We start from the raw sequence: 461373 nt of genomic DNA, 5'->3' as shown, positions 1-461373 counted from the left end.
GGGCGGTGAACTCGGCCTGGACGTCGTCTATATACACGCCGGAGCCGATAATCCAGCCCCAGGGTTCGAACAACTGGATATAGGAAGTCTTCGCCACGGGCGCCTGTGCGCCGGGCTTGGGCCAGCGATAGTTGACGATGCCGGCACCCTTGGCTTTTGCCAGGTTCACGAACTCGTTGAACACTGCAAACCCATCGGGATCGCGGATGGCCGAGAGGTTCTGGCCATCGAGCTTGGGGTTGGCCGGGTGCATGATCATCACGGGCGTGAGGTCGTTGATCCAGAAATAGTCGTCGTGGTTGTAACGCAACCCGCGCACCGCGCTCAGGGCTTGTTTCTGGGCCGCGTCGCGGGTCATGACGCCGGTGGTTTCCAGGCCGTGATAAAACGTCAGGATGCCACTGGCGGTCTGGACTACATGTTGGGTCTGTTGGCGCTTGGCTTGGTAAAGGTCGTCGTGGATCTGCTTGAGCATCAGTAAACCCAAGGTCAGCAGCATCAGCACGGCGACTATCAGGATCAGCCAGAGGCGTCGGCTAATCGACATATTGCGCAAACTGTTCATCGTCCTGGCACTCCGGGCTTTTTATAATTGTGGGCGTCGCATCGACTTTTACGCCTTGTCTGATAGGCTTTCGGCCTGTAATCGGAAAACCTGAGTACTGCCTGATTTTCACAGCATTTTTGCGGGCCGGTGTTGACCATCATCAACATTGGGCCTTCAGCGCGCGCGTCGTCAGTGAACCATTAAAAAAGACTAGTAAGGCATGCCATGGCGCATGACCTTTGGGGGAAGCATGGATTTTTGGACCGCCATTCAGGCATTGATTCTTGGTGTAGTGGAGGGGCTTACAGAGTTTCTGCCGATCTCCAGTACCGGCCACCAGATCATCGTCGCCGACTTGATTGGCTTCGGTGGTGAGCGCTTCGAAGCATTCAATATCATTATCCAGTTGGGTGCCATTCTGGCCGTCGTCTGGGAGTTTCGCCGCAAGATCCTGGATGTGGTCGTCGGTTTGCCGACTCAGCGCAATGCCCAGCGTTTCACCGTGAACCTGATCATCGCCGTGCTACCGGCCGTGGTGCTGGGGGTGATTTTCGCGAACGCGATCAAGCATTACCTGTTCAACCCGATCACGGTGGCTTCCGCCTTGGTGGTGGGGGGCGTGATCATGTTGTGGGCTGAGCGGCGCGAACATACCGTGCATGCTGAAACGGTCGATGACATCACCTGGAAAGATGCCCTCAAGGTCGGCTTTGCCCAGTGCCTGGCCATGATCCCCGGTACCTCGCGCTCCGGCGCTACCATCATCGGCGGCCTGTTGTTCGGCCTGTCACGCAAGACGGCCACCGAGTTCTCGTTTTTCCTGGCCATGCCGACCATGGTCGGCGCGGCGCTGTACTCGGGCTACAAGTACCGCGAGCTGTTCCAGCCGGCGGACCTGCCGGTGTTTGCCATCGGGTTTATCACCTCGTTTATTTTCGCGATGATCGCGGTCAAGGGCCTGCTCAAGTTCATCGCCAGCCATAGCTACGCGGCGTTTGCCTGGTACCGCATCGGTTTTGGCCTGCTGATCCTGGCGACCTGGCAGTTCGGTTGGATCGACTGGGCGGCGGCCAAGGCATGAGCATCCAGCACCCACGCTTGAAGGCGGCGCTCTTTGTGCTCTTGTGCGCGGCGCCGCTGTTGGGGTCGGCGCTGGTGTGGCAACGCGGCGAAACCGTGGTCCCGCTGGCGGCCTATGGCGTGGTCAGCGTGATCGCGTTTTTCCTGTACTGGAGTGACAAACGCAAAGCGCAGACCGACAGCTGGCGCACCCCGGAAAACATCCTCCACGCCGTGGAGCTGGCGGGCGGTTGGCCGGGGGCGTTGATTGCCCAGCAGGTGTTCCGGCACAAGACACGCAAGGTGTCTTTCCAAGTGCTGTTCTGGGCGATTGTTCTGCTGCACCAGGTGTTCTGGCTGGACCAGCTGTTCCTCGGCGGCACGTTACTGTCCGTCCTCTAGCAACAAGCCGATCTGCGTGCGCTTGGGCAATTTGCTCACCACCAATTGGTGGGAACGCTGCAACAAGCCACGCAGTTCCTCGGCGCCCAGCGGGTAGGGTGTGTTCATGATGATCCACTGCGCACGCGCCAGATACGGCGCCGGGTGGATGCCGGGACGGTCGACGTGGCCCAGGAACAGCTCCTTGTCGACCTTGAGCGCCAGCGAATCACCGCGCAGGTTTTGCAGGGCGAACATCTTGTTGCCGGCGATCGAGAACACCCGCACACCGCCCCATTTATAGTCTTCCCGCGCACCCGGCAGGCTCAGGCAGAAGGTGGCGACTTGTGCTTCGGTCATTTTCATAGCAGACGGTCTCCGCAGCTTTTAAAGCCTTCTTCCAGGTAATCGATCCAGGCACGAATGGCCGGCAGCACGCCGCGCCGGTGCGGGTACACGGCCTGTAACCAGCCGCCCGGCAGTGACCATTCCGGCAGCAGCTGCACCAACTGGCCGTTGGCCAATTCTTCCTCGCAATACATCATCGGCAGCACGGTGAAGCCCAGGCCCATGATGGCGCTGGCCTTGCGCACGTTGAAGTCATCAACGCCCAGGCGCGCCTCCATGATCAGGTCATGGGGCGTGCCCTGGGGGTCGAGAATACGTTGGTGCACCATGCGGTCCGCCTCCAGCGCGCCGAGTATCGGCAACTGCTTGAGGTCATCGAGGCTGCTGATCTGGCGGCCGTGCAAGAAGTTCGGGCTGGCAACCAGAGCGGTCTGGGCCGGGCGCAGGCGTTTGGTGACGAGCAACGGGTCTTCATCGCCCAGCTCGCGCACGCGCAGCGCGACGTCGATGCCTTCGGCCACCAGATCGACGCGGCGGTTGACCAGGGTCATTTCCAGCTGAACCTGAGGGTGCGCTGCGAGAAATCCAGCGACCACATCCGGCATGATGTTGTTTGCCAACCCCACCGGGCACGTCACCCGCAACCGGCCACGGGGTTCGCTGGACATGCTGGCCACGGCCTCATCGGCCATCTCGGCTTCCAGCAGCATTGCCTGGCAGTGGCGCAGGTAGCGCTCGCCGACGGCGGTGAGGGTCAGCTGGCGCGTGGTGCGTTGCAGCAGGCGCGCGCCCAGGCGTTCCTCCAGCTCGGCAATCCGCCTCGACAAGCGTGATTTGGGAATGCCCAGCAGCCGACCAGCGGCAGCGAAACCGCCGGCTTCGACGACTTTGGCAAAATAGTAGAGATCGTTGAGGTCTTGCATGGCGCGCCTATTGTCCTGTCAGTGGGACAAACTATCGCATTGCAGGCGGCTTATCGAGTATTGGTTTCATGCGTAGCATCACCACCATCTGATCGCCCTAGTCGATCCCACCTCGGAGATCCATCATGAAACTGTTGCATATCGATTCCAGCATCCTCGGCGACAACTCCGCTTCCCGTCAGCTCAGCGCCGGCGTAGTGAAGGCCTGGCAAGCGGCTGAGCCGAGTGTGGAAGTGACTTACCGTGACCTGGCCAGCGACGCGATCAACCACTTCTCCGGCGCCACCCTGGGCGCGTTGGGCACCGCCGCTGATCTGCGTGACGCTGCGCAAAAGCACGAAGCTGAACTGAGCGCTTCGTCCCTGGCTGAATTCCTCGCTGCTGACGCCATTGTGGTCGGTGCGCCGATGTACAACTTCACCATCCCGACCCAACTGAAAGCCTGGATCGACCGTATCGCGGTCGCTGGCCAGACATTTCGTTACACCGAAGCGGGTCCGGAAGGCCTGTGCGGTAACAAAAAAGTGATCATCGTATCCACCGCCGGCGGCTTGCATGCCGGTCAAGCCTCGGGCGCGGCCCATGAAGGCTATCTGAAACTGCTGTTCGGCTTCCTCGGCATCACCAACATCGAAATCGTGCGGGCCGAAGGCCTGGCTTACGGTGATGAAGTTCGCAGCAAGTCCCTGAGCGACGCTAACGTACTGATCCAAGAGCAATTGTTCGCTGCCGCGTAAGGCTTGTGTAAATAACGCCTTCTCTCGGTTTCAATCTGAAACCGAGCGCCTAAACTCTGTATTCTGTTCGCCTGAACGCGACCGGACTACGGAGTTTTTTCGTTTACCCGCTGTCTCCTTTGATGTGGCCCAGGTTGTGCAAGCATGGGTTCAATACCCTGGACTTTTCATTCGACATGTCGGTTCTCACGCAGCAAAGGTGGACATCCCCATGATGCGTCTTTGTGCTGTTCTGGTTCTTTCCCTGCTCGGCGGCCTGATTTCAGTGCACGCCGCGCCCGCGCCGCACCCCCATTGGAGTGTCGGCTTTCATCGCATGACGTTTCTTGATCCGCTCGACCTGCAGCCCATGAAAGCCGTGGCGTTTTACCCATCTACCGGCCTTGAGCACACCACGCAGTTGGGTGCCTATCACGTCGCCGCCACCGAAGATTCCAGGATTGCCATTGGCCGTTTCCCGATGCTGATGCTGTCCCATGGCAACACCGGCACGCCGCTGGCCCTGCATGACCTGGCCACGTCCCTGGCGCGTAAAGGCTTTGTGGTGGTGGCGGTGCTGCATCCCGGCGACAACTACAAGGACCACAGCCGTCTGGGCACGCTGAGCAATCTGTATGGGCGGCCGATCCAGATTTCCGAAGCGATCACCGCTACCCTGGCGGACCCGATGCTGTCGCCGTTTGTGGATATTGACCAGGTGGGCGTGATCGGCTACTCCGCCGGGGGTGAAACCGCGTTGATCCTCGCCGGCGCCAAGCCTGATTTCGACCGCCTGCGCCGCTATTGCCAGGAACGCCCGGAAGACCGCGACGCCTGCACTACCAAAGGCGAGTTGGTGGTGGACCGTGACGACTTGCAGCCGCAATCCGACCCGCGTATCCATGCGTTGATGCTGATGGCGCCATTGAGCCTGATGTTTGGCCGTCACACCTTGGCCGATGTGCATGTGCCGGTGCTGCTCTACAGCGGCGACGGTGACAAGCTGGTGGCCGTAGACAAGAACGCCGAAGCCCTCGCACGCAAATTGCCTGAGCCGCCGAATTTCAAGCTGCTGGCCGGCGCAGGGCACTTCGTGTTCATGGCGCCGTGCGACAGCGATCAACTGGCCGCCATGCCGGCCATCTGCACCGACGCGGACGGTGTCGACCGCGAAGGCATCCACCGCGACTTGATCTCAGAGGCCGGGCGCTTTTTCGCTCACGCCCTCAGTGAGCCTTCTCGCGCGGGCTTACAGACCGCCGATCAGTAAGCCTTGCGCTTCAGCAGCAGGGTCACGGCCAGTGCCGTGACCGAAAGCAGCGCTGCGCAGAAGAAAATCCAGCCATATCCCAAGTTCAGCGCCACAAAGCCCATCAACGGCCCGGCAATCGCCAGCGCCAGGTCAAAGAACACCGCATACGCACTCAAGCCAGCGCCACGGCTGCTATTGGGCACTTGTTTGATGGCTTCTACACCCAGCGCCGGATACACCAGCGACAGGCCAAAACCCGTCAGTCCAGCGCCGATCAGCGCCACGCCGGTGGACGGCGCCAGCCACAATAAGGTGAGGCCGAGGGTTTCGATAACCATGCACGCGATGGCGGCGTTGAACCCGCCAAAGCGGCTGATCGCCGAGATAAACACCAGGCGCGACAGGATAAAGCACACGCCAAACACCGAGAGGCAGTATGCCGCGCCTTCCCAGCCACGATTGAGGTAGTAGAGGGTAATAAAGGTGGTCAGCGTGCCGTAGCCAATCGATGACAGGCACAAACTGGCCCCAAATGGCGCGATACGCCCAAACACTGCCCAGAATGGCAGGCGTTCGCCGCGCACCACCGGCACCGAGGGCTTGTTGCGGATCAGCATCAGGCCAAGTGCCGCGAGCACGGTCAGGGCAATCCCGAGGCTGTTGTAGCCATACTCGGCCACCATCACCACGCCCAGCGGTGCACCGATGGCGATGGCGCCGTAGGACGCAATGCCGTTCCATGAAATCGACCGCGCCGTGTGCTCTGCGCCAACCTGGCCCATGCACCAACTGATGGTACCCACGCCGATCAGGCCTTGGGCCACGCCCAGCAACAGCCTTGCGACGATCAGAATGCCCAGGCTCAAGCTGGGTGTACTTTCCAGCAGCGTCGCGAAAAATGTCAGTACACCGCTGACCAAAATACCCGCCAGCCCCAGCACAATCGCACGTTTGGTGCCGACGTTGTCTGACATCCGCCCAGCCATGGGGCGGCTGAGCAGGGTCGCCAGATACTGCGAACCGATGGTGATCCCAGCCACCACGGCGCTGAAACCCAATTGTTCGTGCACGTAGCCGGGGATGACCGCAATCGGCAGGCCGATGCAGATAAAGGCGATAAAGGTGTAGAAGACGATGGAGACGATCTGCAAGGTGATCGACAGAGAGGAGGGGGCGGCGGTTGACATGGGCACTCGTTCGCGGGCGGGCGGTGAGGGCATCATGGCAAGGGCGTGGGGGAAAAGGAAGCAGCCTATCTATTAATTCCCATATTCCACCAGATGCAAAAAGCCCCATCACAGTGGATGGGGCTTTTACTCGCCGCTTGCGGCTAAACGCTAGTCACCGCTCTTAAAACACCACGCCTTGGCTGCGCAGGTAGTCATCATAGGTGCCGCTGAAGTCGATCACGCCGTCGGCGCTCAACTCGATGATGCGGGTAGCCAGGGACGATACGAACTCGCGGTCGTGGCTGACGAAGATCAGCGTGCCCGGGTAGTTTTCCAGCGCCAGGTTCAGCGCCTCGATGGATTCCATGTCCAAGTGGTTGGTCGGTTCGTCCATGATCAGCACGTTCGGCTTTTGCAGGATCAGCTTGCCGAATAGCATGCGACCTTGCTCACCACCGGAGATGACCTTGACCGACTTGAGGATCTCGTCGTTGGAGAACAGCATGCGGCCCAGCGTTCCGCGAATCATCTGCTCGCCCTGAGTCCACTGGCCCATCCAGTCGAACAGCGTCACGTCGTCTTCGAAGTCGTGCGCGTGATCCTGGGCGTAGTAGCCCAGTTCTGCCGCGTCGGTCCACTTGATGCTGCCTGCGTCCGGGGTCAACTCGTTGACCAGGGTGCGCAACAGGGTGGTCTTGCCGATACCGTTCGGGCCGATGATCGCCACGCGCTCGCCGGCTTCAACCTGGAAGCTGAAGTCCTTGAACAGCGGCTTGCCGTCGAAACCCTTGGCCATTTTTTCGACCATGACAGCCTGGCGGTGCAGTTTCTTGTTCTGATCGAAACGGATGAACGGGCTCACACGGCTCGAAGGCTTGACCTCGGCCAGCTGGATCTTGTCGATCGCCTTGGCTCGGGAAGTCGCCTGCTTGGCTTTCGAGGCGTTGGCCGAGAAGCGGCTGACGAAGGATTGCAGCTCGGAGATCTGCGCCTTCTTCTTGGCGTTGTCCGACAGCAGCTGCTCGCGGGACTGGGTCGCCACGGTCATGTACTCGTCGTAGTTGCCCGGGAACAGGCGCAGCTCGCCGTAGTCCAGGTCAGCCATGTGGGTGCACACGCTGTTCAGGAAGTGACGGTCGTGAGAGATGATGATCATCAGGCTGTTACGCTGGGTCAGGATGTTTTCCAGCCAGCGGATGGTGTTGATGTCCAAGTGGTTGGTCGGTTCGTCGAGCAACAGCACTTCAGGATCGGAGAACAGCGCCTGGGCCAGCAATACGCGCAGCTTCCAGCCTGGGGACACTTCGCTCATCGGGCCGAAGTGCTGTTCCAGGGGAATGCCCAGGCCCAGCAGCAGCTCGCCGGCACGGGATTCGGCGGTGTAGCCGTCCATCTCGGCGAACTCGGTTTCCAGCTCGGCCACGGCCATGCCGTCGTCTTCGCTCATTTCCGGCAGCGAGTAGATACGGTCGCGCTCGGCCTTGACCTTCCACAGCTCCTCGTGGCCCATGATCACGGTGTCGAGCACGGTGAATTCTTCGTAGGCGAACTGGTCCTGGCGCAGTTTACCCAGGCGTACATTCGGCTCCAGCATGACCTGGCCGCCCGACGGGTCGAGATCGCCGCCGAGGATTTTCATGAAGGTCGACTTGCCGCAACCGTTGGCACCGATCAAACCATACCGGTTGCCGGCGCCGAACTTGACCGAGACGTTCTCAAAGAGCGGCTTGGCGCCGAACTGCATGGTGATGTTAGCTGTGGAGATCAATTACTTTACCTATCAATGGGTTGCGAGCGTGGCAGCAGGCGCCGTCAGGCATGCATCAACAGCGACATCAAGGCGCGAAACCCGGTCGCTGAGCAAAAAATGGGGATGTGTGTTGGAATTTGGCGCGCATTGTCGCATATGTGAGGCGACAGTTGTATGGCAGAGAACGACGGCTGTTCAGAGCCTTGTAAAGTCGGGCTCCACTCCTCGTGCAGGTCGGATGCCTGACGGTATTTTTCGCCATTCGTCTAATGCCCGGCACTTGCACCGGCCTGCCGCCTCACATCTTTAAGCGCGGATACCCCGAGCCTAAGAACGGAGAGCCAGCATGGACATCAATGAGAACGCCCCAGGCAATCTTTCACAGCAGGCCGTAACGCGCGGCACAGATAATGAGACAGGGCACGACCCGAGAAATGATGAGGACCATATCCCGCTACCGCCGGACGATGATGCACCGCTGGATGAGGACATGTCCGATGTCGATGCTGCCGATTCGGTCGCCAGCGAGCATCCCGACAACTGAATATGTGTGGAGCAAGGAACCCGGCCAGGCGCCGGGTTTTCTGTATCCATCATGCAGCCGGTGCATGAGTCGCAAAGTGCGGTTTCTCCAACGTCTCCGGCATCGCCACCCACAACAGCGCCAACGCGACACCCGCAACGCCGGCCAGGGTCAGGAAGGCCGCGTTGTAACCCGCCTGTTGCACCACGAACCCCGCGAGGCTGTTGCTCAATGCCGCGCCCAAGCCAAACACCGTGGACAGCGCGCCCAGGCTCACGTTGAAACGGCCGGTGCCTTGGGTCAGGTCTTTGACGATCACCGGGAACAGCGCGCCGAAGATCCCCGCGCCGATGCCGTCGAGCATTTGCACGGCCACCAGCCAATAGGGGTCGCTGGACAGGGTGTAGAGCACGCCACGCAGCGGCAGAATCATGAAGCCGAACATCAGCAGCGGCTTGCGCCCCCACACGTCAGCCTTGACGCCTACCAGCCAGGCCATCGGCACCATCACCAGTTGTGCGGCGACGATGCAGGCTGAAGTCAGCGGGGTGGCCATCTGCAGGTTGATTTGGGACAGCTTCTGGCTGACCAGCGGCAACATGGCGGCGTTGGCCAGGTGGAAGAGGGCGCAGCAAATGGCGAACAGCAGCAGCGGGCGGTTGGCCAGCAATACTTTCACGCCCGAGGGATGTTCGTGGTCGGTGGCATGGGCCGGATCGAAACCGCGGGCGACCTCATGGTCGATGGCCTTGGCGGACACGCAACTGACCGCGACGATACTGGCCACCGCCATAAACGCCATCAGGTAGAACACCACGACCGGTCCATACAGGTAAGCCAAGCCACCGGCCAGCAGTGCGGCCACAGCGTTGCCGGCGTGGTTGAAGGTTTCATTGCGCCCGGTGCGGCGGGTAAAGGCGCGCGGGCCGGTGATCCCCAGCGAAATCGCGGAGATTGCCGGGGCAAACACGGACGCAGCGACGGCGCTGGCGGCCTGGGTCAAGGCCACCAGGCTGAACGCGCTGACGAAGGGCAGCACCAGGCAACTGGCAGTCACCAGGATGGCGGCGAGGGCAACCACGGCGCGCTTGCTGCGTGTGCGGTCAATCAGTGCACCGGCCGGGCCCTGGGTCAGCAGCGCGGCGATACCTGCCAGGGTCATGACCACGCCGATGCTGGCCGGGTCCCACTTGTGCACGGCCAGCAGGTAGATAGCCAGGTACGGGCCGAGGCCGTCCCGCACATCCGCCAGGAAGAAGTTCAGGCTGTCCAAAGACAGGGCATTACGCAGGTCAGAGTGGTTGGCCACGATAAGGGCTTCGCAGAGGCGGTGTTCAAGGGCTGAACACGCACTGCGTTAGTGACCTGCAAGGCGTGCGTTAAGTTTCGCCGGTTGCCCGGGGTTTTAATCTGCGGGCATCTGCCGTATTTTTTGTGCCCCGCCGTATGACTTATCTGGAGACGCAATGGACATGCCCTCAGCTCAACAGGCAATTGCCTGTAACAAGGACGCTTGGGATCAATCTGCCAGCCTGCATAAAACCACCGACACCTGGCACGCGATGCTCAAGCGTGTCGGCAATACGGATTTTTCCTGCCTGGACCCCACCATTACCGGGGTGCTGCAAGACATCGGTGTCGCCGGCAAGGACGTGGTGCAACTGTGCTGCAACAACGGTCGTGAAAGCTTGTCGCTGTTCGCCCTGAACGCACGCTCGGTGGTGGGGGTGGACCAATCCGCGGCGTTTCTCCAGCAGGCGCGTGAGCTTGCCGAGGTGTCGCCCCATGCGCCTGAATTTATCGAAAGCGATATCCACCACTTGCCGCAGCGTTTGCATGAGCGCTTCGACATCGCGCTGGTCACCATCGGCGTGCTCGGCTGGATGCCGGATGTGGCGCTGTTCATGCGCCATGCCGCCAGCACGCTGAAGCCCGGCGGGACGCTGGTGATGTATGAAACCCATCCGTTTCTCGAAGTGTTCGACCCCAGGGCGCAAAACCCGTTGTTGCCGGCCAGCTCGTACTTTCAGCGCGAGCCGTTTGTGCTGCAAGAGTCGATTGTCTATGAAGGCCGGGGCGCGGTAGCCGGGCCGACGTCGTACTGGTACGTGCACACCTTGGGCGACCTGGTGAACGCCGCGATTGGCGCCGACTTGCAGATTAGTCACTTGCAGGAATATGCACACTCCAATCGCGAAGAACTCTACGACCAGTACGAGCACCAGCCGGCGCAATTGCCGCTGTGCTTTACCCTGACCGCCACCAAACGGCCAGCCTGACCCGGTGGTGTCCAGGCAAAAAAAGCCCGCGAAGACAGGCGGGCCAAGGGATTCACTGGAGTAGGTAGGCCTCACCTTATTGCGTTGAAAGTGAAGGCGTGGTGAAAACGCTGTCGCAATTTCGGATGGCCTACGGTTCAGGCGCGCCGTATGAAGCTGCGCATGGTCTGGCCTGCACCCGTCTTGAATGAGACTGGCCTGGGCATGCCTTCATCCGCCGCGATGAACACAAATGTATCGCCTTCGAGGCGGTAGCTGGCCGGCAGGTGTTTGCCGGCGTCTTCTCCGATGGAGTCCACCCAGGTGATGCTTTTGGGGACGGTAGTGCCGTCGAGGAAAAACTGGCCCTCCAGCAACACCTCACCAGAGAGGGTCTTTACTTCGAAACGGTCGCCGGTGATTAGGGTAATTGCCCCCGGAGCACTGTGCGCATCGGGGGGGTTGAGTACGCCATTGTCCTCCAGCGAGGTTTGTTCCCAGGCTCCTTGGAGCGCTTGAACATCTGGGTCTGAAATGGCTGACATACAAATTCCTTTTTGCTGAAGGGTTAATTGCCGGCTGGCATGGAGGATGCTGATTTTTTTGCCCGCTTGACGCGAAAGGTATGTAGGAATCGTCCTGTTTTTTGCTTTTTTTGTAACTTTTCCTTTGTCGAAGGGTCATTAACGTTACTTTACCCGCCCGCCGCATAACTTAACTTCTATGCTCGTGGACAACCGCGTAACTGAAATGAAACTTCTCGCTGCTTATCATTGGGTGTGAGGATTCAGTCACTCGGGTGGTGGACGTTGCCCCCTGTTTATACGGTTGTTATTCAGGGCTGTGTTTTTAGGCGCTGGATTTCAACTCATCAGGGTGTACTACATTTGAACAACACTCCTCAGCTTCGCCTACCTTCGACATCGGATGAAATTGATCTCGTTGAACTCCTCCACGCAGTATGGAAGCAAAAAAAACTGGTCATCGGTTGCACGATACTGGTTGGCCTTCTGGGAGTAGGTTACGCGTTTCTTGCGCCCAGGGTTTACCAGGTCAGCAGTGTGCTGCGGCCAGCGGCGATCAATGAGCTGGATGCCCTCAATCGTTCCGAGGTCTACGAGTTGCCGCCGGCCGAGGCGTTGGCCAAGGTCGGCGCACAACTGGACTCCTATGAGGCCCGGCTGGGCTTTTTCAGGGCCAACCCGGCACTTTTCGAAGCCTTCCAGCGCCCTGGGCAAAGCCTGGAGCAGAGCTTTGAAGCGTTCAACCGCGATGGTATTAACCTGGTGATGCCAGATTTGAAGAAGGCTGACGCAGTCAGCGCTTACGTTCGCCTGGAAATGCAGTACCCCAAGGGGGTTGATGGCGCGGCCATTCTTAACGGATTTGTCGACTACGCCATTGCACAGGAGCGCAACCAGGTAGGTGCCGACCTCAAGGTTATTGTCAATAACCGCCTCAACGAACTCAAGGGTAAGATCGACGCCGCACGTGCCAACTACGAAGCGGCTAAAGAATCGAAGATCGCCATGCTGCTGGAGTCGGATCAAGTCAAACGCGCACGTTTGCAGGATGAACTCACGGCGTTGCGTTTGCAGATGAAGATCGAGCGCACCAATCACCTTGCGGAACTGGCCGAGGCCATCTCCATTGCCAAGTCCGTTGGCTTCAAGACCCCCACCGCCCCCTCATCCATGGGAGGGAGCTCCCTGAACGGCTCGAACCCGACCATGCGCACCGTGGTAACTAATCAGAAGACCCCGTTGTACTTCATGGGCACCGAAGTGCTGGAAGCGGAGCGGGCAGCGCTGCAACAGCGTACCGATGACGATTTCACCAACAGCAGGGTGGCCGAGATCTCCAAGGAACTGCGCATGCTCGACACAAACCGTGAAGTCGAGGTTCTCAACAATCGTAAAAATGGAGATATATTCCTGCGGGACGTTGAACGGCTGTGGGCGGAAGAGGCGCGGTTGCGCGGCCTGAATATCGATATGACTGGGCTGAAACTGGTCACTGTGGATCGTCGGGCACAGCCGCCGCTGTACCCGATAAAACCAACGGTGGGCATCATCATCGCACTGAGCGTATTGGCGGGGCTGCTACTGGGAGTGTTTGTGGCATTGATCCGGCATTTCGTGCAGGCTCGGCGTGCGGTCGGGCAGTTTTCGGTGTTCGATGATCGCCAGTCGCCGCTCCAATAGGGCGAGCCGTTACACGGGCAGCCTGTCGAGGCAGCTGCCCAGGACACTCTGTAGACAGCTTTTCACAATTCTTGGTTAACTTTTAGTTACAGAATATGGCTAAATAACTGTCAGTGGCCATGGAACTGCTTGTCATCAAGCCGCTCCTGGTGCCTGTCTGTGAATTGTGATTTCAGTTGCTGCTATCCATCCTCGGCCGTCGTGGGCACGCAGGAGCAGCCTGTTCTCTACTGACGTGTGACGAAATCCCTTGAAACTGATCATTGTTGTCCTCTATGTCGCCTCCATTGCGTATGTACACCTGCGTGGTCGGGTTCGGCACAAACTGGGTCGCCAACTGAGTGATCATTCGACCTTCTTGGCACCCATCAACTGCTTTCTGTATCTGTGCTCCAAGCTGCCCGGCCGACCGTATCTTTCGACCAGCGATTTCCCCGACCTGAGCCCCTTGCAGGAGCACTGGGAGGAGATTCGTGAAGAGGGCCAGAACCTGATGCGAGCAGGGGCGATCAAGCGTTCCGACCAGTACGATGACGTTGGTTTCAACTCGTTTTTCAAGTCGGGCTGGAAGCGGTTCTACCTCAAGTGGTATGGCGACAGTCACCCGTCGGCAATGAACCTATGCCCGCGTACCACCGAGTTGGTGCAGAGCATCGGTTCGATCAAGGCCGCGATGTTCGCCGAGCTGCCGCCGGGCTCCAAACTGGTGCGCCATCGCGATCCCTACGCCGGGTCCTACCGTTATCACCTGGGCCTGGATACGCCGAACGATCCGGGCTGCTACATCAACGTGGACGGGGAAAACTATTACTGGCGCGACGGTGAGCCGGTGATGTTCGACGAGACCTTTATCCACTACGCCGAAAACGTTACGCAGCAGAACCGCCTCATCCTGTTCTGCGATGTCGAGCGCCCGATGAAGTACCGCTGGGCGGCGGCATTCAATCGCTGGTTCAGCCGCACGGTGATGGCGGCGGCGGGTTCGCCCAACGACTCGGGCGACAAGACCGGCGGGCTTAACCGCGCGTTTACGCAGCTGTACAAGATCCGCCTGCGCGGCAAAGCGCTAAAAAAACGCAACCGCACGCGTTATTACCTGGAAAAATGGGCAATTTTCGCGGCCTTGGCGCTGATCTTCGTGCTTATCTAAAGCTCGCTCCGGGCGCCTTCACTGCGGTGGCTGGGCGCCCAATTTGTGCCACATTTTCTTGCTGATCTTCTGCCGATGGGCATAACCCGCCCACGGGTCTTCCTTCAGCCCCTGCAAGCGTTGGTGCAGATTAGCCACCGTCCACTGCTGCGCGCCGCGCAATTGCGGCAATTCCTTGCGACTGACCGGCACCGACACCGGCAGCCCTGGGCGTGCCCGTACCGAATACGCCACAACGGTGCTCGCGCCCCGTGCGTTGCGCAGGTAGTCGATAAAGATCTTGCCGACACGGTTTTTCGGCCCGGACGTGGCGGTAAAGCGCTCGGGCAATTGCTGGGTCATGAATTGGGCGATGGCCTTGGCGAACGCTTTTACCGTTTCCCAACCGTCCCGACGCGCCAGCGGCACTATCAGGTGCAGACCTTTGCCGCCGCTGGTTTTGACGAATGCTTCAAGGCCCAGATCGTCCAGTACCGACAAGGTCAGTTGCGCCGCTTCCAGCATGCTTTTCCAGGGCAGCGCCGGGTCCGGGTCGAGGTCGAGTACAAACAGGTCAGGGGTCTCGATCTTGTCCGAGGTGGCGCCCCAGGTATGGAATTCGACGCTACCCATTTGCACGGCGCCGACCAGGGCCTGGGTGCTGTCGATCTCCATCAGCCGCGCATGGCCGGGGTCCAGCGCGGCGTCCAGTTGCTTGATATGGGGAATCGCCAGGCGCTCTGAGTGTTTCTGGAAGAACTGCTCGCCCTCGATGCCTTCCGGAGCCCTCAGCAAGGACACCGGGCGAAGGCGCAGGAAGGGCAGGATCCATTCGCTGATACCTTCATAGAACTGCGCCAACTCCTGCTTTTGCGTGCCGCTGTGTGGGTCGATCACCCGCTCAGGATGGGTGATCTTCAATACGCTGCTGGCTTTGGGGGCTTTCAAGGATTTGGACTCCTGCGGCTGCTCGTGCACGATCTGCGCGACCGGCTTATCGCTGCGCATGCCCATAAAGGCGGCATGGCGCACCACACCTTCACGGGTCCACTCGGCAAACTGTACTTCGCCTACCAGCGTCGGCTCCACCCACTGCACGCCTCGCGCCTGGGCACTGGTCAAGGCTTTGTGCAAAGGGGAGGTCGTGCGGGCCCGCGCCTTGAGCTGCGCGTAGATAGTGTCGAGCGAGGCCTGATCAAAACCGGTGCCCACGCGCCCGGCGTACCTCAGCCCGCTGTCGTCATTCACCGCCAGCAACAAGGCGCCAAAACCGCTGCGCGAACCCTGGGGGCGGGTATGCCCGACAATCACGAATTCCTGTCGCAACCGGCATTTGAGCTTGATCCAGTCGGCACTGCGCGTGGACGTGTAGGGGCTCCCCATGCGTTTGCCGATCACGCCTTCCAGGGCCAGGTTGCAGGCACTCTGCAAGATGTCCTGATGATGGGCAGTGAACGCTTCGGAAAACCGCAGCAGTTTACTTTTGCTACCGGCCAGCGCGGCCTTGAGTTCGGCCCGGCGATCTTCCACGGGCGCCTGGCGCTGATCGCGGCCCTCCAGAAACGGCGCATCGAACAGGTAATAGACAAGGTCCAGGCTGCGGCCGCTGTCAAAGGCATTTTGCAGGGCCTGGAAGTCCGGTAACCCTTCAGGGGTGAGGCTGACCACTTCGCCATCCAGCCAACTGTCCGTGAGCTTTAGGGCTTGAAGGGCCTTGACCTGGCGGGGCAGGCGCTCGGTCCAGTCATGGCCGTTGCGGGTAAACAGCCGGACCTCGCCGTCGCGGATACGCGCCAGCATGCGGTAGCCATCAAACTTGATTTCGTACTGCCAGTCGCCGTCGGGTGCGCGGTCTACCAGGGTTGCCAATTGCGGAGTGAATTGCTCAGGCACAGCAGTGGCTTTTTTTTGCTTGGTTTTCGCATTGGCCTTGGCCTTGGGGGGCGCTATGGAGGCATCGCTGAGCACGCTTCCCGGCTCGGCCTGCACGATGTCGTAGTCGGTAGCGGGGCGGGCCTGTTGGTCGTTCTCTTTGATCAGCAGCCATTGTTCCTTGTCCCCGCTGCCTTTCAAGCGGGTGCGCACCAGTGCCCAATCTCCCGAGAGTTTTTCGCCCACCAGCGTGAACTTGAGTTTGCCGGCGGCGTAGGCCTTGTGTGGGTCGTCATGGGGTTGCCAGACTCCACGGTCCCAGACAATCACATCGCCAGCACCATATTGACCGGCGGGGATGCTGCCTTCGAAACTGCCGTAGCCCAGTGGGTGGTCTTCGACGTGCACCGCCAGGCGTTTCTGGCGAGGGTCGAGGCTGGGGCCCTTGGGCACGGCCCAGCTTTTGAGCACGCCGTCGAGTTCCAGGCGAAAGTCATAGTGCAGGTTGCGCGCGTCGTGCTTCTGGATCACGAATGACAGCGCCGACACCTTGCGCTTGCCGGTGGGCGCTTTGCCCGAAGGTTCTGCGGTGATCTTGAAATCACGCTTGCGGTTGTATTCATTCAGGGGCTTTGTCATGGGGTTCTCCGCGTGCTGGCGGGCTCAAGAGGCCTTTTTCTTGGTGGTTTTCTTCGCCGCCGGCTTACCGGCCAGGCTGCGCTTGAGCAGTTCGGTCAGGTCGATCACGTCGGCCGACTTGCGCTCTTCGCTGCCCTCCTGGGATTCCACGTCTTCGATCTTGCCGGCCTTGGCCTTCTTCGCCACCAGCGCCATGATTTTTTCCTGAAAGCTGTCGCGGTAGTCCTCCGGCTGCCAGTCGGCGCTCATGTCTTCCACCAGCCGCTTGGCCATGTCCAGCTCACCCTTGGCCAGGGACGGCTTGGTCACGTCGCTGCCCAGTTCCAGTTCATCCAGGCTGCGCACCTCGGCGGGCCAGCGCAGCATCACCAGCACCAGAGCCGAGTCCAGCGGCATCAGCGCCGCGAGATGCTGCTTGGTGTGCAGCACCACATTGGCCAGGGCGACCTTGCGGGTTTTCTTGAGGGTTTCCCGTAGCAATGCGTAGACCTTGCCACCGCGTTTGTCCGGCGCGAGGAAGTAAGGCGTGTCGATGTTCTGCAAGGGGATCTGGTCGCTGGCGACAAAGGCGATGATGTCGATGGTCTGGGTGGATTTGGGGTGGGCCGCACGAATCTCTTCTTCGCTGAGCACCACATAGCGACCCTTCTCGAACGCTACGCCCTTGACGATGTGCTCTTTGGTGACTTCCTTGCCAGTGGTCTTGTTGATGCGCTTGTAGCCCACCGGGTCCATGCTGCGCTTGTCCAACCAGTCGAAATCCACGCCCTGGGCGGACGTGGCCGAGACCAGTGACACCGGGATATGAACCAAACCGAAGCTGATGGCGCCTTTCCAGATAGCCCGTGGCATATGAGCGATTCCTTGATCAGAGACTGTGTTCGGGTGACTCGCAGGCGCTGGAAAAAGTTTCCCCGGACAGATGCGCGGACAGATCGTGTTACACCTGATGAGGAAGTATTTAGTTACCAAAGCCGAACCCCAGGCGTAGCGTGGTATCGAACGCAGGTACTCCTCGCCCCAGAGAGGCTTTGTCATGATCACCCGAGTGCATCAACTTGCAGCGCTGGCGTTGGGCCTGGCACTTGCAGCCACCGCCCAGGCGCAGAACTTGCCTGGCAGCAACAGCACTAACAACGGCCCCATCCACCGGGCCAATCCCAACAGCATGCAGGGCACCCAGCCCAATGCGCCGGCGATTCGCGGCACCCAGACCGTGCCTACCCCGCGCACGCCGACCCTGGAAAACGGCGGCATCGGCAACCGCTATCCCCAACGCGAGGCCGCGCCCAGTCGCCCGGCCACCGAGACCAAAGCCCCCACATTTGATGCCAACGGCAATCGCCGGTAAGGACTTGTCTTATGTTTATACGCAAAACCCTGTTAGCCGTTATGTGCGCGACGACCCTGACCTCGGTTTACGCCGCCGGTTCGCAGCAATTTCCCAGTGAGCAAGGCAGCCTGAGCGTCACGGCGGTCGCCAAAGGCCTGGACCACCCCTGGGCCGTGGCGTTTCTGCCGGACCAGCAAGGTTTCCTGGTGACCGAACGCCCAGGCCATCTGCGGGTTGTCAGCCCGGACGGCAAGCTCTCGGCCCCTCTGAGCGGGGTGCCTGAGGTGTGGGCCAAGGGGCAGGGCGGTTTACTCGATGTGGTGCTCTCGCCTGATTTCAAACAGGACCGCACGGTCTACCTGTCGTACGCCGAAGGCGGCGGCGAAGGCGGTACGGCCGGCACGGTGGTGGGCCGTGGACGGTTGGCAGCGGACCTCAGCGGCCTGAGCGATTTCAAAGTCATCCTGCGCCAGGAGCCGAAGCTGTCCACCGGCAATCACTTCGGCTCGCGCCTGGCCTTTGACCAGAATGGCTACTTGTTCGTGACCCTGGGCGAAAACAATGACCGGCCCACCGCCCAGGATCTGGACAAGCTGCAGGGCAAGGTTGTGCGGATCTACTCCGATGGCCGCGTGCCGGATGACAACCCCTTCGTCGGGCAGCCTGGCGTACGGCCCGAGATCTGGTCCTACGGCCAACGCAACCCGCAGGGCCTGGCGCTGAATCCCTGGAGCGGCACGATCTGGGAAAACGAGCACGGGCCACGAGGCGGTGACGAGATCAACATCATCGAGCGGGGCAAAAACTACGGCTGGCCCCTGGCGACCCACGGCATCAACTACTCCCTGACGACGATCCCGGAGGCCAAGGGCAAGACGGCGCAAGGCACCGTGGCGCCTCACCATGTGTGGGAGAAGTCACCGGGCATCAGTGGCATGGCGTTTTATGACAGTGACCGCTTCAAGGCGTGGCAGCACAACGTGTTCATCGGCGCGCTGGCCAGCCAGGAACTGATCCGGTTGCAGTTCGACGGCGACAAGGTCATCCATGAGGAGCGTTTGCTGGGCGGTTTGAAGGCGCGCATTCGCGACGTGCGGCAGGGGCCGGATGGCTACCTGTATGTGCTAACGGATGAAGACCGCGGCGTTCTGTACCGTGTCGGGCTGAATCAGGACTGAAGGGTGGCGCCCAGCCCCCACAGCCCTGCGTCGTTGTCGGTATCAGGCGATTGTATGACGCAATGAGGCTATTTTTGCGGTCGGCATGCCGCGTACTGTGACCCGTCATTAAGAAATGATGATCGCCTGACCCTCCAGTCAGTACGTTTAATGTCGATCACAGAGAATAAAAACAACGATGAATAGCCCGATTTCCAAGGATTCAAACGGCCAACTGGCGCAGGGCTTCAAGCCGCGCCATGTGACCATGCTCTCGATTGCCGGGATTATCGGGGCGGGGCTGTTTGTCGGCTCCGGCCACGCGATTGCGGCAGCGGGGCCGGCGGTGATGCTGGCCTATCTGTTTTCCGGGCTGCTGGTGGTGCTGGTCATGCGCATGCTGGGGGAAATGGCCGTGGCCAATCCGGACACCGGCTCCTTCTCGACCTACGCCGACCAAGCCATCGGCCGCTGGGCCGGGTTTACCATTGGCTGGCTGTATTGGTGGTTCTGGGTGCTGGTGATTCCCATCGAAGCCCTGGCCGCCGGGCATATCCTCAATCAGTGGTTCCCGCAGATCGACGCTTGGCTGTTTGCCTTGTTGTCGATCTTTTTGCTGGTGATCACCAATTTGTTCAGCGTCTCCAAATACGGCGAGTTCGAGTTCTGGTTTGCCATGGCCAAGGTCATCGCGATCATCGGGTTTATCGGCCTGGGCGGTGCGGTGTTGATGGGCTGGATTCCCGAGCGCGAAGCCAGCGGTTTGAGCCGTCTGATGGAAGATCATGGCGGTTTCGCGCCCAACGGGCTGTCTGCGGTCGTCGGCGCCTTTATCACCATCATGTTCAGTTTTATCGGCACTGAAGCCGTCACCATTGCCGCCGCCGAGTCCAGTAACCCGGCGCAGAACATTGCCCGTGCGACCCGTTCGGTGATGTGGCGCATCGGTGTGTTCTACGTGCTGTCGATCTTTGTGGTGATTTCCGTGGTGCCCTGGAATGACCCGCTGTTGGCATCGGTCGGCTCTTATCAGCGCGCGCTGGAGCTGATGAACATACCCCATGCCAAATTGCTGGTGGACGTGGTGGTCCTGATCGCCGTGGCCAGTTGCATGAACTCGTCGATCTACATTGCTTCGCGCATGCTGTATTCACTGGGCAAGCGTGGAGATGCACCAACGCTGATGAAAAAGACCTCGGCCGCCAGTGTGCCACGGGCCGCCGTGATCGCCAGTACGGTGCTTGGGGCAGGTGTGACCTTGCTCAGTTACTTCATGCCGGCCGGGCTGTTCCAGTTTCTGCTGGCCAGCTCGGGGGCCATTGCGTTGCTGGTGTACCTGGTGATTGCCGTATCGCAACTGCGCATGCGCAAGATCCTGCAAAGCCGAAACATCGCGCTGACGTTCAAGATGTGGTTGTTTCCATGGCTGACCTGGGTGGTGATCGTGTTCATTTGCGCGGCCTTGGCGGTGATGCTGTTGAGCCCCGAACATCGCCTTGAAGTGTCGTCGACCATCTGCCTCGCGTTGCTGATTTCCCTGGCCGGCGTGATCACGGCGCGGCAACCCGAGCGGGTGCAGAAACCGATAGCGGTCGCCTCGCGCCCATGAAAGTCCGGCCCGTCACCGCTGTTGTGTTTGTGCTGCTGGATCAGTTCACCTTGATCTCGTTGGCGTCTGCAGTAGAGCCGTTGCGCATGGCCAATCAACTCTCGGGTCAGGAACTCTATCGTTGGCACACCGCCAGTTGCGACGGTAATCCCGTGTGGGCCAGCGATGGCATGCCGATCACACCCGACGGTTCCATAGCCAGCGTACCCTCGGCCGATATCGTGTTTGTGTGCGGCGGAACGGGTATCCAAAGCACCGTCACCCGCGAACTGGTGAAGTGGCTGCGTACCCAGGCGCGCTATTGCAGGCAACTGGGTGGTATCTGCACCGGCAGCTGGGTGCTGGCGCAGGCGGCGCTGCTCGACGGTTTTGAGTGCAGCGTGCATTGGGAATGGCTGGCAGCGATGCAGGAAGCCTTTCCACGGGTAACCGTCAGCGCCAGCCTGTTCACCCTCGACCGGGATCGCCTCACCAGTTCCGGGGGCACCGCGCCCATGGACATGATGCTGCACCTGATCGGCCGTGAGCATGGGCACGAGCTGTCGGCGGCCATCTCCGACATGTTCGTGTACGAGCGTATGCGCAATCAGCAAGACCATCAGCGCGTGCCCCTCAAGCACATGCTGGGCACCCAGCAACCGAAGCTGCAGGAAATCGTCGCGTTGATGGAGGCCAACCTTGAAGAGCCGATCAACCTGGATCAGTTGGCGGCATATGTGGACCTTTCACGCCGCCAGCTGGAGCGAATGTTCCAGAAATACCTGCACTGCTCACCGTCGCGCTACTACCTCAGGTTACGGCTGATCCGCGCGCGTCAGTTGCTCAAGCAAACCCCCATCTCCATCGTCGAACTGGCGGTGCTCTGTGGCTTTGTGTCCACCCCTCACTTCTCCAAATGCTACCGCGAGTATTTTGGCGTGCCGCCCAGCGACGAGCGGCTGGTGACGGCCAGCGAGCAGGGTGTCGGTACGAAACCGACCCTGCCCGCCATGCCGATGCCCATGCCGATGAGTGCGTTGGATCAGGCACGGGGCGAGGCGACATTTGCCAGTGTTAAAAACCTCAAGTCCTGAGCGTTGTCGAGCGCCAGCCTTGCGTTAAAGGCTGACACATGACTCTGTGCTGTGCTTTACCCTCAAGTTTCCCGCTGCCCGGCCGATGAAAGACTTAGCGTTGCGAGCTTTCTCCCTCGATGTACGCCCATGCTTCAGACAGCCTCACCCATAACAATTAAAGAGGGTAGCCATGACCATTTTACAAAGGGTGATCGGGGGCTTTGCCGTGCTTGTGCTGTTGCTTCTGACAATGGCCGGGATCAGCTATCAAAGCACGCATTCCATCAGCGAGCGCCTGGGCATTATTACGGGCCAATCGGCGCCGTTGAGTCGGGCCGCCAGTGAGTTGTACGTGCACATCCTGCGCGCGAGTCAACGCTGTCAGTGAACGGTTGCTTGCCAGCGTCGATCTGTTTGAGATCGTTGCTGATCAGTATGGCCAGCAACGCCTGGTTCGCTCAATCGTTTACTCGAAAGCACCGCGGTGTATGTCGTCGACCGGGACGAGCTGAAGGCCAGTCTCGCTCAACAGCGTCAGTTAGTGAATGCCTACACCGAACAGGCGCAAGCCCTGATGGCCTCGCATCGTGAGCATGTGCAGCAGCTCGCGCTGACGCGTGTGCTGCAAGGTTACAGCAGTGGCCAGGGTTCGCAGTTGACGGGTTTCTTGCGTGACGAGATTGCTCGTGCACGCGGTGCCGGCGACAACCAACAGGTCGCGGCAGCTGAAAAGCTGCTGTTGGAAGTCAATAAATCCTATGACGGGCTGGCTGCCCATGCCGCGACGCCCGCCATCGAGAACCTGCAACGGGTGCTGAACCTGCAGGACGAGGTCATCAGCACACGCCTGCAGGCGTTATTGGCCGTCGACCCCAGAGGTGGACGGATTGCCGCCGTGATGGTCAATCGTCTGCTCACGGACCTGACCGGAGCCGACGGTGTATTCCATGCCTACCAGGCAGAGGCAAAACTGGGCGCCCAGGTCATGCAGCAACGCAATACGGTGGAAGCCGCACTGCAATCGACCCTTGGCAAGATTGGCGAGTTTGGCAGCCAATCCCTTGAGGTCGCCAATCAGGCCCGGGACGCTGCCAACGCCACCATCGGCACCAGCCGCAGCCTGTTGTTGATCGCTTGTGTACTGGCGGTGCTCGCCGCTGTGCTGATCGGGCTCTGGGTGGCTTTCAGCCTGCGCCGGCCGCTGGCCGCGTTTCGCGAGGTGCTCAAGCAACTGACGGCGGGTGATATGCGCGTCAGTTTCGACGTCTCGCGCAAGGATGAGTTTGGAGAGCTGGGCGGTTACCTGAACGAGCTGACCATTGCCCTGCGCAAAACCTTCCGCGAGCTGATCAGCTCCGCCGATGCCCTGGCGACCACGGCAGACAACAATGCCCTGAACAGTGAGCAGACCACCCGCGTGGTCGATGAACAAAAAGACCGGCTGCAATCGGCGGCCTCGGCCATGACTGAAATGGAAAGCACCGTGGAAGAGGTTGCACGGCGCGCCCAGGACACCCGCAAGGCGGTGGATGACACCAGTGACCTCACAGATGAGGTGCAGGAGCGTGTGGCCGAGACCATCGACAATATCCGGCGTCAGGCGGAGCAAGTAAACAAAGCCACGGAGGTCACTGACGAGTTGCAGAAGTACGGCCACACTATCGAGGGCATCGTGGTTGCCATCCGTACCATCGCCGAACAGACCAACCTGCTGGCGCTCAATGCCGCCATCGAAGCCGCGCGTGCGGGCGAGCAGGGCCGAGGTTTTGCCGTGGTTGCCGACGAGGTGCGCTCCCTGGCGAGTCGCACCCAGTCCTCAACCAGCGAAATCCAGGACATGATCGGCCGGATGCAGGAAACGATTCACTCCGTCGTCCAGGTGATGAACGAAAGTCAGGCGCAATCGAGCCAATGCGTGACCCTTGCCTCCGGTGCGGGGCAACTGCTGCACTCGATGAGCGCGGCGGTGGGCACGATTCGCGACATGAATATTCAGATCGCCGCCGCCACCGAGCAGCAGAGCGCCACCGTCGCGGAGACCAGTCGCATGGTCATCCAGATCAATGACTCAGCACAGCAGACCGCGCAAGGTGCCGAAGAATCGGCCAGCAGCAGCCAGCGCCTGTCGAGCATGGCCAAAGTGCAGCGTGAATTGCTTCATCAATTCAGCGTTTGATCCTCAGGAGCTAGAAAATGAACGCATGGTTGAAATGTTTCCTGGGGTCGGCGCTGTTAACGACGGGCCTGGCCCAGGCGGCCACACCGCTGGTGGGCGTGGCCATGGCCAAGTACGACGATAATTTCCAGGCGTTGCTGCGCAATGGCGTGCAGCAAAAGTCGGCGGCGATGGATATCGATATCTTTATGGAGAATGGGCAGGACAATGCTGAACTGCAGATGCGCCAGTTCCGCAACCTGATCCACTCCAAAGTCGACGCGATCATCGTGGCGGTGGTCGATGGCAAGAGCACGCCACAGATGATGCGCCTGGCGAGCGAAGCGAATATTCCACTGGTGTTCGTCAACCGTAATCCATCGCCCGAAAAACTCACCGCCCGTGCGGCGTTTGTCGGTTCCAACGAACTGGAGTCAGGCACGTTGCAGATGGAAGAGTTGGCGCGCCGTGCCGGCTACAAGGGCAACGTGGTGATTTTGGTCGGCGACCCCGCCAACGCGTCCTCGCTGATGCGCACGGAGGACGTCGAAAAAGTCGTCGCCAAGTACCCGGACATGAAAATCGTGCAGAAAAAAGTCGCCAACTGGGAGCGCAGCCAGGCCGCCACGGTGGTCATGGACTGGGTGAAGCAAGGCGTCGACTTTTCGATTGTCGCCGCCAACAACGATGAGATGGCGATCGGCGCGATCATGGGCCTGGAGAAGGCGGGCAAACAGGCCAAGGATTACTGGGTCGGCGGCATCGACGGCACGTCGGATGGGCTCAAGCTCATGGCGGAGGGAAAAATGGCAGTCAGTGTGTTCCAGGATGCCGTGGGGCAGGCCAATGGCGCGGTTGAGGCCGCTGTTCATCTGGCGCGTGGCGAAGGGTTGGAGGCGCCGATTATCTGGGTGCCGTTCCAACTGATTACCCCGGAGAATCGCCAGCAGTTCGAGTGACAGGGTGGCGGAGCAGGCGGTCAATGCGCTGGGCTGGGCTTGTGGCGACACGGATATGTTTGTTGGGACATCACCGGAAATAAGCGTTGGCCTGGCAGCGATACGTTGAATGATGCATTGAAGAGAAGTCAGCATAAGGGCGGATCCGAATCCCGACCGACCCAAGTCAATACGGTAGCAAGGTATCCCCAGCCTGACCGACTTGTGACCTGACTGGAAATCGGTCACGAGTTGTCAACTGTGACTTGGATCCGTAAGCTACAGGCATGAACCAGCCATCCATTTTCTCGCCCGGCGTTCGGGGCCCAGCCGATCATGACATTCGAGATCAGATTGTCGCGGCGGCCAACGAACATTTCAGCCAGTACGGTTACAGCAAAACCACGGTTTCCGACCTGGCCAAGGCCATTGGATTTTCCAAGGCTTACATCTACAAGTTCTTCGATTCCAAACAAGCGATCGGCGAAGCCATCTGCTCAAATTGCCTGGCGGAAATCGTTGCGGCGGTTGAACAGGCCATCAGTGTCGATGATATTTCGTCGACGGAGCGCTTTCGACGCTTGGTCAGGACCTTGATCTCCACGGGTGCGAGCCTGTTCTTTAACGATCGAAAGCTCTATGACATTGCCGCTCTTGCGGCGTCAGAAAGCTGGCCGAGTACACAACATTACGACGCACAGATTAAACGTTTCGTTTTGCATATCGTGCGTGAAGGGCGGGAAAGCGGCGAATTTGAACGCAAGACTCCATTGGATGAGACGGTAGATTCCATCCATTTTGCGCTGCGACCTTTCGTCAACCCGTTGCTGCTGCAATACAATCTTGACTTCGTAGAGACAGCACCCACGCTCACCTCGAACCTGATATTGCGTAGCCTCATGCCGTGATTCCAGGCTGCGCAGCCTTCATGTGAACGTCGAAAAAATACCTTTTCAGTTTCAGCCATTGCATCGAGCAGCGGCGTACACGCTTTTGCCTGGATTGTGACCATTGACATAAATGGTCACATGACTAAACATGACTCCCCAGCTTTGGCGGCATCGCTATGATTCAGCGCCTCTCTGTTACTTGCGCGGCGACCGCCGGGTTCTTTCGGTGACCATGAAGAGTTCCAATAATGAAAAAAAACTTGCTCAAACGTCCACTTGGACTGGCTGTCGTGCTTGCTTCTTCTAACGTGCTGGCGAGCGGTTTTGCGCTCAACGAACAAAGCATCAGCGGGATGGGCTCCGGGTTTGCCGGTCGCTCTTCTTCGGCTGAAGATGCGAGCACGGTCTTCGGTAATCCGGCGGGTATGGCTCGCTTGAAAAGCGAGCAGGTCAGCGTGGGTGGCGCGACGCTTTTCGCGAAGTCGGATATAAGCCAGACGCGCAGTACATTCGGCGGTCAGGAAGACGGCGACATGGTGCCAGTGACCACGGTACCGATGGGGTACTACGTGAAGCCTATTGATGAGCATTGGGCATTCGGTGTGGGGTTCTATGTGCCGTTTGGTCTGATGACCGATTACGGCAGCGATTTTGCCGGCCGTTACTATGCCAACAAAAGTGAAGTCACGACCCTTACGTTTCAGCCCACCGTCAGCTATGCCTTTAACGATAAAGTATCGATTGGGTTTGGTCCTACCATCAACCGCATCAGCGGCGAGCTGTCCGGGATGGTGCCCAATCCGCTGAGCCCCGGCCGCAATGACGGCAAACTCAAAAGTACAGGGGATGACACGGCTCTGGGTTTCAACGTCGGTATCTTGGTGCAGGCTACAGACCGCACCCGTCTGGGGATGACTTACCATTCCAAGGTCAGCTACCGCCTGGATGCCAAGACCAAGGTCACTGACGGTCTCTTTAGCGTGCTGGGGGTGAGTGGTCGCAGCTATGACGCTTCGCTGGAAGTGGATACTCCAGAGTCCGTGGACATGTCGTTGACTCATCAACTGGATGATGACTGGACCCTATACGCTGGGAGTACCTGGACGCGGTGGAGTCGCTTCAAGGAATTGACCAGCGAGACCAAAGGGTTGCCTCCTTTGTTGAGTGCTCAACTGGGTTCCGTCACCGAAGAACAGAACTGGCATGATACGTGGGCTCACGCGATCGGCGCGGCGTACAAGTTAAATGATCAGTGGGTGCTTCGTTCCGGCTTCTCGGTCGATCAGTCGCCCACCAATAACACCGATCGAGGGCCGCGCATTCCTACGGGCGACCGGAAAGTGTTCAGCGTCGGCGCAGGCTGGACCCCCGCAAACAACTTCACAATTGATGTTGCCTACTCTTATCTGTGGGAAGAGAGTGTTCAGATCAATCACGTCTCTGCGACCAGGGGCGCATACAGTTCCAAGTATAAAAACAGCGCGAGCGGTCTTGGAGCCTCTGTCAGTTATCGGTTCTGATTGGCTGCTGTTCCACACGCGGCCCTGCCGTACGGCAGGGCCCGTAGTTTATCGAGTCGCCACACGCTGGGACTCAGGCGCTTGCCAGCCACCGCCGAGCGCTCTGAAGGCGGCGACCGCTGCCCGTGCCGATTCGGTTCGAGCTTGTGCGCGAGCATCGGACGAGCGCAGCAGGATCTCGTCGGCGTGCAGCACATCGATCAGGCTGACTGTGCCGTTTTGATAGGCTGTGAACGACGATTGGCGGGCCTGTGTCAGGGCGTCCTCGCCTGCGGTGAGAGTTGTGGCTTGAACTTCCCGATTCACCAGGGCGGAGAAGGCGTTTTCGACATCCTCAGTGGCGCGCAAGACAGACTGGCGGTAAGCGGCCAGTGCTTCGGCTTCCTGCCCCTTTGCCTGGTCAATCTGTGCGTTTATGCGACCGAAGTCGAAGAGCCTCCAGCGCAGGCCCAAGACGCCTGCCGACTGGCTGGCACCGCCGGTAAACAGATTGCCGCCGGATACGGCCGTGGCACTGCCGAGCAATGCGCTCAGTGAAAACTTCGGGTAGTACTCAGCGGCGGCCGCACCGATGCGTGCATTGGAGGCCGCGAGGCGGCGCTCAGCCACAATCAGATCTGGCCGGCGGCGCAGCAAATCGGCGGGTGTTCCAGTGTCGTTCAGTTGTGGTGCCAGAGGAATCGTGCCCTGACTTGCCAATTGCGTTCGATGCGTGCCTGGAGGTGTGCCGAGGATCACATCGAGTGCGTTAATGGCGGCATCCAAGCCAGTTTGCAGAGCCGGTACTGTCGCCTGGACTTGCGACAGCGCGCCTTCCGTTTGGCGAACCTCATAGCTGGCGGCGAGGCCTTTGCCATAGAGCAGTTGGACTTTTTCCAGCAATTGCTCCTGCGTTTTGACTTGTCGGTTTGCGATGTCCAGCCGGGCCTGCAATCCACGTACCGTGATGTAGATATCAGCCGTCTGCGCAGCGATGGCCAGGCGTGTGGCGGCAGCGCCAGCCTCGAAGGCCTGGTACTCGGCCAGTGCGGCCTCGCGCCCGCGTCGCAGGCCGCCGAACACATCCACCTCCCAGCTCGCATCAAGGTTGAGCTCGTAGGAACTTCCGTATCGATCAAAGCCAGGGGTTGAATTCAACACCTGGCCCAGTGGCGTCTCGATTGACTGATAGGAACGCGCAGCCTGACCACTGATGTTTCCCGAGGGCAGTAAAGCGGCATTGGCGGCGCCCAGTCCTGCGCGCGCTTGTGTGACTCGCGCCGCCGCTTGTGCCAGGTCCAGGTTCTGCGCAAGGGCTTTAGAGACGAAGTCGGCCAACTGTGGATCACCAAAGCCTTCCCACCACGCGGCAAGACTCGCCTGCGGCGCACCAGGCCGTTGTTCAACAGCGGCCTGGCCCATATATGCACCGGAAAGCGGCGCGTCAGGACGCTGATAGTCCGGACCGACCGCGCAACCTGCTATCAGGCTGGCGCTCACCAAAAGAGCGAGGGGGTGAAGGGAGGGCATTGAGATTCCTTGAATCGAATGTTGGATGTGACCATGTTACGTTATGGTCACTATCTGTCAATTGACACTATTGCTCAACGACCAGTTTGACCTATAAACGCGACTGCCAGGCTTTTAGATCGATGCATGGCAATTGTGACCGTTGACAAATATAGTCACATGTCTAAAAATATGATTTCCATCCTATTATTTAATCAAGGGAATCTATGCGCCGGCTTCGACCTGCCCCTATTGCCGCTTGCTTGTTGCCTCTCGTCCTGACGGCGTGTGGCGAGCCATCCACCGCTCAAGATCCGCGCACGCAAGCCCCGCTGGTGAGGTCGGCAGCGGTTCAGGCTTCCTCTGATATCTCGCGTTCTTTCACTGGGGTGGTCGCTGCCCGTACTCAGGGCGATTTGGGCTTTCGGGTGTCAGGCAAGATCCTAGAGCGCTTGGTTGACACCGGCCAGACCGTCAAGCGTGGCCAGCCGCTCATGCGACTCGACCCGATTGACTTGGGTTTGCAGGCGCGGGCACAGCAAGAGTCGGTCACAGCCGCTAGGGCCCGAGCCAAGCAGACTGCGGATGACGAAGCGCGTTACCGTGATCTGGTCGCTGCAGGTGCGGTCTCTGCATCGGCCTATGACCAGATCAAAGCGGCGGCGGATACCGCCAAGGCACAACTGAGCGCCGCGCAAGCGCAGGCTGATGTGGCAAGGAATGCTTCGGGTTATGCGGTGCTGGTGGCGGATACCGACGGCGTCGTGGTGGAGACGCTCGCTGAGCCTGGGCAAGTCGTCAGCCCGGGGCAGCCGGTGGTTCGGCTCGCGAGAGCAGGGCAGCGCGAGGCTATCGTGCACCTGCCCGAGACCGTGCGCCCGGCAGTCGGGTCTTCCGCGCAAGCGACACTTTATGGCAACACCACCGGTGCGGTTACCGCAAGGCTCAGGCTGCTGTCGGACTCGGCGGACCGTATGACTCGCACCTTCGAGGCGCGATATGTGCTGGAGGGCGCACTGGCGAATGCGCCACTTGGTTCGACCGTCACACTCAGGATTGGCGAAGGCGCGGCGCAGGGGCCGGTGTTGCAAGTACCCATCGCGGCGGTTTATGACCCCGGCAAGGGGACGGGGGTGTGGGTCATCGCCGGTACACCGGCGAAAGTGAGTTGGCGGCCTGTGCAGGTCCTGGGTTTAAGCGACGATGCAGCACGCGTCGCAGGCGATCTCAAGGAAGGCGAGCCGGTTGTAGCCTTGGGTGCACACCTGCTGCGCGATGGCGAAGAGGTGCGGCTGGCTCAACAGGGTGACGTCAAGGTTGCGGGGACTCATCCATGAGCGAGGGTCGTTTCAACCTTTCGGCGCTCGCCGTACGCGAGCGCTCGATCACGGTATTTTTGATCTTCCTGATTGCTGTTGCGGGCATCCTGTCGTTCTTCCAGTTGGGGCGCGCGGAGGATCCTCCCTTTACGGTCAAGCAGTTGACGGTGGTCACCGCGTGGCCGGGGGCGACTGCCCAGGAGATGCAGGATCAGGTCGCAGAGCCGCTTGAAAAACGCCTGCAGGAACTGAAGTGGTACGACCGCTCGGAAACCTATACCCGCCCGGGCCTGGCGTTCACGATGCTGTCATTGCTCGATAGCACGCCGCCGTCGCAGGTGCAGGAGGAGTTCTATCAGGCGCGTAAAAAGCTCGATGATGAGGCGATAAAGCTGCCGGCCGGTGTCATTGGGCCGATGGTCAACGATGAATTCTCGGACGTGACATTCGCCCTGTTTGCCCTGAAAGCCAAAGGCGAGCCACAGCGCCTGTTGGTGCGCGATGCCGAGTCGTTGCGCCAGCGCCTGCTGCATGTGCCGGGTGTGAAGAAGGTCAATATTATCGGGGAGCAGCCCGAACGTATCTTTGTCTCGTTTTCCCATGATCGCCTGGCCACCTTGGGCGTATCGCCTCAGGACATTTTTGCCGCGCTGAATAATCAAAATGTGCTCACGCCTGCAGGTTCCATTGAAACCCAAGGACCTGAAGTCTTCCTGCGCCTGGATGGCGCCTTCGATAAGCTGCAGAAAATTCGCGACACACCTATTACGCTCCAGGGACGCACGCTCAAGCTCTCTGATGTGGCGACGATTGAACGTGGTTACGAAGATCCCAAAACCTTTCTCGTGCGTAACAACGGTGAAGATGCGTTGCTGCTGGGGATCGTGATGCGCGATGGCTGGAACGGGCTGGACCTCGGCAAGGCGCTGGATGCGGAGACCGTCAAGATCAACCAGGGCATGCCGCTGGGCATGGCGCTCACCAAAGTCACCGATCAAGCGGTGAATATCGATTCGGCCGTCGGCGAGTTCATGGTCAAGTTCTTTGTCGCACTGCTCGTGGTGATGCTGGTGTGCTTTCTCAGCATGGGCTGGCGTGTCGGCGTTGTGGTGGCGGCCGCTGTGCCGTTGACGCTGGCCGTAGTGTTTGTGGTGATGGAGGCCACGGGGAAGAACTTTGACCGGATTACCCTCGGCTCATTGATTCTGGCACTCGGCCTGCTGGTGGACGACGCCATCATTGCTATCGAAATGATGGTGGTGAAAATGGAAGAGGGCTACGACCGCATCAAGGCGTCCGCATACGCCTGGAGCCATACGGCGGCGCCGATGCTGTCCGGTACCCTGGTGACGGCGATCGGCTTTATGCCCAATGGCTTCGCGCAATCGACCGCCGGTGAGTACACCAGCAACATGTTCTGGATTGTCGGTATAGCCCTCATTGCCTCCTGGGTGGTGGCCGTTGTTTTCACCCCGTATCTGGGCGTGAAGATGCTACCGAACATTAAGACAGTCGATGGTGGCCACGCCGCCATCTACAACACCCGTCACTACAACCGCTTCCGCCGGCTGTTGACGCAGGTCATTGCGCGCAAATGGCTGGTGGCCGGCACCGTTATCGTTTTGTTTGTGGTGTCGATCCTCGGCATGGGCCTGGTCAAGAAGCAGTTCTTCCCGACCTCGGACCGTCCTGAGGTTCTGATTGAAGTGCAAATGCCCTATGGAACCTCCATTGAGCAGACCAGCGCCACCAGCGCCAAGATAGAAGCCTGGCTGCAACAGCAGGAGGAGGCAAAAATCGTCACGGCCTATATCGGGCAAGGCGCACCGCGTTTTTATCTGGCGATGGCACCGGAACTGCCGGATCCGTCATTCGCCAAAATCGTGGTGCTGACAGACAGCCAGGAGGCCCGTGAGACCCTCAAGTTGCGTCTGCGCGAGGCGGCTGCCGATGGCCTTGCGCCGCAAGCGCGGGTCCGGGTCACGCAACTGGTGTTTGGCCCGTACTCGCCGTTCCCGGTCGCCTACCGGGTGATGGGGCCTGACCCGGTGAAACTTCGCGAAATTGCCGGTCAGGTGCAGGACGTGTTGCAGGCCAGTCCGATGATGAGAACCGTCAACACCGACTGGGGCCCGCTGACGCCGACCTTGCATTTCACGCTGGATCAGGATCGTTTGCAGGCCGTGGGGTTGACGTCAAGCGCGGTGGCACAGCAACTGCAGTTCCTGCTGGCGGGCGTACCGATCACGGCGGTGCGCGAGAACATTCGTTCGGTGCAGGTGGTCGGGCGTGCGGCAGGTGATATCCGCCTTGATCCCGCCAAAATCGAAGGCTTTACCCTGGTCGGCACGGCGGGTCAGCGGATTCCGTTGTCTCAGGTAGGGGGGGTCGATGTACGTATGGAGGATCCGATCCTTCGCCGTCGTGACCGTACACCGACCATCACCGTACGCGGCGATATTGCCGAGGATCTGCAGCCGCCGGATGTGTCGAGTGCGATTGTGAAGGAACTCCAGCCGATCATCGACAAACTGCCGGACGGCTATCGGATCGAGCAAGCGGGTGCAATCGAGGAGTCGGGCAAGGCCGGTACGGCGATGTTGCCGCTGTTCCCGATCATGATTGCCATGACGCTGCTGGTCATCATTCTGCAGGTTCGCTCCATCTCCGCGATGATCATGGTGTTCCTCACCTCACCGCTGGGGTTGATGGGTGTAGTGCCGACCTTGTTACTGTTTCAACAACCCTTCGGCATCAACGCGCTGGTCGGTCTGATCGCGCTCTCGGGCATCCTGATGCGCAATACGCTGATTCTGATCGGGCAAATCCACCACAACGAACAAGAAGGGCTAGACCCTTTTCATGCGGTGGTCGAAGCCACGGTACAGCGGGCTCGCCCGGTCTTGCTGACAGCGATGGCGGCAATCCTGGCGTTCATCCCGCTGACCCATTCCGTCTTCTGGGGGACGCTGGCCTACACCCTGATCGGAGGCACGTTTGTCGGAACCATTGTGACGCTGGTATTCCTGCCTGCGATGTATTCCATATGGTTCAAGATCCGTCCCGAGCCTGAGAGCGGTACGCATACAGCGAAACCCACCCAAGCACTTCCGACTGATAAATGAAGAGGGTTCAATGAATAATCTCAACGGACAAAAGCGAATCGTGGTCACGGGCGTCGGCATTGTCGGGCCGCTGGGATGCGGGGTTGAGGAGGTCTGGAAGCGCTTGTTGGCTGGACGTTCGGGCATCCGCCAGCTACCGGGCGAGGTTACCGAGGGGACCGGTGTTGCAGTCGGTGGTCAGGTGCCGTCACTGGCGGAAGATGCCATCGCGGGGTATGACCCTGAGCGCATCATTTCGGCCAAGGACCGCAAGAAGATGGATCGCTTCATTGAGTTTGCTCTTGTGGCGGCGCATGAGGCGCTTGAGCTGGCAGGCTGGCACCCGACTGAAAGCGCAGACCAGCAAAGGACCGCGACGATTATTGCATCTGGCGTGGGCGGGTTTGGTGTGATTGCCGATGCTGTGCGGACCACCGACACACGTGGCCCGCGCAGATTATCGCCATTCACCGCGCCGTCTTTTCTCGCCAACATGGCGGCGGGGCACGTTTCCATCCAGCACGGTTTCAAAGGGCCGCTCGGCGCCCCGGTCACGGCCTGCGCCGCCGGCGTACAGGCTATCGGCGATGCCGCCAGGATCATCAGAAGTGGTGAGGCGGATATCGCCCTGTGCGGCGGTACCGAAGCGGCGATCGACCGTGTGACCCTGGGGTGTTTTGCAGCGGCGCGTGCGCTATCCACCGGTTTTGCCGAGCACCCGCAGCAGGCTTCACGGCCTTTTGATCGGGATCGCGATGGCTTCGTGATGTCCGAAGGCGCGGGGTTGCTGGTGATCGAGTCACTGGAGCATGCCCTCGCGCGTGGCGCCAAGCCACTGGCCGAGCTGGTGGGTTATGGCACCAGTGCAGATGCCTATCACCTGACCGCAGGTCCCGAGGACGGTAGCGGCGCACGCCGCGCCATGGAGCAGGCACTGCGTCAGGCGGCTGTCAGCCCTCTGGATGTGCAGCACATCAACGCACACGCGACCTCCACCCAGGTCGGTGACAAGGGCGAGTTGGCCGCCATTCGCGCGGTATTCGGGAGCGATTCTGGCGTGGCAATCAGCTCGACCAAGTCTGCCACCGGGCATCTTCTGGGTGCGGCCGGAGGCATTGAGGCGATCTTTACCGTACTGGCGCTTCGTGATCAGGTCGTGCCTCCCACGCTCAACCTGAATCATGCCGATGAGGCGGCCGCAGGGCTTGACTTGGTGCGCCTCAAGTCCCGGGAGATGGCGATCACGAACGCACTCTCAAATGGGTTCGGTTTTGGCGGCGTTAACGCGAGTGTGCTGTTCCGCCGCTGGGTGCCTGAGTCTGAAGTGTGATGACAGGTTGTGCCCGGGAGACGGCAGATGAGTCGCTGTAGAGGCTGCAAGGCAGTAAGCGTGCGAACTGCACTGACCCGACTGATCGGGCGTACGGCGATGCGCTCCAGCACGCGTGTCAAATAGGCTTGCGGGTTCAGGTCGTTGAGCTTGGCCGACCCCAGCAGGCTGTAAATCGCAGCCGCTCTAAATCCTTTTCGTCGAAAATCGTTGGAATGTTCGGCTTCTGTAGTGGTCGATCAAACAATACCCCGATGAGTTCAGCACATGCCCATCGCAGATGAGATCGTCCAATACTTGCGTGAGCACGCCTTGGTAGTGACCACGGCTGAGTCCTGCACCGCAGGCAAAATTGTCACGCTTTTGTCTGAAGTGGAAGGCAGCGGCGAATTTATCGAATGTGGTTATGTGGTGTATTCGCCACAGGCCAAGCAACGATTGCTCCATGTCAGCCCCCAGACTATCGAGACGTTCAACCTGACGAGCGTCGAAGTCGCTGAGGAAATGGCCAGAGGGGCGTTACGAGACAGCACTGCAAATGCCGCCATCGCGACTACAGGGATACTCGGCCCCGACGCTGTGGACGGCATTCCTGCGGGCACAATTTGTTTTGCCTGGGCGTTTCAGTCCGATGACAAGTGCTATCTCTTCAGTCACGAACACCGGTTCTTCGGCGGACGTTGTCAGGTTCAAGAGCAAGCCACCGAATACGCCTTGCGCCAGCTTCCTCATTTTCATCGCCGCGCGCAGCTCGGCGATACAGGTGAAGCCTGATGAGCGAAGACACCGATCATCCAGACTTGAAAAGCCGAAACCATCCCGTTCGTGAGGACATGGCCTATCAATTGACGGTCTGGCGTTTCGAGCGGGTCGGCTGGTACGTGTTGGTTCTGATTTTGGTGATGGCGCTCGGGGGCGTGTTTTCCAGAGGACTGCTCAGTTCGAGAGAGGTGCGTAGCGACGATGGGAAGGTCAGGGTCGAATACGAGATGTTTCATCGAAACGGCTCCACCAACTCGATGAAAATCACGCTGACAGAAAGGCCAAACTCACCCGTTGAACTGGAGCTGGCTGGGCAGTTGCTAGAGGGCTTCAGCATTGAAACATTACAACCTGAACCATTGCGCTCACGCAGCTCTTCTCAGGGCATGAAACTCTGGATGCAAACTGACGCTGACGGGCAGGCAACCCTGTACATCACCTTACGCGGCGACGCGGTCGGTCTCTTGCGCAGCAAAATCATCTCCGCCGGCACTTCAAGCGTAAGGCTTGTTCAATTCATTTTTCCTTAGGTGACCTATGGACTCTGTCTTGCGTGCAGGAGCAATGTATCTAGCCCTTATGGTGCTCTTCAAGATTGCTGGGCGGCGCTCATTGGCAGAGCTGACGACCTTCGATTTCGTCTTGCTGATGATGATCGGCGAAGCCACCCAGCAAGCGCTGCTGGGCGATGATTTTTCCATCACCAACGGCGTGCTCGTCATCGTGACGCTGATCGCCATTGACGTTGGCCTATCGCTGCTTAAACAGCGTTCTGGCTGGGTATCAAGGCTGATCGATGGTGAGCCAACGATCATCGTCGAGAATGGCAAGCTCCTGCACAGACGCCTGCGTCACGCTCGATTAATCGAAGCCGATGTAATGGAGGCTGCGCGCTCCAGCCAAGGTATCGAGAGGCTGGAAGAGATCAAGTTCGCGATAATTGAGCGCAACGGAAAAATCTCCATCATTGCCAAAGAAAATTAAAACGCAGACCCGTGCTAGCTGCAGCCCCGTGATTTTCTTGGAACGTCCGTATTTGCCCGGAGCCTAAGGGTTAACACCCTAAGGAGGGCTAAACCATGTCTGAAGCCACCAGCTATTTTGCGATTGCTGTCGCCGTGTTCATTCTGCTTGTCGATCTATTGGCCATTGTCAGCGTGTTTCGGAGTGACAAAACCGTAGGGATAAAATCAGCGTGGGCGCTTGCTCTGATCATATTCCCGGTAGTGGGTTTGGTCGTCTGGGGAGTCGCCGGACCACGGGGCGTCAAGGAGGGGCCTTCTTCGCCCGAGCACAGTAAAGGCTGACGCTTAAAGCTACGGAGGAAGAATGACGGAACCCTCTTCATCTTTTGGAGTGCACTTGCGCGGTTGGTTGGCACACGTTTCCCGCTCAGGGTGGGGAGGACTGTCCTTTTGGGCGTTGCTGTTGTGTGTCACTGTTTTCCTCTTGGTCAGCGGTTATGGATCGTTTGTCGGTGCCAACAAGGCGAATCTCCGCTTTGCTTTTCTGGGTGGGCTATCCGGGTTCGCCGCGACAGGACTTGGAGCCATTGCAGCAGTCGCATTGCGTGACATAACCGCCCGTACGCAAGACATCATGCTTGGCTTTGCCGCCGGCATGATGCTGGCCGCCAGTTCCTTCTCGCTCATTCTCCCTGGTATCGAAGCAGCTCAGGCCCTTTGCGCAAACCAGTTGCTCGCAGCATGCGTTGTTGTTGCGGGATTAGGGTTGGGCGTAGCGCTGATGGTTGGCCTTGATCGTTTCGTCCCTCACGAACACGAGAAAAGCGGACGCAGGGGGCCGGACGCGCAGCGTATCAATCGGGTCTGGTTGTTCGTCTTGGCAATCACGCTGCATAACCTGCCAGAAGGGATGGCTATTGGAGTGAGCTTCGCCAACGGCGATATGAAGGTGGGGCTGCCGCTGACAACCGCGATTGCCATACAGGACATTCCGGAAGGGTTGGCAGTCGCCCTGGCATTACGGGTGACAGGCATCTCTGCGCTTCGAGCCGCGCTGATTGCGGTTGGTTCGGGGCTGATGGAACCCTTGGGGGCAATTGTCGGTTTAGGGATTTCCAGTAGTTTCGCCTTGGGGTATCCCATCGCTCTAGGTTTAGCAGCTGGCGCCATGATTTTTGTAGTGTCCCATGAGGTCATTCCCGAAACACATCGCAATGGTCATGAGACACCAGCGACCTTAGGCCTGATGCTGGGTTTCGCAGTCATGATGTTTCTTGATACAGCCCTGGGTTAGTTCTGAACCTTTTATCCGTCGCCCTGAAAAATTTCCGGAACACCTCTTGAATTTGTAATCCAAGTAAAAGCCGTGATTTGAAATCAGGCGGCGCTGCAATGGTGCCGCTTGCCATTTACAAATGCCTGCGCGAGAGACCGAAAATGTCTGATGCACAACGTGAAGCGAATTCCAGAGCCTCAAACCCGCAAAACACACTTTCCGAATTGTTGACTCAACTCCTGATGGCTCGCGGGCCAGGTGGGCAGGAAGATGAGGTTCGCGAAATATGCTTGCAAACCATTACTCCTCTCTGCGACGAAACATGGGTTGATGCCGCAGGTAACGTCATAGGACTTATCAAGGGTAAGCGGGAGGTTACCGAATCGCGCAGAGCCGTAAGGGTCATGGCGCACATGGATGAAATCGCGATGGTGGTTAAGAGCGTCAATGAAGACGGCACATTGAGAGTTACTGCGCTGGGAGGCGCGAACCCGGTGAATTTCGGTATGTGTCCGGTTGATATTCTGGGTGATAACGAAATTATCCCAGGCGTTTTATCTTTCGGCTCAATGCATGCAACGCAGAATGCACCCCAAGGCGCTGATGTGTTATCGGGAAACGTGCACTGGAATGACGTTCATGTGATTACGCGATCTTCACCGCCGATCTTGCGCACTCAGGGCGTACGTCCGGGTACGCGGGTCGTGTTGAGTCGTCATTGGCGTGAACCGTTTCGGGTGGGTGACGCCATCGCTGCGCATTTTCTGGATGACCGTGCCCCCATGGCGGCCGTGATCGATTCCGCCCATCAATTGAGCCATCGTCGAGATGAGCTGGCATGCGACGTATATCTTGTATTTACGACGTCGGAAGAAGAATCCAATGCAGGGGCGATGTTCGCATCCGCATCTCTCCCAGGTGAAACCACTATCGCTGTAGAGGTCGGGCCAGTGATGGATGAGTATGGAACGAGGCTGAGTGTCGATCCAATCATCAATACCGGCGACGAAAAGGGTTATTACACACGCGACATCGTGACGTCCTTAGCTGCTGCAGCAGAGCGCTGTGGTTACAGCCCTCAATATGCGTTACTCGTCGATTTTGCTTCAGATGCGAGCGCCGTATTAAGCAATGGCTCGTCGGCCAGAGCGGGGTGCATAGCAATACCTACCGAAAACACTCATGGTTATGAGCTGATTGTGGACGGCGCAGTTCGGGCTTGTTCGGCGACGCTTTGCGAGTACCTGGCCACTTGCTAAAGGCTGAAAGCCTTCCAGCGAGTAGCTTGTTCAAACGGATGAGGCTACAGGCGCGGGAACGTGCATGCTCGCTTCAACATAAGTTTCGGCTCACCACATGACTTTGCGCTTCGCTTGCCAGTCGCGCCGTTCATCGCCTGAGCCGAACGAGGACGCCGGGAAGTGAGCCACAAGTGCTCTGCGTCGCGGTTTCGCTTGATGCGTAACCCCCGACCGCTGGTCGCACTGCAACGGTTTATTTTGAAATTTATGAACAGGGAAGCGCCTCACAAAAAGGTAGGCAGCGCTCCAGGCGGGCGCTGCCCCTTTCTAAGCCTGAGGAGATTTGTTCATGTTTCTACATAACAAGCGACTTCAATACACAGTCCGTGTCGCCGAGCCTAATCCAGGTCTGGCCAACCTGCTGCTGGAACAGTTTGGCGGCGCTCAAGGGGAGCTCGCGGCAGCGTCCCGCTACTTCACCCAGGCCTTGGCTGAAGACGATCCGGGCCGCAAGGATCTGCTGATGGACATCGCCACCGAAGAGCTCAGCCATCTGGAGATCGTCGGGTCCATCATCGTGATGCTCAACAAGGGCGCCAAGGGGCGCCTGGCCGAAGGCGTGGAAGAGGAGGGCGAGTTGTATCGTTCCCTCAACGGTGCCGGCAATGACTCTCACATCACCAGCCTGCTGTACGGTGCCGGTGCGCCATTGACCAACTCTGCCGGCGTGCCCTGGACAGCGGCCTATATCGACACCATCGGTGAGCCCACCGCGGACATGCGCTCCAATATCGCCGCCGAAGCCCGCGCCAAAATCGTCTACGAGCGGTTGATGAACGTCACGGATGATCCGGGCGTAAAAGAGGCGCTGGGCTTTTTGATGACGCGGGAAATCGCGCATCAACTGTCTTTTGAAAAGGCGCTGCATTCGATCCAGCCGAACTTCCCTCAAGGCAAGCTGCCGGGCATGCCGGAATTCACGCAGGTTTATTACAACATGTCCCAAGGCGCGCAAAGTCTGCGTGGCCCGTGGAACCAGGGCGAAGGGTGGGAGTTCGTGGAGAACCCGCAACCGGCGGTCGATGGTGGTGATGGCTTGGCCACTGTGCAACTGGATGCCGATGACGAAGCGACGTTGAGCGCGATGAAGATCCGCACGGCCTCGGACGCGACGAGCGACCCCGTTACCGGTGCTGACCTGGGCTCGGGAATGCAATCTAAACGCGAGATTTGACGTTGGGCGGCGCCCGACCGGCGGCGGCGGGCGCCAATTCAGTGCAGGGTGGCACTGTGCGACGTTTTCACGGTCCATGGAACACGCGCCACGTAACTGGAGGTGAACCTTGGCAAGCAAGAAAAAGCCCGTGGTCGACCGTGTCGACCCGGCTCGGCTCTCTTCCAGCCGCAAAGACCTGTTTTTCGCGGCCATGGAAACCAGCCAAAGCGCGATGATCGTTTGCGACCCGGCCCAACCCGACAACCCGATCATCTTCGCCAATCAGGCGTTCCTGAGGCTGACGGGGTATGAACAGGATGAAGTCATCGGGCGCAATTGCAGGCTCCTGCAAGGACCTGAAACCGATAAACGTGCGCTGCGGCAAGTGCAGCAAGCGATGACATGCCGCCATGAGGTGTGTGTGGAAGTACTCAACTACCGCAAGGACGGTTCGACGTTCTGGAATGAACTGTTCATTTCGCCGTTGTTCAACGAAAGCGGCCAATTGGTGTACTTTTTTGCCTCCCAATTGGACGTGAGCCGGCGCCACGACGCTGAACTGCGCGTGCGCCGCGTCCAGGACCTGGAGGCCCTGGGGCAACTGACCGGCGGCATCGCCCATGACTTCAATAACCTGCTGCAGGTGATGGTCGGTTATCTCGAACTGATCCAGCAGAGCGCCAAGCGCCCCGGCACCGACCCGCAGCGCATCTTCAACAGCGCCAGCCGCGCCAGGGCCGCCGCCGAAAAAGCTCAAACCCTGACCCAACAACTACTCGCGTTCTCGCGCAAGCAACGGCTCGACAGTCGCGTGATCAACCTGAACACCTTGCTGAGCCGCACCGATTTCCTGGCGCAGGCACTGCAGGATGTCCAACTGCAGGTGGATCTGGCTGAGGACCTGTGGAACTGCCGTATTGACCCTGCGCAGGCGGAGCTGGCCGTGCAGCATTTGTTATCCAACGCCCAGGATGCGCTCGAAGGACATGCCGCGCCGACCGTGACGGTCAAGACGCGCAACGTTCAGGTTCCGGGCGATGCCAATGCGCAACGCGACGGGCTGGCTGAAGGCCGCTACGTGGGCCTCTCGATCAGCGATAACGGCAATGGCATTGATGAGAGAGTCCAGGAGAAAATCATGCAGCCGTTCTTCACCACCAAGGAAGAGGGCAAGGGCTCGGGGCTGGGGTTGTCGATGGTGTATGGCTTCGTCAAGCAATCGGGCGGTACTGCGCGCATCCATTCCTACCCAGGCGTTGGCACGACGGTATGCCTGTATTTTCCGGCGAACGACAGCCAACTCTGGGTCGAGCAAACGCCTGCGGCCACCTCGCTTCAAGGCGACGAGCGCATCTTGATCGTGGAGGACCGGCCCGAAGTGGCCGAGCTCGCGCAGGAGGTTCTGTCTGACTACGGTTATCGCACCGACATTGCGCACACTGCCGCCGAGGCGCTGGACCGGCTCGCCGGCACGACCTATGACCTGGTGTTCAGTGACTTGATCATGCCCGGCCAGATGAATGGCGCGGAGCTCGCGCGCGAGATAGCGCGCCTGTATCCGCACACCAGGGTGCTGCTTACGACGGGCTATGCGAAAGACTCGTTGGAGCGCGCGGATATACAGGTGCATGAATTCGAGCTGATTGCCAAACCCTACCAGCCCGCTGATTTGCCCAGGAAGATTCGCAGCTTGCTCGACACAGCGTGGACAGCGCCAGCATCAGGTTGAGGGCCATCACCAACAGAATCGAGAAGCCGAAGATCGAGCGCGCCCAGCGCGTTGGATCGACACGGCGCATTCCGCTGTTGGCGAGCGCCAGCCAGTAACCGCCCAAGGCGCTGATCACGGCGAAATACGGTATGCCCATCTGGGCCACCACTCCCAGCAGCAGGGTGCCGACGCAGAAGGCCAGGGTGTACACCTTAATGCGCCAGCATGTTGTGGTGAATACTGCCCATGATCCATAGCGAGAGCCCTACCAGCAAAAGAATGATGACCGCCGAAAAAATCAGTGCAATCAGGTTCCAGCGTTGTTCCTCGGCCGTATCCAGATGCAGGAAGAATTTGAGGTGGACCACGATCTGGATAACCCCCAGCGCCACCACCAGCCAGGCGGTGATGGTGCGCGGAAGCGAAGGGAACATCACCAAGGCGAAAGGGATCAGGGTCAGCAGCACCGACAGCAGGAACCCGACCAAGTAGGAACGGCTACTGCCATGGCTGGTACCGGCGCTGCTGTGAATCGGACTTTGTTTGTACATGTCACACCACCCCCAACAAATAGACCACGGTAAAAACGCAGATCCACACCACATCCAGGAAGTGCCAGAACAGGCTCAGGCAACTGAGCCGGGTGGCGGTGGTGTTGGTCAGGCCTTTCTGGCGAATCTGCACCATCAGCACAGCCATCCAGATCAACCCCGTCACCACGTGCGCGCCGTGGGTGCCGACGAGGGTGAAAAACGCGGTCAGAAACGCGCTGCGGTCCGGTCCGTAGCCTTCTGCGATCAGATGGTGGAACTCGTTGATTTCCATGGCGATGAAGCCGGCGCCGAGCACGAACGTGAGTCCCAGCCAACGCAGCACCTGGCTTTGCTGGCCACGGTTCATCGCGAGCATCGCGTAGCCGTAGGTGATGCTGCTCAACAGCAGCAGCATGGTTTCAGCGAGCACATAGGGCAGTTCGAAAATATCCACGCTCGAAGGACCGCCGGCCACGCTGTCGCGCAACACCGCATAGCCGGCGAACAAGCTCGCGAACAGGATGCAGTCGGTCATCAGGTAGATCCAGAACCCGAAGACGCTCAGCGAACCCGCGTCTTCATGTCCGTGTTCCTGAATATGAGCGACGTCTTTTTCAATCACGATATTGGACATGGATCAAGCCTCTGCCAGGTCTTTGAGACGTGCCGTTTCGATGCGTGCCACCTCTTGCGCGGGCACGAAGTAATCGGTGTCTTCGTCGTAGCTGCGCACCACGAACGCGACCACCGAAGCCACCAGCCCGAACGCCGCCAGCCACCAGATGTGCCAGACCAGGGCGAAGCTGCAGATCAGCGCAAACAGGCTGATCACCAGGCCCGAGGCGGTGTTGCGCGGCATGTGGATGCTTCGGTAATCGGTATGGCTGAGGGTGCTCACGCCGCGCTCCTTCATGCCCCAATAAGCGTCCAGGTCATTGACCTTGGGTTGCTCGGCGAAGTTGTACAGCGGTGGCGGAGAGGCGGTGGCCCACTCCAGGGTGCGCCCGTCCCACGGGTCGCCAGTGAGGTCGCGGTATTGGTGGCGGTTGCGGATGCTGACGAACAGTTGCAGTGCCTGGGCGGCCACGCCGCAGAGGATGATTGCCACGCCCAGCAGTTCCAGCAGCAGCCAAGGCCGCCATTCCGGATTATCGAAGTGGTTGAGTCGGCGGGTCATGCCCATGAAGCCCAGTACGTACGACGGCATGAACGCGAAATAAAAGCCGATCAGCCAGCACCAGAAGGCGATGCGGCCCAGCTTGTCGTTCAAGCGGAAGCCAAAGGCCTTGGGGAACCAGTAGGTCAGGCCGGCCATGTAGCCGAACACCGCGCCGCCGATGATCACGTTGTGAAAATGCGCGATCAGGAACAGGCTGTTGTGCAGCATAAAGTCGGCGCCCGGTACTGCCAGCAATACCCCGGTCATCCCGCCGATGCTGAAGGTCACGATAAAGCCCAGTGTCCACAGCATGGGGGTCTCGAAGCGCACCCGGCCACGGTACATGGTGAACAGCCAGGTGAAGATTTTCACCCCGGTCGGCACCGCGATAATCATGGTCATGATGCCGAAGAACGCGTTGACGTTACCCCCTGCGCCCATGGTGAAAAAGTGGTGCAGCCACACGATGAACGACAACACGGTAATCGCAATCGTCGCCCATACCAGCGACACGTAACCGAACAGCCGCTTACTGCTGAAGGTCGCGGCAATCTCGGAAAACACCCCGAACGCCGGCAGGATCAGGATGTACACCTCCGGATGCCCCCAGGCCCAGATCAAGTTGACGTACATCATCGGGTTGCCGCCGGCTTCGTTGGTGAAGAAATGCATGCCCAGGTAACGGTCCAGCGACAGCATCAGCAGGGTGGCAGTAAGAATCGGAAACGACGCCAGGATCAGCACCGAGGTGCACAGCGCATTCCAGGTGAACACCGGCATTTTGAACAACGTCATGCCTTCGGTACGCATCTTCAAGATCGTGACGAAGAAATTCAGCCCCGTCAGTAACGTGCCGATGCCGGATATCTGCAATGACCAGATGTAGTAGTCCACCCCGACCCCGGGGCTGTAGGCCAACCCGGATAACGGCGGATAGGCGACCCAACCGGTTCGTGCGAACTCACCGATCCCCAGTGAGACGTTGACCAGCGCGGCACCGGCTACGAACAGCCAGAAGCTCAGCGCGTTGAGAAACGGGTAGGCCACGTCGCGTGCGCCGATCTGCAACGGCACCACAACGTTCATCAAGCCGACCACGAAGGGCATGGCCACGAAGAAAATCATGATCACGCCATGGGCGGTGAAGATTTGGTCGTAGTGTTCCGGCGGCAGATAACCCGGCCCGCCACTGGCGGCCATGGCTTGCTGGGTGCGCATCATGATCGCGTCGGAAAAACCGCGTAGCAGCATCACCAGCGCGACGATGATGTACATACAGCCGATCTTTTTGTGGTCCACCGATGTGAACCACTCGCGCCACAAATAGCCCCATTTGTGCTTCCAGGTAATGGTGCCCACTATCGCCGCGCCGATCAGCCCGATGAAGGCCAGCGTATACATCACAATCGGTTCAGTGGTTGGAATCGCATCCCATGAGAGTTTTCCGAACATTGCTATTGCTCCTCGGCCAGTAAACGGGTGCGTTGATCGACGCGCTCTCCAGTGCCGCTCAATGGCGCTCGCCTGGTTTTATTGGCCTTGTTCATGCCTTCGTATTTATCGACGATGTCCAGGAACAGCCGCTCCTGCACTGCCGAGTAATAGGTCACCGGGTGCTTGATGGTGGGCTTGGCCAAGTGCGCATAGCTCGTTTGGTCAAGGGTTGTGGAGGCGCCCTTGACCTTGTTCACCCAGGCCTGGAAGTCGGTGGTGCTTAATGACAGCGTGGTGAAATGCATGTCGGAAAAACCGGGGCCGTTGTAGTTGGCGGCGATCCCTTTGAACTCGCCGGTCTCGTTGGCGATCAGGTGCAACTTGGTCTGCATGCCTGCCATGGCGTAAATCTGACCACCCAGCGCCGGTATGAAGAACGACGTCATGGCCGCATCGGAAGTGATGGTGAAACTCACCGGCGTGTGCACTGGCAAGGCCAGTTCGTTGACGCTGGCGATGCCCAGGTCTGGGTAGATGAACAGCCACTTCCAGTCGGTGGCCACCACCTGGACGTTGATCGGTGGCGTGTCCGAGTCGAGCGGGCGATAGGGGTCGAGGGCGTGGGTGGTTTTCCAGGTCACCCAGCCCAAGGCGATGATGATCAGCAGCGGCACGCCCCACACCACCGCTTCGATTTTGTGGGAACTGGCCCAGCGCGGTGAGTAACGGGCCTTTTTATTGGTGGCGCGGTAGCGGTAGGCGAATACGAACATCAGCACGATCACCGGCACCACAACCAACAGCATCAAGCCGGTGGCGAGGATAATCAGGTCGCGCTCATCGGTTGCAACCTGCCCCTTGGGGTTGAACACCACTAAGTTGCAGCCGCTTAACAAGAAGACGCTGGCGAGATATGCCAGGCAATAGCCAATCGCTCGTTTCATGCCTTGCTCCTGTATTGAAAACGTCCGTTGTGACGGCGCCGAAACTCCGGCGACAGTGTTCGTAAATCACTTAAGCGAAACGCTGGCGCTGCGTTTGTTAGTGCCTGGCGCAGTCAAGTGCCTGACGCCAGGCAATACAGCGCCATCAATGGATAAAACCCACCCACTGCCCGAATCTGTTGGCTTTCGCTACTGCTCTACGGTGCGTGTTTCACCGCGCTGCCGAATATTTTGAATAGACGTCACGGGGTTGGTTTAACAATTTGTTACTTCGCCTGACGAACGGCTTAACAAGCGAAACGGCAGTAGAGTTTTATAGGTGCATGATGCAATTTCCCTTGTAAAAAATACGGAATCCCTGTTGGGGCATTCAGGTCTTACTTGAGGGTCAACCCACTAACGGCCCGGGAGAATAGTTATGTTTATTCGTGGTAATACCTATAAAGCATGGGCAGAAAAGGCATTGGAAGAGGAATGCTTTACTCAGGAAGTGGAAAACGGTTGCCATATCGAAGTCAGAGCCCGGGAGCGCGAAGACGCCGATATCGAAGTGTTGGTCAGCGTCTATACCGCGACGGGGCAATGCGTGATCGAACGCACCAGGCAGTTGCCGGGCGCCGAATGGACCATGCACGACGCGCTCAAGCGCGGCATTGATCAGGCGGAACGGATCGCTGGCGGGGAATCGGGACGGCTGCCTTGCGCCGACGCGCACCTGCACGAGGACGATTAACGGGGCGCCGTGAAGTTCAAGTTACGCACCGCAGCGCATTCAGACGCAGCGAAATAAGCCGCCGTTGCGTATATAAGTTCGGCGCACTTGTCACCGGCTCGCCGAATAGCGTTACGGCCCTATGTACTGCTCGAAAAAAAGCCCGTACGGAGTACGGGCAAGACAGGAGTTTTTACCAGAGCCTGGAGGGAACAGGCTCAATAGTAAGAAGCGTTAAAGCGAAAACGGTTTTGTTTTTTTTCTGAGGTGCCGACGAATGGTCATATCCCGATAGGGCCGCAAGTGGGCGCAACTAAAAATACACATCAAGAGGAAAAATCTGAACCTTCGCGCTGCTTCAATAACAAAAATCAGAAGGAGGGCATATGAAAAATTCTTTATATATTATCGAGTACGAATACCATCATAAGCCGAGATCTTTCATTATAAGAGCAGAGGTTATGAATAATGCAGAAGCGTGGCATTGGGCATCTTGCGATGCTGGGATCGGTATAATTCCTCGGTCACGCCATGAAAAGATCAAGCGGGTCAGCAGACCCCTTGCAGAACGCTACGGCCTGGAGAATGTCAGGTGGCGTCCTTCTGGCAGTATTCCATTTATTGCACAGCCCTATGTACCGCCGCCCCCTGAATGAGTGCAACTTTTAACAAATGAACTCATTTGAGTGTGGTGTTGGTTTGAGTCAAACCTTACTGTTTTTTCGACGTTCCTGCAGCATGCATAACTTGAGGGCGCTGCGTTGAAGGGCGTCCATCATCAAGTCCGCCAGATACTGTTGCCTGCATTGCGGGCAGAGCATCTCGGCGGCTGTGGACACCAGATAGGAGGGTTCGTCCGTCGTCGGCTCCAAGGGCTGTTTACATTGGGCGCACTGGCCGTTCGCGTGTAGACCAGACATGTTCGACTCCTCCCTGAATTAAAAGCTCACTCACAATCCATGATGAGTTGAACGATTTCAATAAAAAAAGGAAGAGTTTCAAACAAGCGATTAATTGATGTTAAAACGCCAATATTGGGGTTTCAGTTTAAAAGCGCTAGGAGTGAATGAAGCTGCTTACAAACTCTGCCTGGATGACCGGTAGTTCGATCCCATGGATCAAGCCGGCTGTCATGGCTTGTTGCGGGTCGAGAATGCGCGGCGCCGCGATCAGGTACTTTTCTGTTTCGAGTTTTTCCTTTGCATCCTGGGTACGCTCTTCGACGATGCGTGCATACAACTGCAAGTCGTAGTCAAGGCTCATGGCGTATTCGGACATACGCGAATGGTCGACGGCGCCTTGCACATGCCAGTGAAACGGATGAAATAGAAACTTGCTGTGCTTGCACGCCGTCCTGCGCTCACCGGCCAGAAAGATGATATTGCCCATCGACTCCACGGTGCCGAGGTTGTGGGTGTGCACCGCGATCGGCAGCGCCAGCAGGAAGTTGTACATGGTAAAACCGTAGCTGCATTCGCCGCCCATCGTGGCGATGTTCACTACCAGGCCCGAAGCCTCTTGCTGAACGGCCAACGAGGCTTTTTCGATGAGTTGGCTGCAGGTAGAAGCGGTGACCGGCCCGGTAAAGTTAATAACGTGTAAAGGCATGGTGTCTCCCGTCGATCAGGGCAGGGGAGCACGGCTCCCCTGCATCAAGCACATCAACTGTTGCGTCCGCCACCATGGCTGTTCTGGCCGCCTTTACGGCCAGCTTCCGAGGCTTTCTCACGGTCGTTGGCAAAGTTGCCGCCACTGTTCTGACCGCCTTTGCTACCGGCGTCGGCGGCGCGCTCGGGATCATTCTTGAAATTGCCGCCGCTGTTCTGGCCACCCTTGCTTCCGATCTCCTGATAGAACTCTTTGTCATGTGAAGCCGAAGTTGCCTCGCCACCTTTCTTGCCGGCTTCGTTGACGCTCATTTGATTTTGCTTGTCGTTGGTAGTCATCTCAGTCATCTCGTCGTTATGTTGGTGATATATCTTTCAACTCGATCTACAGGTAGTTAAATACTGATGGTCGCTCAGGTTATAAATGCCTTTCGTACAGCGGTAGTGTTTGCGACGCATCGACAGTTGCTTCAGCCAGTTCGACAACGCGCCGATGTTCGTAACACGGCATTGTGTTCGCGCGTAGGCTTGCCCTCGGTTCAGTTCGCACTTGTGTGCTCGGCTTGTGAGGTAAAACACTTCGCTGATAGTCTGCTGATGCCCCCATGCTTAGTTCTCCTCTGCTATTAAGAGAAGGGGCAGCATGGCTGCCCCCTTGTGACCGCTGTTACTACTTGCGGCCGCCGCCATGGCTATTCTGGCCACCTTTACGGCCAGCTTCCGAAGCCTTTTCACGGTCATTGGCAAAGTTGCCGCCAGATGCCTGGCCGCCTTTCTTTCCCGCCTCGGACGCTTTTTCGTGATCGTTGGCGAAGTTACCTGGGTTTTTATTACTGGTCGTCATAATGCTACTCCAACTGTAATTGAGGTTTCGCTTACGCCCGTTTATTGCAACGGACATAGTTTCCGATAAGGGCGGCCTTCGAAATGTTTCGGGATTTTTTAAAAAGGACGATGAACGGTCTTTGGCTGAAGAAAACTTGTACAGATGCGCGGTGTTCGCGCCGCTTCGTATAAGTTTTTACTCCAAGTGGGGTGGGAGTGATATTAAATTAATAGCAATGGCTGCCGCTTCGCTTAGTGTGCAAAAGTAGTTTTAATTGAAAGCTCTTGCACGGGTCGACTACCGAACCTACATCACGGAATGTTAGAGGCTGTATGCCAAATATACAGGTATGAAAGAGACTGATCGTGGGGCGGTGCTGGACAGGAAACAGCGGCTGGCTGCAGAGGAAGCCCCGCTCCTTGAGCGGAACGGGAAAATCCTCTTATCCCAACTGGGAAGGTCCCAACTAGCGACGTAAGCAACACAATTTTTCGATCAGAACAATCAACGATTCGTGGGCGACCGGTTTGCTCAAATGGGTGGTGAAGCCCGACTCAGCCGCTTTTTTCTGGTCACTGCCGGCCCCGTAACCGGTGAGGGCGATCGCGGGAACCTGGCGCAGATGACCTATCGCGCGCAGCTTGCGCATCAGCTCATGGCCATTCATTTTCGGCATGCCAATGTCCGAAATGATCAAGTCGTACTGTGCATCGCGGGCTGTTTCCAGCGCGGTCTGTGGGTCATTGAACGCGTTAACCTGAGCGCCCTCCATCTCCAGCAGCAGATTCAGCACTTCAAGCACCTCGCAAGAGTCATCCACCAGCAACACCTTGACGCCATGGAGGCGTTCATTCTCGTCCTGTTCAGCGTCAGAAAGTGGCAGATGATCCTGTTGTTCGCACAGCGGCAGCCATACCGAGAAGGTGCAGCCAAAACCCAGCCCCCTGGAATGAACACTGACCGAGCCTTCATGAGCCTCCACCAGTTGGCGTACCAAGGACAAGCCTATGCCAAGGCCCTCGCGTTGATGCGTCTGATGCTGGTTTTCTGCCTGCCCGAACAGATCAAAGATCTTCTCCAGGCTGTCATCTGCCAGGCCGATGCCACTGTCGATCACGTCCAACTGGGCGCGCCCCTCCGAGCGGCTCAGCACCAACTGCACCTGACCGCCCTCCGGAGTGAATTTCAGCGCGTTGTTGACCAGGTTCCAGATCACTTGCTCAATGCGCGTCGGGTCGACGTCGACGATCAGGGATCCATGATCCGAAGGCGTTTGCAGCGTCACCTGACGACGATGCCCGTCGGCGAGCACTACGCCATGGATCTCCCTCAGCGTGCGAATCAGATCAACCCGTTGTCTTTTCAGCTTGAGCTTGCCCGTACGCACCCGTGCGACATCCAGCAGGTCGTCAATGATCCGTGCCTGGCTGGACACGGCCTCGCAGATCGTATTCACGGCTTTGATCGCCGGGCCCGCCGCCTTGGTAGCGGGCAAGCGACGCAGTAACTCGGCGTTCAGTTGGATGAGGTTCAGTGGATGTTTGAGTTCGTGCGACATCACCGCGAAAAACTCGTCCTTGAGATGGCTCTTCGTCTGGGTTTCCATCAGGCGCTGGCTCTGCTCATCCTGAGTGCGTTTGTGGCCGGTCAGGTCGCGGGCGATCTTGACGTAGCCCTTCAAGCTGTCGCTCTTTAACTGCGTGACCTCACCGCTGCAGTAGAACCGACTGCCATCCTTGCGCACATGCCAGCGCTCATCTTCACCGCGACCATGTTCGCGGGCCGCGCGCAGCTCGCTCTCGGGTGCGCCGGCGGTGCGATCCTCCGGTGAAAAAATCAAGTCGTAATAGGCGCCCAGCACTTCGTCCTTGGTGTAGCCGAAGATCAGTTCTGCACCCGTGTTCCAGTCGGTGATGGCGCCGTGGTCATCAAGGATGATGATTGCAAAGTCATGGGTGCTCTCGGCCACCAGACGCATGCGCTCTTCGCCCAGGCGCAGTTCCTCTTCGGCCTGGCGCCGCTTGGTGATATCGATGAAGGTCAGCACCGTACCGTCGATGTGATCCTCGCTGGAGCGGTAGGGTAACAACCGCGCAATGTACCAGCGGTTGTCCTTACCGCTGATTTCCCGCTCGATCATGTTCAGCGACTCAAACACCGTCGTAGCGTCTTCGGTGATTTGCGGGTAATCCAGGCGGTGGGTGATGTCCATCAACGAGCGTCCAGTGTCCACCGGGAGCATGCTGAAAATATCGGTGGCGCGGGGTGTGAACCACCGGATGCGCATATTGCGGTCAACGAATACGGTGGCGATGTCGGTGGAGGCGATCAGGTTGGTCAGGTAGTCATTGACCTTGTCCGTCTCTTCTACCTTGGTTTTAAGTTCATAGTTGACGGTCAACAGCTCTTCATTGATCGACTGCAGCTCTTCCTTGCTGGTTTCCAGTTCTTCGGTGGCCGAGCGCAATTCTTCGTTGACCGCCTGCATTTCTTCGTTGGAGGCCTTGAGTTCTTCGCTTGAGACTTCCGACTGTTCGATGGTGTCCTGCAAGTGCAGCTTGGTGCGTTGCAGCTCCTGCTCCAGGTTGCCCATGATGGCGTTTTCAGCATGGCTGACGGCGGTGGAGTCGGCCTGTTGGAGGTCGATCGGGCTTTCCTGGAAGATCACCAGCACATAGTCGCTTTCGGTCGCGTCATCGCGATAGGGGCGGGCGGTAATGTCCACCATGAAGAGCGCCTGCTCGCGCTGAACGCGGATCTTGCGGGAGGTCACAGGCATGTTCGATTGCTGGACCTGAAAGAGTGTGGTGCGGATGTCGAGGCGCAGGTCGGGATGAACCAGTGCCAATAGGTTATGCGTTATCTCACCCGCCACATAACGCAGGAACCGCCCGGCACCTTCGCTCATGTGCAGGATCTGCGCGTGGATGTCGACAATAACGCTTGGCGGTGCGGCTTTTTCCAGGGCCCGCAGATGAATATCCGCGAATGAAACTTTGTTGGGGGCCTTATTTTCAATCGCGATCGACGCGGTGCTCGGGCGCAAGTAGCCGCCTCGCGGCATGGTCGGGGCGCGGCGCATAGCGGAGGAGCCGGCACGCACCCGAAAAATGCGGTTTCGTTTGTCGACCGGCACAAACAGGTCCAGGCAGCCGTCGGCCGACTCCGAGGAACCAAGGAACAAATAGCCACCGGGGCGCAGCGCAAAGTGGAACATCTGCAGGATGTCGCGCTGCACTTCACGGTCCAGGTAGATCAACAGATTGCGGCACACGATCAGGTCGATCTGGGAGAACGGCGGGTCGGCCAGCAGGCTGTGTTTAGCGAACAAAACCTTCTCGCGAATTTCTTTACGCACCCGATAGTGCTGGTTTTTCTCTTTAGCAAAATACTGGCGCAACCGCGGCGGCGGTACGTCGGTGATGATCGCCTCGGGATACACGCCGTTGCGGCCGTGGGTGATTGCGCGCTCGTCAATATCGGTGGCAAATACCTGCATCTTGGCGCCGCTGGCATCCAGCGCCAGTTGCTCGGCCACCAGCATCGCGAGGCTGTAGGCTTCTTCGCCGGTGGAACAGCCGGCCGACCAGATGCGCACCTCTTCACGGTGCGGCACGCTGTCTTCGAGTGACTTCACCAGGTTAGGTACCACGTCACGCTCAAGCGCTTCGAAGGCCTCGCGGTCGCGAAAGAAGTTGGTCACGCCGATCAGCATATCGCCGAGTAGCGCCTTGGTTTCGTCTGGGTGCCCCTGGAGGAAATTGTAATAGGCCGCCAGGTCCGGCTGGGCGGTTACTTGCAAGCGACGCTCAATACGGCGCAACACTGTGGCGCGCTTGTAATGCTTGAAGTCGTGCCCGGTACTGGCGCGTAGCTGAATCAGGATGTCCAGCAACAGCTGCTCGGCCACGGCTGCATCGCGTTCGGATGCGGGCGGGGTGGTTTTGATTTCGGGATCGTTGGCGGTGGGCAGGATGATCGATTGAGCATTGCGCCACAGCTCCAGCAACTTCTGGGGCATTTCCACCACGGGAAGCACGAGATCGACCATTTGCGTTTCGATGGCAGCCCGCGGCATACCATCGAACTCAGCATCTTCCGGGGCCTGTACCAGGGTGATCCCGCCTTGCTCCTTGATTCGAGAAAGGCCCACCGCGCCGTCCGCTCCGGTCCCTGAAAGGACCACGCAAAACGCCCGCTCTTTATGCGCATCTGCCAAGTCGCGAAAAAACAGGTCGATGGCTATGTGTGAGCCGCCCTCGCGGGTTGATGGGGTTACCGCTAAATAGCCATCATTCATCTTCAAATGGTGAGCCGGCGAGATGACATACACCTGATTCTTTTCGATGGGCGTCGTGTCGTTGACCTGTGATACCGGTAAGCGGGTCGACTCCTGGATAATCTTGTCCGCCACGCTTTGATGATCAGGAGACAGGTGCAGAATCACCACGAACGCCATGCCGCAATCTTTGGGCATATGCTCGAAAAACGTTTTTACTGCTTGCAGCCCGCCCGCAGACGCGCCAATCCCAACCACCGGAAAATCCAAGTCACTGGGGATCAGATCCTTGCGTTGCGGAACGTTAGGGGACCGCAGGGGGGCAGACTTCATAAATACCAACCTTGGTTAACTGCGCACGCGAAGAGCGTGGTGGGGAAAAATTAAGCGAGGGCGAGGGCTGAACCGAAAGTGAAATATAGCGGAAAACCTGCGTGCAAAAGAATGCCTCGAATCGCTAACCCTATAAACCTTACCTTGCGGTTGAGGCACGCCACCTTCAGAAGGTTTATTCAGACTGACCAATGGTTCTGCCGCGCCTGAAGGGTTATCCGGTTTTTTCAAAATCCATCTGAACTTACCCTTCCGGCCCACCCTCGCAAAAGTAACCACAGCCAGGGGCTGTGATACTTGGCCGGGCGTCGGCCCTGTTTTCGACAGGGCTGCCAGCTACTTTCGCTTGGCGCGGTGAATGCGCATCCACTCTTGGTAAGCGGCGGTGCGTTGCGCATCTGCGACTTTCTTCGCTTCGATGAAGCGCGCCCACGTCTGCGCATCGCCGCTGTAGCACTCAATGATTTTATACGCTTGCGCGTCCAGTCGATCGGCTTCGAAAAACATCTCGTTATTTCGCGCGACCTCATCTTCCCGTGCTTGTTTTTCCGTATAACCAAGTGCCTGGCTGTTCATCATGTAAGGCCCTCCGACCACTGAACCTGTGTCGCGCCGCTCCAACGTACATCGGTAATGCCGTATTTTTCCGCCATCGGTTTAGAGACTCGCTTGAGGGTGTGCTGGCCAAATCTGGGTATGACGGCGACACCTGCATCGCAACTGGCCCAATGCCAAGCCTCGGCATTGTTCATTTGCGCTGCGCGCACGATGAAGGACTTCGGTTCACCGTGAAGCTGATACTCGATGGTAAATAGATTGTTCTGTTTCATGAGACCTCCCTATGCTCATGAATTACAGATATTTGACGTCAAATAAGATTCAAAAAATTGTCCGACAACTCGATGGATGAGCCTGGGCGCTCATCACGACCTCAGTCGTCTACTGTAAACGTGACCCACCCGGGCGCATTCGTGGGCCGCTCGATATCGACGATGACACCACTCACGGTGGAGCCATCGGGCAAATTGACCGCGACGAAGTTCGAATTACCCGGCCAATCCAGTGGCTTGTCGAAGTCCAAACGCGCAATCGTCGGCTTTCCGCTGCTACTCATTTGGATGTTTACGCCGTTGTTAAAGCGTTCATCCGAGGGTGTCCCCAAATGGCGCGAAGCAGTAATCACAGTGGCAATACCTTGGAACTCGTAAGACATGCTGATTTACCTCAATTAGACGGGGCGGCTGCCCCCGATTCAGTTATGCGGCTTCAACTCGGCGCTCACCGTTGGCGGGCCTAAACAGGTTGCCCGACGAAGTCGCTGAATGGGAGGCCGTTGCAGGGCGGTGCGGGTGAGCCAGCCGGATGCCAGGACTCATTCCGGTTGCTGAATCAATCATCATGACATCCTCCTATCGCTGGTCTTGCGATAGAGAAGGGCCGGCAGATGATCGTTCAATCCAAATGGCTGAGTGGCGCGTTCAGTGCTGATGGGCCGTTACAGTCGGATCGGTGATCTGGATAACGGTACCCTGTTGCCATGCGTCCGCACCGGGTGCGATGGGCGGGGCAACTATATCGACGCGAGTCTTCTTCTTTTCGGTGCTGTCGATACCCATTCGCTGATCTCGCTCGGCGACCATCCGAGGGTCGGCCTGGCCATCGGTGGTAAACCCCATCATCAATTGCGGCGCACCCAGCGGCAGGCGATTGTGGAGATCGGTATGCCAGGTATGCCAGGTCTTACCGTAGGTATGTACCAGTTTTTCCATCAAGGCGTGCTCGGCCACTTCGGGGATTCCCGGCGCGACCAATTGTCCTGATTTCACTTCGTGCACGTGGCTGTGCCAAAGCGCCTTTTCAGGGGCAGGCAGTGTGCTGAATAACTGCTCGCTGATGATGTATTCCACGCCCATCAACTTTGCATCCTTGCGATTGCCGTCGTAGATCACGCATTGAATCACTTCTTCGTTGAGAACCGCGCAGTAGTGATGCGCTTCCATCTGCACATCGGGATGGCCGTTATAGAAGTGAAAACCGTCCAGATAGGCGTTCAATGCATCAACAGGCGGACGAGATTGGAGCAGGGCTGCACCGGCTTCCAGGGTTCGGGTTGATGGCGTAGTCGGTTTACCGGGCGCCCCCACATTCGAGGGGGAATCATTGCCAGCGCAGGCGCTTAGCAGGCTAAAGATTGCCGCCAAGGAAAACAATTTGGCCATTCTGGCTGTCGTGGTAGTCATTGTCGTGGGTTCCATCCTCTTGCCTTCTCTCAAGCTGATTGGGGAAAGAGCTTCAGTAGGGTCCGGCATATGAATTCCTGTTTATTACCCTACAGATGAACGCCTGGAAGACTGTCTCGACATGACCATTTCTTCCAGTATTTCCCGTATGAGCCTATTGATTCCCGATTCCCCGTGATAGTGGGCGCGATTGATATTTGCGATGGTGAACTGATCAGCGTCGTGCGCCGTTACGGTCACCGAAAGGCTGCCGTCGGGATTGAACGCACAGTTGACTGCGCAGTTAGGAAGGCGAGCGCAAAGGGCTGTTTCAATCTCAACTTTGGTAAGCGTGTCCATGGGTTCACCGGATTAAATGCGTAAACACGACAAGCCTAGATCAGAATGCCACGGCGTAAATGCTAGCAAGATAATGGCTTTGCGCGACGTCCCTTTCTGGAAGGTACCGCTCGTCAGACATGGCTCGAATTTCTTGAACATACGATTTGCTCTCTCGGCCAGATTAATCAAATAGGTTTAGCGCGGTGCGACGATCGGTTTTGAGATTTCGCGCCGTATTGACTCACTCGCCAATAGGTAAACGATCATGAAAAAGTTGAGTATGTGCTTGGGCTTTTGCAGTGTATTCATGCTTCATGGATGCTTTGACAGCGCCGATAATGCAACCAAAGACAACTCCAGCGGTACCAAGTCCTCTGTACAGATGCAGGAAGGAAAAGCCGACGAGCGTAGCCAATAATTGATGGCCCGGCCGTTGTGAACCGTTGGGCCAAAACCCTTTTAGGACAATAAAAATATTGGGTTTGGATGCTCCAAAAATGTACGCAGTGTGCTGAGCAGATCGAGGCGCTGAATGAAGTGAGCTAAGGGCTTAACTGAAGTGACTACATGGCATGGGGGGAGGGGGGGGCGACCAACGATTGACGTTGGCCCGCCTCGGTGAACCTGCCTGGGACTTCCGGTACCTACTGGTGCATCTCCGTCACAGACATAGTGAATACCAGCTTGGATCTGCCAGCGTTGGAATAGGAATGGGGGACGTCGGTTTTGGCGACGGCCGAACTCCCCGCAGGAATGACCAATTCTGTTTCCCCTACCACACATTTCAGCGTGCCTTTTTCCACATGAAACAGTTCAAGCGTGCCCTGAGGATGCCCCTGTGAAGCGAAAGACTCGCCTGGGTGCATTTCCCAACGCCACAGCTCGATCATATTCGGGCCGGAGGTTCCCGCCAGAAGGCGCGCCGTTCCTCCCTGATCCCCGGTCCAGAGCGTGGGGATGTCTTGACTGTCGATGATATGGGCGGATGGGGCTTCGGTCACATTGACGATGTCTGCAACGGACAGGCCCAACGCGGCGGCGATTTTGCAAAGGATGCCGATACTGGGGTTCGCCGTACATTTCTCTATTTCGACAACCATTCCTTTGCTCACGCCAGCGCGGCGGGAAAGCTCATCCAGCGTGATCTTCTGCGCTTTGCGCGCCTGTTTGAGAGTGCGCGCAACGGCCAGGCTGACGGCTTGAGCATCAGCGCCAGGGGTAGTCGACAGGCTGGTATTAGTGGTCATTGATGAGGGTCATGAGGAAAAAATGTGCTGGGATTCTCGGCCTTTATCAGCAGCTCCGTCAACCGGATCATCCGTTATAGTAGATGATATTGGTCATTATATTGACTTTGCTGGTCGTCAATGACTAGCATGAAATGACATTCAGGTTCCTGGAGGTTTTTGATGCTGTCCGTACTGCCGTTAATCGATCCCGCCGTTGCCCAGTTGGTGCCGGAGTTCAGGGCTCTGAGCATCGTGGTGGAAGCTGCGCCACTGGCTCATCCTGAGGTGGCTCAGGTCGCGCTGGACCGTGCTTGCAAGGCCGTGCAGGAGGGTGGGCCAAGCTGGGGAGAAGCCCATTTGGCCGCATGGGCTGAGACATTCCGAAAGTTTGGGGCCAAGCCGCAACGCACGCCTTGTTCAGCTGAAGCGCTGCGTAAACGAGTTTTACGTGACGGCAGCTTGCCTAGCCTGGATCCCATCGTCGATCTCTACAACGCAATCAGCATCGAGTACGCCATCCCGGTTGGAGGGGAAAACATTGAGGCCTACGTGGGCTCCCCACGGCTCGTAGTCGCAGATGGCACTGAGCCTTTTGACACGATGAAAGAGGGTGCTCCTGCTTTCGAGTATCCGGATGCCGGCGAGGTTGTCTGGCGCGATGACAAAGGCGTGACCTGCCGTCGCTGGAATTGGCGGCAAGGCGTCAGGACCCGTCTCGGTGCTGACGCGAAGAGCATGTGGTTCATTCTGGAGAGTCTGCCGGCGATGCCGCTTGAAGCCTTGACGGAAGCGGGTGACAAACTCATCGAAGGGTTGCAGCAAATGATGCCGGGCGTCCAGATCGAAAGCTCACTGATTGGTCCTGGGGCCGGATAGTCGATAGATCATTTTCTGACCATCCCTAGAGCGCTTTTGAGTCTTGGATTTTCAGTAATCGCCCTTTTTCACACCACGAATTTGTTAACCAAATGATTCAGGTTAACCGCCAGTTTGGACATTTCGCCACACGCACTGGCTGTCTGGCTGGCACCCGCAGCACTCTGAGTTGCCAGCTCGCGAATACTGACCAGATTGCGGTCAACCTCACGAGCAACATGCGACTGCTCTTCAGAGGCCGTGGCAATCAGGAGATTACGCTCATTGATCTGAACGATGGCCGTGGCTATTTGATCCAGCGAGGTGCTGGCCTCTTGAGCAACGCCAAGTGATTCGGTCGCCAGGTCCTTGCTCGTGTTCATCGCCTTTACAGCCAGGTCAGAGTCGTTCTGGATGGCAGCGATCATCTGCTCGATTTCTTGAGTCGATATCTGGGTGCGATGGGCCAAAGCCCTTACTTCGTCAGCAACTACCGCAAACCCACGGCCTTGCTCGCCTGCGCGTGCTGCCTCGATAGCAGCGTTCAAAGCCAAAAGGTTGGTTTGTTCTGCAATCGCCCGAATCACCTCGACAACTTTAGTGATGCTCTGTGCACGATCTGACAAACCTTGAATTTGTTCGCTTGTGTTTTCAACGTTAACGTTCAGCTTTTGAATGGAGCTCAATGTCTGCGCCACTCGGGCCAAACCTACCTCGGTATAGCCTTGGGTGCGCTTTGACTCTTCTGAAGCTGACTCCGCGTTACGAGCGACTTCATCAACAGCAGCGCTCATTTCCGTGACAGCTGTGGCAGCCTGATTGACCTCGTCATTTTGGGCGACAAGACCCCGACTCGACTCCTCAGTTACCGCTGTCATCTCTTCTGACGCAGAGGCCAGTTGGGTGGATGAATCGGAAATCTGCATAATTGTAGTGCGCAGGTTTGTCTGCATCTGCGCGAGCGCCTTCAACAGTCGCCCGACCTCATCCGTCCCGCTGACCAAAACCTCCTTGGAGAGGTCACTGGCCGCGATACGCTCTGCCACAGACAGGGCATCGTTAATCGGAGAGGTGATACTTTTCGTCAGTAATAATGCCAATCCAACCGTCAAGACGACCACGCCCGTTATAAGGCCGACAACAAGCCAAAAGCCATTGTTATAGAAGTCGGTCGCGTTTTGCCCAGCCCTCGCCGCACCTTCATCGTTAAAGGTGGTCAACTCCTTGATCTGCTGCTCCATGGTATTCGTCAGGGGACGGATGTTGTTACTCACCTGACTGACTGCGGCCGCTATGTCCCCCTTTCTCATCAACGGTTCGAGAATATCCAGTTGTTTGGAATAGGCATCGGCGCTGTTTTTTACCGGTGTATAAAACGAACGCTCCTTATCACTCGCGATCAGAGGCTCATAATTCGCCACTGCATCGATGAACGCTTTGCGGTAGCCAGGGAAGCTTTCAATATTCTTTTGAAGAGACTGAGGGTCAGCAAGGCCTCGCTGTGTTTCGAGCCTCAGACGAAGTGTCGCTTTATCCATCAACGCCGTTTGTCGGATGCTAGCCATCCAGTTGAGTTCGACATCTTTTTCGGAGTCCCTCAGCTTGCCCATTTGCACAACTGCAAATGCGCCGAGCACAAATACCAACGCAATAATCAGCGCGAAAAACAGAGCGGCGCGTGGTGCTACGTTGAGGTTTCTAAGGCGCATTCGGGATTCCTGTTTTCCAACTGTGGTTGATACGTTCGACAGGCTATCGACCCAAAGTTGGGAACCTTAAGGATGTTGCCGCAAAGGCCATGTGGTTGCCGACACAGCGCCGGTTGAAAAAATTCAGTCTGGGTTAAGGCGTTGGCGATAACGCAAGGCCAACCGCTGCGCTTGATGGGGTGGCGAATCCCGTTCCGCTTTAGCACTTGCACCTGGCCGGTTTTCGTTTTTGCGCCTGTGAGTGTGCAAACCTCCTCGTGCGACAGAAAATGAATATCCATACCTACCTTCCGCCGCGCGCAGTGGGTCGCGCTGTCTTGATGATGTGGATGACTTTGAAGGGGAAGGTTATTGCGTGGTGACGCGAGTAATCGAAGTGCGGAGCGCGACGAGAAGGGCCCGTGATCCGTTTCCAGACTGTCCAGCAGTAGTGGTAACGTCTGCGCTGTCATCCTTGGAGACGGCCAAATGAATCATCAAAGTCCAGCTAACGCCACAGCAACAAATGCTGGCAAGGTAAGTACTGCCCACCCGCCTATTTGGTATTACGGCCCCGAAATACCAATTATCGGAAGCAATGGTATGGGTGTTTTTGGATTCTCTCTTGCGCTGCTTCTGCTTTTGCCGGGCTACGGTCTTGCGACGTTCCTTTTCACAGGGCCGGACGTCATTCATGGTGTGCAGCCTAACCATGGTGAAGGCCTCACAGCGTCATCCTTCATTCTGTTAATGCTGGCCAGTGCAGTGCTCATTGGTGCGTTCTTTGCTTGGGTTGTCTCTGAGCCTCAAGTGCAGGCCTTCACGTTCGACGGAAATCAGCAACTGCTGACCCTCACCATAACCCGCCGTTGTCGAAGCCCCATCGAAGTACGCGTCCCGTTTAGCGAAATCATCTACATTTGCCCTTATGTGATGAATTCGTTTGCTCATGATGGACATTTTCACGTCGCGTATCGCGGAGCGAAGGGCAAGGTTTTTGGGTATCGTCTAGGGGACGGTACTTCTCTCGAAAATATTGAGTTTCATGGGGCGTGGTTGCGTGGAATGGTAGGAGAGCGAATGTGCGAGCTGACGGATCTCGACGACTGAAAGCAGCCTAAAGCCTGTCTGAGCTACCGCACTATTGGTCGGCCCATCAGGTGTTCATTGGTCATACGGCATTCCTTGCCGGGCCATGCCCGGGCGGCGGAGTGGGAAAACTCAAACGCTATATGCACATAGAGCAGTCGAGACGTGAAAGGTTTGGGAGTGGTGTTCGTCGGCAGGACGCCGGGGGAAGGGAATTGCGGAACAGAAAAGATAAGGGCCTGCCCAGGTTTCCCCGGCAAGCCCTTGATATCCTTGGTGCCCGAACCCGGAATCGAACCGGGACGCCCTTACGAGCGGGGGATTTTAAGTCCCATGCGTCTACCAGTTTCGCCATTCGGGCGGTAGCGCGATGCAGCAGGGTTGGGAATATATAGATCCAGGCGCGTATGCGCAAGGCCGCACAGCAGCTTTGTTGTGCGCGGGCCAGGGTGAAAAAGCTCGAAAGATCAGTGATCTACGGAGGCTTTAAGAGAAAATTCAGAGGATTCCCACGGCTTGGGAACAAGACTCATACCAAACAGCCTTAGCGATATGCCACCTTGGCAGCCCGTCAATGCATCGGTTGACGCGCCGTATCCGCAAACGTTCGTTTATGGCGCCAACCTGTTCAAGGCCAAACCTGGACGCTACCCTGCCACTCCCCTAATCATAAAAAGGAATGAGTGATGAGTGTCCAGACCCCGCCCCAAGAAGGCAGTTGCCGTTGTAATCGTGTGCGTTTCAGTGTGAGTGAGGCGCCTGTGATCACCATGGCCTGCCATTGCACGGGGTGTCAGAAAATGACCTCCAGCGCGTTCTCCCTCAGTGCGTTGATCCCGGCCAGCGCCTTCACCGTGACCCAGGGCTGCCCGGTGACCGGTGGCCTGCAAGGGGTGGACCGTCATTATATGTGCCCACATTGCATGAGCTGGCTGTTTACTCGCCCCCATGGCATTGATGAGTTCGTCAATGTGCGTGCGACCTTGCTGGATAACGCCAGCGAGTATGTGCCGTTCATGGAAACCTGGACCAGCGAAAAACTGCCCTGGGCCACGACCCCGGCGGTCGAAAGCTTTGCGCAACTGCCTGAACCCCAGGACTTCCCGCGTTTGATGCAGGCCTACGCCGTGTTCAGTGCCCGTTGACGTCAATCGATCAATGCCAGCAGGTCCGTGTCGCCGACATCCACCCCGGCTTGAGTCAGCAGGGTCGTCGCCTGGCCCCGATGGTGGGTCTGATGGTTGAAGAAGTGCAGCAGGAGGCTGGCAAACGGCTTGTCGGCGGCAACGCCACGCATGTTGTGGTAGTGCAGGCGTAGGTCGAGGTCGGGCTCGCGCAACAGGTTGGCCCAGTCGATGATCAGTTGGTCCAGCCAGGTGCGGCGCGCCGCCAGTGCGCTCAGGTCGGCGAAGGCCAGGTGCATGAGATCGACAGGCATGGCAAGGGCCGCCAAGGGGGCCAGCGCGGTAGAGCCTGCAGGGTGTTGGGCGAAGCGCTTGAGCCAGACCGTATCACCCAGCACCAGGTGGTTGAGTGTGCCCAGGATCGAGCCGAAAAAAGCCTGGCGATCCGCGCGTAACTGCGCATCTGAAAGCTTGGCGGCGGCCTCATAGACCTTGCGGTTCATCCACTGGTTATAGGTCGCCATCAGTGCGATCTGCTCGATTCGGTTCACGGGTGTTCCCTGGTTGGCTGCGCGCCCGCTCGGCGGCGGTCATGGTGTTCCGGCAGCGGCGGGCTATGGTTGTTGAACGCCAATACTACGCCAACGCGTCCTTCCAGACAGTCGACCAGTTTGATGGCCCCGAAGCCGAGGCCCACAGCCATGCAGTGTTGCGCGCCTTGATTGCCAGCTGCGTCTGGAGCAACAGGCCAAGGCCTAGAACCGCAACGTAGCGCCGGTCGTCAACCATTGTTCACGCTCGCCGATCAGGCTGCGCCCAACCACAACGTCCACATCGACGTATGTCCCGAGATGCAAGCGTGGCCCAGCCTGCCATGCCTGGTCGCCGCCGGCCTGACCATAACGCTCGGCGATCAGCGTCAGCATCGGTACCGGCTGATACTCAAAACCGGTGCCCCAGGTCAGGCGGTGTTTTTCATCGCCGTCGTTATAGGCATGGGTCCAGCCGGCATTCAGATTCAGGCGCAGCGGCGCCAGCGGCTGCCACGTCAGGGGGACGTTGAAATCCGCGCCGTCATACGCATGCCTGCGGTCCTGGGCAAAGTGCGCGCCGCCGGCAATCGCCAGCTGCAGCCCAAGATCATCCCGTGACAGCACCTGGGCCTTGAGTTGCGGGCTGAGCTGGCTTTCGCCGCTGGCACGTGACAGTGCTGCGCCCCATTGCACCGCAGGCATCGCACTGAACGTACAGGCCGGCGACAGTGTTTCGCTGTGGCTGCTGCCGTCGTGGCGATAAGCGCTGTACCAGGCGTCTACGTTGCATTCGCCTGGCGCGTTGATAGCACCGTCATCGACCACATAGGCGCCGCCAGCCGCATTGGCCTTGGATATCACGGCGATGAGCAAAATAAAGCCCAGCGTCAGGCCGATAAACATTAAGTTATGCCGCAATGCACGGCGTTTAGCCGGCGGCAACAGCAGCAAGCTGTGGCGCACATTACGGCCGTGACGCGCACGGTATTTGGCAAACCCGTCAGGGCGTTTGGGAGTGTGTGGGGTGTGCATGATGCACCTCGCTTGAGTTCAGCTTTCTACAGTCAGCACCGAAATGCCGCTGGCTTTGGCTTGGCAGACCAGCTCCGATGTGTCCTCACCACCCGGCAGGGCGATGACCACATCGGGGCGGCTGTCGGTCAGCATGAAGTGATTGCGCTGGCGTTCGGCCTGCTTGCCATGGCGTTGCCAGTTGGGCGGGTAACGCACTACGTCGATCCCGATTTCCCGGGCCCATTCCTCGATGTCACTGCCGAGGAACTGGTTGCCGCCGTGGATCAATACCTGCACCGGGTGCAGGCGGTGGTAAGCGTCCAGCACGTGGCGGGACTTCTTGGTGTCGGCGTAATGACGACCTGCACAGATCAAGATGCGCATAGTCCGGTTCCTTGTGAGGCACGGCGGCGGCCCGGCGACCGCCGCCGTTTAAACGGCAGGGGTGATCAGTACCACTGCTTGAAGCGGCGGATGTAGATCGTTTTCATCAGTTGGGCCACGCAGCAGTAGCTGACCAAGGTGCCCACCAGCCATGGGAAGTACGCCAGCGGCAGCGGTTGCAAGCCCACCAGGGTACCCAGAGGCGAGAACGGCACGTAGATCCCCAGCACGATCACCACGCAGGTCATCATCAACACCGGCCAGGCGGCTGTGCTCTGGAAGAACGGGATCTTGCGGGTGCGCAACATATGCACCACGAGGGTTTGCGAAAGCAGGCCTTCGATAAACCAGCCGGACTGGAACAGAGTCTGCATCTCGACGCTGTTGGCGGCGAACACGTACCACATCAGCGCAAAGGTGGTGATGTCGAAGATCGACGAGGTCGGCCCGATCCACAGCATGAAACGGCCGATGTTTTTCGCATCCCACTTGCGTGGCTGGGCCAGGTATTCCTTGTCCATCTTGTCCCACGGCAACGCCAACTGGGAGATGTCGTACATCAGGTTTTGCAGCAGCAAGTGGATTGCCAGCATCGGCATGAAGGGGATGAAGGCACTGGCCACCAGCACCGAGAACACATTGCCGAAGTTGGAGCTGGCGGTCATGTTCAGGTACTTCATGATATTGCCGAAGGTTTCGCGGCCCTTGAGCACGCCTTCTTCCAGCACCATCAGGCTCTTTTCTAGGAGGATGATGTCGGCGGATTCCTTGGCGATGTCGGTGCCGCTGTCCACCGAGATGCCGACGTCGGCATCGCGCAGGGCCGGGGCATCGTTGATGCCGTCACCGAGAAAACCCACGGTGTGGCCGTTGGCTTGCAGGGCCTTGAGCACACGGGACTTCTGCAGCGGCGTGAGCTTGGCGAACACCGTACGTTCTTCAACGTGACGTGCCAGGCTGGCGTCGTCCATCAATTCGATCTCCACCCCCAGCAGCGGCCGGCCGGGCTCAAGGCCGACCTGACGGCAGATCTTGCTGGTGACCACCGCGTTGTCGCCGGTCAGCACTTTGACCGCTACGCCGATCTGTTGCAGTGCAGCAATCGCAGGGCCGGCGGTTTCCTTGGGTGGATCGAGGAAGGTCAGGAACCCCTGGATCACCAGGTTGCGTTCATCGCCGGTGGTGTACTGCTGGCGTGCCAGCGCCTTGGGGATCGTGCGAGTCGCCACCACCAGCACCCGAAAGCCGTCTTCGTTGTAATCGTTGGCAATCGCCAGCAGTTCCTCGCGGCGGCGTTCATCCAATGGCACGGCGGCGCCGGCGTCCAGCACATGGGTGGCAATGCCGAGCATCTCTTCCACCGCGCCTTTGCACACCAGCAGATGGTCGTCGGCCGCGTCCTTGACCACGATGGACAGGCGACGGCGGACGAAGTCGAAGGGCAATTCATCGACCTTGCTGTAGGCGAACGGCACCTGGAATTTCGGATTCTGCTCTGAAAACTGCACCACTGCCTGATCCATCAGGTTCTTCATGCCGCTCTGGTGATAGCTGTTGAGCCAGGCCAGGGACAGCACGGCATCATCGCGTTGGCCAAAGGCGTTGACGTGATGTTCGAGGATGATTTTGTCCTGGGTCAGGGTGCCGGTCTTGTCGGTGCACAACACATCCATGGAGCCGAAGTTCTGGATCGCATTCAAGCGCTTGACCACCACTTTGCGCTTGGCCATGGCCGTGGCGCCCTTGGCCAGGTTGGCGCTGACGATCATCGGCAGCATTTCCGGGGTGAGGCCCACGGCCACCGCCAGGGCAAACAGGAAGGCGTCGCCCCAGTCACCTTTGGAGAAACCGTTGAGGAAGAACACGATCGGCACCATCACCAGCATGAACCGGATCAACAACCAGCTGACGCTGTTCACTCCACGGTCGAACGCGGTCTGCACCCGTGAGCCAACAATCGCCTTGGCCAGGGAGCCGAAATACGTACGCGCTCCGGTGGCCACCACCACGGCCCTGGCCCGGCCGCTGACCACGTTGGTACCCATGAAACAAATGTTTGGCAGGTCCAGCAGGTTGCCTTGATCGGCGCTCACCGGGCCGGCGGATTTTTGCGTGACGTCGCCCAGGGTGTCGTACTTCTCCACCGGCAAGGCTTCGCCGGTGAGCACGGCCTGGCTGATAAACAGATCGCGGGATTCGATCAGGCGGATGTCGGCGGGGATCATGTCACCGGCCGAAAGCTGCACAATATCGCCGGCCACCAGGTCGCGCATCGGCACTTCGCGCAGGGTCGGTTGGCTGCCCACCTGCTCACGGCGCAGCACGGTAGCGGTGGTGCGGACCATGGCTTTCAAGGCCTCGGCGGATTTGGCCGAGCGGTGCTCCTGCCAGAAGCGCAGCAGGCTGCTGAGCAGGACCATGGTCATGATAATGATGACTTTGGTCGGGTCAGCGTCTTCACCTGCCTGCATCGGCAGCCAGCAATCGGTAAAGAAGCTGATGGCGCCCAGGGTCAGTAGTACGTAGATGAACGGGTTGTTCAGTGCGTGCAGGAACTGGATGAGTGCATGGGGCGGCTTGTCGTGGGCAACTTCGTTATAGCCTTCCCGTTGCAGGCGGGCAGAGGCGTCCAGTTCGGTCAGGCCATCCTGGGTGGCACGGACGTTGGCGAGGGTGGCTTGCAGGCCGTTGTGGGCTTCGCGGGCGGCACGCATCGACAGTCTGGTGCCTTCGTCGATGCCTTTTTTCTTGTTCAGTGGCGTGTTTTTTACGGCGCTCATTGTTTGTACTCCTGTCGCCGGCGCTCGACAAAACATACCGGTACTTACCTGATTACAGGCGAGCAACAGCATGCCGGGCCGCCAACTTGGCGATCGGTTTAAATAAAGTATTCACATCATTTCTACAGCGCCCGCCAACAGCGTGTTAGTTAACTAACACGCAGCGGGCTACGACTGGATAAGTCCATAAAGAACTCCAGAGTATTAATAAGAAAGTTGCTGTTTCCAGCCAGCTCAGGCGGCGCGGGCGCTCACATACAGACCGAGCATCAAGCTGGCTTGCTCCAGGCTGGAAACCTTCGGTCTCTGAGGGTCTTGAGGGTCGGCGTGGTCCCACTGCTGCACCAATTGGCCGCTTTGCGGGCAGATACGCCAGTGCGCCAGCGGGCGCGCTGGATACACTTGAGGGGAGGGTGCAACAAAGGTCGGGCGGGCCGGGGCAAAGCCTGCGGGCGCCCGGCACAGCTTGGCGCGCAGGGCTGCGGCTAGCGTGCGTACATCAGGCAAAACAAGGAGTTGGAAGGTCATAACACACCTCGGGACCGGACGGGCATCCGGCGAGGCAGTTACGGTGGAGCATCAAGCTCTAGCGCAGCTTACCGGACCGGGGAGGCGAGTCCTGTCATATTCTGGGTTTGGCGCCCGACGCCCGCAAACGCGGTGCTCGGACAGCGACTAGATACTGTGTCCATTGGCTTCTTTTGTGAGGTTTAAAAAAGGCCCCAGTTGCGGGCAGGGGCAATCTACTCAGGCGCTTACAAAATGTCAACGCATGATTAATTAAATTACCCAGTGTTCAGAGTTTATTCAGGCGAGAGGCGCTGGAAGTTACGCGATATATAACTTCATATACCTCGTGCCGCGAGAATCGCCAGATAGATCAATACCAACCCGCAGGTGCCATAACTGATACGTTGCCACAGGGGCGAAGCATTCTTGCGCAACAGGTTCACCAGCGCTGCGATCAGAAAGCAGGACAACACCGATGCCAGCATGAAGCCGGCAAAAAACATCAGGGTTTGCCCATGGCTGGGCGTGGCGCCGACGATGCCGGACAACGCACTGCCCAGCGCGCCCCAGTAAACAATGTTTTTCGGATTAGCCAGGGAAATCGCCGCGCCCACCGCCAAGGCATTCTGTCCGGAACTGGCCGGTGCGTTGCCGGCTTCTGGTAACTGCCACGCATCGATCAGGCTGCGTACGCCGAGCCACGCCAGGTACAGAGCGCAGACAACGGTCAGCGGCACACGCACGGCGTCATGCTGGATAAGCAGGGCAATGCCCGTCAGGCCGATAACGGCCCAGACAGCATCACCGACCAGCGAGCCGATCTGCACCATCAGCGCAGGGGTAAAGCCGTGCAGCAAGCCTCGTCGCAAGGTCTCCGCCAACACGGCGCCAGGGGACAGGCAAAACACAAAACCGAATACCAGCGCGTAGAAAAAGATTGTCAGCATGCCCGCGATCCTTCAAATGAGGAGGGCAGTGTGAAGCGCGGGGCGAAGGTTGTCTTGAACCAGATTGCTCTGCTCAGCGTTTCACTGCGCTCTGGTAACGACCCGGAGTCATGCCGTACGCCGCGCGAAAATGCCGATTGAGGTGGCTCTGGTCGGCGAACCCCAGGTCCTGGGCGACGTCCGACGCGGCGGCGCCGTTACGCAACAACCCCTTCGCACGGCGGGTGCGCAGTTGCATGGCCCACTGGCGAGGGCTGAGTCCGGTCTCTTTTTGGAAGGCCCGTAGCAGGTGGAATTTGGACAGCCCCAACTCGTCGCCGAGGTGGTCCAAGGGCAGCGAGTGATGCAGGTGCTCGGCCAGCAACTCCTGGGCACGCAGGACCATGGCTTTGCCTGTCGCCGTACTGCCGGGCAGGCGTACGCCGCTCATGGCAACCACCTCACCGAGCATCACGACCATGGCGTCTTCATTCAGGTCACGGACCAGCGAATCAGCGCACAACGCGCCTTTCACCGCCGCTGCCAGGCGTTGCGCGAGCAGTGGTTGAACACATAACGAGCGATCAAACTCCAGATGCGCCAGGCCCAGGTCCGCTGCTAATTGATCCGCAGTGACATAAAGGCTGACGAACTGCCACGGTGCGCCATCCGCCGCACCACCGCCTTGAATCTGCCCAGGGTTGTACAGGGTAATGCTGCCCGGCCCAGCGTCGAACTCCCGGCGGTCCAGCCAGACTTTTTCCTCGCCGACCAGGTTTACGCCGATCACACATTCGTCATGGCTGTGGCGGGCGAAGGTCAGGCCGGTGCAGACGGTGCTGCTGACTTCGTAGTGGCCCAGCCAGGCGTGTTGCATCGTGCTCATTGCGCAAGCTCAGTCAGGAAGTGCGCATGAGCATACGCTGGCAGCGCGGGCCAGATCGACTATTGATTGACCCGTTTGAGTCATTGCGTTCTCCCGCTACAACGCGGCGATACGGGATAGCTCGACCTTCAGTCGGGCAGGATCGAGACAGGCAAACGGCAGGGCGAAAAACGCCTGGCAGCGACGTTCGATGATCGTGAGCGTGGCCTTGAACGCTGCGTCCACGCATGCTTCATCGCCGTGGACATCCGACGGGTCCTCTAACCCCCAGTGCGCCTTGAGCGCCGGCCCGAAATACACCGGGCAGGCTTCGCCGGCGGCCTTGTCGCAGACGGTGATAACCAAATCCGGTGGGCTGCCTTCAAAGGCGTCGTTGCCCTTGCTGTACAACCCTTCGGTACTGATGCCCGCCGCCTGCAGCGTGCTCAGGCTGCGCGGCAGCACCTCGCCCTTGGGAAAACTGCCTGAGCTGATGGCCTCGAAACCTTGCGGTGCGAGGTGGTTGAACACTGCTTCGGACAAGATGCTGCGGCAGCTGTTGGCGGTGCACATGAACAGGACTTTCATTGCAGTCTCTCCGTCAGACACTCAGGCGCAACGCGAGGGCGGCGAGGGTGATCAGCAGCACCGGCAAGGTCAGCACAATCCCGACCTTGAAGTAGTAGCCCCAGGTGATGGTGATGCCTTTGCGTGCCAGGATATGCAGCCATAGCAGGGTGGCCAGGCTGCCGATGGGGGTGATTTTCGGGCCCAGGTCGCTGCCGATCACGTTGGCGTAGATCATCGCGTCCTTGACCACGCCCACGGCATGGCTCGACTCGATGGACAGCGCGCCGATCAAGACCGTCGGGAGGTTGTTCATCGCCGAGGACAGCAAGGCCGTCAGTACCCCGGTGCCCATGGCCGCGCCCCAGACACCGTAAGTGGCAAAGGTATCAAGCCAGGTCGCCAGGTAGGTGGTGAGGCCAGCGTTACGCAAGCCGTAGACCACCAGGTACATGCCCAGGGAGAAAATCACGATCTGCCACGGAGCTTCCTTCAGCACTTTGCGCGTGGAGATCTTGTGGCCCTTGGCGGCGATCACCAGCAGGAGCACAGCGCACACTGCGGAAATCGCGCTGATCGGAATGCCCAGCGGTTCCAGTGCAAAGCAGCCGATCAACAGGATCCCCAGCACCCACCAGCCGGCACGGAAAGTGGCGCGGTCATGGATGGCGCTGGCGGGGTCTGCAAGGTCGGCGGGGTCGTAGGTGTGCGGGATGTCGCGGCGGAAGAACCACAGCAATATGGCGAGGGTGGCCGCGACGCTGACGAGGTTGACCGGCACCATCACTGCCGCGTATTCGTTGAAGCCGATCTTGAAGTAGTCCGCCGATACGATATTCACCAGGTTCGACACCACCAGCGGCAGGCTTGCCGTATCGGCGATAAACCCTGCGCCCATGACAAACGCCAGGGTGGCCGCCGGTGAAAAACGCAGGGCCAGCAGCATCGACATGACAATGGGGGTAAGGATCAGCGCCGCGCCGTCGTTGGCAAACAGCGCCGATACCAGCGCACCGAGCAGCACCATATAGGCAAACAACCGCCGACCACGCCCACGGCCCCAGCGCGCCACATGCAGGGCGGTCCAGGCAAAGAACCCGGCTTCATCCAGCAACAGGCTGATGATGATTAGCGCGACAAACGTACCGGTGGCGTTCCAGATGATGTGCCACACCACCGGGATATCGCCCAGGCTGACCGCGCCGCAGGCCAGGGCCAGGATCGCGCCGAGGGTTGCGCTCCAGCCAACGCCGAGGCCCTTGGGCTGCCAGATGACCAGGATGATGGTGACGATGAAAATGGCAACGGCGACAAGCATGAATTAACGCTCCGGCAGCTCAGCAGCGATGCTGGCCCGTAGTGGTCTGCAACCATGGGGAGTTGTATGGCGGTTAGGGAATATACGTATTTCCCCATATTTCAGCCAAACTTTGTTTCAAATTGACCTGGATCAAACACCGGCAACTCAGCCACAAGTGATTGAAATTAAAATGAAACACGAATGTCCTAAAGTGCCCGCCCATTGCTGAAGAAGGAAGCCCCCGCGTGCCCCGTGCCACTCGTAACCTGCGCAAGACCTTGGATTCCGTCGCGGAAAATAACGAAACCGCGGCGTTCGACCTGATGCGCGCCGTCGAGAAACTCGGCGATGAAGTGCTACGCCAGCGCCTGCTCAATACCATTCACCGGCTTAATCAGGATGCTTACGAGCTGCGTGAGGCGCGCGATTCGGTCGAATGGGTGTCGGTCAAACTGGCGTGATGGGGCAGTGCAGTCGTCCATATTCGGTTAACTATTCATAGGAACCAGTGCCGGTGACAGCGCCAATCGGATGAGGACATTCCAGAACCCGATAGGTATTGACATGCTACCTCCCATCGCGTTTTCCCATCTGCCATCCACACCGACCGCGCAACAGGCTGGTCTATCGCCTGCTGTGATGCAGCCTTCAATGCCGACCCTATAGCCCCCCCCAACGGGCAGTTCCGCGTACAGCGGATGCGCGCAATATCGTTCAAGACAATCTTGATACCGGCAGGCATGCTTGGCGACCCCCAGCCGACGAGCCCGTTTCAGATGCCCAATGCCTTGCCTCTCCACGCGTTTTCCCGCGGCGCAATTGCAGTGATTCCCTTGTCGTTGGCCTGTGCACCCTGGGGGTTGTTGGCCGGTTCCATGGCCATCGATGCACAATTCACCCCGCTGCAGGCCCAAGGCCTCTCCGCCATTGTGTTTGCCGGTGCCGCACAACTGGTGGCCATTGGCATGGTCAAGAGCGGTGCCAGCCTGATTTCCATCGTGCTGACCACGTTGCTGCTGACGTCCCAGCATTTGCTGTACGGCATGCATATGCGTCCAACGTTGTCGGCACTTGATAGCCGTTGGCGCATGAGCCTGGGGTTCCTGCTCACCGACGAGTTCTTTGCCTTGGTCAGCCACTACGACCGCCAGACCTTCAATCGCTGGTATGCCTTGGGCGTCGGCCTGACGTTTTATATCATCTGGAACCTGTTCACCCTGGCTGGCATTGTGCTGGGCAAAAGCATTCCCGGTCTCGATCAACTGGGCCTGGAGTTTTCCATTGCCGCGACTTTCATTGCCTTGATCACCCCCGTGGTGCGGGATGTGCCTACGGTGGTCTGCGTAGCGGTGTCATTGCTCTGTTCAGTGTGGCTGAGCTTCCTGCACTGGGAGTCGGCCGTGGTGGTGTCTGGTGTGCTGGGCATGAGCGCAGGCTTTGTCTGCAAGCGACTGGGAGTAGGGCAGCCATGATTTACCTGATGATTGTGGCCATGGGCCTGGTGGTGTTTCTCAACCGCTACCTGTTTATCGAACCTCGCCTGCCGGTGCGCCTCAACCGTGGCGCGCGGGAGTTTCTCGGGTTTGCGGTGCCGGGGATGCTGACAGCGATTTGCGGGCCGATTATTTTTCTTGCCGACCACCAGCTCAACCTGAGCCCGGCCAACCCGTATTTGCTGGCGGGTATCAGTGCGGTCGCGTTGATGTTCTGGACACGCAATGTGCTGCTCACGGTCGTGCTGAGCATGGCACTGTTTTATCTGTTCCGTTGGTGGCTCTGACGCGCAGACGAAAAAAAGCCCGCGGGAGGGCGGGCAGAAGGGAGTCTTCAAAAATGAGCCAGGCCACTATAGGTGGCGTTCGCCTGCGTCACCGTGAAACAAAATTCATCCAGGCGCCAGTCAGTTGCGCGGCAATGCTACAGTCGCGTTTTTTTCAAGGAGGCGATGGCATGCACAAGGTGGTTATAGGCGCATTGGTCGTGGCAGCACTGGCCGGCTGCGCAGGTTCGAAGATGAACGAAGCGCGCTCGGGAGCGCCCTACAAGACGCTGGCATCGGACAAGTCCACGGTGGTGGTTGCCGAGTGCATTCAATTTGGCTGGCAGGATGAAAGCGTCTACGGCGTCGATGCCAGTGGCTTCAAGGAGCCGAATGGCGCCGGTGGTTTCACCGTCTATACCAGGGGCGGGGATTACTTCGCCGATGTGCAAAGTGCCGGTGCAGGATCGTCCATCAAGTACTACGCCGGCGAAGACACGATGCCCGCCAAACGTCGATTGGCAGCGCTGGCGACTTGTCTGTAATCCGTTGCCTTAGTGTTTTTAGGAAACGCCCGGCGGGACAGCCGCCGGACATTGGCTTATTATTCCCACCGCTTGCCCGGCGTGATGGCTCTTTACCGGTACACGGACGTCGAGGCCATACCGTCGGGCGAGCATCTTTAGCCCTTATCGCGGCATAAACCCCAAGTGCCAGCGACGCGGAATCTTCAGCGACACCAGCCCCAACACCCCAGCCAACCCACTGCTGACCAGCAACGCCTTCAGGCCCATATGCTGCTCCAGCAACGCGCCAATGACTGCACCCACAAACATGCCGCCCCACGGGATCAACTGCACCCGCCAGCCGTTACGCCTTTCCCCCAGCATCCAGCGACCCAGGCCACGACCAAAGCGTGACAGCGCCCCGGTGACATAGGTAAGGCCCACGGGCAAACCGTTGACCTCTTCGACGGCCGCATTGAGCATGCCCATTGCGATGATCGCCGCCAGCAGCGCGGGTAAGGTATCGTCTGATGGCCACAGCGCACCGGCGCACAAAAAAGCCGCGATACATAACAGCAAAGGCAGCGTATGCCGCCGGCCAAAGCGACTGACCACCACGCCCAATGCGTTGCCGACCACGAAGGTGGCGACCAGCACTAACAAGCGCCCCGTCAGCCCCAGATCGCCGGCGCTGATCGCTACGGCCAGGCGCGTGGTGTTGCCGCTCATGAACGAAACAAAATCTCCGCTGGCCATAAAGCCGATGGCATCGGTCATACCGGCCAACACCGAAAGACTGGCCACCAGCATCAAGCCGACTCGGCCGCGCCAACGCTGTCGATGGGCGAGTGCAGCATTGGCGTAAGGCTTGCGGGACGAAGGCAGCATAGGGCCGGGTTCCTCGGTGAGATTATCCGGCCACTACGGTAGGACGCTTTGCGCCCACACGCAATGACCTCAGGCAGCGTCCAGTCGCCAGCCATCCGGCGTCCAGCGCAACCGGTGGGTCGGCCGGATCGCCTGCACAAACGCCGCATCATGGGACACCACCACCATCGCTCCGCCAAACCCTTGCAGCGCCTGCTCGAAAGCCGTCACTGATTCCAGGTCCAGGTGATTGCTGGGTTCGTCGAGCAGCAACAGTTGCGCCGGCACATGGCGCCACAGGGCGATTGCCATGGCGGCTTTCAGGCGTTCGCCGCCGCTGAGTTGCGCGACCGGTTGGATCACGCGCAGCGCGTCCAGTTGCAGCAAGGCCAAGCGCGTGCGCAGCTCGGCTTCGGTCAGCGGCGTACCCAGCAGGTTGAGCTGCTCGATGATCGAGCGATGATTGTCCAGCAAGCCCAGACGCTGATCGATATAGGCACTGGGCACATGCACGCTGCATTCCCCTGCGACCGCTTGCCATTGGCCAGCCAAGACTTTGAGCAGCGTGGACTTGCCGCAACCGTTCGGCCCATGCACGGCGACACGTACCGGGCCCGTGAGGTGGAGGTTGACGCAACTCGCGGGCAGCCATGATGATCGCAACCCGGGCCAGTTGTCCGCCGCTGAGTTGCTCGGCAGGCGTGTCGACACTCAGCTGCGACAATCCCGCTGTATCCAAAGCGCTGCGCAAACGGTCCGCGAGGTCCCAGCGTTCATCGATCGTCGCCAGGTCATCCACACTGGCGGTGCCTCTGGCCATACGATCCAGTGCCGCCAAGGTGTTAGCGGTTCCTGTGAGGCTGGCGACGGTATCGCCCGGCTCGACCACCACGGCCTGAGGCACAAACGCCACGCTCGCCCGGCGATCCAGCGTGCCGCAGGAGGGTGACAACTCGCCGGCGATCAACCTCGCGAGGATACTTTTGCCACAGCCATTGCGCCCCACGATGCCGGTGGGCGTAGGGTCGATGGACAGGGTGAGGTCTTCCAGCAGGGTTTCGCCATTGGCGAACTGGAAGTACAGGTGTTGCAGGGAAACCAAAGCGGGCAGCCGGTTGACGTGAGTCATCAGCACCTCCAAAGCAATGTCGAACAGGCCAACAAGCACGCCAGGCGGCTCGTTGCAGGTACATTCTGGAAGGCTTAGTGGTTCACGTCGGCGGTCATCCCGTGGGGCAGAAAGGAGGTAAAGCCTAACTCGCCTCGGCGAGCTGTTCAAGGAACATGGCCAGCGCGACTTCCTCCGCCTTGAGCCCTTTGCGCACCCGCGGCTTGGGCAATCTGGACAGCTCGCCCAGGCTGAAATGCTCCAATACCGCCGGGTGTATGTAGCATTTTCGGCACACCGCCGGTGTATTCCCCAACTGCCGGGCAACGTCCTTGACCATCGCCACCACATGCCGTTTGGCGTCGGATTCCGGCTGCCATTCCAACTCGCGCAACACCGCCAGCGCCAGGGCGGTGCCGGCCCAGGTGCGATAGTCCTTGGCGGTGAAATCGGCGCCGGTGAGGCTGTGCAAGTAGGCGTTTACATCATGGGAACTGACGGTGTGTCGTTCGCCGTCTGCGTCCAGGTACTGGAACAGGTCCTGACCGGGCAATTCCATGCAGCGCTTGACCACGTTGGCCAGGCGCCTGTCCTTGACGCTGACCTGATGCTCCACGCCACTTTTGCCGCGAAACTGGAACTGTATCTCGCTGCCATTGATGTCCACATGGCGGTTGCGCAGGGTGGTTAAACCGTAGGATTTGTTGTCGCGGGCGTATTGGGTATTGCCGACGCGGATCAAGGTAGCGTCCAGCAGCATCACCACGGTGGCCAGGACTTTTTCACGGGTAAAGCCAGGCTCGGCCAGTTGGGCCTCCAACTGCTTGCGCAACTTGGGCAGTGCGCTACCGAACGCTTGCAGGCGTGAGTACTTGTCGGTGTCACGTACTTCGCGCCAGCGCGGGTGGTAGCGATACTGCTTGCGTCCACGGGCGTCGCGCCCGGTGGCTTGCAGATGGCCACGCGGGTCGGCGCAGATCCACACGTCGGTGTAGGCGGGCGGGACGGCGAGGGCGTTGATACGCTTGATTTCCTCGTCGTCGTCAATGCGCTCACCCTTGGCATTGAAGTACTGGAACTTGCCGCGCACCCGCTTGCGGCGAATGCCGGGTTGGGTGTCGTCAACATAATGCAGGTCGCGGGGCAGGTCGGCGGGGATCGCGGAGTCGGGCATGGCGGGTTCCTTGGCAACAAATCAGGCCGGTATGTCTGATTGACCGCAGCGCTGTGCGGTCGTGCCAAATGCTTACGCCAGCACCGCGACTGCCTTGATCTGTGCCCACAGCGTCTGGCCCGGATGCAGTTGCAACTGGTCGCGGGAGAAGCGCGTGATGCGCGCCAGCAATGGCGTGCCCTCGGCTTCCAGGCGCACCAATACATGGGCGCTGTTGTCTGCGGGCGTTTCCTGGATCACCGTTACCGGCAGGCGATTGAGGATGCTGCTCGGTTCCGACCCTTGCAGGCTGAGGCTCACGTCCCGTGCCTGCACCTTGACCCGCAGCGCGTGGCCCACGGCCATCGGTGCATGGGCCACGCGCATGGACAAGGCGCTGCCCGGCAGATGCAGGGTCAGCAACTGGTAATGCGCGTCGTAGGCAGTGACCGTGCCGTTGATCACCACACCGGCATCGTCGCCCCGTGCCAGCGGCAGGTCGAGCCGCGCCAGCGTTTCGCCAATCGGTCCGCTGGCCAGGGCCTTGCCGTCACTGAGCAGGACGATATGGTCGGCCAGGCGTGCGACCTCATCCTGGGCGTGGCTGACGTACAGCACCGGAATATCCAGCTCATCGTGCAGGCGTTCCAGGTACGGCAGGATTTCGTTTTTGCGCTGGCTGTCGAGGGCGGCCAGCGGTTCATCCATCAACAGCAGTTTCGGGCTGGTGAGCAAGGCACGGGCGATGCCGATGCGCTGGCGTTCACCGCCGGACAAGTGCAGCGGGTTGCGCTCCAACAGGTGACCGATCCCCAATAGCGCCGTGGCCTGGGCCATATCCACCCGGCGCTGTAGGCGGGGAATGCGCTTGAGGCCGAACTCCAGGTTGGCCCGCACAGACAAATGCGCGAACAGGCTGGCCTCCTGGAAGACGTAACCCAGCGCACGTTTATGGGGCGGTACGAACAACCCGCTGCGGCTGTCTTGCCACACGTCATCGTTGACTTGGATGAAACCATTTTCGGCCCGTTCAAGCCCGGCGATGCAGCGCAGGCAGGTAGTCTTGCCGGAGCCGGAATGCCCGTACAGCGCGGTCACGCCACGGCCTGGCAGATGCAGGTCCACGTCCAGCGCAAACCCGGAATAACGGAGTTGCAGGCGTACATTAATCATCGACATCAGCTCCAGCCCATCCTGGTTTTACGGCTGGAGTACAGCGCCAGCAACACGAGGAACGCAAATACCACCATGGCGCCGGCCAGCCAATGGGCCTGGGCGTATTCCATGGCTTCCACATGGTCGTAGATCTGCACCGAGACCACGCGGGTCTTGTCCGGAATATTGCCGCCGATCATCAGCACCACGCCGAACTCACCGACGGTGTGGGCAAATCCGAGGATCGAGGCCGTGATAAAGCCTGGTCGCGCCAGGGGCAGGATTACCGTAAAAAAAGTGTCCCAGGGATTGGCGCGCAGGGTCGCGGCCACTTCCAGTGGGCGAGTGCCGATGGCGGAAAACGCGTTTTGCAACGGCTGCACCACAAACGGCATGGAATAGATCACCGAACCAATCACCAGCCCGGCAAAGCTGAAGGTGAGGGTGCCCAGGCCCAGCCATTGGGTGAACTGGCCGAAGTAGCCATTTGGCCCCATGGTCAACAGCAGGTAGAAACCGATCACCGTCGGTGGCAACACCAACGGCAGGGCCACAATGGCGCCAATCGGGCCGCGCCACCACGATTGGGTGCGCGACAGCCACAACGCAATCGGCGTGCCAATGACCAGCAGGATCACGGTGGTCAGCGACGCGAGCTTGATGGTCAACCAGATAGCGGAAAAATCGGCACTCGATAGGGGCATTTACTTGGCCAGCTCGTAACCGTAGGACTTGATAACGGCAGCGGCTTTTGGCCCTTTGAGGTACTCGACCAGCGCTTTGGCAGCAGCGCTGTCTTTGCCTTTGTTCAGGATTACCGCGTCCTGTTTGATCGGGTCGTGCATGGACGCCGGAACGATCCACGCCGAACCGCTGGTGACTTTGCCGTCTTTATAGATCTGCGACAAGGCGACAAAACCCAACTCGGCGTTGCCGGTGGATACAAACTGGAAGGCCTGGGTGATGTTCTGGCCCTCGACGAGCTTGTCCTTGACCTTCTCGCTCAGGCCTTCTTTCGCCAGTACCTGGGTGGCGGCCAGGCCGTAGGGCGCGGCTTTCGGGTTGGCGATGGACAGGTGCTTGAAGTCGTTGTTCTTCAAGACGTCGCCTTTGGCATCTACATAGCCTTCTTTGGCCGACCACAGCGCGAGGGTGCCCACGGCGTAGGTGAAGCGCGAGCCTTTGACGGTATCACCTTCGCTTTCGAGTTTTTGCGGAGTGGTGTCGTCGGCGCTCAGGAACACTTCGAACGGCGCGCCGTTCTTGATCTGGGTGTAGAACTGGCCCGTGGCGCCGTAGGCCGCGACCAGTTTGTGACCGGTGTCTTTTTCAAAATCGGCGGCAATCGCCTGGATCGGTGCGGTGAAGTTGGCAGCGACGGCCACCTGCACTTCATCGGCGTGGGCCGAACCGAAAGCGAACGCAGCGACCAACACGGCCAGGCGTGAGGCGTGAATCATCATGGAGCAGCTCCTTGGAGATGTACGGCATGTTATAGGTAGAAGGGCTAACCGCTATGTATGGGAATATATAGCGGTTAGCCATCGCCGGTACAGCGCAAAGTTGCTCCAGACGGCCGGACTATTTGAGTTTGGCCAGCGCGTGTTCCGCCAGCTCGCGGGTCAGGTCATAGGTGGTTGCGTCTTTGCCAAGGCGCAATGCCTGGCCCGACCAGAGATTGCTGAACCCGGCTTCGTCCCTGGCCTTGAGCGGCATCAATGCACCGCCAGCACGCGGAAACGCGGGAGCTGTCGGGTTGATTGCACCCAGTTCACGCATCACACGGTTGACGATGCCCCGCGCCGGGCGGCCGGTGAACAGGTTGGTCAGCGCGGTTTCGCTGGCCTGGGCATGGCGCAGTGCATGGTGATGGGACGCGCTGACCGTCGCTTCAGGGGTGAATAGATACGCGGTGCCAATCTGTACCGCGCTAGCGCCCAGGGCAAATGCCGCGACAATACCCCGTGCATCGCCAATGCCTCCGGCGGCAATCACTGGCACGTTCACGGCGTCGACAATCTGGGGTAGCAGGGCGAACAGGCCGATCTGCGTGTTGAGGTCGTCGCTGAGGAACAAGCCCCGATGACCGCCAGCTTCACTGCCCATGGCGATGATCGCGTCGCAGCCGTGCTGTTCCAGCCAGACGGCTTCTTCCACGGTGGTGGCCGACGACAGCACCTTGGCGCCAGTGGCTTTTACCCGATCCAGCAAGGTTTTTTCCGGCAGGCCGAAGTGAAAGCTGACGACTTCGGGCCGGAATTCTTCCACCACCTGGCAGGCGGCGTTATTGAACGGTGCGCGGTCACTGACCGGGGTGGGCGCATCAAAGTCTGCGCCCAGCTCGCGGTAGTAAGGCTCCAGCAAAGCCTTCCAGCGACGATCCCGTGCCACGTCCACTGCAGGCGGTTGGTGGCAGAAGAAGTTGACGTTGATGGGGCGCTTGCTGGCCTGGCGGATGGTCGCAAGGGCCTCGCGCAGTTGTTCGATGTTCAGTGTCGCAGCAGGCATCGAACCGAGTGCTCCAGCTTCGCAGGCCGCGATGACCATGGCGGCAGAAGTGGCGCCGGCCATAGGCGCTTGGATGATGGGCAGGTCGATGCCCAATAGGTCGAGAATGCGCGTGTCTGGCCAGGTGCTCATGGGATGCGTCTCCAGCGGTCGTCGGACTTTTCGCTGTTTTAGCAGGGCGTCCGCCATCCGGCCAGTCTGTTTTATTCACTGGACGACGCAGGGGTTTCGTGCGCGTTTAGTGGTCGCGTTCGCGGTCAAGCAATTGCCGCTTGCGCTCAACGCCCCAGCGATAGCCCGACAAATCACCATTGCTGCGCACCACACGGTGACAGGGAATCGCCACCGCCAGCCTGTTGGCGCCGCAGGCCTGGGCGACGGCCCGGAACGACTTGGGCGCGCCAATGCGCTCGGCAATCTGCCCATAGCTGGCGGTGTCGCCCACCGGAATGTCGCGCAAAGCCTGCCAGACCCTTTGCTGGAACGCAGTGCCGCGCAAGTCCAGCGGCAAATCCAGCCCCAGAGCGGGTGCCTCGATGAACCCCACGACATGGGCGACCAATTGCTCGAAGTCGTGATCGGCGCCCACCAGGTCAGCCTTGGGAAACTGATCCTGCAGGTCACGCACCAGTTGCTCCGGCTCATCCCCCAGCAGGATCGCGCACACGCCGCGCGTGCTCTGGGCCACCAGGATCGCCCCCAAAGAGCATTCGCCGACGGCAAACAGGATTGCGCTGTTGGTGCCACCGGCCTTGTAGTCAGTGGGTTTCATCCCCAGCAACTGGTTGGCCGACTCATAGAAACGGCTGTTGGAGTTGAAGCCGGCGTCGTACAGGGCATCCGTCACCGTCTGCGTACCCTTGAGCCCGGCGCGCATTTTTTGCGAGCGATGGGCGCTTGCGTAGCCTTTGGGCGTCAGGCCGGTGACGGCTTTGAAGATCCGGTGGAAATGGAAAGGGCTCAGCCCGGCGAGTGTGGCGAGGGTGTTGAGGCTGGGCGGGGTAGCCGCCTGCTCGATGTGCCGGCAGGCGTCAGCCACCCGTTGGGCGTCCTGCGCGGCGCGTTGTGTCTGGTCGCCGGCGGCACGTTTGCTGGGACGATAACCGGCGGCTTCGGCCTGCGCCGGCGTGTCGAAGAACTCGATATTTTCCGGGCGCGGCAAGCGCGAAGCGCTGCTGGGACGGCAATACACGCCGGTGGTTTTCACACCGTACACGAACAGTGTGTCAGCTTTGGAATCGCGGGCGAGAATCGCCGCCCAGCGCGGATCTTGTTCAGTAGTCATGTTCGGCACTCTTGACGGATCCAGGTCAGATTAGCCGCGCCTCACCGGCCAGGCACTCCGAAGCTTGCGCTCGAATTAGCCGGCGGTACGAAATGTCAGGTTGATACGTTGTGGCCCCATGACCGGGTGCACACCCTCCTTGATCGGCAAGACACCGTGGAAACGCAGGCGATCAACGCCGCCCCAGACAGCCACGTCGCCATGGAACAGCGAAACCTTTTGGGTTTTGTCACTGCGCTGGTGACCGCCGAACAGGAAAACCGCCGGCAACCCGAGCGAAACCGAGACCACGGGCGCGCTGTACTGGCGTTCATTCTTGTCTTGATGCAGAGACATTTTGGCGCCCGGTACATAGCGGTTGATCAGGCAGGCATCGGGGGCGAAGTCGATAAAGCCGGCATCGGCAGCGGCCAGCACGGCAAGTTGGCGCAATGCATCGGGCAGGGCTGGCCAGGGTTGCTGACTGCGCGGGTCCAGCGGGCTGTAGCGGTACCCACGGGTGTCGGTGGTCCAGCCCAGTGCGCCGCAACTGCTCAACGCCGCCGACATCGTGAAGCCGCCTGGGGTGACCATTTGCCGAAACGGGGATTGAGCCAGCACGCGCCGCAGTTCTGGCAGAAGCCGCTCAATCCAGGGCAGGGCGAAGCCCCTTAACACGTAGGACTGTTCACCAATTTGCTCACGCCGAGCAGGTTGTTGCAGGGCGTCATCGGCGAACAGGTCGACAGTGGGGCCGGGCATGAGCTTACAGCGCCTTGCTCACGTTGATGTCGGTGATCACATCATCGGCATCATGGATTTTGTCCAAGGCTTGGCGGGCCTCTTCCACACTGTTGGTGGTCAACTGGGCGAACTCGAAGCGGCGTTCACCGTTTAGCTTGTATTTGATTACGTATTTGGTGGTGGTCACGGCGATTTCCTGTGGCGTGTTCGGATCAGCTCAGCTTGGTGCTGGTACGACGTACGATGCGAATCTTGTGGGACAACGCGGGTTTGCGCGTAACGCTGATGGCGCGGCGGGTCACTACATCCAGGGTGATGTTCCAGAACCCGGTGCTGGGGGCAGTGATCTTGGCCGGAAACGTGTCAAACGCGCCACCATGGTAAGTGTGGCGGCCGCCATTTTTAAAGCTGCGAAAATTCGCATCGCTCATCAGGCGGATATTGCAAGTCTGCGAGCATTCGATGACGACGATATCTCCCTCATTGAGGTGCTCGCGCTGGTGAATGAATTTCATGAGGTGTCTCCAGAAGGGCTTTTTCTGAAAAATCAGAACGATACGTAGGTTAAGATGGAGTTTATCAGCCCCAGCGCGTTTATTATCGGCCCGTCTTCAACGGCGTCGACAATTTAAAACAGTTATTTACCGAGTTATCAGGGATAAATCCTACGTGGGCGGGAGAAAATTACCATCCCGACTGTCGTAGGATCTTTAAGTGGAGATTTTGTATGAAGTGGAGTGTGTTGGTTCTGGCCTTGGCGATAGGTGGGTGTGCTTCGGTTGCAGATATCAAGCAGACCCCACCGACGCTGGCGGTCATTTCTGGTAAAAAACCCCAGGAATACGCGGCGTGTGTGGTGCATAAACTGTCGGCTACCCGCCGTCCGCCGCAAATCGAACCGCATAAGGACGGTGGTGTACAAGTGATTGTGCCGCAGAAGTTCTCGGCCGATCCTTCGGCGATTTTCGAAATTGATGAGCGCTCCAGCGGAAGCAGCATCAAGCTCTACGAGAGCATGTCCAACGTGCCGATCCGTCCGGGGGATGTCAAAAAGGCCGGGGAAGATTGCATTTCCGGCTGATGCCCTTGTGGAAAACCAGATATGAAGCGTGAACACGTCAAAGCCCGGCAGGCCGAGGGGCAAATCTCGGCGACCCATATCATCCAGAATCCTGCCGACCTGGGCGAGTGGATCGTCTTTTTCAAGAAAAGCGGCGGACGCAGCTTTTTCCTGGTCGACGATCAGGACGAGGTTGAATCCTTCGCACGGCTGGATGAACTGACCGAGATCCTTCGGGAGCTAGGCATCAAGTTTGCCGAGATCCACTTGTAGTCTGTAGTTACTTGCAGACCACCACCACACTACGGTTTTTGAAATTGCCGACGTCCTGGCCCAAGGTCTTGTCGCTTTCTTTCAGCGATGGAGTGCCCTCTGTGCCAACGATGCGATAGCCGGTGCCGGCGCAGGAGGCATCGGCTTTTTCGTAGCAACTGGCCCAGGAGTTGGCTTCGCCTGAGCAGTCGATGGTCAAGCCCTGCTCGCCGTTTTTGAGGTAGACATCAGAAGTAGTGGTGCAGCCGGCAAGTGCCAGTACCGCAGTCAGTGCCAGAAGTTTGTTCATAGTGTTCGTCATCGAGGGTGTGGGAGGGGCGCTGACACTGTCGTGGGGCGTTTTCGGCAGATTATAGCGAACTGCCATCTAGGTACAGACAAACACAAAAAAGCCCCGTCAATCGGGGCTTTTTGCGCAGTGCCTGCAGGCTTACTTGGTCTTCGGCCGTTTGCTCGACGCGTGGCCCGCTTCATCCACAAACACTTCGGCTACGGCAATCGCCATGCTTTCGGTCTCGAAAACACCCGCGACGCTGTCCCCGTGGAAGTTGATCAAGTGCCAGCCGTCTGCTCGCTTGGTGATCAGGTAGCCGTTCACGCCTTTGGGTTCTGACATCTATTAACAATCTCGTGGTCTGGTTCAAGGGCACCATGATAGCGCCAAATGTCGCGGCGCCGCGCAAGTAATTCCAAGTGAGTGTGCCTGGCCGAAAAGCGTGCTAAAAGGGTTTCAGCCCTTTTAAACATAGGGGCAAGGTTGTTTTTTGTCGTGTCGGTGCACAGGTTCTTCGTAAGATAAGTGGAACTTACGCCGACATTTTTTCTCTATGTTGACATCGCAACGCCAGCAGGACCCATTGTAAGGTGACTGCGGCGTGATTAGACTGCGCCGAATTCCGTACGCACAGCCCTTTGTAAGGACTTATATGATCAAGAAATGCTTGTTCCCAGCAGCCGGTTACGGCACTCGCTTCTTGCCAGCGACCAAGGCCATGCCTAAAGAGATGCTGCCGGTGGTAAACAAGCCACTGATTCAGTACGGCGTCGAAGAGGCATTGGATGCCGGTCTGAACGAAATCTCCATCGTCACCGGTCGTGGTAAGCGCGCACTGGAAGACCACTTCGACATCAGCTACGAGCTGGAAAACCAAATCAAGGGCACCGACAAGGAAAAATACCTGGTCGGTATCCGCAAGCTGCTGGACGAGTGCTCCTTCTCCTACACCCGTCAGACCCAGATGAAAGGCCTCGGCCACGCCATCCTGACCGGCCGCCCACTGATCGGTGACGAACCGTTCGCCGTGGTCCTCGCGGACGACCTGTGTGTGAACCTGGAAGGCGACGGCGTATTGACCCAGATGGTCAAGCTGTACCAGAAATACCGTTGCACCATCGTTGCGGTTCAAGAAGTAGACCCTCAAGAAACCAACAAGTACGGCGTGATCGCCGGCGACGACATTGGTGATGGCCTGATCCGCGTACGCGACATGGTTGAAAAACCAGCGCCTGAAGATGCACCGTCGAACCTGGCGATCATCGGTCGTTACATCCTGACTCCGGATATCTTCAAGCTGATCGAAGAAACCGAGCCAGGCAAGGGTGGCGAAATCCAGATCACCGACGCCCTGCTGAAGCAGGCCAAAGACGGCTGCGTGATCGCGTACAAGTTCAAGGGTCGTCGTTTTGACTGCGGTGGCGCCGAAGGCTACATCGAAGCAACCAACTTCTGCTACGAGCACTTCTACAAGACTGGCAAGGCTTACTGATTCACGCTTGCCGCTGCTGAAAAGCCACCTTCGGGTGGCTTTTTCGTTTTTCGGTCCCATGTAAGTCGGTATGCTGATGTCCTGCCGAGGAGAGTGAAATGGCCTACGATTTTGATCTGTATGTAATTGGCGCCGGTTCTGGCGGTGTTCGTGCGGCGCGCTTTGCTGCGGGCTTTGGCGCCAAGGTGGCGGTAGCGGAAAGCCGCTACCTGGGCGGCACCTGCGTTAACGTGGGGTGCGTGCCCAAAAAGCTGTTGGTGTACGGCGCGCACTTTGCCGAAGATTTCGAGCAGGCCAGTGGCTTTGGCTGGTCCCTTGGGGAGGCGAATTTTGATTGGGCGACGCTGATCGCCAATAAAGATCGCGAGATCAATCGCCTCAATGGCATCTACCGTAACCTGCTGGTCAACAGCGGCGTGACCCTGCATGAGGGGCATGCGCGCCTGGTTGATCCGCATCAGGTGGAAATCAATGGCGAGCGTTTCACTGCCAAGCACATTCTGATCGCTACGGGCGGCTGGCCGCAGATTCCGGAGATTCCGGGGCGCGAACACGCTATTGGCTCCAATGAGGCCTTCTTCCTTAAAGAACTGCCCAAGCGTGTACTGGTGGTCGGTGGTGGTTATATCGCCGTCGAGTTCGCAGGTATTTTCCAGGGCCTGGGCGCCCAGACCTCGCTGCTGTATCGCGGTGATCTGTTCCTGCGCGGTTTTGACGGTGCGGTGCGCAAGCACTTGCAGGAAGAACTGACCAAGCGCGGCCTGGACCTGCAATTCAACGCCGATATCGAACGTATTGAAAAACAAGCCGACGGCAGCCTCAAGGCCACCCTGAAAGACGGTCGTGTGCTGGAAACCGATTGTGTGTTCTATGCCACGGGCCGCCGTCCGATGCTGGATAACCTGGGGTTGGAAAACACCGGCGTCACGCTCGATGAGCGCGGTTTTGTGCAGGTCAATGACCTTTACGAAACCAGCGAAGCGTCGATCCTGGCCATTGGTGATGTGATCGGTCGCGTGCAGTTGACGCCCGTGGCGCTGGCCGAAGGCATGGCTGTGGCGCGTCGCCTGTTCAAGCCTGAGCAGTATCGCCCGGTGGATTACGCAATGATCCCGACAGCGGTATTCAGCTTGCCGAATATCGGCACTGTCGGCTTGACGGAAGAAGAGGCGAAGAAGGGCGGCCATAACGTGCAGATCTTCGAAAGCCGTTTCCGGCCGATGAAGTTGACCCTGACAGATTGCCAGGAGAAAACCCTGATGAAGTTGGTGGTTGATGCCGACACCGACAAGGTGCTGGGTTGCCATATGGTCGGCCCGGACGCGGGTGAAATCGTCCAGGGCCTCGCGATCGCGCTCAAGGCGGGCGCCACCAAGCGTCACTTCGATGAAACCATCGGTGTGCACCCTACGGCGGCGGAAGAGTTCGTCACCATGCGCACGCCTGTGGCGGACTGATCAGTCCTCTGGCGTTGCCTCTGGCGCCGCTGCAACGGCGGCGGCCAGGCGCAATGCCTCGATATTGGCCTGGGCCTTGATCAGGTCCAGTTCCAGGGTTTTGTTGGTGTTCTGGTGTTCGGTCAACGCTTCCTGGCGTGATTGGCTCTCCAGCACCGCCACCCGCAGACGCTCCTGAAGCAGGGTGCGCTCGTTGTCGATTTGAATCAGCTGTTCGCTCAGCTTCAGTTGCTGGGCCTGGTCCTTGCGGTTTTGTTCCTGCAACGCCGTCAATTCCTTCGCCGTCACCCGATGCTCGATCAGTAAACGCTCGTTGTCGCGATGCAGTTGAGTGATCTCATCCTGGCGCACCATGGCGCTTTGCTGAGCCTGGCGCAGTTCTGCCTGGACCTGCTGCAGTTGGCCTTCATGGCGACGCTGTTCCTGCTCGCGCTGCTCCTTGATCGCATTACGGTAATGCTCCAGCGCGTCGCGGGCGTGCAGGTGCTTTTCTTCCAGGGAGCGAATCTGTTCGTCCTTGTCGTTGATCCTCAGTTCGTAATCACTGCACGCCTGGCTTAGTCCGGCATTACGGGTCTGCTCAGTCTGCAAACTGGTGCTGGCCGTTTGCAGCGCGGCGCTTTCTTCTGCCAGCGCGGCCGCCTGGATAGCGAATTGCTGCGTGAGTTGGCCGTGGGCCTCTTCAAGGGCTTCGACCTGGGCGAGCAGGGCGGACTTCTGTTGTTCGAACCGCGCCTGGGCCAGATCAATCGGCTCTTGGGCTTTCTCTTTCAAGCGCTGCGCCAGTCGCGAAACCAGTTCACCCAGCTCGTCGTCAATGGGCGCTTCGGTGATGGTGACGCGGGTTTCGCTGTCGTCCAGCTCCTTCAGATAGCGGTGGATCGTGGTTTTTGAGCCGGTATTGCCCATTTCGATTCGTACGGCGTCGATGCTGGGGTTTTCGCCGCGGGCAAGGATCGCCAGGCGTGCCGTTTGAACTACTGCTTTGTTAATGCCGCCGCGAGCCATGGGGTCTCCGTCGATTTAGTACTGTGGTACGTGGTATGTATTTACGTACTGTAACACGAATATAATCTTGTTAAAAATCATGATTTAACAGATGGGATATTGGCGTATTATCCCGTGTCATGCGCATTTGACGCGCTGAAACACCCCTCAGCAGTACGAATAGGCACCCTATGAGCGATCTGGATCGTTATCTCAACGCCGCCACCCGCGATAACACGCGCCGCAGCTACCGCGCCGCGATCGAGCACTTCGAAGTCAGCTGGGGCGGGTTTCTGCCGGCCACCAGCGACAGCGTGGCGCGCTACCTGGTGGCCCATGCGGGCGTGCTTGCGATCAACACCCTGAAACTGCGGCTCTCAGCGCTGGCGCAATGGCACACCAGCCAGGGCTTTCCCGACCCGACCAAGGCGCCGGTGGTGCGCAAAGTGCTCAAGGGGATTCGCGCCGTGCATCCGGCACAGGAGAAGCAGGCCGAGCCGTTGCAGCTCAAGCATCTGGAGCAGGTGGTCGCTTCGCTTGAAGCTGAAGCTCAGGAGGCAACCCTCGCGTGCGATCAACCGCACCTGCTGCGGGCCAAGCGCGACATCGCATTAATCCTGCTCGGCTTCTGGCGTGGCTTTCGCAGCGATGAGTTGTGTCGACTGAGTATCGAACACGTTCAGGCCACGCCCGGAACCGGCATCAGTCTGTATCTTGCGCGCAGCAAAAGTGACCGCGACAACCTTGGCAAGACTTATCACACGCCGGCGCTGTTGCGCCTGTGTCCGGTGCAGGCCTACAGCGAGTGGCTCAGCGCATCGGCCCTGGTGCGCGGCCCGGTGTTCCGCAGCATTGACCGTTGGGGCAACCTGGGCGAGGAGGGCTTGCACCCCAACAGTGTGATCCCGTTATTGCGCCAGGCGCTGGAGCGGGCGGGCATCCCCGCCGAGCAGTACACCAGCCACTCCTTGCGTCGAGGCTTTGCCACCTGGGCCCATCGCAGCGGCTGGGATTTGAAGTCGTTGATGAGTTACGTCGGCTGGAGCGACATGAAATCCGCCATGCGCTATGTTGAAGCGACGCCCTTTCTTGGCATGACCTTGGCCACTCAACCGCTGCTTTAAGATTTCTTCTATTAATACAGCCACCTGATAGGGAAAACCAATCGTCAGCATCAGGTTTGCCAATGAGCCATCGCCAGAAAGAATGGGTAGGATTCATCTCATCAACTTCTTAACCCCTGACGGAGAGTCAACGATGCCTATCATCAACAGCCAAGTAAAACCGTTCAAAGCTACCGCATACAAAAACGGCAACTTCGTAGATGTGTCTGACGCTGACCTGAAAGGCAAGTGGTCCGTTGTGTTCTTCTACCCAGCCGACTTCACCTTCGTTTGCCCAACCGAACTGGAAGACCTGGCTGACAACTACGCCGAATTCCAGAAACTGGGCGTCGAAATCTACAGCGTGTCGACCGACACCCACTTTGCCCACGCTGCCTGGCACAACACCTCGCCAGCTATCGGCAAGATCCAATACACCATGATCGGCGACCCAACCCTGACCATCTCCCGCAACTTCGACGTGCTGATCGAAGAAGCTGGCCTGGCGGATCGCGGTACTTTCGTGATCAACCCGGAAGGTCAGATCAAGATCGTTGAACTGAACGACGGCGGTGTTGGCCGTGACGCTTCCGAGCTGCTGCGCAAAATCAAGGCAGCCCAGTACGTCGCTGCCCACCCAGGCGAAGTGTGCCCAGCCAAGTGGAAAGAAGGCGAGGCTACCCTGGCTCCGTCCCTGGACCTGGTCGGCAAGATCTAAGTCTGTGAAGCATCAAGGGCGGGATTCCGCACCTACCCAGTAAGCTGCAACCGCCCTCAAAAACGCCCGGGCGAGATTCGCTCGGGCGTTTTTTTATACCCAGAATTAAAGGAAATCGCCCGTATGTTGGACGCCAATCTTAAAGCTCAGTTGAAGTCATACCTGGAACGGGTCACCCAGCCGATCGAGATCGTCGCCTCCCTCGATGACGGCGCGAAATCCCAGGAAATGCTTGCCCTTTTGCAGGACGTTACCAGCCTCACCACGCTGATTACCCTGAAAAGCGATGGTGATGACGCGCGCAAGCCGTCGTTCTCCATCAACCGCCCGGGTGCCGATATCAGCCTGCGTTTCGCCGGTATCCCCATGGGCCATGAATTCACTTCGCTGGTGCTGGCCCTGCTGCAAGTCGGTGGCCACCCGTCGAAGGCCAGTGTCGAAGTGATTGAACAGATCCGCGCCCTTAAAGGCGAGTTCAGCTTCGAGACTTACTTCTCACTGTCATGCCAGAACTGCCCGGATGTGGTCCAGGCCCTGAACTTGATGGCTGTGCTCAACCCGAACATTCGTCACGTCGCCATCGACGGCGCGCTGTTCCAGGCCGAAGTCGATGAACGCCAGGTCATGGCGGTGCCGAGCGTCTACTTGAATGGCGTGAACTTCGGCCAGGGCCGCATGGGCCTGGAAGAAATCCTCGCCAAGCTCGATACCAGCGGCATTGAAAAGGCCGCCGAAAAAATCAGCGCCAAAGATGCCTTTGATGTACTCGTGGTCGGTGGTGGCCCTGCCGGATCCGCAGCCGCCATTTACGCAGCGCGTAAAGGCATTCGCACCGGTGTTGCCGCTGAGCGTTTTGGTGGTCAGGTGCTGGACACTATGTCCATCGAGAACTTCATCTCGGTACAGGAAACCGAAGGGCCGAAACTGGCCAGTGCGCTGGAAGCCCATGTGCGTCAGTACGACGTGGATATCATGAATTTGCAGCGCGCCAGCAGCCTGGTCCCGGCAAAGAACCCCGGTGATCTGCACGAAATTCGTTTTGAAAGCGGTGCGACGCTCAAGTCCAAGACCGTGATCCTGGCCACCGGCGCCCGCTGGCGTGAAATGGGTGTGCCGGGCGAGCAGGAATACAAGGCCAAGGGCGTGTGCTTCTGCCCGCACTGCGACGGTCCGCTGTTCAAGGGCAAGCGCGTGGCAGTGATCGGTGGCGGTAACTCCGGCGTGGAAGCGGCCATCGATCTGGCCGGTATCGTCAGTCACGTCACCTTGCTGGAATTCGACAGCAAACTGCGTGCTGATGCGGTGCTGCAACGCAAGCTGTACAGCCTGCCAAACGTTGACGTCATCACCAGTGCGTTGACCAGTGAAGTCAAAGGCGATGGCCAGAAAGTCACCGGCTTGGCATACAAGGATCGCGACAGCGGCGAGTTCAAGACCATCGACCTGGAAGGGATCTTTGTACAGATCGGTTTGCTGCCCAACACCGACTGGCTCAAAGGCACCGTCGAGTTGACCCCGCGTGGCGAAATCATCGTTGATGCCCGTGGTGAAACTTCACTGCCAGGCGTGTTTGCCGCCGGTGACGTGACCACCGTGCCGTACAAGCAGATCGTGATTGCGGTAGGCGAGGGCGCCAAGGCTTCCCTGAGTGCTTTTGATCACCTGATCCGCACCTCCGCACCCGCGTAAATAAGCAGGCGCACATGAAAAACCCCATGAGTGATCATAGGGTTTTTTTCGTTATAGCGGCGTGGGCTGGATAATCTCGACCCAGTACGCATCCGGGTCTTTGATGAAAGCCAGGCTTTTCATGCGGCCATCGGTCAGGCGCTTCTGGAAGTCGCAACCCAGCGCTTCGAAACGTTCGCACGCGGCGACGATATCCGGCACCGCGATGCAGATATGACCAAAGCCACGCGGGTCAGTGTTGCCGTTGTGGTAGGCAAAATCGGCATCGTTTTCGGTGCCGTGGTTGTGGGTCAGTTCCAGGATGCCTGGGATCGACTTCATCCACTGGGTGCGCGCAGCGGCGTCGGCCGGGATCTGGGATTTGTCCACCAGGGCCAGGAAATACAGGCTGAATTCGGCTTCGGGGAAGTCACGTTTTTCAACCAGCGAGAAACCCAGCACGCGGGTGTAGAAGTCCAGGGACTTGGTGATGTCCTTGACCCGCAGCATGGTGTGGTTGAACACAAAGTTTTTGGTGGCGGTGTCTGGCTGGGCGGTGACGCCCGGGAAAGTGTTCAGTTCGTGCAGGCTCATGGGCCCTCCAGAAAAAAATGGGGCAAACGCGGCTCCCGTTGAGAGGAGCGTTCCCTTGGCTTGCGGCTGGCATCCGTGCAGCCGAGCCATGATACGCAAGGCCCGCCTGCGGCGCCAAATGAAAAAGGTCACGGGGGCCTTGCGACCGGCGGGCAGCGGGGCTCACACTTTGGCCCTTGAACCTTGGGTGTTTTTCGCATGATCGAATGTCGTAGACCGCTGTTGAGCGCTGTGTGGTTGATGTTGGCCAGTCCTTTCGTCTTGGCGGCAGATCCGGAAATTCACTGGCCCAGCGGCTGGCAAGTCGAGGAGGTGGTGCCTGACGGTGGAACGCCACCAACGCCGCAGCCGGTTTCGCGTCAGCGTGCAATCAAGAACGACGAAAACGGCAACACACTGATGGTCATGGAGTTGACGGCCACGCCGACCGAGGCTGGCCATAACGTTAATCTTCAGGGCGTGTTGCTGGAAATGCGCAAGTCCATTCAGAAGGATTTTGCCCAGAGCGGCTACCAAAGTGTCTGCAGCAAAATGCACCCGACAACATTGAGCCGTCTTGACGCGGTGGAAACTACCTGTGTGATTACCGAGAATGGACGGCACCTGCTTTCACAAACATTGGTGGGGGCTGTTGATACCGATAAAGCCTATGTTTTTTCATACGCCGGTCAAGCCGATGCTTACGAAGCGAGCAAGGATGAAGTCCGTTCCGTACGTGATAGCCTCAAACTTTAAGTGCGTTTAGCACGTCGAATTTGAACAAAATGAAATGTTATTTAAGTTCGGTTTCGAACCCTGGAATAAAAAAGCCCCGCTGATGCGGGGCTCTTTGTTAGTGCGCTGTAATCAGCCGCGAAGCCAGGAATCTACAGTGGCGGCGCCATACTGTTCTTTCCAGGCCTTGAGGCCGCGATGGTTGCCGCCCTTGGTTTCGATCAGTTCGCCGGTGTGCGGGTTGTGGTAAACCTTGACCACACGTGCACGGCGTTGTTTTGGTGCATTGGCGGCAGCAGCACTGGCCTTCCCTGGGTTTGGATCAAGGATCAGGATGATGTCGCGCAGGCCCTTGCCGTAGGTTTTCATCAGCCCTTGAAGTTTTTCTTCGAATTCAATTTCTTTCTTCAGGCCAGCATCGTTCTTCAGGGATTCCAGCTGGGCAAGCTGCTCTTGAAGGGCTTTTTCTGCTGCGCGAAATTCGGCGAGTCTGGACAAAATCTGTACTCCAATAGTGTAGTTGGCTGATATCAACTGAAGACAAAGCTACTAGCCAATAGCGTTAAGGCGACTCAAAGAGGACGTCGTCCTGCGAGTTCTGCACAGGCAAGAAAAATTGTAGTAGTTAATCTGCCGCGAGTAAATCATGTCTTTTGTCTTATTAACATATTTCAACGCCGCTAGTGCATGGCTATTCAATGGCTGGTCAGGTTTTTAATGAATTCATCGCTGGGTAATGGCTTGCCAAACAGATAGCCCTGTAGGAAATCTACGCCATGAGCGGCCAAGTACTCGCATTGTTCAGCCGTTTCCACGCCTTCTGCGACGATGCCCAGATCCAGTTTGCCGGACAATTCTATGATGCTGTCCAAGATATGCCTCGACAGTGCATCTGCGCCAATCATGGCGACAAAACTCTGGTCGATTTTCAAGTAGTCCACATTGAAGTTGCGCAAGTAACCCAGGCTGGAGTGGCCGGTGCCGAAGTCATCGATGGCAATCATCACGCCCAGTTGGTGCAAGGCGTCGAACAGGCGGCGGGTGATATCGGTGGGCTCAATCAATTCGCGCTCGGTCAGCTCCAGCACCAGGGTTACCTGGCCCGGTGCGAAGGCGGCGAGAAACTCACGGCAGTCGTCCACCAGTGTGAGGTCGAGGCAATGGCGCGCCGTGATGTTCACGCCGATATGGAAACCCGGGCTTAACCGCGCCGCATGGGGCGCCAACTGGGCCGCCGTCTGGCGCAGCAGGGCGCGGGTCATCGGCACGATCAGGCCGGAATGTTCGGCCAGTGGGATAAACAGATCGGGGCGCACCAAACCTTCCTTGGGGTGCTGCCAGCGCATGAGCACTTCACAGCCGGCCCATTCGCGGCTGTCGCCGCGTACCACTGGCTGAAAGTATGGGATGAACTCATTGGCACCCAAGGCTCTTCGCAGTTCATGGGTCGGCGCCGAAGCGCGTTTTTGCAGCCAATGGGCGAGCACGCCTGCCAACACGCCAAAGAACACCACTAAGCTGAAAATCGCACGATACCGCACCTGCATGTACCGCCAGACCTCGCCGTCCGGCATGCCGGCGTCGACACTGTAGCCATAGCGCTGGGAGGCCAGGTGATGATGGGCCACGGCAAATGGCGGGACTGCAGAGGAATGAACCTTGCCCTCGGCATCCAGCCAGTTGGGCCCCACTTGCAGGACCAACTGCGCATAGCGGCTGATCAGGCGCAAAGCGTTAGTCAGGTGGTAGCCGTCAACCGACGCAAACGCACCTTGGTCGCCGTCGACCAGTCGGTACACCAGTAAAGCCGTATCCGGCGTCACCGGGTTGCCATTCATCAGCCAGAGTCGACCCTCCACATAGTCGTCGGGGTTCACGGGGGATTCGTAGTCGCTGCCGAACAGTGAGCTGCAATAGATGTTCTTCTGCCAGGACAGCGTCGTGGCCCGTACAAACGGCCGCCGTGTGACCTGCTCACGCAGGGCCAATTGCGCGCCGTTGTCACAGGGCTGGCCGGCCAACGGCAGCAAGGCCTGGGCGGCGAGGGCGGTGTTGTCGAGCATCAGGTCAAATTGGCGCACGGCTTCTTCAGCCGTTTGCGCCGTGCTCTGCTCAAGGGTGCGTTCGGCTTGCCAATACAGGATGACCACGCCGAGCAGGATCGGCGCGAGCCCACACAAGGCGCTGATCGAGTAGCGGACGAATGGCTTTCGCGGGCCTTTGACGGTGAGAGGCATGAGTTCTGCAGCCTGTTGCGGAGTAGGAAATGCGCCGGCAGGCCGGTCAGTATTATTTCGATAATAGATGGCTCGGTGGACAATTGCTTGTCTTGCCAGCGCGTTGAGCAATCTCGATAAACGCCAGGGCGGCGGGTGACGACTGGCGACGGTCAAGCACCGCCAGGCCAATCTGGCGCGGTACTCGGGGAGATAACGGCCGTTTTACATAGCGCGGGTCGTCCCGTTGCGGCAACGATGCCTCGGCCACGATGCTCAGCCCGTCGCCGCGACTGACGGCTTCCAGGGTGCTCAGCAGTTGGGCGCAGCGATAGCGCACCCTGGGCCGTAATTGGGCCGCACCGAAGAGTCTGGAGACCAGCTCCGAGGAGCCTGCTTCGGTGAGAATGAACGGATCGTCGCACAGGTCCGGCAGGGTCAGGGCGTTGCGTGCGGCCAATGGATGCTCGGCGGGCAGCAACGCAACCATCTGGTCCTCGAACAACGCGAAGGTGTCAAAGCGTTCCTGCTCCAGCACCACAAAGCCCACATCGATCCGCCGCTCATCCAGCCACTGCAGCACCTGGCGGTCGGGGCCTTCGTCCACATGAACCTCAATCCCCGGATAGGCGGCACGAAACTGGCTGAGGATGCCGGGCAGCAGGCGAACAGACGCCGTGGGCCCGAACGAGCCGATGCGCAGGGTGCCGCGCTTCATGCCGCGGGCGTCGGCAGCTTCCTGTTGCAGTGTGTTGGCCAGACCCAGCATGGCGCGGGCGCGGCCGAGCAATTGCTGGCCGATCTCGCTCGGTTCCACCAGGCTTTGATGGCGCCGGAACAGCTCGACGCCCAGCTCTTGCTCCAAGCCCTTGATGGCGTGGGACACCGCCGACTGGCTGATGCCCAGCCGGTGTGCGGCGCTGGTGAAGCCTTGCAGCTCGGCTACCAGCGAAAAGATTTCAAGTTGGGTCAGGGTCATGAGCGAACACTCATTTTACGATGATTGATCATTAGCAGAAGAATACCCCAGATCGCCTGCCACTTGAGCCCACCCAATGAGCCCCACTTCGGATCGCCTGACCTATTGCAAACTCGCCGCCGTCACCATGATCTGGGGTGGCACCTTTGTCGCCGGGCGTTACCTGGCCGATCAGGTCAATCCGCTGCTGGCCGCCAGCCTGCGGTTTATCCTGGCGAGCCTGGCATTGCTGCTGTTCATGGCCTTCGCGCGCGTCCGCCTGGCTCGCCCGAGCCCACGGCAACTTGCGCAATTGACGGTGCTGGGCTTCTTCGGGATTTTTTTCTACAACCTGTGTTTCTTTTATGGGCTGCAGTACATCAATGCGTCACGGGCGTCGTTGATCGTGGCCTTGAACCCGGCGGTGATTGGCCTCGCGTCGTGGTTGTTGCTCAAAGAGCACCTGAGTCGCACCAAGGTCGCCGGGATCGCGTTGTGCCTGGCGGGCGCGGCCGCTGTGATTGTCAGTCGCAACCCTGGGCTGATGCAGGCAGGCGTCGACAGTTGGCGGGGTGACTTGCTGATCCTTGGATGTGTGGCGGCGTGGGGCATTTATTCATTGGCTTCCCGTGGGCTGAACGCAAGCCTGGGGCCGCTGCAGACCGTTACCTGGTCGGTGTTGCTGGGGACGGTGATGTTGACCGCGACTACCGCGGTATCAGGAAGCTTCACGGTTGAAGCACTCACCAGCCTGGGGCTGTCACAGTTGTTGAGCCTGCTGTACCTGGGCGTGCTCGGCTCGGCGCTGGCCTATATCGGTTATTACGACGGCATCCGCCGGATCGGCCCGACGCGTTCCGGCGTATTTATCGCCCTCAACCCGTTGACAGCCGTGCTGTGCGGCGCCTTGTTGCTGGGTGAGCAGTTGACCTTGCCCATGCTGATCGGTGGCGCCGTGATTCTGTCCGGCATTTACCTGTGCAACAAACCCCTTGCACGGGTCGGGGCAATAGGGATTTGATGAAGACTACGGACAAACACTGTTACGCTGTGTAGAATCGATTTACGCATACAAGAATAAGGACTTGCGCTCACGCAAGCCTCAGCCGTCAGAGACTGATGTAACCATGAAGCGACTCGGCTCCCCCCTCATCTTTGGTGACTTCCTCGCCCGCAGCGTGCGAGGCCTTTCCTGTGCGCCACCTTGCTGCCTCATCCTTGCTGCTAATTGACCTTCGTTAATCACAAGAATGAGGCGCCGAACATGGCCGACCAATACGAAAACCCAATGGGCCTGATGGGCTTTGAATTTATCGAATTCGCATCGCCAACCCCAGGCACTCTGGAGCCGATCTTCGAGATCATGGGCTTCAGCAAAGTCGCGACCCACCGTTCCAAGAATGTGCACCTGTACCGCCAGGGCGAGATCAACCTGATCCTCAACAACGAACCCAACAGCATCGCCTCGTATTTCGCGGCGGAGCATGGCCCGTCGGTGTGCGGCATGGCGTTCCGGGTCAAGGATTCGCAACAAGCCTATACCCGCGCACTGGCGCTGGGCGCCCAGCCAATCCACATTGAAACCGGGCCGATGGAGCTGAACCTGCCGGCAATCAAAGGCATTGGCGGCGCGCCGTTGTACCTGATCGACCGCTTTGGTGAAGGCAGCTCGATCTACGACATCGATTTCGTCTACCTGGAAGGTGTGGAACGCAATCCACAAGGCGCAGGCCTCAAGGTCATCGACCACCTGACCCATAACGTCTATCGCGGGCGCATGGCCTACTGGGCCAACTTCTACGAGAAGTTGTTCAACTTCCGCGAGGCGCGCTACTTCGATATCAAGGGCGAATACACCGGGCTGACTTCCAAGGCCATGAGCGCACCGGACGGTATGATCCGCATCCCGCTCAACGAGGAATCGTCCAAGGGTGCCGGTCAGATTGAAGAGTTCCTGATGCAGTTCAACGGCGAAGGCATCCAGCACGTGGCATTCCTCACCGACGACCTGGTCAAGACCTGGGACGCGTTGAAGAAGATCGGCATGCGCTTCATGACCGCGCCGCCGGACACCTACTACGAAATGCTCGAAGGTCGCCTGCCGAACCACGGCGAGCCGGTGGACCAGTTGCAAGCACGCGGGATCCTGCTCGACGGCTCATCCATCGAAGGCGACAAGCGCCTGCTGCTGCAGATCTTCTCGGAAACCCTGATGGGCCCGGTGTTCTTCGAGTTCATCCAACGCAAAGGTGATGATGGATTTGGCGAAGGTAATTTCAAGGCGCTGTTTGAGTCCATCGAGCGTGACCAGGTGCGTCGTGGTGTATTGACCACCGATTAAGCGTAAAAAAGCCCGGCCGAGGTTTCCCCGGCCGGGCTTTTTATCACCTGTGAATCAGGCGCGGCGCTGACGCACCAGATGTTTGAAGCCTTCGAACACCAGCACCATCACTGCAATCCAGATCGGAATGTAGGTCAGCCATTCACCCGGCTTGATCCCTTCACCCAACAGCAGTGCCACCACCAGCAACAGCACCGGCTCGACATAACTGAGCAGCCCGAACAGGCTGAACGCCAGCAAGCGGCTGGCGATGATGTAGCTCACCAATGCCGACGCGCTGATCAGTCCCAATATTGGGATCAATGCGTACAGTTTCGGGTGCACATCCATCACCGCAAACCCCTGCTCGCCGCTTTGCACGAACCACCAGGCCACCGGCAGCATCAGCGCCATATCCAGCCAGAGCCCGCCCAGGTTATCGGTCTTGAGGTACTTGCGTACGATGAAGTACAGCGGGTAACCAATGATCACCACCAGCGTCGCCCAGGAAAAACCACCGGCCTGGTATAGCTCGTTGAGCACCCCGAGGCCGGCAAAAAACACCGCGATTTTTTGCAGGTAGGAGAGCTGCTCACCCCAGACCAGGCGCCCGGTCAGCACCATGGTCAGCGGCAGCAGGAAGTAACCCACCGACACATCCAGGCTGCGCCCGTTCAGCGGTGCCCACATGAACAACCACAGCTGAACGCCCAGCAGTGCCGAAGACAGCACGACGCCCGCGATCAATCGTGGCTTGGCCGCCAGTAGCCGCAGCAATTCCAATACGCGCCGCCATTCGCCGCTGACGAGCATGAACACCGTCATGCACGGCACGGTCAGCAGCATGCGCCAGCCGAAAATCTCCAGGCCGCTCAACGGTGTGAGCAATGATGTGAAGTAATACATCACGGCAAACAACACCGAGGCCGAGACCGATAACACAACACCTTTAGACACGCTGTCCTCGCGAAAGCCGATTTGTACAAGAGAGGCGTGCATTATGGTGCTTACGGCGTGAAACGGCTGCTCTGTTTTGGGGCAAATGTTGGGAAATTTTCTCACACCACGGAGTCGTCCTTGACTCCTGAGGCCATCCACCACCTACGATCGGGCAATGCGCCCCGAGACAAAGTGGCTCACATCGTTGAAGCCTGGCGTAGACGAGTGCCCCGGTGTCACCAACGAATCGATAAAAGCCTCGTCCTCTGCGGTGATTTTCACGTCCAGTGCGCCGGTGTAGGCGTCCCACTGCGCCTCGGTACGTGGCCCGACAATCGCCGAACTCACCGCTGAGTTGTTCAGTACCCAGGCGATGGCAAACTCCACAATCCCAACGCCACGCCCTTGGGTGTATTGCTGAATCTGCTGGGCAATGCGCAGCGACTCCACGCGCCATTCGGTTTCCAGGATGCGCTTGTCCTGGCGTGCCGCCCGGCTGCCCGGTTCTGGCGTGACGTCCGGCGCGTATTTACCGCTGAGCACGCCGCGTGCCAGCGGGCTGTACGGCACTACGCCCAGGCCATAGGCAGCAGCGGCGGTGATCTGCTCGACCTCGGCCTGCCGGTTGACGATGTTGTACAGCGGCTGGCTGATCACCGGTTTGTCGACGCCCAGACGTTCGGCCACGCGGATCACCTCGGCAATGCGCCAGCCGCGATAGTTGGATAAGCCCCAGTAGCGGACCTTGCCCTGGCGGATCAAGTCGCCGATCGCAGAGATCGTCACGTCCAACGGGGTGTCGTGGTCTTCGCGGTGCAAGTAGTAGATGTCGAGGTAATCGGTGTCGAGTCGGGTCAGGCTGGCGTCGAGCGCATTGAAGATGCGTTTGCGGCTCAAGCCACTGCGGTTAGGCAAGCCGTCCGGCGGGCCGAAACCGACTTTGGTCGCCACCACCCAATCCTGGCGATGCCGGGCAATGGCTTCGCCGACCAGTTCTTCGGAGCGTCCGCCGGTGTACACGTCCGCCGTGTCGATAAAGTTGATGCCTTGGTCCCAGGCCTTGTCGATGATGCGCAGCGAGTCCTCGGTAGGGGTCTGCTCGCCAAACATCATGGTGCCCAGGGTCAACGCGCTGACCTTCAAACCGGACTGGCCCAATGTGCGGTAAATCATGCATAGCTCCTTGCGGCTGTGAGACGGTCTCCATGCAATACCAGACTCAGAGGCTCTGGAACAAGCCCTGGGCATGTTTCTTCATTCGCTCAGCAACGCCTGACAACGCACTTGGAGAAACCGATGCAGCACTTTCACCCGCTCCGACACTTGCAGACGGTGGGGGCACATCAAGTTGAACGGGGTGGGTTCGCCTTGCCAATCCGGCAACAGGTGCACCAGGCGACCTGCCTTGAGATCCCGGGCGATATCCAGGTTGGCTTTATAGGCGATGCCGTGGCCAGCCAAGGCCCAGCGCCGCACAATTTCACCGTCGTCGCTCAGGTAATCGCCGGTCACATCGACTTCCTGCAGTTCGCTGCCCTGGCGAAAGAACCACGTACTGTTGGCGCGCCCCTGTCGCATGTACCGCAGCGTGCTGTGTTGCGCCAATTGCGTGGGTGTCGTGGGGGTGCCATGGCGCGCGAGATACTCGGGGCTGGCGCAGGCAATACGCTGGTGATCGGGCACCACCGGCAGCGCCACCAGGCTGGAATCGCGAGGTACGCCGAAGCGCAGGGCGATGTCGACGGTGTCGCGGAACAGGTCGGCATTGCTGTCGTTGAGCAGCAGTTGCAGGCGGATGTTCGGGTGCTCCACCTTGAATGCGTCCAGCCAGCCCAGCACCACATTGCGCCCGAAATCCGAGGGTGCGGCTAATTGCAGTAATCCCGTCAGCCCTTGGCTGTGCTGCCTCAGCGCCTGTTCACCGTCGGCCAGTGCGGCCAACGCTTCGCGCACGCTGTCGAGGTAGCGCTTGCCTTCCTCGGTCAGGCGCATGCTGCGGGTGGAGCGTGCCAGCAGGCGAATGCCCAGCCGGGTTTCCAGGCGTTTGAGGGCGATGCTGGCCGCCGCTGGCGTCAAACCCAGGCCGCGTGCGGCAGCGGACAGGCTGCCCGTATCGGCGGTGCGCACAAAGACTTCAAGGTCGAGGATTGAGCTCATTTGTAAAAATCCTTTAAAGATCTTGTCGTTTTACCGGGATTTTTCGTCGATTGCCAAGCTGGGAAGATGAACGCTCACTTTCTCACCCAGGATATCTCCCCATGACTTCTTCCCTCAGCGGTAAAACCGTCATCGTGATCGGCGGCAGCAGCGGCATTGGCGCGGCGGTGGCCAAGGCGGCGGTTGCGCGGGGTGCCCACGTGGTGCTGGCGGGCCGGCGCTTGTCCGCCGGCAGCGACAACGGCGTGCGCAGCGAACCGGTCGACGTGACGGACGCGACATCCCTGCAACGTCTGTTCGAAGGCGTCGGGCGCTTTGACCATCTGGTCTACACCTCAGGCCCGTCGGTGCGCGCCAAGCTCTTGATCGACACCGATCTGGACGAGGCCCAGGATAATTTCAACGTGAAACTCTGGGGCGCGTTGCGCGCGATCCAACTGGCGCTGCCGTTTCTCGACGAGCGCGGCAGCATCAGCCTGACCTCGGGGCAACTGGGGCGTAAGTGGGTGCCGGGGCAATTTATCAAGGTCGGCATCAATGCCGCGACCGAGGCACTGGGCAAGCAATTGGCCAAAGAGTTGGCACCGCGTCGGGTCAACGTGGTCAGCCCTGGGGTGATTGATACACCGGCGTATGCCGGGTTGGCTGAAGAGCAGCGGTTGGCGATGTTCGCCAAGGCGGGCGGTGCGTTGCCGGTTGGGCGGGTAGGGCAGGCCGAGGAGGTGGCGGCGGGGTATGTACTGGCCATGGAAAATGGCTATATGACCGGCAGCGTGATCGACATCGACGGCGGCGGATTGCTGTAGACAAAAACCGCGAGAACTCAGAGGACTCAATGTGGGAGGGGCTTGCCCCCTCCCACAAGCGCCGCGTTATGCCTTCAAGGTGCGTGTCATCCGCAGAGCCAGAAAGCTACCCGCCACAATCACCGCCGCCAGCAAGTACAGCGCAATATCGGTCGAGCCTGTAGCGTCCTTCACAAAGCCAACGATATACGGGCTGAGAAACCCCGCCATCTGCCCCATGGAATTGATCAACGCCAGGCCACCCGCCGCCGCGCCCGCGCTGAGCATCGCCGTCGGCACTGGCCAGAACATCGGCAGGCCGGTGAGGGCGCCCATGGTGGCGATGGTCAAGCCAAGGATGGCAATCGCCGGGGTGGTGGCGAAATTCACAGCAATCAGCAGGCCAATCGCGCCCATCAGCATCGGCACCACCAAGTGCCAGCGACGCTCCTTGCGCAAGTCCGCAGAGCGGCCCACCAGCAGCATAAACACCGCCGCCAGCAAATACGGAATCGCACTGAGCCAGCCGATCACCAGGTTATCGCTGAACCCCAGGTTCTTGATGATCGACGGCAGCCAGAAGTTGATCGCGTACACACCGCTCTGGATACAGAAGTAGATCAGGCCGAACGCCCAGATCGCCGGGTTCTTGAACACTTCGGCGAGGGAGTCGGTGGTGGTCTTCGGCTTGTTGGCCAGGTCCGTCGCCTGATCGGCTTCCAGCACTGCGCGCTCGTGGGGTTTGAGCCACTTGGCGTGGGCAAACGTGTCACTGAGCAGGAAGAAGGCGAGGGCGCCGAGAATCACGGTGGGGATGCCTTGCAGCAGGAACATCCACTGCCAGCCCGCCAAGCCGCCTTGGCCGGCGGCGAAGTGGTTGAGGATCCAGCCAGAGAACGGGCTGCCGAGCAAGCCGGACACCGGGATCGCCGACATGAACAGCGCCATGATCCGGCCACGGCGGAAGGTCGGGAACCACTGCGACAGGTAAAGCACCACGCCAGGGAAGAAGCCGGCTTCGGCAGCGCCCGTGAACAGGCGCAGGGTGTAGAAATGCGTCGGCGTGGTGACAAACAACAGGCACGTGGACAAGGTGCCCCACACGATCATCATCAACGCAATCCAGCGCCGTGGACCGAACCTGGTCAGCGCCAGATTGCTCGGTACACCGCACAGCACGTAGCCGATGAAGAAAATCCCGGCACCCAGGCCGTACACGGTTTCACTGAATTTCAGCGCATCAAGCATCTGCAACTTGGCAAAGCCAACGTTGACCCGGTCGAGGTAGTTGAACAGATAGCAGATGAAAATGAAGGGGATCAGGCGCAGGGTAATGCGCTTGTAGATGGCGTTTTTATCGTCATCGGTGGCCAGTGTGGCAGCGGCGCTCTGTGACATGGCGTTCTCTCTTTATTATGATTTTTCGCGATGCGAGGGTAACGTTGATCGCCCAACGAGTCTCGGCCACGGAGCGGGGTGCTGTCTTTGTGCTCGCGCACAGTGACGGATACTTTGCGCTGTGCCGATGAACAATCATGTTTTTTCAGGAATTTAGACTCATGTTCGAGTTGGATCATGACTTGGCGCAGGACATCGTCGATCGGACCATGGCGATTTTGCCCTACAACGTCAATGTCATGGACAGCCAGGGCCTGATTCTGGGCAGTGGCGAGTCCGAGCGGATCAACACTCGCCACGAAGGCGCGCAACTGGTGCTGGCCAATGGTCGCGTGGTGGAAATCGACGGCCAGACCGCCAAGCACCTCAAGGGCGTGCAACCCGGTATCAACCTGCCGCTGCTGCACGATCAGCGCTTGATCGGTGTGCTGGGCATCACCGGCGAACCTGAGCTGCTGCGCACCTACGCCGAACTGGTACGCATGACCGCTGAAATGCTGGTCAGCCACCGTCATCAGCAAGCCGAGCAGCAATGGCGACGCCAGCGTTGCGACGATCTGTTGGCCTTACTTCTGGCCGAGACCGGAGACTCGCCGCGCCTGGTCGATGAAGCTCAACAGTTGGGACTCAAGCCCCAACTGGCGCGCACGCCGTACCTGTTCGAACTGGGTGACGGCCAGTCGGCGGAGGCGTTGAGTGCCTGGCTGACGTCGCGCTATCCGGACAGTTGGTGCGTCAGCTCGGCGCAGTTCTCGCTGTTATGGTGCCGGCCTGCGGCGGTGCAGGTGGATAATCCACGGTTGCTCGAAAAACTCGCAGGCCAAGGCTGGAATGTCCTGCGGGTGGCCGTCGGTGGGCAGGCAGAGGGGCTGGCCGGGTTGCGCCGTTGCTACCGGCGCGTCGGTGACTTGCTGGCCTACGGCCGTGATGTTCTGCCGCATTCGCGGTTGCTGACCCTCAACCGTTATCGCTTGCCGGTGATGCTCTGGCGCCATCGCAACGACGACGCGCTCGACGAACTGCTCAACCCCCTGCGCAAGGTGCTGGCCAAGGACAACAACGGCCAACTGCTGGCCACCCTGCGCAGTTGGTGCGACCACGATGGGCAAAGCCAGGCCTGCGCCGATGCGTTGGGCATCCACCGCAACAGTCTGCGCTACCGCATGGAGCGTATCGCCGAACTCAGCGGCGTCGACCCACTGACCCTGGACGGCATGCTTGCCCTGTACCTGGGCGTACAGCTGTTGCCCCAGCCTTTGTCGGAATGAACAACAAACCCCACCCGCACTTGTGCATCGGACCGGCGTCATTCCCGGTGCCAACTGGCAGCATGGGCGTCATAAAAACCGGAGAAAGCCCATGAAAATCATCATCGCCCCCGACTCGTTCAAGGACAGCCTTAGTGCCGAAGGCGTCGCCCAGGCCATTGCCCAAGGCTTGGCCCAGGTCTGGCCGGATGCGCAGTTGATCCAGTGCCCGATGGCGGACGGCGGTGAAGGAACGGTGGATTCGGTACTCGCCGCCTGCAATGGCGAGTTGCGCCGCCAAGCCGTACGCGGGCCGTTGGGCGCCACGGTTGATGCGCGCTGGGGCTGGTTGGCCGACAGCCACACGGCGATCATTGAAATGGCCGAAGCCAGCGGCCTGCAATTGGTCCCGCCAGGGCAGCGCGATGCCTGCATCAGCAGCACCTACGGCACTGGCGAACTGATCCGCGCCGCGTTGGATGCTGGCGCACAGCGCATCATCCTGGCGATTGGCGGCAGTGCCACCAATGATGGCGGGGCCGGGGCGATGCAGGCGCTGGGCGTGCAACTGTCTGACGCCCAATCCCAGGTGCTGGCGCCGGGCGGCCTGGCCTTATCCCAGCTGGCCCATATCAGCCTGGAGCGGCTTGATCCACGCCTGTCCGAGGTGCGCTTTGAAATCGCCGCCGACGTCAACAATCCCCTGTGCGGTGCCCACGGCGCCTCAGCGATTTTTGGCCCGCAGAAAGGCGCCAGTCCCGAGCAAGTCCAGAAGCTGGACGCCGCCCTCAGCCACTTCGCCGATCACTGCGCCAAGGTGCTGCCCAAGGACGTGCGCGATGAACCCGGCAGCGGCGCCGCCGGCGGCCTGGGCTTCGCCGCCAAAGCCTTTCTCGGCGCACAGTTTCGAGCCGGTGTAGACGTCGTCGCCGAACTGGTTGGCCTGGACGCGGCCGTACGCGGCGCCGACCTGGTCATCACCGGCGAAGGCCGCTTCGACGCCCAGACCCTGCGCGGCAAAACCCCCTTCGGCGTCGCCCGCATCGCCCAACAGCACGGCATACCCGTGATCGTCATCGCCGGCACCCTGGGCGACGGTTATGAACAGATGTACGCCCACGGCGTCGACGCTGCCTTCGCCCTGCCTTGCGGCCCGATGAGCCTGGAGCAGGCGTGCGGTGAGGCACCGCGTTTGCTGCGTGAGCGGGCGGCGGATATTGCGCGGTTGTGGCGGGCGGCGGCGAAGCACTGACGTCACCTCCCGAACATGGGACAATCCGCGCCTTTTTTGACACGGAGAGTCCCCATGCTGCGCCCCGCATTCCTGGCCCTGCTGTTGACCGGCACTGCCACTTTCGCTCAAGCCGACGCCGAAACCGTCCCCTTGCTCCGGGAAATCAAGAACTGGGTCACGGGTTGCGACAACCTGCGCAATTGCCATGCCCTCAGCGCACCCAGTGGCGTTGACGAAGAGGACTACAGCTCGCTGACCTTGCACATCTGGCATCAGGCGGGGCCTGAAGGGTTCCTGCGTTTGCGGTTCGACCATCGCGGCGAGGCGCTGGACCTGTCGACTCTGCTGTTGGACGGCCAGCCGCTGGGGCTGGAGCTGACCCGGGACCTTCATATAGAACTCGACGATCAGGGCGGTGATCCCGAGGTGCAATCCTACGGCGTAATCGAGGACGCTGCAGCGCGGCGGTGGCTACAGCGTTTGCGCGATGGCCAGCGTGTGCAATTGCCGGGGGATGAGCAAGCCCATGTGTCGCTGAGTGGGTTGAGTGCTTCGCTGTTGTTGATGGATTCCGTGCAGGGCCGGGTGGATAACGTCAGCGCCCTGGCCCGGCCGGGTAAAGGCGCGGCCAGCGGCGTGCCCGCGCGCTTGCAGACACCAGTGTTGCGCAGATTCCCAGGAGCGCCGGGGTTGACTGCGCAGGAGCAGGCTGGCCTTGTCGCGGCTGTGTTGCATACCATCACGCCCGAGGATAACGGCACCGGCAGCGCGCCCGAGGCCAACGCTGGCGCCCTGACCGCACAGCAGGCGATGACGGTGGTGCGTTATGACTGCGCAGCCTACAACTGTGAATACGATGTGGTCAGCCGCCAGCGCCAGGCGCCGTACGCACAAACCCCGATGCACCTTGAGCCCTTGCCATTGGGGATCGAGCCGCTGCAAGGCTCGGTGGGGTACGACCCGGCCAGCGGCACCTTGAGTTATTTCTACAAGCTGCGCGGGCTCGGCGATTGTGGCGAGGGCGCCGTCTGGGTGTTTGATGGCCAGGGGTTCCAGCTCAGCGAGCTGCACGCCATGCCGCGCTGCACCGGGGTCGGTTACGGCGATTGGCCGGCGTTGTGGTCGACAGCGCCGGCACCCTAGCCATCGGACGGGCAGGGCCTCTACACTGGCTGGCCACGTGTCTTTCAAAGGATGAAACACCATGCACACGCCTGAACCCCATATCGTGATCCAGCGCTTTACCGAGGCCCATCTTGAGGGCGTCGCAGCGCTCTACAACGAACCGGCCGTGTGTCGACAGGTGCTGCAAATGCCTTTTCAATCCGTGGAGGCCTGGCGCAACAGACTGGTGCTGGACAACGAACGCCGGCTACAACTGGTGGCGGTGCACGGGGGCGAGGTGATCGGCCAGCTCGGCCTGGAACAGTACCTGCGCGTGCGCCGGGCCCATGTGGGTTCGTTCGGCATGGGCGTCGCACCGGCCTGGCAGGGCAAGGGCGTGGGTTCGCGCCTGCTGACGGCCGCGCTGGACGTGGCCGACAACTGGATGAACCTGCACCGCGTGGAACTCACGGTGTACGCCGACAACGAAGCCGCGCAACACCTGTACCGTAAATTCGGTTTCGAGGTGGAAGGGGTGTTGCGCGATTACGCCCTGCGTGACGGTGTGTTTGTCGACACCGTGAGCATGGCGCGCCTGCGCCGGTCGGCTTAATCCTGCAAGGCAAACGCCACCGCAGCCTGCGCATGCAGCTCGGTGGTGTCCAGCAGTGGCAGGTCGCTGTGTTCCGGCTTGATCAGCATCCCGATTTCCGTACAACCGAGGATGATTGCCTGGGCGCCACGGGCGGCCAGGGATTCGATCACCCGTTGGTAGATCTGGCGTGACGTGTCGCTGATCACGCCCACGCACAACTCTTCATAGATGATGCGGTGCACGTCCCGGCGCTCATTCGCGTCCGGCACCAATACCGTCAGGCCATGCTCGGCCAGGCGCGACGTGAGAAAGTCCTGCTCCATGGTAAAGGCAGTCCCCAACAGACCGACCGTCAGCGTGCCGGCTTCCACAGCGGCCAAACCGGCGGCATCGGCGATGTGCAGGAAAGGAATCGACACCGCCTCCTCAATACGTGATGCCACCTTGTGCATGGTGTTGGTACACAGCACCACACACTCGGCGCCGCCCGCTTGCAGGCGACGCGCAGCCTCTTCCAGGATCAACGCGGCGTCATCCCAGCGCCCTGCATGCTGGGCCTGCTGCACAGGGCCGAAATCCACGCTGTACATCAACAGTTGCGCCGAGCGCAGCGGCCCGAGTTGGTCGCGTACGCGCTGGTTGATGATCCGGTAATACTCGGCGCTGGACTCCCAGCTCATGCCGCCGATAAGGCCGATGGTGCGCATGTGATATTCCTGACAAGGGATGTGGCTTCACCTTACCCACTGGCCAGCCAATAGTCATACGCAGTTGCCAGCCAAATGACCGGTGCAGTTTTAAGCCGTACGCCGTACCGCCGCATCTGCCATGATCAGCCCTCGCAACCTGGCTCACCCAAGGAATCTGGCATTGGACGATGTACAGCAACTGGGCGAGATGCTTCGTCATTACGCCGACAGCGAAGCGCACAAGAAGCAGCAATTCGACGTGCAATCAGCCCGCTGGGCACAAAAACTCGGTGAGTTGTTCGAGCAGATCGAACAGTGGCTGGAGCCGGTGAAAACCGTCGGGCTGCTGGAGGTCCATCGTCAAGCCTATGTGGCCAGTGGGCCCAACGTGCCGGTGGAGACGTCCACCTTCAAAACCGAGAAGCTCATTGTGCAGATCACCGGCAAAACCGTGGAGTTCGTGCCGGATGTGATGGGCGCGGGCGGTTCGATTTCCGTAGCAGTGATGGGCTTGACCGCTGCCCGCCACGGCAGCGTTTCGCTGGTGCTGGCGGCCGATAAAAACGACTGGCTGTGGAAGAAAACCAATGGCCTGAAAGACCCGGATACCTTCGGTTTCGACGCCAACTTCCTGGCCTCGCAGTTGCAAAGCCTGATCCCTCGCGAGCGCAGCTGAGTCGTCTTGTCGCCACACCCGCTGGTCTGCCAAATGCCTGGGGCTAAATAAGGTGTATTCCCCAGGATTGGCTATACCTACAGCTCATTGTTTCGATGAAAACCGCCAGGGAGTTCGATGATGAAGCTAAGGCTAATGATCAGCACGCTATGCATTGCCACGATGGGGATGACGGGCTGCGCCAGTAAGGTGACGCAACCGGATGAGTATTCGGGCTTTCTGTCCGACTACAGCCACCTCAAGCAGGCCCAGTCACCGTCGGGCGCCGAGGTGATGCGCTGGGTCGATCCCAAGCTGGACCTGAGCCGCTACAACGCGGCTTACATCGAACCCACGCAGTTTTACCCCAAGCCCCACGGCACCGCGAAAATCCCCGACAGCACCCTCAACGGCATCAACGCCTACTACAACCAGGCGCTCAAGCGTGAGTTGGCCAAGTCACTGCCCCTGGCCAACGCGCCCGGCCCAGGTGTGATCGTAGTGCGCGCAGCAATCACCGCTGTCAGCAGCAAGACCGAAGGCCTGAAACCCTATGAGTTCATCCCGGTGGCCCTGGTGGCGGCGGCGGTGAGTACCGGCACCGGCATCCGTGACCAGGAAACCACCTTGGGCACCGAAGCGCAGTTTCTGGACGGCGCCAGTGGCAAGGTCATCGCCCAAGTGGTGCGCAAAGGTACCGGCAAGCCACTGGCAAACGATTCACAGGTGATGAAGGCCGATGACGTGAAAGGCGTGATCGACGGATGGGCGTCCGACCTGCATCAGTCCTACATGAAACTTAGAAAACCCTAAAACGCATTCCTGGCCAGCCGGTTGTAGTAGCTGAGCAGGGCGTCGTAGCGGCGGGTGACGAGGTAATAGTCGTCACTCAACTGCTGCGGCGCGGCGTGGTCCTGCCAGTGCTGGTGCAGGGTAACCAAGGCCTTGAGGTATTCATCGGCAGGCGCCTTGATGTTGTACCAGAGGTGAATCGCCTCATCGTCGAGCCTTCTGCTGGGCATGGCGTTCAGAAAGATTCGGCTGTCTTCGGCAGTCTGGCGCAGCGCTTCGGTCAAGTCGGCCACCTGCTGCGGGGTCAGGTTGGCGTCGCGCACGCCTTGCTCGATCTGGTTGACCGCCTGGCGCGCCGTGATCATGTAGTTGAGCAGATGCCACTGCATGTCCCGGCCAAAGCGCGCCTCCAGCAGCGCCAGTTGCGCGGGACGCACGCGTAGATCTTCATCCTCCAGCTGCTGGCGCAGAGAAGTGGACGCCGTCAGATAGGTTTCGACGACCTGGTCGTAGGCCAGCATCAATTGCTTGTGTTTGGCCTCTGCGACGATTTCCTGGGCCGTAGGCGCCAGACTGCGCGCCTGCACGCGAGCGCTCCCATCCGCCAGGGCCGTGAGGTCGTACAGCGATTGCGCGTAGGCGCCGGCGGCCGCGAGCAAATCGCTGGCGGGTGCCTGGCGTTCCAGTTTCACCGTGTACTGCTGCGAACACACCGACCGCTGGATAAGGTACGGCGCAGGCTCGTTGCGGTCGCCATAGTTGTCGAGGGTCGGCTTGTCGGGCTCGGGGTAATAAGTTAGGCGCGTATCCCGGTCGACGCGGTTCACGCAATCAATGATCGGCGCCAGGGCACTCGCCCTGGCGGTGTGGGGACTGTCGCGCTGGTCCAGCCACAGTTGCACCTTTTGCAAAGGCCTGCTGGCACCGGCCACGCCGAGCAGGCCCAGGCCCAATGCCAGACTGATGGGTAACAACCATTTTGGATTCATGGCTTGGCCTCCTGACCGTACCACTGCGCCTGTGTGGCGGGCGCCTGGCACTCAACCACGCTGCGCGGCATGCGGCTGCACAGGCGTTCGGTCCACTGTTGCAGGCCTTGGTTGCGGGTGACCCGATGCTGGTTGTCGAGCACCTTCAAGCCAGCGTAGAGCGCGACCGCAGTGACGAGGCAAAGCGCCGTGCCGAGGACGGCCCAGCGCGGATGGCGGGCGGTCCACGGTGTGTGGTGATTCATGAAAGGCCGCTTGATCAGCCCCACCAGCGCCAGCGCGACCACCAGGGTCAAGCTGGCGAACGGGCTGAACACATAACCCAACGCCGCCGCCAGAACGAGGCCGGGGACCAGGTCGCGTATCGGCAACAGCGGCAAGTGGGTCGGGCTGAGCCAGCGGGGCAAGCGTTGGCTCAGTTGTTCATCCAGCACGCGGTATTGATGAGCCAACGGACGCCAGGCCTGCCAGGCGATGCCCGCACCGGCCACGGCACCGATCGACCATAGGATCCCCTGGCCCACGGTCGGTACCACGTTGCCGGCCAGGGCGTCGGCCTTTACCAGCACGCCCACCAGGCAACTGAGCACCAGCGCCACGAGCCACGGCCAGGTGTCCATCGCCGACTCCCAGCCCTGCCAGAAATACACCGTGCCACCGGGCATGCCTTCGGCAACGCTGACGTGATCGGCATAAATATCGGCGCTCAGGGTCTTGCAGGCCTTCCAGTCGTCTTCGTCGAAGCGTTGGGCGAAGGCACGGCGCTGGCCCAGGCTCATCGGTGCCAGCAGTAAACGTGCGGCGCGCTGTTGCGGGCTGTGGGGCGGTTCTGCGGCCAACGCACGTTGGCGCGCCATAAAGGCTGGCCCTTGCTGGCGCTTCAACAACAGCGCCCAGTCGCCGGCCGGGCAGCCATGGTCTGCGCCGCCGTGCCAGTTTTGTCCGGCGCACACTGCGTCGAACACCGTGCTCGACCAGTAAGGATGGTTGGCAAGCAGCCTGGCCAACCATTCGTTGAACCACTCGGCGTGGGGATGATTGTTGACCCAGGCATGCGCGCCGGGTGTAGCGGCGTAGGCGGCCAGGAACGCAGCGTCGTCTTGCTGGCCGAGGGCTTGGTGCAAGGGTTGCTGCAACCGGGTCCGGTGCTGGAACTCCAGGGTGCTGATCAATTCGCTGGGCAATTCCAACCGCTGCCAGGCGCTCAGCCAGTTGAAGGTCTCGAAGGCCCATCGCGTGTCTTCGGCATTGAGGTCGCCGTCGATACAGCGCTGCAACAGGTGGACTTCGAGCAACAGCGCGGTGCCATCGGCCATGGCCGCTTGGTAATGCTGGGCGAGGCTGAGGTCGGAGGTCTCGATAAGCACGTCATCCGCGACCTGCTCGCCTGGGTTCCACGCCAGTGCCGCCTCGTAGGCTTCACGCAGACGCTGATAGCCCTCAGGGTCATCGTCCGGGCGGGTCTTTTTCAACAAGGTGGCGTATTGACGCTTGATCGTGCGGCTATCGGCACCTGGCGTCAGGCCGAGGACATTCCAGCAAGTCATGTGCGGTGCAACTCCCTAAACAATCGCGCCCGGTCTGACCCTGTTGCGACCGGGCGCGTGGTGTTACTTGAGCGGTGTCAGTGGCGGCAGCTTCCATTGACCGCTACCCACCTCAGGCTTGGGCAGGTAAATCCGCAGGACAGCGAAAAACGGGCCGGGCGGCGCCGGCAACCAGTTGCTCTGTTCGGCTTTCGGTGGCTCATGGTGCTGCAACGCCAGGGTCACGCCGCCGTCGGCGTCGCGCTTGAGGTCACCCAGCATGCGCGAGTTGATCAGGTAGCGTTTCTTGTGATTGGGCACCAGCAGCTTGGTCTTGGCGTCGTACAGGGTCAGGGACCAGAACGCATCGGCCGGAGGCAACTGGTCCTTGGCAAAATGCACGGTGTAACTGTGACGCGCACCGTTGGCCGGCTTGCCCTCGCTGTCGACGAAATAACTGAGGTACGCGGCCTCGTCGCTGGAGTTGCCGAAGATGCCCATGTCCGCACCGGCGTAGCGGTACAGGTAGTTGTTTTGCAGGTGGTCGCGGCTGCCGAACAGCTCACCGCTGGGCACTTGGTGGGTGTCGAGCTTGTCCTTCTTGAACGTTGCAAACTCGGCGCGGGCATCGCTGATGCCATCTTCCAGGGCCTTGCGCTGCTCGGTCGTCAACTGGTTGAACTTGAAGGGCGCACCGGGGGCGATGCCGATTGTGGCAAAGCGCGCCAGCAGGTCTTTTTCACTGTCCTGGGGTGCGGCGAAGGCCAACATGAAGTTCAGGTAGCGAAACAGTTGCGGGCCTTCGGCCATGGTCGCGGTGGGCTTGGGCCACTCGACCTTCGGCGCCTTGGCCGGCGCGGCTTGTTTCACGTAGCTGCTCAGCGTCTGCACTTTGTAGCCGTTCTGGATCTGCTTGACCTTGTTCAGGTCTTTTTCATCGAACAACTGCGTGCGATACAGGGCATAGGCGATGTTGCTTTCGCTGTACACCACGCGGTCCACGTCGACCGGTTGCTGACCTTTCCAGTCCGGGCCGGCAATCATGTAGTGGCCGCCATTGTTGCCGGTGCTGCGGGTGCCCAGGTAGGCGATGTTCTGCGTATAGAGGTCGATCAACTGCACCGAGTAGTAACGGTTATCTTCGATCTTCGGCAACGTGAGCACCAACGGCTCGCTGCGCAGGTCCATCCATACAAAGGAATAGGGCGTGTCGGCGTTCGGGGTCAAGATCGCCGTGTCCTTGGGCGTAAACACCTGGGCGGTGTTGCCGATCCGGTTGAACGGTGCCTTGAAGTTGGCGCCGCCTTTATCAACGGCCTGGGTGTAGAGCGTCTTGTACATCTGCACCACCGGGTAGCCATACAGGTAGGCTTCCTTGGCGATGGCCCGCGCTTCGCTCGGGGTCGCGGTGAAATCGGCCCAGGCGCCGGTACTCATGAGTATCGAGAGGCTCGCCAACAGCAGGCGCGTCGGTTTTCCAATCATGTTGTTGCGTCCTTACAGGGGGCTTTGAGTGACGGGGAGTGAAGGCTGCGAGTTTCCGGTTTTATTTCCTGAACGTCACGTTAATCCCTGCAAAAATGACGCAGGTCACGTTATACCGCTGGCGACGGAATCAGGCGTCGGGCAGCATTGATTTGACTTTGTCGCGCAGTTGGTCGATCGAGAACGGTTTGGCAATCACTTGCATACCTGCGGGCACGTCAATGTTTTCTGCGTAGCCGCTGGCAAACAGGATCGGCAGCGAGGGTCGCAGCTCACGGACTTTCGTTGCCAGTTGCTTGCCGTCCATGTCCGGCAGGCCAACGTCGGTCATCATCAGGTCAATCACCTTGTCGCCGTCTTGAACCGTGTTGAGCGCCTCTTCGGCATCGGCCGCTTCAAGCACCGTGAACTCCAGCTCCTCAAGTACATCGACGATCAGCATGCGCACGATGGCATCGTCTTCGACGACAAGGATTGTGGAGGCTGTAGCGGACATAATCAAAATTCCCGAGAAATGGACAGGCAGGTCTTTGGCGGTTGAAAGACCATTCTCTAATGAGTCGCGTCAATCTCGGCAAGTTCCGTTGGCCGAGGCATTGTGACGGGAATGGAGAAAAATGTCCCGTTACGCATAACTTGGAAAATAGGCCAAGGGCGGTGCCTCCAAACGCCCTTGGCCTGCCGTCAGGCGGGCAACGGCTCGGATACCAATACTGAAACAGCAAAACTGTCAACTCTGTCCGTGACGATGTCATTGGGGTGGAACGGACTCACGTGAAACTCACGCAGGCCTTGCTGGGTAATTCTCGGGTTTAACGTTTGGGCGACTGACCCGCTGTTCAGCACCTTCTCCAGGCCCGCCTGCATGGACTGCAGGTTGTCAAACTTGACCAGCCCGCCATTGGGCTCGAAGAAAAACCACTCTTTTTTACCCGCGTTGATTCTGACCCCTGCCAGCAGGGCGTGATCGCGCGTGCTGATTCTCAAATATTTTGAGCTATTGGCTCGGCTCAATTCGTCGATAATACGGGGGGGGCTCATTAGCGAGGGGGCGGTGCCGATATGGAACGTGTCCTTCTGGTTTACCGACGCCTGCAGGGTCTTTAAATGCTGATTGAATGTATTGTGCTGCGCGGTGGGCAATGGCGTAGTGGAGGCCCTGCGCATGTTTTCGAGGAATACTGTCTCGTCTCCCCTGTGAAGGGCGAGCGCCATCGCATTCACCATCCCCGCACAGTCGCCCTTTGACGTCAAATCAACACGGGCGAGGTAAGAAGATTGGGAAAAACGGTCTATGGAGACGCCAGGCCCAGCGACGTCGTTCGCCAGAAGGGATGTGAAGTAGGTGCCGTGCTCGATTCTTTTCTCTTTGATCACTCTGCTCAGCACCCCCATTTCTTTCGGGGTCCGCTCAGGTTTCGCCGCCAGTGCGACCAATTTCTCAAATTCGTTTTCGCCAGCGTAATCCGACAACTCATCAAGTGATCCCGTTTGGTAACCCTGATTGAATTCCACAAGCTTGTTGGGGGTTCGTGCCTTAACGATATTCGTGTGTACGCTCTCAAGGTTGGCGTCCACGACATTGTCGAACAGGCCGCCACGCAGGGGCGTGAAATCTTCAAGGGGCGAGCCGTAGGGGGTGTTTCGGATGGGATCGAAGCTGTACCAGTTATCGTTTTTCAAGACGGCAACGCCTTCGGTACTGTTCCCTGCGACTTTAAACGAACCTACCAACGTTGGACCGTATTCCTTGCTGGCGGCTTTTAACAGGTCATAGCTTCCCGATGCGCCGCGTACCTTGTTGATCAGCCATTGACCCGAGTTGCCGACCAGTCTGGCGCCTTGTGTGGCCAGTTTGACCGAGCCTGTCGCTAGGCCCTTGGCGCCGCTCAAAGGGTTGAGCGCGCTGATGACTCCGCCACCGATGATTTTTGCTGTCTTGAGTGCTTTGACGGCGGCAGAAGCGCTGGTTGAAGCAACCTTGGCGACCTTTGCGCCGGTGGCGGCTCCAGCCGTCAGAAGGCCGAGGGCATCGAGCCCGAGGTCCATAAGCCCTGCCTCATAGTCACCGTCGCGAAAATTGACTATGGCCGATCTCAAGGGGATCAGATTGAGAAAAAACTGCCTGACCTGCTCTTTGCGCTCTTTTTGTTCATCTAAGGTAGTGGTTCCGCTGGCCTGCCTCCATTTAGCTTGACTGTCGATATCCAGATGCTCGGAGAAAGCATCGGCGAGGAACTGTGTGCGGGACGAGGTAAAGCTTGAGGGGACAAGCGAGCTGCCTGCAGGTTTCTTTTCCATGCCTTCGGCATCATGGTTTTTAGGCGTGAACGGTTCAATCTTTGTCTCGATATTGGCGTTAACCCACCCCCCTCGCGTGATAAGTGACTCACTGGGTTGCTTGACGATGCGCTTATTTCTGATGTCGATCTTATACACGCAAACCTCAGGCTTTCCGTCCACCTCCCGTTCAGTTCTGACCAGGAGTTCGTTCAAGTTGGACTGGAACGTAGGAGGGTTTATAAACCCCATGCCAATTTTGTATTGCTTGAACTGATAGAAATCGATTTTGCCGAATTCGAGATTTTTTCGATCCTCCAGCGGGAGTTCGCAAACCAGATGTTTAACGTGGGTATCGATCCCTTTTTTCAGCGATTCGACTGCCTGTTCGTACTGTTTTAAAAACACGCCGTTTACATTGAGCCTTGGCTGTTGGTTAATCGCATCGATGGGAATTCGATCATCGTCGCTCTTCCAATTGACGCTCATCCCCATCATGGCCATATCCAGCATCGAGTGCTTCCCATCCAATTGAAGCGCCTCATTCTGGGTGACGGTTGAAAGGCATTTCACTTCAAACGGCACATCACTGCCAAAATGTTCCTTGAGCTTTTCCAGGGCAATGGCTTTTTTACTTGGAATCTGGGCATCAAGACTCTGAGACGCGGCGATTTTCGCGTTCATTTGCTGGTTGAACGCGATGCGGATGCGATCCACTTCCTCCGGGCCATAGAGCGCATCATCTTTCTTCACCACAATGCCGTTGGCCACGCCCCAGTCCAACATTATTGCCTTTGTGGCGTTTTCCGGGGCGCCATTCAACGCCTGTGCAGCACTCATGACCTGACCGTAACTCATCTGAGCAACCGTGCCGGGCGCATGGGCCTCGACTTTAGCCGCTGCAATGCAAAAAACGGCCCAGGCTTGACTGCCTACTACCACGCTGGCGGGGATCTCCTTGACCAGAAATTGAGGCGCCGTCCGCGTCAGCAGTATGTGCGTTGCCAGTTTGGCCGTGACGTCTGTGGCACGGCCACGACTGACCAGATGACGACTCAGGCTGCTGACCACATCCGACGGCGGCATGCCCCAATGCTTTTCCTGTGCCAAATCAAATTTGGCGAGTGTATTCCTGACAGGTTGCTGGACGGTTTCGCGATCCAGGCTGATTTGAAGAGCCGCCAACAGGTAGTCGCTGCGGCTGGTATGCGTGTCGATACCACCGAGTAAGCTTTGCAGATACAGCCCCAATGCCTGGGCTTTGGGCGAACTGAGCAGGATGTCGAGCGCCTTGGCTGGTTCTTGCAGTTGTGTATCCGACAGGCTGCTGGCTTTGATCAGCACCCCCAGCGTCCCTTTGGACAGCTCCAGCCGTACCGAGTCTGGGTCTGCTAGCCGATGACTGCGCAAAATGCTGGCTTCGACGATACTCCTGATTTTGATTTGTTGTTCTCGGGACAGGGGCAGAGGCCAGTCTAACGCGCCTCCCAATGCGCCCATCGGCGACTCCAGTGCTCGCGCTTGTGCCGCGTCCATCAGGTGAATCACATCGGATCGGGTTTGAGGGATTGGCAAACCATGATGGTTGATAAAGTCTTCCAGGCTGACGGACACGCTATCCGGCATGCCGGCGGCGCGTGGATCAATGGCGGTATGGGCGTTTTTCAAGTGTGCCAGCACCGCTTGGGGTGTCGCGTTTTCGCTCAGGTTTTGAGCGGCATTCATGAGCTGCTGTGCCAGATTTTTCCAGTTTTTAGCATTCCCCTGCATCCGGGCTTCTGGTGCGTAGGGTGTGCCGTTATCCGTACCACCCAGCGGCGCCGCGGCGCTGCGCTGACTGTCTGCCGGCTTGGCAGTGCCGACACTTTCTACCTGGACGGGCTTTGCAGGATTGGCATGACGGATGGTTTGCGTGGGATCTGGGTTCAGTGCGCCAAGCATAGAGATTACCTTTGATAATTAAGGGCGACTGCTGTCCTTGAGGTACCTCCTTGAACCCAAGGCATTCGTGAATTGAGTGCCGGGGCCAAACCGAAACGTTCCGGGTGAACCTGATCCGAATATGTCGAGAATCTTATTCAGGGCATAGTTCTGTGGGCTGAGACAGGGAAGACTGATCAGAAACGTAGCCGTCTGACGCGATTTTGGGGCAAACTCCCGGTTTTTCCGTACTTGGCCAAGGCATGCCCATGACTCCCGCGTCGTCAGTCGATGAAAAGAGCTTTCGTACCCTCCTGAGCCGAAACGTGGCATTACCGCTGGGTGTGGGTGTGCTCAGCGCCGTGTTTTTTGTGTGCCTGATCACTTATTTGCTGACGGTGATCAAGTGGGTGGAGCACACCGATCGGGTGATCAATAACCTTAACGAGTCTTCCAAGCTCACCGTTGACCTGGAAACCGGCATGCGCGGGTTCCTGATCACCGGTGACGAGCATTTCCTCGACCCGTACGAAGTGGCCAAGCCGCGCATCATTGCCGACCTGCGTAACTTGCAGGAGTTGGTGGCGGATAACCCGCAGCAGGTCGACCGCCTCAAGCGCTTGGAGGCCATGCAGGGTGAGTGGAACAAGTACGCCCAGTCGATGATTGATATGCAGCGCCAGAGCGGCGATTACCGCAGCGCTGTGAAGGCTGGCCGAGGCAAGCGCCTGACCGATGAGATCCGCAAGGAATACGAAGACGCGGTGGCGATGGAGCAACAGTTCCGTCTTTCCCGCAATGAGGACGTCACACGTACCACGATAATCAGTGTCACCCTGTACCTGACGTTCGTACTCGGCTTGAGTGGTTTTCTGGCGTATATCGGCAGGAAAAATCTGCTTTCTCTGTCAGAGAGCTACGCCACAACCCTCGCGTCACAACAGAAGATTGCACGCCGCCTCGAACAGCAGGCCTGGCTGCGCAACGGGCAGACTGAACTGGCCGAACAAGTGCTGGGCCAACTGACCCTGAACATGCTCGGGCGCAATATCCTGCAGTTTTTTGCCCAATACATGGGCTCGGCCGTTGCGGCGCTGTATGTGCGCGAGGAACACGGCGGCCTGAAACGGGTGGCCACTTATGGCTTCTCCCGCGAGCAGGAGCAACTGGAGCAATCAATCTACAGCGACGAAGGTATCGTTGGGCAGGCCGCGCAACTGGAGCGTCTGATCCGCCTGGATGATGTGCCGGTGGATTACTTCAAAGTCAGCTCCGGCCTCGGCGAAGGCCCTACACGCAGCGTGCTGGTGATGCCGACCAGCGATGACGACCGCGTCAACGGCGTGATCGAACTCGGCTTCCTGCGCCCGCTGGATGACCGCGACATTGAATTGCTGGAGCTGATCGCCGGCAACATCGGCACCTCCATCGAGGCCGCGCGTTATCGCCAGCGCCTGCAAGAAGTACTGGCCGAGACCCAGCAGCTCAACGAAGAGCTGCAAGTGCAGCAGGAAGAACTCAAGACCGCCAACGAAGAGCTGGAGGAGCAGTCACGCATCCTCAAGGAATCCCAGGCCCACCTGGAGACCCAGCAGGCAGAGCTGGAACAGACCAACGAACAATTGGCCGAGCAGACCCAGACCCTGGCCGACCAGCGCGACGCGATGGACCGCAAGAACATCGAACTCAATCAGGCCCAGGTGGAACTGGAAGATCGCGCCGAAGAGTTGCAGCGTTCCAGCAAGTACAAATCCGAATTCCTCGCCAACATGTCCCACGAGCTGCGCACGCCGCTCAACAGCTCGTTGATCCTGGCCAAGTTGCTGGCGGAAAACCCCCAGGACAACCTCAGTGCCGAACAGGTCAAGTTTGCCGAGTCGATCTATTCGGCCGGCAATGACCTGCTCAACCTGATCAACGACATCCTGGATATTTCCAAGGTCGAAGCCGGCAAGCTGGAAGTGCGCCCGGAAAACTCCAGCGTGGCGCGTCTGGTCGACGGTCTGCGCGGGATGTTCGAACCCCTGGCTGCGGACCGCAAACTGGGCTTCCAGGTGGAGGTCCAGGCCGACGCGCCGGCGATGCTGTTTACCGACCGCCAGCGCCTGGAGCAGATCCTCAAGAACCTGCTGTCCAACGCGGTCAAGTTCACCGAGCAGGGTCAGGTCAGCCTGTCGGTGTCCCGCGCATCGGAGGAGGGCATTGCCTTTACCGTGCGCGATTCCGGGATCGGTATTGCGCCGGACCAGCAGGAAAGCATCTTCGAAGCCTTCCGCCAGGCCGACGGCACCACCAACCGCCGTTACGGCGGCACCGGCCTGGGCCTGTCGATTTCCCGCGACCTGGCAACCTTGCTAGGTGGCTACATCAGCGTGACCAGCGAACCGGGCAAGGGCAGCGTGTTCACCCTGATATTGCCCGAGCAGTACCTGGAGCGTGCCGACGACGCGCCGCCGATCGAGCAACCGCGCCACGCCGTGGTAGTGCCTGCCCCGACACCGATCAAGGTGTCGCCGCTACCGGTCGCCGAGGCTGACTTGATCCCGCGCTTTGCCGATGACCGCGACAAGGCACCGTTCACCACCCGCTGCATCCTGGTGGTGGAAGACGAGCCCAACTTCGCCCGGATCCTGTTCGACCTGGCCCACGAACTGGGCTACCACTGCCTGGTTGCCCACGGGGCAGATGAAGGCTACAGCCTGGCCGAGGAGTACATTCCCGACGCGATACTGCTGGACATGCGCCTGCCGGACCATTCCGGGCTGACCGTGCTGCAACGCCTCAAGGAGCACGCCAGTACCCGTCATATCCCGGTGCATGTGATCTCCGTGGAAGACCGCGTCGAAGCCGCCATGCATATGGGCGCCATCGGCTATGCGGTAAAACCCACCACCCGCGAAGAGCTCAAGGACGTGTTTGCACGTCTGGAAGCCAAGCTGACCCAGAAGGTCAAGCGCGTCCTCCTGGTAGAGGACGACGACCTGCAACGCGACAGCATTGCCCGCCTGATCGGCGACGATGACATCGAGATCACCGATGTCGGCTTTGCCCAGGCCGCGTTGGACCTGCTGCGCACCAACGTCTACGACTGCATGATCATCGACCTCAAGCTGCCGGACATGCTCGGCAATGAGCTGCTCAAGCGCATGGCCACCGAGGACATCTGCTCGTTCCCGCCGGTAATCGTCTACACCGGGCGTAACCTCACCCGCGATGAAGAGGCCGAGCTGCGCAAGTACTCGCGCTCGATCATCATCAAGGGCGCACGCTCGCCGGAGCGCCTGCTGGACGAAGTCACACTCTTTCTGCACAAAGTCGAATCCCAGCTGTCCCATGACCGTCAGAAGATGCTCAAGACCGCCCGCAGCCGCGACAAGGTGTTCGAGGGGCGCAAAATCCTGTTGGTGGACGACGATGTGCGCAACATTTTCGCCCTCACCAGTGCGCTTGAGCACAAAGGCGCTGTGGTGGTGATCGGGCGTAACGGCCGCGAAGCCATCGACAAACTCAATGAAGTCGACGATATCGACCTGGTGCTGATGGACGTGATGATGCCGGAGATGGACGGATACGAGGCCACCGCCTTGATCCGCCAGGACCCGCGCTGGAAGAAGCTGCCGATCATCGCGGTGACGGCCAAGGCCATGAAGGACGATCAGGAGCGTTGCCTCGCGGCGGGCTCCAACGATTACCTGGCCAAGCCGATCGATCTGGACCGTCTGTTCTCACTGATTCGCGTATGGCTACCGAAGATGGAACGCATTTAAGTGGAGCACGTTTTTTTGGACAAGAGCAGCGACATCGAGCTGCGCCTGCTGATTGAGGCGATCTACCTCAAGTACAGCTATGACTTTCGCGACTACTCCGGTGCGTCGGTCAAACGCCGCGTGGCGCACGCGCTGCGCCAGTTCGACTGCGCAACCATCTCGGCCTTGCAGGAGCGTGTGCTGCACGATCCGGCGGCGTTCATGCAACTGCTGCAGTTCCTGACGATTCCGGTGAGCGAGATGTTTCGCGACCCGTCGCACTTTCTGGCCATCCGCCAGGAAGTGGTGCCGCTGCTCAAGACGTATCCGTCGATCAAGATCTGGATCGCCGGTTGCAGCACGGGGGAGGAGGTCTACTCCATGGCGATCCTGCTGCGCGAAGAGGGCCTGCTGGAACGCACGATCATCTACGCCACAGACATCAACCCGGCCTCGCTCGATAAAGCCAAGCAAGGCATCTTCTCCCTGGAGAACGTGCGCGCCTACACCGCCAATTATCAGCAGGCCGGTGGGCAACGTTCATTTGCCGACTACTACACGGCGGCTTACGATTACGCCATCTTCGACAAGACGCTACGCGAGAACGTGACCTTTGCCGATCACAGCTTGGCGACCGATAGTGTATTCTCAGAAACTCAATTAATTTCGTGCCGTAACGTACTGATTTATTTCAATAAAAAGCTGCAGGACAGGGCGTTTGGATTGTTTCACGAGTCGCTGTGCCATCGCGGCTTTCTGGTGCTGGGCAGCAAGGAAACCCTGGATTTTTCGGCCTACAGCAAGCAATTCGAACCCTTGGTCAAGCAGGAACGGATCTACCGCAAATCATGAACGAAGCGCCAGCCAGCCCGATTCGCGGGATTGAAGCCATTGTCGTCGGCGCGTCTGCCGGCGGTGTGGAGGCATTGCTGAGTATTTTTGGCGAGCTGCCTGAGGGCTTTGGCTTGCCCATCATTGCGGTGCTGCACCTGCCGGATGAGCGTCGCAGCCAGTTGGCCGAAGTGTTTGCCCGACGCCTGCGTATCCCGGTGCATGAGGCGCGTGACAAAGAGCAGATCAAGGCAGGCGCTCTCTATTTCGCTGGCCCTGGTTATCACCTCTCGGTGGAGCTTGATTACAGCCTGTCCCTGAGCCAGGAGGACCGCGTGCATCATTCCCGACCCGCCATCGATTACCTGTTCGCGTCGGCCGCCGATGCCTACGGCAAAAATCTGCTGGCGATTCTGCTGACCGGCGCCAACCAGGACGGCGCGCGTGGTCTGGCCCACGTCAAGCGCTCCGGTGGCATCACCGTCGTGCAAGACCCGGCCGAGGCGCGCATCTCCGTAATGCCCCGTGCGGCGCTGGCCCTGCATACCCCCGACCATATTCTTACGCTGAGCCAAATCGGCTCGTTACTGGCTTCGCTGGAATCTTCCCCATGTTAAGTACTGTCCAGGCCAAACTGCTGATCGTTGACGATCTGCCGGAGAACCTGCTGGCCCTCGAAGCGCTGATCAAGCGTGAGGATCGCCAGGTCTTCAAGGCATTGAGCGCCGATGAAGCCTTGTCCCTGTTGCTGGAGCACGAATTCGCCATGGCGATTCTCGACGTGCAGATGCCCGGCATGAACGGTTTCGAACTGGCCGAGCTTATGCGCGGCACCGAAAAAACCAAGAACATCCCGATTGTGTTCGTCAGCGCTGCTGGCCGCGAACTCAACTACGCCTTCAAGGGCTACGAAAGCGGCGCCGTGGATTTCCTGCACAAACCGTTGGATATCCACGCGGTGAAGAGCAAGGTCAATGTGTTTGTCGACCTCTATCGCCAGAGCAAGGCCATGAAGCAACAGGTCGAAGCCCTGGAGCGCAGCCGCCGCGAGCAGGAGTTGCTGCTGAACCGCCTGCAGGCCACCCAAGCCGAGCTGGAGCAGGCCGTGCGCATGCGTGACGACTTCATGTCAATCGTCGCTCACGAAGTGCGTACGCCCCTCAACGGGCTGATCCTGGAAACCCAACTGCGCAAGATGCACCTGGCCCGGGACAACGCCGCCGCCTTCACCCTGGACAAGATGCACGCGATGGTCGACCGCGATGAGCGACAGATCAAAAGCCTGATTCGCTTGATCGAAGACATGCTCGACGTGTCGCGTATCCGTACCGGCAAGTTATCGATACGCCCGGCGCGGTTTGACCTCGCACAACTGGTCAGCAACCTGGTGGAAAACTTTGCGCCGCAAGTGGCGGCCGCCGATTCGTCGATGCAATTGGTTGCAGACGAGCCCGTCGAAGGCAGCTGGGACGAGTTCCGCATCGAACAGGTGGTCACCAACCTGCTGACCAACGCCCTGCGCTACGGGGCCAAGAGCCCGGTTGAAGTGCGGGTCTACAGTGAGCACGGCGAAGCACGGGTCGAGGTGCGTGATCACGGTATCGGCATCAGCGAAGAGAACCAGAAGCGTATCTTCCAGCAGTTCGAGCGCGTGTCCGCCAGCCAGGTAGCAGCGGGTCTTGGCCTTGGACTGTTTATTTCCGAGCAGATCGTTGCCGCCCATGGTGGCACCATCGAGGTCGAAAGCCAGATAGGCGAGGGCGCGCTGTTTCGGGTGTGCCTGCCCCTCGATACGTCGGCGTGAAATCAATCGTCACTTCGACGCAACCTTCTGCGTGACCCTATGGTCGTACATGCAGCAACTGACCGGACAAAGGCTTCCCATGAGTGAAGATGCACAAGATGTCGTACTGATTGTCGAAGACGACGAATCCATTATGTTTGTGCTGGGCGAATACCTGGCAGGCCTCGGTTATCGGGTGTTGAAGGCGATCAACGGCAAGGAAGCGTTTGAGATTCTGGCGACCAAACCGCACCTGGACCTGATGGTCACCGACTATCGGCTGCCGGGTGGAATATCCGGTGTGCAGATTGCGGAACCTGCGATCCAGTTGCGGCCGGAATTGAAGGTCATCTTTATCAGCGGTTACCCTCAGGAAATCCTCGATTGCAACAGTCCGATCACGCGCAATGCACCGATCCTGGCCAAGCCGTTTGATCTGGATACGCTGCAGGAACATATCCAACGCCTGCTGGCTTGAAACGAAAGGGCCGGCGCAGAGATATCTCTGGCCGGCAAGACCACCTTCAGTCGATCAAATTAAATACCTCACGCTTCTCGCCTGCAGTAAATTGCTTCACCGGATGGTTGCCCTCAATCAGCTTGAATGTCCCGTCAGGGTGCACATCAATGCCACTGGCAGTAGTGATGGAGATCGAGTCCGGATGCCGGGTCGCAAGGTCCCGCAGCAACGTTTGGCCCTTGTGCTCCTGACGGAGTACCGATGAGAGTCCATAGGCGCTCCTGGTGTTGTCGCCGCCAACGAGGATGAGTTTGGCGCCGCCGTCTCCAAACGCAGTTTGTGCGTCTTTCAATGCGTTGGCTTGCAGATCGTTCAGCGCGCTGCCGCGCAGGTGCATCAGGGTCCGTTTCTGGTAGATGCCTTCCTTGAGATCCGAAAGGATCACGATCGCCGAACAGTCACTGATACCGCGGGTGTTGAGCACCGTGCTGGTGTCTCGAACCGTTGCCGAATCGAACTCGGGGACGAACATGGATTCGGGTTTGCTGGCTGTCGGTGCCGCGACGGGGGCCGCAGGCTGAACGTTAGGGCGCGGCTTGGGTGTGGGAAATAGAGAGTCTGCGTACAAGTCGGTCACCGACTGCTTGTTGACGCTTGCTTTGGTAGCCCATGAAGGGTCTTGCACCGACACCTTGAATTCGAGTTTGTTCGGGTTGGTGCTATGGGTGGCGTATTGAACCGGCAGTTTTTTATCGGTGAATATTTTGGTCAAACCACGCTTCATCGTATCGGCATCTGGGAAGGGCACCAGACCGTAGTTGGCATCAAACAGAAAAAATTCTTTCTTGGCGCCAGTGACCCGTACGCCGGCCGTAATTGCGTGATCGGGTGTGCTTAGCATCAGGAATTTGGTTTTGGTCGCGTCGGTCAACTCTGGAACAATATCCAAATAAGAGATTATTCGAGGATTTGCCGTTCCGTGAAACAAGGTCTGACTCGTGACTTGCTTTTGGGTATCGTTCAATGCATCCACAAATTTGCGTGATGCCGGCGTCGCCGGATTGGCAGCTGCCTCGAACAGGTTTCCGATCAGCTTCATTTCCTTGCCATCCTTGATGGCTTCAGCCATGGCATGTGAAAGCGCTGCGCACTGGCCTTGGCTAAGGGGACTGACCTGGCTGAGGTACACCACCTGCGGACAGGGAATCAGCGTCGCGCCGACGGAACTGACGTTTTCGGAAAACCGGCTGGCGCTGTTCAAGCCATGTTGGACAGCCAGCCGTTCGCTCTGTCGAGCAAGTGTGCCCAGCTCTTGTGGCGTCAGCGTGGTTTTGTTGATAGCCAGCGATATGACCTGATCGGACATCATTTTCGACGAATAGCCCGCAATATCGGAAGGGCTGCCGGTGTTGTACCCGTTTTCAAAAGCCGCCTTGTCCGGCCCACTTTTTGTATCCTCAAGCAACTGCTGCCATTTTCTCTTGTTGGCTATGGATTCCGCTGACTGCGGAGCAGACAGGGTCTTCCATTTCCCCAACCCACGGGGATTGGCGCTGACGGCAGGGAGAAAATCATTCAGAGGCGCTCCATAGGGTTGCCGTGCAATGGAGTCATAGCGATACCATTTTCCGTTTTGCGTAACGGCGGCCGATTCCAAGATTTTCCCATTTGACTTGAAGGTGCCTGACGAGGCCTCACCAAAACGCGCGCTGGCTGATGTAAGGTCATAACTGGCTGCGGCCCCCCTGAGCCGTCTTACGCCTTTGGTCACTTTGTTGATGCCTGTACCCGCCAGCTTCGCCCCGCCTTTGACCAGGTCGCCAATGCCATCCAAAGGGTTGAGCATGCTCACGGCTGCCCGCCCTACAATTTTAACCAGGGACAGGGCCCTGGCAGCGATTGCTCCATTCTTTGCAACTTTTGCTGCAACGGAGGCGCCCGCGGTTACGAACCCTAGAATATCCAGGGTTAGGTCACCTATACCGGATGCAAAGTCGCCTTTTGAAAAACTCACAATTGCTGAGCGCAAAGGGATTAAATTCAGCAGGAACTCGCGGTATAGGACATATTCTGGAACTTCGCTCTCGAATGTCGTAGCACCTTTTGAGTAAGCCCTGAGTTTCTCTGAAACACCGGAATACACGTTATCCGTTACAACCTTGGCGATGGCGCGAGTGCGTGCGCAATTATAGGTGTCATGAGCGTTTTGACCGCGAGAAGGGGGGAAGTTAGCTACTTTTGTCGTATATCTAAGATTGCTTGACAGCCTGCAATAGTGGGCCACCTCAATAGGGTCTGCGTCGTCGCCTAAAACAACATCTTTTCTTTGGGAATGCCCCACTAAAAAATTATTTTCCAGATCGTTTCGCCTCTCTATATAGCCTTTCTGCGGATTTATTTCATAGAACCTCACCTCTGATCCGATTTTGCAGCGTGCGACCAACGGTTTGTTGTTGACTGGCTGGCGTCGAGACAAATACCTGCCGCCCGGGTTCGGGTCGTAGATGAGTTCCTCACGGTAAAAGTCAATTTCTCCTCGATCAATAAACTTTAAGTCATCTGCCGGAAGGCGGGAAATAAGGTATTTTACGGTTGTTCTAGTGCCGGCCTTTAAGTTCTCGATGTGCGACTCTATTTTATTTGAATATTCTGTCGAGACGTCAGCAAAACCAGCAGACTTGGAGAAGATTTCCGTGAACTTCAGGGCGCGCACACTTGAGAACCATTCGTTCTTATAGGTCTGTTGCACCACCCTCCCGCGCCTCACAGAGGGTGCGTTGAATATTCGCTTTGAAATATGTAAATCCAATAGCGAGTACGGCCCCGGAAAATCTTTATGGGGGATGGCGAGTTCTATGAATTTGGTATTGATGAAATCATAAAAATCAGCCTTATCTCCATGCTCCCTGCGATATTGCTCCGTGCTTGCCCCGGGAATTCCAAGCTTGCCCATAAGTGCCTCAAAATAGGGCCGATTCTCGCTAAAACCAAGCGCCTCAAAGAGCTGCTCTGCTCCGACGTCCTTGCGCATAGGCAGGGGGGATTGTTTGGCCTCCAGCGCCTGAAGGAGCTCCTTCATTTGTTTCTGAAACGCCTCCAGCACCAACGTCCTTTGACCCGCGCTGTAATCATCTGAAGGGCTTAACGTGATGAGGCTATTGGCAACCCCCCAGTCCATGAGTGCCTTAAACTTAGTCGTCTGCTCTATCTGTCGTTGCTCAGTGGTAAGGGGGACAACATCGCCCCGACGCAAGATATCCGCGTAGCTCATCATAGAAGTGGCGCCAGGCGTTTCAGCCTCTATGCGCCCCACGGCAGTGCTTAACGTCAGCCACGCCTGTGAGCCGTACGTTACGCTATCGGGAATGTCCTTGATCAAAAACTCCGGCGCCCGCTTTGACAGAAGCAGGTACGCAGCGACCGGGGCCATTTCGCGCGTGACTCTCGAATGGCCGGTGCCACTGGTTGCCCCAAGCAAATGGTCCGCAAGTCGTTTAACGATAGCGGAGGCCGTAAGGCCCGAGTTGCCTGGTTGGGCTAGCTCAAACCCCGACACTGACGTTCTTGAGGGTACAAGTTTTACTTCAAAGGCTGCATGGATAGCAGCCAACAGGTAATCGTTGGCACTGGTAGGCGTCGATGCTCCCCAACAGGTTATCTGTAACCCTTCGCCCAGTTCTTTCGCTTTAGAGGAACCGAGTATCTGCCCAATGATGAATCGTGGATTACGCAATTGACTGGGCTCCCAGCGTTGATTGCCGCTCAAATAACCCAACAGCCCACCGGGCCCTGGCTTTACGCGGCCTAGCACAACGATGTAGGGATTGCGCGCTGCATCACTGTCTAGAGGCGTCGGCCAGCTCAAGGCACCGCCAAAATCGCCGTGCGAGGGTGAACTTGGCTTAGGAGTCGACAGCGCGATCAACAGGTGTTCCAGCTCTTCAGCAGTGCTGGGTAATTGCCAGTTCTGATCGCTGATGTAGTGTTTAAGGCTCACAGTCCTCGCTGAGCTCGTTGATTCGACCTGACCATGCTCCGATGCTGAATGTCTGCTGAAAGTTGTCGTTTCCAGAAAGTCGCCCAGTGCTTGCGAGCCGTCTTTCGGGAATGTGTTCAAGAGCCGAGTCACTTCCTGTTTATTATTCAGGTCGGCGAGTTGATTCAGGTTTAACTTAAGTTCGGCGTCAGAACGTGAGCCACGTTGACTGAAGCCGCTGAAGGCAGTGCCGTCCTCCAAGTTGGCCGCCTGCGTCCGAACTCTGTCTTTAAGGGTGTTGGTCGCGTCCTGTTGAGGCACCGTGATGCCATAAAATTTCGCGATATCGCTCAAAGACGCGGATTTTGGATTGTAGGTGGTGTCGGACGTGGGACTTAAGGCTTCAGCGACCTTCAGGAGAAGCGGGAAGGCTTGAAAGTTGGCAAAAGGGAAGTGAACCGCCTTCCCTGAGACCATGGCGACAATGCATTTATCTTCTGGAGAAATGGTTATCTTGTTCGAGAGGTCGACTTTGTTTTTTGCGGCCCACTGGATGACATCAGGAGTATTTAATATTTTTCCTATTAAAGAACGCCACTTGCCGAATGCTGAATGTTCCGGGATATCGCGAATCACCTCGTTAAAGGGTTCAATGCCGGACTCACTATTCGCATAGCGCAATAAAACTGCACGATAAAGCTGGGCCAGCCGTTTGTCAGCCTCTTCAGTGCTGTTAGTGCTCGCCCAATTAAAGGCATGTGTCGAGCCGTCACCGTCCGTGCTCGCCATTACATTGCGTCTGGAAATGGTTTCACCCGTATGCTTCGGGCGCAGTGTGGGCAAGGACGTGCTTTGAATAATCGGCAGGGTTGTCATGAAAACTCTCGACGAATGTAAGTGAGTCGTCTGATTAGATAGACGGCAACTTGTTCTGTGGCGAGAGATGTAGTTAAGGTCCCTGTGCGTATTTTTGAAGTGTTACAAAGCATTAGAAGAGCCACTAACAAGTTACCCTGCATAACTTGCGCCCCCCCCATTATGTTGGGAGGGGTTATGCTCGAATCATCTCCCTGACCTTCGCCGTCAATAGATCGAACGTGAACGGCTTGGTGATCAACTGCATGCCAGGGTCCAGGAACCCGCCGCGTACCGCCGCATGTTCAGCATACCCCGTGATGAACAACACCTTGAGATCCGGTCGAAGCTGCCGGCCGATTTCGGCCATCTGCCGGCCATTCATACCCGGCAGGCCGACGTCACTGATCAGAAGATCGATGCGTTGGTCCGACTCAATGATCGGTAATGCCGTATTGGCATCCCCGGCCTCAACAAAGCCATAACCCAACTCCTTGAGTACTGCGCAGACCAGCACGCGTACGGCGGGGTCGTCTTCGACGATCAGCACGGTCTCCCCCGAATTGGCCAATGGCAGCAGCGCAGGGTTGAGCGGGGCCGCCAGCACGGTTTCACCCAGAAAACGCGGCAGGAACAAGCTGACGGTCGTCCCCAGGCCCACTTCGCTGTGCAGGGTCACGTGGCCGCGGGACTGACGGGCGAACCCGTAGATCATCGACAAACCAAGGCCCGTGCCCTGGCCGATCGGCTTGGTGGTAAAGAACGGGTCGAATACACGGCCAATCACGCTTTCGGGAATGCCGCAGCCGTTGTCGCTGATGCTCAACTCAACGTAGTCGCCTGGGGGCAGGGTGCCAAAGGCGGCGGTAAACACGCTGTCCAGGTGTCGGTTGGTGGTTTCCACCACCAATTTGCCGCCGTTGGGCATGGCATCGCGGGCGTTGAGTACCAGGTTGAGCAGGGCGCTTTCCAGTTGATTGGGGTCGGCTTCGGCCGTCCACAGCTGGTCCGTGAGGTGCATCTCAAGGGTGATGCTTTCATTGATGCTGCGTTGCAGCAGTTCGCCCATTGAGCTGACCAGCTCGTTGATATTGACCGGCTTGGAATCCAGCGACTGGCGGCGGGAAAACGCCAGCAACCGGTGGGTCAACCCGGCTGCGCGGTTGGCCGAGGTGACGCCCAGGTCGATCAGGCTGTCGAGGTCGTCCAATTTGCCACGGGACACGCGCCTTCGCAGCAGCTCCAGGCTGCCGATGATCCCGGTGAGCATATTGTTGAAGTCATGGGCGATGCCGCCGGTCAATTGGCCGACGGCTTCCATTTTCTGTGATTGGCGCAGGGCCTCTTCGTTGTGACGCAGTTGGGCTGTGCGCTCCTCGACTTGCTGTTCGAGGGTTTCCAGGGTGCGTTGCAGGCGCAGCTCGCTTTTGCTCAAGTCGATCAGGCGGTCACGCGCCTCATACTGCCGGCGACGGCCGCGCAGGGCAGTGCTGACCAGGCTGATTAGCGTCACGGGGTGGAAGGGCCGCTCCAGAAAGGTGACATTGCCGAGCAAGCCGCTGAACTGGGAGGAGCCATTCTGCTCGCTGCTGCCATGGTGGGTCATCAGCACGATGGGCATGTCCGACCAGGCCGGCTGCTGGTGCAAGTACTCCAGCAGGGGCTCAAGGTCGACACCGCGCAATGCTTCAGCGGCGATGATCAGCAGGCCTGCACCCTGTTCCAGCGCGTCGCACAGCATTGGCAGGTGGGTCGCGACGATGCCGGTGTAACCGGCCTCGTTGAGCATCATCAGCGCCAGCGAGCTATCGCGTCCTACGGGCGCCAGGATAATCGCGCGCTCGGAGACGCCAGGTAGAGTGGGCACTATCCCTCATCCTTGAGCAGAGGGGAGCCGGCACCCATGTAGGTCGGGATGCCGCGCAGTACGCCCTGGAAGTTGTCCAGAGGCTCGCCAACGGTAAGGCCACGGCTGCCGATGCGGTATTCACGAATGGTCGATTCGTGGGCGCCGGTACGTTTCTTGATGATCGAAATTGCGCGGCGGACTTTGCCCAGGGCTTCGAAGTAACGCAGCAGAATGACCGTGTCGGCCAAGTAGGTGATGTCGACCGGCGCTTGCATATCGCCGACCAGCCCGTGTTGGGCGACGGTCATGAAGGTGGCCGCGCCTCTACGGTTGAGGTACAGCAGCAGTTCGTGCATGTGCAGGATCAGCGCGTTTTCCTCCGGCATTGCTGCCTGGTACCCGTTGATGCTGTCGATCACCACGGTTTTGATGCCCGCTTCATCGACGGCGCGGCGCACCCGGTGGGAGAACTCGCCGGGGGACAGCTCGGCAGCGTCCACTTGTTCGATCATCAGGTTTCCGGTGGCCTGCAGCGCTTCGAGGTCGATGCCCATGTTTTTCATGCGCTCGAACAGCAGCCCCAGCTCTTCGTCGAAAATAAACAGCGCAGCCTTCTCGCCCCGTGACACGGCGGCGGCGGCGAAGATCATCGAGATCAGCGATTTACCAGTACCGGCTGGGCCGAGGATCAGGCTGCTGGAGCCGGTTTCGATGCCACCACCCAACAATGAGTCCATCTCGCTGATGCCACTGGTGAGCGTCTGGCGGTTGTAGCCACCGCGGTGTTCGGCCGCCACCAGGCGAGGGAACACGTGCACGCCGTCCTGCATGATGGTGAAGTCGTGGAAACCGCCGCGATACTTCTGACCACGGTATTTCACTACCCGCACTCGGCGGCGTTCGGCGCCGTAGTTTGGCGTCAATTCTTCCAGGCGGATCACGCCGTGGGCCACGCTGTGCACGGTTTTATCCAGGGATTCGGTGGTCAGGTCGTCCAGTAGCAATACGGTGGCGTCGTAACGTACGAAGTAGTGCTTGATCGCGAGGATCTGCCGGCGGTAACGCAAAGAGCTCTGCGCCAGCAGGCGGATCTCGGAGAGGCTGTCGACGACCACACGGGTGGGCTTGACCCGTTCCACCACCTCGAAAATCTGCCGAGTGGCTTCGCCCAGTTCAAGGTCAGAGGAATACAGCAGGCTCTGCTGGTGCTCTGCATTGAGCAGGCTTTCCGGTGGGGTCAGCTCGAAGATATGGATGTTGTCGTCCAAGTCCCAGCCGTGGGACTTGGCGCCCTGGCGCAGTTCGTGCTCCGTCTCCGACAAGGTGATGTACAAGGATCGCTCGCCGTTTTTCGCCCCGGCCTGGAGGAAATGCAGCGCCACGGTAGTTTTACCAGTGCCGGGTTCGCCTTCCAGCAGGAACAAGTGGCTGCGCGATAGACCTCCGGAAAGAATGTCATCAAGACCTTCGATGCCGATGGCCGCCTTTTCACTGAACAGCTCTTTGGATGTAGACAAGAAGTGCCCTCGGGTCACGTACAAGTAGAAGGGCATGTCCGTTGCGACACGCCATGTTTACTTGACCGTGGCACTTTGCAACCGTTCCACATTTGCTTCAATTTGTAAGCGCAGGACGGCTCTACAGACCTTGTTGCAACGCTGGATCGTCCGGGTTTTGTTGCTCAAGCTGAGCCAACAGCACCTGGACATTCTGCAACTGCCCGCTCTCTTTCCAGTAGTTGACCAGCAACACTCGCGCCTTGCGATTGGAAGGGTGACGCTGGACGATTTCCTCCAATTGGCGTTGCGCTGCTTCCAGTTCCTGCTGGTCGTGCAGGGTGGTGGCCAGATCGTAGCGGTAATCCTGATTGTCCGGCTCCAGTTCCACTGCCTTGGACAGGCCGAGCAGCGCATAAGGCCGCTCGCCGTGGTGCAGCAGCCACATGCCGAGGGCGTGTTGCAGGTAGGCGGATTCGGGGTGCGCCGCCAACTGTCGGGCCAGTAATTGGCGGGATTCGTCAGTCTTGCCTTGTTTATCCAGCAGCTCGATCTGCGCAACCACTGCTTGCAGGTTGTCCGGCTGCAAACGCATCGCCTGCTCCAGGGCATGTTGCGCCTCAGGCAGCAGGGCGCTGTGGATGTACAGGCGTGCCAGCTGAATCCAGCCCTCGGCGGTTTCGGGCTGGGTCTTGAGGTGCTTTACAAATTCATCCAGTACCTGTTGCAACGGCCCGAAGTACAGGCCAAGGGTGTCCGGCGACAGGCCGAGCAAGGCATTGGCGGCGGCAAAGCGCACGCTTTGTTCGGGGTCATCCAGCGCCGGGCCGAGCAACAGGGTGCGCTGGCCTGTGGGAACCAGGCCGACAATGCTGTGGATCGCCGCTTCGCGGACCCCGGGCGAGTGATTGCCCAGGTCCTTATCCGCCAGCTTCAGGGCCTGGGGGCTCGGGTAGTTGTGCAGTTCGGCATGCAGCGCAGCGCGGCGCTCATCAGTCAGGTCCGGGCGGCCCAATTGCTGATACAGCACGCGGGCGGCGCCCGGTTCGCCGTTACGCGCCTGCTTCAGGGCCTTGGAATAACCATGGGCAATGGCAGGCGCCACCGCCACTGGGGCGGAGCGCGAGAAATACCAAGTGATCAGCACAATGAACAACAGGGCGCACAGGCCGACGATGGCGTAACGGCGTGACTTTGACATGCAGGCGTCCGAAAGCTTGAGCAGCTATTACAAAGGCCGTCAGCTTCGGTCAGACCAGGGCAGGTGTCAAACCGGCTTCAGGTCAGTTGGGTGGCGCAGGCCATCAAGTTAGAAGCTGGCGGGGAGGGCGTCCAATCGCTTGGGCCAACGGGCTGAATGGTGCGGTCTATGATCAATGCACTCTTGGCCAAACCAGTCAGCCATGTTGAAGGCTTTGACCATTGCCGCTGTGCAGCGCGCAAGGGACTATTTGGTCAATACGCTCGTTACTTGGTCCATCGTTCAAGGAAACAATGATGCAGATTGAAAACAAGGTTTTTCTGGTCAGCGGCGGCGCCTCAGGCCTTGGCGCGGCCACCGCTGAGATGCTCGTCGCCGCTGGCGCCAAAGTGATGCTGGTGGACCTGAACGCCGAGGCCGTGGCGGCCAAGGCCCTGCAGTTGGGTGATAACGCCCGCAGCAGCGTGGCCGATATCAGCCAGGAAGCGGCTGCCGAAGCTGCCGTGCAGGCCACCGTCGCGGCGTTTGGCGGTTTGCACGGGCTGGTTAACTGCGCTGGTGTGGTGCGCGGCGAAAAAATCCTCGGCAAGAACGGCCCTCACGGTCTGGCGAGCTTCGCCCAGGTGATCAACGTCAACCTGATCGGCAGCTTCAACCTGTTGCGCCTGGCCGCCGCCGCCATTGCCGAGACCGAAGCGAATGCCGACGGTGAACGCGGCGTCATCATCAACACCGCTTCCGTCGCTGCGTTTGACGGGCAAATCGGTCAAGCCGCGTATGCGGCGTCCAAGGGCGCAATCGCCAGCCTCACACTGCCCGCCGCACGTGAGTTGGCGCGTTTCGGCATTCGCGTAATGACTATCGCCCCCGGCATCTTCGAAACCCCGATGATGGCCGGCATGACCCCCGAAGTACGCGACTCCCTTGCCGCCGGCGTGCCATTTCCGCCACGCCTGGGCAAGCCTGCCGAATACGCCGCACTGGTGCGGCACATCATTGAAAACAGCATGCTCAATGGCGAGGTGATCCGCCTCGACGGTGCCTTGCGCATGGCTGCCAAGTAAGGAGTGCTTCATGACTGATCCCATCGTGATTGTCAGCGCCGTACGCACGCCCATGGGCGGGTTCCAGGGCGACCTCAAGGGCTTGACCGCACCTCAGCTCGGCGCGGCCGCGATTCGTGCGGCGGTCGAGCGTGCCGGTATCGCCACTGACGCCGTGGATGAAGTGCTGTTTGGCTGCGTACTCCCCGCTGGCCTGGGCCAGGCGCCGGCACGGCAAGCGGCGTTGGGCGCCGGGTTGGATAAGTCCACCCGCTGCACCACCCTTAACAAGATGTGCGGCTCGGGCATGGAAGCGACGATCCTGGCCCATGATTCACTGCTGGCCGGCAGCGTCGATGTGGTGATTGCCGGCGGTATGGAGAGCATGTCGAACGCGCCGTATCTGCTCGACCGCGCCCGCAGCGGCTACCGCATGGGCCACGGCCGCGTCCTGGACCATATGTTTCTCGATGGCCTGGAAGACGCCTACGACAAGGGCCGTCTGATGGGCACCTTCGCCGAAGATTGCGCGCTGCATAACGGCTTTACCCGCGAAGCGCAGGACGCTTTCGCCATTGCGTCGCTGGCCCGCGCCCAGGAAGCGATCACCCACGGCAACTTCGCGGCCGAGATCGTGCCGGTGCAGGTCACTGTCGGCAAAGAACAAAAAACCATCCTGCACGACGAACAACCGCCCAAGGCCAGGCTGGACAAGATCGCCAGCCTCAAACCCGCCTTTCGTGAAGGCGGCACGGTGACAGCGGCGAACTCCAGCTCGATTTCCGACGGCGCCGCGGCGCTGTTACTGATGCGCGAGTCCCAAGCGCACCAGCGTGGGCTCAAGCCGTTGGCGATCATCCACGGGCATGCCGCCTTCGCCGATGAGCCGGGGCTGTTTCCGGTAGCGCCGGTGGGCGCGATTCGCAAGCTGATGAGCAAGACCGGCTGGAGCCTGGATGAGGTGGATCTGTTCGAGATCAACGAAGCCTTCGCGGTGGTGAGCCTGGTGACCATGAGCAAGCTGCAAATCCCCCACGCCAAGGTCAATATCCACGGTGGCGCGTGCGCGCTGGGCCATCCGATCGGCGCCTCCGGCGCGCGCATCCTGGTGACCTTGCTCTCGGCCCTGCGCCAAAAGGGCCTCAAGCGAGGCGTTGCCGCAATCTGCATCGGCGGTGGTGAAGCCACGGCCATGGCCGTTGAATGCCTGTATTAAGGACTGCCCCCCATGCTGCCCAATGACGAACAACTGCAAATCAGCGACGCGGCCCGGCAATTTGCCCAGGAACGCCTCAAACCCTTCGCCGCCGAGTGGGACCGCGAGCACCGTTTTCCCAAGGAGGCCATCGGCGAAATGGCCGAACTGGGCTTTTTCGGCATGCTGGTGCCGGAACAGTGGGGCGGTTGCGACACTGGCTACCTGGCCTACGCCATGGCGCTGGAAGAAATCGCCGCCGGTGACGGTGCCTGTTCCACCATCATGAGCGTGCATAACTCGGTGGGTTGCGTGCCGATCCTCAAGTTCGGCAACGACCAGCAAAAAGCCCAGTTCCTCACGCCGCTGGCCAGCGGCGCCATGCTGGGAGCCTTTGCCCTGACCGAACCCCAGGCCGGCTCTGACGCCAGCAGCCTGAAAACCCGCGCCCGCCTGGATGGCGACCACTACGTGTTGAATGGCTGTAAACAGTTCATCACCTCCGGGCAAAACGCCGGGGTGGTGATTGTGTTTGCCGTCACTGACCCCGCAGCGGGCAAACGCGGGATCAGCGCGTTCATCGTGCCCACCGATTCGCCGGGCTACAGCGTGGCGCGGGTCGAGGACAAGCTGGGGCAGCATGCGTCGGACACCTGCCAGATCCTGTTTGAAGACCTGAAGGTTCCGGTGGCCAACCGTTTGGGCGAGGAGGGCGAAGGCTACAAGATCGCCCTGGCCAACCTTGAAGGCGGCCGCGTGGGCATCGCCTCGCAATCGGTGGGCATGGCCCGCGCCGCATTTGAAGCGGCCCGGGACTACGCCCGCGAGCGCGAAAGTTTCGGCAAGCCACTGATCGAACACCAGGCCGTTGCCTTCCGCCTGGCCGACATGGCCACGCAAATTGCCGTGGCCCGGCAAATGGTGCATTACGCCGCCGCCCTGCGCGACAGCGGCAAGCCAGCGCTGGTGGAAGCGTCCATGGCCAAGCTGTTCGCCTCGGAAATGGCCGAGAAAGTCTGTTCGGCTGCCTTGCAAACCCTGGGCGGTTACGGTTACCTGAGCGACTTTCCTCTGGAGCGGATCTACCGCGATGTGCGGGTCTGCCAGATTTACGAAGGCACCAGCGATATCCAACGCATGGTCATCTCACGCAATCTCTAAGGAGCCGATACATGAGTTACGAAACCATTTTGCTCGACGTCCAGGGCCGCGTCGGACTGATTACCCTGAACCGTCCGCAAGCCCTGAACGCGCTGAATGCGCAACTGGTCAGTGAGTTGAACCAGGCGCTGGATGGCCTGGAAGCCGATCCGAAAATCGGCTGCATCGTGCTGACCGGTTCCAAGAAAGCCTTTGCGGCCGGCGCCGACATCAAGGAAATGGCCGAGCTGACCTACCCGCAGATCTACCTCGATGACCTGTTCAGCGACAGCGACCGCGTGGCCAACCGCCGCAAACCGATCATTGCCGCCGTGAACGGCTTTGCCTTGGGCGGCGGTTGCGAACTGGCGCTGATGTGTGACTTCATCCTGGCGGGCGACGGCGCCAAGTTCGGTCAGCCGGAAATCAACCTCGGCGTCCTGCCGGGCATGGGCGGCACCCAACGCCTGACCCGGGCCGTGGGCAAGGCCAAGGCTATGGAAATGTGCCTGACCGGGCGCTTTATCGATGCCGTGGAAGCAGAACGTTGCGGCATTGTTGCACGCATCGTGCCGGCCGATGAGCTGTTGGATGAAGCCCTGAAAGTCGCCACCCTGATCGCCGGCAAGTCAGTGCCGATCAGCATGATGGTCAAGGAAAGCGTCAACCGCGCGTTTGAAGTGAGCCTGTCCGAAGGCGTGCGCTTTGAGCGCCGGGTGTTCCATGCGGCCTTCGCGACGCTGGATCAAAAGGAAGGCATGGCGGCGTTTGTGGCCAAGCGTGCGCCGGAGTTCAAAGACAGATAAGCGTGTGGGGGCGGACGTATTGACACCCTGCGATCTGCGGGGGCGCCAACGCAGCCTCGCTTGCGCTCGACAGCTGCTTGCCCGGTGAGAGCAGAGGACTCTCAAAGGCTTATACATAACTCTGTGGTGAGCGGGCTTGTCCCGCGCTGGGCTGCGAAGCAGCCCCATCAAAGCCACCGCGTTTTTTCAGAAAACCCAAGTTGCCTGGTTTTGGGGCTGCTTCGCAGCCCAGCGCGGGACAAGCCCGCTCACCACAACAGCCCAGTTGCCATAGGCTCAGCATCCACGGGAAGTTATGTAGATACCTATGCCGGTGAGGGTGCGTGAGTCGGTCAGAGCTGGTAGTGCTTGAGCTCCCTGGCAATCACCATCCGCTGAATCTCGCTGGTCCCTTCGTAAATCTGCGTAATCCGCGCATCCCGGTAGTAACGCTCCACCGGGTAATCCTCCAGGTAACCGTACCCGCCATGTATCTGCATGGCTGACGAGCAGACCTTCTCCGCCATTTCCGAGGCAAACAGCTTGGCTTGTGACGCTTCCGACAGGCACGGCTTGCCGGCACTGCGCAGGCGGGCGGCGTGCAGGATCAGCAGGCGGGCGGCGTTGAGGCGGGTTTGCATGTCCGCCAGCAGGTTGGCCACGCTCTGATGTTCAATGATCGGCTTGTCGAACTGCACACGGTCACGGGCGTAGGCCAGCGCCGCTTCAAACGCCGCGCGGGCGATACCCAAGGCCTGGGCGGCGATGCCGATGCGTCCACCTTCCAGATTCGACAGCGCTATCGCCAGGCCTTTACCGCGTTCGCCCAGCAGGTTGGCTTCCGGGACCGTGCATTGGTTGAGGGTCACCGCGCAGGTGTCAGACGCACGAATACCCATCTTGTGTTCGGTACGGTCCACCACAAAACCCTGGGTGTCGGTGGGCACCAGGAAGGCGGAGATGCCTTTCTTGCCCAGGCTCGGGTCAGTCACGGCAAAGACGATGGCCAGCTTGGCGCGTTTGCCGTTGCTGACGAATTGCTTGGCGCCGTTGATCACCCACTGGCCTTCACGCAGCTCAGCGCGGGTGCGCAGGTTATGGGCTTCGGAACCGGCCTGGGGTTCGGTCAGGCAGAAACAACCAATCGCCTGGCCACTGGCAAGCTGGGCCAGCCAGGTTTCCTTCTGCGCGGTTGTGCCGTAGTTGAGGATCGGCCCGCAACCCACTGAATTGTGGATACTCATCAGCGCGCCGGTGGCGCCATCGCCGGCGGAAATCTCTTCGACTGCCAAGGCATAGGCCACGTAGTCGACGTAGGTGCCGCCCCATTCTTCCGGGACCACCATGCCCAACAGGCCCAGTTCGCCCATCTTGGCGACCAGGTTGTCGTCGATCCAACCGGCTTTTTCCCAGGCTTGGGCATACGGCGCGATTTCACCCCGCGCAAAGTCGCGCGCCATGTCGCGAATCATCACTTGTTCTTCTGTGTATTCAATGTCTTGCATGATTTATCTCGCAACCTGCTCGAACTGTTGGAAGAAGCTTTCGACATGGGCCGCCGCCAACCCATGCAGGGTGGGCGGGTTCCAGCGTGGGGTCTTGTCCTTGTCGATGATCAGGGCACGCACGCCTTCGATCAGGTCGCCGCGCTCGAACCATTGACGGTCCAGGTGCAACTCAAGGGCAAAACATTGTTCCAGCGTCAGCCGGCGGCCCTTGCGCAGCATTTGCAAGGTGACGGCCATGGCCAGGGGGGACCGGGTCTGCATCAGGTGGGCGGTGTTGAGCGCCCACTCATGGCTGTCGGCAACAGTGACGGCTTGTAATTGCTCGACCATGCTGGGTACATCCGGCAAGCCGAAGAAATGGTCTATCGCCGGGCGCAAGGCCGCCAGCGGCGCATCGGGCAGTTGCTGCACCGCAAGCTTTGCCAGCAGGCCTTGCAAGTCTTTGAGGGGGGAGTCGTGCCAGCGCAGGTGGTCGAGTTTCTGGTCCAGTTCGTCCAACTTCGCGCTGTCGAGGTACCAGTCGGCCAACCCGCAATACAGCGCATCGGCAGCACGGATCTGCACGCCGGTAACGCCGAGGTAGATCCCCAGTTCGCCCGGAATGCGCGGCAGAAAATAGCTGCCGCCCACGTCGGGAAAATAACCGATGGCCACTTCCGGCATGCCCAGCCGGCTGCGCTCGGTGACCACACGCAAATCCGCACCTTGCACCAGGCCCATGCCGCCGCCCAGGACAAAGCCGTCCATCAGGGCGAGTACGGGCTTGCGGTAGTGGTGGATCGCGAGGTCGAGGGCGTATTCCTCGACGAAGAACTCTTCGTGCAGGGTGTCGCCGTTCTTGAAGCTGTCGTACAGCGAGCGAATATCGCCACCCGCACAGAAGGCCTTGTCGCCAGCGCCGCGCAGGACCACGGCGTAGACCGACGGGTCGTCTGACCAGGCCTGCAGTTGCCGGGTCAGGCTGCGAACCATGTCCAGGGTTATGGCGTTTAAACCGGCGGGGCGGTTGAGGGTGAGGTGGCCGATATGGTTGCGGACGTCGGCGAGTACCTCTTCCTGAGGTGTATCGGCACGGCTTGCTTCGGATGAAACCTGAGCAGTCATCTCTAACTCCCTGCTTTTATTGTTCTTTATCAAGATGTTCGCGGACGAACCTTCTCGCGATCCTACCAGCGCAAATTTGCGCAGTACAACCCGGAATCATGCAGGTGGTTGTTGCATTTATGCAGGGTGGCTGTGGCCTCGGTCAGGGCGTGCGATTGGCCAGCACTTCGCCGATGCTGCGACGGCGCGCGTGGGTTTCGGCCGCGTGAATCAGTTGCTCAAGCTCTGCAGGTGCCACATCGTAGAACTGTTCCATTTCGGCGAGGGCCAGCTTCAAGTCGACGGCGGTCACGGCAGGGTCCGGAGCCGCATTGGCGTTATTCAAAACGATTGACGGTGACTCGACAGCGCCCTTGGGATAGCGCGTGCGCGTGGCATTGTTATAGGCCAGGGCACAGGCCAACAGCGCGCCGGCGCCGAGCAGCACGGCGCCCAACTCATGCCAGCCCAGCGCCGCAGAGGCCGGGTCGGCCAGCACCAGCGTCATGGCCAGGCCACCGGCGGGTGGGTGCAGGCAACGCAGCCAGCACATCAATACCACCGACATGCCCGCCGCCAGGCAAGCGCCGCCCAATGTGCGCCCGAGCACGCGCGCAACCAGCAATGCCACAACGGCGGCGCACAGGTAGCTGCCGATGATCGACCAGGGCTGCGCCAGCGCACCGGACGAGACCGCAAACAACAGGACTGCCGAGGCCCCCAGCGGGCCAAGCAGGTGCAACGCGACCTCCATGCCAAACACCTGGGCACAGAGCCAGACACTGAACAGTGTGCCCAGGGCCATGCCAATGGCAGCACGGCTCCATTCGGAGGGACGGGTATTGATTGCAGCGGGGAACCAGCGAGCGAGCATTGAACAGGAATCCATAAACGGCGGGCAAAAAAAAGGCTTGTCTGGTTGCCCGGAAAAGCCCTCTGAAAGTTCCTGCATTTGGGGGAGGAACCTGCGCAGTGTGCCGTGCCCTATAGCGCAGCGCCAATGCATATTAGTGAGGTTTTAATACAAAAATAATGAACTAGACGCGAATGCACTGGGTATTGGGCTTTCCCAGAACGCGGTTATCGGTGTCTTCATTGAACAGCTGCTTCTGCAGGTTTTCCTGCATGCCAGGTTCACCGGCCAGGGGGCCTTTTAGCGCGACGAGGGCATTGCGCAGCGCCATCAGTCGATCCAGCGGCGGAATCGGCAGGTAGCCGATATGCACTTCATCGCGGACCAATGAGGCAGGGGTATTCAGTAAATGATGATTTGGCACGGCATTGTCCTCTCACGAAGCGAGCCGCAGCAGGCGCTGCGCCTTCTAGCGTCCTTGTAGTTATTCATGGCCAGTGGCGGTAGATACTTAACGCACCTGGCGATCGAGTTTAACGTTGGGGTTCGGACGTAGGAAAGTGATATGACACCAGCCTTTACGTATAGGTGCGTAGGAGGTTTCCGCGTGGCAACTCAAGGCTGCGTGGGTTTGACCAGGTGCAGCAGCACATAGGGGTTGCGGTCGAACTCACCGGTCAAGGTCGGCGTGAGAGTGGCAAAGCGCGGATCTTTGAGACCTTCAAAGTCCACCTGACTCATCACCAGCCAGGCCGGGCCTTGCAGGGGCGTCAGGTCGGCCGCCTGTTGGGTGAACAACGGCACCTGGTCGCAGTCAAGGTTGACCATGTATTTAATGGCCTTGGCGTCTTTGCCCAAGCCGTGCAATACCACGGGGGCGCGCTGTTGCATCACCTGCTGGTGAACCCGCAAGGTAAATGTGCGAGTGTCATAGACACTGCGCTCCAGCGGTTCGACCACCAGAATGTACGTGGACCACACTGCCAACACCGCCGCAATGGCCGGACCCACCGGCCGCAGGCGAGGCGCGCACCACGCCGACAGTGCCACTGCCTGCAGGACGCCCAGCACACCTAACATCAGCCCCAGCTGGCTCAGCTGTTCCGGGTAGCGTGGGCGGGCGAACAGCAGGCCGGCGATCAACAGCGCGGGCAATAGCGTCCATATAACCAGCATCAGCCCGCGCAACCAGGCAAACAGCCGCCCGTGCGCGGTAGAGAAGGGATACGCCGCAATAATCGCCGCCATGGGCAGCATCGGCAGTACATAGCGCGCCTTCTTCGCCTGAGGAATCGACAGGCCAAGCAACACCAGCAAGGCCGCTGCGGCGCAGTACAGCACCAATTGCACGGCCGGGTCAGGTGTGCGCCGCCCGCTGATTGCTACAGCCAGCAGCACCAACAATGCCAACGGGTAGGCCAAGGCGTAATTGCCCAAAGAGCTGGTGAAGTAATACAGCACGCCGCTGGAACCTTCGCTGCCATCCATGCGCCCGAGGAACTGCATGCGGATCACGTCCTGCATGAAGCCCTCACCGCCACTGAGCTTGGCCATCAGCAACAGCAGGCCGACACACGCCACCAACAGCGCCAGGGCCACCAGGCCGAAGCTCACCAGTTGGCGCCATTGCCGGTTGATCAGGTAATAGCTGCACAGCACGCCGGTAGGCACCACCAGGCCAATCGGGCCGCGTATCGCAAACCCCACGATCAAGAGCAGGAACAGCCAGTGCAGGCGCTTGTCGGCAGCGAAGTGGTCGTGGGCGTAACCGAGGTAGAACACCGTCAAGGTGATGGCGGCGAGCATCTGGTCCAGGGAAACGGCGCGGGTTTCGCTGATAAACGTGGTGCTCAACAGCAACACCGCAATGCTCAGCAGGCCCCAGCGCTGGGAGTAGGGCGCCGTCAGGCGATACACCAGAATGACGATCACTGCCGAGGCCAGCGAAGTCGGCAGCCAGGCGGTGAGGCTGGTGACCTGGCCCAAGGGCAGCGACAACAGCCAGGTCATCAGCGTCGAGGTGGCCAGATAATCGGCATACGGCTGGCCGTAAGTGGTGGGGAAAAAGCCCGGCCCATGGCGCAGCATTTCCTGGGCGAACAGCACGAAGCGTGAGTCGAACCCGATAATCGCCTGGTGCCAACTGCCGGCGATAAACAGCAATAACGCCAGCAATCCCAAACCGAGGGATTGGCGGCGGATCGTGGTACTCAGCAACGGCAGTTGGGCTGTGTTCACGTATCAGGCTTCCACGACCTGCGGCATCCACTGCTGCTGCGGAATCGGCAACTGGCACGAGTCGCCCCGGCCAATCGGGAAATACTGGAAGCCCTTGCGCGACAGGCGTTCGCCGTCGTACAGGTTGCGGCCGTCGAAGATCACCGGGGTTTTCAGGCGCTGGTGGATCAGGTCGAAATCAGGGGCCTTGAACTGCTGCCATTCGGTGCACACGATCAACGCATCGGCGCCCACCAGGGTGGACTCCGGCGTACCCATCAGCATCAGCCGCTCTTCGTCGCCGTAGAGGCGCTGGGTTTCCTGCATGGCTTCCGGGTCGAAGGCGCGTACGTTGGCGCCCGCCGCCCACAGCGCTTCCATCAGCACGCGGCTGGGTGCATCGCGCATGTCGTCGGTGTTGGGTTTGAAGGCCAGGCCCCACAGGGCGAAGGTCTTGCCGCGCAGGTTGCCCTGGAAGAACGCATTGATGCGCTCGAACAGCTTGCTCTTCTGGCGTTGGTTGATGGCTTCCACGGCTTCCAGCAGGTCGCTGGAGCAGTTGGCCTGTTTGGCGCTGTGGATCAAGGCGCGCATGTCCTTGGGAAAGCACGAGCCGCCGTAGCCGCAACCGGGGTAGATAAAGTGATAGCCGATGCGCGAGTCGGCACCGATGCCCAGGCGCACGGCTTCGATGTCCGCCCCCAGGTGCTCGGCCAGCTCGGCGATCTGGTTGATAAAGCTGATCTTGGTGGCCAGCATGCAGTTGGCGGCGTACTTGGTGAGTTCGGCGCTGCGCAGGTCCATGAAGATGATGCGGTCATGGTTGCGGTTGAACGGCGCGTACAGATCGCGCATGACCTCGCGGACTTCTTCGCGCTCGCAGCCGATGATGATGCGGTCCGGGCGGCGGCAGTCAGCAACCGCCGAGCCTTCCTTGAGGAATTCCGGGTTGGAGACGATATCGAACTCCAAGTGGCGACCCGCGACGTGCAGGGCTTTTTCGATGTGGGCGCGCAAGGTGTCGCCGGTGCCCACGGGGACGGTGGATTTTTCCACCAGAATGACCGGGGCCACCCGATGACGAGCCACGGCATCACCCACCGACAGCACGTATTTCAAGTCGGCCGAGCCGTCTTCATCCGACGGCGTGCCGACGGCGATAAACAGCACTTCACCGTGTTCGACGGCGAGCTTTTCATCAAAGGTGAAATGCAGGCGCCCGCTTTCCAGGTTCTCCTTGACCATCGCGGCCAGCCCCGGCTCGAAGATGCTCACATGGCCTTGCTGCAGCAGCTTGACCTTGTTTTGATCGACGTCCATGCAGATCACATCATGACCGACTTCGGCTAATACGGTGGCCTGTACCAGGCCGACGTAACCACTACCAAATACACTGATTTTCATGGGGCATTCCTGGGGCTTGTAGCACTGGCACGACGAGAGTTGATGATCAGCACACCGAGGATGACAAGCGCCACCCCCAGGGTTTTTGAAACGGAAAAATGTTCGTTGAACACCGGCAGGCTGGCCGCCAGCAGGTACACCAGCGCGTAGCTGATGCTCAGCAGCGAATAGGCGCGACCCAGTGGCAGGTGCTTGAGTGCGCCGAGCCAGCAGAGCATCGACAACGCATAGGCGCAGATCGCCAGGCTCACCACGCCAAGGGCGCCCGGATCAATGCGGGCCGTGAGCCATTCGTTGGGCAGCGGCAAGCGCGTCATGCTCCAGCGCATGCCCAACTGGGCGGCGCTGACCAGGCCGACGCTGCCCAGGGCCAGGGCGAAGCCTTGAGCCCGGCTCATACCTGGCGCCCCAGCAGCACGACGCCGGCAATCACCAGCAGCACACCCAGCCAGTGACGACGGTCGATGGTTTCATGGAACACAAACCGCGCCACCAGGGTGACCAGCACGAAATTCAGGCTGAGCATGGGGTAGGCGATGCCGACTTCCAGGCGCTGCAACACCAGCAACCACACCAGCAGCCCCAGGCCGAGGCTCACCAGCGCCGCCCACAGCCACGGTGAGCGCAGTTTCAGTGCCCAGCCGTCGGGCTGGTCGCGCCAGCCTTCTACAGCAAATTTCTGTGAAACCTGGCCCATACAGGTGAGCAGGCAGGCCACCAGTAACAACAGCAGGGTGATCACGGCGCCACCTGCGGGAAGATCAGAATCATCAGATTGCCTTGCTCATAGCGCTGACCGTCAGTGGGCAGCAATGCAACTTCGGCAATTTCATCGTCACCTTTAACGCGCATCACCACACCCACCGCACCTTTTTTGCGGGCGTCGCTCATCCACTGCTGGACTTGCCGGGTATCCACCTTGTGATGGGCTGCATCCGGATAAGCGAGGCCGTACTTCACTTCGCCGATTGTGTTGTAGAGCGTCACGTCCGGCCGCTGCAAGCGCCACGACAGCGCCGAGGCCGCACCCAGGTCATTGCTCAGCAACGCGGTGGCCGGCTGTAGCTCCTGCAGGTGATCGATGATGAATTGATCCGGCGTCTTGTTGTAGACCACGGAGTGCGGCAGTGCGGCCGGCAGCAGGGCAACCATCAGCCAACTGCCCAGCGCCGGTGCCGCCCACAGGTGCAGCGGCCGTGCGGCCTGCAACAGGTTGACGATGATCCAGCTGAACAGAAAGGCAAACACCAGCACCAGGCTGAGGGTTTCCTCGCCGTGTGCGTACACCGGCTTTTTCAGTTGAACCCACGTCAGCGCCAGTAATACCGCGACGCCAATCAGCAGGTTCAGCCAACCGTTGATCCGCAGCACACGGCCACGGCCGGCAGCGAGTTTGTCCGCCAGGGTCGAGCCCATCAGCAGGGCCAGGGGCAGCAGGCACGGCATGATGTAGGACGGCAGCTTGCCTTTGGCCAGGCTGAAGAACGCCAAAGGCATCAGCAGCCACAGCAGCACGAAGCCGATTTTTGCACTGCGCTTGTCCTGCCACGCCTGTTTGAGCGTTGACGGCAGCAGGGCCACCCAAGGCAGGCAAAACGCGACCAGCAGCGGCAGGTAATACCAGAACGGCTCGGCGTGCTGGGCATCGTCGCCGGCAAAGCGCTGGATATGCTCGTGCCAGAAGAAGAAATTCCAGTAGTCCGGCTCTTGCAGGTGCACAGCCAGCGCCCAAGGCAGGCTGACCACAATCGCCACCACCACGGCAACCACGCCGAACTTGAGTAACTCGCCAAAGCGTTTCTGCCAGATCGCGTAGGGCAGGGCGATCAACACCGGCAGCAGCCACGCCAGGAAACCCTTGGTCATAAAGCCCATGCCACAGGCAAAGCCCAGCAACGCCCAGGCGCCCAGGCGGCCATTACGGGTGGTGCTGTCGAAGCAGAACCACAAGGCCACGCCGGTCAGGTTGACCCAGAAGGTGAACTGCGGGTCGAGGTTGGCATAGCCGCCCAACGCCGCGATGCTGACAAAACTCATGTACAGCACGCTGCTGACCAGGCTCTTGTGCGGGTCATTCCACAGCCGACGCGACACCAGGTACACCAGCAGGATGCTCAGGCCGGTACTCAGGGCCGAGGCGAAGCGAACGCCAAACAGGTTCTGCCCGAAGATCGCCTGGCCCAGCGCGATCATCCAATACCCCGCGGCGGGTTTTTCGAAGTAACGAATGCCCATGAAGTGCGGCGACGCCCACTTGCCGGTCAGCAGCATTTCCTGACTGATCTGCGCGTAGCGGGTTTCATCCGGAATCCACAAGCCATGGGTGACCAGCGGCAGCAGGTAAAACACGCCGAATGCCAACAGGAGCAGGGGCAAGGCCCAGCGGCGGATCATGCCTGCTGTACTCCCAGCCAACCCTCGCGGCCGCTCAAGGCGCCGCGTACCAACTGTTGCTGGGGCAGGGTGGTCACGTCCGCAGGCAACAAATCGCCCAGGGGGGTGAAGTGGATGCCGCGCTGCCCAGCCTGGGCAAGCAACTGGCGAAAGTCATTGGCCATCAGAATCCCTTCTACTTCTGCGTGGATTGTGTAGACGTTGAGCTTCGACTCGGCAAACCGGTCGAGGATGAAGCCATTGAAGTCTTTGGCAGCCACCACCGGCCCGACGACTTCGTCGAAGGTCGGCAGGTCCACCGGAATTTGTGGGGTGCCCGCGCTGCCATCGGCCAAGGTCGGTCGAAACAGGCTGGTACCTCGGCAATCACTGTTATAGCGAAAGTTGAAACCTTGCTTGGCTTGCACCACGCGCTCATCGGCACGCCAACCGGCGGCCGCCGAGCAATCGACGCGTTCACCCAGGATGTCGCTCAGGGTGTCGACGCCACGCCGGACCTGCTCGACCAACTGTGCCTCGCTCCAACGCCCGGTATTGGCCTGCCAGCCGTGGTGATCCCAGGCGTGCAGGCCGACTTCATGCCCGGCGGCCTTGGCCTGGCGCATCAGGTGCCCCAGGTCACGGCCAATCGGCTTGCCTGGCCAGGCGGTGCCGGCCAGCAGAATATCCAGGCCATACAGGCCAACGGCGTTGGAACGCAGCATCTTCCACAGAAATTGCGGGCGGATCAGGCGCCACAAATGGCGCCCCATGTTGTCCGGCCCGACACTGAAGAAGAACGTCGCCTTGACCCCGGCTTCATCCAGGGTTTCGAGCAGCTGCGGCACACCTTCACGGGTGCCACGGTAGGTGTCGACGTCAATGCGCAAGCCAGCCTTCATTACTTTTTGTCCGCGATTTCGAGCATGGCTTCACGCAGGAAGAAATCCAGGGTGTTGCCGATGGTTTCGCTCATTTCCACGGTCGGCTCCCAGTTCAGCAGGCGCTTGGCGTTTTCGATGCTTGGCTTGCGGTGTGCCACGTCCTGGTAACCGGTGCCGTAGAACGCCTTGCTCTCGACGTCGCGGAAACCGGCGAACGGCGGGAAGTTGCCGCGCAGCGGGTGAGCTTCGAACTGACGCAGCAGCTCTTCGCCCAACTGGCGGATGCTGGCTTCGTTTTCCGGGTTGCCGATGTTGATGATCTGGCCGTTGCACGCATCGTTGTCGTTATCAATGATGCGGGCCAGGGCTTCGATGCCGTCGGCGATGTCAGTGAAGCAGCGCTTCTGCTCGCCGCCGTCGAACAGACGGATCGGCGTGCCTTCCACCAGGTTCAGGATCAGTTGGGTGATTGCACGGGAGCTGCCGATACGCGCCGAATCCAGGCGGTCGAGGCGCGGGCCCATCCAGTTGAACGGACGGAACAGCGTGAAGTTCAGGCCCTTGGCGCCGTAGGCCCAGATCACGCGGTCCAGCAGTTGCTTGGAGACCGAGTAGATCCAGCGCTGTTTGTTGACCGGGCCGACCACCAGGTTGGAGGTGTCTTCATCGAAGTACTGGTCCTGGCACATGCCATAGACTTCGGAGGTCGACGGGAAGATCACGCGCTTGTTGTACTTGACGCAGTAGCGCACCAGCTTGAGGTTTTCTTCGAAATCCAGCTCGAACACGCGCAGCGGGTTGCGGGTGTATTCGATCGGCGTGGCGATGGCCACCAGCGGCAGGACCACGTCGCACTTCTTGATGTGGTACTCGATCCACTCGGTGTGGATGCTGATGTCGCCTTCCACGTAGTGGAAGTTGGGGTGGCTGCGCAGGCGCTCGATGGCGTCGGAGCCGATGTCCAGGCCGTAGACTTCGTAACGGTCGTCACGCAGCAGGCGCTCGGACAGGTGATTACCGATAAAGCCGTTGACGCCCAGGATCAGTACGCGGGTGCGGCGCGGCGTGCGGCCGGACTCGGCGCCGCGCAGCACGGAACCGTCCACCAGGCCCAGTTCATTGGCCAGGGAAGGACCGGCCAGGTACAGGCCGTTGTCGTTGCGCTGGCCGAACTTGACCACCAGGGAGTCTTCACCGCAAGCGATGCGCAGCGGGTTGACACTGATCACACGGCCCGGCGCCAGGCCTTCGTTGCCCTTGACCACATCGGCTTGCCACACGATCAGCTTGTGCTCGCCCACAGCGCAGAAGGCGCCCGGATACGGTTGGGTCACGGCGCGAACCAGGTTGAACAGGGTTTCGGCCGGTTGTTTCCAATCCAGCTTGCCGTCTGCCGCGGTGCGGCGACCGAAGTAAGTGGCTTGGCTTTCATCCTGTGCGGTTTCGGTCAGCTTGCCTTGGGCCAGTTGCGGCAAAGCATCGCGCAGCAGGTTGCTGGCTGCTTCACGCAGCTTGGCGTGCAGAGTGAGGCCGGTGTCGCTGCGGTCAATGGTGACTTTCTGTTGGGCGAGGATCGCGCCGGCATCGGCACGCTTGACCATGCGGTGCAGGGTCACGCCGGTTTCGGTCTCGCCGTTGACCAGTACCCAGTTGGCCGGCGCGCGACCACGGTATTTGGGCAGCAGCGAGCCGTGCAGGTTGAACGCGCCTTTGCTGGCGGTGGCAAGCAAAGGCTCGCTCAGCAGGTTGCGGTAGTAGAAGGAGAAGATGTAGTCCGGGTTCAGCTTGGCGATGCGCTCAATCCACAAGGGATGGTTGGCGTCTTCCGGGGCATGTACCGGGATGCCATTGCGGGCGCAGAGTTGGGCGACGGAGCCGTAGAAGTTGTTTTCCTTGGGGTCGTCGGCATGGGTAAACACGGCAGCAATTTCGTAGCCGGTATTGAGCAGCGCTTCAATGCCTGCACACCCAATATCGTGGTACGCGAATACAACAGCTTTTGAACTCATGACTGGACCTGATCGGCAGAAGTGGAAGTATGGGAAGACGCCAGGCCGTCAACGACGACCATGGGAGCCGGTGCTGCCGGTTGGTTGCGCAGCACTTTTTCGATAAAGAAACGGGGGCGGGCGCGCACATCGCTGTACATGCGGCCCAGGTATTCACCCAAGAGGCCCATGCCAATGAACTGGCCGCCGGTGAACACGAACAGCACTGCGAACAGCACGAACAGGCCGTCGCCCGCCCAGTCGGCACCGAAGGCCAGGCGCAGGACGATCAGCGCGAAGGCGAACAGCATGCCCAGGGCCGCCAGGCTGAAGCCGACAATGGACAGCAGGCGCAAAGGGGTGGTGGTCATGCAGGTCAGCAGGTCGAACATCAGGCTGATCAGGCGCATGGCGCTGTATTTGGACTCGCCGTGCTCACGCTCGGCGTGGTGCACCAGGATTTCGGTGGTGTGGCGCGCGAAACCGTTGGCCAGGATCGGGATAAACGTACTGCGCTCGCGGCAGGCGAGCATGGCATCGACGATAGTGCGGCGGTAGGCGCGCAGCATGCAGCCGTAGTCCGTCATGGCCACGCCGGTGGAGCGCTGCACGGCAAGGTTGATCAGGCGTGACGGCCAGCGGCGAAACGCCGAGTCCTGGCGATTGTTGCGTACGGTGGCCACCACGTCGTAGCCGAGGGCGGCTTGTTCCACCAGGCGCGGGATTTCTTCGGGCGGGTTCTGCAGGTCGGCGTCGAGGGTAATCACCACTTCGCCCCGGCACTGTTCGAAACCAGCCATGATCGCCGCATGCTGGCCGTAGTTGCGGTTGAGGATCACGGCCACTACGTGGCTGCCGTCTTCAGCTGCAGCGTCTTCGAGCAGTTGGGCAGAATTGTCACGGCTACCGTCATCCACCAGGATGATTTCGTATTCGTAGGCCAGTTGCTTGCAGGCTGCGGTGGTGCGACGCAGCAATTCGGGCAGGCTTTCTTCTTCGTTGTAGACCGGGATAACGACCGACACGCAATGAATAGGGTAGGGTTTCAAAGAATCATGACCTCGGGGTAAGTACAACTTGGCGCGTGAAAACAGCAGCAATCATTGGGCGAAAAGGCAGCCCGCTGATAAAAAGGCGGCGCTAAAGATGAAGCATAATCAACAGGTTAGTCGCTAAAGCGCGGATTGCCATGAAGTGCTGTGTTTAAGATTAAGCGTAAAAATGTGGAACAGATATGAAAGGCAGATGAAAAACTCGTTTATTTGACAGGCAGACAGCTAGGGTTCAGCTAGTCAACTAAGGTGGGCTGGGGCGATATCGGAACTGTCTGTAAGGCGTTTGGTTCCGGTGTGACACGCCCATCCCGGCTTGGCGTTTTATTCAACAATCTTCTCTGCAATACCCGCCAAGTGCCGGTAAAGTAAGCGCTCTCTTGCCAGGGTGATCGGATGAATAGCGTGCAGCTTTTACGCGGCCAGTTGCGGCCGGTATTGATGGGGTTGTTGATGAGCGTGGCGTGTGTCGCGACCGTACGCGCCGATGAAGGCGTAGCGCTGACCAGCATCGATCAGGTGCCGGATGGCGTGGAAGTGCGTGGCAAGCAGATCGCCGCCTATACTTGGGACGACCGCCAGGGCAAGAACCTGCTGGTGCTGGCTGAACAGGTCAGCGAGCGGGATGACGACGGCACCCAGTCGGCCTTTGTGTATGCCGCCCAGTACCTGATTGACGGCAACCGCCCCAAGCGCGTGTGGATGCTCTACGACGATGTACAGCATTGTGAGTTCGACGCCTCCCTGCGCTTCGATCAGGGCGCAACCAAGGTCACCGACCTGGCCGGCGATGGCATCACCCAGGCCACTGTGGGCTATTCGCGCACCTGCACCAGCGACGTCAGCCCCAATGAGTTCAAGCTGATCATGCACGTGGGCAAGTCGCAGAAGTATCGTTTGCGCGGTGTCGACCGCTACGGCGCCGCGTGGTGGGATGAAGAGGCCGGGGCACTGCGCGGTATGCCGCTGCCCAAGGATTGCAGCATCGCCGGGCAACAGGCGCTGGTCAGCCAGTACAAGGAGCAGGGCACCGAATTGCCATTGCCGGGTTGCTATGGCGATGAGAAGGATTTCGCCAAGGCGCCCGAGGCGTATCTCACGTTCATGCGCCAGCATTGGTTCGCACTGATGCAGAAGCAGGACGCCGAGTGGAGCCAGGCCCAGACCCAGCCCCAGGAACCCACCGAGGATGAAGAAACCGCCCCGTGATTTGGTAAGAGGGGCCGCCCTGCGCTAGACTCGGCCCTCGCCAATTCACTAAATACCTCGATTAAACAATGGCTTGTTCGAGGTATTTAATCCAAAGGCTGATCTATTTTGTCTGAGTCTATCCGCAACCCGCTGACCCTCTACCTCACCCGTTTGGCACCTTCCAGCCAACTGACCATGCGCTATGTGCTGCAGGACGCTGCCGACCGCCTGGGCTTCGAGGACATCAACCTTGAAGACATCGACTGGCACCTGCTGCAACCTGAACATGTCATCGCCCTGGTGGCGGCCTTGCGCGAAGACGGCTACGCGCCGAATACCTCATCGTTGTACGTCAACGCGGTGCGCGGGGTGATGAATGAAGCCTGGCGCATGAGCCTGATCAGCCAGGAACATTTGTTGAAAATGCGCACGGTCAAACCCGCGCCCGGTACACGGCTGGGCCAAGGCCGCAACCTGCGGCGCACGCTGATCCGCGAAATGATGGAAGTCTGCGCCGCTGACCCTCGACCACAGGGGCTGCGTGATGCGGCGGTGATCGGCATTCTCTACGGCTCTGGGATGCGCAAGTCGGAATCGGTCAACCTTGACCTGTCACAGATCAATTTCGACGAACGCAGTTTGCGGGTAATCGGCAAAGGCAACAAAGAACTGATCAAGTACGCGCCGGACTGGGCTTTTGCCAAGCTGCAGGCGTGGTTGGCGTTTCGGCGCGAGCAACTGAAAGAGGGTGAGCAGGACGACAGTTTCCTGTTCAATCGCATCCGTCGGGGCAGCCATATCACTCGGGAACGCATCACCAAACATGCGATTTACTACATTGCCCGCCAACGCGGGGAGCAGGTGGGGGTCAAGATCATGCCCCACGATTTTCGCCGTTCGTTCATCACGCGGGTGATCGAGGAACATGACCTGTCGATTGCGCAGAAACTGGCGCATCACACCAATATCCAGACCACCGCCAGCTACGACGTGCGTGACGACAACGAACGCCGTCGAGCCGTAGACCGGTTCGACCTGTAGTGAGCGGGCTTGCACCGCGCCGGGCCGCGAAGCGGCCCCAAAACCTACCGACGCGGTTCCACTGAACAATCTCGGCAGCTTTAGTGGGGCTGCTTCGCAGCCCGGCGCGCAAGCCCGCTCACCACAGCAAGCTCTCCCTCACCACAAGGATCATGTTCGGCCTTAGAGGATCGGTTTGCCCCCAGTCACCGCATAGCGTGAACCGGAGATGTAGCTGGCTTCATCCGAAGCAAGCAGCACATATATCGGCGCCACTTCCACCGGTTGGCCCGGACGGCCCAGCGGGGTTTCCTCGCCGAAGTGCTTCACATCGTCATCGGTCATGGTCGCCACGATCAACGGCGTCCAGATTGGCCCTGGCGCGACGCTGTTGACACGAATGCCTTTGCTGCCCAGAAGCTGAGCCAGGCCACCCGTGAAGTTGGCAATCGCGCCCTTGGTGGCGGCGTAGGCCAGCAGCGTCGGTTTGGGCATGTCGGAGTTGACCGAGCTGGTATTGATGATCGAACTGCCAGCCTTCATATGGGGCAGGGCGGCCTTGCAGATGCGAAACATCGCCGTGATGTTGATATCGAAGGTCTTCACCCATTCCTCGTCCTCGATCTCTTCGAGGGTTTCGTGGGTCATCTGGAACGCGGCGTTATTGACCAGCACATCGATGCGGCCGAACTGTTTGACGGTGTTGTCGACCACTGCCTGGCACTGGGTTTTCTGCGCAAGGTCGCCGGGCAGCAACAGGCACTGTCGACCGGCTTCTTCCACCCAGCGGGCCGTTTCCTTGGCGTCTTCGTGTTCATCCAGATAGGCGATGGCGACATCGGCACCTTCGCGGGCAAACGCAATGGCAACTGCGCGACCGATGCCGCTGTCGGCCCCCGTAATCAGCGCGATCTTGTTGGCCAGTCGGCCGGAGCCTTTATAGCTTTGCTCGCCACAGTCGGGGTACGGGTCCATTTTCTTCTGAGCGCCGGGGACCGATTGGGCTTGGGGGGCGAAGGGCGGACGTGGATAGTCAGTCATTTCAATCTCCATAGGTTCCTAAGGGTGCTATGGAGTTAGTAATTCCGTGGCCGGCGATAGTTGTGCCGGATCCCGCCCAAGCCCGACGAATGGTTTGCGCCGAGCCCTGCCGCAGGCCATCAGGGGGAGGGTGGGGCGCTCGCCAGGTGGGCGGGCAAACGGCGCAATGTCCAGATAACCGTGAGCATCGCCGCGACCGCGCAGAGCGCAATGCCGATGATCATTGGCGCCGGCGTGTGGTCGGCAAAGACGCCGACCAGTGTCATGGACACAGCGCCCGTGATCATCTGAATCGCGCCCAGCAAGGCAGAGGCCGAACCCGCCACCGCGCCGTGATCTTCCAGCGCCAGAACGCCGGCCGCCGGCAACAGCAAGCCAAGGAAGCCGAAGCCGATAAACAACAGGGTCATCATCAGGGCCAGGCTATCCACCCACAACGTGGTGAGCGCCAGCAGGAGCATGACCGCCGCCACCGCGGTGACCGACCCGCGAATCAACGGCACCAGGCCGAAGCGGGCACTCAGGCGCGCGGTCAGTTGGCTCATGGCGAAAAATGACGCTGCATTCAGGGCAAAACACAGGCTGAATTGCGTGGGCGTCAGGCCGAAATACTCGATGTACACAAAGGGTGCGCTGCCGATAAACACAAAGAAGGTAGCCAACCCGAAGCCGCTGACCACCGACAAACCGATAAACACCGGATCGCGCAGCAGTGTCCCGTAACTGCTGAAGGCGTTGCCCAGGGTCTTGCCCAGGCGACGCTCGGGCGGGTGGGTTTCGGGCAATTGCACCGCCGTCATGACCATGCATAACAAGGACACCACCGCCAGCACGGCAAACACTTCGCGCCAACTCCAGAGCGCAATCACCACGCTGCCGGCCAGCGGCGCGAGGATTGGCGAGACACTCATCACCAGCATCAGCAACGACATGAGGCGCGCTGCTTCATGACCGGTGTACAGGTCGCGCACGATGGCCCGTGGGATCACCATGCCGGCGCAGGCACCAAACGCTTGCAGCGCCCGAAAACCAATCAGCACTTCGATGGTCGGCGCCAGGGCGCAACCGATACTGCCAATGGCAAAAATCAGCAGGCCGGCATATATCGGTGGTTTACGGCCGAAGACATCGCTGATCGGCCCGTAAAACAGTTGGCACACACCTACAATCACGAAGAACACAGTGAGGCTCATCTGCACGGCGGCGGGCGAAGCGTGCAGGCTGGCACCCAGGGTTGGCAACGCGGGCAGGTAGATGTCGATGGCGAACGGGCCGACGGCGGTGATCAGGCCCAGCAGCAGGGCCAAATGGGCAATACTTCGAGACATGGGCAGTTCCGGGCGGAGCAAGGGACGGCCAGCTTAAGGGATCCGTGCAGATCCGCAAACTTAGGCTTCACTAACCAGCAACTGTTGCCGATAACGTTCATAGCGGTTGGGCTCCCAACCGGCGGTCCAGGTATGGGGATACCCGCATGACGATCAAATTACGCTTGATGCTGTTGATAGCGACCGGAATGCTCACTGCCCTGGTCATGAGCCTGGCCAGTTACCTGGGCAACGCGCGCATGGGCGAGGCGGTGCAGGCCAACGAAGTGAGCATGACGGTGCTGCGCAACCATATGGAAGCCGACATGATGCACGACGCCCTGCGCGCCGACGTGCTGTCGGCCATGCTGGTGGGCTTGGGGAAAAGCACCAGCACCAAGGCCGAGGTCACCAGTTCGCTCAAGGAGCATGCCGAGCACTTTCGCCAGGTGCTGGGCGACAACCTCAAGCTGCCGTTGGATGAAGCCCTCAAAGCCAGCCTGGGAAAAATCAAACCCAGCCTGGATACCTACGTCAGTGCCGGTGAGCGCATCGTCGCGCTGGCCTTGGAAAATCCCGAAGCCGCTCGCGCAGAACTGGACAGTTTCAACACCGCGTTCAGCCACTTGGAAGACCAAATGGCGGCCCTGAGTGAACTGATCGAAACCGAGACCCAGCAGACCGGCGAGGGCACGCGTCAAACCATCAGCACTGCCAACTTCACCCTGGGCACGGTGTTGATTGCCAGCCTGTTGCTGTTGTTGGCTCAAGGCCGCTGGGTCATCCTGAGCATCATGGGGCCGCTGCAAACGGCTAGTCGCATCGCGGCGAGTATCGCCAGGGGCAACTTGAGCGAACCGATTGTCGAACCCAAGCGCAAGGATGAAGCCGGCACGCTGATTCTGAGCCTCGCCACTATGCAGCGAGACTTGCGCGGCATGATCGAAGTGGTGCGCAGCAACGCCCACGGCGTCAATGGCATGAGCGAACAATTGAGCCACGGCTGCCATGAAGTCGCCGGCAGCAGCCAGCAACAAAGCGCGGCCGCCAGCACCATGGCGGCAGCAGCCAGTGAAATGACGGCGAGCATCGAAGAAATCACCCGCCACGCCGGCCGCGCCCTGGACATGGCCAACCAGGCTGAAGCCTTGGCCAAGGATGGTGGCCGAGTCATCCACCAGGTGGTCAAGGACATGGATGGCATTGCCCGTTCGGCGCAGCAATCGGCCCAAGTGATCCGTACGCTGGACAAGGAGTCCGAGGCGATTTTCAGCATTATCCAAGTCATCAAAGGCATCGCCGACCAGACCAACCTGTTGGCCCTCAACGCCGCGATTGAAGCGGCGCGTGCAGGTGAACAAGGCCGGGGGTTTGCCGTGGTCGCCGATGAAGTGCGCAGCCTGGCGGGCCGCACCAGTGCCTCGACCCAGGAAATTGCCAGCATGGTCGCACGTATCCAGCAAAACACCCGGGAGGCGGTGACCAGCATGGAGGAGGGCGTCACACAAGTGGACAAAGGCATGGCAGTGACGGCGGAAGTCGAACGGGCAATCCGCGAGATTCTGCAGGCCACGTTGAACACTACAGAGTTGGTGAATGACATTTCGCGCACTATTGGCGAGCAGAGCCTGGCCAGTAATGAAATCTCGCATCAGGTGGAAATGATCGCCGGCATGTCGGAAAACAACAGCCGCGTGATTGGGCAAACGGCGTCGACCACGGATGAACTGTCCAGTCTGGCGGGTAAATTGTCGCAATCGGTAGACCGTTTTCAGCTTTGACGTGGGCAGGGCCGAAACGCCGTTTATATAACTCAACTAAATAGATATTTAGTTGAGTTATATCATTATTGAATAATTGAGGCGGCGTCCGGCTAGGGGGCTTTCTTGGCGGCCTCACCGAAAACAACGCGCATATTGACGAAATAACCGACGATTCCCCAGTGCTTGTCGTCGTCACGCACGATCACTTTCTCTTGGACAGTAGCCGTGGCAAACGTCGAGGCGAACTCGATCACTGCGTAATTTCCGGCGGGTGCGTCCGGCATCTGATCGATAAAGCCGATGGCGTTGCTGTTGCGGCGTGCCGGGATCGTTTGCAGTGACCTTGGGCGTATTGTTGTTGAAGCTGATATCGCAGCCACTGAGCAAGCGATGCGAGCGAGAACACCAAGACTGCAAGCAGCTTCATGCAAAATCTCCAAGGCACTGATCGACATCCGTTACGACAAGTAAAGATGACACTTGAAGGAGTGCCATCAGACCGGTGAAAAAGGCTGGCGTGGTGCGTGAATTCTTCAGCCCTACGCCTGGCAGTCAGACACATATAGTTACGCATAATGTATATTATGTTAAATTATGTTTCTATATTGCGTGCTCCACTGATTGACTCACACCACGCTCTGAATCTCAGCCACCACCTGCATCGTTGCCTCTTCGATCGTTCCTTCATTACGGCACAACACCCAGCCATGTTCGGCAGCCGCCTGCTCATACGCCTGGGTGCTGGCAACATGTTCTTCCAGCGCATGCATGACCGTACTGCTTAACCCGCGTCGTCGTGCTGCCGCTCGCGCCCATGAGATCTCAGGCGCGGTGACGACACCGACGTGCAGGTCTGGCACTCGCACGTTGCGATCAAGGTTCAACTGAAGAATCTCTGCGAACGGCACGGTCCGGCGGAACGCTGCGTCCGATGGGTACCAACGATCAATCAATATGATGCTGTCCCGTGGCTGTTTGGGCAGCACGTGCTGAGTGATCCACGCCCGACTCTCAGCAAAACGCTCGCAAACCCTCAATTCCAATTCCCGACTTGGATGTCTGACGAGTTCGTTGACGAGGGCCATCGTTTGCGCTCGATGTGGGTCACTTTTGCTTTCGCAGAGCCGGATCACCTTCAGGTTGTCTGCCCTCAGTACGGTCGTGACGGCCTCCAAAAGCGTAGTTTTGCCAACGCCCTTGGGCCCATCCAGGGTAATAAACAGCTGAGAACTCATTCTTCATACATCAGTTGAAAACCGATGCGCACTCTAGCATCACTCGCGCACGAACCTCGGAATCGCAAGGCCCAGGCTTTCGCGCAACGTCGTGCCTTCATACGCCGTGCGATACACACCTCGCGCCTGTAACAAAGGGATCACTTCCTGGGTAAACCGCGTGAACTGCTGCGGATGCCCTATATAGATGTTGAACCCATCCACAGCCCGTGCTTCGAACCATTCGGCCATTTTCCGTGCGACGGTTTCAGCCGATCCCACAAAAGCGCCCGGACGCAACTGCCGGCCAAACTCCACGGTCTGACGCAACGTGAAGCCTTTTTCCCGTGCATGGTCTGCAATGCGTTTGGCGGCAGTAAAGAAGCTGCTGCGTGCCGCTTCCAGACTTTGCTGTGGAAACGGCGCATCGAGTTCGTACTGGCTGAAATCATGCCAGCCGAAATTGCGCCCAAACTCCTTCAGTGCGAGCTCAAAGCTATGGTCGGTCTGATGATAGTGCTGCTCGATTTCCCGCGCGTGTGTATCGGTGTCGCCGACATAAATCTCGGCGCCCGGCATCACCAGCAATTGCTCCGGGTCGCGCCCCTGTTGCACCGCCCTGCCCTTTATATCCTGATAGAAAGCCTGGCCCTGCTCGATACTCGCAGCATGGGTGAAGATCACATCCGCCGTCGCAGCACCCAGCTCGCGGCCCTGCTGCGAATCACCGGCCTGGAAGATCACCGGTTGGCCTTGCGCTGAACGTTGGATATTCAACGGGCCGACCACCGAAAAGTGTTCGCCCTGGTGGTTCAGGCTATGCAGTTTGCTGGGATCCAAAAACTGCCCGGTCGCCCGGTCGCGCACGAATGCATCCTCCTCGTAGGAGTTCCACAACCCCTGCACCACCTGGACGTGTTCGGCTGCGCGGCCGTAGCGTGTGTCATAGTCGTAATGTTCATCCCGGCTGTAATTGCCCGCAGTGCCGGCATCGCCGCTGGTCACCACGTTCCAACCTGCACGACCTTTGCTGATCAGGTCCAGTGAAGCCAGGCGCCGCGCCACGTTGTACGGCGAGTTGTAAGACGTGGTCAGCGTGCCGACGAGGCCGATATGGCGGGTGCTCACGGCGAGCGCCGATAACAGGGTCAGCGGTTCCAGGCGATTCAGGTAATGGGACGGCGAGCCCGGCGTGATGAACTGGCTGTCGACGATGAATATCAGGTCGAACAGCGCCGCTTCGGCCTGACGCGCGATGTCGATGTACCAGTCGATGTTGACACTGGCATCCGCTGGCAGCTGCGGGTCAAGCCACAAGTTGTGGCGACCCGGCCCGCCGCTGCCCATGGTCAGGGCGCCCAGTTTGAGTTGTCGTTTGGTCATTGCAGAGGCTTCCTGTTCACGGCTGTTTATTGGCAACGGCAGGCTGCAAGGACGCCGCGAACGAGTCATCGAACAGGCTGGCGGCCGAGTAAGACTTGACCAAGCCCTGGCCGGTAAAAAAGTCCACGGTCTTTTGCGCCTCAACGGAAGATTGGGCGGTCACGGGCTCTACGGTGGTGCGCGCACGGGCAAACCAGGTTCGGGCGATATCCGCGTCCGCTCGGGTACGTTTGGCCCACGCATCGGCGTAAGCATCGGTGTTGGCCGGCGCTTGGCGAGCCCAGTCACGGGCCTTTTTCAGGCGCTGCAGAAAATCGTTGATGGGCGCCCGTTTGGCGTCCACGGCACTAGCGCTGGCGGCAATGAAACTTTGTGCTGGAATCAAGCCTTCAGCCGTGGCGAGCACCCGCGCACCTTGGCGTTCCTGTTGCGTCACGTAAGGTTCCCAGGTCGCGATGACGTCAACCGAGCCGCCTTCCAGCGCATGGGAGGCGTCCAGCGCGCTGAGGTAGCGCAGCTCCAGCGAGTCGCGGGCCACGCCGGCTTTATCCAGCGCTGTCAGCAGCAGTTGCTGGCTCCGAGAGCCTTTCCAGATCGCCGCACGCTTGCCCTTGAGATCGGCAAGGCTCTTGATGGGCGAATCCTTGCTGACCAGGATGGCCACGCCGTCGAGGCTTTGCCGGCTGACCGCAATCACTTTGATCGGCGCGCCCAATGCGCCCAGAAACAGCACCGGCGCATCCCCCAGCAGGCCTATATCCAGGCTGCCGACGTTGAGCGCCTCAGCAACCGGCGACCCGGCGGTAAATTGCTTCCATTCCAGGGTATAGGGCAAATCATCAAGCACCCCCGCCGCTTCCATCACGGCCTGGGCGTTGTAGCTTTGGTCACCGACCACCAGCGTTTGCGCCGTCGCGGTCAGGCTCAGCAAGGCGGCGGCCAACCCGGCCGCCAGTGTTGTCAGGTAACGCACGTTCGTCTCCAGATGCCTGTTTTTAGAGCTGGCAACGATGAGGGCGCATACAAGCGGTGTAAAATATCGTTAATGCATAACCTAATTCGATAATAATGCAATCTATGTATGTATTCGGCGATTTATGGCACAGCGTACTCGCCAGTTAGCGGTGTTTGACTACCAGCAAAAGCTGCCTTGGCCTCGGCATTTCTTGCGTTGCGCATGGGAAATCTGATACCAATGTGCCATCTCCATCCTCTACCCTAGCGGTCTGCTGCCCTGTTATCTGAATCGATAATTTGGCGGCAAAACAAACATCGCACTCGGATTTTCGGACCCCCATAATGTATTACGATACGCGCGAATTAAGATCAGCTAGCCTGCTGAAAAAAGTTAGAAAAACACTTAACCATCAAGCACTGCCCGAAAAGGATTTCCTATATTCCTGCGTATCGGTTGTTTCATATTTAATTCGTTCTGGAAACCAAATCTCTCAAGAGCCAACCGACAACATCCGTCAAATACGACTATTGCGGGAGAGCGGGAAAGATTTTGGGTTATCAGTGCCCGGCGAACTATTAACATTAACCCATCATGCCCTGCGCAAACCACTGCAGGACTGTAGCACGTTAGAAATGATCGACTTGGTCAACTATATTATTGATGCTCTTATCGGTCTGATTACGGGTATCGATTATCGTCACTGCAAAATTGTTTCCGGCTTTGCTGGAATAATATTTGACCGAGCTCGATACGACGTCATTGATGTATCACCAAACATCGCTGACCTGACAATGGGGGTACGCAGTCAGGGCATCAAGTACTCTTTCTTGATGTCAGGTCAAATTCAGCCAGAGCAAAAGAACCTGATCCGCCTGAAATTGGATTGCAACTCTATTAATACTCGCTTTGCTGAGCGCTTCGATGAGTTTCCGGCGCCAAGCCATCCTCAAGCTTTCCTGATTGATGCGGTTTCCCAGGCACCGGGACTATCCAATCCAGATAAACTAATCAACCGAATGACATCGGAAGAAATATATACACAAATCCCTGGGCGCTCCAAGCGTCCGGATTTCTATATCATGACACGTACTTCCAAAGGGGCGAACGCCAAGTCATTCAGGCATTCATGGAATCCAAATAATGAAAATATTGAGGCAGTTGTCGCATTTGATAGCTACCATCAGGGCGGCATCAGAAAACATCTTTTTATTATTGTCAACAATACTGACCGCTTAAATGATCGGACACTTTATATCAATCTGAGCGACAACCCTGCAATAGGGTCTCTTGATGCGATTGAACGGTCGATATTAGCCGGCTCGATCTATCTCTCTTGGCGTTTTAATGAACCGGTCCTCACTGGAACACCTAGAAAAGTGGCGAGCATACTTAATAGCCAATTCAGAAATGGCTATCGAGACGTCAATGGATTATGCAACGCTATCAGCCGCGCAGCTACCGGCAGCCGGTATCTATTCAACGTTAACCGTCACGTAAATTTCGCAGGATTAACATCCCTCAGCGAAGACCACAACAGCGCTGAATTGCATTCAATATTGGATAAAAATACTTCGACATGCCTGTATATCATCGGTAACAACGGCGCAGGAAAAAGCCAACTCCTAGGGCGTTTGGCCACGGAGTTTATTCAACGGAGAAAACCTGCAGCCGGGATAACGTTGTCCCAATCCAATCGTTTCCCAAAGGCCCAGAGCGAGGAATATTTCACGTCTTTCTGTCTGGCTCAAAAAACACGCCAACAGCACATCGATACCGTGCCCGGCCTATTTTCTCGCATCTGTTGTAACCCCATAAAACTGGAGACATTGCTGGCATGCCTCAAGCGCCTGGATTTTACCCAAGACGTGTACCTGGGTGCGAAACCCCATTCGAAAAAACGCGCGATGGTGGATGTTGAGTCGCTGGTGGCGATGGGGCCGGATGCAACCGAAAACGAGGAAGCCCTGCGCGAGATTCATCAGGATTCCTCTACCCTTGTGCTCGTCAAGAAAAATGACCTGAACAGCTACGTGTTTTACTCTGACCTGAGCTCCGGAGAGCAGAACATCATCACGCTGCTAACACTGTGCATTGACAATGCAAACGCGGGCACCACCCTATTGTTGGACGAACCTGAAATCAGTTTGCATGTGAGTTGGCAATTGGAGTTGCCACACATCCTTAGCCTTATTTCCGAAAAACTGCACGTTTCAATTGTGACCGCGACGCACTCACCTCTGCTGATTTCCAATGCTCCGTTGCTGAACACACATTGTTTCCGGTTTGAGATCGGGAAGTTAAATTATATCGCGCCCGAAAAACGCCGCTCTGTGGAAACCTCACTGGTTTCGATTTTTAACACTTATAGTCCATTAAACAAGGAAGTCTACGAGCGTTGCGCGCGCCTGGTTGGGCATACTATCAATAAACGAAATAGCGAAGCCGGGGTCAGCACAAGTGAACTGGATGACAGCCTGGAGCAATTGAAATCCCTTGCCGAGCTTGTCACAAATTCATCAGTCGACCACCAGGGCGCGCGGTACGAAAGCGACGTTGAATTGATCAATAAAGCTCGACTTGCGATCATCGCGATGCGCCAGGAGGTGGCTGATGTCCCGATTTAAGACAATGTCCAACGCAGACATCATCTCCATGTGTGAGAAGTACAACGATGAGTGTTTCGATAAGAAAGAAAGCTTGGCAGACGTTCAGGCTTACATAGCTTCTATGGTGCAAGAGGCTGCTAAAGAGCATGCGCATCGGCAATCGGGAGCGGGCATTAAAACTACCAAATTATGGCAGGATTTTTATGCTTATGTTTCTCCCACCAATTCAAAAGTGACGGGTAAAGCAATACGCAAACACATTCGTAAACGGATAGAAGAAGAGCAAAGATATCAGTGCTGCTACTGCCGACGCCCCCTAATGAACAATGCGCACGCCAAGCCCATCGAACATATATTACCCCACAGCGTTTTCGTACAGCACACGTTCGATATTCGAAACTTAAGTATTGCTTGCGTTGATTGTAATTCCAAAAAAACCGACAACGTTTGGATGTCTAATCAGGCACGTTACCGGCAGACCCGCCACTACCCGCCCGCCACCGCGTTTTCCGACATGTATCACCCGCGTTTTCATCGTTACGATGAGCATGTAACGTTTTTCAGGGTCCAGTCCAACACCCATTGCATTTCCATCTATACCGGTTTGACGGAGCAGGGTAAGAACCTTTGCAAAAACCTGCTCACTCATATTTCAAAACTTGAAATATTCGTCAGCGCCAATTCCGATTTAAAGGAACACATTGAAATGATCCAAGGACAGGATATGCATCCAGGTGGCGCGGCCGAGGCTGCTATCAACGCATTCAAAAAGGCCTTTCAAGAAGCGACCGAGGTCATTCTCGACGAGATTTAAGATCCCATCACAGGCCCCCCAGCACATGACCTATGTGAATCACGCATACCCCATTCTCAAACGTCATAATCCCCGGCCCGCCTGCATGGTAATCTCGCGCGACCACGAATAGACATAAGTCGTCATATGACGATCAGAGCCAGGAAAGAACATGCCCAAAAAATCTCACTCAGCGCTGCGCCGTAACTTCCGCGAATTGCTTGCCAAACCGAGCTGCGTTGAAACCGCTTCCGTATTCGACCCCATGTCCGCGCGCATCGCGGCAGACCTGGGGTTTGAAGTGGGTATCCTGGGAGGGTCAGTCGCGTCGTTGCAGGTATTGGCGGCGCCCGATTTTGCGTTGATTACCTTGAGTGAGTTCGTTGAGCAGGCCACGCGCATCGGGCGTGTGGCCCAACTGCCGTTTATTGCAGATGCCGACCACGGCTACGGCAACGCCCTCAACGTGATGCGCACCGTCGAAGAACTAGAGCGCGCCGGCGTGGCCGCATTGACGATTGAAGACACCTTGCTGCCGGCGCAATTCGGGCGTAAATCCACTGACCTGATTTCCATCGAGGAAGGCATCGGCAAAGTCCGCGCCGCCCTGGAAGCCCGTGTCGACCCTGAGCTGTCGATCATTGCCCGGACCAATGCGGGTGTATTGCCCACCGAAGCGGTGATCGAACGCACCCTGGCCTATCAAAAAGCCGGTGCGGATGGGATCTGCATGGTGGGTGTGAGCGACTTCGAACACCTGGAAAAGATCGCAGAAAAGCTCACCGTCCCCTTGATGCTGGTGACTTACGGCAATCCCAAGCTCAACGACGCCCAGCGTCTGGCTAGCCTGGGCGTGCGCGTGGTGGTTGCCGGGCATGGCGCCTATTTCGCGGCGATCAAAGCCACTTACGACAGCTTGCGTGCCCAACGCCAGTTAACCCACAGCACCTCCAACCTCAGCGCGACCGAACTGACGCACACCTACACGCTGCCCGAAAGCTACGTGGCGTGGGCTGAAGAGTTCATGGACGTCAAAGAGTAGGTAGCAGTCCCAACGCGGGCTGTGCGACGATTCGACAAGCCCGCTCACCACAAAAGCTGATCTGCTCCCCGCTATCAGCCAACCCAACCTACGGCAGCCTTGGGAATCACCTCCGACTCATCCAGCTTCGACGCAAACATACTCACCGCCTGCACCGCATCGCTGGTGCTGGTGCGAATCTGCAAGATCACCGAACCTGCCTGGTCCGCCAGTTGAACGCCACGTTGCGCGCCTTCTTGGGTGGCATTCATGCTGGTCACCGCGTCGCGGGTTTCGGAGAGGATCATGCCGATCATCTCGGCGATTTCCGCCGTGGAGCGGCTGGTTCGGCCAGCCAGTTGCCGGACTTCGTCGGCCACTACCGCGAAGCCCCGGCCTTGGTCGCCGGCCCGTGCGGCTTCGATGGCGGCGTTGAGTGCCAGCAGGTTGGTCTGGTCGGCAATGCCACGAATAGTGTTGACGATCGCGGTGATTTGCTCGGAACGATCGCCCAGTTGCCCGACCAAACGCGCCGATGAGCCGATGTTTTCAGCAATCCGGCGCATCTCCATGGCAGTTTCCTGAATGACCTGGGTGCCGTGCTCGGCAAACCGTTCGGTCTCGGACGAGATGTGGTAAGCCCGCGAGGCGCCACGGGAGTCTTCTTCGAACTTCTCCACGCGTTCGGTGATGTCACTCGCGAACTTGACGATCTTGAGCAGCTTGCCGTCGCCGTCGTAGACCGGGTTGTAACTCGCTTCCAGCCACACGACGCGGCCATGTTTGCCGAGGCGTTTGAATTGCCCGGTGAAGAATTCGCCGTTGTTCAAGCGGCGCCAGAAGTCGGCGTACTCGTGGCTGTTGATCAAGGTGGGTTCGCAAAACAGGCGGTGATGTTTGCCTTTGAGCTCAGCCAGCGAATACCCCATGACGTTCTGGAAATTGGCGTTGGCGTCCAGTACCTGGCCGTTCAAGTCGAATTCGATGACAGCCATTGCCCGGTCCAGCGCCGCCAGTTTGCTGCGGGTAGCCGCTTCCTGTTCGACGCTGGCGGTGATGTCCAGCGCGTACTTGACCACTTTCAATACCCGGCCACCCTCATCCAGGACCGGGTTGTAGCTGGCCTCAAGCCAAATGGTCTTGCCTTGGGCGTCCACCCGCCTGAACTTGCCCGACACAAACTTGCCGGCCTTGAGGTCCGCCCAGAACTGGCCGTAGGCCGGGCTGCTGGTGAGCGTCGGCAAGCAAAAATCACGATGGGATTTACCGGCCAGCTGCTCGCGGCTGTAACCCAGCGTCCGCAAAAAGTTGTCGTTAGCGCTTAACACCTTGCCATTGAGGTCAAATTCGACCACGGCCATGGAGCGTTCGAGTGCTGCAATCAGTCCCTTGTATTCGGTGACTTCGGCCGTCCTGGCTGCCAGTTCTGTTTTAAGCGTTGTATTGAACATGACGTGAACCTCAACCGTGTGCAGAAGCTATCTCTAACTCGCTATCGGCGGCTGAATACGCGACTTTACGCGGCGTTGATATTTATTTTCTGGCGTCAAAAAGCTGCTCCCGCGGGTTTGCCCAAGCGGCTGATTTCGGGGACCATGGGCGCCTTTACGAACCGTCCAACGAGAGGCACCCATGGCCAACCACGACCTGTCCTACACCCCCGATCCTGATGCCGATTCCATCTCCTCCGACGTGATCGGTTTCAACGGTATCCTGGTCTCCACCCAGATCCCGACCCGCGCTGACGGCAGCCTGGAGCTGGGCGATATCACCTTGCAATGCGAATGCACCCTGCAAGCCCTGAAAGTCGCGCTGGAAAAGGCCGGCAGCTCCATGGACCGGGTGATGCACCTGACCATCTATCTGACGGATATGGCCGATCGCGCCGCGTTCAACGAGGTCTACAAACGCTTCTTCGCCAAGCCGTGGCCCGTGCGTGCGGCGGTTGGCGTGGCTGCGTTGGCGGTAGAAGGCATGCGCGTGGAAGTGACCGCGATGGCCGCCAAGGCCTGAGTGCGTGCCGGTCAGGCATTTCACAGCTACAATGCGCGCCTCAACCGTGACAAGCCTGACTAAAAAAACTATGTCCATGCCCAAGCATCACCTGGAATTGCTCAGCCCTGCCCGCGATGTCGCCATCGCGCGCGAGGCGATCCTGCATGGCGCTGACGCCATTTACATCGGCGGCCCCAGTTTCGGCGCTCGCCATAACGCCTGTAACGACGTGAGCGATATCGCTCAGTTGGTAGAATTCGCCCACCGTTACCATGCGCGCGTCTTCACCACCATCAACACCATCTTGCATGACAACGAACTGGAACCCGCACGCAAGCTGATCCATCAGCTCTACGATGCCGGTGTCGACGCGTTGATCGTGCAGGACCTGGGCGTAATGGAGCTGGATATCCCGCCCATCGAGCTGCACGCCAGCACCCAGACCGATATCCGCACCCTGGCCCGCGCAAAGTTTCTCGACCAGGCCGGTTTCTCGCAGTTGGTGTTGGCCCGTGAGCTGAACCTGCAAGAAATCCGCGCCATTGCCGACGAGACCGATGCCGCCATCGAGTTCTTTATCCACGGCGCCCTGTGCGTGGCGTTCTCCGGGCAGTGCAACATCTCCCACGCGCAAAATGGCCGCAGCGCCAACCGTGGCGATTGCTCCCAGGCCTGCCGCCTGCCGTACACCTTGAAAGACGATCAGGGCCGCGTCGTGGCCTTTGAAAAACACTTGCTGTCGATGAAAGACAACAATCAGAGCGCCAACATCCGCGCCCTCGTCGAAGCCGGTGTGCGTTCGTTCAAGATCGAAGGCCGCTACAAGGACATGGGCTATGTGAAGAACATCACCGCCTATTACCGCCAGCGCCTCGACGATGTGCTCGAAGACCGCACGGACCTCGCCCGCGCATCCAGCGGCCGTACCGTGCACTTCTTCCTGCCTGACCCGGAAAAAACCTTTCACCGTGGCAGCACCGACTATTTCGTCAGCGACCGCAAGATCGACATCGGCGCCTTCGATACCCCGACCTTCACCGGCCTGCCGGTAGGGACCGTGGAAAAAGCCGGCAAGCGCGACCTGCAAGTGGTCACCCATGAGCCGTTGTCCAACGGTGATGGCCTGAACGTGCTGGTCAAACGTGAAGTGGTGGGGTTCCGCGCCAACATCGCCGAGCCCAAGGGCGAGTTCGAGGAAGACGGCCAGAAGCGCTACCGCTACCGCGTCGAGCCGAACGAAATGCCAGCCGGCCTGCACCAGTTGCGCCCGCACCATCCGCTGAACCGCAACCTGGACCATAACTGGCAACAGGCACTGCTCAAGACTTCAGCCGAGCGCCGTATCGGCCTGTCGTGGGTGGCGCGCCTGCGTGAAGAGCAACTGGAAATCACCGCGACCAGCGAAGAAGGCATCAGTGCTGGCGTTACCCTGCCCGGCCCGTTCGGCGTGGCCAATAAGCCTGAGCAAGCGCTGGATACCCTGCGCGACCTGCTTGGCCAACTGGGCACCACCGAGTACCACGCAACGGATATCAAGCTGGACGCGCCCCAGGCGTTCTTCATTCCCAACTCTCAGCTCAAGGCATTGCGCCGTGAAGTGATCGAAGCACTGACGGCTGCCCGTGTCGCCGCCCACCCCCGTGGTGGACGCAAGGCCGAAACCACCCCGCCGCCGGTGTACCCGGAAGCGCATTTGTCGTTCCTGGCCAACGTTTACAACCAGAAGGCCCGCGACTTCTACCACCGTCACGGCGTCCAGATGATCGACGCGGCGTTTGAAGCCCATGAAGAAACCGGCGAAGTGCCGGTGATGATCACCAAGCACTGCCTGCGTTTCTCGTTCAACCTGTGCCCTAAACAGGCCAAGGGTGTGACGGGCGTGAAAACCAAGGTCGCGCCGATGCAATTGATCCATGGCGACGAAGTGCTGACACTGAAGTTCGACTGCAAACCGTGCGAGATGCACGTGGTGGGCAAGATCAAGGGGCATATCCTTGGCCTGCCGCAGCCGGGCAGCGTGGTTGAGCATTTCAACCCGGACAAAATCATCTTCCAGGGCACGCACTGACACTGCGGGAGCGGGGCCACCACCAGCCCCGCTGCAACCCGGCAGCCGCCAGCAGAATCGTTGCCACTCCCAGCCATTGCAGCCAACCCAGTTGGTGTCCGAATGCAATCCAGTCGACACCTATCGCCGCTATCGGGTAGATAAACGATAGCGCGCCGGTCATGGCCGTCGGCAGTTTCTGGATCGCGCCGTACAGCAACACATACATCAATCCGGTGTGGACCACACCGAGGGTGACCAACGCCGGCCAGGCATAGCTCGTCTGCGGCAAGCTGTTCCAAGGCACCAGCGGGGCCAACAGCAATGCGCCGGTGATCACCTGGATCAATGCCAGCAAATGCGGCGGCACGCCCTTCAAACGCTTGATGATCAACGCCGCGAGCGCATACAAAAACGCCGCACCCAACGCCAGCGCGACGCCCGCCATATAGTCCCCGCCACTGCCTTGTTGATCGCCATGGGCCGTGACGATTGCCAGCATCCCCAGGAACGCCACGCTCAGCCAGGCCAGCTTCTGCAGGGTGATCCGTTCGCCGAGAAACAGCGCCGCCAGCATGACCAATATGAACGGCTGCACGTTGTACACCGCCGTACTGATGGCGATGGACGCACGGGAATAGGATTCAAACAGCAGCAGCCAATTACCGACGATGGCCACGCCGCTGAGCATCGCCAACCCCAGCTTGGCCCAACTGAGCAGGTCCAGGCGCAGGTAACCCAGCAGCGCACAGACCAGCAGTAACGTCAGCCCGCCGATCACGCAGCGCCAGAACACCACTTCGATCACCGACACGCCCGACACCAGCACAAACCAGCCAATGGTGCCGGAGATCAGCATGGCGGCGACCATTTCCCACAAACCGCGACGGATGGATGTGTCCATGATTGAAGCTCCTCAAGTGAGGCTCAATTATGGCAATCTGCTGGGTGGCGGCTCCAGCGACTAAATCAGGCCAGATGCCCGGATCACCTTTACTTATTAGGCGAATACCATGATTGACACTATCGACCAGCAACTGATCACGGCCCTGATGGACGACTCGCGATTGTCGCTCAAAGTGCTGGCAGGCATTACCGGGCTGTCCTCGCCCAGCGTCAGTGAACGCCTGCGCCGCCTGGAAGAGCGCGGCGTGTTGACCCACTACACCGTAGACGTGGACCCCAAGCACTTCGGCTATCTACTGCAAGCCATCGTGCGCATCCGCCCCCTGCCCGGCCAATTGCAGGAAGTGGAACGCCAGATCCAGGCGATCCCCGAGTTCACCGAGTGCGACAAGGTGACGGGCGAAGACTGCTTTATCGCCCGCCTGCATGTGCGCACCATGGACCACCTCGACAGCTTGCTCGACCGCCTCAACGTCTACGCCGAAACCAACACCGCCATCGTCAAGAAAACCCCGGTGAAGCGGCGTTTGCCGCCGTTGGCGGACTAGATGCCAAGTACTCCCGTCGCATCCGTAGCAGCTGTCGAGCGCCAGCGAGGCTGCGTCGGCGCAGTGTCAGGCACACCGCACACTCAGCCCCGCCAAAGCTCGGGGGATATTGATTGCTTCAACTACGCAGCGCCTGCGCAGCCCTCAGTAAGCCTCGAAATTGCACATACCGCGCCTCCAGCACTGGCTGTTGTGACTCGTCGGGCAGGTAGCGCGCCTTGACCGGCATGCCCTTGGCCAGCAACTCCTCGCCCTGCCCCACCGCCAGCAACCCCAGCTTCGCCGCCCCGATACACGCGCTCAACTCGCTGCCGTGCAGGGTATGAATTTCCCGCTGAAGGATATTGGCCAATAACTGCGCCCAATACTCGCTACGTGCACCACCGCCCACCAGCGCACAGGCGCCCACGTTGGCACCGGCCGATTGCACGGCGCGCAACGCATCCAGCAAGCCAAAGCCAACGCCTTCCATCACCGCATACCCGAGCATGGCCGGTGTGCAGTCGTGCCCCAGGTTCATGAAACCGCCACGCAACAAGGGATCGTTATGGGGCGTGCGCTCGCCGGCCAGGTACGGCAAAAACAACGGCGTGTTCAGCGGCACCGCCTGGGTGATCGGCAATTGCGCCTGGACCTGATCGAGCAACGTTTGCTCATCCGCCGTTCCGGTCAGTTGCGTGACCCAACGCAGGCAACTGGCGCCCGCGAGCATGGCGCCCATGGTGTACCAGCGCTCGGGCAACGCATGGCAGAAGCTGTGGACCGCGCTGGCCGGGTTGCCAGCGGCATGATCGGTAATGGCCACAATTGCCGCGCTGGTGCCCAGAGTGATGAAACCGTCACCGGCGTTGATTGCACCGATCCCCACAGCGGCCACCGGGTTATCACCGCCACCACCGCCAATCACAACGTCGGCTGAAAAACCGAGGCCACTCGCGGTCACCCGCGCACTCGGCGCACCGCCTTCCACCAGCCTGGGCATCTGCGCAGGCGTGAGGCCTGTTGCGTGCAGCATCGGGGCGAACCACTCGCGGCGCGCCACATCCAGCCACAGCGTACCGGCGGCATCCGACATCTCGCTGATGCGCTCACCACTCAGGCGCAGACGCAGGTAGTCCTTGGGCGACAGCACGCAGTCAATCGCCTTGAACACGTCAGGCGCATGCCGCTGCAACCACAACAGTTTGGGTGCGGTCAGCCCGGCCATGGGCAAACTGCCGGTGACGTCGGCAAACGCCGACCCCAGTTGCTCGGCTTCGGCCACAGCGCGGGAGTCGTCCCACAGGATCGCCGGGTACAGCACGCGGTTGTCATCACCGAGTAAAACCGCACCGTGCATCTGCCCGGACAACCCGATACAGGCCACACGGGCAAACGCCTCATGCCGACGCAATTGGCCCAAGGCCTGTAGACAGGCCTGCCACCAATCTTCAGGGGTCTGCTCGGACCAGCCGCTGTGGCGCCGCGACACACTCAAGCGCACGCCGGCATGGGCCAGCACGGCACCTTCGGTGTCCATGAGGATGGCCTTGAGTTCAGAAGTGCCGAGATCAATACCGAGGGAAACAGGACCGTTCATACGTGGGTTATTCCAATCAATCACAGCCGCAGGAGTTACGTAATTGCAGGGTCGGCGCCAGTCGTACGCTCTGCGGCGGCGAGCTGGGCGAAGCCATGCGTTGCAGCAATAAGTCCACCGCACGTGCGCCGAGGGCCTGGACCGGCTGTGCGATCAGGCTCAAGCGCGGCACGAAGAAATCCGCCCAATCGAAATCATCGAAGCCCACCAGGGCCATCTGCCCCGGCACTTCGATCTGCGCCTCCCGCAATGCCTGCATGGCACCGAGGGTCATCAGGTTATTGCCGGCCATGATTGCCGTAGGCGGCGCAGCCAGGCGCAGCAACTGCACGGTGGCCTGGCGTGCCGGCTCAGTGTTGGAGCCGCCGTTGACCAACAATTGCGCATCAAACACCAGCCCCGCCGCCTGCAACGCCGCCTTATACCCGGCCACACGCTCATCCGTGGTACTGAACCCGGCACGCCCGGCAATGAAAGCGATACGGCGATGCCCATGGGCAATCAAGTGTTCAATAAGGGCCTGGGTCGGCTGCGCATTCTCCACCCCGACCTGATCGAACTGCTCACTCATCATGCGATCCACGAGCACCGCCGGAATCTCGTTGGCCTGCAAGTACTCCAGGGCCATCGAGCCGTTGGACGGCGCCAGCACAATCCCGTCGACGCGCCGGTGATGCAGCGCCGTGACCACCCGCAACTCCTGCTCCGGGTCATCATGGGTATCGACAAACAGCATCATGTAGCCGTGTTTGGCGCACTCGGTTTCAATCGCGTGCACGGTTTCGCTGAAGTAATGGTTGGACAACGCCGAGATCGCCACGCCAATGGTGTTGGTACTGGAACGGGCCAGCGAGCGCGCCAGGGTATTGGGGATATACCCCAACGCCTGGATCGCCCGCTGCACCGCCTGCACCGTGGCCGGGCTGACTTTGCGGGTGCCGTTCAACACATGGGACACGGTCGAGGTCGACACCCCCGCCCGGCTTGCCACGTCATCCATGGTGACCACGGCGCGGTTCCTTTCAATAGATCAATGTTTACTCGACCAGCCGCTGTACGTACCGACGTTGTCGCGCGTGATGAGTTTGGGGGTGAGCAGGGTAACCGCTTCGGCCGGGGCTTTGTCATTGAGAATGTCATTGCCCACATTCACCGCGGTCTGGGCCATGGCCCAAGGGTCCTGGCTGGCAGAGGCCTGGATCTGGGTGTCGGTCTTAAGGGCGTTCTCGATATCCGGCGCGCCGTCCACCGAGGTAATGATGATGCCGCTGCGCTTGAGCTGCTTGGCCGCCAGGTCGCTGCCGATAGCCTGCGGGTCGTTGATCGCGAACAGCCCGTCGATTTTGGCGAAGCGCGTGAGGTAACCCTGCATCACATTCAAGCCGCCTTCGCGCGAGCCCTTGCCGTCCTGGTCGTCGGACAGCACCTTGATCTCCGGCGCCCCGGCCAGCGCCGCCTTGCAGCCTTTGACGCGGTCGGTCACGGCGGTGACTTGCGGGCCGTTCTGGATGATCACATTGCCTTTGCCCGATAGCTTGTCCACCAGGTACTGGCAGGCGAGCTTGCCGGCTTCGACGTTGTCGGTCTGCACGGTAGCGTTCACGCCTTTTGCGTCGACGTCCACCGCGACCACGACGATCCCGGCATCGCGGGCCTTCTTGATCGCCGATGCCATGGCGGAGGGGTCGACGGCGTTGATCAGAATCAGATCGACCTTGGACGAAATGAAGTTATCGATCTGCGAGAACTGCTTGCTCAGGTCATAGTCGGCCGACACCGAGGTGACCTTGACGCTGGGGTTCAGCTCTTTGGCGCGGGCGGTTGCGCCGTCGGCCAGGGTCACGAAGTACGGGTTGCCCAACGAGCCCATGCTGATGCCCAGGGCTTTGAGTTCACGGGCCTCCACGGCTTGGGACATCAGGGCAGTCAACGCAACGACGGGGAACAGGTGTTTAAGCTTCATGGTGATCTCTCTTGTGATTGTTGTATGAGTGAAATCAGGTCCGCGCACCGGACTGGCGATAACGATCCAGCGCCACCGCGCCAATGATCACGATGCCCTTGATGATGTACTGCCAGATATCCGAGACGCCCAGCAGCACCAGGCCATTGGTCAGCACCGCGATAATCAGCGCACCGATCAAGGTGCCGCCAATGGTGCCCACGCCGCCGGTAAAGCTGGTGCCGCCGAGGATCACCGCCGCAATCGCATCCAGCTCATAGGATTGCCCGAGTTGCAGGCCATTGGCCGCGAATAGCCGCGAGGCGCTCATCACCGCACCGAGCCCGGCCAACGCACCGGACATGGCATAGACAAACAGCAGCACCTTCCACACCTTGATCCCGGACAGCCGCGCCGCCTCGGGATTGCCGCCCACCGAATAAATCTGCACGCCCATCACCGTGCGGCGCAGGATGAACCACGACAGCGCCACCACCGCCACGGCGATCACCACCAGCCACGGCACACCCAGGATCGAGTCGTTGCCGATAAATGCAAACGGCAAGTCGGGGTTGAACACCGTCTTGTCGTCCGCCAGCAACCGCGCCAACCCACGCATCGCGGTGAGTGCACCGAGGGTGACGATAAACGGCGGCAGGCGCATAAAGGCGATCAACCCGCCGTTGACCAGCCCCAGCAGCAGGCCAAAGCCAATCCCGGCGGCAATCCCGAACATACCGAACTGCGGCGACATCGACGCCTGCAACGCCACCACAGCGGATGCCGCCAGAATCGCGCCCACCGACAGGTCGATGCCCGCCGTGAGGATCACAAAGGTCATGCCCGCCGCCAGCACCACGTTGACCGAGGCCTGCTGGGTGATGATCGACAGATTCTGCACCGTCAGGAAGTTCTCGCTGGCCAAGGCAAAGCCCACCAGCAGCAGGATCAGCACCGGCAACATGCCGACCGTGCGCATCAGTTCGCGGGCGCGCTCTGCCTTGCCTGTTGTTGCAATCATTGAATCAGCCATGGGCAACCACCTGATCGCCACCGGTGGCGAGGTCAATAATACGTTCCTGGGATATAGCGTGGCCCGAGGCCCCGCCGACTTCGGCCACCAACTGGCCTTCGCGCATGATCAGTACCCGGTCGCAGGTGCCGATGATTTCCGGCAGCTCGCTGGAAATCACCACGATGCCCACGCCGGCCTGGGCCAGTTGGTTGATGATGCGGTAAATCTCGGACTTGGAACCGATGTCCACGCCCCGGGTAGGTTCGTCGAGGATCAGCACGTGGGGCTTGACCTCCAGCAGCCGGGCCAGCAACACCTTCTGCTGGTTGCCGCCGGACAGCGCGCCCACGTTGACCTTGCCCGACGCCACGCGAATCGACAGTGACTTGATGGCAGCATTCGCGCGCTGCGCGGCATGGCCGCGATCGAGTACGCCACCTGCATGGGCATCCGGCACGCAAGCGCAGACGTTGATGTTGTCGGCCACGCTCATATCCAGGAACAGGCCCTGGGCCTTGCGGTCTTCGGTGAGGTACACCACGCCGGCGCGAATCGCGTCCGCCGGGGTGCGCAGTTGGGTGACGGTCTTGCCCACCACTTCCAGGGTGCCGCTGGTGCGTGGGTCGGCGGCAAAGATCAAACGCGCCAGCTCCGTGCGCCCTGCCCCGACCAGCCCGGCGATGCCCAGCACTTCACCGGCGTGCACGTCGAAACTGCAGTTGCGCACGCGCTTGCCATCGGCCATGTCGCGCACGCGCATCACCACGTTGCCGGGGTTGTAGGCGGCGTGTTCTTTTTTATAGAAGCCGGAGAGGTCGCGGCCCACCATCATCTTTACCAGCACCTCGGCCGACAGCGCGTCGCGGGTCAGTTCGCCGATGTACTGGCCGTCGCGCAGCACCGAGACGCGGTCGGACAACTCGTAGATTTCGGCCATGCGGTGGCTGATGTAGATGATCGCCAACCCCTGGCTGCGCAGTTGCTTGATCAGCGCGAACAGGCGGTCGGTCTCGCGGGACGACAGCGGCGTGGTGGGTTCGTCCATCACCAGAATCCTGGCGTGGGCGTGCAAGGCGCGGGCGATTTCCACCAGTTGGCGCTCGGCTATCGACAGGCTGCTGACCTGGGTGCTCGGCGTGAACTCCGCGCCCAGGCGTTGCAGCACTTCGACGCAGCCAGCCTGCATGGCCTTGCGGTCGATGGTCCAGCCTCGGCGCAGTTCGCGGCCCAGGTAGATGTTCTCGGCCACGCTCAGGTTCGGGCACAAGCTCAATTCCTGATAGATCACGGCGATGCCGAGGGCTTTGGCGGTGGCGGGGTTGTAGGTGGAGATGGCTTGGCCGGCAATGCGGATTTCGCCGCCGGGATCGGCCTGGTAGGCGCCGGAGAGGATTTTCATCAGCGTCGATTTGCCGGCGCCGTTCTCCCCCATCAAGGCGTGGATTTCGCCGGGGTAGACCTTCAGGCCGACACTTTTGAGCACGCGCAAACCGTTGAAGGTTTTGCTGATGCCCCGCATCTCAAGCAAGGGTTCAAGGCTCATCAATGAGCTCCTGGATTTATTATTTTTGTGGTTAGCGAGACCGACTCTAATTCAGATACATTTGCTTACGCAAGCGCTTGCCTGCGCCTTTTATCGATTAGTGAAACGTTTCATCAGCGCACAAAATTAAAAACACCCAAATGCAGACGTGTCACACCAAACGGATACGGTTAGCCATCAAAGCGCCATAATCTCTGCTATTGTCCAAGCACCTCATCTCCTCCTCGTCGCGTCATTGCGATCTTCTGTGAGCATGCTCTGCGCCCTCGCCTGCTGACGAAGGCGGGCCTGAAGTTCACGGAACGCGCTAACGATGGAAACACCTGGAATCACGCCGCCGCAGTCACGCGCGGAAAAAATCGTCGAATTCAAACGTCAGAAAACCCTGCTCAAGACCGGTGCCCTGCAAGACGCCATCTTCAACAGTGCTTACTTCTCCAGCATTGCCACCGACGAAAAAGGCGTGATCCAGATATTCAACGTCGGCGCCGAACGCATGCTCGGTTACGCCGCAGCCGATGTAGTCAACCGCATCACCCCCGCCGATATTTCCGACCCTGCTGAGCTGATCACCCGCGCCGCCGCCCTCAGCCAGGAGCTCGACACGCCCATCACGCCTGGCTTCGAGGCGCTGGTGTTCAAAGCCTCGCGGGGCATTGAGGACATCTACGAGCTGACCTATATCCGCCAGGACGGCAGTCGCCTGTCCGCCATGGTGTCGGTGACGGCGTTGCGCAATCGCAATGACACCATCATCGGCTACCTGCTGATCGGCACCGACAACACTGCACGCAAACAGGAAGAAGCCGAGCGCAAAGGCTTTGAGCGCGCCCTGGAAGAAAAGAACCTGGAGCTGGAACACGCCAACCTCATGAAGTCCGAGTTCCTCGCGACCATGTCCCACGAACTGCGTACGCCGCTGAATGCGGTGATCGGTTTTTCCGAGGCGTTGAAGGACGGCCTGGTGGGCGACATGAGCGAGATCCAGCGTGAATACATCGGCGATATTTTCACCAGCGGCCAGCACTTGCTGTCGCTGATCAACGACATCCTCGATTTGTCCAAGGTCGAGGCCGGGATGATGGACCTGGAGCTGGAGCCGGTGGAACTGGCCGGCCTGTTGGCCAACAGCCTGCTGATCGTGCGCGAAAAGGCCGCCCTGCAGCGTATCCAGCTCAAACTCGACAGCCAGGACGACCTGGGCACGTTGGTGCTGGACCTGCGCAAGACCAAGCAGATCGTCTACAACCTGCTGGCCAATGCGGTGAAGTTCAGCGCACACGGCAGCGACGTGACCCTGGCGGTGCGGGAGGTCGGCCGCGCGCAGGTCGGCGAGGTCCCCGGCGATTGGCCGGTACACGGCTTTGCCCTGCAACCCAGCGTGCACCAGCGATTCCTTGAGCTGAGCGTAAGCGATAGCGGTATCGGCATCGCCCCGGATGACATGGGCAAGCTGTTCAAGGCCTTCAGCCAGATCGACAGCAGCCTGGCGCGCAAATTCGAAGGTACCGGGCTGGGCCTGGCGATGGTCAAGCAACTCACTGACCTTCAGGGTGGCAGCGTTGCCGTGGCCAGCCGCGAAGGCCTGGGTGCGCGTTTTGTGGTGTGGCTGCCGCTGCATCGTGCGATCGACACAGCGGAGGCCACATGCCCGAAATCCTGATTGTCGAAGACAACGAAGCCAACATGCGCCTGGCGCGCTTGTTGCTGGTCAACGCCGGCCACAGCGTGTTGTGGGCCGCCGATGCCGAGAGCGGCCTGACCATCGCCCGCGAACACCAGCCGGCGCTGATCCTGATGGATATTCAATTGCCAGGCATGGACGGCCTGGCAGCCACCCGATTGCTCAAGCAAGACCCTCATACCGCGCACATCCCGGTGATCGCCCTCACCGCCATGGCCATGAAGGAAGACCGGGAAAAAGCCCGGTTGGCCGGGTGCGACGCGTATGTCAGCAAACCCCTGCGCTACAAGGAGCTGTACCAGGAGATCGACACCCTGCTGAACCCGACCCTCACTCCTCCTGTATGAGTCCTCTCCATGGCCAGCTCACCCGCAACGCTATTGATCGTTGACGACGAACCCCAGGTTCGCAAGTTGTTGGAAACCCTGCTGCATCACGAGGGCTACGTGACCCAGAGTGCCTGCTGCGGTGAAGAGGCCTTGCGCCTGGTGGCGCAGCAGCCGCCGGACCTGATCCTGCTGGACATCATGATGCCGGGCATGGACGGCTACGAGGTCGCCAGCCAGCTCAAGGGCAACCCGGCCACGGCGAACATCCCGATCATCATGCTTTCGGCGTTGAGCGACGCCAGTGCGCGGGTCAGCGGGTTAGAGACGGGCGCTGAAGAGTTCATCAGCAAACCGATTGAACGGGTCGAGTTGTGGCTGCGCGTGCGTAATTTGCTGCGGCTCAAAGCCCATGGCGACGAGCTGAAAAAACACAGCATCATGCTTGAGCAGCAACTGCACGCCGATGACACCACCCTGTTTACGGTGCACGACCTCGCACGCCAAGACATGGAAAAAGCCCTGCGCGGAGCGGTTGAACGCAATGAGTTCACGCTGCATTACCAGCCCAAGGTCGAGGTAGCCAGCGGAACAGTCTGCGCCTTGGAAGCCCTGCTGCGATGGGACCGGCCCGGCTATGGTGCGGTCTCGCCCGCGGTGTTTGTGCCGATTCTGGAGAGCCTGGGCCTGATCGTACCCGTTGGGCGCTGGGTCATTGAACGGGCTTGCGAACAGATCGCCCGGTGGCAGCGCAGCGATATCGGTGCACGGGAGGTCTCGGTGAATGTATCCGGCCTGCAGTTGATCAACGGCGACCTGATTGCCGACATTGCGCGAATCCTCGCCAAAACCGGGGTTGAAGCGCACTGGCTGGAGGTTGAATTGACCGAAGGCTCACTGATGGAAAACACCCAGCGCACCATCGCCAGCCTCCAACGTTTGCGCGCCATGGGCGTGAAGATCTCCATTGACGATTTTGGTACCGGCTATTCAAGCCTGGCCTACCTGCGCCGCTTTCCCCTGGATACGTTGAAGATCGACATCGCCTTTATCCGTGAAGTCACCACTAACCCGCAGGACGCGGCGATCACCCGCACGATTATCGAACTGGCCCACGGACTGGGCTTGCTGGTCGTCGCCGAAGGCGTAGAAACCGCTGCACAACTGGCGTTCCTGAAGGAGGCCGGGTGTGATCAGATTCAAGGTTATCTCTACAGTCGGCCGCTGCCAGTGGAAGCGCTGGAGCAACTGTTGCTCGCGTAGGGCACGCATGACACATCGAAAAAAACTGAATTTCGCACCGTACCGCAGCTTCTAACTGTCAGGACCAGCAGCGCGAGAAATGCGATGAAAAAGATCGGCCAGCGGTTGTATGAAGAGCGCCAACGCCTGGGGTATTCCCAGCAATACCTGGCTCAGGCCGGCGGCGTAACGGCGCGGGAACAGCGGCAGTATGAGCAGGGGGAAGATATGCCGCGCGCTGATTACCTCGCGGCGTTGGCCGCTGAGGGCGTGGATGTGGTGTACGTGATTACTGGCAAGCCCAGCACTGTTATCTCCATCAGCCGTGCGCAGGCGCAAACACTGATCGACAACCGCGTGCTGGGTCAGGAATTGCCGCCGGACGGGCAGGATGAAGGCGATATCTACTTCATCCTGGACCCGTCGTCACGGGACACATCGGATCAATCCTGATCCTCGGTATTGCCCACGTCCGCCGCTTCATCCAGATCATTCAGCGGCACTTCGGCATCATCCATCAATGAACCTGGGTCTTCATTGCCTGGGTCGTTGAGTTCTTCGTCGAGTTCTTTTGACATGACCCTCTCCTCTATCCGCCTTGTGTGTCGATGTCCGCATCGGTTTCAGGCTTGTGCTCAGGCTCAGGCTCGAAATCGGGGCTATAAGCGTTCTCCTCGGCTTTGGGATCACGCCCGGCATTCGGGTCTTTTGGCGCATCCGCAGCCGTCGACGGTGCTGGCTCGCCGCCATCAATCGCCGGGTCGTTACGGTTGCTGGTTTGCGGGTCGTCAGTTGTGCTCATGGTACTCACCTCTACTTGGCCTACCTGATGTTAAGGCGCTGCGAGGCCGCTTGAAGTTCCGTTCGATTGCTTAGCGGATGGGATTGTCGATCTGGATGTAGAACGCATACATCCCCAGCAACAGCCAGAACGCCATGAACAACCACGGTGCGCGCATCGAAAACAACAGCGACTTGCGATAGCCCTTGTGGGACGACTCCACTTCCGAGAACAGCGGCGACTCGTCATAGGCCAGGCCCATCACTGGCTCGCTGCGCAGCAGCTCGCTTTGCTTGTAATGCCAGTGATCAATGATGTCGTAGGCCGCACGAATGCCCGGCCAGGCGTTGAGCGAGCTGAGGATGCCCAGCACCGCCAGAAAGACCGGCACTACCAGGGTAAACAGCTTGCCCCACTCCGGATTGAGATTGCCCATGCCCGATACAAAGGCGATGACCAGAAACGACTGCGCCGTGAGGTAGGCATCGGTGCGGTTGGCGAGGATGCTGGTTTCGTACTGGATCTCGCGGCGGTAGAAGTCCAGGCGGTCCTTGGGTGAACCAAAGATCTTGGCGCTGTGTTCGCTGTGATCGGTCAGCGCCGCTTCCGGAGTGTGCGGAGAGATGATTCTGGGCACGATCGTGCTCCATTAGGCTTCGAGTCCTGTTAGAAAAACCTGGCGCGGATGAAGTTCAAGTTTGTTGCGCACCAAACAAGGGCGCCCATTGCCTCTTTGTGGGGATTGGGCTTGCTCGTCGCTGGAGTGCGCAGCGATGCGATTCTTTTTGGGGCTGCTGCGCAGCCCGGCGCGGGGCAAGCCCGCTCACTACAAGGCCATTGAGCACGCGGGCATAGGTTTCGGCACACGCATTGCTTAACCCATTCATCTGCCCGTAAACAGGAGCAATCGTTACCCCCCGACCCAGAGCCGACCTCATAAGAAAGTAAGGACCAGGCCTGCTGGCACTCTGCGCCACAGGCTCATAAAAACATGCGTTTTTTAAAGCGGCAGTGCCACCCCCCACGCAACCCTGGGCACTGACAAGGTACTGGAATGGCTCGATCTTTCTTTGATGAAATGAATGACGCAAATGGCGTATGCCGTGCGCACTATCAGGATTTCTCCCGCTGGCTGGCCAACACGCCGCCGGAACTGCTGGCCCAGCGCCGCCGCGAGGCCGACCTGCTGTTCCACCGCGCCGGGATCACCTTCACCCTCTATGGTGACGAGCAAGACACCGAGCGCCTGATCCCCTTCGACATCATCCCCCGCAGCATCCCCGCCAGTGAGTGGAGCGTGATCGAACGCGGCTGTATTCAGCGGGTCAACGCGCTGAACATGTTCCTCGCCGATATCTACCACGACCAGCGCATCATCAAGGCCGGGATCATTCCGGCGGATCAGGTGCTGGGCAATGAGGGTTATCAGAAGGCGATGGTCGGGCTGGACCTGCACCGCGATATCTACTCGCATATATCCGGCGTCGACCTGGTGCGCGACGGCGACGGCACGTACTACGTGCTAGAAGACAACCTGCGCACTCCCAGCGGCGTGAGCTACATGCTCGAAGACCGCAAAATGATGATGCGCCTGTTCCCGGAAGTGTTCGCCAAGCAGCGCATCGCACCCGTGGACCACTACCCCAACCTGCTGCTCAAGACCCTGAAAAGCGCCAGCCGCCTGGATAACCCCAACGTGGTGGTGCTGACCCCTGGCCGCTTCAACAGCGCATTCTTCGAACATGCGTTCCTGGCGCGGGAAATGGGCGTGGAGCTGGTGGAAGGCGCCGACCTGTTCGTGCACGACCTCAAGGTCTTCATGCGCACCACCGACGGTCCCAAGGCGGTGGATGTGATCTACCGGCGCATCGACGATGCCTTCCTTGACCCCCAGGCATTCAACCCGGACTCGATGCTCGGCGTGCCTGGCCTGGTCGCGGCCTATTGCGCCGGCAACGTGGTGCTGGCCAACGCCATCGGCACTGGCGTGGCGGACGATAAGTCGATCTACCCCTATGTGCCGGCGATGATCAAGTTTTACCTGGATGAAGAGCCGATCCTGCAAAACGTACCGACCTTCCAGTGCCGCAAGCCGGATGAACTGTCCCATGTGCTGGCCAACCTGGGTGAATTGGTGGTCAAGGAAACCCAAGGCTCCGGCGGCTACGGCATGCTGGTCGGCCCCGCCTCCACCGCCGCCGAGATCGAGGACTTCCGCCAACGCATCAAGGCCCGTCCTCACGCCTATATCGCCCAACCGACCCTGAGCCTGTCCACCTGCCCGACCTTTGTCGAAAACGGCATTGCCCCGCGGCATATCGACCTGCGGCCCTTCGTGCTCTCGGGCAAGGAAACCCGCCTGGTGCCCGGTGGCCTGACGCGGGTGGCGCTGCGTGAGGGCTCGTTGATCGTCAACTCGTCGCAAGGCGGCGGAACCAAGGACACCTGGGTGGTGGAGGGCTGAATCATGTTGAGTAGAACCGCCGCAGATCTGTACTGGATGTCCCGCTACCTGGAGCGCGCCGAGAACCTGGCGCGCATGCTCGAAGTCAGTTACTCGCTGTCATTGATGCCGCAAGCCGGGCACACCGATGGCCTCGACGAACTGGCCATGTCGTTGCTCAGCAGCGGCACCCTGGACAGCTACCTCGAACGCCATGAAACCCTGGACGCCGAGCGCATGCTGCACTTCTTCGCCCTCGACGAAGAAAACCCCGCCAGCATCTACAACTGCCTGCGCGCCGCCCGTGGCAATGCTCACGCCGTGCGCGGGCGCATCACCGCCGATATGTGGGAAAACCTCAACGCCACCTGGCTGGAAATGCGCAGCATCGCCGCCGGCGGCCTGGCGCGACACGGCATCAGCCACTTCTGTGACTGGGTCAAGCAGCGCTCGCACCTGTTTCGTGGGGCGACGTCCGGCACCATCATGCGTAACGACGCTTACCGGTTTATCCGCCTGGGCACCTTCGTTGAGCGTGCGGACAACACCTTGCGGTTGCTGGATGCACGCTACGAGATGTTTGGCGAAGAGTCGGAAGAAGTCAGCGACCTCTCGGCGCGCGGGTATTACCAGTGGAGCGCCCTGCTCCGTGCGCTTTCGTCCTTCGAGGCGTATACCGAGCTGTACCCCAATGCGCTGAATGCGCGCTCGGTGTCCGAATTGCTGTTGTTACGCAGTGATGTACCGCGTTCGTTGCATGCGTGCATCGAGGAGTTGAGCCATATCCTGGCGGACCTGCCCGGCAGCTATGGCCGTGCGGCGCAGCGCCTGGCGGCGGAGTTCGAGGCACGGCTGCGCTATACCGGAATTGATGAAATTCTTGAAGACGGCCTGCACAGCCGTCTCACGGACTTTATCGACACCGTGCGGGAATTGGCGCGGGCGATCCATAGTTCTTATCTGGAAGTGGTCTAGCGCTGGCGTAAAAAATCCAGCAGCAGCCGGTTGACCTGCGCAGCCTGCTCGTTCTGGATCCAGTGCCCGCAGTTGGCAAGAACATGCTGTTCCAACTGCGGGGCGGGCCCTGCTCGGGGCCGGCGACGCGTTGCTCGGTGGATTGGCTCATGAGGCATAGGAATCTACACAACTCTTAAAGGTTGACACCGAACCCTGTGGTGAGCGGGCTTTTTGTGGTGAGCGGGCTTGCCCCGCGCTGGGTGGCGAAGCCGCCCCAATCCAGGCACCGCGTTTTTTCAGTCATAACCCATTGGCCGGTTTTGGGGCCGCTTCGCAGCCCAGCGCGGGGCAAGCCCGCTCACCACAACAGCGCGTTTGACATAGATTCCGCATTCACTGGAAGTTTGGCCCTTGTTCTAGTCAGGTGAGGCTGGGCGATGGACGCTCTCCAGGCCCTCATCATTGATGGCGGGAATATCAGTCGACCGTCCACCAGCGCGGCAACAACTGACGGACCCGTGCCTCGCCGAAGCGGTCATCGATCAGCATCACCACACCCTCATCCTGCTGACTGCGGATCACCCTGCCCGCGGCCTGCACCACTTTCTGCACGCCGGGATACAGATAGGTGTAGTCGTAACCGGCACCGAAGATCGCTCCCATACGCAGCTTCATCTGTTCGTTGACCGGGTTCAGTTGCGGCAGGCCGAGCGTCGCGATAAACGCGCCAATCAACCGTGCGCCGGGCAAGTCGATACCTTCGCCGAAGGCACCACCAAGCACCGCAAAGCCGATGCCCTGGCTGTGTTCGGTGAACTGATCGAGAAAGGCTTGGCGTTCGGCCTCCGCCATGCCCCGGGACTGCTGCCACAGCGCGATCCGTGGGTATCGCTCGGCGAGCAACTGCGCCACTTGTTGCAGGTAGTCAAAGCTTGAGAAAAACGCCAGGTAGTTGCCCGGCTGGTGCGCGAACTGGCGGGCAATAAGCTCGACGATGGGCGCCAAGGAGGCTTGGCGATGCACAAAACGGGTGGAGATTTCATCGACAATGCGCACACGCAGTTGCTCAGCCTTGAACGGCGACTCCACATCGATCCACGCGGTATCCGTCGGCAGCCCAAGCAGGTCGGCGTAATAGTGGCGTGGGCTCAAGGTTGCAGAAAACAGCACGCTGCTGCGGGCAGCCGTCAGCCGGGGGCGGATGAATTCGGCGGGCACCACATTGCGCAGGCACAGGGTTGAACTGCTGCGCTTGCCGTTGAGTTGGCGTTTGCTGATGTCGAAGATGAAGTGCTCGTTGAACAGCTCGGCGACCTTGGCAAATTGCAGGGCTTCGAAGTAGAAGGCTTGCAACTCACCGTTGAGGGCTTCGGGGTGGTCGTTGAAGTAATCACCCAGGGCGCTGGCGCACAGGCTCAAGGCCTGGAGCAGTTTTTCCGGGCGGACGGCGTAGGCCTGGTACGGCGCGAGCTGGTCCTTGTGCAGGGCATTCCATTCGCGGTTCAGGCGCTGCAAGGGTTTCTTCAGCGGCTCGGGGGTGCAGTCGCGCAGGGTCTTGAGGCTGTATTGATCGAGGCTGGCGCTGTACATCGAGCGACCACGCTCTACCAGGTTGTGGGCTTCATCCACCAGCACGGCGGCGCGCCATTGGTTGAGTTGGGCGAGCCCGAACAGCATGGCGCCAAAGTCGAAATAGTAGTTGTAGTCGGCGACCACCAGGTCGGCCCAGCGCGCCATTTCCTGGCTGAGGTAATAGGGGCAGACGTCATGGGCCAGGGCAACCTCGCGCAGATTGTGCTGGTTGAGCAGGCTTACCTTGGACGCAGCACTGCGCGCAGCGGGCAGACGGTCGTAGAAACCCTTGGCCAAGGGGCATGAATCGCCGTGGCAGGCTTTGTCCAGGTGTTCGCAGGCTTTGTCCCGCGCCACCAGTTCCAGCACGCGCAGCTCCAGGCCGGGGCTGCTGGTGAACAGCACCTGTGACGCATCGAGGGCGAGCTTGCGACCGGGGGTCTTGGCGGTGAGGAAAAACACCTTGTCCAGTTGCTGCGGCGCCAGGGCCTTGAGCAGCGGGAAGATTGTGCCAATGGTCTTGCCGATGCCGGTGGGCGCCTGGGCCATCAGGCAACGGCCGGTGCTGACGGCCTTGTACACCGACTCGGCCAATGTGCGTTGGCCGGAGCGAAAGTCGGCATGGGGGAAACTCAAGGCCTGCGCGGCTGCGTTGCGCGCTTCGCGGTGCTGCATTTCCTGTTGGGCCCAGCCGAGGAAGAGCGCGCATTGCTGGTTGAAGAACGCCTGCAGATCGGCCGCCTGGAAGCGTTGATTGAGCAGGGTCTCGCCCTCGCCGACGATATCGAAGTAGACCAGCGCCAGGTCGATTTCGCCCAATCCCAACTTCTGGCACATCAGCCAGCCGTACACCTTGACCTGGGCCCAATGCAGTAACCGATGGTTGGCCGGCTGGGCATCAAGGTCGCCACGATAGGTTTTGACTTCTTCCAGGCGGTTGGCATCGGGGTCGTAGCCGTCTGCCCTGCCCCTTACTGTGAGTTGTTGGTACTCGCCCTCCAGTGCCACTTCGTTCTGGTAATGCGCACTGCGGCGCGAGGCAACCGTGCGGTGGCCGACAATCCCTTCCTGGGCGCTGGGCGACGGGGTAAAGCGCAGGTCAAGATCGCCGACCTTGGCCGTGAACTCACACAGTGCACGCACGGCCACGCTGTAACTCAAGCCGGTTGCTCCGCCCAGCGCACATAGCAGACGGTGACTGGCATCTGGTGCTCGCCACAAAACTCCAGCCAGCGCAGTTGATTGTCTTGCAGGCGGTCGCCAGGGCCTTTGACTTCGATCATGCGGTAGGTTTTTTGCGCTGGCCAGAACTGGATCAGGTCCGGCATGCCGGCGCGGTTGGCGCGGATATCCAGCAGCAGGCGCTCGAACCAGTAGCGCAGGTGGGCAGCGGGCAAGCATTCGAGGGCCTGCTCCAACAGGTCTTCACTGAGCAGGTTCCAGAACACGAAGGGCGACTGAATGCCCCACTTATCGGCGTAGCGCTGGCGAATAAGGTGTTTGTACTGCTCATCCTGCAATTGCTCGAAACAGGCGGCGAACAGCGGCGCACGGCGTTGGTGGAAATCTTCGCTGTGCAGGTCCGCCGGCCCGCGCTGGAACGGGTGGAAAAACGCGCCCGGCAGCGGTGCGAAGATCGCGTCCCAGCACAGCAAGCCGAACAGCGAATTGATCAAGCCGTTTTCCACGTAATGCACCGGTGCATCGGGCTCGCTCAAATGTGCCTGGACGCAGTACTCCACCGACATCACTGGTTCCGGCAGTACCAGTTCCAGGTCCAGGCGCGAAACGTCCTGTGGTTTCAGCTTGGGCAGCCTGGGCTCACCGAGTTTGCGGCGCAGGCGAGGCATGACGCGCAGCAGGTGTTGCTGCTCGGCCGCACTTTCCGGTGCCTGTTGCGCGGCACTCGCCAGGGCCATGGCCTGGGCATAGTCCTCCTGACGCTCCAGCACGCGGATCAGTCGCGCACGTGCGCCGGGATAGGCGCAGGTGCGGTAGATCTGCTCGGCCAACGCCAACTCCGCGCTGCGCTCGCAATACTGCCCCACCTGGAACAACAGCTTGGCCCGGCGCTTTTCCAGCCAGGGGTTGTCGGTGGTCAGCGTGGCCACCTGCGCCAGTACGTCGTGCAGCGCTGCGCCGGTTTCAAAGGCGTGCTGGCATTGGTGCAGGAACAGCACGCCGTGCACATCATCCCGGCTGCGCAAGCCACGGGATTCAGCGCAGAACGCCACTTTTTCGTAGGTGTAGATGCCCAAGTCCGCCAGCACAAACTCCGACCAATCCTGGTGCAGATTGCCGAAGAACATCAGGCGCAGGCGGTCACACAGGTCCATCACGGTGAGGCTGTACAGCGGTTCGGCCAGCGCCGGGCACCATTGGGCAAAGCTGCGGGTTTCGCTGAACTGCGCCGTCAGGCCCTCAAGCCAGTCGGCCTTGTTGCCCTTGGGGTGGTCGATCCAGGGCCTGAACGTGCTGAGGATTTCGCCTTTTTGCAGCAAGGCGAACACTTCTTCAAAGGCCAGCAGGCATTGATCGTCCACCCAGCCCAATGCCCGCAATGGCATCGCAGCGGCGTGGGTACAGCCGACCTCCTGGTAGCTGAGTTTGCCAGCACGAAAATGCACACCCTTGCGCATCACCATGCGCACCAACAACGCCTGGGACGGTTGCGCCAAGCTGTCGAATTGCTGAATGAAATGCTCTTCGTCAGGCTCCAGCAAGTCGGCATAGCGCTGCCCCAGCCAATGCAGGACCTGGCGGAAGTTATGCAGGTAATAGAGCGGATCGTCGAGGGGATTGGCCATGGCGCGAGCGAGTCAAATACTGGTTATGCATACAGAGTGCCGCCCCTGCTGCTCTGTTGCAATCGGTAATAGATAAATGGCTCACGCAACTTTTTGTATAAAAGTGATCAGATGGGGGAGTCGATCGCGTAACATTTATGGCCCGCAGCCTCTGGCGCGGGACTTTTCAGGGTTAACGGTAAGGGTTATGAACATGAAGAATTTGGGTCTGCCACTGGTTGCACTCACTTTTCTGGTATTGGCCGGTTGCGCGACGCAAACCGTAGTGACGCTGCAAAATGGCACACAGTACTTGACCCAGGACACGCCAAACGCCAAGACCGCCGACGGTTTTTACGAGTTCACCGACATCGCCGGCAAGCGCGTCCGTGTCAAAGCCGATGATGTGGCGACGGTGCGCAAGGAAAAATGATTGCCAGCCGCCGACACTGAGCAACTGTGGGAGGGGTGGGTCTTCAGCCGATATCTTTATTGACTGACCCACCGCTATCGGGGGCAAGCCCCCTCCCACAGGTTTTACCCCATTCCCACTCAAGCGATAGTGATCCCCTCCCCCGATAAGCCGACCACGCCCACCAGCGTCACCGAATCCCCGCCAAAACTGATGACCGTATCCCCGCCCACCACCTTGGCGTGATCCCGATAATCACCAGCGCTCTGCACGTCCGTGAACACCAACTTGTCCGTCGGCTGATAGCCAATCACTCGGTCCTGGCCAAACTGCCCGCTGAATAAAAACGTGTTGTGCCCGCGGCTGTCGCGGATCGTGTCATTGCCCTTGCCGCCTTCGATAAAGTCCGCGCCCTTGCCGCCCTGGATCAGGTCGTTGCCATTGCTGCCGATGATGAAGGTGTTGCCATTATGCGTTTCGGCGTTGCGGTTGAGGTCCTGCACCCAGGTGGTGGCCCGTGCGGGGTCGGACAGGTTGGCGACGATAACCGTCGAGTCGCGGGTCATCTGTTCATAGAACCCGGAATCGAGGATACGCGTCATGCCGTCGCCATACCCGGTGGGCAAATGGGCGATCCAGGTCGGCAGGTTGGTGATGGAGAACGGCAGTACATTCCACAGCGTCGAGGCGTAATGGTCGTTGAAGCTGACGATATTGTCGGTGGTCGATTCATGGGGCTTGTCATGTACGCCCAACGACGACCAGTTGAAGGATGAACCGTCCAACGCACGGAAAACCGGGTCGTTTTCATAGCCGATATTAAGCACCTTGTCCCCGCTGCTCTGGGTTGGCGAGGCGTAGGCGACGTAGTTGGCGTCCTGGTAGAAGCCCGCCCATTTGCCGGTGCTCAAATCGGCCATGCTGTTGACCGCCAAACCGCCGAGGCTGTGCCCGCTGACCACCACATTGTGGCCGCTGAGCCCGTGGGCACTGGCATAGTCGGCGACGTTCTTGAGTAAGCCGCCGAACGCTTCGCCCGCGTAGTTTTTGGCATAGTCCTTGGGGCCCAGGGCGGCGAGCACGTCACTGACCAGGTCGCCGATGGAGTCGCTGATCAGGCTTTCCCGTGGGCCGGATGTACCGCGAAAACCGATGCCGATTTCCAGCAGCTTGCCGGCGTCGTCGTACTTGCCCAGCACTTCGACCTGGGCCGTGGTGTAGCCGGCTTTTTCGCCGAAGAACGTGCCCCTGGCGTCGACTTTGCCGGTGTAGCCCAAGGTGCTCGCACTGATCGGCGTCCAGCCGGCCTGTTGCACCGCGTCCAGGGCGGCTTTTTCTGAATCCGGGTTCCAGGGAATGCCGGGAATCACGCCCTGGGAATCGCTGCTGCCGAGCAATGCGCCGACCAGGGTGGCCGGCAAACCGAACCCCAGCCCGTTGTGCTGATAGCCCACGGCAAAGCCGTTATCCAGGTTGTGGTAGGAATACAGCGTGATCGCCATGGCATCGGCGAACAGTGCTTTGGAGCCCTCGGTGCCGAGGTTTTTGTAGTCAAAGACACCCATGGTATTGCCTCTCTTGTTGTTGGAATTAGCGAGAAAACCCATTAATGCGCTGCCGGGCCGAACGCCTCGTCCACCTTTGCCAGGTCGGTGTCGCGCAGGTTACCGGCGTAGTAATGCAACTTGGTCCAGGCCATCAGGTAGTCGTAACGCGCCTGGGCCAGGTCGCGGCGGGTGCTGTAGAGCTGCTGCTCGGCATTCAACGCATCCAGGTTGACCCGCTCACCACCGAGGATGCTCTGCTGGGTCGACACCACCAGCGCTTCGGCAGAGGACAGCGCTTTCTGATAAGCACGCAACTTGCTCACGCCGGACAGGCACGCACTGAACTGGCGACGCAATTCGATCAAGGTTTCGCGCGTCTTGCCTTCCAGCTCGTACTCGGCCTGCTCCATGGCGCGGCTGGCCTGGCGCGTGGATGCCGAGACAGCGCCACCGGCATACAACGGCACGCTGACTTCCACGCCGATGGTGTTGGTGTCATAGCGCTGGTTGTAGGTGTTGCCGCTGTCGGATTCCTGCTGGCGTGAGCTGGCGTACGCCGTGACCTTGGGCAGATGCCCGGCGCGGTTGCGCTCCACTTCATAACGCGCCACTTCCAGAGCCTGGCGCTGGGAGGCGAGCGTGGGGTTATTGCTGATCGCCAATGAGTGCCACGTGTCGTAGTTGGCCGGGCTCAAGGTGAATGCGGCGAACCCCTGGTTCAGCGGCGCCAGGTCGTGGATGTTGACGCTCTGCACGCCGATCAAGGCGCCCAGCTCCCGCAATGATGCATCCTGTTCGTCCAGCGCTTCGATCTCTTCGGCGGTGGCCAGCTCGTAGCGCGACTCGGCTTCAAGAATATCGGTACGGGTGCCCTCGCCTTGCTGGAACAGGTGCCGGTTCTGCTGGAACTGCTGCTCGAAGGCCTTCTTCTTGGCGCGGGCGATGTCGATCTGGTCCTGGGCGAACAGCGCCTGGGTGTAATAGGTCAACACGCGCACCAGCAACGCCTGGCTCTTGTCGCGAAAACTTTCGTCGGCAAACAACGCCTGGGCCACGCCTTTGCGGTAATTGGCATAGGCCTCGTAGTCGAACAGCGGCTGTTGCAGGCTGAAGGTGGAGCCGTAGCTGTTGTAGTTGCGGTCGTCGTGATAATTGCCGCCGCGCCCGTCAGGCAACGTGGCCTGGGAATTGTTGCGCCCCTTGTTGTAGTTGTAGGACAGCTTGGGCAGCAGCCCGGCGCGGCCGATGGTGCGGTTTTCCAGGCCGGCGTCACGCTCCTTGATCGCGCCGAGGAACACCGGATCGTTGCGCAAGGCTTGCTCGTACACATCGAACGGGCCCATGGCGGCGTGGGCGCTGGTGCAACTCAACAGCACAGCGAAGAACACAGGTTTCATGTTCATTCCTCAGTCAATGCGGAGCCGGCGCGATCCAGCAACGGCTTGAACAGGTAGTTGAGCAACGAACGTTCACCGGTGCGCACGAACATCTCGGCAGGCATGCCGGGCTTGATCACCAGGCCGTGGAGTTTTCCCAGCGCGGCCTCGCTCACCGTCGTGCGCAACACGTAATAGGGTGCGCCGGTTTTCTCATCGAGCATCTGGTCGGCCGAGATCAGGCTGACCTCACCCGGTACGCGGGGTGTGCGGCTCTGGTTGAAGGCGGTGAACAGAATATCCACCGGCAAGTGCGTGCCGACCTTGTCGACCAGATGCACCGGCAGGTGCCCTTCCACTTCCAGGCGCGTGCCTTGGGGCACGATCTCCAGCAGGGTTTCACCGGCACGCACCACGGCGCCTTCGGTGTGCACGCCAAGGTTGACCGCGATGCCGTCGGCCGGTGCGTTGATTTCGCTGTGTTGCAGGTCGAACCCGGCGGAGGTCAGTTGTTGTTCCAGGGTCAGGCTGCGCAGTTGCGCGTCGGCCAACTGGCTGCGCACTTCCTTCTGATATTCCTCGCTGTGCTGCTGCAATTTGAGGCGTGACTCGACGATGCCCTGCTCCACCCGACCGCTTTCGCCGGTGTTCTGCGCCAGGTCCTGTTGCACTTGGGACAATTGGCGCTGGTACTCCATCAGCCGGTTGCGCGGGATGTAGCCGTTGTCGGCCAAGGGTTGCAGGTTGCTCAGTTGATCACGCAGGGATTGCGCCTGGGCGGTCAGGTCGCTGCGGGCACGGCGCATGCCGCCGAGTTGCGCGGTGGCGCCGTCGATATTCGCGCGAATGCCGGCCTGTTCACGGGCGAAGGCCTCGCGACGGCTGCTGAACAACTGACGCTGGCCTTCCAGCACCAACGCCAAGGCGGGATCGGGATGGCTGCTCAGCTCGGCAGGAAAGGTGACGCTGGCGTGGTTATCGCGCTCGCTCTGCCAGCGCGCCACGCTGGCCCAGGCCATGCGGTATTGGGCTTGCAGCGAATGCACGTCGGCCTGGTTCTGGGTCTGGTCAAGCCGGAACAGCGGCTGGCCTTGTTTCACCCGCTCGCCTTCACGCACCAGGATACGGCTGACCACACCGGGGCTGAGGGTTTGCACGGCCTTGCGCTTGCCGGACACCACCACCGTGCCCTGCACCGGAATGCCCTGATCCAGGGGCGCGAGGCTGGCCCACAGGAAGAAACCACCGGCGCCTACCACCGTCAGCAGCCAGCCCAGACGGGCAAAAAAACCGGCGTCGCGCTCTTTGACAGGTTGTTCGAAAGTGATACTGCTCATGCGCCTGGATTCCTTCCCGCTTGGTACTGACGACTGAAACTGACGCCAGGTTTGTCTTTCGGCGCTTCCTGCTGGCCGGACAAGGCACGCAGCACCTCTTGGCTCGGTCCGTATGCCTGCAAACGGCCGTCGTTGAGCACCAGCAACTTGTCGGCCTGGGCCAGTGCCGACGACCGATGGGTCACCAGCACCACACTGCTGCCTTGGGCCTTCATCTGCACGATGGCGCTGGCCAAGGCGGCTTCGCCCACGGTGTCGAGGTTGGAGTTGGGTTCATCCAGCACAATCAAGCGTGGCTCGCCATACAGCGCACGGGCCAGGGCCACGCGCTGTTTCTGCCCGCCGGACAGGCCGCCGCCGTTGTCGCCGAGTACCGTGTCGTAGCCCTGAGGCAGGCGCAGGATCAGCTCGTGCACACCGGCTTGTTGCGCCGCCTTGACCACACGCTCGGGGTCAGCCTCGCGAAAGCGGGCGATGTTGTCGGCGATGCTGCCGCTGAACAGCTCAATGTCCTGGGGCAAGTAACCGATATGCGGGCCCAGGTCGTCGCGGTCCCAGCGATGGATGTCTGCGCCATCCAGCCGCACCGTGCCGGCCAGGGTTGGCCAGACACCCACCAGCACACGGGCCAGGGTCGACTTGCCCGAGCCCGAAGCCCCCAACACACCGAGCACCTCGCCCGCGCCCAGGTTGAAACTGACGTGATGCAGCATCGCCACGCGCTTGCCCGGCGGGCCCGCGCTGACCTGCTCGAAACTGACCTGGCCCTTGGGCGCCGGCAAGGCCATCTGCTCGACCTCCGGTGGATACTCGCGCAGCAACTCATCCAGGCGCTGATAGGCCAGCTTGGCCGAACTCCATTGCTTCCACACGGCAATCAACTGGTCGATGGGGCTGAGCACACGGCCCATCAGGATCGAACCGGCAATCATCATCCCTGCCGTCATATCGCCGCGGATCACCAGGAGTGCGCCCAGGCCCAGCACCAGGGACTGCAAACACAGGCGCAGGGATTTACTCAGGGCGGTGATGACTGAACCGGTGTCACTGGCCTTGTTCTGCAAGTTGAGGAACTGCGCGTGCACGGCAAACCAGCGCTTGCGCAGCGCGCCGAGCATGCCCATGGCCTGGATGGTTTCGGCGTTATGCAAATGGCTGGTGGCCAGTTGGGTCGATTGCTGGGAGAAACCGCTGGCCTCGCCCAAGGGTTTCTTGGTCAGGTATTCATTCAGGCACGCCAGGCCAATCAGCAACACCGCGCCGGCGCTGGCCAGCACCCCAAGCCAGACGTTGAACAGGAAAATCACAAACAGGTAGATCGGAAACCACGGCGCGTCAAAAAACGCGAACAGCGCTGGCCCAGTGATGAACTGGCGGATATGGGTCAGGTCGCCCAGGGATTGCCCGGCATGCCCCTGGCCGCGTTGCAGGTTGCGCTCGAACGCGGCTTTGTACACACGCAAGTTGAAACGCCGTTCCAACTGGCTGCCGATACGGATCACGATAAAACTGCGGATCACTTCCAGCGTGCCAATAAAGGCGAAGAAGCCCACGACCATCAGCGTCAACATCACCAGGGTGGTTTCGTTCTGGGAGGACAGCACGCGGTCGTACACTTGCAGCATGTAAATCGACGGCACCAGCATCAACAGGTTAATCAATGCCGTGAAGCAGCCAATACTGATCAAGATGCTCTTGTATTCACCCAGCGCCTTGAATAAGGGCGCAACCGCAGAGGGCTTGGCCATATGTTCTGATCTTCCTTGAGCCAAATTGCGCGCATAAGTTGCCCGAGCCCCGAATAAAGGCCGGCCAACTAATAAAATCGAGTTATAAACTTATAGCGATAACTAAGGCATACGTTTTAATTCAACCACGGCGCCGGATTTAGTGCGCGCTTGATAGTCGCCGTCTTTCTGGCGATTCAAATGGGTGATGCCGCTGCCTTCGGCGTTGAACAGCCAGATGCCGTCCGGTGTGGGCGACCAAGTCAACGGCGTGTCCCCCAGCCATTGCGCGGCACAGGCTACATCACCGCTCAAGCCATTGGCCTGTTCGAGCAGGTCGAGGGCGCAGACCTGATCCTGCTGGTGCAATTGCCAATGCCCGGCCAATTGGGCGCTGGAGGGTAAAACAAGACTGCTCGCCATTGCGTGGGCTCCTGCCGACACGAACATCACCTGCAACACGCAGGCGATCAAGTTGAAAAAACGCTGCATCTTCACGCTCCATCCTGGAGGCGCGACGCCGAAACGCCGCGCCTTTGTATCACGCCACGATGTCGCTGATGGCTGCCTGGCCTACGGTGGTGACGAGGAAATCCGCCACGCCGTGCCCGGAGAAGTCGACGGCCAGCGTACCCAGGTTGGTGCCGGATGCGTAGGTCAATACCGCGTCGCCGGCATGCCCGGTGAACGCATTGACGAAGGTCAGGCCCGCGCCTTTGGTAATGCCGCTGAGGTCGATCTTGTCCGAACCCGAAGTGAAGTCAAAGATCTTGTCTGCCGCCCCTGGCTTGGAGTCGGAACTGGCGCCGAACACAAAGGTGTCGTTGCCGGCGCCGCCCCACAGTTGGTCCGCACCGCCAGCGCCGTAGATCAGGTCGTTGCCGGCCCCACCCTTGATGACGTTGGCGGCGTTGTTGCCGATGATCAGGTCGTTGCCTGCACCGCCGAAGGCGTTTTCGATGGTCACGCCCTTGGCGATGGACACGTTGCCCACCAGGCCACCCACGTCGGAGAACGAGGCTTCATTGAGGTTGATCTTCTGGTTCTGGGTGAAACCGGAGAAGTCCAGGGTGTCGTTGCCACCGCCGTCCCACACCGAGAACACCAGCTTGTCGGCGTTGGAGGTGGCGCTGAGGAAATCACGCCCGGTGTTGGAGTTGAAGCCGTAGGTGGTGTCGCCGGCGCGGGTGTTGTAGTTGGCGCCGTAGAGCTTCTGGATCGCGGCAATGTCGTCGATCAGCGGGCCGGAAGCGTAGGCCTCGACGCCGCCTTTGCTGAAGTTCTGGTTGGTGTTGCTCTCGCTCCAGTAACTCATGAGGCTGTAGCCGCGCGTGTCCTGTCCATAGGTCGCGTCGTTGTAGGTCGGCGCGCCTTCGCCGGCGTTGTAGTCGCCAGGGTGAGCCAGGCCGAGGGTATGCCCGATTTCGTGGGTCAGGGTCTGCCGGCCGTAGTTGTTCAGGTCCGGGGTCTTGTTTGGCGTGTAGCTGTTGTTGGTCAGGTACCACGAGGTGCCGTCGTAGCCTGCACCGGTGCCGGGCAGGTAGGCGAACGCAGCCGCGCCATCCTGGCCACCGCTGTAGTTGCCAAAGGTCATGTGGCCGTCACCGCCGGTGGCTTTCTCGGTGAACGTGACGTTGGCCACATCCGCCCAGGATTGCATGGCCAGTGCGGCCTGTGCTTTCTGCTGGGTGTTGAACTGGCTGAAGCCCGAGATGCCATGTTTGTTCATGGTGCTCGACGACGCCGAGGTCAGGAAGGTGTAGGTCAGGTCGATCTTGCCATTGCCGTCAAAGTCCCGGTAAGCGGCGCCGTCGCGCAGCAGCTGGGTGGCGGCCTGGTCGACGGTGTAGGACGGTTTGCCATTGATCGTGAGGTTGCCGCCACGGTCATACAGATGGCTGAAACTATCGATTTGCGAGTAAGCGGTGCTGGCTTGCGCCGCCGACACGATAGCCTTGTCTTTTACTTTGGACATAAACGTACTTCCTTGTTTGCAAGTGCATCAGTCTTTGATCGATAGGAACCCCGCGGGCGAGATCGTCCTATCACTCGCCTCTTTTGAAGGCGTAAGAAAACTGACACAACTTGAAATCTTTCGTCTACATCTATTTCCAGCGTGAAAAAGTCGCAGCCTGGTAACTAATTGAAGTTTTGTGCCGCGTTTATTGGGCCAACTTGATTTTGTCCGACAAAAAACAACCAACCCCTATTTAAATATTAAATAGCGCTAACGCCGCTCAAGTTGAGCGGCGCGCTTATTAAATGGATCCAATATATTGCCATGGTGTCATTGGCAACATTAAACGGCCAGTATTTAAACTAATAACAGGAGTTGTCCCCCATTACCGGGACATACTCCAGCCGGTGTCATGCAATGCCTGTAACAGCCACTCGCCGGTCAAACCCGGCACTTGCACGCCGTCATCGGTGCTCATGGTCTCACCCGCGAGGATGGCATTGATGATTGCCTCTTCTACGGCCTCGGCCGCCGCACTGAACAGCGGCGAGATGTGGTCGTTATTGACCATTTGCAACGCACTGCTGAACGGCAGGCCCTTGCGCCCGTAATCCGCCGCCGGCAGGTCCTGGTTGCCGGTGGCGAAGGCCAGGAACAGGTCGCCACTGGAGTCTTCGGTGCCGCCGCCGGTGCGGGCGATGCCGATGGACGCACGTTGCGCCAGGCGCTGACATTGGTGGGGCAGCAACGGCGCATCCGTGGCGAGGATCACTACGATGGAACCCATGCCTGGCGTGCCGCGCTCGGCGAAGGGCGATGGAATGTCGATCAACCGGCGCCCCACCGGGTAGCCGTCGACGCGCAGCTCCTGGCGCTTGCCATGATTGGCCTGCACCAACACGCCGACGGTCCAGCCGCCCTGCTCCGCCGGCAAGCGCCGCGACGCCGTGCCGATGCCGCCCTTGAACTCGTGGCAGATCATCCCGGTGCCACCGCCCACCGCGCCCTCCTGCACCGGACCGGTTTCGGCATTGCTGAGGGCCTCGCGCACATGCTCGGGCTTCACATGTTGGCCCCAGATATCGTTGAGCAGCCCGTCGTAGGTCTCCATCACCACCGGCATGCACCAATACACGGCCGGGTCTGCCAGGCGCTCGCGCTCCAGGGCAATCAGGGTGTCGCGCACAATGCCGATGCTGTGGGTGTTGGTGATGGCCAGCGGCGTGGTCAACAGCCCCGCTTCGCTGATCCATTCCAGCCCTGTGGCGTCGCCGTTGCCATTGAGCACGTGGTAGCCGGCAAAGCATGGTTGCTGGCGTGCTTCCCCGGCGCGTGGCTGGATCAGCGTCACGCCGGTGCGCACTTGCTTGCCATCGATACGGGTGTTGAGGGTGCTGTGGCCCACCCGCACGCCCGGTACATCGGTGATGGCATTCAACTCACCCGGTGTACCCAGCCCCAACGTGATGCCCAATTGACGTGCGCGCATAACCACTCCTTACAATTTCTGAAAGACCGGACTCGACCGGCCGCTGATGCAATAGAAAATCACCGACAGGGCCAGCAAGCCGAGGATGATCATGATGTCGCGCACCGATGCCGCATAGATCAAAGTCGCCAGCAGGTAACCTGCACCGATCACCGCCAACACTGCCGGCAACGGCCACAGCGGCATGCGATACGGGTGCTCGCGATCGCGCAGCAACACCCGGCTCATCAACGCGCTCAACGCCACTACCAGGTACACCAGGATAATCAGCAACACGCTGAACGAGGTGAGGTCGGCCAGGTTGGAACTGAAGCTGAGCAACGCCGACGGGATCGCCAGGAACAGCGTAGCCAGCCACGGCGAATCCCAGCGGGGGTGAATGCGGGTGAACAGTTTGTTGATGGTCGGCGTCCACAGCGCATCGCGCCCGCTGCTGAATACCACGCGGCCGATCTGGATCACGATGGCCACAATCGCGTTGAACACTGAGAGGAAGATCCCGGCGCTGACCAGGCGCGACAGGGTTTCATTGCCATGGCTGGTGAGCAGATAGCCGATGGGGTCGGGGCTGCTGATCATTTCGCTCAGGGACGGCGCGCCGATCAACAGCGCGGTGATCGGCACCAGCTCAATCACCACCACCAGGCCCAGGGACCACAGCACCGCCTTGTGCACGCCCTTGCCGCCGCACTTCATGTCTTCGGCCAGCAACACCGCCGGGCCGTAGCCGTTGTAGGAAAACAGACCGATGCCCACCGCGCCGATCACCAAGGCCCAGGGCGCGAGGTGCAGCACGCCGTTTTCGACAATCTGCGGCTGGAACAACACACTCGCGGGCTGCACCGGGTTGCCAAACCCGATCACTACGATCACCAGCAAGGCCGCCACTTCCAGCAGCAAACAGGTGCCGGTGATCCACGCATTGAGCTTGATATTGAGGATACCCAGGGCGTAACTGCACACGACGATCACCAGGGCGACGGTTTGCGAATCAAACTTCGTGCCCAAGGCGTTGTTGAGATACGTCGCAGCCCCGGTGGCCAACACCGGCGGGATAAACAGCAACATCACCAGCACGGTAAGGAAGGTCGCATAGCCGGCCATGCCGCCAAACACGCGCTTGGCGTACACATATTCGCCACCGGCGCTGTTGTGGGCGCGGCCCAGTTCGGCGTAGCAAAACGCGAACATCAGCGCGAGCAGGCCCGCCATCACGAATGCCAGGAACACGCCACTGCCCGCCTGCTGGATGGCAAACGGCGCAATCACAAATACGGAACTGGCCGGCGTCACTGCGGAAACGGTGATGGCCACTACATCGAAGACGCTCAGGGTAGGTTTCAACACGCCGTCGGGCGTGGGGGAAGTGCTCATATCGTTATCCTCTGTCGTTGTTCTTGGTGTGAGGCAGAAACGAAAAATGATGTATGTGTCGGGATATGTTTCCCGTTGAATGATGAAGACGTTATCCGCAGGTGGCTTGTCAGCCAATTCCCCTATTGGCGTACTCCCCTTGACGGCATCCGGCAAAAGCCGAACCCTTGGGCGATCTCTTGCTGGCGGGAGCCTGTGATATGAGCCTGTTTCGTGAGGTCGGCATGCACGCTGGCCTGGGCCGCACCGTCGCGCACATTGGTACCGAGCGTTTCTGGAAACAGTTGGTGCTGTTGCTGCACCAGTGCCTGCCCTTCGATAACGCCCTGGCGATTTTCTACCCGCAGGAGGGTGCGCCCCAGGCCTTGGAAGAATACGACGCCCAGCCCAGCAGCAAACCGGCGTCGATGCTGACGTACCTCAATGGCCTGTACTTGCTCGATCCGTTTTTCCAGGCGTGCCGCGAAGGTTATGCCAGCGGTGTTTATCGCCTGGAGGAAGTGGCACCGGACCATTTCCGTCAGAGTGAGTACTTCCTCAACTACTTCCACGACAACGTGCTGGAAGATGAGGTGCAATTCATCCTGCAACTGCCCGGTGCGGGGACGTTGTCGCTGTCGCTGGGCACGCAGCGGCGGTTCAGTGCCGATGAGACCGGGCTGATGACGATGATGGCGGCCTGGGTACTGCCGTTGATGCAGCAGCATTGGCAGCAAAGCACCCAGCGCGCACCGGCCATGGACAGCCAGATCAGGGATGCCTTGAGCCAGTTCGGTTGCGGAGTGCTTTCGGACCGCGAGCTGGAAATCGCCCGCCTGGTATTGCGCGGTTTTTCCTCCAAGGCCATGGCTGAACGCCTGAACATCTCGCCAGACACAGTGAAAGTGCACCGTCGGCATTTGTACGCCAAGCTCGATATCTCGTCACAGCCGGAGCTGTTTTCGTTATTTATCCAGTCGCTGGGACATGATCTGGAGAACCCGTAGATGCTCAGTGAGATCGGCGGCGGCGTAGATACCGTCTTATCCAGCACCACGAAAACCCTCGTAGCAGCTGCCGAGCGCAAGCGAGGCTGCGTGGCGGACGTATTGACACCCCGCGATCTGCGGGCCCCTCAACGCAGCCTCGCTTGCGCTCGGCAGCTGCTACGACCCAAACCTTGGGGGTTGCCCGGTGAGCGTCAAGACGGTATCTACGGCCTTGGCGAGGCTGCGTGACGGATCTACAACCACCAAACATCCCAAAGCGGATAATCGTGAATACGCTTTACCAACCCCGCGCGCAGGGGGTTCAAGACCACGTAACGCGCGAAGTCTTTCAAATCCTCCTCTCGCCGCACGCCACGATCATGATAGCCCTTCTGCCATAGCCGTCCTTTTCGACCCAGAGCCCGGTTGACCGCCAGGCTGCTGCGCGATTTAAGCCGGCACATCACTTCTGCCAAGGTCTTGTCCCGCAGTTGAACCAACCAATGCAGGTGGTCTGGCATCACGACGAATGCCAGGGAGTCAACCCACTCATCTTCATGCGCGTCGCGAAACTGCCTGACAACCAGCCGTCCAAGCCGCCAATCATCAAAGATCGGTTCTCGTCGATTGACCACAGCGGTGAGCAAATACACCCCGCCCACCTGTGAAACCCGCCCTGTACGCAACCGTCCTGACTTGTTTGATATGAGCATTCCTTGCCCCGCTTTATTGAAAGGAGGCAAGGAAGCTACAGACAACAACGTCTAAACAGAGCGCCCATTGGGCGACGAAATGTTACCGATTAGCGGCCCATACGAATGGTGTTCCAGACCCGCGTGCGAATCCGGTCGATATTCAGCGGCATCGCTTCCAGTGCGAACAACTTGCCCATCATGGCCTCGCTTGGATAGATCTTGGTGTCGCCCTTGATCTCTGGATCCACCAGGCTGTCCGCCGCGCTGTTGCCGTTGGCGTAATGCACCGAGTTGGTAATGTCCGCCATCACCTGGGGTTCCAGCAGGTAGTTCATGAACGCGTAGCCGGCCTTTTCATCCGGGGCATCGGCAGGCATGGCCACCATGTCGAACCATATCGCGGCGCCTTCCTTGGGGATCTGATACCCGATCTTCACGCCGTTCTTGGCTTCCTTGGCGCGGCTTTCGGCCTGCAGCACATCGCCGGAGAAGCCGACGGCCACGCAGATATCGCCATTGGCCAGGTCGCCGGTGTATTTCGAGGAGTGGAAGTACGCCACGTAAGGCCGCACTTTCATCAGCAAGGCTTCCGCCTTTTTGTAGTCCTCCGGGTTCTTGCTGTGAGGCGCCAGCCCCAGGTAATTGAGGGCGATGGGCAACAGTTCCGGGCCATTATCGAGGATGGCCACCCCGCACTTGCTGAGTTTTTCCATGTACTCGGGCTTGAAGATCAAGTCCCAGGAGTCCACCGGAGCGTTATCCCCCAGCACGGCCTTGACCTTGTCGATGTTGTAGCCGATGCCGGTGCTGCCCCACAGATACGGGAAGCCATGGGCATTGCCCGGATCGTTGTTCTCCAATGCCTTGAGCAGCACCGGGTTGAGGTTTTTCCAGTTGGGCAACTGGCTCTTGTCGAGCTTCTTCAAGGCGCCGCCCTGGATCTGCCGGGCCATGAAGTGGTTAGACGGAAACACCACGTCATAACCAGAGTTGCCAGTCATCAGCTTGCCGTCGAGGGTTTCGTTGCTGTCGTACACGTCGTAGCTGAAACCGATCCCGGTCTGCTTCTGGAAGTTCTTCGTGGTGTCTGGCGCAATGTAGCTCGACCAGTTGTAGATCTTCACCGTTTCGGCGGCCTGGCTGATAGAGGCCACCAACATCAAGGGCAACAGGGCAATGGCTTTCATGGTTCGATTTCCTGGCGGTTTTAGGGCTGTTTTTATGGCAGGCGATCAAGGATCAAAGCGTTACAGAATCAGTACGTAGGTCTTGCGCACGGTTTCCTGGATATCCCAGATTCCGGTGCTGTTGGCCGGCAACATCAGTGCGTCGCCGGCTTGTATGTGGACGGTTTCACCGTTGTCGGGGGTGAAGGTGCAGCGGCCCTGGATAAAGTGGCAAAACTCCTGGGATTTGATCTGCCGACGCCAGCGGCCTGGGGTGCAGGCCCAGATGCCGGTTTCGACGCCATCGCTGCGCTCTACGCTCAAGGTAGAGGCCACCGCAATCGGCTCGCCCAAGGGCACGGCCACGGGTGATGAGTCCGGCAGGTGGGCATTCAGCGTGTCTTTGAACTGCGTGATGCTCATGGGGTTTTCCCGTGTAAGTGAAACGACTCAGTGCATGAACCCTTCCATGAACCCGGCCACGCCGGTCGCCAGCTTGCGGCGCCAAGGGGCGGTGTTGGGGTTGGCCAACACCTGGTCTTCATGGACAAAACTACGAATGATCGCGTTGTAACCCAGCCAGCGGCACGGTTCGGGTTCCCAGGCCTTGAGCGCGTCAAGACCGCGCTCGCGGATCACCCAGGGTTGATGGGTCAGGGGCGTGTCGCGCCCGAGGATCAAATCCGCCAGCGTGCGCCCCCCCAAATTGGTGGCACCCACGCCCTCCCCGCCGTACCCGCCAGACAGCGCGATGCCGGTGTTGTGGTCACAGAGCATGTGCGGTCGGAAATTACGCGACATACCAAGGTTGCCGCCCCAGGAATGGGTAATCCGCACGTTCTTGAGCTGTGGGAAGAGTTCGCCGAACAGGTAGCGACGCAGCTCCACTTCGCTGTCAGTCAGATCGAAGTTGTGGCGCAACCTGCCAGCGAACTGGTAACCGCCGCGGGCACCGAACACCAGTCGGTTATCCGCCGTGCGCTGGCCATAGGTGACCTGGCGGCTGCTTTCGCCAAAGGCCTGGCCGTGGCGCAGGCCAATTTCGTCCCAGGTGCTGGCAAGCAGTGACTCAGTGGCGACGATCAAACTCTGCACCGGCAACTGGTAGCGGCCCAAGGGCGGCAAGGTGTTCGCGTAACCCTCGACGGCGGGCACTACCCAGCCGGCGCGCACACTGGCCGTCGCGGTGCGCAGGCTGCCGGACTGCCACTGGGTGACCGGACTTTTTTCGTAAATCGTCACGCCCAGGCGCTCCACGGCTCGCGCCAGGCCGCGCACCAGCTTGGCCGGGTGGATCGTCGCGACGTGGGGTGCATAGATACCGCCATAGGGTTTGGCGATGCGGATCTGCTCCGCTAACTGCTGCGGGCTCAGCCAGCGGTAATCGGCTTCGCTGAGGCCTTGGGCGTAGAGCTTTTCCAGGTAGGCCCGCAGGCTGGCCTCCTGCTCGGGGTAGCGTGCCGCGCAGTAAAGGGCGCCGCCCTTGCGGTAGTCGCAGTCGATGCCTTCGCGGGCCAGGACCTGGGCCACTTCATCGGGAATGCCGTGCAGCAGGTCGAAGGAGGCGCGGCGTTGTTCAGGTGCCAGGCCGGCCAGCAGGCGGTCTTCGCCCAACAGGTTGCCCATCAGCCAGCCACCGTTGCGGCCCGATGCACCGAAGCCGGCGGTTTGCGCCTCGATGATCGCGATTTTCAGCTCAGGGGCATGGCGTTTCAGGTAGTAGGCGGTCCACAGCCCGGTGTAGCCGGCGCCGATAATGGCCACATCGACGTCCAGGTCGTGTTCCAGGGACGGCCGCGCCACCAGCGGGTCGTCCAGTTGGTCCATCCATAAACTGATGTTGCGCCATGCCGGCATGCCAAGCTCTCCACCCACGTTTCGATGGCGTGATCCTAGAGCCGGCGGTTATTCGCTGTCTTGCGCGCGTGCACGCAGGGAAATTTGTTTGACGTAGGCCTTGGGCGATTGGCCGGTGTGCTGGCGGAAGGCGCTGTAGAACGCCGACAGCGAATTGAAACCGGCGGCAAAGGCCAGGTCGTCGACCTTGATCGGCGGCTGCGCCTTGTCCAGCGCGGCGAGCAAATGCTGCAGCCGCGCCTGGTTGACGTAGCGGTAGAAGCTTTGCCCGAGTACTTGATTGAGCAGGTAAGAAATCTGATTACGGCTGTATCCGCACTCCTTGGCGACCCGCTGCAGGTCCAGGTCCGGGTCCAGATACGCTTGCTTGCGTTCGAAATACTGCTGCAAGTCATTGGCCATATGCCCCAGTTGCTGGGGGGACAGGCCTAGGCGGCTGACGCTGGGACGCTGGGCCTGGGACGGTTGTTCGTGCACCAATGAGGCGTATTCATTGACGCGCCAGATCAGCCCGTCGCGCACGGTGATGGCCTCGCTGGTACGGAATGACACCAGCCCCTGGCCGCCACGCAGGGTGATGCGGTACTGGATAAAGGCGGTATCACCGTCGGCGCGAATGCGGTCGGTGTGTTCAATCGCTTCGTCAGCCTGGCGGGGCATGCTGGCTTGCAGGTAGTCGCGCAGCTCGGCGTAACCGACTACGCGGTTCTGAAAAAAGTCGTGGTATTGGATATCCGGGTGGTAGTAGGACATCACCCCGTCCAAGTCACGATGGCGCCAGCACAGGTGATGACGTAACACCAGGTCACCCGTGGCTTGGGTGTGCAGGCAATCATCGTCAGGGGCGATGTCAGGCATGTTCGGCTCTGCGGCGGGGTAGACCGTGGAGATTGCCGAAATTCGCTGGTGCGTTCAATGGCCAGGCGCACTTTTGACTAATGGCTATTTGCCCAGGTTTCAGTAGGACCTGACCCACGTCAACCTTTAGGAAAACAACCGCCGAACGGGGCGAAAAAAGTCACCTCCGGTTGAGAACGAATGCTATTTTTGAAACCAACCCTGCCAAGACCAGTGACGGTCATGGCCCCCTGCCGCGAGCTAAAGGAAGCGCTCAATGATCAAGGTGGGCAACATGAATAAAGTGACGTTCCCCAACGCCTGCCAGCTGATGCGCTGGCATTTTCATCCGATGGGCTTCGAGGGCAGCATGGACGCGCCCGGCAGCATGATCGTGCGCCTCTTCGACCGTGCCAGCGGCGAAACGCTGATTGCCATCGCCGGCATTCCCTGTGCCACGGTAATGAATGCCGCCGACGTGGAGCGGATTATCGAGGCGGTGGAAGATGAGTTGGAGTCGTTTGTGCCGCCTTTGTCCCTTCGGGCGTGATCGATCAGCCTTTAGCTGCGCTGATCGTCAAAAAACGCCTTCTTCCCGTCTACACGCTCCGAGGCCTTAGGCATATTCACTGCCTGGCCTTCGGGCTTTTCCACATACCAGTAGCAATGGCTGACGGCCCGGGTGATGCCCACGTACGCCAGGCGCAGCACTTCGTCCTTTTGCGCCGAGTCATAGGGTTCGCTGTCGCCAGATTTACCCAGGCCAGCCATGCGATAGACCTGGTTCTTATAGGGCGAACTGGTCAGGTGCTGGCAATCTCCCAGCAGAAACACGGCGTCCGCCTGCAAGCCTTTAGCACTGTGATAGGTCAGCTGTTTCAACCTGCGTGACTGAGCCGGCAAGCTAGAATCCACATTAACTACTGACTGAATATGCTCTTTAATCAGTAGCTTATCGCTACTTTTTCGATACAGCATTAATATCGAATCGCCCTTTTGATAGTGCTCCAGCAACTGGCGACCCAGCGCCGCATCGTCACGCACCAGTACCTTGACTGGCTCCAACGCCTTGAGCGTGCCACTGGCCTTGGCTTTCTTGCCGGGGATGGCCGGCGCGGCGCGTACGATGTGCTCGGCAGCGTCGATGATGTGTTGGTGGCTGCGGTAATTCTCGCCCAGCATCACGCGGGTGGTGCTGGGTGACGGGAATTCCTGATCGAACTCCATGAAATACTTGGGCGAACTGCCCCGCCAGCCGTAAATCGATTGCCAATCATCGCCCACGCACAACAACGAAGAATACTGGGCACCGCGCCCCACGTGCATGGCCGGGCCACGGCTGCGGATTTCCCGCAGGCTGGCGCGGATCCACGAGACGATCTGCGGCGACACATCCTGGAACTCGTCGATCATCAGGTGCGACAACGGCCGTAGCAGTGGGTCGCTGAGCAACTTGAGGTTTTCCGGGGTGTTCTCGCCGAACAGCGAGAACATGCGGTTGTAGGTCATAATCGGCGGTGACTGATCGAGTAGATGATCTTCCAGGGCTTTCCAGAAAATGCTCAAGGCCTCGAAGAAGAAACGGTCAGGATCGTCCTTGGCGAAGGTCATCTTGCCCACGGCCGTCGGCACGTCCAACCCAAGGTTTTCGATAAAGCCGGCGGCCATGACAAAACTGTCCAGCAACGGCGCGGACGCCAGTTCGCCTTTGACCTTGTAATCAAACCCAGGGCCCGAGCAGGCATCCCCCGCCAAACTGCTTAAAAGGCGCTTGGACGATTCGTAGCTATCAATCCAAATCAATGGCTTACGGCAGAAAGCTTGAAACAGGGTGCGCTTAACTGCCCATTCCGCACGCACTGACAGCTTGGCATTGGGCCGGCTGAGCTGGGCGTTTTCCCGGGAATCGAATCCCAGCACCACCCACGCGTCCAGCTCGGGGATGTAACCATGGCAATGGAACTGAGCACCGTTGATCTCGATAGTCTGGCGATTGGATTCAATGCCCTTGATCGGCCACGCGCCAGCGCGAAACCACAGGTCTTCGATCACGTCGCAGAGCTCTTCATCGCGTTTGGCTGCCAGTTCGGTCACTGCCATGCGCTTTTGCACATCCGGGTGATCACGTTCCAGCTCCTTGAGCTGCAGGCCATGCCGGGCCAATGGCGCGATCAGCTCTCGAAAGCGCGGGTGCTGGCCGTGCAACCGGTGGTAGCAGGCATTCATCTGCTGACGCTGGGCGTCGTTGATGCGCAGGTCGAACGGGTTACTGTCAGCATCCTCGACACCCGCGTTCAGGTTCTCGAACGCTTGCAGACGCTCAAACCCCGGCAGGCTGCGGACCATCGGGAGGATGCGCGAGTGAAAAGTGCGCACCACCGCCTGAGCCTCTTTCAGGTCAAGGGGTTGCCCCCACAGTCCAAGAATCTCCATGAGCTTGTTGATGAAGTCTTTGCGCGATTCGCGGGTGAAGGTCACCACGGTCATCGAGCTCAATTCAAAGCCCAGGTAATGGGTGAGCAGCAGGATGCGCAGGACCAGCGAGGTGGACTTGCCTGCACCGGCGCCGGCGATCACGGAGGTGGACGGCGTGTCGCTGAAAATCATCTTCCATTGCGCCACACTGGGCTGGGCATGGGCCGGCAGCAAGCGGGCGACGTCGGCCTTGATGCGTTTCTTCACGTGCGCCGTCAGGGGCAGGCGCCAATCATCGAACAGACTGTCATCAATACCGGGCGCACGGTGCTCATCGGGGCGAAAGTCGCGGATCAGCAGGACTTGGCGGCCCTCCTCGATGCCATCGGCCTTGCCTTCGCGATAACCATATTCCACACCCGCTTCGTGACCACTGCGAAAACCGTCAGCCTGCCCGTGCAACCAGGAAAACCGGTGCTGTGCGCGCAATCGGGTCAGCCCATGGCCGAACAGGCGCGCGGCCAAGCGCTTGAGTAAGGGCATTTGCGCCAACGGGCGCAGTTCGGGGGGCAGATCAGGCTTGTGTTGCGGCACGCGGACTCCTGCGGTGAGCTAGGTGGTGACAAGGGCGCCATGGTCGCCGGAATCGGCGCTCAGTTCCAGCCAATTGCTTTGTTGTCATGCAGTTAGGCGATGAAATGAAAGTTAAAACGCCACTAACCAATCGGTTCCCCTGATAGGAATCAGGCATTTTTTACGCTTTTTATCGATCATGCCCTGCTGGATCATAGGCGCCATCAACAGGAGACGATCATGCTGGAACTTCGACCTTTCAACTCCCTGGGCGGCGCCCACCATGGCTGGCTTGACGCCCATCACCATTTTTCGTTCGCCGAGTACCACGACCCCAAGCGTATGCACTGGGGCAATCTTCGCGTGTGGAACGACGACATCATCGCGCCAGGCACGGGCTTTCCACAGCATCCGCACCGTGACATGGAAATCATCACCTATGTGCGCGAAGGCGCCATCAGCCATGCCGACAACCTGGGCAACAAGGGCCGGACTGAAGCCGGTGACGTGCAGGTCATGAGTGCAGGCACCGGGATCGCCCACAGCGAATACAACCTGGAAGCGACGCCGACCCGGATTTTCCAGATCTGGATTATCCCGAATGAAGCCGGTTTGCCGCCGTCCTGGGGCGCCAAGCCGTTCCCGAAAGGTGAGCGTGAGGGGTTTGTGACCCTGGCCAGCGGCAAAAGCGGAGACAGCGAAAGCCTGCGCATCCGCGCTGATGCCCGCCTGGTGGCAGCCAACCTGAAAGCCGGGGAAACGGCAGAGTACCGCCTGGACACTGGACGCCGTGCCTATCTGGTGCCGGCCAAGGGTGTGATTGAAGTCAATGGCTTGCGAGCGCAAGCGCGAGACGGTGTTGCGGTTGAGGACGAGCAGGTGCTGCGGGTAACGGCGGTTGAAGACAGCGAGATCGTGTTGGTTGACCTCGCCTGATGTCGGAGTAGCCCACGTAGATGGGCAATCGCAAGTTTCGGGTCACAGCTGTCGAGCCTTGGCGAGGCTGCGTGGCGGACGTATTGACACCCCGCGATCTGCGGGGTGCCCAACGCAGCCTCGCTTGCGCTCGGCAGCTGCTACGGGGGTTGCGGGGTTACTGCGAAATGGCGCCGTCCACCAGGACCTGGGCCTCTTCAACCAGTTGCTTGAGGTGATCTTCGCCAATAAAGCTCTCGGCGTAGATCTTGTAGATGTCTTCGGTGCCCGATGGCCGTGCGGCGAACCAGCCGTTTTCGGTCATCACCTTCAGGCCGCCAATGGCCTGATTGTTACCCGGCGCATGGCTGAGGATCTGCTGGATGCTTTCCCCAGCCAGTTGGGTAGAGGTCACCTGCTCCGGCGACAGTTTGCCCAACAACGCCTTCTGCGCCGGGGTGGCTTTGGCATCCACACGAATAGCGAACGGCTCACCCAGCGCATCAGTCAGGCCACGGTAGATCTGGCTCGGGTCCTGGCCTTTGCGCGAGGTCATTTCTGCGGCGAGCAGCGCCGGGATCAGACCGTCTTTGTCGGTGCTCCATACGGTACCGTCTTTGCGCAGGAATGACGCACCCGCGCTTTCTTCACCGCCGAAACCCAGCGAACCCTCGAACAAACCATCGGCAAACCACTTGAAGCCTACTGGCACTTCGTACAGGCGGCGGCCAATGCGCGCCGCCACGCGATCAATCAACCCGCTGCTGACCACGGTCTTGCCCACGGCCGCATCGGTGCGCCAGTCGGGACGGTTCTGGAACAGGTAGTCGATGGACACCGCAAGGTAGTTGTTCGGCGCCAACAGGCCACCAGACGGGGTAACGATACCGTGACGGTCGTGGTCCGGATCGCAGGCGAAGGCCACGTCGAAACGCTCCTTGAGCCCGATCAAGCCCTGCATGGCGTAGCTGGAAGACGGGTCCATGCGGATCTGTCCATCCCAGTCGACGCTCATGAAGCGGAAGGTGGCATCGACTTCAGTGTTCACCACGTCCAGATTCAACCGGTAGTGCTCGGCAATCGCCGACCAGTAGCGCACCCCTGCTCCACCCAATGGGTCAACGCCCAGGCGCAGATCAGCGCTGCGGATGGCGTCCATGTCGATCACGTTGATCAGGTCGGCCACGTAGCTGTTAAGGTAGTCGTGGCGATGGGTGGTGTCGGCCTTGAGTGCCTGGGCGTGGGTGATGCGTTTGACCCCGGCCAGTTTATTGGCGAGCAACTCATTGGCTTTGGCTTCGATCCACTTGGTCACGTGGGTATCGGCCGGGCCGCCGTTGGGTGGGTTGTACTTGTAGCCGCCACTTTGCGGCGGGTTGTGGGACGGCGTGATGACAATACCGTCAGCCAGGCCGCTGGTACGGCCGCGGTTGTAGCAGATGATGGCGTGGGAGATCGCCGGGGTCGGCGTGTATTCGTCGCCTTCAGCCAGCATCACGTGAACGCCGTTGGCCGCCAACACTTCCAGGGCGCTGGCGCCGGCTGGGGTCGACAGGGCGTGGGTGTCCAGGCCGACAAACAGTGGGCCGTTGATGCCCTGGGCTTCACGGTACAGGCAGATGGCCTGGCTGATGGCGAGGACGTGCCATTCGTTGAAGCTCAGCTCGAAGGAGCTGCCACGGTGGCCGGAAGTACCAAAGGCCACGCGCTGGGTGGAGATCGCTGCATCAGGCTGGCCGGTGTAATAGGCCGTCACCAGTCGCGGGATATCCACCAGCAACTGGGCTGGCGCCGGTTTGCCCGCAAAAGGACTGATTGTCATGCATGAACCTCGGAAAGAAGGATATGGGAAAATCGCAGTTTACTAAGTGTTGGACTACGGTGCGACGATATAGATCCTACAACCGTCAGAGAAACTTCACGCAGTCTGCGCCTGCCGCAGCGCTTCACTCAACGCTGCCAGGGCAACATCCAGGCTGGCTTGCCCACGAAAAGCATGGCTCAAGCGCAAGTTCTGATGATGCAACCCGCTGACACTGAACAGCTCGCCGGGTGCAATGACCACTTGCTGCGCCAGCAAACGCTGGAACACCTGGCGCATGTCCACTGCTCGGGTGGACTGCAGCCAGCAGGCGGCGCCTGCGTTCGGCATGCGGCAGGTCACCTGGTCGCCCAAGTAATGCAGCAGGCGCTGACTCATCTGCGCGGCTTGCTCGCTCAGCTGTTGGCGCAATGTGCACAGATGCTGATCAATCCGTCCGTTTTGGTACAGGCGTGCAATCGCACGCTGGCGGATCGACGACAAGCGGAATGAGCGCAGCAGGAACTGGCGCTGCAATTCATTGCTCATGCGTCGGGACAGTAGATAACCGTAAGGCGCTTCCGAGCCAAGTGTGTTCTCGAATGAAGAAAACACGATCAGTCGCTCAGGGTTCACTTCTTCACGCAATGCCGGCTGCGGCGCGCCGAAACCCAGCTCACCAAACGTATCGTTTTCCAGCAACCAGCACCCGTACTGGCCCAGCAACCGGGCCGCGTCCAGGCGATCGTCCACCGACATCGCCACGCCAGAGGGCAGGCTGACCGTGGAGGAGAACAACACCAGATGCACCGCCTCTTCACGCAGCAGCCTTTCCAATGCGGCGCGATCCAGGCCGCCCTCCGGCGTCCAGGGAAGTTCGATGATGTGCACCCCGGCGTCCTGCAACAGGCGCAGGATCAGCCAGTCGCAGGGCGATTCCACAATCACGGTGGTGCCGCGCAGGCCCAGCACTTCGATCAGAATGTCGAGCACGCCGCGCAGGTCGGCACCGATATACACGTCGTCAGCATGCCAGCAGTGCGTTGGCGACGAGGTATACCGTGCCGCCAGCGCCGCCCGCAATTCCCACACACCGCAAGGCTGGGACCACGGCTGCAGATGCGATGGATGCTGGCGCACGAGCTCACGCTCCAGCCTCAGCAATGTTTCATCCAGGGAGCCAAGCAACGCCGGCTCGTCGCTACTGAGCACCACCATGCCGGGGCGCCGGGCTGCCGCGTAGAGGCGGTCGAGCAGGTCCCCGCCGCTCCACGCCAAAGGGTTTATCGACTTTGGCCAAGCGTAGTACCCCGACTTGGCCACTGAATAGACCCTGCCCTCCTTCTCCAGCAGCGCGTAGGCGTACTGGATCGTCGAAATCGACACGTTCAGGCGCACGGCCAACTGCCGCAATGACGGCAATTTTACCCGGGTGTCGGTACTGGCTTCGTTGATCAGGCTGATCATGTAGCGATAGACCGCCTGATACGCGAAGTCCGCCTGACGCTCCGTGCGCGGCGTCATCGCTCGGACAATTGCACAGTCTGGGCGGCCCCATGGGTCCTTGCGACTGGACGCCTGCGTTTAACACTGAGCCGCGGCCGCTTGCCGTACAGGTGCTGCAACAAGCACAGGGGCAAGCCGCTGGTGTCCGTTACCCACTGTTGCAGCATCTCGGCGCAGGGTTTGCCCTGAAGGACTTTGTGCAACTCGGGCAGCGCCACCAGCATGCCCGGATGGCATTGGCGCAAATAGCCTTCCAGTCGCTCGCCGTGATGAAGAAACGGCGAGAACAACAGGCAGGTCAGTTGGGTTTCATCCAGGCCAAAGAACTGTTGTGCGTAAGTAGCCGACAGAATGCGGCCTTCACGGGTCCCGACCTCCGCGAGCACATCGTCGGGCATGCGCAGACGGCGCAGGTAAGAAGCGGCTTGCTGCACAAAGTCTTGCACCCCTTCTTCATACTCCAGCTCACGTAGGCTCTCGGCCTGCAGTCCGCGCAGATGAGCCATCAGCAACGGATTGGAATAAGCCGGATGGCTAAAGTGAAAGCCCAGCGGGTCCGGCGTATAGGCCATGAACTCGGTCAACAAGGTTGTCGACATGAGGTCGACATCTTCCAGTAGATCGGCGATGCCGATGTAGGCCAAGTGACGATGCCCCGCCTTGCTCGGGTTATCGCTCGCCACATAATGCTCACCGAACAGATCCCGGTAATAGCCATTGCTCCACTCGTCCATGCACGCGAACAACGCGTTGAGCGAGGATGGATAGCCATTTGGCACGGCGAGGCCCGCGTTCTGGGCGGTTTTCTTGAGCCAGGCAAAAAACTGACGTTGTTTGCGCGGGGAGTCGCCACTGACCAGTGCATGGACGCCGCCATTGCAGGTGGTGACCCGCTGGTAGAAATCACCCATAGCCAGGTAAGTGTCGTTACACAGTGTGGCGCGGCAGTCGCCCGCGCTCAGGTGGCCCACCATCAACATATTGCGTTGGCTGGCCTCACGCCCGGCCGCCGAGGCGGGGCGGTGGTGATTGAAGGGCTGTACTTCCCGGTTTTCCACCACCAGCAACTCGACGCGCGGATCGTCATGCAGAAACAAGCGACCATAGCCGCGATTGATCGTGTCCAGGTGCCCCTCAGTCATGCCCGCGTGCCGCAACGTCGCGACTCTCAGTTCAAAGGTGCGCGGCGCCCGGCCGGCAATGATCAATTGGGCCGCGCGCAGTAACGCCAGGGTATAGCTGCTGACTTCGCCCCCGCTGTGGGCGACCAGCACCTTGAAATCCCCCACCTGCTCCATACCCCCTGCCGCCACAACGATCCGTTGGACCAGTAATTGAAGAGCCGTGCGGCTCGCGCGATTAAGATGCCCAATCAAACGCTGCAGAACTTGCTGATAAACATGATTCATAGCTTGTTCGTGAATAGTGCTCATAGTTCTACTACCCGAGTTGAAATATCAGTTTCGAGCAACTACTGACCGTATCTGCCCGACCTATTGTGCGTGTAGGAAAATCGCGCACCGCGTTGTGCGTCGATGGATAAACACTAGCACCGCGCAACAAAACGACATGGATCTCCTTGGGTGCTCACCTCAACACTGAGACCATGCAACCCAATGAATTTAAAGGGGTTATCTTGATAAAAGCGCACCCTTAGGACTCTTCCGACAAGCTCCTACGCATTTTTAACCAACCTTTTAAAGAAGTGTCCGACAAACCAGACTCAAGCAACTTTCTTTTTGTGCAAGCCGGCAGCTTGTATGAAAGTACCTGCCTTGCGGAGTTCGCGTGTTCGCCGCACTCATCGTTCAAATAACTACTTGATTCAATCATTGCTCAATCCTTGAGATGAAAGTGAAGGCGCAATTATCAGCGTTGTAATAATGATTAATAGATACAGAAGCTGGCCGAAAACCAGTGCAGATGAGCGACCGTTGGCACGTAAATGTCGCGCACACAAAGACGCCGCGCTGGGATTCAGGGCGGCGTCAGGGAGGAACAGCAGGATTTAGGGGCTAACGTGCCAGGTCGGCACCTTTCGGGGCGGGCGGGTTAAGCCCTGTCAAATGGCGCATTTGCCCCCTTCACTCAGACACGGGAGCATTCATTTACGAATACTCCTACAGCTCAAACAGCCGCAACCTGCAACGCAACACGCTCGCGGCACGGGCATTCGTCCATATAACGGTGGGCTTCCACGAACTGATTGAACGGGAACACCGTGGTTTTCAACGGCACCAGCACGCGGTCGGCGGTCAATTGGTTGATATCACGCAACGCACGCTGTAACGCCACCTGATCCTGGATGATGCCCAGCTCCGGTTTGCCGGTGAAGTTACCGATGCAGTGTACGAAGAACTGAATATTCTTCTGGAACGCCGCGCACGCTGGGAACGGCGTCTGGTTTCCGCCCTGTAAGCCATACAGCACCAGGCTACCTCGGGGTGCCAGCACGTCGCCGAGCAAGGACATCTGCGGGCCGCCCAAACCATCGAAGACCACGTCAACGCCGCGGTTGTCGGTGAACTTGTTGATTTGCATCAGCAGGTCCTGCTCTTCGGTGGCGATAACCTTCTCTGCCCCAAGGGACAACAGGTAGTCACGCTCGGTGCTGTCCTTGGTCGCGGCAATCACCCGCACACCCAATGCCTTGCCCAGCTGTACAAAGGACGGACCGGCGCAGTGACTGGCGTCGGTGACCAGCGCAAATTGTCCCGGTTTGACCCGGGCCAGATCCATATAGGCAAAGTAAGCAATCAACAGCGGCGTGTAGTGCACGCTGGCTTCGATAGGGCTCAAGACGTCCGGGTAGCGGGTCAGGGCCGAACGGGGCAAGACGATCTGCTCGCCATACACCGGATAATCATTGGGGCTCTCGGCCGGAAAACTGGCCACTTTATCGCCCACTGCCAAGTCATCTACGCCTTCGCCAAGGGCGACAACCACACCGGCCATCTCATGGCCCAGGCCTGATGGAAGACGGGCATGGGACGATGCCAGGTTCTGGCGCCACAAAATGTCATACCAACTGATGCCAATCGCCTCGACACGCACCTGCACTTCGCCCGGTGCGGGCTGCGCGGCTGCATGCTCTTCGCATTTGAGCACCTCGGCCGGACCAAACTTGTGAAAACGGATCGTGCGGGACATCGCAAACCTCGTCAAAGTAACCTCTAATGCCATGAACTTTATCTGGGCTTTGCGGGTAAGACCACAGGTCGCCATTAATAGTCGACATGCCTGTCATTGATTCCACGTATAAGGAATAGACCTCAACCATCGTAGGAAAAGTCAATTATCCTGTGCAGAATACCAGCCTTTCCCCGTAAGATTAATGCTGGTCATCGTTTGTATGTGGCCGCTCTCGTCAAGTCAGCTGACTCTTCCAGGACACAAGATGAACCGTAACGACCTGCGTCGTGTCGACCTTAACCTCTTGATCGTATTCGAAACCTTGATGCACGAGCGCAGTGTGACCCGCGCCGCCGAGAAGCTATTCCTCGGCCAGCCGGCCATCAGTGCGGCATTGTCACGCCTGCGCGGGCTGTTTGACGACCCGCTGTTTGTGCGCACCGGCCGCAGCATGGAGCCCTCGGCCCGTGCGGTGGAAATCTTCGCCCTGCTCTCCCCGGCCCTGGACTCGATTTCCACCGCCGTCAGCCGCGCCGCCGAGTTCGACCCGGCAACCAGCACCGCCGTGTTCCGTATCGGCCTGTCCGACGATGTTGAATTTGCCCTGCTGCCCCAACTGCTCAAACGCCTGCGCGCCGAAGCCCCAGGCATCGTACTGGTGGTGCGTCGCGTGAATTACATCCTGATGCCAGGCCTGCTGGCTTCCGGCGAAATCTCCATCGGCGTCAGCTACACCGCCGACCTGCCGGCCAACGCCAAGCGCAAAGTATTGCGCCGCAGCCTGCCCAAGCTGCTGCGTGCCGACAGCGTCCCCGGCGCCCTGAGCCTGGACGACTTCTGCGCCCGCCCCCATGCCCTGGTGTCATTTGCCGGGGACTTGAGCGGGTTTATCGATGAAGAGTTGGAGAAGCTCGATCGCAAACGCCACGTGGTCCTGGCCGTGCCACAGTTCAACGGCCTGGGTACCTTGCTGGCGGGCACCGATATCCTCGCCACCGTGCCGGATTATGCCGCCGAAGCGCTGACATCGGCCGGCGGCTTGCGCTCCGAAGATCCACCGTTGCCGGTGCGTTCATTTGAACTGCACATGGCGTGGCGCGGCTCGCAGGATAATGATCCGGGGGAGCGGTGGCTTAGGTCGCGGATTCAGATGTTTTTTGGCTTGCCTGAGAGTCTCTAACCCTCTCTGGACGGTCGAATTGGTTGTTTGATCACTTCGAAGCAATAAACGGGCGCAGCGATTCGACGTGCATCGCGGTTTCATTGCGCAGCCCCTGCATTTCGAACTCCAGTAATGGTGCAGCGTCAGGCCTTTTTCAACGTTGGTATAACGCCAAATCAGTGCTTCTGCGTCCGGGTAAATATATTCTTTTTTTGCCGCGTCATAGATGAAGGCATCGTTATTGAAACACCCATCCGCTTTGGCTCCAGAGGTCATCTGGATTGGGCACATAGGCATTGATGCCTGCATCGTGACAAGCAAGAATCTCCTCGCTTTTCAAGTAACCTCGATCAGCCACTACCGACAGAAATTTTTCTGAAGCTACAACCTCGCGGGCCTGCATGGCCATCGAGCTGAGTAGATCGCAGTCGGGACCGACGTTAGTGACCTCATGTGCAACGATCAAATGGTGTTGGGTATCGACGGCTGTCTGGATCGGTCAGTGAAACCTGTGTGACCGGAGAGTCGTTGAGCTGGACTTCGTGCGCCCGAAGCTCCTTAATTTGAGTTTCGAGCTTGCCGATTTTCTCTTCCAGCCGCACGGCACTTGGCTCAGGGGCTGTCGATTCTTGCAGATCAGCATACCTCCATCTGTTGCGCCTCAAGTGCTCGCGTAGCTAGCAGGTGGGCTGCTGCCGGATGGGATGTTTTCTAAAAGCAAAGACTTAGAGTCTTAGCTCCCTTGGAAGCTGGGAGCGCGGTAGCAAATCAATAAGCAGTCGCACCGCGAATCAACCAGACGCCTCAGCTACATTCATGTAGGCCTGTACTTCAGAAAACATACATGAGCATGAGAGTTGATACAGCCGCTCTTCCAACGTGCCGCTCGCAACCTCTTTCATAAAACAAACAATAAACCGTTTATTCGATTGCGTTGATAGTGAAAATCACCACAGAACCGTTGAAAACCTACCAACTGGATGGTAGCTTTGTTTAGTGTTTTAAATCACTACAAACAACGCCATCCCTGTGAGAATCCCATGCAAGATTGGAAGCAAACCCGCAAAGACATCAATACTCGTTTGGTAGAGCTCAACGGCCTGTCGCCGGAAACGATGAAAGGCATGGCCGCACTCGGCGCCGCCGGTGGGAAAACCAACCATCTAGACGCCAAGACTCGCGAGCTCATCTCCCTTGCAGTGGCCGTGACGACCCGCTGCGATGGTTGTATTGCCTTCCATGCTGCTGAAGCCAAGAAGCTCGGTATAACCAGTGAAGAGGTAGCTGAAGCTTTGGGTGTGGCCATCAACATGAACGCCGGGGCTGCAATGGTCTATAGCACCCACGTACTCGACGCGTTCGACAAGTCCTAATCAAACGCCGAATCCCCCCTTCAACGACGTCGAGATAAATCATGAATAAGCTGTTCACTCCTTACGATCTAGCCGGTACTCCTTTGAAAAACCGCGTTGTCATGGCCCCTATGACTCGCACCCGAACCTTGAACAACATTCCGAATGAATCCAACGCGCTTTACTACGCACAACGAGCTTCTGCCGGCTTGCTGATCACCGAAGGCCTGCCTATTTCCGATGAGGCTCGCGGCTATCTGTACACCCCTGGCATTTACGAAGATGTGCACTTACCAGGCTGGCGCAAAGTGACTGACGCGGTGCACGCCAAGGGCGGGAAGATTTTTGCGCAGCTCTGGCACGTAGGCCGTATGTCCCACACCTCGGTACACGGCATGGCGCCAGTCTCCTCGGGCACGGTGCCTGCGGTAGATACCACGGTGTATGCCTGGATCGAGCCCGGCAAATCTGGCCCTGTACAGCCAAGCTCTCCACGTGCACTGGAAACTGAAGAAGTGAAACGCGTCATCGCTGACTTCGTGAAGTCTGCACGAATGGCCATGGACGCCGGCTTTGACGGTATCGAAATCATGGCAGCCAACGGCTTTCTGTTCGACCAATTCCTGAGCAGCGCCCTGAACACTCGTACTGATCAGTACGGTGGCTCCATTGCCAACCGTCAGCGCTTCCTTCTGGAAACCATTGATGCGATTGCTGCTGAAATCGGCGGATCGAAGATCGGTGTGCGCTTCTCTCCTTTTGGTCGCCTCTACGACTTCGGTGTGTACGAAGGCGAAGAAGAAACCTGGATGAGCATGGCAGCTGCCCTCAACGAAAGAGAGCTGGCATTTGTTCACCTGAACTACCAACCGACCATCCTCGCCGCGCAAACGCCACCAGGTTTCGGCGCTGCATTCCGTGAAGCGTACAAGGGCACCTTGATGGCTGCGGGCGGCTTCACCAAAGAGATCGCAGAGTCTGAGCTGGTTAAAGGCGAGCTAGATCTGATTGCTTTTGGCACAGCCTACATTGCCAACCCTGATCTGGTAGAGCGTATGCAGAACGATTGGCCATTGGCCGAAGGTGATCGCGCGACCTACTACGGCGTAAGCGGTTCGATTGATAAGGGCTACACCGACTATCCGGAATACGCAGCCGCCAAAGCCTGATATTCCTTCACAAACATTTAGGAGAACACCATGCCACTCGTAACTATCAAAGGGATTGAAGGCGTTTTTTCCGACGAACAAAAGGCTGAAGTGATTCGCAAAGTGACTGACGCTATGGTGTCGGTTGAAGGCGAAAACATGCGCGCCCTCACGTGGGTCATCTTCGAAGAGGTGAAAAGTGGAGACTGGGGTATTGGTGGCAAACCTGTGACCGCGCAGGAAGTATTGAAGCTGCAAGCCGGTCAGTAAGGCTTCTCCTTCAGGTCATTAGCTCCCTGTTCGTTGAGTGCGGTTATGCTCAACGAACAGGGAGCTTTTTCCGTTCTTAAAGAACGCCAGGTTTGTGGGAACTACTCCGTGATTCTGATCATCTACGCCCATCCTTACCCTGATAAATCTAACGTCAACATGTTGATGCTCAAGCTGGCAGCCAACAATCCCGATGTCGCAATCCGTTCGCTGTACGACATGTACCCCGATTTCAATATCGACGTTGAAGCTGAGCAGAGGGCGGTGGAACAGGCAGATCTCCTCGTTCTGCAACACCCTCTGTACTGGTATAGCTACCCACCTCTCTTGAAGCTGTGGATCGATAAGGTTTTCACACAGGGCTGGGCCTACGGCGCGGGCGCTACTGCCTTGAAAAACAAAAAAATGCTGTGGGCCGTGACTACTGGCGGTGAGCATGATCATTTTGAAGGCGGCGACCACCCAGGTTTTGCGGTGCTGTCCCAGCCCATTCAGGCGACGGCGAATTACTGCGGGATGCGTTGGTTGAGTCCAGTCGCAGTCCATGGTGCTTACAGAGCAGATCAAACCGCATTGCTTAAACAGATCCAGAATTATGGCGAGCGCCTGACGTCATGGAGGGAAGATTGAATGGACACTCACAGTTTGATTGAAATGCTTATCTACCTGGGCTCCGCTGCCTTGATAGTCCCAATTGCCGTCCGGTTAGGGCTTGGCCCGGTTTTAGGCTACCTGACAGCCGGCTGCCTGATCGGCCCATGGGGTTTGAAGATTGTGACCGACGTGGAGTCCATCCTGCACTTTCCTGAAATTGGCGTGGTGTTGATGCTGTTCATCATTGGTCTCGAACTCGATCCCAAGCGCCTTTGGGCAATGCGCCGCATGGTCTTCGGCGGCGGCGCGTTGCAGATGCTGGCATGCGGCGCGGCCATCGCAATTTTCTGCGCTGTACTTGGCTTGAATTGGACGGCTGCGTTGTTGGTAGGGCTGACGTTGAGCCTGTCCTCGACGGCTATCGCCATGCAGGCCATGAGCGAGCGAAACATGAACTCCACCGCCGTGGGTCGCAGTAGCTTCGCCGTGTTGCTTTTCCAAGACATCGCGGCGATTCCCCTAGTTGCCATGATCCCACTGCTGGCCGCAAACGGTGGTACGCCCTCAGGTGCAGAGCTGGCCCTGTCCATTGCCAAAATCGTGGGTGCAATTGTCGCAGTGATTCTCTTGGGTCAGTACGTCTCTCGGCCAGTCCTTCGCTTTGTAGCGCGCTCAGGCCTGAGAGAAATCTTTAGTGCCGTCGCACTGTTCCTGGTGTTTGGGTTCGGCCTCTTGTTGGAAGAGGCCGGCTTATCCATGGCCATGGGCGCGTTCTTAGCCGGCGTTCTCTTGGCCAGCTCGGAGTATCGCCATGCTCTGGAAAGCGATATAGAACCCTTCAAAGGCCTGTTGTTGGGTCTGTTCTTTATCGGTGTAGGGATGTCGATTGACTTCGGCAAGCTGATCGATTCGCCGCTGAAAGTCATCACACTGACCTTGGGCTTCATCCTGATCAAGCTGCTCGTGATCAAGCTCTTGGGGCGCTTCCTGAATGTCCCAAGTGACCAGCGTTCATGGCAGGCGGTATTCCTTGGACAAGGCAGTGAGTTTGCCTTCGTAGTATTTGGCGCAGCGACCGTCGCCGGCATCCTGGTCGACCCTTGGGGTAAGAGCCTGACGCTAGCGGTGGCGTTGTCCATGTGCGTGACGCCTTTGTTGATCCTTTTACTCAATCACCTGGAGTCGTCGAGCAAACAGGGCAGTAATGAAGCTGACACCATAGATCAGAGCAATCCTCGGGTCATCATTGCTGGCTTCGGTCGATTCGGTCAGATCGCTGGGCGTCTGTTGATGTCCTGTGGTTTTGAGGTAGTGGTCTTGGATCATGATCCAGACCATATCGAGACGCTGCGTAAGTTCGGGGTCAAGGTGTTCTATGGGGATGCCACCCGCCTCGATTTACTGCACGCTGCGGGTGCTGCCCAAGCCGTGGTGCTGATCAACGCCATCGATAATCAAGACGATAACCTGGCACTGACCAAGTTGGCCCAGGAGCATTTTCCATCCCTAAAACTGGTGGTGCGCGCTCGAGATATGGGGCACATCATTACCCTACGTCAGATGGGTGTGGAAGAAGTCGAGCGAGAGACATTTGAAAGCGCATTGTCCCTGGGGCGCAGGGCTTTGGAGCAACTCGGGATAGGACGCTACGAAGCTCGTGAGCGTGCGGATCGATTCCGTCGCCTTAACTTGGAAATGCTAGAAGAGATGGCCGCTCAGCCCGAGGACGATACCGAATTCAAGTACGACGCTTACAAACGAGCCAACGCTTTACTAACGGAAATATTCAATGAAGATCGCGCTCATCCAATTGACGCAGGCTCAGGAAAGGTGAGCCTTCCACGCAGCGAGTCAGATAGCTGACTGACTTACCGGTCGAGGAGGATGCTTGTTTAGCTAGCGTCCTCCAGCTCAGTGACGATTGCTTTTTTCAAGGCTGAAACTGATTTAGACCCGGCGAAGACTTTCAACAATCGGCCTTCGTGGAACACTGCCAAGGACGGCACAGTACGAATGCCATACATCTGCGCAATCGTCGGTGATACCGCAATATCAATTTTTCCAAACACTGCCAGAGCATGGAGCTTTGCTTCCAAGTCCACGAAGACTGGCTTCATCTCTTTACAAGGTTTGCACCAAGATGCTGAGAACAGTACGACACTGCTGCCTTTGGCAACAAAGCGGGCAAATTGGGGAGCGCTCAACTCAACGATACGGCTCATTTGGGTCTCACGTGTTGTGTTAAGGAAAAGGGGGCACCTTGTGAGTGCCACGTTCCGTTGCCGATCAAACTTTGCAGCCATCGACGCCGCAGACTTGGCCTATCAATGAGCTATCGTCGACTTTCGCGCTTTCTACCATTTGATTGAGCGCGTCAAGAAAAGCAGCTTCAGGTTGTGCACCGGAAACAGAGAATTCTTCGTTGAAGACAAAGAGAGGCACGCCAGAACCCAACTGGGCGGCGAAATGCTCATCCGCTTCCATCTCTACGCGCAGTTCTACAGATGACCACGCCAATTGAATTGCCGCATCCGACACACCTGCATCTTTCGCAATCACCGCCAAGCTGGCGCGATCAAAAAGTGACTTACCGTGGCTGGTGCTTTTTTCGTACAGCGCTTCCACAAGGCGCTTTTTCACTGCCCCGTCTTCAACCGCTTTCACCAAGACATGAGCATCAGCAGTATCGCCGAACATCATAGTGTCGAAGCGGTAATCCAGCCCGTCGGCCTGGCCATATTTACTCACAGTGTTCATCATCGCTGCTGCGGAATCTGGGTTGCCGAGCTTACGTTTCAGTGCTGCGACCATCGGTTCAGGGGCGTGATTTGCAGCCAGTCGATAGGCCCGAACGTTGACCTGTACATCGTCTTTCTGCGGGAAGTTTTCGAGCGCTTTTTCAAAACGACGCTTGGCAATCCAGCACCAAGGACACACATAATCAGACCAGATATCGACTACATATTTTTTCGAAGGGGTTTGCATAATTTATCCTGCACGGAGAAGTGAAGATTGCATTGCGGCTATTTCAAGCAGATGGTTAAAGCCAGCCAACGGGTCGGCTGAGCGACCCAGTGTCCAATCAATGAGGCTTGCTCCCTCCAGCATGCTCAGCAGCATGAAAGCGAAGTGCTCAACAGATGTTCCCAGCAACCAGCTGTGCTGCCGGACTGCGTCATTGAGGGTGCTTTGGAGCCAGGTGAGCTGCGAATTGATGAAGTCCCTTGTGAGGCCTTGGAGCGACAAAGGCAACGCAGCCATTTCTGCCGCCAAGGCGCCGCATAACGGCAGCAGCCCCTCATTCGCGCTTATCACGAAAAGTCGGGAAAAAGCCTGTAAGCGCTGCTGTGGCTCGGGATGCATGATCTCGATTGCCACCAACGTCTCGTTGAACCGAGCGATGTAGTCGTTGATAAGCTCCGCGCCTAAGCACTCCTTGGTAGGAAAGTGATGGTGAATACTGGCTTTTCTAATACCGACTTTCGCTGCGAGATCCGCGTAACTGAACGCTGAGTAACCCTTTGAGCGCATCTGGGTTTCCGCGTAGCTCAGCAGCGCGGCTTTTGTCGTGATAGACATTTGAAACTCCTACAGCCAGCACCCTTGTCACCGAAGCAACTGCTGGAACGCGCCCCAATGAGAGGCGCTTCACGCAGCGCTTGCCTCGGTGTTTAGGCACGTACCGCCATCACCCCTGCATCAACATCCCAGATAGCACCGGTCACCCAGGAGGTTTTATCGGATAGTAAGAAGAGGATGGTATTGGCGACGTCTTCAGGAACACCGACTCGACCCAGTGGGTGGAAATCGTTTAGCGACTTCATCGCATCCGGGATCGCTTCCTTGTCCATGAAGCCTTCATAGATCGAGGTGTGAACGATGCCAGGCGAAACGGCATTGACTCGGATACCTGAGTGAGCCAATTCAATTGCCAGGTTTCGAGTGACTGCGTGCAGGCCCGCCTTGGCCATCGAATAAGCAGTTGCTGGAGAGCCGGCCAGCGCAGCTTGCGCGCCAATCGAACCGACGTTGACAATGGAGCCTTCGCGCTTGGCAGCAAGCATATTTTTGACCACTGCCTGCGTGATAAAGAATGTGGCGCGGTTCAGATCCAGGTACATGTCGTAGTCAGCCTCATCGTGCTCGATGAAAGGCTTCGGAATGAATATGCCTGCAGAGTTCACCATAAAGCCGATGTCACTGTGGTTGGCATTGATTTCGCTGCGTACATGATTCATCCCTTCCTCGGTCATGAGGTTGGCAACGATCACTGATACGTTCCCCAGCGGACTCAGCTCGGCGCGCACAGCATCGGCTTTATCCTGTTTACTGCCGGTGAGAACCACGCTGCCACCCGCCTTTAAAAACTGGCGCGCTGTTTCCAGACCCATGCCGCTCGTGCCGCCGACGACCAACAGTTTTTTGCCTTTAAAAAAATCGTCCATTACAGACTCCAGTATCAGATAAGTGAGAGGTGGTCAGCGGCCAGGTGCCGTGCTGACCTGTGACCAGGACAGTTAGCCTTCGATGACTTCGAGCTTAGGGAGCATGCGGATGGCTTTAGAGAAGTTGGCGTAGTTGACCGAAGTCTTGAGCACCACGTTGTGCAGCTCCTCAACACGCTCACGCGAAGCATCTGTGTGCAGGCGAATCACGACACTCACCTCGTCGTAGCCTGGGTTAACGCTTTCGTCGATCCCCAGGAAGCCACGCAGGTCGAGAGTGCCGTCGGTCTCAATTTCCAGGCTGTGAATCTTGATGCCCATCATTGCGGCATTGGCGGCATAGCCGACCGACATGCAGGCGTTTAGAGCAGCCATCAGCAGCTCCTGAGGGTTGGGCGCGGTGTTCTCGCCCAGCAATTCATTCGGCTCATCGGCTGCAATTTCAAAATCGCGGGAATAGGTCTCACCGGCCAAGCTGTAACGGCTGACTTTGGCTACAGAACGGGTCTGACCCTTCCAAGCGGTTTTAACGTTGAAGCTTGCGTGGCGCTTGGTCGCATCACCAGCAACGCCTTCGGCGAAATTCTGGAGTGCGGCGACATCGATACCATTCAGGTTGCTGCTCATGTGGACGTTCCTCTTCAGATAAGCCGGACGATTAGACCGGAAGAGAAACAAGCCTACCAAGTAGTAGGTTGGGTTACAAGAGAGGTGACGACACCAATAGTTTTGAAAAGCTAGGCTGCATAGAGGAATTGGGAATATTGATGACAACACAGTGAGTGTCGTGACCAACAGAGTTACTTCGAAAGCGACGCCATGAAACGATCTTTCACACCTCTATGCATCGGGTGAAATTTGTGTGATCGTACGAATTGATGGCATAAGGCCGTCACCACATGGATAAAAATCAGGGAGGTTTTATGGCTGCTTATGCACCAGGGCACGTGTTGGGGCGAGATGGAGGTTCGTTTCAAGAAGTCACTTTGAACGCAGCCAAGAGCGCGGTCGTCGCTAAGCATGGACGGTACTGTACAATTCGCGATCACGAAAAAGCGCCGCCTACAAGCAAGCCTTCGCGTCATTGGCTGCAAATCTACCGCACACCAGATAATACCGAGTGATCTATTCGGTGGATTTTAGTCTGCACTAATTGATACAAGCGTAGATCGGCACGCGGCCCTGAATCAAATAACTCAAGGCCGCCTGCTCTTGGCAGGCGACCAAATCGAGAAGCTTTTGAAAGATGTACTAAAGATACAGCGATGAAAGATGCCCCCTGGAAAGGGAATGCAGCGATAGAGTCGATAAGTGTGCTTGCTAGAGCTTTCAGTGACGAAGGGTAGATAAAATCAAATCAAATCCCGAAGATTTCTCGTAATCATCGCTCATCGCCCAAGAAACAAAGCTCGCACCTTCCAAAGTATTCAATATGAACCTTGAAACTCTGATTACATCCAGGTCGGCTTTAAGCTCTCCTCGATCTTGACCCTGCTTAATGTTTGCTTGGAGCCAAGTGAGATGGATCTCAAAGAAATCCTTTGTCATTTCTTTGAGGCTTTCAGGCAGGGCCAGAAGCTCTGCGGCGAGGGCTCCACAGAGTGGGAGCATCCCGTTTAGACTGCTGTGTGCGAACATAAAGGCGAACGCATTCAGCCGGTCGACAACACTGACGTGTTCATCATTGATAGCGTCCAGCTGCTTTTTAAACCGGAACAGGTAGCTCTCGACGATGGCAATTGCCAAGCCTTCCTTGGTCGGGAAGTGATGGTGAATACTCGCTTTTTTAATGCCGATGTCGTCCGCAAGGTCGGCATAGCTGAAGGCCGCATAGCCTTTCGTGCGCAGCAGAACCTCGGCGCTGGTCAAAAGGTCTGAACGTGTACTCATGATCGTGTATCCAAATTTATCATCTAGACATCATAAATTAGTCACACCTCATAAGACAGCGTTCGCCTTGCAAAGTACTGAGCTGCCTATACTTTGTGCCTCCTGCGGAATGCTTCTTCCATCTTGAGGCCTGTACGGAAACGCGGCATAGGACAAACGTCCGCGGCGCGTTCAAACGATCGGTGAGAACGCCGGACACATCAGTCCAGGCTGAGGCCTCAAGGCCCACACGAATCAAACGGCCCTCAACGCCCCGCCTGCTACATCCTTTGAACTCTGTGCGCATGCAGTCCGGAGCCAGCACGCGCTGTTCGGCGCGAAGGATGACCCCGCACGACACAGTTCGTCAGATACAAGTCCCAAACTATGTGCTGGCAGGTAAAATGGCATAATATGCCAATAGTCGAAAGGACCTGTATGTCCAGAGCTGGAGCTAATCATGGCGACGCGAAACGTTGTACTCACCCCTCACCAGGAACAGGTTATCCATGACCTGGTGCAGTCCGGCCGTTATCAGAATGCCAGCGAAGTGATGCGAGAAGGTTTGCGGCTATTGGAACAGCGCGTCGCCGAAGACACCGCCAAAATTGAGGCCCTGCGTCAGGCGACCTCTATCGGCATCATGGACCTTGAGCAAGGGCGCTTTACTAAGTTGAACGAAGGGGATCTGGAGCACTACCTCGAGGGCTTGAGCCTGGAGGCAACCCTACCCGCGCGCGAGAAACACTGAGCATGTCGCAGTATCGGATTTCCAACGCGGCGCGCGCCGACATTGTCGACATCCTCAGGCTCTCCCAGACGCAGTTCGGCGATCAAGCACGCCAGCGGTATCAGGCGCTAATCCTCGCCGCGCTGCAAGCGATTGCCGACACGCCTTATCGCATTGGCAGCTACGAACGCGGTGAGCTGGCACCGGGCCTTCGCAGCTATCACCTCATCTATTCACGCCAGCAGGCCAAACAGCCCCATGGGGCGGTCAAAAGCCCACGCCATATCGTGTTTTATCGTGTAGCAAGCGACGACGTGATCGAGGTCGTCCGACTCCTTCATGACGCCATGGAAGTGCAATTGCACTTGCCTAATGACTGATCCTGGCCCAAAGGCTTAGCTGTCCATGAACAGCGAAGGTAAGGCGCCCGCCTCAACATGCAACCTGAGCGCCTTCGCTGCCCGCCGACTCAGTGGCCAATTGAAGCGGGAAGTTATGGGCCCGACCGGATTATCGAGACCCACCACCAGAAGCACGATGCGCAACGTTGCCTGCCACTTTCAATACCGAACAACCGCTTCTTAAGCGCTTTCCGTGGCTAGGCGCCTGGCATTACGCTCCGGTTGTCGATGGACACGCGGATCGATCTCTCTGGCGACCGGCGCCATTGCAACATCTCGCAGAGCATGAGCATTTCACGCTGCCAATTTCAGGACAGGTGCTGAAAGGCGGCCCGGACAACTCCGATTAAGGATATCGACTCATCTAACGACCAAGAATTTTCCAGATTCGGGTTGGTCATCCAGTACACAAAGGCGCACTGAATGCCAGTCACGGCCACCCCGCTCCGGGTCAGAAATAGCCATTCGCGATCGCTCGCACACCCTGTGCAATTGGGGGCAAAACTGGGGGCAAAATTTGTTTTTTTCAGGCTGTAAATACCGATCTAGAGCCTAGTCAAAATGTTTTTTGGGGATGGCTCATAAAAACACGAAGAAATGCCATTGTATTTTCGGCCATGAAACCGCGCGAGCCCATGCACGCCGAACCGTGTATGCGCAGGCTTCTATGCCCGATAGTCTGTCGCTTTAAAGAAACCTTGAACGTAATGCGTGGCTACCGCTCACAAGTTTATGGGCGCTATTGCTCATTAGACATGAAGAGGAAATCGATATGCCAAACGCACTAAGAACTTGCGCACTTACCTTGCTCGTCAGCCTGGCGGCCCAAGGGGCTTTCGCAGCACAAGACGACGATTTTGTTGAGGACGCTTCCGCCAAGGGAGTAGCCGAAGTCGAAGCTGGCAAGCTCGCCCAAGAAAAAGGCAGTGCCGCCGATGTTAAGGCCTTTGCAGACATGATGATCAAGGATCACACCGCGGCGAACGCAAAGCTTAAAACAATTGCGGACGCCAAAAATCTAAAGGTTTCCGACAGTGCGGAGCTCATGGACAAGGCCAAAGCGATGATTCTGGAACTTCGCGGCGCAAAATCCTTCGATCAAGCTTATGCCAACAATCAGGTTAAGGCGCATGAGGCCACGATTGAAATCTTTGAAAAGGAGATTTCTGAAGGCAAGGACGCTGAGGTTAAAGCGTTTGCCACCGAAACATTGCCCAAATTGAAATCGCATCTGGAGCATGCCAAAACGCTGTCAGAGGCTCACGCCGGGGACGCGAAGTGATAACCACAGGAGCCTTTAGCGAGGCTCCTGCCGTCCCTCACTGCGGCGCGGGTGGCTCAAGTAGAATCTTTCCCCCAAAAAATCAGCGTGCAAAGCGAAAAGGAGCTTCGATGCAACGGGTGATGATTGTTGGTCAACCTGGCTCAAGCAAAAGCACGTTGGCGCGTAAGCTTGGTCTGCGCACGGGCTGGCCGGTCGTTCATATAACTGCGCCTTCAACGTGCCGCGTGGTTTGTCTGAGGTCTAATCGGGATACCGAGATTTTTCTCCGCGCGCAAAAGCCACTCGACTGAGTGGCTTTTGGTTTCTTGGGACGGGACACGCACAGGCGTGATAACGGGCAGGCTTTACCGGCGCAACACCCTCAATCCAGCACGATATCCCGCATCGGCGGGATATAACCGTAGTCATATGCCTCCCGTACAAACGAGCGATCGCCCTGCAGCAGGATCCTGACCGTGGGTGCTTCAGTGCCGCCGATGCGGAAATCGCCGTCGCGGGTGGGTACGCTGTCGATGAACGAAGTCACCAAACCATTTGGCATCACACAATGTGAATAGGTCTGGAAGGGCTGCTCGGGTGGGTTTCCCAATACCAGGCCAGAGGCATTCATTGGCCGGTAAGGGCCGAACAGGTGTTCGCTGACAAACCCGTAAACGCCATCGGGGCCGGTCACACCGTCGGCATAGGTGAACTTATGGCTGATGGTGAACAGGTAGTACTTGTTGTCCTGGAAGACGTAATGCGGGCGCTCGGTCTGATCATTAACGCCAACGGCCGTCACCAACGGCGGTAATATTTCCCATTCATCGCCTCTCAGGTCTTTGGCCACGGCAAGGCCAATACACCCCACCTGATAGCGAGCGCCACCCACCTCTTCGTGGCCTGGCGGGACCAGGCCGATCTCGTCGGGGCCGACTATATGGGTGCCGCGTTCACCCGCGACATTGCCTTCAAACACCATATATAACTTGCCATCTTTCGGATCAATAAAAGGACTTGGATCGCGAAAGTTCCACGTCGCATTTTGCGACTCGGTCTGATAATAAACCCCGTCCGCCTCAAATAATGCGTGCACCTTATTGAAGTTGACGAGTTCAACGCCCTCCTCGGTTGTCACTATCTGGCCTTTGACTTTGGAAATAGTCGCGCCGGGTGTAACGCAGGTGTAATACAAGTCGATGTCACCGTTATTGTTGACCAGGATCGGCGTTCCTGCCCATTCCCGCGTGGTGGGCGACACGCCTGGGGCCATGACACGACCGCCGAAAATCCAGTCCTTGCCGGTGCGTGAGTACCAAAAGCAGATACGCGCATGGCCGTGTCGATCCTCCCAGTCGCGCTTGATGTCATAACGCCCGTTGGCATCAATAAACTGCGGATCATGGGGGCGCCGGTCGGCGGTCAACGTGAAAATTACCGACCAGCCATTAACGGAAACCACCGCCCCGTCGAGGTCGCGCAGGGGCATGGTGTCCCAGATGAATACCGTGTCACTCATCACGGGGAAATCAGCCGGCACTAACGGTTGCGTGGTAGTGGGGTCACTTTCATTGACTTTCAGCGCATCAGCCCGAGTCCAGCGAGTAGGTGTGTGATTCGCGTGTTTCATGTTGATGTCCTTTTACTAACGCTTGTATGACAAGCCGATTTTAAAGTGCACAGCACACTTCGATTTCGACCAGCTCCATAGTGCGAAACAAGGTTTAACATGGAACTCTAAATGCACAGGATGAAAAATTATTTAAGTAGTTATATGCCACTACTCAACATATAACCTTCGCCACCCAAGTTCATGGCACGTTGCAATCATTGATTAAATGAGAGCATTTGAGCTTTTAATACGCGCGCTCGACACAGCCAATCCGGCACAAAGGCAACCACAGCACATCCCGCCGGATTTAGTTACAATCCCATAGGTTTTTTCCACGGTACTGCAGCATGGACATCTCATTATTTCGCGGGCGCTTCACGCGCTTGAACAAGCGCCTGCGCCAAGAGGCGCAGAATCATCCCGAGACCTGGTCGCAGATGCTGGTGCTGAGCGCCATCGACCAAATGGACGGCATGGCAACGCCTTCAAAAATCGCCGAAGCGGAAAACATCCGCTCATCCAACCTTGCCTCGCTGTTGAAGGACTTGGAAGCACGAGACCTGATTACCCGCACGCCAGATACGCAAGACCGCAGACGCACCTGGATCGGGCTGTCGGAACAAGGCCAGAGCGTCCTGCAAGCAAGCCGTCAGCGCCGTGATGAGTGGCTGGCTGAGGCGGCAGACGCCTGCCTCACCGCCAGTGAACGCAAGCAACTGGAAGCGGCCGGGCTGCTGATGGACAAGCTCAGCCACTATGGCCGCGACGAGGAACGCTGAACCCATTATCAGAGACAACGCCCGCCATCGCGTGCGTGCGTTCGAACTGCAAAGGCGTCGCGGTGATGTGCCCCGCAAGATTTTCCGCCGTTTCGGTCCCTGGCTCATCTGCGCCCTGATGCCGCTCCAACTGAAGCCAATGGTATTCCAGGCCGCGCGGGTCATTTTCCGAGCGTACGGAGACCCTCTCCAAGCGCCCACTGCCCTGGCGCGTTATCTTCAGAGGCAGCACGGCACCGGGGGCACAACTCGGAAAATTGACGTTCAGGCACACATCATGCGGCCAATCCATCGCCATGAGTTGCTCAATACCCCGTGCCCCGTGGTCAAGTGCGTTTCCCCAAGGCACTGCGGTACGGTCGGTAAACGCCTGGCTCAACGCAATGGATGGGATACCGAACAGCAACCCTGTCATCGCGGCACCGACGGTACCCGAAAACACCGTTTCCGTTCCCAGATTCGCCCCGCGATTCACGCCGGATAAAATCAGGTCCGGCTTGTCGTGACTCAGCAGATGCCCGAGCGCCACTGCGATGCAATCGCCTGGCGTACCCGTGACCGCAAACCGGCGTGTGCCGTGGTAGCTCATGCGCAGGGGGGCATGCAGGCTCAAGGAATGGGAGGTGCCGCTCTGGTCGAGCAGCGGTGCGACGACCCAGATCTCACTCGCCAATTGGCAAGCGATGCGCTCCAGAACCTTGAGCCCTGGGGCATCGATGCCATCGTCATTGGTAAGCAGAATTCGTTTGAACCGATGTTGTCCGTTCGCCATGGCCGTGCCCCGTCAATACTGCGCCAGGCGCTCGAATTAACGCCGTCGGGGCGATTATTACCTATATATTAATAGCTATCTAGCCATAGATATTAACGCAACCACTACAACGGAAATTCCGCCCTGATCAGAGTGCCGCCCTGGCTACGATTGCTGGCGGTAATGGCGCCGCCATGGGCCTGGCAAATCGCCCGGGCGATGGACAGGCCTAACCCGCTGCCGCCCGAGTAACGCGCCCTGGAACGCTCTGCACGCCAGAAGCGGTCAAAGACACTGTCCAGGTGTTGCGCCTCGATACCAGGGCCAAGGTCTCCGATCTCAATCACCACCCGCCCTTCGACCTGCCGCGCCATGATGCTCAATTCACCGCCCCCTGCCGCATAGCGCAGCAGGTTATCGATCAGGATATTCAGCACCTGGCCCAGGCGATCACGATCGGCATTGATACGAAACCCGTCGGTGATAGTGATGTACGTCTGCACACCGACGTCATCCAATTGCGGCTGGAACCAGGCCAGCCGTTCGCTCACCAGGGCCGCCAGGGAAAAGTCGCTGCGCTCCAGCACCAGTCGACCCGCCCTGGCCATCGACAAGAGGTGCAAGTCATCCACCAGTTTCCTGAGCTGATCGAGCTGACGCTTGACCATGCCCAACTGTGCGGCATCGCTGGGGAACACCTCATCGAGCATGCCCTGCACGCGCCCCATGGCGGCATTCAGTGGCGTGCGCAATTCGTGGGCGATGACCGCGCTGGACTCGCGCACATCCCGCTCGTAACGCTCCAGTTGCGTGGTCATGCTGTTGAAGTCGCCGATCAGGCGTTGCAGCTCGTCGGGGGTGTGCCGGTGAATGGGCAGGCGCGTGAAGAAATCTCCGCCGGCAACTCGCCGTGCCCCTTGGGCTATTGCCGAGAACTGGCTGGACAAGGGGCGTGAAAACCACAAGCCACAGATGATGATGATCGGGATGGCAGCCAGCACCAGGCAGGCCAGGATCAGCCAGTCGCGATTGGCGATATCCGGTTGGAAGAATTCCACCGGGTAGTATTCGGCAACCAGTTGGCGCAAGCGTGTTTCGTTGAGTTGCGGCTCGGCGCGCAGGTGCAGCAACTCCTCACGCGCTTGCGGCGGCAGGCGCTGCAAGAAATACCAGTCCGACAGTTTGAAGTTGACCCACATGCACAGGGCAATCACCACAACGGCGCCGATCGCCAACAGGCTCATGCGCATACCGACCCAGCGCCACAGCGGTTTGTCGTTGACCCGAGATTTCTTGAACATGCGGCTTACCTGAACCGATAGCCGATGGAGCGTACGGTCACCAATACCCCGGCGATGCCATGGGTTTCCAGTTTGCGTCGCAGGTTGTGTACGTGGGCATCAACGACCCGTGCCAGGGCTTCGCTTTCCGGCAGGCAGATTTCCAGCAGCTCATCACGGGTGAACGCCTTGGATGGTGTCTTGAGCAACGTCACCAGCAGCTTGAACTCCGTCGGCGTCAGGTCGAGCACCTGCGGCGGCGCATCGCGGTGCTCAAGGCTGGCCGTGAAGGCGGTGAGATCAACACGCAGGTTTTCATGGCGCAGCAGCTGTTCAACCGGTTGGCTGCCCAGGGTACGTCGCAACACCGCATGCACCCGCGCCACCACCTCACGCGGGCTGTAGGGCTTGACCACATAGTCATCCGCGCCATAGCGCAAGGCGCCGAGTTTTTCCGGCTCATCGCCCATGGCCGTGACCATGATCACCGGCGTGTCGCTGCTGCGGCGCACGGCGGACAACACTTCCGTGCCGCTCAAGCGGGGCAGCATCACGTCCAGCAGGATCAGGTCGGGCTGCCAGCTTTTGTGCAGGTCCAGGCCACGCTGGCCGTCTTCGGCCAAGGCCACCTCAAAGCCGTCCCGGCGCAGATAGGCTTCGAGAATATTGGCGCTGTCGGCGTCGTCTTCGACAATGAGGATACGTTTTCCTGACACAAAGAAGCCTCTTGATGAAACCTTGATAATTCACGAACGGTTTATTGAAAGTCCGCTGCCAGTATTGGCCTACGCCCGACTTTCGCGAACCGATCCTATGCCGACCACTGCACCGCTGTCCAAGCCTATCAAGCTGCCTGAACGCCTCGGCGCGGTTTTGCTGCTGGTGGGCATGCTGAACGGCTGCTCACTGGCGCCGATGTACCAGACGCCCGCGTTGCCAGTGCCGGACACTCTGCAAGGCTCACGGCTAACGGACGTGCCCTCCTCCACGATCAACAGCGTGGAAGCGCTGTCCGACGAGGAAAAACAACTGCTGGCCAGCCTGGACTCATCGGCACAGTTGCCAGCTCTGGTTGAACAAGCCCTGGACTACAACCGTGACCTGCGCCTGGCGTTGCTGCGAGTCGAGCAAGCCCGCGCCGAGTACGGCATTTCTCGCGCCGATCGCTTACCCACCGTGGCCCTGGGGCTGCAACGCAACCGCCAGCACTTGCACGACAAGGCCGCCGACGAACGTTACGGGCAGGACATCGCGGTCGCGTCCGTGGGTGTATCGGACTTCGAGCTGGATTTTTTCGGCCGGGTGCGCAGCCTGTCCGAAGCGGCGCAACATAACTACCTCGCCACGCGCTACGGAGCTTTGGCGGCGCGCAAGGCGCTGATCGTCGAAGTGGCGCGCCTGTATTTGCAGGAGCGCTTGCAGGCGGGCGTGCAGGCCGACACGCGGTCCATTCTCGACGACCAGAAACGACTGCTGAGCGTACTGGACGGTCAGCAAAAGGAAGGCCTGGTAGCCCCGGACACGGTCGACACCCAGCGCATGGAGGTGCGTCGCGCCACTCTGCAATTGCAGGATGCAAGCGCCGACTACTCGCGAGCACAACAGGCGCTGGCGTGGGTCACCGGCTATCAGGCTGCCCCTTCTACAGCGGCGGCAGACAGCGCCGTCATCGACCTCAGTCCCCCGCCATGGCTGGTCGAGATGCCGTCACAGCGCCTGCTGCAGCGCTTCGATGTGCGCCAATGCGAGGAAGCCCTGCGCGCGGCGAATGCCAACATCGGTGCCGCCCGTGCAGCGTTTTTCCCCTCGATCACCTTGAGCACCGGTGTCGGCATCGCCAGCCCGCGCTTGAGCAACTTGTTTTCGTCCGGCAGCGGCGCCTGGCTGTTCACCCCGCAACTGAACCTGCCGTTGTTCGACGGCGGCCGCAACCAGGCCAACCTGGACCTGGCCACCGCTCGCCAACAGTCGGCAGTCGCCCAATACGAAAAAACCGTGCAGGACGCCTTCCGCGAAATCGCCGACCTGTTGACTCAGCGCCAGCAAGCATTGGCCAACGCCACCACACAAATTGATCTGGCGGCGTTGACCGCCTTGAAGGCCAAGCGTCTTGATCAGCAAATCGCCGTGGGTGCGGCTGCCCGTTCAGAGCACACCGGCGCTTCAATTCGCCTGGCTGAAGCCGCCATCGAATTACGCAAGGCCACCTACCAGTTGTTGTTCAACCGCCTGGCGCTGTATCGCGCGCTGTCTGGCGCACCGTTATTTTCCTCCGCAGAAAGGGTTCCATCATGAGTTTGATCACGCCTCCTACCCGTGCCGCGCTTTGGGGCGCCGCCGCGCTGATGTCTTGCACGCTGGCGCCACAGGCACAGGCGGCCGACACCACCACTGCCACCCTGGGCCTCGGCATGGGCGTCACACCGCGCTTCATGGGCGCAGACCGCTACCGGGCGCTCGTACTGCCGATGTTCAGCATCCAGCGCGGTGTGTTGTTTGCCGACAGCACCCGTGGCCTGGGTGTGCAGTTTCAATCCGACAGCGGCTTTGCTGCGAGCGCGGCGATCAACTACGACCTGGGCCGCAAGGAAAAGGACAGCACCAGCCGCCCCGGCGGCCGCGAGCTGAACGGCATGGGCGATGTCAACGGCGCCACCGTCGCCGACTTCACCCTCAGCCAGCAACTGCTTGACTGGCTGTCGGTCAGCGGCGAAGCCGAACTGCGCATGGCCGGCGAGCACCGGGGCAACCGCTACCGCTTTGGCCTCGAAGGCATTCTGTTTCATACCGACAGCGACACCCTGGCCCTGGACCTCGATGCGCACGCCGGCGATGGCCGCTACAACCAGACCTACTTCGGCGTCACCCAGGCGCAGAGCCAGCGTTCGCTCTATGGAAAATACAGCGCCGATGCAGGCATCTATGCCTACTCCGCCGCCTTGAACTGGCAGCACAGCCTGGATGCACACTGGTCGACGCTGGTCAGCCTGACGCTGACCCAGTACGCCGACCAGGCCCGCAACAGCCCGCTGGTCCTGCGTGAAAGCGCCGGCCTTGGCCTGTTCGCCATCAACTACACCTTCTGATAACGAGGCCCCAGGCATGCATGGTTTTCCTCAGCTGTTTCGTCCCTGGGCCCGTCTCCTCCTCGGCCTCGCCTGCCTGACAACGGCGGCCTGTTCGCGCGAGTCACCCGTGCCGGAGCCCGCCGTAAGGTCCGTAAAAGTCACCGCAGTGCGCGCCGCGCAAGTGGACGCTGCGCCGTTGACCGGCGTTGTGCGCCAACGCCAACGTGCAACGCTGGCCTTCGAGGGCGCAGGTCGTCTGGTCGCCTTGAACGTTGATGTAGGCGATTCGGTTAAACAAGGTCAGGTACTGGCGAGTCTGGACGCGGCCGCAGTCCGGCTGCGCCTGAAACAGGCCCAGGCCACCTTGTTTGCCAGCGTGGCACAGACAAGCGAGCGCAAGCGCAACAAAGTCCGCCAGCAACAGTTGTTTACCCAGGGTAGCGTCGCGACCAGCGCTGTGGAGCAAGCCGAAGCGGCGTGGCAAGCGGCCGTCGCGCAGCAGACAGCCGATGAAGCGGCGCTGGACCTGGTGCGCCGCGATCAGCGCCAAGGGCAACTGATTGCACCTTTCAACGGCCGCGTCGTGGCTCGGCCTGCGCAGCTGTACAGCGAGCTATCGCCCGGCCAGGTCGTGATGGAGCTGGAGGCCTCGGGCGCTTTGCAGGTGCTGGTGCAAATCCCGGTGGAACAGGCCGCCAGCCTCAAGCCTGGGGACCACGCCATAGCCGCCGACCCGACCGCGCCGGGTTCTAGCCTGCCGCTGGTGTTGGAAGGGCTGTCGATGCGCGCACAGAACGGTTTGTTGCAAAGCGCGCGCTTTCGCCTGAGCGCCAACGACCTCGCGCTGCCCAGCGGCGTGAATCTCAATGTGAGGCTCGCGCCCCCTGCTCCGCTCCCGCTGTCCATTCCAACCCAGGCCCTGCGCATCGGGGGTGACGCCAGCCAGGTGCAAGTGTTTGTCTATGACCCAACCGAGGGCAAGGTCGCCCAGCGTGACATCAAGATCGGCCTGATCGACCAGGGCCGCGTCACTGTCGACAACGGCCTCAAGGATGGCGAGCAAGTGGTCGTCACGGGCGTCGCGTTTCTCAGTGACGGCCAGCCCGTCAACCTGCTTGCGCCCTCCAGCCGCTTGAGCACAACCGAATGATCAACCTGACCCGACACGCCTTGGGCGCAAGCCGCCTGACGCTCTTCACCGCGCTGTTGATCCTGATCGCAGGTGTGGCGACGTTTCTTAGCTTCCCCACCCAGGAAGAGCCCTCGGTGACCATCCGCGATGCGCTGGTGAGCATCCAGTTCCCCGGACTGCCCAGCGAACGCGCCGAAGAATTGCTGGCGCGGCCCACCGAAGAAAAACTGCGCGAACTGTCGCAAATCAAAAATATCGTGACCACGATTCATCCTGGCAGCGTGGTTATCCAAGTGACGGCCCGTGATGAAACCAAGGACCTCGGCGTGCTGTGGCAGCAGGTGCGCAATAAGGTCGCCGAAGCCGGCGCGGGCTTTCCACCCGGCACCCAAGGGCCGTTTGTCGACGATAATTTCGGGCGCGTCGCCGTGGCCTCCATCGCCGTCACAGCACCCGGCTACAGCATGAGCGAGATGCGCGGGCCGTTGAAGCGCCTGCGCGACCAGTTGGGCGGGTTGCCCGGCATCGGCCAGGTCACCTTGCATGGTTTGCAGGATCAACAGCTTTCAATTGATTTCAACCCGCAACGCCTGGCCGGGCTGGGTTTGTCCCCGCAGCAATTGTTCCAGCAACTGCAGCAACAGAATGTGCTGGCGCCTGGCGGTATCGCCGACATTGGCGGGCAGATCACCACCCTCACCGTGACCGGCGAATTGCTCGGTGTGGAACAGCTGCGCCAGGTGCCGATTCAACTGCCCGGCGCCGACGGCAGTGTGCAATCGGTGCCGTTGAGCGCCCTTGCGCAGATTGCCGTGATGGCTGCCGACCCGCCCCAGACCGCCGCGGTGTACCAGGGCCAGGACGCCGTGGTGCTGGCCGTGTCCATGGCGCCAGGGCAAAACATTAATCAATTCGGCGCAGCCCTGCGCGAACGACTGGCGCAGTTGGAGCAGCAACTCCCGCTGGGCTTTACCGCCCATGTGGTGACGTTCCAGGCCGATGTGGTCGATCAGCAGATGTCCAAGATGAAGCATGTGATGATCGAAACCGTGGTCATCGTCATGGCGGTGGTGATGCTGTTCCTCGGCTGGCGCACCGGCCTGGTGGTCGGCGCCATTGTGCCGCTGACCATCCTCGGCACGTTGATCGCCATGCGCATGCTGGGGGTCGAGCTGCAGACCGTATCGATTGCCGCGATTATCCTCGCGCTCGGCTTGCTGGTGGACAACGGCATTGTCATCGCCGAGGACATCGAGCGCCGGCTGCATGCCGGTGAGGAACGCCGCCAGGCCTGCGAGGATGCGGGGCGTACGCTGGCGATTCCGCTATTGACCTCCTCCCTGGTGATTGTGCTGGCCTTCTCGCCGTTCTTCCTCGGCCAGACCAGCACCAATGAATACCTGCGGTCATTGGCCATTGTTCTTGCCCTGACCCTGCTCGGCTCGTGGCTGTTGAGCATCACCGTCACGCCGCTGCTGTGCCTGTATTTTGCCAAGCCCCCACGTCATAAGGCGTCAGAGGACAGCTACAACAGCCGCTTTTACCAAGGCTATCGGGCCGTCATCTGCCGCGTGCTGCAGCACAAAGTGCTGTTTCTGATGGCCATGTTGGTGTTGCTGGCCGCCGCCATTTTTGAACTGATGCGCGTGCCCTATGACTTTTTGCCCCAGTCGGACCGGTTGCAGTTTCAGGTGCCCATCACCCTGGAGCCCGGCAGCGGTTCGCGCAAGACCTTGCAAAGCGTGCGCGAGATCAGCCTGTGGTTAGGCAGGGAACCCCAGGTAGTCGACAGCATCGGCTACGTGGGCGATGGCGGACCGCGCATCGTGCTGGGCCTCAACCCGCCGCAGCCAGCACCGGAAACCGCTTACTTCACCGTCAGCGTCATGGCGGGCACGGATATCGATGCGGTCATTGCCAATATGCGTCGCTATCTGCTCAAACAACACCCCGAGCTGCGCGCCGAGCCCAAACGGTTTTCCCTGGGCACCACAGAAGCCGGGGTCGCGATCTATCGCGTGATTGGCCCGGACGAGAACGTATTACGCCTATTGGCCGGCCAGATCGAGAACGCTTTGCGCAACATGCCGGGCACACTCGATGTGCGCAATGACTGGAGCACGCGCCTGGCGCGCTATACCGTCAAGGTCGACCAGCACAGTGCACGCCGCGCCGGGGTCGACACCCAGGCCATAGCCCAGGCCTTGCAATTACACTTCGGCGGCCTCCAGGTTTCGTCCCTGCAGGACAATCAGACCCGGGTACCGCTGGTGGTACGCGAACCTGCGACGACAAACACCGTATCGCCCGACCTGCGCGGTATCCAGGTCTACCCGGCCGACGGCTCGACGCCCGTGCCGCTGTCGGCCATTGCCCGCATTGTCGCCTCCAGCGAACCGTCCACGCTGATGCGCCGCAATCAGGAACGGGCCATCACCGTAGTGGGCCACAACCCGTCGCTGACGGCGACGTCCATCGTCGAGCAACTGGCGCCGCAGGTCGCGGCACTACGCTTGCCGCCGGGCTACCGGATTGAACTGGGCGGTGAAATCGAAGACTCGGCAGATGCCAACCAGGCGCTGCTGCAATACCTGCCCCACGCGCTGATCGCCATGCTGTTGTTGTTTGTGTGGCAGTTCAATTCGTTTCGCAAGGTGCTGATTGTGGTTTGCGCAATTCCCTTTGTACTGATCGGCGTTTCAGTCGCGTTGCTGGTCACCGGTTACCCGTTTGGCTTCATGGCCACGTTCGGTCTGCTGTCACTGGCAGGGATCATCGTCAATAACGCGGTGCTGTTGCTGGAGCGTATTGAAGCGGAGCTCCACGACGGCCTGCCCGTGTACGAGGCCGTCGTGAATGCCGCCGTCAAACGCCTGCGCCCGATCGTCATGACCAAACTGACCTGCATCCTCGGGCTGATCCCGTTGATGCTGTTTGCCGGGCCACTGTGGAAAGGCATGGCAATCAGCATGATGGGCGGTCTTGCACTGGGAACGTTGGTAACGCTGGGGTTGATCCCGGTCCTGTATGTATTGCTGTTTACGCAGCGTAAAACTCCACACATCACGGTGAACACACCATGACTTTTTTGCTCAAGGCGACGCGCACCGTCAAACGCCTATCCAAAGGGGCCATGCTGCTCAGCGCACTGTCGATCAGTATTGCCAGTCACGCCGCAACCCCACATCCCGACGCATTCGTCCATCCAGGCCTGTTGCAGACCGAACAGGACTTCCTGCGCATCCGCGAAAAACTGGCCAACCATAACCAGCCGTGGCTGGCCGGGTGGCAGAAGCTGATCGCCAACCGGCACGCTTCACTGGCCTGGAACCCGAGCCCGGTCGCAGTGGTGTATCGGGGCGCGGATGGCCAACATCCGGAAAACTACGCCCGCTTATTCAACGACGCTGCAGCAGCGTACGCACTGGCCCTGCGCTGGCAGCTTTCGGGTGATCCTGCGTATGCCGACAAAGCCGTAGCGATGTTGAACCAATGGTCCAGCACCCTTACGTCGATTGAGGGCACCTCGGACCGCTTCCTGGCATCTGGCTTGTACGGTTATCAACTGGCCAACGCCGCAGAGCTACTGCGCGGTTATTCAAAGTGGAAGGCGGCGGACTTTCATCAGTTCCAAAGCATGATGCTCACGGTCTTCTACCCGATGAATCATGATTTTCTGGTGCATCACAATAACGCGCTGGTCGACCACTATTGGGCGAACTGGGACTTGGCCAACATGAACGCGATGCTGGCCATCGGCGTGCTGACCGACCGCCGCGACATCTACGATGAAGCGGTCAACTATTTCAAACACGGCGCCGGCAACGGTGCAATTGAACACGTGGTGTGGAAGCTCTACGGCAATGCTCTCGGCCAGGTCCAGGAAAGCGGGCGCGACCAGGCGCACACCCTGCTCGACATCGCCTTGCTCGGCAGCTTCTGCCAAATGGCCTGGAGCCAGGGCGACGACATGTTCGGTTACCAGAACAACCGGGTGCTGCAAGGCGCCGAGTATGTGGCCAAGTACAATCTGGGCAATGACGTGCCGTTCACGACCTTCATCAACAGCGCGTTCAAGCAGACCGTCATCTCGCCCGATCACCGTGGCGATATTCGCCCGATCTGGGAACTGCTCTACAACCATTACGTCGTGCTCAAAGGCCTCAGCGCGCCGAACGTGAAAGCCTTCGCGCACAAAGTCGAGGTGGAAGGCGGTGGCGGGGATTATGGCCCCAACAGCGGCGGCTACGACCAACTGGGGTATGGAACCTTGCTCTATTCGTTGGGGGAATACGGCCTGTCCAAAAATGAACTGGTGCCGTGAAGGTCCATTCCTCAATCTTCACGGCAGCCGTGCTTCAGAACGGTAGTCGGCCGGTCAGCATGTCCCACCACATTTTCCAGTCGCCCCGAAAGCGGCCCAGGGGATGCCGGAAAGTGGGTGGCCGGTTGAGTTCAAAAAAGAAATGTGCGCTGTGCGAAACCGCTGCGACGCCTTGGAGAAATGGCTATCGCAACTACATTGACTTGACCGAGACCACTTCGACAAAACGAAACTTCTTCCTGGCTGCCTTGGTAGCTTCTTGCTCGGCTACAAGGGTGCTGAGCGTGTCAGCCTCATGAATGATCTCGTGCATCTGCCCTTCGAACTCATTGCCCACGCGCAGTGTGACCCTGAGCCTCGGGGTAAAGCCTTTTGAGGTTTTCTGTTGCTTTTTGGGCGTTGCCTTTGGCGGTATCACGACTGCCGGAACGGGTTCTGGCTGAGGGTCAGCTTCCGTCGACACTGCGGGCACAGATACGCCGAATAGCGCCTGTCGCATCTCTTCTTCCGTCAATTCGGTGTTCATACTGTTTCTCAGGGGGGGATTCAGGGAAGGCTTGGCCGCGATTGAAGCCAGTATTCGTGGCGATGGGTCATATATTAACTGAGCGCAAACATCTGCGTTCTGTTGTCTTTTTTCGCGGGTGGCTACATGGCGCAAGCGGATTGCTCTCGTTGAGCGTGGCGGCCGGCACCAGCGCAAAACATCATAAAAATAGATGATCTTAATAAATCACATAATAACAATATCTAATAATTAGCTTATTCCAAAAAAGACTTTCCCTCGGGTTTTTTATAGGAATATCTTCACTTCACAGACCGACCCCATACCTGGCGGAGGACGTACCCCCGACCACCAGGAGCCTGTAAAAGGCTAAATGGACCGATCTCGACATGCCAGACCTCGCCGCCCCGCTGCCCCTCAAGCACTTCCACCTGTCACTGCTGACCAGTTCGCTGCTGCTGGCTGCGGCGCCCTCCTTCGCCGAAACCGCTACGCAAGACGCCAGGCTCGGTACCGTCACCGTGATCTCCACCGGCCTGCGTGGTCAGGCGCGCACCGTGGCCGACAGCCCGGCGCCGATTGATGTGATCAACAGCGAGCAACTGCTCAAGACCGGCCGCGCGGAGTTGTCCGAAGCGATTGCCAAATTGCTGCCGTCGTTCAACTTCGGCACCAACATCGCCGGCTACAACTCGGTGACCCGCCCGCTGAGCAACCGCAGCCTCGGCCCCGCCTACACGCTGGTGCTGGTCAACGGCAAACGCCGCCACAACGGCGCCACAGGCCAGCGCGGGTCCATCGACAACAGCGGTGCGAATGCGGTGGACATCGACTTGATCCCGGTCAGCTCGGTGGACCATATCGAAGTGCTCAAAGACAGCGCAGCGGCCCAGTACGGGTCCGATGCGGTGGCGGGTGTGATCAACATCATCCTCAAGACCGGCAGCAGCGGCGGTCACCTGGAAACCAGTTACGGCCAGTTGTTCTCCGGCCAGGGCGAGACCATCAAGGTGGCCGGCGACCAGGGCTTCACACTGGGCGATGGCGGCTTTTTCCACCTGTCGGCGGATGCACGCAAACGTGGCGAAGCGTCGTGGAACGACAAGGCCGACGGCAGCGTCAGGGCCTTCAACGATCCGGCCAAGGAAGCCGCCTGGGACCGCGTAGCGATCAAGAACGGCGACCCCGACCTCAAGGCCTTCAACCTGGCCTATAACGCCGAACTGCCGCTGGAAGACCTGACCCTGTACTCATTCTCCACCTACGGCGAGCGAGACGCCGAGGCCGCCAACTACTTCCGCCTGCCGACCGGCCGGGCCGCCGTGCCCGAGGTATTCCCCGACGGTTACTACCCGTTGAACAACATCAAGGACCGCGATTATCAACTGCTGTTCGGCGGCAAGGGCCAGGCAGCCGAATGGAACTGGGACCTGAGCACCACCTACGGGCGCAACAATGTGCACCACTCCAGCGACCTCAACATCAACCCGTCCCTGGGCACCGCATCACCGACCAAATTCGACAACCTGGCGACCTTCCGCTTCGAGCAGTGGGTCAACAACCTGGATTTCACCCGCCGCTACGACAGCCTGTTCAACCTGACTTCGCCGGTGCAGGTGTCGGCCGGACTGGAACATCGCTGGGAGCACTTCAGCACCTTCGCCGGCGACCCCGAGGCCTATATCACCGGTTCGTACCCGGCGGCATCGGGTGCCCAGGCGGCGGTGACGATTCGTCCGGAAGACGAAGTCAGCCTGATCCGCAACAACTACGCCGGCTACCTGGACCTGGGCTTCGACCTGACCGAACGCTGGTTTCTCGACGTCGCCGGGCGGGTCGAACATTACGATGACGACTCAGGCAACACCCTCGGCCTGAAAGTGAACTCGCGCTACGAACTCACCGACAGCGTGGCCGTGCGCGGCACTGTCGGCACCGGTTTCCGTGCGCCGTCCCTGACCCAGATCGGCTACACCGTGGCCGACAACCGCGTGTCCACCGACGTGAACGGCAACGTAGTGCCCGCCGTCACCCGCCTGACCCCGTCGGGCAGCAACCTGGCCAAGGCGTTGGGCGGTGATGACCTCAAGCCGGAAAAATCGCGCAACCTCGGGCTGGGCCTCACCTGGCAACCGGCACCGCACACCAGCATCACTGCCGATGCCTACCTGATCGACATCGACGACCGCATCGCCCTGACCAGCAATATCTACGACCAGGGCAACGGCGTGATCAACGGCATCCTCACCAGCCAAGGCGTGCCCTCGGGCACCTGGGTCAACTATTACACCAACGCCTTCGATACCCGCACCCGTGGCCTGGACGTGGTCGCCGACCACACCACACCGCTGGATACCTGGGGCGAAGTGCGCTGGAGCCTGGGTTTCAACTGGAACAAGACCACCATCGAAGGCACCCGCGACACACCGAATGCGCTGGCCAATTCCGGCGTGGCCCTGGTGGGCCGCGACCGCGAAGGCGACCTGACCGAAGCGTCGCCCAAGACCAAATGGATCCTGGGCGCCAACTGGAAGGTCGAGGACCTCGCAGTCAACCTGCAAACCAGCCGCTACGGCGCGGTCAAGACGCTGGCGGTCAACCCCACGGGCGACCGCAGCTTCGGCGCCAAATGGATCACCGACCTGGACGTCAGCTACACCTTCGTCGACCAGATCACCGTGAGCATCGGCGGCACCAACATCTTCGACGTGCGCCCCGACCGGCACGCCGTCTACAGCAACCTGGGCCTGGCGCCCTACGGCAACCCGCCGTTCTACCCCGGCGGCGGCTACTGGTACACCAAGCTGGCCTACGACTTCTAAGCCAATCGCCATACGAGGGCATCCCATTGAACACCTCCAACTTGATGAGCCGTCTATTGGCCCCTTGCGCCCTGGCATTGAGCCTGGCCGCCTGCTCACCTTCGGGCAGTGACAGCCAGGTCGGCAAGACCCTGAATATCGCCTTCTTTGGCGACAACACCACGCTGGTCAGCGTCGACCCATTCCAGGTCTATTGGCTGGAACACCGGGTGTTGCTGCGCAATGTCGCCGAGTCGCTGACCGACCAGGACCCGCAAACCGGCAAGATCATTCCCTGGCTGGCCAACAGCTGGGAAGTCAGTGACGACGCGCTCACCTATACCTTTCACCTGCGCGATAACGTCACCTTCAGCAATGGCGAGCGCTTCAATGCCGTGGCGGTCAAAACCGCCTTCGACAGCAACAAGGCGCTGGCCGCCGAGTTGCCAGCCACCTTCGGCGCCACCTATCTGGCGGGGTTCGACCATGCCGAAGTGGTGGATGACCTGACCGTCAAACTGGTGCTGGCCAAACCCAACGCCGGGTTCCTGCAAGCCACGTCCACCACCAACCTGTCGATCCTGGCGCCCGCCTCTTATGCGCTCAGCGCCAAGGAACGCTCGCTGGGCAAGATCATCGGCACCGGGCCGTTCGTGCTGGCCAGCTACACCCCGGAAGTCGGCGCGCACCTGACCAAGCGCAAGGGTTACGCCTGGGCCTCGGCGAATATGAAAAACCAGGGCGAAGCGCATCTGGATGCGGTGGACGTCACCTACATCCCCGAGGAAAGCGTGCGCAACGGTCTGTTCCTGCAAGGCAAGGCCGACATCCTGTGGCCGCGCAACCCGTTCTCCGAGGTCGACCTGAAGCTGTTCCAGTCCAAGGGCGCGACCATCCAGAGCCGTTCGCTGCCGGGGCCGGCGTTGAACCTGTATTCCAACACCCGTGACGGCCGCGCCCTGGGCGACAAACAGGTACGCCTGGCCCTGCAAAAAGCCATCGACCGCAAGAGCTACGCGAGCACCGTGTACAACGCTGAATTCCCGGTGGTGGACGGCATCTATGACGTGACCACGCCTTACTTCAAAACCCAGGGCGCCAAGCTGGTGTATGACCCGGCGGGTGCGGAGCGCCTGTTGGATCAGGCAGGCTGGGCCAAGGGCGCCGACGGTTACCGCAGCAAAAACGGCAAGCGCCTGAGCCTGAGCTACAACATCAGCCCGGCTGAAACCGCAGGCGACGTGCTGATCCAGGATCAACTGCGCAAGGTCGGCATCGAGTTGAAGCTCAGCGTGGTCACCCGCGCCGAGTGGGTCGCCAACAACTCCGCCGGTAACTATGACCTGACCATCAACTACATGACGCGCGCCGACCCGATCATCCTGCAAACCATCCTCGATCCGCGCACCGCCAACAGCTCGACCCTGGCCACCAACCTCTACGAACCGGCGGTACTGGACACCGCCAAGGGCCTGTTCGATGCCGGCATCACCGCCACCCAAAGCCAGCAACGTGCAGCAGCCTACGGCGCCCTGCAAGACCTGCTGGTGGATGAGGGCTCGGCGTTCCCGGTCTACGAGCGCGTGTGGCAGGCGGCGACCTCATCCAAAGTGAAAAACTTCCGCTGGACCGCCGAAGGCTTTGCGCTGCTGGGTGATATCGAGGTCGAAGCACCATGAGCCGCTACTTGATCGGCCGGGTCGGCCAGGCGCTGCTGGTGCTTTGGGGTGCGTACAGCATCACTTACTTCATCCTCTACCTGCTGCCGGGCGACACTTTGTCGATCATGCTCAGTGCGTCCGGCATGGAAGCCGACGCGCTGTCGGTGGAAGACCTGGCCAAGGCGCGGGCCTATTACGGGCTGGATAAAGGCCTCTTCGAGCAATATATCGACCTGCTGCTGGGCGCGTTGCACGGTGACTTCGGCCTGTCACTGTCGCTCAACCGCCCGGTGGCCGAGTTGCTCGCCGAACGCCTGCCCCAGACGCTGTCCCTGGCGGGGCTGGCGATTGTGCTGTCGCTGCTGGGCGGCATCGGCCTGGCGTACCTCACCGCGTATATCCGCTGGCAACCGTTGAAAAAAGCCCTGGCGCGCTTGCCGTCCCTGGGCTTTTCGGTGCCGGTATTCTGGATGGGTTTGCTGCTGATCCAGGTGTTTGCGTTTGGCCTGGGTTGGTTTCCCGCCACCGGCAGCCGGGGCTTCGAAAGCCTGGTACTGCCGGCGATCACCCTGGCGATCCCCAGTGCGGCGGTGTACGCCCAGGTGCTGCAACGCAGTTTTCAGGGCGTGTGGAAAGAAGCCTATATCGTCACCGCCTACGCCAAAGGCCTGAGCCGAGGCCAGGTGCAGGCGCGCCATGGGTTCAGGAATGCCGCGCTGCCCATCCTTACGCTGATCGGTTTGCAGGTGGGCAATACCGTGTCCGGCGCCGTGCTGGTGGAAACCATCTTCGCCCGCTCCGGCATCGGCCGCCTGGCCCAGGAAGCCGTGCTGCGCCAGGACATTCCAGTGGTGCTGGCCATCGTTGCCGTGTCGGCGGCGGCCTTTGTCCTGGTGAACCTGCTGGTGGACCTGCTTTACCCGTGGCTCGACCCGCGCATCTCCCACACGCCCAAGGTGTCCTAGACCATGACGACGCTTACCCACAAACGCGTGCGCAGTGAAACCCTCTGGCGCCGCCGCAGCCCCTGGCAACGCGCCACGGCGACCCTGCTGCCCTTGTTGCGCCGGCCGGGGTTCAGCCTGGCGGTGCTGGTGGTGCTGTTCTCGCTGGTCGCCGCCGTGGCACCGCACCTGCTGAGCAGCTTCGACCCATACGCCACCGCCCCCGCCGCCAAGCTCACCGCGCCTAACCTGAACCACTGGTTCGGCACCGATGAACTGGGCCGCGACCTGTTTACCCGCGTGGTCTACGGCGCGAGCCTGTCGGTGCTGGCAGCCTCGATGGCGGTGGGGATCGCACTGGTGGGCGGACTCGGGCTGGGCATCTTGTCCGGGTTTGCCGGTGGCCGTCTCGATGCGGTGATCATGCGCGTGGTCGATGTGCTGCTCGCCCTGCCCGGCCTGCTGCTGGCCCTGGCGATCGTCACGGCCATCGGTTTTGGCACCGTGCCGGTGGCCATCGCGGTGGGCATCGGCATTATTCCGGGCTTTGCCCGCACCACCCGCGCCGAAGTACTGCGGGTGAAAACCCTGCCCTATGTAGAAGCCGCACGCCTGGGCGGTGCCAGTTGGGGCCGCACCTTGCTGCGACACATCCTGCCGAATGCCTGGGGCCCGGTGGCGGTACTGGCTACCCTGGATTTCGGCGCGGCAATCCTCGCCACCGCAGGCTTGAGTTTCCTCGGTTTCGGCACCGCGCCACCGGCGGCGGAATGGGGCACCCTGATCGCCAACGGCCGGCACTTCCTGATCACCGCACCGTGGGTGTCCTTGCTGCCCGGGCTGTTCCTGGTGGCGGTGGTGTTCAGCCTCAACCATATCGCCCGCACCTTTGAGGAGATCCAGCGATGAGCGCGCTTTTGATCGATGTACGCCAACTCAGTGTCGATTACCGCGCCAGCGGCCAGGTCAATCCGGCGGTGCGGTCGCTGTCGTTTTCCCTGGCGCAGGGCGAAACCGTGGCGATTGTCGGCGAGTCCGGCTCGGGCAAATCAACTCTGGCCAACGCCATTCTGGGCCTGCTGCCGGACAACGCGCAGATCAGCGCCGGGCAACTGTGGGTCGACGGCCAGAACCTGACCCACGCCAGCGAACGCGAGAAACGCAGCCTGCGCGGCCGCACCATCGGCCTGGTGCCCCAGGACCCGATGGTCAGCCTCAACCCCACCCTGCGCGTCGGCCAGCAGATTGCCGAGGCGTTGATCCTGGCCAAGGGCAAGCGCTACCCCGGCGTCGATGCGGATATTGTCGAGTTGCTGCAACAGGTGGGGATCGACAAACCGGTACTGCGTGCGCGTCAGTATCCCCATGAACTCTCCGGCGGCATGCGCCAGCGCGTGCTGATCGCCATCGCCCTGGCCGGTAACCCGCGCCTGATCATCGCCGACGAACCCACCAGCGCCCTCGACGTGACCGTGCAGCGCAAGATCCTCGATCACCTGCAACGACTGGTCAGCGAGCGCGGCATTTCGCTGCTGATCATCACCCACGACCTCGGCGTAGCCACTGACCGCGCCGACCGCATCCTGGTGATGCAGCACGGCGAGGTGGTGGAACAAGGCCCGCCAAAGCAGATCCTGGCCCAACCCAGCCACGACTACACCCGCGCCCTGATCGCCGCCGCGCCCGCCTTCGCCAGGCGTCGCGAACCCTTGCTCAACCTCGACCTGGGGCGCCAGCCGATCCTGAGCCTGCACAACGTCGGCAAGACGTTCGCCCTGCCCAAGGTCAAGGGCGAGGCGTCGACCTTCCTGGCCCTGGAGGGTCTCAACCTGGAGGTCTACCCCGGCCAGACCCTGGCTATCGTCGGCGAGTCCGGCTCGGGCAAGAGCACCGCGCTGCGCATCGCCCTCGGCCTGGAGAAGCCAAGCCAGGGCCGGGTGAGGTTCGAACAGCAAGACGTCACTGACCTCAGTTGGCGCGACTTCCGCCCATTGCGCCAGCGCCTGCAATTGGTGCAGCAAAACCCTTTCGCCGCCCTCGACCCGCGTTTTACGGTGTTCGACAGCATTGTCGAACCGCTGGTGTCGTTCGGTTTGCTCAAGGGCGCGGCGCTGGAGCAGGCGGCGCGGGCGTTGATCAGCCGCGTGCACTTGCCGGTGAGTTTCCTCGACCGCTTGCCCCGCGAGCTGTCCGGCGGGCAGTGCCAACGTGTGGCCATCGCCCGCGCCCTGGCGTTGAAACCCGACCTGCTGCTGCTGGACGAACCGGTCAGCGCACTGGATGTGTCGGTGCAGGCACACATTCTCGACCTGCTGCAAGAACTGCAACGGGACATGGGCATTGCCTATGTGCTGGTGTCCCATGACCTGTCGGTGGTCGCCAACTTCGCCCATGAGGTGCTGGTGCTGCGTAATGGCCGCGTGGTGGAACAGGGTTCGGTGGAGCAGATCTTCAACCGCCCGGCCACCGCGTACACCCGCGAACTGATTGCGGCCATCCCTGGCCAGCTGCTCAGCGCAACGGCGGCGTAATCAGCGGCTCACTGCTTGGCGTGCTTGACCTGCACCTCGGGCATCGCCGAAGAGTGATGATTCAGAATCTTCCACTGCCCGCCCACCTGCTCATAAACGAAGGTGTAGCGCGCCTGCACCTGGCTGACCTTGCCCTTCGCGTCAGTCAGGGTGAAGGTGTAGACCCCGCTGTCCATGGCCACGTTAGTGCCCAGTTGGCGGATTTCACGGTAGTTGATCTGGCCGACCGGCTTGAGCGCCAGGAAGTGATCGAAGTAGTCCTTGATCTGGTCCGGCGTGGTGCGCACCTGGTTGGACACGGTCGGCTGCAACACCGCGCCCGGCGCATAGAGGTCGACCACCGACGTGACGTTGCCGGTCTGCAGGGCGCTGTTCCAGCGGTCGAACAAACCGGCAATCTCCCGGTCCTTCACATTGGCGGGCGCCTGGGCCACCTCGCGGTAGACATACGGTGACGTTTCAGCGGCCTGAACAAACGGAACGCTCAAGGCAAACATCAGGGCGATTGCTGCGGGCTTGAATTGCATGGGGAGACTCCAGTGGTGTTCGTTGAGCCCACTTTGCCAAACCGAGCATGGCGCGCCATCGGCCAATCGGAGTCATTTACCTATGCCATTTGGCAGATAGCCGCCAAGGCGTTTAACCATGTTTAATAGACGCCCCGCCCTCCCTGCATCGCTGGAGCATCACCCATGCATAACCTGCCCCATGACCCCGGCAGCGCCTTGGCCATGCGCGCGCATTTGCGCCAATCGCAAAGCCGCACGGCGCGGCTGCGGCTGTTGGTGGATACCGGACAGGAGCTGAGCCAACTGGCCCCCGACGCCATGCGCGAACGCGTGCTCGTGCGCGCCTGCGCGTTTCTTGCGATGGACCACGGCCTGCTGCAGGAATGGGACGCCGAAGGGGCCGTCCATACCACGGCAAGCCATGGCAGCCCGGCGCGCCTGAACGGCCTGGCGGCCCTCGCCGACCGCGACCTGCGCGCACCACGCTGGCAGGAACAGCCGCACAGCGTGCTGCAAGTGCCATTGTGTGGCAGTGACGGCCAGGCTTTTGGCCTGCTGGTGCTGGGCAACAGCGTCAGCCTGCGGGCGCCGGAGCACGAAGACAGCGAATCCCTGCAACTGCTCGCCACCCTGCTGGCTGCGCACCTGGAAAACGATCGGCTGTTGACCACCCTCAAAACCCGCGACAAGACCCTGTCCGACCTGGTCAACCGCCTGTTCCGCGCCCAGGAGGACGAGCGCAAACGCGTGGCCTACGACCTGCACGATGGACTGGCACAGACGCTCGCGGGTTTGCACCAGCGACTGCAAGGCTTTGCCGGCCGCTGCCCCGCACTGCCTGACGCACTCGCCGCCGATTTGCAGGCGATCCTCACCCTGGCGCAGCACTGCGTCGGTGAAGGCCGGCAATTGATCGCCGGCCTGCGCCCAACGGTGCTGGATGATTTCGGCCTGTTCAAAGCCCTCGACAAGGAAGCCGACCGCCTGCGCGACGCGGGCATCAGCGTGGTGTGGCAGGCGCAGTGTGAAACGCGCCTGGCCAGCCAGGTGGAGATCGCGCTGTTCCGGATCGGCCAGGAAGCCATCAACAATGTCCTCAAGCATGCCCACGCCAGCCGGGTGCACTTGACCCTGGCGTTGCACGACAGCCAGGCATCCCTGCGCGTGGACGACAATGGCAAAGGCTTCACTTGCGCGCCATTGCGCGATGACGCCCAGCACCTGGGCCTCGCGACCATGCAGGAGCGCGCCAGCCTGCTGGGCGGTAGTTTCACCTGCGTCAGCGCAGCCCACAGCGGTACCCAACTGCACGCCCGCGTGCCGGCCCATTTGCCTGGAACCCCTCAATGACCCACGTCCTGCGTCTCGTGCTGGCAGACGATCATGAAGTCACGCGCACCGGTTTTGTCTCGCTGCTGGCCGGCCTTGCGCAGTTCGAGGTGGTCGGTCAAGCCAGCGATGGGCTGCAAGCGGTCGAGCTGTGCGAACAGCTGCTGCCGGACATCGTCATCCTCGACATCCGCATGCCCGGGCTCAACGGCTTGGGCGCCGCGCGTTTGCTGCAAGAGCGCCTGCCGGCAGTGAAGGTGGTGATGTTCACCATGGACGACAGCCCCGAATACCTGGAAGCGGCGATGAATGCCGGCGCCGTCGGCTACTTGCTCAAGGACGCCAGCCGGGCCGAGGTGATCGACGCCCTGCAACACGTGGGCGCCGGCGGCGAAGCGCTCAACACGGCGGTCAGCGCGCGGCTGTTGCGCCGCATGACCGAACGCCAGGCCAGCGGCGCAGCCCCCAGCGAAAACCTCACCCCCCGCGAGCGCCAGGTACTGGGCTTGGTGGCCAACGGCATGAGCAACCGCGCCATCGGCGAACAGTTGGGGATCACCACCGGCACCGCCAAGGCCCATGTGGAGCGCGTGATCGGCAAGCTCGGCGCGGCTGATCGGACCCAGGCTGCCGTGCGCGGCATCGCCCTGGGCCTGGTGACGTCACCATGAAGCGGCGTTGGGCTGACCTGCCGCTGCGGGGCAAGGCGCTGGTGGTGATCTCGCTGCCGCTGGTGGTGCTGTTGCTGTCCCTGGTGCTGATCTACACCACCGAACGCCAGACCGCCCGCGCCGAAGAAGACGTGCGCCGCGTGTTGCGCGTGCAAGGCGATATCCAGGCCGTGCACACCCTGCTCGCAGAAGCCGCCGCCAGTGTGCGCGGCTACCTGCTCACGCACCGTGAAGACTTCCTGCCCAGCTACCTCAACGCCGGGCCACAGATCGAGTCCGCTCTGCGCCGGCTCGACCGCAACGTGCGTGATCCACGGGTGCGTGAGCAACTGAGCGCCATCAAGCCGCTGATCGAAGGCAAGGTCGACGGCCTGGAAGAGATGCTCAAGGACCGCGACGCCACACCGCAATCGATCAGTACCATTCTGATCAGCAACAAACACATCCTCGATGCCTTGCGCCAACACATCAGCACCATGCTCACGCTGGAGGAATCGTTGCTGGCCGAGCGCAGCGCTGCGGCGGCCGAAACCCGTCAACGGTTGCTGCTGTCCACCTGGCTGGCGGCGATCTGCGGTTTGTTTGGCGCCATTGTCGCTGTGTTGTTCCTGTCCAAAGGCATTGTGGCGCGGGTGCAGAATGTACAGCGCAATGCCCAGCGCCTGGCGTTGGGCTCGCCGCTGCTGCCGCAACCGCCGGAACACGATGAAATCGGCCAGTTGGGCACCAGCCTGGTGGAAGCCGGGTTGCTGCTGGCCGAACGCGAGCGCGCCTTGCGTGACAACGAAGAACGCCTGCGGCTGATCATCGACGGGGTCAAGGACTACGGGATCTTCGCCCTCGACACGGCGGGCCATGTCACCAGTTGGAACAACGGCGCCGAGCGGATCAAGGGCTATACCGAACAGGAAATCATCGGCCAGCATTTCTCGGTGTTCTATTTGCCCGAGGAATGCCCGCAGCACCCGGACATGGCGCTGCGCGAAGCCACCCTCAATGGCGATTACACCGAAGAAGGCTGGCGCTGCCGCCAGGACGGCACGCGGTTCTGGGCCAGCGTGGTGATCACCGCCCAGTACGACGGCACCGGCGCCTTGCGCGGCTTTTCGAAGATCACCCGCGACATCACTGACCGCCGCGCTGCGGAAATCGCCCTGCGCAAGGCACGTGAGGAAGCCGAGCGCGCCAGCCGCGCCAAAAGCGAGTTTCTGTCGCGCATGAGCCACGAACTGCGCACCCCACTCAACTCGATCCTGGGCTTCGCGCAGTTGCTGGACATGGACGCGCCCAAGGCGCAAAAGGCCGACGTCGGGCATATCCTGCGCGCCGGCCAGCACCTGCTGACGCTGATCAACGAAGTGCTGGACATTGCCAAGATCGAGTCAGGAAGCCTGGCGTTGAATATCGCGCCGATCCCGCTGGCGGAGGTCTTGCAAGAGGCGCTGTCGCTGGTCTCGCCGATGGCTGCCGACGCCGGCATTCGATTGCAGCCATTACCGGACTTGGCGGCGGACGTGGGCATCGTGGCCGACCGCCAACGCCTCACACAGGTGCTGCTGAACCTGCTGTCCAATGCAATCAAATACAACCCGCGCGATGGCGAGGTGAGCATTGAAGTCGTCGTTGATGGCACGCGTATCGGCGTGTCGGTGTGTGATACCGGCCACGGCATTGCAGCGGACCATATGGGGCAACTGTTCAAACCGTTCGAGCGCCTGGGCGCCGACCCGAATGTGGAAGGCAGCGGCCTGGGCCTGGCCCTGAGCAAAAGCCTGCTGGAAAACATGGACGGCCACCTCAACGTGCAGAGCCAGGCCGGCATTGGCTCACGCTTCACCTTGGAACTGCCGTTCACGCGCGTGGCGCCATTGCAGCGCATCGCCACGCCCGTCATCGACACGCAGGCGCCGCGCCCTGCCCCCACGGCCTGCGCGCACCTGGGCAAGGTCTTGTGCATCGAAGACAACCTCTCCAGCCTGGCGCTGATCGAAACCCTGCTGCAACGCCGACCGGGGATAAAACTGCTGTCGAGCATGCAAGGCCAACTGGGCCTGGACCTGGCCGCGCAGCACGCGCCGCAGTTGATTCTGCTGGATGTGTGCCTGCCGGACCTCGACGGCGTGAAGGTGCTGCAACGCTTGCGTCAATCGCCGATCACCCGTGACACCCCGGTGCTGATGATCACCGCCGACGCCAGCGACCTTACCCGCCAGGCCTTGCAGGCGGCAGGCGCAACCGCCGTGTTGAACAAGCCGATCAACGTGCCCGCGTTTCTCGCCCACCTCGACCAGTCTTTTATGGAGCCCATGTGAACCTCGACCTGCGCATTCTGATCATCGACGACCAACGCCCGAACCTGGACCTGGTAGAGCAACTGCTCGCCCGCGAAGGGCTGACCAACGTGCTGAGCAGCACCCAGCCGCTGCGCACCCTGGAGCTGTTCAACAGCTTCGAACCGGACCTGGTGATTCTTGACCTGCACATGCCGCAATTCGACGGCTTCGCGGTGCTGGAACAACTCAACCGGCGCATCCCCCAGGGTGAATACCTGCCGATCCTGGTCCTGACCGCCGACGCCACCCGCGATACGCGCCTGCGCGCCCTGGCCCTGGGCGCCCGGGACTTCATCAGCAAACCGCTGGACGCGCTGGAAACCATGCTGCGGGTGTGGAACCTGCTGGAAACCCGTGTGCTCTACAAGACCCTGCGCACCCTGGTGCCCGCCGAGCACATCGAGTTGTTGCAAAGGCGCCAGGCAACGGGCACTCTGCCCGCCGCCGGGGACAACCCGGCTTGACTTCCCCTCGGTTCATGCACTTCAAGGACGATCCGCACATGGCGGCTTCAAACAAATGGCTGATGTCGTCAGTCGCGTATTACCTGGATTTTTTCACCGTCCCCCTGTTTGTCGGCCTGGCGCTCTGCCTGGCGCCGCTTGAGCCGCTGCAACTGCTCGCGGGCCTGCTGGCCTGGACACTGGTGGAGTATTCGGCGCATCGCTTTCTGTTCCACTCGCTGTATCGCCACGAGCACTGGACCCACCATGTGGATGTGCTGGCCTATATCGGTGTATCGAGCTGGAAAACCAGTTCCACCTTTGCGGCGTTACTGCTGCTGGCCTGGTACACCGGCCTGACCTCGGCGTTTGTCGGCGCGGTCACGGGCTACTTCTATTACATCTCGGTGCACTACGTGATGCACCGCCCGGCGCATTGGGCCCATGGGTTTATTCCAGGGTTGGTGGCCAATCACGATCTGCATCATCGCAAAGGCATCGAGAAGAACTTCGGCGTGTCTTCGCCGCTGTGGGACCATGTGTTTCGCACGTATATTCGCGCAGACCGTGCCTGAACCGCCGCTGAGCTATTGTTTTTATCACGAATCAATCTAGCGCTGCGTACACCTGCGTTCTCAACCTTATCTACGCTCTAGCCCGTGCCAGGAGGCGCATTGAAGAGTCCATGACGGACCCACTGTCTCCTGGCGCCTGATGCCTAGGAGATAACGATGAGAAAGGAAACCCATCGCCCCCGGCCTGGGTTCGGCTGTGCGCTGTTTGGCGCGTTGCTGAGCCCCCTGGTCGTCGCGGCCCCCACGCTGTCTACGCAAATACCCTTCGATGTCACGGCGACGCCGCCGTTTTCCCTCACCAGCCTGCAAGCCAACTTCGACGAGATGTCATGGCAGACGTTTATTGCGCTGAACTGGCCGGTGCTGGCCGATGGCAAGCCCAATACCGGTGTGCAGATCGGCCAGCAGGACGCGGCCACGGTGTGGGAGAGCTACAAAGAGAGCTATCAGATTTTCCTGCCCCAAGGGCAGAAACCGGCGGCCTGGCAGGCGCCCGCCAACGTGCCGGCAGCCTGTGAGGGCAAAGGCTCGGGACGCTTGTTGCAGCAAATGGGCAAGGTGCCGGATGTGCTGGACGAGTTTATCCAACCGTTTCAAAGTGGCCCGCTGGTGGACCAGAGCGGCGTGTACACACGCAATGAAATCGTGGTCAACCAATCGATGTTCGACGGCATCGTCAACAATGGCCTGTACAGCATCCAGGGCCAGCAGGCGTTTTTTGCCGCCAGCCCGACCAATGCGGTGGCGTTCAGTTGTGGCGACCCGGCCACCAGTGACGTAGGTTCGCTGATGGTCAAGGCGTCGTGGAAGGTGCTGGACGGCAACGACCAGCCTGGCAGTTTCCATACCGTCGATGCCCTGGTGTATACGCCGGGCAACAGCGACCCGAGCAAGGGGCCGGTGGTGGCCGAGTCCTGCGTTGCCGAGCCGGTGGGGCTGGTGGGATTGCATATCGTGCACAAGACCACCATCGCGCCGCAGTGGGTGTGGTCGACCTTCGAGCACGTCGACAATGTGCCGGAGAAAACCACGCCGCCCGCCGAGCGCAAAGGCCCGTATTTGTTCTACAACGCCAGCAGCCATGCCGAGGTCAACCAGCCGCCGCCCCGGCCGTGGAACCCGGCGGTAAAGGCCACGCCATCGCAGATCGTGCGTGAAATCCCTTTGACCGACGAAACCAAGGCCCTCAACACCACCTACCAAAACCTGTTGCGCACGGTTAATCCCAATAGCGTATGGGCCAATTACCAGTTGATCAGCACCCAGTGGCCGACCCTCAGCGGCCAGCCCCCGTGCCAGATCTCGGCCACCAAGCCGTTGGGCAACCCGGCGCCGTCATTCCTCGCCAATGCCACGCTGGAGACCTATATCCAGGGCACCGTGCCCCAGGCGTCGTCGAGCTGCATTGCGTGTCACGGCAATGCGGCCACCCACGTGACGCAATCACCGCGCACCAGTTTCGCCGACTTCACCTACCTGCTCGAACGCGCCCAATCCACCGGTGTGACAAGGAGTCAGCCATGAGTACCGACCTGGACAATTTCACCGGCCTGAGCGTGGTGCTCACCGGCATCAATCAGGAACTGTTGGCGCCATCGGTCGACCCCATCGGCCTGCCCAGCACCTTTCTCGATTTCATCGGCCCACGCCTGGGGCAAACCGTGCTCAGTGCCCTGCTCGCCCAATACGCCGCGCTGGTGAGTGAGCAACAGACGCCGCAGCAAATCGGCACGGCCATCCTGATGCAGAACGGCCAACCCGCCGCGACACAAACCGCCCAGGCAGCGCGGGCGATCATGAAGTTGTGGATGCTCGGCGTTTGGTATCAGCCGTATACCCAAGGCGCGTTCCCGGTGAACGAGCAAACCGTGGTCAGCGATGAGGCCTACACCCAGAGCTGGGCGTGGAGCATCGCCCAGGCTCACCCGATGGGCTACAGCGAGTTTTTCTTCGGCTACTGGAACAGCCCGCCACCGAGCCTGAAAGACTTCACCGGGGTCACCGCCAGCCCACAGCCAGGAGCATCGTCATGAGCAGCGAACAAGCAGATGTCGTGATCGTCGGTGCGGGCCTCGCGGGCAGCATCATTGCCTACCAACTCGGCCTGGCGGGGGTGAAGGTGCTGGTGCTGGAGTCCGGCCCGGAAGTCCCGGCCAACCGTAACCAGTACCTGCAGCGGTTCTACACCGCCACGCTGAAGACCCCCGAATCGCCCTACCCGCCGGTCAGCACGCTGAGCCCGGCACGCAACCCGGCCGAACAGAACGCGCCACGGGCGACGATTGCCGACCTGATCCTGGGCTGGGACAACCCCGAGGTCAGTTACCTGGTGCAGAAAGGCCCGCTGCCATTTACCAGCACGTATGAACGGGTCGGCGGCGGCACCACCTGGCATTGGGTCGCCACGTGCCTGCGCATGTTGCCCAATGATTTTCGGATGAAGTCGCTGTACGGCGTGGGCGTGGACTGGCCCATCGGCTATAACGACCTGCAAAGCGCCTATTGCCGCGCCGAAGCGGAAATCGGCGTGGCGGCCAACGTCGCCGACCAGGCTTACCTGGGCATCACCTTCCCGACGAACTATGAATACCCGATGACCAGCATTCCGTTGTCACTGGTCGATGGCAGCTTCGTCAGCGCGGTGCAGGGCCAGTCATTCCAGGGCTTGCCGCTGGTGGTCAGCCCGACGCCGGCCGGGCGCAACTCGCAGCCGTATGCCGGGCGCCGGGTGTGCGCGGGCAATACCAACTGCACGCCGATCTGCCCGATCCAGGCCAAGTACGACGCCACGGTGACCCTGAACAATGCACTCAACACCGGCAATGTACGGGTGCTGTACAAAACCGTGGCGAGCAAGGTCACGGTGGCAGCGGACAAGACGGTCAGTGGCATCGAGTTTATCCAGTACCAGTTGGGTGATGGACCGGCCACTGGCACGGGCGTCGCGGTCGGCCAGCGTTATGTGATCGCCGCCCATGCCATCGAGACGCCCAAACTGCTGCTCAACTCCACCAGCAGCGCCTGGCCCAAGGGCGTGGCCAACAGCAGCGGCCAGGTCGGTCGTAGCCTGGCGGACCACCCGATCTACCTGGCGTGGGGCTTGATGCCCGAAGGCAAGACGGTGTTCCCGTACCGTGGCCCGGTGGCCACCTCCGGCATCGAAAGCCTGCGCGACGGTGCTTTTCGCAGCCAGCGCGCAGCGTGGCGGATCGAGATCGGCAACGAGGGTTTCAACTGGCCGATCGGCGACCCCTACACCACCGTCGCCGACCTGATCGACGGCACCAACGTCAGCCGCACCAACCCGTTGCCAAACGCCACGGGCGCGCCCCAGGTGCTGTTCGGCACGGCGCTGGTACAGCAGTTGAACAACTTGCTCACCCGGCAATTTCGCGTGGGCTTTTTGGTGGAACAAGTCGAGGACGATCCGAACAACGCCAACTGCTACATCGTGCCGTCCAGCCAGTACCAGGACCGCCTGGGCATCCCGCGCCCGGAAATCCACTACGACCTGTCGGACTACACCAAGGAAGGTTTCAAGCAGGCGCGGATTCTCGCCAGCCATGTCATCACCGAACTGCTCGGCGCCACCGAACTGACGGCCGACATCAAGCCGGGGCTGTTTGACTACCAGGGCGAGTCGTACTCTTTCCAGGGCGCCGGCCACTTGATGGGCACCTACCGCATGGGCGCCGACCCGGCCACCTCGGTGGTCGACAAGTACCAGCGCAGTTGGGACCACAACAACCTGTTCCTGGTGGGCGACGGCGTGTTCCCCACCACCGGCACCTCCAACCCGAGCCTGACCATCGCCGCGCTGTCGATCCAGGCCGGCGACACGCTGTGCAACGACCTCAAGGCCGTCACCGTGCAGGTGCAAGCGAACCAACCATGGCAAGGCACTGGCGTGCAGGTCAGCGGCCCAAGCCCGCGCCTGGTGCGCTATGTCAGCGGCCAATGGCTGGCCAGCCCGGTCGGCGGCATGGTCGATGGCAATGGCAGTCCGGGGTTGATCGCCAAGGCGGGCTACACCCTGCCCGGTGCCAATGAAGGGGCGCTGATTGGGCGTGTGGGCAGCAGTGGCACGCCGTTTCTGGTGGGGGATCTGGCCGAGGTTCCGCCGGGGCAGACCGGGGAATTGCAGCTGTGCATCAACGATGACCTGGAGGGGCGGTATGGGATTGGCCTTGGAGATAATCAAGGGGCGCTGACGGTGCGGGTCGAGTTCGGTACCGCGTAAAAAACCAGGGCTGCGAGCGTGCTCAGCTCGCAGCCCTGGTGCCCTCAGGCACAGGATATGCAGGTCCTTGACGCTTCACATACCGTAGCTATGGTCGCGCTCATCCCCGTCCAGCTGTTTCTTTTCTTGCTTGGTCAGCGGCTCTTGCAGGTCTACATAGCGCTCGCGCACACGCTGCGCCATCTCAAGCACATAGGGTTCATCCTCGATAGCGACCACGAACAGCCGAAGGGGCAGCGCGCCGGTCTCGCCACTGCCCAGGATCCGCAGCGCGTCATCAATGGTGTCGAACGGCTCACCGATCTGCGAATTGGCGTCACACAGGCCAAAACTGATAAAGCTCGCCCAATCCCAACCCGTCTCGCGCACGTCGACGGGCAGGTAGGTGCCATCCGGGTTTTTGCCCGCCGTGAGCAACAGTTGCTCCAACGCTTGAGCAGAGCTGACCGTTGGAACCGCAGTGGCCAATTGCAGGTTCGCAGACTCATGGTAGAACAGGTAGTAACCGCCCCGCGGCAACTTGGACAGCTTGGGTAGCTGGCCTTTTTTGCTGCCCACATCGGCGACCCAATCCTTGGCCCGCTTGGCCTGCAAAAGCACGGCTTTGCGACAGATCAGGCCACCGATATTCAACGAGATAATGACGCCAAGGTCGGCCCCTAAACGGCTTTCTTCCGGCTTGCCCGCCAGTTGCAGCGTGCCAAGGAAAGACTGGGACATGGGGTAGCCGAATTTTGGAACCTGTTTGGACGCCCAGCTCCCAAGCCAGTGTTCGACGTAGGCACTGAACCGGCCGTTCAACAGGTCCTCAATGGCCGCTGCGCTGTTGAGAAACCTGGCCATTTCCTGTTGGCACTGAAACATCGCCCAGTAGATCGCCCAGAGCACATCGATGGACAGGTGGGTGGGTGAAGTCGCCAATTGACTCAGCAGTTGCCACTGATCGGCAGTGTGACCACATTGCAACAGCTGACGGGCGGGGTCGCGTTGCATGTTTGCCGCAGCCAGCCTGGCGCTGGCCGCGACAATATTGGGAAAGCCGCCCGTCACCGCGACGCCGAAGTGATCCCGATTGGCGCGTTCGCGAATGCCTTCGGCGCGCTTGCGCCACTTGGCATAGGCTGCCACGTCCGGCGTTTTCTGAAAGACCAACTGCCCCAGGCAGTCGTGGGCTTGTGGCATTTTCATCTCGCGTACCAGGTCCATCACCCGAGCCAAGGTTACGGCGAAATCAGGCGCCAGCCATCCGTTGCCTTTCGCAGCTGCCAACGCCTCTGTCGCGGCCAACTCGAAGTCCTTCAACTGGCGCTGGGATCTGAGAAGCTTCGCCAATAGTTCCTTGAGTTTGAGCCGTTCCTCGTGCTGGCCAGCGACGTACCGGTTGTGCTCGTCAATGTCGCGGTTGTGTTGTGACGTGATGGCCGGCTCATCGAAAGCCAGGATCGCTTGCTCATGCTGGAGCCGGGCGGCCTTGAGCTCAACGGACGCCTGATGCGTATCCAACGGGCTGAGCAGCCAACCGAAGCCGTGCCCTTCACCTTTCTGCCGATCGAACTGCTGTTGACACTTGTGCACGCGCGCCTGGCTCGGAGCCAGGGCTTCGGTGCGCTCCCTTTCGGCGCTGCGTAAACTCAGGCGGTCGATAGCGGCAATGCTGGCTTGAGCCTGGAGGATTCGCTCGGACAACACCGTCAGGGTCTGGCTGAGCGCTTGGGAAAAGGTGTTGCTCTGGACCCTGACATCTTTACGGGGCGACGTTTGGAGCATGGTCATGAATGACTTCCTGGTCGAACGATCTGCATGCGCAATAGTAACCATACGGGTGCCGAAGTCGACATTGCTTGCACACCCGCAACAGTCCTTTGTCATCATCGCCATTGATAGCCCCCTAACGAAACCCCTATGCTAGAGGGCTGATATCGCGCTTATATCATTCGCAATGATAGTTACCTTCGCTTCATTCGATTCGTGACATACCCCCTCGCCGCGCATGATCCGCCCATCTCAAATACATTGGCGGATGCACCTCATGGAACAGTCACTCAAACATTTGCGCTTGCCCCTGGCGATTCTGGCCGTGGCGGTGATGAGCGCGTGCGGCAAGACCCCGGACCAAGCGGCCGCCATGCCTGCGGCAAAAGTCAGCGTGGCCAAGGTGCTGGAACAGCCGGTCAACGAGTGGGATGAGTTCACCGGCCGTCTGGAAGCGCCGGAAACGGTGCAGATCCGTCCTAGGGTTTCCGGCCAGATTGACCAAGTCGCTTTCACCGAAGGCGCTTTGGTCAAGAAAGGCGACCTGCTGTTCCAGATCGACCCGCGTCCGTTCCAGGCTGAAGTGCGCCGCCTTGAAGCCCAGTTGCAACAGACCCGCGCCGCTGCCACTCGCAGCGACAACGAAGCCCAACGCGGCGAGCGCCTGCGCCAGAGCAATGCAATCTCCGCCGAACTGGCCGACTCGCGCACCACTGCCGCCCAGGAAGCCCGCGCCGCTGTCGCCGGCATCCAGGCGCAGTTGGATCTGGCCAAGCTGAACCTGAGTTTTACCCGCGTGACCTCGCCGATCAGCGGCCGCGTCAGCCGTGCCGAGATCACCGCCGGCAACCTGGTGACCGCCGATGTCACCGCGCTGACCAGCGTGGTGTCCACCGACAAGGTCTACGCCTACTTCGACGCCGATGAGCGCGTGTACCTCAAGTACACCGAACTGGCGCGCCAGGGCCGCCGTGGCGCAACCACCCCGGTGTACCTGGGCCTGTCGAATGAAACCGGCAACCCGCACCTGGGCCAGATGAACTTCGTCGACAACCAGGTCAACCCGGCCACCGGCACCATCCGTGGTCGCGCCGTGTTCGACAACAGCAAGGGCGAATACACCCCGGGCCTCTACGCACGCCTGAAGCTGGTGGGCAGCGGCACCTACTCCGCCGTGCTGATCAACGATGAAGCCGTGGGCACCGACCTGGGCAAGAAGTTCGTGCTGGTGATGGACGGCGACAAACCGGCCTATCGCGCCGTGGAACTGGGGCCGAAGATCGAAGGCTTGCGCATTGTGCGCAGCGGCCTGAACAAGGACGACACGATTATCGTCAAGGGCTTGCAGCGCGTGCGTCCAGGCTCGCCAGTCGCGCCGGAAACCATTCCGATGGCCAGCCAGGAAACCCTCGCCGCCTTGGCCCAACAACGACAAGCGCTTGAAGCCAGCAACCTGGAACAAGTGGCGCCGGATAAAGCCGCGCCCAAACTGGCCAGCGTCGCGACTCCACGCGGTTAAGGGATACGACTCAAGATGAATTTTTCCAAGTTCTTCATTTCGCGGCCGATCTTCGCAGCAGTGCTGTCGCTGTTGATCCTGATCGCCGGCGCGATTTCGCTGTTCCAACTGCCGATCAGCGAATACCCGGAAGTGGTGCCGCCGACTGTGGTGGTGCGCGCCAACTTCCCCGGCGCCAACCCCAAGGTCATCGGCGAAACCGTGGCCGCGCCGCTGGAGCAGGCCATCACTGGCGTCGAGAACATGCTGTACATGTCCTCGCAATCCACCGCTGACGGCAAACTGACCCTGACCATCACCTTCGCCCTGGGCACCGACCTGGACAACGCGCAGGTGCAGGTGCAAAACCGTGTGACGCGGACTCAGCCAAAACTGCCCGAGGAAGTGACACGCATCGGTATCACCGTGGACAAGGCCTCCCCCGACCTGACCATGGTGGTGCACTTGACCTCCCCGGATCAGCGCTACGACATGCTGTACCTGTCCAACTACGCCATCCTCAACATCAAGGATGAGCTGGCCCGCTTGGGCGGCGTGGGCGACGTGCAACTGTTCGGCATGGGCGATTACTCCCTGCGCGTCTGGCTCGACCCGAACAAGACCGCCTCACGCAACCTGACCGCCACCGACGTGGTGACCGCGATCCGTGAGCAGAACCGCCAAGTGGCGGCCGGTGCCCTGGGCGCGCAGCCTGCGCCGAGCGACACCAGCTTCCAGTTGTCGGTCAATACCCAAGGCCGTCTGGTGACCGAGGAAGAGTTCGAGAACATTGTGATTCGCGCCGGCGCCAACGGTGAAATCACGCGCCTCAAGGACATCGCCCGGGTTGAACTGGGGTCCAGCCAATACGCGCTGCGCTCGCTGATCGATAACCAGCCTGCCGTGGCGATTCCGATCTTCCAGCGCCCCGGCTCCAATGCCATCGACATCTCCAACGATGTGCGCGCCAAGATGGCCGAGCTGAAAAAGAGCTTCCCGGCGGGCATGGACTACCGCATCGCCTATGACCCGACGATCTTTGTACGTGGCTCCATCGAAGCGGTCGTGCATACCCTGTTCGAAGCGCTGATCCTCGTGGTGCTGGTGGTGATCCTGTTCCTGCAGACCTGGCGCGCCTCGATCATTCCGTTGGTGGCGGTGCCGGTATCGTTGATCGGTACCTTTGCGGTGATGCACCTGTTCGGGTTCTCGCTCAACGCGCTGTCGTTGTTCGGCTTGGTCTTGGCCATCGGCATCGTGGTGGATGACGCCATCGTGGTGGTAGAGAACGTCGAACGTAATATCGAGCTGGGCCTGGAGCCGTTCCCTGCGACTGAAAAAGCCATGAGTGAAGTGACCGGCCCGATCATCGCTACAGCGTTGGTGCTGTGTGCCGTGTTCATTCCCGCCGCGTTCATCAGTGGCTTGACCGGGCAGTTCTACAAACAGTTCGCCTTGACCATTGCAATCTCGACGGTGATCTCGGCGTTCAACTCGCTGACCCTGTCCCCAGCCCTGGCCGCCGTGTTGCTGCGCGGTCACGACGCACCGAAGGATCGCTTCTCGAAGTTCCTCGACAAGCTGTTCGGCGGCTGGTTGTTCCGTCCGTTCAACCGCTTCTTCGAAAAGGCCAGCCATGGCTATGTGGGTACCGTACGCCGGGTTATTCGCGGCAGTGGAATCGCGCTGTTCGTGTACGCCGGCCTGATGGTGCTGACCTTCTTCGGGTTTGCCCACACGCCAACCGGTTTCGTGCCGGCCCAGGACAAGCAATACCTGGTGGCCTTCGCCCAACTGCCCGACGCCGCGAGCCTGGATCGTACCGAAAACGTGATGAAGCGCATGTCGGAGATCGCCCTGAAACAGCCTGGCGTGGAAGCTGCGATTGCTTTCCCTGGCCTGTCCATCAACGGCTTCACCAACAGCCCGAACAGCGGCATCGTGTTCGTGACCTTGAAGCCGTTCGATGAGCGCAAAGACCCGAGCATGTCCGCCGGAGCGATTGCCGGCGCGCTGAATGGCCAGTACGCCAACATCGAAGAAGCCTACATGGCGATCTTCCCACCGCCGCCGGTACAGGGCCTGGGCACGATCGGCGGGTTCCGCCTGCAGATCGAAGACCGGGGCAACCTGGGCTATGACGAGTTGTACAAAGAAGTGCAGAACGTGATCACCAAGAGCCACGGCGTGCCGGAGCTGTTTGGCCTGTTCACCAGCTACACCGTCAATGTGCCGCAAGTCGATGCCGCCATCGACCGCGAAAAGGCCAAGACCCACGGCGTGGCGATCAGCGACATCTTCGACACCCTGCAGGTCTACCTGGGTTCGTTGTATGCCAACGACTTCAACCGCTTCGGGCGCACCTATCAGGTCAACGTGCAGGCTGAACAACAGTTCCGCCAGGACTCCGACCAGATCGGCCAGCTGAAAGTGCGCAACAACAAGGGCGAGATGATCCCGCTGGCGACCTTTATCAAGGTCAGCGACACCTCGGGCCCGGACCGCGTGATGCACTACAACGGTTTTATCACCGCTGAAATCAACGGCAACGCCGCACCGGGCTACAGCTCCGGCCAGGCCCAGGCCGCGATTGAAAAACTGTTGAAGGATGAACTGCCCAACGGCATGACCTACGAGTGGACCGACCTGACCTATCAGCAGATCCTCTCGGGCAACACCGCACTGTTCGTGTTCCCGCTGTGCGTGCTGCTGGCGTTCCTGGTACTGGCTGCTCAATACGAGAGCTGGAGCCTGCCACTGGCGGTGATCCTGATCGTACCGATGACACTGCTGTCGGCCATTACCGGGGTGATCATCTCGGGCGGCGATAACAACATCTTCACCCAGATCGGCCTGATCGTACTGGTGGGCCTGGCGTGCAAGAACGCGATTCTGATCGTCGAGTTCGCCAAGGATAAACAACAGGAAGGACTCGACCCGCTCGCTGCCGTACTGGAAGCCTGCCGCCTGCGTCTGCGGCCGATCCTGATGACCTCGTTCGCCTTCATCATGGGTGTGGTGCCACTGGTGCTGTCCAGCGGTGCCGGTGCCGAGATGCGTCATGCCATGGGCGTGGCGGTGTTCTCAGGGATGATCGGGGTGACCTTCTTCGGTCTGTTGCTGACGCCAGTGTTCTACGTACTGATCCGTCGCTATGTGGAACGCAGCGAAGCGCGCAAAGCGGCCAAGGCCTTGAAGCTGGAGACACAGCAATGAGTGTGAAAGTATTCCTGCCGAGCTTGCTGGTACTGGCGCTGAGCGCCTGTGCCGTCGGCCCGGACTATAAAACCCAGACCCCGGAGGCGGCGAACATCACCGCCGCCGCGGACGCCAAGCAGTATGACCATGCCAAGTTCGAAGGCATCTGGTGGCAGCAGTTCGAGGACCCGACGCTTAACCAGTTGGTCACGCAGTCGCTGCAAGGCAACCGTGATCTGCGCGTCGCCTTTGCCCGCCTGCGTGCGGCTCGGGCGATCCGCGATGACGCCAGCAATGACGCCATGCCGACCATCACCAGCCGCGTCAGCAGTGACCAGGGCAAGGGCCAGATCCCCGGCCAGACCACTCGCCGCGTGAAGACCGAGCGTTACGACCTGGGCCTGGACATGGCCTGGGAACTGGACCTGTTCGGCCGCATCCAGCGCAACCTGGAAGCGACCGACGCCGACCAGCAGGCCGCCGAAGCCGATCTGTACCAGCTGCAAGTCAGCATGATTGCCGAACTGGTGGACGCCTACGGTCAACTGCGCGGCGCGCAACTGCGTGAAAAGATCGCCCTGGACAACCTGAAGAACCAGCAGGAATCACGCACCATCACCGTCAGCCTGCGGGATGCCGGTGTGGGTGACCAACTCGACGTGGAACGTGCCGACGCACGCCTCGCCGCCGTTGAAGCCAGCGTGCCGCAACTGCAGGCCGAACAAGTGCGCGAGCGTAACCGCATCGCCACCCTCCTCGGCCAGCGTCCGGACAAACTCAGCGTGGACCTGAGCCCCAAAGACTTGCCGGCGATTGCCAAGGCACTGCCCATCGGCGACCCAGGCGAACTGCTGCAACGTCGCCCGGACATCCTCAGCGCCGAACGCAAACTGGCCGCCGCCACCGCGCGCATCGGCGTGGCCAAGGCCGACCTGTTCCCACGGGTCAGCCTCAGCGGCTTCCTCGGCTTTACCGCCGGGCGCGGTTCGCAGATCGGCTCCTCGGCAGCGAATGCCTGGGCCCTTGGCCCGAGCATCACCTGGGCCGCGTTCGACCTGGGCAGCGTGCGCGCTCGACTGCGTGGCGCCGACGCCGAAGCCGATGGCGCCCTGGCGACCTACGAACAGCAAGTGTTGCTCGCTCTGGAAGAATCCGAGAACGCCTTCAGTGACTACGGCAAGCGCCAACAACGCCTGATCTCGCTGATCCGTCAAAGCGAATCCAGCCGCGCCGCCGCCGACCTCGCCGCCATCCGCTACCGCGAAGGCACCGTGGACTTCCTCGTCCTGCTCGACGCCCAACGCGAACGCCTCGCCGCCGAAGACTCTCAGGCCCAGGCCGAAGTGGACCTGTATCGCGGAATCGTGGCGATCTACAAGGCGCTGGGGGGTGGCTGGAAGCCGGACACCGTTGTAGCAACGGCGAAGTGATGTAAAGAGCTCCTTTGGTTGGTCGCATCCAGCCAATTTTTAGCCCTGTGGCCTGTTTGGTCATGGGGCTTTTTTTGTTTGGAGCGTCCTAAAATGTTGAAAGTTACTTCTGTAAGCGAAACACGAAGTCCTTCGTAAGTAATTTCCTAATACTGCGCTGCGCTTGAAGATCAGGCTTGCATGTTTTTTATCGCAGAAGCCATTTCTCCCATTACGGACGCACGGATACAAAAAATCGAAAAGTGTACATTTGCGTAATACCGGCAACGTGATCTTTACTCTAGCAGTCGCTGACCAGTTCATAGATTACGCGGATCCTCACCGACAAATTCGGTTCTCCGGTGTTGTCCTAGAACGAGCAGTAATAATCAGCGACCGCTCAACCTAAAACCGGTACTACCCTATCGATAAACCAGTGAGAATATAAAATGAAAAATGAAGAAATGCTTGAACACACCTTAGAACCAGACAGTACTTTTTCCACAACCAATGAAAATGAAGATGTCTCCATCTTCATGGACACGGCAGATGATGAGTTGATGCTTCAGGCTGTTTTTAGCCGTTGTTAATAGTTCGCACTATGAAAAAAGGTCATTCATTATGAGTGACCTTTTAAAGAGCCGACAGCAACCCATCATGCAAGGATTACGCTCTTGTCAAATAAAAATATAATTCTTCTTGAGAGCATTGATGCTAGAGATTCAGTAGCATTCCAAAAAAACTATCTCATGAATGAAAAGCCAGTCATTCTAAAAGGAATGGGCAAGGACTGGCCTGCCATTAGGCGTTGGTCTGCAGCTTTTTTTAAAAGCACCTATGGGCATGTTGAAGTCCCTGTCTGTTACTACAAGACAAAACAGCATGAGCGATATAAAAACCAAGTCAAAATGCCTCTAAGTGAATATATATTTTTAGCAGAACAGGACGACCATTTCGACATTGACTCCGAGCGACCATATTTGGGCGGGTGGATCTATCACAAAGAGTTCCCTGAGCTTCTTGATGATATAGACATGACACTGCCTTGTTTTCCTGACAATTGGCTTTACAAACTACCGTCTTCCATCTCAATACCACCAACAAACTTACTCATAGGATATCAACATGTCTCAAGCCCGCTTCATACAGATTCTTTTTTCGTTAACTCTGTATTAACTATGATTGCGGGTGAAAAAAAAGCACGCATGGTGTCTCCACTCCATACATTTGCAGTTTCGAACGGACAAGATTTATTCAATTCTGAAATTGCTAACCAGGTACTTGAGCAAGGCGCAGATATTTTTGAAGGTGCAATATCGGCAGGCGATGCATTTTATATCCCCCCTGGGTGGTGGCATAACGTAATCAACTGTGGGTTCACTATTGCTGTTCAAAATTTACACGTAGACACTTACAGATTTCCACTTTTCGAACAACAAATGCGGGGTTTCGTTTTACCCATATTAAATAAAATCGAAGATTTAGGAAGGGATGCCAGAGAAGAATTATTTAAAGCAGAACAAGCACTACCCGCACCTTTATCTCATCAGGCTGGGGATTTTATTGAGCACGAGAAAAACTATATAGCGTTTCTTAAAAAATCAATACAAAAATCTGAAGATTATCTGAGCAGTTATTACTTACTGAATTCTAGCAATTAAAGAGCAACGTATTAGCGAAATCTAAATTAACGACGTATCAGCCTGACATTGACTTCCCACGACTACAAAACACCAACACAAACCAACTCAACGCAAAAATTACAATCAATTACTCTTGGCGAACTGCCGCAAGAAACGAAGGGGGCTCTATGGAGGAGAAAAATAATTTAATTAGAATTGCTGTGGACGCTCCCCCTGGATCATTAAGATCTCCTCGTAACTATGGAGCGCTACAATTAGCAAGTTTGGGAGCGTTACCTCCACGAGCACCATTGTCTACGCCACTCCCAAATGTGAGTATAGAAGGCGGCTGTGATATAACTATTGAGGATGAGGGGTATACATACATTCTTTCCCCCAAAGCCAATAATAGCCGAAAACTGGATAGTATTTCAGGTGCAGATTATTTAAACGGGCTTAATTATCTGGCTAGTCATGATGTTATCGTTCGCGATCTAATCATGAGTAAAGCAAAATTGGGTTTAACACAAGATGGCAGTACCATTATCAGATTTCAGGAAAAGACTCCAGCTTTTGAAGGGTTGCTATCATCCCCTGCTTGGATACCGTTCCGTAGTGATAAATGGCCGGGGGCACGACAAATCTGCGAAATTCCCCCTAATCGCTGGGAAGCTTTTTGCCCATATAATAGAGTCCCCTCCATCATAATAGACGTTGTTCGTAACCCCGAAGAAAACATCACTCTTTACGAAAAAGGAATCATCAACCAAACTGCAGACACAGCGACCCCATTCAACTCGACCCCATCGATAAAGGACAGCGCATCATTAAGAAAACATCTCTTAGATGCATTCTTGTATTTTCAGGTGAGCTTGTTGGAGATGGCAAAAAATCACTTCGCGTAGAAATTAAAGAAATTTTAAAAAACACCAACTGCGGAGAGCACGTAGGTTGGGCAATGGCATCAACACCATCTGATGATCCCGCACCGCTAATAGATTTAACAACTCTAGATTGGTCACCTATAGCATCAAGAAGTGGTCTTATTCTAGCATTTCCCGATTATTTTCCTAATGCCACGGTAGCTTGGTCTATTGCAACGACACTTCATAGAAATGGTATACCTTGCACTCCTATTTCTGACAGTTATTCAAATCCGAAAGTTAAAGCTGCCATGCGACTAATGATTGTTTCAGGCCCAACCGATGATGCTTGGGGTAGGTACGCGTCATTAGCATTATGCCCCGCCTGGAGAAGTGAATCCAAAGCCCAAAGGCTATATATATCCATATTAAAATCATCCATATTCGATAGTGCGCATAGACATTTACTTGATGAATTATTAGACGATTTATGTCCAAGCGTGATAATTGGTGCCATTCCAAGCATCTGCTTGAGCAATATTAACTTTAAAATTGATATGCCTACTGAGCCTCCCAAGCTAACGTGAGCGATTTTATGAATATAATACACACAAAAGTAGACCTACATATTCCTCCGCTAAATAGCTCAAGCAAAGTTTGCCGAGATATAATTAAAACTTTCGGCTTATCTGAAGAAGGGTGGATGGAGCAGCTATCAAGCTTAGACATTCCTGCAGAGGGGATCATTCTAATAACAGGGGCAAGTGGCGTAGGAAAAAGCTTGTTATTAAGAAATATTGCCCGGCACTTTCTAGCCACAAGAAACACACCAAATAAAATTGATGAAAACAAATCTATTGCAGAAATTATTTCCTGTGAAGATGCAGGAAAAGTCATCCGATATCTTTCAAAATTTGGGTTGGGAGAACCACGCATTCTGATTGGTCCTTTTTCTCAGCTATCTGATGGGCAAAAAGAACGTTTCCTTATTGCTTTAGCTTTACTCCAAGGAATAGGGCCACTTATCCTTGACGAGTTCACTACAAGATTGGACAGGCGTACCGCCCAGATTGTCGCTATAAATTTAGGAAAAATCCTTCGCTTTAATAAACAAGGTGCTTTTATTGCTAGTTGCCATAATGACATTGTCGATTTTTTAAAGCCGGATATTCACATCGAGCTTCACGCCAATGGAAAACACCGCGTTCTTAATAAAAAAGCAAAAAGCACCAGCATATTAGAAAGCCTAGAAATACAAATTAAGAAAGGCACTATAGACGACTATAAAGAGCTTTCCCGCTATCATTATGAAAACGACAATCCGAATGATATTGATATGTTAGCACCTCTAGTTGATCATGTTGTCACTGCTTACTCTAAAGGCGAGGTGATTGGTGTTAATTTATGTATTCGTCCATGGCCAAAAGCATTTGAGATATTCCCTGAGTTTTCAGAAATCAATAAACATATATTGCAATCTTTTCGGGTCATTGTGCATCCACAATATCGCGGCATCGGACTAACTAAAGCAATAGACATAATCCCAAACCCAGATACAAAAATACTATTATCATGGTCCGCATTTTCTTCGCATTACTCTTTCCCCATTCTTGCAAATTATCAGCGTTTAAATAGCCCGTTTGAAATAATGAGTCACGCAGAGACCTTGCTTCAAAATTTTGTTGAGCCACTACAAAAAAATAAAGAAAAATCACTTCACCTCATCATGGAGTGCACTCAACTCTGGCAAGAACTCACAAATGAAGAAAAAGCGACATTGAAGACACTGATTGTAAATGCCGCAAGTGAAAAAAGTTTGCGCCTAACTCTCTTTCAAAGAAAAATATCTGGCTTGGACACTTCTGCTGAATCCATCAACTTCATTAAGTCAATTTTTCTAAAGCTATACTCTAAATCTAGCAGTGCCATTTTGCCCATGCTGTTGGCTGAAACGGTTTATAGGCCGATGGCTATGTTTGTTAAAAACATAAGTGATAAAAACATCTCAGAGGATTTCTCCCTTGCTTAAAAAAGAAAACCAATGGGTATTACGTGGCGACGTTGTCATACTTGATGACGGAAATCAACTTAAATTGTTTGCAGAAAACGGCACAAAAATCATCAAGAAACTTAATTCCAGAACAACCGAGCTACTTCATCTACTTAGTACAACAGGAGTAGTACTGGAATTCGACAATGAGCCAGAAGGTAGTCTTCTTCGAAGGCTGAAAGATGCAAATCTAATTCATACTGCTCCTCCTTGCGGGATGACTCCTTTACAGACGATACAGTGGTCGTGGAATGAAGCTATTGCACCACACCAAGAAGTGAGTCAACAGCTAAAAAGCTCATCAATAGTAGTTGTTGGATGTGGAGGCACCGGATCTTTAGTTGCACAAAGCCTTGCAGGCTCAGGTGTGGGGTCCTTTGTTTTAATTGATTTCGACAAAGTCAGCATGAACAACCTTAATCGCCAATTTGTTTTTAGCGCTCAAGATATCGGCCAATACAAGTCCGACATACTTGCCCAGCGATTAATGGAGAACCAAAAGGTAGAGGCCAGACCCATCATATCCGAGATCACCTCCAGCAGGCAGCTAGCGAAATTAGCCAAGGGAGCAGATTTAATAATCTGTTGTGCTGATGAACCTAAAGGAGCGATTCAGAGTTACGTTGCTAACGCAGCAGTAAAAGCAGGCACGTCAGCACTGTTCGGTGCCGTTGGTATTAACAGCGGTATAATTGGTCCGCTTCTCAAAGATAGATCTTCACTTCAGATCTATCTACGCTGGCTTAGAAAGGTACACAGCGTTTGCAAAAAAATAATTATTCCTGCCCGCTTTCCGTCCAACGGAATAACAAATTCTATTATTGCTGACCTCATAGCTTGGGAAGCTTTTCAGTATCTGGCAAAAATTGGTCCTTCGAAGGTAGATGCATGCATCTTAAATTTTAACTTCAAGTCTTTTGAACTTACAAAAAAACAGGAATTCAGAAAAAAATGAGCGCATTGAATTTCATAAATAAAAAGAACGACAACTTATATTACTCCCTATCAATATTTATGAGCATGGACGTTCAGAGAAGCCTATTTGTACTTTACTTACTGCAACTGGGTATCACACAAGGAGAGATAGGCATCCTTCAATCTTTTCTATTTTTTTCTTGCGTAGCTTTAGAAATCCCATCTGGTTTACTTGCAGATCGATATGGTCGTAAAACGTCTCTTATAATCGGCTTTTCGGGATTATCTATAAGCGGTATTGGATTTTTATTATTTTCTTCCTTTATTCCTTTTGCAATTATATTCTGCCTGTTCGGCGCCAGCATTGCCATGAATTCCGGTTCAGACAGAGCATTATTGTATGATAATTTACTGGCTGAACATCGAGCTGATGAGTACCCTAAAATAGTATCACGCGCCCGCGCTATTGGTGCGATTTCATTAGGCTTATCTATGCTGCTTGGTGGCGCATTACAAGATACATGGTCCTGGGACAGTGTTTATATTTTTTTCGCAATATCAAAGATTATTGGTGCGCTTGTTGTCACATTAATTTCCGAGAAAAAGCTCCCGCCAAAGCCACTAAACTCAAATAAAAAAAGGGGCATAACGAATGAAAAAACAGAAAGCCTTTTAAATTCGCTAATTAGATTTTTTCGTTCTAAAAAAGGCGCCTTCCTTATTCCTTTATTTATTGGATATGCTTTATTCGAGCTTTCAACGATCCCTTTGTTTATCTATGGGCAGCCATTTTTTTTCATGCAGGGCTTGGAGGTACCTATAATTGCTGGAATCTATGCCGCAGTAGAAGCCATATCAGCGGTGATGTTCATGGCCGCAGGTTTTATTTGCGCTAGGTTTTCTCTCGGTGCAATTGCCTTTATCACTACCCTTATTACAACCTTTCTTATTGCTATCTTGGCATTAAATATAGGAATAATCACCTCAATTGCAAGCTTCCTTCTAATCATGTCACTCCCTGCTATATATGAGACCTCATATGAAACCTACATTCATGAAAACGTTGAGTCACGCATCCGAGCATCTTGCCTCTCTGTTGCGAATCTAATTAATTCAGTCATTATCGGTATCTCCTATACTGTTTTCGGCGGATTATTGGATGCCTATGGCTTCTCGTTGACTTTGATTATCGTTGCAGCTTCCTGTTTTGCTGGTTTGCTTGGTGTAAGCACAACGTTACTATTAGGTGGACAAAAAGCCCATTTAAAAAAACAGGAAGCTTGATTCGGCCCACGCTTTCTAGGGACACTCCAAGCTCCTGGCATAACGCTTTCAGTCCCTACCGGTGATAGCTAACGGTTGATGCTGTACTTCCGATTTCTTTCAGGAGCAAAGTATCATAAGGCTCGCTCCGCCTTCGGCGTTTTTCAAGGTAGTTGTCGCGTCAACCGTCTAACCACGCCGCTCTTTTCTCCAGGTGCTGCTCTCGACCCGGATTTAGCAGCACCGTTCCTACTGGCTTCCGGTTTCGCGTTTGTCCTGACCAGCGTTCCGGGCTCGTCTTTCGCGCTTGCTCGTACAGTTCGTGCCGCCGCGCCAGGATCTGATGACCCAGTTTGCGGTGCCGCTCAGAGGGTGTGACGAAGCGAATTCGCCTGTGCCGATGTTCGTTGTTGTACCAGCGCATAAAATCCCTCACCCACGCCGCGCGGGCAGTATTTCAGCGTTCTAAACAGCGACTCCGAGTAGGCGTTGTCGTTGCTTACGCGCGGCCTTCCACGGGACGTGGTAATGCCCAGATCGTACATTTTGCTCAACAGCGTCAGCGATTTCATCGGCGCGCCGTTTTGGACACTTATGGGAATGGTTTTGGCGGCCGACGTGCAGATGGACTAACGGAATATTGATGGTTCGGAGACGCGAAAACACATTCAGGAAGCGCCTGTCTCGTAAAGTCGAATTTTCCGACATTAATCACAGATAACAAATCTTTACTCTCCGGGCTTTCGCGTCCAGGAGTGAAAGGGATGACTTCCAGCTTATTACCGAGCGCTTTTTTCGATCACAGCCGCCACACCCTGAGCGTTCGCAACGTCAACGCCCACCTCGACGTCCTGGCCTTCAAAAGCCAGGAACGCCTAAGCGAACCGTTCGCCTACCACATCGAATTCACCAGCACCGAACGTGACCTCGCCGCCGAAACCCTGCTCGGCCAGCACGCCCGCTTCAGCCTGCACGCCCCGGCGCAAAAACTGCCCTTGCTGGGGCTGACGCCGCCCCCCATCAAGCCCCTGCGTACCCTGCGCGGAGTGGTCACCGGCTTCAGGCGCCAGTGCGGCTCCAACGACCAGGCCAGCTATGAAATCACCCTGCAGCCACGCCTGGCCCTGCTCGCGCGCGGTCGGCAGTTTCGCATCTACCAGCACCAATCGGTGCCGCAGATCGTCGACAGTCTCCTGCGCAGCCGCCACGACTTTGAAGGCCAGGACTTTCTGTTCAGCCTCAAACGCGACTACCCCAAGCGCGAACAGGTCATGCAATACGGCGAAAGCGACCTGGCGTTCATCACCCGCCTGTTGGCCGAAGTGGGCATCTGGTACCGCTTCAGCAGCGACGAGCGCCTGGGCATCGATGTGGTCGAGTTCTGCGATGACCAACGCTTGTACCAGTTCAACGTCGAGCTCCCATACCGCCCGCAGTCGGGCCTCGGCAGCACTGCCCAGGACGGCGTGTGGAACCTGCAATCGAACCACCAGGTGGTCGAGCAACAGGTGCATGTTCGCGCCTACCACCACCGCGAAGCCCACGCGCACCTGAGCGGCGAGATTGACCAGACTCGCGGCGCCAAAACCACCTACGGCGAGGCCTACCACTACGCCGAACCCTACACAGCGCTCGGTGACCGGCTGGATCAGGACGAAGACCTGCTCAGCGAAAGCGGCCACTTCTACGCACGCCTGCGCCACGAGCGCTACCTCAACGATCAGACCCACCTCGCCGGCATCACCAGCAGCGCCACCCTGGCCCCAGGCCAGGTGCTCAACGTTACCGACGGCGCCCCACAGGCCTTCAAACCTGGGGCAGTCATCACCGGCCTGGCCACCGTCGCCGCCCGTGACAGCAGCTTCATCGCCACCTTCGAGGCCATCCCTTATTCGCAAAGCGTGTGCTTTCGCCCAGAACTCAAGAACAAACCCCTGATCGCCGGCACTATCCCCGCGCGCGTAACCAGCAACCAGGCCAACGATGCCTACGCCCATATCGACCTGGAGGGGCGCTACCGAGTGAACTTCCTGTTTGACCGCGACACCTGGACGCTCGGTCAGGAAAGCCTCTGGCTGCGCCTGGCCCGGCCCTACGCGGGAGACACCCACGGCCTGCACCTGCCGCTGATCGCCGGCACCGAAGTGGCGGTGGCCTTCGAACAAGGCGACCCCGACCGCCCCTACATCGCCCACGCCTTGCACGACAGCCAGCACGTCGACCACGTGACCTTGCGCAACTACAAACGCAACGTCCTGCGCACCCCAACCAATAACAAACTGCGCCTGGACGACACGCGGGGGCAGGAGCACGTCAAGCTGAGTACTGAGCACAGTGGCAAGAGCCAGTTGAATCTTGGGCATTTGGTGGATGGTCAGCGCAAACCCCGAGGCCAGGGCGCCGAATTGCGTACGGATGGCCATGCCGCCATCCGTGCAGGCAGCGGGATCTTCATCAGTGCGGACGCACAGCCCAAAGCGCAGGGCCAGATGCTTGAAATGAGCGCAGCACTGGGCCGGCTACAGCAGGCGGGAGAACAGTTGGACGGGTTGTCGGCAGACGCCCAGGCAGCCCAGGCAGACCCTGCCGATGTAGAGGCCCAGTTGAAGTTGCTCAAGCAAGACCTGGAGCAACTCAAGTCGTCCGTGCTGATGTTCAGCGCGCCTGCTGGCGTGGCCATGACCAGCGGCCAGCACTTGCAGTTGGCGGCTCAACACAACCTGATGATCAACGCCGGGGCCGAGGCAGATATCAGCGTGGTCAAGCGGTTGTTTATCGGCGTGGGTCAAGGGATGAGCCTGTTTGTGCGCAAGCTGGGGATCAAGCTGATCGCCAATCAAGGGGCGGTAAAGATCCAGGCACAAAACGACAAGCTGGAGTTACTCGCGCGTCACGGCTTGGAGATCACCAGTACCGAGGACGAGATCCATATCACGGCGAAAAAGAAGATCACCCTCAACGCAGGGGGCAGTTACATCACCCTTGATCAAAGCAGCATCGAGTCTGGGACGTTGGGCGACTACCTCATCAAGTCGGAGCACTACGCGTTCTCCGGCCCCGCCAGCCTGAAAGCCGCACATCCCGAATATCCGCAAAACCTTTTCAAACAACCGCTGCGGCTCAGCATGCCGCAAACCCCCAATGCCTCTGATCAAGGCTGGGCAGGCATGCCGTACACGCTGTACGCCGACGGTATCGTGCTCAAGCAAGGCGTATTGGACAAGTCCGGGCACGTGTTAATCGACCACGCGGTCGTCACCCAGCAATACCGAATCGCGTTGGCCAACGGCGTGAGCTGCCAGATCCCGGTCCCCACCGACTACCGAAACGCCGAACAAGGCCATCTTGCCAATGGCGGCATGCATAACCACCGCTCGCAAGCCGACGCCGAGGTAAGCCAGCCCACCTCGCACACCGACCATCGTGCCCTGTACGCCGCAGCGATCAGCGCAATCAGTGACCAGGAAGGGAAAACCTCATGATTGAACCCGACATCATCAGCCCCGTCGCCCTGCAACACGCCCAGCAGGTCACTTGCACCCCGCCCTGGTACGTGCAGAGCACCGAATACCCGCCCGCGCTGGCGACCTATCAACCTCTGATTAACGGTGAAGAAGCCTTCAAGGCCGTGCACCTGGCGATCGCCCAGGCAACCAAAACGGTCGACATCATCTGCTGGGGCTTCCAACCGTCGATGTTCTTCATCCGTGATGGCCGTGCGCCGTGCATCGGTGAACTGCTGATGGCCAAAGCGCGGGAAGGGATTGAGGTGCGGGTGCTGGGCTGGGAAGCACCGTTTAATAGTGCTGGCTTAGGGGGTGAGGCCAACCTGCCCGGCAAAGGCCCGCTGCGTATCTCGGATCGGGCGCTGCAAAACGCCACGCAGGATCAGTACGCCTATGACCGCTATTGGTTTGCCCGCTGTGCGACGGCCGATTACATCGCGGCAGGGCTTAGGGCGGCGCGCAGTATTCCGGTATTTGTCGGCCGTGGTTTCAGCGTCTATGAGCGGGCTGAAATCGCCTATCAGGCCAAATACAAAAGCCTCGACCCGCAGCTCAGTCACAGCACGTTGGGCGCCCTGGCCGTCGCCGCGACTCACCATCAGAAAACAGTGCTGGTCGACTACGAACTGCCGGACAGCGCCGTTGGTTTTGTCATGGGCCACAATATGCTCGATGAGTACTGGGACACCGACCGGCACTCGGCGCTCAATCGCACCGAGGGCAGCAAACCTGCACCTGATTGCGGCCCCCGTGGCGATACCCCTCGTCAGGATATTTCCAGCCAGGTCAGCGGGCCGATTCTGGAGCACCTGCACCATAACTTCGCCAGCGCCTGGCGCAAGGAAACCGGCGAGGACCTGCTCGCATCGCGCAAGGCGATGGTGCTGGGACCACAACTGCAATGCACTCCCGGCGTCACCCGGCAAGTGGCGCAGATCCTGCGCACCCAGGCACAAGACGGCAAGCGCGACATCGAAAAGGTCTACCTGAAGGCGGTCAACAACGCGACGCAGTTCATCTACATCGAGAACCAGTACTTTCGTTGGCCACCGCTGGCCGAGGCCATCAAAAAAGCGGCGGCTGACCAGACCCGTGCAGGGCGCGATCCGGGCCTGCATGGCAACCTGCACCTGTTTGTGATCACCAATGCCAGCACTGACGGCGTAGGCCCTGGAAGCTTGAACACCCAGCGCATGCTCGAAAGCCTCGGGCGCGGTGAGACCATTCCTGAAATCACCAAGTTGCAGCGCATTGAAAGGGTCAAAGCCCAAGCCGAAGCGCAGACGCCGACCTTGGCGGAACTCCTCGAACGACAGGCCTTGCTCACCTTGACCAGCCTCACCGACGCACTCGGTGGTGGCGAGATGAGCGACAAAGCCCGAGAAGCCCAACGCGTGGCCGCCAGAAACAATGCCATTCGACAGATGGATCTCAGAGCAGAGATTGCGGCAATCGAAGACAGCACGGTTAAACCAGAATCGCGCCCCGGCCTGAAAGTGCACGTGTGCTCACTGGTTGCACCGGATTCGCCTGCCGGCAAGCCGTGGATGCCGGTGTACATCCATTCCAAACTGATGATCGTCAATGACGTGTTCACCACCCACGGCTCAGCCAACATCAATACCCGCAGCATGCAGGTGGATAGCGAGCTGAATATTGCCCATGAGTGGATGAGTGTGACGCGGGGGTTGAGACGACGGTTGTGGAACCTGCATACGGATGGGAGGGGGGCGCAGGATGATGCGGAGGAGGCGTTCAAGGCTTGGGATGAAATCATCAAAAATAACAAAGATCGCCAGGCAGATAATAAAACAGGAGTGCCCTGGGCCCCACTTATCGAATTTCATTACGGCGAAAAGACCGTGAAGGATCTTGACTGATGCGCAAATTCCTATTGCTGACGAGTCTGCTGTTGGCTGCCTGCGATAACGTCAGCCCCTCTATTCAATCGACCCAGGACATTTCCGTGAACCCTCTGACCGAGATCAAAGCCAAGCTGGACTTTACCTGTGTACATGAGCAGATCCCTGCGCCGTCCGCCGAAACCGATGAGCTGTTCCAGTACGCGCGCTGGCTACAAAAAAACAACCTGCTCAAGCAGGACAAAAGTGTGGATGCCGAGATCGAGCGCTTGTACCGGATTGCTGCCGAAAATGGCCATTACAAGGCCAATATCAACCTGCAAAACGGCACCCGGCGGGGCCACTTCAGGCTCTCTGGCGCGGATCAACTGCGCCTGAGCCAGCAACTGATCGACGCGAATGTAGCGACGGGGTACTACTTTATCGGCCTCTTTCTGAAAAACGGCTCGGCTGGGCTGAAGCAAGATGCGGCCATGTCGTTGCGCTATTTTCGAAAGGCGGCCGACCAGGGCAGCGCGCAAGCTCAGTACTCCGTGGGGGACAAGCTGGCGCCGAGCGACCTAGCGCCAGAGGTCGCCCGCCAAATGCGCCGTTGTGCAGCCGAACAAGGCCATGGTGAGGCTGCCGTTGAATTGGGTATCAACTTGAAAAACGGCGGCCGATACCACGAGGCACTTGAGATCTTCCAGATGGGCGTTGTAGCAGGTCACGAGAGCGCTGCTGGTTGGTTGGATGAGGCCTTTCGCGGTCACCCCTCATCCGATGGGTTGTACTACCTCGGCCAACAGGAAGACTTTGAACGCGCTGATCGCTATAAAACAATCTGGCGCGTGCTTGCGAGGTACTCGTACGCCGATCCAAAAGTCCCCGAAATCAACGAAATCCTCCCCCTCCCCCCCGCCAAACTCCCCGCCTGGGACGGCAAGCTGCAATGGCTGGAAGCACGCCTGGCCAATATCCCCCCGCCAAAACCCAGCGAAGCACTGATCCAGCAGCTAGCCAAGGCCAAACTCCTGGAACCGGCAACCGGCAGAGCCACCCCCGACTCTCCCGCGTTCATCAAGGCCAGCCACCTCGAACCCACCTGTTCCAGCGGCCAGGCCTGCCCGCAGACTGGCTACTGGCAGGCATTGAGCCTGAGTCGCAATGTTTACTCGCGGCTCACAGATGGCACCGTTCGCCGTTTCGAAGAGAACGAAATCATGCCCACGCTGAAGGTTCAGAGCCACAAATCCCGTTTTTTGCTGCCCGACATCATCACGGTCAGTGAAGAAAATATTGAATGGCAGCTGCTGGGGTAAGGTATGAAAAAAAGGTTCCTCCTGCTGGCAAGTCTGCTGCTCGCTGCCTGTGATACCGGCAGTGCCCCTGCTTACCGGCCCCAGTCCACTACCGTGAACCCACTGACCGAGATCAAAACCAAGCTGGCCTTTGCCTGTGTACACGAGCAAATCCCTACGCCGTCCGCCGAAACCGATGAGCTGTTCCATTACGCACGCTGGCTACAAAAAAACAACCTGCTCAAGCAGGACAAAAGCGTCGACGCCGAGATCGAGCGCTTGTACCGGATTGCTGCCGAAAATGGCCATTTCAAGGCCAACATCAACCTGCAAAACGGCACCATGCGCGGTCAGTTCAAGCTCCGTGGCGCGGATCACCTGCGTCTGAGCCAGCAACTGATAGAGGCGAATGTGGCGACGGGATACTACTTTACCGGCGTTTTCCTGAAGAACGGTTCAGCAGGACTGAAGCAGGATGCTGCTATGTCGCTGCGCTACATTCGAAAGGCGGCCGACGAAGGCAGCGCGCAAGCGCAATACGATGTGGGCGACATGCTCGCGCCGATTGACATCGCGCCTGATGTTGCCCGGCAGATGCGCCGTTGCGCGGCTGAACAGGGCAATGGCAATGCAGCTGTCGCTTTGGGTGTCGATCTTAAAATCGAGGGTCGGTACCAAGAAGCGCTTGAGGTCTTCCAGATGGGCGTTGTAGCAGGTCACGAAAGCGCTGCCGGTTGGTTGGAGGAAGCCTTTCGCGGTCATCCCCCATCTGATGAATTGTACTACCTTGGCCAACAGCAAGATCTTGAGCGCGCAGAGCGCTATAACGCGATCTGGAGTCTGCTAGCGGACTACTCCTACGCCGATCCCAAAGTCCCCGAAATCAACGAAATCCTCCCCCTCCCCCCCGTCAAACTCCCCGCCTGGGACGGCAAGCTGCAATGGCTGGAAGCGCGCCTGGCCAATATCCCCCGCCAAAACCCAGCGAAGCACTGATCCAGCAGCTAGCCAAGGCCAAACTCCTGGAACCGGCAACCGGCAGACCCTAACGATAAGGCTGGGCGCATCCCGCCATTCCCAGTCGCCCGGCAAAGCTGTGCGCGGCTCAGCCAAGCCGTTTTTTCCCAGTGCATTCGAACACGCGCTTCAATGCCACTTGAACACCTCCTGCACAACCTCACTGACAGGCCGTGAAGCATGAGGCCCGCGCCCCCCTGGCCGTGGAAGCCGCTCCAGCACCTGGACGATGTTGCCCGTCTGATCGTGGCGCACCAGTACAAAGCGCGGCAAAGGTGTGCTGCGTATTGCACGCTTGCGAATAATTCTGACGGGCAAGTGTTCGGCGATCACGCCGCCATTGTCTTTGGCCTTTTCCAGCGCCTGTTGAATCGCTTTCACGTTTTCCTCGTACAACGCCCGGTTGTTTTTAGCCTGGTCCAGCAACGCAATGCCAAACAGGGTCGAGTCGGCGTTATGCGCTTGGGGCGCCTTGGCGAACAAGCTCAAGGTCGCCTCCTGCACCTCGTCACCCAAGTGGCGAAAATGGTTGGGGTCCGTTGTTTTTCCCAGGTTGAGCAGGTCTGCGATGTCCTCGCGCCCCCCCTTGATCGCGCCGGAATACACGTAATCCTCATCACCCGGAAATCCATGGGCCTGTTCATGGATCAGGGTGTTGGCCATAGCCTCATCGCTACGCCCCATGTAGCGGTAATAGTGCGTGGCGCCGTCCACATTCACTTCAATATATTTTTCCTGAAGGTTGCCTGCCTTGTAGCGGCTGTAGGACGACGGCAGGAGCTGGGCCTGCCACTCGGGACCCTCGTTTTCAAGGAAGTTGATGTTGGAAAGATCCAGTTTATCCAAGTCCGCTTTCATGGTGCGCTGCTTGCGCGTAAAGGCAGCTACTGCATCATCGGAGTCCGAACCGAAGAACGTTTTGCACACAAATTTGAGATCTTTCTCCAACTCAGGATCGGACAACGCACGCAGGGCGCCATTGAGCCGCTCCCGGGCGATGGGCAGTGCCCGTTCAATGGCTTGACGGCTTTGTTCAAGCGGGGTTGTTGCGGTGGACGCTTCGGCGGTCGCCAGGGTAGGCAGTTGAGCGGGATCCTGTGAACGCAGATGCTCACCGTCAACAGACGGCCTGCGCATTTTCCGAGGACGCTCGATGGTAAAGGGCCGGGGGCCCAGTTGGTCTTTCAGCGCGGTATTCCAGGTTGTACGAAGCTCACCCAAGGGCTTGCCCAGACGAAAGAAACTGCGCTTGCTCAACCATTCGTAGCCTTGCTGTAACGGTTGCTCCAAGCCCGCAACAGGATTGAACAGGCTATGGGTCAGCTTGCCAAACGCCCTGGTAGCCGCCGACACCCTGGACAATGCGGTTTCTGCCCGACTGACAGCCTGTGCCCCTTCCACAGCCTCGCCCGCAACCACTGAACCGATCATCAAGGCGTCGAGTGCGCAGCCGGTGAGCGCGCCAAGGTCGGTCTTTACGCGACCGGAGGAGATGTCGTCATAGCAGCCCTTAAAGGGAATAAGCAGGTTTTCAATCGTCTGTACCGCTTCTTGCGTGCGTGCCTCGAAACGCTCACGCGGCGTGGAGCCCATAGCGGAGCCCAGGAGTTCCTGTCGATTGAGCACCAGATCATGGCGCCGCACATAGGCGGCAAAATCCCTGCTCTTCTGCGAAAAATATCCGCCGTCTGCCATTAATCCACGCCCGCCACCGGCCGGCAGGGTTTCGCGCAAGGCTCGTATCTGTACTTCGGACTCCGCAGCCCCTTGGCCGTCCACATGGGATTGCAGTTTTGTCACCCACAGACGGGGCACGACAGCTTCGCCTCGGGCCAGTGTCTTCAGGAACGCCGGACGCTCGAAGTACTCGCCCCTCAAGGGCCAGAACTCAAAACACTTTGCCTCTTCACCCTGTCCCGCCTGGACGATAAAACCATAACGCCCCTTTACGCGTTCCTTTTGTTCATCCGCACTGCTGATGGAGTTTCCCTCGGCAGTGATGGACTCGGCCTCCACCCTGTAAAACGTCAGTTCTTCTCGCTCCAGCAACTGTCGGTCCTGGAAAGGCATTTTGCTGAATAAGTCCTTGATACGTGTAGTGATGGCCGAACTGAACGTGTCGACACCCAACTTTACAGACTGCTCGAGTCGGTCTTTGGTAAAGCGAAGCCGATCAAAACCCGATTGCAGATCGGCGAGATCCCCGGCCACGTCCACCGTAATGCCGCCAAACGGGCCGTTGGCCACGTGTTGCGCATACTCGCCACTCTTCAACGCGCCCATCATATGCAGGTCAATCAAGCTCAATTCATACTCGGGGTCGGCCATGAAAAAGGGCATCGGATAGGTGTCTTTTTGCACGGGTTTTTCCAGGTCCCGCTTTGGGAACGCCACCTTGAGGTCCGCTTTTGCCAATTCTCTGCGTGTCAGGGGAGCCGTCTGCAGGGCGGCGGTGGCTTTATGCGTGGTCTCGATATAGTCGTTGTATTTCTGAGCGCTCTTGCGCAGATCTTCGACGGTGTAATGGTCATCCGCGCGGCCCACGATCACACCATTGAGCACGCCCCAATCCAGCAACGGATCGGCCTCGGCCGCCAGGAAAAACGGCATCAGCGCGGGTATTGGCGGCTGGAGAGCCGCACGCTCCAGCACTTGAGCATACGTCAGGGTCCGACTCGACCCTGGCGCGTGCGCTTCAAGCAGGGCAACGGTTTTTCTCAACACCAGCCAGGCGGGAGAACCTATGTGCAGGGTGTCCGGGGTATCACGCACCAGAAACTCTGGCGCGACAGTCGCCAGAAATAGATGGCTTACAGCGTCCACGGCGTCCGGATGCACGCCTTTGCTGTGCACAAGGTGCGATTGCAGGTCGTTGCGAACATCGGCCATCTTGAGCCCGGTATTTTGTACCGAGTACACGTCATAACCCGCCACGTGATTTCTCCGCTGTCCCAGGTGCGGATCAATACGTAAAAGGTGCGCGGTGATCAGCAACTGATTGAGCTGTGTTTCGCGTAAACCAGCGCGGGGAAGCTTCAACCCCTCCAGCAAACGATGCTGGCGATACACATTGAGATTCTTCTGACGGCGTAATAGCCCAGGGATGCGCGCATCGACACTACCGGAAAGAGACTGGAGTTGGTCCAGCCACTGTGGGCCGACGAAGCGTTCAAAAGACTCCACCAGCGTTTGGCGGTCTTCCAGGCTCAGTTTCAGCGGCGCGTCCAGCGCCAGCCATGGCCCGGTGTAGTTGCCCATCGGCGGGCTGGCCGGAAACGGATGGCGCTGCCAGCCAATCAGATTGCGAATGGCCCCGGCCGAGCGGAGTACGTCCTGCCCGTCTGCTTCGGGTAGCATCACACGCAGTACCTGCAACGCGTCGACTTCGCCCGTGGAGTGCAGAACATGTCCGGTGGTTTGCGCCATTTTCAGCAGTCTGTCGAAGAGTTTCTTCAAGCCGGGTCGGGCCGATACATCGTCGCTCATATCGATCCAGCGACCTGCACTGCCCGACGCCTGCAAACGGCCATCGCAGATGCGTAGACGGGCGGTCTGGCCGTCGATTCCATGGTTGCGCCAGAGCACCTGCATGCCTGGACGATTCGCCAGGGCTACCAGAACCTTGCGCCCACGTTGAACGTCAGTGGCCAGCGTGGACCCCGTGACGCTTGAAAAACGGATGTCCGCGAGGTCGATACGGTCCTGATCAGCCTTGCCCTGCACGCCTTGCTCCAAGGCAACGAGCCAGCGTTCCTTGTTTCTGGCATCCAGTACAGCCGTGTCGAGCATGGCTTGTGAAAAATCGCTGATGCCCTGCAATTGGCTTGGGATGTGATGAAGCAGCGTCGAAGGGCGTAGCAACGGTTCTGGACGGTTGACCTCAGCGGAACGCTCTGGCTGAGTGCGGGTGGCGGTAAACAGCAAACCTACGACAACAGGCTCAGGGGTAGCAGCGACCTTGGGCATTTGGGGAGCACGCTTTCACGATTGAAGAGTGCCTACCCTGCCGCAGGGAATCGTATGGATGGGATAGGAAAAGTCTTGGCCGCCAGCAGTCCTGTGCGCTGTTTAACGGGGCTCCCCCAAAATCAAACTCCGATAGTGCCCAGGATTGGACCCCGCCCACTTGCGAAACGCCTTATAAAACGAACTGGTGTCGGCGAACCCCAACCGCGCGGCAATCTCGGCAAAGCTGATCTGCGGTTCTGCCAGCCACACAATCGCCAATTCCTTGCGCACACTGTCCTTGAGGCCCTGATAGCTCTGCCCTTCTTCCGCCAGACGTCGGCGCAGGGTTGAGGCGGAGATGCACAAGGTGGCCGCAAGGCCTTCGGTTTCCGGCCAGGTGTCGGCGGGCATCTGGCGCAGGTCGTGCTTGATTCGGTTGGCCAGGCTGTCGGGGTCGCGGTATTTGACCAGGATGTTGGCCGGCGCATGGGCCAGGAAGCGCTTGAGTTCTTCCGGGCTGCGCTTGATCGGCAAATCGAGGCAGTCGGCGGAAAAGATCATGCGAGTGCGCGGTCGGTCGAAGCGCAGGTTGTCGGAAAACATCACCTGATAGTCATCGCAAAAATCCGGCGGTGGGCAGCGCAGTTCAATGGCCAGGATCGGAATGCGCCGTCCCGCCAGCCAGCAGGCCACGCCGTGCACGATCATCCAGTAGGTGAAATAGGTGAAAGCGCGACTGGGCTCATCTTCAGGCTCCAGCAACACGATTTCCGCGAGGCTCTGTTGGCGCACCAGTTGGGCGGGCATGCGTTCCAGCATCAGCGAGAGAAACCCCAATCCGGTCTCCAGGCTGGCGGCAAGCGTGGGTTGCGCCACGCAGGCGCGACAGAGGAACGCCAGGCTGCCGGACTTGAGCTTGCGCGGGTCCATGCCGAAGAACTCATCGTCCGTGCGCCGGGCCAGCAGGCGCCATAGCCGTGCATAGGCCGTAGCCGGAATGCGCGCAGCCGCCTGTTCCAGCAACCCAGGATCAATCCCGACCTTGCGCAACACCTCCACGGTGGCCGCACCGGTTGCGCAGCTCTGCAGCAAGGCCTCGCGCACGAGGTGGAGGGAGATGGTGTCTTTTTCCGACATGGGTGCAGTCCGTGCCCTGTGTGACGTGAAGTGCGGCCATCTTAGGCAGTCACGCGGCAAAAGAGTAGGCACCGGGGGGCCGGTCTCGGGTATTCTGCGCCGGGATTTTTACCGACAGGGAGTTGAATCGATGAGTTGCTGGGAAGTACTTGGGCTGCCGTCCGACGCCGATACCCGCAGTATCAAGCGCCAATACGCGGTGTTGCTCAAACAGCATCGCCCGGACGAAGACCCTGTCGGCTTCCAGCGCCTGCGCGAGGCCTATGAGCACGCGTTGCAGTGGAGCCGTTATGAGGCGCCCGTCGAAGTGCCGCAAGCCCTGCCGGTCGACACCGTGCAGCCAGCCGCCGCCGAGCCCGACACGCGCTACGACCAGGCGCAAGCCCTGGTGGCCAATGCCACGCCGGCCAATCTCGCGTTTCTCTATCAACAAGCCCAAGACAATGAATGCGCCGAGGCATTTGAAGCCTTGCTGCTGCAACGCTGCCTGAGTGGCACGGAACCCGCGATTGCGGACTGGGCCGTGACTCACCTGCACTGGCTCAGCCCCTGGCAGCGGGAAACGCCGGCGCGGCTGCCTGACTACCGCCTGGCCGCGCTGCTGGAGCAGATGTTTGCCCAGGTCGAGCACCAACTGACCGAATTGCTTGATCAACAACAGGTCGAGGCCTTCACCGCCGCCTTGATTGACTTGCATAACACCGAATGGCTCAAGCCCCTGGCGCGCCATGCACGGCTCAATGACGCGCTGGCCCGTACGCTGCTGGCCAGCAGCTTCTGGTCCGAGGCGCTGTTCGACACCCTGTGCACTGAGCAGGCCTGGTCCGATCAGTACCTGGAAAACCGCTGCCCAGAGCCCGAGTGGTCGGCGTTAAAGGAGCGCAACGCCCTGGAGCGTTTCAAAGCGCAGGCCTACCACCAGGCCAGCCTGAACAGCCGTGACCCGCAGGCGCGCGCGGCCAGGTTGCTGTTCGGCGAGCTGACGCTGGAACAACGCCAACGCTATGCCCGGCGCTTTGGCGAGTCCGATTGGAACGCCTGCCGCACCCTCAGCGAAACCCTGCTCAATCAATACCCGGCGCTGTGCGCGCAAATGCCCGATGAGGATCCTTACTTCTGGCGCGACTGGGAGCGCATCAGCCGCCCTTGGCCAATGTTTGTGGCGCTGCTGGGCATGGCCGCAGGCTGGGCGATCCACGACCAGCAACTGACCGACCACACCTTGATGGAATCCCTCGGCATGGCCCCGACCTGGGCCTTCCTGATCGCCATACCGGCGCTGCTCATCCTGGCCATCTGGCGTCCGGCTACTGACGGTTACGGTGAAATCGACGAGAAGCTCGCCGCGCACCTGTCGCGCTGGCTGAGCTTTCGCCGGCCGCCGCCGTTGGTGATCCGCGAGATTCTGCCGTGCTGGGTGCTTGGCCTGCTGATCTGGATCATCCTGGGCAATTACGCGTTCGCCGGCTATGTGCTGACGCTGCAGGGCCTGGGGTTGGCGCAGCGCGTACTCGGGCGACCGTCGATACGTGCAGCGCTGACGTGGCGCTGGCCTGCGCGACCGTCGACACGCCAATGGGCCATCGGCCTGGGCCTCGGCGCCCTGCTGCTGAGCGCCGCGCTGATGTACGCAAACAGTCAACGTATCCACCGTGACGAGGGCTTGCAACCGTACCTGATGAGCCCTTGCAGTGGGCTCAAAGCGGGCGCGCCGGGGTGTACACCATGAACCGCATCACCATTGCCGCCCTGTGCACCCTCGTGCCCCTGACGCTGAGCGCCGTGGGCCTGCTGACGAATACCGATCTGCTCGCCCCACTGAAAACCTGGGCCAACCGCCAGGCCGCGCTTGAACACCAGCAAGCCCAGGCGCTGCGCCCGGTGATCGATTGCCTTAACCGAGTCGACAGCAATTGGCGGTTGGCGTACTTCAACTACCGCAATCGCAGCGCCCGCGCCAACGACCCCAGCCTGGATTTCATCGAGCGTTTTCCCGAGCTGTACCAGCGCACGCAAGGCCCTCAATTAAGCCTGCTGGACTACGACGCCAAGCGCCCGGACCTGTGCCTGCTGACGTCCTCGCAAAGAAGCGCGCTGCGCAAATACCTGCCGAAGGTCGCCGCGCTTCGCGATGACTATATGGACCACCTGCTGCAGGTCTATTCATCGGTGAAGGAGTTCGACTTCTACCCCAACGCAACCACTCCTGGCCTCGCCCCTGCGCAGCGAGCGATCAGCGATGCGCGGTTCTTCCCCGTGGCGGAAAAATTCCTCGCAGTCTCATCCGAACTGCGCGCCGCCGTGGACAAAGCCGACCGCCAGATACGCTTGCAACAACTGCAGCACTTGCAGGTCCGTGACAAACACCAGATGGCACTTATCTCTGGCCTGATCCTGCAAACCCGCGACACGATGCACAGCCTTGACCCGCGATCCCCCCAGCAATTGACGGATGCGTTGAGCGACTTACAGCAAACCTGGGATTACGCCCAGCGGTACCTGCGCCCCAATCAACCGACCTCCGAGGCCGAGGCCCAACGGCTGTGGCAGCAGATTAAACAACCCGGTTACGCCTACCTCGGCGCGCTGCAAACACTTGCCCGGCATTCAAGCGAAAACCCCGACCCAGAGCGGCTGGACGCTGATTACTTTGAAACTCAACGGCGCTTTGACTTGCTGGTGGATACCTATAACCAGGCCGTCGGGCAGGACTACTGAACGGCCTTCTCAGGGCCGTTCAGCCCCTGTTCAGCAAACGTCAAGATTGGCTGTTTAGTAATGAGTATCATTATGTTACAACTTAGGCTCCTATCTAGTTACGTTCTGGTGCCGAATGCTTGTCCCCTTTCTCATCATGCTGCGCGAAGGCATTGAAGCAGCATTGATCGTTGGCATCATCGCCAGTTACCTGCAACAGACCGGCCGTGGCCAGTGGATGCCGGCGGTGTGGATCGGGGTATTTCTCGCCGCTGCGCTGGCGTTGTTGGTGGGCGGTGGCCTGGAGTTGGTCAGCGCCGAGTTCCCGCAAAAACAACAGGAACTGTTCGAAGGTATTGTCGGCCTGGTGGCCGTGGGCATTCTCAGTTCCATGGTGTTCTGGATGCGCAAAGTGGCGCGCTCCATCAAGCATTCGCTGCACGCCTCTCTTGATCAGGCGTTGACCGGCTCTAAACACCAGGTCACGGCATTGATCCTCATGGTGTTTTTCGCCGTGGCCCGTGAAGGTCTGGAAACCGTGTTTTTCCTGCTCGCCGTGTTCCAGCAAAGCGAAGGGCCGGGCGCGCCGATTGGCGCCCTGCTCGGCCTGGTTTTGGCAATCATCGTGGGTTTCCTGATCTACACCGGCAGCATGCGCCTGAACCTCGGCGCGTTTTTCCGCTGGACCGGGCTGTTTATCCTGGTGGTTGCCGCCGGCATCCTGGCCAATTCGGTACAGGCCCTGCACGAAGCCGGCGTGTGGAACCACCTGCAAACCGTGCTGTTCGACTTCAGCGCCGCGTTGCCGATGGACAGCCCGCTGGGTTCGGTGCTCGCTGGCATGTTCGGCTATCAGGAAACGCCAACCGTCAGCACCCTGGGGGCCTACCTGATTTATCTGGTGGTGGCGCTGGTGATGTTCTTCCTGCCTGCCGCACCGGCCAAACCCGCCCACACGCCCTCTTCCGTTTCCAGCCAGTAAGGACCGTCTCTTGTCCAGCCCAACGCCTCAACCCGCCTCGCCTCCCCGCGCCTTGCGCTGGGCGGTGGCCGGCTCGGTGGTCGTGATGATCGCCGCCGGTGGCCTGTTTTATTACGCCTCGCAATTGGCCGCCGCCAAGCGCCAGACCAACAGCAATGAAATCGCTGTGACTATTCATGGCCACGCCTGCGAGCCCAATGCACTGACAGTGCCGGCCGGGCGTGCGAGCTTTCGCATCATCAACCGCTCCGACCGCGCCGTGGAATGGGAAATCCTCGACGGCGTGCTGGTAGTCGAAGAACGGGAAAACATCGCCCCCGGCCTGAGCCAGGTGATCAACGCCAACCTGCTGCCCGGCGACTATGCGATCACCTGCGGCCTGCTGAGCAACCCCCGTGGCACCCTGCATGTGACGCCGACGGCCGCCTCCGATGCCCAGGCCAAGGCCAAGCCATCAATGGTGGCGTTTATCGGCCCGCTGTCGGAGTTCCGCGTGTACTTGAGCAGCCAGGGCAGCGCGCTGGTCAAGGCTGCGACCGCCTTGCAGCACGCCATTGACGCCGGTGACCTGACCCAGGCCCAGGCGCTGTATGTGCCGGCCCGTGAGGCTTACCAACGACTGGCACCGGCCTCCCAGCGCCTGGCCGAGCTGGACAACGCAATCAACGCGCGTGCCGACTATTTTGAAAAACGTGAGCAAGACCCGGCCTTCAGCGGTTTCCATCGCCTCGAATACAGCCTGTTCCAGCAACGCAGCCTTGATGGCCTGGCCCCGGTGGCGCAGCGCCTGGTAACGGATGTCAGCACCCTCAAACAGCAATTGCTGGCCCAGTCCCTGCCGCCGGAGCAGTTGGTCAGCATCGTGGTGCGCAACCTCAACAGCCTGGCCGATGTGCGTGCCGTCAGCGGTGAGGAAGAACGCTACAGCCATGTCGACCTGAATGGTTTTGCCGCCAATCTGGAGGCTGCGCACAAGGTGGTCGAGTTGATGCGCCCACTGTTGACCAAGTCCGCCGCCGACCTGTTGCCGCATATCGACAGCGCCCTCGCCGCTTTCGATGCCGAACTCCAGGGTTTCAAGGTCGACAAAGGCTACGCCACGTACGACAGCGTCACCGCCGATCAGCGCAAGCAGATCGCCGACAAGGCCAAGGCTCTGGCCGTTGCACTCGATGGAATCGACCCCGCCCTTGGCCTTTCCGGCCTGCAGTGAAGACGACCGCACACATGAGTGATTCAACACCGTTTGATCTACAACGCCGCCGTGTCCTGCTGGGCATGGCCGCCACTGGCGCCGCGATTGCCGGCAGCAGCCTGAGCTGCCCGGCCATGGCCGCCACCGCCCAGGAACAAGTCACCACCGCGCCGCGCAGTGACAAGACCCAGGACCACCACGACTTTTTCGGCCAGCACCAAAGCGGCATCGTCACCCCGCGCCCGGCGTGCGGCATGCTCGTGGCATTCGACGTGTTGGCCAGCGACCGCGAAGACCTGGAGCGCCTGTTCCGTACCTTGAACGAACGCATCAGTTTCCTGATGACCGGCGGCACCGTGGCCCAGATCGACCCAAAGCTGCCGCCTACCGATTCAGGGATTCTTGGCCCGGTGGTCACGCCGGACAACCTGACCATCACGGTGTCCGTCGGCGAGTCGCTGTTCGATGAGCGCTTCGGCCTGGGCGTCGCCAAACCCAAGCGCCTGAGCCGCATGGTCGGTTTCCCCAACGACGCGCTGGAACCGGCGCAGTGCCACGGCGACCTGAGCCTGCAATTTTGTTCCAACACCCCGGACACCAATATCCACGCCCTGCGCGACATCGTGAAAAACCTCCCCGACCTGTTGCTGGTGCGCTGGAAACAGGAAGGCAGCGTGCCGCCCCAGGCCCCGGCCAAACCCGGCGAGCCGGCGCAGAGCGCACGCAACTTCCTGGGTTTTCGTGACGGTTCGGCTAACCCGAACTCCAACGACGCCAAGGCCATGGACCAGATCGTCTGGGTGCAAACCGGCAGCGACGAACCGGCCTGGGCCGCCCATGGCAGCTATCAGGCGGTGCGCATCATCCGCAACTTCGTCGAACGCTGGGACCGCACGCCCCTGCAAGAACAAGAGAGCATCATCGGCCGCGTCAAGACCACCGGCGCGCCGATGGATGGCCGCCAGGAAAGCCAGGTGCCTGACTACAGCAAAGACCCGGAAGGCAAGTTGACCAAGCTCGATGCGCACATCCGCCTGGCCAACCCGCGCACCCCGCAGACTCAGGCCAACTTGATCCTGCGCCGGCCGTTCAACTACTCCAACGGCGTCAATAAAAACGGTCAGCTGGACATGGGGCTGTTGTTCATCTGCTACCAGGCTGACCTGGAGAAAGGCTTTATCAGCGTGCAGACCCGGCTCAACGGCGAGCCCCTGGAGGAATACCTCAAGCCAGTCGGCGGCGGGTACTTCTTCACCTTGCCGGGCGTCACCGGCGCCAAGGATTTCATTGGCCGCACGCTGCTCGCCGCCACGCATCCCCAAACCACTGCCAACACCTGAAACCAAACCCCCACAGCGGAAACCGCCCCATGAAGAAGTCGACTCTCGCGTTGTCGTTGTTAATGACCCTCTCGCCCCTGGCCGCCTTCGCCGCCACCACGGCGCCGCTGGACCTGGTAGGGCCGGTGTCGGACTACAAGATCTACGTCACCGAGGAAATCGGCGAGCTGGTGACCCAGACCCAGGCGTTCACCGATGCCATCAACCAAGGCGACCTGGCCACCGCCAAGAAACTCTACGCGCCGACCCGTGTGCACTATGAGTCCATCGAGCCGATCGCCGAGCTGTTCAGCGACCTGGATGCGTCCATCGACTCCCGCGTCGATGACCATGAAAAAGGCGTGACCGCCGAAGACTTCACCGGCTTTCACCGCATCGAATACGCACTGTTCTCGCAGAATTCGACCAAGGGCCTGGAAACGCTGACCGCCAAGCTCAACACCGACGTCAACGACCTCAAGACCCGCGTCGACGGCCTGACCTTCCCGCCGGAAAAAGTCGTAGGTGGCGCCGCAGCCCTGCTTGAAGAAGTCGCTGCAACCAAGATCTCCGGCGAAGAAGACCGCTACAGCCATACCGACCTGTATGACTTCCAGGGCAACATCGACGGCGCGAAGAAAATCGTCGACCTGTTCCGTGGCCAGATCGAGAAACAAGACAAGGCCTTCCTGGCCAAGGTCGACAAGAACTTTGCCGCCGTGGACAAGATCCTGGCCAAGTACAAGACCCAGGGCGGCGGCTTCGAGACCTACGACAAAGTGAAGGAAAACGACCGCAAGGCGCTCGTGGGTCCGGTCAACACCCTGGCTGAAGACCTCTCGACCCTGCGCGGTAAGCTGGGGCTGAACTGATCAACACCTGACTCGACGTCCTGCGTTCCGGCGCGGGATGTCACCGCATTGGGCGCTTGGGCGCAGCTCTCCTGCCCCACTGAAACCATCAGGTAGCTGCGCAGTTTTTCTTCCGCCGTGATCAGATGCGGCGCCGCCTTGCCCCATTTCACCCCACCCCCGGCCAGCAACATCGGCAGCTTCAGCAGCCCCTTGGTTGCGGCCCGGATCAGTTGCGGGTAACCGTCCAACGGGTTTAACACCGCATTGGCAAACAACCCGGAATGCTTGATGAAATCGAACGCACGCTCGCCGAACGTGGCCACCGGCTTGGCGGCGGCCAGCGCAGCGGCGGGCGGTCTGAACCGTGCGACGAGGCGCTGCACCGGGTTGGGCAGCAAGGCCTTGGCCGACCGCAGCAGCCCACGCGCCTGCCCCCCGGCGCCGATGACCACACCGACCATATCCAGGGCCAGATTGCCCAGGCCCTGGGCGATATCGCCGCGTTTGAACGCCTGATATGCCCCCAGAAACGGCACGAATCCCAACAGAAATTCATGCTCGCCGGCTCGGGCTTCGCGACGTTTTTCCAGTGGCAACGGCTCGCGCGCACGTTGCATCAGGGCTTCGGCGGGCTCATAGAAGTTGTCACGGGCGATCCTGTTGGCAATTTCAGCGATCTTTCGCGAGCCATAGGTGTTGGGAACATAGCTTTGCAGTGTGTGGTTGGCCGGCAACTCGCGTGATGCAATTGCCCCTCCCAGCGGTTCGACGATAACCGATGACGTCATTACCCCTGGCCTTGGCGCTGAGCCGGTCGTGTAGGCAGCAAAGTCGAAAGGCATCTGGGTGCCACGTGTTACCAGCACACTCGAAGAACCACGGCGCGTGCCGATAGGTTTCTTGCCGGTCACTCCGCCAAGCTCAAGGGCGTCGGGCAGGTCCGTGCGTTTGATCAGCTTGCCGCTGGCAAAGACCTCGTAATAGACCACCGCCTGATCATGCTCCACGCGCATCAGGGTTGCCTGGCGACCGCGCTGTGAATCTCTCTGGGCCTGGGTCTCCTCGACCTGAATGACGTCGGTCTCGCCGCGCAGGGTGAACAATTGGACCTTGCCCAGCTCGATCATCGTGCGCTCGGCCAGCGGCAACTGGGCAAGCATCAACTTGAGCTTCACTGCATAGGCGCCCTGGAGCTGTTGGAGGTGATTGCCGACAGCGCTTTCAAGCAGCGCATCCAGCTCGGGCAGATGACGAATACGTCGGTCCAGTGCTTCCTGGTCGCCCTGCGCAATCTGCGGCGCACGACCTGACTGATAGGGCGTTTTCGCCGGCGCCGAAGGTGCAAGCAGATCTTCGCTATGCACCCATTTTCCCGGTGTGAGGTCGCCGGTCATGTAGGTTTCCACCAGCGAACGGCGGCGCGGCTCCGTAACCGCTGCGTTACGGCGATCCGCAGCGCTCGCCAATTCCAGGCACATGCCCTCAAGCTCAGCCGCCGTGCTGTCCGGAAATGCCCGCAGCAACTCCCTGATGGCCAGCGCTTTGCGGGTCGGCAGCTCCGCGCTGGCGCAGGCGAAGGCCTCGACCGTCTCTTTCTGCTGCTTGAACAACGCCCGCGAAGCGTCCTCGATGTCGTGTTGAGAATACTCGCCGTCACTGCGCAGCCTGACGGCACCGTTCAACACGCCCCAGTCGGCGAGGATTTTCAGTGCATTGAGTTGCATCAACTGGGCTTGTGCCTCTGAGGTGGGCGCCAGGAGGGTCAGCTCGCGGACCTGGTGCTCACTCATCATCCGTGACGTGCCCGGTGCGGCATGATCGGCGAGCGCGCAGCCGAGGCGTAATTCCATCCAGGCCGGAGTGCCGATGCGCACCGCGTCCGGCACCTCCATGACCAGCATTTCCGGGGCTGCTTGCGCCAGGTATACCGAGGCCAACCGCGCTGCCAGGGCCGGTGTCAGCTTGTTTTGTTGCTGCAGGTGGCACTCGATATCGCGACGCACCTCGCTGAACGTGCGGCCCATGTTCGCCGGCTGATAGATCGAATACCCGGCGATATGGCCAGGTTTGACGCCGCCCAGATTGATTCGCGCGACCTTGGTCAATGTGGCCTTGTCGGCGGCGCTCAACGTGTCGGGCGCAAACGGACCGGTGTAGTCGCCCACCGGGGGCGCCGGCGGCAACGACAGCCGTAACCAGCGGATGACATTGCGTGTCTCGGCCACGGTGCGTGGCGACCCAAGGCCCTTGAGTTCCAGGAGCTGGCGCACATCAAAGCGTGGCGTCGAGTACACCGCATTGCCCAGTGGTTCGGTCAGCGGGGTCAATGCCGCCAGTTCATCGCGCAACGTTTCCACTGCGTTGACGTAACGGGTCAAGTCCACCCAGCCGCCCACCGGGGTCAAGCGTTCAAGACGGCCTTCAGACACACGGAAGGGCTTGCCGTCCCAGTCGAATCGTTCACGTTGCAACAGGCTGAGCATTTCCGGGCGAGACACAAGTGCCTGCAGACGCGCCATCGCGGCTTGGCTGAGCGCGGGCAGCGCCGATGTGGGGGGGAGATCACAGGCCTCTGAAGACCAGTCGGTGATTTCGCCGTCGAGGAGGTCGCCAAGCCCTGCTTCAAGGCGCTCGGCCAGCGCCTCGCGTTCCACCCGCTCAGCCGTCAGGCGCGGCGTATGTTCCAGGCCGGCCCGTTGGCGCGGCGCCTGAATCGCGGGGCTGGTGCTGTGTTCGGCGACGATGGGGGCCTGTGGAACGGGCGAGCCGATGTTCGATAGTGACGTCAACATGTGAAAGCCTCTCTGCACGTTGTCTGGAGAGGCTATCTAAGAACCGTTGAAGCATGCTGACTGTAAGCCGAGTCCGGCCGCCCCACGTATTCCGTTGCGCCGGATTACAGGATCCGGTACAGCAACCGCTCGATCCGCACCCGGCTGACCCGGCGCAGGAACTTGCCGACGGCTTCCGGGTAGTCCACCAGGGTTTGCAATTGCTGGTAACGCTCGATCCGCGTGGTGTGCTGGAAAATCTGTGCCAGCTCGGTACGACGCGGCTCCAGCCACTCGGCCCTGGGGTCGTCGATCAACAAGGCGTTTTCCAGGTCGAGCCGGAACGCCCTAGGGTTGAGGTTGTTGCCGGTGAGCAAGGTATAGCGTTCGTCGACCCACATGCCCTTGAGGTGGTAGGTGTTGTCGCCGTCGCGCCACAGATGCAGGTTCAGTTGCCCGCTGTCGATCATCGGCTGATGGCGCTTGGCAAAGCGGCGCAGGCTGATTTCATACAGATAAGGCAGCGCCGCGATGACCTTGAACGGTTCGCTGGGCGGGATATAGAAGTCGTTGGCGGTCTTGTCGCCGACGATGATGTCGATCTTCACGCCACGCGCCAGGGCACGGTTGATCTCGCGGGTCACCGGCAGCGGCAGGTTGAAATACGGCGTGCAGATGGTCAGTTGCTGCTGGGCGCTGGCGATCAGCTCCAGAATCACCCGACTCAGCGGGTTGTTCTTGCCAACGCCGAGCAACGGGCTGACCGACAGGTGGCCATTGGGCAACTGCCCGGCCGTGGTGTCGTACACCGCGTGTTTGAGGCGGCTGCGCAGGTCGCCGATATCGTTGCGCAGGCTGCGGGTGGTGGGCGGGTTCGGCAGGTCGAGGCGGTGCACCGCCTTGGAGGCGACCAGGCCGTGTTCCACCAGGTGCTGCATCGAATCGGCCAGGGGTTTGCTGTGAATCAGGTGGTAACGGTCAAACCGGTACTTGTCGAACTTGTGCAGGTACACGTTGTTCAGGCTGGCACCGCTGTACAGCACGCTGTCATCGATCACAAAACCCTTGAGGTGCAGCACGCCAAACAGCTCACGGGTTTGCACCGGTACGCCGTACACCGGCACTTCACTGGCATGGCGGTGTGTCATGGCCTGGTACCAGGCGCTGTTGCCCGGCTGTTTGCCCGCGCCGATCAACCCGCGCTGGGCACGCAGCCAGTCGACCACCACCACGATGTCCAATTCCGGCCGTGCAACCTTGGCGGCGTGCAGGGCATCGTAGATCTCCTGCCCCGCTTCGTCCTGTTGCAGGTACAGCGCCACGATGTAGATACGCCGAGTGGCCTGGGAGATTTTTTCCAGCAGGCAGCGGCGATACGCATCGGCACCGGACAACACGTCGAGCGCGTCGGGAGTGAGGGGGAAACCACGCAGCTTGGGCAACAGGGAGCGTTTGAAGAACGACGGCATAGGGCTCGCAATGGGTCGAATCCGAAGAGGCCCCGAGCTTACACCATGGGGTTGCTCAGGTCTCGTTGCCTGGCATGGAAAAAGTTAATTGACCATGAAGAACGATCGTTCTACTGTCTCTCGCATGAACGACATGACTGGCAATGAAACCCGCGACATTATCCTCGACGTCACCGAGAAACTGATCTATCGCCACGGCATCGCCGCCACCGGCATGGACTTGCTGGTGAAAACCGCCGGTGTCTCGCGCAAGAGCATTTACCGCTACTTCGCCAATAAAGACGAGTTGGTCATCGCTGCGCTGCAACGCCGCGACGAGCGCTGGATGCGCTGGCTGCGGGGCGAAGTGGAAGGCATCGACGGCAGCGGCGAACGCCTGCTCGCGCTGTTCGACGCACTCAGAACCTGGTTTGGCTCGGCGGATTTTCGCGGCTGCGCCTTCATTAACACCAGCGGCGAAACCGGCGACCCGCACAACCCCGTGCGCCAGCTGGCCAAAGCGCATAAACAGAAACTGTTCGAGTACGCACTTGAACTGTGCCAAGCCCATGGCACCCCCGACCCCGAACGGCAGGCCGCGCAGCTGCTGATCCTGATCGATGGCGCCATTACCGTTGCCCTGGTCATGGGCGATTCAACCGCTGCGGATAATGCGCAAGGCATGGCGCGAACATTATTGGCGCTTTGAATGCACTGGCCGAGCAACTTTGTCTGAAACAGGAGCGCTGAAATGTCATCCCCCCCAGAAACACGCCCGCCGCTGCCGCCATTTACCCGCGAATCGGCCATCGAAAAAGTCCGCCTGGCCGAAGACGGCTGGAACTCCCGCGACCCACAACGGGTGTCCCTGGCCTACACCCTGGACACCCAGTGGCGTAATCGCGCCGAATTCGTCCATAACCGTGAACAGGCCAAGGACTTTCTCACCCGCAAATGGGCCAGGGAACTGGATTACCGCCTGATCAAGGAACTGTGGGCCTTCACCGACAACCGCATCGCCGTACGCTACGCCTACGAATGGCATGACGACTCAGGCAACTGGTACCGTTCATACGGCAACGAGAATTGGGAATTCGACGAAAACGGCCTGATGGCCAACCGTTTTGCCTGCATCAACGACAAGCCGATCCAGCAAAGCGAACGCCTGTTCCACTGGCCGCAGGGCCGACGCCCGGATGACCATCCGGGGTTGTCTGAACTGGGTCTGTAGCGCGCTGTGGCTTTTGATCTGGCCACCGTTATATCGGTGAGCTGCTCACGACCCGCAGTGCCAACCCTTCATAGGCATCCAGGGTAATGGTGAATTCACCCTCCGCCGTCAGGTCGCCCTCAACCCGTTCATTGATGATGTCCACCACCATCCCCGCGGCGATATCCGGCAGGTGCAGGGTTTCCGTGATCGGCGTAGGGCCGAAGTTCAGCGCAGTGATTTGCGTGCCCTTCCCGGCCGGCAAGTCGTGAACCATGATCAGCAGCGCGGGGTTTTCCACGCCCGGCACCAGGATCTGGCGGCTGGCGGCGATGTCGTAGGCGCGGCGCACGGCCAGGATTTTTTGCAGTTGCGAGGCAAATGAGTCGGGGTCCAGCAGTTGGCTGTTCAGGCTGCCATACAGGCTTTTCGAGCGTGGCATCTGGCCGGCGGAGAGTTCGGCATCGGGGTTCAGGTCCACCAGATCGTAAGCCCCGCGATGAATCCAGCGGGTGTCGCCGTCCTGCATCAAGTGCGCAACGTCGTCAGCCGCCAACGGCAGCGCCCCCACCAGGTCCCAGCCGGACAAGGCAAATACTCCAGGCTGCATGGCGTTGTACATCACCAGCAGCAAATGGATCTGGCGGATCTGTTGGATATCCGCCGGCGTGATCGCCTCCAGGTCACGGATACCCAGCGCCGCCGTGATGATGCTGGCCGTGGTGCAGGACACGCCATTGGTGACGAACTTGAGGTTATACGGCGCATGCTCGCCCGTCAGGCGCTCGTACATCTGTTCACGGATGTGCTCGCGCAGGATATTGCCGGGAAAGGTCTGGCCCTGGTAGAGGAAGCTGTCGTGGGCATGCAGGGTCCAGAAGTGCACCAGTTCCAGCGTCAACTCGTCGTGATTTTGCAAGGCATGGATCAGCGAGCCGGGGTCGATGCCCTGGCGGTGCATCTCGCGCAGCATCAGGCGCAGAAACTCGGCATCGCCCATCAGCAGCGCATGCTGGTACGCAGGCCGGGTGATGAAGTCATAGGAGAGGTCGGCGCCGCCGTGGGACATGGAAGCAATATCGTCGACGGTGAGGTTCAGTTCCTGAAAGCTGAACCCGCCCGCCTTGCGAATCGCCCCGCCGAGCAGTTGGTTGCCGGTGATTGACAGCGGATGGCTTTCGGACCAGGCAGTACCATCGAGCTTGCGCTCCACACCGAGGAAGCCGTTGGCGTCCAGGCGCAGGATCTTGGCGCCCATCACGTCGATGGCGTGCAGGGCGTCGCCAATGATCATTTGCTGAGCGGCGAAGGTCGGGTCCAGCCAGTTGAGCGACGGCTGGCCTTCCTTGAAGTAGTGCAAGTACACCCAACGGCGCGGCTTGCCATCCACGCCGATGACTTCGGCGGTGGTGCTCCAGTCGGTTTCCTTGACGCCAGGTTCAAAGAAGATCACCCGCTGCAACTGACCGACGATGTAATGCTTGTCGCGCAGGGCGTCCACCTGCAAGGGGCTGAGGTTCTGGGCATCACGGCCCTCGGCCACGTCGGGCAGCAACGGCCAGTCTTCCTCACGGATTTCCACCATGTGATAGAGGCCGGGGTAATCCTCGTAGGCCATCTCGGCCAGGCGGAAATCCGCACCCTTGCCGGTGTGGGACGGGATCACATCGTCAATGATCACTGCGTTGTGCGCCGCTGCCATGCGCGTCAACGCCTGCAACTGCGCCTCGGTGCCCAGCTGCGGGTCGATCTCGAAGCTGATGCGGTCGAAGTTGCCATCGATGGTCGGCGTGTGCCGCGTGTCGCTAAGGCCGCCGGACTTTTTCAGCGGGCCGTTGTGAATGCCCTGGATGCCGATCTTCGACAAGGTATGCCACAGGGTTTCATCCCCCAGCGCTTCCAGCACCGTACCGCCCTCGCGGGTCACGATCGACGCGGGGTACGCGGTGAACCACACCGACGAAAGGGCCGTGGCATCGCGCGGTCGTGTCTGTGCAAAGGGCTGTTGCCACAACCGGCCTTGCCCGGAATAGAGCTTGGCGCGCTGGCGGGCGGCATGCAGCATCGATTGTTCTACCAGCCAGTTCACATGGTTGTTTTCAGCCGCGGTCATAAGCTCGGTACCTGTCGTCGTAAAACGTTACTTGTAGACATATGAGGGGGACGGAGCCCATTCGTTGCATTGCAATGGCCGTCGTTACGCCATTCCCTCCGTGGCTTGACGATACTGGCGTGGCGTAAACCCGGTCGAAGCCTTGAACTGCCGGGTAAACGCACTGTGATCGGTGTAACCACACTGCAAGGCCACTTCGGTGATCGGCAGGTTGCCGTGCAAGAGGCGATGGGCGTGTTCCAGCCGCACCTTTTGGATCATCTGCCGGGGTGTGAGGTGGAACACGCGCTTGCAGTAGCGCTCCAGCTGCGCCACGGAGATTCCCGCGATGCGTGTCAGTTCGCTGAGGCTGACGCGGCGGTTGAAGTGCGTGCGGATGTGCTCGTCCACAGCGGCCAGGCGCTGGTAGGCCGGGTGGGTCTGGCTGGCCGATTGCAGGTCCACTGAGATGCCGGCCAGGCCGATGATGCGGTCTTCATGGTTGTACAACGGCCATTTGTGGGTCAGGCACCAACCGGGTTCGCGGCTGCCGTAGAGGTGCAGTTCGAGTTGGTCCTCAAGCACAAACCCCTGCTCCAGCACACGCCGATCCTGCTCGGTGTAGCCCGGCCCCAATGGTGCCGGGAAGACTTCGGCGCTGGTCTTGCCCAGCAACGGTTGCAGATGCTTGAGGCCGCAGCGCTGCACCAACGTGCGGTTGGCAAGCACGTAACGGGCGTCCAGGTCCTTGATGAAGAGGGCCGCATTGGGGATCACATCCAGCATCGGCAGCAACTGCGCTACGCCGGCCACCAACTGCTCGATGTCATGGGGGCGATTCGCACCGCCGCCTTGGCAAAGGGTCGCAAACGCGTTGTGCATCATGACGGTATTTCCCCTGCTGATCCCTCGACGCATAGCAGATTGCCCGATGCCCCGAGTGCTGTCGAGGGAGGAAAACTGTGCTGAATTCGTCATCGATGTCGGCAAAAAACATCAATCGCCGCGTCGCCTGCGCGTTCACGATAACGCCACTGCCTGCCGATCCAATCACCCACCAGAAGGCAACGCTATGAAGCGACTGCATGTGATCGACTCCCACACCGGCGGCGAACCGACGCGCCTGGTGATGGCCGGTTTCCCCGCGCTCAAGGGTGCGAGCATTGCCGACCAGTTGCACAACCTGCGCAGCGAACACGACCCATGGCGCCGCGCTTGCCTGCTGGAACCCCGTGGCAACGATGTGCTTGTCGGCGCGCTGTACTGCGAACCCGTCACGCCGGGGGCTACCTGCGGGGTGATCTTCTTCAACAACGCCGGTTACCTGGGCATGTGTGGCCACGGCACGCTCGGGCTGGTCGCGTCCTTGCACCACCTGGGGCGTATCCAGCCGGGGGTGCACCGCATCGACACGCCGGTGGGCCCGGTAACCGCCACCTTGCACGACGACGGCGCCGTGACCCTGCGCAACGTGCCCGCCTATCGCTATCGCCAGCACGTGGCAGTGGCGGTGCCAGGGCATGGCGTGGTGCACGGCGATATCGCCTGGGGCGGCAACTGGTTCTTCCTGGTATCCGAGCACGGCATGGCGCTGGAGATGCACAATGTCGACGCGCTCACCGATTACACCTGGGCAATGCTCAAGGCCTTGGAGGACCAGGGCATCGGCGGTGCAGACGGCGCACTGATCGAGCATATCGAACTGTTTGCCGACGACGCCCACGCCGACAGCCGCAACTTCGTGATGTGCCCCGGCAAGGCCTACGACCGCTCCCCGTGCGGCACCGGCACCAGCGCCAAACTGGCGTGCCTGGCCGCCGACGGCAAGCTCGCCGCCGGGGCAACCTGGGTACAGGCCAGCATCACCGGCAGCCAATTCGAAGGCCGTTATGAATGGGACGGCGAACGTGTCATCCCTTTCATCACCGGCCGCGCCTACATGACCGCCGACAGCACGTTGCTGATCGACGAGCAGGACCCTTTCGCCTGGGGCATCGGAGCCCCCTCTATTTGACTGAACGGAGTGAGCACCATGAGCGACAACATTTTCACCGGTTGCATCCCGGCGCTGATGACCCCGTGCACGGCCGCGCGCACGCCGGACTTCGACGCACTGGTCGCCAAAGGCCGCGAGTTGATCGGGGCCGGCATGAGCGCGGTGGTGTATTGCGGTTCCATGGGCGACTGGCCGCTGCTCAGCGAGGCCGAACGCCAGGAAGGCGTGGCGCGCCTGGTGGCGGCCGGCGTGCCGACCATTGTCGGCACTGGCGCGGTGAACAGCCGTGAAGCGGTGGCCCATGCCGCCCATGCGGCCAAGGTCGGCGCCCATGGCTTGATGGTGATTCCCCGCGTACTGTCCCGTGGCGCGTCTGCCACTGCGCAAAAGGCTCACTTCTCGGCGATTCTCAAGGCCGCGCCGGACCTGCCGGCAGTGATCTACAACAGCCCGTACTACGGCTTCGCCACCCGCGCCGAGCTGTTTTTTGAACTGCGTCGCGAGCACCCGAACCTGATCGGCTTCAAGGAATTCGGCGGCGGCGCCGACCTGCGCTACGCCGCCGAACACATCACGTCCCAGGACGACAGCGTGACGTTGATGGTCGGCGTCGACACCCAGGTGGTGCACGGTTTCGTCAACTGCAACGCCACGGGCGCCATCACCGGTATCGGCAATGCCTTGCCACGGGAAGTGCTGCAGCTGGTGGCCCTGAGCACACAGGCGGCCAAGGGCGATGCCAAGGCGCGGCGCCTGGCCCGTGAACTGGAGGCCGCGTTGGCGGTGCTGTCATCCTTCGATGAAGGCTGCGACCTGGTGCTGTATTACAAGCACCTGATGGTGCTCAACGGCGACAAGGGCTACGCCCTGCACTTCAACGAAACCGACGTGCTCAGTGACGCCCAGCGCCGCTACGCGGAAAATCAGTACGCGCTGTTCCGCCAGTGGTACGCCAATTGGTCGGCAGAACAGAACGTCGCCTGATGTTTGCGCGCCGCAGGGCTGTTCACGGCGGCCTACTCGATGGCCAGAGAGAGGCATAAGCCATGGCTGAAGATTTCGTGGTGGTCGGCGCCGGCATTATTGGCGTCACCTGTGCCCTGCAACTGGCGCGCCAAGGGCGGCGCGTGGTGGTGCTCGACGGCCAGAAACCTGGCATGGGTGCGTCTTATGGCAACGCCGGGCACCTGGCGACCGAACAGGTGTTCCCCATCGCCGATGTGTCGATCCTCAAGCGCTTGCCTGCGATGCTGATGGATCCCATGGGGCCGCTGCGCCTGGACTGGAAATACCTGCCTCGCGCCCTGCCCTGGTTTGTCCGGCTGTTGCTGAACCTGCGACCCGCCCGTTATCAGAGAACCGTGGCCGGCATTCGTGCGTTGAATGAGCGCAGCCTCGGCGCCTGGCAGCGTTTGCTGGCCAGCATCGATCGGCCTGGGCTGTTGCGCGAGGATGGCTCGCTGCTGGTGTATGAGCGGGCGCAATCGCGTGAGGCGCTCGATCGCCTGCACCGGCGCATGGAGCAGCAAAACGTGCCGGTGGCGTTCTGGTCGGCGGAGGCCATCCGCAAGGCTGCCCCGCAATTGAGCGAGCAGGTCCAGGGCGGGTTGTTTTTTCCGGGTACCGGGCACTTTCTCGACCCGTACGAGGTTCTTTGTGAATTGGTGGATGCCGCCAGGGCCAGCGGGGTGCAGTTCCTCAAGCGCCAGGTGCTGGATGCGCGGGTTGTCGACGATGGCGTCGAGCTGGTCACCGATCAAGGCGCCTTCTGCGCGGACCAGGTCCTGATTGCCTGCGGTGCCCATTCAGCCACGCTCACCACCGCGCTGACCGGTAAAAAAGTCCCATTGGACACCGAGCGTGGTTATCACCTGATGCTGCCTCACGAGCAGCAACGCCTGCCGTTCGCCGTGACCTCGCTGGAACGCAAATTCATCATGACGCCCATGGCAGGCGGCCTGCGCCTGGCCGGCACCGTGGAATTCGCCGGGCTCGAACGCCCGGCCAACATGCAACGCGCCTGGCAACTGCATCGGTTGAGCAAGGGGTTGTTCCGCGATGAGCTGAATGCACAGGACGCCACGCCATGGATGGGGTTTCGACCGTCACTGCCGGATTCACTGCCGATCATTGACCGGGTGTGCGACGGCAAAGTGCTGCTCGCGTTCGGGCACCAGCATCTGGGTTTGACCCAGGCGGCGGTGACAGCACAGATGGTCGGTCAACGGGTGTCGCAAACGCCCGAGCAAACAGGTTTACCGGCGCCTGGGCTGTATCGACTGGATCGCTTCTGATCGCCGGGGGCTGATGGGTGTTTCAGTCACGCGCTTGCACGAACAACCGGGCTTTGCGCGTCAATTGATCCAGATGCCGATCCCGCTGCTTCTCCGCGTCGACCATCGCGCGCTTGCCGTGTTTTTGCAGCAAATACGTGTGGATCTGCCGCACTTCCAGGGAGTTGTAGATCGCGGCCACATCCAGCACGCCCATCAAGCCATCGGTGCCGTAGTCCCGCGTGTTCATCAGCACCTGGGTGCCGCGTGCGCCGCGTACCTGCAAGCCCAGGGCCTCGAACACCGGCACCTTTTCCACCGCACACCCCAGCTCCGCATGGGGATAGCGTGTCAGCACGTCCTGCATCATGCCCCGCGCCACACCCTGGCGGCGCATGCCGGCTTGCACCGCCATAAAGGCAACACCACAGGCGTCGGGATCATCCTTCACCGGCAGGCACAGTAAAAAGCCGATGACCTTCTGCGCGTCCTGGGCATCGGTGGCGACGATCAGTTCGACGGCAATGCCCTTCTCGCCATTCAGCGCCTCCAGGTACAGGTGCACCTCAAAGCCAATCGCGTACTGGTAGATGTTGTACAGCAGGTTGCTCGGCGGCAGCGCAATGCTGCTGATATCGGTGAGGTTGTCCACCACCATCTGCAGGATCTGGCCATTGATGGGCTCGGGGCATGGCGAGGTGTAACGGGTAAGGCTGAACATGCAAATTCCTGGGGTTTCGCGTCTAGGCAGCGGCGATTGTACCTGTTGCGCACGGTTTATTGCCCGCACACCTCGCGTAGACACCCGCGCAGCCAGCGGTGGGCCAGGTCGGCGTCCAGCCGTGGGTGCCAGAGCATCGCCACGGTAAAGGTCGGCAACCTCAGCGGCAGGGCAAAACAGAACACGTCGCGACGGTTGGCGACGTAGCGCTGCGGCACGCTGGCGATCAGGTCAGTGTCGCGCGCCAGGGCAATGGCGGTGGAGAACCCGGCGACGATGCTGGTGATCTGCCGCGTAAAGCCCAGGCTTTCAAGCGCATCGTCGATCTGCCCACGCGCCTGCCCACGCCGCGAGACGTAGACGTGCTCGCCCTCGGCAAACCGCGCAGCGCTGATGTCGCCCTGGCTCAAGGGGTGACCGCTGCGCACCACGCCAACCAGGCGGTCGCGGAACAGCGCCTGGGTCAGCACCTCGGGGCTGGCGGTGGGATCGACCACGCCGGTTTCCAGATCGACGCTACCGTCGCGCAGCAGCGTGCTGTCTTTGTCGGTCTTGTTGACGAAACGCAGGCGCACGCCGGGGGCCTCTCGGGCGATACGCGCCAGGAGCGCCGGACCAAAGCTTTCGACGAATTCTTCGCTGGTGCGCAAGGTGAACGTGCGCGCCACCACGGCCATGTCCACAGCCTGCGCGGGACGCAGCACCGTCTGGGCGTCCTGCACCAGGCGGCTGACCTGTTCGCGCAACGCCACAGCACGGGGCGTGGGCACCAGGCCGCGACCGGCGCGCACCAGCAGCGGGTCGCCAGTGGTTTCACGCAGGCGTGCCAAGGCGCGACTCATGGCCGAAGGGCTCAACCCCAGGCGCTTGGCCGCGCCGGCAACGCTGCCTTCGGCGAGCAGCACATCCAGGGTGACCAGCAGATTCAGATCAGGCATCAGCGCTCCTCATCAGGCGTTGAGTGCAGGTATTTGCTGCATAACCTGCGTCTTCCGCCATATTAGGCGACGCCGTAGAGTTGTGACAGTTGCTTTCACTCAAGGAATTGCCCATGTCCCCTTCCCCACGCGGCAGCCTCATCAGCCTGTCGCTGTCCATGCTGCTGGCGTCACTGGGCACCAGCATCGCCAATGTCGGCCTGCCCAGCCTGGCGCAGGCGTTCGACGCGTCGTTTCACGCCGTGCAGTGGGTGGTGCTGGCGTATCTGCTGGCGATCACGGCGGTGATTGTCAGCGCCGGCCGCCTGGGTGATCGCCTGGGACGGCGTCGGCTGCTGCTCGGCGGCTTGCTGCTGTTCAGTCTGGCCTGCGGGCTGTGCGGCGCGGCGGCCACGCTCGACATGCTGATTGCTGCACGCATCCTGCAAGGGCTTGGCGCGGCGGTCATGATGGCCATGGCCCTGGGCATGGTCGGCGATACCGTGACCAAGGAACGCACCGGCCGGGTGATGGGTTTGCTCGGCACGATGTCGGCCGTGGGCACCGCCATGGGCCCCAGCGTCGGCGGAGTGCTGCTAAGCCTGTCGGGCTGGCGGGCATTGTTTCTGGTGGGCGCACCGCTCGGACTGCTGGCGGCTGCCCTTGCCTGGCGCTTTCTGCCGGTGGATCGACACCCTGCGCCAGCCTCCAGCGGCCACCGGTTCTGGGCGCTATTAAAGGATCCGCCATTGCGCACAGGCCTGGCGATGAGTGCGCTGGTGGCGGCGGTCATCATGGCCACTTTCGTCGTCGGGCCGTTTTACCTGTCTCGTGGCTTGGGGCTTGACCCCGCCTGGATGGGCCTGACCATGGCCGTCGGGCCATGCGTCGCGGCTGTCACCGGCATACCGGCGGGACGCCTGACCGACCGCCTGGGCAGCCAACGCATGACCCGCGGCGGGCTCGGCATTCTGCTGTGCGGCGCGCTGTGGCTGACGGTGGCTTCAGGGTTGCTCAGCTACCTGGGCGCGCTGATTGTGTTGACTGCGGGCTACAGCCTGTTCCAGGCGGCGAACACCACCGCGGTGATGCGCGATGTCGAGGCGACGCGGCGCGGTACTGTCTCGGGCCTGTTGAACCTGTCGCGCAACCTCGGCCTGATTGTCGGTGCTTCGGCACTCGGCGCGGTGTTCGCGTGGGCAACCCCGGATGTGACCCACGCCACCGCGCAGTCCGTGGCAAATGGCCTGCACGCTACCTTCGGCGCAGCGTCCGGTCTGATCCTTCTTGCCGCCGTGATGGCATGGGGCCGCAACCGCGCCGTGAATGGCCTTCATAACCTCCGTTGAGGCAAAAAAACAAAAAAGGCGTTGCGCCAGACCGGGTTACATCGCGCATCATGGGCGCTTTCAAGCTCAAGGGTAACGTCCATGCGCGTTCTGTCATTGATGATGGGTCTTACGACGCTGGCCGCCAGTTCGGTGTTCTGCGCCAGCGCGATGGCGAATGAAGAAAGTCAGCTGGTGCAACAGATCAACGAGTACCGCAGCCAGGTCCAGCGCTGCGGCGACCAGGGTTCCCAGGAACTGCCACCGCTGGCCAGCGACACCCGGCTGGTGCTGCCGGCCACTAACGTCGGCGACCTGCAGCAGGCCCTGGCCCGGGCCGCGTACCCGATGGTGAATGTGCAGGCCATCAGCCTGTCCGGTCCCAAGGATGCCCAGGCTGCCATGAAGGCGGTGCGCGAGAGTTTCTGCCGGGTGGTCCTGGACCCGCAATTTATCGACATCGGCGTGAGCAACAGCGGCCAGGACTGGCGCATCGTGCTGGCCCGCCCATTGCTGTCCAGCGGCCTGGGGGATTGGCAGACCGAAGGCCGCAAACTGCTCGACCTGATCAACGCCGCCCGCACTCAGCCGCGCCAATGCGGCACCCAGGCGTTTACCGCGACCACCCCGCTGTCGTGGAATGACACCCTCGCCAGCGCCGCCAACAGCCACACACGTAACATGGCCAACGGCAATTTCTTCGACCATCTGGACCACGACGGCCGCACGCCGGGCGATCGCGCCGAACTGGCCGGGTACATCGCGAAGAACATCGGCGAAAACATCGCCGCCGGCCTCGATACCCCGCGCAAGGTGGTCGACGGCTGGCTCGCCAGCCCCGGCCATTGTGCCAACCTGATGAACCCGCAATTTCGCGAACTGGGCGCGGCCTACGCCATGGACCCGAAGAGTGATGCGGGCATCTACTGGACCGGTTTGTTCGGCACGCAATAAGGGGTGGGCAATTGCCCAACCCCAGCGGCTCAACTCTACTCAAATGAATAGAGCATCAAATTGCCATCTATTGGATAATTATGCTGAACTGGCAGCGTCCAAGCGGGTCTGAAGCTTTGCGCCACACACTGAAAGGCGCGCTGAAGACTCTGGATTACAAGGTGTTTCCCCAATGATGAATTGGCTGCAAAGCAGCAGCGACATGGCTGAACGGGTACGTCAGCATGATTGGGCCAACACGCCGCTCGGTCCCTTGGAGCAATGGCCGGACGTTTTGAAAACCACCGTTGCGCTGTGTTTCGCGTCGAGCTTTCCCCAGGCCATTGTCTGGGGCCCGCATCTCATCACGATCTACAACGACGCGTTTGTTCCGATCCTGGGCAATAAGCCCTATGCCTTGGGCCGCCCGTTCAGTGACATCTGGCGCGAGGCGTGGTCCGACATCAGCCCCATCGCCGACGCGGCGTTCCAGGGGCACGCGACTTATATTGAAAATTTCCCGTTGGTGATCGAACGCGGCCAGGCGCGCGAACAGGCGTATTTCACCTTCTGCTACAGCCCGATCCGCGACTCCCAGGGCCGCGTGGTCGGCCTGCTCGACACCGTGACCGAAACCACGCCCACCGTATTCCTCGCCCGGCGCCTGGCGGTGCTGGATGCCATCGGCCATGCGGTGGTCAATGCGACTGATGCCCAAGCCATCCTGACCCACACCACACAGTTGCTCGCCGAACACCTGCAAGTGAGCAATTGCGCCTACGCCGACATGGACGCCGATGAAGACGGCTTTACCATCCGCGACAATTGGACCGCGCCCGGCTCGCCGAGCATCATCGGCCGCTACAGCCTGGCGGGGTTCGGCGAGAAGGCCGTCAACTGCCTGCGGGGCGGCGAGCCCCTGGTGATCTACGACAACCTGCGCGAGCTGCCGCCGGAAGAATCTGCGGCCTTCCAGGCGCTGGGGGTAACCGCCACCATCTGCATGCCGCTGATCAAGAACGGCCGCCTGACTGCCTTGATGGCCGTCCACGACAAATCCGCACGGGCCTGGTCACCCTACGACCTGGCCTTGCTGCGCGAAGTCACCGAACGTTCCTGGGCGCATATCGAGCGCGTGCGCGCTGATGCCGATGTGCGTGAAGGCCTGGCAGCGTATGCAGAGTTGAACACCTACCTGGAACAACGGGTGGAAGAACGCACCCAGGCGCTGGCCCAGGCCGAAGCTGCGCTGCGCCAATCCCAGAAACTCGAAGCCATCGGCCAATTGACCGGCGGCGTCGCCCATGACTTCAACAACCTGCTGACGATCATTCGCTCGTCGGTGGATTTTCTGCGGCAGCCAGGCCTGTCGGAAGAGCGGCGCCAGCGCTACATGGGCGCGGTGTCGGATACCGTGGAGCGCGCCAGCAAGCTGACCAGCCAGTTGCTCGCCTTTGCCCGCCGCCAACCGCTCAACCCGGAAGTCTTCGACGTGGGCCAGCGGGTCCAGAACATTGGCGAGATGCTCGAAAGCGTCACCGGCGCACGCATTCAGGTGCAGGTCGAGTTGCCGCCCTTGGCCTGTTTCGCACGTATCGACGCCAGCCAATTCGAAACCTCCCTGATCAACATCGCCCTCAATGCACGGGACGCCATGGGCGGCCAGGGCACGCTGAGCCTGCGGGTCGCCGGCCGACAGGCGCTGCCACGCATCCGTGGCGACGCGGGATCACGCCAGCCCTACATCGCCATCGCCATCGCCGATACCGGGCCGGGTATCGAGGCCGACGCCGTGGAGCGGATTTTCGAACCGTTCTTCACCACCAAGGCAGTCGGCAAGGGCACTGGCCTGGGCCTGTCCCAGGTCTTCGGGTTTGCCAAGCAGTCGGGGGGCAATATCGATGTGTCCAGCACGCCCGGCCAAGGCAGCGTATTCACCCTGTACCTGCCCCAGGTCGAAGCCCAGGCATCGCAACCGCCCAGCCCTCAGGAAACGCTCGCCGCGCCCCACGACACCACCGAGTGCCGGGTGCTGATCGTGGAGGACAACCTGGAAGTCGGGCGCTTTGCCAGCCAGATCCTTCAAGACCTGGGCTACCAGACCACCTGGGCGACCGATGCCGAGCAAGCCCTGACCTTGGCCGGCCAGGATGCAATGGCCTTCGATGTGATTTTCTCCGACGTGGTCATGCCCGGTATCACGGGCGTCGTCATGGCCAAATTGCTGCGCCAGCGCCGGGCAGACCTGCCAGTGGTGTTGACCTCGGGCTACAGCGACGAGTTGGCAGACTGCGGCTACGAAGGCTTCGAATTCCTGCCCAAGCCTTACTCGGCCGAGCAGGTGTCGCGGGTGCTGGTCAAGGCGATGCTCAAGGACTGAACGCCACCCTACTGCGCCACGGCCACCTGATTGCGGCCCAGCGCCTTGGCCCGGTACAGCGCTTTGTCGGCGGTGTTCATCAGGCCATGCAGGTCCTCATCCTGGGCTTGGGTCGAGGCCACGCCCAGGCTTGCCGAAAGCCCCTTGACCGGCTCGACCGCCAGCCCGGAAATCGACTCGACCAACTGCTCGGCAATGGCCTGCGCGGCTTCCAGCGAGGTATTGGGCAGCAACACCGCAAACTCCTCGCCGCCCAGGCGGCCATACACATCAGATTTACGGAATGAGGCACTGATCACGCCGCCAATCTGGCGCAACACCTGATCGCCGGCCTGGTGGCCGTAGGTGTCATTGATGTGCTTGAAGTGGTCCATGTCCATCATCAGCGCGCACAGCGGCTGCTGGTTGTGTCGGCACTGCGCGTAGAGCAGGTGGGCATGTTCGAAAAACGCGCGGCGGTTCATCAGCCCGGTCAGTTCGTCGGTTTGTGCGGCGCGCGCGGAAATGCTGTGGGCGCGTTCCATTTGCCGGGTCAGGCGAAACGCCTTCTCCAGCGCATCGGACAATTTACGCGTGGCGCTGGCGACAAAGGTGGCGAACACCAGCACCGCGATGGCGACCCCCACCTGCATGGACGACGGCTGGAACAGCAGCCACACAGTGCAAGGCAGCAACACCAGGCCGATGGACACCAGCGTCATGTAGCGATAGGCCGAATAACACGACACCGCGCTGACCGACATGCCCACGGTGAACAACATGACCAGTGCCTGGGACAGCCGGTCATCCGGCGGCATCACCGCTAACGCACCGATGCCCCAGACGCCGGCGGACAGCATCAACGTAACCCAGTAGCGGCGCTCCCAACGATCCGGCGTGCGCTCACTGTTGGGGCAGCGAAACCAGTCCATGAACATCTTGACCCGCAGCAGCGACGACACCGAAAGCACCGCCAGCCACACCAGCATGACATCGCGATCGAAGCGTTCCCAACACAGCCAGCAGAGCATGACCGCCGCCAGGTAACTGCCGAAGATGGCGGCAAATGACTGCCGGAACAGCTGGTGCAGACGGTCGGTCCGCACCTGCTGCTCTATAAAGCAATCCTGGTCCTGCTCACGCCCAAGGCCATTCATGAAATTCGCCTGATTCGACTGCCGCGACAAAGGCGCCATTGTGGCACCCTGCCAGCACCGCGGACAACTGAATCCCGCACAGCAGAGCGGTCAAGCCCCTTCAGGCCTCAGAATCAGCACGCCCAACGGCGGTAAATTCAGCGACAGTGACACCGGTTGACCATGGCGCGGCTCATCCTGAGTAAAGACTTCGCCGCCGTTGCCGAAATTGGAACCGGCATACATGTCCGCATCACTGTTGATCACTTCGCTCCAGCGTCCGGCAAACGGCACGCCGACGGCATAGGCCTCGCGGGGCACCGGGGTGAAGTTAGCCACCACCAGGACGGGCTTACCGTCCTTGCTCCAGCGCAGCCAGGCGTAGACGCTGTTGATCGCGTCATCGCCGATCAGCCATTGGAAGCCTTGTGGCGCATCGTCCTGTTCGTGCAGGGCTGGCTCTTCGCGGTACAGACGGTTCAAGTCACCGACCAGCTTCTGCACGCCTTTGTGCTCTGCGTACTGCAAGAGGTACCAGTCCAGTTGCTGGTCGTGGTTCCACTCGCGCCACTGGCCGAACTCGCAGCCCATGAACAACAGTTTCTTGCCGGGATGCATCCACATGAACGCCAGGTAGGCACGCAGGTTGGCAAACTTCTGCCAGCGGTCGCCGGGCATCTTGTCGATCAACGAATGCTTGCCGTGTACCACTTCATCGTGGGAAATCGGCAGGATGAAACGCTCGGACCAGGCATACACCAGGCCGAAGCTCAGCTCGTTGTGGTGATGGGCGCGGTAGACCGGGTCTTGCTGGATGTAATGCAGCGAGTCGTGCATCCAGCCCATGTTCCATTTGTAGTTGAACCCCAGGCCGCCCTGTTGGGTGGGCTGGCTTACGCCGGGCCAGGCGGTGGATTCCTCGGCGATCACCAGGGCGCCGGGGGCTTCCAGGGCCACCACGTCATTGAGGTGACGCAGGAAGTCGATGGCTTCCAGGTTCTCGCGGCCGCCGTGGCGGTTGGGCACCCACTCGCCGGCCTTGCGCGAATAGTCGCGGTACAGCATCGACGCCACCGCATCCACACGCAGGCCGTCGATATGGAAATGCTTGAGCCAGTGCAGGGCCGAGGCCAGCATAAAGCCGTGCACCTCGGTGCGGCCCAGGTTGTAGATCAGCGTGTCCCAATCCTGGTGGAAGCCTTCCAGCGGGTTGGCATATTCATACAGCGCGGTGCCGTCGAACTGGGCGAGGCCGTGGGTATCGGTGGGGAAATGCGCCGGTACCCAGTCCAGAATCACGCCGATATCGGCCTGGTGCAGGGCGTTGACGAAATAGGCGAAATCTTCCGGCGAACCAAAGCGCGCAGTTGGGGCGAACTGCGACAAGGCCTGATAACCCCAGGAGCCGCCAAACGGGTGCTCCATGATTGGCATCAATTCGATATGGGTGAAACCCAATTGCTGCACGTATGGGACCAGGCGTTCCGCCAGTTCACGCCAGCCATATTGGCGGGCGACTTCGCCGGCTTCGTCCAGCTCGCATTGCCAGGAACCGACGTGCAGCTCGTAGATCGACAGCGGCGCGGTGGGTTTCTGCTTCTCGCTGCGCGACTGCATCCACTCATGGTCTTGCCAGTCCACCTGCAACGGCGGCGCAACTTTCGACGCCGTGTCCGGCGGCAGTTGGGTGGCCAGCGCCATGGGGTCGGCCTTGAGCGGCAAGATTCCGTTGGCGCCGAGGACCTCGTACTTGTAGGCAGCGCCCGGTTGCAGACGTGGGATAAACAACTCCCACACGCCCGAAGGATGGCGCAGGCGCATCGGATGACGGCGCCCGTCCCAGATATTGAAGTCGCCCACCACCGACACCCGCCGCGCATTCGGCGCCCATACGGCAAAGCGCACGCCCTGCACGCCGTCGACGCTGGTCACCTGGGCGCCCAGGCAGCTGCTGAGGTCGCGGTGGTTGCCTTCGGCAAACAGGTACAGGTCCATTTCCCCCAGCAATAATTGGCTGAAACTGTAAGGGTCTTCGGTGATCTGTTCACCGCCGGCCCACTGGATTTTCAGCAGGTAGGGCTGGCGTGTGATGAAGTGCCCGACAAACAGGCCCGGCACCTGGGTCGCGTCCAGGCTGCCGATGGGCTCGCCGCTGTCTTGCGCCAACACCTGGACGCTCAGGGCTTCGGGCAGGAATGCGCGGATAAATTGCCCGCCCTGCTCGTCTTCATGAGGCCCGAGGATCGAGAACGGGTCGTGGTGCTCGGCGCGCACCAGTGCGTCGACGTCCTTGGACGCCGGCATGGCAGTCAACTTGGGCTGCAGCGGTTCTTTATGCGTGTAATTCATGACGTCTCCCCACCGCGTGCAGTGTCAGATAGAGGTATTAGCCCGCTGAGCAGACCGTGCAGCCCTTGCAGGGGCACCGGTAGCCAGGTCGGGCGGTTTTCCGCTTCGTAAGCCACTTCGTACGCGGCCTTTTCCAGGCTGAACAATGTCAGCGCGGCGTCCTGGCCTTTGGCATCCTGCCAGTCATGCGCCAGTGTAGACGTAGCTGCCTGATAAGCCTGGATAAATGCCTCGCGTGCTTCATTCAGGTAGCGATCGGTCACACGCCGGCGGGCCTGATCGGCTTGCGGCGAGTGATCCGCCCCTTGCACATTCAGGGCCATGGCCGCTGCGTAATCAAACGAGCGCAGCACACCGCTCACATCTTTATACGGGCTGTGCTTGCCACGCCGCTCATGCAGCGGCCTGGCTGGCTCGCCTTCAAAGTCGATCAGGTAGGCATCGCCCTTCACCACCAGCACCTGGCCCAGATGCAAATCACCGTGGACCCGAATGCGCAGACCGCCCAATGTGGCTTTCGCCAACGCCTGGACCTGGGCGCCGATGGCTTTTTTCTGCGCCAGCAAGTCACTGACCAACGCCTGATCCGCAGGGTTCAATTGGGTTTGATGCAGCTTGAGCAACTGCAACGCACGTTCGATCTGCGCGCCGATGTCCTTGGCCCAGGCCTGGGTGTCCTTGGCGGTAGTGACCTCTGGCTTGAAGTCCTTGTTGGTGGTCTTCGCGCCCAGCACCAAGTGCATTTCCCCCAGGCGCTGGCCGAGTAGCCCCGCAAAGTCCGCCAATTCGCCCAAGGCGTTGTAGTGCTGGTCCTGCTCGGAGATGGCCTGCGCCAGTTCGTCGCGAATGGCGCGTTCCAGGTTGTTCTGGGTCCAGCTCCAGGCGTCGCCCTGATTGCTCAGGTAACCCTGGGCAATCATCAGCAGATTGTCCTGGCCGTCGGCGTCGCGGCGAATCATCGAGCCCAGCAGCGGCGAGATGTTCGGGTAATCGGCGGCGGTCAGGTAGGCGCTCATTTCCAGCTCCGGGTGCACACCGGCGCTGACTTTGCGGATCAGCTTGAGCACCAGGCACTCGCCCACCACCACCGAACTGTTGGACTGCTCGGCCGACAAATAGCGCACCTGGGCGTCATCGGTCAGTTGCAACGGCGCCAGATGGGGCGTGGCTTCAAAGCGCAGGTCGCCTTCGCTGGAGCTCAGCACCGTACCGGCCTGCAGGCCCTGGATCACGGCGCGGATAAAGTGCTCCAGGCTGAAGGCATCCGTGACCAATCCTACCTGCCGCGTACGCCGCACACGGGCCAGGGCCAATTGCTGCGGCAAGGCACTGGTGAACTGGTCTTCGCTCAGAAAACCGAACGGCAGTTGATAGCGACTGACCTGGCCGCCGCTGGCAACGTCAATTTCACTGAGCAACACCGGATGCTCAGGGTCGCCAAACCGCACGCCGTAAGCGATGTGCACGTTGTCGATAGCGGTGTCCTTGCCCGCGAACCAGCGCCGCTTGGGCAGCCAGGCCGGCAAGGAAGTCTGCTCCAGGGTGGTGCGGCAAGGGTCTTCGAGCAATTCTTCCATGCGTTTTTTAAGTACCAGAGTAGTGAAGTCGGGGATGCTTTGAGCCGGTTCCACATGCCAGCTGGGCATCTGGTTCTGCGCCGCCAATCCAAACCAATAGAAGCCATAGGGCGCCAGGGTCAGCAGGAAATTCAACTGGCCGATGGGCGGGAATGCGTTGCCGCCGAGCATCTCCACCGGCACCATCCCGGCGAAGGCCGACAGGTCCAGTTCGGCGGCCTGGGCACTGCGGGACACGTTGGCCACGCACAGGATGATTTCCGTGCGACCGTCTTCCCCGGTGTATTCACGGGTGTAGGCGAGGATTCTGCGATTGCTCGGCGAGAGCATTTTCAGACTGCCCCGGCCAAACGCCTTGGATTGCTTGCGCACCGCCAACATGCGTCGGTTCCAGTTGAGCAGTGAGTGCGGGTCTTGGGTCTGGGTTTCGACGTTGACCGACTGGTAGCCGTACAGCGGGTCCATGATCGGCGGCAGCACCAGGCTGGCCGGGTCGGCGCGGGAGAAGCCGCCGTTGCGGTCGATGGACCACTGCATCGGCGTGCGCACACCGTCGCGGTCGCCGAGGTAGATGTTATCGCCCATGCCGATTTCGTCGCCGTAATACAGGGTCGGCGTGCCGGGCATCGACAGCAGCAGGCTGTTGAGCAGTTCCACGCGGCGGCGATCGCGTTCCAGCAGCGGTGCCAGGCGTCGGCGAATGCCCAGGTTGATGCGCGCGCGACGGTCAGCGGCGTAGTAGTTCCACAGGTAGTCGCGCTCTTTGTCGGTGACCATTTCCAGGGTCAGTTCATCGTGATTGCGCAGGAAGATCGCCCACTGGCAGTTGGCGGGGATTTCCGGGGTCTGGCGCAAGATATCGGTGATCGGAAAGCGGTCTTCCTGGGCCAGCGCCATGTACATGCGCGGCATCAGCGGGAAGTGGAAAGCCATGTGGCATTCGTCGCCGTCGTCGCCCTTTTTGTCACCAAAGTACAGCTGGGTGTCTTCGGGCCATTGGTTGGCTTCGGCCAGCAACATGCGGTCCGGGTAATGGGCGTCGATTTCGGCGCGGATCTGCTTGAGCACATCATGGGTTTCGGCAAGGTTCTCGTTATTGGTGCCGTCGCGCTCGATCAGGTACGGGATGGCGTCCAGGCGCAGGCCGTCAATGCCCATGTCCAGCCAGTAACGCATCACCGACAGCACGGCCTTCATCACTTGCGGGTTGTCGAAGTTGAGGTCCGGCTGGTGGGAGTAGAAACGGTGCCAGAAGTACTGGCCGGCGACCGGGTCCCAGGTCCAGTTGGACTTCTCGGTGTCGAGGAAGATGATCCGCGTGCCGTCGTATTTCTGGTCGTCATCGGACCACACATAAAAATCTCGCGCCGCCGAACCGGGCTTGGCCTTGCGGGCGCGCTGGAACCACGGGTGCTGGTCGGACGTGTGGTTGATCACCAGCTCGGTGATCACCCGCAACCCACGTTTGTGGGCCTCGGCGATAAAGCGCCTGGCGTCGGCCAGGGTGCCGTAGTCGCTGTGCACGCCACGGTACTCGGCGATGTCGTAGCCGTCATCGCGCCGTGGCGAAGGGTAGAACGGCAGCAGCCAGATGGTGTTCACGCCGAGGTCGGCAATGTAGTCGAGCTTGGCGATCAGCCCGGGAAAGTCACCGATGCCGTCATTGTTGGAGTCGAAGAAGGACTTGACGTGAACCTGGTAGATCACCGCGTCCTTGTACCAGAGCGGGTCCTTGATGAAGCTGGCAGCCTTGGGTTTCTTCGCCATTGGAAACTCCTGGAATACTCAAATTCTTTCAAACTGAACTCGGTCAATGTGGGAGGGGGCAAGCGCCCTCCCAAATGTTGATCTTCACCAGGCTCAGGAGGTGGTGATGCGCCAGATCCCGAACGGCATCTGCGGCTCAAGGCGCGTCCACTGGGTCTTGCCATACCAGGTCCAGCGATGGCCGTTCATCAAGTCCTCACCTTGGGTTTGCGCGTCATCGGGCAGGCCCAGCTCCCACAACGGCAATTCGAAATGCGCTTCCTGGGCATTGAACGGGTCGAGGTTGATGGCGACCAGGATGAAGTTGTCGCCCTCCTCACTGCGTTTGCCGAAGTACAGGATGTTGTCGTTCCATGCGGTGTAGAGCTTCAACCCCAGGTGTGTCTGCAACGCCGGGTTTTGTCGGCGGATGCGGTTGAGCTGGGCGATCTCGGCGATGATGTTGCCGGGGGCGGTGAAGTCGCGGACACGGATCTCGTACTTCTCGGAGTCCAGGTATTCCTCTTTGCCCGGCACCGGCGCGGCTTCGCACAGTTCAAAGCCCGAATACATGCCCCACAAGCCCGAGCCCATGGTCGCCAGCGCGGCGCGGATCAGAAAGCCAGCGCGGCCGGACTCATGCAGGAAGCCTGGGTTGATGTCCGGGGTGTTGACGAAGAAGTTCGGCCGGTAGCACTCGCGCCATGGCGTCTGGTTCAACTGGGTGAAGTACTCGCTCAACTCGGCCTTGGTATTGCGCCAGGTGAAATAGGTGTAGCTCTGGGAATAACCGACCTTGCCCAGCCGCGCCATCATCGCCGGCGTGGTGAAGGCCTCGGCGAGAAAAATCACCTCGGGGTGCTTTGAGCGCACATCGCTGATCAGCCATTGCCAGAACGGCAGCGGCTTGGTGTGGGGGTTGTCGACGCGAAAGGTCTTCACGCCCTCTTCCACCCAGCCCACCACGATGTCGCGCAACTCGGTCCAGAGACCCGGAATCGCATCCGCCGCATAGAAGTCGACGTTGACAATGTCCTGGTACTTTTTCGGCGGGTTTTCAGCGTATTTGATCGTCCCGTCGGGGCGCCAGTTGAACCAGCCCGGATGCTGCTTGAGCCACGGGTGGTCCTGGGAGCACTGGATGGCAAAGTCCAGGGCGATTTCCAGCCCGTGGTCGGCGGCCGCCTGGACCAGGCGGCGAAAGTCGTCGCGACTGCCCAGTTGCGGGTGAATGGCCTCGTGACCGCCCTCCTCGCTGCCAATGGCGTACGGGCTGCCCGGATCATCGGGGCCGGCGGTCAGCGAGTTGTTCTTGCCCTTGCGGTGGCTGCGGCCGATGGGGTGGATCGGCGGGAAGTACAGCACGTCGAACCCCATGTCATGGATCATCGGCAGCCGTGCGTGCACATCGTTGAAGGTGCCGTGACGCGCTGGATCGTCGGTGATCGAGCGCGGAAACAGTTCGTACCAACTGGCGAACTGCGCCGCCTCACGCTCCACGTCGATCGGGTAAACGGTGCTGATGCTCAAATAGGCGCGGTGATCAGCCTGGGTCATTAGGTGTGCACTGTCTTCGTGCAGGAACAGCGCGACCTGTTCGGTTTCCAGCAGGCCGGAGAGTTCGTGGTGCAGCAACATCAGGCGGTCGCGCAGTTCGTTGTCACTGCGTTCGGCGGCCTGCAGCACCAGGCTGCGGCCTTCCTGCAACTCCAGGCTGACCGGCACGCCGGCTTCGTGCTTCTTGCGCAGCTCATAGCAGAAGCTGGCGAAGGTATCGATCCAGGCTTCAATGCAGTATTCGTGAGGGCCTTGGGTGGTGACGGTAAACGCGCCCTCCCAGCCATTGTTACCCACGTCGGTCATCACCACGCTGTGCCAGCTTTCGTCCTGCAACGGCCGCCAGCGGATCAGGACAGCGAGCTTGTCGTGGCCGTCGGCGAATACCTTGCTGGTCACGTTGACCCGCTGGCCCACGACGGCCTTGACGGCGAATTCACCGCCATCAATTACCGGCATGGTGCTTTCGATCGCGATCCTGGGCAGCAACAGCGCCTGGGACAGCGGCAGTGAGCAATTATCTGGAACCTGAGTGTCAGCAGTCATCGAGCATCTTCCCCTTACGCCCTGTGGACGCTCTTTGCTTGATCCGAATTCTGAAACGGCAGTGCTCTCCCTGAGCAAGGCCGTCATAGGTCCGAGCCTGAGCCTTGGTCAAAAGTTCAGGTGGATGTGCCGCCATTGAGCGGGGAATCAAATCCCCCAGGCGGTTGTCCACCGGTAGAGCAAAGCACAAAGGAGGCCACACCGATGAATATCCCGATCCCGGCTGAAACCCCTGACCCGAATATCGACAACCCGACCCTGCCGCCCACTGAACCGGAACCGATTCCCGAAAAAGAGCCCCCGGAAAATCTGCCACCCCCCGTGGAAGAGCCGCCGACAACCATGCCCCCGGTGATCGTCAGTCCTTCTCGAAACGCTTGACGATTTTTGGCATGACGCGGAACACCGCCAACGCCAACAACGTACTCAGGACCGCTGTCGATTCCCGGCCCAACCCGGTCGAGACCCCAATCGCAGCGGTCATCCACAGGCCGGCGGCGGTGGTCAGGCCTTTGACATGCCCCTCTTCATCATCCTTGCCTTTAATGATGGTGCCGGCGCCGAGAAAGCCGATCCCTGCGATCACGCCTTGCACCACGCGGCTCATGGCGTCCGCCTGATTGCCCGACATCTGCGGCACCATCACAAACAGCGCGGCGCCCAAGGCCACCAGCATATGGGTGCGTATCCCGGCCGCCTTGCCCTTGCTCTCGCGTTCAAAGCCCAAGATGCCGCCCAGCAAGGCGGCGATCAGCAGGCGCACGGTGACCTGGGTCAGTTGCCTGGCATCGCCGATATCGGCGAATTCGGCCTGCAGGGTTTGCCACACTTCATGCCACCAAGCGTCCATGAAAGCTGTCCTTCAAAGAAGTCGATAATTCATGGACAGCGCCTACCGCCAGTCAGTTGCCTTGAACCCTGCCTCGCCACTCTCCCCTAAGGTGCATAGCCGATGAAAAAGGAGTCCAACATGACGCTGCGTATTGAAAACCACCTGTGCTATTTCAAGCTCGACGACAGTGGCCAGGAGCAAAGCGTGCCTGCCACCCGCGTGAAGATAGTGACGGACGATGACAAGTCCATGTCCTACGTAGAACTCGCGGGCGAGCGCATCTACATCACCGAAGCCGAAGCAGACGCCCTGACGGTCGAAGGCGCGACGGACGGGCGTAACCATGTGAAGGCCACCGAACCTGGTTCGCTGATTTGATTGATCCGTGTCATCACCACTGAAATCAACCTGCACCCCAGGCGCGCTGGGGTGCAGCAGATTGTCGCAGGGCCCGGCCCGCAGGCCATCTGATCCGCTTTTTATCGCTTTAGCTGAGTCTGTTATGCAAACAGCCGCCGGCCCATAGTTCATCCGCCTGATGGAGGCTGATGAGCGAATGACCATGAGCGAACGCATCCCAACCGTGGAAACCTTTGAACCCATTCACCCCAAGAAGGTGAAGGCCAAATCCAGCGACACCCTGATTCATACCCGCAGCTTCACCGGCCTGTTCCGTACCTTGCGCGTGGCGGGTGCGGGCTTTCTGTTCCTGGCGTTTTTCGGCACCGTATGGCTGAACTGGGGCGGGCGCCAGGCCGTGCTGTGGGATCTGGCGGAGAGCAAATTCCATATTTTTGGCGCGACCTTCTGGCCCCAGGATTTCATCCTGCTGTCAGCGCTGCTGATCATCTGCGCCTTCGGCCTGTTTGCGATAACGGTGTTCGCCGGCCGTGTGTGGTGTGGCTACACCTGCCCGCAAAGCTCGTTCACCTGGTTGTTCATGTGGTGCGAAAAGGTCACCGAGGGCGAACGCAACCAACGCATCAAGCTGCAAGCGGCGCCCTGGAGCCTGAACAAACTGGCGCGGCGTTCGGCCAAGCACACCTTGTGGCTGGGCATCAGCGTGCTGACCGGGCTGACCTTTGTCGGTTACTTCACGCCTGTCCGCCCGTTGGCCGAGGAACTGCTGACCCTGGAAATAGGCGGCGTGAGCCTGTTCTGGGTGCTGTTTTTCACCGCTGCCACCTACCTCAATGCCGGCTGGCTGCGCGAGGCGGTGTGCATGCACATGTGTCCGTACGCGCGATTCCAGAGCGTGATGTTCGATAAAGACACTCTGACCATTTCCTACGACAGCGCCCGTGGCGAAAGCCGGGGCCCGCGCAAACGCGAGGTCAGGCCGGCCGATGTCGGCCTGGGTGATTGCATTGACTGCCACCTGTGCGTGCAGGTCTGCCCCACCGGCATCGACATCCGCGACGGCCTGCAAATGGAGTGCATCGGCTGTGCGGCGTGCATCGATGCCTGCGATTCGATCATGGACAAGATGGGTTATGCCCGTGGCCTGGTCAGCTACACCAGCGAACATCAACTGCAAGGCGGCAAGACCCATCTGCTCCGGCCCCGCCTGATCGGCTACAGTGCGGTGCTGCTGGTGATGATTGCCGCGCTGGTGGTAGCCCTGGTGGAACGGCCGATGGTGTCGTTGGACGTGACCAAGGACCGTGGCCTGTTCCGCGAGAACGCCGTGGGCCAGATCGAAAACATCTACAGCCTCAAGGTCATCAACAAGACCCAGCAGCGCCAGGATTACCGGGTGGAACTGGTCGACGCCGACGGTTTCCAGCTGCACGGCAAGACCGAGGTCAGCCTGGCGCCGGGGGAAATCATTGATGTGCCGGTGTCGGTGGCGTTGCTCGCGGATAAACCGGCGAGCAGTTCGCAGACGTTGCGCTTCAAGGTCATGGATGTGGATGAACCGGGCATTTACAGCGTTGCCGACAGCCGGTTTGTGGCGCCGCTCAACCGCTGATACCTCGGTATCAAAAAAACACTTGTTTAAGGCCAACATGAAACGCTACGAAAAATTCGCCGAAGACATTGCCGAACTGATCCGCTCCGGCGTCCTCGGGCCCGGCCAGCGCGTGCCGTCGGTGCGCTACGCCAGCCAGACCTACGGTGTCAGCCCGTCCACGGTGTTCCAGGCCTATTACCTGCTGGAGCGCCGTGGCCTGATCCGCGCGCGGCCGCGTTCCGGGTACTTCGTCAACACCCATGCGCCGAGCCCGTTCTCCGAGCCGGTGGTGAGCGAACAGGTGCACGAGTCCACCGAGGTGGATGTCAGCGAGTTGGTGTTCTCGGTACTCGACTCGATCAAAGACCCCAACACCGTGCCCTTCGGCTCGGCGTTCCCCAGCCCGATGCTGTTCCCGCTGCCGCGCCTGGCCCGCTCCCTGGCCAGCGCCAGCCGTGAGATGGACCCGCGCCTGGTCGTCACGGACATGTCGCCGGGCAACCCCCAACTGCGTCGGCAAATCGCCCTGCGCTACATGGTCGGCGGGCTGATGCTGCCGATGGAAGAACTGCTGATCACCAACGGCGCCCTGGAAGCGCTGAACCTGTGCCTGCAAGCCGTCACCGAGCCCGGCGATCTGGTAGCCATTGAAGCCCCGGCGTTCTATGCCTGCCTGCAAGTGCTCGAACGCCTGAAGCTCAAGGCGGTGGAGATCCCCGTGCACCCGCGCGACGGCATCGACCTCAACGCCCTGGCGCAAGCCCTGGAGCGCTACCCGATCAAGGCCTGCTGGACCATGACCAGTTTCCAGAACCCCATGGGCGCAACCCTGCCGGAAGCGAAGAAACAGGCGCTGGTGGAGTTGTTGCGCAGCCATCAGGTGCCGCTGATCGAAGACGATGTCTACGCCGAACTGTATTACGGCCAACAGGCCCCCAAGCCGGCCAAAGCCTTCGACACCGAGGGCCTGGTGATGCACTGCGGTTCCTTCGCCAAGAGCCTGGCGCCCGGCTATCGCGTGGGCTGGGTGGCCGCTGGGCGCTATGCGCAGAAAGTCGAACGCCTGAAGCTCATGACCTCGCTGTGCCCGTCAATGCCGGCCCAGGCGGCGATTGCCGATTACCTGCAACATGGCGGCTACGACCGGCACCTGCGCAAATTGCGCTATGCCCTGGAAGAGCAGCAAAGCGCCATGCTCGCCGCCATTGCCCGGTATTTCCCCGCACAGACCCGCGTCAGCCAGCCGGCCGGGGGGTATTTCTTGTGGTTGGAATTGCCGGAACAGACGGATTCACTGAAGTTGTTCCAGATGGCCTTGGCCCAAGGCATCAGCATTGCGCCGGGGCCGATCTTCTCGGCGACCCAGCGCTTTCGCAATTGCATTCGGCTGAACTACGGCAGCCCGTGGACCGAGGCGTCGGAGAAGGCGATGGAGACGTTGGGGCGGATTGTGCGGTCGTTTTGAGGGCTGGGTGGTGTTGACATCATCGGGGGCAAGCCCCCTCCCACACTTGAGGGTATTCACACATCTGAATGTGGGAGGGGGCTTGCCCCCGATGGCGCCCGAACAGACGCTACCGACTCACCGCCCGCCGCCGAGATCGACAAACGTCCCGGTGGCATACGAGGCCTTATCCGACAACAACCAGATAATCGCTTCCGCCACTTCATCCGGTCGGCCGCCACGCGCCATGGGAATGCCGGACTCCAGCTTGCTGACCCGGTCCGGGTCGCCGCTCAGGGCATGGAAGTCGGTGAAGATATAGCCGGGGCGCACGGCGTTGACGCGTATCCCTTCGCCCGCCACCTCTTTGGACAGGCCGATAGTGAAGGTATCGAGCGCGCCCTTGGAGGCGGCGTAGTCCACGTACTCATTCGGCGAGCCCAAGCGCGCGGCCACTGACGAAACGTTGACGATGCTGCCGCCCTGCCCGCCGTGCTTGGGCGACATGCGCAGCACCGCGTGCTTGGCGCACAGGATCGGCCCCAGCACGTTGGTTTTCATGATGTTGAGGATACGGAATTCGGACATTTCATCGACCCGTGACTTATGTGCCACGGTGCCCGCGTTGTTGACCAGGGCGGTCACGCGGCCCAATTCGGCGTCGACGCGGTGGAACAAGGCGATCACTTCATCTTCGATGCTGACATCCGCCCGCACCGCAATCGCCTGCGCACCCAGGCCACGCACCTGTTCCAGAACGCCGAGGGCGGCTGTTTCGTCGCAGCGGTAGTTGATGCAAACGCGATAGCCTTCACGCGCTGCCAGCAATGCCGTTTCGGCGCCTATGCCACGACTGCCCCCGGTGATGATGACAACTTTGTCCATGCGTGCGGTCTCCTGGTCCAACCTGGTGATAGGGTTGGATCCAATACTAACCGTCACGCACGGTTTTTGTCAGGCGCCAATACGTCCTCGGCCCGTTGGATATTCGCCATGAAACCATCGGCCGGCAGCGGATGCCCCAGCAGGTAACCTTGCAGGGAGTTGCAACCCAGCCGCGTCAGGAAGTTCTGCTGCGCATCGGTTTCCACACCTTCGGCGACAATGCGCAATCCCAAGGCTTGGCCGAGGGCAACGATGGCCGAAACAATGGCCGCGTCGTCGCTGTCGTGCTCCAGGTCGCGCACAAAACCGCGGTCGATCTTCAACTCGTTGGCTGGCAGGCGCTTGAGGTACATCAGGCTGGAATAACCGGTGCCGAAGTCATCGATGGACAGGTCGACGCCCATGTCCGAGAGCTGCTGCAACACCGTCATGCTCGCGTCGGCATCGCTCATGGCGGTGGTCTCGGTGATTTCCAGGGTCAGGCTGTTGGCCGGCAACTGATGCCGATCCAGGGCGTTGGCCACGCTCTTGACCAGCCCCGCATGGCAGAACTGCAGCGCCGACAGGTTCACGGCGATGCGCCAATCCTCATAACCCTGGGCATACCACACGCTCATCTGGCGACAGGCTTCATTGAGCACCCATTCGCCGATGGGAATGATCAAGCCGGTCTTTTCCGCCAGTTCGATAAAGGTCACCGGCAACAACAGGCCCTGCTGCGGATGTTCCCAACGCACCAGCGCTTCGGCGCCCACGGGGATGCCACTGACCGCATCGAACTTGGGCTGGTAGTACAGGCGAAATTGCTCTTGCTCAAGGGCATTGCGCAGGTCCTGCAACAACTGCAATTGCTTGCGCGCATTGGTGTTCATCGACACATCGAAAAAACTGTAGCCGTTCTTGCCCATGCCCTTGGCGTGGTACATCGCGGCGTCGGCGTTCATCAACAGTTCCTGGGGGTTGCCACCGTTGCCGGGGAACAATGCGATACCGACACTGGCCGAGATTTTCAGCTCGTGCTCGGCCACATGGAATGCGCGGTTGATCAGCCCGACCTGGCGCTCGGCCAAGCGCAGGGCATCGTCCGGCTGGCTCAATTGCACCAGCAGCACAAACTCATCACCACCGATGCGCGCCAGGGTGTCATGGCTGCGCAAGTCCTCGCGCAGGCGCAGGCCGACTTCGCGCAACAATTGGTCGCCCATGTGATGGCCAAAGGCATCGTTGACCGGTTTGAAGCCATCCAGGTCGATAAACATCAAGGCGAAGCAACCGCCCTGCTCTTTGACCGCCTGCATGGCTTGTTGAATCCGGTCGGCCAGCAAGGTGCGATTGGGCAGGCCGGTGAGCATGTCATGCAGGGCCAGGTGAGTCAGTTCCTGGTTGGCCAGGCTGAGGGAATCGGCGAGCACTGCGGTGCGGGCTTCCAGGCGTGCGTCGAGCAGCGACGTCAGCAACGCAATGGCGAGCACCGCCAGGGTGGTGACCAGCACCAGGTTATCCAGGCCGTTGCCGGTCAAGCCGTCCAACGCAGCGGCGCAGTAGCTTTCATCGGCAAAGCGTGCAGCCGCCATGCCGGTGTAATGCATACCGACGATGGCAAAGCCCATCACCACCGCTGCGCCGCCCCGTGCCAGACATACGTACGGCGTGTTACGGCGCAGGTTGAACGCAATCAACAACGCCGCACCGGACGCCACCACGGCGATCAGCAGCGACAGGCCAAACAACGTGGGGTCGTAGTCGATGCCTGGGGTCATGCGCATCGCCGCCATGCCGGTGTAGTGCATGCTGGCAATGCCGGTGCCCATCACCAACGCACCCAACACCAGCTGCCACGCAGGCAAACGCGCCTGGCTGACCAGCCACAACGCAAAGCCACAGGACAGCATCGCGATCAGCAACGACAGCGCGGTAATGCCGATGTCAAAACCCAGCGCAAACGGCAGCCGCAGGGCCAACATGCCGATGAAGTGCATGGACCACACGCCCACGCCCATGGCCAACGCACCGCCGGCCATCCACAAATAAACGCCACGGCCCCTGGCGGTCGCGATGCGGCCGGTCAGGTCCAGCGCGGTGTAGGACGCCAGGATCGCGACGAACAGGGAGATCACGACGAGGGGGGTGGAATAACTACCGATGAGCATGGGATTTCTCGCGGGCAACGGTCTTGAAACGTCCGTGCCAAGTGGCAAAGCGCGCGATTGTAGCGACAATAAATCTTGAACAGGTGATTAATTAGCAGAGGGCCATCACCTTTAATTTGGCGTCAAAGGACTGGCTTTTAAACGGCTAAAAACGGGCGGGTTGGCAGGGGTGGGCTGGATCAAAAGCAACCTGAGACGTATCTGATCTGTGGAGATCAAAATGTGCGAGGGGGCTTGCCCCCGATGGCAGTGGATCAGTCATGGATGTAGGGACTGAGACACCGCCATCGGGGGCAAGTCGAATCGTCGCACCGCCCCTCCCACATTTGGAGCGCGATGCTAGTCCTTGGCATCAATCGCGGTCTGACCGTCCCAGCCACCGCCCAACGCCGCGATCAACTGCACACTGGCCACCAGGCGCGTTTGCAGCAAGGTCAATACGGTACGCTCGTTACTCAGGGCAGTCGCTTGTACGGTGACCACATCCAGATAGGCAATCAGCCCAGCCTTGTACTGGTTCTGCGTCAGGCGCAGCGACTCGCGTGCCGCGTCCAGCGCTTCATTGCTGACCACCGCCTCGTCTTCCAGCACTTTGAGCTGGACCATGTAGTTTTCCACTTCGCGGAAGCCATCCAGCACCGTCTGGCGGTACTTGGCCACGGTTTCGTCGTAGCTGGCCACAGTACGGTCGACCTCAGCCGAGCGCTGGCCGCCGTCGAACAACGTCATCGCCAGTTTCGGCCCCACCGACCAGAAGCGGTTCGGCAAGCTGATCCAGTCGGCGTAGGTGCTGCTGGAATAGCCGCCGGCCAGGCTCAGGCTCAGGTCCGGGTAGTACGCCGCCTTGGCCACGCCGATATTGGCGTTCGCGGCGATCACCGAGCGTTCGGCCGAGGCGATGTCCGGGCGGCGTTCCAACAGTTGCGACGGCAGGCTCACGGGAATCTGTGGCAGTGCCGGAATGTCCTTGCTCACGGCCAGGTTGAAGTTGGCCGGGGCTTCGCCGATCAACACTGCGATGGCGTTTTCCAGTTGCGCACGCTGCCAGATCAGGTCGATCAGGCTGGCCTGGGTGCTCTTGAGCTGGGTTTGCGCCTGGGCCACCGCGTCCTTGCCGGAGACGCCGGCGCGGTACTGGTTTTCGGTCATTTGCAGGGAACGCTGGTAGGTGTCCAGCGTGGCTTGCAGCAGACGGGTCTGCTCGTCCATGACCCGCAGTTGCAGGTAGCTTTGCACCAGTTCGGACTGTTGGCTCAGGCGCATCGCCGCCAAGTCTGCCGAGCTGGCTTCGGCGCTGGCCTCGTTGGCCTCCAGGCCTCGGCGCAGTTTGCCCCAGATGTCGGCTTCCCAGCTCACCCCGAGCTGCGCATTGAGGGTGTCGCGGATCCCGCTGCTGGAACTGCTGAGGCTGGCGCTGCTGCTGCCGGTGCCCTGGCTGGCGCGGGTTTTACCGGCGCTCAGGTCGACCGTCGGGTAAAACGCCCCGCGTGAGCTGCGCACCAACGCCTGGGCCTGGCGAAAACGTGCCTCGGCCTGGGCCACGGTCTGGTTGGCCGTATTGAGGCGCACCACCAGATCGTTGAGCTGACGGTCGCCGTACAACTCCCACCAGGCGCCACGGGCCAGGGAATCACTCGGCGTGGCCTGGCGCCAACCCTGGGCTTCCTTGAATTGCACCGGTTCGATGACATCCGGGCGTTTGTAGTCCGGGCCGATGGCACAGGCGCTGAGCAATGCACCGCAAAGCACCAGGCTCGCGACGCGGGAACCGCGGGTCATGGCCAATTTGGCAAAGGTTGAATCGGTCATAGCGCAGTGTCCAGGGCAGCATCGGTCCGCACGCCGCGCCATTTGTTGAAACGATGGCGCGCGCGGTCGAGATAAAGGTAAACCACCGGAGTGGTGTAAAGGGTCAGGATCTGGCTGAAGACCAGGCCACCAATGATGGTCAGGCCCAGGGGCCGGCGCATTTCCGCGCCGTCGCCCATGCCGAGTAGCAAGGGCAAGGCGCCGAGAATCGCCGCCAACGTGGTCATCAGGATCGGCCGCAACCGCAGCAGGCAGGCGCTGCGAATTGATTCAAGGGGGCCCATCCCATTATTGCGCTCCAGTTGCAGTGCCAGGTCGATCATCAGGATCGCATTCTTCTTCACCACGCCGATCAACAGGAACAGACCCAGCAATGAGATCAGGCTGAACTCGCCCCCCGTCAGGTAGATGGCGAGCAACGCGCCGACACCGGCCGAAGGCAATGTCGAGAGGATTGTCAGCGGGTGAATGTAGCTTTCGTACAGAATGCCCAACACCAGGTACACCGCCACCAGCGCGCCGAGGATCATGAACGGCTGGCCCTTCTGCGTCGCCGCAAAGGCATCGGCGGTGCCGGCCATCTTGGCGATCACATCTTCGGGCAAACCGACCTTGGCAATCGCCCGTTCGATAGCCGCTGTGCCCTGCTCCACCGTCACCCCTTCGGCCATGTCGAAGGCGATGTTTTCCGAGGCGAACTGGCCTTCGTGACTCACACGGTCATCCGCCAGGCTGTTCTCGTAATGGGCAATGGTCGACAACGGCACGCGCGCGCCATCGGCGGTGATGACCTGCATCTGGTTCAGGGTGATCGGGTCCTGGGCGTATTTGGGGTTGACCTCCATCACCACCTGATACTGGTTGAGGCTGTCGTAGATCGTGGAAATCTGCCGCTGGCTGTAGGCGTTGTTCAATACCCCGGTGACCATGTCCATGTCGATGCCCAGGCGCTTGGCCTGGTCACGGTCGACAATCAGCGTGACCTGGGCCGCGCCGCGACCTTCACGGGCGTCGATGGCGGTGAGTTCCGGCAGCCCGCGCAACGCGGTGACGACTTTCGGGTACCACAGGCGCAATGCGGCCAGATCACCGCTTTGCAGGATGTAGGAATACTGCGCACTGGTCTGGTCGCGACCGCCGCCAAATTGCAGGTCCTGGTCGGCCATCAGGAACAGGCGCCCACCCGGCACCAGCGGCACGTCCTTGCGCAGGCGCTCGATCACCGCCTGGGCGGACACTTTACGCTCGCTGATAGGCTTGAGGCGTACCAGCATCACCGCGTTGTTGGTGCCGTTGTTGCCGCCAATAAAGCCGGCCACGCTGAGCACCGCCGGATCCTTGAGCACGGCCTGGCGGAAGATCTCCATCTTCGGCTGCATCACACTGAACGACAGGCCATCATCGCCGCGCACAAAGCCGATCAACTGGCCGGTGTCCTGCTGGGGCATGAAAGTTTTCGGCACGACCACGTACAGCGCAATGTTTACGCCCACGGTGATCAACAGGCTGAGCAAGGTCAGGCGCCGATGGCGCAGCACCCAGTCCAGGCTCGTGGCGTAGCCGGCGACCATGCGGTCGTTGATCTTCTGGCTCCAGCGCTGCAAGCCGGTCATCCGGCCTTTGACATGGGGCTTGAGCCAGCGGGCGCAGAGCATCGGGGTCAGGCTCAGGGACACCACCAGCGAGACAATGATCGCCGCCGACAAGGTGATGGAAAACTCACGGAACAGGCTGGTAACGATCCCGCCCATGAACAGGATGGAGAGGAACACCGCCACCAGCGACACGTTCATCGACAGCAAGGTAAAGCCGACTTCCTCGGCGCCCAGGTACGCCGCCTTCATGGGCGGCACGCCATCGTCGATATGCCGGGAAATGTTCTCCAGCACCACGATGGCGTCGTCTACCACCAGGCCGGTGGCCAGGATCAACGCCATCAGCGAGAAGTTGTTCAGCGAAAACCCGTACAGGTACATCACCGCAAAGGTGCCCACCAGCGACACCGGCACCGCCAGGGTCGGGATCAGCGAGGCGCGGAAGTTACCGAGGAACAGGTACACCACCAGAATCACCAGCCCGACGGCAATCAGCAGGGTCATCTCGGCTTCGTGCAAGGTGGCGGTGATCACCGGCGAGCGGTCCATGGCCAGGCTGAGCTTGACGCTGGACGGCAGCACGGCCTGCAACGCCGGCAGTTGCGCCTTGATCTGGCGGACGGTCTCGATGATGTTCGCGCCGGACTGGCGGTTGATCACCAACAGCACCGCCGGCTCATTGTTGAAGAAGCCGCTGTTGTAGCGGTCTTCAACGCCGTCGGTGATTTTCGCCACATCCGACAGGCGCAGGGCCGCGCCGTTCTGGTAGCGAATCAGCAGCGGTTCGTAGTCCTTGGCTTTTTCCAGTTGGTCGTTGGCCTGGATCTGCCAGTTGCGCTCGCTGTCTTCCAGGGAACCCTTGGGCCGGCGCTGGTTGGCGTTGGCGATGGTAGTGCGCACATCGTCCAGGGCCACGCCGTACTGGTCGAGGGCCTTGGGTTCCAGCTCGATGCGCACCGCCGGCAGTGAACTGCCGCCGATCTGCACTTCGCCCACGCCCGGCACCTGGGACAGGCTTTGGGACAGGATGGTCGAAGCCAGGTCGTAGAGCTGGCCCTTTTGCAACACGTCCGAGGTCAGCGACAGCACCATGATCGGCGCCTGGGACGGGTTGATCTTCTTGTAGGTGGGCATGCTGCGCATGCCGCTGGGCAAGAGGTTGCGCGAGGCGTTGATCGCCGCCTGCACTTCCCGCGCCGCGCCGTTGATATCACGGTCGGAGTCGAACGCCAGGATCACCCGGGTTGAGCCCTGGCTCGACGAACTGCTCATGGTGGTGATGCCGGCAATCGCACCAAAGGAGCGCTCCAACGGTGTGGCCACGGTCGAGGCCATCACCTCAGGGCTGGCCCCCGGCAGGCTTGCCGAAACCACGATCACCGGGAAGTCGATCTGCGGCAGCGGCGACACCGGCAACAGGTTGAAACTCACCCCGCCCAGCAACATGATCGCCAGGCTCAGCAGCAGGGTCGCTACCGGCCGGCGGATGAAAGGTCCGGACAGGTTCATGGCTCAACCGGCTCCAGGCGTTGCGGCTCTTTGCGCCAGCGGCGCCCCAGGCGATCGAAGTACAAGTAGATCACCGGCGTGGTGAACAGCGTCAACACCTGGCTCACCAGCAGGCCGCCGACCATTACCAGGCCCAGCGGCTGGCGCAATTCCGCGCCGGAGCCGGTGGCCAGCATCAGCGGCACCGCACCGAACAACGCCGCGAGGGTGGTCATCAGGATCGGCCGGAAACGCAACAGCGCGGCCTGGTAAATCGCGGTCTGCGGGTCAAGGCCCTGGTTGCGTTCGGCGTCGAGGGCGAAGTCGATCATCATGATCGCGTTCTTCTTGACGATACCGATCAGCAAGATGATGCCGATGATCGCGATCATGCCCAGGTCATTGCCACTGAGCAGCAAGGCCAGCAAGGCGCCCACCGCCGCCGACGGCAAGGTCGACAGGATGGTGATCGGGTGGATATAGCTCTCGTAGAGCACGCCGAGCACGATATACATGGTCACCACCGCCGCCAGGATCAGCAGCAAGGTACTCGACAGCGAGGCTTCGAACGCCTGGGCCGCGCCCTGGAACTGGGTCTGCACGCCCACCGGCATGCCGATGTCCTTCTGGGTCTGGTTGATCAGCTCCACGCCCTTGCCCAGCGCTACGCCGGGGGCCAGGTTGAACGACATCATTACCGCCGGGAACTGGCCGATATGGGCGATGGCCAACTGCGCCTGACGCTGCTCGACACGGGCCAGGCTCGACAGTCGCACCTGGCCGCCATCGGTGGTTTTCACATGGATCTGGTTCAGCGCATCCGGGCCGAGGGTTTCGCCGGACTGGGCCTGCAATACCACGCGGTACTGGCTGGCCTGGGTGTAGATCGTGGAAATCTGGCGCTGGCCGAAGGCGTCGTACAGCGCGTCGGTGATGGTCGACACACTGACGCCCAGGCGCGAGGCCGCATCACGGTCGATCACCAGGTACACCTGCAAGCCTTTGTCCTGCAGGTCGCTGGCAACGTCGGTGAGTTCCGGCAACTGGCCAAGGGCGTGCACCAGCTTGTCACTCCACAGCGCCAGCAGCTCGGAATCCGGGGAGGACATGCTGAACTGGTACTGGGTGCGGCTCACGCGGTCTTCGATGGTCAGATCCTGCACCGGCTGCATAAACAGGCGGATGCCTACCAACTTGTCGATTTCCGGTTGCAGCCGGGCGATGACCTGGGCTGCGCTCAAGTCGCGCTGGCCGTGGGCCTTGAGGTTGATCAGCAGGCGGCCGCTGTTGAGGGTGGCGTTATCGCCATCCACACCGATGTAGGACGACAGGCTTTCCACCGCCGGATCCGCCAGGATGATCTTGGCCAGTGCCTGCTGGCGCTGGCTCATCGCGGCAAAGGAAATTGACTGCGGCGCCTCGGAAATGCCCTGGATCACCCCGGTGTCCTGCACCGGAAAGAAGCCTTTGGGCACCACCAGGTACAGCACCACGGTGAGGCCCAGGGTGGCGATGGCCACCAGCAGGGTCAACGGCTGGTGCTTGAGGACCCACTGCAACTTGCGGCCATAGGCTTCGATCATCCAGTCGATCCAGGCGCCGCTGGCCTTGTAGAAACGGCCCTGCTCTGCTTCCTTGGGCTCACGCTTGAGCAACCGCGCGCACATCATCGGCGTGAGGGTCAGCGACACCACCAGGGAAATCAGGATCGCCACTGCCAGGGTGATGGCAAATTCACGGAACAGGCGCCCCACCACGTCGGCCATGAACAGCAACGGGATCAGCACCGCGATCAGCGACAGGGTCAAGGAAATCAGGGTGAAGCCAATCTGTTTGGCGCCCTTGAGGGCGGCGGCCATCGGGGTTTCGCCTTCCTCGATGTAACGGGAGATGTTCTCCAACATCACGATGGCATCGTCCACCACAAAGCCGGTAGCGATGGTCAAGGCCATCAGCGTCAGGTTATTGATCGAGAACCCGGCCAGGTACATCACGCCGAAGGTGCCCACCAGGGACAACGGCACGGCGATGGACGGAATAATCGTCGCGCTGACCCGGCGCAGGAACAGGAAGGTCACCATCACCACCAGGGCGATGGCGATCAGCAATTCGTGCTGTACGTCCTTGACCGAGGCGCGGATGGTCTGGGTGCGGTCGGTGAGTACGGTAACGTCGAGGCCGGCCGGCAAGTTGTCGGTGATGCTCGGCAGCAGCGCCTTGATGCGGTCTACCACCTCGATGACGTTGGCGCCCGGCTGGCGCTGGATGTTCAGCAGCACCGCCTGGTTTTCATTGGCCCAGGCGGCCAGACGCTCGTTTTCGGCGCCGTCGACGATTTGCGCGACGTCTTTAAGGCGCAACGGCGCGCCATTGTTGTAGGCCAGGATCAGTTCGGCGTATTGCTGGGGCGAGACCAACTGGTCATTGGCATCCAGCATCGACACCCGCGTCGGCCCGTCGAAGTTACCCTTGGGCTGGTTGACGTTGGACGCGGCGATCAAGGTGCGCACATCCGACAGGTTCAAGCCGTTGGCCGCCAGGGCCTCGGGGTTGACCTTGATGCGCACGGCCTGGCGCTGGCCGCCGGCGATGCTGACCATGCCGACGCCGCTGATCTGCGCGATTTTCTGCGCCATGCGCGTGTCGACCAGGTCATTGAGCTTGGGCAGCAGCATGGTCTTGGAGCTGATGGCCAAGGTCAGCACCGGGGTATCTGCCGGGTTGACCTTGTTGTACACCGGCGGTGCCGGCAAATCCTTGGGCAGCAGGTTGGTGGCGGCGTTGATCGCGGCCTGCACCTGTTGCTCGGCGACATCCATATTGATGTCGAGGTTGAAACGCAGGGTCAGTACCGACGCGCCGCCAGAGCTGGTGGACGCCATCTGGGTCAGGCCGGGCATCTGCCCGAACTGGCGCTCAAGGGGCGCAGTCACCGCGCTGGTCATCACGTCGGGGCTGGCGCCGGGGTACAGGGTCATCACCCGGATGGTCGGGTAATCCACCTGGGGCAAGGCCGAAACCGGCAGCAAGCGGTACGCGATGATGCCGGCCAGGACGATGGCCAGCATACTCAGCGTGGTGGCGACCGGGCGAAGGATAAACAGCCGCGACAGGTTCATGCGCCGACCTTTTGCGCCTTGCCGGCGTCAGCGCCGGTCTCCCCTTTCGCCGCGGGTTTGCCTTGCAGGTGTTCAGTTGGCGTGGTCGGGACTTCGGTGCTGTCGTTGACCACTTCGATTTCGCTGCCTTCCTTGAGGCGGTCGGTGCCTTCGAGCACCACACGGTCACCGGCGACCAGGCCTTCCTTGATCACGGTGTTTTCACCGTCGGTGTCGCCGACTACCAGGGGCTGGACCTTGACCTTCTTGTCGCCATCGAGCTTGTAGACGAAGGTGCCGGTGTTGCCGAACTGGATCGCCGCAGACGGCGCCAGCACCACGTTGTGCAGGGTGTCGGCCAGCAGGTGCACGTTGACGAACTGGTTGGGGAACAGCGCCTTGTCCTTGTTATCGAAACGCGCCTTGAATTTCAGGGTGCCGGTGGTGACGTCGATCTGGTTGTCCAGGCTCTGCAACACGCCGATGGCCTGCTGTTTTACGTCGCCACGGTCCCAGGCTTCCACCGGTAGCTTGTTGCCGGCGTGGTAACGGGCGAGCACGGTTTCCAGGGTATTTTCCGGCAGGGTGAAGGCCACGCTGATCGGCTGGGTCTGGGTGATCACGGCCAGGGCGGTGGTGTCGTTGGCGGCCACCAGGTTGCCAACGTCGAGCTGGCGCAAGCCGACGCGACCGGCGATCGGGGCACGGATCCTGGTGAATTCAAGGTTGAGCTTGGCGTCGTCGACCGCGCCCTGGTTGGTCTTGACCGTGCCCTGGTATTGCAAAACCAGCGCTTCGGCGGTGTCCAGGGTCTGCTTGGCGATACTGTCCTGGGCGTACAGGCCACGATAACGCTCCACATCGACCTGGGCGTTTTTCAGCTGGGCCTGGTTCTGCATCAGCGTGCCCTGGGCCTGGAGCAAGGCGTTTTGATAGCTGCGCGGGTCAATCTCGGCCAGCAGATCACCGGCCTTGACCATCTGCCCTTCTTCAAAGGCAATCTTCACCAGCTCTCCGCCCACCCGGCTGCGTACATTAATGGTGTTGAGCGCGGTGACCGTGCCCAACGCCTTGTAGTACACCGGAAACTCTCCCAGCACCGCCGGCGCCACACGCACTGGCACCGGGCCAGTGGAACCGCCGAAGCCGGGGCGCGCCATGCCGGTTTTGCCGGTGTGCCCGGCCGGTGCGTCTTTTTGGGCCGCGCCACCGGGCCAGAATTTCCAGCACAGACCGGCGATAACCAGCAGCACGAGCAGGCCGAACAGCCAACGACGGGAGTTGCGGGGGGAGGATTGCATGGAATGATCAACCATTGGGCGCGAGAGCTTCTTCTTTGGGAGGCTGAAAGATAAGCACTGGGGCGCATTAAGAAAAGCGCCTTTACCGGCTATTTACCTTGGGCTTACAACTTTTAACGTCTGGGCTTAGTCCGTCGGCTATTTCCCTAAACGTCTGAAGCACAAATGAAAACGGCCTGGACTAGGCCAGGCCGCAATCATGTATCACGGGTGTTACTGCAAAACGACAGACATGCGCAGAAACAGTTACTTCAGAACAGCCAATGCTGCTTCGTAGTTCGGTTCTTCAGCGATTTCCTTGACCAACTCGCTGTGCAGCACATTGTCGTTTTCGTCCAGCACCACGACGGCGCGGGCGGTCAGGCCGCGCAGCGGGCCATCAGCGATTGCCACGCCAAAGTCCTGAGCAAACGCAGGATCACGGAAGTCCGACAGGTTCTTCACGTTTTCCAGGCCTTCGGAGCCGCAGAAGCGCGCCTGGGCGAATGGCAGGTCGGTGGAGATGCACAGAACAACAGTGTTGTTCAGCTCGTTGGCCTGGGCGTTGAACTTGCGAACCGATGTCGCGCAGGTCGGGGTATCGACGCTTGGGAAGATGTTCAGCACTTTGCGCTTGCCGGCAAACGTAGCCAGGGTGGCGTTGGACAGGTCGCCGGCGGTCAGAGTGAAGTCTGCAGCTTTGGTGCCGACTTTCGGCAATTCGCCTTCAACCTGGACCGGGTTGCCTTTGAGGGTGACTTGAGCCATGAACGGAATCCTTATGCGGGTTTTGGTTAAACGAATTCAAGAGGCGGAAGTTAACCACAAAGTGCCGTGGCGACCTACCGCCAGACACAAATTGTCATGCGTGCCGGTTGTGGTTTAATTGCGCGCTTTTCGCCCGCCCTTTAAGGAAGCTGTTGTTGATGAAACCGCCTGCCACCAAAGTTCTGGTCATTGGTTATGTCTGGCCGGAGCCGCGTTCCTCGGCCGCAGGCGGGCACATGATGCAGATTCTGGAAACTTTTCTTACGCAAGGTTGGGAGGTTACCTTCAGCAGCCCTGCCGCACTCGGCGAACACAAGGCCGACCTGCTCGCCCTGGGCATCGCCGAATGCGCCATCGAGCTCAATAACAGCAGTTTCGATGATTTTATCCGCCAACTCGCCCCGGATATCGTGTTGTTCGACCGTTTCATGATGGAAGAACAGTTCGGCTGGCGCGTGGAAAAATACTGCCCCGACGCCTTGCGCGTGCTGGAGACCTGCGACCTGCATAGCCTGCGCGACGCACGCCAGCAACGGCTCAAGAACCACCTCAAGACCCATCCCGACAGCGACGACTTCAGCGCCCTGTTTGCGCCCGCGCTGGAGGAAGAATTCCAGCTGATGGCCGACTCCGAGGTGGCCAAGCGCGAAATCGCAGCGATTTACCGCTGCGACATCAACCTGATGATCTCCGATGTGGAAATACGCCTGCTGACCGAGCAGTTCAAGGTGCCGGCCGCCCTGCTCCACTGGTGCCCGCTGATGCTGGAGCCCGCCACCGAAGCCTTCGTTCCCTTTGAGGACCGCGCGCACTTCCTCAGCATCGGCAACTTCCGCCACGCGCCCAATTGGGACGCTGTGCTGTGGATGAAGAACAGCCTGTGGCCGCTGATTCGACAACAGTTACCCGGCGCGCAACTGCATATCTATGGCGCCTATACCCCGCCCAAGGCCACCGCCCTGCACAACCCGGCCCAGGGTTTTCATGTGATGAACTGGGCCGAAGATGCGCTGCAAGTGATGCGCGCCGCACGCATTTGCCTTGCCCCCCTGCGCTTTGGCGCGGGCATCAAGGGCAAGCTGGCGGACGCGATGCTGTGCGGCACGCCGAACATCACCACGCCCATCGGCGCCGAGGCCATGGGTGATGAGCAGCCATGGCCGGGCATGATCGAACCCAGCGCGCCGGCCCTGGCCGCCGCCGCGGTGGCCTTGTACCAGGACCGCGAGCGCTGGACCCAGGCCCAGGAAGACGGGCGCCAGTTGATTGCCCGCCGCTACGACCAGAACGTCCACGGCCCCGCGCTGGTGGAGTGCCTGGAGCATTGCCGCCGCCACCTCGCCGCTCATCGCCGCGACAACTTCACCGGCAGCATGCTGCGCCATCACGCCCACAAAAGTACCCAGTACATGTCCCAGTGGATCGAGGCGAAAAACCGCACGTTCTAAACGCCGACGCTGGCAGGGTCGCGCACAAGGGGGCATTATTCGGGTCGCAACCAACAATAAAGCGACGCCAGCATGACCCGAGCAGCGCGCATCACCGATCCTTCCTACGAACTGATGGACGACCACAACGGTCTGTCCATCATCTATCGCCAGCACGGCTTCCCCTGCCCGCTGGTGCGCTGGCATTTCCACAAGGAATACGAACTGCACCTGATCGTCGCCAGCTCCGGCAAGGTGTTTATCGGCGACTACATCGGCAACTTCTACCCTGAAAGTCTGTTCCTCACCGGCCCCAACCTGCCCCATAACTGGATCAGCCAGGTGGAGGAAGACGAAGTGGTGCCCAAGCGCGACATGCTGGTGAACTTCACCGATGACTTGCTGGAGAACGGCAGCCATATCTTCACCGAGTTGAAGACCCTTGCCCCGCTGCTGGAACGGGCGCAGTACGGCATCGAGTTCCGCTGCAAAAAGACCATCGCCCAGGCCGTGACCCTGATGCAACGCATCGAAGACGCCCAGGGCATGGCACGCCTGGGCCACTTCTTTATCCTGCTGGAAGTGCTCAGCGCGTGTGAGGACTATCAGCTTCTGTCCGGCGTGACCACGCCACAGCTGGCTGACGAGCACAGCATCGACCGCACCAACCGGGCGGTGGACTACATCTTTGCCCATTACGCCCGCGAGTTGCCGCTGGAGGAAGTCGCTGAATACCTGGGCATGAAGCCGACGTACTTTTCGCGGGTGTTCAAACAGGCCACCGGGCGCACGTTTATCGAGTTCGTCAATCGGCTGCGCATCAGCAAGTCCTGCGAATTGCTGGCAGATGGCGATAAGGCCGTCACCGATGTGTGCTTTGAGTCGGGGTTCAACAATATTTCCAACTTCAACCGGCGCTTTCAACAGCTTAAAGGCATGACCCCTTCCCACTACCGGCGCCTGGCGGTACAGCGGCTGACCGAGCAGAACCTGGCTTGAATATTTTGAATATTGATTGTCGCGTACCGGGAGGACGCATCTGAGAGTGCTGGAACCGTCACAAAGCCTTTGCCACTCAGCTACGGCATGTCTGCTCGCTCAATGGAGCGACTGACGCCTTCCTGATAACCCGGCAATAGGTTTTTTGGCATGATCAGTACTCACACTTCACTCCCGCCTGTCACTTCACTGCGCCCCGTTGGACAGGCCCCAACCACAACGCCTGCCGTCTCGGCGGTAGCCAGGGTTATCGGATTTTTTCATTCACGCCACAACAGCCAACACACTGACGCTCCTGCCTGGCAGCGTATCGAGTACCTGCTCCGGCAGACGCAAACAAAAGACCAGCCAAGCCTGGCCGAGCAGATTGATCAACGCGTAAAGAACAGCGCCGATCCGTTGACGGACCCGATACTGCGCAACGAAGTGGCGCAACTTTTGAATCAGCCAAGTGCCCTCAATTCGCAAAAGACCTACGCCGAGCTGGTTCAGGACATTCTCGATAACCCTTTACCCCGCACGCAGCGCCCGCACGAGGTGCCCTCACGATCACGCCGGGACCTGCAGAACCCAGGTTCTTCTCCAGACCCGCGCTCGGCCTCGATTGGCCGATTCGCCGATGCGCTGGTTGACCATGCGGACCGGCAGTTGGCGATTAATGTCGGCAACGCACTGATCCGCTTGCGACTCTCGTACCAGGACCCTGATATTCGCCGGGGTGACGATGACGATAAGGTCGCCATCACGCCAGACTCCACGTTCAGCCAGGCCTGGGCTGAACTGGCAGATGCACTGCACGCTGAACCGTTCAAATCTTTTGCCGAAGCCAGGAAGATTGATATTTCCCAAGTGTCCGTTGGTCCCAGAGGCAGGCTGACCGAATATAGAAATGGACGGGAGTTTCCCTACCATCAGCGAGACGCCGACTGGGCGGCGGCCTCAGCGACCGTATTGGCCGCAGCCAGGAAGCTGACAGGAACCGACGACGACCGAATCTGGTTCTATGACCGTGAACATGCATCGGCTTACAACGTCGCTGCCTTCTATGGTGTTGCACTGGGTCGCCCCGGCAGTGACGACACACTCTTCATGGCCCGACAACTGCTCAGCAAAGAGACATTCCCTGCGCTCGTCAGCGACGACCCCCTTTACGCCACTCAATACGCACCGATCAAGCAGCGTCAAAGGGCGGCCAAACAACAGCTCGCACAGTTACCCCCACACGCACTAAACCAACGTATTGAAAGGTTCGCCTCTGGGACCGCAGCGGCAAAAGTCCAGGAGGCCGACCGGGAGCTCGCCCGCCAGTGCAGCGCGGCACTGATTCAGGGCTTTTGGCCTGACCTGCACGCAATCCCGGAATATTCGACATTCGGCCAAGCCCGCAAAAATCTGGCGGCTGCGCTGAACGGCGCTGCGGTTACAACGTTTGTGCAAGACAACAACGTTGACCGGTCCAGCATGCGCATCAACCCTGTGACAGGTACCTTGAACGCCAAAGTCAATGGTGTGGACACCACCTTCCTGCGCAACGACCTCTCAGGCTGGGATGACGCCTGGATTGAGGTCCAGCATGCAGTGCGACAGTGGGCGGGGGGCTCCAACAACCTGGTTGATTTCCCTTCCACCGCACCTGAATCGCTTCACTCGGTCATGCGGTTTTACAACGAATACCTCCCGCTCTCGCCCCGGGAAGCTGACCGACAGCGCAAACAACACCTTGCCTGCTTGCGCAGCAGCACAGAGATAGCCCGCAACGACGGATTCAAGGCCCTGACCCGCCCGCAGGCGGACGATGCCCACTCCACAAGCGTGAAGAAAACCCAGCAAGCCATCATCTTGCAGCTTGCTGAACAGCCCCTCACCTTATCCCCTCTCGAAACGCTGGCGAACGCGGCGGGCGAGTCTATGAATGACGCCGAACCGTTCGAAGACCGCCAGGCAAACATCGAGGCGAGTGCCGAAAGCGCACTGGCCGCCGCTACGCTGCGCGCGATGCGCGAACTGAAATCCAACCCCACCCAAGAGCTGCCACAGAGGGTCGGGCCGATCCCGGCTGACAGCCTGTTCGGCCAATGGCGCAGTATCCTGAGCAAAGCCATCAACGGGACAGGTTTCACTGAATGGGCCAAAACCCATCAGGTGGATTTGTCTTCACTGCGCTATGACCCAATAAGCGATGCGCTGACAGGCAAAGTCCGTGGCGTCGATCAACGCTTTACGGCCGCCGACTTTGCAGCAAAATACCCCGACTATTTCGACGTCCTCGAACCGGTGTTGACCGCCGCCAGGACATTCGCCAACGACAGGCCAATCACCCTGGCTCAGACCACCAGCAGCAGCGCACCGCTGGAATGGGTGTGCAATTTCTACAGCATCAGTGCGCAATCAGGCACCCAGGCATTCGAAAGCAGCATGTCACTGCTGGAGCGCACCAAGAGATTCCCCGATAGCCCCAGGCACCCGGAGCGCATCGAGAGCTCGCTCAGCCAGCAAAAAACCGCATTGGGCAATAGCAATGATCGGTATGCACTCATCAACCAGCTCAAGAACGGCAATATCGATAACGACGACGACACCCGTTTCATTGTCGATCAAGATTCATCCCACCGCCCCAAAGGCGTGACGACCGTACAGAAGTTTCTAGCGGATCAGGGTTGGTACGAGGCGAAGTCAGCCGCACAGACCGATAACCTGTTACAGGCCTTGCAAACGCCGCTGACGCAGGCGCCGGCCCTGGGTAACCGCTGGGGGTTTCTCTCCACCGACCTGCCCCTGAGCCCCGCCCAGCGCGACAAAATGAATGCGTTCGTTAAAAACGCAATAGGTTCCAGCACCCATCTCCTCAGCTACCTGAGCACTCAAGTTCCCAACCTCAATACCAGCAGCCCGTTCCAAGCGCTGGACCAGCTTCTCTCCAGCGATGGCGCCCTTGAGCTCGCCACCAAACTGCAAACCGAGATGAAAGGCGTCGCAACCGTCACCAGCCTTAAACAATGGCTATTGTCCGCCCTGGTGCTGGACCTTGACCCAGCAGCCGGCACCTCCCGCAATCGCCTTGCGGGCTTTGACTTGATGCAGTCGGATAACTGGGGGTTGGGCACGGATAAGATTCGTGAACAGTTCACCCAACACTTGACCGATAAACAAAAAATCCCGGCAAACCTTGCGCCAGTCGCCGCGCGCCTGTTGATGAGCGGGGCGGCGCCCTATCTGCTGGTTAACGATGTGCCATCGACCGTAACAATGGGCTCGCCCGAATGGGTCAGCTTTACCACCGCCGTCAATCGGATCGAACTGAGCGCTCCCGGGGCGGCTGCGGACATGACCTTCCAGCAGGTCATGAAACTTCATCGGATCGCCCCCATCAACGAACGTGAAGCCCAACTGCAGTCCTTCGCCCAGATGAACCCGGTCATGGATTGGGCCATCGTGAACAACCATGTCGTGAGGAATGACAAAGACGAATACAGCCTGGAACAGCTCGCGAACAGCCAGCAAAAGCTCAAAAGCCACATCAAGGACGTCTCAGAAGCCAAACACTATCTGACCTTTGAATCGCCAAACAGAAGGAAAATGGCCCTTAAAGCACTGAGGGAAAAATGGGGGACCGACATCAATTATGAACGCCCGTACCTCACCGAAAAGCTTGGGCCCGGGGGCATATTTTCCGGCATCCGAGCGAGCATTGTCGATGTTTACGAAGCAGGTCGACTGGGTGAAAGTTGGCGCTGGGAGGAATCTCGTGGCCCCAACTTCGATACCTTGAGCGCTCAGGCTTCCGAGCTGCCTGACATCAATGAGCAATTTGACAAAGCGTTCGAAGACGACTTCTCCCTGCGCAGAACACACACTATCTCTCTGTTCAAGAACATGTTGAGCCAACTGCCGTTGGAGGATCGCAAAAGCATCAACAACGGAAGCGTGAGGATTTTTCAAGTCAAAGGCGCCCACGATGGCATCGCGTTAATTGTCAACAACTATCCGCAACAAAGAGCGTTTGTGATTGATCCGGGAGAGGGAAAAATAGTCCGTGCCCCTGATCTTGAACGGGCAGTGATTAATGGCCAGACCAAGACGCTGACCATCGAAACATCCTCGCAGCCGGGAATCAAATCCGAGGCTACTTTAACGCGCATTGATCAAGACGCTCTCGTAGATCCAGCCAATCGAGATCACGGTAGGAGGCGCTTATATGAAGAGAGCGGAGCCCATACGCCGCTCAACTACGACAGCGTAAGAACACAACATCTGGCTGAGGTGCTGGTTGACTCGATATACCTGAATAAAGCGTCTTTCAAAGCTTCACAACGTGGGTTGAGCAACGCCGTTGAACATGGATTGGAGCCCAGTGATTACTTCCAGAAAGGTTTACGGTTCTTGCCGGGCGGTTCCAGTATCGTGGACATCTACCATGGCCAATATGCCGAAGCAGTAAAAGACCTGGCCATTGACATCGTGATTTACGCCGCCACAGAGGGCGCCGGCAAACTCTGGAAAGTGGCCAAAACCGGATTGGCCTGGACGGCCGCCAAGGCCTCGGCAAAGTTCACCGAGAAGTTTGCTGTCGAGGAAGGCGCAGACATTGCGCTCAAGGATGTGACAACCGCCACCACCCTGAAGTCGCTCAGCGCTGTCAGCCGTATGCAGAGCAGCCCGCTTGGGGAACAGTTGGGCGATGAGCTTGTCGTGGGGGCCGACAAAGCCAATGGCGTTGTGATTCGCTCGGGCAGTACGCCACAGATCAAACTCACGGCGGTGCATCAGGACGGCAGTTGGTACGCCTACGACGCTAAAACGCAAGCGGCTTACGGCCCGGCACTGGAGGGTTTCATCTCTGATACCTCATCTGCCGTGAGGCAAGAAACGTTTTCGGACGGCACTCAAGCGTTGGTAACACAACGACCCTTGGCTGCCGACGCCTACACCCTGCCGCGCACCCATGGCTTTGATCTGGTCAATGAGGGCAAGGTGTATCGTTATGACGCGCGCAATCCTGGCGTGCTGACTGACCTGGAGTCAGCCGACCACTTCAAGCCGCTCGAAGGGTTTGAGGCCGTCTGCCCAGCGCCTGCCATTGGGGCAGCAAGGGTCAGGCGCGGGGCTAACGACACGTGCTTTTCCAGAATCATCGCGCCAGTTAAAGGAGATATGAGGCAGGAACTCCAAGCGCTTGAACACCAGCGCCTGTTTCCCTCGGAACCGAACCCTCTGAGCAAGGATCAATTTGTCATTTTTGAGCGTCGCCGCTACAAAATAGTTGACGGCGAAATGGGCGCCGAACTTATTCCGGAGCCTCAGGGCGAGCCCATCGCCTACAAATCGCGGATCAGCGCTACCCTCAAAGATGAGCCAAACTTCGGTTTTTTCCAGGCGAAAGGCGGTGAATGGCTGGCGCAAGAAACACAGGTGGTCAAGCTCGACGCAATCAGCGATGCCTGCAATGACAAACGTGAACTTCGAGGGGTAATTGTCAAAGACGGCGCCGACAATATCTTGGTAATAGAGGCTGATACCGCCGAGTTTTACTACACCAAACTGAGTACCCCCCCCACCACCGCACTGACCTTCAATAAATGTACGCTTAACGAGCTGCCTCTGGTCAAGAAGTATCGGAACAAACTCAGCATTCGCCAGGGCGCCTCCAAAATTCCGCTTGACGCCAACCTTATTTCCTTGCCCAAGCTCGACACCGCGTTTAAAGAGCTGGAGCTCGCCGGCTACCTGAAAGAGGATGTCGATGCACTAAAAGCAACGTGCAAAGCCTTTACCGAGGAACAACAGCGCGAGGTTGTCTATCAGTTGCAACGGAGCAACGCGATTGGCGAAGCGAATATTGCTTTGCGACCGAATCGAGTATCCCAGTTGGTCCTACCCGACGGGTTCGCCACATGGACGCAAGGGCGGCAAAACGAATTCTACGCACGCCGGGCAAAAGACAGCGTGAACCACGCCCTGACCGCCACCGGACTTGGGCCTTCTAACCAGATTCGCTCAGCAGCAGACATTGCACGATCAGACGCTGCGTATACGACCATCGCATGGTTGCGTGAAACCGTCCCAACGGACGCGTTGAATCGCGCGAATCTGATTTTGAAGAGCGGGGCTGGAAATTGTGGAGAAATGGCCCTGCTGTCGAAGGACATCATTGAAAAAAGCGGTGGCCGAGCTTACCAATGGGGAGCGTCAGTGGATCACTCTTTTACAGTAGTCGGCGGCCCTAGTGTAAAGCCGCCAAGAACTATCAATTTCTCGGGCGCTGAGTGGGCCGATGCATGGATTGTCGACCCGTGGGCAGACATCGCTTGCCCTGCCCGCGAGTACACGCAGAAATTCGTAGAAGTCATGCGCCAATGGGAACTCGACAATATGCAAATAATGATGGGGACTGGCCCTATAAGTCCGATGGATAGTGACTGGGTGAATGGGTTTACCACAAAATCGAAGAGCCCCTTATAAGATAGGCAACTGAGATAACGAGCAAAAGCGACTGCTACTGAGGGCAGCGCTTTTGCCCAAACCTGCAGTGAACAGACTTACGTTACAGTGCAAAAAAGTATCAGTCCAAGTGCGCCCAAGGATTTGTCACAACCCCATTTGAAGGCTGTAATCAACGCACACTCTTCCTGACTCCCTGTAGGAAGACACAACAACAATAACTGTCCTTCTGTAGCCCCTGGGCGCGGAAATGGAGTGCGCGATGAAGTTCACAGCAAAAACTCTGCTTGCCTCGACTTGCATGACAGCATGCATGACCCTCAGCGCCGTCAGCTTTGGCGCGCAGACCCTGACCATTGCCACCGTCAACAACAGCGACATGATCCGCATGCAAAAGCTCTCGAAGACCTTCGAGGCCGAGCATCCCGAGATCAAGCTGAACTGGGTGGTGCTCGAAGAAAACGTGCTGCGCCAACGCCTGACCACTGACATCGCCACCCAAGGCGGACAGTTCGACGTGCTGACCATCGGCATGTACGAAGCTGCACTCTGGGGCGCCAAGGGTTGGCTGGAGCCGATGAAGGATCTGCCGGCGTCCTACGACCTCGACGACGTGTTCCCTTCGGTGCGTGACGGTTTGTCCGTCAAAGGCTCGCTGTACGCCTTGCCGTTCTACGCTGAAAGCTCGATCACCTATTACCGCACCGACCTGTTCAAGGACGCCGGGCTGAGCATGCCCGAACACCCGACCTGGACCCAGATCGGCGAATTCGCAGCCAAACTCACCGATAAAACCAAAGAGCAATACGGCCTGTGCCTGCGTGGCAAAGCCGGTTGGGGTGAGAACATGGCGCTGATCACCACCCTGGCCAACGGCTATGGCGCGCGCTGGTTCGATGAGAAGTGGCAGCCTGAATTCAACGGCCCCGAGTGGAAGGACGCGCTGAACTTCTACGTCGACAACATGAAGAAATCCGGCCCGCCGGGGGCGTCCAGTAACGGTTTCAACGAAAACCTGGCGCTGTTCAACAGCGGCAAGTGCGCGATCTGGGTCGACGCCAGCGTGGCCGGCTCGTTTGTCACCGACAAGTCCCAGAGCAAGGTGGCCGATAACGTTGGCTTCACCTTCGCCCCACACGAAAAAACCGACAAAGGCACTTCTTGGCTGTACTCCTGGTCACTGGCGATCCCGACCAGCTCCAAGGCCAAGGACGCCGCCAAAGTGTTCACCAGTTGGGCAACCTCCAAGGAATATGGCGCACTGGTCGCCAAGACCGACGGCGTGGCCAACGTACCGCCAGGTACGCGCAAGTCGACCTACAGCGACGCGTACATGAAAGCCGCGCCGTTCGCCAAGGTGACCCTGGAATCGCTGAAAGTCGCGGACCCGACCAAACCGACGCTCAAGCCGGTGCCGTATATCGGTATCCAGTTGGTGACCATTCCCGAGTTCCAGGCGATTGGCACGCAGGTCGGCAAGTTCTTCTCCGGTGCGTTGACCGGCCAGCAGACGGTGGATGCGGCGTTGACTGCGGCGCAGACCACCACCGAGCGTGAAATGAAGCGGGCCGGTTACCCCAAGTAACCTGAGCCTCACCACAGTCAAATGTGGGAGGGGGCTTGCCCTTCCCACACTGACCGCGTTTGCATGTACCTGACTGGTCTTGATCCCCATGAATACACCCGCCAAAAACCGCCTGGCCAACCCTGGCTGGTTTCTCGTCAGCCCCTCGGTGGCCTTGCTGCTGCTGTGGATGATCGTGCCTCTGGGCATGACCCTGTACTTTTCGCTGATCCGCTACAACCTGCTCTACCCCGGCGAAAACCAATTCGTGGGCCTGGAGAACTTCACCTACTTCATTACGGACTCGGGCTTCCTGCCCGGCGCCACCAATACCCTGTTGCTGGTGGGCAGCGTGCTGTTGATCAGCGTGGTGTTCGGCGTGTTGATCAGTGCCCTGCTGGAGGCCAGTGAGTTCTTCGGTCGCGGCCTGGTGCGGGTGCTGCTGATTTCGCCGTTCTTCATCATGCCCACCGTCGGTGCGCTGATCTGGAAGAACCTGATTTTCCACCCGGTGTCGGGGGTGCTTGCCGCCGTATGGAAGCTGTTCGGCGCCGAGCCGGTGGACTGGCTGGCGCACTATCCGTTGCTGTCGATCATCATCATTGTGTCGTGGCAATGGCTGCCGTTCGCGATCCTGTTGCTGATGACCGCCATGCAGTCCCTCGACCAGGAACAAAAGGAAGCCGCACGCCTGGACGGTGCCGGCGCCATCGCGATCTTCTGGCACCTGACCCTGCCCCACCTGGCCCGCCCGATTGCCGTGGTGGTGATGATCGAAACGATCTTTTTGCTCTCGGTGTTCGCCGAAATCTTCACCACCACCAACGGCGGCCCCGGCTACGCCTCGACCAACCTCGCCTACCTGATCTACAACCAGGCGCTGGTGCAGTTCGACGTGGGCATGGCGTCGGCCGGCGGCTTGATTGCCGTGGTCATCGCCAATATCGCGGCGATCATCCTGGTGCGGATGATCGGCAAAAACCTGACTGACAAGCCTTGAGGGCCGCGCCATGACGCTTCAACAATCCCGCCGCCTGCAGAGCCTGTTGCTCGGCACATTGGCCTGGGCCATCGCGATCCTGATCTTCTTCCCGATCTTCTGGATGGTGCTGACCAGCTTCAAGACCGAAATCGACGCGTTCGCCACGCCGCCGCAGTTCATCTTCACGCCGACGCTGGAGAACTACCTGCACATCAACGAGCGCAGCAACTACTTCAGCTATGCCTGGAACTCGGTGCTGATTTCCTTCAGCGCCACCGCTCTTTGCCTACTGATCTCGGTGCCAGCGGCCTACTCCATGGCGTTCTACGAAACCCAACGCACCAAGGGCACGCTGCTGTGGATGCTGTCCACCAAAATGCTGCCGCCGGTGGGCGTGCTGATGCCGATCTACCTGCTGGCCAAGAGTTTTGGCCTGCTGGATACGCGCATCGCGCTGATCATCATCTACACCCTGATCAACCTGCCGATTGTGGTGTGGATGGTCTACACCTACTTCAAAGACATCCCCAAGGACATCCTCGAAGCCGCCCGCCTGGACGGCGCCACCCTGTGGCAGGAAATGGTCCGCGTGCTGCTGCCGATTGCCAAGGGCGGCCTGGCCTCCACGGTGTTGCTGTCGCTGATCCTGTGCTGGAACGAGGCGTTCTGGTCGCTGAACCTGACCTCATCGAACGCCGCGCCGTTGACCGCGCTGATCGCCTCCTACTCCAGCCCCGAAGGCTTGTTCTGGGCCAAATTGTCCGCCGTCTCGACCCTCGCCTGTGCGCCGATCCTGATCTTTGGCTGGATCAGCCAGAAACAGCTGGTACGCGGTTTGTCCTTCGGCGCCGTTAAATAATAATTTCTAGCGGAGGGCCCATCATGGCCAACCTGAAAATCAAGAATCTGCAAAAAGGCTTCGAAGGTTTCTCGATCATCAAAGGCATCGACCTGGAAGTGAACGACAAGGAGTTCGTGGTCTTTGTCGGCCCGTCGGGCTGCGGTAAGTCCACCCTGCTGCGCCTGATCGCCGGCCTGGAAGAAGTCAGCGCAGGCACCATCGAACTCGACGGTCGCGACATCACTGAAGTGACCCCGGCCAAGCGCGACCTGGCGATGGTGTTCCAGACGTACGCGCTGTACCCGCATATGAGCGTGCGCAAGAATATGTCGTTTGCCCTGGACCTGGCCGGCGTTGACAAGAAGCTGGTCGAAAGTAAAGTCAGCGAGGCGGCGCGCATCCTGGAACTGGGCCCGCTGCTGGAGCGCAAGCCCAAGCAACTGTCGGGCGGCCAGCGCCAGCGCGTGGCGATTGGCCGGGCGATTGTGCGCAACCCGAAGATTTTCCTGTTCGATGAACCGCTGTCCAACCTCGACGCCGCCCTGCGCGTGCAGATGCGCCTGGAACTGGCGCGCCTGCATAAAGAACTGCAGGCGACCATGATCTACGTGACCCACGACCAGGTCGAGGCCATGACCCTGGCCGACAAAGTGGTGGTGCTGAACAGCGGCCGTATCGAGCAGGTCGGCTCGCCGCTGGAGCTGTATCACCAGCCGGCCAACCTGTTTGTGGCGGGCTTTCTCGGCACGCCGAAGATGGGCTTTCTCAAGGGCAAGGTCACCCGCGTCGAGTCCCAGACCTGCGAAGTGCAACTGGACGCCGGCACCTTGATCACCCTGCCGCTCAGTGGCCCGACCTTGAACGTCGGCAGCGCGATCACCCTGGGCATTCGTCCGGAACACCTGGAAATCGCAGCGCCTGGCCAAACCACCCTGACCGTCACCGCCGATGTGGGCGAGCGCCTGGGCAGCGACACGTTCTGCCACGTCAACACCGCCAACGGCGAGCCGTTGACCCTGCGCATCCGCGGCGACATGGCCAGCCAGTATGGCGAAACCCTGCACCTGCACCTGGACCCGGCGCACTGCCACCTGTTCGACACCGACGGCGTGGCCGTGGCCCGCCCACTGCGCGCTGCCGCCTGATTTCGCGAGTATTACGTTATGAAACTGAATAAACAGAACCTCACGCAACTGGCTGGGCAGGTGAAAATCCCGGCCTACGCCATTGCCGACACCCGCCAGGGCATCGCCCATATCGGCGTCGGCGGTTTCCACCGGGCGCATCAGGCGTATTACACCGATGCGCTGATGAACTCAGGTGAAGGTCTGGACTGGAGCATCTGCGGCGTCGGCCTGCGGGCCGAAGACCGCAAGGCCCGCGACGACCTGGCGGGTCAGGATTTTCTCTTCACCCTGTATGAACTGGGCGACACCGACGACACCGAAGTGCGTGTGATCGGTGCCATCAGCGACATGCTGCTGGCCGAAGACGGCGCCCAGGCGCTGATCGACAAACTGGCCAACCCGGCCATTCGTATCGTCTCCCTGACCATCACCGAAGGCGGCTACTGCATCGACGACAGCAACGGCGAGTTCATGGCTCATCTGCCGCAGATCCAGCATGATTTGGCCCACCCGAGCGCACCCAAAACCGTCTTCGGCTTTATCTGCGCCGCCCTCACCCAGCGCCGCGCCGCCGGTATTCCGGCGTTCACTGTAATGTCCTGCGATAACCTGCCCCACAACGGCGCCGTCACACGCAAGGCGCTGCTGGCTTTCGCCGCCCTGCACAACGCCGAATTGCACGACTGGATCAAGGCCAACGTAAGCTTCCCGAACGCCATGGTCGACCGCATCACGCCGATGACCAGCACCGCCCACCGCCTGCAACTGCACGACGAGCACGGCATCGACGATGCCTGGCCGGTGGTGTGCGAACCTTTTGTGCAGTGGGTGCTGGAAGACAAGTTCGTCAACGGCCGCCCGGCCTGGGAAAAGGTCGGCGTGCAGTTCACCGATGACGTCACGCCCTACGAAGAAATGAAGATCGGCCTGCTCAATGGCAGCCATTTGGCCCTGACTTACCTGGGGTTTCTCAAGGGTTATCGGTTTGTGCACGAGACCATGAACGACCCGGTGTTTGTGGCCTATATGCGCGCCTATATGGACCTGGACGTCACGCCGAACCTGGCGCCGGTGCCGGGGATTGATTTGACCGCATACAAACAGACCTTGGTGGACCGCTTCTCCAACCAGGCGATTGCCGACCAGTTGGAGCGCGTGTGTTCGGATGGCTCGTCGAAGTTTCCCAAGTTCACCGTGCCGACCATCAATCGTCTGATTGCGGACGGCCGTGAGACTGAACGCGCCGCACTGGTAGTCGCCGCCTGGGCCTTGTATTTGAAGGGCGTGGATGAGAACGGCGTGAGCTACAAGATCCCGGATCCACGTGCCGAGTTTTGCCAGGATCTGGTGAGCGATGACGCGCTGATCAGCAAGCGCTTGCTGGGCGTTGAAGAGATTTTCGGCACGGCTATTCCCAACTCGCCTGAGTTTGTGGCAGCGTTCGAGCGGTGTTTTGTGAGCTTGCGTGACAACGGCGTCACGGCAACCCTACAGAACCTCCTGAAGAAACCGGCTTAACAATGTGGGAGGGGGCTTGCCCCCGATGAGGGTGTATCAGTTAATAAATCTGTCACTGACACACTGCTATCGGGGGCAAGCCCCCTACCACATTCACACTCCAACAATAATGCTGAGCAAATCATCATGACCCAGCAAAACCTGTTCCTCGGCATCGACTGCGGCACCCAGGGCACCAAGGCCATCGTCCTCGACGCTTCCAGCGGCAAGGTGCTGGGCCTCGGCGCCGCCGCGCACACGCTGATCAGCGGCGCCAACGGCCGCCGCGAGCAGCACACCCAGGAATGGCTGGACGCCTTTACCGAAGCCACTCACCGCGCCCTGCAACAGGCCGGCGTGGACGGCCAGGCCATCCTCGGCATCGGCGTTTCCGGCCAGCAACATGGCCTGGTCTTGCTGGATGCCGAGGGCCAGGTATTGCGCCCGGCCAAGTTGTGGTGCGACACCGAAACCGCCGCCGAAAACGAGCGCCTGTTGCAGCACCTGGGCGGCGAAAGCGGCTCGCTGGAGCGCCTGGGCGTGGCCATCGCGCCGGGCTACACCGTGTCCAAACTGCTCTGGACCCGCGAACAGCACCCGGACATCTTCAAGCAAATCGCCCATGTCCTGCTGCCCCACGACTACCTCAATTACTGGCTGACCGGCCGTGCCGTCGCGGAATACGGCGATGCCTCGGGCACCGGCTACTTCAACGTGCGCAGTCGCGAGTGGGATGTGGCGCTGCTCAAGCACATCGACCCGAGCGGACGCCTTGAAAAGGCACTGCCGCAATTGGTTGAAGCCAATCAAAGCGTCGGCACGATTCTGCCGGCCATTGCCGAACGCCTGGGCATCAACCCCAATGCGATTGTCGCCAGCGGCGGCGGCGACAACATGATGGGCGCCATCGGCACCGGTAATATCGCACCGGGCGTGATCACCATGAGCCTGGGTTCATCGGGAACCGTCTACGCATTTTCGGACCAGCCCAACGTGAGCCCACAGGCCTCGGTGGCGACCTTCTGCTCATCCAGCGGCGGCTGGCTGCCGCTGATCTGCACCATGAACCTGACCAACGCCACCGGGGTGATGCGCGAGCTGTTCGAGCTGGACCTGAACACCTTCAACGCCCTGGTCGAGCAAGCACCGATTGGCGCCGACGGCGTGAGCATGCTGCCGTTCCTCAACGGCGAACGCGTGCCTGCCCTGCCCCACGCCACCGGCAGCCTGCACGGGCTGACCATGACCAACCTGACCCGCGCCAACCTGTGCCGCGCCGTGGTCGAAGGCACCACCTTCGGCCTGCGTTACGGCCTCGACCTGCTGCGTCAGACCGGCCTGCAAAGCCAGAGTATCCGCCTGATCGGCGGCGGCTCGAAAAGCCCGGTATGGCGGCAGATGGTCGCCGATATCATGAACACCGAAGTGATCTGCACCGAACAAAGCGAAGCCGCCGCCCTGGGCGCGGCGATCCAGGCGGCGTGGAGCCAGTCCGGCGAATCCCTGGCCAGCCTGTGCGACAAATGCGTGAGCGTCGATCCGGCCAGCCGTACGCTGCCGGTCGTGGCCAATGTCCGCGCCTATCAACAGGCGTACGAGCGTTATCAACAGCTAGTGGCAACCCTTTAAGAGCGAACGACTATGTATCTGGTGTGTGGTGAAGCGCTGTTTGATTTCTTCAGCGAAGAGGATGCCAGCGGGCTGGCGTCGAAGGTCAACTACAAGTCGATTGCCGGCGGTTCGCCGTTCAATGTCGCCGTCGGCTTGCGCCGCCTGGGCATTGAGGCGGGGCTGTTCGGCGGCGTGTCCACTGACTTCCTCGGTCGTCGCTTGGTGCAGGTGCTCCAGGATGAAGGCGTGAGTCAGCAATTTCTGGTGGAATTCGCCGCGCCGACGACCTTGGCAATGGTCGCCGTGGGCGCCAATGGCTCGCCGCAGTACAGTTTTCGCGGCGAAGGCTGCGCCGACCGGCAGCTGCAAGTCGCGCACCTGCCCGTGCTGGGTGATGACGTGCGCGGGCTGCATATCGGCTCGTTCTCCCTGGTGGTGCAGCCGATTGGCGACACCCTGTTGGCCCTGGTCCGGCGCGAAAGCGGCCGGCGCCTGATCAGCCTCGACCCCAACGTGCGCCTCAACCCGCAACCGGATATCCAGTTATGGCGCGACCGCGTCGCGGAGTTGGCCAAACATGCCGACCTGATCAAGGTCAGCGACGAAGACTTGCACCTGCTGTACCCCGGCCAATCCCCCGAAAGCGTGCTGCAAGGCTGGTTGCAGCACCGGTGCCAGTTGGTGTTTCTCACCCGTGGCGGCGACGGCGCCACGGTGTTCAGCCGCCAGCATGGCACGTGGTCGCAACCGGCGGTCAAGGTGGTGATGGCCGACACCGTGGGCGCCGGCGATACCTTCCAGGCGGCGTTGATTGCCTGGCTGACCGAGCAGCAGTTGGATTCGGTCGACGGTCTGCAACAGCTCACCCGGGCGCAGATCGACGCCATGCTTGGCTTCGCGATTCGCGCAGCCGCCCTGACCTGCACCAAGACCGGCCCGGACTTGCCGTATCGCCAGCAGTTGGGCTGAACGCCCGGTTTCATGATCAAGTTCGTGGACAAGGCCGGGAAAATCGAGGATGTGGGCTATCGCAAGCTGTCCGATGCGTGCAGCTTCCAGAATTGAGCCTTGCACGGTCACACAGCAAGCCCGCGTAGATAGGCGTATTCTGGCGGGCTTGTCCCCAGGCCGAAAGGAATCGCCATGCCGTTGAGTTTTCGTACCCTCGCCACCGCAACCGCCCTGCTGTGCTTCGCCCTCGCGCTTATCTGGGGGCTGCGCCCCGAGCTGCTGCTCGGCATGTGGGGCGTGACATCGTCCGACGCCACCGGCCTGGTGGCCCGCCGCAGCGCCGCGCTGTTCCTGGCCATCGGCATCATGTTTTACCGCGCCCGCCATGCGCCACCCTCGGACACACGTCGCGCCATGACCAGTGGCTTTGCCATCGGTTGCCTGGTGTTGGCTGTGCTGGGCGTGTGTGAGTGGTTCAGCGGCAATGCCGGGCCGGGGATTTTCCTGGCCGTGGCAACGGAAACCGTACTGGGCCTGGCATTTGTCCAGGCCCATAGGTCTTCGGTGGTTCATTCTCAGGCGTCTGCCTAGTAATAGGCTCGACCTCCCGCTCTCTTGAGGGCGGGTGCATGGGTGTGTTTGAGATCTTCACGCAACCCGGTGATCAGGTTGCAAATCGCTCGACTGCTGTCGAGTTTGTCTGCGTTGATGCCTTTGACTTCCAAATCCACCCGGTCACGGTCGCGGTCGTCGTAGACCTTGATCGTCAGCGAAGCATCTTCGGCTTTGGTGCATTCGCACCGTTTGGGCAGGAAACTTCCTTCAATAATGCTGCGTAGCTCTAGTTCCGAAAGCATGGCTAACCTCTCCTTTTTTGAGACTGCCAACAGAGTGTTTTGTTATGTGTCATGCAGGCGCTTGCCAGCCTTGGAAGACGCCTTCATCCACTCAGCGTACTCAACAAAATGCGCGCGTGTAGTAACAATTCCTCATAAGAACGGTACAAGTTTATATAACTTAAACCGGGCCTCGCCCGAAGCGTTTATATCATCGGCGAACAGCCACGATTAAACGTTTAACCCTGCAGTTCGTGTGCGTACGCTGTGACCCTTTCAGCAACATGTCGCAAACTATCAAAGTTGATATTCGCCCCGGAATTCACCGCCACCAGGGTCTGGGCACGCACGCCATGCTCCAGGACGTACTTGCGAATGCCCGCCACCGCCAGTGCGCCGGAGGGTTCGGTGATGGAGCGGGTATCGTCGTAGATCAGCTTGATCGCGCTGCATAGCTGGTCGTTGCTCACGGTGATGACCTCGTCCACCCAATCGCGGCAGATTTCAAACCCGTAGGCGCCGATCTGCGCCACTGCGGTGCCGTCGGCAAACCCGTCCACGCTGGGCAGCACCACGCGTTCACCGGCGCGCAAGGCGGCCAGCAGGCAGCTGGAGCCTTCCGGCTCGACCCCGATGATGCGCACCTCCGGCCGCAGGTATTTGACGTAGGCGGCGATGCCGGCGATCAGGCCGCCACCGCCCACCGGCACGAAGATCGCGTCCAGCGGGCCCTGTTGCTGGCGCAGGAGTTCCATGGCCACGGTGCCCTGGCCGGCGATCACGTCCGGGTCATCGAACGGCGAAACGAAAGTACAGCCCGAGGTCTCGGCCAGTTGCAGCGCATGGGCCAGGGCGAACGGGAAACTCTCGCCGTGCAGCACCGCTTCGGCGCCTCGGGAGCGCACACCCAAGACCTTCAACTCCGGCGTGCTGCACGGCATGACGATACGCGCCTTGATCCCCAGCTCCCGCGCCGCCAGCGCCACGCCCTGAGCGTGATTGCCTGCCGAGGCCGTCACTACGCCACGCGCCTTTTGCTCGTCGGTGAGCTGCACCAACTTGTTGTAGGCACCGCGGATCTTGAAGGAAAAGGTCGGCTGCAAGTCTTCGCGCTTGAGCAGCACCGTGTTGCCGAGCAACGCCGATAACGCCGGCGCCGCCTGCAACGGCGTGCGCACCGCCAGGTCGTAGACGGGCGCGGCGAGGATCTTTTTCACGTAGTGCTCAAGCAGTGCGGTGTCTTGGCTAGCCCTTGGGGTTGATGCGCTCATCGGTGTCTCCTGGCTTTTTTTGGATGGCCCTGGAGACGGAAAAACAAAACCCGCCTCTAAGGCGGGTTTGGGTGCAGCCGTGTGCTATCCCGCCAAATGAGGAATGGCGGTAATAATGCTTGGCTGGCTGCGGAAGGCTTGAAATGTCATGTCACGAAATTAACCGGGCGTTGCCGTGCAAGTCAATGAACCAGCGCCATTTAGCCCGTGGGGTTTACGCCGGACATACGAAACGTATACGCTTTGTATATCCAACTTAAACAGTGAAACCCATGGGCATCGTCAAGATCACCGACCAACTGCACGAACAACTGCGCCTGGCCAGCGCGACGATGGACCGTTCCATCAACGCTCAGGCCGAGTTCTGGATCAAGATCGGCCTGCTCGCCGAACTCAACCCCAGCCTGCCCTACAACGAGCTGATTAACAGATTGTTGCTCGACAAACCCGACCTGATCCGGGGGCGCAGCTGATGATCAAGACCACCGCCCAACTGGCCGTGATGCGCGAAGCCGGGCGCCTGCTGGCCCAGGTGTTCAGCATGCTCGACGGTTTTGTCGCCGCCGGCCGCTCCACCCTGGAGCTGGACGCCGCCGTCGAAGCCTTCATCCGTAACGACCTCAAAGCCCGCCCCGCCAGCCTGGGGCAATACGATTACCCGTTCTCGATCAACACCTCGATCAACGAGGTGGTGTGCCATGGCATGCCCAGCGCCAAGGAGATCCTCAAGGACGGCGACATCATCAATATCGACATCACCCTGGAAAAAGGCGGCTACATCGCCGATTCCAGCAAGATGTACATGATCGGCACCGTTGCCCCCAAGGCCCGGCGCCTGGTGGAGATGACCTTCGAAGCGATGTGGGCCGGCATCCGCCAGGTCAAGCCCGGCGCCCGCCTGGGTGATATTGGCCACGCGATCCAGAGCCACGCCCAGGCCAACGGCTACAGCGTGGTGCGTGAATACTGTGGTCATGGCATCGGCAAGCAGATGCATGAGGAACCGCAAATCCTGCATTTCGGCCGCCCCGGCACCGGTCTGGAGCTGCGCGAAGGCATGGTGTTTACCATCGAGCCGATGCTCAACCAGGGCGGCGCCAAGACACGCAGCCTCAAGGATGGCTGGACGGTGGTTACCAAGGACAACAGCCTGTCGGCGCAGTGGGAACACACCGTGGCGGTGACGGCGGACGGGTTCGAGGTGTTGACCTTGCAGCCAGGCGCCTGAGCCTGGCCTGGGCTCAGGCCACTTCCCTGATCCCCTGCTTGGCTTCCAGTTCACGCACCAGCGGCAACACGCGCTTGCCGAAGTACTCCACTTCTTCCTGGAAGTGCAGGAACCCCGCCAGCACCAGATCCACCCCCACGGCCTTGAGCGCAATGATGCGCTCGGCGATCTGCTGCGGGGTGCCGATCAGGTTGGTCTTGAAGCCGTCGTTGTACTGCACCAAGTCTTCAAAGCTGGACTTGGCCCAGTTGCCCTCGCCTTCCGGTGAAGCCTTGCCCGCCTGCCTGGCCGCATCGCCAAACGCATTGACCGCTTCCGGGTCCGCCTTGTTGATAATCTCGGCGAGCACAGCGCGGGCTTCTTCTTCGGTGTCGCGGGCGATCACAAATGCGTTGACGCCGACCTTGACCGAATGGTTATTCGCCGCCGCCTTGGCGCGAATGTCATCGACCTGGGCCTTGATCCCTTCCGGGGTGTTGCCGTTGGTGAAGTACCAGTCGGAGACTCGTGCCGCCATGTCCCGCGCCGCCCGTGAACTGCCGCCCTGGAACACTTCCGGCTGGCCCAGTGGCTTGGGCTTGAGGGTGTAGTTATTGAAGCGATAGAAATCGCCCTTGAAGGTGAAGTCGTCCTGGGTCCAGATGCCTTTGAGGGCGCGGATAAATTCTTCGGAGCGGCGATAGCGCTCATCGTGCTCCAGCCAGTGTTCGCCGATGGCCTGGAATTCCCCCTTGAACCAGCCGCTGACGATATTCACCGCGATGCGGCCATTGGTGAGTTGGTCGATGGTCGCCAGTTGCTTGGCCGCCAGCGCCGGCTGCCACGGGCCAGGCAGGATCGCCGCGATGACCTTGAGCGTGGTGGTGGCCGCCAGCAGCGCATGGCTGAACGCCACGGATTCATGCTGGTTCTCGGCGCCGTAGCCGGCGGTGAAACGGATCTGGGTCAGGCCATACTCAAAGCCGGCAGCTTCGGCCAGTTGCGCCAGTTTGCGGTTGTAGTCGATGCCCCAGTCGGTGCGTTGTTCAATCTTGCTGACCACCAGCCCACCGCTGACGTTGGGCACCCAATAGGCAAATTTCACGGCTTGCTGACTCATCGAACGGTACCTCGTGCAAAAGGGATGTAACAGGGCTTGAGCAGCAAGCGTGCCAGCCAGACGCAAACGCCCACGCCATCAGGGTTGCGGCCAAAAATCAGGCCATGGTGGGCGCGCAGGCAAATGTCAGGGATTGCGCCGGTTTGTCGGATTGCTGTTGCTGGCGCAACAGTGACCCAGGCAAATCCCCCGTAAACATTGGGCCACGCACCCGGCACGGAGTGTGCAATCCCCCCTGCATTGACCACTGCCCCGGAGCCTTGCCCATGACTGAACATCACGTCATCAACCCGCTGTCCATCGGCGTCGATTACCCCACCCTGGCCGCGCGTTTTCGGCCGATCTTCCAGCGCATTGCCGACGGTGCGGTGCAGCGCGAACTCAGCCGCACCCTGCCCCATGAGCCGATCCAATGGCTCAAGGAGGCCGGCTTTGGCGCGGTGCGCGTCCCGGTGGAATACGGCGGCGGCGGTGCATCCCTGCCCCAGTTGTTTGAACTGTTGATCGAACTGGCCGAAGCCGACTCCAACGTGCCGCAGGCCCTGCGCGGGCATTTCGCCTTTGCCGAAGACCGCCTGAATGCGCCGCCGAGCGCCGGCCGTGACCTGTGGTTCAAGCGGTTTGTCGACGGCGACATCGTCGGCTGCGCCTGGACCGAAATCGGCAACGTGGCCATCGGGGATGTGGTCACCCAGGTCAGCCCCGACGGCGACAAGTGGAAACTCAACGGTGAAAAGTTCTACAGCACCGGCAGCATCTTCTCTGACTGGATCGACGTGTACGCCCAGCGCAGCGACACCGGCGCCGACGTGATCGCCGCCACCCGCGCACGCCAGCCGGGCGTGGTGCACAGCGACGATTGGGACGGCTTCGGCCAGCGCACCACTGGCAGCGGCACTTCGCGCTTTACCGACGCCGAGGTCGAGGCCGACAACGTCATCGACTTCGCCACCCGCTTCAAATACCAGACCGCGTTCTACCAGTTGGTGCTGCTGGCCAGCCTGGCCGGTATCGGACGTGCGGCCCTGCGCGACGTGGCCCATCAAGTGCGTAGCCGAAAGCGCATCTACAGCCATGGCAATGCGCCCCATGTGAGCCAGGACGCACAGATTCAACAGGTAGTCGGCGAAGTGGCGGCGCTGGTGTATGCCGCGCAAGCCAGTGCCTTGAGGGCGACGTTACCGGCACAACAGGCCTATGTGGCACGGTTTGGCGGTGATGATGCGCTGGAGCGCGAAGCCAATGTGGCGGCCGAGATTGAATCGGCGACGGCGCAGGTGGTGGTGTCGCAGTTGATCCAGCGCGCGACCAGCGAGCTGTTCAATGCGCTGGGGGCGTCGGATGTGCGCCAGGGCAAGGCCCTTGATCGGCACTGGCGCAATGCGCGGACGGTGTCGTCACACAACCCGGTGATCTACAAGGCGCGGATTGTGGGGGACTGGGTGATCAATGGAACCGAGCCGCCGTTCGTATGGCAGATCGGCAACGGCCCGGCAAAGCACTGAGGCCTCCCACACTTGGAGTGCATATAGCCTAGAAGGCCAGTTTGTACCCGACCGCCATCAACATGATCGCCAGGCACGGGCGCAGCACGCCGTCCGGGATCTTGCCGGTCATGTGGCTGCCCACATAAATGCCCGGCAGTGAGCCCATCAGCAGAAAACCCAACAGGTGCCAGTCCATATTGCCCATGCCCGCATGGCCTAGGCCCGCCACCAGGGTCAGGGGCACGGCGTGGGCGATTTCGGTGCCGACCAGACGGCGTGTGGCCAGGAACGGGTACAGGATAAACAACGCCACGGTACCGAGTGCGCCGGCGCCGATGGAGGTCAGGGCGACCATGGTGCCGAGGATGGCGCCGGTAAGCACCGTCAGCGCGTTGAGGTTGCGCGGGTTCATGTGATAGCTGTCGCCCGCATGGCGCTGGGCAAAGGCCAACAGGGTTTTCTTGAACAGGATCGCCAGGGCCGTCAGCAGCAGCACCACGCCGAGGGCTTGCTTGATCACCGCGTTCATCACCGTCGGGTCGGTGTGCAAGCTGGCGAGGAACCACAGGGTCAGCAGCACCGCAGGCACGCTGCCCAGGGTCAGCCAGCCGGTGATGGTCCAGTCGATGTTCTTGTTCTTGCTGTGGACCAGCACGCCACCGGACTTGGTGATGGCGGCGTACAGCAGGTCAGTACCCACGGCCGTGGCCGGGTTGATGCCGAACCACAACAGGATCGGGGTCATCAACGAGCCCCCGCCGACACCGGTCATGCCCACGATAAAACCCACGATCAGGCCGGCAATTACGAAACCAAAGTTACCCACTTCCATTACAGCTACCCGCGGCCTTATAAATTTCTGGCGGCAGGATAGCGATTTTTCTTATAACGACTTATACCAATATGATCTGACTTTAGATCTTTTTCGCCTGATGCAGTTTTTTTTGCCGAGCCCTGCATCCAGTTGGCGGGCCCATGGGTAGTCCTTGCAGCAACCCTGCTGTTTCATCTAATGGAGAAACACCCATGAACGCTAAAGCCCTGCTCTGCCTCACCGGTTTGCTCGTGGCCAGCCCTGCCGCCTTTGCCCAGGCCGGCCTGCCCGACAGCATCAAGGTGCCGGACGGCCATAAAGTGGCGATGGAAACCACCGGCGTCGGCGAAATCACCTACGAGTGCCGTGATAAAGCCAACGTCGCGGGCCAGACCGAATGGACCTTCGTCGGCCCCAAGGCCGTGCTCAATGATCGCAGCGGCAAGCCAGTCGGCACTTACTTCGGCCCACCAGCCACCTGGCAAGCCAAGGACGGTTCGAAAATCACCGGTACGCAACTGGCCGTGGCGCCATCGAGCCCGGGCAACCTGCCGTATCAACTGGTCAAGGCCAACCCGGCCGAAGGCAAAGGCGCGATGAGTGGCGTGAGTTACATCCAGCGTGTCGCTCTGAAGGGCGGCGTGGCGCCGAGCAGCGAGTGCACAACCGCCAACAAGGGCAAGCAGGAAGTGGTGAAGTACCAGGCCGACTACATCTTCTGGGCGGCCAACTGAGCAAACTGCGCTACGCTGCCTGTGGCGGGCACGCTCGCCACAGGGGTTCAGCCATTTGAGGGATGCGCGTGTTTGATTACGAAGCCTGTCTGCTGGCCTGTGCCCGTGGCGACCAACGCGCCCTGCGCCGACTGTACGAGCAGGACAGCAGCCATTTGCTCGGCGTAGCCCTGCGTATCGTGCGTGATCGGGCGCTGGCCGAGGATATCGTGCATGACGCGTTTATCAGGATCTGGCGCGGCGCTGGCAGTTTCGACCCCAGCCGTGGTTCGGCGCGGGGTTGGGTATTCAGCGTGACCCGTCACCTGGCCCTTAATCTGGTGCGCAATCATTACCGTGAGGTGCCGCTGGGCGACGAACACGAACAGGTCGCAGCGCCCACTGACACGTTTGAATTTTCCGCGCGTTCCGGGCAGATCCACACCTGCCTGGAGCAGCTCGACCCGGCCCGTCGCACCTGCATCCTGCATGCGTATGTCGACGGCTATTCCCACAGCGAAATCGCATCGAGGCTGGATACCCCGCTGGGGACCGTCAAAGCCTGGATCAAACGTAGCCTCGCCGCGCTGCGGGAGTGCATGGCATGAACAACCCCTTGGACGAATTGGCCAGCGAATACGTGCTGGGCACCCTGCCCGCCGAACAACGGGCCGAGGTGGAGCAACGCCTGCCCCACGATGCCGAGTTGCGTGCGGCGGTGGATGCCTGGGAACAGCGCCTGCTGCCACTGACTGCGTTGGCCGAACCGGTGTTGCCTTCAGCACAGTTATGGCGGCGTATCGAACGCCACACCGCCAGCCCGGACGCCCGCGTCCCCTGGTGGAACCTGCTGGCGTTGTGGCGTGGCCTGGCCGCTGCCGGCTTGGCGGCGAGTGTGGTGCTGGCGACGTTATTGCTGACCCGCCCGCCCGTCGCGGATCCGGCCTTTGTGGTGGTGCTGGTGGCACCGCAAAGCCAGGCACCGGGTTGGGTAATCCAGGCCAGCAATGACCAGAACATCCAGCTGATTCCATTGGGTGTGATGGAGGTCCCGGCGGACAAGGCCCTGCAGTTCTGGACCAAGGGCGATGGCTGGCAAGGTCCGGTATCACTGGGGCTGGTCAAGCCGGGTCAAACGCTGTCGGTGCCGCTGGACCGGCTCCCGCCGCTGTCGCCCAACCAATTGTTCGAGCTGACCCTGGAAGACCCGCGCGGCTCGCCGACCGGCAAACCCACCGGGCCGATCCAGGCCATCGGCCGTGCGGTCAAGGTGCTCTGATCAACCGACGCACGGCAGCCACACGCGAAACCGTGCGCCGCCCAACGGCGATGTCTGGGCCGTCAAGGTACCGCCCTGGGCTTCCAGGGCGCGGCGGCTGATGGCCAGGCCCAGGCCGAAGCCGCCGGTGCTGCGGTCACGGCTGCGGTCGAGGCGGTAGAACGGTTCGAAGATGCGCTCGCGCTGGTCCAACGGGATGCCGATACCATCGTCATCCACCCAGATTTCACACCCCTTGGGACACACCTTGACCCCCACCTGGATGCGTTTGTCGCAGTAGCGCGTGGCGTTGCGCAACAGGTTTTGCAAGGCGCGGGCCGTCAGGCGTGGATCGAGGCTGAAGCGCTCGACGGCGCAGTCGAGCACCACGTCGATGACGATCTCGGGGTTTTCCAACTCGTCGTCGACGCTGCCCAGCACGCTGTCGATAAACTCATCAAGCACTACGTCCACCCGCTCCGGCAGTTGCGCCGGGTTTTGCAGGCGGCTGTAGGAGAGCAACTCCAGCACCAGTTCATCCAGCTCACGGATATGCGCCACCAGGCCGTGCAGGCGCTCGCGGCTGGCCTCGGGCAAGTCTTCGGACAGCGCCAGCGCCAGGCCGAAATCCAGGCGCGTCAACGGCGTGCGCAGTTCGTGGGAGACGGCGTTGAGCAAATCCCGCTGCTGGTTGAGCAGGTGTTCGATGTCGTCGGCCATGGTGTCGAACACCGCCGCCAGGCTGCCGATGTTGGAGCTGGGCGGGATACGGGTGCGCTCGGCCAGGTTGCCCTTGCCCAATTGGGCGGCGGTGCTTTTCAGGCGTTCCAGATCGCGCCAGTGCGGGCGCAGCCAGAACAGCAGGCACGCGAGCAACGCCGCACCGATCAGCACATTCATCGACCAGTACAGCAGGTTCATGTCCAGCGGGTCTGGCGGGACGGTCAGCTTGACCACGAACTGCTGGTTGAGCGGCGAGCTGATTTCTTCCATCCAGCCCCACTCCCCCAGGCGAATCACCGGTTTGCCCTGCTCCAGCAGCGCTGCTTCCTGCGGGGTGTAGCTGGCGTCCTGGCGCAGCAGCAGTTGCACTTTGAGCGGTGCAAAGTCGCGGCCCAGTTGCTCGGTCACCTGGGACCAACGCTCCACCGGCGCCCGTTGGTACTGCCTGACGATCAGGGTTTGCTGGCCACGGGACTGCTCGACGTTGTAATCCAGGTAACGGTGTTCGAACAGCTGGATCACCAGTTTGGGAATCAGGTACATCGCCGCACTATAGGTGACGATGGTGATCAGGTAGAGGCGCAGCAGCACACGAAACATGGCTCAGCATTCCCACTCGGAACGGCTGAACAGATAACCCTTGCCCCACACGGTCTTGATCTTGCGCGCCTCGCCGGCGTGATCGTCGAACTTGCGGCGCAGCTTGGAGATGGCCACGTCCACCGAGCGGTCGGTGCCATTGAACTCGATGCCGCGCAGGCGTTGCAGGATCTGGTCGCGGCTGAGCACTTCACCGGCATGCCGGGCCAGCACCACCAGCAGGTTGTATTCGCCGCTGGACAGCTCCACCGGCTGCTCGCGCCACACCACCGTACGTTCCGACAGATCAATGCACAGGTTGCCCATGAGGATCTGGTCGTTGGCCACCTGGGGTTCGGACAAACTGCTGCGGCGCAACAAGGTACGCACGCGAGCCAGCAGCACACGTGGCTCGCAGGGTTTGGTCACGTAGTCGTCGGCACCCATTTCCAGGCCCAGCACCTGGTCATGGCTGTCGTCGCGGGCGGTGAGCATGAGGATCGGCAGGCCGGCCGAATCGGCACGCAGCAGGCGGCACACTTGCAGGCCATCGAGGCCCGGCAGCATCAGGTCAAGGATCACCAGGTCCGGCGGGTTGAGGCGGGCGCGTTCCCGAACGAGGTCGCCACGGCTGAGCACGCTGACGTGATAGCCATTGCGCTCCAGGTAGCTGGCAATCAGCTCGGAAAGTGCGGCGTCGTCTTCCACCAGGAGGATGTCGGGCATGAAGGTGTTCCATGAATACAGTGGGGGATCTTTGGAATTGCGAGATTTTGTAAGGATATACGTCCCCATTGGGATGATGTGCAGTACCTTACATTTCTTCACACACCACCTACACAGCTTCACAGCACCACGGCGCAGGTGACCTTAGGATGCGCCAGTCACTATTGGGATAAGAGCATGTCGAAGAATCTGTTGGCGCCGTTTTGCCTGTTGGCCCTCACCCTGGCGCTGGGCGCGTGTGGCAACTCCGCCGCCGAGGCGCCAGAAATGCCCCTGGCCAAGGTGCGCATCGAAACCCTGCAAGCCAAGCCCCTGTCCATCACCAGCGAACTGAGCGGACGCATCGCCGCGCCGCGGATTGCCGAAGTGCGTGCGCGGGTAGCCGGTGTGGTGATGCAACGGGTGTTCAAGGAAGGCCACGACGTCAAACAGGGCGACGTGCTGTTTCGCATCGACCCGGCGCCCTTCAAGGCCGATCTCGACAGCGCCCAGGCCAACCTGAGCAAGGCGCAAGCCAATGCGTTCCAGGCGCGCCTGCAAGAGCAGCGCTACAGCCAGTTGGTGGAAGGCAACGCCATCAGCGGCCAGGACTACGACAACGCCCGCGCGGCGGTGCGCCAGACCAACGCCGAAGTCGCCGCCAACAACGCCGCCGTCGAACGCGCCAAATTGAACCTGGGCTACGCCACTGTGACCGCGCCGATTTCCGGGCGCATCGGCCGCGCCCTGGTGACCGAAGGCGCGCTGGTCGGCCAGAACGAAGCCACGCCCCTGGCGATCATCCAGCAACTGGACCCGATCCACGCCGACCTGACCCAATCGACCCGCGAGTTGAATGACCTGCGCCGCGCCTTTCGCGCCGGCAGCTTGAAGCAGGTCGGCCAGGACCAGGCCAAGGCCACGCTGATCCAGGACGACGGCAGCCTCTATCCGCTGCCAGGCAAATTGCTGTTCTCCGACATCAGCGTCGATCCCGGCACCGGGCAGATCATCCTGCGCAGCGAGTTCCCCAACCCGGACCTCGACCTGTTGCCCGGCAGCTTTGTGCGGGTGCGCCTGGAGCAAGCGGTCGATAAGCAAGGCATCAGCGTGCCGCAACGCGCCATCACCCGCGACAGTGCCGGTATCCCGATGGTGTTGCTGTTGGATGCCGAGCAGACCGTCAGCCAGCAACCGGTGGAACTGGGTGCGGTGATCGACGACCGCTGGATCGTCAGCAGCGGCCTCAAACCCGGTGATCGCATCGTCGTCGAAGGTGTGCAACACGCGCGGCCCGGTGAAAAAGTCCAGGTAGACGACAGCCCGACGACACCTGCCCAGGCTTTGGGCCAATAAGGATTATTCGACCATGCCGCAGTTCTTTATTGATCGCCCGATTTTCGCCTGGGTGGTCGCCCTGTTTATCCTGCTGGCCGGCGTGCTGGCCATCCCGCAATTGCCGGTGGCCCAGTACCCTAACGTCGCGCCGCCGAAAGTCGAGATCTACGCGGTGTACCCCGGCGCTTCGGCCCAGACACTGGATGAAAGCGTGGTCAGCCTGATCGAGCAGGAGCTCAACGGCGCCGATCACTTGCTGTATTTCGAATCCCAGAGCAGCCTTGGTTCGGCCACCATCACCGCGACGTTCCAGCCCGGTTCCGACCCGGAAATGGCCCAGGTCGATGTGCAGAACCGGCTCAAGGCCGTGGAACCCCGGCTGCCCCAGGCGGTGACACAGCAAGGCTTGCAGGTGGAGAAAGTCTCCGCCGGCTTCCTGCTGCTGGTGACCCTGACCTCCAGTGACGGCAAGCTCGATGACGTGGCGCTCAGCGATTACCTGGCGCGCAACGTGATGAACGAACTCAAGCGCCTGGACGGCGTGGGCAAGGCGCAGCTCTACGGCGCCGAACGGGCCATGCGCATCTGGATCGACCCGCAGAAGCTGATCGGCTTCAACCTGACGCCGGCTGACGTGAACGCTGCCATCAGCGCGCAGAACGCCCAGGTTTCCGCCGGTAGCATTGGTGATCTGCCGGGCACCAAGACCCAGGAAATCACCGCCGCGATCCTGGTCAAGGGCCAGCTTTCAACCCCGGCGGAATTCGCCGACATCGTGCTCAAGGCCAATCCGGACGGCTCCACTGTGCGCGTCGGCGACGTGGCGCGGGTGGAAATCGGCAGCCAGGAATACCAGTTCTCCACGCGCCTGAACGGCAAGCCCTCCACCGCCGTCAGCGTGCAACTGGCACCCGGCGCCAACGCGCTGAACACCGCGACCCTGGTGCGGGCGAAGATGGATGAGCTGTCGCGCTACTTCCCGGCCAATGTGGAATACAAGATCCCGTACGACACCTCGCCCTTCGTCAAAGTCTCGATCACCAAGGTGGTGTACACCTTGCTGGAGGCCATGGCGCTGGTGTTTGCGGTGATGTTCCTGTTCCTGCAGAACGTGCGCTACACGCTGATCCCCACCCTGGTGGTGCCGATTGCGCTGATGGGCACGTTTGCCACCATGCTGTTGCTGGGTTTCTCGATCAACGTGCTGACCATGTTCGGCATGGTGCTGGCCATCGGCATCCTGGTGGACGATGCGATTGTGGTGGTAGAGAACGTCGAGCGGATCATGGTCACCGAGGGCCTGTCGCCCAAGGACGCAACCAAGAAAGCCATGGGCCAGATCACCGGCGCCATCGTCGGGATTACCCTGGTGCTGGTGGCGGTGTTCCTGCCGATGGCGTTCATGGCGGGCTCGGTGGGGGTGATCTACCAGCAGTTCTCGCTGTCGATGGCCACCTCGATCCTGTTCTCGGCGTTCCTTGCCCTGACCTTGACCCCGGCCTTGTGCGCCACCCTACTCAAGCCGATTGCCAAGGGCGAGCACCATACCAAGGGCGGCTTTTTCGGCTGGTTCAATAAGCGCTTCGAGCAGCTCACCGACCGCTATGAAGGTTGGGTGGCCTACGCCCTCAAGCGCAGCGGCCGTTACCTGCTGATCTATCTGGTGCTGCTGGTGGGCCTGGGGCTGATGTTCATGCGCCTGCCCGCCTCGTTCCTGCCGGTGGAAGACCAGGGCTACACCATCACCGATATCCAGTTGCCACCGGGCGCGAGTAAAAACCGCACGGTGCAGGTGGCAGAGCAGATCGAAGCGCATAACGCCGGCGAACCGGGCGTGGGCGATACCACCATGATCATGGGCTTCAGCTTCTCCGGTTCGGGGCAGAACGCGGCGTTGGCGTTTACCACCTTGAAGGATTGGTCCGAACGCAGCAATGAAGACTCCGCCGCGTCCATCGCCGACCGCGCCAACATGGCGTTCAGCGAGCTGAAAGACGCGATTGCCTACGCCGTGCTGCCACCGCCGGTGGATGGCCTGGGCACGTCCAGTGGTTTTGAGTTCCGTTTGCAGGACCGTGGTGGCGTCGGCCATGCCGCGTTGATGGCGGCGCGCACCGAGTTGCTGGCGGCCGCCGGAAAAAGCCCGATCCTGGCCAACGTGCGTGAAAGCGCCCTGGCAGAAGCGCCGCAAGTGCAGTTGGAAGTGGACCGCAAGCAAGCCAACGCCCTGGGCGTGTCGTTTGCGGATGTGGGCAATGTGCTGTCCTCGGCGATTGGCTCTGCCTACGTCAACGACTTCCCCAACCAGGGCCGCATGCAGCGCGTGGTGGTGCAGGCCGAAGGCGACCAGCGCAGCCAGGTGGCGGACTTGATGAAAATCAACGTACGTAACAACGCCGGGAAAATGGTGCCGCTGTCGGCCTTTGTCGAGGCCAAATGGACCCAGGGCCCGGCGCAGTTGACGCGCTATAACGGCTACCCGGCGATTGCCATCAGCGGTGAAGCGGCGCCGGGGCACAGCACCGGCGAGGCGATGGAAGAAATCCAGCGCCTGGTCAGTCAACTGCCGGCGGGCCTGGGTCAGGAATGGACCGGGTTGTCGTTGCAGGAACGCTTGTCCGGCGCTCAGGCGCCGATCCTGCTGGGTCTGTCGCTGCTGATCGTGTTCCTGTGCCTGGCGGCGCTGTACGAAAGCTGGTCGATCCCGACCTCGGTGTTGCTGGTGGTCCCGCTCGGCGTGCTCGGCGCAGTCTTGGCCGTGACCTTGCGTGGCATGCCCAACGATGTGTTCTTCAAAGTCGGCTTGATTACCATCATTGGCCTGTCGGCGAAGAACGCGATTCTGATCATCGAATTCGCCAAGGACTTGTATGACCAAGGTGAAGATCTGATCGACGCGACCCTGAAAGCCGCGCGGCTCAGGTTGCGCCCGATCATCATGACCTCACTGGCGTTCATCCTCGGCGTGGTGCCGTTGGCGATTGCCACCGGGGCCAGTTCCGCGAGCCAGCAAGCGATTGGTACCGGGGTGATTGGCGGGATGATCACCGCGACGCTGGCAGTGGTGTTTGTGCCGGTGTTTTTTGTGGTGGTCATGAAGCTGGTGAAGAAATCTTCCGGTAACCCGGGTTAAAACATGTGGGAGGGGGCTTGCCCCCGATGGCGGTGTATCAGTTGAAATACCTTTCACTGACCTACTGCTATCGGGGCAAGCCCCCTCCCACGTGATGAGGTACAGTCAGTTGACCCACTGTCAGCTGTGAGCTCCCATGCCCTTCCTCGCCCGCACCCACCCTCGCCTCTCCAGCGCCGCCGTGCTCGGCCTTGCCGTGGGCATTCTGGTACCCGCCGAAACAATCGCCAGCAAAATCCTCATCGGCTGGAACGCCGGGGTCTGGACCTACCTGGTGCTGATGCTCTGGCTGACCATCCGCGCCAAGGCGCCAGACGTCAAACGCATTGCCGAGATCGAAGACGAAAACGCCGGCCTGGTGTTGTTCATGGTCTGCATCGCCGCCATCGCCAGCCTGGCCACCATCACCTTTGAACTGGTCGGCAGCAAGGACCTGGCGACCGGCGAACGCCTGCTGCACTACGGTTTCACCGGGCTGACGGTGATCGGTTCGTGGTTGCTGATCGGGGTGATTTTCAGCGTGCACTACGCCCGGCTGTATTACACCTGGGACGGCAAGGAGCCGGCGTTGCGTTTTGCCGAAGGGTTGCTGACCCCCAATTATTGGGACTTCCTGTACTTCTCGTTCACCATCGGCGTCGCGGTGCAGACCTCGGATGTGGGTGTGGCCACCCGCAGCATGCGCAAGGTGGTGCTGGGGCAATCGTTGATCGGTTTTCTGTTCAATACAGCGATCCTGGGATTCTCGATCAATATTGCGGCAGGGCTCTTCGGCTAAGCGATCCCCCTCCTGCTGAGCACTTGCTTAAGCCTAAAAGAAATAAAGAATCGACCTATTGAGCTGTCATATCTGACAGTAGATTTATTCAAGAAAACGCGTCTAATTGAAACCAAGGTACGGTGGCTGTTTCGAGGACAGTTGTTGATAACGCCAGGCACCGTTCCGTGTTTTTGACCTATTCATCAAAGATGGAGACGCAATCATGCCAGCACAAACTGCAACGCTGACTCCCCACCAACAGAGCGTATTGATCCCCCGGCCACGTAATGCAAAGGGAACCTTCTCTGTGTTCCTGGATAGCCAGGAAATCGACATCCAAACCATCACTATTGTGAATGACCCCTCCCAACGCATTCTGCGTATTACCGGGCGCAACACCGTGGGCCACGATACAGTGCGGACAATCGACATTGAGTTTGCGGATCACACGCCGGCGGGCACGACGTTAAATTTGGCGGAGAATTACTCCCCCCCCACCAGAATTTGGCTATCGGTCAAGACAGCGAACGAACACTATGCTGTTCGCGGCACTATCGGCACCTTGTCCATTCAACAAATCTCCCCGCAGCTTATCAAGGTACAAGGCTCCGCCGTTGTTACCACCGAAACCGACCCGAACGGAGAGATACACTCGCTGGTCATTAACTTCGACATTCACACCTGAACCAGCAAACAAAAAAAAGCCCGTATCTAGCGATACGGGCTTTTTCCTAATCGGGATTTACCAGGTGTAACGAACACCGACGTTGGCACCCCAAGGCTGTTCAACTTTGCCGCCGCTGCTGTGTTCAAGGTCAGCATGCAGTTGCAGGTTCTTCGACAGCTTCACCGCCACCCCCGCACCGAACTCGGCACGCGAGCCAGATAGGTCGTTGTTGAATACATTGTTGTTCACCGACACCTTATTGTTGTTGGCAAACTCGTGCACCATTGCCGCCCGCAGGTAGGGCTGGACCACGCTGCCACTGTCGAGTTGGATATCACGCCCAACCGTTGCACCCGCCTTGGCCATGATCGAGCGAGTACGCTCACCCTTGGCTTGCAGGCCATTGTCCAGGTTGTAATTGGCACCCTGGATCACCACGGTCGACACCTGGGCATACGGCTCAACAAAGAAGCCGTCGTCGAGCTTGATGTTGCGACCGAACTCAGCCGACAAACCACCACCGGTGTTGTTGTACTTGCCTTTCGACGTGGTGCCGTCGCTCAAACCGACCTTGGACTCGTTGTGGAACCGGTTGACCTTGGCGACCGCATCGAAATACAGGCCACTCTCCTCGTCCAGCCAGGTGGCATAAGCGCCCAGGTAGTAACTTTTCACGTTACCGGACGTACCGCGTTTGAGGCTCAGGTCAGACGTGCTGTGACCGGCCATCACACCCACCAACCACTGGCTATCGGCCAGCGGCATGTCGGCGCCCAGGGTAAAGCCCTGTTGGGTCTGGTCGTAGCCTACGCCCGTGCTGTCAGACACTTTGTATTTGTTGCCATAACCGCGTATCCACAGACCCGACTGGCCCGGTTCGAAGCGCAATTCACCCATACGGGTACGCAGTGAAGTTGCCTCGCCGTACCACACGGTAGGTGCAGTATTGAACAGCGCCAGTACCGAACGCGTGCCAGGGCTGATCACGCGATTGTTCGGGTCAAGGAACCAGTCGGTCCCTTCCTTTTTCAAGCCGTAGGAGTAGGCACCTACGTCGACCACATCGCCCACCAGGGAGAAATGGGCGTCGCCGCCACCGGTGTGTACGATGCGAATGTCTTCAGGGTTGACCGGCTCCGCACCGCTGGCAGCGAGCAACAGGCTGTGATTGCCCTTGGCCTCACCCTCGATGTTAAGAAAGTCCGTGATACCACGGGCAAAATCGGTGCCCATGACAAAGGTGCCGTTGCCTTCCAGGGTGTCCAGATCCAACTGATAAAACGCATCAGTGGCACCAAACTTCACCGTACCACCAGCCAGGTTCAAGGCGCCCACCTGGCTGTCGCCGGTCAACTCCCAAAAAGATGCATCGCCCACGTTCAGGCTGGTGACATTTTTCAACTGGCCGGTAAGGCCGGCATTGTTCTGCAGGCTCAAATGCGCGGTGCTGCCATCCTCGACAATGACATTGCCGTTCAAACGACTGTTATCGATATTCATATTGGCGGTCGCGCCACCGTTCACTTCCAGCAGCGTGCCGTTACCACCGGTCAAGGTCGAACCATTGCGTACGTCGATGTCGACCGTCGGAACACGACCCGGCCTGCCTTCTACAAGAATCGCGGAACCCGTACGACCTTCGACATGCGAGTTGTCCAGCACCAGCTTGCCGGTTTCAGCGCTGTTCAACAGGTTCGTCATGAGTACACCGTTCTTGCCACCGATCAATGTACTTTGGCTGGCGGTTACGAGTGCGCCGCTGTCCAGTCGAACGCCGGCACTGTCGGCACCGGTGCCTTCAACCCAGGTATTTTGGTTGAAATGCAGCTCGCTGTTACCTTGCGCAAGCGCACCGGCGGTAGCGCCTTTGATGACACTGCTGAACACTTCAGCAACCCCACCCTTAAGCGAACCGGCACTCTGGAACGCCTGCAAGCCAAAATTGGTATGGCTGATCAGGGTGCTGCCGGTGATGGTTGCGCTGCTGTCATCCAGGCGTACGGCGCCAAACGACGGGTTGCTCGACTCCACATGTGCACCCGTGAGGCTGACAGTCGAGCCTTGCGTAGCGCGGATATCATTCACTCGACTGCCGGCGTTCACGATCAACGCAGAATCATTGACCCGGATACTCTGTGCAGAGGCGCCATTAAGGGTCAGTTCGGACTTATGATCCAGTTGCCAGTCTTTGGACGTTTCACTGGCGTCAATGGTCTTTTGTTCGCCACTCAAATTATCGGCGTGGGCAGCCCCATGAACCGCTGCAAACATAAGCAGGGTCATGGTCGGGACTTTCATAATCGCGCTCAGGGGCTTGAGCTTGAATTGGGCTGGTACGTGCATGGTCGTTCACTCTCTGGGGGTAGAGCCGATGAAAACGGTTTGGCTCGTTCCCAAGGAATGGAGCCTTACCTGTGCGGCGCAGAGAGTACGGATCAAGCATCCCAAACTATGTAGGACTTATCTTATTAAGGCGAGTGAACCAGCAGCGATCAGGGCAAAGGGAAATACTTGCACAAAGCGAAAAAGGGGAGCAGCGCTCCCCTATTCTTTTCAGTCTTGATCAAGGTGAGGGAATATTGGTCCCGTCGCAGAAGAAGTGGGTATTCGCCAGCGTGCTCCGTATGTCCGACAACTCACCATGGCCAGTCACTCCACTTCTCAGAACCGTTTCATAGGTCGCCACGCATGTGCCCCTCGGGGCCTGGGCCAGGTAAGGCTGATAGTCAATTTCAAACGTGATCCCGTTGTCGATATCGGATTGGCTCAAGCTCGGGTGAGTAAGCGTCAACGGGAACGGCCCAGGTGGCAGGCCGGCGAAGGTATTGGTAAGGCTCAACGTCAATGTCAGTGGCACACCGAGGGCCATGCGTGTATCGCCTGGCACATAAACCTTACCAAACAGCACGGGCGGAGTGCCGGACGTCCGAGTCTCCAAGTCCGAACAGAACCAACGACCCGGGGTCGCAACCACATACTCCGCTTTCGCCAACTCCACGACGACGGCGCCCTGCACATCGACCGTGGTGGGTGGCGACTCGTTTTCGTTGGTTGTCCCCGCGTCGAGGACCAGATACTTGATGGTCTTCATGTCGTTGCCATGACGGGCGACTACGTCCCAGTCAATAAAGAACGAGATCGGATTAGCCGTCGCGCTAACAGGGAACGGTCCGACCCGCTCATCCTCCCAGAGGAAGATGATCGACAACCCCGGATGCGGCAACACTGCAACGGTCCACGGCGCGATGTCCACGCGTACCTGTTGACCAGCATGGGCAGGCAGCAATACGTCCGGAGTCGTCGAGCCAGCACCGAATACGTGGGCCTGGTTAAGGTTGGGGTTGGGTGAACCTGGCGTCCCAGGGTTGACGGGACCGCCTACCGACAAATCGAGCATGAACGTGTGAATGAACGAAGGGAAAAGAGTGCCATTGCGGGAAATTCGATACTGTACGGTCGTCGGCTGTGGCCCAATGGCCTGGGTATAAGCGGCAAGGAATGCAGCCTGCAAACCACCGAATATCTGCGGGAACGTTGTGAATGGCGTTCCCAGACCGTTGTAACCCAGGCCACCAATATCCACTTCCAGCCGATCAAGCGAGGGGGCGTGATTGTTATACGTCCTGACCCATACTTCAGGGTTAAGCAGGTAATCCTTGATATCAATCAAGTTGTCTGTTTCACCAGGATCGGGTACAGGTGCCAGCGGTAAATGCGGGGTTCCGCGATCCGGATCGTCGATCAACGCAACGCGCCGAGTTTCGACGAACGAAGGGCGACTGACGTTACCCGCCCGGTCTGTGACGGTGTAGAACACGTAGTAGTCCCCGCTTAAATCAATCATTGCTGCCGGCAGGAAATACGTATTGCCTGTCGGCAGCATTAGAATCCCACCGGGGGGACTGACGATGTCCATTGGGCGCGGGAACATCACCGGGCTCCAGTAGAAGGTAATGAAGTCACCGGCAGCCCACCTGCCAGGGACAGGTACGAAGGTGTTATCGGGAATACCGAACTGCACCCCGCCATTCGTATTCAAATAGTCATTGTCGATCACTGCACCTGCGGGAAGCGTTGCAGGCCATACTACGGCAGCGGGCTGCTCACGAAAGGAGGCATCGGAATAGGGCGAAAGCAGGTCAACGGTAAAATTACCAGGGTCCGAATGTTCGCCCATCGCTGCCGGAACACCACTGATGTTGAGGTATTGAACGCTACGTAGCTGATAGAAACCATGCTGGAAACCACCTGCTGGAGCGGGTACGGTGACATCGAACCTGTCAGGGATAGGGAAAGCAGGGTCCGTACTCATTTGAATCGGCAGTGTCACTTTATCCCATGTTATCGGTAGCGTTCTGACCGCCATTTCGACTTGGATAAAATCATCGTAATCTGAAATGTCGCCAGTTTTGCATCGTACAGTGAGGTCGGCCGTCGCATTAATAGCCAAAATCGTCCCGGAGTCATCATCCAGTGCACCCACGATAGTGGGAGCGGCTGGGGCTGCGCGGGGAGCCAGTGGAACATTCGGATTGCTGCTCATTTTTGATGATCTCCACGTTCGTTCAATATAGGTTTCTTACAAAAAAACCACTCATCCGCCGGGCTGCGTTCGACCTCCGATCTTAAGTGCCAACGAACTCATTTCCCGGCAATACCTCTCCCTACCGCTTCATATGCGGCATAGCCACAACACTAAATGCTTGCAATGAAATCCGCCTCAGCGCCCCGATAGCGCTAAATACACAGGGGGTTGTGCGCGTGCGCCCCGGGGTCAGGGCTCAGGCGCATTGCCGTTAATCCAGCAATAGCGAGTGGGTGGCGCCGACGGCACTACGCGGTCAAACCGTGCGAACCGGGAGGCAGACCGGCCAATCAATACCCCCCCCTGTACACCCTGTAATTGGCCTCCCCTCCCGCCTCCTTCTTGAGCGGACGGATCAAACGTTCTACATCGAGAATCCAGAAGGAGTAACCCAAGGCGTCTGCGACCTCGTCCCAAAGGTGAATTTGTGTATCGACGATGTCAGGAAGTGGATCCACATCGGGGGCTTGGCGGTATCCCTGAAAGTGCATCACGACCAAGTCTCCGTGCAGGATACCCGCGCCCGGGCCTGTATTCGGGTCAATGCGAATTTCGACACCGAACCAGATTCTGGGTGTGCAGGCGCACGTCATAAATCTTTGCGGGTTCAATATCGGTTCGGATTCAGCCTGCGGAAAACGCGGCCGCATATAAGTCGGGGCGGGCAGCCCCACCTGCAGCGCGGCCTGCGCTACCAGAGAAAACTCTGGGTTGAGATTACCGGCGCGATCGCGCAGACGGTAAAAGCAAAAAATAAAAGCAGCACCCGGGAAGTTCTGGAAAACCGTATTGGGGACATTCACGAATATTTGCCCAGTAGCACTGATCAGCGGCGGGGAAACCACAGAGGGAGCACCGGTCGGTAACGTGTTCATATCCGAAAAATACATCAGTATTTCATCACCAACCTCACGTCCCAGATAACCCCCAGGAACTTCCATGGGCACCAGTGGCGTGCTGTTCAAGTAAGCGTCAGTGATCGGATCAACCGGGAAAATGGCCGGTGCCAGCGGCCCTCCCACACCAGGCGCATCGCGGTCTATTCTGAGCAGCGTTGGGTTAGAGGTATCGAAATTTGGTGAGGTTGGCGAGTCGAGATGGATTCGAAAAGAGAGATCGACAATCGCACTGTTCAGCAGGAAAGACTGGGGAATTTCAAATGAAATAGGGAAGTCCCCAGGGGTGAGTGGGCCAACCAGTGGCAAGGCCGGTAGCACGTCGACGGGTGTGGCGCCGTGGTCATCCCATACGGCTATAACGTAATGAGTCTCGCCGGCTGCGGGCAGAAAGGTCCATGGAGTAACAATTTCGCACTCCAGATTGTTGAAATAGTACTGCGCAGGTACTAATCCATCTGACCGCGCGCGAACCACCCGGGGGCCATCCAAAGCCAGGAGGGCCTCAGAACCACCAGCAACCTTACCCGCCAGTGATTTTTTGGGCTTTGATTTTATCGGTTTTGACTTGCTCATGCCGCCCTCCTGTGGACCCGACATCCAACACGCTTAATGCCGTAATGCCGTTAACTTGAGGCTGATTGAACACCCGAAACGCCCACCTGGATACTGTCAGAACTAACAGGTGCAATTGCCGCCCGTCGGTCTTATCAACCTGAACACGGTGTCATCCTGCGAATTTCCTCTTGACTGAAAGCAATGGCTGGTGTCTTCTGAAACCGGTTTCAGTGCAATGCGAATTCCAATAAGAAAGGCGCCACCGTGACTTCATTCTCCGCCGCCCAACGCAGCCGCGTGACCATGCTCGACGTCGCCCAACACGCCGGCGTGTCCAAAGCCAGCGTGTCGCGCTTCATCGGCGACGACCGCGCCCTGCTCTCCGACGCCATCGCCCTGCGCATCGAACAGGCCATCGAGCAACTCGGCTACCGCCCCAACCAAATGGCCCGTGGTTTGAAACGTGGGCGCACGCGCTTGATCGGCATGCTGGTGGCCGATATCCGCAACCCCTATTCCATTGCCGTGATGCACGGCGTCGAAACCGCCTGCCGCCAGCACGGCTACAGCCTGGTGGTGTGCAACACCGACCGCGACGACGAGCAGGAGCGCCAGCACCTGGCCGCACTGCGCTCGTACAACATCGAAGGGCTGATCGTGAACACCCTCGGCCATCACCTTGAACAACTGCTGGAACTGCAACGGGAAATGCCGCTGGTGCTGGTGGACCGCAAGGTCGAGCCGCTGCACAGCGACTTGGTCGGGCTGGACAACCCGGCAGCGGTGCGCATGGCGGTGGAGCATCTGGAACAACAGGGTTATCGCCAGCTATTGCTGGTGAGCGAATCCGCCGACGGCACCAGCTCACGGATAGAACGCCTGGACAGCTTCAAGGCCGAGATTGCCCGGCGCCCATCGCTGACTGGCGTGGTGCTGGAACTGGATGGCCACCTTGAAACCGGCCTGCAGGCCTTTCTCACTAAAACCGGTCCCAAGGCGGTGTTCTGTGCCAACGGCGTCGCCACACTGGCCTGCACCCGCGCACTCAAGGCGTTGGGCTGCAACCTGTTCGACGACGTGGGCCTGATCGCCCTGGATGACCTGGATTGGTATCCGTTAGTGGGCAACGGCATCACCGCCCTCGCCCAGCCGACCGAGGCGATTGGCGCCAGCGCGTTCGACTGCCTGCTCAAGCGTTTGCGCGGTGACGATGCGCCAACACGCACCCTGGATTTTCTGCCACAACTGATCATCAGAGGCTCAACCCTGTGCCCCTCCCCGTAGCAGCTGTCGAGCCTTGGCGAGGCTGCGTAGCGGACGTATTGACACCCCCGCGATCTGCGGGGCGCCTAACGCAGCCTCGCTTGCGCTCGACAGCTGCTACGGGGCGAAACTTGCGGACGCGTCAAGGTTGATTGAATTTTTATCACGTCGAAAAATGAAACCGGTTTCAGAGGTACACAACAATGCATAAATACCCCGTCTCCATCAGCCTTTCCAGCTACGGCGCGGACTTGGTACGCCAACAGGGCCAGTTGAGCTTTGTGCAGCTATTGGCCGCGGCCGGTGCCCAGCGCATCGAATGGCGCGAAGAGCTGCTGACCGCCGAGCAGCCCACCGAACTGGCCGAAGCCGCTGCCGCCCAAGGCCTGGAAGCGGTGTTCTCATCGCCCCTGGAATTATGGGTGGCCGGACGCGCCCAGCCCAACGCCGAACTGAGCGCAACCCTGGACCGCGCCCAGGCCTTCGGCGCGCGCTGGCTGAAAGTCTCCCTCGGTTACTTCACCGACACCAACGACCTGGAAAGCCTGCACGCCCTGCTCAATCGCCACCCGGTCCAGCTGTTGGTGGAAAACGACCAGACCCTGCACGGCGGGCGCATCGAGCCGATGCAACGGTTCTTTACCGAGGTCGAGCGCCTGGGCCTGCCGGTGAAGATGACCTTCGATATCGGCAACTGGCAGTGGCAGGACCAATCTGCCCTGACCGCCGCACGCCTGTTGGGCCGGCATGTGGACTACCTGCACTGCAAGGCCGTGGCCCGTCGCCCGGACGGCAGGCTGGTGGCGCTGCCGCCCGGCGCCACCGACCTGCATCTGTGGGAACAACTGCTCAAGCATATGACTCAAGGCATTACACGGGCGGTGGAATTTCCACTGCAAGGCGATGACCTGATCGATGTGACCGCGCAGCAGGTCGCCGCCCTCGCCGTCCTAGGCCAACCCACTGCGGAGCATGCCCATGTCTGAGATCGATATCCTCTCGTTTGGTGAAACCATGGCGATGCTGGTCGCCGAGCAGCCCGGCGATCTGGCCCAGGTCAGCCAGTTTCACAAGCGTATTGCCGGGGCCGACAGCAATGTCGCCATTGGCCTGTCGCGGCTGGGCTTTAATGTGGCGTGGCTGAGTCGGGTGGGCAGCGATTCGCTCGGCCGCTTTGTGGTCGACACCCTGCAAAAGGAAGGTCTGGATTGCCAGCACGTGGCCGTCGACCCGCTGCACCCCACCGGTTTTCAGTTCAAGTCCCGTGAAGAAGCCGGCGCCGATCCGCAGGTGGAGTACTTCCGCAAAGGCTCCGCCGCCAGCCATTTGTCCATCGCGGCCATCAGCCCAGCGCTGCTGCAGGCCCGCCATCTGCACGCCACCGGGATTCCTCCCGCGCTGTCCGAGGCCACGCGCGAACTGTCGGTCGAGTTGATGACCCAGATGCGCAAAGCCGGGCGCAGTGTGTCGTTCGACCCGAACCTGCGGCCGTCGCTGTGGGCCAGCCAAGCGCAGATGATCCGCCAGGTCAACGCCCTCGCCGGCCTGGCCGATTGGGTATTGCCGGGCTTGAGCGAAGGCCGCCTGCTGACCGGTTTCGACGACCCGGCCGATATCGCCGCGTTCTACCTCGACCAGGGCGCCGAAGCCGTGGCCATCAAGCTCGGCCCGGACGGCGCCTACTTCCGTACCCATCTGGACCAAGGCTTTGTCGCCGCCGTGCGCGTGGACAAGGTGGTGGACACCGTCGGTGCCGGCGACGGCTTTGCCGTGGGCATGATCAGCGCCCTGCTGGAAAACCTCAGCTTCCCCGAGGCGGTGCAACGCGGCAACTGGATCGGCAGCCGCGCCGTGCAAAGCCGTGGCGATATGGAAGGCCTGCCGACCCGCGCTGAACTACCCACCCGATCCGTTGCGTGACCCACACCCTGTTGCCACAACTACAACAAGCTCAGGAGCAACCCCATGGAAACCGTGAAACTCGCCACCCGCCGTTGGTGGTACATCATGCCCATCGTTTTTATCACCTACAGCCTGGCCTACCTGGACCGCGCCAACTATGGCTTTGCCGCCGCCTCCGGGATGGCCGAAGACCTGATGATCACCCCCGGTATGTCGTCATTGCTGGGTGCACTGTTTTTCCTCGGCTACTTTTTCTTCCAGGTGCCGGGGGCGATCTACGCGCAGAAGCGCAGTGTCAAAAAGCTGATTTTCGTCAGCCTAATCCTGTGGGGCGGTTTGGCCACACTGACCGGCGTGGTGTCCAACGCCTACATGCTGATCGTCATTCGCTTCATGCTCGGCGTGGTCGAAGCCGCGGTGATGCCAGCGATGCTGGTGTACCTGTGCCACTGGTTCACCCGTGCGGAACGCTCGCGGGCCAACACCTTCCTGATCCTCGGTAACCCGGTGACCATGCTGTGGATGTCGGTGGTGTCGGGCTACCTGGTGCAGCATTTCAGCTGGCGCTGGATGTTTATTATCGAAGGCCTGCCAGCCGTGTTGTGGGCGTTTATCTGGTGGAAGCTGGCCGATGAGCGGCCCAAGGATGCCAAGTGGCTGAGCGACAGCGAAAAGCACAGCCTGGAAACCGCCCTCGCCGCCGAACAGGTCGGCATCAAGGCCGTGAAGAACTACGCCGAAGCGTTCCGCTCGCCCAAGGTGATCATCCTGGCGTTGCAGTTCTTCTGCTGGAGCATCGGTGTGTATGGCTTTGTGCTGTGGCTGCCGTCGATCCTCAAAGCCGGTTTGCAGATGGACATGGTCGAGGCCGGCTGGCTGTCGGCGCTGCCCTACCTGGCGGCGGTGATCGGCATGCTGGTGGTGAGCTGGGGCTCGGACAAGCTGCAAAAACGTAAACGCTTTGTATGGCCGCCGCTGTTGATCGCGTCCATCGCGTTCTACGCCTCCTACGTGCTCGGCGCCGAACACTTCTGGTGGTCCTACACCCTGCTGGTGATTGCCGGGGCCTGCATGTATGCGCCTTACGGGCCGTTTTTCGCCATCGTCCCGGAAATCCTGCCGGCCAACGTTGCCGGTGGCGCCATGGCACTGATCAACAGCATGGGCGCGCTCGGTTCGTTCGGCGGCTCGTACCTGGTGGGTTATCTCAATAGCAGCACCGGTTCGCCCGGCGCTTCGTACCTGCTGATGAGCGGTGCGTTGATGCTGTCGGTGGTGCTGACGATTTTCCTCAAGCCCGGTGCCAGCGACCGCTCGCCGGCACCCACTCTGGAGTTGAAGGTAAAGACCTCATGAAAAAGTCTGTCGTGTTGTACAAGAAACTCTCCGCGCCACTGATGGCCCGCCTGCATGAACACGCCGAGGTCACGCTGATCGAAGCCCTGGATGACACCGGCCTGGCCAAGTTGCGCGACGCCCTGCCGGCCGCCCATGGCCTGCTGGGCGCCAGCCTGCGCCTGGACGCCAGATTGCTGGACCTCGCGCCGCACCTGGAGGCCGTGGCCAGCGTGTCGGTCGGAGTCGACAACTACGACATCGACTACCTGACCCAGCGCGGCATCCTCCTCAGCAACACCCCGGACGTGCTCACCGAAACCACCGCCGACACGGGCTTTGCGCTGATCCTCGCCACCGCCCGGCGCGTGGTGGAACTGGCCGATATGGTGCGCGCCGGCCAATGGAACAAGAACATCGGCCCTGCGCACTTTGGCAGCGATGTGCACGGCAAGACCCTGGGCATCATCGGCATGGGCCGCATCGGCGAAGCCCTGGCCCAGCGCGGGCATTTTGGCTTTGGCATGCCGGTGATCTACCACAGCCATTCGCCCAAGCCGCAGGTGGAACAGCGCTTTGGCGCGCAGTACCGCAGCTTGCAGGCGTTGCTCAAAGAAGCCGATTTCGTCTGCCTGACGTTGCCGCTCACGGCAGAAACCGAAAAACTGATTGGCGCAGAGGAATTTGCACTGATGGGCCCCGAGACGATCTTTATCAATATCTCGCGGGGCAAGGTGGTGGATGAAGCGGCGCTGGTCGAGGCGTTGCAGCAACGCACGATTCGGGCAGCTGGATTGGATGTGTTTGAGAAGGAGCCGCTGAATCACGCCTCACCGTTGCTGCGCTTGAACAATGTGGTGGCAACGCCGCATATCGGCTCGGCGACTCATGAGACAAGGGAGGCGATGGCCAAGTGTGCGGTGGATAATCTGCTGGCGGCGCTGGCAGGGGAAAAGCCGAAAAACCTGGTGAATCCAGGGTCCTGGAAGCAATAACCCCTGACACAACACAAAACCAAATGTGGGAGGGGCGGTGCGACGATTCGACTTGCCCCCTCCCACATTTTGATTGCATTGCAAAGTGAATCAAATTACAAACCTGGCCACCATCCCATTCAAATCCACCGCCAGGCGCGACAGCTCATGGCTGGCCGCGCTGGTCTGGTTGGCGCCCGCCGCCGACTGGGTGGCCAGGTCGCGGATATTCACCAGGTTGCGGTCCACCTCGCGGGACACCTGGGCCTGTTCTTCCGAGGCGCTGGCGATGACCAGATTGCGCTCGTTGATCAGGCTGATGGACTGGGTGATCTGCTCCAGCGCCACACCGGCGGCGCGCGCCATTTCCAGGGTGTTCTGGGTGCGCTGATTGCTTTGCTGCATGGATTGCACGGCTTCGCCGGTGCCGTTCTGGATGCCGGCGACCATTTTTTCGATCTCCTGAGTCGACTGTGCGGTGCGATGGGCCAGGGCGCGCACCTCATCCGCCACCACCGCGAAACCGCGCCCCGCTTCACCGGCACGGGCCGCTTCAATGGCGGCGTTGAGCGCCAGCAGGTTGGTCTGCTCGGCGATCGCACGGATCACGTCAAGCACCTTGCCGATATCGCGGCCCTGGGTGGCCAGGCCTTCGATCATCGCGGCGGTGTTCTGCACGTCCTGGGTCATGGTCTGGATCGCACCAACGGTTTCCACCACCCGGTCGCGACCTTCGCGTGCGGCCTGGTTGGACTGGCTGGACGCCTCGGAAGTGGACACGGCGTTGCGCGCCACTTCTTCCACCGCTGCGGTCATCTCGTTGACGGCGGTGGCGGCCTGATCGATTTCATTGTTCTGTTGCTGCAAGCCTTTGGAGGCTTCTTCGGTGACCGCACTGAGTTCCTCGGCGGCGGACGCCAGTTGCGTGGCCGAGCCGGCGATGTGCTGGATGGTCTGACGCAGGTTGGCCTGCATGGCAGCCAGGGCGCCGATCAAACGGGCCGGTTCGTCGTTGCCGTCGTCTGCGATGGTGGTGCTGAGGTTGCCGGCGGCGATGGTTTCGGCCACGGCCACGGCTTTGCGCAACGGCGTGACGATGCTGCGGGTCAGCAGCCAGGCCAGCAACACCGTGAGCAAGGCGGCGGCGACCGAGACTACGATTACGCCGGTGATCGCGCTGTCGTAGCCGTGCCCGGCTTCAGCGTCGGCAGCCTTGGCATCCGCGGCATTGATGGCGATCAATTTGTTCAGTTGCTCGCCCATCTGGTCGGTGCCGTCCTTGATGCGGCTGTTGATCAGCGCACGCATCTCATCGACTTTGCCTTGCCTGGACAGGGTAAGCATGTCGGCCTGGGCCTTTAAGTAGTTGTCCAACGTGGCGCCAAACGTCTTGTACAACGCCGCCTCTTCCGGCCCGGCAGGCAACGTGGCGTAACCGGCCTGGGCTGTCTTGACCTTGTCGGTCAGCACACCGATGCGGGTTTCAGCTTCCTGCAACGCGGCAGGATCGCGATTGACCAGTACGCGAAACGACAGGATGCGCATGCGCAGCACGTTTTCCGTGATCGTGCCCAAGTACGTCACGCTGGGCAGCTGGTTGGCACTCATGGCCACCGACGCCTCGCGGATCAGCGTCATGCGGTTGACCGCAAACACGCCGAGAACAACCACTAACAACGCGATAAACGCGAAACCGAGAGAAGCACGAGGGGCGATATTCAGGTGACGGAGGGACATAGACGAGACTCTCTGGAGTAGTGTTTGCGCGCATCCTTGCCGCGAAACGATCCGCCGGCGTCAACGCACCGCTCAGACCTCGGCCCACTGTTGTTATTGATCGGTGGGCCTATACACGTTATCGGCTGAGTGCAGGGTTTTACGCAGGGCACTCATAAATATTTTTTTACACTTCTGACGATCGACCGTTTCTGGCATCCTGCGCCTCCATTTTCTGACCCGAGCCCGCATTTTGTCTGACGCTCAAGCCCCCCGCCCGCGCTATAAATCCGACCTGATCTACGGCCTGGAAGATCGCCCGCACTTCACTGCGGCGATCTTTGCCGCGTTGCAGCATGTCTTGGCGAGTTTTGTCGGCATCATCACCCCGACCCTGATCGTCGGAGGTGTGCTCGGGCTGGAAAGCGAAGTGCCGTACCTGGTGAGCATGGCACTGTTTGTGTCGGGGCTCGGCACCTTTGTACAGGCGCGTAAGTTCGGCCCGATAGGTTCGGGGCTGCTGTGCCTGCAAGGCACCAGTTTTTCGTTTATCAGCGTGATCCTCAGTGCAGGCTTCATGGTCAAGGCCCGTGGCGGCGGCACCGATGAAATCCTCTCGACGATCTTTGGCATCTGCTTTTTCGCGGCGTTTATCGAGGTGGTGCTCAGCCAGTTCATCGGCAAGCTGCGCAAGCTGATCACCCCGGTGGTGACCGGCACCATCATTACCTTGATGGGCTTGTCGCTGATCAAGGTGGCGGTCACCGACATGGCGGGCGGCTTTGGCGCCAGCGACCTGGGGGCCGCAAGCAATATGGGCCTGGCGGCACTGGTGCTGGTGACCATCGTGGTGCTCAACCGCTTCAACAACCCGTTCCTGCGCCTGGGTTCGATCGTGATCGGCTTGACCCTGGGTTTTGTGGTGGCGTGGTGGATGGGCCGCGTCGACCTGGCCGCCCTGCCCCACGTGCCTTTGATCAGCGTGCCGGTGCCGTTCAAGTACGGTTTCTCGTTCGACTGGGTGGCGTTTATCCCGGTAGCGGTGATCTTCCTGATTTCGCCGTTGGAAGCGGCCGGTGACCTGACCGCCAATTCGATGATTTCCCAGCAGCCAGTCAAAGGCCCGCTGTATATCAAGCGCATCAAGTCCGGCCTGCTGGCCGACGGCCTCAACTCGGCGATGGCCGCCACGTTCAACAGCCTGCCGATGGTGACCTTCGCCCAGAACAACGGCGTGATCCAGCTGACCGGCGTGGCCAGCCGCTACGTGGCGTACTTCATCGCGGGTTTGCTGGTGCTGCTGGGGCTGTTCCCGATGATCGGCGCGGTGCTGCAACTGATGCCCAAGCCGGTGCTGGGGGGCGCGACCCTGATCATGTTCGGCACGGTGGCCGTGGCCGGCATCAAGATCCTCGCCGAAGCCGGGCTGCACCGGCGCAATGTGCTGATCGTGGCCATCTCCCTCGGCATGGGCCTGGGCGTCGCCGCCGTGCCGGAAGTGCTGCGTGACCTGCCCAAGGCCCTGCACAACATCTTCGAGTCGCCGATTACCGTGGGCGCGTTCTGTGCCATCCTGCTGAACATTTTCCTGCCGGAAGAGTTCATAGCACTGCAAGAAGATGAATTTGATCCGGAGTCCTCTACCCTCAAAGTGATGCAGGACCCGGACGTCACGAAATAGGAGCACCTTTGTATGCGCAAGCTCATGGTTCTATCACTGTTGCTGCTGACCTTGAGCGCCTGCGCGCTGTTCCCCAACCGCGACCCGGTCAACATCACGGTGGTGGGCATCGAGCCCCTGCAAAGCCAGGAACTGGAAGTGCGCTTCGTGGTGAAACTGCGGGTGCAAAACCCCAATGAAACAGCGATCGACTACAACGGCGTGGCCCTGGACCTGGAGGTCAATGGCCGACCGTTAGCCTCCGGCGTGAGCGATCAGGCCGGCAGCATTCCACGCTTTTCGGAGACGGTGCTGAGGGTACCGGTCAGTGTTTCGGCGTTCTCTGTGTTGCGCCAAACCCTGGGCTTGAGCCAAACCCAGAGCTTGAACAATTTGCCTTATGTACTGCGCGGCAAACTCGCGGGCGGGTTGTTTGGCACGATGCGGTTTGTGGATCGCGGTACCCTGGACCTGCCTAACACTGCCACTTGGTAAACATGGAGTTCCTGCAACATGGATGCGCTGCCCACCCTTTATACCGAACGCCTGATCCTGCGCCCGCTGACGCTGGACGATGCCGACGCGGTCCAACAGCACTTTCCCCACTGGGAGGTGGTGCGTTACCTCAACGCCCTCGTGCCCTGGCCCTACCCAGTCGACGGCGCCCTCTCCTATCTGCAAAACGTGGCTTTGCCTGCAATGGTTCGGGGCGAGGAATGGCATTGGTCAATCCGCCTCAAAACCGCGCCTGAGCAACTGATCGGCAATGTCAGCCTGATGGATGAAGTGGATAACAACCGTGGTTTCTGGCTGGCGCTACCGTGGCAGGGCCATGGGCTGATGACCGAAGCCAGTGCGGCGGTGACCGACTATTGGTTCACCGTGCTGCAGCGCCCGCTGATGCGTGTGCCCAAGGCCGCACCCAACCTGGGGTCGCGGCGGATTTCCGAGCGTACGGGGATGCGGCTGATCAGGACGGATGAGGGGCAGTTTGTCGAAGGCACCTTCCTACGGGATATCTGGGAGATGACCCGCGAGGAGTGGTTGGAATCCCAAGCCCACAAACGCTGAGGGCGCCCTCTTACACTCAAACCGTGTGAAGCCGGCTTATCAAGCCGGCCTCCAGCATGTCGACCCGGTTTCAATCGGTGATATAGCGCACGCCTGGCTTGGCGCGTTCATCTACCGTCAGCTCAAACACATCCGGGCGGGCATAGTGCCCCACCACGTCATAGTCATACCGCGCCTTCACCAGGTCATCGGTATCGATCTGCGCCGTCAATAGCCCCGCGCCACCCAGCAATGGCCCGGCGAGAATATCGCCCATGGGGCCGACAATCACACTGCCGCCCGCAATCAACGGGCGGTCTGCTGGCCAGTTGGCAACCTCCAGCCCCAACGTGTGGGGCGATGCCTGCACCTGGCACGCGCTCACCACAAAACAGCGTCCTTCGTGGGCCACGTGGCGCATGCTCACTTGCCACATGTCGCGTTCGTCCACCGTTGGCGCGCACCACACCTCGACTCCCTTGGCGTACATCGCCGTGCGCAGCAGCGGCATCATGTTTTCCCAGCACACGGCGCCGCCGATCCGCCCGACTGCCGTGTCGATCACCGGCAAGGTCGAGCCATCGCCCTTGCCCCAGATCAGGCGCTCAGTGCCGGTGGGCATCAGTTTGCGGTGCTTGGCCACCAGGCCGCCCGTTGGCTCGATGTACAACACGGTGCAGTACAACGTGCTGCCACTGCGCTCGATCACGCCAAGCACCAAGCTGGCCCCGGTGCGCGCCGACAGGCCGGCCAGCGCCTCGGTCTCGACGCCAGGCACATCAATGGCGTTGGCAAAGTAACGGGCAAAGGCTTCGCGCCCCTCGGGCAGGCGGTAGCCCAGTTGCGTGCCGAAGCCTTCGCCTTTGGGATAACCGCCGAGCAGCGCCTCGGGCATGACCACCAGTTGCGCGCCGCTGCGGGTGATCTCGTCCTCGTAGCCGAGGATTTGCTCAAGGGTTTGGGCCTTGCCGCCCGGCAATGAGCCAATTTGCAAAGCCGCTACAGTGGAAACAGGCATCACGATCACTCCGAATAAGGGGGGTTGCCCATTCTCCGGCCAGCCGTGATCATGAATAAAGCCCACCTCAGCACTGAATGATATGAGCCAAATGAATATCGCCCAGGTCGACTTGAACCTGCTGAAAACCTTCGAAGCCCTGCATGACGAATCCAGCGCCAGCCGCGCAGCGTTGCGCCTGGGTGTTACGCAATCGGCCATCAGCGCGGGCTTGCGCCGCTTGCGCGAGGTCTACGGCGACCCGTTGTTCGTGCGCACCGGCCGAGGCCTGGCGCCGACGCTGCGGGCCAACCAATTGAAGCCGGTGATCAGTGAGGCGCTGGAGCGCTGCCGGCAAAGCCTGGCCATGGTCAACCCGGACAATCCGCATTATCAGGGGCGCTCCGTGGTGCTGGGGCTGTCCGACGACTTTGAAATTGCCTACGGCCGCCGCTTGATGCAGGAGATCGCCCGACGTTTACCGAAACTGCGTGTGATTTTTCGTCAGACCCACAGCCAGATCGTCGCTGACGCCCTGCTCGACCGCACACTCGACCTGGCAGTTACCGCCGGCGGGTTTGCGCAGAACCGCTTGAGTCGGCAGGTGTTGGCAGAAGGTGATTACCGCTGTCTGGTGGACCCCAACAGTCTCGCGCCGCAACAGGTGAGCATCAGCCTGGACGAGTTCGTCGCCCGTGAGCATGTGCTGGTCTCGTCCGGCGGGTTTATCGGCATCACCGACGAGGGGTTGGCAGCGCAAGGGCTGAGTCGCCAAGTGTGTGCGTCGACCAGCCACTTTGCCGCGCTGCCGTTTTTGCTCAAGGGCGGCCACGCGGTGGCAACCATTCCGGGGCATGCGGCACAGGCGATTGCCGAGATGACCGGCTTGCGCGTATTGCCCTGCCCGCTGGCACTGCCGCGTTACCCGGTGGAACTGGGCTGGCGCACCCAGGCCCAGTTGGATCCGATGCTGCTCAAAGTACGCGAAGCGATTGCCGCCAGCTTTACTTCGCCGCCGCCATCAACTTGTTGACTTCGCTGCGCACCATGCCGGAAAACTCCGGCGGCGACATGCCATCAAGCTCTGCGCGAACCCACTCGGCCCACTTGCCCTTGCGCTTGGCACGCTCGCCAAACAACCGCGCCGCTTCGCCCTTGGCCTTGCCCAGGTTGGTTTGCCACAGGTCGTAGAGGCGGGACTTTTCATCTTCCAGCTCGGCGCGTTCGGCGAGGGTCTTGTTGGCGAGATTGAAGCTCATGTTGAATTACCTGCTGCACAAATAGGCGACATCTTACACTGTAGGTCGAAATTTCCTGATTCGGATTTTGCTCAAGAGCACGCCACGGCAAAAAAACTGCAACTTTTGCCATCACGCGATACTCCATTGTTCACTGTCACATTCACTCGCAAGGAGTCACCCAATGGCCCGCAAAACTGCTGCCCAAGCCGTCGAAGACCAAATCAAGGATCAAGCCTTCAGCGAACTCACCGCGCTGATCGAAGAGTCGGACAAATTGCTCAAAAGCAGCGCTGCCCTGGTGGGCGAAGAAGGCGAAACCCTGCGCGAGCAAGTCGCAATCAAACTCAAGCAAGCCTTGGACTCGGTGTCCAGCGTGCGCGAGCGCAGCAAGCCGGTGGTGGATGCCACGGAGACCTACATCGGTGGCCACCCGTGGCAGACCGTGGCGATTTCCGCGGGCTTTGGCCTGGTAGTGGGCCTGTTGCTGGGTCGTCGTAACTGATCGAGCCCGATACACATCAGGTTCGAGTAGCAGCTGTCGAGCCTTGGCGAGGCTGCGTAGCGGACGTATTGACACCCCGCAATCTGCGGGGCCGCCAACGCAGCCTGACAGCCTCTGCTCAGTCCATCACCAACGTTTGCAATTGCGCCAAGTCCTGAGCCTGTAGCTCAATTCCCGCCTCCAACGACCTCGCCCGTGTGCGATGCCGTCGATCACCGGGCAACCGTCGCAACCCCGCCGCATGCATCTGCCGCACCAGTTCCTGGCTGCGCTCGGCAAAATTCTGCCCCGCGGTTTTGCTCGGGTCGATCACGATCAGCAACTGCCCGGTCCACGGCGTACGCGCCCCCGGATGATCAGCCCAATTGAATTCAAAGGAGAAGTTGCCGCCAGTCAACGCCGCCGCCAGCAGCTCGACCATCATCGACAATGCCGAGCCTTTGTGGCCGCCAAACGGTAGCAACGCGCCGCCTTCAAGCACGGCTTTAGGGTCGGTGGTGGGTTGGCCGAGGCTGTCGACGCCCATGCCCGGCGGTAATCGCTCGCCTTTGCGCGCGGCGATCTGCACGTCGCCGTGGGCAATGGCGCTGGTGGCCAGGTCGAACACAATCGGGGCACCGTCGGCACGCGGCGCGGCAAAGGCGATGGGGTTGGTGCCGAACAACGGCCGGTCGGCGCCATGGGGCACCACGCAGGTCATGCTGTTGACCACACTCAGCGCCACCAAGCCCTCTTCGGCGAAGGGTTCGACGTCTGGCCACAGGGCCGCGAAGTGGTGGGAGTTATGGATCGCCATCAATGCGATGCCGGCACTGCGCGCCTTCTCGACCAGCAGCCCTCGCGCCACAGCCAGGGCTGGCTGGGCGAACCCATTGCACGCATCGACGCGCACAAAGCCGGACGCCACGTCAGTGACCACAGGCACAGCCTTGCCGTTGACCCAACCGCTGGCCAGGGTGCTGAGGTAACCAGGGATGCGGAAGACCCCGTGGCTATGGGCGCCGTCGCGCTCGGCGCTGGCGCAATTGTGCGCCAGGATCGCTGCAACCTCGGGTGAGGTGCCGTGCTTGATAAACACCGCGTGCAACAACCCCACCAGGTCGTTGAACTCAATCAAGGCAGTGGCATGTTCAACTATCGGGGACTGGGCAGACATCTGTAGCTCCGATTTTATAATTGGAAGAGACAACAACAATCCAGACCGTCGATTAAACAACGCCTGCCGTGCCTGCTGTCAACGGCTGCTTGCGAACCCACCCAGTTATGTACCGCCAAGCACTCTGTGGCAGCCCCTACCTTGAGGGCTTACTACCCGCCACGTTGGAGACGCGTACCATGGCGCACATCACCCCGCCGTACTTTCTCGATGAATTCCTGCGTCCGGTAAGGCGCAAAACCCCCACGCAGCGTGAGCGCGCGCTGGGGCTTACCGTCAAGGACCTCGATTGGCTGTTCACGCTGTACGGCGCCAACGACGCTGCACGCCAGAACCCGGCCATGCACAGCTACCCGATGCGGGTGGAACGCTTGTTGCTCAACCCCGCGGGGCAATCCGCCATTGCTCTGGCCGGCGCATTTATGATGAGCCCGACCCCTGACGATAACAAAGCCGTGCTCTACACCCCTTATGGCGGCCTGGAGCTGTTCGAGAGCCGCGCCTTCCTGCTCAGTGAATTGCAGGAGCGCCTCACGCAACCCGAGCAGCGCGTCGATTTGCTGCGGTTTCTGGCGATCAGCGAGCGTGATCTACTGCCGGTGACGGCACGCCCTGCCGTGACCGCTGAAGTCATCCTGGGCGCGGTGATGCACGACCAGGAGCAGGCCATCCTGGCCGCGCAACAGAAAAACGTCGCGTGGATGCTCGACGAGTTGCGCAAACTGCCCAACCTGCACAGCATGCTCGACACCTTGCTCGGCATCATGGCGCGGTCCTATTTTCCAGGCCTGAACCAGGCGGATACCCGGGTAAACTTCTTCAGCCTCGCCTCGGCCGGGGAGAACAGCCGCTGGGTCGCCTCAGACCCTCTGCGCGACGTGCTGTTGCGGTTCTATGTCAATCAAGCCTGGCCAACGGATCAAACCCACACGTTTTTCAACTCCAAGCATGACACCCGCGCTTTTACCCAGGAGCAACTGATCCAGGACCAGCGACGCTGGGACAGCGTGGTCGAACAAACCAGCGGTATTCTCGCGAAGTTACTCGGCAGCCTGCTGCAAACCTATTGGAACGAAGATATCAACGCGGGCAATTCACGCCTGAAGCTGTTTGCCGAGGTGATGAGTGAAAAATTTCGCGCCGACCTGCTGTTCAAGCACCAGGACGAGATCCTGTCCACTGAGGAAAGCCAATCGCTGCGAGCCGTGCTCCTCCCGAACCAGGCCGCCAGGACCGAATCTGCCCGCCACCTGCGCATAGAAAAGGTGCAGGTTCACGCGCCCTATCACCACTATGTCGAGCTGGCCAGTACGCTGATGATCAGCAACTCTCACGCGTATCTCTATACCCAAACCCGCGGCCTGCAGGTCCTCAAGGACCTCGATGATCTCAACGCCACGCTGCTGGCCATGCTCAAGGCCGCAGGGCATGAGGACGAACTGCTCAACTTCCTGTCGCTGGACGAACGCAGTCTGTTTATTGGCATGAACCAGATCCAGGTCACCGGACAGCCTATCGCCGGTAACGTATTCCAGGACATGCTCGACGGCATCGTCGCCAAGCAGCTAAGTAACCTGGAACATGCGCTGGGGCTCTATCGACGCAGCGCCAGCGACATTGACCTGGCGGCGCTGCTCGACCATGCACTGGATGTGCGCACCATGCTCGACAGTCGCTTGCTGGAGCAGGATGCCGGTGGGCGCTGGACGGTGCACCCCGTCAACCTGGGCAATGGCCGCCCCACCACCGTGCGGGCGGAGCAGGCCAAACGCAAACTGCAGACCTTGCTGTCCATCGAGGACGCAATGGCCTTGAAGCGCAAGCAGTACATAACACTGAGCGAGCTTGCGGCCCACGCGCTGGAGGTCGTGTTGACCAAAAAGCATTTGGACCTCAAACCCGCCGAGGTCTTCATCAACACCTACGCCACAGCGGCGCAGGAGCGTGAGTTACGATTGCCGCAGACCTCTACCAGTATGGTCGCGCACTTCATCAAACGCGTGGCCCACAAAGCCTCCGCCCTGAAGAGTTCCCCCCACACCTGGTTCTACGGCCCCCGCCGCGAAGGCAGCGCCAACAAACTGAACAACCTGACGGTCGATAGCTTCAATGCTGTGATTGATCAGGCCATGAAGACGTTCACCCAGCACGACCTTCGCCAATTGCCGCACCAACTGCTGGAAAACAACCAGGCGCACCTTAGCTACGCGATGTTACAGGGCTTGAGCGGCGAGGCTGAACTGAGCCGGCTGTACAAGAGCTTGTCACCGGGCAATCTTGCCCTGCTGGCCAGCGTGCTCAACCCTGACAGTCTGCGCAGCCGCCAGCACCGCCATGGGCTGAACGGTTTTCTGCCGGATGCCTTTGGCCTGACCCTGAATCTGGGTGCCACTCTTCAGCCCCAACCCCTGGCCAATTGTTTTGTACTGACCGAACGGGGCGGCCTGGACCCCGTTCATTCCGGGGCCGCATTGCTGTGGACGCCGCGTTGCGGTTTTGAGGCCTTTGCGTCGATCAGGGCCTTGCGCGAAGCGCTGGAACAACGTTTGCAGGATCCTCTGAACCGTTTGTACCTGATAGAGAACCTGGCGGTGTCCAGGCGGCTACCCCATCAAACCTATCGGCTCGGGCCGCTGCAACGTATTGATGATCATGTGCTGAACAATCGCCAACAGACCTACAGTGATCTGGTACGGGACGAAATTGACCATCTGCTTTTGATGAATCTGGGCGCAAAACGCTTTCAGGAGTGTATGGACGCGCTGATCCGCCGAGCACCGCCGTCCAACCTCCCCAGGGCGATCAGCATGGCGCGCGCTATGATCCGCCAGCAGGAATTGCCGGTCTGGCTGGGCCTCGCCCGGCCCGACGAGCAAATTCTGCAGGCCGAACTGCTCGAACAGTACCGCCTCGCCGCGCTGGACGAGCGCGACTACCTTCACAGCATCACGCCTATGCGCGAACACGCGGTGAGCAGCCTCTCGACTCTGCTGGCTAAGCGGTTCCCAGGGCAATTGGTCAACCCTGACAACATACTGATCGCCGGCCGTATCGGCCTTGACGGCAACGCGCTGAGCCTGACGGACTTCGCCCTAAAGCACTTGCCTGAACTGCGCGCCGACGAAATCCGGCTACGATCGCGCACCGCAATGCCACTGCCCGACACACTCGATGGCAACGCCATAGAGCAATTGGTTCGACAGCTCGACCTGAAAAGCCATTTTCAACAACAGCTGACCACTCACCTCAAAGGCCAGAGCGAGGACACCCGCAAACGCCGGCACTTGTTCTGCCGGCAGCTGCCGTGGCAAATCCTGCAATACGCCCACCAACTGAAACTGGACGAGCGACTGTCCGCATCGGCCTGGGGCTTCATCGCGCAAGTCTTTGATATGCCCGATGGCGTGGCACGCGCCGCCGTGAGGGGTGTGACGGCAATCATTCGCCCCCTGGAATTGATCGCCACCGCTGGCGCAGCAAAGGCCAAGGCGCTGGGCTGCTACCTGATCGGTCCTGAGGCCGGTGCTTCAGGTCCGTCGGTCCTGTATGCGCCTTGCAGCGCCACACATTTATTGAAGGAGTACGCCAATGAAGCCGCGCTCCTCAATGAGTTCACCAGCCCTGGAGCCCTGCAGGAGTGGGTCGTCGGCCAGTTGCAGGCGCCGCATCAAGCCACGTATCGCAATTTGCTGCGCCAACGCTGGGGCCGCAAGCCTTCGGACATCCATCTGGGCGCGTCCCCGATCACGGGCAACCTGCTTGAGCAACTGTTCAAAGACAACATCGAGCAGCTGTTGCAGATGCTCGATCGCCAGTTCACCCCGTCGGGCAAGACCCAGTGGGATGCGGTCACCAGCCTGCTGACCAAAGGGATCCACAACAGCCTGCAATTTCTGCCGGGTAAACTGGCCTACCCAATGGTGGTGTGGCGCAGCTACAAACTGTTCCTCGCCTCCGCAGAAAACCTGCAGCAGCACCGCTGGCAAAACGCGCTCAGAACCTTTGCCGGCGGGGTGGCCGAGTTGGCCTCGTTGCGCAAGGGGCTGGATGCGCTCTTCCCGCCGGCCTCGCCTGCCCAGGAAAGCACCACCCTGGAGCAACGCCCCCCGGCGGCGGCCAGCCTGGCCGAGCTGGGTCTGACGGCGCCGGGGCGTACACAACTGAACGCGTTTGAAGCGCGTGACGTAGCGCTGGTTGACCTGGAAAAAAGCGCGCAGACCCACGTTTACGCGGACAAAACCAACACCCGCCACTTCGTGCCGTTGGCGGGAAAAGTCTATCCGGTGAAAAAAGCCGGTGAGCACTGGTGCCTGAGCCAGGCCGAGCAACAGGGTCCCTACGTACAGTCCAATGCGCAGGGTGAGTGGACGCTGGACCTCGACCGCCACCACCCGCGCTACGGCAAAACCCTGAGTCGCTACTCATACAACTTTTTCAACCGCATGGCGGTACGAGAGGCCATCAATATTGAAGCAGTGGGCATACGGGCGATCGCTGCGTTATCCAGTTGGAAAGCGCAGTGCATTAATGAGGCGCTCAATGTCGCGACGTATTATGCCGTCACCGCCAAACGCAATCTCCTCCACTTCGCGACGCTGCGCGCTCCCGGCAGCCGGCTCGGGCGTTTTTTCAGTGAGTTGTTCGGCATTGTCACGCTGACGTCCGAACAGTTGCAGAGAGTCGAGCGGCGGGTCGACGAGGTACTTGATGAGTTGACTAACCACACGCTCATCGGCCCCGACTCCATGCGGTTTGTCAGCGGCACCCATCGCCTCGACCGCCATACCAACTTTGCCTTTGTACTGCCCGATGACGCGGACCACAAAATCTACCTGCTGGACCGTTTCTTCGACCCGCCCATGGACATCTACCAGAACCGCTTGACCACGCCGTTCAACCTCTCGGCCCATGCACGGGCAACCACGCTGATTCACGAGATAACCCACATCAAGTCCTTGACCGAAGACTTGGCTTACCTGGACAGCATGCGACCGTTCCCGGACCTGATAAACGTCAACATCAGCGGGTCCAGCGCCATGAAGACCGACTTGACCGACTTGCGTGAAAACGCGCTGTCCCTTTCGACCCCCATCTCGATGCTCTTTCGGACCTGGGACGCCTTTACCCAGGAGTGGCAGGACTTCAGCAGCGACAACAAGAAAAAAGTGCTGAGCAGCACCGGATGCAGAACCCTTGAAGATGCCCGCACAGTCTTCATGAGCAACAGCGACAAGCGCATAGACACCATCCTGGCCAACGCCGATTCCGTGACCTGCATGATCACTGAACTGGGGCGTGTACTGGATGAAGGCGCCTGAGCGGCGCGGGGGTCATACGAACATTTTCGGGCACGCCCAAACGAGAATGGCTTCCAATTGATGTGCAATCGCCATGATGGCTGTTCTCGCGGTCCACCCTGGGGGTTAGAATGTGGGAAATCAGGATGAGTTAATGAGCGAAAAGTCCCTTTCAGAAGCCGAATATGACGCCATCACCGAGGCCGCCGCGCATTGGTGCATGCGCCTGCACGCGGGTGATTGCACCCCGGCGGAGCGTCAGGCTTTTTCGCACTGGCACGATAGCCACCCGCTGCACGCGTTTGAATACGCGGCGATGCTGGAAATCTGGGACGTCGCCGACCACCTGCCCCGCACCGAACCTATCGCCTGCGTGGTGCCGTTCAAACCTCGCAGTCGACTGCGTACTTACGCCGTAGCCGCTGCGATCTGCCTGGGCGCACTGCCCCTGGCCGCGTTCACCGGTTGGGAAGCGGGTTGGCTGCCCAGCGCCTACGAACGTTTCGAAGCCAGCAATGGTTTACGCCAGGTGACGCTGGGAGACGGCAGCCAGGTGGAGTTGAACCTGGGCACTGAGCTGGTCTACAGCAATTACAAAGACCAGCGTCGGGTCACGCTGAAAAAAGGCGAGGCATTTTTCAAGGTCACCCATGACAGCACCCATCCGTTCATCGTGCGTGCCGGCGAAGGCCAGGTGCAGGTGACGGGCACCCAGTTCAACGTCTGGAAGTATGGCGATCAGGTGCGCGTGATGCTGCTCGAAGGCTCGGTACAGATTGCCAGCGACCAGCAGCACGGCAGCGTTCCCCTGACGCCGGGCATGCAGGCCAGCTATCAACACGGCGATGCCACGCCACGGGTAACGACGATCAATCCAAACGACACCGCCCTGGCCTGGCGCCAGGGCAAGCTGATCCTCGACAACCTGGCCCTGGCCGATGCGCTGCCATTGATCAACCGCTACCTGAACAAACCGGTGATGCTGGCGGATGCCAGCACCGGGGCAATTCGTATCGGCGGCATCTACAACATCAATGAGGTTCACAACCTCATCCCGTCCCTGCCCAAGGTTTTGCCGGTCTACCTGACCCAGAACCAGGATGGCAACCCCGTGCTCAACTCCATCCCGCGTCAATCCCCCAAAGGCTGAGCCTTAGCCACGCACCTGGGCTTTTTCGCGCCTGCTGTGTCCATTTTTGAAACACACGCCTGCTCTGCATCGCCCGTACTGGGCGTATTCATCGATTTGTCATGTGCAGTGTTTCACCGCTGATACAGCTGGGTGAATCGTTTGTGGTACGGCCGCGCGCGCGTGCCTTGGCCGTAGGTGTATCAGCCCTGAAACAGCACTGACATCACTTTGCCCTCGAATAACGTCAACCCATTGAAAAACAACGCAATATAAAAAGCGGCACGGCTTCTGCTCTATCCCTTACAGCGCTGTTTAGGGTCAGCGCGAAGAATAAGGAATGCCGCCGTGATCACACTCACTCAAGGTTCGATGAACGTACTGCTGATCAGCTGTGTACTCAGCGTCGGCATCAGTGTTCCCAGCTTTGCAGGTGACGGCGTGATCGTGACAGGGCGCAACGTGCAGGCTCATATGTACGGCCGCGCCGCCTTCGGTAAAGACCCCTACCCCACCACCGCCAACGCCAATCCCAGCCGCGACATCATCAATGCCACTGGCGAGCTCAGTGATATGGATATCGGCGGAATCAGCAGCGGCTCCAGCATCGTTGGCGCTATCCCGACGAACAACACGCTGACTGGCCTGCATGCCACGCAAAACAGCATGTCCACCCTGGGGGCTGGCTCTGCCGCCGGCCACGGTGCGGGCAGCAGCATGGGTGGGCAGATCAGTGATTCGATCCAGCGCGGCATGGCGCCGCTGAACAACATCGGCAGCATGATGGGGGGCAAATAATGAACCGTTCCCTGCTCGTGCTCGCCCTGCTGGCCAGCGCCCCGGTCTTTGCCGATGACACCGCGGTGATCAACAACAGCGGCCAACACTACGAAGGCGTGGTGTCGATCAACCAGGCGGCGGGTAATCAGCAACAAATGTCCAACAGCCGCGCCATTGCGCTCGGTGGCCAGGCCACCAACGTCAACCTCCAGCGCCTGGACGGCAGCGTCGACCGGTCCCTGAATGCCAAAGCGGCGATCCAGGGCACCTCTTTCACCAGCGGCAACGGTGTACTGGGCATCAACCAGTCGGCCGGGGCCAATAACCAATCAATCAACGCCGTGCGGATCAGCATCAACCCTGGCCCGCAAAGCATTGATGACAGCGTCCTGTTGCAACAGAACACGACGCAGTTGACCGACTCAGGACTCACCCCCACCACTGGCAGCCGCCAAGTCGCCACCAGCGACCAGGCCTTCACAGGCAGCCGAGGAGTGATTCAGGTGAACCAGAGTGCCGGGGTGGGGAACCGAGTGGCTAACACCCTAGGCATCACTATCAAGTAACTGCTTGGTAGCACTAGTCAGACCGTACCAACACTTAACCAACTAATTAGAAGCAAGGAGAAACACCATGAAACCTCAAATGGCTCTGAAACCAATGGTTTTCGCTCTCGCCGCACTCATGGCTGCTGCTGCTCAAGCAGGTGGTGGCTGGCACCCTGCGCCTCAACCAACCGGCGTGGTTGCCTCTGTCGTGACCGACGTGCAAAACAGCGCGGGCAACCGGTTTGACGACACCAACACCGAAAACAACGCTTCTGCCGATGGCTCGGTAAACAGCAACAGCGGTAATACCGGTGTTAACGTCCAGTCGGGCAGTGGTAACCAGGCAGACAACTCCGGCGCGATCTCCAGTGCCAAAGGCGACTTTGCAACCGTATTCGCGGTCGTCGATGTGAATCAAAACAGCTTGCTGAATACCTACAGCAACAAAGGCACCCAAAACAACGCCTCCCTGGACAACTCGGTTAACGGTAACTCCGGCAACGTGGGTTACAACGGTCAGGCCGGTCAAGGCAACCAGGGTAAAAACAACCTGGCAATCACCACTGCTGACGGCAAAAACATCGCTGCAGCCGCCAACACCGAGCAAAACTCGCTCGGCAACAGCTACCTCAACACCGCTGCAACCAGCCACGGCTATGGCCATGGCGGCAAGGCCCAATACGTGTCCAACAACTCCAGCCTCGACAACTCGGTTAACCGCAACTCCGGCAACGTGGGTGTGAACCTGCAATCCGGTGCCGGCAACCAAGGCAGCAACAGCCTGTCGATCGGTCAAGGTTGCACTGTCTGCGCCAGCGGCGTGCGCTTCTGATCCAACGGGGCCTTGGCAACAAGGCCCCTTTTTTTATTCCAGTGTCCAACAGGTCAGTCGATCATGCGCCTCGCGACCCTCACCCTCCTGATGTTACTCACCGGCCCTGCGTGGGCAGGCACCATGGCCATCTCAGCCATGCCTGGCGGTGCAGTGATCTTCAAGAAGGTCGAGAGTATCCGCGAACGCCGCTTCGCCAACCTGGTGGAACAGAAAACCGATTTCAGCTGCGGTGCTGCGGCACTTGCCACCATCCTGCGCCAGGCCTATTGGCTGGACGTCGACGAAGATCACATCATCAAAGGCATGCTGGTCACTGCTGACCAGGACCTGGTGCGTACCCAGGGCTTTTCCATGCTGGACATGAAGCGCTACCTCGAAAGCATCGGCATGCGTGCCCGGGGCTACAAGATTGGGGCCGACACCTTGGTCACCGTCAAAATCCCTGTGGTGGTACTGCTGGAAATTCGCGGCTACAAGCACTTCGTGGTGATGCAGCGCGCCGACAAGAACTGGGTCTACATAGGCGACCCGGTACTGGGCCATAAACGCTACTCGCACGACGATTTCGTCAAGGGCTGGAATGGCATCGTGTTTGCCGTGCTGGGCGAGGGTTACGACAAGGCCAATGTCTTGCTCGACCCGCCTACCCCGCTGACCGCCAAGAACCAGTTGAATGAGTTCAGGCCCGTAGGCGATGCCGAGCTGATGGATTTCGGTTTTATCCAGAGCGACTTCTTCTAAGAAGCGCAATAAGGGGCAGGATGCTCCAGGAGCAGAAGATGAACACTTCCCGTTGGCTGACGGTCATGTGTCTGGCAGCCTCAATGCCCGCTTATGCTTCATCGGGGTTCAAACCCATCGAACTCAAGGATTCGGAAATGGCCGACCTGCGCGGCCGTTACGTGATGCCGGGGCGAATCATCAGCTTCGGCATTGTCATGAGCAGCACCTGGACCAACGCCGTGGGTGACACCATCACCGGCAAGGCCAACATGCAGGTCGACTCGTCGACCATCACCCCACAATTCTACGTACAGACCACCGGCTCGACCGGCAACGGTACCAACCCGAACACCGGTACTGGCACGGTCACAGGCGGCGCCGGCCTGGGCAGTGGCCAAGGCGTCACCCAGAGCGTGCGCACCGCGGGCGATGGCAACACCGCCTACAACAACGTGGGCATCACCGTCGAGAATGGCTTTGCACCTTCCAACATCGTGCAATCGGGGCAAGTGTTGGTTGCCGGTGGCACGGTGACCGGGGACAGCGCAGCAGGCCGGGTCAGTGTGTCGGCCAACAACGGCGGCCTGCAGATGGCGATCCAGGCCAACCATAACCAGGGCAACAGTGTGCAGCAGATCGGCAGCGGCACGGTGCTGCAAGGCACGGTTTTGACCGGCAACACCAACTTCGTCAACAACATGACCCAGCTCAATGTGGTGATGAACAACAACGGTTTGAACAACGGCGCGCTGAACTGCAATCTGGACCAACTCAAAGGCCTACGTACCCTCGGTTATTGAACTACGCTGACCCTCGTCACTTACGCATTGGAAAAGGACGGCTTACTTCATGCATCGATCGTTATCGCTCCGCGCGGTAGTCTGTTTAAGTACGCTCTTGCCTGCATCCGTTCTGTATGCCGCGCCAGATGCCGATATCGAAACGCTCAAACAGGAGCTTCTGGAACTCAAGCAGCGGTATGACGTTCAGCAAAAAGCCTTGGCGGTCCTGGAACAACGGGTACGCCAGGTCGAAGATCAGCCGGCGGCACCGGCGCCCAAACGCCTGGCCAAATCCCCGGCAGACTTTCAGAAAGCCAGCGGCGCCACCGTCGCAGGCACGGGCGCCGCAGCAGCGTCCGGCGGCGCGGGCGGCGGCGGCGGCAGCTCCTATGGCCAGTCCCTCAAGGACGACTCGGCACCTGCGCAAAGTGTGAGCAACCTCTATAACGAAGCCAGCGGCTTTTTTGGCAATGGCAAGTTCAGCTTTGAAACCGGCATTACCTATGCCCGATATGACGCTCGCCAATTGACCCTTAACGGCTTCCTGGCGCTGGACTCGATTTTCCTCGGTAACATCAACCTGGACCGGATCAAGTCCGACAACTGGACCCTGGACCTGACCGGGCGCTACAACCTCGATAACCGCTGGCAGTTCGACGTGAACGTCCCCGTGGTGTACCGCGACTCCACCTACCAGTCAGCCGGCGCCGGCAACAACGGCACCGCGACCTCGGAAGCCTCGGTCACTCGCGACCCGACCATCGGCGACGTCAACTTCGGTGTGGCGTACAAGTTCCTCGACGAAACCCCCAACCTGCCAGACGCCGTGGTGTCGGTGCGGGTCAAGGCGCCTACGGGTAAAGAGCCGTTTGGTATCAAGCTGGTCAATACACCCGGCAACGACAACCTGTTCGTGCCGGAAAGCCTGCCTACGGGCAACGGCGTCTGGTCGGTCACGCCGGGGATCTCGCTGGTCAAGACCTTCGACCCGGCGGTGTTGTTCGGCTCGCTGTCCTACACCCACAACTTCGAAGATTCGTTTGATGACATCAGCAGTGACGTCAACCAGAAGGTCGGCGGCAAGGTCAGCCTGGGCGACAGCTTCCAATTTGGCGTCGGCGTGGCCTTTGCCCTCAACGAGAAGATGAGTATGTCGTTCTCGGTGTCGGACCTGGTGCAACGCAAGAGTCGGCTCAAGCCCAATGGCGGGGACTGGCAGTCGGTGGTATCCAGTGATGCGAACGCAGGGTACTTCAACGTGGGGATGACGATTGCGGCGTCGGATAATTTGACCATCGTGCCGAACCTGGCGATTGGGATGACGGATGATGCGCCGGACTTTACGTTTAGCCTGAAGTTTCCGTATTACTTCTAGGGCGTTTGAGGAATCTGTTGAGCCGCTCTTGATCTTGCTTTAGATCTTGACCTTGATCTTGATCTTAAGCGCCCCGTTAACCACGCTGGCCTCACTCCGGCTTGAATCCGTGGGCCGCCGCAATGGGCCATCCATGGCCCAGTGCGGCTAACCCGGCGTCCTGCCGGGTTACCCACGGATTCAAGCCTGCGTTCGGCCAGCGTGTTTGACGGGGCGCCTGATCAAGATCAAGAGCCAAATCAAGAGCCAAATCAAGAGCAAAGGCCTCAGCCAGAGCAGCGCCAGCGCAGCAGCGCAATAAAAGGAAAAGCCCCGCAACGATAAGGGTCGTTACGGGGCTTTTCGGTTTACCCGCCCTAGCGGATCTGGTGTTTGTGCAGCAACCGGTAGAACGTTGGCCGGGAAATTCCCAGGACGCGGGCCGCGACGCTCAGGTTGTCGCTGTGCCGGTTGAGCACATCGCACAGCGCCTGGCGTTCGGCGCGGTGCTTGTAGTCTTCCAGTGTAGACAGGGGTGGCGAAATTGCCTGTTCGCTGATCAATCCCAGATCAACGGCTTCGATCTGCCGTCCTTCGGCGAGTACCAGGCCACGGCGCACGCGGTTGGCCAATTCGCGCACGTTGCCAGGCCACGGGTGCTTGCCCATGGCGACCAGCGCGTCTTCGCTGAAACTGCGTGGGCGACGGCCGGTTTCCTGGCTGTAAAAGCGCGCGAAGTGGTTGGCGAGCATCGCGACGTCGCCATGGCGCTCGCGCAGCGGCGCGGTGATGACTTGCAACACGTTGAGTCGGTAGTACAAGTCTTCACGGAAGCGGCCCTGGGCCACGGCGGCCTCAAGGTCGACGTGGGTCGCGGCCAACACCCGCACGTCCACGGGGATGGGTTGGCTGCCGCCGACGCGCTCGACCTGTTTTTCCTGGAGAAACCGCAGCAGGTTGGCTTGCAGTTCCATGGGTAGATCGCCGATTTCATCAAGGAACAAGGTGCCGCCGTTCGCCGCTTCGATGCGACCGACCTTGCGCTGATGGGCGCCGGTGAACGCGCCTTTTTCATGGCCGAACAATTCGGATTGGATCAGGTGTTCCGGGATCGCGCCGCAGTTGATCGCGACAAAGGGCTTGGCATGGCGCTGGGACTGGCGATGCAGGGTCTTGGCCACCAGTTCCTTGCCGGTGCCACTGTCGCCCCGGATCAATACCGGGGATTCGGTGGGCGCCAGTTTGGAGAGGAGTTTGCGCAACTCACGAATCGGTCGGCTGTCACCGAGCAGTTCATGCCCCTCATCCACCGGGGTGTTGCCCTTGCCGCGCAAGCGCGCCATGCCGAATGCACGCCCCAAGGTGACTTGGACCCGAGACACGTCAAACGGCAAGGTATGAAAGTCAAAAAACCATTCGCAGACAAAATCACCGACATTCTGCAAGCGCAGGACGTCCTGGCTAAGCACTGCGATCCACTCGGTGCCGCTGCGGCCAATCAGCTCCTTGACCGCTTCCGGACGTTCCAGGTGATAGGGCTGCAAGCGCAGCAAACCCACGTCACAAGACCGGTCGCCTACCGCCTCCAACGCACAGCTGTCCACCTCCCAACCGGCGGTGCGCAAACCGGGCAATAGCCCATGGCAGTCATCACACGGGTCGACCACGAGCAAGCGGCGTTGCGCAGGTGTAACAACCATGACTATTCCTTGGCGTCAAAATTGTTGGTTAGTGGCGACAAAGTTATTTATAAACAATAGCTTGTGACGTCCAGCGCTAACACTAGCAAAATCTTGACACAACCCTTGTACCATTTCGCTATAAGTGCGAGCAAAAAGCCAGCATCTGCGGGTTCCGGTAAAAAAGTTATGCCACGCTAAAACCTTCATTCAGCTTTCAAAACAGCTGCTTACATGACGTTAATCAGGAAAGGTTGAAATTTGTTGCTCTAACATGTGACCCGTACCCCGTCATCGTGCATCAGTACAAGTAACCCGCCGCACGGTCAGCCCAACCGCCGGTACTCACTTGAATGGGCATTTAGAGAGAGACCCACATGAACGCCCCGCTCCGCATCAACGAAGCTCTTTTGATCGCAGACCGTGCTTTCCAGCCCTTTCAGTGCGTGGCCTGGCACGATGGCAATGGCGCCCTGAGCCTGAGCGTCGTCGACCGTACCAATAACCGTATCGGCAGCAAACAATTGTCGTCGAACACCTACAGCGACCCGGCGCAATTGGAAGACTTGCTGTTGCAGGCCCGCGCCGAACTCGACAAAGATGGCTACCAGTTGCAGTCGTGGGCCATGCCGAAGTAAGTCGCTACGCCAACTTCCGATCACTGCAAAACACTGATCGGAAGTTGGCTGATTTAAGTTAAGACACTTTTATTGCGCAGCGAGAATAAACCGCTCGATTGCCTCTGCAGCACCGTCATCGATATTACTACCGGTGACCACATTGGCCTGGCGCTTGACGGTTTCTTCCGCCTGCCCCATGGCAATCGATAGTCCGGCCACATGAAACATCGCCGGGTCATTACCCCCATCACCGATGGCCGCCGTCTGCTCCAGCGGCACCCCAAGGTGCGCCGCCAGGGTCTTCAAGGCCTCACCTTTATTGGCCAGCATGGCCGTCACATCCAGATAAATCGGTTGCGAACGCGATACTTGCGCCAGGCCTTGCACCTTGGGCTGTAAACGCGCTTCCAGTTCCACCAGTAACTGTGTGTTGTTACTCGCGGCGACGATCTTGTCGATCCGATCCAAATAAGGCTCGAAACTCTCCACCACCACCGGCCCATACCCCAGGCCATGGGTTTCTCGCGGTTCCACCGGTCCCGGCGGGCCGCGCCGCAGCCAGTCACCGTCGGCAAATACCCACGCTTCCACGTCCGGCTCGGCCGAGAACATCGCCAAGGTCACCAGCGCCGCCTCGGCCGGCAGGTGGTGGGCAACCAGAATGCTGCCATCCGGGTTGATCAAGGTGCCGCCATTAAAACCGGCCACCGGCACATCGATCCCGAAGGTCTCGATCAGGTGCAGCATGGCTTTGGGTGGTCGACCGCTGGCCAGGCTGAAAAACACCCCGGCCTCGCGCAACGCACTGACCGCATCAATCGTGCGCTGGCTAAGACTGTGGTCCGGGTGCAGCAACGTGCCGTCCACGTCGCTGAGGATAAAACGGATGGGATGAATCGCGGCATCACTCATCCGAGGCTATGCCACGTGCGACCATCGCGGGCCAGCAACGCATCTGCCGCCGCAGGCCCATCCTCACCGGCCTTGTAAGCCTGGATCCCATCATCTTCCTTCCACGCATCGAGGAATGGCTGCACCGCACGCCAGCCGTTCTCGATATTGTCGGCCCGCTGGAACAAGGTCTGATCACCCGTCATGCAGTCGTAGATCAGGGTTTCGTACCCGGTCGACGGCTGCATCGCGAAGAAGTCCTTGTAGGCAAAACCCAATTGGATATTGGCCATATCCAAGGTCGGCCCAGGCTTTTTCGCCAGCAGGTCGAACCACATGCCTTCATTGGGCTGGATCTGGATTTTCAGGTAGGTGGGCTTGAGTTCATCGACCTCGGTGTCGCGAAACTGCGCATACGGCGCCGGTTTGAAGCAGATCACGATTTCTGTGTCACGCACGCTCATGCGCTTGCCGGTTCGCAGATAGAACGGCACGCCGACCCAGCGCCAATTATCGATCATCACTTTGAGCGCAACGAACGTCTCGGTGCTGCTGTCGGGCGCGACGTTGGCTTCTTCGCGGTAGCCCGGCATCTGCTTGCCGCCGATTTCGCCCGCTGTGTACTGCCCGCGCACCGAGTTGGCCCGTGCATCTTCCAGGGACCACGGCCGCACCGCACCGATCACCTTGGCCTTTTCACCGCGCACCGCGTCGGCGCCAAAGGCCGCTGGCGGCTCCATGGCCACCATCGCCAGCAGCTGGAACAGGTGGTTGGGCACCATGTCGCGCAGGGTGCCGGTTTTTTCGAAGAAGTTGCCTCGGGTTTCCACGCCAACGGTTTCGGCGGCGGTGATTTGCACATGATCAATGTAATGGTTGTTCCAGAACGCCTCGAACAGCACATTGGAAAAACGGCTGATCAAGATGTTCTGTACGGTTTCCTTACCCAGGTAATGGTCGATGCGGTAGATCTGCTTCTCGCTCATCACCTTGAGCAGGCTGGCGTTCAGTGCTTCGGCGGTGGCGAGGTCGGAGCCAAACGGCTTTTCGATCACCACACGTCGGAAGCTGTCGTCAGTCTCCGTCAACAATCCGGCACTGCCCAGGCGCTGCACCACTTCACTGAAGAAGCGCGGCGCGGTGGCCAGGTAGAACACCGCATTGCCGGTGCCGCTGTCGGCGATCTTCTTGCCGATGTCGGCGTAGGTACTGTCGTCGAGGAAATCACCCTCGACGTAGCTGATACCTTTGGCCAACTGCGCCCACAAGTCCGGGTCCAACGCATTGTCCGCATTGCCCTTGACCTTGCTTGCGGCCTCGGTGCGAATGAAATCCTCCAGCTTCTTGGCGAAGTCGGCATCGCTGATAGCGTTGTGATCAACGCCCACGATGCGCAAGCCATCGCCCAGCAGGCCATCACGACTGAGGTTGTACAGCGCCGGCATGAGCAGGCGCTTGACCAGGTCGCCATGGGCGCCAAACAGAAACAAGGTGGTCGGTGGAGCGGGTTCGGCCTTGGGTTTCTTGCCGTTAGCGGTCATTTTTTGGAAGTCTCCACGTGACCACCAAAGCCGAAGCGCATGGCAGACAGCATCTTGTCACCGTAAGTGCTCTGCTGGCGCGAACGGAACCGCGCAAACAACGAGGTGGACAGCACCGGTACCGGCACGGCTTGTTCCATGGCGGCTTCGATGGTCCAGCGGCCTTCGCCGCTGTCGGCAACGGAACCGGAGTAGCCGTCGAGTTTCGGGTCGGTGGCCAGGGCGTCGGCGGTCAGGTCGAGCAGCCAGGACGAGACCACACTGCCACGGCGCCAGACTTCGGCGATATCGGCCACGTTGAGGTCGAAACGCTGGTCTTCGGGCAGGTTGTCCGAGTTTTTGGTCTTGAGGATGTCAAAACCTTCGGCGAAGGCCTGCATCATCCCGTACTCGATGCCGTTGTGGATCATCTTGACGAAATGCCCGGAACCCGCTGGGCCGGCGTGGATGTAACCCTGCTCGGCGCGTTTGTCAGCGGTTGCCGAACGATCCTTGGTGCGCGGGATGCTGCCCAGGCCCGGCGCCAGGGCGGCGAAGATCGGGTCGAGGCGCTGTACGGTTTCGGTGTCGCCACCGATCATCATGCAGTAGCCGCGCTCCAGACCCCAGACGCCGCCGGAGGTGCCGACGTCAACGTAGTGCAGGCCCTTTTGCGCCAGTGCCTTGCCGCGACGAACGTCATCCTTATAGTTGGTGTTGCCGCCATCAATGATCACGTCACCGTCTTCGAGCAGCTCACTGAGTTCATTGATGGTGTTTTCAGTGGGGTCGCCTGCCGGCAACATCACCCACACGGCGCGAGGCTTTTGCAGCGCGGCAACCAGGGCTTTCAAGTCGGCGACGCCCGTGGCGCCCTCCTCGCTCAAGCCTTTGACAAATGCTTCGTTACGGTCGAAAACAACGGTGGAATGCCCATTGAGCATCAGGCGCCGTGCAATATTCCCGCCCATGCGGCCTAGTCCGATAATCCCCAGTTGCATGTGCTGATGCTCCTAACTACTAAATAAATGTGTGACATAGTTTATAGCGCAATGAGGCTAATGAGGGTTAGTCAGGGGCAGATCCATGTAGTTTCATGAGAAAAAGTTGCCATCGTTTCACCATCACGCCAGCAAAAGTCACAAGACCACCAAAAATAAAAAAGTTCCATTGCGCTGAAAAAGAATTCAGAATTGCTTCCGACTGATGCCGAGAACCTCGACTCAAGCGTTCTGGCACACCGCGACACACCGGCTATTTGCGAGGTAAGCAATGAGCACTGCACAGATGACCCGTCCTCCCCAGACCCTCTACGTCACGCTCCGTCGCGATGAACTGCGCCAGTTGAAAGACGAACGCGACCAGTTGCAGCACGAGGTCATGCGCCTGCGTGCTCATATCATTCAAGCCCAACTGGACCAGCCCTCCGGCGCGCAACCTGCGCTCTGCTGAGCCCCGTCATCACTTTGTAAGATAACGGCTACAAAAATCTCACAAAGTTTTCACACGCACCTCCCGATACTCCCGCCCCCAAGGGCCATCCCATGCAAGGGTGGCCTCCGTTGCGCGCAGCCCTGCGCGCGACTGAAAAATTACCGGGTTGGAGCGCTGGATGGCACTGTTCGAACGCAGCACTAAGTCTGCGAAAGGCTTTGATTGGGCCGGTCTTGGCTGGTTATTCCTGTTTTTCTGGTACTTCTCCGGTATCACCCAGCTGCTGATTCAACTCAGCGGCACGTCCGGCTTCAGTGGTTTTCGCCAAGCGTTCTTCATGAGCGCACTGTGGCTTGCCCCCCTGCTCGTTTTCCCGCGCCGTACGCGCTTGCTTGCCGCCCTGATCGGCGTGGTGCTGTGGGCCTGCTCCATGGCCAGCCTGGGCTATTTCTTCATTTACCAGCAGGAATTCTCCCAAAGCGTCATCTTCATCATGTTCGAATCGAACATCTCTGAAGCGGGCGAGTACGCCACCCAGTACTTCGCCTGGTGGATCGTGCTGGCCTTTATTGCCCATACCGCCGTGGCGATTTTCCTGTGGACCCGAGTGCGCCCCGTGTACCTGCCACGCGGCCAGGCCCTGGTGGCGGCAACTGCGATCCTGGTGGCCATTATCGGTTACCCGCTGGTCAAACAGATCGCCCGCAGCGACACAATGGACGACGCCATCGACCGCTTCGAATCGCGCATCGAGCCTGCCGTGCCTTGGCAGATGATCGTTGCCTATCGGCGCTACACCGAACAACTCGACAACATGCAAGGCATGCTCGACAGCGCCAGCCAGATCCCGCCCCTGACCAATCTCAAGGACACCATGGCCGGCCAGCCCTCGACCCTGGTGCTGGTCATCGGCGAGTCCACCAACCGCCAGCGCATGAGTCTTTATGGCTACCCGCGCAACACCACGCCGGAACTGGACAAGCTGCGCGACCAATTAGCCGTGTTCGACAACGTCATCACCCCGCGCCCCTATACCATCGAAGCGCTGCAACAGGTGCTGACGTTTGCCGACGAGGAGAACCCGGACCTGTACCTGAAAACGCCGTCGATTGTCAGCGTGATGAAACAAGCCGGCTACAAGACCTACTGGATCACCAACCAGCAGACCATGACCAAGCGCAACACCATGCTCACGACCTTTTCCGAGCAGGCCGACGAACAGGTCTACCTGAACAACAACCGTAACCAGAACGCCCGCCAGTACGACGGCGACGTCCTTGCGCCATTCTCCAAGGCCCTGGCCGATCCGGCCGAACGCAAGTTCATCGTGGTGCACCTGCTTGGCACCCACATGAGCTACCAGTACCGCTACCCGCCGACCTTCGACACGTTCACTGATCGCCAAGGCGTGCCGGCGGGTATCAGCGATGATCAATTGCCCACCTACAACAGCTACGACAATGCGGTGCTGTACAACGACTTCGTGGTGTCGAGCCTGATCAAGGATTACGCCAAGACCGATCCAAACGGTTTCCTGCTGTACCTGTCGGACCACGGCGAAGACGTATTCGACTCCGCGGGCCACGCCACGCTGGGACGTAACGAAGGCAAACCGACTGCGCCGATGTACACCATTCCCTTCATGGCCTACGCCTCGCCGAAATGGCGCGAAACCCACGACTGGAGTTTCGCCGGCGACCTGCAACGCCCGTACACCAGCTCACAGCTGATTCACACCTGGGCCGACCTGGCCGGGCTGAGCTTCAATGAACTGGACCGCAGCAAAAGCCTGGTGAGCGACAGCTTCAAACCGCGCCCACAGCTGATCGGCAATCCGTATATGCGCCAGCAGAAAGCCTTGATCGACTTCAGCCTGATCAAGCCGAAGAAGGTTGACCCGACCGATGTGGTGCTTCAGGAAGCGCCGGGCTTGTAACAGAAAGATAACAATCATTCTCGTTTAAGCCTAAAGTTCCTCCCCTCCTTTCGTCTTTGAGCCAAGGCCTTCCCTTTCCGGGTGGCCGCAAAGACGACAAGGAGTCTTCCGCGATGTTCGCGCCCTTTACCCGTTCCCTGACCTTCACGCTTGGCCTGTGCAGCGCCGCATTGAGTCCGGAGCTGCTGGCTGAAACCGCCCCCGAACAGACCCCGCTCGAACTCGGCGCCACCCGGGTCACTGCCGATGGCCTCGGCGCCACCACCGAACACACCGGGGCCTACACCACCGGCTCGATGAGCACCGCCACCCGCCTCAACCTGTCCGTCAAGGAAACCCCGCAATCGATCTCGGTGATCACGCGCCAGCAGATGGATGACTTCAATCTCAATACCTTGACCGACGTGCTGCGCCAGACCACCGGTATCAACGTGCAGCACAATGACTCCGACCGTGTGTCCTATTCGGCCCGGGGTTATGGCATCACCAATTATCAGGTTGACGGGATGCTCAACACCTTCGGTTACATGAAGTCTGACGCCGACACCATCATCTACGACCATATCGAGGTCGTACGCGGCGCTACGGGCTTGACCACAGGTGCCGGCGACCCTTCGGCCACCATCAATATGGTGCGCAAACGCCCCACCGCCCAATGGCAGGCGAAAACCGGCATCAGCGCAGGCAGCCATGACAACTACTACAGCTACGTGGACGTGGGCGGCCCGCTGGCGTTCGACGGCAAGTTGCGCGGGCGCACGGTGCTGGCTTACCGCGACAGCCAATCCTTCCGTGACAACTATGGTCTGCAGCGGGCGGTCGGCTACGGCATTCTCGAAGGCGATCTGTCAGACGACACCGTGCTGGCTGTAGGTTTCGATTACCAGAACAAACAAGTCCAGGGCACTTCCTGGGGCACCGTGCCCTATTGGAACAGCCAGGGCGGCAAGGCCGGGCTGTCGCGCTCCACCAATATGGCGGCGCACTGGAGTTCCTGGCCGCTGACGGACAAGACTACCTTCGCCACCCTTGACCATCGCCTGGGCGGCGATTGGCATATCAAGGCCGCCTACACCCATCGCCAGAGCGACACAGATGGCAAGGTCTACTACGGCGGCTCAGGCTTCCCCAACGACGACCGCAGCGGCATGGCCGCCTGGGCGAGCCACATGCGCGGCACTTCGCGCATGGAGGCCATCGACCTCAACCTGGCCGGCAGCTATCAATTACTGGGCCGCGAACACGCGCTGATGATGGGCTATGGCGAGGCCGCGCAACGCGATAGTTCGCCGTTTATGCGCGACAACATTCCCGCTGGCTACTACAGCATTGAAGACTGGAAATACATGGGTGCGATCGCCAAGTTCGGCGACACCGTCACCGACCTCAAAGGCGAACACAGCAGCAAGCAACAGAAAGCCGGCTACCTGGCCACGCGACTGAGCCTCACCGACCGCCTGCATGCGGTGCTGGGCAGCCGCTATGGCAGTTGGGAACTGAAAAGCGCCGCTCCTGATTACGATGACAACGACCAACTGACCGCCGCCGGCAAAACCAGCCAGACCCACAATGACATGTGGACTCCCTACGCCGGGCTGCTGTACGACATCTCGCCGGAGTACGCCGTCTACGCCAGCTATACCGATATTTTCAAACCCCAAAGCCTAAAGGATGCCAACAAGAAATACCTTGAGCCGGTGGTGGGCAGCAACTACGAGGTCGGCATCAAGGGCAGCGTGCTGCAAGAGCGCCTGAACCTGGCGGCAGCGTATTTCTGGAGCACCCAGGACAACGTTGCCGAGCGCGACTACACCGTCCCACGCAACCCAGCGACCGGCGAGGAGTACTACAAGTCAGGCGGCAAAGGCAACAAGGTGAACGGCTTCGAACTGGAAGCGTCCGGGGAAGTCATGCCCGACTGGAACCTCACGGCCGGCTACACCTACACCCATTCAGTGAATGGCTCTGGCAAACGCAACAACACCGGGCAACCGCTGAACCTGCTGAAGGTGTCCAGCGCTTACCGGATGCCGGGCGCATGGCGCAACCTGACCGTGGGCGGCGCAGTGAACTGGCAGAGCGATATCTACGACTTCAGCAATCGACCAACCGGTGAGCGCGACAGCGACGGCGACATGATCACCACCCGGGCAAAAATTACGCAGCAGGCCTACACCGTGGTCAACCTGATGTCCCGCTATCAGTTCGACGAACATGTTTCAGCGTCGCTTAACGTCAACAATTTGTTTGATAAAAAATATTACGAACGTGTCGGCTTCTATAACGGCGTGTACTGGGGTGATCCACGCTCCATTACCCTCGCGCTGGACTGGAAACTTTAAAGCCCCCCATCCGAAGTTAACCAAATCGTTAACTTCGGATATTGCTCGGGTTAATTCCCACTTAATAAGATCACTCCACAATCGCCCCAAGAATCTGCTCAAGGACAGAACGGATAAAACGATCACACTTAATGAGAATACCCCGATGAAACTCTCGACCTTGATGCTTGCCAGCCTGATGACCCTGGCCTCCGCCGCCGCGTTTGCAGAGGATGGCTCCGAGCGGATGAAGGAGTACTACAACAACTTCACCTTCACCCAGCAGAGCGTTCACGGCACAAATGAACAAACCGCTTCCGCCGACGGCAAGACGTCAAAGACCAGCACCACCGATCAGGAACAACCGAAGAGTTAATTAATGTTTAGTTAATCCGCAACACCCATGGCCATTCCGCTCCATTGGCCAATGGTTTATTGGGCGCCATTTAATGGCGCCCTTTTTTTGCCTGTTATTTATTGAAGCGGTTTGTTCCAGAACAACATGCGGCCATGGACTGGATCAAACTTCGAATCATCAAAACCGAACTTTCGATACGCCGACTGGGCGACAGCATTACCCTCAAGCACCTCAAGCGTGATTTTGCAGCAGCCACGCTGGCGGGCAATTTCCTCGACCTTCTGCAGCATTTTCTGACTCAGGCCCAGGCCGCGAAAATCATTCATCACCGCCACGTCATGAATATTGACCAGTGGCCGGCAGGCAAAGGTGGAGAACCCCTCAAAACAATTCACCAGCCCTGCCGGCACACCGCCGACAAACGCGAGAACACTGAAGGCGTGCGGGCGTTTTGCCAGTTCTGCCGGCAGTTGCTTCAACAGGTCAGCGGGCAGGCCATGGCCACCGCCCATCGGGTCTTCGGCGTAGTGGTTCAGCACGTGGCCTATGGCTTCAGCGTGCACGGGGTTGGTGTAGCTGGCTTGCAGCACCAGGATATCTGGGGTTTCCATTGCCTTCCTCGATCACGACAACAAGGGAACCGGCTCCCTTTGAGGGGCACGATTGTAAGCGCGGAGTCGGCGGTAGATGAAGGAGATTAACTACAAATATCTGCCTGAAGTGCGCACGGTATGCGCGGGAAACAGCGCCAGGCAAGCCTTGCCGGGTCTTACAACGCCGCGCCGAAACGTTCCAGCTGCATTTCCTGCAGGCGACTGAGGGTACGGCGGAAGGGAAACGCCAGGTAGCCCTCGGTATAGAGGCGCTCCAGCGGCACGCGTGCCTCAATGAACAGGGGCACCTTGCGGTCGTAGCACTCGTCCACCAGGGCGATAAACCGGCGTACGCTGTCATCATGCACGGACAACTGCGGCAATTCGCGATCACCCGCCACTACCCGCTCGGCGCCGTCTTCGGTGCCTCGGGCGATCCGGCCAGGGCGCTGCTGCGCACTCAGGTCAGGCACGTCGCCGAGCAAGATTGCCTTGAAGCGATCACACAGCAGCATGAAGTCCATCGCGGCCAAGGGTTGCTCGCACAGGTCGGCATAACGACACCACAGCACGCTGTCACTGGAGCGCACCGTCACGATGCTGCGGTGGCCGACCACGACCGGCTCGTGGCTCACCCTCTGCCCCTGCGCCAGTTGCCCGAACACATTCGCCAGCGCCTCGGGTTGATTGACCCAATAGCGCTGCAGGCCGACACCCGGATGCAGGCGGTGGTCCTCAACCCCGTCAACCGCTACGACCCGCATATGTTGCTTGATGGCTGCGATACCCGGCAAAAACCGGTCGCGGTTGAAACCCTCGGCATACAGGAGGTCGGGCGGCTGATTGGAGGTGCAGACCATCACCACACCCTCCTCGAACATCACCTGGAACAACCGACCCAGGATGATCGCGTCGCCAATGTCATTGACGAACAACTCGTCAAAGCACAGCACACGCACTGCCTGGCTCAGTTCCCGCGCCAGGGCCTGCAAAGGATCGGCGGTGCCCGTCAGCTGGAATGAGCGCTGATGCACCCAACCCATGAAGTGATGAAAGTGCTGCCGCCGCGCCGGCACCCGCAGGCTCTGGTAGAACTGGTCCATCAGCCAGGTCTTGCCGCGCCCGACGGGCCCCCACAGGTACACGCCGTTGATCGGCGAGCGGCCTTGGTGCAGGGCGTCATGACAGGCTTGCAGGGCATCCACCGCCCGGCGCTGGGCGTCGTCGGCGACGAAACCCTGTTGGGCGATGGCGTGTTGATAGGCAGCGAGGGGCGAGTCGAAAGTCATGCCCGCGATTATGACCTACAGCGAGATATCCAGCCGTGAAATCTTGCCCTGTTCGTTCAGCCGAAAGGTGTAGCGCAACTCCAGAGGGCTACCGGGGAAATTGCCGGAGACCACGTTGCTCACCAGCACTTTACCGGTGCGGTGTTGCACATTCAGCACCTCGACCCGCGGCTGGTAACGTCGTGCAGTGTCCTCCATCCAGCGCGCAATCGCGGCGGGGCCGACCTGGTGCTCGCCCTCATCGAACACATTCGCATCGTCGGCGAACCACTGGGCAACCGCTGAGGTGTCGCGGGTATTGGTCGCCGCAATATAGGCCTGGATGGCCGGGGCCAACTGAGACTGAGGCATGACACAGCTCCTTTTTTGGTGATTTATGGCGCCATGCTAAGCCAGGGCTGTGTCAGCTTTTGTCAGGAGTGAACGGTGCAGACTCATTCTGCTCCATCAGCGTGCGCCAGGCCCTCAGCCAATCACTGCGCCGCCCCGGATACCTTTCACCTTGGGCTTGAGCGCTCGCCACACGGTCGGTACGAAAGGTGCGGTAAGCGCCGCGCAATTCACACCAGGCCACAATCACGCGTGCTTCATTGAGAAAACCCAGGGCCAGCGGCCAGACCAGCCGCTGGCTCTGGGTCTGGCTGGCATCGGCGTAGTCGATATGCAGCTTGGCCTGGTTGCGGATAGCCTCACGAAACACGTTCAGGGGCACGCGGTTCTCCGGGTAGCCGAAGCCTGGCGGTCCAGGCAGCAGCGTCGGGTTGCGCAAGGCTTCCTGGGCGGCGGGGTCAAGCACATCGGCAATCTTGGCCAGCGCATTGGCCGCCACCCGACTCAACAACTCATCCCCACGCTGATCCACATAACGCAAGCCCAGCACCACCGCCTCCGTCTCCTCGGCGTTGAGCATCAAGGGCGGTAGAAACAGCCCGCTGCGCAGCACATACCCGACACCGGCCTCACCGAAAATGGGGGCGCCAAGGGCGGTCAACTCGGCGATATCGCGGTACAACGTGCGTTCGGACACTTCCAACTGCGCCGCCAGCACAGCAGCGGTCACCGGACGTTTCTTGCCCCGCAGGGCCTGCAACAAGGTCAGTAGACGAGTGGTACGCGACACGTTGATCCCGCCGAAAAAGGAAAAGTGCCGCAGCTTAGCAGAGCCTACTGTCAGTAAATGTCAGCAGGAAAAGGACTGATCAGATGAGTACCAATCAGTTGAGGAAGGACACGTGCGGCGAGGAAGCTTGCCCCCTCGCCACAGGTTGTTCATTGCCTGTTATGCCAGGCTCTTGCTGACCACCTCAAACACATCGCTCGACAGCTCGCCCGAGCCACGAATGCGCTCCAGCTCCGCCTTCATCAGCGCCTGCCGCGCGCTGTCGTATTTGCGCCAGCGGGTCAACGGCGCCAATTGGCGCGACGCGATCTGCGGGTTGAAGCCATTCAACTGGATCACCAGGTCCGCCAGGAAGCGGTAGCCGGAGCCATCCGCCGCATGGAAGTTGATCAGGTTCTGCCCGGCGAAGGCGCCGATCAGGGCACGCACCTTGTTGGGGTTCTTGAGCGTGAATGCAGGGTGCTCCATCAACGCCTGCACCCGCGCCAGCCCGCCCGGCAGGGTGCTGCCGGCCTGTACGCTGAACCACTGATCCATGACCAACGGGTTGTCCTTGAAGTTCTCGGCAAACACCGCCAACGCCTGGGCTTTTTCCGCCTCGAACGGCGAGTTCACCAGCACTGCCAGCGCGGTCAGGCGCTCGGTCATGTTGTCGCTGCTGTCGAACTGCTCCAGGGTCGCCGCCAATACCTCAGGCTTGCCGCTGAGCATCAGGTACGACAACGCGATGTTCTGCAAGGCGCGCCGCGCAAAGTGCTCGGCCGCGGCCACATAAGGGGTTTTCTTGGACAGCTCGCGATTGGCCTGATAACGCAACCACAGCCCTTCGAACAGGTGGTCGGCCAGTTGCTTGCGCGCAAATTCGCGGGCGGCGTGGATTGCATCCACATCGGCCACTTCGCTGATTTCCGTCAGGTAGGCTTCGCCCGGCAACGAGAGCATCTCCGCGACCATGGCCTGGTCCAGGCTTTCGTCGCTCAGTACCGTGCGCAGCGCGTCGATCAGGCGCTGATCCATCTTCAACGCCTGGCCCGCCTGATGCTGGCCAATCAGTTCCTGCAACACCTGCACCGACAGTTGCTGGCCGGCATCCCAGCGATTGAAGCCATCGCTGTCGTGCTGCATCAGGAACATCAGCTGATCGCGGTTGTACGGGAAGCTTAGTTTCACCGGCGCCGAGAAACCGCGCAGCAGCGATGGCAGCGGCTGTTCTGCGATGTCGACAAAGGTGAAGGTCTGCTCGGCTTCTGTTACCGACATCACGCGGGACGTGGCACCCGCCGCCGCCTCACCGGCGAGGCGCAAGGCGATGCCGGCGCCCTGCCCGTCCAGCAAGCCCAGCTCGACCGGAATCACGAACGGCAGTTTCTCGACCTTGTCCGGGGTGGCCGGGCAGCTCTGGCGGAAGGTCAGGCTGTAGGTCTTGGCCGCCGCGTCGTAGGACTCGCTTACCGCCAAACGTGGCGTACCGGCCTGGCTGTACCAGCGTTTGAACTGGCTCAGGTCAGCGCCGTTGGCGTCTTCCATGGCCTTGATGAAATCGTCGCAGGTCACGGCCTGGCCGTCGTGGCGCTGAAAATACAGGTCGCTGCCTTTACGGAAGCCTTCGGCACCGAGCAAGGTGTGGATCATGCCGACCACTTCCGAGCCCTTTTCGTACACGGTCAGGGTGTAGAAGTTGGAGATCTCGATAAAGCTGTCCGGGCGCACCGCGTGGGCCATCGGGCCGGCGTCTTCGGCGAACTGGTGGGTCCGCAGGTACGCCACGTCCTGGATGCGCTTGACCGTGGCCGAGTTCATGTCGGCCGAGAAGCCCGAATCGCGGAACACGGTAAAGCCTTCCTTGAGCGACAGCTGGAACCAGTCGCGGCAGGTCACGCGGTTGCCCGACCAGTTGTGGAAGTATTCGTGGGCGACGATGGCCTCGACACGCTGGTGCGCGGCGTCGGTGGCGGTTTCGGCGCGCGCCAGCACGGCGCTGGAGTTGAAGATATTAAGGCCCTTGTTCTCCATGGCGCCCATGTTGAAGTCGTTCACCGCGACGATCATGAAGATATCGAGGTCGTACTCGCGGCCGTAGGTTTCTTCGTCCCAGCGCATGGATTTTTTCAGGCTGGTCATGGCGTGCTGGCACTTGTCGATGTTTTCTGGCTCGACATAGATGCGCAGCGCAACTTCGCGCTGGGTCATGGTGGTGAAGCTGTCTTCGACGCACCACAAATCCCCGGCCACCAGGGCAAACAGATAGGCCGGCTTCTTGAACGGGTCTTCCCAGGTCGCCCAGTGGCGGCCGTCTTCACCGGGGCCGCTGGCAATCGGGTTGCCGTTGGACAGCAGCACCGGGTAGCTGTGCTGCTCGGCGATCACCGTGGTGGTGAACGTGCTCATCACGTCCGGGCGGTCGAGGTAATAGGTGATCTTGCGGAAACCTTCGGCCTCGCACTGGGTGCAGAACATGCCGCTGGATTTGTACAGGCCTTCCAGGGCGGTGTTGGTTTCCGGGTGGATCTTGACCGTGGTGTCGAGGGTGAACGTGTCGCTTTTGGGGTGCACGGTCAGGTGGCTATCAGTCAACTGGTAGTCAGCGCCAGTCAACTCCTGGTCGGCCAGGTTAACGCTCAACAGCTCCAACTGTTGGCCATCGAGTACCAACGGCGGCAAGCCAGCGCCACGCTCGGGGTTACGGCGCATCACCAGTTGCGCGTGGACCAGGCTGTGGTCCTCGAACAACTCGAAGGTCAGGTGCGTCTCGTCGATCAGGTAGTCCGGCGCCTGATAGTCCTTCAGGTAAATCATCTTCGGTTGTTCGGTGCGCATGGGTGGCATCCTTCTACTGATGCACGGCGAGCTGATAGGCCGTGTACTTGCGAATATTGATAACGCCGGTGTCGAAGATCAGGTATTGGCCCTTGATCCCCAGCAGCGTGCCTTCGGCAATCGGGTTCTTGTCCAGGTTGAAGCTGACGATCTTGGCCGGATACTGCTCCACCGGGTAGCGAATCTCAATCGGCTCGATGTCGGTCACTGGTTGGATGGCTTGCAGGCCAAAGCGTTCCTGCAAGTTTTCCAGGCCTTCGGCGCAGGAGGCGAACAGCTCATCGCGCACGTGCTTGAGGTCCACCTTCGCCGCGTCCCCCTTGAGCAACGCACGCCAGTTGGTCTTGTCGGCCACCTGGCTGCGCAGCACGTCCTCGACGAAGCCGGACTGCTGGCGCGTGGCCACACGCATGATCGGCAACGCCTGGCTCGCACCCTGGTCCAGCCAGCGCGTGGGCAGCTGGGTAGCGCGGGTGATACCGACCTTGATGCCCGACGAGTTGGCCAGGTAGACCACATGATCAGTCATGCAAAACTGCTCGCCCCAGCCTGGATCACGGCAGGTACCGGCGTCGTAATGGCAACGCTCGGGGCTCATGATGCACAGGTCGCACTGGGCCAGCTTGGTCATGCACGGGTAGCAATACCCCTGGCTGAAGCTGGTCTTGGTCTTGCGGCCGCAATGGCTGCAATGGATGGCACCGAGGTACTCCAGGCGAATGTGAGTACCGATCAATGGATTGACCGGCACCTCTGTGTCGCCCAGGCGAAACGCATATTGAACGGTCGGCTCACCGAGTTGCGCCGACATTTTGCTGACTGCACCGCGACCAATTTCAATCAATGGATCGCATCCGACTTGAACAGAATGTTCGCCACCGGCTCGGATTTGGACGCACATTCCTGCGGGCCCATGTAGCCGGTGCGCTGTTCTTCCGGCAGGTTCTGGAGTTCCCAGGCGATCATCGCTTGCAGGGACAGTTCACGCTGCTCGGCGGTGAGCTTGCGGCCATCGGACCACTTGCCGATTTCCACGGCGAGCTTGAGGCTCTCGTAGATGTCCGGGGTGATATTTTCGATCATTTCAACAAAAGACGACATGTAGACAACCTCTGGTAACGGTCGCTGGTTCAGCGAGTGCATGGGCGACGGGGCCTGGCCCGTCAAAAATCCTTGGAGAGCTTGACCTGGACAAGCTCCTTGTCGAGCAAGCGCCGGAAAATCTGCGGCGCGGCAAAGGTATACGCGGCAAAGGCCAGCCACAGCCAATTGATCATCTCGGCCGCCTGCGGATAGCCCTGGGCCGTGAGGGTAATGACCACTACACGGTAGACCACAAACATCAGCAGCAGCAGAACAATGGCGCCGGTGGCGCTGCGCTCGTTCATCCAGCTGTTGAAGCGCCACCACGTGCCGAGAAACACATTGCTGCGCGCCTTGACGGCCGTGAGCAAGTGCAGCGCGGAGACGTTGCTGGGGTTTTCCTGCAGGGCCCAGATCGCATGCTCGCGGGCGCCGTTGAGGTCGCCTTCACGCAGCAACAGGTGGCCGAGCACCACCACGGCGGCGGCGTTCGATGGATCGGCCTGCAACGCCTGGCGGGCAAACTGATAGGCCTGGTCCCAATGGGCGCTGGCGCGATGGAACTGCGCCATGGCCACCAGGTTCGCCGGATCGTCCGGGCCGAGTTCCAGGGCCTTTTCCAACGGCTCGCGGCTCTGCGCCAGGCGGCCGGTGAGTTGATACAGGTCGGCCAGGCAGCGGTAGTTGACCGGGTTGAGCGGCTCCATGTCCAACAGCTGGTTCACATGCTCCTGGGCCAGCTTGAATTTGCGCTGGGCAATCGCCACTTGGGCGGCGGCATAGTGGGCCAACGGCAATTGCGCGTCGCAAACCAGCGCCAACTGCACTTCGCGCTTGGCGGCATGCACCCGGCGCATGTTCATCAAGCAGATCGCCAGCAAGGCATGGGCCTCGGCCGAATGCGGATCGCTGGCGAGCAATTGGCGCAGGGCATCAATGGCGCCGTCGTTGTGGTCGGCTTGCAGGCGTTGGTAAGCCAGTTGCAGCAGATAGTCGGTATTCATCAGCTCACCACCAGATACCACAGGGTGTACGGCAGCCATTTGACGACCATGCCTTTAAGCACGAAGCCACCAATCAACGCCAAGGGCAGACCAAAGCGGTTCAACTCGCCGCCGTAATACTGGTAAATCTCAATGGTCGCGTTTTGCTGCATGTACAGCAGGTAGCCGATGGTGAGTTTCCACACCACCAGCACCAGCAAGGCGTACTGAATCTCGGCCGGGGTCTGGATATAACCGGCGCCCACCAGTTGCAGCAATGCAAAACCGATCACGATACTACCCACCAGCGCCACGCCGGCAAGTATCCACTCGCGCACCCGCGTCGGGCTGCCGACCGCAATCGAGTTGAACACGAACCACGGCAAGCCCAGCCAGGCGCCGCCCAGCATCAGGCCCAGCAGCGGCCAGAAGGGCGAAACCGCAAACTTGGCCAAGGCCCCCGGACGCGGTTCATCTTCGATGCGATAACCACCGTACTGCGCCATCAGCGGCCCTTCCCGTGTTTGTCGAGGAACGCCAGCACTTCGTCGTACTGGTTGCCTTCGTTGGCGTAGCGCGCGTAGTTGCGCGCGGTGGTCAGCCATTCCAGGGTGGTGGCGCGCACGTCTTTCAAGGCTGCCTTGAAATGCCGGTCGCAGATGGACTGCTCGGCGCCACTCTCGATGGACGCTTCAATCGCCTCATCGGCGGCGGTTTCCACCAGTTCACTGAGGTCGGCGCCGGAGAAGCCCGAGGTATTCTTGGCGAGAAAGGCGAAGTCGATATCGTCGGCCATCGGTCGGCCTTTCATCATCGACTTGAGCATGCTTTCCCGCGCGGGGCGATCCGGTGGCGGCACAAACAGCACGCGGTCAAACCGACCGGGGCGACGGAACGCCGAATCCACCGACCACGGTACGTTGGTCGCGGCCAGGATCAGCACGCCGTGGTTGTCGTTGGTAAAGCCGTCCATCTCGGAGAGGAACTGACTGACCAGCTTGGACGACGTGGACTCGCGGGTGTTGGAGCGTTTACCGCCCAGAGCTTCCACTTCGTCGAAAAACATCACCGCCGGCGCCTGGGCCCGCGCTTGTTCGAACAGCGCGTGCAACTTGCGCTCGGACTCGCCGATGTACATGTCCAGCACGTCGGAAATCGCCACGTTGAAAAACGTCGCCTTGCACTCCCCGGCCGTGGCGCGGGCCAGCATGGTCTTGCCGCAACCCGGCGGGCCGTACAGCAGCACGCCGCCGCCGACTTTCTTGCGAAAGCGCTGGAACAATCCCGGCTTCTGGTACGGCAGGATGATCTTCTTGTGGATGGTCTTTTTCAGCTCATCCAGGCCGCCAATGTCGTCGAAGGTCAGGGTTTCGTTTTCCGGCACCAGCAGGCGCACCACTTCGCTCTGGTCGGTGTCGTCATTGGAGATCACCCGCAAGCGCGGGCGGCCTTCGGCCCCCGGAAAATCCACCACCGACACATTCAAGCGGCGCCACAGCGCCATGTCTTCCAGGGCCGGGTTGGCGTCCACCGCTGCGCGGTATTCCACCTGGGCTTCCTTGAGGCGCTCCAAAGCCGCCAGCACGCGCGCCTTGAGCAGACGCGCTGCGGGATCGTCACCTTCAATCAGGGGCAGCGCTCTTTGCGCCTGGCCGTCAGCCAGCAACAACTGGGCCGCCGCCAGTTTCAAGGCAGAGGCGTCTCGCAAGTGTTCCAGATCAGCAGGCAACAGCTTGAGCCCGCGCTCGTGCTCGCCACGCTCAAGGCTGGCGCCGAGCAGCAGGGTCAGCAGCGCGACGTTACCGGGGGCAGCGGACAGCGCGGCCTCCAGTTGGTCGAACGTCGAATCATCCATGGAGGTTCCTCAAAAGTGCATGTGCGGCGCGCAGGGGCTCATGTCAGCACCTGCGGCCGCTCGACATCGACCCACACGAACTTGCGCGGATCGAGGCGGGTTTCCTGGTCCAGGCGATACGCCACCAGCTTGCCGTACAGCACCGCGCTGTAGTCCAGGCAGGCAAGGTTGTCGCGGATCGGCGCTGGTTTGCCGCTGCGCCAGTAGTGGCCGACGAACAGCAACGGTTCGTCGACGCCATAACGCAGCAGTGAATTTTTTTCGGTGGAGGACAGCGGTGTGCGCGCCACCGGCTCGGGCAGTGCGTCGGGCTGGAACACGATGTCGCCGTAGGTCTTCGGGTCGTCTTCCCAGAACTTGGTGCGGAAGAACGAGCGCGTCAGGCCGTCGCCACCGGTCAGCGTCAGGCCATCGGGCAGGCGCATGTCGGTGCCGCGCAGCAGGCGATCGAAGGCGTTGCAGGCAAAACTGCCGGGCACGGCGGCGGCCTGCAGGAAATGCTGGTCGATGCAGCCGTCCGGAAAGGTCGCACGCAGCGGCGCGATAAAGCCGTCGTCCCAGCACGCATGCACCACGCGGAAACGCCCGGCGTCGACGAACAGCGGCATGTCGTAGAACCAGCCGAGGAAGTCGTGCCAATCGGCCGGGTGGTGTTCGAACTGGGTCAGGGTCTCGTGGATCAACCGCGCATGCCGTGGGTTGTGCTCACGCACGAACTGCTTGCCACTGCCCGGGGGCGCCGGTGTGGTCCAGCCCAGGGCGTTGAACTCGTGGTTGCCCATGATGCACAGCGCCTGGCCGGCCTCGGCCATGTCGTGGACGATATGCAGCGCCTCGCGGATGCGGGGGCCACGGTCGATGATATCGCCGAGGAACACCGCCATGCGCGACGGATGACGCCAGGTGCCGCCCTGCTTGTGGTAACCCATCTGGTCGAGCAAGTGCTCAAGGGTATGAGCGCAACCGTGCACGTCACCAATCAGGTCGTAGCTACGCGCGGGATCGAGCATCAGTCGCCTCCACCCCCCAAGCGGCTGCCCCAGCCCAGCTTGGTGCGGCACACTTCGTAATAGTTGTGGTCCAGCGGGTGGATCAACCGCAGCTTCTGCGCCTTTTTGCTCACGGTGATGGTGTCACCGGGGGCGCAGGTGAAGTGGTTCTGCCCGTCACAGGACACCTGCGGGTAGATTTGCATGTCTTTGGACACCACGATTTTCAGCTCACTGTTGCCATCGACCACAATTGGCCGGCTCGACAACATATGGGGATACATCGGCACGATCACAATGGCATCCAGCTTGGGATGCATGATCGGCCCGCCGGCCGACAGCGCGTAGGCCGTGGAACCGGTGGGCGTGGCGACGATCAGGCCGTCGGCCTTCTGGCTGCACACGAACTGGCCGTCGATGTACAGCTCGAACTCGATCATCCGCGTGGACTTGCCGGGGTGCAGCACCACATCGTTGAGGGCATCCCCCTGGCCGATGGCTTCGCCGTGGCGACGCACTTCGGCTTGCAGCAGGAAGCGGTTTTCCACCAGGTAATGGCCGTCGAGCACCTTGGCCACTTCGACTTCCAGCTCATCCGGGCGGATATCGGTGAGAAACCCCAGGCTGCCCCGGTTGATCCCCAGCACTGGCACGTTATGCCGCGCCAGTGCACGGGCGGCGCCGAGCAGGCTGCCGTCGCCGCCGACCACGATGACCATGTCGCACACTTCGCCGAGCATCTTGCGCGAGGAGGTCTGCAGGCCGTGGCCGGGGAGGATCTCGGCGATGGTGTCTTCGAGGATCACGTGCAGGTGGCGATCCAGCAGGAATTTTTTCAGCCGGCGGACGGTGTCCAACACCTGGGTACTGCCCAGGCGACCGATAATGCCGATATTGCGAAAGTGCTCCATGGGGCTCCTGCGGGATGTGGGGTGTGGCAAAAAAGAAACGATTATGGGCGAAAGGCCGCCACAGACAAAATCCTTTGTCACCGCTACGCCTTGATGACAATGGTTCTCACACGCCCACCGCCGGCTTAAAAGGCTATGCTCGGACCATGACTGTATTCCCCGACCTGCATACCCTGCCCCGCCAATTGCGTCACCCTGAGGTGCGCGACCTGGCGTGGGTGGTGCTCGCCCCGCCGATGCTCGCGCAGACGCCCTGGCCGCAGCGCCATCCGTTGGCCGGCAGCGACTGGGTGCAGGCGCCCGACCGCCTGGAACATTGGCTGCGGCAACTGGATCAGGACTGCCGGGCCTTGCAGCATTGGCTGAGCCTGGCCCGCACTCGCCGCCTGGGCCTGTACTACGAGCGACTATGGCAATTTGCCGTGCAGCACGCGCCGGGGGTTGAACTGCTGGCCGCCAACCTGCCGATCCGCCGCGCGGGGCATACCTTGGGTGAGCTGGACATGCTGCTGCGCGATCGTGATGGCGTGCACCACCTGGAACTGGCGATCAAGCTGTATCTGGGGCCGCAGAACGGAAATGGCCAGGACACGGCGCAGTGGCTGGGGCCGGGTTGCCATGACCGGCTGGACCGCAAGTTGGCACATCTGGCCCAGCATCAGTTGCCGATTTCGGCGCGGCCGGAAAGCCGCGAAGTCTTGGCGGCGCTGGATATCCAGCAGTTCGACGCGCATTTGTGGCTCGGCGGGTATTTGCTCTATCCCTGGCCCGGCCTGGCCGAACCACCGGACGGCGCCCACGCGCAGCATTTGCGTGGACGCTGGTTGCATCAACGGGATTGGCAGGCGTTTGCCAGCGCCAGCGCACCCGGGCGCTGGCAACCCCTGCCCCGGCATGCCTGGCTGGCGCCGGCGCACTACCTGGCGGATGACGTGTGGAGCGAGGAGCGGATGCAGCATTGGCTGACCGCACTTGATCCAATGGCGCCGGCGCAGTTGTTGGTGCGGATGGTGCAGAACGGTGAGGACTGGGAGGAAGCGGAGCGGTTGTTCCTGGTGGCGGATCTTTGGCCGAATGTGCCGGGGGCTGGCGGATAGATCTGAGGTGTAGGTGATGGCCTCATCGGGGGCAAGCCCCCTCCCACCTTTGAAATGCATTTCAACCTGTGGGAGGTGGCTTGCCCCCGATGGCGGCGCCACCGGCACTACACCCTATCGATATGCCGATAATCCAACTGCAACCCAGCCGCCAGCGCCTGAGCCCTACCCAATCGGATCGGCCCACGTTCGATATCCACCAGCAACCCTGAACATTCCAACAAAGGTAGCCCGGCGATGTCCTTGAGCCGGCCATCGGTAATCACCAGCAGTTTCTGCTGTTCAGCCGGATAACGCCTGCGCCGCGCCTGCAACCAGTGCCCGGCCTCGGTCAGTGCCGCCAGCAACGGCGTACCGCCACCCGCGCCAAGTCGCTCCAGCCAACCTGCCATACTCTTCGCCGCCTTCAAGCCCTGCACCTGCCATTTGGGCGACTGCCCGCTGGCGGTCAGCAAGGCCATGCGTGCCCGTTGCCGGTACGCGTCATCAAACAGCTGGGCCAGCAAGCCCTTGGCATCGCTCAACGCGTGGTGGCGCCGAGTGGAGGCCGATGCATCGACGATCACCAGCCACAGCTCCTGGGCCGAACGGCTGCGCAGGTGAAACAGCAGATCCTCACGGGATTGCGGCCGACCACCGAGCAAGGTGCCCGGCCAGTTGATCGCGCCGTGTTGCGCGCTGCGTGCCTTGCCTTGCCTGCCCCTGTCCAGTCGCCCCGCCTTGGGCCGGGCATCCGCCCCCGCGTCAGGTCGGGGACGAATGCCTAAGGCTTTTTTGGCCAGGTGGGCACTTCGCGACGTGCACCGGTGGGCAGCGGCGGCGCGGGCATATCGCCCCACTGGCCTTGGCCGGCGGAGTTCTCGCTGGACCTGGGCGACTGGTCTTCAGGCGGCGGACTGGCCGGCGGAGACTGTGCCTGGCGCCGATGACGCAAGGCAAACTCGGCCACCGCGTCGATATCTTCTTCGGCAATCGCCTGGGCACCGCGCCACGCCGCATGCGCCCGGGCACCGCGCAGCCAGACCAGGTCGGCGCGCAAGCCATCCACGCCGGCGGCAAAACAACGCTCGGTGATCTGCGCCAGGGCCCGATCATCCAGCGCAATGCTGTCGAGCCGCGCCCGCGCCTGGGTGCAGCGCTCGCGCAAGGCCGCCTGGGGTTCGGCCCACTGGGCGCAGAACGCAACAGGGTCACTGTCGAAATCCAGGCGACGGCGGATGATCTGGCCACGTTCGGCCGGCAATGTCTGCCCGCTCAAGGCCACGTTAAAACCGAAACGGTCGAGCAACTGCGGACGCAACTCACCCTCCTCCGGGTTCATCGTGCCGATCAGCACAAAGCGCGCCGAATGCCGATGGGAGATGCCGTCACGCTCGATCAAGTTGGTGCCGCTGGCGGCCACGTCCAACAGCAGGTCGACCAAGTGGTCGGCCAGCAAGTTGACTTCATCGACATACAGCACGCCGCCGTCGGCCTTGGCCAATACGCCGGCGGAAAACTGCGCACGGCCCTCGCCCAGCGCAGCGTCCAGGTCCAGGGTGCCGACCAGGCGCTCCTCGGTCGCACCCAGCGGCAACGTCACAAACTGGCCGCTGGCGAGCAGGTCCGCCAGGCCACGGGCCAAAGTGGACTTGGCCATGCCACGCGGGCCTTCGATCAGCACGCCACCGATCTTCGGGTCGATGGCAGTCAGGCACAGCGCCAGTTTCAAGGCGTCGGCGCCGACCACGGCGGACAGCGGGAAATGGGGGGTATCAGTCATCAGCTGTCTTCTTCTATATCCAGCAACAGGTTTTCCAACGCCTCGCGGTACGCCCCCGGTTCTTGCCACAAGCCACGCTGCTGGGCCTCCAGCATGCGCTCGGTCATGTCGCGCAGCGCTGCGGGGTTGTGCTGTTGCACAAAGTCCCGAGTGTCGGGGTCGAGCAGGTAGGCGTCGGCGAGCAAGGCGTATTGATGGTCGTCGATCAGCGACGTGGTGGCGTCGAAAGCGAACAGATTGTCCACCGTCGCGGCCATTTCAAACGCACCTTTATAGCCGTGACGCTTCACGCCGTCGATCCACTTGGGGTTGGCGGCGCGAGAACGGATTACTCGGTTCAGTTCCTCTTTCAAGGTACGGATCTTCGGCAAGTCCGGTTGGCTGTGATCGCCGTGATAGCTGGCAGCCTTGTCGCCGCTCAGGGTTTCCACAGCGGCAAGCATGCCGCCCTGGAATTGGTAGTAATCGTTGGAGTCGAGCAGATCGTGCTCACGGTTGTCCTGGTTTTGCAGCACGGCCTGCACCTGACTCAGGCGCTGGGCGAACTGCTCTCGGGCAGCGGTGCCTTCATCGGCGCCGCCATAGGCGTAGCCGCCCCAGTTGAGGTAAACCTCGGCAAGGTCCTCGCGGCTTTGCCACAGGCGACCATCAATCGCGCCCTGCACGCCCGCGCCGTAGGCACCGGGCTTGGCGCCGAAGATCCGCCAGCCGGCTTGCCTGGCGGCGGTTTCTGCGTCCAGGCCAGACGCCAGCAACGCGGCGCGCTCACTGCGCACCTTGGCCGCCAGCGGGTTCATATCGTCGGGCTCGTCGAGGGCCGCGACCGCTTGAACCGCCGCATCGAACAGGCGGATCAGGTTGGCAAACGCATCGCGGAAGAACCCGGACACCCGCAGTGTTACATCCACACGCGGGCGGTCCAAGAGGCTCACCGGCAGGATCTCGAAGTCGTCCACCCGCTGGCTGCCCGTGGCCCACACTGGGCGCACGCCCATCAGCGCCATGGCCTGGGCGATATCATCACCGCCGGTGCGCATGGTGGCGGTGCCCCATACCGAGAGGCCCAACTGGCGCAAATGATCGCCGTGGTCCTGCAGATGCCGCTCCAGTATCAGGCTGGCCGACTGGAAGCCGATGCGCCACGCCGTGGTGGTGGGCAGGTTGCGCACATCGACGGTGAAGAAGTTGCGCCCGGTGGGCAGTACATCCAGGCGACCCCGACTCGGCGCGCCACTCGGCCCCGCCGGTACGAAGCGGCCGCTGAGGGCATCCAGCAAACCGCGCATTTCCGCCGGACCGCAGGCATCCAGGCGTGGCGCTACGACAATACGCAGGCTTTCGATAACCGCTTTCACGTGTTCCCAACCGGGTTCTTCCAACTGCTCAAGCGGGCCTTCCAGCGCCTGATCGATCAGTCGCGCCGCGTAGAGTTCCAGGCGCTCGCGGGTGTCACCGGCGGTGCGCCATAGCTGCGTGTCGATGCTCTGCAACACCGCCGGGCGGCGTCCAGTCCACGGTTCGGCCAGGGCACAGTCCAGTGGGTCGAAACCCAGCTCAAACGCCTTCGCCAGCACGCGCAACAGGCTCGATTGCGGGCCACGGCCATCACCACGGGGGATGCGCAGCAACGCCAGCAAGGTGTCGATGCGCAAGCGGCCTTGGGGCGACTCGCCGAAGATATGCAGGCCGTCGCGAATCTGCGATTCCTTCAAGTCACACAGGTAGGTGTCCAGGCGTGGCAACCAGACCGCCGCATCGGCGTCGCCATCCAGTTCGAGTTCCTGGTCGATGCAGGCTTCACGCACCAGCTTGAGAATGTCTTTTTGCAGCTCGCGGGCGCGGCGTGGATCGAGCAGTTGGGCTTCGTAATATTCGTCCGCCAACAACTCCAGGTTACGTAGCGGGCCGTAGGTTTCGGCGCGGGTCAGCGGCGGCATCAGGTGATCGATGATCACCGCCTGGGTACGGCGCTTGGCTTGTGCGCCTTCACCGGGGTCGTTGACGATAAACGGGTAGATATTCGGCAGCGGCCCCAGCAACGCATCAGGCCAGCAATTTTCCGACAGGCCCACGCCTTTGCCCGGCAGCCATTCCAGGTTGCCGTGCTTGCCCACATGGATCACGCCATGGGCGCCATAGGTGTGGCGCAACCAGAAATAGAACGCCAGGTAGCCGTGGGGCGGCACCAGGTCCGGGTCGTGGTACACCGCACTCGCGTCCACCTGGTAACCCCGTGCCGGCTGGATACCGACGAACGTCAGGCCCAGGCGTAGACCGGCGACCATCAGACGGCCGTCACGGAACATCGGATCGTTGTGGGGCGTGCCCCAGCGCTCCAGCACGGCCTGTTGATTGGCAGCAGGCAGGCGCTTGAACATCGCCTCGTAGTCATCCAGGCCGAGGCTTTGATGGCACGGGCGCAGGTCGAGGCTGTCCAGGTCGTTAGTGACGCCGCCCAGCAACTCGTGGATCAAGGCGGTGCCGCTTTCCGGCAGGGCCGTCGGCACCGGGTAACCTTCAGCCTGCAACGCAAGCAGGATATTCAGCGCCGCCGCAGGGGTATCCAGCCCGACGCCATTGCCGATACGGCCGTCGCGGGTCGGGTAGTTGGCCAGGATCAGCGCGATGCGTTTATCCCCATTCGGCACTCGCGCCAGTTCGACCCAGCGCCGCGCCAACTCAGCGACAAAATCCATGCGCTCGGGTGCTGCGCGGTAGCACACCACATCCGACTGGCTGCGTTCGCTGCGCCAGGCCAGGTCCTTGAAGCTGATCGGCCGGCTGATAATGCGGCCGTCCAGCTCCGGCAAGGCAATGTGCATCGCCAGATCACGTGGGCCAAGGCCTTGTTCGCTGGCCTCCCAGCCGGGCTGGTTGTCCTGGGCGCAAATCGCCTGGATCACCGGGATATTGCGGCGAAACGGGCGCAAATGCGGGGCTTCGGGGCTGGATTGGGCAAAACCGGTGGTATTCAGAATCACCGAGGCCTGCGCTTCATCCAACCAGTCCTCGACCGCCGCGAGGCAGCCGGGCTCTTTCAGGCTGGCCACCGCCATCGGCAACGGATTGAGGCCCGCCGCCTGCAAGCGCTGGCAGAACACGTCGATAAAACCGGTATTGGCCGCCTGCAAGTGCGAGCGGTAGAACAGCACGGCCGCGACAGGTTGCTCGGCGTGCCAATCCGCCTGCCAGTCGTCGAGCCGGGCATTGGCTTTATGGGGGTGATAGATCGCCGTGCGCGCCAGGGCTTGCGGTTCGGCCCACGGGTAATCGCGGTCCAGATAGCCACTGGCCAGGCAGCGATAGAAATCCAGCGCATTGGCCAGCCCGCCCTGACGCAGAAACTGCCACAGGCGATCCCGAACCTCGACGCCGACGGTACTGAGGCCGCTGAGCTCCGGATCCGGGCGATCATCTCCCGGCACCAGAATCAACTGCACGCCGCGCTCGGCCAACTCCACCAAGCGTTCGATGCCGTAGCGCCAATAACCGATGCCCCCGTGCAGGGAAATCAGGATGACCTTGGCGTGGCGCAGCACCTCATCGACATACAGGTCGACCGAGGCATGGTTCTGCACTTGCATCGGGTTGGCCAGGCGCAGGCTGGGGTAGTCGTCGGGTAACTGCTGGGCCGCTTCGGCCAACAATGCCAGGCTGGAATCACCGCTGCACAGGATCACCAGCTCGGCGGGCGTTTGGCCAAGGTCGGCAATATTGTCGTCCGCGACGAAACCACCGGGCTGAGTCCTGAGCAGGTGCATGGGTTAAACGCTGAGCGCGGCGCGCAATTGCGCTTCGAGGCCGGCCGCGTCGAGGTCCTGGCCGATCAGCACCAGGCGCGTAATGCGGGCTTCATCGGCCGTCCAGGCGCGGTCGAAGTGTTTGTCGAAACGGGTGCCCACGCCCTGGATCAGCAGGCGCATCGGTTTGTTCGGGATCGCGGCGAAGCCTTTGACGCGCAGGATGCCGTGCTGCACCACCAGCTGGGTCAAGGCGTCGAGCAGCAGCGCTTCATCGGCTTGAGGCAGGTCGATGGAGATGGAGTCAAACGCATCGTGATCGTGGTCGTCTTCACCTTCGTGGTGGTGATCGTGATGGCTGTGACGACCGTCGATGTGCTCTTCGGACCCAGCACCCAGGCCAATCAGCACGTCCAGGGGTACGCGACCGCTGCTGGCTTCGATGATCTTCACGGCTGGCGGCAGCTCTTCGGCGACTTCCAGGCGCACACGGGCCAGGTCTTGCGGGCTGATCAGATCGGACTTGTTGAGGATCACCAGGTCGGCGCTGGCCAGTTGGTCGGCGAACAGCTCGTGCAGCGGCGACTCGTGGTCCAGGTTCGGGTCGAGCTTGCGCTGGGCGTCCACTTGATCGGGGAACGCAGCGAAGGTGCCAGCGGCCACGGCCGGGCTGTCGACCACGGTAATCACCGCGTCTACCGTGCAGGCGCTGCGGATTTCCGGCCACTGGAAGGCTTGTACCAGTGGTTTTGGCAGGGCCAGGCCCGAGGTTTCGATAAGGATATGGTCAAGGTCGCCGCGACGGGCGACCAATTCGCGCATCACCGGGAAGAATTCTTCCTGAACGGTGCAGCACAGGCAGCCGTTGGCCAGTTCGTAGACACGGCCGTTGGCTTCTTCTTCGGTGCAACCAATGGAGCACTGCTTGAGGATTTCACCATCAATACCCAGCTCGCCGAACTCATTGACGATCACGGCGATGCGACGACCCTGGGCGTTGTCGAGCATATGGCGCAGCAAGGTGGTTTTGCCCGAGCCGAGGAAGCCGGTAACGATGGTGACGGGAAGTTTGGCCAGTGTTTTCATCGGATGCCCTTGGGGGCGGGCATACGGGACGATAGGCCCTGCGGCATGGCGCAGAAGCGGATTTCGTCACCGGATCACCCCGCCCGGTTGAATTGGAAAATCGGTTGCGAGGCAGGTCTCCTGGCTTGGGGCTTGCGGGTCGCGAGACCGGCGCCGGCTGCGCCTTCCCGCCGTTGATGGCAGTGGCGTGGCAGTCGGATGAACCCTTCACAGTTGCGGGGGCAGCCGCGGCTTGAACCGCGTTCCCTTCTTAGCTTCGGCCTGGGCCGAAGAACCTCGAAGGTGCAAGGCTACAGGGGCTTGCCGCATTTGACTACCGTCCCCCGCCCATGCTCTCCTACACATCTTGTTTCGGGTGCCCCTCACGGGGTGAAACGGGAAACCGGTAAATCATGCACGCCATGACCAGTCCGGTGCTGCCCCCGCAACGGTAAGCGAGTGAAGCGTCAGATCCACTGTGCCAGTACGGCATGGGAAGGCGATGCTTTATAGACCCAGTGTCCCTCGCAAGCCCGGAGACCGGCCCGCAAAATCAGATAACAAACCCGCGGTGGGCGGGCGCTGTTCGGAACCCTGCGTGCCTGGCTCGCGGGGTTTTCATGCGCTCGTTTCACCCAGACACCTGAAAGGGACGCGCCATGTCGATCATCAGCAGCACTTCGCCCTCCGCCAGCAGCACTTCTACCCTGAGCCAACGCCTGACCGCCGCCATCGGTGCGTCGATTCTCGGCGCGTGCCTGGTGTATTTCGCCGGTTTCTCGCATATCGAGGCGGTGCACAACGCTGCCCACGATACTCGCCACAGCGCCGCGTTCCCGTGCCACTGAGACCTGCCGACATGATCAAGCGTATTGCGCAAACCGCAGGGTTCACCGGCTTGCTGGCCGCCCTGCTGCTGACCCTGCTGCAAAGCTTTTGGGTCGCCCCGCTGATATTGCAGGCGGAAACCTTTGAAAAAGCCCCTGCAGCCACCGAAGTGGTGCACGAACACGCCGCCGGCGCTGCTGCCCACACCCACGATGCCGAAGCCTGGGAGCCGGAAGACGGCTGGCAGCGCGTGCTGTCCACTACGGGTGGCAACCTGGTGGTAGCGGTCGGTTTCGCGCTGATGTTGGCCGGCCTCTACACCTTGCGTGCGCCCACCCGCACGGCACAAGGCCTGCTGTGGGGTTTGGCCGGTTACGCAACCTTTGTGCTGGCGCCGACGATGGGCCTGCCGCCCGAGTTGCCGGGCACGGCAGCCGCTGATCTGGCGCTGCGCCAGACGTGGTGGATCGGCACTGCGGCCTCCACCGCTGCCGGGATTGCGCTCATCGTGTTCGGCCGCAACTGGCTGCTCAAAGTGCTCGGCGCTGCCATCCTTGCGGTACCGCACGTGATCGGCGCGCCGCAACCGGAAGTGCATGCGATGCTCGCGCCGCAAGCCCTGGAAGCGCAGTTCAAAATCGCCTCGCAACTGACCAACGGGGCGTTCTGGCTGGCCCTGGGCCTGATCAGCGCCTGGCTGTTCCGCCGCAACCGCGACGATCAATACTCGGCATGACCTACGTGGTCGGCCTGGGTTGCCAGCGCGGTTGTGCGGCTCACGCCCTGCTGGCGCTGTTGGATACCGCCCTCGCCGAGGGCGGGATTGATCGCCACAGCATCACCGCACTGGCCAGCATCGACCGCAAACAGGACGAGCCAGGCTTGCTGGCGCTGGCGCGGCAGTTGAATCTGCCTTTGCAATGCTTCAGCGCCGAGCAACTGGCCGCTTATGCAGACCGACTCAGCCACAAGTCCGCCGTCGCGTTCGCCCATACGGGCTGTTACGGCATCGCCGAAAGCGCCGCCCTGGCCCTTGCGGAACAGCTCTGCGGCGCGCCTGCCCGGTTGCTCATCACCCGCAAAAAAACCGCCCAAGCCACCTTTGCGTTGGCCTGCGCCGGTTAAACCCCGATAATCGCCCTCCCCGATCATGAGCAATCTTCATGCTCGCCCGTTTTTGACAGGAACTCCCCAATGACCGTCTACTTCATCGGCGCAGGCCCCGGCGACCCGGAATTGATCACCGTCAAAGGCCAGCGGCTGATCCGTAGTTGCCCGGTGATCATTTACGCCGGTTCGCTGGTGCCCGCTGCGGTCCTGGAGGGGCATCAGGCAGAACAGGTGGTGAACAGCGCCGAACTGCACCTGGAGCAGATCATCGACCTGATCAAGACTGCCCACGCCAAAGGCCAGGACGTCGCGCGCGTACACTCCGGTGATCCGAGCCTCTACGGCGCAATCGGCGAGCAAATCCGTCATTTGCGTGAACTGGGCATCCCATTCCAGATCATCCCTGGCGTCACCGCCGTAGCGGCCTGCGCCGCGCTGCTGGAGACCGAACTGACCCTGCCGGACATCGCCCAAAGCGTGATCCTGACCCGCTATGCCGATAAAACCAGCATGCCGGCCGGCGAGGACTTCGACAGTCTGGCGCGGCATGGGACAACCATGGCGATTCATCTGGGGGTCAACCATCTGGAGAAAATCGTCGCCGAACTGCTGCCGCACTATGGCGCTGATTGCCCGATTGCCGTGGTGCACCGCGCCACGTGGCCGGATCAGGATTGGGCGGTGGGCACGCTCAGTGACATTGCCGGAAAGGTCGAGGCCAAGGGTTTTCGGCGTACGGCGCTGATTGTGGTGGGACGGGTGTTGGCGAGTGACAGTTTCAGTGAATCGTCGCTGTATCGGGCGGGGCATGCGCACCTTTATCGGCCATGAGCTTTTACCTCACAAATGGCGGCGTACCAGTTGCTTAGGTGGCGGCTGATATGACCCTATCGGGGGCAAGCCCCCTCCCACAGTTGATCTTCTTTGTTAGATGTATTGCGTAAAGCAATGAATTTTAAGCGAAAAAAAACGGCGCTCACGGGGCGCCGTTTTTTTGTTCGCAGTGAACGCCTTACTCAGTAGTAGGCGTTTTCTTTCTGCGTGTGGTCGGTCACGTCACGTACGCCCTTGAGCTCCGGGACGCGCTCCAGCAGGGTACGCTCGATGCCTTCACGCAGGGTCACGTCCGCCTGGCCGCAGCCTTGGCAACCGCCGCCGAACTTGAGCACCGCGATACCGTCATCAACGACGTCGATCAGGCTGACCTGACCGCCGTGGCTGGCGAGCCCTGGGTTGATCTCGGTTTGCAGGTAGTAGTTGATGCGCTCGTTGACCGGGCTGTCGGCGTTGACGCTCGGCACCTTGGCGTTGGGCGCCTTTATGGTCAACTGGCCGCCCATACGGTCGGTGGCATAGTCGACTACGGCATCGTCCAGGAAAGCTTCACTGAAGTGGTCGATGTACGCGGTGAAGCTTTTGAGCCCCAGGGCGGTGTCTTCAGGTTTCTCTTCACCAGGCTTGCAATAGGCAATGCAGGTCTCGGCGTACTGGGTGCCGGGCTGGGTGATAAAGACGCGGATGCCGATACCTGGGGTGTTCTGCTTGGACAGCAGGTCAGCCAGGTAATCGTGGGCGGCGTCGGTAATGGTTATGGCAGTCATGGAAACTCCTCACAGGCTTGCCCGGAGTTTACGCCAAATTATTACGGAGGTACAAAGTCCCAGTGTTTTTGTCGGGTTAGGTTTTGGCGGGTGGTGGCGTGACACCTACCTGATATATGGAGATCAACATGTGGGAGGGGGCTCGACTTAACAACCCGGTCTGCTCTAAGGCCGCCGCGCGCTTGCTTTTGATCTGAGAGCGCTCCCCCAACCCACCACTCACAAATTCTCATACCGATTCATATCCAGGACCCCCGCCTCAACCGGCGTAGTCTCCCGAACATACTCCGACAAATCGTGGAAATACTGCCAAAACAACGGATGGCTCCGGCGTACCCCCCAACGATCAACGATCCTCTCAAACTGCTGGGCGTCCTTGGCCTGCTCCATCTGCGCCACAAACGCCGGCACGTCCCCTGCCGGAATATTGAAGATGAAATTCGGATAGCTACTGAGCACCCCCGGATAAAGGGTCAAGGTATCCAGCCCCGGCTGATAGCGATACGCCTCGCCCAGCAAAAACGCCACATTACTGTGGGCACGGTTGCGCAGCAGGCTATAGACCACACGCTGCCCGCTGGCAGTCTCAACCCGCAGCATCGTCGCCTCAGGCAACTGATCAATCACCTTCAGCCCCGCCGCCGGACGCGACGTCAACCGGCTAAGCGCCTGCTCAGCATCCTGCAAGGCCGGGTCAATCCCGTCACGCGAACAATACGCGCCAGAACACCGATTAATCGGGTCCGGGCTCGCATTCAGATCACCGTAACGGGCAATCAACTGGTTGGCGAAGTCCCGCTTGGGGTCCTGTTCATTCAAGTGCAAGCCTGTAGGTTTATCGTCATCAATCGCTTCGTAATCCAGCCACAGCTTGATCTTGCCGCTGTTCTGATACCAATCATCCATAAAGCCTTCACGAGCGTCCGCCGGCATCAAGCGCAGGAAGTTCTGCTCTGCACCGTTACGGATCAAATCGAAGTACAACCGAGTCTGGGCCTGGTGCGAGACGTTGCCGAACACATCGAAATTCACCGCCAACTGATAATAGGTGCGCTCCAATAACGGATAGTCGAACAGCCACATCGTCTGCGGCACTTCGCCAATCAGGCCTTTGGTGACCGATGCACTGTCGAAGTGGCGAAAGATGCTCAGCAACGCGTTGTCATTGCCCGCCCACAGGCTCGACCAACTCGGCGGCGGCAAATCGGCATAACTATCCCGGCGCAGCGCCTCGTACCTGTTGCGCTTGTCGCGATAGGCCAACCACAGGCTCAGCACACTGCCCACGTCGTCGTTCTGCCCCGGCATGGCCAGCAGCGGCGTGGCCTGGCCGCGGTACCGCGCATCGGTGATGTACAGGTCGTGGTCCGGGTCCTGGAACAGGGTCCAGAAGTTGTCGCGGATCACGTCCGTGGCGATCTGCCCACGGCACACCGGCCCGCGAATAAAGGTGCGTACAAAGTACTCGGCGTCATCCAGCATGAACTGATAGCGCGCCTTGGCCGGGATCGCCTCGAAGGTGTCGAACGGATTGGCGCGGCGGCCCGGGCCATAACCCGGCAAGGCGTTGACCTGCCAGTTGCCGCTGTAGAACAGGTCTTTGATACGCGCCATTTTCGCAGCGCTGAACGGATAGGTGATGTGAGTCTTGTGCACAATCACGCCCTGCACCGGCCACAGACGGTAGTAGACCCGCGTGCCTGGGTCGTCATTGGGGCGACGGGTGTTGATCAGGTCGATGGGCTGCCCACTCGGCGTACGCGAGCGCACCCACTGGAAGTAATGCCCTGGCTCGCCGTTCTCGAAATAGATATGGGCCAGGAACAAGTGCTCGAACAACCAGCGCGCCACCAGGCTTTCACGGGCGCCGGGCTGGTTGAGCAGGTTTTCCCACTGTAGAAGCTGCAAGGCTTCGTTGGCACTCGGCGCCAGGCCCTGCTGATCAATCGGCGCGCCGGACGCGAGCCAGCGTTGCAGCGTCTGGTATTGCTGGTCGGTGAGGCCCGTGACCGCCAGGGGCATGCCTTCTCTGGGATGGGCGCCGGCATAGGCATTGAACTCGCCAGGGGTGGCGCACATGTTTTCGCGGTTCAGGCCCAACACAATGTCATCGGGCAACTTGGCATTGGGTTGCAAAGGCGCGTTATGCCCCAGTTCCAGCATGCGCGCCATCAGCGCGGCCTGGCTGCCTTGGGCGTCCAGCACCGAATAGAAGCCCTTCTGCTGCCAGGCCTGCTTGCCAAATGCGTCGTAAAACAAACGGGTGGTCGGCGCGGCCTGGCTGCGTTCGCCGTCATACACCGGCATCTTGCTCGCGCCCCGCGCCGCGCCCTCGGCGCTGCCCAGGTTGAGCTGGCAGGCGGAGTCGTAGCAGGCATGGCAGGCCACGCACTTCTCGGTGAAAATCGGTTGAATGTCGCGGGTGTAGGAAATCGCCGGAGCGGGACCTGCTGCCTGCGCAGTACTGGCGATCAAGGCCAGGACGGCGCTGACGATAAGACGAAGTGACATGTATCCGGTCCCGATTCAATGCATGCGCTGAAAAATTGCGATGATTCTACCGGGCCATCGCCCCTCACAACATGAGCGATATTCATGCAAAAGCCTGACATGCCGCAAATCCGCACAGGTTTGCTATGATCCACGCCCTCCGTAATGCCTGACCAGAGTAGTCCCATGTCCGATCGTAGCGCTCGTCTGCACGCCCTTCACCACGCCCTCAAGGAACGTATCCTGATCCTCGACGGCGGCATGGGCACGATGATCCAGAGCTATAAGCTGGAAGAGCACGATTACCGTGGCAAACGCTTCGCTGACTGGCCAAGCGACGTCAAGGGTAACAATGACCTGTTGGTGATTACCCGCCCTGACGTGATCGGCGGGATCGAGAAGGCCTACCTGGATGCCGGCGCCGATATCCTCGAAACCAACACCTTCAACGCCACGCGCATTTCCATGGCCGACTACGGCATGGAAGAGCTGGCCTACGAGCTGAACGTCGAAGGTGCACGCCTGGCGCGCAGGATCGCCGATGCCAAGACCGCCGAGAACCCGGACAAGCCACGCTTCGTTGCCGGCGTCCTGGGCCCGACCAGCCGCACCTGCTCGCTGTCGCCCGATGTGAACAACCCCGGCTACCGCAACGTCACCTTCGATGAACTGGTGGAAAACTACACCGAGGCTACCAAAGGCCTGATCGAAGGCGGCGCCGACCTGATCCTGATCGAGACCATCTTCGACACCCTCAACGCCAAGGCCGCGATCTTCGCCGTGCAGGGCGTGTTTGAAGAGCTGGATATCGAATTGCCGATCATGATCTCCGGCACCATCACCGACGCTTCTGGCCGTACCCTCTCGGGCCAGACCACCGAAGCATTCTGGAACTCGGTCGCCCATGCCAAGCCGATTTCCGTGGGCCTCAATTGCGCCCTCGGCGCCAGCGAGCTGCGCCCGTACCTGGAAGAGTTGTCCAACAAGGCCAACACCCATGTGTCGGCGCACCCCAACGCCGGCCTGCCCAACGAATTCGGCGAGTACGACGAGCTGCCATCGGAAACCGCCAAGGTCATCGAAGAGTTCGCTCAGAGCGGCTTTCTCAACATCGTCGGCGGTTGCTGCGGCACCACACCGGGCCATATCGAAGCCATCGCCAAGGCCGTGGCCGGTTACGCGCCGCGCCCGATCCCGGACATTCCCAAGGCCTGTCGCCTGTCGGGTCTGGAGCCGTTCACGATTGATCGCAGCTCGCTGTTCGTCAATGTCGGCGAGCGTACCAACATCACCGGTTCCGCGCGTTTTGCCCGTCTGATCCGCGAAGACAACTACACCGAAGCCCTGGAAGTCGCCCTGCAACAGGTGGAAGCCGGTGCCCAGGTGATCGACATCAACATGGACGAGGGCATGCTCGATTCGAAGAAGGCCATGGTGACCTTCCTCAATCTGATTGCCGGCGAGCCGGACATCTCCCGCGTACCGATCATGATCGACTCCTCCAAGTGGGAAGTGATCGAAGCCGGCCTCAAGTGCATCCAGGGCAAGGGCATCGTCAACTCCATCAGCATGAAGGAAGGCGTCGAGCAGTTCATTCATCACGCCAAGCTGTGCAAGCGCTACGGTGCCGCCGTGGTGGTAATGGCCTTCGACGAAGCCGGCCAGGCCGACACCGAGGCGCGCAAAAAGGAAATCTGCAAGCGCTCCTACGACATCCTGGTCAATGAAGTCGGCTTCCCGCCGGAAGACATCATCTTCGACCCGAACATCTTCGCGGTCGCCACCGGTATCGAAGAGCACAACAACTACGCCGTCGACTTTATCAACGCCTGCGCCTACATCCGCGACGAGCTGCCGTACGCGCTGACCTCCGGCGGCGTGTCCAACGTGTCGTTCTCGTTCCGTGGCAACAACCCGGTGCGCGAGGCGATCCACTCGGTGTTCCTGCTTTATGCGATCCGCAACGGCCTGACCATGGGCATCGTCAACGCCGGCCAGTTGGAGATCTACGACCAGATCCCGGCCGAGCTGCGTGACGCCGTGGAAGACGTGGTGCTCAACCGCACCCCGGAAGGCACCGACGCCCTCCTCGCCATCGCCGACAAGTACAAGGGCGACGGCAGCGTCAAAGAAGCCGAGACCGAGGAATGGCGCGGCTGGCCGGTGAACAAGCGCCTGGAACATGCGCTGGTCAAGGGCATCACCACGCACATTGTTGAAGATACCGAGGAATCCCGACAGTCGTTCGCACGCCCGATCGAAGTGATCGAAGGCCCGCTGATGTCCGGCATGAACATCGTCGGCGACCTGTTCGGCGCGGGCAAAATGTTCCTGCCCCAGGTGGTGAAATCCGCCCGCGTGATGAAGCAGGCCGTGGCCCACTTGATTCCGTTCATCGAGCTGGAAAAAGGCGACAAGCCCGAAGCCAAGGGCAAGATCCTGATGGCCACGGTCAAGGGCGACGTACATGACATCGGCAAGAACATCGTCGGCGTGGTGCTCGGTTGCAACGGCTATGACATCGTCGACCTCGGCGTGATGGTGCCGGCCGAGAAAATCCTGCAGGTGGCCAAGGAACAGAAGTGCGACATCATCGGGCTGTCCGGCCTGATCACCCCGTCCCTGGACGAGATGGTGCATGTGGCCCGCGAGATGCAGCGCCAGGACTTCCACCTGCCGCTGATGATCGGCGGTGCGACGACGTCCAAGGCGCACACAGCGGTGAAGATCGAGCCCAAGTACAGCAACGACGCGGTGATCTACGTCACCGACGCCTCCCGTGCGGTGGGCGTGGCTACGCAGTTGCTGTCCAAGGAATTGAAGGCCGGCTTCGTCGAGAAGACTCGCCTGGAATACATCGATGTACGTGAGCGCACCTCCAACCGCAGTGCGCGCACCGAGCGCCTGAGCTACCCGGTGGCAATCGCCAAGAAGCCGCAGTTCGACTGGAGCAGCTACACGCCGGTCAAGCCGACCTTCACCGGCTCCAGGGTGCTGGACAATATCGACCTCAACGTGTTGGCCGAGTACATCGACTGGACCCCGTTCTTTATCTCCTGGGACCTGGCCGGCAAGTTCCCACGCATCCTTACCGATGAAGTGGTGGGTGAAGCCGCCACCGCGCTGTACGCCGATGCCCAAGAAATGCTCAAGAAGCTGATCGACGAAAAACTCATCAGCGCCCGTGCAGTATTCGGTTTCTGGCCGACCAACCAGGTGCAGGACGATGACCTCGAAGTCTACGGCGAAGATGGCCAGCCGATTGCCAAACTGCACCACCTGCGCCAGCAGATCATCAAGACCGACGGCAAGCCGAACTTCTCACTGGCCGACTTCGTCGCGCCCAAGGACAGCGGCGTGACCGACTACATCGGCGGCTTTATCACCACCGCCGGCATCGGCGCCGAAGAGGTGGCCAAGGCCTATCAGGACGCGGGCGACGACTACAACTCGATCATGGTCAAGGCCCTGGCCGACCGCCTGGCCGAGGCCTGTGCCGAGTGGCTGCACCAGCAGGTACGTAAAGAACACTGGGGTTACGCCAAGGACGAACAACTGGATAACGAAGCGCTGATCAAGGAACAGTACAGCGGTATCCGCCCTGCCCCAGGCTACCCGGCGTGCCCGGATCACACCGAGAAAGCCCAGTTGTTCCAACTGCTGGACCCTGAAGCCCGCGAGATGCAGGCCGGGCGCAGCGGCGTGTTCCTCACCGAGCACTACGCGATGTTCCCGGCAGCGGCGGTCAGCGGCTGGTACTTCGCCCACCCGCAGGCGCAGTACTTTGCCGTGGGCAAGGTCGACAAGGATCAGGTGACCAGCTACACCGCACGCAAGGGCCAGGACCTGGCCGTGACCGAACGCTGGCTGGCGCCGAACCTGGGTTACGACAACTAAGGCCCGCAGCCGATGCAGGCGTTATCGAACGCCTGCATCGGCCCGCCCCTAACGCTGGAGTCGCTCTCGCTCCTGCCGCGTCAGCCGGATAGCCAGCGCGGTTTGTTGCTCGCTGCGCCTGGCACCCAGTTCTGCGTACTCCTTCAAATACGCTGGGCCTACCTTCGGAAAACGCTCCTCAAGTGCATCAATCTGCTTATCGAGCGCGTGGGCCAGCGCCGAGAACTCGTCGGCGTATTTGTTTTTCAAGTAATTAAGCCAATATTCACGGGTGATCAGTTTTTCATCGAAATCTGGTTCGCGTTCACGCGCCAGGACATCAACGTAGGCATCGTCGATATCGGCCTGGCTGACCTGTGCCAGGTCGGCATACAACATGCCCGAGGGTTGCGTGGGCAACTGTAGACGCTCGGCAAGGCCGATACGGTAAGCCAGCCGTACTTCGGCGGGATCGATATGCGGGCTGCGCTCGATAGCGGCCCGGGCAATGTCCTCCACCGCCTCCAGACGGATCATGCTCCTGGCCAGTGCCAACAGCGCAGCGCCGTCTTGCGCCAGCTCAGACTCTCTAAGCGCATCGAACTCCAGGACGCTCGTTTCAAGCTCGTTGAAAATCAGGATTCGACCGTCACCGCACGTAGCACCCGGTATAAGGGCCGTCGCCCTGGCGAATATGTACCGCCTCAGTTGCAGACTATCGCCCATCGCGTCCAGCACCGCCCATACTCGCCGCCTCAACTCGGCAGGAAACTGAAGAAAGTCTACGGTGTCCGCCAACCGGGAAAGCACAAAGAAAAAGTCCGCGCTGCCCTCTTCAGCCACGAGTACATCCCACGCGGCATGCCTGGGGGAGTCAGCCTCCAGCGTGGCAAACCAACGGTTTTTCTGGACGTGCACAGGCTCAATGTCCGGGTGATTTTGAAAGACGTGCTCCGCCCCGGAAAACTCGGCTTCACTGGTCGAGCGAGAGGGGTTGATAAGGCCTTCCAGCTCCTGGGCGGAATACCCCAGGCCATTGCCGGTCTGGAGCAGATAGGTGCGTAAATCTTCAAGCTCATGCAGCCCAAGCTCATTTCCCGAGAGCGTGGTGCCGGCCATCAATTGTTGATGCCGCGGCTCCAGGGCGGCGGCAGGGATAGTCTCGATCCAGTTGTTGCCCAGGTCCATCTGACGCAGCCGTGGCAGCTCAAGCACAGCGCTCGGCCAATCCTCCAGGAGGTTGTGCTGCAGGTTCAGTGATTCAAGCCTGTTCAAGCCCGTGGCATCCACCCGTCTAAGGATATTGCCGCTCAGGTCCAACCATGCCAGTTCAGGCATATTGCCCAGGAGCGGCTGTAATACGATCGAGTTACGCAGTCGGTTACCGCTGAAGTCCAGCCGGCTTAACGAATGAAATTCGTTGAGCACGTTCGGCAAGACGGGCAGCGCGTTATGACTGAGCGTCAAGTTTTTTACATGGGCGAAACTGCGCAGAAACCCGCTGGAGCCCTCTGCCGTCAGGGCGACGCCGCTCAGGTCAAGCTCGTTTACATGCGCGAAATAAGCCGGCACGGCAGGTAGATCCCCCAACGTCAGGCCCGACAAGTTCAATTGTTGAGCGCTCTCTGGCACAAACGCCGAGGGTTCTGCCCGCAATGTGAAACGCCAACCCTGCAGCAATCGATCCGCCGCCCTGCGCCGGTCCAGCGCACTGATCCCGCTTTCACTCTGATAATCCTCAGCACCGATCCACTGATTCAACAGCGATACCCACTCGTCGTATTGCCTCTCCCACTCGACCAATTTGGCCTCGACCTTAAACGCGTCGTGACCGCTGACACCCAACTCATCCATCCATGCCTGCGCCTGGGCGTCGTCCAGCGAAGGGTTCAGCCGTTGCAGCCGCTCGGCTGGGGTTGGCCTGACACGCGCGGGGTCTGAGATACCGGGCAGCGCAGTGAGCCACTCGGGACGCTGGTGAAGGTCATCCGGGAAATACTCAGGGTCGCCTCCGGTCAACCCCTGAAACAGCAGGTCGTGGGGTATGCCCAATGGGTTTTCCAACGTGTCCATTGGGTGATCCTGGGTGTAGCGTCGCGCAAACAACCGCGCTTGCGCACGTGCTTGAGTGGTAAGGCGGCAGCCCCGCAGGCTGGTGCCGAGCAGCAAGGGATCATGCCCCTCCAAGGCCGCCTCGGGGATAGCGGTCACCGCACTGTGGCTCAGGTCCAGACGTTCCAGGTGTTGCCAGCCTTGCGGCCAGGCGTTAATTGCACTGTGACTCAGATCCAGGCTACGCAGTTGTTCGAGACTGCGCGCATCCAGACTGCCGATTGGGTTGTACTGCAATTGCAAGGATGAAAGCTGCGCGAACGTGTTCAACCTGGCTTGTGTGGACGCAGTAATGACCAACCTGTTGCGCGAAAGGTCCAACTGCCTGAGGGTTTCAAATCGAGTGAGTGTCGACGGCAGTTCCGTCAGGTTATTCCCTGCAAGGCTGACGGCCTGGAGCCCGGTAAAATGGTCGAGCCACGGGTTGATGGCTTCGATGGGGGCACCTGCACCGCTCAAGTTCAGGTCGCGAACATGGGCAAAACCGGCCGTCGGCAACGGCGGCAAAGCACCCAGCCGACTTCCTGACAGATCGAGCCGCGAGCCTGCCGGCGCATCGCCCTCGAAATGGCCGGGCTGACCAGGGGTGATAAAGCGCTGCGCTAAACCCGCACGCCAACACTCCAGCAGCTTTTCGGCGGCCATATCCCGGGACGCATCTTGCTGGCGCCATTGTTCAAGCTCTGCGGCCAGTCGCTGATATTCTTCACGGACCGTGTTCACACGCGCCACACGCATCGGCGGCGACAACCCCTGCTCGCTGAATTCGGCCATGGCACCCGAAACAAAAACCGGATCACCGTTCCAGAGGCCTCTCAGCACCCCCTCGCAATAGTCCCGCACCAGCCGGGCCTCATCCATCAGATGCGCGGGGTTGCCCTGCAAGTGATCAAACACCGCCTTGAAGTCCTGGGATTCAAACCCTGCCCAATTCATCTGCAAACCGCGCCACACGCGCTCATGCCCGCTGAACATCTCAGGCGGCACCGAATGCAATCGGGTACCCGAGAGATCGAGGGACTCAAGGTGCTCAAGCGCAGTGACGCCACGCGGCCAAGCCCCCAGGGCCCCCGACACGGTCAAGCGACGCAATGATGTCAACTCGCTGACGTCCAGCGTTTGAAGAGCCCCCCCGAGAACCAGCTGCTCCAGCCCCGCCATTCGGTTGATAGCCTGCAACGCCTCACTGGAATACGTGAGTGAAGGCCCTTGAATCAACAGTTCGGTAATACCGGGCAGGCTTGGCAACCGAGCGGCCACCGCGTCCAGGTCCATGGGGTTAACGTAGAGTTCAAGACGCTGTAAACGGGGTAACAACCGGTGCAAGGCCTCGCTCCCCTCGGCAAGCAATCTGGCGCCTGATAACGACACTGTACGCACATGGGAAAAGTCTGCCTCCAGCGTCGGCAACGGCTGCGCCCCGCGAATGTTCAGAACCGCACTGGGCGCGCGATCCCGGTCCAAGCCCTGGCGCCAACAGCCGATCACATCGTCGGCAACACGTGAGCGATAACCATCCTGCCCGGCCCATTGCGCGAGCCTGAGCTGTAATGCCGCCAGTTCGCGTTGACGCGAGGAAAGCATCTGCGAAACCTGCGCATCGCTTTCACCGTCGCGCCTTCGAGACCACAAAAATGCCTCAGCCTCCTCTTCAGGGATATTCGGATAGACACTGCGTAACTGACGAATCAACTGTTCACTCAGGAAAAAAGCCTTGCTCCTGCCCGACAACTCATAGCCCAAACGCCCGCTCGGCAGACGCCATGAGGGCTTTGACCTCGGGATACGCAGCTTGAACACTTGATTGGCCACAACGTCTCGGTGCGACCTGGCATACGCGGCCAACGCCTGTTGTAAATCGGCGCCCTGGCTGGTCGACGGCAGCGCCAGCGCTTGACGGGTTTCGTCCGGCAAGGCATGCATGATTGACGCATAGAAGTTACGACCATGGGGGGGCAATTCATTCAGCGCATTGCCGGCCGCGTCAACGGCTTGAAAACGCTCGTCGATCTTGATCAGGTATCTGCGCATTGCCGCGCTTTCTTCGCCTATGCCGGCCTTCAATGGTCCGTTGATATGACCTTCGCGTATTTCCAGGCGCAGCCCCTCAGGCCACCCTGGCAGGCGCGCAAGGGTATGCAGGGCCAGCCAGTCGCTGTCGACGCCGGCTAGCCTGTCCCGATGCAGCCCGCTGAGTGCCCGTCCAAGGCGCCCCTGTTGCACAGCAATACGCGCGGCGAGATCAAGGCGCTCTGCGGCGTTGCCGGTATCCAGGTCGAGCAGTTGCGCGTGCGCTCGTCTTGACAACGTGGGGAACCGCCGGTGCAGCGAACCGGTGGCGGCGTGGTGCGGGTTTCTTGCGCGCAACAGAGCGCTGAACAAGGCCTGCTGTCTTTGCAGCGCCACGTCTGCAAGCCTCTCATTGAAGACCTGCGTTCTGGTGGCCCCACCCCAGGTTGACTCGCTGCCCAACAGCTGGGCGGCTTCGTCTTCGCTCAGGCCAGCCAAGACAGTCGATGCGAGCTTGCCTTGGAATACATCGTCAATACTGATTTTGAGAGTGGCCTGGTTAGCGCCCGGTGAAAGAGGCCGACCATGGCGCACGGAGCGCCCGCTGAAAATCCTCGTTTCCTGGGCCTGAAGTGGCTCTTTCAAGGGTGCACCAGACCATTCATCGATCAGCGGGGTAACCGGTTCGAAACGGCTGCCCAATTGGCCCAACGCGCAGTTAGCCGCGTCCTCGCCTAGCGGGCCAGTGCTACCCACCAGTTGCTCGATGGGCGTCTTGCCGACATCGACACGCGGGTGCCCCACGGGTTCAGAACCTGCAAACACCTCCAATACCTTTGCCTGCGGCCAGCTTGGCATTTCGACCACGAGACCCAACGCGTACTCATAGCCAGCGTCCCTCGGTGTTCCTCGACGAATCTGGCCGATCAGCTCATCAACCTGCTGGTCGACCTTGAAATCCTCCAGCGTATCGGCCAGCACCGCCGGCACAGGCAAGCCGTCCATGTGCACTTTTCGCAACTGGTCGTCGCTGACACCGCTTATTTCACCCACGGCGCTCAGGGTTTCATCAGAAAAACCCTCCGCGCAATGCCCCAGGCGACGCAGCAGCTTCAGGCGCTCCCACGACAGCGGATACTCATGAATATGTCGCCAGGCACCTTCGCCGTTATGCTCAAGGATCGGCTGGTAAGCCATGTCGTCGTGCGGATGTCTGATTCGCCATTTGCGCAGATCGGCGTCAAAGCTCGTTTCGTAGAATGATCCATCGATACGGATGTAAGTCTTGCCTCCACGCATGTACTGACCCGTCGCATCAGGCCGGACTGCGGAATCAAACACCACGTCGCTCCTGTAGGGTGCCAGGTCAGGCTTCCACAGACGCGCCTTACCGTCAGGCAGGCTGACCCTTACCGTGCTTTCAATGACCGGTTCGACCCTTGGTCTGCTCAGGGCTTTACCCACGCCGGCCGTCACCCCGATCAAGGCGAGGTTTTCTGCCAGGTCTATCAGGTGCACCTTGGCCGCTTTGCGATCGCCTTCACTCCACTCTGACACCGCTTCGAATGTCTCGTACAACAGCTGTGCGACCATGACCCCCAGCATGATTGCACCCAGCACAGGCACGAACCCGGCAACGAAACCCAGTACGAACACCCCCACATTGAGAAACATCGCCAGTTTTCGCTGACGCACCCTGGCATCGACGTCCGCGGTGGGGACGGCATAACTGGCGGCGTCCGACACAACCTTGTCTCGGTTTTGATTGTAGAGATACGTCCAAAGATCAATGGCGTCAGCGCCCGCCGGACTGTCCTTGAACACCAAGGCTGCGGGCGCCAGATAGGGCGTCGGGTTTGGCACCTGGGGAGATCGAGGCAAGGGTGGGAAATTTTTGAGTCGAAAAGGCGTCATGCGACTGACCAACTCATACATATCGCCTATGCCGGGAAACGTGGAACCGATTTTCTCGCGAAAAGTCGCGTCTGCGGCATCCTGCGTGAACTCACTGAAGTAACGCGGCCAATCGGCATGGCTCACGAACTGACTGAAAAAACGCTGATAAGCCGTGGGGCCTGTCACCCGCTGTGTGGGGGCGCCTGGCGTGATAAACCGGTCGCTCAACGTCGCGAGCATGTGGTCGTAATCGCGATAGCGCTTCAGCGGGTGGTACGGGTCGTGGGGTACGTAAAGAATGGGGTAATCAACCTTCTCACCCCCCATGACCTGAAACATCACGCAGCCGGTGATTCGCAGATTCATCAGGCCAACGTCGCGAACCAGCACGGTTTGCGCCCCGATACGGGGTGAGCGCTCGCCTTCAATGACGCGAAGCAGCATGGCGTAGACATCGTCGTCGATATCCTGCTGCAACAAAGCCAATTCGGCGGCGGCCCGCATCGCGGCCTTTTGGCTGAGGGCGAATTGCAACCTTAAGGTGGCCTCGACAGAAGCCTCGGCGGGGTGAAAAAACCGCTTGAGATAGGCCTGATACTGCCCGCCAATATTCAACTGCCGGCACAGTGTCAGAAATTGATGGACTTTCAGCCCCCCCAGGCGCACCGGTAACAAAGGCTCAGAAAGCGATCCTGTTTGCCATCTGAAGCCGGAGGACGAATGGAAAAAACCCTCTTCACACTCGCTCGCCTCGAAGTTGTGGAGCGCGGCCTGAAACAGCTCAAGCTTCAAATAATCATAGGTGCGCGCTTCTATATTCAGATAGCTCACTTGCAGCGACTTTCTGAGACTTATCCAGGTGGACAGCCCGCCGGCAAGCTCAACGCCGTACTGATCCTTGAGTGCCTTTACCAGTAACGGTCGGCCGAACGTCTCGATGTCCTGCAAGGCTGACATCGTCTTATCCAGCACCGTTTGTTCGGTGAAGCTCTCAAGGACACAATCGTGCACTCGCTGACGCCGCTGTGGGGTTGCGCGCCAATACGCCTGCGCCAGCGTTGTATCGGCTTTACTGAGTGCCTCACGACGCGGCGGTGTGGCATCGATCAGCCACGGTGGGACAGCCGCTATCAATGACTTGGCATGAATGCTCGCGGATGCGCCTGCCGTCCGTGCAGGCACGTTTGTCTGGGGAACTACCGACATACTGACTCTCCTGATAATGAAGAGACCAGTTGATCACCGCGCGCGGGCGCATCCGAAGTACTTAGCTATGACGTTTCCTGAACTATCCTGTGGGTGGCACCGCGCCGATACCACCCGACCTGCGGAGGCTTCATGGACACCCCGGACAATAAACCGCCGACCTTATGGCAGATGCTGCAGAGCGTCATGGCTGCGGCCATTGGCGTGCAAAGCGGCAAGAACCGCACGCGCGACTTCACCCACGGCAAACCCAGCCACTTCGTGGTCCTGGGGATTGTGTTCACAGCCGTGTTTGCGCTGACCTTGTTTGGCATCGTCAAGCTGGTGCTGCACCTGGCCGGTGCCTAGCGCAGCAGCAACTGCAGGCTGAACGGGTAACGGTAGGATGCTGGCTTGCCCTGGGCGGACAGCGCACGAAAATTCACCGGTGCCGTGTGCCCCAACAAGCGCCGCGCCTGGGGAATGTCGATCAATTGGAACAACGCCAACTGGCGGTCGCGCCCACCGTGGGCGCTGATATCCACGCCCTTGGCATCATCATTGATCAGCACCATGGCCCACCCGCCTACGGTGAAATGCCCTGCGACCAGGCTCGACAAGCGACCGTCCAGGCGCGCCTGCAGGATCTCGGGTGAACTGTTGACCGCGCTGAACAGCACGTCCTTACCCGGTAACCGCCCACTGGCCTGCAACGCCTGCATGGCGCCCAGGGCCATCTGATCGTTGGCCGACCACACCAGTGCCGTCTGCGGGTAGCGCTTGAACAGTTGCGTCGCTTGCTCGAAGGCGCGCTCGCGGTTCCACTCGCCGTAGACCAACTGGCGCAGGCGCGCCTCGGGATGCTCGGCCAGTGCTCGACGCAGGCCCCGCTCGCGCAACTGCGCTCCCGGGGTGGTCTTGGCGCCGGAAAAGGCCAACAGGTCGAGGGATTGGCCCGGCGCAACCGGCCCGTGCTGGCGCAACAGGTCACGCAGCATCAGGTAGCCCGCCTCTTCATCGTCAGCGACCAGGCTGCCGATCAAACGGATACCACTGCGGGTGCCCAACAGTTGCTCTTGATCGACGGTCAGTGCGCTGTTCACCATCAGCAGCTTGACGCCACTGCCCTCGGCCATGCGCAGGATCTGCGGGGCGACGTACTGCTCATTGACCAGCACCAGGTAATCCGGACGCTGGCTGCCTTGCAGCACCTCACGCGCCTGGAGCAGCGTGTTGGCGACATCGCGCTCGCCATAACGCACACGCAAATCCAGGCCGAGGTCCTTGGCGGCGGCCTGCATGAATTGCGTGTAGCTGACCCAGAAGGTTTCGGTCGACATGCCCGGATTGAGAAACACCACCGACGTGGCATGGGCCATCGCCCCGTACGTCGATCCCAGCAACCAGACACACGTAATCAACACCTTCAACATGGACGCTTGAGCCTCGAAATTAGGCCGCCATGATAGTGGCAATGCCTAAACCAATCGAGGCTCAATCAACGTCCTTTATTGGTGGCTGACCCAGAAAACGGCGGTTCCCACCACCAGAATGATCAAGAACAGAATGGCCCAGGCATCCACGGTACTGTCGGGTTTACGGGCTTTTGTCGGATTGCTCATCGCATCGCCTCTTGTCGGTTTTATAGGTGATTGCACTAAGACTCGCTCACAGTAAAGTCGACGATTGCCCGCATGACAAATGTGGATATCCCGATAACCGTTCTCATTAGTCATTTTGGTTATTTCCATATACCCAAACATCACTTTTGCGCATAAACGCAAACTGGTATCGTGCGCCGGCTCCGTTGGGAGTGCGCGGCCGTGCGCGCAGATTTGCCGAGAACAGGACCTATATGTACGTATACGACGAATACGATCAGCGCATCATCGAGGACCGCGTCAAGCAGTTCCGTGATCAGACCCGACGCTACTTAGCAGGTGAACTGAGCGAAGAAGAGTTCCGCCCTCTGCGCCTGCAAAATGGCCTTTATGTTCAGCGCTTTGCGCCGATGCTGCGGGTGGCCGTGCCCTACGGCCAACTGACTTCGCGCCAGATGCGCATGATGGCCAGGATTGCCCGCGACTTCGACAAAGGCTATGCCCACATCAGTACCCGCCAGAACGTGCAGTTCAACTGGCCGGCCCTGGAAGATGTGCCGGACATCCTGGCTGAACTGGCCACCGTGCAGATGCACGCCATTCAGACCAGCGGTAACTGCCTGCGCAACGTGACCACCGACCAATTCGCCGGCGTTGCTGCCGACGAACTGATCGACCCTCGCCCATGGTGTGAAATCATCCGTCAATGGACCACCTTCCACCCGGAATTCGCCTACCTGCCGCGCAAGTTCAAGATCGCCGTCAACGGCTCGACCTCGGACCGCGCAGCCATCGAAGTCCACGACATCGGCCTGGAGCCGGTGTACAACGCCGCTGGCGAGTTGGGCTTCCGTGTGCTGGTCGGTGGCGGCCTGGGCCGTACGCCGGTGGTGGGCGCATTCATCAACGAGTTCCTGCCGTGGCAGGATCTGTTGAGCTACCTCGACGCCATCCTGCGGGTCTACAACCGCTACGGCCGTCGTGACAACAAGTACAAGGCCCGGATCAAGATCCTGGTCAAGGCGCTGACCCCCGAGGTGTTCGCCCAGAAAGTCGACGCCGAGATGGAACACTTGCGCGGCGGCCAGACCACCCTGACCGAAGCCGAAGCGCATCGCGTTGCCAAGCATTTCGTCGATCCCGAATACAAGGCCCTGGCCAACCAGGACGCCGAAATCGCCGAGCTGGAACGCCAGCATCCAGGCTTTGCCCGCTGGCGTGGCCGCAACACCCTGGCGCACAAAAAGCCGGGCTATGTGGCGGTGACCCTGTCGCTGAAACCGACCGGTGTTGCACCGGGCGACATCACCGACAAGCAGCTGGACGCCGTCGCCGACCTGGCTGACCGCTACAGCTTCGGCCAACTGCGTACCTCTCACGAGCAGAACATCATCCTTGCGGACGTTGAGCAGAGCCAACTGTTCACCCTGTGGGGCGAGCTGCGCGAAGGCGGTTTCGCGACGCCGAACATCGGCCTTTTGACCGACATCATCTGCTGCCCGGGTGGCGACTTCTGCTCCCTGGCCAACGCCAAGTCGATCCCGATTGCCGAATCGATCCAGCGCCGTTTCGACGACCTGGACTACCTGTTCGACATCGGCGAGCTGGACCTGAACATTTCCGGTTGCATGAACGCCTGTGGTCACCACCACGTCGGCCACATCGGCATCCTGGGCGTGGACAAGAAAGGCGAAGAATTCTACCAAGTGTCCCTGGGTGGCAGCGCCAGCCGCGATGCGAGCCTGGGCAAGATCCTCGGCCCGTCCTTCGCCCAGGAAGCCATGCCCGAGGTGATCGGCAAACTGATCGATGTGTACATCGAACAGCGCACCGAAGATGAGCGTTTCATCGACACCTACCAGCGCATCGGCATTGACCTGTTCAAGGAGCGCGTCTATGCAGCGAATCATTAAGAACAACGAAGTCCTCGACGAAACCTGGCACCTGCTGCCCAAGGACGCGAGCTTCGACGGCATCTCCAACTGCGACGACCTGATCGTGCCGTTGGCGCTGTGGCGCGAACACGGCCACGCCCTCAAGGCCCGCGACGGCGGCCTGGGTGTGTGGCTGGACGCCGATGAAGAAGCCGAAGAGATCGGCGCCGACGTGGAACACTTCCAGGTCATCGCGCTGAATTTCCCGGCCTTCACCGACGGTCGCAACTACTCCAACGCCCGCCTGCTGCGTGACCGCTACGGTTACAAGGGCGAGCTGCGGGCGATTGGCGACGTGCTGCGCGACCAGTTGTTCTACCTGCGCCGCTGCGGGTTCGATGCCTTCGCCCTGCGCGCAGACAAAGACCCGTACGAAGCGCTGGAAAGCCTCAAGGACTTCTCGGTGACGTACCAGGCTGCAACGGATGAGCCGCTGCCGCTGTTTCGTCGCCGATAAGTTTGCGGACATGAAAAAGCCCTGGCATGCCAGGGCTTTTTCATGGCTGAAGTTTGATCGACGCCAGCACCTGTTTCTGTCCCATGGAGCATGGGACGCCTTCCGGCTGCGCACGTACGGCCTCAATCACTCCCAGCAACTGGGCTTTGCTGTGGACCAGTTGCGCCTGCATCACTTCGATCTGCGCCACCTTGCTCTCCAAGGCCAGGATGAGTTCGTCGCGCTTGTGCTCCCCCGGCGCGGGCATCAACGCCTTGAGTTCCTGCAAGGTAAACCCGGCCTGTTGCGCGCTCTGGATCAACTGCAGGGTTTGCAACGCGTCTTCTGAATAGCGCCGATAGCCATTGGCTTGGCGTCCCACCTGACTGATCAAGCCTTCGCTCTCGTAAAAGCGGATGCGCGAAGCCGCCAGGCCGCTCTGTTTTGCCAGCTCACCAATATTCATCACAACGCCTGCTTGACATTAAAGTTAACTTTAAGCTTAGCCTGAGGCCTCCCCCACTCAGGAGTCAACGCATGTCACCTTTTGAAGCCTTGCAACTGCCCAACGGCCAAGTCATCGCCAACCGCATCGCCAAGGCGGCGATGGAAGAAAACATGGCCGATATCAACCAGGCGCCGTCCCGCGAATTGAAGCAGTTGTACAAGGCCTGGGCAGACGGCGAACCCGGCCTGCTGTTAACCGGCAATGTAATGATCGACCGCCACGCCATGACCGGCCCCGGCGGCGTGGCCCTGGAAAACGAGCAACACCTGGACAGCTTTCGCGAATGGGCCGATGTGGCGCGCAACAAGGGCGTGCACTTCTGGGTGCAGCTCAGCCATCCAGGGCGCCAGACCATGGCCAATCTCGGCCAGCAAGCGTTGGCGCCGTCCGCCATTGCCCTCGACCTGGGCAGTTTTTCCAAGATGTTCGCCAAGCCCAAAGCCATGAGCGAAGACGAAATCCAGGACGTGATCCAGCGCTTCGCCACCAGCGCACGCCTGGCCGAGAAAGCCGGCTTTACCGGCGTGCAGATCCACGGCGCCCACGGCTATTTGCTGAGTCAGTTTCTCTCGCCCTTGAGCAACCACCGCACTGACCGCTGGGGCGGCTCGCTGGACAACCGTGCACGCCTGCTGCTGGAAGTGATTCACGCCGTGCGCGCCAGCGTCAGCCCGTCGTTTTGCGTGGCGGTCAAACTCAATTCGGCGGATTTCCAGCGCGGCGGCTTTGACGAAACCGATGCGCGGGCAGTGGTGGAAATGCTCAACCCATTGCCCATCGACCTGCTGGAACTGTCCGGCGGCAGCTATGAAGCGCCCGCCATGCAAGGCGAAGCACGGGACGGTCGCACGCTCGCCCGTGAAGCGTACTTCCTTGAATTTGCCGCCCAAATGGCCAGCGTCGCCAGCATGCCCGTGATGGTCACCGGGGGCATTCGCCGCCTGCCTATCGTGCAGCAAGTGCTGGACAGCGGCATCGCCATGGCCGGTATCGCCACCGCCCTGACGCTGGAACCGCAGTTGATCAAACACTGGCGCGAAGGTCGCGACCTCAACCCGCAACTCAAGCCGATCGACTGGAAGCGCAAGCCCCTGGCCTCGCTCGCCACGCTCGCCGTGGTGCGCAACCAGATGCGCCGCCTCAGCCGTGGTCGGCGGCCCAACCCCAAGGTGATGCCCTGGTTGGCACTGGCGTGTGACCAATGGTTTATCGCCCGCCGCACACGGCAATACCGCGCCGCCATGACGCAATCTTCACATTAAAGAAGGAGCATTCGTCGTGATCGAACTGTCCCCTATTGATCAGCAGCTTTTAACCTCACTGACGATTGGAGTGCTTCATGGCGAAAATCAACCTGGCCCAGCAACTGGCGATCACCCTTGAACAGGCAGGCATCAAGCGCATCTGGGGCCTGACCGGCGACAGCCTCAACGGTCTCACCGATGCGCTGCGCACCATGGACAGTATCGAGTGGATGCACGTGCGCCACGAAGAAGTCGCCGCCTTTGCCGCCGGTGCAGAGGCCGCCGCCACCGGCGAGTTGACGGTGTGCGCCGGCAGTTGCGGGCCGGGTAATCTGCACTTGATCAATGGTCTGTTCGACTGCCATCGCAACCATGTGCCGGTGCTGGCGATTGCCGCACAGATTCCATCCTCGGAAATCGGCCTGAACTACTTCCAGGAGACCCATCCCCAGGAACTGTTCAAGGAGTGCAGCCACTTTATAGAGCTGGTCACCAACCCCGCGCAGATGCCCCAGGTGCTGCACCGCGCCATGCGCTCGGCGATCCTCAATCGCGGCGTGGCGGTGGTGGTGATTCCGGGGGATGTGTCGCTGCTGGAAGTCGAAGACACCCTCAAGCCGTGGCCGGCCCTGCACGCGCCACGCACCTTGCCGGCAGAGGCCGATCTGCTGCAATTGAGCGAGATCCTCTCGCGCAGTGAAAAGGTCACGCTGCTGTGTGGCAGCGGCTGTGCCGGCGCCCATGCGCAAGTGGTGGCCCTGGCGGACATGCTGGGCGCGCCGGTGGTACACGCCTTGCGCGGCAAGGAACATGTGGAATGGGATAACCCCTTTGATGTGGGCATGACCGGCCTGATCGGTTTCAGCTCCGGTTACCACGCCATGCTCGACTGCGACACGCTGATCATGCTCGGCACCGACTTCCCGTATCGCCAGTTCTACCCCACCGACGCAAAAATCATCCAGGTCGACCGCAATCCGCAGGCACTGGGCCGTCGCGCCACCTTGGACCTGGGTATCGCCGCGGATGTCAGCGAAACCATCGATGCCCTGCTGCCGCGCTTGACCCGCAAGACGGATCGCAGCTTCCTTGAAACCTCGTTGAAGCATTACGTAAAAGCCCGTCAGGGGCTGGACGACCTTGCGCAACCGTCCAAGGCCAATCGACCGATCCACCCGCAATACGTTGCGCGACTGCTCAGTGAGTTGGCCGACGATGACGCGATCTTTACCGCCGATGTCGGCTCGCCCACGGTCTGGGCGGCGCGCTACCTGAAGATGAACGGCAAGCGCCGCCTGATCGGCTCGCTCAACCATGGTTCCATGGCCAACGCGATGCCCCAGGCGATTGGCGCGCAGGCCGCATTTGCGGGTCGGCAAGTGATTTCCATGTCCGGCGACGGCGGTTTCGCCATGCTGATGGGGGATTTCATCTCGCTGGCGCAGCTGAAGTTGCCGGTCAAAGTCATCGTATTTGATAACTCGTCACTGGGATTTGTCGCCATGGAGATGAAGGCCGCGGGTTATCTGGACACGGGCACCGAGCTGAAGAATCCGGATTTCGCGGCGATGTCCAACGCCATGGGAATCCTCGGCATTCGCGTGGAGCAATCCGCAGATCTGGAACCCGCCCTGCGCCGCGCCCTGGCCCACGATGGCCCGGTGCTGGTGGATGTGGTAACCGCCACTCAGGAACTGGTGATGCCGCCGAGCATCAAGCTGGAACAGGCCAAGGGGTTCAGCCTGTATATGCTCAAGGCGGTGATGAGTGGGCGTGGCGATGAGGTGATCGAATTAGCGCGGACCAACTGGCTGCGCTGATCTGAACAGGTGAAGAGGGGCTTGCCTGGCGAGGCTGCGTGGCGGACGTATTGACACCCCGCGATCTGCGGGGCGCCCAACGCAGCCTCGCTTGCGCTCGGCAGCTGCTACGGGTGACGGGGATACTTGGCAGCCGCTTCGCATTATCCTGTAGAACTTGCGTAGATACCTATGCGGTCTGTTTTTCTACCCATTGTGCGTAGGCATCAATGAAGGCCTGCAAAAACGGCTTGGTCTTTTCTGACACCTTGCCCGACTCATCAAACACACTGCCCGCCCCACCCAGGTAGGCTTCCGGCTGCTGCATGCACCACACATCCAGGAACACCAGGGACTGGCGCAGATGGTGGTTGGCGCCAAAGCCGCCAATGGCGCCCGGCGACACGCTGATGATCGCTCCCGGTTTGCCGCTCCAGGCGCTTTGTCCATAAGGGCGGGAACCCACGTCAATCGCATTCTTCAATGGGGCCGGCACCGAGCGGTTGTATTCCGGTGTCACGAACAGCACCGCGTCGGATGAACTCACCTGTTTGCGGAAAGTACTGTAGGCTGCCGGCGGTGAATCAGTGTCGATGTCTTCGTTGTAGAGCGGCAGATCGCCGATTTCGACAATGCTCAACTTCAGATTGGCCGGAGCCAGTTCGGCCAATGCCAACGCGACCTTGCGGTTGATCGACTGTTTTCTCAAGCTGCCAACCAGGACGGCAATCGTGTAGACCTTGCTCATGGAGGTTTTCCCGATGTCTGACTAATGGAGCTTGTAGTTATAGAGACTTCACGACGGGTTCACCAGAAGGTTTTGAGATTCCTCCAAGCGTTTGCGTCGCACGCTGCTTCGTAGGAAGTGTCTGAAAATCTCAATGAATAGTATTTTTTTTGTGTAGGCAAACTACCTCTCTTTATGGCGGTCTACAGAACCGTAAATCGAGTGTTTATCTCCAGAGGTTCTAAACAGATGGCAGCAGTACTTGTCGGACAGTTCCATGCCAGAGACGCGGAAGGCCGCGTGTATTCCGTGCATGAGTTCCAGGAATCCAACCCGGCGCAAGCCGACTTGGCTGGCTCGACGCCCACCACGACCTACAAGCTGGCCATTGGCGACCGTGTAGAAAAACTGGAAGGCGATGAGTTCAAACTGATCCAGTCGGGCATCATTATTGTCCGCGAATCGCAAACCACCCTAGCGTCATAAGATCTCGCCTTGATGACCTGCTCAGTCCTGGCCATTGATGGCATCGACTGGGCCGGGGTGATCAAGGGCTGCGGATCTCCGTGACTTCAAGACCCTGCTCGCTCTGCTTGAGCGTCACCAGCAAGTGCCCCCGCTCCCCTTCAACGGCGTACACGGTGCGCGTGTAGCCTGACGTGTTGTAGGCGGGATATGCCTCCACCTGCCTGACCAGAGTAACCCCCAACACCGCCCCCACCTGCTCGCCCACCTGTTCCTGGGCACGGATAAACGCTTCGAGCGCGAGGCTCTGCGGTGTGTCGTCGTGATTGCTGAAGAGATAAGCCGCCGCGCACCCTACGGTCACCAGGACCAGGAGTTGCTTGGCCGTTACCCCGAAGAACGTCGAGGGAATAGGCATTTGAGACCAGACCTGTTTTTGTTGTAAGTGCCGGTATCCGGCTTTGGTCGTTGATGATCAGACAAGCCATTCTAGTGAGGTCGTGATTGAACGCCAGTGGCACAGGCGACCTGCACCGTCTTTTTTACGCACGA

General features: G+C 60.0%; 385 protein-coding genes, 1 tRNA gene, 13 pseudogenes and 2 riboswitches (1 of these 401 running past the window's edge). Of the genes and pseudogenes, 204 read left to right on the top strand and 195 right to left on the bottom strand.

Annotation, left to right across the window (positions count from 1 at the left end; genetic code table 11):
• Positions 1-565, bottom strand: partial view of a methyl-accepting chemotaxis protein gene (locus DNK50_RS17545; protein ID WP_099583134.1) — the beginning only. 1070 nt of this gene lie to the left of the window's left edge; only the first 565 of its 1635 coding nucleotides appear in the window; its start codon is at positions 563-565; its stop codon lies beyond the left edge, outside the window.
• Positions 566-797: 232 nt separating this feature from the next.
• Here DNK50_RS17545 and DNK50_RS17540 point away from each other — a divergent pair, with 232 nt between their 5' ends.
• Together DNK50_RS17540 and DNK50_RS17535 are read left to right on the top strand one after the other, a co-directional pair.
• The gene (locus tag DNK50_RS17540) at positions 798-1628 is read left to right on the top strand and encodes an undecaprenyl-diphosphate phosphatase (protein ID WP_099583133.1); all 831 of its coding nucleotides are present in this window, start codon (positions 798-800) and stop codon (positions 1626-1628) included.
• Entirely contained in the window at positions 1625-2008 is a 384-nt protein-coding gene (locus DNK50_RS17535; protein WP_112195424.1) for a DUF1294 domain-containing protein, read from the top strand. The genes DNK50_RS17540 and DNK50_RS17535 overlap by 4 nt, the downstream gene beginning before the upstream one ends.
• On the opposite strand, the gene DNK50_RS17530 is transcribed toward DNK50_RS17535, so the two are convergent.
• Both DNK50_RS17530 and DNK50_RS17525 read right to left on the bottom strand, forming a co-directional pair.
• A complete protein-coding gene (locus tag DNK50_RS17530) occupies positions 1991-2353 on the bottom strand; it encodes an MmcQ/YjbR family DNA-binding protein (protein WP_112195422.1) in 363 nt (120 codons plus the stop codon). The two genes, DNK50_RS17535 and DNK50_RS17530, sit on opposite strands and share 18 nt — an antisense overlap.
• Positions 2350-3258, bottom strand: coding sequence for a LysR substrate-binding domain-containing protein (locus DNK50_RS17525; protein WP_099583130.1), 909 nt, complete (start codon positions 3256-3258; stop codon positions 2350-2352). Before DNK50_RS17525 ends, DNK50_RS17530 begins: the two co-directional genes overlap by 4 nt.
• Positions 3259-3383: 125 nt before the next feature.
• On the opposite strand from DNK50_RS17525, the gene DNK50_RS17520 reads away from it, so the two are divergent.
• Together DNK50_RS17520 and DNK50_RS17515 are read left to right on the top strand one after the other, a co-directional pair.
• The gene (locus DNK50_RS17520; RefSeq protein WP_112195420.1) at positions 3384-3995 is read left to right on the top strand and encodes an FMN-dependent NADH-azoreductase; all 612 of its coding nucleotides are present in this window, start codon (positions 3384-3386) and stop codon (positions 3993-3995) included.
• 211 nt (positions 3996-4206) lie between these two features.
• On the top strand, positions 4207-5244 hold the full coding sequence (locus DNK50_RS17515) for a dienelactone hydrolase (protein WP_112195418.1): 1038 nt from the start codon (positions 4207-4209) through the stop codon (positions 5242-5244).
• On the opposite strand, the gene DNK50_RS17510 is transcribed toward DNK50_RS17515, so the two are convergent.
• Positions 5238-6413: an MFS transporter gene (locus tag DNK50_RS17510; protein ID WP_112195417.1), complete on the bottom strand. Its 1176-nt coding sequence runs from the start codon at positions 6411-6413 to the stop codon at positions 5238-5240. The genes DNK50_RS17515 and DNK50_RS17510 overlap by 7 nt on opposite strands.
• A gap of 163 nt (positions 6414-6576) precedes the next feature.
• The gene (locus tag DNK50_RS17505; RefSeq protein WP_081797888.1) at positions 6577-8163 is read right to left on the bottom strand and encodes an ABC-F family ATPase; all 1587 of its coding nucleotides are present in this window, start codon (positions 8161-8163) and stop codon (positions 6577-6579) included.
• Between the two features lie 328 nt (positions 8164-8491).
• On the opposite strand from DNK50_RS17505, the gene DNK50_RS17500 reads away from it, so the two are divergent.
• Positions 8492-8689 (top strand): hypothetical protein, encoded by a 198-nt coding sequence (locus DNK50_RS17500; RefSeq protein ID WP_099583126.1) that lies wholly within the window; start codon positions 8492-8494, stop codon positions 8687-8689.
• 49 nt (positions 8690-8738) lie between these two features.
• On the opposite strand, the gene DNK50_RS17495 is transcribed toward DNK50_RS17500, so the two are convergent.
• A complete protein-coding gene (locus tag DNK50_RS17495) occupies positions 8739-9977 on the bottom strand; it encodes an MFS transporter (protein ID WP_112195415.1) in 1239 nt (412 codons plus the stop codon).
• A 157-nt stretch (positions 9978-10134) separates the two neighbouring features.
• Between DNK50_RS17495 and DNK50_RS17490 the strand changes: the two genes are divergently transcribed.
• Positions 10135-10947 carry a bifunctional 2-polyprenyl-6-hydroxyphenol methylase/3-demethylubiquinol 3-O-methyltransferase UbiG gene (locus DNK50_RS17490; RefSeq protein ID WP_112195414.1) on the top strand — a complete coding sequence of 271 codons (813 nt, stop codon included), beginning with the start codon at positions 10135-10137 and terminating at the stop codon, positions 10945-10947.
• A gap of 137 nt (positions 10948-11084) precedes the next feature.
• Here DNK50_RS17490 and DNK50_RS17485 read toward each other — a convergent pair whose 3' ends face one another.
• Positions 11085-11471 carry a TIGR03067 domain-containing protein gene (locus DNK50_RS17485; protein ID WP_099583123.1) on the bottom strand — a complete coding sequence of 129 codons (387 nt, stop codon included), beginning with the start codon at positions 11469-11471 and terminating at the stop codon, positions 11085-11087.
• Positions 11472-11813: 342 nt separating this feature from the next.
• Between DNK50_RS17485 and DNK50_RS17480 the strand changes: the two genes are divergently transcribed.
• A complete protein-coding gene (locus DNK50_RS17480) occupies positions 11814-13130 on the top strand; it encodes a Wzz/FepE/Etk N-terminal domain-containing protein (protein WP_112195412.1) in 1317 nt (438 codons plus the stop codon).
• A 250-nt stretch (positions 13131-13380) separates the two neighbouring features.
• Positions 13381-14280 carry a lipid A hydroxylase LpxO gene (gene lpxO, locus DNK50_RS17475; protein WP_099583122.1) on the top strand — a complete coding sequence of 300 codons (900 nt, stop codon included), beginning with the start codon at positions 13381-13383 and terminating at the stop codon, positions 14278-14280.
• Between the two features lie 18 nt (positions 14281-14298).
• On the opposite strand, the gene ligD is transcribed toward lpxO, so the two are convergent.
• Both ligD and DNK50_RS17465 read right to left on the bottom strand, forming a co-directional pair.
• The gene (gene ligD / locus DNK50_RS17470) at positions 14299-16770 is read right to left on the bottom strand and encodes a DNA ligase D (protein WP_112195410.1); all 2472 of its coding nucleotides are present in this window, start codon (positions 16768-16770) and stop codon (positions 14299-14301) included.
• Between the two features lie 24 nt (positions 16771-16794).
• Positions 16795-17622: a Ku protein gene (locus DNK50_RS17465; RefSeq protein WP_099583120.1), complete on the bottom strand. Its 828-nt coding sequence runs from the start codon at positions 17620-17622 to the stop codon at positions 16795-16797.
• A 184-nt stretch (positions 17623-17806) separates the two neighbouring features.
• Between DNK50_RS17465 and DNK50_RS17460 the strand changes: the two genes are divergently transcribed.
• From DNK50_RS17460 to DNK50_RS17425, 10 genes and pseudogenes are all read left to right on the top strand, one after another.
• Positions 17807-18121 carry a hypothetical protein gene (locus DNK50_RS17460; RefSeq protein ID WP_099583119.1) on the top strand — a complete coding sequence of 105 codons (315 nt, stop codon included), beginning with the start codon at positions 17807-17809 and terminating at the stop codon, positions 18119-18121.
• An 11-nt stretch (positions 18122-18132) separates the two neighbouring features.
• Positions 18133-19281 carry a PQQ-dependent sugar dehydrogenase gene (locus DNK50_RS17455; RefSeq protein ID WP_112195408.1) on the top strand — a complete coding sequence of 383 codons (1149 nt, stop codon included), beginning with the start codon at positions 18133-18135 and terminating at the stop codon, positions 19279-19281.
• Positions 19282-19459: 178 nt separating this feature from the next.
• Positions 19460-20869, top strand: a complete 1410-nt coding sequence (gene gabP / locus DNK50_RS17450; protein ID WP_112195406.1) for a GABA permease — start codon at positions 19460-19462, stop codon at positions 20867-20869.
• Complete coding sequence (locus DNK50_RS17445; RefSeq protein WP_112195404.1) at positions 20866-21942, top strand: GlxA family transcriptional regulator; 1077 nt, start codon at positions 20866-20868, stop codon at positions 21940-21942. The genes gabP and DNK50_RS17445 overlap by 4 nt, the downstream gene beginning before the upstream one ends.
• A gap of 172 nt (positions 21943-22114) precedes the next feature.
• Positions 22115-22305, top strand: a pseudogene (locus tag DNK50_RS29570) (hypothetical protein); the annotation flags it as partial.
• A gap of 193 nt (positions 22306-22498) precedes the next feature.
• Positions 22499-23194, top strand: a pseudogene (locus DNK50_RS29565) (methyl-accepting chemotaxis protein); the annotation flags it as partial.
• A complete protein-coding gene (locus DNK50_RS29560) occupies positions 23171-24100 on the top strand; it encodes a methyl-accepting chemotaxis protein (RefSeq protein WP_371929525.1) in 930 nt (309 codons plus the stop codon). The pseudogene DNK50_RS29565 and the gene DNK50_RS29560, both read left to right, overlap by 24 nt.
• Positions 24101-24117: 17 nt before the next feature.
• Positions 24118-25038, top strand: coding sequence for a substrate-binding domain-containing protein (locus tag DNK50_RS17435; RefSeq protein ID WP_112195402.1), 921 nt, complete (start codon positions 24118-24120; stop codon positions 25036-25038).
• 266 nt (positions 25039-25304) lie between these two features.
• Positions 25305-25925: a TetR/AcrR family transcriptional regulator gene (locus DNK50_RS17430; RefSeq protein WP_099583113.1), complete on the top strand. Its 621-nt coding sequence runs from the start codon at positions 25305-25307 to the stop codon at positions 25923-25925.
• A gap of 230 nt (positions 25926-26155) precedes the next feature.
• Positions 26156-27427, top strand: coding sequence for an OmpP1/FadL family transporter (locus tag DNK50_RS17425; protein WP_112195400.1), 1272 nt, complete (start codon positions 26156-26158; stop codon positions 27425-27427).
• 48 nt (positions 27428-27475) lie between these two features.
• Here DNK50_RS17425 and DNK50_RS17420 read toward each other — a convergent pair whose 3' ends face one another.
• Positions 27476-28936, bottom strand: a complete 1461-nt coding sequence (locus tag DNK50_RS17420) for an efflux transporter outer membrane subunit (RefSeq protein WP_112195398.1) — start codon at positions 28934-28936, stop codon at positions 27476-27478.
• A 206-nt stretch (positions 28937-29142) separates the two neighbouring features.
• Here DNK50_RS17420 and DNK50_RS17415 point away from each other — a divergent pair, with 206 nt between their 5' ends.
• The 3 genes from DNK50_RS17415 to fabF are packed head-to-tail and all read left to right on the top strand — an operon-like array spanning position 29143 to position 34668.
• Positions 29143-30252, top strand: coding sequence for an efflux RND transporter periplasmic adaptor subunit (locus DNK50_RS17415; protein WP_112195396.1), 1110 nt, complete (start codon positions 29143-29145; stop codon positions 30250-30252).
• Positions 30249-33359 carry an efflux RND transporter permease subunit gene (locus DNK50_RS17410; protein WP_112195394.1) on the top strand — a complete coding sequence of 1037 codons (3111 nt, stop codon included), beginning with the start codon at positions 30249-30251 and terminating at the stop codon, positions 33357-33359. Before DNK50_RS17415 ends, DNK50_RS17410 begins: the two co-directional genes overlap by 4 nt.
• 10 nt (positions 33360-33369) lie before the next feature.
• On the top strand, positions 33370-34668 hold the full coding sequence (fabF, locus tag DNK50_RS17405) for a beta-ketoacyl-ACP synthase II (protein ID WP_099583108.1): 1299 nt from the start codon (positions 33370-33372) through the stop codon (positions 34666-34668).
• A gap of 74 nt (positions 34669-34742) precedes the next feature.
• Here fabF and DNK50_RS17400 read toward each other — a convergent pair.
• A pseudogene (locus tag DNK50_RS17400) lies at positions 34743-34862 on the bottom strand (transposase domain-containing protein); the annotation flags it as partial.
• 73 nt (positions 34863-34935) lie between these two features.
• Here DNK50_RS17400 and DNK50_RS17395 point away from each other — a divergent pair.
• The 8 genes from DNK50_RS17395 (at position 34936) to DNK50_RS17360 (ending at position 41857) form a co-directional block, all read left to right on the top strand.
• Positions 34936-35442 (top strand): CinA family protein, encoded by a 507-nt coding sequence (locus DNK50_RS17395; RefSeq protein WP_112195392.1) that lies wholly within the window; start codon positions 34936-34938, stop codon positions 35440-35442.
• Positions 35442-35960 carry a hypothetical protein gene (locus DNK50_RS17390; RefSeq protein WP_112195390.1) on the top strand — a complete coding sequence of 173 codons (519 nt, stop codon included), beginning with the start codon at positions 35442-35444 and terminating at the stop codon, positions 35958-35960. Before DNK50_RS17395 ends, DNK50_RS17390 begins: the two co-directional genes overlap by 1 nt.
• A 7-nt stretch (positions 35961-35967) precedes the next feature.
• Entirely contained in the window at positions 35968-36414 is a 447-nt protein-coding gene (locus DNK50_RS17385) for a DUF421 domain-containing protein (RefSeq protein WP_054070289.1), read from the top strand.
• A 95-nt stretch (positions 36415-36509) separates the two neighbouring features.
• Entirely contained in the window at positions 36510-36737 is a 228-nt protein-coding gene (locus tag DNK50_RS17380) for a PLD nuclease N-terminal domain-containing protein (protein WP_112195388.1), read from the top strand.
• A 22-nt stretch (positions 36738-36759) separates the two neighbouring features.
• A complete protein-coding gene (locus DNK50_RS17375; protein ID WP_112195386.1) occupies positions 36760-37689 on the top strand; it encodes a ZIP family metal transporter in 930 nt (309 codons plus the stop codon).
• Positions 37690-37913: 224 nt separating this feature from the next.
• A complete protein-coding gene (locus tag DNK50_RS17370) occupies positions 37914-38930 on the top strand; it encodes a M42 family peptidase (RefSeq protein WP_256595619.1) in 1017 nt (338 codons plus the stop codon).
• 331 nt (positions 38931-39261) lie between these two features.
• A complete protein-coding gene (locus DNK50_RS17365; protein ID WP_112195384.1) occupies positions 39262-40146 on the top strand; it encodes a manganese catalase family protein in 885 nt (294 codons plus the stop codon).
• Positions 40147-40255: 109 nt separating this feature from the next.
• Positions 40256-41857 (top strand): histidine kinase famiy protein, encoded by a 1602-nt coding sequence (locus DNK50_RS17360; RefSeq protein ID WP_177411539.1) that lies wholly within the window; start codon positions 40256-40258, stop codon positions 41855-41857.
• 194 nt (positions 41858-42051) lie between these two features.
• On the opposite strand, the gene cyoD is transcribed toward DNK50_RS17360, so the two are convergent.
• From cyoD to cyoA, 4 genes are read right to left on the bottom strand one after another with little or no spacing between them, the layout of a single operon-like run.
• Positions 42052-42390 (bottom strand): cytochrome o ubiquinol oxidase subunit IV, encoded by a 339-nt coding sequence (gene cyoD, locus DNK50_RS17355; RefSeq protein WP_112195382.1) that lies wholly within the window; start codon positions 42388-42390, stop codon positions 42052-42054.
• Between the two features lies 1 nt (position 42391).
• Positions 42392-43006, bottom strand: a complete 615-nt coding sequence (locus DNK50_RS17350) for a cytochrome o ubiquinol oxidase subunit III (protein ID WP_099583101.1) — start codon at positions 43004-43006, stop codon at positions 42392-42394.
• A 3-nt stretch (positions 43007-43009) separates the two neighbouring features.
• Positions 43010-44983 (bottom strand): cytochrome o ubiquinol oxidase subunit I, encoded by a 1974-nt coding sequence (cyoB, locus tag DNK50_RS17345; RefSeq protein WP_112195380.1) that lies wholly within the window; start codon positions 44981-44983, stop codon positions 43010-43012.
• 2 nt (positions 44984-44985) lie between these two features.
• Positions 44986-45909 carry a ubiquinol oxidase subunit II gene (gene cyoA, locus DNK50_RS17340; protein WP_112195378.1) on the bottom strand — a complete coding sequence of 308 codons (924 nt, stop codon included), beginning with the start codon at positions 45907-45909 and terminating at the stop codon, positions 44986-44988.
• 418 nt (positions 45910-46327) lie between these two features.
• On the opposite strand from cyoA, the gene DNK50_RS17335 reads away from it, so the two are divergent.
• A complete protein-coding gene (locus DNK50_RS17335) occupies positions 46328-46642 on the top strand; it encodes a hypothetical protein (RefSeq protein ID WP_112195375.1) in 315 nt (104 codons plus the stop codon).
• 365 nt (positions 46643-47007) lie between these two features.
• Positions 47008-47277, top strand: a complete 270-nt coding sequence (locus DNK50_RS17330) for a DUF6555 family protein (protein ID WP_099583095.1) — start codon at positions 47008-47010, stop codon at positions 47275-47277.
• A 48-nt stretch (positions 47278-47325) separates the two neighbouring features.
• Here DNK50_RS17330 and DNK50_RS17325 read toward each other — a convergent pair whose 3' ends face one another.
• The 11 genes from DNK50_RS17325 to DNK50_RS17275 all read right to left on the bottom strand — a co-directional run bounded on the left by DNK50_RS17325 (position 47326) and on the right by DNK50_RS17275 (position 57474).
• Positions 47326-47541 carry a hypothetical protein gene (locus tag DNK50_RS17325; RefSeq protein ID WP_099583093.1) on the bottom strand — a complete coding sequence of 72 codons (216 nt, stop codon included), beginning with the start codon at positions 47539-47541 and terminating at the stop codon, positions 47326-47328.
• Between the two features lie 136 nt (positions 47542-47677).
• The gene (locus tag DNK50_RS17320; RefSeq protein WP_099583091.1) at positions 47678-48229 is read right to left on the bottom strand and encodes an ATP-dependent Clp protease proteolytic subunit; all 552 of its coding nucleotides are present in this window, start codon (positions 48227-48229) and stop codon (positions 47678-47680) included.
• A gap of 53 nt (positions 48230-48282) precedes the next feature.
• Positions 48283-48567 (bottom strand): general stress protein, encoded by a 285-nt coding sequence (locus DNK50_RS17315; RefSeq protein ID WP_099583089.1) that lies wholly within the window; start codon positions 48565-48567, stop codon positions 48283-48285.
• A 331-nt stretch (positions 48568-48898) separates the two neighbouring features.
• Entirely contained in the window at positions 48899-49072 is a 174-nt protein-coding gene (locus DNK50_RS17310) for a general stress protein (protein WP_027616405.1), read from the bottom strand.
• A gap of 448 nt (positions 49073-49520) precedes the next feature.
• Positions 49521-53666 carry a CheR family methyltransferase gene (locus DNK50_RS17305; RefSeq protein ID WP_112195373.1) on the bottom strand — a complete coding sequence of 1382 codons (4146 nt, stop codon included), beginning with the start codon at positions 53664-53666 and terminating at the stop codon, positions 49521-49523.
• A 336-nt stretch (positions 53667-54002) separates the two neighbouring features.
• Positions 54003-54242 carry a hypothetical protein gene (locus tag DNK50_RS17300; protein ID WP_099583170.1) on the bottom strand — a complete coding sequence of 80 codons (240 nt, stop codon included), beginning with the start codon at positions 54240-54242 and terminating at the stop codon, positions 54003-54005.
• Complete coding sequence (locus DNK50_RS17295; protein ID WP_099583086.1) at positions 54242-54496, bottom strand: DUF6555 family protein; 255 nt, start codon at positions 54494-54496, stop codon at positions 54242-54244. The genes DNK50_RS17300 and DNK50_RS17295 overlap by 1 nt, the downstream gene beginning before the upstream one ends.
• A gap of 101 nt (positions 54497-54597) precedes the next feature.
• Positions 54598-54879, bottom strand: coding sequence for a hypothetical protein (locus tag DNK50_RS17290; protein WP_112195371.1), 282 nt, complete (start codon positions 54877-54879; stop codon positions 54598-54600).
• Positions 54880-55144: 265 nt separating this feature from the next.
• Positions 55145-55906 (bottom strand): OBAP family protein, encoded by a 762-nt coding sequence (locus tag DNK50_RS17285; protein ID WP_112195369.1) that lies wholly within the window; start codon positions 55904-55906, stop codon positions 55145-55147.
• A gap of 84 nt (positions 55907-55990) precedes the next feature.
• The gene (locus DNK50_RS29220) at positions 55991-56245 is read right to left on the bottom strand and encodes a hypothetical protein (protein WP_099583081.1); all 255 of its coding nucleotides are present in this window, start codon (positions 56243-56245) and stop codon (positions 55991-55993) included.
• Between the two features lie 626 nt (positions 56246-56871).
• On the bottom strand, positions 56872-57474 hold the full coding sequence (locus DNK50_RS17275) for a helix-turn-helix domain-containing protein (RefSeq protein ID WP_112195367.1): 603 nt from the start codon (positions 57472-57474) through the stop codon (positions 56872-56874).
• A 162-nt stretch (positions 57475-57636) separates the two neighbouring features.
• On the opposite strand from DNK50_RS17275, the gene DNK50_RS17270 reads away from it, so the two are divergent.
• Positions 57637-58332, top strand: coding sequence for a B3/4 domain-containing protein (locus DNK50_RS17270; RefSeq protein ID WP_112195365.1), 696 nt, complete (start codon positions 57637-57639; stop codon positions 58330-58332).
• A gap of 68 nt (positions 58333-58400) precedes the next feature.
• Here DNK50_RS17270 and DNK50_RS17265 read toward each other — a convergent pair whose 3' ends face one another.
• Together DNK50_RS17265 and DNK50_RS17260 are read right to left on the bottom strand one after the other, a co-directional pair.
• Positions 58401-59957, bottom strand: a complete 1557-nt coding sequence (locus DNK50_RS17265; RefSeq protein ID WP_371929524.1) for a methyl-accepting chemotaxis protein — start codon at positions 59955-59957, stop codon at positions 58401-58403.
• Positions 59958-60151: 194 nt separating this feature from the next.
• Positions 60152-60301 (bottom strand): annotated as a pseudogene (locus tag DNK50_RS17260) (DUF4224 domain-containing protein); the annotation flags it as partial.
• Between the two features lie 187 nt (positions 60302-60488).
• Between DNK50_RS17260 and DNK50_RS17255 the strand changes: the two are divergent.
• On the top strand, positions 60489-61109 hold the full coding sequence (locus DNK50_RS17255; RefSeq protein ID WP_371929433.1) for a hypothetical protein: 621 nt from the start codon (positions 60489-60491) through the stop codon (positions 61107-61109).
• 253 nt (positions 61110-61362) lie between these two features.
• Here the strand turns inward: DNK50_RS17255 and DNK50_RS17250 are convergent.
• Positions 61363-61449 (bottom strand) — tRNA-Leu (locus tag DNK50_RS17250).
• Between the two features lie 325 nt (positions 61450-61774).
• Here DNK50_RS17250 and DNK50_RS17245 point away from each other — a divergent pair.
• Positions 61775-62233: a GFA family protein gene (locus tag DNK50_RS17245; RefSeq protein ID WP_112195361.1), complete on the top strand. Its 459-nt coding sequence runs from the start codon at positions 61775-61777 to the stop codon at positions 62231-62233.
• Positions 62234-62235: 2 nt separating this feature from the next.
• Here DNK50_RS17245 and DNK50_RS17240 read toward each other — a convergent pair whose 3' ends face one another.
• Positions 62236-62763: a DinB family protein gene (locus DNK50_RS17240; protein WP_112195359.1), complete on the bottom strand. Its 528-nt coding sequence runs from the start codon at positions 62761-62763 to the stop codon at positions 62236-62238.
• 101 nt (positions 62764-62864) lie between these two features.
• Here DNK50_RS17240 and DNK50_RS29215 point away from each other — a divergent pair.
• Positions 62865-62942 (top strand): annotated as a pseudogene (locus DNK50_RS29215) (DUF533 domain-containing protein); the annotation flags it as partial.
• Positions 62943-62967: 25 nt separating this feature from the next.
• Here the strand turns inward: DNK50_RS29215 and DNK50_RS17230 are convergent.
• The 8 genes from DNK50_RS17230 to DNK50_RS17195 form a co-directional block, all read right to left on the bottom strand.
• Complete coding sequence (locus DNK50_RS17230; protein WP_099583065.1) at positions 62968-63777, bottom strand: hypothetical protein; 810 nt, start codon at positions 63775-63777, stop codon at positions 62968-62970.
• An 18-nt stretch (positions 63778-63795) separates the two neighbouring features.
• Entirely contained in the window at positions 63796-64143 is a 348-nt protein-coding gene (locus tag DNK50_RS17225) for a DUF2493 domain-containing protein (protein ID WP_099583063.1), read from the bottom strand.
• A gap of 65 nt (positions 64144-64208) precedes the next feature.
• On the bottom strand, positions 64209-66923 hold the full coding sequence (gene mgtA, locus DNK50_RS17220; RefSeq protein WP_099583062.1) for a magnesium-translocating P-type ATPase: 2715 nt from the start codon (positions 66921-66923) through the stop codon (positions 64209-64211).
• A 234-nt stretch (positions 66924-67157) separates the two neighbouring features.
• Positions 67158-67451 carry a hypothetical protein gene (locus tag DNK50_RS17215; protein ID WP_112195357.1) on the bottom strand — a complete coding sequence of 98 codons (294 nt, stop codon included), beginning with the start codon at positions 67449-67451 and terminating at the stop codon, positions 67158-67160.
• A gap of 317 nt (positions 67452-67768) precedes the next feature.
• Positions 67769-68380: a LysE family transporter gene (locus DNK50_RS17210; protein ID WP_112195355.1), complete on the bottom strand. Its 612-nt coding sequence runs from the start codon at positions 68378-68380 to the stop codon at positions 67769-67771.
• A gap of 73 nt (positions 68381-68453) precedes the next feature.
• A complete protein-coding gene (locus DNK50_RS17205) occupies positions 68454-69245 on the bottom strand; it encodes an AraC family transcriptional regulator (RefSeq protein ID WP_112195354.1) in 792 nt (263 codons plus the stop codon).
• 96 nt (positions 69246-69341) lie between these two features.
• The gene (locus DNK50_RS17200; protein WP_112195352.1) at positions 69342-69812 is read right to left on the bottom strand and encodes an arsenate reductase ArsC; all 471 of its coding nucleotides are present in this window, start codon (positions 69810-69812) and stop codon (positions 69342-69344) included.
• Positions 69813-69825: 13 nt separating this feature from the next.
• The gene (locus DNK50_RS17195; RefSeq protein WP_099583053.1) at positions 69826-71109 is read right to left on the bottom strand and encodes an arsenic transporter; all 1284 of its coding nucleotides are present in this window, start codon (positions 71107-71109) and stop codon (positions 69826-69828) included.
• Positions 71110-71336: 227 nt separating this feature from the next.
• Between DNK50_RS17195 and DNK50_RS17190 the strand changes: the two genes are divergently transcribed.
• From DNK50_RS17190 to DNK50_RS17175, 4 genes are all read left to right on the top strand, one after another.
• Positions 71337-71552: a hypothetical protein gene (locus DNK50_RS17190; RefSeq protein ID WP_112195350.1), complete on the top strand. Its 216-nt coding sequence runs from the start codon at positions 71337-71339 to the stop codon at positions 71550-71552.
• 315 nt (positions 71553-71867) lie between these two features.
• Entirely contained in the window at positions 71868-72563 is a 696-nt protein-coding gene (locus tag DNK50_RS17185; RefSeq protein WP_112196956.1) for an AzlC family ABC transporter permease, read from the top strand.
• Complete coding sequence (locus DNK50_RS17180; RefSeq protein ID WP_099583048.1) at positions 72560-72871, top strand: AzlD domain-containing protein; 312 nt, start codon at positions 72560-72562, stop codon at positions 72869-72871. The genes DNK50_RS17185 and DNK50_RS17180 overlap by 4 nt, the downstream gene beginning before the upstream one ends.
• Before the next feature lie 170 nt (positions 72872-73041).
• Positions 73042-73395 (top strand): hypothetical protein, encoded by a 354-nt coding sequence (locus DNK50_RS17175; RefSeq protein WP_112195348.1) that lies wholly within the window; start codon positions 73042-73044, stop codon positions 73393-73395.
• Between the two features lie 144 nt (positions 73396-73539).
• Here DNK50_RS17175 and DNK50_RS17170 read toward each other — a convergent pair whose 3' ends face one another.
• The 11 genes and pseudogenes from DNK50_RS17170 to DNK50_RS17125 form a co-directional block, all read right to left on the bottom strand.
• A complete protein-coding gene (locus DNK50_RS17170) occupies positions 73540-74244 on the bottom strand; it encodes a YoaK family protein (protein WP_112195346.1) in 705 nt (234 codons plus the stop codon).
• Between the two features lie 69 nt (positions 74245-74313).
• Positions 74314-75352: pseudogene (locus tag DNK50_RS17165) on the bottom strand (ATP-binding cassette domain-containing protein).
• A gap of 124 nt (positions 75353-75476) precedes the next feature.
• Positions 75477-76505: a DNA topoisomerase IB gene (locus tag DNK50_RS17160; RefSeq protein WP_112195344.1), complete on the bottom strand. Its 1029-nt coding sequence runs from the start codon at positions 76503-76505 to the stop codon at positions 75477-75479.
• 72 nt (positions 76506-76577) lie between these two features.
• Entirely contained in the window at positions 76578-77657 is a 1080-nt protein-coding gene (gene modC, locus DNK50_RS17155) for a molybdenum ABC transporter ATP-binding protein (protein WP_112196955.1), read from the bottom strand.
• Between the two features lie 5 nt (positions 77658-77662).
• Positions 77663-78343: a molybdate ABC transporter permease subunit gene (modB, locus tag DNK50_RS17150; RefSeq protein ID WP_099583044.1), complete on the bottom strand. Its 681-nt coding sequence runs from the start codon at positions 78341-78343 to the stop codon at positions 77663-77665.
• Positions 78344-79102, bottom strand: a complete 759-nt coding sequence (gene modA, locus DNK50_RS17145; RefSeq protein WP_112195343.1) for a molybdate ABC transporter substrate-binding protein — start codon at positions 79100-79102, stop codon at positions 78344-78346.
• Positions 79103-79220: 118 nt separating this feature from the next.
• The gene (locus tag DNK50_RS17140; RefSeq protein ID WP_112195341.1) at positions 79221-80279 is read right to left on the bottom strand and encodes a nitronate monooxygenase family protein; all 1059 of its coding nucleotides are present in this window, start codon (positions 80277-80279) and stop codon (positions 79221-79223) included.
• A 106-nt stretch (positions 80280-80385) separates the two neighbouring features.
• Positions 80386-81432: a bifunctional DNA-binding transcriptional regulator/O6-methylguanine-DNA methyltransferase Ada gene (ada, locus tag DNK50_RS17135; RefSeq protein WP_112195339.1), complete on the bottom strand. Its 1047-nt coding sequence runs from the start codon at positions 81430-81432 to the stop codon at positions 80386-80388.
• A 75-nt stretch (positions 81433-81507) separates the two neighbouring features.
• Positions 81508-82173 carry a DNA oxidative demethylase AlkB gene (gene alkB, locus DNK50_RS17130; protein WP_112195337.1) on the bottom strand — a complete coding sequence of 222 codons (666 nt, stop codon included), beginning with the start codon at positions 82171-82173 and terminating at the stop codon, positions 81508-81510.
• A 4-nt stretch (positions 82174-82177) separates the two neighbouring features.
• Entirely contained in the window at positions 82178-82342 is a 165-nt protein-coding gene (locus DNK50_RS28955) for a hypothetical protein (protein WP_177411537.1), read from the bottom strand.
• 25 nt (positions 82343-82367) lie between these two features.
• Positions 82368-82670 (bottom strand): DUF1883 domain-containing protein, encoded by a 303-nt coding sequence (locus DNK50_RS17125; protein WP_027606593.1) that lies wholly within the window; start codon positions 82668-82670, stop codon positions 82368-82370.
• Between the two features lie 212 nt (positions 82671-82882).
• On the opposite strand from DNK50_RS17125, the gene DNK50_RS17120 reads away from it, so the two are divergent.
• Both DNK50_RS17120 and DNK50_RS17115 read left to right on the top strand, forming a co-directional pair.
• A complete protein-coding gene (locus DNK50_RS17120; protein WP_099583038.1) occupies positions 82883-83236 on the top strand; it encodes a hypothetical protein in 354 nt (117 codons plus the stop codon).
• A 21-nt stretch (positions 83237-83257) separates the two neighbouring features.
• The gene (locus DNK50_RS17115; protein WP_112195335.1) at positions 83258-83488 is read left to right on the top strand and encodes a hypothetical protein; all 231 of its coding nucleotides are present in this window, start codon (positions 83258-83260) and stop codon (positions 83486-83488) included.
• Positions 83489-83495: 7 nt separating this feature from the next.
• Here the strand turns inward: DNK50_RS17115 and DNK50_RS17110 are convergent, their stop codons facing one another.
• Positions 83496-83777 carry a hypothetical protein gene (locus tag DNK50_RS17110; protein WP_032885705.1) on the bottom strand — a complete coding sequence of 94 codons (282 nt, stop codon included), beginning with the start codon at positions 83775-83777 and terminating at the stop codon, positions 83496-83498.
• A gap of 141 nt (positions 83778-83918) precedes the next feature.
• Positions 83919-84104, bottom strand: coding sequence for a hypothetical protein (locus DNK50_RS17105; RefSeq protein ID WP_003191311.1), 186 nt, complete (start codon positions 84102-84104; stop codon positions 83919-83921).
• A gap of 310 nt (positions 84105-84414) precedes the next feature.
• Between DNK50_RS17105 and galU the strand changes: the two genes are divergently transcribed.
• Positions 84415-85254 carry a UTP--glucose-1-phosphate uridylyltransferase GalU gene (gene galU / locus DNK50_RS17100; protein WP_003212579.1) on the top strand — a complete coding sequence of 280 codons (840 nt, stop codon included), beginning with the start codon at positions 84415-84417 and terminating at the stop codon, positions 85252-85254.
• Positions 85255-85352: 98 nt separating this feature from the next.
• A complete protein-coding gene (gene gorA / locus DNK50_RS17095) occupies positions 85353-86711 on the top strand; it encodes a glutathione-disulfide reductase (RefSeq protein WP_112195333.1) in 1359 nt (452 codons plus the stop codon).
• On the opposite strand, the gene DNK50_RS17090 is transcribed toward gorA, so the two are convergent.
• Positions 86712-87719, bottom strand: a complete 1008-nt coding sequence (locus DNK50_RS17090) for a DNA-binding protein (RefSeq protein WP_112195332.1) — start codon at positions 87717-87719, stop codon at positions 86712-86714.
• Between the two features lie 170 nt (positions 87720-87889).
• On the opposite strand from DNK50_RS17090, the gene DNK50_RS17085 reads away from it, so the two are divergent.
• The 3 genes from DNK50_RS17085 (at position 87890) to ahpF (ending at position 91208) form a co-directional block, all read left to right on the top strand.
• Positions 87890-88822, top strand: coding sequence for a site-specific integrase (locus DNK50_RS17085; protein WP_112195330.1), 933 nt, complete (start codon positions 87890-87892; stop codon positions 88820-88822).
• Positions 88823-88955: 133 nt separating this feature from the next.
• A complete protein-coding gene (ahpC, locus tag DNK50_RS17080) occupies positions 88956-89519 on the top strand; it encodes an alkyl hydroperoxide reductase subunit C (RefSeq protein WP_010210361.1) in 564 nt (187 codons plus the stop codon).
• A gap of 123 nt (positions 89520-89642) precedes the next feature.
• Entirely contained in the window at positions 89643-91208 is a 1566-nt protein-coding gene (gene ahpF / locus DNK50_RS17075) for an alkyl hydroperoxide reductase subunit F (protein ID WP_099583033.1), read from the top strand.
• Between the two features lie 51 nt (positions 91209-91259).
• Here the strand turns inward: ahpF and gloA are convergent, their stop codons facing one another.
• Complete coding sequence (gene gloA, locus DNK50_RS17070) at positions 91260-91781, bottom strand: lactoylglutathione lyase (RefSeq protein WP_112195327.1); 522 nt, start codon at positions 91779-91781, stop codon at positions 91260-91262.
• Positions 91782-91979: 198 nt separating this feature from the next.
• Between gloA and DNK50_RS17065 the strand changes: the two genes are divergently transcribed.
• Positions 91980-92516, top strand: coding sequence for a DUF4946 domain-containing protein (locus tag DNK50_RS17065; protein WP_112195325.1), 537 nt, complete (start codon positions 91980-91982; stop codon positions 92514-92516).
• A 111-nt stretch (positions 92517-92627) separates the two neighbouring features.
• Here DNK50_RS17065 and DNK50_RS17060 read toward each other — a convergent pair whose 3' ends face one another.
• From DNK50_RS17060 to DNK50_RS17050, 3 genes are all read right to left on the bottom strand, one after another.
• The gene (locus DNK50_RS17060) at positions 92628-92993 is read right to left on the bottom strand and encodes a histone-like nucleoid-structuring protein, MvaT/MvaU family (protein WP_032885697.1); all 366 of its coding nucleotides are present in this window, start codon (positions 92991-92993) and stop codon (positions 92628-92630) included.
• 197 nt (positions 92994-93190) lie between these two features.
• Positions 93191-94732 (bottom strand): EAL domain-containing protein, encoded by a 1542-nt coding sequence (locus DNK50_RS17055; protein WP_112195323.1) that lies wholly within the window; start codon positions 94730-94732, stop codon positions 93191-93193.
• Positions 94733-94784: 52 nt separating this feature from the next.
• Positions 94785-95690, bottom strand: coding sequence for a LysR family transcriptional regulator (locus tag DNK50_RS17050; protein WP_112195321.1), 906 nt, complete (start codon positions 95688-95690; stop codon positions 94785-94787).
• A 76-nt stretch (positions 95691-95766) separates the two neighbouring features.
• Here DNK50_RS17050 and DNK50_RS17045 point away from each other — a divergent pair, with 76 nt between their 5' ends.
• Positions 95767-96690: a DMT family transporter gene (locus DNK50_RS17045; RefSeq protein WP_112195319.1), complete on the top strand. Its 924-nt coding sequence runs from the start codon at positions 95767-95769 to the stop codon at positions 96688-96690.
• Positions 96691-96933: 243 nt separating this feature from the next.
• On the top strand, positions 96934-98010 hold the full coding sequence (hppD, locus tag DNK50_RS17040; RefSeq protein ID WP_112195317.1) for a 4-hydroxyphenylpyruvate dioxygenase: 1077 nt from the start codon (positions 96934-96936) through the stop codon (positions 98008-98010).
• A gap of 54 nt (positions 98011-98064) precedes the next feature.
• Here hppD and rarD read toward each other — a convergent pair whose 3' ends face one another.
• From rarD to DNK50_RS17025, 3 genes are all read right to left on the bottom strand, one after another.
• The gene (gene rarD, locus DNK50_RS17035; RefSeq protein WP_112196954.1) at positions 98065-98946 is read right to left on the bottom strand and encodes an EamA family transporter RarD; all 882 of its coding nucleotides are present in this window, start codon (positions 98944-98946) and stop codon (positions 98065-98067) included.
• Between the two features lie 144 nt (positions 98947-99090).
• Positions 99091-100101, bottom strand: coding sequence for an aldo/keto reductase (locus DNK50_RS17030; RefSeq protein ID WP_099583026.1), 1011 nt, complete (start codon positions 100099-100101; stop codon positions 99091-99093).
• A gap of 81 nt (positions 100102-100182) precedes the next feature.
• A complete protein-coding gene (locus DNK50_RS17025) occupies positions 100183-101085 on the bottom strand; it encodes a LysR family transcriptional regulator (protein WP_112195315.1) in 903 nt (300 codons plus the stop codon).
• 101 nt (positions 101086-101186) lie between these two features.
• Here DNK50_RS17025 and DNK50_RS17020 point away from each other — a divergent pair, with 101 nt between their 5' ends.
• Positions 101187-101891, top strand: coding sequence for an SDR family oxidoreductase (locus DNK50_RS17020; RefSeq protein ID WP_112195313.1), 705 nt, complete (start codon positions 101187-101189; stop codon positions 101889-101891).
• A 66-nt stretch (positions 101892-101957) separates the two neighbouring features.
• Here DNK50_RS17020 and DNK50_RS17015 read toward each other — a convergent pair whose 3' ends face one another.
• Complete coding sequence (locus DNK50_RS17015; protein ID WP_099583023.1) at positions 101958-103268, bottom strand: MFS transporter; 1311 nt, start codon at positions 103266-103268, stop codon at positions 101958-101960.
• A 161-nt stretch (positions 103269-103429) separates the two neighbouring features.
• Between DNK50_RS17015 and DNK50_RS17010 the strand changes: the two genes are divergently transcribed.
• The 4 genes from DNK50_RS17010 to DNK50_RS16995 all read left to right on the top strand — a co-directional run bounded on the left by DNK50_RS17010 (position 103430) and on the right by DNK50_RS16995 (position 107466).
• Positions 103430-104536 (top strand): sugar diacid recognition domain-containing protein, encoded by a 1107-nt coding sequence (locus DNK50_RS17010; RefSeq protein WP_112195311.1) that lies wholly within the window; start codon positions 103430-103432, stop codon positions 104534-104536.
• Between the two features lie 91 nt (positions 104537-104627).
• Positions 104628-105767 (top strand): glycerate kinase, encoded by a 1140-nt coding sequence (locus tag DNK50_RS17005; protein ID WP_112195309.1) that lies wholly within the window; start codon positions 104628-104630, stop codon positions 105765-105767.
• Between the two features lie 54 nt (positions 105768-105821).
• Positions 105822-106892 (top strand): DUF1176 domain-containing protein, encoded by a 1071-nt coding sequence (locus tag DNK50_RS17000; RefSeq protein WP_112195308.1) that lies wholly within the window; start codon positions 105822-105824, stop codon positions 106890-106892.
• A 61-nt stretch (positions 106893-106953) separates the two neighbouring features.
• Entirely contained in the window at positions 106954-107466 is a 513-nt protein-coding gene (locus DNK50_RS16995; RefSeq protein WP_112195306.1) for a GNAT family N-acetyltransferase, read from the top strand.
• Here DNK50_RS16995 and DNK50_RS16990 read toward each other — a convergent pair.
• Positions 107463-108155, bottom strand: coding sequence for an aspartate/glutamate racemase family protein (locus DNK50_RS16990; RefSeq protein WP_112195304.1), 693 nt, complete (start codon positions 108153-108155; stop codon positions 107463-107465). The genes DNK50_RS16995 and DNK50_RS16990 overlap by 4 nt on opposite strands.
• A gap of 163 nt (positions 108156-108318) precedes the next feature.
• On the opposite strand from DNK50_RS16990, the gene DNK50_RS16985 reads away from it, so the two are divergent.
• Positions 108319-108813 carry a hypothetical protein gene (locus tag DNK50_RS16985; protein ID WP_112195302.1) on the top strand — a complete coding sequence of 165 codons (495 nt, stop codon included), beginning with the start codon at positions 108319-108321 and terminating at the stop codon, positions 108811-108813.
• 120 nt (positions 108814-108933) lie between these two features.
• Positions 108934-109605: a DUF3313 domain-containing protein gene (locus tag DNK50_RS16980; RefSeq protein ID WP_099583016.1), complete on the top strand. Its 672-nt coding sequence runs from the start codon at positions 108934-108936 to the stop codon at positions 109603-109605.
• Here the strand turns inward: DNK50_RS16980 and DNK50_RS16975 are convergent.
• From DNK50_RS16975 to DNK50_RS16955, 5 genes are all read right to left on the bottom strand, one after another.
• A complete protein-coding gene (locus DNK50_RS16975) occupies positions 109602-110573 on the bottom strand; it encodes a DUF3829 domain-containing protein (RefSeq protein WP_112195300.1) in 972 nt (323 codons plus the stop codon). The genes DNK50_RS16980 and DNK50_RS16975 overlap by 4 nt on opposite strands.
• Entirely contained in the window at positions 110570-112120 is a 1551-nt protein-coding gene (locus DNK50_RS16970) for a J domain-containing protein (protein WP_112195298.1), read from the bottom strand. Before DNK50_RS16970 ends, DNK50_RS16975 begins: the two co-directional genes overlap by 4 nt.
• A gap of 63 nt (positions 112121-112183) precedes the next feature.
• The gene (locus tag DNK50_RS16965; RefSeq protein ID WP_112195296.1) at positions 112184-113584 is read right to left on the bottom strand and encodes a DUF1254 domain-containing protein; all 1401 of its coding nucleotides are present in this window, start codon (positions 113582-113584) and stop codon (positions 112184-112186) included.
• A gap of 130 nt (positions 113585-113714) precedes the next feature.
• Entirely contained in the window at positions 113715-114080 is a 366-nt protein-coding gene (locus tag DNK50_RS16960) for a response regulator (protein WP_112195294.1), read from the bottom strand.
• A gap of 188 nt (positions 114081-114268) precedes the next feature.
• Positions 114269-117805: a hypothetical protein gene (locus DNK50_RS16955; protein WP_112195292.1), complete on the bottom strand. Its 3537-nt coding sequence runs from the start codon at positions 117803-117805 to the stop codon at positions 114269-114271.
• A 248-nt stretch (positions 117806-118053) separates the two neighbouring features.
• Here DNK50_RS16955 and DNK50_RS16950 point away from each other — a divergent pair, with 248 nt between their 5' ends.
• From DNK50_RS16950 to DNK50_RS16930, 5 genes are all read left to right on the top strand, one after another.
• Positions 118054-121551 (top strand): response regulator, encoded by a 3498-nt coding sequence (locus DNK50_RS16950; RefSeq protein ID WP_112195290.1) that lies wholly within the window; start codon positions 118054-118056, stop codon positions 121549-121551.
• Complete coding sequence (locus DNK50_RS16945; RefSeq protein ID WP_224793894.1) at positions 121552-122382, top strand: protein-glutamate O-methyltransferase CheR; 831 nt, start codon at positions 121552-121554, stop codon at positions 122380-122382.
• Complete coding sequence (locus DNK50_RS16940; protein ID WP_099583007.1) at positions 122379-122978, top strand: chemotaxis protein CheB; 600 nt, start codon at positions 122379-122381, stop codon at positions 122976-122978. Before DNK50_RS16945 ends, DNK50_RS16940 begins: the two co-directional genes overlap by 4 nt.
• The gene (locus DNK50_RS16935; RefSeq protein WP_099583006.1) at positions 122972-124165 is read left to right on the top strand and encodes a hybrid sensor histidine kinase/response regulator; all 1194 of its coding nucleotides are present in this window, start codon (positions 122972-122974) and stop codon (positions 124163-124165) included. Before DNK50_RS16940 ends, DNK50_RS16935 begins: the two co-directional genes overlap by 7 nt.
• Before the next feature lie 79 nt (positions 124166-124244).
• Positions 124245-124622 (top strand): response regulator, encoded by a 378-nt coding sequence (locus tag DNK50_RS16930; protein WP_112195288.1) that lies wholly within the window; start codon positions 124245-124247, stop codon positions 124620-124622.
• A gap of 46 nt (positions 124623-124668) precedes the next feature.
• Here DNK50_RS16930 and DNK50_RS16925 read toward each other — a convergent pair whose 3' ends face one another.
• The 4 genes from DNK50_RS16925 to DNK50_RS16910 all read right to left on the bottom strand — a co-directional run bounded on the left by DNK50_RS16925 (position 124669) and on the right by DNK50_RS16910 (position 133981).
• Positions 124669-129456 carry a hypothetical protein gene (locus DNK50_RS16925; RefSeq protein WP_162633382.1) on the bottom strand — a complete coding sequence of 1596 codons (4788 nt, stop codon included), beginning with the start codon at positions 129454-129456 and terminating at the stop codon, positions 124669-124671.
• Between the two features lie 175 nt (positions 129457-129631).
• Positions 129632-131302 carry an ATP-binding protein gene (locus tag DNK50_RS16920; protein ID WP_112195284.1) on the bottom strand — a complete coding sequence of 557 codons (1671 nt, stop codon included), beginning with the start codon at positions 131300-131302 and terminating at the stop codon, positions 129632-129634.
• A complete protein-coding gene (locus DNK50_RS16915; protein ID WP_112196953.1) occupies positions 131302-132801 on the bottom strand; it encodes an ATPase domain-containing protein in 1500 nt (499 codons plus the stop codon). The genes DNK50_RS16920 and DNK50_RS16915 overlap by 1 nt, the downstream gene beginning before the upstream one ends.
• A gap of 121 nt (positions 132802-132922) precedes the next feature.
• Positions 132923-133981 (bottom strand): tetratricopeptide repeat protein, encoded by a 1059-nt coding sequence (locus tag DNK50_RS16910; RefSeq protein ID WP_112195282.1) that lies wholly within the window; start codon positions 133979-133981, stop codon positions 132923-132925.
• A gap of 296 nt (positions 133982-134277) precedes the next feature.
• Here DNK50_RS16910 and DNK50_RS16905 point away from each other — a divergent pair, with 296 nt between their 5' ends.
• Genes DNK50_RS16905 through DNK50_RS16890 form a run of 4 tightly spaced genes read left to right on the top strand, consistent with a single transcriptional unit; the run spans position 134278 to position 138165 of the window.
• Positions 134278-135045, top strand: a complete 768-nt coding sequence (locus DNK50_RS16905) for an SDR family NAD(P)-dependent oxidoreductase (protein ID WP_099582997.1) — start codon at positions 134278-134280, stop codon at positions 135043-135045.
• 10 nt (positions 135046-135055) lie between these two features.
• The gene (locus DNK50_RS16900; protein WP_112195280.1) at positions 135056-136240 is read left to right on the top strand and encodes an acetyl-CoA C-acyltransferase; all 1185 of its coding nucleotides are present in this window, start codon (positions 135056-135058) and stop codon (positions 136238-136240) included.
• Between the two features lie 12 nt (positions 136241-136252).
• Positions 136253-137380, top strand: a complete 1128-nt coding sequence (locus DNK50_RS16895; protein ID WP_099582994.1) for an acyl-CoA dehydrogenase — start codon at positions 136253-136255, stop codon at positions 137378-137380.
• 11 nt (positions 137381-137391) lie between these two features.
• On the top strand, positions 137392-138165 hold the full coding sequence (locus DNK50_RS16890) for an enoyl-CoA hydratase (RefSeq protein WP_112195278.1): 774 nt from the start codon (positions 137392-137394) through the stop codon (positions 138163-138165).
• Between the two features lie 332 nt (positions 138166-138497).
• Here DNK50_RS16890 and DNK50_RS16885 read toward each other — a convergent pair whose 3' ends face one another.
• From DNK50_RS16885 to arnC, 12 genes are all read right to left on the bottom strand, one after another.
• A complete protein-coding gene (locus tag DNK50_RS16885; protein WP_112195276.1) occupies positions 138498-139649 on the bottom strand; it encodes an acyl-CoA dehydrogenase family protein in 1152 nt (383 codons plus the stop codon).
• 3 nt (positions 139650-139652) lie between these two features.
• Positions 139653-140756: an enoyl-CoA hydratase/isomerase family protein gene (locus tag DNK50_RS16880; protein WP_112195274.1), complete on the bottom strand. Its 1104-nt coding sequence runs from the start codon at positions 140754-140756 to the stop codon at positions 139653-139655.
• Positions 140757-140898: 142 nt separating this feature from the next.
• Positions 140899-141609 carry an HPP family protein gene (locus DNK50_RS16875; RefSeq protein WP_112195272.1) on the bottom strand — a complete coding sequence of 237 codons (711 nt, stop codon included), beginning with the start codon at positions 141607-141609 and terminating at the stop codon, positions 140899-140901.
• Between the two features lie 163 nt (positions 141610-141772).
• Positions 141773-141919, bottom strand: a complete 147-nt coding sequence (locus DNK50_RS28950; RefSeq protein WP_177411615.1) for a hypothetical protein — start codon at positions 141917-141919, stop codon at positions 141773-141775.
• Between the two features lie 284 nt (positions 141920-142203).
• Complete coding sequence (locus tag DNK50_RS16865; RefSeq protein ID WP_099582984.1) at positions 142204-143826, bottom strand: glycosyltransferase family 39 protein; 1623 nt, start codon at positions 143824-143826, stop codon at positions 142204-142206.
• A 3-nt stretch (positions 143827-143829) separates the two neighbouring features.
• Positions 143830-145209 carry a UDP-glucose/GDP-mannose dehydrogenase family protein gene (locus tag DNK50_RS16860; protein WP_112195269.1) on the bottom strand — a complete coding sequence of 460 codons (1380 nt, stop codon included), beginning with the start codon at positions 145207-145209 and terminating at the stop codon, positions 143830-143832.
• Entirely contained in the window at positions 145206-145607 is a 402-nt protein-coding gene (arnF, locus tag DNK50_RS16855; protein ID WP_099582980.1) for a 4-amino-4-deoxy-L-arabinose-phosphoundecaprenol flippase subunit ArnF, read from the bottom strand. The genes DNK50_RS16860 and arnF overlap by 4 nt, the downstream gene beginning before the upstream one ends.
• Positions 145604-145951: a 4-amino-4-deoxy-L-arabinose-phosphoundecaprenol flippase subunit ArnE gene (gene arnE, locus DNK50_RS16850; protein WP_112195267.1), complete on the bottom strand. Its 348-nt coding sequence runs from the start codon at positions 145949-145951 to the stop codon at positions 145604-145606. The genes arnF and arnE overlap by 4 nt, the downstream gene beginning before the upstream one ends.
• Positions 145948-147603, bottom strand: a complete 1656-nt coding sequence (gene arnT / locus DNK50_RS16845; protein WP_112195265.1) for a lipid IV(A) 4-amino-4-deoxy-L-arabinosyltransferase — start codon at positions 147601-147603, stop codon at positions 145948-145950. The genes arnE and arnT overlap by 4 nt, the downstream gene beginning before the upstream one ends.
• Positions 147600-148484, bottom strand: coding sequence for a 4-deoxy-4-formamido-L-arabinose-phosphoundecaprenol deformylase (arnD, locus tag DNK50_RS16840; RefSeq protein ID WP_112195263.1), 885 nt, complete (start codon positions 148482-148484; stop codon positions 147600-147602). The genes arnT and arnD overlap by 4 nt, the downstream gene beginning before the upstream one ends.
• Positions 148484-150475 carry a bifunctional UDP-4-amino-4-deoxy-L-arabinose formyltransferase/UDP-glucuronic acid oxidase ArnA gene (arnA, locus tag DNK50_RS16835; RefSeq protein ID WP_112195261.1) on the bottom strand — a complete coding sequence of 664 codons (1992 nt, stop codon included), beginning with the start codon at positions 150473-150475 and terminating at the stop codon, positions 148484-148486. The genes arnD and arnA overlap by 1 nt, the downstream gene beginning before the upstream one ends.
• Positions 150472-151503, bottom strand: a complete 1032-nt coding sequence (gene arnC / locus DNK50_RS16830; RefSeq protein WP_112195259.1) for an undecaprenyl-phosphate 4-deoxy-4-formamido-L-arabinose transferase — start codon at positions 151501-151503, stop codon at positions 150472-150474. The genes arnA and arnC overlap by 4 nt, the downstream gene beginning before the upstream one ends.
• A gap of 399 nt (positions 151504-151902) precedes the next feature.
• Between arnC and DNK50_RS16825 the strand changes: the two genes are divergently transcribed.
• A complete protein-coding gene (locus DNK50_RS16825; RefSeq protein WP_099582970.1) occupies positions 151903-152715 on the top strand; it encodes a M949_RS01915 family surface polysaccharide biosynthesis protein in 813 nt (270 codons plus the stop codon).
• A gap of 108 nt (positions 152716-152823) precedes the next feature.
• Complete coding sequence (gene xerC / locus DNK50_RS16820; protein WP_112195257.1) at positions 152824-153738, top strand: tyrosine recombinase XerC; 915 nt, start codon at positions 152824-152826, stop codon at positions 153736-153738.
• A 162-nt stretch (positions 153739-153900) separates the two neighbouring features.
• On the opposite strand, the gene DNK50_RS16815 is transcribed toward xerC, so the two are convergent.
• Positions 153901-154758 (bottom strand): SDR family oxidoreductase, encoded by an 858-nt coding sequence (locus tag DNK50_RS16815; protein ID WP_112195255.1) that lies wholly within the window; start codon positions 154756-154758, stop codon positions 153901-153903.
• 119 nt (positions 154759-154877) lie between these two features.
• Positions 154878-156086, bottom strand: a complete 1209-nt coding sequence (locus tag DNK50_RS16810) for a multidrug effflux MFS transporter (protein WP_099582965.1) — start codon at positions 156084-156086, stop codon at positions 154878-154880.
• A gap of 146 nt (positions 156087-156232) precedes the next feature.
• Between DNK50_RS16810 and DNK50_RS29555 the strand changes: the two are divergent.
• Both DNK50_RS29555 and DNK50_RS29550 read left to right on the top strand, forming a co-directional pair.
• Positions 156233-156940, top strand: a pseudogene (locus DNK50_RS29555) (MCP four helix bundle domain-containing protein); the annotation flags it as partial.
• A 42-nt stretch (positions 156941-156982) separates the two neighbouring features.
• Positions 156983-157846 carry a methyl-accepting chemotaxis protein gene (locus DNK50_RS29550; RefSeq protein ID WP_371926549.1) on the top strand — a complete coding sequence of 288 codons (864 nt, stop codon included), beginning with the start codon at positions 156983-156985 and terminating at the stop codon, positions 157844-157846.
• Between the two features lie 92 nt (positions 157847-157938).
• On the opposite strand, the gene DNK50_RS16800 is transcribed toward DNK50_RS29550, so the two are convergent.
• The 4 genes from DNK50_RS16800 to DNK50_RS16785 form a co-directional block, all read right to left on the bottom strand.
• The gene (locus DNK50_RS16800) at positions 157939-158283 is read right to left on the bottom strand and encodes a DUF4019 domain-containing protein (RefSeq protein ID WP_256595283.1); all 345 of its coding nucleotides are present in this window, start codon (positions 158281-158283) and stop codon (positions 157939-157941) included.
• A gap of 171 nt (positions 158284-158454) precedes the next feature.
• Entirely contained in the window at positions 158455-159063 is a 609-nt protein-coding gene (locus DNK50_RS16795) for a dTMP kinase (RefSeq protein ID WP_112195253.1), read from the bottom strand.
• A gap of 39 nt (positions 159064-159102) precedes the next feature.
• The gene (locus DNK50_RS16790) at positions 159103-160425 is read right to left on the bottom strand and encodes an LLM class flavin-dependent oxidoreductase (protein WP_112195251.1); all 1323 of its coding nucleotides are present in this window, start codon (positions 160423-160425) and stop codon (positions 159103-159105) included.
• A 16-nt stretch (positions 160426-160441) separates the two neighbouring features.
• Positions 160442-161398, bottom strand: a complete 957-nt coding sequence (locus DNK50_RS16785; RefSeq protein WP_112195249.1) for an ABC transporter substrate-binding protein — start codon at positions 161396-161398, stop codon at positions 160442-160444.
• A gap of 326 nt (positions 161399-161724) precedes the next feature.
• Between DNK50_RS16785 and DNK50_RS16780 the strand changes: the two genes are divergently transcribed.
• From DNK50_RS16780 to DNK50_RS16770, 3 genes are all read left to right on the top strand, one after another.
• Positions 161725-164007 (top strand): AAA family ATPase, encoded by a 2283-nt coding sequence (locus DNK50_RS16780; RefSeq protein ID WP_112195247.1) that lies wholly within the window; start codon positions 161725-161727, stop codon positions 164005-164007.
• Positions 163994-164803, top strand: coding sequence for an HNH endonuclease (locus DNK50_RS16775; protein WP_112195245.1), 810 nt, complete (start codon positions 163994-163996; stop codon positions 164801-164803). The genes DNK50_RS16780 and DNK50_RS16775 overlap by 14 nt, the downstream gene beginning before the upstream one ends.
• A 151-nt stretch (positions 164804-164954) precedes the next feature.
• Positions 164955-165824 carry an oxaloacetate decarboxylase gene (locus DNK50_RS16770; RefSeq protein WP_099582933.1) on the top strand — a complete coding sequence of 290 codons (870 nt, stop codon included), beginning with the start codon at positions 164955-164957 and terminating at the stop codon, positions 165822-165824.
• A 74-nt stretch (positions 165825-165898) separates the two neighbouring features.
• On the opposite strand, the gene DNK50_RS29380 is transcribed toward DNK50_RS16770, so the two are convergent.
• Positions 165899-167254: a PAS domain-containing methyl-accepting chemotaxis protein gene (locus DNK50_RS29380; protein ID WP_112195243.1), complete on the bottom strand. Its 1356-nt coding sequence runs from the start codon at positions 167252-167254 to the stop codon at positions 165899-165901.
• 181 nt (positions 167255-167435) lie between these two features.
• Between DNK50_RS29380 and DNK50_RS16760 the strand changes: the two genes are divergently transcribed.
• Together DNK50_RS16760 and DNK50_RS16755 are read left to right on the top strand one after the other, a co-directional pair.
• Positions 167436-167816 carry a RidA family protein gene (locus tag DNK50_RS16760; RefSeq protein WP_099582929.1) on the top strand — a complete coding sequence of 127 codons (381 nt, stop codon included), beginning with the start codon at positions 167436-167438 and terminating at the stop codon, positions 167814-167816.
• A 70-nt stretch (positions 167817-167886) separates the two neighbouring features.
• Positions 167887-169866 carry a U32 family peptidase gene (locus tag DNK50_RS16755; protein ID WP_099582928.1) on the top strand — a complete coding sequence of 660 codons (1980 nt, stop codon included), beginning with the start codon at positions 167887-167889 and terminating at the stop codon, positions 169864-169866.
• Here DNK50_RS16755 and DNK50_RS16750 read toward each other — a convergent pair.
• Positions 169844-170749: a DMT family transporter gene (locus tag DNK50_RS16750; protein ID WP_112195241.1), complete on the bottom strand. Its 906-nt coding sequence runs from the start codon at positions 170747-170749 to the stop codon at positions 169844-169846. The genes DNK50_RS16755 and DNK50_RS16750 overlap by 23 nt on opposite strands.
• A gap of 109 nt (positions 170750-170858) precedes the next feature.
• On the opposite strand from DNK50_RS16750, the gene DNK50_RS16745 reads away from it, so the two are divergent.
• The gene (locus DNK50_RS16745) at positions 170859-171299 is read left to right on the top strand and encodes an Lrp/AsnC family transcriptional regulator (RefSeq protein ID WP_099582924.1); all 441 of its coding nucleotides are present in this window, start codon (positions 170859-170861) and stop codon (positions 171297-171299) included.
• A 118-nt stretch (positions 171300-171417) separates the two neighbouring features.
• Here DNK50_RS16745 and xylB (DNK50_RS16740) read toward each other — a convergent pair whose 3' ends face one another.
• Genes xylB (DNK50_RS16740) through DNK50_RS16720 form a run of 5 tightly spaced genes read right to left on the bottom strand, consistent with a single transcriptional unit; the run spans position 171418 to position 177378 of the window.
• Positions 171418-172878 (bottom strand): xylulokinase, encoded by a 1461-nt coding sequence (gene xylB, locus DNK50_RS16740; protein WP_112195239.1) that lies wholly within the window; start codon positions 172876-172878, stop codon positions 171418-171420.
• Between the two features lie 16 nt (positions 172879-172894).
• A complete protein-coding gene (locus DNK50_RS16735) occupies positions 172895-173887 on the bottom strand; it encodes a LacI family DNA-binding transcriptional regulator (protein WP_112195237.1) in 993 nt (330 codons plus the stop codon).
• Between the two features lie 21 nt (positions 173888-173908).
• Positions 173909-174841 carry an ABC transporter substrate-binding protein gene (locus DNK50_RS16730; protein WP_112195235.1) on the bottom strand — a complete coding sequence of 311 codons (933 nt, stop codon included), beginning with the start codon at positions 174839-174841 and terminating at the stop codon, positions 173909-173911.
• Between the two features lie 34 nt (positions 174842-174875).
• Positions 174876-175853, bottom strand: a complete 978-nt coding sequence (locus DNK50_RS16725) for a ribose ABC transporter permease (protein WP_099582919.1) — start codon at positions 175851-175853, stop codon at positions 174876-174878.
• A complete protein-coding gene (locus DNK50_RS16720) occupies positions 175846-177378 on the bottom strand; it encodes a sugar ABC transporter ATP-binding protein (RefSeq protein WP_112195233.1) in 1533 nt (510 codons plus the stop codon). Before DNK50_RS16720 ends, DNK50_RS16725 begins: the two co-directional genes overlap by 8 nt.
• A gap of 313 nt (positions 177379-177691) precedes the next feature.
• Between DNK50_RS16720 and DNK50_RS16715 the strand changes: the two genes are divergently transcribed.
• The 4 genes from DNK50_RS16715 (at position 177692) to DNK50_RS16700 (ending at position 181083) form a co-directional block, all read left to right on the top strand.
• Positions 177692-179041 (top strand): HAMP domain-containing sensor histidine kinase, encoded by a 1350-nt coding sequence (locus DNK50_RS16715; RefSeq protein WP_112195231.1) that lies wholly within the window; start codon positions 177692-177694, stop codon positions 179039-179041.
• Positions 179026-179409 carry a response regulator gene (locus DNK50_RS16710; RefSeq protein WP_112195230.1) on the top strand — a complete coding sequence of 128 codons (384 nt, stop codon included), beginning with the start codon at positions 179026-179028 and terminating at the stop codon, positions 179407-179409. The genes DNK50_RS16715 and DNK50_RS16710 overlap by 16 nt, the downstream gene beginning before the upstream one ends.
• A 9-nt stretch (positions 179410-179418) precedes the next feature.
• Complete coding sequence (locus DNK50_RS16705; RefSeq protein WP_099582912.1) at positions 179419-180651, top strand: EAL domain-containing response regulator; 1233 nt, start codon at positions 179419-179421, stop codon at positions 180649-180651.
• Positions 180652-180735: 84 nt separating this feature from the next.
• Positions 180736-181083 (top strand): helix-turn-helix domain-containing protein, encoded by a 348-nt coding sequence (locus tag DNK50_RS16700; protein ID WP_099582911.1) that lies wholly within the window; start codon positions 180736-180738, stop codon positions 181081-181083.
• On the opposite strand, the gene DNK50_RS29200 is transcribed toward DNK50_RS16700, so the two are convergent.
• The 3 genes from DNK50_RS29200 to DNK50_RS16690 all read right to left on the bottom strand — a co-directional run bounded on the left by DNK50_RS29200 (position 181074) and on the right by DNK50_RS16690 (position 182048).
• On the bottom strand, positions 181074-181208 hold the full coding sequence (locus DNK50_RS29200; protein WP_256592792.1) for a hypothetical protein: 135 nt from the start codon (positions 181206-181208) through the stop codon (positions 181074-181076). The genes DNK50_RS16700 and DNK50_RS29200 overlap by 10 nt on opposite strands.
• An 11-nt stretch (positions 181209-181219) precedes the next feature.
• Positions 181220-181432, bottom strand: a complete 213-nt coding sequence (locus tag DNK50_RS16695) for a hypothetical protein (RefSeq protein ID WP_112195229.1) — start codon at positions 181430-181432, stop codon at positions 181220-181222.
• 70 nt (positions 181433-181502) lie between these two features.
• Entirely contained in the window at positions 181503-182048 is a 546-nt protein-coding gene (locus DNK50_RS16690; RefSeq protein ID WP_099582907.1) for a hypothetical protein, read from the bottom strand.
• Between the two features lie 417 nt (positions 182049-182465).
• On the opposite strand from DNK50_RS16690, the gene DNK50_RS16685 reads away from it, so the two are divergent.
• Both DNK50_RS16685 and DNK50_RS16680 read left to right on the top strand, forming a co-directional pair.
• Positions 182466-183875, top strand: coding sequence for a circularly permuted type 2 ATP-grasp protein (locus DNK50_RS16685; protein WP_099582905.1), 1410 nt, complete (start codon positions 182466-182468; stop codon positions 183873-183875).
• Positions 183876-183878: 3 nt separating this feature from the next.
• On the top strand, positions 183879-184829 hold the full coding sequence (locus tag DNK50_RS16680; protein WP_112195228.1) for an alpha-E domain-containing protein: 951 nt from the start codon (positions 183879-183881) through the stop codon (positions 184827-184829).
• On the opposite strand, the pseudogene DNK50_RS29195 reads toward DNK50_RS16680, so the two are convergent.
• From DNK50_RS29195 to DNK50_RS16665, 3 genes and pseudogenes are all read right to left on the bottom strand, one after another.
• Positions 184826-184933, bottom strand: a pseudogene (locus DNK50_RS29195) (alpha/beta hydrolase); the annotation flags it as partial. The gene DNK50_RS16680 and the pseudogene DNK50_RS29195 sit on opposite strands and share 4 nt — an antisense overlap.
• Before the next feature lie 355 nt (positions 184934-185288).
• A complete protein-coding gene (locus tag DNK50_RS16670; protein ID WP_112195227.1) occupies positions 185289-187544 on the bottom strand; it encodes an ATP-dependent DNA helicase in 2256 nt (751 codons plus the stop codon).
• Positions 187541-189190 carry a VRR-NUC domain-containing protein gene (locus DNK50_RS16665; protein WP_112195226.1) on the bottom strand — a complete coding sequence of 550 codons (1650 nt, stop codon included), beginning with the start codon at positions 189188-189190 and terminating at the stop codon, positions 187541-187543. Before DNK50_RS16665 ends, DNK50_RS16670 begins: the two co-directional genes overlap by 4 nt.
• A 187-nt stretch (positions 189191-189377) precedes the next feature.
• Here DNK50_RS16665 and DNK50_RS16660 point away from each other — a divergent pair, with 187 nt between their 5' ends.
• Entirely contained in the window at positions 189378-189602 is a 225-nt protein-coding gene (locus DNK50_RS16660; RefSeq protein ID WP_112195225.1) for a YgdI/YgdR family lipoprotein, read from the top strand.
• Between the two features lie 119 nt (positions 189603-189721).
• Here DNK50_RS16660 and DNK50_RS16655 read toward each other — a convergent pair whose 3' ends face one another.
• The 8 genes from DNK50_RS16655 to DNK50_RS16620 all read right to left on the bottom strand — a co-directional run bounded on the left by DNK50_RS16655 (position 189722) and on the right by DNK50_RS16620 (position 200388).
• Entirely contained in the window at positions 189722-191146 is a 1425-nt protein-coding gene (locus tag DNK50_RS16655) for a lipase (RefSeq protein WP_112195224.1), read from the bottom strand.
• A 41-nt stretch (positions 191147-191187) separates the two neighbouring features.
• Positions 191188-192525: a TolC family outer membrane protein gene (locus tag DNK50_RS16650; protein WP_112195223.1), complete on the bottom strand. Its 1338-nt coding sequence runs from the start codon at positions 192523-192525 to the stop codon at positions 191188-191190.
• A 2-nt stretch (positions 192526-192527) separates the two neighbouring features.
• Complete coding sequence (locus DNK50_RS16645) at positions 192528-193841, bottom strand: HlyD family type I secretion periplasmic adaptor subunit (RefSeq protein ID WP_112195221.1); 1314 nt, start codon at positions 193839-193841, stop codon at positions 192528-192530.
• On the bottom strand, positions 193838-195589 hold the full coding sequence (locus DNK50_RS16640; protein ID WP_112195219.1) for a type I secretion system permease/ATPase: 1752 nt from the start codon (positions 195587-195589) through the stop codon (positions 193838-193840). The genes DNK50_RS16645 and DNK50_RS16640 overlap by 4 nt, the downstream gene beginning before the upstream one ends.
• Before the next feature lie 102 nt (positions 195590-195691).
• Positions 195692-196060 (bottom strand): AprI/Inh family metalloprotease inhibitor, encoded by a 369-nt coding sequence (locus DNK50_RS16635; protein WP_099582891.1) that lies wholly within the window; start codon positions 196058-196060, stop codon positions 195692-195694.
• Between the two features lie 49 nt (positions 196061-196109).
• Positions 196110-197543 (bottom strand): serralysin family metalloprotease, encoded by a 1434-nt coding sequence (locus DNK50_RS16630; RefSeq protein ID WP_112195217.1) that lies wholly within the window; start codon positions 197541-197543, stop codon positions 196110-196112.
• A gap of 367 nt (positions 197544-197910) precedes the next feature.
• On the bottom strand, positions 197911-199014 hold the full coding sequence (locus DNK50_RS16625; RefSeq protein WP_112195215.1) for a P1 family peptidase: 1104 nt from the start codon (positions 199012-199014) through the stop codon (positions 197911-197913).
• A gap of 9 nt (positions 199015-199023) precedes the next feature.
• Positions 199024-200388 (bottom strand): APC family permease, encoded by a 1365-nt coding sequence (locus tag DNK50_RS16620; protein ID WP_099582886.1) that lies wholly within the window; start codon positions 200386-200388, stop codon positions 199024-199026.
• A gap of 200 nt (positions 200389-200588) precedes the next feature.
• On the opposite strand from DNK50_RS16620, the gene DNK50_RS16615 reads away from it, so the two are divergent.
• On the top strand, positions 200589-201374 hold the full coding sequence (locus tag DNK50_RS16615; protein WP_112195213.1) for a helix-turn-helix transcriptional regulator: 786 nt from the start codon (positions 200589-200591) through the stop codon (positions 201372-201374).
• 236 nt (positions 201375-201610) lie between these two features.
• Here the strand turns inward: DNK50_RS16615 and DNK50_RS16605 are convergent, their stop codons facing one another.
• The 5 genes from DNK50_RS16605 to DNK50_RS16585 form a co-directional block, all read right to left on the bottom strand.
• Positions 201611-202069 (bottom strand): transposase, encoded by a 459-nt coding sequence (locus tag DNK50_RS16605; RefSeq protein WP_099582881.1) that lies wholly within the window; start codon positions 202067-202069, stop codon positions 201611-201613.
• An 89-nt stretch (positions 202070-202158) separates the two neighbouring features.
• Positions 202159-203238, bottom strand: coding sequence for a polyamine ABC transporter substrate-binding protein (locus DNK50_RS16600; protein WP_099582879.1), 1080 nt, complete (start codon positions 203236-203238; stop codon positions 202159-202161).
• A gap of 60 nt (positions 203239-203298) precedes the next feature.
• Positions 203299-203640, bottom strand: a complete 342-nt coding sequence (locus tag DNK50_RS16595; RefSeq protein WP_112195211.1) for a cupin domain-containing protein — start codon at positions 203638-203640, stop codon at positions 203299-203301.
• A gap of 27 nt (positions 203641-203667) precedes the next feature.
• A complete protein-coding gene (locus tag DNK50_RS16590; protein ID WP_112195210.1) occupies positions 203668-205074 on the bottom strand; it encodes an FAD-binding oxidoreductase in 1407 nt (468 codons plus the stop codon).
• 48 nt (positions 205075-205122) lie between these two features.
• Positions 205123-205932 carry an AraC family transcriptional regulator gene (locus tag DNK50_RS16585; protein WP_099582876.1) on the bottom strand — a complete coding sequence of 270 codons (810 nt, stop codon included), beginning with the start codon at positions 205930-205932 and terminating at the stop codon, positions 205123-205125.
• Between the two features lie 256 nt (positions 205933-206188).
• Here DNK50_RS16585 and DNK50_RS16580 point away from each other — a divergent pair, with 256 nt between their 5' ends.
• A complete protein-coding gene (locus DNK50_RS16580) occupies positions 206189-206461 on the top strand; it encodes a DUF1652 domain-containing protein (RefSeq protein ID WP_099582874.1) in 273 nt (90 codons plus the stop codon).
• An 11-nt stretch (positions 206462-206472) separates the two neighbouring features.
• On the opposite strand, the gene DNK50_RS16575 is transcribed toward DNK50_RS16580, so the two are convergent.
• On the bottom strand, positions 206473-208920 hold the full coding sequence (locus DNK50_RS16575; protein WP_112195209.1) for a UvrD-helicase domain-containing protein: 2448 nt from the start codon (positions 208918-208920) through the stop codon (positions 206473-206475).
• A 219-nt stretch (positions 208921-209139) separates the two neighbouring features.
• Between DNK50_RS16575 and DNK50_RS16570 the strand changes: the two genes are divergently transcribed.
• Entirely contained in the window at positions 209140-209835 is a 696-nt protein-coding gene (locus tag DNK50_RS16570) for a pirin family protein (RefSeq protein WP_112195208.1), read from the top strand.
• A gap of 157 nt (positions 209836-209992) precedes the next feature.
• On the opposite strand, the gene pgm is transcribed toward DNK50_RS16570, so the two are convergent.
• From pgm to DNK50_RS16550, 4 genes are all read right to left on the bottom strand, one after another.
• Entirely contained in the window at positions 209993-211636 is a 1644-nt protein-coding gene (pgm, locus tag DNK50_RS16565; RefSeq protein WP_112195207.1) for a phosphoglucomutase (alpha-D-glucose-1,6-bisphosphate-dependent), read from the bottom strand.
• A gap of 96 nt (positions 211637-211732) precedes the next feature.
• Positions 211733-213139 carry a PLP-dependent aminotransferase family protein gene (locus DNK50_RS16560; protein ID WP_112195206.1) on the bottom strand — a complete coding sequence of 469 codons (1407 nt, stop codon included), beginning with the start codon at positions 213137-213139 and terminating at the stop codon, positions 211733-211735.
• Positions 213136-214554 carry a hypothetical protein gene (locus DNK50_RS16555; RefSeq protein WP_256595282.1) on the bottom strand — a complete coding sequence of 473 codons (1419 nt, stop codon included), beginning with the start codon at positions 214552-214554 and terminating at the stop codon, positions 213136-213138. The genes DNK50_RS16560 and DNK50_RS16555 overlap by 4 nt, the downstream gene beginning before the upstream one ends.
• A gap of 694 nt (positions 214555-215248) precedes the next feature.
• On the bottom strand, positions 215249-216271 hold the full coding sequence (locus DNK50_RS16550) for a zinc-dependent alcohol dehydrogenase family protein (protein WP_112195204.1): 1023 nt from the start codon (positions 216269-216271) through the stop codon (positions 215249-215251).
• A 247-nt stretch (positions 216272-216518) separates the two neighbouring features.
• Here DNK50_RS16550 and DNK50_RS16545 point away from each other — a divergent pair, with 247 nt between their 5' ends.
• Complete coding sequence (locus DNK50_RS16545) at positions 216519-217433, top strand: LysR substrate-binding domain-containing protein (protein ID WP_112195202.1); 915 nt, start codon at positions 216519-216521, stop codon at positions 217431-217433.
• Between the two features lie 57 nt (positions 217434-217490).
• Here DNK50_RS16545 and DNK50_RS29190 read toward each other — a convergent pair.
• Positions 217491-218056: pseudogene (locus DNK50_RS29190) on the bottom strand (IS5/IS1182 family transposase); the annotation flags it as partial.
• A 399-nt stretch (positions 218057-218455) separates the two neighbouring features.
• Here DNK50_RS29190 and DNK50_RS16535 point away from each other — a divergent pair.
• The 5 genes from DNK50_RS16535 (at position 218456) to kefC (ending at position 222642) form a co-directional block, all read left to right on the top strand.
• Complete coding sequence (locus DNK50_RS16535) at positions 218456-218788, top strand: carboxymuconolactone decarboxylase family protein (protein ID WP_053481123.1); 333 nt, start codon at positions 218456-218458, stop codon at positions 218786-218788.
• A 41-nt stretch (positions 218789-218829) separates the two neighbouring features.
• Entirely contained in the window at positions 218830-219936 is a 1107-nt protein-coding gene (locus tag DNK50_RS16530) for an alkene reductase (protein WP_099584282.1), read from the top strand.
• A 30-nt stretch (positions 219937-219966) separates the two neighbouring features.
• Positions 219967-220185 (top strand): 4-oxalocrotonate tautomerase family protein, encoded by a 219-nt coding sequence (locus DNK50_RS16525; RefSeq protein ID WP_029290791.1) that lies wholly within the window; start codon positions 219967-219969, stop codon positions 220183-220185.
• A gap of 108 nt (positions 220186-220293) precedes the next feature.
• Complete coding sequence (gene kefF, locus DNK50_RS16520) at positions 220294-220815, top strand: glutathione-regulated potassium-efflux system oxidoreductase KefF (RefSeq protein WP_099584293.1); 522 nt, start codon at positions 220294-220296, stop codon at positions 220813-220815.
• Positions 220816-222642 (top strand): glutathione-regulated potassium-efflux system protein KefC, encoded by a 1827-nt coding sequence (kefC, locus tag DNK50_RS16515; protein WP_112195200.1) that lies wholly within the window; start codon positions 220816-220818, stop codon positions 222640-222642.
• A 29-nt stretch (positions 222643-222671) separates the two neighbouring features.
• Here the strand turns inward: kefC and DNK50_RS16510 are convergent, their stop codons facing one another.
• The 6 genes from DNK50_RS16510 to DNK50_RS16480 all read right to left on the bottom strand — a co-directional run bounded on the left by DNK50_RS16510 (position 222672) and on the right by DNK50_RS16480 (position 227114).
• Positions 222672-223001 (bottom strand): co-chaperone YbbN, encoded by a 330-nt coding sequence (locus DNK50_RS16510; RefSeq protein ID WP_029290787.1) that lies wholly within the window; start codon positions 222999-223001, stop codon positions 222672-222674.
• 64 nt (positions 223002-223065) lie between these two features.
• On the bottom strand, positions 223066-223764 hold the full coding sequence (locus DNK50_RS16505; protein ID WP_029290786.1) for a DsbA family oxidoreductase: 699 nt from the start codon (positions 223762-223764) through the stop codon (positions 223066-223068).
• 3 nt (positions 223765-223767) lie between these two features.
• Entirely contained in the window at positions 223768-224358 is a 591-nt protein-coding gene (locus DNK50_RS16500; protein WP_112195198.1) for a TetR/AcrR family transcriptional regulator, read from the bottom strand.
• A gap of 92 nt (positions 224359-224450) precedes the next feature.
• Positions 224451-225224, bottom strand: coding sequence for an SDR family NAD(P)-dependent oxidoreductase (locus DNK50_RS16495; protein ID WP_029290782.1), 774 nt, complete (start codon positions 225222-225224; stop codon positions 224451-224453).
• 72 nt (positions 225225-225296) lie between these two features.
• Entirely contained in the window at positions 225297-225851 is a 555-nt protein-coding gene (locus DNK50_RS16490; RefSeq protein WP_029290780.1) for an OsmC family protein, read from the bottom strand.
• A gap of 702 nt (positions 225852-226553) precedes the next feature.
• Positions 226554-227114 carry a TetR/AcrR family transcriptional regulator gene (locus DNK50_RS16480; protein ID WP_112195196.1) on the bottom strand — a complete coding sequence of 187 codons (561 nt, stop codon included), beginning with the start codon at positions 227112-227114 and terminating at the stop codon, positions 226554-226556.
• 439 nt (positions 227115-227553) lie between these two features.
• Between DNK50_RS16480 and DNK50_RS16475 the strand changes: the two genes are divergently transcribed.
• The 4 genes and pseudogenes from DNK50_RS16475 to DNK50_RS29185 all read left to right on the top strand — a co-directional run.
• Positions 227554-227844 carry a type II toxin-antitoxin system ParD family antitoxin gene (locus DNK50_RS16475; protein WP_029290775.1) on the top strand — a complete coding sequence of 97 codons (291 nt, stop codon included), beginning with the start codon at positions 227554-227556 and terminating at the stop codon, positions 227842-227844.
• 2 nt (positions 227845-227846) lie between these two features.
• Positions 227847-228203, top strand: a complete 357-nt coding sequence (locus DNK50_RS16470; protein WP_029290773.1) for a type II toxin-antitoxin system RelE/ParE family toxin — start codon at positions 227847-227849, stop codon at positions 228201-228203.
• A gap of 793 nt (positions 228204-228996) precedes the next feature.
• A complete protein-coding gene (locus tag DNK50_RS16460) occupies positions 228997-229506 on the top strand; it encodes a DUF4142 domain-containing protein (protein WP_112195194.1) in 510 nt (169 codons plus the stop codon).
• A gap of 110 nt (positions 229507-229616) precedes the next feature.
• Positions 229617-229712, top strand: a pseudogene (locus DNK50_RS29185) (AAA family ATPase); the annotation flags it as partial.
• 158 nt (positions 229713-229870) lie between these two features.
• Here DNK50_RS29185 and DNK50_RS16450 read toward each other — a convergent pair.
• Positions 229871-231118 carry a glycoside hydrolase family 68 protein gene (locus DNK50_RS16450; RefSeq protein WP_112195190.1) on the bottom strand — a complete coding sequence of 416 codons (1248 nt, stop codon included), beginning with the start codon at positions 231116-231118 and terminating at the stop codon, positions 229871-229873.
• Between the two features lie 329 nt (positions 231119-231447).
• On the opposite strand from DNK50_RS16450, the gene DNK50_RS16445 reads away from it, so the two are divergent.
• A complete protein-coding gene (locus tag DNK50_RS16445; protein ID WP_099584277.1) occupies positions 231448-231879 on the top strand; it encodes a MarR family winged helix-turn-helix transcriptional regulator in 432 nt (143 codons plus the stop codon).
• On the opposite strand, the gene surE is transcribed toward DNK50_RS16445, so the two are convergent.
• The 3 genes from surE to DNK50_RS16430 form a co-directional block, all read right to left on the bottom strand.
• Entirely contained in the window at positions 231848-232651 is an 804-nt protein-coding gene (gene surE, locus DNK50_RS16440) for a 5'/3'-nucleotidase SurE (RefSeq protein WP_112195188.1), read from the bottom strand. The two genes, DNK50_RS16445 and surE, sit on opposite strands and share 32 nt — an antisense overlap.
• A 104-nt stretch (positions 232652-232755) precedes the next feature.
• Positions 232756-233931, bottom strand: coding sequence for a cell wall metabolism sensor histidine kinase WalK (locus DNK50_RS16435; protein ID WP_112195186.1), 1176 nt, complete (start codon positions 233929-233931; stop codon positions 232756-232758).
• Positions 233932-233936: 5 nt separating this feature from the next.
• The gene (locus DNK50_RS16430) at positions 233937-234626 is read right to left on the bottom strand and encodes a response regulator (RefSeq protein WP_099584274.1); all 690 of its coding nucleotides are present in this window, start codon (positions 234624-234626) and stop codon (positions 233937-233939) included.
• Positions 234627-234723: 97 nt separating this feature from the next.
• Between DNK50_RS16430 and DNK50_RS16425 the strand changes: the two genes are divergently transcribed.
• The 5 genes from DNK50_RS16425 (at position 234724) to DNK50_RS16405 (ending at position 242434) form a co-directional block, all read left to right on the top strand.
• Positions 234724-236205 carry an efflux transporter outer membrane subunit gene (locus DNK50_RS16425; protein WP_112195184.1) on the top strand — a complete coding sequence of 494 codons (1482 nt, stop codon included), beginning with the start codon at positions 234724-234726 and terminating at the stop codon, positions 236203-236205.
• A complete protein-coding gene (locus tag DNK50_RS16420) occupies positions 236202-236996 on the top strand; it encodes a MipA/OmpV family protein (protein ID WP_099584272.1) in 795 nt (264 codons plus the stop codon). The genes DNK50_RS16425 and DNK50_RS16420 overlap by 4 nt, the downstream gene beginning before the upstream one ends.
• A gap of 109 nt (positions 236997-237105) precedes the next feature.
• Positions 237106-238128, top strand: coding sequence for an efflux RND transporter periplasmic adaptor subunit (locus tag DNK50_RS16415; protein ID WP_256595281.1), 1023 nt, complete (start codon positions 237106-237108; stop codon positions 238126-238128).
• Positions 238125-241193 (top strand): efflux RND transporter permease subunit, encoded by a 3069-nt coding sequence (locus DNK50_RS16410; RefSeq protein WP_112195180.1) that lies wholly within the window; start codon positions 238125-238127, stop codon positions 241191-241193. The genes DNK50_RS16415 and DNK50_RS16410 overlap by 4 nt, the downstream gene beginning before the upstream one ends.
• Positions 241190-242434, top strand: a complete 1245-nt coding sequence (locus DNK50_RS16405) for an alginate lyase family protein (protein WP_112195178.1) — start codon at positions 241190-241192, stop codon at positions 242432-242434. The genes DNK50_RS16410 and DNK50_RS16405 overlap by 4 nt, the downstream gene beginning before the upstream one ends.
• Positions 242435-242468: 34 nt before the next feature.
• Here DNK50_RS16405 and DNK50_RS29545 read toward each other — a convergent pair.
• Together DNK50_RS29545 and DNK50_RS16395 are read right to left on the bottom strand one after the other, a co-directional pair.
• Positions 242469-242537: pseudogene (locus tag DNK50_RS29545) on the bottom strand (DUF962 domain-containing protein); the annotation flags it as partial.
• Between the two features lie 90 nt (positions 242538-242627).
• Entirely contained in the window at positions 242628-242960 is a 333-nt protein-coding gene (locus tag DNK50_RS16395) for a hypothetical protein (RefSeq protein WP_099584268.1), read from the bottom strand.
• Positions 242961-243328: 368 nt separating this feature from the next.
• On the opposite strand from DNK50_RS16395, the gene DNK50_RS16390 reads away from it, so the two are divergent.
• Genes DNK50_RS16390 through DNK50_RS16370 form a run of 5 tightly spaced genes read left to right on the top strand, consistent with a single transcriptional unit; the run spans position 243329 to position 250876 of the window.
• Positions 243329-245761, top strand: coding sequence for a TonB-dependent siderophore receptor (locus tag DNK50_RS16390; protein WP_112195176.1), 2433 nt, complete (start codon positions 243329-243331; stop codon positions 245759-245761).
• A 44-nt stretch (positions 245762-245805) separates the two neighbouring features.
• Entirely contained in the window at positions 245806-247419 is a 1614-nt protein-coding gene (locus tag DNK50_RS16385; protein WP_162633412.1) for an ABC transporter substrate-binding protein, read from the top strand.
• The gene (locus tag DNK50_RS16380; RefSeq protein ID WP_112195172.1) at positions 247416-248366 is read left to right on the top strand and encodes an ABC transporter permease; all 951 of its coding nucleotides are present in this window, start codon (positions 247416-247418) and stop codon (positions 248364-248366) included. Before DNK50_RS16385 ends, DNK50_RS16380 begins: the two co-directional genes overlap by 4 nt.
• Positions 248367-248369: 3 nt before the next feature.
• The gene (locus DNK50_RS16375) at positions 248370-249254 is read left to right on the top strand and encodes an ABC transporter permease (RefSeq protein WP_112195170.1); all 885 of its coding nucleotides are present in this window, start codon (positions 248370-248372) and stop codon (positions 249252-249254) included.
• Positions 249251-250876 (top strand): ABC transporter ATP-binding protein, encoded by a 1626-nt coding sequence (locus DNK50_RS16370; RefSeq protein ID WP_112195168.1) that lies wholly within the window; start codon positions 249251-249253, stop codon positions 250874-250876. Before DNK50_RS16375 ends, DNK50_RS16370 begins: the two co-directional genes overlap by 4 nt.
• A gap of 8 nt (positions 250877-250884) precedes the next feature.
• On the opposite strand, the gene DNK50_RS16365 is transcribed toward DNK50_RS16370, so the two are convergent.
• Positions 250885-251403, bottom strand: a complete 519-nt coding sequence (locus DNK50_RS16365) for an SgcJ/EcaC family oxidoreductase (protein WP_099584262.1) — start codon at positions 251401-251403, stop codon at positions 250885-250887.
• 165 nt (positions 251404-251568) lie between these two features.
• Here DNK50_RS16365 and DNK50_RS16360 point away from each other — a divergent pair, with 165 nt between their 5' ends.
• The 8 genes from DNK50_RS16360 to DNK50_RS16325 all read left to right on the top strand — a co-directional run bounded on the left by DNK50_RS16360 (position 251569) and on the right by DNK50_RS16325 (position 260976).
• Entirely contained in the window at positions 251569-252735 is a 1167-nt protein-coding gene (locus tag DNK50_RS16360; RefSeq protein WP_099584261.1) for a sensor histidine kinase, read from the top strand.
• Complete coding sequence (locus DNK50_RS16355; RefSeq protein WP_099584260.1) at positions 252732-253385, top strand: response regulator transcription factor; 654 nt, start codon at positions 252732-252734, stop codon at positions 253383-253385. The genes DNK50_RS16360 and DNK50_RS16355 overlap by 4 nt, the downstream gene beginning before the upstream one ends.
• Positions 253382-255697: an ATP-binding protein gene (locus DNK50_RS16350; RefSeq protein WP_112195166.1), complete on the top strand. Its 2316-nt coding sequence runs from the start codon at positions 253382-253384 to the stop codon at positions 255695-255697. The genes DNK50_RS16355 and DNK50_RS16350 overlap by 4 nt, the downstream gene beginning before the upstream one ends.
• Positions 255694-256182, top strand: coding sequence for a response regulator (locus tag DNK50_RS16345; protein ID WP_099584258.1), 489 nt, complete (start codon positions 255694-255696; stop codon positions 256180-256182). The genes DNK50_RS16350 and DNK50_RS16345 overlap by 4 nt, the downstream gene beginning before the upstream one ends.
• Before the next feature lie 38 nt (positions 256183-256220).
• Positions 256221-256736, top strand: coding sequence for a sterol desaturase family protein (locus DNK50_RS16340; RefSeq protein WP_112195164.1), 516 nt, complete (start codon positions 256221-256223; stop codon positions 256734-256736).
• 156 nt (positions 256737-256892) lie between these two features.
• On the top strand, positions 256893-258260 hold the full coding sequence (locus DNK50_RS16335; protein WP_112195162.1) for a cytochrome C: 1368 nt from the start codon (positions 256893-256895) through the stop codon (positions 258258-258260).
• Complete coding sequence (locus DNK50_RS16330) at positions 258257-258769, top strand: sorbitol dehydrogenase (protein ID WP_112195160.1); 513 nt, start codon at positions 258257-258259, stop codon at positions 258767-258769. Before DNK50_RS16335 ends, DNK50_RS16330 begins: the two co-directional genes overlap by 4 nt.
• Entirely contained in the window at positions 258766-260976 is a 2211-nt protein-coding gene (locus DNK50_RS16325; protein WP_112195158.1) for a GMC family oxidoreductase, read from the top strand. Before DNK50_RS16330 ends, DNK50_RS16325 begins: the two co-directional genes overlap by 4 nt.
• A 75-nt stretch (positions 260977-261051) precedes the next feature.
• Here the strand turns inward: DNK50_RS16325 and DNK50_RS16320 are convergent, their stop codons facing one another.
• The gene (locus tag DNK50_RS16320; RefSeq protein WP_112195156.1) at positions 261052-262749 is read right to left on the bottom strand and encodes a hypothetical protein; all 1698 of its coding nucleotides are present in this window, start codon (positions 262747-262749) and stop codon (positions 261052-261054) included.
• 256 nt (positions 262750-263005) lie between these two features.
• On the opposite strand from DNK50_RS16320, the gene mexE reads away from it, so the two are divergent.
• From mexE to DNK50_RS16285, 10 genes are all read left to right on the top strand, one after another.
• Positions 263006-264247, top strand: coding sequence for a multidrug efflux RND transporter periplasmic adaptor subunit MexE (gene mexE / locus DNK50_RS16315; protein ID WP_112196952.1), 1242 nt, complete (start codon positions 263006-263008; stop codon positions 264245-264247).
• Positions 264248-264262: 15 nt separating this feature from the next.
• Positions 264263-267442: an efflux RND transporter permease subunit gene (locus DNK50_RS16310; RefSeq protein ID WP_099584252.1), complete on the top strand. Its 3180-nt coding sequence runs from the start codon at positions 264263-264265 to the stop codon at positions 267440-267442.
• Positions 267439-268854 carry an efflux transporter outer membrane subunit gene (locus DNK50_RS16305; protein WP_112195154.1) on the top strand — a complete coding sequence of 472 codons (1416 nt, stop codon included), beginning with the start codon at positions 267439-267441 and terminating at the stop codon, positions 268852-268854. The genes DNK50_RS16310 and DNK50_RS16305 overlap by 4 nt, the downstream gene beginning before the upstream one ends.
• A gap of 428 nt (positions 268855-269282) precedes the next feature.
• The gene (locus DNK50_RS28820) at positions 269283-269423 is read left to right on the top strand and encodes a hypothetical protein (RefSeq protein WP_158235027.1); all 141 of its coding nucleotides are present in this window, start codon (positions 269283-269285) and stop codon (positions 269421-269423) included.
• 84 nt (positions 269424-269507) lie between these two features.
• Entirely contained in the window at positions 269508-270494 is a 987-nt protein-coding gene (locus DNK50_RS16300) for a cupin-like domain-containing protein (RefSeq protein WP_099584250.1), read from the top strand.
• Positions 270495-270643: 149 nt separating this feature from the next.
• A complete protein-coding gene (locus tag DNK50_RS28815) occupies positions 270644-271360 on the top strand; it encodes a hypothetical protein (RefSeq protein ID WP_162633381.1) in 717 nt (238 codons plus the stop codon).
• A gap of 53 nt (positions 271361-271413) precedes the next feature.
• On the top strand, positions 271414-271905 hold the full coding sequence (locus DNK50_RS28810) for a hypothetical protein (RefSeq protein ID WP_162633380.1): 492 nt from the start codon (positions 271414-271416) through the stop codon (positions 271903-271905).
• A gap of 8 nt (positions 271906-271913) precedes the next feature.
• Positions 271914-273347, top strand: a complete 1434-nt coding sequence (locus DNK50_RS28805) for a hypothetical protein (protein WP_162633379.1) — start codon at positions 271914-271916, stop codon at positions 273345-273347.
• A complete protein-coding gene (locus tag DNK50_RS16290; RefSeq protein ID WP_143522414.1) occupies positions 273340-274323 on the top strand; it encodes a ThiF family adenylyltransferase in 984 nt (327 codons plus the stop codon). Before DNK50_RS28805 ends, DNK50_RS16290 begins: the two co-directional genes overlap by 8 nt.
• On the top strand, positions 274320-275567 hold the full coding sequence (locus DNK50_RS16285; RefSeq protein WP_256592821.1) for an MFS transporter: 1248 nt from the start codon (positions 274320-274322) through the stop codon (positions 275565-275567). Before DNK50_RS16290 ends, DNK50_RS16285 begins: the two co-directional genes overlap by 4 nt.
• Positions 275568-275727: 160 nt before the next feature.
• On the opposite strand, the pseudogene DNK50_RS16280 reads toward DNK50_RS16285, so the two are convergent.
• Positions 275728-276130 (bottom strand): annotated as a pseudogene (locus DNK50_RS16280) (IS3 family transposase); the annotation flags it as partial.
• Between the two features lie 180 nt (positions 276131-276310).
• Between DNK50_RS16280 and DNK50_RS16275 the strand changes: the two are divergent.
• From DNK50_RS16275 to DNK50_RS16260, 4 genes are read left to right on the top strand one after another with little or no spacing between them, the layout of a single operon-like run.
• Complete coding sequence (locus DNK50_RS16275) at positions 276311-279028, top strand: type VI secretion system Vgr family protein (RefSeq protein ID WP_112195152.1); 2718 nt, start codon at positions 276311-276313, stop codon at positions 279026-279028.
• Complete coding sequence (locus tag DNK50_RS16270; RefSeq protein ID WP_112195150.1) at positions 279025-280932, top strand: phosphatidylserine/phosphatidylglycerophosphate/cardiolipin synthase family protein; 1908 nt, start codon at positions 279025-279027, stop codon at positions 280930-280932. Before DNK50_RS16275 ends, DNK50_RS16270 begins: the two co-directional genes overlap by 4 nt.
• Positions 280932-282215 carry a sel1 repeat family protein gene (locus tag DNK50_RS16265; protein ID WP_112195148.1) on the top strand — a complete coding sequence of 428 codons (1284 nt, stop codon included), beginning with the start codon at positions 280932-280934 and terminating at the stop codon, positions 282213-282215. Before DNK50_RS16270 ends, DNK50_RS16265 begins: the two co-directional genes overlap by 1 nt.
• Before the next feature lie 3 nt (positions 282216-282218).
• Complete coding sequence (locus tag DNK50_RS16260) at positions 282219-283190, top strand: DUF6396 domain-containing protein (RefSeq protein ID WP_371929430.1); 972 nt, start codon at positions 282219-282221, stop codon at positions 283188-283190.
• A gap of 150 nt (positions 283191-283340) precedes the next feature.
• Here DNK50_RS16260 and DNK50_RS16255 read toward each other — a convergent pair whose 3' ends face one another.
• Complete coding sequence (locus tag DNK50_RS16255) at positions 283341-287177, bottom strand: hypothetical protein (RefSeq protein ID WP_112195146.1); 3837 nt, start codon at positions 287175-287177, stop codon at positions 283341-283343.
• Between the two features lie 102 nt (positions 287178-287279).
• Entirely contained in the window at positions 287280-288296 is a 1017-nt protein-coding gene (locus DNK50_RS16250) for an AraC family transcriptional regulator (RefSeq protein ID WP_112195144.1), read from the bottom strand.
• A gap of 130 nt (positions 288297-288426) precedes the next feature.
• Here DNK50_RS16250 and DNK50_RS16245 point away from each other — a divergent pair, with 130 nt between their 5' ends.
• The 6 genes from DNK50_RS16245 to efeO (DNK50_RS16220) all read left to right on the top strand — a co-directional run bounded on the left by DNK50_RS16245 (position 288427) and on the right by efeO (DNK50_RS16220) (position 295361).
• Positions 288427-290025 (top strand): J domain-containing protein, encoded by a 1599-nt coding sequence (locus DNK50_RS16245; protein ID WP_112195142.1) that lies wholly within the window; start codon positions 288427-288429, stop codon positions 290023-290025.
• Positions 290022-291014, top strand: a complete 993-nt coding sequence (locus DNK50_RS16240; protein ID WP_112195140.1) for a DUF3829 domain-containing protein — start codon at positions 290022-290024, stop codon at positions 291012-291014. The genes DNK50_RS16245 and DNK50_RS16240 overlap by 4 nt, the downstream gene beginning before the upstream one ends.
• A gap of 115 nt (positions 291015-291129) precedes the next feature.
• Positions 291130-291975 carry an iron uptake transporter permease EfeU gene (gene efeU, locus DNK50_RS16235; protein ID WP_112195138.1) on the top strand — a complete coding sequence of 282 codons (846 nt, stop codon included), beginning with the start codon at positions 291130-291132 and terminating at the stop codon, positions 291973-291975.
• A gap of 10 nt (positions 291976-291985) precedes the next feature.
• Positions 291986-293188: an iron uptake system protein EfeO gene (efeO, locus tag DNK50_RS16230; RefSeq protein ID WP_112195136.1), complete on the top strand. Its 1203-nt coding sequence runs from the start codon at positions 291986-291988 to the stop codon at positions 293186-293188.
• 14 nt (positions 293189-293202) lie between these two features.
• Positions 293203-294510: an iron uptake transporter deferrochelatase/peroxidase subunit gene (efeB, locus tag DNK50_RS16225; protein ID WP_099585261.1), complete on the top strand. Its 1308-nt coding sequence runs from the start codon at positions 293203-293205 to the stop codon at positions 294508-294510.
• 29 nt (positions 294511-294539) lie between these two features.
• Positions 294540-295361 (top strand): iron uptake system protein EfeO, encoded by an 822-nt coding sequence (efeO, locus tag DNK50_RS16220; protein WP_112195134.1) that lies wholly within the window; start codon positions 294540-294542, stop codon positions 295359-295361.
• On the opposite strand, the gene DNK50_RS16215 is transcribed toward efeO (DNK50_RS16220), so the two are convergent.
• Complete coding sequence (locus tag DNK50_RS16215; RefSeq protein ID WP_112195132.1) at positions 295259-298135, bottom strand: hypothetical protein; 2877 nt, start codon at positions 298133-298135, stop codon at positions 295259-295261. The genes efeO (DNK50_RS16220) and DNK50_RS16215 overlap by 103 nt on opposite strands.
• Positions 298136-298239: 104 nt before the next feature.
• Entirely contained in the window at positions 298240-299583 is a 1344-nt protein-coding gene (gene pssA, locus DNK50_RS16210; protein ID WP_112195130.1) for a CDP-diacylglycerol--serine O-phosphatidyltransferase, read from the bottom strand.
• Positions 299584-299707: 124 nt separating this feature from the next.
• On the opposite strand from pssA, the gene DNK50_RS16205 reads away from it, so the two are divergent.
• The gene (locus tag DNK50_RS16205; protein ID WP_112195128.1) at positions 299708-300271 is read left to right on the top strand and encodes a TetR/AcrR family transcriptional regulator; all 564 of its coding nucleotides are present in this window, start codon (positions 299708-299710) and stop codon (positions 300269-300271) included.
• Positions 300272-300313: 42 nt separating this feature from the next.
• Complete coding sequence (locus DNK50_RS16200; RefSeq protein ID WP_112195126.1) at positions 300314-300793, top strand: nuclear transport factor 2 family protein; 480 nt, start codon at positions 300314-300316, stop codon at positions 300791-300793.
• 28 nt (positions 300794-300821) lie between these two features.
• Here the strand turns inward: DNK50_RS16200 and treS (DNK50_RS16195) are convergent, their stop codons facing one another.
• Positions 300822-302885 carry a maltose alpha-D-glucosyltransferase gene (gene treS / locus DNK50_RS16195; RefSeq protein ID WP_112195124.1) on the bottom strand — a complete coding sequence of 688 codons (2064 nt, stop codon included), beginning with the start codon at positions 302883-302885 and terminating at the stop codon, positions 300822-300824.
• Between the two features lie 84 nt (positions 302886-302969).
• Positions 302970-303749, bottom strand: a complete 780-nt coding sequence (locus DNK50_RS16190) for an AraC family transcriptional regulator (protein ID WP_112195122.1) — start codon at positions 303747-303749, stop codon at positions 302970-302972.
• 187 nt (positions 303750-303936) lie between these two features.
• Between DNK50_RS16190 and DNK50_RS16185 the strand changes: the two genes are divergently transcribed.
• The 3 genes from DNK50_RS16185 to DNK50_RS16175 all read left to right on the top strand — a co-directional run bounded on the left by DNK50_RS16185 (position 303937) and on the right by DNK50_RS16175 (position 307154).
• A complete protein-coding gene (locus DNK50_RS16185; protein WP_112195120.1) occupies positions 303937-304878 on the top strand; it encodes a 4-hydroxyproline epimerase in 942 nt (313 codons plus the stop codon).
• An 18-nt stretch (positions 304879-304896) separates the two neighbouring features.
• Positions 304897-305844, top strand: coding sequence for a dihydrodipicolinate synthase family protein (locus tag DNK50_RS16180; protein ID WP_099585163.1), 948 nt, complete (start codon positions 304897-304899; stop codon positions 305842-305844).
• Positions 305845-305906: 62 nt separating this feature from the next.
• The gene (locus tag DNK50_RS16175; protein ID WP_112195118.1) at positions 305907-307154 is read left to right on the top strand and encodes an FAD-binding oxidoreductase; all 1248 of its coding nucleotides are present in this window, start codon (positions 305907-305909) and stop codon (positions 307152-307154) included.
• A gap of 22 nt (positions 307155-307176) precedes the next feature.
• Here the strand turns inward: DNK50_RS16175 and DNK50_RS16170 are convergent, their stop codons facing one another.
• Together DNK50_RS16170 and DNK50_RS16165 are read right to left on the bottom strand one after the other, a co-directional pair.
• Positions 307177-307854 carry a GNAT family N-acetyltransferase gene (locus DNK50_RS16170; protein ID WP_112195116.1) on the bottom strand — a complete coding sequence of 226 codons (678 nt, stop codon included), beginning with the start codon at positions 307852-307854 and terminating at the stop codon, positions 307177-307179.
• 56 nt (positions 307855-307910) lie between these two features.
• Entirely contained in the window at positions 307911-308792 is an 882-nt protein-coding gene (locus DNK50_RS16165) for a LysR family transcriptional regulator (protein ID WP_112195114.1), read from the bottom strand.
• Positions 308793-308905: 113 nt separating this feature from the next.
• Here DNK50_RS16165 and DNK50_RS16160 point away from each other — a divergent pair, with 113 nt between their 5' ends.
• The 3 genes from DNK50_RS16160 to DNK50_RS16150 all read left to right on the top strand — a co-directional run bounded on the left by DNK50_RS16160 (position 308906) and on the right by DNK50_RS16150 (position 313412).
• The gene (locus DNK50_RS16160; protein WP_112195112.1) at positions 308906-310120 is read left to right on the top strand and encodes an MFS transporter; all 1215 of its coding nucleotides are present in this window, start codon (positions 308906-308908) and stop codon (positions 310118-310120) included.
• A gap of 81 nt (positions 310121-310201) precedes the next feature.
• Positions 310202-311053: a CAP domain-containing protein gene (locus DNK50_RS16155; RefSeq protein ID WP_112195110.1), complete on the top strand. Its 852-nt coding sequence runs from the start codon at positions 310202-310204 to the stop codon at positions 311051-311053.
• A 172-nt stretch (positions 311054-311225) separates the two neighbouring features.
• The gene (locus tag DNK50_RS16150; RefSeq protein ID WP_099585169.1) at positions 311226-313412 is read left to right on the top strand and encodes a GAF domain-containing protein; all 2187 of its coding nucleotides are present in this window, start codon (positions 311226-311228) and stop codon (positions 313410-313412) included.
• 8 nt (positions 313413-313420) lie between these two features.
• On the opposite strand, the gene DNK50_RS16145 is transcribed toward DNK50_RS16150, so the two are convergent.
• The 4 genes from DNK50_RS16145 to DNK50_RS16130 all read right to left on the bottom strand — a co-directional run bounded on the left by DNK50_RS16145 (position 313421) and on the right by DNK50_RS16130 (position 322302).
• The gene (locus DNK50_RS16145; protein ID WP_099585170.1) at positions 313421-314587 is read right to left on the bottom strand and encodes a diguanylate cyclase; all 1167 of its coding nucleotides are present in this window, start codon (positions 314585-314587) and stop codon (positions 313421-313423) included.
• A gap of 51 nt (positions 314588-314638) precedes the next feature.
• Positions 314639-316876, bottom strand: coding sequence for a 1,4-alpha-glucan branching protein GlgB (gene glgB, locus DNK50_RS16140; RefSeq protein ID WP_112195108.1), 2238 nt, complete (start codon positions 316874-316876; stop codon positions 314639-314641).
• Positions 316873-320220: a maltose alpha-D-glucosyltransferase gene (gene treS / locus DNK50_RS16135; RefSeq protein WP_112195106.1), complete on the bottom strand. Its 3348-nt coding sequence runs from the start codon at positions 320218-320220 to the stop codon at positions 316873-316875. Before treS (DNK50_RS16135) ends, glgB begins: the two co-directional genes overlap by 4 nt.
• 93 nt (positions 320221-320313) lie before the next feature.
• Positions 320314-322302: an alpha-1,4-glucan--maltose-1-phosphate maltosyltransferase gene (locus DNK50_RS16130; RefSeq protein WP_112195104.1), complete on the bottom strand. Its 1989-nt coding sequence runs from the start codon at positions 322300-322302 to the stop codon at positions 320314-320316.
• Between the two features lie 204 nt (positions 322303-322506).
• Between DNK50_RS16130 and DNK50_RS28945 the strand changes: the two genes are divergently transcribed.
• The gene (locus DNK50_RS28945) at positions 322507-322683 is read left to right on the top strand and encodes a hypothetical protein (RefSeq protein WP_177411535.1); all 177 of its coding nucleotides are present in this window, start codon (positions 322507-322509) and stop codon (positions 322681-322683) included.
• Here DNK50_RS28945 and DNK50_RS16125 read toward each other — a convergent pair.
• Positions 322661-323152 (bottom strand): MgtC/SapB family protein, encoded by a 492-nt coding sequence (locus tag DNK50_RS16125; protein WP_112195102.1) that lies wholly within the window; start codon positions 323150-323152, stop codon positions 322661-322663. The two genes, DNK50_RS28945 and DNK50_RS16125, sit on opposite strands and share 23 nt — an antisense overlap.
• Positions 323153-323272: 120 nt before the next feature.
• Between DNK50_RS16125 and DNK50_RS16120 the strand changes: the two genes are divergently transcribed.
• The 3 genes from DNK50_RS16120 (at position 323273) to mapR (ending at position 326553) form a co-directional block, all read left to right on the top strand.
• Entirely contained in the window at positions 323273-323512 is a 240-nt protein-coding gene (locus DNK50_RS16120) for a DUF3203 family protein (protein ID WP_112195100.1), read from the top strand.
• A 184-nt stretch (positions 323513-323696) separates the two neighbouring features.
• Positions 323697-325106, top strand: coding sequence for a cytochrome c oxidase accessory protein CcoG (gene ccoG / locus DNK50_RS16115; RefSeq protein ID WP_112196951.1), 1410 nt, complete (start codon positions 323697-323699; stop codon positions 325104-325106).
• Between the two features lie 37 nt (positions 325107-325143).
• Positions 325144-326553 (top strand): GntR family transcriptional regulator MpaR, encoded by a 1410-nt coding sequence (mapR, locus tag DNK50_RS16110; RefSeq protein WP_099585176.1) that lies wholly within the window; start codon positions 325144-325146, stop codon positions 326551-326553.
• A 117-nt stretch (positions 326554-326670) separates the two neighbouring features.
• On the opposite strand, the gene DNK50_RS16105 is transcribed toward mapR, so the two are convergent.
• From DNK50_RS16105 to tpx, 7 genes are all read right to left on the bottom strand, one after another.
• On the bottom strand, positions 326671-327417 hold the full coding sequence (locus DNK50_RS16105; protein WP_112195098.1) for an SDR family oxidoreductase: 747 nt from the start codon (positions 327415-327417) through the stop codon (positions 326671-326673).
• 53 nt (positions 327418-327470) lie between these two features.
• Positions 327471-329567: a bifunctional diguanylate cyclase/phosphodiesterase gene (locus DNK50_RS16100; RefSeq protein WP_112195096.1), complete on the bottom strand. Its 2097-nt coding sequence runs from the start codon at positions 329565-329567 to the stop codon at positions 327471-327473.
• A 339-nt stretch (positions 329568-329906) separates the two neighbouring features.
• Positions 329907-331376 carry an efflux transporter outer membrane subunit gene (locus DNK50_RS16095; protein WP_112195094.1) on the bottom strand — a complete coding sequence of 490 codons (1470 nt, stop codon included), beginning with the start codon at positions 331374-331376 and terminating at the stop codon, positions 329907-329909.
• Positions 331373-334480 carry an efflux RND transporter permease subunit gene (locus tag DNK50_RS16090; RefSeq protein ID WP_112195093.1) on the bottom strand — a complete coding sequence of 1036 codons (3108 nt, stop codon included), beginning with the start codon at positions 334478-334480 and terminating at the stop codon, positions 331373-331375. Before DNK50_RS16090 ends, DNK50_RS16095 begins: the two co-directional genes overlap by 4 nt.
• The gene (locus DNK50_RS16085; RefSeq protein WP_112195091.1) at positions 334477-337578 is read right to left on the bottom strand and encodes an MdtB/MuxB family multidrug efflux RND transporter permease subunit; all 3102 of its coding nucleotides are present in this window, start codon (positions 337576-337578) and stop codon (positions 334477-334479) included. The genes DNK50_RS16090 and DNK50_RS16085 overlap by 4 nt, the downstream gene beginning before the upstream one ends.
• Positions 337575-338873, bottom strand: coding sequence for an MdtA/MuxA family multidrug efflux RND transporter periplasmic adaptor subunit (locus DNK50_RS16080; RefSeq protein ID WP_099585182.1), 1299 nt, complete (start codon positions 338871-338873; stop codon positions 337575-337577). Before DNK50_RS16080 ends, DNK50_RS16085 begins: the two co-directional genes overlap by 4 nt.
• Before the next feature lie 231 nt (positions 338874-339104).
• The gene (tpx, locus tag DNK50_RS16075) at positions 339105-339605 is read right to left on the bottom strand and encodes a thiol peroxidase (RefSeq protein ID WP_112195089.1); all 501 of its coding nucleotides are present in this window, start codon (positions 339603-339605) and stop codon (positions 339105-339107) included.
• A 158-nt stretch (positions 339606-339763) separates the two neighbouring features.
• Between tpx and DNK50_RS16070 the strand changes: the two genes are divergently transcribed.
• The 12 genes and pseudogenes from DNK50_RS16070 (at position 339764) to DNK50_RS16015 (ending at position 357633) form a co-directional block, all read left to right on the top strand.
• Positions 339764-341053 carry a glycosyltransferase gene (locus tag DNK50_RS16070; protein ID WP_112195087.1) on the top strand — a complete coding sequence of 430 codons (1290 nt, stop codon included), beginning with the start codon at positions 339764-339766 and terminating at the stop codon, positions 341051-341053.
• Positions 341054-341125: 72 nt separating this feature from the next.
• Positions 341126-342031 carry an AraC family transcriptional regulator gene (locus tag DNK50_RS16065; RefSeq protein WP_099585185.1) on the top strand — a complete coding sequence of 302 codons (906 nt, stop codon included), beginning with the start codon at positions 341126-341128 and terminating at the stop codon, positions 342029-342031.
• Between the two features lie 150 nt (positions 342032-342181).
• Entirely contained in the window at positions 342182-348490 is a 6309-nt protein-coding gene (locus DNK50_RS16060; RefSeq protein ID WP_256595280.1) for a hypothetical protein, read from the top strand.
• Between the two features lie 241 nt (positions 348491-348731).
• Positions 348732-350054, top strand: coding sequence for a sugar ABC transporter substrate-binding protein (locus tag DNK50_RS16055; protein WP_112195086.1), 1323 nt, complete (start codon positions 348732-348734; stop codon positions 350052-350054).
• 88 nt (positions 350055-350142) lie between these two features.
• Entirely contained in the window at positions 350143-351033 is an 891-nt protein-coding gene (locus DNK50_RS16050; protein ID WP_099585188.1) for a carbohydrate ABC transporter permease, read from the top strand.
• A 10-nt stretch (positions 351034-351043) separates the two neighbouring features.
• Positions 351044-351874, top strand: a complete 831-nt coding sequence (locus tag DNK50_RS16045; protein WP_017848429.1) for a carbohydrate ABC transporter permease — start codon at positions 351044-351046, stop codon at positions 351872-351874.
• A 23-nt stretch (positions 351875-351897) separates the two neighbouring features.
• Positions 351898-353001 carry an ABC transporter ATP-binding protein gene (locus tag DNK50_RS16040; RefSeq protein ID WP_112195084.1) on the top strand — a complete coding sequence of 368 codons (1104 nt, stop codon included), beginning with the start codon at positions 351898-351900 and terminating at the stop codon, positions 352999-353001.
• Positions 353002-353019: 18 nt separating this feature from the next.
• On the top strand, positions 353020-354501 hold the full coding sequence (locus tag DNK50_RS16035; protein ID WP_112195082.1) for a mannitol dehydrogenase family protein: 1482 nt from the start codon (positions 353020-353022) through the stop codon (positions 354499-354501).
• Positions 354502-354627: 126 nt separating this feature from the next.
• Positions 354628-356109, top strand: a complete 1482-nt coding sequence (xylB, locus tag DNK50_RS16030) for a xylulokinase (protein WP_112195080.1) — start codon at positions 354628-354630, stop codon at positions 356107-356109.
• Positions 356110-356121: 12 nt separating this feature from the next.
• Positions 356122-357060 (top strand): carbohydrate kinase, encoded by a 939-nt coding sequence (locus DNK50_RS16025; protein ID WP_112195078.1) that lies wholly within the window; start codon positions 356122-356124, stop codon positions 357058-357060.
• 15 nt (positions 357061-357075) lie between these two features.
• A pseudogene (locus DNK50_RS29180) lies at positions 357076-357156 on the top strand (DUF2790 domain-containing protein); the annotation flags it as partial.
• Positions 357157-357234: 78 nt separating this feature from the next.
• Positions 357235-357633 carry a hypothetical protein gene (locus DNK50_RS16015; RefSeq protein ID WP_112195076.1) on the top strand — a complete coding sequence of 133 codons (399 nt, stop codon included), beginning with the start codon at positions 357235-357237 and terminating at the stop codon, positions 357631-357633.
• On the opposite strand, the gene DNK50_RS16010 is transcribed toward DNK50_RS16015, so the two are convergent.
• Both DNK50_RS16010 and ilvA read right to left on the bottom strand, forming a co-directional pair.
• On the bottom strand, positions 357630-357899 hold the full coding sequence (locus DNK50_RS16010) for a DUF1652 domain-containing protein (protein ID WP_112195074.1): 270 nt from the start codon (positions 357897-357899) through the stop codon (positions 357630-357632). The genes DNK50_RS16015 and DNK50_RS16010 overlap by 4 nt on opposite strands.
• A 218-nt stretch (positions 357900-358117) precedes the next feature.
• On the bottom strand, positions 358118-359149 hold the full coding sequence (gene ilvA / locus DNK50_RS16005) for a threonine ammonia-lyase, biosynthetic (RefSeq protein ID WP_112195072.1): 1032 nt from the start codon (positions 359147-359149) through the stop codon (positions 358118-358120).
• Between the two features lie 272 nt (positions 359150-359421).
• Between ilvA and DNK50_RS16000 the strand changes: the two genes are divergently transcribed.
• Both DNK50_RS16000 and map read left to right on the top strand, forming a co-directional pair.
• A complete protein-coding gene (locus tag DNK50_RS16000; RefSeq protein ID WP_099585196.1) occupies positions 359422-359622 on the top strand; it encodes a ParD-like family protein in 201 nt (66 codons plus the stop codon).
• Positions 359622-360377 carry a type I methionyl aminopeptidase gene (map, locus tag DNK50_RS15995; protein WP_112195070.1) on the top strand — a complete coding sequence of 252 codons (756 nt, stop codon included), beginning with the start codon at positions 359622-359624 and terminating at the stop codon, positions 360375-360377. Before DNK50_RS16000 ends, map begins: the two co-directional genes overlap by 1 nt.
• A 13-nt stretch (positions 360378-360390) precedes the next feature.
• Here map and sfnG read toward each other — a convergent pair whose 3' ends face one another.
• Positions 360391-361476 (bottom strand): dimethylsulfone monooxygenase SfnG, encoded by a 1086-nt coding sequence (sfnG, locus tag DNK50_RS15990; protein WP_112195068.1) that lies wholly within the window; start codon positions 361474-361476, stop codon positions 360391-360393.
• A gap of 266 nt (positions 361477-361742) precedes the next feature.
• Here sfnG and DNK50_RS15985 point away from each other — a divergent pair, with 266 nt between their 5' ends.
• Entirely contained in the window at positions 361743-362981 is a 1239-nt protein-coding gene (locus tag DNK50_RS15985) for an acyl-CoA dehydrogenase family protein (RefSeq protein WP_112195066.1), read from the top strand.
• Positions 362982-363009: 28 nt separating this feature from the next.
• On the opposite strand, the gene DNK50_RS15980 is transcribed toward DNK50_RS15985, so the two are convergent.
• A complete protein-coding gene (locus tag DNK50_RS15980) occupies positions 363010-363795 on the bottom strand; it encodes a sulfite exporter TauE/SafE family protein (protein WP_112195064.1) in 786 nt (261 codons plus the stop codon).
• 194 nt (positions 363796-363989) lie between these two features.
• Between DNK50_RS15980 and DNK50_RS15975 the strand changes: the two genes are divergently transcribed.
• The 3 genes from DNK50_RS15975 to DNK50_RS15965 all read left to right on the top strand — a co-directional run bounded on the left by DNK50_RS15975 (position 363990) and on the right by DNK50_RS15965 (position 365769).
• Positions 363990-364511, top strand: a complete 522-nt coding sequence (locus DNK50_RS15975) for a DUF3455 domain-containing protein (RefSeq protein WP_112195062.1) — start codon at positions 363990-363992, stop codon at positions 364509-364511.
• A gap of 68 nt (positions 364512-364579) precedes the next feature.
• A complete protein-coding gene (locus tag DNK50_RS15970; RefSeq protein ID WP_256595279.1) occupies positions 364580-365098 on the top strand; it encodes a sigma-70 family RNA polymerase sigma factor in 519 nt (172 codons plus the stop codon).
• Positions 365095-365769 (top strand): anti-sigma factor domain-containing protein, encoded by a 675-nt coding sequence (locus DNK50_RS15965; RefSeq protein WP_112195061.1) that lies wholly within the window; start codon positions 365095-365097, stop codon positions 365767-365769. Before DNK50_RS15970 ends, DNK50_RS15965 begins: the two co-directional genes overlap by 4 nt.
• Here DNK50_RS15965 and DNK50_RS15960 read toward each other — a convergent pair whose 3' ends face one another.
• Positions 365770-367071, bottom strand: a complete 1302-nt coding sequence (locus DNK50_RS15960) for an ATP-binding protein (RefSeq protein WP_099585204.1) — start codon at positions 367069-367071, stop codon at positions 365770-365772.
• Positions 367072-367074: 3 nt separating this feature from the next.
• On the bottom strand, positions 367075-367776 hold the full coding sequence (locus DNK50_RS15955; protein ID WP_099585205.1) for a response regulator transcription factor: 702 nt from the start codon (positions 367774-367776) through the stop codon (positions 367075-367077).
• A 177-nt stretch (positions 367777-367953) separates the two neighbouring features.
• Between DNK50_RS15955 and DNK50_RS15950 the strand changes: the two genes are divergently transcribed.
• The 4 genes from DNK50_RS15950 (at position 367954) to DNK50_RS15935 (ending at position 373671) form a co-directional block, all read left to right on the top strand.
• Positions 367954-369111 carry an efflux RND transporter periplasmic adaptor subunit gene (locus DNK50_RS15950; protein WP_099585206.1) on the top strand — a complete coding sequence of 386 codons (1158 nt, stop codon included), beginning with the start codon at positions 367954-367956 and terminating at the stop codon, positions 369109-369111.
• 13 nt (positions 369112-369124) lie between these two features.
• Positions 369125-372226, top strand: coding sequence for an efflux RND transporter permease subunit (locus DNK50_RS15945; protein WP_112195059.1), 3102 nt, complete (start codon positions 369125-369127; stop codon positions 372224-372226).
• 136 nt (positions 372227-372362) lie between these two features.
• The gene (locus DNK50_RS15940; protein WP_099585208.1) at positions 372363-373004 is read left to right on the top strand and encodes a DUF1345 domain-containing protein; all 642 of its coding nucleotides are present in this window, start codon (positions 372363-372365) and stop codon (positions 373002-373004) included.
• A gap of 205 nt (positions 373005-373209) precedes the next feature.
• Positions 373210-373671 carry a hypothetical protein gene (locus tag DNK50_RS15935; RefSeq protein WP_112195057.1) on the top strand — a complete coding sequence of 154 codons (462 nt, stop codon included), beginning with the start codon at positions 373210-373212 and terminating at the stop codon, positions 373669-373671.
• A 57-nt stretch (positions 373672-373728) separates the two neighbouring features.
• Here the strand turns inward: DNK50_RS15935 and DNK50_RS15930 are convergent, their stop codons facing one another.
• The 3 genes from DNK50_RS15930 to DNK50_RS15920 all read right to left on the bottom strand — a co-directional run bounded on the left by DNK50_RS15930 (position 373729) and on the right by DNK50_RS15920 (position 379443).
• Positions 373729-375996, bottom strand: a complete 2268-nt coding sequence (locus DNK50_RS15930) for an autotransporter outer membrane beta-barrel domain-containing protein (protein WP_112195055.1) — start codon at positions 375994-375996, stop codon at positions 373729-373731.
• Positions 375997-376216: 220 nt separating this feature from the next.
• Positions 376217-378196 (bottom strand): hypothetical protein, encoded by a 1980-nt coding sequence (locus DNK50_RS15925; RefSeq protein WP_112195053.1) that lies wholly within the window; start codon positions 378194-378196, stop codon positions 376217-376219.
• 332 nt (positions 378197-378528) lie between these two features.
• Positions 378529-379443 carry a hypothetical protein gene (locus tag DNK50_RS15920; protein ID WP_371929429.1) on the bottom strand — a complete coding sequence of 305 codons (915 nt, stop codon included), beginning with the start codon at positions 379441-379443 and terminating at the stop codon, positions 378529-378531.
• Between the two features lie 57 nt (positions 379444-379500).
• Between DNK50_RS15920 and DNK50_RS29540 the strand changes: the two genes are divergently transcribed.
• The 6 genes from DNK50_RS29540 to DNK50_RS15895 all read left to right on the top strand — a co-directional run bounded on the left by DNK50_RS29540 (position 379501) and on the right by DNK50_RS15895 (position 385187).
• Complete coding sequence (locus DNK50_RS29540; RefSeq protein ID WP_368731580.1) at positions 379501-379587, top strand: lipoprotein; 87 nt, start codon at positions 379501-379503, stop codon at positions 379585-379587.
• A 369-nt stretch (positions 379588-379956) separates the two neighbouring features.
• Positions 379957-380976: a LacI family DNA-binding transcriptional regulator gene (locus DNK50_RS15915; RefSeq protein ID WP_112195051.1), complete on the top strand. Its 1020-nt coding sequence runs from the start codon at positions 379957-379959 to the stop codon at positions 380974-380976.
• Positions 380977-381158: 182 nt separating this feature from the next.
• Entirely contained in the window at positions 381159-381941 is a 783-nt protein-coding gene (locus tag DNK50_RS15910) for a sugar phosphate isomerase/epimerase (RefSeq protein WP_112195049.1), read from the top strand.
• A complete protein-coding gene (locus DNK50_RS15905; protein WP_112195047.1) occupies positions 381934-382875 on the top strand; it encodes a sugar kinase in 942 nt (313 codons plus the stop codon). The genes DNK50_RS15910 and DNK50_RS15905 overlap by 8 nt, the downstream gene beginning before the upstream one ends.
• A gap of 45 nt (positions 382876-382920) precedes the next feature.
• On the top strand, positions 382921-384213 hold the full coding sequence (locus tag DNK50_RS15900; RefSeq protein WP_112195045.1) for an MFS transporter: 1293 nt from the start codon (positions 382921-382923) through the stop codon (positions 384211-384213).
• The gene (locus tag DNK50_RS15895; protein WP_099585216.1) at positions 384210-385187 is read left to right on the top strand and encodes an NAD(P)-dependent oxidoreductase; all 978 of its coding nucleotides are present in this window, start codon (positions 384210-384212) and stop codon (positions 385185-385187) included. The genes DNK50_RS15900 and DNK50_RS15895 overlap by 4 nt, the downstream gene beginning before the upstream one ends.
• Before the next feature lie 90 nt (positions 385188-385277).
• Here the strand turns inward: DNK50_RS15895 and DNK50_RS15890 are convergent, their stop codons facing one another.
• Entirely contained in the window at positions 385278-386903 is a 1626-nt protein-coding gene (locus tag DNK50_RS15890; protein WP_112195043.1) for a methyl-accepting chemotaxis protein, read from the bottom strand.
• Between the two features lie 232 nt (positions 386904-387135).
• On the opposite strand from DNK50_RS15890, the gene DNK50_RS15885 reads away from it, so the two are divergent.
• Genes DNK50_RS15885 through DNK50_RS15875 form a run of 3 tightly spaced genes read left to right on the top strand, consistent with a single transcriptional unit; the run spans position 387136 to position 389613 of the window.
• Entirely contained in the window at positions 387136-388563 is a 1428-nt protein-coding gene (locus tag DNK50_RS15885) for a nucleobase:cation symporter-2 family protein (RefSeq protein ID WP_112195041.1), read from the top strand.
• A gap of 12 nt (positions 388564-388575) precedes the next feature.
• Entirely contained in the window at positions 388576-389037 is a 462-nt protein-coding gene (locus tag DNK50_RS15880) for an LEA type 2 family protein (RefSeq protein ID WP_112195039.1), read from the top strand.
• 18 nt (positions 389038-389055) lie between these two features.
• The gene (locus DNK50_RS15875) at positions 389056-389613 is read left to right on the top strand and encodes a GNAT family N-acetyltransferase (RefSeq protein WP_099585220.1); all 558 of its coding nucleotides are present in this window, start codon (positions 389056-389058) and stop codon (positions 389611-389613) included.
• 70 nt (positions 389614-389683) lie between these two features.
• Here the strand turns inward: DNK50_RS15875 and DNK50_RS15870 are convergent, their stop codons facing one another.
• Positions 389684-390610, bottom strand: a complete 927-nt coding sequence (locus DNK50_RS15870; protein WP_099585221.1) for a carbon-nitrogen hydrolase family protein — start codon at positions 390608-390610, stop codon at positions 389684-389686.
• Between the two features lie 91 nt (positions 390611-390701).
• Between DNK50_RS15870 and DNK50_RS15865 the strand changes: the two genes are divergently transcribed.
• Positions 390702-391622, top strand: coding sequence for a LysR family transcriptional regulator (locus tag DNK50_RS15865; protein WP_112195037.1), 921 nt, complete (start codon positions 390702-390704; stop codon positions 391620-391622).
• Here the strand turns inward: DNK50_RS15865 and DNK50_RS15860 are convergent.
• Positions 391594-391848: a hypothetical protein gene (locus DNK50_RS15860; protein WP_099585223.1), complete on the bottom strand. Its 255-nt coding sequence runs from the start codon at positions 391846-391848 to the stop codon at positions 391594-391596. The two genes, DNK50_RS15865 and DNK50_RS15860, sit on opposite strands and share 29 nt — an antisense overlap.
• A 163-nt stretch (positions 391849-392011) precedes the next feature.
• Here DNK50_RS15860 and DNK50_RS15855 point away from each other — a divergent pair, with 163 nt between their 5' ends.
• Positions 392012-392332 carry a YqjD family protein gene (locus tag DNK50_RS15855; RefSeq protein WP_099585224.1) on the top strand — a complete coding sequence of 107 codons (321 nt, stop codon included), beginning with the start codon at positions 392012-392014 and terminating at the stop codon, positions 392330-392332.
• Between the two features lie 118 nt (positions 392333-392450).
• Here DNK50_RS15855 and DNK50_RS15850 read toward each other — a convergent pair whose 3' ends face one another.
• Positions 392451-393488 (bottom strand): Ldh family oxidoreductase, encoded by a 1038-nt coding sequence (locus tag DNK50_RS15850; protein ID WP_112195035.1) that lies wholly within the window; start codon positions 393486-393488, stop codon positions 392451-392453.
• Between the two features lie 179 nt (positions 393489-393667).
• Between DNK50_RS15850 and DNK50_RS15845 the strand changes: the two genes are divergently transcribed.
• The 8 genes from DNK50_RS15845 to DNK50_RS15810 all read left to right on the top strand — a co-directional run bounded on the left by DNK50_RS15845 (position 393668) and on the right by DNK50_RS15810 (position 404957).
• On the top strand, positions 393668-398806 hold the full coding sequence (locus DNK50_RS15845) for a dermonecrotic toxin domain-containing protein (RefSeq protein ID WP_112195033.1): 5139 nt from the start codon (positions 393668-393670) through the stop codon (positions 398804-398806).
• Between the two features lie 133 nt (positions 398807-398939).
• A complete protein-coding gene (locus DNK50_RS15840) occupies positions 398940-399935 on the top strand; it encodes a FecR family protein (RefSeq protein WP_099585227.1) in 996 nt (331 codons plus the stop codon).
• Positions 399936-400262: 327 nt separating this feature from the next.
• Positions 400263-400712, top strand: a complete 450-nt coding sequence (locus DNK50_RS15835) for a hypothetical protein (RefSeq protein WP_099585228.1) — start codon at positions 400263-400265, stop codon at positions 400710-400712.
• The gene (locus DNK50_RS15830) at positions 400712-401260 is read left to right on the top strand and encodes an adhesin (protein ID WP_112195031.1); all 549 of its coding nucleotides are present in this window, start codon (positions 400712-400714) and stop codon (positions 401258-401260) included. Before DNK50_RS15835 ends, DNK50_RS15830 begins: the two co-directional genes overlap by 1 nt.
• A 67-nt stretch (positions 401261-401327) precedes the next feature.
• Complete coding sequence (locus tag DNK50_RS15825; RefSeq protein ID WP_099585230.1) at positions 401328-402074, top strand: hypothetical protein; 747 nt, start codon at positions 401328-401330, stop codon at positions 402072-402074.
• A gap of 63 nt (positions 402075-402137) precedes the next feature.
• Positions 402138-402818, top strand: coding sequence for a C39 family peptidase (locus tag DNK50_RS15820; RefSeq protein ID WP_099585231.1), 681 nt, complete (start codon positions 402138-402140; stop codon positions 402816-402818).
• Positions 402819-402856: 38 nt separating this feature from the next.
• Complete coding sequence (locus tag DNK50_RS15815; RefSeq protein ID WP_099585232.1) at positions 402857-403600, top strand: hypothetical protein; 744 nt, start codon at positions 402857-402859, stop codon at positions 403598-403600.
• 49 nt (positions 403601-403649) lie between these two features.
• Positions 403650-404957 (top strand): autotransporter outer membrane beta-barrel domain-containing protein, encoded by a 1308-nt coding sequence (locus DNK50_RS15810; protein ID WP_099585233.1) that lies wholly within the window; start codon positions 403650-403652, stop codon positions 404955-404957.
• A 356-nt stretch (positions 404958-405313) separates the two neighbouring features.
• Here DNK50_RS15810 and DNK50_RS15800 read toward each other — a convergent pair whose 3' ends face one another.
• On the bottom strand, positions 405314-406636 hold the full coding sequence (locus DNK50_RS15800; protein WP_112195029.1) for a sigma-54 dependent transcriptional regulator: 1323 nt from the start codon (positions 406634-406636) through the stop codon (positions 405314-405316).
• A gap of 356 nt (positions 406637-406992) precedes the next feature.
• On the opposite strand from DNK50_RS15800, the gene DNK50_RS15795 reads away from it, so the two are divergent.
• Positions 406993-407253, top strand: coding sequence for a hypothetical protein (locus tag DNK50_RS15795; protein ID WP_112195027.1), 261 nt, complete (start codon positions 406993-406995; stop codon positions 407251-407253).
• A gap of 69 nt (positions 407254-407322) precedes the next feature.
• Here the strand turns inward: DNK50_RS15795 and DNK50_RS15790 are convergent, their stop codons facing one another.
• Genes DNK50_RS15790 through gnd form a run of 3 tightly spaced genes read right to left on the bottom strand, consistent with a single transcriptional unit; the run spans position 407323 to position 410647 of the window.
• Positions 407323-408147, bottom strand: coding sequence for an HAD family hydrolase (locus DNK50_RS15790; RefSeq protein ID WP_112195025.1), 825 nt, complete (start codon positions 408145-408147; stop codon positions 407323-407325).
• The gene (gene zwf / locus DNK50_RS15785) at positions 408144-409667 is read right to left on the bottom strand and encodes a glucose-6-phosphate dehydrogenase (RefSeq protein WP_099585237.1); all 1524 of its coding nucleotides are present in this window, start codon (positions 409665-409667) and stop codon (positions 408144-408146) included. Before zwf ends, DNK50_RS15790 begins: the two co-directional genes overlap by 4 nt.
• Positions 409664-410647 (bottom strand): phosphogluconate dehydrogenase (NAD(+)-dependent, decarboxylating), encoded by a 984-nt coding sequence (gnd, locus tag DNK50_RS15780; RefSeq protein WP_112195023.1) that lies wholly within the window; start codon positions 410645-410647, stop codon positions 409664-409666. Before gnd ends, zwf begins: the two co-directional genes overlap by 4 nt.
• A gap of 286 nt (positions 410648-410933) precedes the next feature.
• Between gnd and DNK50_RS28940 the strand changes: the two genes are divergently transcribed.
• The 4 genes from DNK50_RS28940 to DNK50_RS15765 all read left to right on the top strand — a co-directional run bounded on the left by DNK50_RS28940 (position 410934) and on the right by DNK50_RS15765 (position 415713).
• Positions 410934-411098, top strand: coding sequence for a DUF6026 family protein (locus DNK50_RS28940; RefSeq protein WP_177411533.1), 165 nt, complete (start codon positions 410934-410936; stop codon positions 411096-411098).
• A 160-nt stretch (positions 411099-411258) separates the two neighbouring features.
• Entirely contained in the window at positions 411259-413016 is a 1758-nt protein-coding gene (locus DNK50_RS15775) for a phosphoethanolamine transferase CptA (RefSeq protein WP_112195021.1), read from the top strand.
• A gap of 113 nt (positions 413017-413129) precedes the next feature.
• Positions 413130-415358 (top strand): TonB-dependent siderophore receptor, encoded by a 2229-nt coding sequence (locus DNK50_RS15770; protein ID WP_112195019.1) that lies wholly within the window; start codon positions 413130-413132, stop codon positions 415356-415358.
• Positions 415359-415503: 145 nt separating this feature from the next.
• Positions 415504-415713, top strand: a complete 210-nt coding sequence (locus DNK50_RS15765) for a hypothetical protein (protein ID WP_099585241.1) — start codon at positions 415504-415506, stop codon at positions 415711-415713.
• A gap of 98 nt (positions 415714-415811) precedes the next feature.
• Here the strand turns inward: DNK50_RS15765 and DNK50_RS15760 are convergent, their stop codons facing one another.
• From DNK50_RS15760 to DNK50_RS15705, 12 genes are all read right to left on the bottom strand, one after another.
• Complete coding sequence (locus DNK50_RS15760; protein WP_112195017.1) at positions 415812-416306, bottom strand: GNAT family N-acetyltransferase; 495 nt, start codon at positions 416304-416306, stop codon at positions 415812-415814.
• 158 nt (positions 416307-416464) lie between these two features.
• Positions 416465-417577 carry a cell division protein ZapE gene (gene zapE / locus DNK50_RS15755; protein ID WP_112195015.1) on the bottom strand — a complete coding sequence of 371 codons (1113 nt, stop codon included), beginning with the start codon at positions 417575-417577 and terminating at the stop codon, positions 416465-416467.
• A 15-nt stretch (positions 417578-417592) separates the two neighbouring features.
• Positions 417593-417928 carry a nuclear transport factor 2 family protein gene (locus DNK50_RS15750; protein WP_099585244.1) on the bottom strand — a complete coding sequence of 112 codons (336 nt, stop codon included), beginning with the start codon at positions 417926-417928 and terminating at the stop codon, positions 417593-417595.
• A 52-nt stretch (positions 417929-417980) separates the two neighbouring features.
• Complete coding sequence (locus tag DNK50_RS15745; RefSeq protein WP_112195013.1) at positions 417981-418697, bottom strand: YafY family protein; 717 nt, start codon at positions 418695-418697, stop codon at positions 417981-417983.
• Between the two features lie 159 nt (positions 418698-418856).
• The gene (gene pepN, locus DNK50_RS15740) at positions 418857-421514 is read right to left on the bottom strand and encodes an aminopeptidase N (RefSeq protein WP_112195011.1); all 2658 of its coding nucleotides are present in this window, start codon (positions 421512-421514) and stop codon (positions 418857-418859) included.
• 13 nt (positions 421515-421527) lie between these two features.
• A complete protein-coding gene (locus DNK50_RS15735; protein ID WP_099585247.1) occupies positions 421528-422358 on the bottom strand; it encodes a DUF2797 domain-containing protein in 831 nt (276 codons plus the stop codon).
• The gene (locus tag DNK50_RS15730; protein ID WP_099585265.1) at positions 422355-422615 is read right to left on the bottom strand and encodes a YeaC family protein; all 261 of its coding nucleotides are present in this window, start codon (positions 422613-422615) and stop codon (positions 422355-422357) included. Before DNK50_RS15730 ends, DNK50_RS15735 begins: the two co-directional genes overlap by 4 nt.
• A 62-nt stretch (positions 422616-422677) precedes the next feature.
• Positions 422678-423601: a lipopolysaccharide assembly protein LapB gene (locus DNK50_RS15725; protein ID WP_112195009.1), complete on the bottom strand. Its 924-nt coding sequence runs from the start codon at positions 423599-423601 to the stop codon at positions 422678-422680.
• Positions 423601-424086, bottom strand: a complete 486-nt coding sequence (locus DNK50_RS15720) for a hypothetical protein (RefSeq protein WP_112195007.1) — start codon at positions 424084-424086, stop codon at positions 423601-423603. Before DNK50_RS15720 ends, DNK50_RS15725 begins: the two co-directional genes overlap by 1 nt.
• Positions 424086-425435: a 26S protease regulatory subunit gene (locus DNK50_RS15715; protein ID WP_112195005.1), complete on the bottom strand. Its 1350-nt coding sequence runs from the start codon at positions 425433-425435 to the stop codon at positions 424086-424088. Before DNK50_RS15715 ends, DNK50_RS15720 begins: the two co-directional genes overlap by 1 nt.
• Before the next feature lie 38 nt (positions 425436-425473).
• A complete protein-coding gene (locus tag DNK50_RS15710) occupies positions 425474-426448 on the bottom strand; it encodes a metallophosphoesterase (RefSeq protein WP_371929523.1) in 975 nt (324 codons plus the stop codon).
• Positions 426445-427335 (bottom strand): NAD(+) kinase, encoded by an 891-nt coding sequence (locus DNK50_RS15705; protein WP_032887076.1) that lies wholly within the window; start codon positions 427333-427335, stop codon positions 426445-426447. Before DNK50_RS15705 ends, DNK50_RS15710 begins: the two co-directional genes overlap by 4 nt.
• Before the next feature lie 146 nt (positions 427336-427481).
• Between DNK50_RS15705 and DNK50_RS15700 the strand changes: the two genes are divergently transcribed.
• On the top strand, positions 427482-428432 hold the full coding sequence (locus tag DNK50_RS15700; RefSeq protein WP_112195003.1) for a DUF1853 family protein: 951 nt from the start codon (positions 427482-427484) through the stop codon (positions 428430-428432).
• 107 nt (positions 428433-428539) lie between these two features.
• On the opposite strand, the gene DNK50_RS15695 is transcribed toward DNK50_RS15700, so the two are convergent.
• From DNK50_RS15695 to cobW, 4 genes are read right to left on the bottom strand one after another with little or no spacing between them, the layout of a single operon-like run.
• Positions 428540-429142, bottom strand: coding sequence for a VWA domain-containing protein (locus DNK50_RS15695; protein WP_099585266.1), 603 nt, complete (start codon positions 429140-429142; stop codon positions 428540-428542).
• A 53-nt stretch (positions 429143-429195) separates the two neighbouring features.
• Positions 429196-430194 carry an ATP-binding protein gene (locus DNK50_RS15690; protein WP_112195001.1) on the bottom strand — a complete coding sequence of 333 codons (999 nt, stop codon included), beginning with the start codon at positions 430192-430194 and terminating at the stop codon, positions 429196-429198.
• Positions 430194-433955, bottom strand: a complete 3762-nt coding sequence (cobN, locus tag DNK50_RS15685) for a cobaltochelatase subunit CobN (RefSeq protein ID WP_112194999.1) — start codon at positions 433953-433955, stop codon at positions 430194-430196. The genes DNK50_RS15690 and cobN overlap by 1 nt, the downstream gene beginning before the upstream one ends.
• A gap of 3 nt (positions 433956-433958) precedes the next feature.
• Positions 433959-435020, bottom strand: a complete 1062-nt coding sequence (gene cobW, locus DNK50_RS15680; protein ID WP_112194997.1) for a cobalamin biosynthesis protein CobW — start codon at positions 435018-435020, stop codon at positions 433959-433961.
• 92 nt (positions 435021-435112) lie between these two features.
• Positions 435113-435314, bottom strand: a riboswitch (cobalamin riboswitch).
• A 42-nt stretch (positions 435315-435356) separates the two neighbouring features.
• A riboswitch (cobalamin riboswitch) is annotated at positions 435357-435563 on the top strand.
• 95 nt (positions 435564-435658) lie between these two features.
• On the opposite strand from cobW, the gene DNK50_RS15675 reads away from it, so the two are divergent.
• The 4 genes from DNK50_RS15675 to cobM all read left to right on the top strand — a co-directional run bounded on the left by DNK50_RS15675 (position 435659) and on the right by cobM (position 437768).
• A complete protein-coding gene (locus DNK50_RS15675) occupies positions 435659-435847 on the top strand; it encodes a CbtB-domain containing protein (protein ID WP_112194995.1) in 189 nt (62 codons plus the stop codon).
• An 11-nt stretch (positions 435848-435858) separates the two neighbouring features.
• Positions 435859-436563, top strand: a complete 705-nt coding sequence (locus DNK50_RS15670) for a CbtA family protein (RefSeq protein WP_112194993.1) — start codon at positions 435859-435861, stop codon at positions 436561-436563.
• Positions 436560-436952, top strand: a complete 393-nt coding sequence (locus DNK50_RS15665) for a cobalamin biosynthesis protein (protein ID WP_099585259.1) — start codon at positions 436560-436562, stop codon at positions 436950-436952. The genes DNK50_RS15670 and DNK50_RS15665 overlap by 4 nt, the downstream gene beginning before the upstream one ends.
• 69 nt (positions 436953-437021) lie before the next feature.
• On the top strand, positions 437022-437768 hold the full coding sequence (gene cobM, locus DNK50_RS15660) for a precorrin-4 C(11)-methyltransferase (protein ID WP_112194991.1): 747 nt from the start codon (positions 437022-437024) through the stop codon (positions 437766-437768).
• A 185-nt stretch (positions 437769-437953) separates the two neighbouring features.
• On the opposite strand, the gene nfuA is transcribed toward cobM, so the two are convergent.
• Both nfuA and DNK50_RS15650 read right to left on the bottom strand, forming a co-directional pair.
• A complete protein-coding gene (nfuA, locus tag DNK50_RS15655; RefSeq protein ID WP_032887092.1) occupies positions 437954-438538 on the bottom strand; it encodes a Fe-S biogenesis protein NfuA in 585 nt (194 codons plus the stop codon).
• 219 nt (positions 438539-438757) lie between these two features.
• A complete protein-coding gene (locus DNK50_RS15650) occupies positions 438758-441049 on the bottom strand; it encodes a fatty acid cis/trans isomerase (protein WP_112194989.1) in 2292 nt (763 codons plus the stop codon).
• 165 nt (positions 441050-441214) lie between these two features.
• Here DNK50_RS15650 and metH point away from each other — a divergent pair, with 165 nt between their 5' ends.
• Positions 441215-444925 carry a methionine synthase gene (metH, locus tag DNK50_RS15645; protein ID WP_112194987.1) on the top strand — a complete coding sequence of 1237 codons (3711 nt, stop codon included), beginning with the start codon at positions 441215-441217 and terminating at the stop codon, positions 444923-444925.
• Between the two features lie 48 nt (positions 444926-444973).
• On the opposite strand, the gene DNK50_RS15640 is transcribed toward metH, so the two are convergent.
• Positions 444974-452128 (bottom strand): NEL-type E3 ubiquitin ligase domain-containing protein, encoded by a 7155-nt coding sequence (locus tag DNK50_RS15640; RefSeq protein WP_112194985.1) that lies wholly within the window; start codon positions 452126-452128, stop codon positions 444974-444976.
• Between the two features lie 132 nt (positions 452129-452260).
• On the opposite strand from DNK50_RS15640, the gene DNK50_RS15635 reads away from it, so the two are divergent.
• Positions 452261-452476 (top strand): DUF2970 domain-containing protein, encoded by a 216-nt coding sequence (locus DNK50_RS15635; RefSeq protein WP_099582794.1) that lies wholly within the window; start codon positions 452261-452263, stop codon positions 452474-452476.
• On the opposite strand, the gene DNK50_RS15630 is transcribed toward DNK50_RS15635, so the two are convergent.
• On the bottom strand, positions 452473-453540 hold the full coding sequence (locus DNK50_RS15630; protein WP_112194983.1) for an ABC transporter substrate-binding protein: 1068 nt from the start codon (positions 453538-453540) through the stop codon (positions 452473-452475). The two genes, DNK50_RS15635 and DNK50_RS15630, sit on opposite strands and share 4 nt — an antisense overlap.
• A gap of 422 nt (positions 453541-453962) precedes the next feature.
• On the opposite strand from DNK50_RS15630, the gene DNK50_RS15625 reads away from it, so the two are divergent.
• Together DNK50_RS15625 and DNK50_RS15620 are read left to right on the top strand one after the other, a co-directional pair.
• Positions 453963-455621, top strand: a complete 1659-nt coding sequence (locus tag DNK50_RS15625) for a nitrite/sulfite reductase (protein WP_112194981.1) — start codon at positions 453963-453965, stop codon at positions 455619-455621.
• A complete protein-coding gene (locus DNK50_RS15620) occupies positions 455605-456099 on the top strand; it encodes a DUF934 domain-containing protein (protein ID WP_003235539.1) in 495 nt (164 codons plus the stop codon). The genes DNK50_RS15625 and DNK50_RS15620 overlap by 17 nt, the downstream gene beginning before the upstream one ends.
• Before the next feature lie 40 nt (positions 456100-456139).
• Here the strand turns inward: DNK50_RS15620 and DNK50_RS15615 are convergent, their stop codons facing one another.
• On the bottom strand, positions 456140-456544 hold the full coding sequence (locus DNK50_RS15615) for a MerR family transcriptional regulator (protein ID WP_099582791.1): 405 nt from the start codon (positions 456542-456544) through the stop codon (positions 456140-456142).
• Positions 456545-456615: 71 nt separating this feature from the next.
• On the opposite strand from DNK50_RS15615, the gene DNK50_RS15610 reads away from it, so the two are divergent.
• Together DNK50_RS15610 and poxB are read left to right on the top strand one after the other, a co-directional pair.
• On the top strand, positions 456616-457848 hold the full coding sequence (locus tag DNK50_RS15610; RefSeq protein ID WP_112194979.1) for an NADH:flavin oxidoreductase/NADH oxidase family protein: 1233 nt from the start codon (positions 456616-456618) through the stop codon (positions 457846-457848).
• A gap of 77 nt (positions 457849-457925) precedes the next feature.
• Positions 457926-459650, top strand: coding sequence for a ubiquinone-dependent pyruvate dehydrogenase (gene poxB / locus DNK50_RS15605; protein WP_112194977.1), 1725 nt, complete (start codon positions 457926-457928; stop codon positions 459648-459650).
• A gap of 169 nt (positions 459651-459819) precedes the next feature.
• Here poxB and DNK50_RS15600 read toward each other — a convergent pair whose 3' ends face one another.
• Positions 459820-460377 (bottom strand): NADPH-dependent FMN reductase, encoded by a 558-nt coding sequence (locus DNK50_RS15600; protein ID WP_112194976.1) that lies wholly within the window; start codon positions 460375-460377, stop codon positions 459820-459822.
• 228 nt (positions 460378-460605) lie between these two features.
• On the opposite strand from DNK50_RS15600, the gene DNK50_RS15595 reads away from it, so the two are divergent.
• A complete protein-coding gene (locus DNK50_RS15595; protein ID WP_099582787.1) occupies positions 460606-460842 on the top strand; it encodes a hypothetical protein in 237 nt (78 codons plus the stop codon).
• A 61-nt stretch (positions 460843-460903) separates the two neighbouring features.
• Here DNK50_RS15595 and DNK50_RS15590 read toward each other — a convergent pair whose 3' ends face one another.
• The gene (locus tag DNK50_RS15590) at positions 460904-461239 is read right to left on the bottom strand and encodes a hypothetical protein (RefSeq protein ID WP_099582786.1); all 336 of its coding nucleotides are present in this window, start codon (positions 461237-461239) and stop codon (positions 460904-460906) included.
• Positions 461240-461373 lie beyond the last annotated feature (134 nt).

The organism is Pseudomonas sp. LG1E9 (genome assembly GCF_003290225.1).
In the GTDB taxonomy this organism is placed as follows: Bacteria; Pseudomonadota; Gammaproteobacteria; order Pseudomonadales; family Pseudomonadaceae; genus Aquipseudomonas; species Aquipseudomonas cyclaminis.
The sequence above is the reverse complement of the archived record's forward strand: the minus strand, read 5'-3'. Positions and strand labels throughout refer to the sequence as shown.

Bases quoted from the DNA above. Each gene is read 5' to 3' on its own strand.
- DNK50_RS17540 (WP_099583133.1), top strand. From the start codon at position 798: ATGGATTTTTGGACCGCCATTCAGGCATTGATTCTTGGTGTAGTGGAG.
- DNK50_RS17535 (WP_112195424.1), top strand. From the start codon at position 1,625: ATGAGCATCCAGCACCCACGCTTGAAGGCGGCGCTCTTTGTGCTCTTG.
- DNK50_RS17530 (WP_112195422.1), bottom strand. From the start codon at position 2,353: ATGAAAATGACCGAAGCACAAGTCGCCACCTTCTGCCTGAGCCTGCCG.
- DNK50_RS17525 (WP_099583130.1), bottom strand. From the start codon at position 3,258: ATGCAAGACCTCAACGATCTCTACTATTTTGCCAAAGTCGTCGAAGCC.
- DNK50_RS17520 (WP_112195420.1), top strand. From the start codon at position 3,384: ATGAAACTGTTGCATATCGATTCCAGCATCCTCGGCGACAACTCCGCT.
- DNK50_RS17515 (WP_112195418.1), top strand. From the start codon at position 4,207: ATGATGCGTCTTTGTGCTGTTCTGGTTCTTTCCCTGCTCGGCGGCCTG.
- DNK50_RS17510 (WP_112195417.1), bottom strand. From the start codon at position 6,413: ATGTCAACCGCCGCCCCCTCCTCTCTGTCGATCACCTTGCAGATCGTC.
- DNK50_RS17500 (WP_099583126.1), top strand. From the start codon at position 8,492: ATGGACATCAATGAGAACGCCCCAGGCAATCTTTCACAGCAGGCCGTA.
- DNK50_RS17490 (WP_112195414.1), top strand. From the start codon at position 10,135: ATGGACATGCCCTCAGCTCAACAGGCAATTGCCTGTAACAAGGACGCT.
- DNK50_RS17485 (WP_099583123.1), bottom strand. From the start codon at position 11,471: ATGTCAGCCATTTCAGACCCAGATGTTCAAGCGCTCCAAGGAGCCTGG.
- ligD (WP_112195410.1), bottom strand. From the start codon at position 16,770: ATGACAAAGCCCCTGAATGAATACAACCGCAAGCGTGATTTCAAGATC.
- DNK50_RS17465 (WP_099583120.1), bottom strand. From the start codon at position 17,622: ATGCCACGGGCTATCTGGAAAGGCGCCATCAGCTTCGGTTTGGTTCAT.
- DNK50_RS17460 (WP_099583119.1), top strand. From the start codon at position 17,807: ATGATCACCCGAGTGCATCAACTTGCAGCGCTGGCGTTGGGCCTGGCA.
- DNK50_RS17455 (WP_112195408.1), top strand. From the start codon at position 18,133: ATGTTTATACGCAAAACCCTGTTAGCCGTTATGTGCGCGACGACCCTG.
- gabP (WP_112195406.1), top strand. From the start codon at position 19,460: ATGAATAGCCCGATTTCCAAGGATTCAAACGGCCAACTGGCGCAGGGC.
- DNK50_RS17445 (WP_112195404.1), top strand. From the start codon at position 20,866: ATGAAAGTCCGGCCCGTCACCGCTGTTGTGTTTGTGCTGCTGGATCAG.
- DNK50_RS29560 (WP_371929525.1), top strand. From the start codon at position 23,171: ATGCGCGTCAGTTTCGACGTCTCGCGCAAGGATGAGTTTGGAGAGCTG.
- DNK50_RS17435 (WP_112195402.1), top strand. From the start codon at position 24,118: ATGAACGCATGGTTGAAATGTTTCCTGGGGTCGGCGCTGTTAACGACG.
- DNK50_RS17430 (WP_099583113.1), top strand. From the start codon at position 25,305: ATGAACCAGCCATCCATTTTCTCGCCCGGCGTTCGGGGCCCAGCCGAT.
- DNK50_RS17425 (WP_112195400.1), top strand. From the start codon at position 26,156: ATGAAAAAAAACTTGCTCAAACGTCCACTTGGACTGGCTGTCGTGCTT.
- DNK50_RS17420 (WP_112195398.1), bottom strand. From the start codon at position 28,936: ATGCCCTCCCTTCACCCCCTCGCTCTTTTGGTGAGCGCCAGCCTGATA.
- DNK50_RS17415 (WP_112195396.1), top strand. From the start codon at position 29,143: ATGCGCCGGCTTCGACCTGCCCCTATTGCCGCTTGCTTGTTGCCTCTC.
- DNK50_RS17410 (WP_112195394.1), top strand. From the start codon at position 30,249: ATGAGCGAGGGTCGTTTCAACCTTTCGGCGCTCGCCGTACGCGAGCGC.
- fabF (WP_099583108.1), top strand. From the start codon at position 33,370: ATGAATAATCTCAACGGACAAAAGCGAATCGTGGTCACGGGCGTCGGC.
- DNK50_RS17395 (WP_112195392.1), top strand. From the start codon at position 34,936: ATGCCCATCGCAGATGAGATCGTCCAATACTTGCGTGAGCACGCCTTG.
- DNK50_RS17390 (WP_112195390.1), top strand. From the start codon at position 35,442: ATGAGCGAAGACACCGATCATCCAGACTTGAAAAGCCGAAACCATCCC.
- DNK50_RS17385 (WP_054070289.1), top strand. From the start codon at position 35,968: ATGGACTCTGTCTTGCGTGCAGGAGCAATGTATCTAGCCCTTATGGTG.
- DNK50_RS17380 (WP_112195388.1), top strand. From the start codon at position 36,510: ATGTCTGAAGCCACCAGCTATTTTGCGATTGCTGTCGCCGTGTTCATT.
- DNK50_RS17375 (WP_112195386.1), top strand. From the start codon at position 36,760: ATGACGGAACCCTCTTCATCTTTTGGAGTGCACTTGCGCGGTTGGTTG.
- DNK50_RS17370 (WP_256595619.1), top strand. From the start codon at position 37,914: ATGGCTCGCGGGCCAGGTGGGCAGGAAGATGAGGTTCGCGAAATATGC.
- DNK50_RS17365 (WP_112195384.1), top strand. From the start codon at position 39,262: ATGTTTCTACATAACAAGCGACTTCAATACACAGTCCGTGTCGCCGAG.
- cyoD (WP_112195382.1), bottom strand. From the start codon at position 42,390: ATGTACAAACAAAGTCCGATTCACAGCAGCGCCGGTACCAGCCATGGC.
- DNK50_RS17350 (WP_099583101.1), bottom strand. From the start codon at position 43,006: ATGTCCAATATCGTGATTGAAAAAGACGTCGCTCATATTCAGGAACAC.
- cyoB (WP_112195380.1), bottom strand. From the start codon at position 44,983: ATGTTCGGAAAACTCTCATGGGATGCGATTCCAACCACTGAACCGATT.
- cyoA (WP_112195378.1), bottom strand. From the start codon at position 45,909: ATGAAACGAGCGATTGGCTATTGCCTGGCATATCTCGCCAGCGTCTTC.
- DNK50_RS17335 (WP_112195375.1), top strand. From the start codon at position 46,328: ATGTTTATTCGTGGTAATACCTATAAAGCATGGGCAGAAAAGGCATTG.
- DNK50_RS17330 (WP_099583095.1), top strand. From the start codon at position 47,008: ATGAAAAATTCTTTATATATTATCGAGTACGAATACCATCATAAGCCG.
- DNK50_RS17325 (WP_099583093.1), bottom strand. From the start codon at position 47,541: ATGTCTGGTCTACACGCGAACGGCCAGTGCGCCCAATGTAAACAGCCC.
- DNK50_RS17320 (WP_099583091.1), bottom strand. From the start codon at position 48,229: ATGCCTTTACACGTTATTAACTTTACCGGGCCGGTCACCGCTTCTACC.
- DNK50_RS17315 (WP_099583089.1), bottom strand. From the start codon at position 48,567: ATGACTACCAACGACAAGCAAAATCAAATGAGCGTCAACGAAGCCGGC.
- DNK50_RS17310 (WP_027616405.1), bottom strand. From the start codon at position 49,072: ATGACGACCAGTAATAAAAACCCAGGTAACTTCGCCAACGATCACGAA.
- DNK50_RS17305 (WP_112195373.1), bottom strand. From the start codon at position 53,666: ATGAAGTCTGCCCCCCTGCGGTCCCCTAACGTTCCGCAACGCAAGGAT.
- DNK50_RS17300 (WP_099583170.1), bottom strand. From the start codon at position 54,242: ATGAACAGCCAGGCACTTGGTTATACGGAAAAACAAGCACGGGAAGAT.
- DNK50_RS17295 (WP_099583086.1), bottom strand. From the start codon at position 54,496: ATGAAACAGAACAATCTATTTACCATCGAGTATCAGCTTCACGGTGAA.
- DNK50_RS17290 (WP_112195371.1), bottom strand. From the start codon at position 54,879: ATGTCTTACGAGTTCCAAGGTATTGCCACTGTGATTACTGCTTCGCGC.
- DNK50_RS17285 (WP_112195369.1), bottom strand. From the start codon at position 55,906: ATGACTACCACGACAGCCAGAATGGCCAAATTGTTTTCCTTGGCGGCA.
- DNK50_RS29220 (WP_099583081.1), bottom strand. From the start codon at position 56,245: ATGGACACGCTTACCAAAGTTGAGATTGAAACAGCCCTTTGCGCTCGC.
- DNK50_RS17275 (WP_112195367.1), bottom strand. From the start codon at position 57,474: ATGACCACTAATACCAGCCTGTCGACTACCCCTGGCGCTGATGCTCAA.
- DNK50_RS17270 (WP_112195365.1), top strand. From the start codon at position 57,637: ATGCTGTCCGTACTGCCGTTAATCGATCCCGCCGTTGCCCAGTTGGTG.
- DNK50_RS17255 (WP_371929433.1), top strand. From the start codon at position 60,489: ATGAATCATCAAAGTCCAGCTAACGCCACAGCAACAAATGCTGGCAAG.
- DNK50_RS17245 (WP_112195361.1), top strand. From the start codon at position 61,775: ATGAGTGTCCAGACCCCGCCCCAAGAAGGCAGTTGCCGTTGTAATCGT.
- DNK50_RS17230 (WP_099583065.1), bottom strand. From the start codon at position 63,777: ATGCACACCCCACACACTCCCAAACGCCCTGACGGGTTTGCCAAATAC.
- DNK50_RS17225 (WP_099583063.1), bottom strand. From the start codon at position 64,143: ATGCGCATCTTGATCTGTGCAGGTCGTCATTACGCCGACACCAAGAAG.
- mgtA (WP_099583062.1), bottom strand. From the start codon at position 66,923: ATGAGCGCCGTAAAAAACACGCCACTGAACAAGAAAAAAGGCATCGAC.
- DNK50_RS17215 (WP_112195357.1), bottom strand. From the start codon at position 67,451: ATGACCTTCCAACTCCTTGTTTTGCCTGATGTACGCACGCTAGCCGCA.
- DNK50_RS17210 (WP_112195355.1), bottom strand. From the start codon at position 68,380: ATGCTGACAATCTTTTTCTACGCGCTGGTATTCGGTTTTGTGTTTTGC.
- DNK50_RS17205 (WP_112195354.1), bottom strand. From the start codon at position 69,245: ATGAGCACGATGCAACACGCCTGGCTGGGCCACTACGAAGTCAGCAGC.
- DNK50_RS17200 (WP_112195352.1), bottom strand. From the start codon at position 69,812: ATGAAAGTCCTGTTCATGTGCACCGCCAACAGCTGCCGCAGCATCTTG.
- DNK50_RS17195 (WP_099583053.1), bottom strand. From the start codon at position 71,109: ATGCTTGTCGCCGTTGCCATTTTCATCGTCACCATCATCCTGGTCATC.
- DNK50_RS17185 (WP_112196956.1), top strand. From the start codon at position 71,868: ATGCCCAATGCCTTGCCTCTCCACGCGTTTTCCCGCGGCGCAATTGCA.
- DNK50_RS17180 (WP_099583048.1), top strand. From the start codon at position 72,560: ATGATTTACCTGATGATTGTGGCCATGGGCCTGGTGGTGTTTCTCAAC.
- DNK50_RS17175 (WP_112195348.1), top strand. From the start codon at position 73,042: ATGCACAAGGTGGTTATAGGCGCATTGGTCGTGGCAGCACTGGCCGGC.
- DNK50_RS17170 (WP_112195346.1), bottom strand. From the start codon at position 74,244: ATGCTGCCTTCGTCCCGCAAGCCTTACGCCAATGCTGCACTCGCCCAT.
- DNK50_RS17160 (WP_112195344.1), bottom strand. From the start codon at position 76,505: ATGCCCGACTCCGCGATCCCCGCCGACCTGCCCCGCGACCTGCATTAT.
- modC (WP_112196955.1), bottom strand. From the start codon at position 77,657: ATGATTAATGTACGCCTGCAACTCCGTTATTCCGGGTTTGCGCTGGAC.
- modB (WP_099583044.1), bottom strand. From the start codon at position 78,343: ATGCCCCTATCGAGTGCCGATTTTTCCGCTATCTGGTTGACCATCAAG.
- modA (WP_112195343.1), bottom strand. From the start codon at position 79,102: ATGATGATTCACGCCTCACGCCTGGCCGTGTTGGTCGCTGCGTTCGCT.
- DNK50_RS17140 (WP_112195341.1), bottom strand. From the start codon at position 80,279: ATGAGCACCTGGCCAGACACGCGCATTCTCGACCTATTGGGCATCGAC.
- ada (WP_112195339.1), bottom strand. From the start codon at position 81,432: ATGACTACTGAACAAGATCCGCGCTGGGCGGCGATTCTCGCCCGCGAT.
- alkB (WP_112195337.1), bottom strand. From the start codon at position 82,173: ATGCCCGGCCCCACTGTCGACCTGTTCGCCGATGACGCCCTGCAACAA.
- DNK50_RS17125 (WP_027606593.1), bottom strand. From the start codon at position 82,670: ATGAAATTCATTCACCAGCGCGAGCACCTCAATGAGGGAGATATCGTC.
- DNK50_RS17120 (WP_099583038.1), top strand. From the start codon at position 82,883: ATGAAGTGGAGTGTGTTGGTTCTGGCCTTGGCGATAGGTGGGTGTGCT.
- DNK50_RS17115 (WP_112195335.1), top strand. From the start codon at position 83,258: ATGAAGCGTGAACACGTCAAAGCCCGGCAGGCCGAGGGGCAAATCTCG.
- DNK50_RS17110 (WP_032885705.1), bottom strand. From the start codon at position 83,777: ATGAACAAACTTCTGGCACTGACTGCGGTACTGGCACTTGCCGGCTGC.
- DNK50_RS17105 (WP_003191311.1), bottom strand. From the start codon at position 84,104: ATGTCAGAACCCAAAGGCGTGAACGGCTACCTGATCACCAAGCGAGCA.
- galU (WP_003212579.1), top strand. From the start codon at position 84,415: ATGATCAAGAAATGCTTGTTCCCAGCAGCCGGTTACGGCACTCGCTTC.
- gorA (WP_112195333.1), top strand. From the start codon at position 85,353: ATGGCCTACGATTTTGATCTGTATGTAATTGGCGCCGGTTCTGGCGGT.
- DNK50_RS17090 (WP_112195332.1), bottom strand. From the start codon at position 87,719: ATGGCTCGCGGCGGCATTAACAAAGCAGTAGTTCAAACGGCACGCCTG.
- DNK50_RS17085 (WP_112195330.1), top strand. From the start codon at position 87,890: ATGAGCGATCTGGATCGTTATCTCAACGCCGCCACCCGCGATAACACG.
- ahpC (WP_010210361.1), top strand. From the start codon at position 88,956: ATGCCTATCATCAACAGCCAAGTAAAACCGTTCAAAGCTACCGCATAC.
- ahpF (WP_099583033.1), top strand. From the start codon at position 89,643: ATGTTGGACGCCAATCTTAAAGCTCAGTTGAAGTCATACCTGGAACGG.
- gloA (WP_112195327.1), bottom strand. From the start codon at position 91,781: ATGAGCCTGCACGAACTGAACACTTTCCCGGGCGTCACCGCCCAGCCA.
- DNK50_RS17065 (WP_112195325.1), top strand. From the start codon at position 91,980: ATGATCGAATGTCGTAGACCGCTGTTGAGCGCTGTGTGGTTGATGTTG.
- DNK50_RS17055 (WP_112195323.1), bottom strand. From the start codon at position 94,732: ATGCCTCTCACCGTCAAAGGCCCGCGAAAGCCATTCGTCCGCTACTCG.
- DNK50_RS17050 (WP_112195321.1), bottom strand. From the start codon at position 95,690: ATGACCCTGACCCAACTTGAAATCTTTTCGCTGGTAGCCGAGCTGCAA.
- DNK50_RS17045 (WP_112195319.1), top strand. From the start codon at position 95,767: ATGAGCCCCACTTCGGATCGCCTGACCTATTGCAAACTCGCCGCCGTC.
- hppD (WP_112195317.1), top strand. From the start codon at position 96,934: ATGGCCGACCAATACGAAAACCCAATGGGCCTGATGGGCTTTGAATTT.
- DNK50_RS17030 (WP_099583026.1), bottom strand. From the start codon at position 100,101: ATGATTTACCGCACATTGGGCCAGTCCGGTTTGAAGGTCAGCGCGTTG.
- DNK50_RS17025 (WP_112195315.1), bottom strand. From the start codon at position 101,085: ATGAGCTCAATCCTCGACCTTGAAGTCTTTGTGCGCACCGCCGATACG.
- DNK50_RS17020 (WP_112195313.1), top strand. From the start codon at position 101,187: ATGACTTCTTCCCTCAGCGGTAAAACCGTCATCGTGATCGGCGGCAGC.
- DNK50_RS17015 (WP_099583023.1), bottom strand. From the start codon at position 103,268: ATGTCACAGAGCGCCGCTGCCACACTGGCCACCGATGACGATAAAAAC.
- DNK50_RS17010 (WP_112195311.1), top strand. From the start codon at position 103,430: ATGTTCGAGTTGGATCATGACTTGGCGCAGGACATCGTCGATCGGACC.
- DNK50_RS17005 (WP_112195309.1), top strand. From the start codon at position 104,628: ATGAAAATCATCATCGCCCCCGACTCGTTCAAGGACAGCCTTAGTGCC.
- DNK50_RS17000 (WP_112195308.1), top strand. From the start codon at position 105,822: ATGCTGCGCCCCGCATTCCTGGCCCTGCTGTTGACCGGCACTGCCACT.
- DNK50_RS16995 (WP_112195306.1), top strand. From the start codon at position 106,954: ATGCACACGCCTGAACCCCATATCGTGATCCAGCGCTTTACCGAGGCC.
- DNK50_RS16990 (WP_112195304.1), bottom strand. From the start codon at position 108,155: ATGCGCACCATCGGCCTTATCGGCGGCATGAGCTGGGAGTCCAGCGCC.
- DNK50_RS16980 (WP_099583016.1), top strand. From the start codon at position 108,934: ATGAAGCTAAGGCTAATGATCAGCACGCTATGCATTGCCACGATGGGG.
- DNK50_RS16975 (WP_112195300.1), bottom strand. From the start codon at position 110,573: ATGAATCCAAAATGGTTGTTACCCATCAGTCTGGCATTGGGCCTGGGC.
- DNK50_RS16970 (WP_112195298.1), bottom strand. From the start codon at position 112,120: ATGACTTGCTGGAATGTCCTCGGCCTGACGCCAGGTGCCGATAGCCGC.
- DNK50_RS16965 (WP_112195296.1), bottom strand. From the start codon at position 113,584: ATGATTGGAAAACCGACGCGCCTGCTGTTGGCGAGCCTCTCGATACTC.
- DNK50_RS16960 (WP_112195294.1), bottom strand. From the start codon at position 114,080: ATGTCCGCTACAGCCTCCACAATCCTTGTCGTCGAAGACGATGCCATC.
- DNK50_RS16955 (WP_112195292.1), bottom strand. From the start codon at position 117,805: ATGCTTGGCGCACTGAACCCAGATCCCACGCAAACCATCCGTCATGCC.
- DNK50_RS16950 (WP_112195290.1), top strand. From the start codon at position 118,054: ATGACTCCCGCGTCGTCAGTCGATGAAAAGAGCTTTCGTACCCTCCTG.
- DNK50_RS16940 (WP_099583007.1), top strand. From the start codon at position 122,379: ATGAACGAAGCGCCAGCCAGCCCGATTCGCGGGATTGAAGCCATTGTC.
- DNK50_RS16935 (WP_099583006.1), top strand. From the start codon at position 122,972: ATGTTAAGTACTGTCCAGGCCAAACTGCTGATCGTTGACGATCTGCCG.
- DNK50_RS16930 (WP_112195288.1), top strand. From the start codon at position 124,245: ATGAGTGAAGATGCACAAGATGTCGTACTGATTGTCGAAGACGACGAA.
- DNK50_RS16925 (WP_162633382.1), bottom strand. From the start codon at position 129,456: ATGACAACCCTGCCGATTATTCAAAGCACGTCCTTGCCCACACTGCGC.
- DNK50_RS16910 (WP_112195282.1), bottom strand. From the start codon at position 133,981: ATGTCAAAGTCACGCCGTTACGCCATCGTCGGCCTGTGCGCCCTGTTG.
- DNK50_RS16905 (WP_099582997.1), top strand. From the start codon at position 134,278: ATGCAGATTGAAAACAAGGTTTTTCTGGTCAGCGGCGGCGCCTCAGGC.
- DNK50_RS16900 (WP_112195280.1), top strand. From the start codon at position 135,056: ATGACTGATCCCATCGTGATTGTCAGCGCCGTACGCACGCCCATGGGC.
- DNK50_RS16895 (WP_099582994.1), top strand. From the start codon at position 136,253: ATGCTGCCCAATGACGAACAACTGCAAATCAGCGACGCGGCCCGGCAA.
- DNK50_RS16890 (WP_112195278.1), top strand. From the start codon at position 137,392: ATGAGTTACGAAACCATTTTGCTCGACGTCCAGGGCCGCGTCGGACTG.
- DNK50_RS16885 (WP_112195276.1), bottom strand. From the start codon at position 139,649: ATGCAAGACATTGAATACACAGAAGAACAAGTGATGATTCGCGACATG.
- DNK50_RS16880 (WP_112195274.1), bottom strand. From the start codon at position 140,756: ATGACTGCTCAGGTTTCATCCGAAGCAAGCCGTGCCGATACACCTCAG.
- DNK50_RS16875 (WP_112195272.1), bottom strand. From the start codon at position 141,609: ATGCTCGCTCGCTGGTTCCCCGCTGCAATCAATACCCGTCCCTCCGAA.
- DNK50_RS28950 (WP_177411615.1), bottom strand. From the start codon at position 141,919: ATGGCGCTGCGCAATGCCCTCGTCGCGCTAAAAGGCCCCCTGGCCGGT.
- DNK50_RS16860 (WP_112195269.1), bottom strand. From the start codon at position 145,209: ATGAAAATCAGTGTATTTGGTAGTGGTTACGTCGGCCTGGTACAGGCC.
- arnF (WP_099582980.1), bottom strand. From the start codon at position 145,607: ATGAGCCGGGCTCAAGGCTTCGCCCTGGCCCTGGGCAGCGTCGGCCTG.
- arnT (WP_112195265.1), bottom strand. From the start codon at position 147,603: ATGATCCGCCGCTGGGCCTTGCCCCTGCTCCTGTTGGCATTCGGCGTG.
- arnD (WP_112195263.1), bottom strand. From the start codon at position 148,484: ATGAAGGCTGGCTTGCGCATTGACGTCGACACCTACCGTGGCACCCGT.
- arnA (WP_112195261.1), bottom strand. From the start codon at position 150,475: ATGAGTTCAAAAGCTGTTGTATTCGCGTACCACGATATTGGGTGTGCA.
- DNK50_RS16825 (WP_099582970.1), top strand. From the start codon at position 151,903: ATGAATAGCGTGCAGCTTTTACGCGGCCAGTTGCGGCCGGTATTGATG.
- DNK50_RS16815 (WP_112195255.1), bottom strand. From the start codon at position 154,758: ATGACTGACTATCCACGTCCGCCCTTCGCCCCCCAAGCCCAATCGGTC.
- DNK50_RS16810 (WP_099582965.1), bottom strand. From the start codon at position 156,086: ATGTCTCGAAGTATTGCCCATTTGGCCCTGCTGCTGGGCCTGATCACC.
- DNK50_RS29550 (WP_371926549.1), top strand. From the start codon at position 156,983: ATGCAGCGAGACTTGCGCGGCATGATCGAAGTGGTGCGCAGCAACGCC.
- DNK50_RS16800 (WP_256595283.1), bottom strand. From the start codon at position 158,283: ATGTCGATCAGTGCCTTGGAGATTTTGCATGAAGCTGCTTGCAGTCTT.
- DNK50_RS16795 (WP_112195253.1), bottom strand. From the start codon at position 159,063: ATGAGTTCTCAGCTGTTTATTACCCTGGATGGGCCCAAGGGCGTTGGC.
- DNK50_RS16790 (WP_112195251.1), bottom strand. From the start codon at position 160,425: ATGACCAAACGACAACTCAAACTGGGCGCCCTGACCATGGGCAGCGGC.
- DNK50_RS16780 (WP_112195247.1), top strand. From the start codon at position 161,725: ATGTATTACGATACGCGCGAATTAAGATCAGCTAGCCTGCTGAAAAAA.
- DNK50_RS16775 (WP_112195245.1), top strand. From the start codon at position 163,994: ATGTCCCGATTTAAGACAATGTCCAACGCAGACATCATCTCCATGTGT.
- DNK50_RS16770 (WP_099582933.1), top strand. From the start codon at position 164,955: ATGCCCAAAAAATCTCACTCAGCGCTGCGCCGTAACTTCCGCGAATTG.
- DNK50_RS29380 (WP_112195243.1), bottom strand. From the start codon at position 167,254: ATGTTCAATACAACGCTTAAAACAGAACTGGCAGCCAGGACGGCCGAA.
- DNK50_RS16760 (WP_099582929.1), top strand. From the start codon at position 167,436: ATGGCCAACCACGACCTGTCCTACACCCCCGATCCTGATGCCGATTCC.
- DNK50_RS16755 (WP_099582928.1), top strand. From the start codon at position 167,887: ATGTCCATGCCCAAGCATCACCTGGAATTGCTCAGCCCTGCCCGCGAT.
- DNK50_RS16750 (WP_112195241.1), bottom strand. From the start codon at position 170,749: ATGGACACATCCATCCGTCGCGGTTTGTGGGAAATGGTCGCCGCCATG.
- DNK50_RS16745 (WP_099582924.1), top strand. From the start codon at position 170,859: ATGATTGACACTATCGACCAGCAACTGATCACGGCCCTGATGGACGAC.
- xylB (WP_112195239.1), bottom strand. From the start codon at position 172,878: ATGAACGGTCCTGTTTCCCTCGGTATTGATCTCGGCACTTCTGAACTC.
- DNK50_RS16730 (WP_112195235.1), bottom strand. From the start codon at position 174,841: ATGAAGCTTAAACACCTGTTCCCCGTCGTTGCGTTGACTGCCCTGATG.
- DNK50_RS16725 (WP_099582919.1), bottom strand. From the start codon at position 175,853: ATGGCTGATTCAATGATTGCAACAACAGGCAAGGCAGAGCGCGCCCGC.
- DNK50_RS16720 (WP_112195233.1), bottom strand. From the start codon at position 177,378: ATGAGCCTTGAACCCTTGCTTGAGATGCGGGGCATCAGCAAAACCTTC.
- DNK50_RS16715 (WP_112195231.1), top strand. From the start codon at position 177,692: ATGGAAACACCTGGAATCACGCCGCCGCAGTCACGCGCGGAAAAAATC.
- DNK50_RS16710 (WP_112195230.1), top strand. From the start codon at position 179,026: ATGCCCGAAATCCTGATTGTCGAAGACAACGAAGCCAACATGCGCCTG.
- DNK50_RS16705 (WP_099582912.1), top strand. From the start codon at position 179,419: ATGGCCAGCTCACCCGCAACGCTATTGATCGTTGACGACGAACCCCAG.
- DNK50_RS16700 (WP_099582911.1), top strand. From the start codon at position 180,736: ATGAAAAAGATCGGCCAGCGGTTGTATGAAGAGCGCCAACGCCTGGGG.
- DNK50_RS29200 (WP_256592792.1), bottom strand. From the start codon at position 181,208: ATGTCAAAAGAACTCGACGAAGAACTCAACGACCCAGGCAATGAAGAC.
- DNK50_RS16695 (WP_112195229.1), bottom strand. From the start codon at position 181,432: ATGAGCACAACTGACGACCCGCAAACCAGCAACCGTAACGACCCGGCG.
- DNK50_RS16685 (WP_099582905.1), top strand. From the start codon at position 182,466: ATGGCTCGATCTTTCTTTGATGAAATGAATGACGCAAATGGCGTATGC.
- DNK50_RS16680 (WP_112195228.1), top strand. From the start codon at position 183,879: ATGTTGAGTAGAACCGCCGCAGATCTGTACTGGATGTCCCGCTACCTG.
- DNK50_RS16665 (WP_112195226.1), bottom strand. From the start codon at position 189,190: ATGGCCAATCCCCTCGACGATCCGCTCTATTACCTGCATAACTTCCGC.
- DNK50_RS16660 (WP_112195225.1), top strand. From the start codon at position 189,378: ATGAACATGAAGAATTTGGGTCTGCCACTGGTTGCACTCACTTTTCTG.
- DNK50_RS16655 (WP_112195224.1), bottom strand. From the start codon at position 191,146: ATGGGTGTCTTTGACTACAAAAACCTCGGCACCGAGGGCTCCAAAGCA.
- DNK50_RS16650 (WP_112195223.1), bottom strand. From the start codon at position 192,525: ATGAAACCTGTGTTCTTCGCTGTGCTGTTGAGTTGCACCAGCGCCCAC.
- DNK50_RS16645 (WP_112195221.1), bottom strand. From the start codon at position 193,841: ATGAGCAGTATCACTTTCGAACAACCTGTCAAAGAGCGCGACGCCGGT.
- DNK50_RS16640 (WP_112195219.1), bottom strand. From the start codon at position 195,589: ATGGCCAAGCCCTCTGCGGTTGCGCCCTTATTCAAGGCGCTGGGTGAA.
- DNK50_RS16635 (WP_099582891.1), bottom strand. From the start codon at position 196,060: ATGCAGCGTTTTTTCAACTTGATCGCCTGCGTGTTGCAGGTGATGTTC.
- DNK50_RS16630 (WP_112195217.1), bottom strand. From the start codon at position 197,543: ATGTCCAAAGTAAAAGACAAGGCTATCGTGTCGGCGGCGCAAGCCAGC.
- DNK50_RS16625 (WP_112195215.1), bottom strand. From the start codon at position 199,014: ATGCGCGCACGTCAATTGGGCATCACGTTGGGGCTGGGTACACCGGGT.
- DNK50_RS16620 (WP_099582886.1), bottom strand. From the start codon at position 200,388: ATGAGCACTTCCCCCACGCCCGACGGCGTGTTGAAACCTACCCTGAGC.
- DNK50_RS16615 (WP_112195213.1), top strand. From the start codon at position 200,589: ATGAGCCTGTTTCGTGAGGTCGGCATGCACGCTGGCCTGGGCCGCACC.
- DNK50_RS16605 (WP_099582881.1), bottom strand. From the start codon at position 202,069: ATGCTCATATCAAACAAGTCAGGACGGTTGCGTACAGGGCGGGTTTCA.
- DNK50_RS16600 (WP_099582879.1), bottom strand. From the start codon at position 203,238: ATGAAAGCCATTGCCCTGTTGCCCTTGATGTTGGTGGCCTCTATCAGC.
- DNK50_RS16595 (WP_112195211.1), bottom strand. From the start codon at position 203,640: ATGAGCATCACGCAGTTCAAAGACACGCTGAATGCCCACCTGCCGGAC.
- DNK50_RS16590 (WP_112195210.1), bottom strand. From the start codon at position 205,074: ATGCCGGCATGGCGCAACATCAGTTTATGGATGGACCAACTGGACGAC.
- DNK50_RS16585 (WP_099582876.1), bottom strand. From the start codon at position 205,932: ATGCCTGACATCGCCCCTGACGATGATTGCCTGCACACCCAAGCCACG.
- DNK50_RS16580 (WP_099582874.1), top strand. From the start codon at position 206,189: ATGATCAAGGTGGGCAACATGAATAAAGTGACGTTCCCCAACGCCTGC.
- DNK50_RS16570 (WP_112195208.1), top strand. From the start codon at position 209,140: ATGCTGGAACTTCGACCTTTCAACTCCCTGGGCGGCGCCCACCATGGC.
- pgm (WP_112195207.1), bottom strand. From the start codon at position 211,636: ATGACAATCAGTCCTTTTGCGGGCAAACCGGCGCCAGCCCAGTTGCTG.
- DNK50_RS16560 (WP_112195206.1), bottom strand. From the start codon at position 213,139: ATGACGCCGCGCACGGAGCGTCAGGCGGACTTCGCGTATCAGGCGGTC.
- DNK50_RS16555 (WP_256595282.1), bottom strand. From the start codon at position 214,554: ATGAGCACTATTCACGAACAAGCTATGAATCATGTTTATCAGCAAGTT.
- DNK50_RS16550 (WP_112195204.1), bottom strand. From the start codon at position 216,271: ATGTCCCGCACGATCCGTTTTCACAAGTTTGGTCCGGCCGAGGTGCTC.
- DNK50_RS16545 (WP_112195202.1), top strand. From the start codon at position 216,519: ATGAACCGTAACGACCTGCGTCGTGTCGACCTTAACCTCTTGATCGTA.
- DNK50_RS16535 (WP_053481123.1), top strand. From the start codon at position 218,456: ATGCAAGATTGGAAGCAAACCCGCAAAGACATCAATACTCGTTTGGTA.
- DNK50_RS16530 (WP_099584282.1), top strand. From the start codon at position 218,830: ATGAATAAGCTGTTCACTCCTTACGATCTAGCCGGTACTCCTTTGAAA.
- DNK50_RS16525 (WP_029290791.1), top strand. From the start codon at position 219,967: ATGCCACTCGTAACTATCAAAGGGATTGAAGGCGTTTTTTCCGACGAA.
- kefC (WP_112195200.1), top strand. From the start codon at position 220,816: ATGGACACTCACAGTTTGATTGAAATGCTTATCTACCTGGGCTCCGCT.
- DNK50_RS16510 (WP_029290787.1), bottom strand. From the start codon at position 223,001: ATGAGCCGTATCGTTGAGTTGAGCGCTCCCCAATTTGCCCGCTTTGTT.
- DNK50_RS16505 (WP_029290786.1), bottom strand. From the start codon at position 223,764: ATGCAAACCCCTTCGAAAAAATATGTAGTCGATATCTGGTCTGATTAT.
- DNK50_RS16500 (WP_112195198.1), bottom strand. From the start codon at position 224,358: ATGTCTATCACGACAAAAGCCGCGCTGCTGAGCTACGCGGAAACCCAG.
- DNK50_RS16495 (WP_029290782.1), bottom strand. From the start codon at position 225,224: ATGGACGATTTTTTTAAAGGCAAAAAACTGTTGGTCGTCGGCGGCACG.
- DNK50_RS16490 (WP_029290780.1), bottom strand. From the start codon at position 225,851: ATGAGCAGCAACCTGAATGGTATCGATGTCGCCGCACTCCAGAATTTC.
- DNK50_RS16480 (WP_112195196.1), bottom strand. From the start codon at position 227,114: ATGAGTACACGTTCAGACCTTTTGACCAGCGCCGAGGTTCTGCTGCGC.
- DNK50_RS16475 (WP_029290775.1), top strand. From the start codon at position 227,554: ATGGCGACGCGAAACGTTGTACTCACCCCTCACCAGGAACAGGTTATC.
- DNK50_RS16470 (WP_029290773.1), top strand. From the start codon at position 227,847: ATGTCGCAGTATCGGATTTCCAACGCGGCGCGCGCCGACATTGTCGAC.
- DNK50_RS16460 (WP_112195194.1), top strand. From the start codon at position 228,997: ATGCCAAACGCACTAAGAACTTGCGCACTTACCTTGCTCGTCAGCCTG.
- DNK50_RS16450 (WP_112195190.1), bottom strand. From the start codon at position 231,118: ATGAAACACGCGAATCACACACCTACTCGCTGGACTCGGGCTGATGCG.
- DNK50_RS16445 (WP_099584277.1), top strand. From the start codon at position 231,448: ATGGACATCTCATTATTTCGCGGGCGCTTCACGCGCTTGAACAAGCGC.
- surE (WP_112195188.1), bottom strand. From the start codon at position 232,651: ATGGCGAACGGACAACATCGGTTCAAACGAATTCTGCTTACCAATGAC.
- DNK50_RS16435 (WP_112195186.1), bottom strand. From the start codon at position 233,931: ATGTTCAAGAAATCTCGGGTCAACGACAAACCGCTGTGGCGCTGGGTC.
- DNK50_RS16425 (WP_112195184.1), top strand. From the start codon at position 234,724: ATGCCGACCACTGCACCGCTGTCCAAGCCTATCAAGCTGCCTGAACGC.
- DNK50_RS16420 (WP_099584272.1), top strand. From the start codon at position 236,202: ATGAGTTTGATCACGCCTCCTACCCGTGCCGCGCTTTGGGGCGCCGCC.
- DNK50_RS16410 (WP_112195180.1), top strand. From the start codon at position 238,125: ATGATCAACCTGACCCGACACGCCTTGGGCGCAAGCCGCCTGACGCTC.
- DNK50_RS16405 (WP_112195178.1), top strand. From the start codon at position 241,190: ATGACTTTTTTGCTCAAGGCGACGCGCACCGTCAAACGCCTATCCAAA.
- DNK50_RS16395 (WP_099584268.1), bottom strand. From the start codon at position 242,960: ATGAACACCGAATTGACGGAAGAAGAGATGCGACAGGCGCTATTCGGC.
- DNK50_RS16390 (WP_112195176.1), top strand. From the start codon at position 243,329: ATGCCAGACCTCGCCGCCCCGCTGCCCCTCAAGCACTTCCACCTGTCA.
- DNK50_RS16385 (WP_162633412.1), top strand. From the start codon at position 245,806: ATGAGCCGTCTATTGGCCCCTTGCGCCCTGGCATTGAGCCTGGCCGCC.
- DNK50_RS16380 (WP_112195172.1), top strand. From the start codon at position 247,416: ATGAGCCGCTACTTGATCGGCCGGGTCGGCCAGGCGCTGCTGGTGCTT.
- DNK50_RS16375 (WP_112195170.1), top strand. From the start codon at position 248,370: ATGACGACGCTTACCCACAAACGCGTGCGCAGTGAAACCCTCTGGCGC.
- DNK50_RS16370 (WP_112195168.1), top strand. From the start codon at position 249,251: ATGAGCGCGCTTTTGATCGATGTACGCCAACTCAGTGTCGATTACCGC.
- DNK50_RS16365 (WP_099584262.1), bottom strand. From the start codon at position 251,403: ATGCAATTCAAGCCCGCAGCAATCGCCCTGATGTTTGCCTTGAGCGTT.
- DNK50_RS16360 (WP_099584261.1), top strand. From the start codon at position 251,569: ATGCATAACCTGCCCCATGACCCCGGCAGCGCCTTGGCCATGCGCGCG.
- DNK50_RS16355 (WP_099584260.1), top strand. From the start codon at position 252,732: ATGACCCACGTCCTGCGTCTCGTGCTGGCAGACGATCATGAAGTCACG.
- DNK50_RS16350 (WP_112195166.1), top strand. From the start codon at position 253,382: ATGAAGCGGCGTTGGGCTGACCTGCCGCTGCGGGGCAAGGCGCTGGTG.
- DNK50_RS16340 (WP_112195164.1), top strand. From the start codon at position 256,221: ATGGCGGCTTCAAACAAATGGCTGATGTCGTCAGTCGCGTATTACCTG.
- DNK50_RS16335 (WP_112195162.1), top strand. From the start codon at position 256,893: ATGAGAAAGGAAACCCATCGCCCCCGGCCTGGGTTCGGCTGTGCGCTG.
- DNK50_RS16330 (WP_112195160.1), top strand. From the start codon at position 258,257: ATGAGTACCGACCTGGACAATTTCACCGGCCTGAGCGTGGTGCTCACC.
- DNK50_RS16325 (WP_112195158.1), top strand. From the start codon at position 258,766: ATGAGCAGCGAACAAGCAGATGTCGTGATCGTCGGTGCGGGCCTCGCG.
- DNK50_RS16320 (WP_112195156.1), bottom strand. From the start codon at position 262,749: ATGACCATGCTCCAAACGTCGCCCCGTAAAGATGTCAGGGTCCAGAGC.
- mexE (WP_112196952.1), top strand. From the start codon at position 263,006: ATGGAACAGTCACTCAAACATTTGCGCTTGCCCCTGGCGATTCTGGCC.
- DNK50_RS16310 (WP_099584252.1), top strand. From the start codon at position 264,263: ATGAATTTTTCCAAGTTCTTCATTTCGCGGCCGATCTTCGCAGCAGTG.
- DNK50_RS16305 (WP_112195154.1), top strand. From the start codon at position 267,439: ATGAGTGTGAAAGTATTCCTGCCGAGCTTGCTGGTACTGGCGCTGAGC.
- DNK50_RS28820 (WP_158235027.1), top strand. From the start codon at position 269,283: ATGAAAAATGAAGAAATGCTTGAACACACCTTAGAACCAGACAGTACT.
- DNK50_RS28815 (WP_162633381.1), top strand. From the start codon at position 270,644: ATGGAGGAGAAAAATAATTTAATTAGAATTGCTGTGGACGCTCCCCCT.
- DNK50_RS28810 (WP_162633380.1), top strand. From the start codon at position 271,414: ATGGCATCAACACCATCTGATGATCCCGCACCGCTAATAGATTTAACA.
- DNK50_RS28805 (WP_162633379.1), top strand. From the start codon at position 271,914: ATGAATATAATACACACAAAAGTAGACCTACATATTCCTCCGCTAAAT.
- DNK50_RS16285 (WP_256592821.1), top strand. From the start codon at position 274,320: ATGAGCGCATTGAATTTCATAAATAAAAAGAACGACAACTTATATTAC.
- DNK50_RS16275 (WP_112195152.1), top strand. From the start codon at position 276,311: ATGACTTCCAGCTTATTACCGAGCGCTTTTTTCGATCACAGCCGCCAC.
- DNK50_RS16270 (WP_112195150.1), top strand. From the start codon at position 279,025: ATGATTGAACCCGACATCATCAGCCCCGTCGCCCTGCAACACGCCCAG.
- DNK50_RS16265 (WP_112195148.1), top strand. From the start codon at position 280,932: ATGCGCAAATTCCTATTGCTGACGAGTCTGCTGTTGGCTGCCTGCGAT.
- DNK50_RS16260 (WP_371929430.1), top strand. From the start codon at position 282,219: ATGAAAAAAAGGTTCCTCCTGCTGGCAAGTCTGCTGCTCGCTGCCTGT.
- DNK50_RS16255 (WP_112195146.1), bottom strand. From the start codon at position 287,177: ATGCCCAAGGTCGCTGCTACCCCTGAGCCTGTTGTCGTAGGTTTGCTG.
- DNK50_RS16250 (WP_112195144.1), bottom strand. From the start codon at position 288,296: ATGTCGGAAAAAGACACCATCTCCCTCCACCTCGTGCGCGAGGCCTTG.
- DNK50_RS16245 (WP_112195142.1), top strand. From the start codon at position 288,427: ATGAGTTGCTGGGAAGTACTTGGGCTGCCGTCCGACGCCGATACCCGC.
- DNK50_RS16240 (WP_112195140.1), top strand. From the start codon at position 290,022: ATGAACCGCATCACCATTGCCGCCCTGTGCACCCTCGTGCCCCTGACG.
- efeU (WP_112195138.1), top strand. From the start codon at position 291,130: ATGCTTGTCCCCTTTCTCATCATGCTGCGCGAAGGCATTGAAGCAGCA.
- efeB (WP_099585261.1), top strand. From the start codon at position 293,203: ATGAGTGATTCAACACCGTTTGATCTACAACGCCGCCGTGTCCTGCTG.
- efeO (WP_112195134.1), top strand. From the start codon at position 294,540: ATGAAGAAGTCGACTCTCGCGTTGTCGTTGTTAATGACCCTCTCGCCC.
- DNK50_RS16215 (WP_112195132.1), bottom strand. From the start codon at position 298,135: ATGTTGACGTCACTATCGAACATCGGCTCGCCCGTTCCACAGGCCCCC.
- pssA (WP_112195130.1), bottom strand. From the start codon at position 299,583: ATGCCGTCGTTCTTCAAACGCTCCCTGTTGCCCAAGCTGCGTGGTTTC.
- DNK50_RS16205 (WP_112195128.1), top strand. From the start codon at position 299,708: ATGAACGACATGACTGGCAATGAAACCCGCGACATTATCCTCGACGTC.
- DNK50_RS16200 (WP_112195126.1), top strand. From the start codon at position 300,314: ATGTCATCCCCCCCAGAAACACGCCCGCCGCTGCCGCCATTTACCCGC.
- treS (WP_112195124.1), bottom strand. From the start codon at position 302,885: ATGACCGCGGCTGAAAACAACCATGTGAACTGGCTGGTAGAACAATCG.
- DNK50_RS16190 (WP_112195122.1), bottom strand. From the start codon at position 303,749: ATGATGCACAACGCGTTTGCGACCCTTTGCCAAGGCGGCGGTGCGAAT.
- DNK50_RS16185 (WP_112195120.1), top strand. From the start codon at position 303,937: ATGAAGCGACTGCATGTGATCGACTCCCACACCGGCGGCGAACCGACG.
- DNK50_RS16180 (WP_099585163.1), top strand. From the start codon at position 304,897: ATGAGCGACAACATTTTCACCGGTTGCATCCCGGCGCTGATGACCCCG.
- DNK50_RS16175 (WP_112195118.1), top strand. From the start codon at position 305,907: ATGGCTGAAGATTTCGTGGTGGTCGGCGCCGGCATTATTGGCGTCACC.
- DNK50_RS16170 (WP_112195116.1), bottom strand. From the start codon at position 307,854: ATGTTCAGCCTTACCCGTTACACCTCGCCATGCCCCGAGCCCATCAAT.
- DNK50_RS16165 (WP_112195114.1), bottom strand. From the start codon at position 308,792: ATGCCTGATCTGAATCTGCTGGTCACCCTGGATGTGCTGCTCGCCGAA.
- DNK50_RS16160 (WP_112195112.1), top strand. From the start codon at position 308,906: ATGTCCCCTTCCCCACGCGGCAGCCTCATCAGCCTGTCGCTGTCCATG.
- DNK50_RS16155 (WP_112195110.1), top strand. From the start codon at position 310,202: ATGCGCGTTCTGTCATTGATGATGGGTCTTACGACGCTGGCCGCCAGT.
- DNK50_RS16150 (WP_099585169.1), top strand. From the start codon at position 311,226: ATGATGAATTGGCTGCAAAGCAGCAGCGACATGGCTGAACGGGTACGT.
- DNK50_RS16145 (WP_099585170.1), bottom strand. From the start codon at position 314,587: ATGGCGCCTTTGTCGCGGCAGTCGAATCAGGCGAATTTCATGAATGGC.
- glgB (WP_112195108.1), bottom strand. From the start codon at position 316,876: ATGAATTACACGCATAAAGAACCGCTGCAGCCCAAGTTGACTGCCATG.
- treS (WP_112195106.1), bottom strand. From the start codon at position 320,220: ATGGCGAAGAAACCCAAGGCTGCCAGCTTCATCAAGGACCCGCTCTGG.
- DNK50_RS16130 (WP_112195104.1), bottom strand. From the start codon at position 322,302: ATGACTGCTGACACTCAGGTTCCAGATAATTGCTCACTGCCGCTGTCC.
- DNK50_RS28945 (WP_177411535.1), top strand. From the start codon at position 322,507: ATGAATATCCCGATCCCGGCTGAAACCCCTGACCCGAATATCGACAAC.
- DNK50_RS16125 (WP_112195102.1), bottom strand. From the start codon at position 323,152: ATGGACGCTTGGTGGCATGAAGTGTGGCAAACCCTGCAGGCCGAATTC.
- DNK50_RS16120 (WP_112195100.1), top strand. From the start codon at position 323,273: ATGACGCTGCGTATTGAAAACCACCTGTGCTATTTCAAGCTCGACGAC.
- ccoG (WP_112196951.1), top strand. From the start codon at position 323,697: ATGAGCGAACGCATCCCAACCGTGGAAACCTTTGAACCCATTCACCCC.
- mapR (WP_099585176.1), top strand. From the start codon at position 325,144: ATGAAACGCTACGAAAAATTCGCCGAAGACATTGCCGAACTGATCCGC.
- DNK50_RS16105 (WP_112195098.1), bottom strand. From the start codon at position 327,417: ATGGACAAAGTTGTCATCATCACCGGGGGCAGTCGTGGCATAGGCGCC.
- DNK50_RS16100 (WP_112195096.1), bottom strand. From the start codon at position 329,567: ATGCTCATCGGTAGTTATTCCACCCCCCTCGTCGTGATCTCCCTGTTC.
- DNK50_RS16095 (WP_112195094.1), bottom strand. From the start codon at position 331,376: ATGACCGATTCAACCTTTGCCAAATTGGCCATGACCCGCGGTTCCCGC.
- DNK50_RS16090 (WP_112195093.1), bottom strand. From the start codon at position 334,480: ATGAACCTGTCCGGACCTTTCATCCGCCGGCCGGTAGCGACCCTGCTG.
- DNK50_RS16085 (WP_112195091.1), bottom strand. From the start codon at position 337,578: ATGAACCTGTCGCGGCTGTTTATCCTTCGCCCGGTCGCCACCACGCTG.
- DNK50_RS16080 (WP_099585182.1), bottom strand. From the start codon at position 338,873: ATGGTTGATCATTCCATGCAATCCTCCCCCCGCAACTCCCGTCGTTGG.
- tpx (WP_112195089.1), bottom strand. From the start codon at position 339,605: ATGGCTCAAGTCACCCTCAAAGGCAACCCGGTCCAGGTTGAAGGCGAA.
- DNK50_RS16070 (WP_112195087.1), top strand. From the start codon at position 339,764: ATGAAACCGCCTGCCACCAAAGTTCTGGTCATTGGTTATGTCTGGCCG.
- DNK50_RS16065 (WP_099585185.1), top strand. From the start codon at position 341,126: ATGACCCGAGCAGCGCGCATCACCGATCCTTCCTACGAACTGATGGAC.
- DNK50_RS16060 (WP_256595280.1), top strand. From the start codon at position 342,182: ATGATCAGTACTCACACTTCACTCCCGCCTGTCACTTCACTGCGCCCC.
- DNK50_RS16055 (WP_112195086.1), top strand. From the start codon at position 348,732: ATGAAGTTCACAGCAAAAACTCTGCTTGCCTCGACTTGCATGACAGCA.
- DNK50_RS16050 (WP_099585188.1), top strand. From the start codon at position 350,143: ATGAATACACCCGCCAAAAACCGCCTGGCCAACCCTGGCTGGTTTCTC.
- DNK50_RS16045 (WP_017848429.1), top strand. From the start codon at position 351,044: ATGACGCTTCAACAATCCCGCCGCCTGCAGAGCCTGTTGCTCGGCACA.
- DNK50_RS16040 (WP_112195084.1), top strand. From the start codon at position 351,898: ATGGCCAACCTGAAAATCAAGAATCTGCAAAAAGGCTTCGAAGGTTTC.
- DNK50_RS16035 (WP_112195082.1), top strand. From the start codon at position 353,020: ATGAAACTGAATAAACAGAACCTCACGCAACTGGCTGGGCAGGTGAAA.
- xylB (WP_112195080.1), top strand. From the start codon at position 354,628: ATGACCCAGCAAAACCTGTTCCTCGGCATCGACTGCGGCACCCAGGGC.
- DNK50_RS16025 (WP_112195078.1), top strand. From the start codon at position 356,122: ATGTATCTGGTGTGTGGTGAAGCGCTGTTTGATTTCTTCAGCGAAGAG.
- DNK50_RS16015 (WP_112195076.1), top strand. From the start codon at position 357,235: ATGCCGTTGAGTTTTCGTACCCTCGCCACCGCAACCGCCCTGCTGTGC.
- DNK50_RS16010 (WP_112195074.1), bottom strand. From the start codon at position 357,899: ATGCTTTCGGAACTAGAGCTACGCAGCATTATTGAAGGAAGTTTCCTG.
- ilvA (WP_112195072.1), bottom strand. From the start codon at position 359,149: ATGAGCGCATCAACCCCAAGGGCTAGCCAAGACACCGCACTGCTTGAG.
- DNK50_RS16000 (WP_099585196.1), top strand. From the start codon at position 359,422: ATGGGCATCGTCAAGATCACCGACCAACTGCACGAACAACTGCGCCTG.
- map (WP_112195070.1), top strand. From the start codon at position 359,622: ATGATCAAGACCACCGCCCAACTGGCCGTGATGCGCGAAGCCGGGCGC.
- sfnG (WP_112195068.1), bottom strand. From the start codon at position 361,476: ATGAGTCAGCAAGCCGTGAAATTTGCCTATTGGGTGCCCAACGTCAGC.
- DNK50_RS15985 (WP_112195066.1), top strand. From the start codon at position 361,743: ATGACTGAACATCACGTCATCAACCCGCTGTCCATCGGCGTCGATTAC.
- DNK50_RS15980 (WP_112195064.1), bottom strand. From the start codon at position 363,795: ATGGAAGTGGGTAACTTTGGTTTCGTAATTGCCGGCCTGATCGTGGGT.
- DNK50_RS15975 (WP_112195062.1), top strand. From the start codon at position 363,990: ATGAACGCTAAAGCCCTGCTCTGCCTCACCGGTTTGCTCGTGGCCAGC.
- DNK50_RS15965 (WP_112195061.1), top strand. From the start codon at position 365,095: ATGAACAACCCCTTGGACGAATTGGCCAGCGAATACGTGCTGGGCACC.
- DNK50_RS15960 (WP_099585204.1), bottom strand. From the start codon at position 367,071: ATGTTTCGTGTGCTGCTGCGCCTCTACCTGATCACCATCGTCACCTAT.
- DNK50_RS15955 (WP_099585205.1), bottom strand. From the start codon at position 367,776: ATGCCCGACATCCTCCTGGTGGAAGACGACGCCGCACTTTCCGAGCTG.
- DNK50_RS15950 (WP_099585206.1), top strand. From the start codon at position 367,954: ATGTCGAAGAATCTGTTGGCGCCGTTTTGCCTGTTGGCCCTCACCCTG.
- DNK50_RS15945 (WP_112195059.1), top strand. From the start codon at position 369,125: ATGCCGCAGTTCTTTATTGATCGCCCGATTTTCGCCTGGGTGGTCGCC.
- DNK50_RS15940 (WP_099585208.1), top strand. From the start codon at position 372,363: ATGCCCTTCCTCGCCCGCACCCACCCTCGCCTCTCCAGCGCCGCCGTG.
- DNK50_RS15935 (WP_112195057.1), top strand. From the start codon at position 373,210: ATGCCAGCACAAACTGCAACGCTGACTCCCCACCAACAGAGCGTATTG.
- DNK50_RS15930 (WP_112195055.1), bottom strand. From the start codon at position 375,996: ATGCACGTACCAGCCCAATTCAAGCTCAAGCCCCTGAGCGCGATTATG.
- DNK50_RS15925 (WP_112195053.1), bottom strand. From the start codon at position 378,196: ATGAGCAGCAATCCGAATGTTCCACTGGCTCCCCGCGCAGCCCCAGCC.
- DNK50_RS29540 (WP_368731580.1), top strand. From the start codon at position 379,501: ATGAGTCTCGCCGGCTGCGGGCAGAAAGGTCCATGGAGTAACAATTTC.
- DNK50_RS15910 (WP_112195049.1), top strand. From the start codon at position 381,159: ATGCATAAATACCCCGTCTCCATCAGCCTTTCCAGCTACGGCGCGGAC.
- DNK50_RS15905 (WP_112195047.1), top strand. From the start codon at position 381,934: ATGTCTGAGATCGATATCCTCTCGTTTGGTGAAACCATGGCGATGCTG.
- DNK50_RS15900 (WP_112195045.1), top strand. From the start codon at position 382,921: ATGGAAACCGTGAAACTCGCCACCCGCCGTTGGTGGTACATCATGCCC.
- DNK50_RS15895 (WP_099585216.1), top strand. From the start codon at position 384,210: ATGAAAAAGTCTGTCGTGTTGTACAAGAAACTCTCCGCGCCACTGATG.
- DNK50_RS15890 (WP_112195043.1), bottom strand. From the start codon at position 386,903: ATGTCCCTCCGTCACCTGAATATCGCCCCTCGTGCTTCTCTCGGTTTC.
- DNK50_RS15880 (WP_112195039.1), top strand. From the start codon at position 388,576: ATGCGCAAGCTCATGGTTCTATCACTGTTGCTGCTGACCTTGAGCGCC.
- DNK50_RS15875 (WP_099585220.1), top strand. From the start codon at position 389,056: ATGGATGCGCTGCCCACCCTTTATACCGAACGCCTGATCCTGCGCCCG.
- DNK50_RS15870 (WP_099585221.1), bottom strand. From the start codon at position 390,610: ATGCCTGTTTCCACTGTAGCGGCTTTGCAAATTGGCTCATTGCCGGGC.
- DNK50_RS15865 (WP_112195037.1), top strand. From the start codon at position 390,702: ATGAATATCGCCCAGGTCGACTTGAACCTGCTGAAAACCTTCGAAGCC.
- DNK50_RS15860 (WP_099585223.1), bottom strand. From the start codon at position 391,848: ATGAGCTTCAATCTCGCCAACAAGACCCTCGCCGAACGCGCCGAGCTG.
- DNK50_RS15855 (WP_099585224.1), top strand. From the start codon at position 392,012: ATGGCCCGCAAAACTGCTGCCCAAGCCGTCGAAGACCAAATCAAGGAT.
- DNK50_RS15850 (WP_112195035.1), bottom strand. From the start codon at position 393,488: ATGTCTGCCCAGTCCCCGATAGTTGAACATGCCACTGCCTTGATTGAG.
- DNK50_RS15845 (WP_112195033.1), top strand. From the start codon at position 393,668: ATGGCGCACATCACCCCGCCGTACTTTCTCGATGAATTCCTGCGTCCG.
- DNK50_RS15840 (WP_099585227.1), top strand. From the start codon at position 398,940: ATGAGCGAAAAGTCCCTTTCAGAAGCCGAATATGACGCCATCACCGAG.
- DNK50_RS15830 (WP_112195031.1), top strand. From the start codon at position 400,712: ATGAACCGTTCCCTGCTCGTGCTCGCCCTGCTGGCCAGCGCCCCGGTC.
- DNK50_RS15825 (WP_099585230.1), top strand. From the start codon at position 401,328: ATGAAACCTCAAATGGCTCTGAAACCAATGGTTTTCGCTCTCGCCGCA.
- DNK50_RS15820 (WP_099585231.1), top strand. From the start codon at position 402,138: ATGCGCCTCGCGACCCTCACCCTCCTGATGTTACTCACCGGCCCTGCG.
- DNK50_RS15815 (WP_099585232.1), top strand. From the start codon at position 402,857: ATGAACACTTCCCGTTGGCTGACGGTCATGTGTCTGGCAGCCTCAATG.
- DNK50_RS15810 (WP_099585233.1), top strand. From the start codon at position 403,650: ATGCATCGATCGTTATCGCTCCGCGCGGTAGTCTGTTTAAGTACGCTC.
- DNK50_RS15800 (WP_112195029.1), bottom strand. From the start codon at position 406,636: ATGGTTGTTACACCTGCGCAACGCCGCTTGCTCGTGGTCGACCCGTGT.
- DNK50_RS15795 (WP_112195027.1), top strand. From the start codon at position 406,993: ATGAACGCCCCGCTCCGCATCAACGAAGCTCTTTTGATCGCAGACCGT.
- DNK50_RS15790 (WP_112195025.1), bottom strand. From the start codon at position 408,147: ATGAGTGATGCCGCGATTCATCCCATCCGTTTTATCCTCAGCGACGTG.
- zwf (WP_099585237.1), bottom strand. From the start codon at position 409,667: ATGACCGCTAACGGCAAGAAACCCAAGGCCGAACCCGCTCCACCGACC.
- gnd (WP_112195023.1), bottom strand. From the start codon at position 410,647: ATGCAACTGGGGATTATCGGACTAGGCCGCATGGGCGGGAATATTGCA.
- DNK50_RS28940 (WP_177411533.1), top strand. From the start codon at position 410,934: ATGACCCGTCCTCCCCAGACCCTCTACGTCACGCTCCGTCGCGATGAA.
- DNK50_RS15775 (WP_112195021.1), top strand. From the start codon at position 411,259: ATGGCACTGTTCGAACGCAGCACTAAGTCTGCGAAAGGCTTTGATTGG.
- DNK50_RS15770 (WP_112195019.1), top strand. From the start codon at position 413,130: ATGTTCGCGCCCTTTACCCGTTCCCTGACCTTCACGCTTGGCCTGTGC.
- DNK50_RS15765 (WP_099585241.1), top strand. From the start codon at position 415,504: ATGAAACTCTCGACCTTGATGCTTGCCAGCCTGATGACCCTGGCCTCC.
- DNK50_RS15760 (WP_112195017.1), bottom strand. From the start codon at position 416,306: ATGGAAACCCCAGATATCCTGGTGCTGCAAGCCAGCTACACCAACCCC.
- zapE (WP_112195015.1), bottom strand. From the start codon at position 417,577: ATGACTTTCGACTCGCCCCTCGCTGCCTATCAACACGCCATCGCCCAA.
- DNK50_RS15750 (WP_099585244.1), bottom strand. From the start codon at position 417,928: ATGCCTCAGTCTCAGTTGGCCCCGGCCATCCAGGCCTATATTGCGGCG.
- pepN (WP_112195011.1), bottom strand. From the start codon at position 421,514: ATGCGCACCGAACAACCGAAGATGATTTACCTGAAGGACTATCAGGCG.
- DNK50_RS15730 (WP_099585265.1), bottom strand. From the start codon at position 422,615: ATGTCGTCTTTTGTTGAAATGATCGAAAATATCACCCCGGACATCTAC.
- DNK50_RS15725 (WP_112195009.1), bottom strand. From the start codon at position 423,601: ATGAATACCGACTATCTGCTGCAACTGGCTTACCAACGCCTGCAAGCC.
- DNK50_RS15720 (WP_112195007.1), bottom strand. From the start codon at position 424,086: ATGGCGCAGTACGGTGGTTATCGCATCGAAGATGAACCGCGTCCGGGG.
- DNK50_RS15715 (WP_112195005.1), bottom strand. From the start codon at position 425,435: ATGGATGATTCGACGTTCGACCAACTGGAGGCCGCGCTGTCCGCTGCC.
- DNK50_RS15705 (WP_032887076.1), bottom strand. From the start codon at position 427,335: ATGGAGCACTTTCGCAATATCGGCATTATCGGTCGCCTGGGCAGTACC.
- DNK50_RS15700 (WP_112195003.1), top strand. From the start codon at position 427,482: ATGACTGTATTCCCCGACCTGCATACCCTGCCCCGCCAATTGCGTCAC.
- DNK50_RS15690 (WP_112195001.1), bottom strand. From the start codon at position 430,194: ATGACTGATACCCCCCATTTCCCGCTGTCCGCCGTGGTCGGCGCCGAC.
- cobN (WP_112194999.1), bottom strand. From the start codon at position 433,955: ATGCACCTGCTCAGGACTCAGCCCGGTGGTTTCGTCGCGGACGACAAT.
- cobW (WP_112194997.1), bottom strand. From the start codon at position 435,020: ATGAAAACACTGGCCAAACTTCCCGTCACCATCGTTACCGGCTTCCTC.
- DNK50_RS15675 (WP_112194995.1), top strand. From the start codon at position 435,659: ATGTCGATCATCAGCAGCACTTCGCCCTCCGCCAGCAGCACTTCTACC.
- DNK50_RS15670 (WP_112194993.1), top strand. From the start codon at position 435,859: ATGATCAAGCGTATTGCGCAAACCGCAGGGTTCACCGGCTTGCTGGCC.
- DNK50_RS15665 (WP_099585259.1), top strand. From the start codon at position 436,560: ATGACCTACGTGGTCGGCCTGGGTTGCCAGCGCGGTTGTGCGGCTCAC.
- cobM (WP_112194991.1), top strand. From the start codon at position 437,022: ATGACCGTCTACTTCATCGGCGCAGGCCCCGGCGACCCGGAATTGATC.
- nfuA (WP_032887092.1), bottom strand. From the start codon at position 438,538: ATGACTGCCATAACCATTACCGACGCCGCCCACGATTACCTGGCTGAC.
- DNK50_RS15650 (WP_112194989.1), bottom strand. From the start codon at position 441,049: ATGTCACTTCGTCTTATCGTCAGCGCCGTCCTGGCCTTGATCGCCAGT.
- metH (WP_112194987.1), top strand. From the start codon at position 441,215: ATGTCCGATCGTAGCGCTCGTCTGCACGCCCTTCACCACGCCCTCAAG.
- DNK50_RS15640 (WP_112194985.1), bottom strand. From the start codon at position 452,128: ATGTCGGTAGTTCCCCAGACAAACGTGCCTGCACGGACGGCAGGCGCA.
- DNK50_RS15635 (WP_099582794.1), top strand. From the start codon at position 452,261: ATGGACACCCCGGACAATAAACCGCCGACCTTATGGCAGATGCTGCAG.
- DNK50_RS15630 (WP_112194983.1), bottom strand. From the start codon at position 453,540: ATGTTGAAGGTGTTGATTACGTGTGTCTGGTTGCTGGGATCGACGTAC.
- DNK50_RS15625 (WP_112194981.1), top strand. From the start codon at position 453,963: ATGTACGTATACGACGAATACGATCAGCGCATCATCGAGGACCGCGTC.
- DNK50_RS15620 (WP_003235539.1), top strand. From the start codon at position 455,605: ATGCAGCGAATCATTAAGAACAACGAAGTCCTCGACGAAACCTGGCAC.
- DNK50_RS15615 (WP_099582791.1), bottom strand. From the start codon at position 456,544: ATGAATATTGGTGAGCTGGCAAAACAGAGCGGCCTGGCGGCTTCGCGC.
- DNK50_RS15610 (WP_112194979.1), top strand. From the start codon at position 456,616: ATGTCACCTTTTGAAGCCTTGCAACTGCCCAACGGCCAAGTCATCGCC.
- poxB (WP_112194977.1), top strand. From the start codon at position 457,926: ATGGCGAAAATCAACCTGGCCCAGCAACTGGCGATCACCCTTGAACAG.
- DNK50_RS15600 (WP_112194976.1), bottom strand. From the start codon at position 460,377: ATGAGCAAGGTCTACACGATTGCCGTCCTGGTTGGCAGCTTGAGAAAA.
- DNK50_RS15595 (WP_099582787.1), top strand. From the start codon at position 460,606: ATGGCAGCAGTACTTGTCGGACAGTTCCATGCCAGAGACGCGGAAGGC.
- DNK50_RS15590 (WP_099582786.1), bottom strand. From the start codon at position 461,239: ATGCCTATTCCCTCGACGTTCTTCGGGGTAACGGCCAAGCAACTCCTG.